At 61.6% G+C, this 461,373-nt stretch carries 407 protein-coding genes, 1 tRNA gene and 1 pseudogene (2 of these 409 only partly in view); 215 read left to right on the forward strand and 194 right to left on the reverse strand.

Annotation, left to right across the window (positions count from 1 at the left end; all coding sequences use genetic code 11):
- On the reverse strand, positions 1-780 hold the 5' portion of the coding sequence (locus M0D68_RS03625; protein ID WP_266223968.1) for a LysR family transcriptional regulator. Its footprint begins 174 nt before the window's first position; 780 of the gene's 954 nt are visible here — the first part of the coding sequence; its start codon is at positions 778-780; its stop codon lies off the left edge, out of view.
- A 90-nt stretch (positions 781-870) separates the two neighbouring features.
- On the opposite strand from M0D68_RS03625, the gene M0D68_RS03630 reads away from it, so the two are divergent.
- Together M0D68_RS03630 and M0D68_RS03635 are read left to right on the forward strand one after the other, a co-directional pair.
- Positions 871-1,566 carry a glutathione S-transferase family protein gene (locus M0D68_RS03630; protein WP_266223799.1) on the forward strand — a complete coding sequence of 232 codons (696 nt, stop codon included), beginning with the start codon at positions 871-873 and terminating at the stop codon, positions 1,564-1,566.
- A gap of 81 nt (positions 1,567-1,647) precedes the next feature.
- Complete coding sequence (locus tag M0D68_RS03635; protein ID WP_266223800.1) at positions 1,648-2,013, forward strand: nuclear transport factor 2 family protein; 366 nt, start codon at positions 1,648-1,650, stop codon at positions 2,011-2,013.
- Between the two features lie 195 nt (positions 2,014-2,208).
- Here the strand turns inward: M0D68_RS03635 and M0D68_RS03640 are convergent, their stop codons facing one another.
- Positions 2,209-2,481 carry a hypothetical protein gene (locus tag M0D68_RS03640; RefSeq protein WP_266223802.1) on the reverse strand — a complete coding sequence of 91 codons (273 nt, stop codon included), beginning with the start codon at positions 2,479-2,481 and terminating at the stop codon, positions 2,209-2,211.
- Positions 2,482-3,181: 700 nt separating this feature from the next.
- Here M0D68_RS03640 and M0D68_RS03645 point away from each other — a divergent pair.
- Entirely contained in the window at positions 3,182-4,219 is a 1,038-nt protein-coding gene (locus M0D68_RS03645) for an HAF repeat-containing protein (RefSeq protein ID WP_266223803.1), read from the forward strand.
- A 104-nt stretch (positions 4,220-4,323) separates the two neighbouring features.
- Here the strand turns inward: M0D68_RS03645 and M0D68_RS03650 are convergent, their stop codons facing one another.
- The 5 genes from M0D68_RS03650 to M0D68_RS03670 form a co-directional block, all read right to left on the reverse strand.
- Positions 4,324-4,962 (reverse strand): dihydrofolate reductase family protein, encoded by a 639-nt coding sequence (locus tag M0D68_RS03650; protein ID WP_266223804.1) that lies wholly within the window; start codon positions 4,960-4,962, stop codon positions 4,324-4,326.
- Positions 4,963-5,287: 325 nt separating this feature from the next.
- Positions 5,288-6,073, reverse strand: coding sequence for an acyl-ACP--UDP-N-acetylglucosamine O-acyltransferase (gene lpxA / locus M0D68_RS03655; RefSeq protein ID WP_266223969.1), 786 nt, complete (start codon positions 6,071-6,073; stop codon positions 5,288-5,290).
- A gap of 92 nt (positions 6,074-6,165) precedes the next feature.
- Positions 6,166-7,206 (reverse strand): porin, encoded by a 1,041-nt coding sequence (locus M0D68_RS03660; RefSeq protein WP_323137204.1) that lies wholly within the window; start codon positions 7,204-7,206, stop codon positions 6,166-6,168.
- Between the two features lie 551 nt (positions 7,207-7,757).
- Positions 7,758-8,102: a DoxX family protein gene (locus tag M0D68_RS03665; RefSeq protein ID WP_200618728.1), complete on the reverse strand. Its 345-nt coding sequence runs from the start codon at positions 8,100-8,102 to the stop codon at positions 7,758-7,760.
- A 2-nt stretch (positions 8,103-8,104) separates the two neighbouring features.
- A complete protein-coding gene (locus tag M0D68_RS03670) occupies positions 8,105-9,028 on the reverse strand; it encodes an NAD-dependent epimerase/dehydratase family protein (protein WP_266223806.1) in 924 nt (307 codons plus the stop codon).
- A gap of 127 nt (positions 9,029-9,155) precedes the next feature.
- Between M0D68_RS03670 and M0D68_RS03675 the strand changes: the two genes are divergently transcribed.
- Positions 9,156-9,761 (forward strand): TetR/AcrR family transcriptional regulator, encoded by a 606-nt coding sequence (locus M0D68_RS03675; protein ID WP_093634215.1) that lies wholly within the window; start codon positions 9,156-9,158, stop codon positions 9,759-9,761.
- 164 nt (positions 9,762-9,925) lie between these two features.
- Here the strand turns inward: M0D68_RS03675 and M0D68_RS36595 are convergent, their stop codons facing one another.
- Positions 9,926-10,339, reverse strand: a complete 414-nt coding sequence (locus tag M0D68_RS36595; protein WP_367619315.1) for a GFA family protein — start codon at positions 10,337-10,339, stop codon at positions 9,926-9,928.
- Positions 10,340-10,615: 276 nt separating this feature from the next.
- On the opposite strand from M0D68_RS36595, the gene M0D68_RS03680 reads away from it, so the two are divergent.
- Entirely contained in the window at positions 10,616-13,138 is a 2,523-nt protein-coding gene (locus M0D68_RS03680) for a bifunctional diguanylate cyclase/phosphodiesterase (protein ID WP_266223807.1), read from the forward strand.
- Positions 13,139-13,160: 22 nt separating this feature from the next.
- On the opposite strand, the gene M0D68_RS03685 is transcribed toward M0D68_RS03680, so the two are convergent.
- From M0D68_RS03685 to M0D68_RS03695, 3 genes are all read right to left on the reverse strand, one after another.
- Positions 13,161-13,925: a bifunctional 2-polyprenyl-6-hydroxyphenol methylase/3-demethylubiquinol 3-O-methyltransferase UbiG gene (locus M0D68_RS03685; RefSeq protein WP_266223808.1), complete on the reverse strand. Its 765-nt coding sequence runs from the start codon at positions 13,923-13,925 to the stop codon at positions 13,161-13,163.
- Positions 13,926-14,266: 341 nt separating this feature from the next.
- Positions 14,267-14,716: a type II 3-dehydroquinate dehydratase gene (locus tag M0D68_RS03690; protein ID WP_266223970.1), complete on the reverse strand. Its 450-nt coding sequence runs from the start codon at positions 14,714-14,716 to the stop codon at positions 14,267-14,269.
- 16 nt (positions 14,717-14,732) lie between these two features.
- A complete protein-coding gene (locus tag M0D68_RS03695; protein WP_266223809.1) occupies positions 14,733-16,100 on the reverse strand; it encodes an MFS transporter in 1,368 nt (455 codons plus the stop codon).
- A 228-nt stretch (positions 16,101-16,328) separates the two neighbouring features.
- Between M0D68_RS03695 and M0D68_RS03700 the strand changes: the two genes are divergently transcribed.
- A complete protein-coding gene (locus M0D68_RS03700) occupies positions 16,329-17,111 on the forward strand; it encodes an IclR family transcriptional regulator (RefSeq protein ID WP_266223810.1) in 783 nt (260 codons plus the stop codon).
- 192 nt (positions 17,112-17,303) lie between these two features.
- Here the strand turns inward: M0D68_RS03700 and M0D68_RS03705 are convergent, their stop codons facing one another.
- Positions 17,304-17,666 (reverse strand): hypothetical protein, encoded by a 363-nt coding sequence (locus tag M0D68_RS03705; RefSeq protein ID WP_266223811.1) that lies wholly within the window; start codon positions 17,664-17,666, stop codon positions 17,304-17,306.
- A 302-nt stretch (positions 17,667-17,968) separates the two neighbouring features.
- Here M0D68_RS03705 and M0D68_RS03710 point away from each other — a divergent pair, with 302 nt between their 5' ends.
- Positions 17,969-18,625: an Asp/Glu racemase gene (locus tag M0D68_RS03710; RefSeq protein ID WP_266223812.1), complete on the forward strand. Its 657-nt coding sequence runs from the start codon at positions 17,969-17,971 to the stop codon at positions 18,623-18,625.
- A 6-nt stretch (positions 18,626-18,631) separates the two neighbouring features.
- Positions 18,632-19,438 (forward strand): aminoglycoside phosphotransferase family protein, encoded by an 807-nt coding sequence (locus M0D68_RS03715; protein WP_266223813.1) that lies wholly within the window; start codon positions 18,632-18,634, stop codon positions 19,436-19,438.
- Positions 19,439-19,507: 69 nt separating this feature from the next.
- Here M0D68_RS03715 and M0D68_RS03720 read toward each other — a convergent pair whose 3' ends face one another.
- Together M0D68_RS03720 and M0D68_RS03725 are read right to left on the reverse strand one after the other, a co-directional pair.
- The gene (locus tag M0D68_RS03720; RefSeq protein ID WP_175049503.1) at positions 19,508-19,840 is read right to left on the reverse strand and encodes a hypothetical protein; all 333 of its coding nucleotides are present in this window, start codon (positions 19,838-19,840) and stop codon (positions 19,508-19,510) included.
- 224 nt (positions 19,841-20,064) lie between these two features.
- The gene (locus M0D68_RS03725) at positions 20,065-21,576 is read right to left on the reverse strand and encodes a PLP-dependent aminotransferase family protein (protein WP_200651533.1); all 1,512 of its coding nucleotides are present in this window, start codon (positions 21,574-21,576) and stop codon (positions 20,065-20,067) included.
- A 109-nt stretch (positions 21,577-21,685) separates the two neighbouring features.
- Here M0D68_RS03725 and M0D68_RS03730 point away from each other — a divergent pair, with 109 nt between their 5' ends.
- Positions 21,686-22,426 carry a GNAT family N-acetyltransferase gene (locus tag M0D68_RS03730; RefSeq protein ID WP_266223814.1) on the forward strand — a complete coding sequence of 247 codons (741 nt, stop codon included), beginning with the start codon at positions 21,686-21,688 and terminating at the stop codon, positions 22,424-22,426.
- 102 nt (positions 22,427-22,528) lie between these two features.
- Here M0D68_RS03730 and M0D68_RS03735 read toward each other — a convergent pair whose 3' ends face one another.
- Both M0D68_RS03735 and M0D68_RS03740 read right to left on the reverse strand, forming a co-directional pair.
- Entirely contained in the window at positions 22,529-23,065 is a 537-nt protein-coding gene (locus M0D68_RS03735) for a GNAT family N-acetyltransferase (protein WP_093634226.1), read from the reverse strand.
- A gap of 183 nt (positions 23,066-23,248) precedes the next feature.
- Complete coding sequence (locus M0D68_RS03740; protein WP_266223815.1) at positions 23,249-24,115, reverse strand: LysR family transcriptional regulator; 867 nt, start codon at positions 24,113-24,115, stop codon at positions 23,249-23,251.
- Between the two features lie 127 nt (positions 24,116-24,242).
- Between M0D68_RS03740 and M0D68_RS03745 the strand changes: the two genes are divergently transcribed.
- The 5 genes from M0D68_RS03745 (at position 24,243) to M0D68_RS03765 (ending at position 28,398) form a co-directional block, all read left to right on the forward strand.
- Positions 24,243-25,187 (forward strand): AEC family transporter, encoded by a 945-nt coding sequence (locus M0D68_RS03745; RefSeq protein ID WP_266223816.1) that lies wholly within the window; start codon positions 24,243-24,245, stop codon positions 25,185-25,187.
- A gap of 123 nt (positions 25,188-25,310) precedes the next feature.
- Positions 25,311-26,150, forward strand: coding sequence for a helix-turn-helix domain-containing protein (locus M0D68_RS03750; protein ID WP_211699935.1), 840 nt, complete (start codon positions 25,311-25,313; stop codon positions 26,148-26,150).
- Positions 26,151-26,423: 273 nt separating this feature from the next.
- On the forward strand, positions 26,424-27,389 hold the full coding sequence (locus M0D68_RS03755; RefSeq protein ID WP_200651528.1) for a zinc-binding alcohol dehydrogenase family protein: 966 nt from the start codon (positions 26,424-26,426) through the stop codon (positions 27,387-27,389).
- A gap of 55 nt (positions 27,390-27,444) precedes the next feature.
- Positions 27,445-27,621 carry a DUF1427 family protein gene (locus M0D68_RS03760; protein WP_093634439.1) on the forward strand — a complete coding sequence of 59 codons (177 nt, stop codon included), beginning with the start codon at positions 27,445-27,447 and terminating at the stop codon, positions 27,619-27,621.
- Positions 27,622-27,819: 198 nt separating this feature from the next.
- Positions 27,820-28,398, forward strand: coding sequence for a DUF4337 domain-containing protein (locus tag M0D68_RS03765; protein ID WP_200618679.1), 579 nt, complete (start codon positions 27,820-27,822; stop codon positions 28,396-28,398).
- 75 nt (positions 28,399-28,473) lie between these two features.
- On the opposite strand, the gene M0D68_RS03770 is transcribed toward M0D68_RS03765, so the two are convergent.
- The 5 genes from M0D68_RS03770 to M0D68_RS03790 form a co-directional block, all read right to left on the reverse strand.
- Positions 28,474-29,751: an RNA polymerase sigma factor gene (locus M0D68_RS03770; protein WP_266223817.1), complete on the reverse strand. Its 1,278-nt coding sequence runs from the start codon at positions 29,749-29,751 to the stop codon at positions 28,474-28,476.
- A 4-nt stretch (positions 29,752-29,755) separates the two neighbouring features.
- Positions 29,756-30,163, reverse strand: a complete 408-nt coding sequence (locus M0D68_RS03775) for a VOC family protein (RefSeq protein ID WP_256457195.1) — start codon at positions 30,161-30,163, stop codon at positions 29,756-29,758.
- An 84-nt stretch (positions 30,164-30,247) separates the two neighbouring features.
- Positions 30,248-30,775 (reverse strand): SRPBCC family protein, encoded by a 528-nt coding sequence (locus M0D68_RS03780; RefSeq protein ID WP_266223818.1) that lies wholly within the window; start codon positions 30,773-30,775, stop codon positions 30,248-30,250.
- A 61-nt stretch (positions 30,776-30,836) separates the two neighbouring features.
- Positions 30,837-31,250 (reverse strand): YciI family protein, encoded by a 414-nt coding sequence (locus tag M0D68_RS03785; RefSeq protein WP_093634238.1) that lies wholly within the window; start codon positions 31,248-31,250, stop codon positions 30,837-30,839.
- 155 nt (positions 31,251-31,405) lie between these two features.
- Positions 31,406-31,759, reverse strand: coding sequence for a YciI family protein (locus M0D68_RS03790; RefSeq protein WP_093634239.1), 354 nt, complete (start codon positions 31,757-31,759; stop codon positions 31,406-31,408).
- 262 nt (positions 31,760-32,021) lie between these two features.
- On the opposite strand from M0D68_RS03790, the gene M0D68_RS03795 reads away from it, so the two are divergent.
- Positions 32,022-32,177, forward strand: a complete 156-nt coding sequence (locus tag M0D68_RS03795; protein ID WP_266223971.1) for a glycine zipper 2TM domain-containing protein — start codon at positions 32,022-32,024, stop codon at positions 32,175-32,177.
- 291 nt (positions 32,178-32,468) lie between these two features.
- Positions 32,469-34,427, forward strand: coding sequence for a hypothetical protein (locus M0D68_RS03800; protein WP_266223819.1), 1,959 nt, complete (start codon positions 32,469-32,471; stop codon positions 34,425-34,427).
- Positions 34,428-34,467: 40 nt separating this feature from the next.
- Here M0D68_RS03800 and M0D68_RS03805 read toward each other — a convergent pair whose 3' ends face one another.
- From M0D68_RS03805 to M0D68_RS03840, 8 genes are all read right to left on the reverse strand, one after another.
- On the reverse strand, positions 34,468-34,749 hold the full coding sequence (locus M0D68_RS03805; RefSeq protein WP_266223820.1) for a hypothetical protein: 282 nt from the start codon (positions 34,747-34,749) through the stop codon (positions 34,468-34,470).
- A 140-nt stretch (positions 34,750-34,889) separates the two neighbouring features.
- Positions 34,890-35,240 (reverse strand): copper-binding protein, encoded by a 351-nt coding sequence (locus tag M0D68_RS03810; protein WP_200618685.1) that lies wholly within the window; start codon positions 35,238-35,240, stop codon positions 34,890-34,892.
- Positions 35,237-38,443: an efflux RND transporter permease subunit gene (locus M0D68_RS03815; protein ID WP_266223821.1), complete on the reverse strand. Its 3,207-nt coding sequence runs from the start codon at positions 38,441-38,443 to the stop codon at positions 35,237-35,239. Before M0D68_RS03815 ends, M0D68_RS03810 begins: the two co-directional genes overlap by 4 nt.
- Entirely contained in the window at positions 38,440-39,990 is a 1,551-nt protein-coding gene (locus M0D68_RS03820) for an efflux RND transporter periplasmic adaptor subunit (protein ID WP_266223822.1), read from the reverse strand. Before M0D68_RS03820 ends, M0D68_RS03815 begins: the two co-directional genes overlap by 4 nt.
- 11 nt (positions 39,991-40,001) lie before the next feature.
- Positions 40,002-41,297, reverse strand: coding sequence for a TolC family protein (locus M0D68_RS03825; protein ID WP_211699924.1), 1,296 nt, complete (start codon positions 41,295-41,297; stop codon positions 40,002-40,004).
- A gap of 92 nt (positions 41,298-41,389) precedes the next feature.
- Positions 41,390-41,755: a hypothetical protein gene (locus tag M0D68_RS03830; RefSeq protein ID WP_266223823.1), complete on the reverse strand. Its 366-nt coding sequence runs from the start codon at positions 41,753-41,755 to the stop codon at positions 41,390-41,392.
- A 143-nt stretch (positions 41,756-41,898) separates the two neighbouring features.
- Entirely contained in the window at positions 41,899-42,372 is a 474-nt protein-coding gene (locus M0D68_RS03835; protein ID WP_266223824.1) for a hypothetical protein, read from the reverse strand.
- A 135-nt stretch (positions 42,373-42,507) separates the two neighbouring features.
- Positions 42,508-42,942: a hypothetical protein gene (locus tag M0D68_RS03840; protein ID WP_200618689.1), complete on the reverse strand. Its 435-nt coding sequence runs from the start codon at positions 42,940-42,942 to the stop codon at positions 42,508-42,510.
- A 343-nt stretch (positions 42,943-43,285) separates the two neighbouring features.
- On the opposite strand from M0D68_RS03840, the gene M0D68_RS03845 reads away from it, so the two are divergent.
- Positions 43,286-43,759, forward strand: a complete 474-nt coding sequence (locus M0D68_RS03845; RefSeq protein ID WP_266223825.1) for a GNAT family N-acetyltransferase — start codon at positions 43,286-43,288, stop codon at positions 43,757-43,759.
- Positions 43,760-43,789: 30 nt separating this feature from the next.
- Positions 43,790-44,140: a DOPA 4,5-dioxygenase family protein gene (locus M0D68_RS03850; RefSeq protein WP_093634249.1), complete on the forward strand. Its 351-nt coding sequence runs from the start codon at positions 43,790-43,792 to the stop codon at positions 44,138-44,140.
- Positions 44,141-44,180: 40 nt separating this feature from the next.
- Here the strand turns inward: M0D68_RS03850 and M0D68_RS03855 are convergent, their stop codons facing one another.
- The 5 genes from M0D68_RS03855 to M0D68_RS03875 all read right to left on the reverse strand — a co-directional run bounded on the left by M0D68_RS03855 (position 44,181) and on the right by M0D68_RS03875 (position 49,038).
- The gene (locus M0D68_RS03855) at positions 44,181-44,492 is read right to left on the reverse strand and encodes a high-potential iron-sulfur protein (RefSeq protein WP_054034272.1); all 312 of its coding nucleotides are present in this window, start codon (positions 44,490-44,492) and stop codon (positions 44,181-44,183) included.
- Positions 44,493-44,540: 48 nt separating this feature from the next.
- The gene (locus M0D68_RS03860) at positions 44,541-45,230 is read right to left on the reverse strand and encodes a nitroreductase (protein ID WP_093634251.1); all 690 of its coding nucleotides are present in this window, start codon (positions 45,228-45,230) and stop codon (positions 44,541-44,543) included.
- Positions 45,231-45,365: 135 nt separating this feature from the next.
- Positions 45,366-46,088, reverse strand: a complete 723-nt coding sequence (locus tag M0D68_RS03865; RefSeq protein WP_266223826.1) for a PepSY-associated TM helix domain-containing protein — start codon at positions 46,086-46,088, stop codon at positions 45,366-45,368.
- Positions 46,085-46,768: a Fe2+-dependent dioxygenase gene (locus M0D68_RS03870; RefSeq protein WP_093634253.1), complete on the reverse strand. Its 684-nt coding sequence runs from the start codon at positions 46,766-46,768 to the stop codon at positions 46,085-46,087. The genes M0D68_RS03865 and M0D68_RS03870 overlap by 4 nt, the downstream gene beginning before the upstream one ends.
- Before the next feature lie 77 nt (positions 46,769-46,845).
- Complete coding sequence (locus M0D68_RS03875) at positions 46,846-49,038, reverse strand: TonB-dependent siderophore receptor (RefSeq protein WP_266223827.1); 2,193 nt, start codon at positions 49,036-49,038, stop codon at positions 46,846-46,848.
- Positions 49,039-49,629: 591 nt separating this feature from the next.
- On the opposite strand from M0D68_RS03875, the gene M0D68_RS03880 reads away from it, so the two are divergent.
- Positions 49,630-50,625: an aldo/keto reductase gene (locus M0D68_RS03880; protein ID WP_256457205.1), complete on the forward strand. Its 996-nt coding sequence runs from the start codon at positions 49,630-49,632 to the stop codon at positions 50,623-50,625.
- A 58-nt stretch (positions 50,626-50,683) separates the two neighbouring features.
- Here M0D68_RS03880 and M0D68_RS03885 read toward each other — a convergent pair whose 3' ends face one another.
- From M0D68_RS03885 to M0D68_RS03905, 5 genes are all read right to left on the reverse strand, one after another.
- Positions 50,684-51,250: a YbhB/YbcL family Raf kinase inhibitor-like protein gene (locus tag M0D68_RS03885; protein ID WP_266223828.1), complete on the reverse strand. Its 567-nt coding sequence runs from the start codon at positions 51,248-51,250 to the stop codon at positions 50,684-50,686.
- A gap of 141 nt (positions 51,251-51,391) precedes the next feature.
- Entirely contained in the window at positions 51,392-52,192 is an 801-nt protein-coding gene (locus M0D68_RS03890; RefSeq protein ID WP_093634257.1) for an ROK family protein, read from the reverse strand.
- Between the two features lie 35 nt (positions 52,193-52,227).
- Positions 52,228-53,829, reverse strand: a complete 1,602-nt coding sequence (gene zwf, locus M0D68_RS03895) for a glucose-6-phosphate dehydrogenase (RefSeq protein ID WP_266223829.1) — start codon at positions 53,827-53,829, stop codon at positions 52,228-52,230.
- An 18-nt stretch (positions 53,830-53,847) separates the two neighbouring features.
- A complete protein-coding gene (locus M0D68_RS03900) occupies positions 53,848-56,655 on the reverse strand; it encodes a glucosidase (RefSeq protein WP_211706735.1) in 2,808 nt (935 codons plus the stop codon).
- 51 nt (positions 56,656-56,706) lie between these two features.
- Entirely contained in the window at positions 56,707-58,689 is a 1,983-nt protein-coding gene (locus M0D68_RS03905; RefSeq protein ID WP_266223830.1) for an amylo-alpha-1,6-glucosidase, read from the reverse strand.
- A gap of 374 nt (positions 58,690-59,063) precedes the next feature.
- Between M0D68_RS03905 and M0D68_RS03910 the strand changes: the two genes are divergently transcribed.
- From M0D68_RS03910 to M0D68_RS03925, 4 genes are all read left to right on the forward strand, one after another.
- Complete coding sequence (locus M0D68_RS03910; protein ID WP_234486587.1) at positions 59,064-59,213, forward strand: hypothetical protein; 150 nt, start codon at positions 59,064-59,066, stop codon at positions 59,211-59,213.
- A 63-nt stretch (positions 59,214-59,276) separates the two neighbouring features.
- Positions 59,277-61,433, forward strand: coding sequence for a phosphocholine-specific phospholipase C (locus M0D68_RS03915; protein ID WP_266223831.1), 2,157 nt, complete (start codon positions 59,277-59,279; stop codon positions 61,431-61,433).
- Positions 61,434-61,847: 414 nt separating this feature from the next.
- On the forward strand, positions 61,848-62,243 hold the full coding sequence (locus M0D68_RS03920; protein ID WP_266223832.1) for a hypothetical protein: 396 nt from the start codon (positions 61,848-61,850) through the stop codon (positions 62,241-62,243).
- Positions 62,244-62,319: 76 nt separating this feature from the next.
- Positions 62,320-62,586 carry a cupin domain-containing protein gene (locus M0D68_RS03925; RefSeq protein WP_266223833.1) on the forward strand — a complete coding sequence of 89 codons (267 nt, stop codon included), beginning with the start codon at positions 62,320-62,322 and terminating at the stop codon, positions 62,584-62,586.
- Positions 62,587-62,717: 131 nt separating this feature from the next.
- Here M0D68_RS03925 and M0D68_RS03930 read toward each other — a convergent pair whose 3' ends face one another.
- The 8 genes from M0D68_RS03930 to M0D68_RS03965 all read right to left on the reverse strand — a co-directional run bounded on the left by M0D68_RS03930 (position 62,718) and on the right by M0D68_RS03965 (position 76,030).
- Positions 62,718-64,211 (reverse strand): TolC family protein, encoded by a 1,494-nt coding sequence (locus M0D68_RS03930; RefSeq protein ID WP_266223834.1) that lies wholly within the window; start codon positions 64,209-64,211, stop codon positions 62,718-62,720.
- Positions 64,201-65,628 carry an HlyD family type I secretion periplasmic adaptor subunit gene (locus tag M0D68_RS03935; RefSeq protein ID WP_266223835.1) on the reverse strand — a complete coding sequence of 476 codons (1,428 nt, stop codon included), beginning with the start codon at positions 65,626-65,628 and terminating at the stop codon, positions 64,201-64,203. The genes M0D68_RS03930 and M0D68_RS03935 overlap by 11 nt, the downstream gene beginning before the upstream one ends.
- Positions 65,628-67,778, reverse strand: a complete 2,151-nt coding sequence (locus M0D68_RS03940) for a type I secretion system permease/ATPase (protein WP_266223972.1) — start codon at positions 67,776-67,778, stop codon at positions 65,628-65,630. The genes M0D68_RS03935 and M0D68_RS03940 overlap by 1 nt, the downstream gene beginning before the upstream one ends.
- Before the next feature lie 155 nt (positions 67,779-67,933).
- Complete coding sequence (locus M0D68_RS03945) at positions 67,934-71,488, reverse strand: calcium-binding protein (protein ID WP_266223836.1); 3,555 nt, start codon at positions 71,486-71,488, stop codon at positions 67,934-67,936.
- Positions 71,489-71,572: 84 nt separating this feature from the next.
- Positions 71,573-72,352 (reverse strand): hypothetical protein, encoded by a 780-nt coding sequence (locus tag M0D68_RS03950; protein WP_266223837.1) that lies wholly within the window; start codon positions 72,350-72,352, stop codon positions 71,573-71,575.
- A gap of 227 nt (positions 72,353-72,579) precedes the next feature.
- The gene (locus M0D68_RS03955) at positions 72,580-73,380 is read right to left on the reverse strand and encodes a hypothetical protein (RefSeq protein WP_266223838.1); all 801 of its coding nucleotides are present in this window, start codon (positions 73,378-73,380) and stop codon (positions 72,580-72,582) included.
- Between the two features lie 727 nt (positions 73,381-74,107).
- Complete coding sequence (locus M0D68_RS03960) at positions 74,108-75,223, reverse strand: succinylglutamate desuccinylase/aspartoacylase family protein (RefSeq protein ID WP_266223839.1); 1,116 nt, start codon at positions 75,221-75,223, stop codon at positions 74,108-74,110.
- 39 nt (positions 75,224-75,262) lie between these two features.
- Positions 75,263-76,030: a transporter substrate-binding domain-containing protein gene (locus M0D68_RS03965; protein WP_054034078.1), complete on the reverse strand. Its 768-nt coding sequence runs from the start codon at positions 76,028-76,030 to the stop codon at positions 75,263-75,265.
- 116 nt (positions 76,031-76,146) lie between these two features.
- Here M0D68_RS03965 and M0D68_RS03970 point away from each other — a divergent pair, with 116 nt between their 5' ends.
- Positions 76,147-77,067, forward strand: coding sequence for a LysR substrate-binding domain-containing protein (locus M0D68_RS03970; RefSeq protein ID WP_093634267.1), 921 nt, complete (start codon positions 76,147-76,149; stop codon positions 77,065-77,067).
- A 54-nt stretch (positions 77,068-77,121) separates the two neighbouring features.
- On the opposite strand, the gene lysA is transcribed toward M0D68_RS03970, so the two are convergent.
- Entirely contained in the window at positions 77,122-78,363 is a 1,242-nt protein-coding gene (gene lysA, locus M0D68_RS03975; protein WP_266223840.1) for a diaminopimelate decarboxylase, read from the reverse strand.
- A gap of 110 nt (positions 78,364-78,473) precedes the next feature.
- Here lysA and M0D68_RS03980 point away from each other — a divergent pair, with 110 nt between their 5' ends.
- Together M0D68_RS03980 and M0D68_RS03985 are read left to right on the forward strand one after the other, a co-directional pair.
- Positions 78,474-79,397 (forward strand): LysR family transcriptional regulator, encoded by a 924-nt coding sequence (locus M0D68_RS03980; RefSeq protein ID WP_266223841.1) that lies wholly within the window; start codon positions 78,474-78,476, stop codon positions 79,395-79,397.
- Between the two features lie 63 nt (positions 79,398-79,460).
- Positions 79,461-80,306: an oxidoreductase gene (locus M0D68_RS03985; protein WP_266223842.1), complete on the forward strand. Its 846-nt coding sequence runs from the start codon at positions 79,461-79,463 to the stop codon at positions 80,304-80,306.
- Here M0D68_RS03985 and M0D68_RS03990 read toward each other — a convergent pair.
- The 7 genes from M0D68_RS03990 to M0D68_RS04020 all read right to left on the reverse strand — a co-directional run bounded on the left by M0D68_RS03990 (position 80,303) and on the right by M0D68_RS04020 (position 87,442).
- Positions 80,303-80,722, reverse strand: coding sequence for a rubredoxin (locus M0D68_RS03990; RefSeq protein ID WP_093634270.1), 420 nt, complete (start codon positions 80,720-80,722; stop codon positions 80,303-80,305). The genes M0D68_RS03985 and M0D68_RS03990 overlap by 4 nt on opposite strands.
- Before the next feature lie 446 nt (positions 80,723-81,168).
- On the reverse strand, positions 81,169-82,407 hold the full coding sequence (locus M0D68_RS03995) for an aromatic ring-hydroxylating dioxygenase subunit alpha (protein WP_093634271.1): 1,239 nt from the start codon (positions 82,405-82,407) through the stop codon (positions 81,169-81,171).
- Positions 82,408-82,596: 189 nt separating this feature from the next.
- The gene (locus M0D68_RS04000) at positions 82,597-84,048 is read right to left on the reverse strand and encodes a glycosyltransferase family 2 protein (protein WP_093634272.1); all 1,452 of its coding nucleotides are present in this window, start codon (positions 84,046-84,048) and stop codon (positions 82,597-82,599) included.
- Positions 84,049-84,104: 56 nt separating this feature from the next.
- Positions 84,105-84,704 (reverse strand): cytochrome b, encoded by a 600-nt coding sequence (locus M0D68_RS04005; protein WP_093634273.1) that lies wholly within the window; start codon positions 84,702-84,704, stop codon positions 84,105-84,107.
- Between the two features lie 179 nt (positions 84,705-84,883).
- Positions 84,884-85,483 carry a uracil-DNA glycosylase family protein gene (locus tag M0D68_RS04010; protein ID WP_093634274.1) on the reverse strand — a complete coding sequence of 200 codons (600 nt, stop codon included), beginning with the start codon at positions 85,481-85,483 and terminating at the stop codon, positions 84,884-84,886.
- Between the two features lie 25 nt (positions 85,484-85,508).
- Entirely contained in the window at positions 85,509-86,612 is a 1,104-nt protein-coding gene (locus M0D68_RS04015; protein ID WP_266223843.1) for a cyclopropane-fatty-acyl-phospholipid synthase family protein, read from the reverse strand.
- Positions 86,613-86,665: 53 nt separating this feature from the next.
- Positions 86,666-87,442, reverse strand: coding sequence for a DUF1295 domain-containing protein (locus tag M0D68_RS04020; RefSeq protein ID WP_266209085.1), 777 nt, complete (start codon positions 87,440-87,442; stop codon positions 86,666-86,668).
- 163 nt (positions 87,443-87,605) lie between these two features.
- Between M0D68_RS04020 and M0D68_RS04025 the strand changes: the two genes are divergently transcribed.
- From M0D68_RS04025 to M0D68_RS04035, 3 genes are all read left to right on the forward strand, one after another.
- A complete protein-coding gene (locus M0D68_RS04025) occupies positions 87,606-88,670 on the forward strand; it encodes a DMT family transporter (protein WP_266223844.1) in 1,065 nt (354 codons plus the stop codon).
- A gap of 182 nt (positions 88,671-88,852) precedes the next feature.
- On the forward strand, positions 88,853-89,056 hold the full coding sequence (locus M0D68_RS04030) for a DUF3562 domain-containing protein (RefSeq protein ID WP_093634278.1): 204 nt from the start codon (positions 88,853-88,855) through the stop codon (positions 89,054-89,056).
- 179 nt (positions 89,057-89,235) lie between these two features.
- Complete coding sequence (locus M0D68_RS04035; RefSeq protein ID WP_266223845.1) at positions 89,236-90,339, forward strand: FAD-binding oxidoreductase; 1,104 nt, start codon at positions 89,236-89,238, stop codon at positions 90,337-90,339.
- A 38-nt stretch (positions 90,340-90,377) separates the two neighbouring features.
- On the opposite strand, the gene M0D68_RS04040 is transcribed toward M0D68_RS04035, so the two are convergent.
- Entirely contained in the window at positions 90,378-91,850 is a 1,473-nt protein-coding gene (locus M0D68_RS04040; RefSeq protein ID WP_211699887.1) for a PLP-dependent aminotransferase family protein, read from the reverse strand.
- A gap of 108 nt (positions 91,851-91,958) precedes the next feature.
- Between M0D68_RS04040 and M0D68_RS04045 the strand changes: the two genes are divergently transcribed.
- The 4 genes from M0D68_RS04045 (at position 91,959) to M0D68_RS04060 (ending at position 96,413) form a co-directional block, all read left to right on the forward strand.
- Positions 91,959-92,225 (forward strand): hypothetical protein, encoded by a 267-nt coding sequence (locus M0D68_RS04045; RefSeq protein WP_200651490.1) that lies wholly within the window; start codon positions 91,959-91,961, stop codon positions 92,223-92,225.
- Between the two features lie 50 nt (positions 92,226-92,275).
- Complete coding sequence (locus tag M0D68_RS04050) at positions 92,276-92,737, forward strand: GNAT family N-acetyltransferase (protein ID WP_054034106.1); 462 nt, start codon at positions 92,276-92,278, stop codon at positions 92,735-92,737.
- A gap of 292 nt (positions 92,738-93,029) precedes the next feature.
- Positions 93,030-94,739, forward strand: a complete 1,710-nt coding sequence (locus M0D68_RS04055; RefSeq protein WP_266223846.1) for a molecular chaperone HscC — start codon at positions 93,030-93,032, stop codon at positions 94,737-94,739.
- A 6-nt stretch (positions 94,740-94,745) separates the two neighbouring features.
- On the forward strand, positions 94,746-96,413 hold the full coding sequence (locus tag M0D68_RS04060) for a J domain-containing protein (protein WP_266223847.1): 1,668 nt from the start codon (positions 94,746-94,748) through the stop codon (positions 96,411-96,413).
- Positions 96,414-96,531: 118 nt separating this feature from the next.
- Here M0D68_RS04060 and M0D68_RS04065 read toward each other — a convergent pair whose 3' ends face one another.
- From M0D68_RS04065 to M0D68_RS04130, 14 genes are read right to left on the reverse strand one after another with little or no spacing between them, the layout of a single operon-like run.
- The gene (locus M0D68_RS04065) at positions 96,532-97,935 is read right to left on the reverse strand and encodes an MFS transporter (RefSeq protein WP_093634284.1); all 1,404 of its coding nucleotides are present in this window, start codon (positions 97,933-97,935) and stop codon (positions 96,532-96,534) included.
- 25 nt (positions 97,936-97,960) lie between these two features.
- A complete protein-coding gene (locus tag M0D68_RS04070; protein WP_266223848.1) occupies positions 97,961-99,226 on the reverse strand; it encodes an NAD(P)/FAD-dependent oxidoreductase in 1,266 nt (421 codons plus the stop codon).
- Positions 99,219-100,184 (reverse strand): VOC family protein, encoded by a 966-nt coding sequence (locus tag M0D68_RS04075; RefSeq protein ID WP_266223849.1) that lies wholly within the window; start codon positions 100,182-100,184, stop codon positions 99,219-99,221. The genes M0D68_RS04070 and M0D68_RS04075 overlap by 8 nt, the downstream gene beginning before the upstream one ends.
- 26 nt (positions 100,185-100,210) lie before the next feature.
- The gene (locus tag M0D68_RS04080) at positions 100,211-101,701 is read right to left on the reverse strand and encodes an aldehyde dehydrogenase (protein ID WP_266223850.1); all 1,491 of its coding nucleotides are present in this window, start codon (positions 101,699-101,701) and stop codon (positions 100,211-100,213) included.
- 40 nt (positions 101,702-101,741) lie between these two features.
- Complete coding sequence (locus M0D68_RS04085) at positions 101,742-102,572, reverse strand: aspartate dehydrogenase (RefSeq protein ID WP_093634288.1); 831 nt, start codon at positions 102,570-102,572, stop codon at positions 101,742-101,744.
- Positions 102,565-104,223 (reverse strand): thiamine pyrophosphate-binding protein, encoded by a 1,659-nt coding sequence (locus tag M0D68_RS04090; RefSeq protein WP_266223851.1) that lies wholly within the window; start codon positions 104,221-104,223, stop codon positions 102,565-102,567. The genes M0D68_RS04085 and M0D68_RS04090 overlap by 8 nt, the downstream gene beginning before the upstream one ends.
- Entirely contained in the window at positions 104,216-105,013 is a 798-nt protein-coding gene (locus M0D68_RS04095; RefSeq protein ID WP_200651485.1) for an SDR family oxidoreductase, read from the reverse strand. Before M0D68_RS04095 ends, M0D68_RS04090 begins: the two co-directional genes overlap by 8 nt.
- Positions 105,010-105,912 carry an IclR family transcriptional regulator gene (locus M0D68_RS04100; protein ID WP_266223852.1) on the reverse strand — a complete coding sequence of 301 codons (903 nt, stop codon included), beginning with the start codon at positions 105,910-105,912 and terminating at the stop codon, positions 105,010-105,012. Before M0D68_RS04100 ends, M0D68_RS04095 begins: the two co-directional genes overlap by 4 nt.
- Positions 105,913-106,803 (reverse strand): alpha/beta fold hydrolase, encoded by an 891-nt coding sequence (locus M0D68_RS04105; protein WP_200651483.1) that lies wholly within the window; start codon positions 106,801-106,803, stop codon positions 105,913-105,915.
- Positions 106,804-106,842: 39 nt separating this feature from the next.
- Positions 106,843-107,370 carry a cupin domain-containing protein gene (locus M0D68_RS04110; RefSeq protein WP_074289220.1) on the reverse strand — a complete coding sequence of 176 codons (528 nt, stop codon included), beginning with the start codon at positions 107,368-107,370 and terminating at the stop codon, positions 106,843-106,845.
- A gap of 26 nt (positions 107,371-107,396) precedes the next feature.
- Positions 107,397-108,173, reverse strand: coding sequence for an SDR family oxidoreductase (locus M0D68_RS04115; RefSeq protein ID WP_266223853.1), 777 nt, complete (start codon positions 108,171-108,173; stop codon positions 107,397-107,399).
- Entirely contained in the window at positions 108,166-109,263 is a 1,098-nt protein-coding gene (locus tag M0D68_RS04120; protein ID WP_211699878.1) for an aromatic ring-hydroxylating dioxygenase subunit alpha, read from the reverse strand. The genes M0D68_RS04115 and M0D68_RS04120 overlap by 8 nt, the downstream gene beginning before the upstream one ends.
- Before the next feature lie 49 nt (positions 109,264-109,312).
- Positions 109,313-109,624, reverse strand: a complete 312-nt coding sequence (locus M0D68_RS04125) for a recombinase-like helix-turn-helix domain-containing protein (protein WP_171927726.1) — start codon at positions 109,622-109,624, stop codon at positions 109,313-109,315.
- Position 109,625: 1 nt separating this feature from the next.
- On the reverse strand, positions 109,626-109,940 hold the full coding sequence (locus M0D68_RS04130) for a non-heme iron oxygenase ferredoxin subunit (protein ID WP_020068683.1): 315 nt from the start codon (positions 109,938-109,940) through the stop codon (positions 109,626-109,628).
- Positions 109,941-110,380: 440 nt separating this feature from the next.
- Here M0D68_RS04130 and M0D68_RS04135 point away from each other — a divergent pair, with 440 nt between their 5' ends.
- Positions 110,381-111,457, forward strand: coding sequence for a porin (locus M0D68_RS04135; protein ID WP_200620632.1), 1,077 nt, complete (start codon positions 110,381-110,383; stop codon positions 111,455-111,457).
- Positions 111,458-111,459: 2 nt separating this feature from the next.
- Here M0D68_RS04135 and M0D68_RS04140 read toward each other — a convergent pair whose 3' ends face one another.
- Entirely contained in the window at positions 111,460-112,431 is a 972-nt protein-coding gene (locus tag M0D68_RS04140; RefSeq protein WP_266223854.1) for an IclR family transcriptional regulator, read from the reverse strand.
- Between the two features lie 175 nt (positions 112,432-112,606).
- On the opposite strand from M0D68_RS04140, the gene M0D68_RS04145 reads away from it, so the two are divergent.
- A complete protein-coding gene (locus M0D68_RS04145) occupies positions 112,607-112,894 on the forward strand; it encodes a hypothetical protein (protein ID WP_093634298.1) in 288 nt (95 codons plus the stop codon).
- A gap of 115 nt (positions 112,895-113,009) precedes the next feature.
- Positions 113,010-114,695 (forward strand): acid phosphatase, encoded by a 1,686-nt coding sequence (locus M0D68_RS04150; RefSeq protein WP_266223855.1) that lies wholly within the window; start codon positions 113,010-113,012, stop codon positions 114,693-114,695.
- Positions 114,696-114,757: 62 nt separating this feature from the next.
- Here the strand turns inward: M0D68_RS04150 and M0D68_RS04155 are convergent, their stop codons facing one another.
- The gene (locus M0D68_RS04155) at positions 114,758-115,432 is read right to left on the reverse strand and encodes a DUF4410 domain-containing protein (RefSeq protein WP_266223856.1); all 675 of its coding nucleotides are present in this window, start codon (positions 115,430-115,432) and stop codon (positions 114,758-114,760) included.
- 161 nt (positions 115,433-115,593) lie between these two features.
- Between M0D68_RS04155 and M0D68_RS04160 the strand changes: the two genes are divergently transcribed.
- The 6 genes from M0D68_RS04160 (at position 115,594) to M0D68_RS04185 (ending at position 119,463) form a co-directional block, all read left to right on the forward strand.
- Complete coding sequence (locus M0D68_RS04160; RefSeq protein ID WP_054034144.1) at positions 115,594-115,953, forward strand: DUF3564 domain-containing protein; 360 nt, start codon at positions 115,594-115,596, stop codon at positions 115,951-115,953.
- A 379-nt stretch (positions 115,954-116,332) separates the two neighbouring features.
- Positions 116,333-117,082 (forward strand): DNA/RNA non-specific endonuclease, encoded by a 750-nt coding sequence (locus M0D68_RS04165; RefSeq protein WP_211706767.1) that lies wholly within the window; start codon positions 116,333-116,335, stop codon positions 117,080-117,082.
- The gene (locus M0D68_RS04170; RefSeq protein ID WP_093634302.1) at positions 117,075-117,335 is read left to right on the forward strand and encodes a hypothetical protein; all 261 of its coding nucleotides are present in this window, start codon (positions 117,075-117,077) and stop codon (positions 117,333-117,335) included. Before M0D68_RS04165 ends, M0D68_RS04170 begins: the two co-directional genes overlap by 8 nt.
- Positions 117,336-117,561: 226 nt before the next feature.
- Positions 117,562-117,933, forward strand: coding sequence for a hypothetical protein (locus M0D68_RS04175; RefSeq protein WP_093634303.1), 372 nt, complete (start codon positions 117,562-117,564; stop codon positions 117,931-117,933).
- A gap of 301 nt (positions 117,934-118,234) precedes the next feature.
- Positions 118,235-118,576, forward strand: a complete 342-nt coding sequence (locus tag M0D68_RS04180) for a hypothetical protein (RefSeq protein WP_093634304.1) — start codon at positions 118,235-118,237, stop codon at positions 118,574-118,576.
- A gap of 2 nt (positions 118,577-118,578) precedes the next feature.
- Complete coding sequence (locus M0D68_RS04185; RefSeq protein ID WP_266223857.1) at positions 118,579-119,463, forward strand: 4-hydroxy-tetrahydrodipicolinate synthase; 885 nt, start codon at positions 118,579-118,581, stop codon at positions 119,461-119,463.
- Between the two features lie 63 nt (positions 119,464-119,526).
- Here M0D68_RS04185 and M0D68_RS04190 read toward each other — a convergent pair whose 3' ends face one another.
- Together M0D68_RS04190 and M0D68_RS04195 are read right to left on the reverse strand one after the other, a co-directional pair.
- Positions 119,527-120,144 carry a lytic transglycosylase domain-containing protein gene (locus M0D68_RS04190; RefSeq protein ID WP_266223858.1) on the reverse strand — a complete coding sequence of 206 codons (618 nt, stop codon included), beginning with the start codon at positions 120,142-120,144 and terminating at the stop codon, positions 119,527-119,529.
- Positions 120,145-120,304: 160 nt separating this feature from the next.
- Positions 120,305-121,015: a Crp/Fnr family transcriptional regulator gene (locus M0D68_RS04195; RefSeq protein ID WP_266223859.1), complete on the reverse strand. Its 711-nt coding sequence runs from the start codon at positions 121,013-121,015 to the stop codon at positions 120,305-120,307.
- 91 nt (positions 121,016-121,106) lie between these two features.
- Here M0D68_RS04195 and M0D68_RS04200 point away from each other — a divergent pair, with 91 nt between their 5' ends.
- Positions 121,107-121,646, forward strand: a complete 540-nt coding sequence (locus tag M0D68_RS04200; RefSeq protein ID WP_266223860.1) for a DUF962 domain-containing protein — start codon at positions 121,107-121,109, stop codon at positions 121,644-121,646.
- Between the two features lie 29 nt (positions 121,647-121,675).
- Here M0D68_RS04200 and rarD read toward each other — a convergent pair whose 3' ends face one another.
- Positions 121,676-122,572: an EamA family transporter RarD gene (rarD, locus tag M0D68_RS04205; protein ID WP_266223861.1), complete on the reverse strand. Its 897-nt coding sequence runs from the start codon at positions 122,570-122,572 to the stop codon at positions 121,676-121,678.
- 592 nt (positions 122,573-123,164) lie between these two features.
- Between rarD and egtD the strand changes: the two genes are divergently transcribed.
- The gene (gene egtD, locus M0D68_RS04210) at positions 123,165-124,148 is read left to right on the forward strand and encodes an L-histidine N(alpha)-methyltransferase (RefSeq protein WP_266223862.1); all 984 of its coding nucleotides are present in this window, start codon (positions 123,165-123,167) and stop codon (positions 124,146-124,148) included.
- Between the two features lie 109 nt (positions 124,149-124,257).
- On the opposite strand, the gene M0D68_RS04215 is transcribed toward egtD, so the two are convergent.
- Positions 124,258-124,551, reverse strand: coding sequence for an acylphosphatase (locus M0D68_RS04215; protein ID WP_120293712.1), 294 nt, complete (start codon positions 124,549-124,551; stop codon positions 124,258-124,260).
- Positions 124,552-124,715: 164 nt separating this feature from the next.
- Between M0D68_RS04215 and hpnA the strand changes: the two genes are divergently transcribed.
- Positions 124,716-125,726: a hopanoid-associated sugar epimerase gene (gene hpnA, locus M0D68_RS04220; RefSeq protein ID WP_266223863.1), complete on the forward strand. Its 1,011-nt coding sequence runs from the start codon at positions 124,716-124,718 to the stop codon at positions 125,724-125,726.
- A 132-nt stretch (positions 125,727-125,858) separates the two neighbouring features.
- Positions 125,859-126,440 carry a hypothetical protein gene (locus M0D68_RS04225; RefSeq protein WP_266223864.1) on the forward strand — a complete coding sequence of 194 codons (582 nt, stop codon included), beginning with the start codon at positions 125,859-125,861 and terminating at the stop codon, positions 126,438-126,440.
- Between the two features lie 75 nt (positions 126,441-126,515).
- Here M0D68_RS04225 and M0D68_RS04230 read toward each other — a convergent pair whose 3' ends face one another.
- Positions 126,516-127,688 (reverse strand): glycosyltransferase, encoded by a 1,173-nt coding sequence (locus M0D68_RS04230; RefSeq protein WP_054034172.1) that lies wholly within the window; start codon positions 127,686-127,688, stop codon positions 126,516-126,518.
- The gene (gene hpnC, locus M0D68_RS04235) at positions 127,688-128,554 is read right to left on the reverse strand and encodes a squalene synthase HpnC (RefSeq protein ID WP_266223865.1); all 867 of its coding nucleotides are present in this window, start codon (positions 128,552-128,554) and stop codon (positions 127,688-127,690) included. The genes M0D68_RS04230 and hpnC overlap by 1 nt, the downstream gene beginning before the upstream one ends.
- Positions 128,555-128,862: 308 nt before the next feature.
- Here hpnC and ispH point away from each other — a divergent pair, with 308 nt between their 5' ends.
- Positions 128,863-129,807, forward strand: coding sequence for a 4-hydroxy-3-methylbut-2-enyl diphosphate reductase (ispH, locus tag M0D68_RS04240; protein ID WP_093634316.1), 945 nt, complete (start codon positions 128,863-128,865; stop codon positions 129,805-129,807).
- 10 nt (positions 129,808-129,817) lie between these two features.
- Positions 129,818-130,978, forward strand: coding sequence for an adenosyl-hopene transferase HpnH (hpnH, locus tag M0D68_RS04245; RefSeq protein ID WP_093634317.1), 1,161 nt, complete (start codon positions 129,818-129,820; stop codon positions 130,976-130,978).
- 130 nt (positions 130,979-131,108) lie between these two features.
- Here the strand turns inward: hpnH and M0D68_RS04250 are convergent, their stop codons facing one another.
- The gene (locus tag M0D68_RS04250) at positions 131,109-131,714 is read right to left on the reverse strand and encodes a phospholipid-binding protein MlaC (protein WP_200620619.1); all 606 of its coding nucleotides are present in this window, start codon (positions 131,712-131,714) and stop codon (positions 131,109-131,111) included.
- A 213-nt stretch (positions 131,715-131,927) separates the two neighbouring features.
- Here M0D68_RS04250 and M0D68_RS04255 point away from each other — a divergent pair, with 213 nt between their 5' ends.
- Both M0D68_RS04255 and M0D68_RS04260 read left to right on the forward strand, forming a co-directional pair.
- Positions 131,928-134,543 (forward strand): MMPL family transporter, encoded by a 2,616-nt coding sequence (locus M0D68_RS04255; RefSeq protein ID WP_200651467.1) that lies wholly within the window; start codon positions 131,928-131,930, stop codon positions 134,541-134,543.
- A gap of 2 nt (positions 134,544-134,545) precedes the next feature.
- The gene (locus tag M0D68_RS04260) at positions 134,546-135,544 is read left to right on the forward strand and encodes a VacJ family lipoprotein (RefSeq protein WP_266223866.1); all 999 of its coding nucleotides are present in this window, start codon (positions 134,546-134,548) and stop codon (positions 135,542-135,544) included.
- A gap of 338 nt (positions 135,545-135,882) precedes the next feature.
- Here M0D68_RS04260 and M0D68_RS04265 read toward each other — a convergent pair whose 3' ends face one another.
- The 7 genes from M0D68_RS04265 to M0D68_RS04295 all read right to left on the reverse strand — a co-directional run bounded on the left by M0D68_RS04265 (position 135,883) and on the right by M0D68_RS04295 (position 142,913).
- Positions 135,883-136,608, reverse strand: a complete 726-nt coding sequence (locus tag M0D68_RS04265) for a phosphorylase (protein WP_266223867.1) — start codon at positions 136,606-136,608, stop codon at positions 135,883-135,885.
- A 3-nt stretch (positions 136,609-136,611) separates the two neighbouring features.
- Positions 136,612-138,660: a squalene--hopene cyclase gene (shc, locus tag M0D68_RS04270; protein WP_256457247.1), complete on the reverse strand. Its 2,049-nt coding sequence runs from the start codon at positions 138,658-138,660 to the stop codon at positions 136,612-136,614.
- Positions 138,657-139,934, reverse strand: a complete 1,278-nt coding sequence (gene hpnE / locus M0D68_RS04275) for a hydroxysqualene dehydroxylase HpnE (protein WP_266223868.1) — start codon at positions 139,932-139,934, stop codon at positions 138,657-138,659. The genes shc and hpnE overlap by 4 nt, the downstream gene beginning before the upstream one ends.
- A gap of 4 nt (positions 139,935-139,938) precedes the next feature.
- Entirely contained in the window at positions 139,939-140,787 is an 849-nt protein-coding gene (gene hpnD, locus M0D68_RS04280) for a presqualene diphosphate synthase HpnD (protein WP_266223869.1), read from the reverse strand.
- Between the two features lie 206 nt (positions 140,788-140,993).
- Positions 140,994-141,932 (reverse strand): diguanylate cyclase, encoded by a 939-nt coding sequence (locus tag M0D68_RS04285; RefSeq protein ID WP_054034186.1) that lies wholly within the window; start codon positions 141,930-141,932, stop codon positions 140,994-140,996.
- Entirely contained in the window at positions 141,929-142,552 is a 624-nt protein-coding gene (locus M0D68_RS04290) for a chemotaxis protein CheC (protein ID WP_211706779.1), read from the reverse strand. Before M0D68_RS04290 ends, M0D68_RS04285 begins: the two co-directional genes overlap by 4 nt.
- Positions 142,545-142,913, reverse strand: coding sequence for a response regulator (locus M0D68_RS04295; protein ID WP_093634326.1), 369 nt, complete (start codon positions 142,911-142,913; stop codon positions 142,545-142,547). Before M0D68_RS04295 ends, M0D68_RS04290 begins: the two co-directional genes overlap by 8 nt.
- Positions 142,914-143,092: 179 nt before the next feature.
- Here M0D68_RS04295 and M0D68_RS04300 point away from each other — a divergent pair, with 179 nt between their 5' ends.
- From M0D68_RS04300 to M0D68_RS04310, 3 genes are all read left to right on the forward strand, one after another.
- Positions 143,093-143,461 carry a hypothetical protein gene (locus M0D68_RS04300; RefSeq protein ID WP_143131693.1) on the forward strand — a complete coding sequence of 123 codons (369 nt, stop codon included), beginning with the start codon at positions 143,093-143,095 and terminating at the stop codon, positions 143,459-143,461.
- A 129-nt stretch (positions 143,462-143,590) separates the two neighbouring features.
- On the forward strand, positions 143,591-145,879 hold the full coding sequence (locus M0D68_RS04305) for a hybrid sensor histidine kinase/response regulator (protein WP_266223870.1): 2,289 nt from the start codon (positions 143,591-143,593) through the stop codon (positions 145,877-145,879).
- 214 nt (positions 145,880-146,093) lie between these two features.
- Positions 146,094-147,113, forward strand: a complete 1,020-nt coding sequence (locus M0D68_RS04310; protein WP_266223871.1) for a hypothetical protein — start codon at positions 146,094-146,096, stop codon at positions 147,111-147,113.
- 104 nt (positions 147,114-147,217) lie between these two features.
- On the opposite strand, the gene M0D68_RS04315 is transcribed toward M0D68_RS04310, so the two are convergent.
- The 4 genes from M0D68_RS04315 to M0D68_RS04330 all read right to left on the reverse strand — a co-directional run bounded on the left by M0D68_RS04315 (position 147,218) and on the right by M0D68_RS04330 (position 149,289).
- Entirely contained in the window at positions 147,218-147,772 is a 555-nt protein-coding gene (locus M0D68_RS04315; protein WP_256457251.1) for an NADPH-dependent FMN reductase, read from the reverse strand.
- 279 nt (positions 147,773-148,051) lie between these two features.
- On the reverse strand, positions 148,052-148,321 hold the full coding sequence (locus M0D68_RS04320; RefSeq protein ID WP_234475619.1) for a DUF6723 family protein: 270 nt from the start codon (positions 148,319-148,321) through the stop codon (positions 148,052-148,054).
- An 11-nt stretch (positions 148,322-148,332) separates the two neighbouring features.
- Positions 148,333-148,617: a hypothetical protein gene (locus M0D68_RS04325; RefSeq protein WP_093634332.1), complete on the reverse strand. Its 285-nt coding sequence runs from the start codon at positions 148,615-148,617 to the stop codon at positions 148,333-148,335.
- 540 nt (positions 148,618-149,157) lie between these two features.
- The gene (locus tag M0D68_RS04330) at positions 149,158-149,289 is read right to left on the reverse strand and encodes a hypothetical protein (protein WP_257021004.1); all 132 of its coding nucleotides are present in this window, start codon (positions 149,287-149,289) and stop codon (positions 149,158-149,160) included.
- A gap of 448 nt (positions 149,290-149,737) precedes the next feature.
- Here M0D68_RS04330 and M0D68_RS04335 point away from each other — a divergent pair, with 448 nt between their 5' ends.
- Both M0D68_RS04335 and M0D68_RS04340 read left to right on the forward strand, forming a co-directional pair.
- A complete protein-coding gene (locus M0D68_RS04335; protein ID WP_054034290.1) occupies positions 149,738-150,346 on the forward strand; it encodes an RNA polymerase factor sigma-70 in 609 nt (202 codons plus the stop codon).
- A complete protein-coding gene (locus M0D68_RS04340; RefSeq protein WP_093634333.1) occupies positions 150,333-150,536 on the forward strand; it encodes a zf-HC2 domain-containing protein in 204 nt (67 codons plus the stop codon). Before M0D68_RS04335 ends, M0D68_RS04340 begins: the two co-directional genes overlap by 14 nt.
- Before the next feature lie 21 nt (positions 150,537-150,557).
- On the opposite strand, the gene M0D68_RS04345 is transcribed toward M0D68_RS04340, so the two are convergent.
- Positions 150,558-150,848, reverse strand: a complete 291-nt coding sequence (locus M0D68_RS04345; RefSeq protein WP_154566444.1) for a DUF1272 domain-containing protein — start codon at positions 150,846-150,848, stop codon at positions 150,558-150,560.
- A gap of 137 nt (positions 150,849-150,985) precedes the next feature.
- Complete coding sequence (locus M0D68_RS04350) at positions 150,986-152,362, reverse strand: gluconate:H+ symporter (protein ID WP_093634335.1); 1,377 nt, start codon at positions 152,360-152,362, stop codon at positions 150,986-150,988.
- A gap of 227 nt (positions 152,363-152,589) precedes the next feature.
- Here M0D68_RS04350 and M0D68_RS04355 point away from each other — a divergent pair, with 227 nt between their 5' ends.
- Positions 152,590-153,573: a sulfonate ABC transporter substrate-binding protein gene (locus M0D68_RS04355; RefSeq protein ID WP_266223872.1), complete on the forward strand. Its 984-nt coding sequence runs from the start codon at positions 152,590-152,592 to the stop codon at positions 153,571-153,573.
- Positions 153,574-153,615: 42 nt separating this feature from the next.
- Here the strand turns inward: M0D68_RS04355 and arsC are convergent, their stop codons facing one another.
- Positions 153,616-153,975 carry an arsenate reductase (glutaredoxin) gene (gene arsC, locus M0D68_RS04360; RefSeq protein ID WP_200620608.1) on the reverse strand — a complete coding sequence of 120 codons (360 nt, stop codon included), beginning with the start codon at positions 153,973-153,975 and terminating at the stop codon, positions 153,616-153,618.
- 802 nt (positions 153,976-154,777) lie between these two features.
- Here arsC and parA point away from each other — a divergent pair.
- Positions 154,778-155,440, forward strand: coding sequence for a ParA family partition ATPase (parA, locus tag M0D68_RS04365; protein ID WP_054034704.1), 663 nt, complete (start codon positions 154,778-154,780; stop codon positions 155,438-155,440).
- 24 nt (positions 155,441-155,464) lie between these two features.
- On the forward strand, positions 155,465-156,520 hold the full coding sequence (locus tag M0D68_RS04370; RefSeq protein WP_054034705.1) for a ParB/RepB/Spo0J family partition protein: 1,056 nt from the start codon (positions 155,465-155,467) through the stop codon (positions 156,518-156,520).
- Positions 156,521-156,598: 78 nt separating this feature from the next.
- Here the strand turns inward: M0D68_RS04370 and M0D68_RS04375 are convergent, their stop codons facing one another.
- The gene (locus M0D68_RS04375) at positions 156,599-157,948 is read right to left on the reverse strand and encodes a replication initiation protein (RefSeq protein WP_054034706.1); all 1,350 of its coding nucleotides are present in this window, start codon (positions 157,946-157,948) and stop codon (positions 156,599-156,601) included.
- A 1,949-nt stretch (positions 157,949-159,897) separates the two neighbouring features.
- Here M0D68_RS04375 and M0D68_RS04380 point away from each other — a divergent pair.
- A complete protein-coding gene (locus tag M0D68_RS04380) occupies positions 159,898-161,103 on the forward strand; it encodes a DNA-binding protein (protein ID WP_093634338.1) in 1,206 nt (401 codons plus the stop codon).
- A gap of 87 nt (positions 161,104-161,190) precedes the next feature.
- Here M0D68_RS04380 and M0D68_RS04385 read toward each other — a convergent pair whose 3' ends face one another.
- The 3 genes from M0D68_RS04385 to M0D68_RS04395 form a co-directional block, all read right to left on the reverse strand.
- A complete protein-coding gene (locus M0D68_RS04385) occupies positions 161,191-162,258 on the reverse strand; it encodes a tyrosine-type recombinase/integrase (RefSeq protein ID WP_266223873.1) in 1,068 nt (355 codons plus the stop codon).
- 62 nt (positions 162,259-162,320) lie between these two features.
- Positions 162,321-162,719: a DUF2471 family protein gene (locus M0D68_RS04390; protein WP_054034709.1), complete on the reverse strand. Its 399-nt coding sequence runs from the start codon at positions 162,717-162,719 to the stop codon at positions 162,321-162,323.
- Between the two features lie 115 nt (positions 162,720-162,834).
- Entirely contained in the window at positions 162,835-163,461 is a 627-nt protein-coding gene (locus M0D68_RS04395) for a helix-turn-helix domain-containing protein (RefSeq protein ID WP_200653256.1), read from the reverse strand.
- Between the two features lie 169 nt (positions 163,462-163,630).
- On the opposite strand from M0D68_RS04395, the gene M0D68_RS04400 reads away from it, so the two are divergent.
- On the forward strand, positions 163,631-164,830 hold the full coding sequence (locus M0D68_RS04400; protein ID WP_211699857.1) for a glycine C-acetyltransferase: 1,200 nt from the start codon (positions 163,631-163,633) through the stop codon (positions 164,828-164,830).
- Positions 164,831-164,843: 13 nt separating this feature from the next.
- Positions 164,844-165,875 (forward strand): L-threonine 3-dehydrogenase, encoded by a 1,032-nt coding sequence (tdh, locus tag M0D68_RS04405; RefSeq protein WP_028195988.1) that lies wholly within the window; start codon positions 164,844-164,846, stop codon positions 165,873-165,875.
- Positions 165,876-165,931: 56 nt separating this feature from the next.
- Here the strand turns inward: tdh and M0D68_RS04410 are convergent, their stop codons facing one another.
- Positions 165,932-166,582, reverse strand: a complete 651-nt coding sequence (locus M0D68_RS04410; protein WP_266223874.1) for a YceI family protein — start codon at positions 166,580-166,582, stop codon at positions 165,932-165,934.
- Between the two features lie 107 nt (positions 166,583-166,689).
- On the opposite strand from M0D68_RS04410, the gene M0D68_RS04415 reads away from it, so the two are divergent.
- From M0D68_RS04415 to M0D68_RS04425, 3 genes are all read left to right on the forward strand, one after another.
- Entirely contained in the window at positions 166,690-167,391 is a 702-nt protein-coding gene (locus M0D68_RS04415; RefSeq protein WP_266223875.1) for a TetR/AcrR family transcriptional regulator, read from the forward strand.
- 17 nt (positions 167,392-167,408) lie between these two features.
- Complete coding sequence (locus tag M0D68_RS04420; protein WP_093634345.1) at positions 167,409-167,888, forward strand: nuclear transport factor 2 family protein; 480 nt, start codon at positions 167,409-167,411, stop codon at positions 167,886-167,888.
- A gap of 223 nt (positions 167,889-168,111) precedes the next feature.
- Positions 168,112-168,630, forward strand: coding sequence for a hypothetical protein (locus M0D68_RS04425; protein ID WP_093634346.1), 519 nt, complete (start codon positions 168,112-168,114; stop codon positions 168,628-168,630).
- Between the two features lie 412 nt (positions 168,631-169,042).
- Here the strand turns inward: M0D68_RS04425 and M0D68_RS04430 are convergent, their stop codons facing one another.
- The gene (locus M0D68_RS04430) at positions 169,043-170,020 is read right to left on the reverse strand and encodes a LacI family DNA-binding transcriptional regulator (protein ID WP_266223973.1); all 978 of its coding nucleotides are present in this window, start codon (positions 170,018-170,020) and stop codon (positions 169,043-169,045) included.
- 250 nt (positions 170,021-170,270) lie between these two features.
- Here M0D68_RS04430 and M0D68_RS04435 point away from each other — a divergent pair, with 250 nt between their 5' ends.
- The 4 genes from M0D68_RS04435 to M0D68_RS04450 all read left to right on the forward strand — a co-directional run bounded on the left by M0D68_RS04435 (position 170,271) and on the right by M0D68_RS04450 (position 174,677).
- Positions 170,271-171,818: a UxaA family hydrolase gene (locus M0D68_RS04435; RefSeq protein WP_266223876.1), complete on the forward strand. Its 1,548-nt coding sequence runs from the start codon at positions 170,271-170,273 to the stop codon at positions 171,816-171,818.
- 99 nt (positions 171,819-171,917) lie between these two features.
- On the forward strand, positions 171,918-173,207 hold the full coding sequence (locus tag M0D68_RS04440) for an MFS transporter (protein WP_200653258.1): 1,290 nt from the start codon (positions 171,918-171,920) through the stop codon (positions 173,205-173,207).
- Positions 173,194-173,961, forward strand: coding sequence for a 4-hydroxy-2-oxoheptanedioate aldolase (gene hpaI, locus M0D68_RS04445; protein WP_093634348.1), 768 nt, complete (start codon positions 173,194-173,196; stop codon positions 173,959-173,961). Before M0D68_RS04440 ends, hpaI begins: the two co-directional genes overlap by 14 nt.
- 545 nt (positions 173,962-174,506) lie before the next feature.
- Positions 174,507-174,677: a hypothetical protein gene (locus M0D68_RS04450; protein ID WP_167378368.1), complete on the forward strand. Its 171-nt coding sequence runs from the start codon at positions 174,507-174,509 to the stop codon at positions 174,675-174,677.
- Between the two features lie 20 nt (positions 174,678-174,697).
- On the opposite strand, the gene M0D68_RS04455 is transcribed toward M0D68_RS04450, so the two are convergent.
- Both M0D68_RS04455 and M0D68_RS04460 read right to left on the reverse strand, forming a co-directional pair.
- On the reverse strand, positions 174,698-175,945 hold the full coding sequence (locus M0D68_RS04455; protein ID WP_093634349.1) for an ATP-binding protein: 1,248 nt from the start codon (positions 175,943-175,945) through the stop codon (positions 174,698-174,700).
- Positions 175,929-176,672 carry a response regulator gene (locus M0D68_RS04460; protein ID WP_093634350.1) on the reverse strand — a complete coding sequence of 248 codons (744 nt, stop codon included), beginning with the start codon at positions 176,670-176,672 and terminating at the stop codon, positions 175,929-175,931. Before M0D68_RS04460 ends, M0D68_RS04455 begins: the two co-directional genes overlap by 17 nt.
- A 317-nt stretch (positions 176,673-176,989) precedes the next feature.
- Here M0D68_RS04460 and M0D68_RS04465 point away from each other — a divergent pair, with 317 nt between their 5' ends.
- The 12 genes from M0D68_RS04465 to M0D68_RS04520 all read left to right on the forward strand — a co-directional run bounded on the left by M0D68_RS04465 (position 176,990) and on the right by M0D68_RS04520 (position 192,874).
- Entirely contained in the window at positions 176,990-178,333 is a 1,344-nt protein-coding gene (locus tag M0D68_RS04465) for an efflux RND transporter periplasmic adaptor subunit (protein WP_323137206.1), read from the forward strand.
- A gap of 12 nt (positions 178,334-178,345) precedes the next feature.
- Positions 178,346-181,555, forward strand: a complete 3,210-nt coding sequence (locus tag M0D68_RS04470) for an efflux RND transporter permease subunit (protein WP_200617633.1) — start codon at positions 178,346-178,348, stop codon at positions 181,553-181,555.
- Positions 181,555-183,000 (forward strand): efflux transporter outer membrane subunit, encoded by a 1,446-nt coding sequence (locus M0D68_RS04475; RefSeq protein ID WP_266223974.1) that lies wholly within the window; start codon positions 181,555-181,557, stop codon positions 182,998-183,000. Before M0D68_RS04470 ends, M0D68_RS04475 begins: the two co-directional genes overlap by 1 nt.
- Before the next feature lie 158 nt (positions 183,001-183,158).
- On the forward strand, positions 183,159-183,854 hold the full coding sequence (locus M0D68_RS04480; RefSeq protein ID WP_266223878.1) for a DNA alkylation repair protein: 696 nt from the start codon (positions 183,159-183,161) through the stop codon (positions 183,852-183,854).
- 215 nt (positions 183,855-184,069) lie between these two features.
- Entirely contained in the window at positions 184,070-186,460 is a 2,391-nt protein-coding gene (locus M0D68_RS04485; RefSeq protein WP_266223879.1) for a HAMP domain-containing protein, read from the forward strand.
- Positions 186,461-186,516: 56 nt separating this feature from the next.
- Positions 186,517-187,251 (forward strand): methyl-accepting chemotaxis protein, encoded by a 735-nt coding sequence (locus M0D68_RS04490; RefSeq protein ID WP_093634356.1) that lies wholly within the window; start codon positions 186,517-186,519, stop codon positions 187,249-187,251.
- Positions 187,248-187,787, forward strand: coding sequence for a hypothetical protein (locus tag M0D68_RS04495; protein WP_093634357.1), 540 nt, complete (start codon positions 187,248-187,250; stop codon positions 187,785-187,787). Before M0D68_RS04490 ends, M0D68_RS04495 begins: the two co-directional genes overlap by 4 nt.
- 51 nt (positions 187,788-187,838) lie before the next feature.
- Positions 187,839-188,810, forward strand: coding sequence for a chemotaxis protein CheX (locus M0D68_RS04500; protein WP_093634445.1), 972 nt, complete (start codon positions 187,839-187,841; stop codon positions 188,808-188,810).
- Positions 188,811-188,831: 21 nt separating this feature from the next.
- On the forward strand, positions 188,832-189,197 hold the full coding sequence (locus M0D68_RS04505; protein ID WP_028196001.1) for a response regulator: 366 nt from the start codon (positions 188,832-188,834) through the stop codon (positions 189,195-189,197).
- A 116-nt stretch (positions 189,198-189,313) separates the two neighbouring features.
- On the forward strand, positions 189,314-190,162 hold the full coding sequence (locus M0D68_RS04510; RefSeq protein WP_266223880.1) for a class II glutamine amidotransferase: 849 nt from the start codon (positions 189,314-189,316) through the stop codon (positions 190,160-190,162).
- A 147-nt stretch (positions 190,163-190,309) separates the two neighbouring features.
- Positions 190,310-191,479 (forward strand): porin, encoded by a 1,170-nt coding sequence (locus M0D68_RS04515; RefSeq protein WP_266223881.1) that lies wholly within the window; start codon positions 190,310-190,312, stop codon positions 191,477-191,479.
- 648 nt (positions 191,480-192,127) lie between these two features.
- Complete coding sequence (locus M0D68_RS04520; protein WP_200561205.1) at positions 192,128-192,874, forward strand: winged helix-turn-helix domain-containing protein; 747 nt, start codon at positions 192,128-192,130, stop codon at positions 192,872-192,874.
- A gap of 69 nt (positions 192,875-192,943) precedes the next feature.
- On the opposite strand, the gene M0D68_RS04525 is transcribed toward M0D68_RS04520, so the two are convergent.
- From M0D68_RS04525 to M0D68_RS04540, 4 genes are all read right to left on the reverse strand, one after another.
- Positions 192,944-193,867 (reverse strand): dihydrodipicolinate synthase family protein, encoded by a 924-nt coding sequence (locus M0D68_RS04525; RefSeq protein WP_266223882.1) that lies wholly within the window; start codon positions 193,865-193,867, stop codon positions 192,944-192,946.
- 9 nt (positions 193,868-193,876) lie between these two features.
- A complete protein-coding gene (locus M0D68_RS04530) occupies positions 193,877-195,604 on the reverse strand; it encodes an IlvD/Edd family dehydratase (protein WP_093634361.1) in 1,728 nt (575 codons plus the stop codon).
- A gap of 347 nt (positions 195,605-195,951) precedes the next feature.
- Positions 195,952-196,710: an SDR family oxidoreductase gene (locus M0D68_RS04535; RefSeq protein WP_266223883.1), complete on the reverse strand. Its 759-nt coding sequence runs from the start codon at positions 196,708-196,710 to the stop codon at positions 195,952-195,954.
- Between the two features lie 149 nt (positions 196,711-196,859).
- A complete protein-coding gene (locus tag M0D68_RS04540; RefSeq protein ID WP_266223975.1) occupies positions 196,860-197,822 on the reverse strand; it encodes a GlxA family transcriptional regulator in 963 nt (320 codons plus the stop codon).
- 253 nt (positions 197,823-198,075) lie between these two features.
- Between M0D68_RS04540 and M0D68_RS04545 the strand changes: the two genes are divergently transcribed.
- The gene (locus M0D68_RS04545; protein ID WP_200617603.1) at positions 198,076-198,714 is read left to right on the forward strand and encodes an HD domain-containing protein; all 639 of its coding nucleotides are present in this window, start codon (positions 198,076-198,078) and stop codon (positions 198,712-198,714) included.
- A gap of 265 nt (positions 198,715-198,979) precedes the next feature.
- Positions 198,980-199,273, forward strand: a complete 294-nt coding sequence (locus M0D68_RS04550) for a hypothetical protein (protein ID WP_200652326.1) — start codon at positions 198,980-198,982, stop codon at positions 199,271-199,273.
- A 54-nt stretch (positions 199,274-199,327) separates the two neighbouring features.
- Here M0D68_RS04550 and M0D68_RS04555 read toward each other — a convergent pair whose 3' ends face one another.
- Both M0D68_RS04555 and M0D68_RS04560 read right to left on the reverse strand, forming a co-directional pair.
- Complete coding sequence (locus M0D68_RS04555; RefSeq protein WP_200617600.1) at positions 199,328-200,914, reverse strand: Na+/H+ antiporter; 1,587 nt, start codon at positions 200,912-200,914, stop codon at positions 199,328-199,330.
- Between the two features lie 970 nt (positions 200,915-201,884).
- Positions 201,885-202,610: a GntR family transcriptional regulator gene (locus M0D68_RS04560; protein WP_054034730.1), complete on the reverse strand. Its 726-nt coding sequence runs from the start codon at positions 202,608-202,610 to the stop codon at positions 201,885-201,887.
- 162 nt (positions 202,611-202,772) lie between these two features.
- Between M0D68_RS04560 and M0D68_RS04565 the strand changes: the two genes are divergently transcribed.
- From M0D68_RS04565 to M0D68_RS04580, 4 genes are all read left to right on the forward strand, one after another.
- Positions 202,773-203,993, forward strand: a complete 1,221-nt coding sequence (locus M0D68_RS04565; protein WP_154565045.1) for an alanine--glyoxylate aminotransferase family protein — start codon at positions 202,773-202,775, stop codon at positions 203,991-203,993.
- A 255-nt stretch (positions 203,994-204,248) separates the two neighbouring features.
- Positions 204,249-205,535, forward strand: coding sequence for an MFS transporter (locus M0D68_RS04570; RefSeq protein WP_200617597.1), 1,287 nt, complete (start codon positions 204,249-204,251; stop codon positions 205,533-205,535).
- A 39-nt stretch (positions 205,536-205,574) separates the two neighbouring features.
- Entirely contained in the window at positions 205,575-206,324 is a 750-nt protein-coding gene (locus tag M0D68_RS04575; protein WP_266223884.1) for a 2-keto-4-pentenoate hydratase, read from the forward strand.
- A gap of 24 nt (positions 206,325-206,348) precedes the next feature.
- Complete coding sequence (locus M0D68_RS04580; RefSeq protein WP_266223885.1) at positions 206,349-209,369, forward strand: FAD-binding and (Fe-S)-binding domain-containing protein; 3,021 nt, start codon at positions 206,349-206,351, stop codon at positions 209,367-209,369.
- A 27-nt stretch (positions 209,370-209,396) separates the two neighbouring features.
- On the opposite strand, the gene M0D68_RS04585 is transcribed toward M0D68_RS04580, so the two are convergent.
- Positions 209,397-210,317, reverse strand: coding sequence for an AraC family transcriptional regulator (locus M0D68_RS04585; protein WP_280519181.1), 921 nt, complete (start codon positions 210,315-210,317; stop codon positions 209,397-209,399).
- A gap of 160 nt (positions 210,318-210,477) precedes the next feature.
- Here M0D68_RS04585 and M0D68_RS04590 point away from each other — a divergent pair, with 160 nt between their 5' ends.
- Complete coding sequence (locus tag M0D68_RS04590; protein WP_211705708.1) at positions 210,478-211,377, forward strand: DMT family transporter; 900 nt, start codon at positions 210,478-210,480, stop codon at positions 211,375-211,377.
- Here the strand turns inward: M0D68_RS04590 and M0D68_RS04595 are convergent.
- Complete coding sequence (locus M0D68_RS04595; RefSeq protein WP_256457267.1) at positions 211,374-212,291, reverse strand: LysR substrate-binding domain-containing protein; 918 nt, start codon at positions 212,289-212,291, stop codon at positions 211,374-211,376. The two genes, M0D68_RS04590 and M0D68_RS04595, sit on opposite strands and share 4 nt — an antisense overlap.
- Positions 212,292-212,465: 174 nt before the next feature.
- Here M0D68_RS04595 and M0D68_RS04600 point away from each other — a divergent pair, with 174 nt between their 5' ends.
- The 3 genes from M0D68_RS04600 (at position 212,466) to scpB (ending at position 216,188) form a co-directional block, all read left to right on the forward strand.
- A complete protein-coding gene (locus M0D68_RS04600) occupies positions 212,466-213,794 on the forward strand; it encodes an MFS transporter (RefSeq protein ID WP_211705707.1) in 1,329 nt (442 codons plus the stop codon).
- Between the two features lie 115 nt (positions 213,795-213,909).
- The gene (locus M0D68_RS04605) at positions 213,910-215,169 is read left to right on the forward strand and encodes a CaiB/BaiF CoA-transferase family protein (protein WP_266223886.1); all 1,260 of its coding nucleotides are present in this window, start codon (positions 213,910-213,912) and stop codon (positions 215,167-215,169) included.
- A 218-nt stretch (positions 215,170-215,387) separates the two neighbouring features.
- Positions 215,388-216,188 (forward strand): methylmalonyl-CoA decarboxylase, encoded by an 801-nt coding sequence (scpB, locus tag M0D68_RS04610; protein ID WP_266223887.1) that lies wholly within the window; start codon positions 215,388-215,390, stop codon positions 216,186-216,188.
- Between the two features lie 496 nt (positions 216,189-216,684).
- Here the strand turns inward: scpB and M0D68_RS04615 are convergent, their stop codons facing one another.
- Positions 216,685-218,100, reverse strand: a complete 1,416-nt coding sequence (locus M0D68_RS04615; RefSeq protein WP_266223888.1) for an MFS transporter — start codon at positions 218,098-218,100, stop codon at positions 216,685-216,687.
- A 127-nt stretch (positions 218,101-218,227) separates the two neighbouring features.
- On the opposite strand from M0D68_RS04615, the gene M0D68_RS04620 reads away from it, so the two are divergent.
- From M0D68_RS04620 to M0D68_RS04640, 4 genes are all read left to right on the forward strand, one after another.
- Positions 218,228-219,097 carry a LysR family transcriptional regulator gene (locus M0D68_RS04620; RefSeq protein WP_266223976.1) on the forward strand — a complete coding sequence of 290 codons (870 nt, stop codon included), beginning with the start codon at positions 218,228-218,230 and terminating at the stop codon, positions 219,095-219,097.
- 479 nt (positions 219,098-219,576) lie between these two features.
- Positions 219,577-221,760 carry a hypothetical protein gene (locus M0D68_RS04630; RefSeq protein WP_266223889.1) on the forward strand — a complete coding sequence of 728 codons (2,184 nt, stop codon included), beginning with the start codon at positions 219,577-219,579 and terminating at the stop codon, positions 221,758-221,760.
- A 120-nt stretch (positions 221,761-221,880) separates the two neighbouring features.
- Positions 221,881-222,138, forward strand: coding sequence for a hypothetical protein (locus tag M0D68_RS04635; protein ID WP_093634450.1), 258 nt, complete (start codon positions 221,881-221,883; stop codon positions 222,136-222,138).
- Positions 222,139-222,257: 119 nt separating this feature from the next.
- Positions 222,258-222,857 (forward strand): LysE family translocator, encoded by a 600-nt coding sequence (locus M0D68_RS04640; RefSeq protein ID WP_200652318.1) that lies wholly within the window; start codon positions 222,258-222,260, stop codon positions 222,855-222,857.
- Positions 222,858-222,879: 22 nt separating this feature from the next.
- Here M0D68_RS04640 and M0D68_RS04645 read toward each other — a convergent pair whose 3' ends face one another.
- The 5 genes from M0D68_RS04645 to M0D68_RS04665 all read right to left on the reverse strand — a co-directional run bounded on the left by M0D68_RS04645 (position 222,880) and on the right by M0D68_RS04665 (position 228,136).
- On the reverse strand, positions 222,880-224,103 hold the full coding sequence (locus M0D68_RS04645) for a winged helix-turn-helix domain-containing protein (RefSeq protein ID WP_200652317.1): 1,224 nt from the start codon (positions 224,101-224,103) through the stop codon (positions 222,880-222,882).
- A 179-nt stretch (positions 224,104-224,282) separates the two neighbouring features.
- The gene (locus M0D68_RS04650) at positions 224,283-224,561 is read right to left on the reverse strand and encodes a hypothetical protein (protein ID WP_093634381.1); all 279 of its coding nucleotides are present in this window, start codon (positions 224,559-224,561) and stop codon (positions 224,283-224,285) included.
- Between the two features lie 184 nt (positions 224,562-224,745).
- Positions 224,746-226,458: an FAD-dependent oxidoreductase gene (locus tag M0D68_RS04655; RefSeq protein WP_093634382.1), complete on the reverse strand. Its 1,713-nt coding sequence runs from the start codon at positions 226,456-226,458 to the stop codon at positions 224,746-224,748.
- 93 nt (positions 226,459-226,551) lie between these two features.
- Positions 226,552-227,547 (reverse strand): DedA family protein/thiosulfate sulfurtransferase GlpE, encoded by a 996-nt coding sequence (locus tag M0D68_RS04660; RefSeq protein WP_093634383.1) that lies wholly within the window; start codon positions 227,545-227,547, stop codon positions 226,552-226,554.
- Between the two features lie 337 nt (positions 227,548-227,884).
- The gene (locus M0D68_RS04665) at positions 227,885-228,136 is read right to left on the reverse strand and encodes a hypothetical protein (protein WP_035560791.1); all 252 of its coding nucleotides are present in this window, start codon (positions 228,134-228,136) and stop codon (positions 227,885-227,887) included.
- Positions 228,137-228,847: 711 nt separating this feature from the next.
- Between M0D68_RS04665 and M0D68_RS04670 the strand changes: the two genes are divergently transcribed.
- On the forward strand, positions 228,848-232,408 hold the full coding sequence (locus M0D68_RS04670; RefSeq protein ID WP_266223890.1) for an ATP-binding protein: 3,561 nt from the start codon (positions 228,848-228,850) through the stop codon (positions 232,406-232,408).
- A 55-nt stretch (positions 232,409-232,463) separates the two neighbouring features.
- On the opposite strand, the gene M0D68_RS04675 is transcribed toward M0D68_RS04670, so the two are convergent.
- Both M0D68_RS04675 and M0D68_RS04680 read right to left on the reverse strand, forming a co-directional pair.
- The gene (locus M0D68_RS04675; RefSeq protein ID WP_093634385.1) at positions 232,464-232,865 is read right to left on the reverse strand and encodes a RidA family protein; all 402 of its coding nucleotides are present in this window, start codon (positions 232,863-232,865) and stop codon (positions 232,464-232,466) included.
- Positions 232,866-233,047: 182 nt separating this feature from the next.
- The gene (locus tag M0D68_RS04680; RefSeq protein WP_201126580.1) at positions 233,048-234,448 is read right to left on the reverse strand and encodes a GntP family permease; all 1,401 of its coding nucleotides are present in this window, start codon (positions 234,446-234,448) and stop codon (positions 233,048-233,050) included.
- A gap of 313 nt (positions 234,449-234,761) precedes the next feature.
- Here M0D68_RS04680 and M0D68_RS04685 point away from each other — a divergent pair, with 313 nt between their 5' ends.
- From M0D68_RS04685 to M0D68_RS04730, 10 genes are all read left to right on the forward strand, one after another.
- Positions 234,762-236,231 (forward strand): sigma-54-dependent Fis family transcriptional regulator, encoded by a 1,470-nt coding sequence (locus M0D68_RS04685; RefSeq protein WP_093634386.1) that lies wholly within the window; start codon positions 234,762-234,764, stop codon positions 236,229-236,231.
- A gap of 87 nt (positions 236,232-236,318) precedes the next feature.
- Positions 236,319-236,579 carry a hypothetical protein gene (locus M0D68_RS04690; protein ID WP_211699834.1) on the forward strand — a complete coding sequence of 87 codons (261 nt, stop codon included), beginning with the start codon at positions 236,319-236,321 and terminating at the stop codon, positions 236,577-236,579.
- A gap of 512 nt (positions 236,580-237,091) precedes the next feature.
- Positions 237,092-237,295 carry a hypothetical protein gene (locus M0D68_RS04695; protein WP_093634388.1) on the forward strand — a complete coding sequence of 68 codons (204 nt, stop codon included), beginning with the start codon at positions 237,092-237,094 and terminating at the stop codon, positions 237,293-237,295.
- Positions 237,296-237,388: 93 nt separating this feature from the next.
- Positions 237,389-238,588, forward strand: a complete 1,200-nt coding sequence (locus M0D68_RS04700; protein WP_266223891.1) for a serine hydrolase — start codon at positions 237,389-237,391, stop codon at positions 238,586-238,588.
- Between the two features lie 167 nt (positions 238,589-238,755).
- On the forward strand, positions 238,756-239,046 hold the full coding sequence (locus M0D68_RS04705) for an H-NS family nucleoid-associated regulatory protein (RefSeq protein WP_054034751.1): 291 nt from the start codon (positions 238,756-238,758) through the stop codon (positions 239,044-239,046).
- Between the two features lie 630 nt (positions 239,047-239,676).
- The gene (gene fae, locus M0D68_RS04710; RefSeq protein WP_093634452.1) at positions 239,677-240,201 is read left to right on the forward strand and encodes a formaldehyde-activating enzyme; all 525 of its coding nucleotides are present in this window, start codon (positions 239,677-239,679) and stop codon (positions 240,199-240,201) included.
- A gap of 82 nt (positions 240,202-240,283) precedes the next feature.
- Positions 240,284-241,321: an aldo/keto reductase gene (locus M0D68_RS04715; RefSeq protein WP_266223892.1), complete on the forward strand. Its 1,038-nt coding sequence runs from the start codon at positions 240,284-240,286 to the stop codon at positions 241,319-241,321.
- Positions 241,318-242,757 (forward strand): NAD-dependent succinate-semialdehyde dehydrogenase, encoded by a 1,440-nt coding sequence (locus M0D68_RS04720; protein ID WP_266223893.1) that lies wholly within the window; start codon positions 241,318-241,320, stop codon positions 242,755-242,757. Before M0D68_RS04715 ends, M0D68_RS04720 begins: the two co-directional genes overlap by 4 nt.
- A 173-nt stretch (positions 242,758-242,930) precedes the next feature.
- Positions 242,931-244,316, forward strand: a complete 1,386-nt coding sequence (locus tag M0D68_RS04725; protein ID WP_266223977.1) for an MFS transporter — start codon at positions 242,931-242,933, stop codon at positions 244,314-244,316.
- Positions 244,317-244,709: 393 nt separating this feature from the next.
- Positions 244,710-246,311 carry a peptide chain release factor 3 gene (locus M0D68_RS04730; RefSeq protein WP_200617543.1) on the forward strand — a complete coding sequence of 534 codons (1,602 nt, stop codon included), beginning with the start codon at positions 244,710-244,712 and terminating at the stop codon, positions 246,309-246,311.
- A 121-nt stretch (positions 246,312-246,432) separates the two neighbouring features.
- On the opposite strand, the gene M0D68_RS04735 is transcribed toward M0D68_RS04730, so the two are convergent.
- Positions 246,433-247,302 (reverse strand): LysR substrate-binding domain-containing protein, encoded by an 870-nt coding sequence (locus M0D68_RS04735; RefSeq protein ID WP_200652311.1) that lies wholly within the window; start codon positions 247,300-247,302, stop codon positions 246,433-246,435.
- Positions 247,303-247,665: 363 nt separating this feature from the next.
- Here M0D68_RS04735 and M0D68_RS04740 point away from each other — a divergent pair, with 363 nt between their 5' ends.
- Positions 247,666-250,161: a GNAT family N-acetyltransferase gene (locus M0D68_RS04740; protein WP_266223894.1), complete on the forward strand. Its 2,496-nt coding sequence runs from the start codon at positions 247,666-247,668 to the stop codon at positions 250,159-250,161.
- Positions 250,162-250,267: 106 nt separating this feature from the next.
- Here M0D68_RS04740 and M0D68_RS04745 read toward each other — a convergent pair whose 3' ends face one another.
- Positions 250,268-250,813 carry a hypothetical protein gene (locus tag M0D68_RS04745; RefSeq protein ID WP_054034758.1) on the reverse strand — a complete coding sequence of 182 codons (546 nt, stop codon included), beginning with the start codon at positions 250,811-250,813 and terminating at the stop codon, positions 250,268-250,270.
- Between the two features lie 77 nt (positions 250,814-250,890).
- Entirely contained in the window at positions 250,891-251,679 is a 789-nt protein-coding gene (locus M0D68_RS04750; protein WP_093634394.1) for an IclR family transcriptional regulator, read from the reverse strand.
- Between the two features lie 267 nt (positions 251,680-251,946).
- Between M0D68_RS04750 and M0D68_RS04755 the strand changes: the two genes are divergently transcribed.
- The 9 genes from M0D68_RS04755 (at position 251,947) to M0D68_RS04795 (ending at position 261,051) form a co-directional block, all read left to right on the forward strand.
- The gene (locus M0D68_RS04755) at positions 251,947-252,996 is read left to right on the forward strand and encodes a sugar ABC transporter substrate-binding protein (protein ID WP_200617530.1); all 1,050 of its coding nucleotides are present in this window, start codon (positions 251,947-251,949) and stop codon (positions 252,994-252,996) included.
- On the forward strand, positions 252,993-254,513 hold the full coding sequence (locus M0D68_RS04760; RefSeq protein WP_154557992.1) for a sugar ABC transporter ATP-binding protein: 1,521 nt from the start codon (positions 252,993-252,995) through the stop codon (positions 254,511-254,513). Before M0D68_RS04755 ends, M0D68_RS04760 begins: the two co-directional genes overlap by 4 nt.
- The gene (locus M0D68_RS04765) at positions 254,503-255,558 is read left to right on the forward strand and encodes an ABC transporter permease (RefSeq protein ID WP_154557991.1); all 1,056 of its coding nucleotides are present in this window, start codon (positions 254,503-254,505) and stop codon (positions 255,556-255,558) included. The genes M0D68_RS04760 and M0D68_RS04765 overlap by 11 nt, the downstream gene beginning before the upstream one ends.
- A gap of 25 nt (positions 255,559-255,583) precedes the next feature.
- A complete protein-coding gene (locus tag M0D68_RS04770; protein ID WP_234487781.1) occupies positions 255,584-255,937 on the forward strand; it encodes a UxaA family hydrolase in 354 nt (117 codons plus the stop codon).
- Positions 255,938-255,979: 42 nt separating this feature from the next.
- Positions 255,980-257,296 carry a UxaA family hydrolase gene (locus tag M0D68_RS04775; protein ID WP_200617525.1) on the forward strand — a complete coding sequence of 439 codons (1,317 nt, stop codon included), beginning with the start codon at positions 255,980-255,982 and terminating at the stop codon, positions 257,294-257,296.
- Between the two features lie 166 nt (positions 257,297-257,462).
- Positions 257,463-258,503 (forward strand): aldo/keto reductase, encoded by a 1,041-nt coding sequence (locus tag M0D68_RS04780; RefSeq protein WP_266223895.1) that lies wholly within the window; start codon positions 257,463-257,465, stop codon positions 258,501-258,503.
- 7 nt (positions 258,504-258,510) lie between these two features.
- Positions 258,511-259,341, forward strand: a complete 831-nt coding sequence (locus tag M0D68_RS04785; RefSeq protein ID WP_266223978.1) for an amidohydrolase — start codon at positions 258,511-258,513, stop codon at positions 259,339-259,341.
- A 55-nt stretch (positions 259,342-259,396) separates the two neighbouring features.
- Positions 259,397-260,140 carry an SDR family oxidoreductase gene (locus M0D68_RS04790; protein WP_093634399.1) on the forward strand — a complete coding sequence of 248 codons (744 nt, stop codon included), beginning with the start codon at positions 259,397-259,399 and terminating at the stop codon, positions 260,138-260,140.
- Positions 260,141-260,202: 62 nt separating this feature from the next.
- Positions 260,203-261,051, forward strand: coding sequence for an ureidoglycolate lyase (locus M0D68_RS04795; protein WP_054034763.1), 849 nt, complete (start codon positions 260,203-260,205; stop codon positions 261,049-261,051).
- A 134-nt stretch (positions 261,052-261,185) separates the two neighbouring features.
- Here M0D68_RS04795 and M0D68_RS04800 read toward each other — a convergent pair whose 3' ends face one another.
- Entirely contained in the window at positions 261,186-261,620 is a 435-nt protein-coding gene (locus M0D68_RS04800; RefSeq protein WP_054034920.1) for a PaaI family thioesterase, read from the reverse strand.
- A 267-nt stretch (positions 261,621-261,887) separates the two neighbouring features.
- Between M0D68_RS04800 and M0D68_RS04805 the strand changes: the two genes are divergently transcribed.
- Positions 261,888-263,510, forward strand: a complete 1,623-nt coding sequence (locus M0D68_RS04805; protein WP_093634456.1) for a methyl-accepting chemotaxis protein — start codon at positions 261,888-261,890, stop codon at positions 263,508-263,510.
- Positions 263,511-263,622: 112 nt separating this feature from the next.
- On the opposite strand, the gene M0D68_RS04810 is transcribed toward M0D68_RS04805, so the two are convergent.
- Positions 263,623-263,826, reverse strand: coding sequence for a cold-shock protein (locus M0D68_RS04810; RefSeq protein WP_007178724.1), 204 nt, complete (start codon positions 263,824-263,826; stop codon positions 263,623-263,625).
- A 263-nt stretch (positions 263,827-264,089) separates the two neighbouring features.
- Between M0D68_RS04810 and M0D68_RS04815 the strand changes: the two genes are divergently transcribed.
- Complete coding sequence (locus M0D68_RS04815; RefSeq protein ID WP_233464700.1) at positions 264,090-264,320, forward strand: hypothetical protein; 231 nt, start codon at positions 264,090-264,092, stop codon at positions 264,318-264,320.
- A 54-nt stretch (positions 264,321-264,374) separates the two neighbouring features.
- Here the strand turns inward: M0D68_RS04815 and M0D68_RS04820 are convergent, their stop codons facing one another.
- A complete protein-coding gene (locus M0D68_RS04820) occupies positions 264,375-265,484 on the reverse strand; it encodes an AGE family epimerase/isomerase (protein ID WP_266223979.1) in 1,110 nt (369 codons plus the stop codon).
- Between the two features lie 167 nt (positions 265,485-265,651).
- Between M0D68_RS04820 and M0D68_RS04825 the strand changes: the two genes are divergently transcribed.
- From M0D68_RS04825 to M0D68_RS04850, 6 genes are all read left to right on the forward strand, one after another.
- Positions 265,652-266,338: an MgtC/SapB family protein gene (locus M0D68_RS04825; protein ID WP_093634402.1), complete on the forward strand. Its 687-nt coding sequence runs from the start codon at positions 265,652-265,654 to the stop codon at positions 266,336-266,338.
- A 132-nt stretch (positions 266,339-266,470) separates the two neighbouring features.
- Positions 266,471-267,874 carry a hypothetical protein gene (locus M0D68_RS04830; RefSeq protein ID WP_266223896.1) on the forward strand — a complete coding sequence of 468 codons (1,404 nt, stop codon included), beginning with the start codon at positions 266,471-266,473 and terminating at the stop codon, positions 267,872-267,874.
- 255 nt (positions 267,875-268,129) lie between these two features.
- Entirely contained in the window at positions 268,130-268,438 is a 309-nt protein-coding gene (locus M0D68_RS04835; protein WP_093634403.1) for a hypothetical protein, read from the forward strand.
- Between the two features lie 192 nt (positions 268,439-268,630).
- Entirely contained in the window at positions 268,631-268,789 is a 159-nt protein-coding gene (locus M0D68_RS04840; RefSeq protein WP_166618131.1) for a hypothetical protein, read from the forward strand.
- 435 nt (positions 268,790-269,224) lie between these two features.
- The gene (locus tag M0D68_RS04845; RefSeq protein WP_266223897.1) at positions 269,225-269,527 is read left to right on the forward strand and encodes a hypothetical protein; all 303 of its coding nucleotides are present in this window, start codon (positions 269,225-269,227) and stop codon (positions 269,525-269,527) included.
- A 109-nt stretch (positions 269,528-269,636) separates the two neighbouring features.
- The gene (locus tag M0D68_RS04850) at positions 269,637-270,590 is read left to right on the forward strand and encodes a 3-hydroxyacyl-CoA dehydrogenase family protein (protein ID WP_266223898.1); all 954 of its coding nucleotides are present in this window, start codon (positions 269,637-269,639) and stop codon (positions 270,588-270,590) included.
- A 14-nt stretch (positions 270,591-270,604) separates the two neighbouring features.
- On the opposite strand, the gene M0D68_RS04855 is transcribed toward M0D68_RS04850, so the two are convergent.
- Complete coding sequence (locus M0D68_RS04855) at positions 270,605-271,981, reverse strand: type II toxin-antitoxin system HipA family toxin (RefSeq protein WP_200617502.1); 1,377 nt, start codon at positions 271,979-271,981, stop codon at positions 270,605-270,607.
- 2 nt (positions 271,982-271,983) lie between these two features.
- Complete coding sequence (locus M0D68_RS04860) at positions 271,984-272,379, reverse strand: helix-turn-helix transcriptional regulator (RefSeq protein ID WP_200617501.1); 396 nt, start codon at positions 272,377-272,379, stop codon at positions 271,984-271,986.
- A gap of 261 nt (positions 272,380-272,640) precedes the next feature.
- On the opposite strand from M0D68_RS04860, the gene M0D68_RS04865 reads away from it, so the two are divergent.
- Together M0D68_RS04865 and M0D68_RS04870 are read left to right on the forward strand one after the other, a co-directional pair.
- The gene (locus M0D68_RS04865; RefSeq protein WP_093634407.1) at positions 272,641-273,252 is read left to right on the forward strand and encodes a flavin reductase family protein; all 612 of its coding nucleotides are present in this window, start codon (positions 272,641-272,643) and stop codon (positions 273,250-273,252) included.
- A gap of 182 nt (positions 273,253-273,434) precedes the next feature.
- Positions 273,435-273,869: a cupin domain-containing protein gene (locus M0D68_RS04870; RefSeq protein WP_093634459.1), complete on the forward strand. Its 435-nt coding sequence runs from the start codon at positions 273,435-273,437 to the stop codon at positions 273,867-273,869.
- Position 273,870: 1 nt separating this feature from the next.
- Here M0D68_RS04870 and M0D68_RS04875 read toward each other — a convergent pair whose 3' ends face one another.
- Positions 273,871-275,328 (reverse strand): polyhydroxyalkanoate depolymerase, encoded by a 1,458-nt coding sequence (locus M0D68_RS04875; RefSeq protein WP_200617499.1) that lies wholly within the window; start codon positions 275,326-275,328, stop codon positions 273,871-273,873.
- A 219-nt stretch (positions 275,329-275,547) separates the two neighbouring features.
- On the opposite strand from M0D68_RS04875, the gene M0D68_RS04880 reads away from it, so the two are divergent.
- Positions 275,548-276,201, forward strand: a complete 654-nt coding sequence (locus tag M0D68_RS04880) for a glutathione S-transferase family protein (RefSeq protein WP_054034774.1) — start codon at positions 275,548-275,550, stop codon at positions 276,199-276,201.
- Between the two features lie 65 nt (positions 276,202-276,266).
- On the opposite strand, the gene M0D68_RS04885 is transcribed toward M0D68_RS04880, so the two are convergent.
- Together M0D68_RS04885 and M0D68_RS04890 are read right to left on the reverse strand one after the other, a co-directional pair.
- Positions 276,267-278,240 carry a methyl-accepting chemotaxis protein gene (locus tag M0D68_RS04885; RefSeq protein ID WP_266223899.1) on the reverse strand — a complete coding sequence of 658 codons (1,974 nt, stop codon included), beginning with the start codon at positions 278,238-278,240 and terminating at the stop codon, positions 276,267-276,269.
- Positions 278,241-278,381: 141 nt separating this feature from the next.
- Positions 278,382-280,916 (reverse strand): heavy metal translocating P-type ATPase, encoded by a 2,535-nt coding sequence (locus M0D68_RS04890; protein ID WP_266223900.1) that lies wholly within the window; start codon positions 280,914-280,916, stop codon positions 278,382-278,384.
- 367 nt (positions 280,917-281,283) lie between these two features.
- Between M0D68_RS04890 and M0D68_RS04895 the strand changes: the two genes are divergently transcribed.
- The gene (locus M0D68_RS04895; protein ID WP_266223901.1) at positions 281,284-282,705 is read left to right on the forward strand and encodes a DUF1254 domain-containing protein; all 1,422 of its coding nucleotides are present in this window, start codon (positions 281,284-281,286) and stop codon (positions 282,703-282,705) included.
- 297 nt (positions 282,706-283,002) lie between these two features.
- The gene (locus M0D68_RS04900; RefSeq protein ID WP_266223902.1) at positions 283,003-286,755 is read left to right on the forward strand and encodes a DUF748 domain-containing protein; all 3,753 of its coding nucleotides are present in this window, start codon (positions 283,003-283,005) and stop codon (positions 286,753-286,755) included.
- Between the two features lie 25 nt (positions 286,756-286,780).
- Here the strand turns inward: M0D68_RS04900 and M0D68_RS04905 are convergent, their stop codons facing one another.
- Positions 286,781-288,334, reverse strand: a complete 1,554-nt coding sequence (locus tag M0D68_RS04905; protein WP_266223903.1) for a PLP-dependent aminotransferase family protein — start codon at positions 288,332-288,334, stop codon at positions 286,781-286,783.
- 130 nt (positions 288,335-288,464) lie between these two features.
- Here M0D68_RS04905 and M0D68_RS04910 point away from each other — a divergent pair, with 130 nt between their 5' ends.
- From M0D68_RS04910 to M0D68_RS04945, 8 genes and pseudogenes are all read left to right on the forward strand, one after another.
- Entirely contained in the window at positions 288,465-289,562 is a 1,098-nt protein-coding gene (locus M0D68_RS04910; RefSeq protein WP_175049712.1) for an ABC transporter ATP-binding protein, read from the forward strand.
- Between the two features lie 123 nt (positions 289,563-289,685).
- A complete protein-coding gene (locus tag M0D68_RS04915) occupies positions 289,686-290,735 on the forward strand; it encodes an ABC transporter substrate-binding protein (RefSeq protein ID WP_054034777.1) in 1,050 nt (349 codons plus the stop codon).
- A 169-nt stretch (positions 290,736-290,904) separates the two neighbouring features.
- Positions 290,905-292,173 (forward strand): ABC transporter permease, encoded by a 1,269-nt coding sequence (locus M0D68_RS04920; protein WP_266223980.1) that lies wholly within the window; start codon positions 290,905-290,907, stop codon positions 292,171-292,173.
- 24 nt (positions 292,174-292,197) lie between these two features.
- The gene (locus tag M0D68_RS04925; RefSeq protein WP_093634416.1) at positions 292,198-293,037 is read left to right on the forward strand and encodes an ABC transporter permease; all 840 of its coding nucleotides are present in this window, start codon (positions 292,198-292,200) and stop codon (positions 293,035-293,037) included.
- A gap of 150 nt (positions 293,038-293,187) precedes the next feature.
- The gene (locus M0D68_RS04930; protein WP_266223904.1) at positions 293,188-294,249 is read left to right on the forward strand and encodes an OmpA family protein; all 1,062 of its coding nucleotides are present in this window, start codon (positions 293,188-293,190) and stop codon (positions 294,247-294,249) included.
- Positions 294,250-294,542: 293 nt separating this feature from the next.
- Positions 294,543-294,653, forward strand: a pseudogene (locus tag M0D68_RS04935) (LuxR C-terminal-related transcriptional regulator); the annotation flags it as partial.
- 453 nt (positions 294,654-295,106) lie between these two features.
- Positions 295,107-296,369 carry a HAMP domain-containing sensor histidine kinase gene (locus M0D68_RS04940; RefSeq protein WP_266223905.1) on the forward strand — a complete coding sequence of 421 codons (1,263 nt, stop codon included), beginning with the start codon at positions 295,107-295,109 and terminating at the stop codon, positions 296,367-296,369.
- Positions 296,366-297,373 (forward strand): hypothetical protein, encoded by a 1,008-nt coding sequence (locus tag M0D68_RS04945; RefSeq protein WP_266223906.1) that lies wholly within the window; start codon positions 296,366-296,368, stop codon positions 297,371-297,373. The genes M0D68_RS04940 and M0D68_RS04945 overlap by 4 nt, the downstream gene beginning before the upstream one ends.
- Positions 297,374-297,476: 103 nt before the next feature.
- Here M0D68_RS04945 and acnA read toward each other — a convergent pair whose 3' ends face one another.
- The 6 genes from acnA to M0D68_RS04975 all read right to left on the reverse strand — a co-directional run bounded on the left by acnA (position 297,477) and on the right by M0D68_RS04975 (position 305,893).
- The gene (gene acnA / locus M0D68_RS04950; protein ID WP_266223907.1) at positions 297,477-300,194 is read right to left on the reverse strand and encodes an aconitate hydratase AcnA; all 2,718 of its coding nucleotides are present in this window, start codon (positions 300,192-300,194) and stop codon (positions 297,477-297,479) included.
- Positions 300,195-300,234: 40 nt separating this feature from the next.
- Entirely contained in the window at positions 300,235-301,686 is a 1,452-nt protein-coding gene (locus M0D68_RS04955) for a bifunctional 2-methylcitrate dehydratase/aconitate hydratase (protein WP_093634419.1), read from the reverse strand.
- Between the two features lie 25 nt (positions 301,687-301,711).
- Positions 301,712-302,212 carry a hypothetical protein gene (locus M0D68_RS04960; RefSeq protein ID WP_200617449.1) on the reverse strand — a complete coding sequence of 167 codons (501 nt, stop codon included), beginning with the start codon at positions 302,210-302,212 and terminating at the stop codon, positions 301,712-301,714.
- A gap of 105 nt (positions 302,213-302,317) precedes the next feature.
- Positions 302,318-303,505 (reverse strand): 2-methylcitrate synthase, encoded by a 1,188-nt coding sequence (gene prpC / locus M0D68_RS04965; RefSeq protein WP_054034786.1) that lies wholly within the window; start codon positions 303,503-303,505, stop codon positions 302,318-302,320.
- Positions 303,506-303,668: 163 nt separating this feature from the next.
- On the reverse strand, positions 303,669-304,682 hold the full coding sequence (locus M0D68_RS04970; protein ID WP_256457304.1) for a CoA ester lyase: 1,014 nt from the start codon (positions 304,680-304,682) through the stop codon (positions 303,669-303,671).
- Positions 304,683-304,909: 227 nt separating this feature from the next.
- On the reverse strand, positions 304,910-305,893 hold the full coding sequence (locus tag M0D68_RS04975) for a malate dehydrogenase (protein ID WP_074289036.1): 984 nt from the start codon (positions 305,891-305,893) through the stop codon (positions 304,910-304,912).
- Between the two features lie 505 nt (positions 305,894-306,398).
- Here M0D68_RS04975 and M0D68_RS04980 point away from each other — a divergent pair.
- From M0D68_RS04980 to M0D68_RS05095, 24 genes are all read left to right on the forward strand, one after another.
- The gene (locus tag M0D68_RS04980) at positions 306,399-307,199 is read left to right on the forward strand and encodes a GntR family transcriptional regulator (RefSeq protein WP_054034789.1); all 801 of its coding nucleotides are present in this window, start codon (positions 306,399-306,401) and stop codon (positions 307,197-307,199) included.
- 157 nt (positions 307,200-307,356) lie between these two features.
- Positions 307,357-307,773: a succinate dehydrogenase, cytochrome b556 subunit gene (gene sdhC, locus M0D68_RS04985; RefSeq protein ID WP_054034790.1), complete on the forward strand. Its 417-nt coding sequence runs from the start codon at positions 307,357-307,359 to the stop codon at positions 307,771-307,773.
- A gap of 4 nt (positions 307,774-307,777) precedes the next feature.
- Complete coding sequence (gene sdhD, locus M0D68_RS04990; RefSeq protein WP_054034791.1) at positions 307,778-308,146, forward strand: succinate dehydrogenase, hydrophobic membrane anchor protein; 369 nt, start codon at positions 307,778-307,780, stop codon at positions 308,144-308,146.
- Between the two features lie 4 nt (positions 308,147-308,150).
- Positions 308,151-309,926 (forward strand): succinate dehydrogenase flavoprotein subunit, encoded by a 1,776-nt coding sequence (sdhA, locus tag M0D68_RS04995; RefSeq protein ID WP_093634934.1) that lies wholly within the window; start codon positions 308,151-308,153, stop codon positions 309,924-309,926.
- Positions 309,927-309,950: 24 nt separating this feature from the next.
- Positions 309,951-310,655 (forward strand): succinate dehydrogenase iron-sulfur subunit, encoded by a 705-nt coding sequence (locus M0D68_RS05000; protein ID WP_054034792.1) that lies wholly within the window; start codon positions 309,951-309,953, stop codon positions 310,653-310,655.
- Position 310,656: 1 nt separating this feature from the next.
- Positions 310,657-310,932: a succinate dehydrogenase assembly factor 2 gene (locus M0D68_RS05005; RefSeq protein WP_074289032.1), complete on the forward strand. Its 276-nt coding sequence runs from the start codon at positions 310,657-310,659 to the stop codon at positions 310,930-310,932.
- Between the two features lie 92 nt (positions 310,933-311,024).
- Positions 311,025-312,326 carry a citrate synthase gene (gene gltA / locus M0D68_RS05010; protein WP_028196113.1) on the forward strand — a complete coding sequence of 434 codons (1,302 nt, stop codon included), beginning with the start codon at positions 311,025-311,027 and terminating at the stop codon, positions 312,324-312,326.
- A gap of 286 nt (positions 312,327-312,612) precedes the next feature.
- On the forward strand, positions 312,613-314,022 hold the full coding sequence (gene leuC / locus M0D68_RS05015) for a 3-isopropylmalate dehydratase large subunit (RefSeq protein WP_154557951.1): 1,410 nt from the start codon (positions 312,613-312,615) through the stop codon (positions 314,020-314,022).
- A gap of 6 nt (positions 314,023-314,028) precedes the next feature.
- Positions 314,029-314,187: an entericidin A/B family lipoprotein gene (locus M0D68_RS05020; protein ID WP_028196115.1), complete on the forward strand. Its 159-nt coding sequence runs from the start codon at positions 314,029-314,031 to the stop codon at positions 314,185-314,187.
- Between the two features lie 86 nt (positions 314,188-314,273).
- Positions 314,274-314,927, forward strand: coding sequence for a 3-isopropylmalate dehydratase small subunit (gene leuD / locus M0D68_RS05025; RefSeq protein ID WP_154557949.1), 654 nt, complete (start codon positions 314,274-314,276; stop codon positions 314,925-314,927).
- A gap of 80 nt (positions 314,928-315,007) precedes the next feature.
- Complete coding sequence (leuB, locus tag M0D68_RS05030; protein WP_211699796.1) at positions 315,008-316,075, forward strand: 3-isopropylmalate dehydrogenase; 1,068 nt, start codon at positions 315,008-315,010, stop codon at positions 316,073-316,075.
- A 370-nt stretch (positions 316,076-316,445) separates the two neighbouring features.
- The gene (gene asd, locus M0D68_RS05035) at positions 316,446-317,567 is read left to right on the forward strand and encodes an aspartate-semialdehyde dehydrogenase (RefSeq protein ID WP_027805102.1); all 1,122 of its coding nucleotides are present in this window, start codon (positions 316,446-316,448) and stop codon (positions 317,565-317,567) included.
- Between the two features lie 139 nt (positions 317,568-317,706).
- The gene (locus M0D68_RS05040; RefSeq protein WP_266223908.1) at positions 317,707-320,400 is read left to right on the forward strand and encodes a FimV/HubP family polar landmark protein; all 2,694 of its coding nucleotides are present in this window, start codon (positions 317,707-317,709) and stop codon (positions 320,398-320,400) included.
- Complete coding sequence (gene truA, locus M0D68_RS05045; RefSeq protein ID WP_266223909.1) at positions 320,397-321,209, forward strand: tRNA pseudouridine(38-40) synthase TruA; 813 nt, start codon at positions 320,397-320,399, stop codon at positions 321,207-321,209. Before M0D68_RS05040 ends, truA begins: the two co-directional genes overlap by 4 nt.
- Positions 321,206-321,919: a phosphoribosylanthranilate isomerase gene (locus tag M0D68_RS05050; RefSeq protein WP_054034795.1), complete on the forward strand. Its 714-nt coding sequence runs from the start codon at positions 321,206-321,208 to the stop codon at positions 321,917-321,919. Before truA ends, M0D68_RS05050 begins: the two co-directional genes overlap by 4 nt.
- 60 nt (positions 321,920-321,979) lie before the next feature.
- The gene (trpB, locus tag M0D68_RS05055; RefSeq protein WP_054034924.1) at positions 321,980-323,173 is read left to right on the forward strand and encodes a tryptophan synthase subunit beta; all 1,194 of its coding nucleotides are present in this window, start codon (positions 321,980-321,982) and stop codon (positions 323,171-323,173) included.
- Between the two features lie 11 nt (positions 323,174-323,184).
- Entirely contained in the window at positions 323,185-324,102 is a 918-nt protein-coding gene (locus tag M0D68_RS05060) for a site-specific DNA-methyltransferase (protein ID WP_200617432.1), read from the forward strand.
- 33 nt (positions 324,103-324,135) lie between these two features.
- Positions 324,136-324,948, forward strand: a complete 813-nt coding sequence (trpA, locus tag M0D68_RS05065) for a tryptophan synthase subunit alpha (RefSeq protein ID WP_093634943.1) — start codon at positions 324,136-324,138, stop codon at positions 324,946-324,948.
- 81 nt (positions 324,949-325,029) lie between these two features.
- On the forward strand, positions 325,030-325,902 hold the full coding sequence (gene accD / locus M0D68_RS05070; protein WP_266223910.1) for an acetyl-CoA carboxylase, carboxyltransferase subunit beta: 873 nt from the start codon (positions 325,030-325,032) through the stop codon (positions 325,900-325,902).
- Between the two features lie 148 nt (positions 325,903-326,050).
- The gene (folC, locus tag M0D68_RS05075; protein ID WP_093634945.1) at positions 326,051-327,361 is read left to right on the forward strand and encodes a bifunctional tetrahydrofolate synthase/dihydrofolate synthase; all 1,311 of its coding nucleotides are present in this window, start codon (positions 326,051-326,053) and stop codon (positions 327,359-327,361) included.
- Between the two features lie 29 nt (positions 327,362-327,390).
- A complete protein-coding gene (locus M0D68_RS05080) occupies positions 327,391-328,314 on the forward strand; it encodes an SPOR domain-containing protein (protein ID WP_200650921.1) in 924 nt (307 codons plus the stop codon).
- Positions 328,315-328,321: 7 nt separating this feature from the next.
- Positions 328,322-328,816, forward strand: a complete 495-nt coding sequence (locus tag M0D68_RS05085) for a CvpA family protein (protein ID WP_093634947.1) — start codon at positions 328,322-328,324, stop codon at positions 328,814-328,816.
- 134 nt (positions 328,817-328,950) lie between these two features.
- Positions 328,951-330,498, forward strand: a complete 1,548-nt coding sequence (purF, locus tag M0D68_RS05090; RefSeq protein ID WP_093634948.1) for an amidophosphoribosyltransferase — start codon at positions 328,951-328,953, stop codon at positions 330,496-330,498.
- A 307-nt stretch (positions 330,499-330,805) separates the two neighbouring features.
- Entirely contained in the window at positions 330,806-331,996 is a 1,191-nt protein-coding gene (locus M0D68_RS05095; RefSeq protein ID WP_097394830.1) for an O-succinylhomoserine sulfhydrylase, read from the forward strand.
- 66 nt (positions 331,997-332,062) lie between these two features.
- Here M0D68_RS05095 and M0D68_RS05100 read toward each other — a convergent pair whose 3' ends face one another.
- Positions 332,063-332,842: an AraC family transcriptional regulator gene (locus tag M0D68_RS05100; protein WP_266223911.1), complete on the reverse strand. Its 780-nt coding sequence runs from the start codon at positions 332,840-332,842 to the stop codon at positions 332,063-332,065.
- 44 nt (positions 332,843-332,886) lie between these two features.
- Positions 332,887-333,228, reverse strand: a complete 342-nt coding sequence (locus tag M0D68_RS05105) for an FKBP-type peptidyl-prolyl cis-trans isomerase (protein WP_027803023.1) — start codon at positions 333,226-333,228, stop codon at positions 332,887-332,889.
- Positions 333,229-333,417: 189 nt separating this feature from the next.
- Here M0D68_RS05105 and M0D68_RS05110 point away from each other — a divergent pair, with 189 nt between their 5' ends.
- On the forward strand, positions 333,418-334,224 hold the full coding sequence (locus M0D68_RS05110; RefSeq protein WP_256457314.1) for a sensor histidine kinase KdpD: 807 nt from the start codon (positions 333,418-333,420) through the stop codon (positions 334,222-334,224).
- 94 nt (positions 334,225-334,318) lie between these two features.
- Entirely contained in the window at positions 334,319-335,662 is a 1,344-nt protein-coding gene (locus M0D68_RS05115) for a hemolysin family protein (protein WP_054034925.1), read from the forward strand.
- Positions 335,663-335,694: 32 nt separating this feature from the next.
- Here the strand turns inward: M0D68_RS05115 and M0D68_RS05120 are convergent, their stop codons facing one another.
- Positions 335,695-335,895 (reverse strand): hypothetical protein, encoded by a 201-nt coding sequence (locus M0D68_RS05120; protein WP_234486488.1) that lies wholly within the window; start codon positions 335,893-335,895, stop codon positions 335,695-335,697.
- On the opposite strand from M0D68_RS05120, the gene M0D68_RS05125 reads away from it, so the two are divergent.
- Complete coding sequence (locus tag M0D68_RS05125; RefSeq protein WP_266223981.1) at positions 335,819-336,466, forward strand: sulfite exporter TauE/SafE family protein; 648 nt, start codon at positions 335,819-335,821, stop codon at positions 336,464-336,466. The two genes, M0D68_RS05120 and M0D68_RS05125, sit on opposite strands and share 77 nt — an antisense overlap.
- 27 nt (positions 336,467-336,493) lie before the next feature.
- Here M0D68_RS05125 and M0D68_RS05130 read toward each other — a convergent pair whose 3' ends face one another.
- Entirely contained in the window at positions 336,494-337,972 is a 1,479-nt protein-coding gene (locus tag M0D68_RS05130; protein WP_266223912.1) for a dipeptidase, read from the reverse strand.
- Positions 337,973-337,993: 21 nt separating this feature from the next.
- Entirely contained in the window at positions 337,994-338,767 is a 774-nt protein-coding gene (locus M0D68_RS05135) for a TetR/AcrR family transcriptional regulator (RefSeq protein ID WP_093634954.1), read from the reverse strand.
- Between the two features lie 16 nt (positions 338,768-338,783).
- Between M0D68_RS05135 and M0D68_RS05140 the strand changes: the two genes are divergently transcribed.
- Positions 338,784-339,233, forward strand: coding sequence for a nuclear transport factor 2 family protein (locus tag M0D68_RS05140; RefSeq protein WP_093634955.1), 450 nt, complete (start codon positions 338,784-338,786; stop codon positions 339,231-339,233).
- A gap of 82 nt (positions 339,234-339,315) precedes the next feature.
- On the opposite strand, the gene treY is transcribed toward M0D68_RS05140, so the two are convergent.
- The 8 genes from treY to M0D68_RS05180 form a co-directional block, all read right to left on the reverse strand.
- On the reverse strand, positions 339,316-342,180 hold the full coding sequence (gene treY / locus M0D68_RS05145) for a malto-oligosyltrehalose synthase (RefSeq protein ID WP_266223913.1): 2,865 nt from the start codon (positions 342,178-342,180) through the stop codon (positions 339,316-339,318).
- Positions 342,177-344,378 (reverse strand): 4-alpha-glucanotransferase, encoded by a 2,202-nt coding sequence (gene malQ, locus M0D68_RS05150; RefSeq protein ID WP_266223914.1) that lies wholly within the window; start codon positions 344,376-344,378, stop codon positions 342,177-342,179. Before malQ ends, treY begins: the two co-directional genes overlap by 4 nt.
- On the reverse strand, positions 344,375-346,294 hold the full coding sequence (gene treZ, locus M0D68_RS05155) for a malto-oligosyltrehalose trehalohydrolase (RefSeq protein ID WP_266223915.1): 1,920 nt from the start codon (positions 346,292-346,294) through the stop codon (positions 344,375-344,377). The genes malQ and treZ overlap by 4 nt, the downstream gene beginning before the upstream one ends.
- A 29-nt stretch (positions 346,295-346,323) precedes the next feature.
- Entirely contained in the window at positions 346,324-348,543 is a 2,220-nt protein-coding gene (gene glgX / locus M0D68_RS05160; RefSeq protein ID WP_093634959.1) for a glycogen debranching protein GlgX, read from the reverse strand.
- Positions 348,544-348,645: 102 nt separating this feature from the next.
- Positions 348,646-350,856, reverse strand: a complete 2,211-nt coding sequence (gene glgB / locus M0D68_RS05165) for a 1,4-alpha-glucan branching protein GlgB (protein WP_266223916.1) — start codon at positions 350,854-350,856, stop codon at positions 348,646-348,648.
- Positions 350,849-354,307 carry a maltose alpha-D-glucosyltransferase gene (gene treS / locus M0D68_RS05170; RefSeq protein WP_093634961.1) on the reverse strand — a complete coding sequence of 1,153 codons (3,459 nt, stop codon included), beginning with the start codon at positions 354,305-354,307 and terminating at the stop codon, positions 350,849-350,851. Before treS ends, glgB begins: the two co-directional genes overlap by 8 nt.
- Entirely contained in the window at positions 354,304-357,747 is a 3,444-nt protein-coding gene (locus M0D68_RS05175; RefSeq protein WP_266223917.1) for a maltotransferase domain-containing protein, read from the reverse strand. Before M0D68_RS05175 ends, treS begins: the two co-directional genes overlap by 4 nt.
- Before the next feature lie 483 nt (positions 357,748-358,230).
- The gene (locus M0D68_RS05180) at positions 358,231-358,893 is read right to left on the reverse strand and encodes a DUF1345 domain-containing protein (protein ID WP_200650909.1); all 663 of its coding nucleotides are present in this window, start codon (positions 358,891-358,893) and stop codon (positions 358,231-358,233) included.
- A 367-nt stretch (positions 358,894-359,260) separates the two neighbouring features.
- Between M0D68_RS05180 and M0D68_RS05185 the strand changes: the two genes are divergently transcribed.
- The 4 genes from M0D68_RS05185 (at position 359,261) to M0D68_RS05200 (ending at position 363,923) form a co-directional block, all read left to right on the forward strand.
- Positions 359,261-359,875, forward strand: coding sequence for a sugar dehydrogenase complex small subunit (locus tag M0D68_RS05185; protein ID WP_266223918.1), 615 nt, complete (start codon positions 359,261-359,263; stop codon positions 359,873-359,875).
- Between the two features lie 112 nt (positions 359,876-359,987).
- Positions 359,988-361,589, forward strand: a complete 1,602-nt coding sequence (locus M0D68_RS05190) for a GMC family oxidoreductase (protein ID WP_211705660.1) — start codon at positions 359,988-359,990, stop codon at positions 361,587-361,589.
- Positions 361,590-361,609: 20 nt separating this feature from the next.
- On the forward strand, positions 361,610-363,037 hold the full coding sequence (locus tag M0D68_RS05195; RefSeq protein ID WP_266223919.1) for a cytochrome c: 1,428 nt from the start codon (positions 361,610-361,612) through the stop codon (positions 363,035-363,037).
- A gap of 148 nt (positions 363,038-363,185) precedes the next feature.
- Complete coding sequence (locus M0D68_RS05200) at positions 363,186-363,923, forward strand: metallophosphoesterase (protein WP_167378394.1); 738 nt, start codon at positions 363,186-363,188, stop codon at positions 363,921-363,923.
- A 21-nt stretch (positions 363,924-363,944) separates the two neighbouring features.
- On the opposite strand, the gene M0D68_RS05205 is transcribed toward M0D68_RS05200, so the two are convergent.
- Entirely contained in the window at positions 363,945-364,646 is a 702-nt protein-coding gene (locus M0D68_RS05205; protein ID WP_093634968.1) for an RES family NAD+ phosphorylase, read from the reverse strand.
- Entirely contained in the window at positions 364,643-365,080 is a 438-nt protein-coding gene (locus M0D68_RS05210; RefSeq protein WP_054034811.1) for an MbcA/ParS/Xre antitoxin family protein, read from the reverse strand. The genes M0D68_RS05205 and M0D68_RS05210 overlap by 4 nt, the downstream gene beginning before the upstream one ends.
- A 112-nt stretch (positions 365,081-365,192) precedes the next feature.
- Here M0D68_RS05210 and M0D68_RS05215 point away from each other — a divergent pair, with 112 nt between their 5' ends.
- Complete coding sequence (locus M0D68_RS05215) at positions 365,193-365,801, forward strand: hypothetical protein (protein ID WP_200617397.1); 609 nt, start codon at positions 365,193-365,195, stop codon at positions 365,799-365,801.
- Between the two features lie 28 nt (positions 365,802-365,829).
- On the opposite strand, the gene M0D68_RS05220 is transcribed toward M0D68_RS05215, so the two are convergent.
- Positions 365,830-366,753, reverse strand: coding sequence for an HTH-type transcriptional regulator ArgP (locus M0D68_RS05220; RefSeq protein ID WP_093634970.1), 924 nt, complete (start codon positions 366,751-366,753; stop codon positions 365,830-365,832).
- 89 nt (positions 366,754-366,842) lie between these two features.
- Positions 366,843-367,694 (reverse strand): LysR substrate-binding domain-containing protein, encoded by an 852-nt coding sequence (locus M0D68_RS05225; RefSeq protein ID WP_266223920.1) that lies wholly within the window; start codon positions 367,692-367,694, stop codon positions 366,843-366,845.
- A gap of 100 nt (positions 367,695-367,794) precedes the next feature.
- Between M0D68_RS05225 and M0D68_RS05230 the strand changes: the two genes are divergently transcribed.
- Positions 367,795-368,178, forward strand: a complete 384-nt coding sequence (locus tag M0D68_RS05230) for a tautomerase family protein (RefSeq protein ID WP_200617393.1) — start codon at positions 367,795-367,797, stop codon at positions 368,176-368,178.
- A 176-nt stretch (positions 368,179-368,354) separates the two neighbouring features.
- Here M0D68_RS05230 and M0D68_RS05235 read toward each other — a convergent pair whose 3' ends face one another.
- A complete protein-coding gene (locus M0D68_RS05235) occupies positions 368,355-369,149 on the reverse strand; it encodes an SDR family NAD(P)-dependent oxidoreductase (protein WP_266223921.1) in 795 nt (264 codons plus the stop codon).
- 206 nt (positions 369,150-369,355) lie between these two features.
- Here M0D68_RS05235 and M0D68_RS05240 point away from each other — a divergent pair, with 206 nt between their 5' ends.
- A complete protein-coding gene (locus tag M0D68_RS05240) occupies positions 369,356-370,192 on the forward strand; it encodes a TOBE domain-containing protein (RefSeq protein ID WP_211705656.1) in 837 nt (278 codons plus the stop codon).
- Between the two features lie 19 nt (positions 370,193-370,211).
- On the opposite strand, the gene M0D68_RS05245 is transcribed toward M0D68_RS05240, so the two are convergent.
- The 4 genes from M0D68_RS05245 to M0D68_RS05260 all read right to left on the reverse strand — a co-directional run bounded on the left by M0D68_RS05245 (position 370,212) and on the right by M0D68_RS05260 (position 373,244).
- Entirely contained in the window at positions 370,212-370,913 is a 702-nt protein-coding gene (locus M0D68_RS05245; RefSeq protein ID WP_211699769.1) for a sulfate/molybdate ABC transporter ATP-binding protein, read from the reverse strand.
- Between the two features lies 1 nt (position 370,914).
- A complete protein-coding gene (gene modB / locus M0D68_RS05250) occupies positions 370,915-371,589 on the reverse strand; it encodes a molybdate ABC transporter permease subunit (protein ID WP_211705655.1) in 675 nt (224 codons plus the stop codon).
- 18 nt (positions 371,590-371,607) lie between these two features.
- A complete protein-coding gene (gene modA, locus M0D68_RS05255; protein ID WP_154557921.1) occupies positions 371,608-372,381 on the reverse strand; it encodes a molybdate ABC transporter substrate-binding protein in 774 nt (257 codons plus the stop codon).
- A 161-nt stretch (positions 372,382-372,542) separates the two neighbouring features.
- Entirely contained in the window at positions 372,543-373,244 is a 702-nt protein-coding gene (locus M0D68_RS05260) for a phosphatase PAP2 family protein (protein ID WP_093634978.1), read from the reverse strand.
- A gap of 356 nt (positions 373,245-373,600) precedes the next feature.
- Between M0D68_RS05260 and M0D68_RS05265 the strand changes: the two genes are divergently transcribed.
- Both M0D68_RS05265 and M0D68_RS05270 read left to right on the forward strand, forming a co-directional pair.
- On the forward strand, positions 373,601-374,797 hold the full coding sequence (locus M0D68_RS05265; RefSeq protein ID WP_266223922.1) for a PHB depolymerase family esterase: 1,197 nt from the start codon (positions 373,601-373,603) through the stop codon (positions 374,795-374,797).
- Between the two features lie 107 nt (positions 374,798-374,904).
- Entirely contained in the window at positions 374,905-375,081 is a 177-nt protein-coding gene (locus tag M0D68_RS05270; protein WP_093634980.1) for a DUF3563 family protein, read from the forward strand.
- A gap of 319 nt (positions 375,082-375,400) precedes the next feature.
- Here M0D68_RS05270 and M0D68_RS05275 read toward each other — a convergent pair whose 3' ends face one another.
- The 6 genes from M0D68_RS05275 to M0D68_RS05300 all read right to left on the reverse strand — a co-directional run bounded on the left by M0D68_RS05275 (position 375,401) and on the right by M0D68_RS05300 (position 380,942).
- Positions 375,401-376,900, reverse strand: a complete 1,500-nt coding sequence (locus M0D68_RS05275; protein WP_200617381.1) for a deoxyribodipyrimidine photo-lyase — start codon at positions 376,898-376,900, stop codon at positions 375,401-375,403.
- A 307-nt stretch (positions 376,901-377,207) separates the two neighbouring features.
- Complete coding sequence (locus M0D68_RS05280; RefSeq protein ID WP_093634982.1) at positions 377,208-377,627, reverse strand: organic hydroperoxide resistance protein; 420 nt, start codon at positions 377,625-377,627, stop codon at positions 377,208-377,210.
- Between the two features lie 172 nt (positions 377,628-377,799).
- Positions 377,800-378,252, reverse strand: a complete 453-nt coding sequence (locus M0D68_RS05285) for a MarR family winged helix-turn-helix transcriptional regulator (RefSeq protein WP_093634983.1) — start codon at positions 378,250-378,252, stop codon at positions 377,800-377,802.
- A 205-nt stretch (positions 378,253-378,457) separates the two neighbouring features.
- Complete coding sequence (locus M0D68_RS05290; protein ID WP_093634984.1) at positions 378,458-379,264, reverse strand: BPSS1780 family membrane protein; 807 nt, start codon at positions 379,262-379,264, stop codon at positions 378,458-378,460.
- The gene (locus tag M0D68_RS05295; RefSeq protein WP_200650898.1) at positions 379,255-380,250 is read right to left on the reverse strand and encodes a homoserine kinase; all 996 of its coding nucleotides are present in this window, start codon (positions 380,248-380,250) and stop codon (positions 379,255-379,257) included. The genes M0D68_RS05290 and M0D68_RS05295 overlap by 10 nt, the downstream gene beginning before the upstream one ends.
- Before the next feature lie 296 nt (positions 380,251-380,546).
- Positions 380,547-380,942, reverse strand: coding sequence for a hypothetical protein (locus M0D68_RS05300; protein WP_200570572.1), 396 nt, complete (start codon positions 380,940-380,942; stop codon positions 380,547-380,549).
- Between the two features lie 200 nt (positions 380,943-381,142).
- Here M0D68_RS05300 and M0D68_RS05305 point away from each other — a divergent pair, with 200 nt between their 5' ends.
- The 3 genes from M0D68_RS05305 (at position 381,143) to M0D68_RS05315 (ending at position 384,661) form a co-directional block, all read left to right on the forward strand.
- Entirely contained in the window at positions 381,143-382,669 is a 1,527-nt protein-coding gene (locus M0D68_RS05305) for an AMP nucleosidase (RefSeq protein ID WP_054034928.1), read from the forward strand.
- A 752-nt stretch (positions 382,670-383,421) separates the two neighbouring features.
- On the forward strand, positions 383,422-383,904 hold the full coding sequence (locus M0D68_RS05310; protein ID WP_200650897.1) for a hypothetical protein: 483 nt from the start codon (positions 383,422-383,424) through the stop codon (positions 383,902-383,904).
- A 1-nt stretch (position 383,905) separates the two neighbouring features.
- Complete coding sequence (locus tag M0D68_RS05315) at positions 383,906-384,661, forward strand: hypothetical protein (protein WP_200650896.1); 756 nt, start codon at positions 383,906-383,908, stop codon at positions 384,659-384,661.
- 511 nt (positions 384,662-385,172) lie between these two features.
- Here M0D68_RS05315 and M0D68_RS05320 read toward each other — a convergent pair.
- The 3 genes from M0D68_RS05320 to M0D68_RS05330 form a co-directional block, all read right to left on the reverse strand.
- A complete protein-coding gene (locus M0D68_RS05320) occupies positions 385,173-385,631 on the reverse strand; it encodes a hypothetical protein (protein WP_093634989.1) in 459 nt (152 codons plus the stop codon).
- A 181-nt stretch (positions 385,632-385,812) separates the two neighbouring features.
- Positions 385,813-386,343, reverse strand: coding sequence for a chromate transporter (locus tag M0D68_RS05325; RefSeq protein ID WP_093634990.1), 531 nt, complete (start codon positions 386,341-386,343; stop codon positions 385,813-385,815).
- Positions 386,340-386,909, reverse strand: a complete 570-nt coding sequence (locus tag M0D68_RS05330; RefSeq protein WP_200650895.1) for a chromate transporter — start codon at positions 386,907-386,909, stop codon at positions 386,340-386,342. Before M0D68_RS05330 ends, M0D68_RS05325 begins: the two co-directional genes overlap by 4 nt.
- A 97-nt stretch (positions 386,910-387,006) precedes the next feature.
- Between M0D68_RS05330 and M0D68_RS05335 the strand changes: the two genes are divergently transcribed.
- On the forward strand, positions 387,007-387,924 hold the full coding sequence (locus tag M0D68_RS05335) for a transcriptional regulator GcvA (protein ID WP_200650894.1): 918 nt from the start codon (positions 387,007-387,009) through the stop codon (positions 387,922-387,924).
- Positions 387,925-388,004: 80 nt separating this feature from the next.
- Here M0D68_RS05335 and M0D68_RS05340 read toward each other — a convergent pair whose 3' ends face one another.
- Complete coding sequence (locus tag M0D68_RS05340; protein WP_054034825.1) at positions 388,005-388,748, reverse strand: TIGR00730 family Rossman fold protein; 744 nt, start codon at positions 388,746-388,748, stop codon at positions 388,005-388,007.
- Between the two features lies 1 nt (position 388,749).
- Here M0D68_RS05340 and polA point away from each other — a divergent pair, with 1 nt between their 5' ends.
- The 3 genes from polA to M0D68_RS05355 all read left to right on the forward strand — a co-directional run bounded on the left by polA (position 388,750) and on the right by M0D68_RS05355 (position 393,984).
- Positions 388,750-391,491, forward strand: coding sequence for a DNA polymerase I (gene polA / locus M0D68_RS05345; protein WP_266223923.1), 2,742 nt, complete (start codon positions 388,750-388,752; stop codon positions 391,489-391,491).
- 177 nt (positions 391,492-391,668) lie between these two features.
- Positions 391,669-393,021: an NAD(P)/FAD-dependent oxidoreductase gene (locus M0D68_RS05350; protein ID WP_211699763.1), complete on the forward strand. Its 1,353-nt coding sequence runs from the start codon at positions 391,669-391,671 to the stop codon at positions 393,019-393,021.
- A 90-nt stretch (positions 393,022-393,111) separates the two neighbouring features.
- Positions 393,112-393,984, forward strand: a complete 873-nt coding sequence (locus M0D68_RS05355; RefSeq protein WP_200650892.1) for a dienelactone hydrolase family protein — start codon at positions 393,112-393,114, stop codon at positions 393,982-393,984.
- A gap of 134 nt (positions 393,985-394,118) precedes the next feature.
- Here the strand turns inward: M0D68_RS05355 and M0D68_RS05360 are convergent, their stop codons facing one another.
- Together M0D68_RS05360 and M0D68_RS05365 are read right to left on the reverse strand one after the other, a co-directional pair.
- Positions 394,119-394,988 (reverse strand): sulfurtransferase, encoded by an 870-nt coding sequence (locus M0D68_RS05360; RefSeq protein WP_093634996.1) that lies wholly within the window; start codon positions 394,986-394,988, stop codon positions 394,119-394,121.
- Positions 394,989-395,133: 145 nt separating this feature from the next.
- Positions 395,134-396,240 (reverse strand): aromatic ring-hydroxylating dioxygenase subunit alpha, encoded by a 1,107-nt coding sequence (locus M0D68_RS05365; protein ID WP_200650891.1) that lies wholly within the window; start codon positions 396,238-396,240, stop codon positions 395,134-395,136.
- A 287-nt stretch (positions 396,241-396,527) separates the two neighbouring features.
- On the opposite strand from M0D68_RS05365, the gene M0D68_RS05370 reads away from it, so the two are divergent.
- From M0D68_RS05370 to folE2, 4 genes are all read left to right on the forward strand, one after another.
- The gene (locus M0D68_RS05370; RefSeq protein WP_054034828.1) at positions 396,528-396,836 is read left to right on the forward strand and encodes an exodeoxyribonuclease VII small subunit; all 309 of its coding nucleotides are present in this window, start codon (positions 396,528-396,530) and stop codon (positions 396,834-396,836) included.
- On the forward strand, positions 396,833-397,714 hold the full coding sequence (locus M0D68_RS05375) for a polyprenyl synthetase family protein (RefSeq protein ID WP_093634998.1): 882 nt from the start codon (positions 396,833-396,835) through the stop codon (positions 397,712-397,714). The genes M0D68_RS05370 and M0D68_RS05375 overlap by 4 nt, the downstream gene beginning before the upstream one ends.
- Before the next feature lie 85 nt (positions 397,715-397,799).
- Positions 397,800-399,707 carry a 1-deoxy-D-xylulose-5-phosphate synthase gene (gene dxs / locus M0D68_RS05380; protein ID WP_097394779.1) on the forward strand — a complete coding sequence of 636 codons (1,908 nt, stop codon included), beginning with the start codon at positions 397,800-397,802 and terminating at the stop codon, positions 399,705-399,707.
- A gap of 317 nt (positions 399,708-400,024) precedes the next feature.
- Positions 400,025-400,831, forward strand: coding sequence for a GTP cyclohydrolase FolE2 (gene folE2, locus M0D68_RS05385; RefSeq protein WP_266223924.1), 807 nt, complete (start codon positions 400,025-400,027; stop codon positions 400,829-400,831).
- Positions 400,832-400,955: 124 nt separating this feature from the next.
- On the opposite strand, the gene tsaD is transcribed toward folE2, so the two are convergent.
- Positions 400,956-401,984 (reverse strand): tRNA (adenosine(37)-N6)-threonylcarbamoyltransferase complex transferase subunit TsaD, encoded by a 1,029-nt coding sequence (tsaD, locus tag M0D68_RS05390; RefSeq protein WP_200650890.1) that lies wholly within the window; start codon positions 401,982-401,984, stop codon positions 400,956-400,958.
- 121 nt (positions 401,985-402,105) lie between these two features.
- On the opposite strand from tsaD, the gene M0D68_RS05395 reads away from it, so the two are divergent.
- From M0D68_RS05395 to M0D68_RS05425, 7 genes are all read left to right on the forward strand, one after another.
- Complete coding sequence (locus M0D68_RS05395) at positions 402,106-403,323, forward strand: NAD(P)/FAD-dependent oxidoreductase (protein ID WP_266223925.1); 1,218 nt, start codon at positions 402,106-402,108, stop codon at positions 403,321-403,323.
- 68 nt (positions 403,324-403,391) lie between these two features.
- Positions 403,392-403,604 carry a 30S ribosomal protein S21 gene (gene rpsU / locus M0D68_RS05400; protein WP_054034832.1) on the forward strand — a complete coding sequence of 71 codons (213 nt, stop codon included), beginning with the start codon at positions 403,392-403,394 and terminating at the stop codon, positions 403,602-403,604.
- Between the two features lie 248 nt (positions 403,605-403,852).
- Positions 403,853-404,299, forward strand: coding sequence for a GatB/YqeY domain-containing protein (locus tag M0D68_RS05405; protein ID WP_054034833.1), 447 nt, complete (start codon positions 403,853-403,855; stop codon positions 404,297-404,299).
- Positions 404,300-404,377: 78 nt separating this feature from the next.
- The gene (dnaG, locus tag M0D68_RS05410; RefSeq protein ID WP_093635003.1) at positions 404,378-406,249 is read left to right on the forward strand and encodes a DNA primase; all 1,872 of its coding nucleotides are present in this window, start codon (positions 404,378-404,380) and stop codon (positions 406,247-406,249) included.
- A gap of 93 nt (positions 406,250-406,342) precedes the next feature.
- Positions 406,343-408,733: an RNA polymerase sigma factor RpoD gene (gene rpoD / locus M0D68_RS05415; RefSeq protein ID WP_093635004.1), complete on the forward strand. Its 2,391-nt coding sequence runs from the start codon at positions 406,343-406,345 to the stop codon at positions 408,731-408,733.
- 152 nt (positions 408,734-408,885) lie between these two features.
- A tRNA-Ile gene (locus tag M0D68_RS05420) sits at positions 408,886-408,973 on the forward strand.
- 975 nt (positions 408,974-409,948) lie between these two features.
- Positions 409,949-411,091, forward strand: a complete 1,143-nt coding sequence (locus tag M0D68_RS05425) for a porin (protein WP_093635005.1) — start codon at positions 409,949-409,951, stop codon at positions 411,089-411,091.
- Between the two features lie 146 nt (positions 411,092-411,237).
- Here the strand turns inward: M0D68_RS05425 and M0D68_RS05430 are convergent, their stop codons facing one another.
- Positions 411,238-412,320 carry a porin gene (locus M0D68_RS05430; protein WP_200650931.1) on the reverse strand — a complete coding sequence of 361 codons (1,083 nt, stop codon included), beginning with the start codon at positions 412,318-412,320 and terminating at the stop codon, positions 411,238-411,240.
- A gap of 329 nt (positions 412,321-412,649) precedes the next feature.
- Between M0D68_RS05430 and M0D68_RS05435 the strand changes: the two genes are divergently transcribed.
- Positions 412,650-413,003, forward strand: a complete 354-nt coding sequence (locus M0D68_RS05435; RefSeq protein ID WP_093635006.1) for a transposase — start codon at positions 412,650-412,652, stop codon at positions 413,001-413,003.
- A gap of 122 nt (positions 413,004-413,125) precedes the next feature.
- On the opposite strand, the gene M0D68_RS05440 is transcribed toward M0D68_RS05435, so the two are convergent.
- Together M0D68_RS05440 and M0D68_RS05445 are read right to left on the reverse strand one after the other, a co-directional pair.
- Positions 413,126-414,685 carry a methyl-accepting chemotaxis protein gene (locus M0D68_RS05440; protein WP_093635007.1) on the reverse strand — a complete coding sequence of 520 codons (1,560 nt, stop codon included), beginning with the start codon at positions 414,683-414,685 and terminating at the stop codon, positions 413,126-413,128.
- 247 nt (positions 414,686-414,932) lie between these two features.
- Positions 414,933-415,679: a Crp/Fnr family transcriptional regulator gene (locus M0D68_RS05445; protein ID WP_093635008.1), complete on the reverse strand. Its 747-nt coding sequence runs from the start codon at positions 415,677-415,679 to the stop codon at positions 414,933-414,935.
- 158 nt (positions 415,680-415,837) lie between these two features.
- Between M0D68_RS05445 and M0D68_RS05450 the strand changes: the two genes are divergently transcribed.
- Positions 415,838-417,469: an acyl-CoA synthetase gene (locus M0D68_RS05450; protein WP_093635009.1), complete on the forward strand. Its 1,632-nt coding sequence runs from the start codon at positions 415,838-415,840 to the stop codon at positions 417,467-417,469.
- Between the two features lie 93 nt (positions 417,470-417,562).
- Here the strand turns inward: M0D68_RS05450 and M0D68_RS05455 are convergent, their stop codons facing one another.
- The 3 genes from M0D68_RS05455 to M0D68_RS05465 all read right to left on the reverse strand — a co-directional run bounded on the left by M0D68_RS05455 (position 417,563) and on the right by M0D68_RS05465 (position 419,205).
- Positions 417,563-417,787, reverse strand: coding sequence for a hypothetical protein (locus tag M0D68_RS05455; protein ID WP_093635010.1), 225 nt, complete (start codon positions 417,785-417,787; stop codon positions 417,563-417,565).
- A gap of 285 nt (positions 417,788-418,072) precedes the next feature.
- A complete protein-coding gene (locus M0D68_RS05460; RefSeq protein WP_007178877.1) occupies positions 418,073-418,276 on the reverse strand; it encodes a cold-shock protein in 204 nt (67 codons plus the stop codon).
- Between the two features lie 293 nt (positions 418,277-418,569).
- A complete protein-coding gene (locus tag M0D68_RS05465) occupies positions 418,570-419,205 on the reverse strand; it encodes a LysE family translocator (RefSeq protein WP_093635011.1) in 636 nt (211 codons plus the stop codon).
- A gap of 460 nt (positions 419,206-419,665) precedes the next feature.
- Between M0D68_RS05465 and M0D68_RS05470 the strand changes: the two genes are divergently transcribed.
- Positions 419,666-419,929, forward strand: a complete 264-nt coding sequence (locus M0D68_RS05470; protein WP_093635012.1) for an H-NS family nucleoid-associated regulatory protein — start codon at positions 419,666-419,668, stop codon at positions 419,927-419,929.
- A 192-nt stretch (positions 419,930-420,121) separates the two neighbouring features.
- On the opposite strand, the gene pcaG is transcribed toward M0D68_RS05470, so the two are convergent.
- Positions 420,122-420,709: a protocatechuate 3,4-dioxygenase subunit alpha gene (pcaG, locus tag M0D68_RS05475; protein ID WP_200650888.1), complete on the reverse strand. Its 588-nt coding sequence runs from the start codon at positions 420,707-420,709 to the stop codon at positions 420,122-420,124.
- Positions 420,710-420,712: 3 nt separating this feature from the next.
- The gene (gene pcaH, locus M0D68_RS05480) at positions 420,713-421,417 is read right to left on the reverse strand and encodes a protocatechuate 3,4-dioxygenase subunit beta (protein ID WP_200650887.1); all 705 of its coding nucleotides are present in this window, start codon (positions 421,415-421,417) and stop codon (positions 420,713-420,715) included.
- A 107-nt stretch (positions 421,418-421,524) separates the two neighbouring features.
- Between pcaH and pcaQ the strand changes: the two genes are divergently transcribed.
- Positions 421,525-422,523, forward strand: coding sequence for a pca operon transcription factor PcaQ (gene pcaQ / locus M0D68_RS05485; RefSeq protein WP_093635015.1), 999 nt, complete (start codon positions 421,525-421,527; stop codon positions 422,521-422,523).
- 274 nt (positions 422,524-422,797) lie between these two features.
- Positions 422,798-423,931 (forward strand): 4-hydroxyphenylpyruvate dioxygenase family protein, encoded by a 1,134-nt coding sequence (locus M0D68_RS05490; RefSeq protein WP_211699753.1) that lies wholly within the window; start codon positions 422,798-422,800, stop codon positions 423,929-423,931.
- Positions 423,932-423,973: 42 nt separating this feature from the next.
- On the opposite strand, the gene M0D68_RS05495 is transcribed toward M0D68_RS05490, so the two are convergent.
- A complete protein-coding gene (locus M0D68_RS05495; protein ID WP_200617352.1) occupies positions 423,974-424,906 on the reverse strand; it encodes a LysR substrate-binding domain-containing protein in 933 nt (310 codons plus the stop codon).
- Positions 424,907-425,083: 177 nt separating this feature from the next.
- Here M0D68_RS05495 and M0D68_RS05500 point away from each other — a divergent pair, with 177 nt between their 5' ends.
- Positions 425,084-426,112, forward strand: coding sequence for a DUF1338 domain-containing protein (locus M0D68_RS05500; protein WP_256458284.1), 1,029 nt, complete (start codon positions 425,084-425,086; stop codon positions 426,110-426,112).
- Positions 426,113-426,166: 54 nt separating this feature from the next.
- On the forward strand, positions 426,167-429,184 hold the full coding sequence (locus tag M0D68_RS05505) for an FAD-binding and (Fe-S)-binding domain-containing protein (RefSeq protein ID WP_266223926.1): 3,018 nt from the start codon (positions 426,167-426,169) through the stop codon (positions 429,182-429,184).
- 18 nt (positions 429,185-429,202) lie between these two features.
- Here M0D68_RS05505 and M0D68_RS05510 read toward each other — a convergent pair whose 3' ends face one another.
- On the reverse strand, positions 429,203-429,835 hold the full coding sequence (locus tag M0D68_RS05510; RefSeq protein ID WP_093635019.1) for a helix-turn-helix domain-containing protein: 633 nt from the start codon (positions 429,833-429,835) through the stop codon (positions 429,203-429,205).
- A gap of 316 nt (positions 429,836-430,151) precedes the next feature.
- Here M0D68_RS05510 and M0D68_RS05515 point away from each other — a divergent pair, with 316 nt between their 5' ends.
- The gene (locus tag M0D68_RS05515; protein WP_054034849.1) at positions 430,152-430,445 is read left to right on the forward strand and encodes a GYD domain-containing protein; all 294 of its coding nucleotides are present in this window, start codon (positions 430,152-430,154) and stop codon (positions 430,443-430,445) included.
- 107 nt (positions 430,446-430,552) lie between these two features.
- Here the strand turns inward: M0D68_RS05515 and M0D68_RS05520 are convergent, their stop codons facing one another.
- Complete coding sequence (locus M0D68_RS05520; RefSeq protein ID WP_200650882.1) at positions 430,553-431,863, reverse strand: MFS transporter; 1,311 nt, start codon at positions 431,861-431,863, stop codon at positions 430,553-430,555.
- Between the two features lie 381 nt (positions 431,864-432,244).
- On the opposite strand from M0D68_RS05520, the gene M0D68_RS05525 reads away from it, so the two are divergent.
- Positions 432,245-432,694, forward strand: coding sequence for a MarR family winged helix-turn-helix transcriptional regulator (locus M0D68_RS05525; RefSeq protein WP_054034851.1), 450 nt, complete (start codon positions 432,245-432,247; stop codon positions 432,692-432,694).
- Positions 432,695-432,726: 32 nt separating this feature from the next.
- On the opposite strand, the gene M0D68_RS05530 is transcribed toward M0D68_RS05525, so the two are convergent.
- The 5 genes from M0D68_RS05530 to M0D68_RS05550 are packed head-to-tail and all read right to left on the reverse strand — an operon-like array spanning position 432,727 to position 438,361.
- Positions 432,727-435,006, reverse strand: coding sequence for a molybdopterin cofactor-binding domain-containing protein (locus tag M0D68_RS05530; RefSeq protein ID WP_266223927.1), 2,280 nt, complete (start codon positions 435,004-435,006; stop codon positions 432,727-432,729).
- 35 nt (positions 435,007-435,041) lie between these two features.
- Positions 435,042-435,686, reverse strand: a complete 645-nt coding sequence (locus M0D68_RS05535; RefSeq protein WP_200617342.1) for an isochorismatase family protein — start codon at positions 435,684-435,686, stop codon at positions 435,042-435,044.
- Positions 435,687-435,697: 11 nt separating this feature from the next.
- Positions 435,698-436,738 (reverse strand): 2,5-dihydroxypyridine 5,6-dioxygenase, encoded by a 1,041-nt coding sequence (locus tag M0D68_RS05540; protein ID WP_200617341.1) that lies wholly within the window; start codon positions 436,736-436,738, stop codon positions 435,698-435,700.
- Positions 436,739-436,757: 19 nt separating this feature from the next.
- Entirely contained in the window at positions 436,758-437,585 is an 828-nt protein-coding gene (locus tag M0D68_RS05545) for an alpha/beta fold hydrolase (RefSeq protein ID WP_266223928.1), read from the reverse strand.
- 23 nt (positions 437,586-437,608) lie between these two features.
- Positions 437,609-438,361 (reverse strand): Asp/Glu racemase, encoded by a 753-nt coding sequence (locus tag M0D68_RS05550; RefSeq protein WP_028194760.1) that lies wholly within the window; start codon positions 438,359-438,361, stop codon positions 437,609-437,611.
- 298 nt (positions 438,362-438,659) lie between these two features.
- Here M0D68_RS05550 and M0D68_RS05555 point away from each other — a divergent pair, with 298 nt between their 5' ends.
- The 3 genes from M0D68_RS05555 to M0D68_RS05565 all read left to right on the forward strand — a co-directional run bounded on the left by M0D68_RS05555 (position 438,660) and on the right by M0D68_RS05565 (position 442,889).
- Complete coding sequence (locus M0D68_RS05555) at positions 438,660-439,811, forward strand: FAD-dependent monooxygenase (protein WP_093635026.1); 1,152 nt, start codon at positions 438,660-438,662, stop codon at positions 439,809-439,811.
- A 107-nt stretch (positions 439,812-439,918) separates the two neighbouring features.
- A complete protein-coding gene (locus M0D68_RS05560) occupies positions 439,919-440,434 on the forward strand; it encodes a (2Fe-2S)-binding protein (RefSeq protein WP_093635027.1) in 516 nt (171 codons plus the stop codon).
- Positions 440,418-442,889 (forward strand): c-type cytochrome, encoded by a 2,472-nt coding sequence (locus tag M0D68_RS05565; RefSeq protein WP_200650878.1) that lies wholly within the window; start codon positions 440,418-440,420, stop codon positions 442,887-442,889. Before M0D68_RS05560 ends, M0D68_RS05565 begins: the two co-directional genes overlap by 17 nt.
- A 20-nt stretch (positions 442,890-442,909) precedes the next feature.
- Here the strand turns inward: M0D68_RS05565 and M0D68_RS05570 are convergent, their stop codons facing one another.
- The 5 genes from M0D68_RS05570 to M0D68_RS05590 form a co-directional block, all read right to left on the reverse strand.
- On the reverse strand, positions 442,910-443,827 hold the full coding sequence (locus M0D68_RS05570; protein WP_200650877.1) for a LysR family transcriptional regulator: 918 nt from the start codon (positions 443,825-443,827) through the stop codon (positions 442,910-442,912).
- Positions 443,828-443,980: 153 nt separating this feature from the next.
- Entirely contained in the window at positions 443,981-444,703 is a 723-nt protein-coding gene (locus M0D68_RS05575; protein WP_307852660.1) for an ethyl tert-butyl ether degradation protein EthD, read from the reverse strand.
- Positions 444,700-445,236 carry a 4-hydroxyphenylacetate 3-monooxygenase, reductase component gene (gene hpaC / locus M0D68_RS05580; RefSeq protein WP_200650876.1) on the reverse strand — a complete coding sequence of 179 codons (537 nt, stop codon included), beginning with the start codon at positions 445,234-445,236 and terminating at the stop codon, positions 444,700-444,702. The genes M0D68_RS05575 and hpaC overlap by 4 nt, the downstream gene beginning before the upstream one ends.
- 13 nt (positions 445,237-445,249) lie before the next feature.
- Entirely contained in the window at positions 445,250-446,467 is a 1,218-nt protein-coding gene (locus tag M0D68_RS05585) for an acyl-CoA dehydrogenase family protein (RefSeq protein WP_200650875.1), read from the reverse strand.
- A gap of 73 nt (positions 446,468-446,540) precedes the next feature.
- A complete protein-coding gene (locus M0D68_RS05590) occupies positions 446,541-447,878 on the reverse strand; it encodes an MFS transporter (RefSeq protein ID WP_200650874.1) in 1,338 nt (445 codons plus the stop codon).
- A gap of 395 nt (positions 447,879-448,273) precedes the next feature.
- Here M0D68_RS05590 and M0D68_RS05595 point away from each other — a divergent pair, with 395 nt between their 5' ends.
- Both M0D68_RS05595 and M0D68_RS05600 read left to right on the forward strand, forming a co-directional pair.
- Positions 448,274-448,921, forward strand: a complete 648-nt coding sequence (locus M0D68_RS05595) for a TetR/AcrR family transcriptional regulator (protein ID WP_234487563.1) — start codon at positions 448,274-448,276, stop codon at positions 448,919-448,921.
- A gap of 117 nt (positions 448,922-449,038) precedes the next feature.
- Positions 449,039-449,443 carry a VOC family protein gene (locus M0D68_RS05600; RefSeq protein ID WP_093635138.1) on the forward strand — a complete coding sequence of 135 codons (405 nt, stop codon included), beginning with the start codon at positions 449,039-449,041 and terminating at the stop codon, positions 449,441-449,443.
- A gap of 53 nt (positions 449,444-449,496) precedes the next feature.
- On the opposite strand, the gene M0D68_RS05605 is transcribed toward M0D68_RS05600, so the two are convergent.
- Positions 449,497-449,655: a hypothetical protein gene (locus M0D68_RS05605; protein ID WP_167378395.1), complete on the reverse strand. Its 159-nt coding sequence runs from the start codon at positions 449,653-449,655 to the stop codon at positions 449,497-449,499.
- 40 nt (positions 449,656-449,695) lie between these two features.
- Positions 449,696-449,902 (reverse strand): hypothetical protein, encoded by a 207-nt coding sequence (locus M0D68_RS05610; protein WP_054034863.1) that lies wholly within the window; start codon positions 449,900-449,902, stop codon positions 449,696-449,698.
- Between the two features lie 416 nt (positions 449,903-450,318).
- Between M0D68_RS05610 and M0D68_RS05615 the strand changes: the two genes are divergently transcribed.
- From M0D68_RS05615 to M0D68_RS05650, 8 genes are all read left to right on the forward strand, one after another.
- Positions 450,319-451,569, forward strand: coding sequence for an amidohydrolase family protein (locus tag M0D68_RS05615; protein ID WP_200650873.1), 1,251 nt, complete (start codon positions 450,319-450,321; stop codon positions 451,567-451,569).
- A gap of 50 nt (positions 451,570-451,619) precedes the next feature.
- The gene (locus M0D68_RS05620) at positions 451,620-452,990 is read left to right on the forward strand and encodes an MFS transporter (protein WP_200650872.1); all 1,371 of its coding nucleotides are present in this window, start codon (positions 451,620-451,622) and stop codon (positions 452,988-452,990) included.
- A gap of 270 nt (positions 452,991-453,260) precedes the next feature.
- A complete protein-coding gene (locus M0D68_RS05625; RefSeq protein WP_093635035.1) occupies positions 453,261-453,659 on the forward strand; it encodes an RcnB family protein in 399 nt (132 codons plus the stop codon).
- 168 nt (positions 453,660-453,827) lie between these two features.
- Positions 453,828-454,562, forward strand: coding sequence for a FadR/GntR family transcriptional regulator (locus M0D68_RS05630; protein WP_093635036.1), 735 nt, complete (start codon positions 453,828-453,830; stop codon positions 454,560-454,562).
- A 434-nt stretch (positions 454,563-454,996) separates the two neighbouring features.
- A complete protein-coding gene (locus M0D68_RS05635; RefSeq protein WP_200650871.1) occupies positions 454,997-456,094 on the forward strand; it encodes a sugar ABC transporter substrate-binding protein in 1,098 nt (365 codons plus the stop codon).
- Positions 456,095-456,102: 8 nt separating this feature from the next.
- On the forward strand, positions 456,103-457,089 hold the full coding sequence (locus tag M0D68_RS05640; protein ID WP_244179372.1) for an ABC transporter permease: 987 nt from the start codon (positions 456,103-456,105) through the stop codon (positions 457,087-457,089).
- Positions 457,089-457,859 (forward strand): ATP-binding cassette domain-containing protein, encoded by a 771-nt coding sequence (locus M0D68_RS05645; RefSeq protein ID WP_200617313.1) that lies wholly within the window; start codon positions 457,089-457,091, stop codon positions 457,857-457,859. The genes M0D68_RS05640 and M0D68_RS05645 overlap by 1 nt, the downstream gene beginning before the upstream one ends.
- Positions 457,860-458,023: 164 nt before the next feature.
- Positions 458,024-458,968, forward strand: coding sequence for a cupin domain-containing protein (locus M0D68_RS05650; protein WP_256457351.1), 945 nt, complete (start codon positions 458,024-458,026; stop codon positions 458,966-458,968).
- On the opposite strand, the gene M0D68_RS05655 is transcribed toward M0D68_RS05650, so the two are convergent.
- Positions 458,965-459,918, reverse strand: a complete 954-nt coding sequence (locus M0D68_RS05655) for a LysR family transcriptional regulator (protein WP_266223929.1) — start codon at positions 459,916-459,918, stop codon at positions 458,965-458,967. The genes M0D68_RS05650 and M0D68_RS05655 overlap by 4 nt on opposite strands.
- Before the next feature lie 328 nt (positions 459,919-460,246).
- On the opposite strand from M0D68_RS05655, the gene M0D68_RS05660 reads away from it, so the two are divergent.
- Together M0D68_RS05660 and M0D68_RS05665 are read left to right on the forward strand one after the other, a co-directional pair.
- Positions 460,247-460,564: a DUF4148 domain-containing protein gene (locus M0D68_RS05660; RefSeq protein ID WP_266223930.1), complete on the forward strand. Its 318-nt coding sequence runs from the start codon at positions 460,247-460,249 to the stop codon at positions 460,562-460,564.
- A 359-nt stretch (positions 460,565-460,923) separates the two neighbouring features.
- Positions 460,924-461,373, forward strand: partial view of a hypothetical protein gene (locus tag M0D68_RS05665; protein WP_266223931.1) — the 5' end (the start) only. The gene runs 672 nt beyond the window's last position; the window shows 450 of its 1,122 coding nt (coding positions 1-450); its start codon is at positions 460,924-460,926; its stop codon lies beyond the right edge, outside the window.

Genomic DNA, 461,373 nt, shown 5'->3' on the forward strand with positions numbered 1-461,373 from the left:
AATCGGTTCAAGCTGTTTGTCCGCGAAATACTGTGTCGCGACAAACTCGGGAAGCTCCGCAATGGCAAGTCCCGCGATGAGCATGGGCAGTAACGCTTCTACGCTTGTTACTCGCAATGCCCCAGTTGGTGTGATCGTGCATTCCTCGCCACTTTGGTGGGTAAAGCGCCAAACGTCGCGCTTGCTCCTGTTGGCGTAGGTCAGGCACTGGTGGGCGCCAAGATCGTGTGGGTGCTGCGGTCGACCACAGCGCAACAGATAGGCTGGAGATGCCACGACAAACCGACGCACGGGTGCAATGAGACGTGCAGCGAGTGACGAGTCTTCCATGATCGCGATACGAAGCGCGGCGTCGAAGCCGTCTCCGATCAGATCGGCATGGACATCCGTGAGATGAAGATCCACGGCAATATCCGGATAGGTCCGGAAGAACTCAGGCAGCAGCGGGGCAACCCAGCGAGCACCGAAGGACAGTGGTGCGGCGAGCTTTACCAGACCACGCGGCCGGCTCGAGGTCTCACGCGCGAAATCCTCGGCCTCCTCGGCGTCAGCGTAGATTTTCGCCGCTCGCTCGGCAAGCGTATGGCCGTAGTCCGTGAGTGCAAGTCGTCGGGAGGTACGGTTAAAAAGCCTCCCCCCGAGTCGCTCTTCCAGGCGGGTGACCGCCCGGGAAACCGTGGCGACAGAGACGCCCATTGCCGCCGCCGCGGCTGCAAACGAACCTTCTTCAGCGACCTTCGCGAACATCGCGAATCCTTCAAAGTCCGGTAGTTTTGACATCGGCAATTCTGCAACGATGGTTTTCAATCATTTCTATTTCGAAAAGTAGCACGCTGCCATAGATTTGTCTCGTCGCACAGGAGATAAATCATGGAACGAAAGAGGACACCAGGGCTTGTCGATCTCGCCAGCCCCGATGCCACGCAACAACAGAGCATGCTCGAAGTTCATGCTTTCGCCACGCCCAACAGCATCAAAGTTCCCATCGCACTGGAAGAGATGGGGCTCGACTATCGGCTGGTTCCCGTCAATCTGCGCCAGGGCGAGCAGAAGACCGACGCCTTCAAGGCAATGAATCCCAACGCGAAAGTCCCGGTTCTCATCGACCGATCGGTTCCTGGGGATGGCGATGTGATACTCAGCGAGTCTGCCGCGATCCTCGTGTACCTCGCAGAGAAGACCGGGCAGCTTCTTCCGAAAGACGGCCCCCCACGCGGCAAGGTCTTCGAGCAACTTTTCTTCCACGCATCCGGCCTCAGCCCGGCGTTCCTGCAGTCATTCCAGGTCGCGATCCAGGCGTCGCCGCAACCCGAGGCAAAAGCGCGGGCGCTGGCGGAGGTCGATCGGACGCTGGGCGTGCTCAACCAGATTCTCGAGCGTCATCCATACGCTGCTGGCGTCGAGTACAGCATCGCAGACATTGCCCATTTCGGGTGGGTGTGGCGTCATCAGGCGATCGGAGCGGCCCTCGACAAATTTCCGTTCGTCGCTCGCTGGTACGAAGAGATCTCGACGCGACCGGCTGTCGTCGCGGCCATCGCAAAGACCGTGGCGCTCGCTCAGTAATGCGATGCAACCTCCAATTCCCCGGACTTCTACACATCGTGACATGGCTCTGTTCACAGTCAATCACCAAGGAGAATCGCAATGAACGACCGTATCCATGAACTGCTTTATCGTAACCTTCAGGAGGTCTTTGGCGAAGGTGACGCAGCGCGTCGTCGCGCTGCCATCGAGGAGCTTTATACCGAAGATTGTGTGCTCTACGTGCCTCCGGGTACGTTCGTCGGGCACGACGCGCTCGACAAATTCGCGGGAGATCTTCGGGCGACACACCCGCATTTTGTTTATGCGCCGCACGGTGAAGCGCAGGCCCTCCACAATGCTGGTCGCCTCGCATGGGGTTCCGGTCCGCGTGATGAAGTACCCGACTATACGGGCGTGGATGTCATCATCGTTCGCGACGGGAGGATCGAAGCACTCTACGTCTTTCTGGATTCTGTGCCGTCGTAGCCACGCCATGATCCACTTGGCTTCACATTATTTCGTAACGAAATCACCGCGCAAAGCGAACAAACCCAGCGGCAGATTCCTGAAAGCGAAAACGCGCAGATTTATCTGCGCGTCTCTACGTCATTCCATCAACAGACCAAGGACGTCCAGGCAGCACTCAGTCAACGACACAAGGCCGCAATAAATCCCGTCAATTTATGCGCCGCCGAAAAACACAGGCTTCATTCCATCATTCGGGTCCGGGCGAACAGAGCCTTGAATTTTATGTCCCAGGTGGGAGACAGCGGTGCCGAACGAACGCAGCTCATGATGGCTGCCCGACGCTGAAGTGCCGTCAGCAACACCGCCAAAACCGGTCGCAGCGCTAGTTTGTGCGGCCGGAGCGACCGCTTCGTTGGATTGAGCAAAAGATGAGACAGCCGGAATTGCAAGAGCAGCTGCGACGATGAGCGATTGAACGAGTTTCATGATACTTACCTCCAGACTTCGTTTGTTCCGCAAACGCCCGTTTGCGTTTCAGTGCTTGCAGTCTAGGCTTGGGCCTGCTCGCAATTAAGTGCCTGCGGAACAAAACAATGTTGAAAAAATAAGTACAAACCCTTAGAGCCAAGCGTCACGCATGCAGCATGCTTGCGTTTGCCTTGCCATCTACACCACCATGACCTCAGTTCGCGCCCCAATCAAACAGCAGAAATCCTGCGAGTCGAGCGCTCAAACGCGAGCGAGCGTTTGAGCCGCTATCAAGCAAAGGCAAGTCATCGCAATTTTGCATTGTCATTAATTTGCCTCGCTATTTAATAAGTTGAAACAAGGCATTCCATAGACTAGAGTGGTCGGTAACTTCTATCTGCCTACATATTCGAATCTCCGACACGGAAAGCGGATAACAGGCTATCTCGTCATTGATCACGGTGACCCATGGTGGATCAGCGGTAGCGTCTTGGTTGCACCAGCCAGCAATCCTAACTAACCGCGCCCGCTTTTCCGATGAAAGCCAGCGCAATTTATCCCGCTATAGACGCGCGAACGGCATATATAGCAAATTTTTATTTTGCAAAAGACTCGACTTTCTTTCGATCTGCTCCTATATCGAAACGCAAGGTGTGCCCCGCTGTGCCGCATTTGAATTTATCGCGATCCGGGTTTTATTCCAGGAAAGGGGATCACTATGCAATCCGCATGCAACATGATTGGCAATGTGCGCTATGTTCGTCGCGCCCTGATTGTTTTCACTCTGATCGCGGTCGCTGCATTCCAGCCTGCCGCAGGCCAAAGTCTCACCATCAAAGATCTCGGCGCGCTCCCCGGTGAATTTAACTACAGCAACGCGCTCGGGATCAACGAGCGCGACCAGGTGATCGGCTACTCGATCACGGCGGGCGGGAACACGCACGCTTGTCTGTTTGAAAACGGCGTGGTGACCGACTTGGGCACTCTCCCCGGTGGCAGCTACAGCTCAGCTAGCGCGATCAACAATCGCGGCCAGGTGGTCGGTTCCTCGAGCACCGCGCGTGGGAATTCGCACGCCTTTCTGTTCGAACACGGGGCGATGACCGACCTGGGTACGCTCCCCGGCGGCGACTTCAGCGGAGCTAGCGGGATCAACGAGCGCGGCCAGGCGGTTGGTTTAGCGTCCAACCTACGCGGGTACGTTCACGCTGCTCTGTTTGAAAACGGCGTGGTGACCGATTTGGGCACGCTCCCCGGCGGCAGCGATAGCGGAGCTTTGGGAATCAACAATCGCGGCCAGGTGGTCGGCTATTCGTCCATCGCAGGTGGGTACGCGCACGCCTTTCTGTATGAACACGGGGTGATGACTGACCTGGGCACGCTCCAGGGTACTAACGGCAGCAGCCATGCTCAGGCGATCAACAATCGCGGCCAGGTGATCGGCATATCGTCTACCGCAAGCGGGGACGTGCACGGCTTTCTGTTTGAAAACGGAGTCATGACTGACTTGGGCACGCTCCCCGGTCGCAACGACAGCAACGCTTTTGGGATCAACAATCGTGGCCAGGTGGTCGGCGAGTCGGACGCCGGAACCAACCCGTACTTGCCGCACGCGTTTCTGTTTGAACACGGGGCGATGACCGACCTGGGCACGCTCCCCGGGGACAACTTCAGCGAAGGTGTCGGGATCAACGAGCACGGCGATATCGCGGGTAACTCCACGTTGCACGCTATCCTTTGGACACGAAAAAAATGATTGGCAGTCTCTAGTGGCTCACAAGTCATGTTGAAATTATGGGACCAGCATAGCCAACGGTACGGTTCAGCGAACCGTCCGCTGCAACCGATTGTTAGGCACCCTCACTGACGCACATAGCGCAAGTGTGTGGCAGCCGGACCATCGAGAACCCTATCAATGCGAAACTGCGGCCCGGGGTCGCGCAGATTCTCGAAGAGACGCCGCCCACTGCCGAACAACACGGGTGACAAAGCAATTTCCAGTTCGTCAACGACACCCATGGTCAGGTACTGCTGGATCACATCGGCTCCACCCGCGATACGAACATCGCGACTGCCTGCGGATTCCCGAGCCAGCTCAAGGGCACGCTCCGGCCCGTCATTGATGAAGTGGAAGGTCGTGCCACCCGGGCGCACCCAAGGTTCGCGTTTCTCATGGGTAAGAACGTATACCGGTGTGTGAAACGGAGCCTCCTCTGGCCAGGCGCGCTCGCCTTGCTCGAACATTCGCTTGCCCATAATGTTGGCACCGATGCGCTCCGTGGTGCTGCGAAGCAGGTCATTGACCGGGCCGGTCTCTCCCCCTGGTCCGAGCTTGAGGTTCTCGCGGAAGTACTGTTGATTGAAGATCCAGGCCATCAACGCCCCCCACTTGGCGCCCCAGTTCTTGTACTCAGGCGTGTCCCAATTCTCCATGGTCATTCCTTCCGGTGCCATGTAGCCATCGAGGCTAAGTCCAATGTTGACGAATACTTTGCTCATGATTGTCCTCTCGCATGTTCGGATGTCGCCTAACTTTGATATGAGGCGACAGTTTTGCGCCCCAATTTCGAAGACTGCCGGTTCAGGAAGTACAGCTTTGTACTTGCTCGAACGCGGCTTTGAGAAATGCCGCGACGTCCGCGGGAGATTGCTCCTGTGCTTGCAGAACACCCCCTAATGTGATGCCCCTGGTCAGGCAACGCTTCGACTCAGCCACGGCGGCGGGGCCAGAGAGCGTCGGCCACCTCGGACCATTGTGAACCTCCTGCTGTCAAGATCATAGGAGCCCACCGCAGGCATTAGCAGCTAATCTTCTCCACCGTCCTCACCGAATCAAACCGCGGGTCGAGCGATCAAGAAAATCGTAAAAGGGCTTAATCTCGGCATGGGTTGTTGCAATCTCAGCAATCTCCGGCTTCGCTTCGTCAAGCGTCTTCCCGCTACGGTAAAGCAGCTTGTAGGCGTTCCGGATAGCTTGTATCGCCTCCTTGCTGAAACCTCGGCGTTGTAGCCCCGTGGTATTCACTCCGACAGGTGAAGCATGATTGCCTTGAGCAATAACAAACGGCGGCACATCTTGCGCGACACCAGAACACCCCCCCACCATAACGTGCGCTCCGATGACGCAGAATTGATGGACTGCGCACATACCGCCGATGATCACGTGATCATCCACGATAACGTGACCGCCTAGCGTTGCATTGTTTGCCAGAATGCAATGGTCACCAACAATGCAATCGTGGGCAACGTGAGCATTGACCATCAGAAGGTTGTCGTTTCCAACCTTGGTGATACCGCCTCCTTGGACCGTGCCGCGATGGATCGTGACACTCTCGCGGATTCTGTTGCGATCACCCACTTCCACGACGGTTGGCTCCCCAGCGTACTTCAAGTCCTGGTTGTCTTCTCCAATCGTGGCGAAAGGATAGATTGTGTTGTCTCGGCCAATGCAAGTGTGCCCGCTTACGACAACGTGCGACTTAAGGACGGTGCCTTCGCCAATCTCGACGTCACCACCTATACAGCAGTAGGGACCAATGCGAACGCGAGCCCCAATGACGGCACCTTCTTCAATAACTGCGGTGGGGTGGATGACAGCCGTTTCGTCGATCACAAATGCAGCCTCTCGGGAATGTCAGCATTAGACTTTAGCTCAAATTAAATGCTTGAGCAGCAAGCTGCGATTCGCTTTCCGCCGTACCCTCAGAATTTGTGTACGATCCCAACCCCGATGCCGCGCGTGTCAGTGCCGGGCGTGATCGTCAAGCCCGAATATGCCGTGCCGGCCAGCGTATAGGCCGCCTGATTCCTGTTCTGGATAAAGCCGGCGGCGGTGTAGAGCTCGGTCGCCTTGGACAGGGCGTACTCGAAAAGCAGGCCCAGTTCCTGCGCATTGTTGCCCCCTCCCGTGCGGTCGTGCACGTAACCGTACATCAGCGAACATAAAGCATAAGGCGAGACCTGATACGAGTCCGATATCTGGTAGACGTCGTGCTGCATGTATTTTGGCGTGTTGGTCAGGTTCTCCGTGTGATAGGCCAGCCAGATGCGATTGGCCCCGATCGCATACGAAGCACCGGCGTTGAACACGCTAAACACCGCGCCAGGACCCGCGGCAGCACCGCCCGCCAACGTATAGCTACCACCCGCTCCGACGGCGGGCTCATCTCCTCGTTCGTAACCAGCCGCTATATTCAACGGCCCGTTGATGTACTGGACGACAACGTTGTAGAACCCTACGCCGCTGCCCGCCCCGGTACTCGGATCACGCAACGCCACCATAAATTTGGCATTCAGCCCGCCAAACGTGGGCGTGTAATAGGAGATGCCATTGTTCGCGCGGATGATCAGGCCGTTAAAATTATTCATTGGCGACGCGATGCTTTTAACCCAGGAAGGGTCCATCGCTGCCTGAAGAACGTCGTATTGCGGCGAGTTTTGCAAACCAAAACGGACTTCTCCGAATCCGCCGGACAGGCCGACGAACGCGAGACGATTAAAGGCTTCGGCCGCATTTGTCGCAGCACCTGTCTGACCGGAGAAGGCTTGCTCCAACTGGAAATTGACGTGTAGGCCGCCGCCAATATCCTCGCTGCCCTTAAAGCCGAAACGTGTCGCGAACAGCCCGCCAGGCACCGCGCGAATCGCCGAATTGTCGCCGCCCGAACTTTGATAGACGAAGCCATTGTCGAGCACGCCGTAGAGCGTGACCGACGACTGAGCGAACGCGGAGGAGGCGGACACGCACGACAAGACTGCGCCGGACGCGAGAGTGATAAACCTTTTCATGCGGTGTCTCCATTTTTATCCGCATCGGCACGCCGATGCTTTTATAAATATCTATTTTGTTTGTACAGCTAATATAAAAGTCATGCGATTAGCACTCGAACGTCCCAGATACGCCCGGGTATGTCGGGGTTATGGAGGGGTCGTCGATTCCGGTGAACAGCGCACTGAAATTCATCTGGCAAGGTTAGTCGCTCGAACGGCGATGGGTCCATGGATAAAACTTAGATTGGTTGGCATTTTTCTTATATGAACCGGACGGGGTAAACGAGTATCGATGCCGTGGGTCGCGCGCACTTGCGGAGTTCGTCGAATGGTCAATGCGTGGAAAAAAACGAGCCCTCGAAGGATGGCCGCCTTGAGGACAAAAAGTAAGCACATGCCGCACGCGATCAAATTGGAGTTGCTCCAATGCCGCTATCCATGTGCGTATTTCAAGCACATGCAGCGCGGATTGCCCGCGCGGGCTGTTGGCGTCTAAGGCTCACTCGCCTGGTGGCGAGCAAGCCTCAACCGCGGAGCGCCACTGTAGCCACCACGAGAGCGGAGAAGACCAGCGCCGGGGCGAGATGCCCGAACGGCTCCCGGTTTCGTAGCAACGTGATGAGCGCGGCGACCATGATCGCACCGGCCAGCGTTAGGCCCAAAACTCTGGTTTGTTGTCCAAAAAGAAGTGCCGCAGACAACAGCTCAAGCGCGCCACAGAGAAAACGAAACCACGCCGGGTAACCCCAGCGTGCGAAGTCGCGCTTCACCGCGCCGAGTCCTATGAGATTGACCACCCCAGCAACCGCGAACAGGACCGCTACGATCATCGCGAGAATCGATTCGAAAGATGCACTACTCCACGCCATCGTCATGCTCCGTTGAGTTGCTGAAAGTGCGTTTGTACAGAGAGGTCCGCAATCAGGCCGGGGCCTTGGGGCTTCCACGCAAGAACTTGCCGGGCGTGCTGGCCGCTTACTACCTGGTCGAGCGCCAGTGCGTCAGCGAACGGTCCAAGCGAATTGCGAGCATCGTCGAGCGGCCAGAGTTCGACGCGATCGGCGCCGACCGAGGCCCGAATCGCTTCACCCATTTCGGCAACGGCAACGGCATCTTCCGCGACCACGTTGAAGATCTGTCCCGCGACTCGACCGTCCTCACTTGCCGCCCGCTCCACCGCACTCAGGTAGGCCGTGGCGAGATCATCGACGTGAACGGCAGGCCAGTGGTTGCGACCGTCACCGACGATCCTCACACCGCCGGTCTGACGGACCGTGCCGGCAAGCATGCCGAAGACGCCGCCGCCGTAGCCGTGCACCATCGCCGGCCTGAGGACCACTGCAGCAATCGAGCGGCGTGCTGCTAGCGCCAGCACCTGTTGCTCCACTGCGGGCCGCCAGGCGATGAGTGGCGTCGGGTTAAGCGCCGATGCTTCAGTCGCGGGCTCCCCCTCCGTATTGCCGTAGACCCAGGTGCCCGACGTGTAGACAAACGCCGCGCCCGGACGCAAATGCGAAAGCATTGCTATAGCCGCGGCCTCATCAGCGGCACCAGCAGAAGCATCGTTGGTCGACGCGGCGTGCACCACGCCGTCAGCGGCGCCGGCAGTCGCAGCGAAAGATTGTGGCTCGCGCAGGTCGCCGGAATGCAGTGTCACACCGAGACGTGCCAGCGCACTGGCGGCCGCCGAGCTGTCCTGGCGCACGAGCGCCGTTACCTGATGACCGAGGCTGATCGCCTTGCGTGCGACCGCTTGCCCGATGAAGCCAGTACCACCTGTCATGAACAGTTTCAAAGCGTTCTCCAATGATTGGCTGCGAAGTTGAAAAGTCATACAACGAGACTCGCCGGTCTCGTTTTGCCAAATCTAAACGAGACTGGCCAGTCTTGTCAACTACTCAACGATCTGTTATTTATCTGGGATGGACACTTCTTCTCTCCCCGGCCTGAGCCCGCTGCAATGCCGCAAGCGGTCTGCAATCCTCGACGGCGCAAGAACCGTTTTCTTACGCGAAGGTTTCGGTTTGGCAACGATGGACGACGTCGCCTCGGCCGCCGGCGTCGGCAAACAGACGGTCTACCGCCACTTCAAATCGAAGGAGGCGCTCTTTGTTGGTCTGGTGAGCGCGATGTGCGCTCAGGTGGGAGCGGTGCTTGCGAGCGCTCAGGGCGAACAATCCGATGGCGCACCCGAAGTCGAGTTGCGCGAGTTGGGATGGGTGCTGGCACGAAGCCTTATTACGCCGGATAGTCTGGGGCTTTACCGGGCCATCGTTGCCGAGGCCGCGCGTTTTCCGGAACTCGGCCAGGTGTTTTACGAGAATGGTGCAAAGGTCGTGCGCGCCTTCGCCGCAAAAATTCTGCGAAAGCGATTTGACGAATCGACCGCTGCATTGCGGGCAGCGACATTCGTTCAGTTGGTGTTAGGCGACGCGCATCTGGAACTGACACTTGGCTACACGGTGCCCGATGTTGATGCGCGCTTTGCGCTGCAGATTGATGAGGCGGTAGCGGCTGCACTTCGCTAAGGAGCGGCGCATAGCATGCGGAATGCAACAACGTGTGGCGCGAGAAACATTTCCATCCCGCCAGCGGTCATGCGATGCAGGTAGCTTTAGTCAGCAATTCGCCGAGGCGTATTGAAACCGGGTCTTCGGATGAACGCCGCGCTAGAAATCGGATCAGGTCCTTTTCACTGCTGGGGCGACTGAGGAAAGTGAGGAATTGCTTGATCAAGGCAAACCCACCGCTGAGCACTAGCCGTATATATGTCTAGCATCGGCTTAAAGTCAGAAGTGTCATCTAGCGAGGGAAATCGGATAGAAGTGACTTGTGGATAAACTGAGCTTTGCGTGAACAAGGGGGTTCCGCAGTCAGGGCAAAAACTACGGGTTGTGAGGCCACCGCTGCTTGCAGGAACTGCATATGTTTTCGGCTTACCACTGATCTCAAGGTCGGCAGTCTTGACGACGACGCCTGACGCGAAAGGAGCGCCACTTGAGATCTGACAGTCTCTGCAATGGCAGTTGACCATGGCTAAGGGCTCCTGCACACATGCATAGCGAACCGATCCGCATGCGCACCCGCCTGAAAATGGAATAGTCATATTGCGCTCGTCAATCGATAGCTAGATTGACCGCGAGTCTACAACTTTTTGTAATAGCCGCTTCTGGCCGAATTCAGCCTGATGCGGTCGGCTCAGTTCGACCCGCAAGCAATGGAGAGCGAACGAATAGCGAGCATCGCACGACATACCGACCCAACACGCCACCTGCGCATCCACTCACGACAAAATCAGGATATCCCTACAAGCCTTCCCCTGTGCCAACTCTAAGCGGGCGCCGTTTACCTGTCGAGAACGTGAAAAAGTACAGGACCCGCCATGCGTAGCACCACACGAACATTCCTCCTGTGGCTAAAAATCCGCCGCTATCGCCAAGCCTCCGAGCTGGGTTTCTCCCACCTTGCCGAGAACGCTTCGCTGTACATCTGCCGCTACGATCGCCACGGCCGCTTTCTCTACGTAAGCCCGAACATGGCGAAGGCTTTGAACGTCGGCCCGCACGACCTGATTGGAAAAATCTCGACCGCCACGCGCTATCCTGACGGCCGCTTCGACACTTACCATGACGCGCTCCACCAGGTTCTCGCGACCGGCGAACCGATGGAGTTAGAGCTTACCGTCCCCTTGCCCGACGGAAACACGGCGATTCATCACGTGCGGCTGGTGGCGGAGCACGATTGGCTGGGACGGTTGGTAGGCGCGCTCTGCGTCGGCCGCGACATCACTGAGACGAGGCTGGTCGAAAGGTCGCTTCGTGAGCAGGAGGCGGAGCTTCGCTCGTTGACAGAAGGCTGCCCCGACAACGTCGTCCGCTACGACCGCGAATGCCGCATCACCTTCGCGAACCGCAACCTGATGCAGCGCGTGAACGTGCCCGTGGCGCCGGTCGTCGGACAGCGGTCACAGGACATCAGCTGGGGTGAGACGCTCGCGGCAGAAAAACGCCGCTACCGCGAAACGCTCGAGCGCGTGATTCGAACCGGCGACGCGGAGACCGTCGAAGTCCTGATCGGGGCGCCCGACTCGACCGAGCTGCGCCTGCACCACATCAAGATGGTGGCCGAGCGCGATCAGGACCAGCAGATCAAGGGCGCCCTCGTGTTCGGCCGGGACATTACCGAACGCAAGCGCATGGAGGAGCTGCTGGCCGCCCACGAGCGCGAGTTTCGCTCCCTCGCCGAAAACCTGCCAGACATCATCGTCCGCTTCGATTGCGAAGGCCGCCGCACGTACGTCAACGGTGCTCACGGGCGCTTCACCGGCAGGCCGCCGGAGACGTTTCTCGGCAAGACGGTGCTGGAGATTTCCGCATTTTCAGTGGAGCAGCACACGTACCACGAGCAAATCCGCCAGGCCATCGAAACGGGCAGGGACTCCGACGTCGAATGGAAAGCCCGCGGCTCGGACGGCATCGAGCAGACTTTTCACACGCGGCTGCGCCTCGAGCGCGACGCCAACGGCAAAGTGCTTGGCCTGCTCGCCGTCGCACGCGACATGACCGAAGTCTACGAGTACCGGAGCAAGATCCATCAGCTCGCGTATTTCGACACGCTGACCGGGCTTGCCAATCGCGCCCAGTTCAACGAGCGCATTTTGCAGGAGTTGCAGCAGGCCGCCCAGGAAGGCAGCAAGGTCGGCGTCCTGATGATGGACCTCGACCGCTTCAAGACCATCAACGACACGCTCGGCCACGTCGCCGGCGATCAATTGCTGTGCGAGGTCGCGCGGCGGCTCGAAGCGAGCGTGCGCTCCACGGACACCGTGGCTCGTCTCGGCGGCGACGAATTCATCATCGTCGCGCCGCACGTTCGCGACGCCGTGGAACTGCGCGGCCTCGCCGACCGCATACTGCCGACCGTGGCCGCTCCGATGCAGCTCGAGGGCCGGGCGCTCGTGGTCCAGGCGAGCATCGGTATTGCCGTCTATCCTGATCATGGCGACGCCACGGAACAACTCGTCCGCTATGCCGACGGCGCCCTCTATCACGCCAAGGAGACCGGGCGCAACAACGTGCAGTTCTATACGCGCGACATCACGGACAACGCCACCGAACGCTTGCGTCTCGAAGCGGACTTGCGCCGTGGCATCGCCCGCGGTGAACTCGATGTCCACTACCAGCCACAGATCGACCTCGCGACCGGCTGCATTGTCGGCGCGGAGGCGCTGTTGCGCTGGCTGCATCCCGAACTCGGTTGGATACCACCGTCCGACTTCATCGGCATCGCCGAGGAGACGGGTTTGATCGTGCCGATCGCCGAGCAGGTCATGCGCAAGGCATGCAGCGTCGTTTGCCGATGGAACTCGTGGCAGGAGGACGAGCGACACATCGCCGTCAACCTGTCGCCGAGCCAGTTTCACCTGAGCCACCTGCCGACCGTCGTGCAGCGGGTCTTGCACGACACCGGCTGCCGGCCGGAATGGCTTGAACTGGAGATCACCGAGGGGCTGCTGCTCGTCAACCATGCGACCACGCTCGACACGCTAAACGCCTTGAACCAGATGGGCGTACGCATCGCCATCGACGATTTCGGCACCGGCTACTCGGCGCTCAGCTACCTCACGCGCTTTCCCTTTGCTACGTTGAAGATCGACCGCTCATTCACGCAGTCGGCCATTGGTTGCCCAAAAAACCGCGTGCTCGTGGAAGCCATCGTCGCGATGGCTCACGGCGTGGGGCTCACGGTGGTGGCCGAAGGCGTCGAGACGCGCGAGCTGGCCGACTGGCTTGCCGGCATCGGCTGCGACATGGGGCAGGGCTATCTGTGGTCCAGCGCGGTTCCGGCGGACATGCTTCTCGAGATGGAAACGCACGCGGGCGGCGCTCTCAAGCTGTCCGGCTGATTAATGTGCTCAGCAACGGCGATTAGGCCGTTGAGCCTGTAACGATTGGTTGGTAGTAACCGGTGGCAACCGGCGAGAGTATGTGAACATTATCGAATCCGGCTCTCGAGGCGTGAGACGCTATCTCGTGAGGCGTGATAGCCCGATAACGCCCCACAAAATGCTTTGACTGCCAGTTGAGATCGCTTATTTGGCGAGTGATGTGGAGGTGAACGGAATAACGACGGTCATCGTGCCAATCCCAGATCTGATGGACAATACGGCGAAGACCGTCGTCCATGAACATCGCCGGAGGCATCACGCTAGGCCGTTGTACCATCAGCGCGCCATAGTCGCGCAAACTGATAAATATCTGGCCGCCGGGTCGTAGGCTCCTTCGCATTGCCGCAAACGCTTGAGCCACGTCCTCGTCACTATCAAGATGCGGAATGGCGTTGTCGAATGCGACTATCGCCCCGTACCGGTGCGCTTGGCACGTTGCAAGCAGTCGCATATCGTCAACACGAAATTGAATATTGAGCTTCCGTTTCACTGCCTCTCGCGATGCCCGCTCGATTTCCAATTTCGACAAGTCTGTCCCTTCGACATCATAGCCAGCGCGGGCAAGACCCAAGGCTTGAGTCCCAATTCCGCACGCACAGTCGAGAACCACACCGATCTCATCAGGCGATGGTAGGAGTCGCGTCAAAATCGCCCGTTGACGTTCTATTGCCTGTTCCCAATCATCAAAAATCAAATGATAAGAAGAAGCCATATCGTCGTAGAAGCTATCTGCACTTAGGCTCATACGAAATCCTTGTAAACGAAACCGAACTCTTGCAGGAAAATGCGGTGTCAGCGCAGCCGCTGAACTGGCTGGGCGACACCTCTTGCGATTGGCGTACCTGCTTCGGTCTTGCACGGCTGCGATCGGCAGCACGCGACCGCACTGTGACGGATGATGATCGGCTCAGGCCGACCCAACTCGGCCACACGCCGATAGAGGACAAACGTCTGGCACGGTACCAGCAGCGGACGCTGGCCCGCAACCCGCAAAATCGGTCGCGACTATCCTAGATACGGCTACCTGAGAGTTCACCATTATTCTCCCGGCTTATTGCCGGTTGAGGCAACGTTTGCGAACCCTCTTCACACTTGCACGCGCTGGATGGCTCCTGCGACCGCTCGCACGGCGAGCAGGTATCCATCAACACCAAGGCCGCATATCACGCCGCGTGCCGCCAGCGAGATCAGCGAATGTCGATACTGTTCCCCCCGCTGATGGATGTTGGTGATGTGCACCTCGATCACCGGTTGGCGAATAAGCTTGACTGCATCCAGCACGGGTATCGACGCAAACGAAAATCCCGCTGGGTTGATGACGACGGCCGCATCCTTCTCGAAGGCTTCCTGCAGCCAGTCGACCATCACGCCTTCGTGGTTCGTCTGGCGGAAATCGCACTCGAGGTCGAGCTCGGCCGCAAGCGCTTCAGTACGCTCTTTCACTTGAGCCAGGGTCGTCGTACCGTACAGCTGCGGTTCACGCTTGCCAAGCATGTTCAGGTTCGAACCGTTCAGGACATAAACAAGTGGTTTCATCTGCATCGCCTGCATTTCAGTGAGAATGGGATTGAGTCGGCACGTGCCCTGACGAGCCAACAACTTCTTCGGCAGAGTCGACCCGGTTCATGTCGATACCCAGCGTTTCGGGAGCGGTGAGTATCGCGATGAGCGAAATGACGTTGAACACGACGCACACTGCGATGACGCCCCACGGCGAGCCATTGCAAAGGGCAAAGAGCCAGACGGCAAGAACAGGCATTGGCCCGCCGGCGACCAGATTCGCGCCGGTATAGGCAAGCGCCGAGCCCGAGTAGCGCACGTTAGTTGGAAATGCTTCAGCGAATGCAACCGGTTGGATGCCGCTCTGGAATTGAGTGAAGCCGAGAAAGAAGCCCATTGCCGCCAGCATCGGCACAAAACTCTTTGTATCGAGAATCTGAAAGTACACAAACAGCATGAGCAAGGTCGCGATCGAGCCAATCGCGAGCGCTTTCTTGCGTCCGATACGGTCACTCAGCATGCCGCCAGCCAGGGCGCCGACGATGGCGCACACGTTCGCGCCCATCAACAGCAGGAAGCCCGTCTGTTTCGGCACGCCCAGCGTTTTCGTGACATAACTCAACGAGAACACAACGATCAGATAAAAGATCGCTGCCGGGCCGCAGAAGAACAGCATCCATCGGAGCACCACCCGCCAGTGAAGGCGCAGTGCATCGCGAAGTGGACTGCCCACATGGGCGACTTCCGTTTGACGGAGCGCGACGAACGCGGGTGTCTCACTGACTCGCAGCCGGATGTAGATACCGACGATCACGAGAATGAAGCTCAGGATGAACGGAATGCGCCAGCCATACGCGTCGAATGCCTGCGCCGACATTGCCGATGACAGTGCCAGCAATACGCCGTTGGCCATGATCTGGCTGAGCGGCGAGCACAATCCGAGAAGACCGGAGTATTTGCCGCGACGATCGGGACTTGCGTGCTCGATCGCCATCAACTGCGCCCCTGTCGATTCACCACCCAGCGCGAAACCCTGCAGGATGCGGAGCACCACCAGCAATAGCGGCGCCCATACTCCGATGCTCGCATAGGTTGGCAGGAAGCCCATCAACATCGAGCAGAGTCCCATCACGGTGACTGTGCCGAGCATCAGATTGCGCCGTCCCAGCTTGTCGCCAAGGTAACCGCAAATGATGGCGCCAAGCGGTCGCGCCGCGAGGCCGACACCAAATGTGGCAAGCGATGCCAGCAACGCGGAGGTCGAATCCATTGACGGGAAAAACAGCTTGGGCAGCACAGTGGCGGCCAGTGCGCCGTATAACGTGAAGTCAAACCATTCGAGTGCGGTCCCGACGGCCGCCGCGGTCACGGCGCGCGTGCGCATTGCCTGCTGGGCGGGTAGGTGCGATTGCTTGTCCATGTTGTCTCCTGTTCCAAACCTGTGTCGGCGTCACGTCCCGGCGACCCTTGTCAGGTCGACCGCAAGTGGCCCGTCTTTTGTTATGCGTCTCATGCGGTGCACGCGCTGAAGCATTCGACGAGACGGCATGTTGCACAGATTAACAGCGCAGGTGGGACACCATTCCAAGCTGGAATCTCATCCCGCATTATGCAATCATGCGTGTTCTACTGAGCTGACGGGGGGGCCATGCCGGGAGTGACCGAAAGGACGCTGGCGGTACTCGAATTTCTGGCGACACAGATGGAAGGAACGCCACTCGCGTTAATCTCGGATCAACTTGAGATCCCGCGTAGCGCCTGCCATCGCCTGCTCGCCGACCTCAAGCAGTGCGGCTATGTGCGTCAGTTACGCGAGCAGGGCGACTATGTGTTGACCACGAAGTTGGTCGGGCTAGGCCTCAGTTATCTCGCGACGTCCGGCATCATCGACATTGCGCAAACCATGCTCGATCGTCTGGCGGAAACATCCGGAGAACTTGTGCGGCTCGCAATCGTCGACGGAGACAGGCTGACGTGGGTGGCCAAGTCGCAGGGCGCGCTGAAGGGCCTGCGGTACGACCCGGACATGGGTATGGATACCATTCTGTCGTGCAGTGCGACCGGCCACGCATGGATGATGACCATGACCGATGAGCGGGCGCTCGAACTGGTGACACGCCAGGGGTTCGGGCAGCCGAAGCAGTACGGCCCCAACGCACCGACCACCTTGAAGGCGCTGCTGGGGTTCGTGGATGCCGCTCGTGCCCGCGGCTACGCAACAATTTATGAGGTGTTCGCGCCGGGGATGACGGCGATGGCCGCTCCGGTCCAACGACGGGGTTACCCGGCTATAGGGGTCATCAGCATCGCAGGGCCAGCCGTTAGATTAACGGAGAAGCGCATGACGACACTCGGGCCTGCGCTTATGGCGGCTGCAAACGAACTCGCTGCCGCCAGCCTGGCATCTCCGCTTTTGGGTCGAGTCCGTTAGTGTCCGGCGCGCGGTCTAAGCGTATACGTTCGAATATGAAGTCTGCTTATGGATCATCAACGGACGTCCACAAATGCTCGTCCTTGGCCGCAGTTGGCCGAACTGAGTCTGACGCGGTCGGTTCAGTTCGACCCACAAGGAACGATGAATCTACCCGGAAGCGGACATTCGCTCGCTAGCCATCACCGCAACCTACGTGAGTGCGGACTTCTTCAGCACCTTCACAAATTCGTGGACGATCCCGGCGCACATCCCATGTTCAAGGATGGCATCGAGCATTGACAGCAGATCGTGAAGTTCGTCTTTGGTGAGAAGGCCATCTTCCCCGCTGATTTCCTCATAGCGAGAGGTGCCGCGCGAGGCGATCGAGCGGTGGAGTCCGTACCCCTTCGCCTGGCCATCCACTGAGAGTTGAAGCCACAGTGAGCCCCCGTCAGAAGCGACAGCACAGTTGATAACGACTGCGGGAGGTGATGTGGAGTCTGTCATATCGAAGTTGCAGTAAAGGGCATTCAACGAGCAAGAGGGAGGGTGCTTCTTGAGCTTCTTCTGCATTCGTTATCTGAGCCAATGACCCACAGGAATCGCGACGCTTATCCGATTCCGCGTTCACAAGCCCGTCCAATTTCCTTTGGACAATCTCAATGGCTCGAGACTTTGCACTGTTAGCGTCGTGAGCGTTCACGAAGCCACTTAGTTCAAATCCCGTGACGATGCCTCTTTTGCGGAAACTCTCGCCACGAAGGGTAACTTGCCATGTTTTCAATAGATACCTCTGTCCCATGCGCGTCATCCGGCACGACGCGTAGCCATTTCCAGGCGAAAATACAAAACCACCACACCCCGTTGGAGACACCGTGCGCATCATCTGCTTGCACACTGCTGAAAGCAACATCGCCCTGTTCGATGCGGCCGCCCGCGCCGCCGGATTCGAAGCACTCGAGTTGACGCATGTGGTCCGCGCCGACTTGGTCGCGGCCGCCGAGCAGGCCGGCGGATTGACCGAGGCGATCGCATCGCAAACCCGCGAGGTGCTCCTCACGCTAACGGACAACGCGCACGCCGTGTTGCTCAACTGCTCGACGCTCAGCCCATCAGTGAACGACGCTCTCGCCGCGCAAGCTGCGCCGGTACCCATTTTACGGGCCGATGCCGCGTTGGCTCAGCGCGCGGTGGAGAAAGGCGGCAAGGTTGTCGTGCTATGCACCGTATCCACTACACTCGAGCCGACCACCCGCGTGTTCGCTCAAGCCGCCACGCACACCGCCGCGGAAGTCGAGGTTAAGTTAGTAAGCGGCGCATGGGACCGTTTCAGAGCAGACGACACGGCAGGCTATCTATCCATGATTGCCATCGCTGCGGACGCGGCCTACGAAAACGGCGCGAACGTCCTAGCGTTCGCACAAACATCAATGGCCGGCGCGGCTTACCTGGTCAAGAGCGGAGCGAAACCTCTCACCACACCGGCCATCGCCCTCGCCGCCGCAGTCCAAGCAGCCACCCTCGCAGCCTGAAGCGCGATGTTCGCCGAGTACCTCGTCAAATGGGACCTGCTTTCGGACGGCGAGCCGATTCGCACGCATAGCAGCCGGCTGCTGCCGGTGCGCCAGCATGGCGTCGCCGCGATGCTGAAAGTTGCGCAGGAACCCGAAGAGAAATTCGGCGCGCAACTGATGGTGTGGTGGGACGGCGACGGCGCAGCCCGCGTGCTCGTCCATGATGCCGACGCCCTGCTATTGGAGCGTGCTCAAAGCAATCACGCGTTAGCGGACCAGGCCCGCACAGGCGACGATGAAGCAGACGACCACGCCATCGACATCCTCTGCGCCGCCGCGGCACGACTCCACGCACCACGTCACAAACCGCTGCCCGAACTGATCGGCTTGCCGCGCTGGTTCCAGAGTCTCTGGCCCGCAGCGCAGCAGTACGGCGGCTGGCTCTCCGACAGTGCCGCGACAGCACAAGCCCTACTCGCCGCGCCGCAAGACCCGGTTGCGTTGCACGGCGATATTCATCACGGCAACATCCTCGATTTCGGCGCGCGTGGTTGGCTGGCGATCGACCCGAAAGGTCTCTACGGCGAACGCGGCTTCGACTACGCGAACATCTTCTGCAATCCAGACGAGGCGTCCGCGCTAGCACCTGGACGGTTCGAGCGTCGCGTCGAACGCGTGGCGCACATCGCCGGGCTCGACAGACACCGTCTGTTGCAATGGATTCTCGCCTGGTCGGGATTGTCAGCGGCGTGGATTCTCGAAACGGGCGAGACACCGGACATCGATATAGACATCGGCGGAATGGCGGCCGAAGCGTTGAAGCGGAAGTGAGAGCTGAGAGCTGAAGAGAAAACTGCCTTGGGCAGCAGCCCGCAAGCCGCCGCCCAAGCCCTACGTCAGTTAATGCGGAGCTTTACCGTTGGGCAGGGCGTCCAGTGGTTTGTGCTGTTCTTCGCCGAGCCCTGGGAAGAACGCGTTCCATGCGGCGCGCACGCCCTGAGCCGCGGTGGCCTCCGCGCCAATCGATTCTGCCTCGCCGTCCGCAGCTTTCGAAGGGTCAGAGGAAAGGCCGCGCCAGTGCGTGAACACCAGCAGCGGTTTCTCGGTCCATACGCCGTCGCCATATTTCGCAAATGCCGTGTCGCCGCTCGTCAACTGCACCTCGTACCAGCCCTCATGGACAGGCGTATGGGCAGCAAGCTCAAACCAGGCGGTCGGTTCGATTTCCTTCATGTCGTCTCCGGTCGGATAAATCGTCAAAGATAACCACAAGCAAGGCATTCTTCATGCCCGAACCCGCTGGCGGCCCGGCAGGCGCGCGCCGCATGTCACGCGGTGCTGCAGGGCGGTGCGCTGGGCATGACCTGCGGGCGATTCGTCGACGTCGCGCACTTCGAATTCGCCGCGCATAGACGACACGATAGCGCGACATGGGCCGCGCGGACAGACGTAAAAAGTTACACAGCGCGTCGGGTTGTCGACCGGCTACCCGACTCAACCGCCATCTCCCGCACCAGCGTGGCCAATACGCGGACAGCGAGCGCCAATTGTTCGGCTGACGTGCTGCCGTAGCCGATCACCAGCCCGTTGGTTTCCTCGCGCTGCTGCAATGCAAAACCCGACAACGGACGCGGATTGAGCCGCCTGGCGTGCGCGCGTTCGGCGAGGGTCCGATCGGAAATATGCGGCGGTAAGCGCAGCGTCAGATGCATGCCGCAATTGCCGCCCAGAATCTGCGACGGCGCGAAATGCATAGTGAGCGCATCGCGCAGCGCCTGCTGGCGCTCCCGATACAAACGCCGCATGCGGCCCAGATGCCGCCCGAATTCGCCGCTATCGATGAAATGCGCGAGCGCCAGCTGCTCCAGACGATGCCCGCCGCGCAGCATCTCCTGCAACGCGACGGCCGTGTGCGCGGCGATCACGCGCGGCAACACCACGAAGCCGATGCGCAGCGCCGGAAACATCGTTTTGCTGAATGAGCCGACGTACAGAACCGGCGCTTCCTCGACCAGCCCTTGCATGCTGGCGATCGGCTCGCCGGTATGGCGGAATTCGCCGTCGTAGTCGTCCTCGATCAGCCACGCGCCGCAGCGGCGCGCCTGCGCGATCAGTTCCAGCCGGCGCGCCACCGACAACACCGCACCGGTCGGATACTGATGCGCGGGCGACGTGTAGATCAGCTTGGGAGGATGCGCGCGCCACGCATCGGACGGCACCGCGATGCCTTCGGGATCGACCGGCATCGGCAGCATGCTCAGATCGCCGAGGTTGAAAGCGGCCTTCGCGCCGCGATAGCCCGGATCTTCAACCCATGCGATGTCGCCCGGATTGGTGAACAGCCGCACGCACAGGTTCAGCGCTTCCTGCGCGCCCTCGGTGATGACCACCTGCGAACCCTCGCAGCGCACGCCGCGCGCCATCCGCAAATGCGCGGCGATCGCGTCGCGCAGGGCCGGTTCGCCCGCCGGGTCGCCGTAGCCGAGCGCAAACGGCAACGCGCGCTCCATCGAACGTTCGAGCGCGCGCCGCCAGGCGGCCAGGGGAAAGCGGTCCAGCGCAGGCGTGCCCGGTGTCAGCGGCAAGGTGTTGTCGGCATGGGTGCGCGTCGCCGCGAATTGCTCGACGCGCGCCGCGTAGGCGACCTCCGGCGCGGCCGACGATGTCCGCGTTTCACCGCGTGCCGAAGGGCTGGAGAGCGGACTGACGCGCGTGCCCTTTTTGTCGGCCACCACATAGCCCACCGCGGCCAGATGCTCGTACGCGATCACCACCGTGTTGCGCGATACGCCCATCTCCGCCGCCAGCAAGCGCGACGACGGCAGTAGCGACCCCGCCGGCAAGCGCCCCGTAAGGATCGCCTGTTGCAAGCGTTCGATCAGTTGCTTTTGCAGCGGCACGGATTTTTCACCGTTGCCGCTGGTGGTCGTGACGGCCGGGTTGGTGAGCGGACCAATGATTTCGATCATCCTGGCTGGACCTATCAAATGCTGTTCTGCTGGATCTTTTTAACATACCACGTTTGCCGTATCGTTCTCCATAAGCATCGACCATCCAACTATCGACAGGAGAGCAGACATGGAACCCAGACGTAACGCGTTCGATCAGCCGATTGGCGTCCCCGTGCCAGATTGGAAAGGCGCCCAGGCGCCTGGCCGCGAGCCGCTGGTGGGCAGCTATTGCCGGATCGAGCCGGTGGACGTCGAACGCCATGCGGCGGACCTGTACGAGGCCTACAGCTCGGCGCCCGATGGCCGCGACTGGACCTATCTTTCGGTCGGTCCGTTCGAGAGCCTTGCGGCGTATCGCGAGCACCTGACGCGCATGGCGGCATCGCCCGATCCGCTGCACTACGCGGTGATCGATCTGACTACCGGCAAGGCGGTCGGCACGCTCGCGCTGATGCGCATCGACCGCGCGAACGGCGTGATCGAAGTCGGGCACGTCACCTATTCGCAGCGCCTGAAACGCACGCGCATCGCCACCGAAGCGATGTTCCTGCTCATGAACCATGTGTTCGACGACCTCGGGTATCGCCGCTTCGAATGGAAGTGCGATTCGCTTAACGGACCATCGCGCACGGCGGCGTTGCGCTATGGCTTTACGTTCGAAGGAATCTTCCGGCAGGCGATCGTGTATCGCGAACGCAATCGCGATACCGCGTGGTTTTCGATCATCGATACCGAATGGCCTGCGCTGCGTCCGAGCTATGCACGCTGGCTCGATGCCGGCAATTTCGATGCGCAGGGTAAGCAGGTTGAACGGCTGGTGGACTTGATCGCGCGGCAGCGGGCAGCAGCGAGCGAAAGCGGTCAGTGAGGCGGCCCGTTGCGGGCTGCTTGCGAGCCGGCCAGAAGGCCGGCTCGTCGATCCCGAGACTTCAGAGACTAAATAGACTTCCGGCGAGTGCCGCGCGACGGCTCAGGCAACGCCCGCCGTTCGCCGCAGCAGGATGGTGGGGTTGCCTTTGTACGTCGTGCGGAGTTGCTCACGGTAACCGCACTTGCGCGCGACGTTCAGCGAAGGCTGGTTTTCCGGGGCGATGATGCAGGCCGTCTCGCCGTCAGGCCAATTCGCGTCGGCCCAATCGAGCGCAGCGCGCACGGCCTCGGTCGCATAGCCGCGGTTGTGGACGGCAGGATCCAGCGCCCAACCTATTTCCGGTGTGTCCAGCAAGGAAGGTTCGATCTCGCGGTGGTAGTCGGCAAAGCCGACTTCGCCCAGGAACCGGCCGCTGTCCTTTTCCCGCACCACCCAATAGCCGTATCCCAGCATCGCCCAATGCCCGGCGTAGCGCAGCAGGCGCGCCCAGACTTCTTCGCGCGTAAACGGCTTGCCGCCGATGTAGCGGATCACTTCGGGATCGGACCACATAGCATAGCTCTCGAGGAAATCGTCGCGTGCGTGCGGACGCATGATCAGGCGGTCGGTGGTGAGAAGCGTGGGGCGGTTGGACATAGGCGGGCAGGTGGTTGGCGTGGAGGCTATGAGGTTGAGAAGCGTTGAAGAGTGCCTGGGATGATCGCAGATTTTTTGCGCACCAGGTTCGCGGCCAAAAAGCAGGACGCCATGCGCTATCCAACCGATCCGGCCGACCCTGCGAACGCCACCGACCGTTTGGCGAATTCATGAAGCCGCCCCTCACGCCATCTCGAGAAACCGCACCAGACACGGATTGCGATTAGCCGGCGACCACGCCAGCACCTGCTCGATCAGCGGCGCATCGACTAACGGCCGGAACACCACGCCCGCGAGTTGCGCTTTACGCATCGAGGCGGGCACCAGCGCCACCCCTACCCCTTCATCGACGAGACTGAGCACGGTCTGCTGCAACTGCACTTCGAAGCGGATATCCGGTTCGAAGCCGCCCGAACGGCAATGCTCGAGAATGGCCGTGCGCAAGCTCGGCGCGACTTCCTCGGACGCCAGCACGAATGGCTCGCCTGCCAGTTGGGCAATCTTCAGACGCCGGGCGCGTGCGCGCGGATGACTGCGTGACAAGGCCACGCACAAAGGCTCGCGAAGAATCGTCCGGATCGCGATGCCCTTGTCGGGCACGCCTGGAAACATGATCGCGGCGTCAATCTGGCCGGCCAGCACTTGCTCAGCAAGATCGTTCGACACGACCTCGCGCAGGTTCAATGCGACCTCGGGAAACGCGGCGCCGAACGTGCGCGCATAGCCGGGCACGACGCTGTACGCGGCGCACATCGTGAAGCCGATGGCGAGCTTGCCGGCGTCGCCATGCGCCGCCGCCTGGGCATTGCTGACGGCTTGCTCCACCGCCGCAAGGATCGCCTTCGCATCGGCGTAAAAGCGCTCGCCCGCCGCGGTCAGCGTGACACTGCGCGGACTGCGTTCGAGCAGCGTCACGCCCAGATTCGCCTCCAGCGCCGCCAGTTGCCGGCTCAACGGCGGCTGCGATAGATTCAGGCGCGCCGCTGCGCGGCCGAAATGCCGCGTCTCGGCGAGTGTCACGAAGTAGCGTAACGGCTTGATATCGATCACGACGCCCTCGCGCTGAATGACGATGCAGAAAAGGTATTGTTGACGGCAGAAAACAGTATTGGATTGTATCAACGCAAGCCACTACGCTGGCGCATCGCTCCCTGCGCCCACGCTTTCTATTTAATCGATGTTAGCTACTCTCGAGATTCTGCTTCCCGTGTTCGGCCTGATTTTCGCGGGCTTTGCATGCCGCCGGCGCGGCGTGCTCGGACCGAACTCCGCGTCCGAACTGAACCGCTTCGTCGTCTGGCTGGCACTGCCGGCGCTGCTGTTCGACACGATGGCGCATGCCACGTGGCAACAGCTTTATCAGCCGGCCTTCGTCGCGGCGTTTTCGATCGGGTGTCTCGGCGCGTTTCTGCCGATTCTCGCCATGCGTATGATCGGCGGCCGGCATCTGGCCGACGCGAGCGTCGATGCGATTGCGGCGTCGTATCCGAACACCGGCTACATCGGCTTTCCGCTTGGCATGATCGCGTTCGGCTCAGCCAGCCTGACGCCGACCACGATCGCCACGATCCTCGTCGCGTGCGTGCTCTTTGCGCTTGCCATCGTGCTGATCGAAGTCGGCCTGCAGACCGAACGCACGCCGCACAAGCTAGGGTTGAAAGTGTTGGGATCGCTGGCGCGCAATCCGTTGATCGTGTCACCGATCCTGGGCGTGCTGCTTGCGAGCACTCGTGTCGCGTTGCCGCAAAGCGCGGAGACGTTTCTGAAGCTGCTGAGCGGTGCCGCCAGTCCGTGCGCGTTGGTCAGCCTTGGCCTGTTCCTCGCGGAAAAGCGTCCGTCCGAGGCGGGCGCGGGCGGCATCTCGCTGCTGCTGACCGGCGTCAAGCTGGTGGGGCAGCCGGCGCTGACCTGGTGGCTCGCGGCGCGCGTGTTCGGGCTCTCATCCACACTGGTCGAGATGGCTGTTGTGCTGGCCGCGCTGCCCACCGGCACCGGTCCATTCATGCTGGCCGAGTTCTACCGACGCGAGGCGCACATCACATCGCGCACGATTTTGCTGTCGACGGTGGGGTCGATCGTGACCCTTTCGCTGTTGCTGCTAGTGATGGGGCATCATACGTAAGCAAAGCCAGAGAATATCCGGCCCGCCGCGCCTCGCGCTATGCTTCGCACACGGACCCCCAAGGTCCACACTCTCCTTCCGCAAAGAGCAAAGAGCGAACAGCAAACAGCGAACCGAACTGCCGTGCCCAAAGCCCGCCCACCCGAACTTCACGACGACGCCGACGCCCGCTCCCTCGCGCGGCGCTATCCGCGTGGGCTGCGCATCGACCCGCATTCGCACACGTGGGCGCAGGTGCTGTATGCGGTATCGGGCGTGATGTGGGTGGAAGTCGGCCGCGAGGCGCTGGTGGTGCCGCCGCAGCGCGCGGTCTGGTTGCCGGCCGGCACGGTCCACTCCATCCACATGATGAGCGAGGTGGAGATGCGCAATATCTATCTCCACGAACGCAACGTCGGCCATCTGAGCCGGCGCAGCGACGTGTTCGAGATCAACGGCCTGCTGCGCGAACTCATCACGTCGATTGCGGAACACGAGCGTACCCATGCTCGCGACGAAACCTATCTGGAAGCCGCCTATCGTCTCGCGATGCTGGAGCTGGGGCACGCGCCGCGCTCGTCATTGCGCATCGCGCTGCCCGATGCGTCGGACCGGCGGCTCGATGCGTTGTGCCGCGCGGTGATCGACAACCCTTCGATCGCGATCAGCTTCGAACAGCACGCGGCCTCCGTCGGCGCGAGCGTGCGGACCTTGGCTCGCCTCTTCACGCGTGAGTTGGGCGTGGGCTTTGCCGAATGGCGGCGTCAGGTGCAACTTGCGGTGGCCGTGTCAGGTCTCGCCGAAGGGCGCTCGGTCAGCAGCATTGCGCGCTCGCTGGGCTTCCAGCCGAGCAGCTTCAGCGACATGTTCCGGCGCGAGTTAGGCGCGCCGCCGACCGGCTTCGATCCGAGCGGCACACTCAGCGAGGCGGCTTCTGAAGCTTCGCCGGAGCTGGCCCAAGACAAGCTGTCCACTGACGGGTAAGTTATACGCACTGACGGCAGCGAGATTCGCCCTTGCAGCTAAGCCAGCGCTCGCCGGCGACCTAACGAACCCGCGCTGACATCCACGCCCTCCACCGTCAGCCAAGCCGTTTGCGCTGCCGGCCCAACGACGCCCAGCCTGCCCTGTAGGCCGCCATACAGCACGCCTTGTCCGAAATTCGAAAGTCTTTGTCTCAACGCCTTTGTACCGGTCATCTAGACTACGCTCATCGACTGCACGACGCAGCGCACGACCTGACAGGAGTGACACGCAATGAAAGCGATTCAGTTCAAGACTTTTGGCAACCCCGAAGTGCTCGAATACGTCGATCTGCCAACGCCCCAAGCCGACGCGGACAGCGCCGTCGTGCAGGTCAAGGCGGCCTCGGTAAATCCGAGCGACGTCAAGAACGTGTCCGGCCATTTCGAACACACCGTTCTGCCGCGCACGCCCGGCCGCGACTTCAGCGGCGTCGTGACAGCCGGTCCCGCCGAATGGCTCGGCGCCGAAGTCTGGGGCACGGGCGGCGATATCGGCTTCACACGCGACGGCACCCACGCCGAGTTCATCAAGATTCCGCTCGCCGCGTTGTCGCGCAAACCCACCACGCTCAGCCACACGGAGGCCGCCGCGATCGGCGTGAACTTCGTGGTCGCGTGGCTCGGCACGGTCGAGTACGCACACCTGCAAGCCGGCGAGACGATCGCCGTGATCGGCGCGGGCGGCGGCGTCGGCGGCGCGGTGGTGCAGATCGCGAAAGCGCGGGGCGCTCGCGTGATCGGAGTCGATCGTCATCCACTTTCCGCCGACACGCCCGCAGGCCGATTGATCGACGACTACGTTCCGTTCGACGAAAACGCAACCGCGGCTATCAAAGCGCTGACCGGCGGCGCCGGCGCGGACGTGGTGTACGACACGGTCGGCGGCGTCGCCTTCGAGACCGCACTGAGTCTCGTCAAGCGCCGCGGCCGGGTGCTGGAAATCAGCGCCACGGGCAAACGCCGCGTGGAATTCGACCTGATCGATTTCTATCACAACGAGACGCAACTGCTCGGCGTGGACAGCGCCAAGCTGGGCGTCGCCGAATCGGCGCCGTTGATGACGGCGCTGGTAGAAGGCTTCGAGAGCGGCAAGCTGCAAGGGCCGGCCATCGCGCAGGAATTTCCGCTCGAACGGTCACGCGAGGCCTACGAATCGGTGGCCGCCGGCACGCGCGGCCGGGTCGTCATCACGATGTAATTGCCGACATGACCGGCGGGCGTGGCTGCCCGCATTTCAGATGGGTATGAACAACATGAAAGCGTATTTGGTCTCGCTCGCGGCCGGCGTCGTAGTCGGTTTGATCTACAGCGTGATGCAGGTGAAGTCGCCCGCGCCGCCGACCATCGCCCTGGTCGGGTTGCTCGGCATGCTAGCCGGCGAGCACGCAATCCCGTTAGTGCGGACGTGGCTGTCCGTCGGTATTCACTGACGCCCACCCACTGACGTCCTCCCACTAACGTCAGTCATCGACCTCTCTTCGCGCCGATAGCTTTTCCGCCACCGGCCGCAGCACGCTAAGATGGAGCCCGCCGGGTCGGCGAGCCGCGCTTGCAGCTTCGCCCGCGCATGTGCCACCGACATGCGCGCCGCCCGGAGACCACAAGAAAAGCCTGGCTCGGAGAATCAGATGTCTGAAGAATACGAAGTGCATGGTCCGCACGACCATGCGGTTGAACACGCTGGCCACCATGACTCGGACCCGTTTGCGAGCCGCATGGCCGTGATGACGGCGATCCTCGCGACGATCGGCGCACTGTGTGCCTACCAGAGCGGCAACAGCGAAAATCTGGCGCTGTACTACAAGAACGAAGCCGCCATTAAAAAGACCGAAGCGTCGAATCAATGGAACTACTACCAGGCCAAGGGCGAGAAAGAGAATCTCGCTGAACTCGGCGCGGCGCTGTCGCTCGGCAATACCGATGCGCACGCGAAGTTCGCCGCCGACGTCGACAAATACAAGCAGCAGAAAGAGCCGATCCGCGCGAAGGCTGAAGCGATCGAAAAGGAAGTCGTGGACAACGACGCCAGGAGCGAGGCGCTGCTGCACGGCCATCATCGCTGGGCGCAGGCCACGACCTTGATTCAGGTGGCCATCGCCCTCTGCGCGATCACGTTGCTGACCCGCAAGAAATGGCTACGCAATCTGTCTTTCGGGATTGCGGCTGCGGGTGTGATCACTGCCGCTGTGGCGTTCTTCTCGGCGTGATTGCGCGAACGAAGTTTCGCCGCGATGCTCGGCATGGCGTGCGTCGGTTGATCCGGTAAGTTACCTACGTACGGTTCAATGCGAGCGGCCGCGCGCGGCACGCTCGAGCAACAGTTCGCGCTCGCGAGCATTGCGCGTCATGCCGGCAGCGCGTTCGAATTCGGCGCACGCCTCTTCCACGCGGCCGAGTTTCTCCAGCAGATCGCCGCGCACGCTCGGCAACCAGTGATAGTTCGCGAGCGCCGCATCGGCGGCGAGCGCGTCGACGATTTCCAGACCCGCAGCCGGCCCGAACGCCATGCCGACTGCCACCGCCCGATTCAACTCCACCACCGGCGAAGGCGTGACCTGCGCCAGCGCGTCGTACAACGCGACGATCTGCGCCCAATCAGTCTCTTCGGCGCGGCGTGCACGCGCGTGGCACGCGGCCAGCGCCGCCTGCAAAGCATATGGCCCACTCGCGCCGCCCAACGCGTGCGCGGTGCCGAGCGCGGTCAGCCCACGGCGGATCAGCAGCGGGTCCCAGCGGCTGCGGTCCTGGTCGAGCAGCAGCACCGGCCGACCCTCGGCATCGGTGCGCGCACGCGTACGCGACGCCTGGATTTCCATCAACGCGACGAGGCCATGCACTTCGCTTTCGTCCGGCACGAGGCCGCTCAGCACCCGCCCCAACCGCAGCGCTTCCGCGCACAACGCCGGACGCATCCAGTCGTCGCCGGTTGTGGCCGAATAGCCTTCGTTGAAAATCAGATAGATCACCTGCAGCACCGACGCGAGCCGCGGCGCACGCGCATCCGCCTGCGGCACCTCGAACGGCACTTTGGCCGCAGACAACGTGCGCTTGGCTCGCACGATGCGCTGCGCGATGGTCGGCTCGGGCACGAGAAACGCGCGCGCGATTTCATCTGTGGTGAGGCCGCCGAGCAGGCGCAACGTCAGCGCGACACGAGCGTCGGTGGACAACACCGGGTGGCACGCCGTGAACACCAGGCGCAGCAGGTCGTCGCCGATATCGTCGGCGCGTGCGGCATCGAGGGTATCGACGAAATCCGGCACGAGGTGCGCCTCCATTGCGTCGAGATCGTGGCCCAACTCCTCACGCTTGCGAGCATGCAGCGCTTCCTGGCGCAAGCGGTCGAGGGCGCGGTTCTTCGCGGTCGCCATCAGCCACGCTCCCGGGTTGTCGGGCACGCCCGCGTCAGGCCAATGTTCGAGCGCCGCCACCAGCGCGTCCTGCGCCAGCTCTTCAGCGAGCCCCACGTCACGCACGATCCGCGCGACGTGGGCGATGACCTTGGCGGATTCGATCCGCCAGACTGCCTCGATGGCACGATGGGTGGCCGGTTTTGTCACGGGATCAGCCCGCTGCCTTGGCGTTCGGATCCATGTAGATCAGCTCCCAGATGTGTCCGTCGATATCTTCGAAGCCGTGCCCGTACATGAAACCGTAGTCCTGCGGCGCGCGCGGCACCGTGCCGCCGGCGGCGAGCGCCTTCGCGACCAGCGCATCCACCTCGCCCCGGCTCTCGCACGAGAGGCCCAACAACGCTTCCGTGCTTTCCTTCGGATTGCAAAGCGACTTGCGCGTGAAGGACTTGAACAGGTCCTTGACCAGCAGCATCGCGTAGAGGTTCTCGCCGAGAATCAGACACGCGGCCTGCCCGTTGGTGAATTGCGCCTCGAAGCTGAAACCGATCGTGCTGAAAAATGCCTTCGACCGTTCGAGATCGTCGACAGCGAGATTGACGTAGATCTGCTTATGCATGATGAAATCCAGTGATCGGGTTGTGGGCTCGCTGGGGCGTCGCAGTGCGTCGTAGTCCGCCACGCATGCAGCGTTCCCGCGTACTCAGCTCGCCTCGGCCAGCGTTTTCAGATTGCTCAGGCCATCTTCGAAATCCTTGCCGACCATTCGGTCCATGCTGACGAACACCTGCATCAGCTTCGACAGAAACGGCGCTGGCCCATACATCGCCCAGGTGACCTGAGTCGCGCCGGCCTCCGGCTTCAACGTGAAATCGGCCATGTTATGGGCCTCGAACGGCTTGATAAAATCGAGGTTCATCGTCACGTTCGCCGGCGCCGCCGTGTCGACGATCTCCATCTGCCCCACCCCAACCTTTTCGCCTTGCCACGCATAGCGCGCACCCTTGCCGCTCGGCGTGCCGCTGTAAGTGCCCTGCGCCGCGGGATCTTTGCGCAGGAACGGATTCCAGCGATTGAACTGATGCAGGTCGTCGATCAAGCCGTAGACCCGCTCGGGCGGCGCCTCGATGCGCACACTGCGTTCGATCCGAAAATTGTCCGGCCGCGTCGCCGCGTAGATGAGCAGCAGACCCACCGCCGCAACGACGGTGATCAGAGTAACTTTGAGCATGATGAATCCTCTCGATGTGGCCGGATCGGCGCCTCGTCTGGCGGTCGGATCGGCGTCGCGATTAATGTTTGGCCGCGTCCAGCTTGCGGAAGCGGTCCACTTCCGGGCTCGGCTCGAAGTCCTCGAGTTCATATAGCTGCCGCACTTCGATTTCGCCTTCGGCATCCTCGCCGAACGGCGCCGGGAAGCGCCGCGCCCATTCCATGGCTTCTTCGCGGGAGCGAACCTGAATCAGGGTGTAGCCGGCGATCAGTTCCTTGGTTTCCGCGAACGGACCGTCGATCACCGTGCGCTTGCCCCCGCTGTAGTGGATACGCCAGCCTTTAGAACTCGGCTTCAGACCGGTTGCGTCGAGGAGCACACCGGCCTTGGCCAGTTCTTCATGGTAGGCGCCCATCGCCGCCATCAGGGCTTCGTCCGGCTGGCCGCCGGCTTCGCTGACGGCCGTCGCCTTCACTATGATCATGAATCGCATCGCAATCGCTCCTGGGGTGGTGTGTAGTTGGTGGAGAGCTGTTATCTGTTTGCTGGCTCCTTATTCACACGACGAGCGATGCGTGGCCAGATCGACATATTTGTCGTTAGCCTGGGGAAAACCCCCAGAAAATAGTTACGAATAGGCAAACCCGCTTATAGGAAACAAGGCCCGAGCTTGCGGACTTCGACAGTGCACCACGAGGCCGCCGGGCAGGCTTGCGCGATCGCCACCGCTTCTTCACGGGTTTCAACATCGAGCAGGTAGAAGCCGCCGATCATTTCCTTGGCTTCGGCGAACGGACCATCGAGCAGTTTCGCTTGACCGTCGCGCACCTGCACGCGCACGGCGTCATTCGTGGAGGTCAGCGCTTCGGCTGCGACCAGCTTGCCGCGCTCTTTGAGTCCGGTAGCGAAACGCACCATCTGGTCATAAACCTCGCGCCCCGCCTGCTCACCGCGTTCGACGCGTTGATTCGGGGGTTCGACGATAAGCAGCATGTAAGACATGGCGTCTCCGATTGATCGCGCCGCGCAGTGAACACCAGCGAGGCGTACCACGGCAAGAGCGCGCTTACAGTTGGGTTGCGAAGGCCAGTCTAGCAAGCGCGGATGACTCCAGCAAACCCGTTTCACTGCCCGGGCACCCGCGGACCGCAAGCCCTACGGACACTCGTAATACAGTTGCGGCACGTGGATTGCTGCTTCGGTTGCATAGATACACATCCGAGGTGACATCATGCGAAATCGATCTGGTCTGGGCGTTATTGCGATGGTATTGGCGCTACTGACATTGATGGCCGGCTGTACCCTTGGCGGTGCAGCAGCAGGCGGCGTGATCGGTAACGAGGCGACCAATCACAGTACTGTCGGCACCGTCGGCGGCGCGGTAGCCGGCGGGATTATCGGCCACGAGTTGGGCAAGTAATTAGCGCCTGAACTGTCTGAAGCAATTCGATCAGAGAATATGACGGGTTCGCAAACGCGACTACCCTTCATATTCTCCTATTCAGTCGCTCTCCCACGCGACACAACAACACCACTTTGAAGTATTCTCCCAACGCTTAAGCGCGCGTCGCGAACGCATTGTGTGTGGATTAAAGGCAGCAAATAATCTGCTTTCAATTCGATAAACCGACGCGGCAAATGCAATCGAATTTATCGGCATAATCTGCCGGCATAACAAACGAATCATATAAACAGGGCATCGGGGAAATTCATGCATCGAGCGTTAGTGCGTAGCGGCGTCGCGGCCGCAGTGGCCTTTGCGTTGTTCCAACTCGGCGGTTGTGGCGGCGGCGGTTCCAGTTCAACGTCGTCGAGCACGTCGACGGTCACGGCCACCTCGGTGAACGGCACGGTCGCCACCGGCGGCGCCGTAGTGGGCGCAACCGTCACGCTGACCGATGCGACCGGCGCTCAGGCCACGGCAACCACCAACACCCAGGGCGCATACACGATCTCGGTGAAGGGCATGACCGCGCCGTTCCTCATCGTCGCCGCCGACGCCACCGGCATCTCCGCCCCGCTCGTCTCCGTGCTCGCCAAGCTGCCGAACGGCACGGCGCCGGCTGTCGCCAACGTCACCACGCTGACCACCGCGATTGCCGCCATGCTGACCGCCTCGGGCAACCCGCTCGACCTCGCGTCCACCACGGCACTGGCCAAGGTGACGCTGCCGTCCGTGCAGATCGCCACCATCACGCTCGACACGATGCTGACGAAAATCCTCACGCAGAATGGCATCCTGACGGCAGGCTTCGATCCGATCGGTACGGCCTTTACGCCGAACCACACCGGCGCCGATGCGGTGATCGATACGGTCTCGGTCGTGTCGGCGGCCAACGGCGGCCTGTTGCTGCTATCGAATGCGGCGCCGGGCACGACCATCGCGCTGAACAACCAGACTGCCCAATCGATCGCACTGGCAGCGCCGTCCGCGGCGGCCAACTATCTGGAACCGCTTGCGTCTCTGCTGACGGCCTGCGCGGCGACCGGCACGCTCAACACGTCATGCTCGCCGGCCATCGACTCCGCTTACCTCGAAAGCGGCTCGACCGATCTGGCCGTAGCCCACAGCCTGACGGAAGCGACCTTAACGGGTGCGGTGTTCGGTTCGCCGAAGACGCTCGCCTTCTTCACCCGCAATGGCAAGCAGCTCGCGCTCGTGCAGTTGCCGGTCACGCTGGCGAGCGGCACGCCAACTGCGCTCTACACTATCGCGCAACAGCTCTCCACGCCCGTCACGCTCGCCAACGGCACGCAACTCGGCTGGAATCTGATCGGCAATCAGTCGCAATTCGCTGTGGCGATCATGTCGCAAATCCAGCGTCGTACCTTCCTTGACTCGAAGCTGAGCGATGTGAACCGCTACGAGTCGGGTCTTAAGATTGCGATCCCGACTACTTCGAATCCGACGGTGTATTCGGCTTCCGTCACGGGACCTGGCCTCGCTGCACCGATTTGGCTGATGCAGCGCAATGCGCTCGGTATCAGCTCGCTGGGTCTGTCGGATCAGCCGTTGAGCGCGGCGCCCGTTTCGCCGGCGACAACCAGCAGCAATACGGAGCTGTATCGCTGGTCATGGCAATCGCTGTCGTCGACCGCGAACTTCACGCCGGCGGCTTCGAGCGGCTACTACTCGGCGCAATCGATCGACGCGAGCACCGTGCCGCTCTACTCGACCTACACCGTGACGTTCTACGACCAGAACGGCGCGCAACTCGGCCAGTCGTCGATCATCAATCCGGGCAGCCCGTTGAACGCGGCGGCGGGTAGCACCGTTGCGTGGCCGACGCTGCTGCCGGACTTCGCGACCCAGTTCCTCACGCCAGCCGGATCGCTGGCCAGCGTGCAGTACGCGATGAGCGTGACGTGGTCGAGCCTCGTGAATGGACAGAATCTCGCGTATCCGGTGACGTCCGTGCAGATTCAGGCCTCCCCTGGAACGAGCACCGGCTCGACGACTGCAATCAATGGCTTCTCGATTGGTGCGCCGAACAACACCACGGTCGGTCAGTATCAAACCACCGTCTTTGCAGGAGTCAATGCCGCGGGTGTACAGACTTGCACGAACTGCCCGTTCCCGGCGTTGACGTCCGGTGGTTTGCGGCTCGTGCAGTTGGGTGGCGGACGGAGTGGAATCACGTACTACGACATGACGCAGTACAACGATTAGAGCCGGACAAACGAGAAACGCCGGCCCATCGCAGCGGCTTTCACGTAGCCGGCAACAGCGACTGGGCCTGCTCGAGAAGTGCGCGGGACGCAGCAAATTCGTTGCGTCCCGCCATCGTCAGTGCGGCGTGGCCGGTGCTCGCGAACAGTTCGTCGTTGGACGTTACGACTGCATTCGAACCGGCACCCGGCTGGTCGTAGCGGCGAAAGAACGCGAGCATCTGGAACGCGTCGAGTCGCCAGTCCTCTGGACCGGCCTTGGCCAGAAGCTCAGCGGCGGCCGCCAGTTGCCGCGTGGCGGCGAGGAATTCAGAGCGTTCCATGACACCTGTCTCCTTGTGGGTCGCCGTCACCGGGCGTTCTGAGAGTTTAGCGCAGGACTTCAATAGGCCATCGACCCAGCCGTAGTCTTGCAAACTCGCAGGCCCAAGCAACAAGCCCGCGAGTTTGCATCAACAACGCGTCACGACGCTTTTTCCAGCTTCACGATGGTCATCGTGCCGTCGACGTCTTCAACGCGCACCTTCACCTTGTCGCCTTCGTGAATCTGCTTGATCATCGCGGCGTCCTTCGCCTTGAAGGCCATGGTCATGGCCGGCATCCCAACGTTCTGCAGCGCGCCGTGTTTCAGCGTGACCATGCCGGAGGCCGGGTCCACCTTTCTCACCACCGCGTCCGTGAGGGCCGCATTCGGCGAGTCCTTTGAAGCCGTCGGCTTCATGGACATGTTCATCCCTGCCATATCGTCGCCCGCAAACGCGGGGGCGGCGGCAATGGCGCCGAAAGCAGCAAACGCAACAATCCATTTCTTCATTGAAGTTCTCCAGTTTGAGTAGTTGGCACGGTTGTGCCGGAAGGTACTGCGTGAGAAGGCCGCGCGTCGGGCAGACGCTTCGCGCGGCGGCGTTGCAGCAGGAACCACGCTGCGGGAATAACCAACATCGAAAGGATGGGCGCCGTGATCATCCCGCCCACCATAGGCGCGGCGATGCGCTGCATGACTTCGGAGCCGGCGCCGTGCCCGACCATGATGGGTATGAGACCGGCAAGCACGACCGCGACCGTCATCGCCTTGGGACGCACACGCTGCACGGCCCCCTCTCGAATCGCATCGAGAAGCAGCGTTTCGGTCAGCGGTTCGCCTGCGTCGAGTCTGCGATTCAGCGCACCCTTCAGGTAAAGCAGCATCACGACACCGAACTCCGCGGCCACGCCAGCGAGCGCAATGAATCCCACGGCGGTCGCGACAGATACGGCATGCCCCAGCATCCAGATAAACCAGAAGCCGCCGATCAGCGCAAAGGGCACCGTCGACATCAATAGCAGCGCGTCACCCACAGAGTTAAACGTCAGAAAAAGCAGCACGAAAATGACCACCAGCGTCACGGGAATCACCGTGCGCAACTTCGCCGCTGCTCGCTCCAGATATTCGAACTGACCGGACCACGCAATCGAATAGCCCGCGGGCAGCGTTACTTTCTGTGCGACCGCGCGCTGCATGGCCTGCACGGCCGAATGCAGGTCCGTATCGCGGATATCGACGTACACGTAACCGGCGAGCCGCGCGTTCTCACTGCGAATCATCGGCGGGCCATCGGCAATCGTGATGTGCGCCACGTCAGCTAGCTGGATTTGCGCGCCACGCTCGGTCACGACTGGCAGCTCGCGCAGCTTCTCGAGCGAATCGCGGATCTCGCGTGGATAGCGGACGTTGATCGGAAAGCGCTCCCGGCCGGCAATGACCTCGCCGACGTTCTCGCCGCCGACTGCGGTAGATACGATCGACTGGATATCGGCCACCGCGAGGCCGTAACGTGCCGCTGCCAGCCGGTCGATATCGACGTCGATGTATCGGCCGCCGTTCAGGCGCTCGGCGAGTGCGGACGTCACACCGGGCACGGTCTTGACCGCTGCTTCGATCTGCGTTGCGACCTTGTCGATTTGCCCGAGGTCGGGGCCCGAAATCTTGACGCCGACCGGCGTCTTGATACCCGTCGACAGCATGTCCAAGCGATTGCGGATAGGCGGAACCCACACGTTCGAGAGCCCCGGCACTTTGACGGTGCGGTCCAGTTCGTCGACCAGCTTCTCCGGCGTCATGCCCGGCCGCCACTCGCTGCGTGGCCTGAACTGAATCGTGGTCTCGAACATTTCGAGCGGCGCGGGGTCGGTCGCCGAATCAGCACGGCCGGACTTGCCGAACACGGTCTGCACCTCCGGGACGGTCTTGATGAGCCGGTCGGTCTGCTGCAGCAGTTCACTCGCTTTCTCCGCCGAGATGCCCGGCAGTGCTGTCGGCATATACAGCAGATCGCCTTCGTCGAGCGGCGGCATGAATTCGCCGCCGAGCCGCGAAAGCGGAATCGCCGACGCTGCGAGCGCAACCACCGCCAGACCGATCGCGACCCACGGACGACGCAACGTCGCCTCCAGCACCGGGCGATAGAGCCGGATCAGCACGCGGTTGATCGGGTTCGCGTTCTCGTGCGGGATGCGGCCGCGGATCAGCAAACCCATCAACACCGGCACCAACGTCACCGACAATCCCGCCGCAGCTGCAATCGTGTAGGTCTTTGTGAACGCCAGTGGGGAAAACAGCTTGCCTTCCTGGCCTTCGAGCGAAAACACCGGGATGAACGACAACGTGATGACGAGCAACGAGAAAAACAGCGCCGGCCCGACCTCCGCGGCCGACGTCGCGATGAGTTCCCAACGTTCAGCCGAACTGATCGCCTTACCGGGATGCGCGTGCTCGTACGCTTCGAGATGTTTGTGCGCGTTCTCGATCATCACGATGGCCGCGTCGATCATCGCGCCGATGGCAATCGCAATGCCGCCCAACGACATCAGATTCGCGTTGACGCCTTGATACCGCATCACGATAAAGGCGGCCAGCACGCCCAGGGGCAAGGACAGGATCGCGACAAACGCACTACGCAGATGGAATAGAAAGACCGCGCAGACGAGACCGACGATGATGAATTCCTCGACGAGCTTGTCCTTCAGGTTATCCACGGCGCGTTCGATCAGCTGTGAGCGATCATATGTCGTCACGACTTCCACGCCCGCGGGCAGCGAACGCTTCAGCTCGCTGAGCTTTGCCTTCACGGCATCGATCGTCGTCAACGCGTTCTTGCCAGAACGCATCACGATGACACCGCCCGCCACTTCGCCCTGACCGTTCAGCTCAGCGATACCGCGCCGCATCTCGGGTCCGATCTGAATACGCGCGACATCACCCAGCAGCACGGGCGTACCGGCTTCGTTCGTACGCAGGACGACGTTGCGAAAGTCGTCGAGCGTGCGCAGGTAACCGGACGAGCGCACCATGTATTCGGACTCCGCCATCTCGACGACTGACCCGCCCGATTCCTGATTCGCCTTGCCTAACGCGTCGGCGACCATCGCCTGTGTAATGCCGTAAGCGCGCAGTTTGTCCGGGTCGAGAACGACCTGATATTGACGCACCATGCCGCCGATGCTCGCAACCTCGGACACATCCGGTACCGACTTCAGTTCGAATTTGAGGAACCAGTCGTTCAGGGCGCGAAGCTGTCCCAGATCGTGCTGTCCGCTCCGGTCGACGAGTGCATATTCGTAGACCCAGCCGACACCGGTCGCATCCGGTCCGAGCGATACCGTCGCGCCAGGAGGCAGCCTGCTTTGCACCTGATTCAGATACTCGAGTACACGGGAACGGGCCCAATACTGATCGGTTTTGTCGTCGAACAGGACGTAGACGAACGCATCGCCGAATGACGAATACGCGCGAATGGTTTTGGCGTCCGGTACGCCCAGCAGCGTCGTGGTGAGGGGATAGGTGACCTGGTCCTCGACGACCTGCGGCGCCTTGCCCGGATACGACGCCTTGATGATGACCTGCGTATCGGACAAGTCGGGCAGCGCGTCGAGCGGCGTCTGCATTACCGAGTAGACGCCCCATGCCGTGACGAGCACGGTGGCAAGCAGCACCAGAAAGCGGTTGTAAATCGACCATCTGATAAGACGCGCGATCATTTGGCGCCTCCTACCGGTTCGACTGTCGTCAACTGGTAACCGCTGTCCGTCTGCCGGAATGCGAAGTGCACTACGTCACCGGGTTTTGCGTCAGGAAAGGCCGTGGGCGATGGTTTGCCGAATGCCATTGTCATCTTGCCCCAGCCCAAAGCCGGGACCGGCTGGTGGGAGAACGTGATGTCTTCAGCAGTCACCTTTTCGACCCTGCCGGTGGTCTCGTACGTTTGGGATGCACCGGCCGCGGCGGATGCGGGTGCTGGCGCGGGTGCGCTCGGGCCTGCGTTGGCGCTCCCCGCGAGGCGAGGAAGAACTGATTTGAGGCTGGCTTCCGAATCGATCAGAAACTGGCCGGACGCCACAACCCGATCGCCATCGTTCAAACCGCTCAACACTTCGGTTTCATCGCCTGCATCTTTGCCGACGGTGACATTCACCGGCTGCAAACGGCCATCGCCGTTCCTGACGATAACCACGGTGCGCTTGCCGGTCGTGATGACCGCTTCGGACGGAACAAGCAGACGCGAGGCCGGTTTCCGCGCGCCGACCCGCACGCGCATCAACATGCCCGGCGTCAGCTTGAACGCGGCGTTGTCGATCTCGAGACGAGCCTGCAGCGTACGGCTGCCCGTGCTGATGCCCGGCAGGATTTCGCGGATCTGCCCTTTGAAGTGCTGAGTGGGATCGCCCGCGAATGCCGCGTCCACCGTCATGCCGGGCTGCACGGTCAGCGCAAGGGATTCCGGTATTTCGACGATGAGCCACAACGTCGAAAGCCCGGCGATCTTGGCGAGCGTCTGCCCGGGCGTCACCATCGCGCCATCGCGGACGTTCAGCTCGCTGACCACGCCCGTTTCCGGCGAGGTCAGCACGACATGCGTCTGCGCCTTGCCGCTCCGGTCGAGATTCGCAACGACGCCGTCAGGGATCGACATCGCCCGCATGCGCGCGCGAGCCGCGTCGAGCATGCTGCTGTCCATACCACTGCGTTTGAGCGCGAGGTATTCTTCCTGCGGCGCCAGCCAGTCCGGCACGAAGAGCGACGCGATCGGCGCGCCCTTCGCTATCCGTTGCATCGGTGCGTCCGCGTACAAGTGGTCGATGTAGCCCGTGACGCGCGACTGCACCACGTCGGCGCGCGATTCGTCGAATTGCGTGGTCCCGACGGCATCGAAGCCTTCGGTCACTGCCTGCCGTCGCGCCGTTGCGTAGCGGATGCCGAGGTTCTGCTGCAAGCCTGGATCGATTTTGACGCCACTCGTGCCCGCGTCATCGGCGAAGACGGGTTCGAGCTGCATGTCCATGAAAGGCGACTTGCCCGGTTTGTCGAAATGCTGATTCGGCACCATCGGATCGTGCCAGTACAGGACCTTGTGGCCCGTCTTCGGGTCGATCTTGTCGCCTGCCGCAGATGTCGCGGCGGGCATCGTGGCGGCAGAAGCCGAATCCGCCTGCGTGGAATGACGTGTGCCGGCCACGTAGCCTGCGCCTAACAAAGCGGCGGTGGCGAACGCAATGAGAACCGCGCGTGCCAGTCGTTTCTTTTGCATGGTGTTCTCCTTCACTGGCTGATGGACATCGACGCGGGCACGACCTGGTATTCGAGCTGGGCCCATGTCTGGGACACCTCGCGCCGAAGGTCGAGCACCTGTAGCTGGGCGTCGAGCAATGCACGTCGGGCAGCAAACGCGTCCGCAAGCGACCCGCTACCCGCCCGATAGGCCGCGGCAGCGAGCTGGACGCGCCGGTCTGCAGCGGGCAGCAGGGAGTCGGTGAGATGGACGATGCGCTCGCGGCCGCTGGCAAGCGTCGCCGACTGCGTGCGGATATCCGCTTCGACTTGCCGCTGCGCGTCTTCGTACATCAGCCGCGCCTTGGTGCCGAGTTCGGCCTTCTCGTCGGCGTCGCGGTTCTGGCGATTCTTGCGATTGATCGGCAGCGGAATGCTGACGCCGACCGAAACCATGTTCGAGTACTGCCCGCCACGCTGCTGATAAGAGACTTCCCACGTCCAGTTGGGACTGCGGTCGCTGTTGGCGACAGCCGTATCGGCATCGGCGACGGCAATGTCCCGCGAAGCGGCCACCAGCACCGGCTGAACGTCGCGAAGCTCGTCGGGCGGCAGAGACGACACATACGATTGCGGTGCGGGCGGATCACCGCTCACATCGAGAACAGGCGTAGCAGTCCAGCGGGACAGTCCGATCAGTGCGGTTTGAAACGCCTGTTGTGCCTTGAGCAGCTGATCCTGCGTCTGCGCGAGCATCGCCTGCGCTTGCACGACGTCGGCTGCGCTTGCCTTGGCTCCCCGGTAAGACGCTTTCGTCGCGTCCAGTTCGTGACCCATATGACGCACCAGCTCCTGCTGCAACGCGAGCGCCTGCTTTGCGTAGATAGCGCTCAACCACGCAGACGCGGTTTGTTGCCGTGTGTTCACGAGCTGTAGCAGATAGCCGGCTCGCTCGCGGTCCACCACATCGTTCGCCCGCGCGGAGAGCAGGCGGCGTTTGTCACCTGATACCCATTCCTGCTCGATGCCGATACGGCGCATCGTCATGAAGTCCTGACCGATGGTGAACCGTTGCGATCCGTTCACCGGCAGGTTGTCGATACCCGCTTTGAGTAGCGGGTCGGGCAACTGCCCGGCCCGAACCGCAGCATCGGAGCTGGCGCGCACGGAGGCCTGTGCGGCTCCCATGGCGGAAGAGCGGTCGGTCGCGGCCTGAAGCGCCGCATCGAGCGTGTAGCTTGCTTGCTGAGCGTGTGCCGCGCCGCTCGCGAGAATCAGCGCGGCGAAAAGCGAACGCGCGCGCAGTGGTGCACGCCGGGCTAACGGCGTGCGAAAAATGAATGGCATGTTCTAACCCCAACGGCGAACTCCCAAACGGAGTCCACGTCCTGGACGCAGGACGACCTCACCGCAAATGCGGTGAACCTGTCAGCAAGGGATTAGATGGCGCGAGGAGGTCGCCACGGTCCGGTCGGCTCACGGACCGGCAGTGATTGCGCGTAGTGGAAAACAACGGTGCTCGACAACCCGGCAGGCCGGGTTATGCCGGTCGGAGAGACCGGGTGATACAGACTGCCGATCTGGCATTGAGCCATTACCTTGCAGAAAAAGCCCTTGGCTTTTTCGGGCTGCGATGATGATTGCATGGACTCGCAGCCGGGCATGTCAGCCGACATCGCATCGCTCTCGTCGGCATTCATGCTCATCTGCATTGGACATTCTCCCGTCAAGCCGCTAGCCGCCAGCCCACTAATGGGCAGCGCAGCGCATAGCAACAAGAGGAGCAAAGTCCGCAGAAATTTCATGCCGGAGATTATAGCCGCAGTCATTTAACCGGGTGCGTCGGATTGGCTAACAACAGCAGGATCGGCGTTGATGCGAAAAAACGCCCTATGCGGGGCGTTTTTCGTTTGGGCGTCAGCTTGCTTGCGGCGGAGCGGGGGGATGCTTAAACGGTCGCTTCGACAATCGCTTGCGTATGGGCCGATCTCATCAGCCCCTCGATCATCTTCGCTTCCGCGTTCGCGATCTCGCTCAACGATGCGATCGACAGTTGCCCATCGAGAATCGCCAGCGCGGTGCAAAGACGGGCGTATTCGCTGTCTTCGAGCACCCAGGCGCCGTCTTGATGCTCACGCGCGTCGAGCTGCACCATCGCCGCATGCGCGCTTTCGATATCGGCAATGACGTCTTCACCGAGGCCAAGACGCGCCAATTCTTGCGACACCAGCAGATGCCGGCTCAAAGTCAGGTGTAAATCCCGCGTGCCCCGACCGCGCCGGAACGCATCCAGGGCGGCGTAGCACTGCAGGAGCATCGCCTCGGTGACCGGCTCGTGGGCGGTGCGGCTATAGGTCAGCGCGCGCAGCAGCGGGGACATGGCCGGCTGGGTGTGCTTGCGGACTCGCGATTTACTGGACATATCGATTCAACCTCCTTCGCTAACTCTCGGCTTTGCCACCGAATGCTGTGCCCTCCGGTGGCAAACGCCGCCGATGCGCCGGCGGCTTGACAGGCCCTTAATGTGAGTCTGTGCAGCCATCATGGCAAGCAACTATTAAGACAGACTTAAACAACTCAAAGTCTCGAATGTGCGCGGCGTCTCACCGCGCGCGAGCAGATTTTCCGCTACAGCTGGCTGCAAATGCAACCGTGCCATATAGGTTCGGATCGAATAAATACAAGTCACATCGGCCGCATCGACGAAAAAAAAGCCCTGTTCCCGCGAGGGAACAGGGCCGGACAGGATGGAAGAGTCGTACAGGCGCGTGGATGCTTGCCGACTTTTATAACCATCACAAACTACCAAAGCTGTTGCTACCAGAACTGCTACTACGTTATTGCGGTACTGCTTTACTGCGGTGTTGCCGTGTCGCTTTACTGCGGTATAGCGGTGTTGCGTTACAGCTCGGTCCCTCGCCATCAACATCGCCTCGCTGCAACCCCCTGCTGAGCCGTGCGCGTGACTGCTGCGATTGCGCACTATTTGCATTGCTTCGACTTCCTACTGCTTTACTGCCCTGCCACGTCGGTCAAACGCGGCAAACTGCCATCAACGGTACGGTTCAAAACAACGCGGGGGAAGACCGCGTCGATGGGCTCGGTGACTTGTCGCTCCATGGAAAACAGTTTATGTGAACACACGAAAATGCAATTGCGCGAAACGAGGGGAATTGGCAGGCCAGTTTGCCGAATCGCCGCGGTGTGAAGGTTTCTTCAGACTTGAGCCGTGAGCGTAAGCGCCCGAAACACAAGCGCGTGGTAAAAAAGCGCCGCTACTGCAACAATCCACGACAATTCTTTCTCACTGCCCGCGCACCGGAAACGTTACCCGCATGTCCGTTCAAGAACCTGCCCTTACGCTGCGCCCAGCGCAGGAAGCCGACGAGCGCTTTCTCTTCGAACTGCGCAAGGCCACTATGGCCGAGCATCTGGAGCGCGCCGGCGAATTCGTCGACGATACCCAGCATCTCGCGCGTCTACGCTATCGCTACGACGCGGCACAGGTGATTTGCGTCGATGGCGCACCGGCTGGTTTGCTGAAAGCGTATCGCACCGAAACCGAGTGGTTCGTCGTGCAAGTGCAGATCGCGCCCGAGCATCAAGGCCGCGGGATCGGCGAGCGCGCGCTGCAAACTGTTCTGCAGGCCGCGCAGGCCGACGCAGTGCCGGTCAGCCTCAAGGTGCTCAAAGGTAATCCCGCCAGGCGCCTGTACGAACGCCTGGGCTTCGAAATCGTCGCCGAAGAGGAAATAGAGTTTCTGATGCGGCGCGCGCCGCACGCGTCTGCGCAAATTCGAGCAGAATGACCGTCTGACAAAGACGGAACGAAACCCGCCATGACCTTTCGCGATACCTCGGCCATCGAGAGCTGGCACGCCCACGTTTACTTCGATTCAGGTAGCCGCGACGCCGCGTGGACCTTTCGCGAGCAAATCGAAGCTCATTGGAACGGCAAACTGCAAATGGGCCGCTTTCACGAACGCCCGGTCGGACCGCACCCGATGTGGTCGTATCAGCTCGCATTCGCGCAGGAGCAGTTCGCCGAGCTCGTCGGCTGGCTCACGCTGAATCACGGCGCACTCGATATCTTTCTGCACCCGAATACCGGCGACGCCTTGCGCGACCACCGCGACGCGGCGCTGTGGATCGGCCGTTCGCATGAGCTCGTACTGAGCGCTTTCAACTAGGCGCCAAGGCATCCGCGGCGGCGCACGGTCGCTAGTCCGGTCACATATTCGAGTACGAGTTGCACCAGCCGCGCGCGGCGACCTGCTTGTCGCCGAACAGCGTGCAGCCACCGTAGGCGTCGGTAGGCTTACCCTGGAATAGCGAGCAGTTGGCGCAGGTTTGTCCAGCGGCGTAGCTGGGGAACTTCGCCTTGTCGACCTTTGCCGCGTCCTCTTTATAGCCGACGGCCTGCGCCTTCGGATCGGCTTCGCTCAGTGCGTTCGCGGTGTCGGCGAACGCGACGCGGGACAGCATGAGCGATGAGCTCACGCCCACACTCAGCATCAGAAAATGGCGGCGTGAGGTTTTCATCATGGTCCGAGGGGAAGATTGGAAAGTGGGGATGCCCGTGGATCGGGTTCAATCGAGAAATCGCGTGAACCGTTCAACCGGTTCGCGATCCGTGCGTAACGTATTGACCAGCGCGTTTTCGTCGGCGAAACCGAGCGACATGCCGCATACCAGTTGCTCTTCGGCCGGCAGGCCGAGATGCTCGGCAATCAGCCGGTGAAACTGCGTAAAGGCCGCCTGCGGACAGGTATCGAGGCCGCGCCCGCGCGCCGCCGTCATGATCGCTTGCAGGAACATGCCGTAATCGAGCCAGCTGCCGAGCTCCATTACCCGCTCGATCGTGAAGAACAGGCCAACCGGCGCGCCGAAGAACCGGAAGTTCTGCGCATGCTGTTCATGCATGCGCGTCTTGTCGCCCTTCTCGATACCTAGCAAGCCGTACAGATCCCAGCCGATCTTGCGGCGGCGATCGATGTAGGGCGACACCCATTGGTGCGGATAGTAGCGATACTCTTCCTGATACAGCGCATCGCGTTGAGGGTCGTCATAGGCGGCGACCAGAGTCTCCGACAGGCGCGCGAGCGACTCGCCCGTCACCACATAGACTTTCCACGGCTGAGTATTGGTGCCCGAGGGAGCGCGGCTGGCCGCTTCGAGAATCGCCTCGATATCGGCGCGCGCAACCGGCGTGGGCAGAAAGGCGCGGATCGACCGCCGCGATATCAAGGCGGCGTCGACCTGGTTGGGGGACGTGGTCATCGGCAGAAATCCGGCAGGGCCAACGGTTTTGGCGGTCTGCGACGATTCTAGCGCGAGCGCCCACTTTTCCGCTGGCGGGCGTGCAGGGTTCCGGGCGGGCGCGTCACTGCTGCGACGCTGCGCCCTCAGAGTCGGCTAAAGAAGCCCCATACACACGGCTGCAACGATCGACCCGATCACCAACACCGCGCCGACGGTTTTGCGTTTGTTCAACTCCGTCCAAAGCAGGACGCCGGTGAGCGACAGCAAAATGATGCTGCCCGCCAGCGTATCGATCAGCAGCACCCAGCCAACGCTCAGGCCGACGCCCTTGTGCAGATTCGTGAGCGTCGCGAGAAACGAGTTTTCACTGCGTTTGACCGTCACATAGCCATTGCCGACCCAATACTCCGCGGCGGTGCTTTCGTGCGGCGACGAAAAGGTGAGCTGCCAGTGCTCGGGCTGCAGCACGCTGCGCTCGCCCCATGCGACCGGATGCGCGGGCTCTTTCTGCGCGCGTCCCGGCGTACCGGCCAGTTTCAGTTCCTGCTTGAGCCACTTGCCGAGTTCGCGCGGCGTTTCCGGCGCCGGTTGCGGCAACGGCACCTGCACGACCGACACCTGCGGCTCGCCGGTCGACACCTTGAGCGGCCCGCCACGATGATTCAACAGGAAACCGGTGGTGCCGAACAGCAAACCCAGCGCAGCGCCCCACAACCCGATCCAGCCATGCACTTTGCGCAGCCATTTAACGAAGGTGGCGCGGCGCGAACGCTGCTGCCGTGCCCTCAGTTCGTCACGGTCGAGCCGCTGCGGTTCGACCGCCTCGGCGTCGATGGCCTCAGCCGGTCGGAATTCAATAGCCTCGGGTACGCTCACGTTTCACTCCAGGTGCGCAACAGGTTGTGATAGCAACCGACGAGGCTGCGGCGCGCGGCATCGTCGGCATGCGTGGCGTTCAGACGTTGAATCGCCGTGTCCATATCGAATAGCAAAGCGCGCTGCGTGTCGCTGCGCACGAGGCTTTGCACCCAGAAGAAGCTGGCGAGGCGCGCACCGCGCGTGACCGGCGTGACCTGATGCAGACTGGTGGCGGGATAGACGATCATGTCGCCCGCTGGCAGCTTGACCTGTTGCACGCCGTAGGTATCTTCGACAACGAGCTCGCCACCGTCGTATTCGCCGGGTTCGGACAGGAACAGCGTCACCGACACATCCGTGCGCAGCTTCACGCCGTTGGGCAGCACCCGCACTGCACCGTCCACATGGCTGCCGAATTCCATACCGCCTTCGTAGCGATTGAAGAGCGGTGGGTAGACCTGATTCGGCAGCGCCGCGCTTATGAAGAGCGGGTTGCGTTCGATCGACGCGAGAATCACGTCGCCGAGTTCACGCGCGATCGGTGAATGCTCGGCGATCTGCTGGTTGCGTTTGACCGGCGCGCCCTGATAACCGGCGGTGGCGCGGCCGTCGACCCATGCGTCGCCGGCGCTATCGAGCCGCTCGCGCACAAAGCGCAACTGCTCGGCGTTCAGTACATTCGGAATGTGCAGCAGCATCTTGAGTTTCCTTGGCCTCGTTACGTCGGCCTGCCGTTTGCGAGAACGGCAAGCCTACCGTATCAATGAGGCACGCTTCAGAACCGGTAGTCGAACGTCGCCAGCAGCGTGCGTCCAATCCCCGGCACCGAACGGCCACCGTCCGACTGGATGAGCGCGTCGTAGTACATCTTGTTGGTCAGGTTCAGCAGATTCAGCCGAACGTCATATTTCTTCGCGTGATAGGCGGCAGTCGCATCCCAGCGCGTGTAGCCCGGCACCTGCACGTAGTTCGTGTTCGACGCGTAGCGCGGCGACATGTAAGTCGGGCCGCCGCCGATTTCCCAGTGCGGGGTGATCGCGTAGGTGGTCCAGAACGTCAGCGTATTGCGCGGCGTGTTGGCCGGTGTGTGCCCTTGGGTGCCGTCGAGCGCCTTCAGGACGATGGCGTCCATGTAGGTGTAGCCACCGAACACTTGCCACTTGTCGGTAATGTGGCCCGTCACGCCAGCCTGGAAACCGTCGACGCGAATGTCGCCGTCGAGTTCGTATTCGGTCGGCGAGACTTGCGTACGGGCGTTAGTCATTTCCTCGCGGAAGAACGCGGAGTTCACCGAAATATTGCCGCCCAGCAGATCCCACTTGCCGCCGATTTCATACGACCTGGTCGACTCCGGCGCAAGGTTCTGCGTCAGGTTGGTGACCGTCAACGCTTCGAGCGACGGATCGAACGACGTGCCGTACGACACGTAGTACGACTGCCAGTCGGTCGGCTGATAAATCACGCCGGCGCGAACGCTGGTGAAGAAGTTCGTTTGCGTCGCGTAGCCCGGCAGGCTGACCGTGTTGTGGATCTGCGCCTGGAAGCGATCCCAACGCAAACCGCCAATCACCTTCCAGTGCTGGCCGAGCGACACCGTGTCGTTCACGTACGCGCCAATTTCGTTCGAGCCGGAGTCGGCGCGGTTGCCGACCGTAGTGGTCACACCGGCAGGCGATGACAGATACGCCGGGTTCACCATCGAAACAACCGGCAAGTTGTTGCGCGTGTAAGCCTGATTCGAATAGCTGTCGTGACCCAGGTCGACCCCGGCAATCAACTCGTGCTTGATCGGCCCGGTGTCGAATTTGTACTGAAGCGAAGTGTCGTTGTACAGCGAGTGGTTTTCGATTACACGGTCATGGCTTTGCAACTTGATGAACAGTTGCGAAGGCGACAGCGTCGTGAAATTGCCATTGGTCAGCGCCGTACTGGTGGCGAGCGGCCCCGTCAGCACCGCTTGCGGCGCGGTTTCGCGCGCATCGGTCATCGAGTGCGAGAACTGCGTCTGGTTGGTCAGCGTAAGCTGGTCCGAGAACTTGTGTTTAATCACGGCGGTGAACGTCTGCACGTCCTGAATCGTGCGATCGGTGGTCAAGCCATAAAACGTGTTCTTCGGTACCGGCGACGGGCGGCCGTTCAACGCCTGCACGCCGTAGTCAGGCATGTCGTAGTTGTGCTGGATCAGCGCGGAGATCGTCACTTCAGTCGGCGTGCCGATGCCGAAGCGCACTTCCGGCGCAATACCGTAGTCCTTGTTCTTCATCTCGTCGCGCGTCGAACCGAGGCTTTGGCCGAATGCGTTCAGGCGAATCGCGGAGGTGTCCGTCAGCTTATGGTTCACGTCGACGGTGCTGCGATAGCGGTCGTCGGTGCCGATCATGCCCGTGACTTCCGCCGAGTCTTTCAGGTTCGCCTTCTTGCTGACCTGGTTGATCACGCCACCCGTCGAGCCACGGCCGAACAACATCGACGACGGACCGTACAGCACTTCGAGTTCTTCGAGGTCGAAAGTGTCGCGATAGTACTGGTTGCGATCGCGGAAGCCGTCCAGATAGATGTCGTTCTGCGCGGTGAAGCCGCGCAAGTTGATGTTATTGCCGATCTGGCCGCCTTCGGCCCCGCCGATCGTCACGCCCGGCGCATTGCGCAGCGCGTCCTGGAACGACGTGGCGCCCTGGGAGGCGAGCACCGCCTTGTTGATCACCGTCACCGTCTGCGGAATGTCACGCAATGCGGTGGGCGTCTTGGCGCCGACCGTCGAGCGTTCTGCCTGGAAGTCCTGTTGTTCAGCTTGCGCCGCGACGCCGATGGTCGGCAAGGTCGCGTTGTCGGCCGCTGCGGGCGACGGCGCGTTTTGCGCCGACGGCTGCGACGCAGCTTGCGGTGCGGTCTGCGCGACGACGGGCGTCGCAAATGGAACGGCAAAAGCTAGCGCTAACGCAGTCGCAAGCGGCGTGTGATTGAACATGGGAAATCCCGTCGGAAGTGCGCTTGCCCGATCCGCATGCTCGACATGGAATCAATGACAAAACCGCAATTGGCTGGCTGCCGGTCTCCTGCTTGAAGCAGGAACGACGGGATGGCTGGCTAGTTGTTAAATGAGAATCGATATCATTCCATACGCATAAAGACGCATCAATCGCGGCGAACCTTACCTGCTGTAATGGAATTGTTTCTAATTTTTACCAACGTAGGGAATACGTAATTTTCGAAGTTTCGCGGCCAGCTAAAAATTACTTCTTTGTAATGTTAAGCAGCCCGACTGATGGCAGCTCCGAATATTTGTTAGATGAATATTCGGACACGTGTATATCCTCGATAAATACATCAACTTCTCTCAACACTCATCAGACCTGATGTCAATAACCCGGGTGATATCGCTCGGCGATGAAAGCACATGTCACTTAAGCAAATCAGTCGAGCCGGCCAGAAAGCTTTCTAAAAGCTAACGCTTCGCCGCGCTTGCGTGTGCCGCCGGCCGAACGAGAAATCGCCACACCGTTTATCCTTTTTACAACACCGCATACCGCAACTGTCCCGTCCATCTTCGGAGTTGACCATGCAATACCGCAAATTCGGCCGCACCGGCCTGACCGTTTCGCGCCTGTGTCTAGGCACGATGACCTTTGGCCTGCAGACTGAAGAAGACGTTTCGCGGCGGATTCTCGACACGGCGGCGGACGCCGGCGTGAACTTCATCGATACCGCCGACGTTTATCCGCTCGGCGCCGGCGAAAGTAATGCTGGACGCACGGAGGAGATCGTCGGACGGTGGTTGAAGGGCAAACGCGACCGCTTCATTCTGGCGACGAAGGCGGTCGGCAAGATGGGACCGTCAGCGTGGGATCAAGGCGCGTCGCGCAAACATCTGCTGGATGCGATCGATGCATCGCTGCGGCGGCTCGGCACGGACTACGTAGACCTGTACCAGCTCCATTCCGACGACGCGAACACCCCGCTCGATGAGACGCTCGAAGCACTGGACGCGATCGTGCGATCCGGCAAGGCGCGGTATATCGGCGTGTCGAATTTCCTGGCGTATCGGCTGGCGCGGGCGCTGGGTCGCGCCGATGTGCTGCGCGTGGCGCGGTTTGTATCGGTGCAGCCCCGCTATAACCTGTTGTTCCGGCAGATCGAGCGAGAATTGTTGCCCTTGGCGGATGAAGAGCAACTAGCCGTGATTCCCTATAACCCGCTGGCAGGTGGTTTGCTGACTGGTAAGCATCGGGTGGATGCTGCGCCCACATCCGGGCGATTCACCGAAACCGTCGGGAAAGCGGGAGCCGTCTATCAGGAGCGGTACTGGCATCAGCGCGAGTTCGAAACGATCGAGAAACTGAAGGCGATCGCCGCGCCAACGGGCGAATCTTTGACTCGGATTTCTCTTGCGTGGGTGCTGGCGAATCCGCTCATTACGTCCGCGATTATTGGCGCCAGTAGCGCCGAGCAGTTGAGCGACACGCTATCGACTTCGGAGCTTGTGCTCGATGCACAGGTTAAGACACAGCTTGATGAGGTGAGTCACGAATATCGATGGGGTGATGCGGCTAGGTAGTGGGATGCCTTTGACGGCGGCGCCGGTTGCCGGCCCGCCGCCATCGAAGGCACAGAATTTACCGTCCGTATCGAAGCACCGTACTCGCCGCAGCGAGCACATGGTCCTTCATCGCCGCCAGCAACGCGTCGCGCGTCAATCCTGCCGGCAATGCGTCCGGCGCTAAATCAAGCGCATAAACCTGCGCAACGTAGTGATGCGGGATGTCCCCAACCGGCGGGCAGGGTCCGTAATAGCCAGGGCCCCCCGTCCGGTTCGTGCCGGCCACGCTACCGGCCGGCGTCACGCCTGCTCCAAGCCCGGTCGCCGACGGCGCAACGCCATACATCACCCAGTGGACAATGCCCAGGCCCTTCGCGCCGTCCGGATCGAAGATAGTAATGGCGTAGCTCTTCGTGCCGGCAGGCGTGTTCCGCCATTGCAAGGCCGGCGACACATTCCCGCCACCGCAATTATTCGCGCTCGCCGCATGGCTCGAATCCAGCGTGCCGCCGTCGGTCAAACCGGGCGAAGACAGAGCAAATGCATCGGCCGCGCGGGCACTCACTGCAGCAAAAGTCAGCGCGGCGCACATGCTGACAAATAACAGGCGTCGTGCAACGCCAGCGGTATGGCTTCGAATCATCGTCGGCTTCCCCGGGTATAAGTTAGCTAAGCTGAAAAAGGTCGAACCGCAACAAACGCGTGTCACGGCCACCGGTGACAAACGTATCGATCGGTCGCTTTATTCCGTCGACGCGCTACGAATTCATCCGTAAATCGCGCCTCACTTGAACCGGCCCGTCCGCTCATTCGCCTCCGGCAACTGCCGCGTCTCACGCAGTGACTTCGGATGCCACAAGCGCGCGCCGCCTTCGATCCCAGCATCGTTCGAAACGGTCGCGACGTTCGCGGGCAACTTGAACGTCAGCCGCGCCGCGTTGCCACCGCCGATCCACAGCTTGTCGTAGTTCACCAGCGAATTGAGAATGCCGATTATCTTCTCGACCCGGCGATTCCAGCGCTTGTTTCCCGCCTTCTCGCGCGCCGCGTCGCCGATGTATTCGTCGTACGCCACCCCCTTCTTGCTGACCGGATGATGCGCGAGCTCGAGGTGAGGCATCAACTCGCCGTCGCGGAACAGCGCCGTACCCGCGCCCGTGCCAAGCGTCAGTACGAGCTCGATCCCATGACCTTCGATCGCGGCAAAGCCCTGCATCTCCGCGTCGTTGATCATGCGCACCGGCAGACCGCCGAGGCGCTGCGCCAGCGAATCCGCGAGCGGAATATCATGCCAGCCTTCGACGCCGAAATGCGGTGCCGTCAGAATACGGTTGTTGCGCACCACGCCCGGAAAGCCAATCGACATCAGCGTGGGCGGCTCTTTTTCGACTAGCGGCTCGACCAGCTTCACCAGCGCATCCACCAGTTGATCCGGCGTGCACGGATGCGGCGTCGGCACACGCAGACGGTCGGTTTTCATCTTACCGTCCGCATCGATGATCGCGGCTTTCAAGCCCGTGCCACCGACATCGATCGCCAGAATCCGCTCGGTACTGCTTTTTACTTTCGTCTTACGTGTGGCCACGGTGTCCCCCGATTGTGTTGGTGCGCCTCATGGAATTACTTCTTTTCGACTGCATCCTGCTTCAAAGGCCGCCATGCGTGGCCGTCGCGTGCGAGCAGTGCGTCTGCTTCGGCAGGCCCCTCGCTGCCGGCTGCGTAACCATGCACCGGAATCGCGCCGCCGGTTTTCGGGTGCAGCACGTCGTCCACCGCGCACCAGCTCGTTTCGATGCTGTCGGCGCGCTGGAACAGCGTCTCGTCACCCAGCATGCAGTCGTACAGCAAGGTCTCGTAGCCGACGTTGGCCCGTTCGGCGAAGAAGTCCGCGTAGTCGAACGACGACTGCACCGCGCCGATCTGCATCACCGGCCCTGGCGTCTTCACATTGAAATCGAAACTCGTGCCGTGCGCGGGATCGATGCGCAAGGTCAGCACATTCGGCGTGAGCGCGTCGACCGGCGTATCGCGGAACAGACGGAACGGGACCGGCGTCAGTTGCACCGAGATCTCCGTACGGCGCGCGGCGAGCCGCTTACCGGTGCGCAGATAGAACGGCACACCCGCCCAGCGCCAGTTCTCCACATACACGCGGGCGGCGGCGTAGGTTTCGGTCGTGCTGTCCGGTGCGACGTCCGGTTCCTCGCGATAGCCGATGCCCGCCGGACCCTTTTCGTATTGGCCAAAGACGACGTCGGCGGCGGTCAGCGGCTGGATCGCGTCGGAGATTTCGGCCTTCTTGTCGCGCACGGCTTCGGCGTCGAACGAATTGGGCGGTTCCATTGCGACCATGCCGAGCAGTTGGAACAGGTGGTTCGGCAGCATGTCGCGGAACGCGCCGGTTTGCTCGTAAAACTTGCCGCGTCCCTCCACGCCGATCGTTTCGGCCGCGGTGATCTGCACGCTGTCGATATATTCGCGCCGCCAGATCGGTTCGAACAGCGCATTCGCAAAGCGCACTGCGAGAATGCTCTGCACGGTGTCCTTGCCGAGAAAGTGATCGATGCGATACACCTGCGACTCGTCCGCGTACGACAGAATGTGCGCGTTCAGATCGCGCGCCGAGGCGAGGTCGGTGCCGAATGGCTTCTCGATCACGATGCGGCGGAAGCCGCCCGCATCACCCTCACCTTCTTTCAGCAAACCCGCTTTGCCGAGATGCTCGACGATCGGCTTGAAGAAACGCGCAGTGACCGCCAGGTAGAAAATCACGTTGCCACCCGGCGATTGATCGAGCTTTTGCTTGAGCTTCGCGAACGTGTCGTCGGTTTCGAATTCACCGGCCATGTATTCGAGCCGTTGCGCGACCCAGTCCCACGCTTTGTCGTCGAGCTTCCCGGCGTGGAACGTGCTGGCTTTGTCGGCGGCGAACTGTTGCAGCGATCTATGCAAATCTTCGCGCCATACGCTCGTCTCGCGTTCGCCGTGATTCACGCCGATGATCTTCATGCCGTCATCGAGCAGGCCGTCCACTGCGAGGTTGTACAGCGCGGGCATCAGCAAGCGTTTGGTCAGGTCACCGCCCGCGCCGAAGATCACCAGCGTGCAAGGCGGCGCAGGCCGTTTGCCGGCCGGCGACGATGGCGCGTCATGCGGACCCGCGCTGACTTTGCAACTAGGTTCACGAGCGGCGGAAGTTGGGGTGTTCGGAGTAGTCGACATGGGATTCGCTTATGGAAGCTACTTGGTTACCGCCGTTACCAGCGCGGGCGCAGGTTCGGGCGCGGACTCAGTTGGGCAGGCGGGAGCCGGCGCCGAAGTCGACGTCGGTATCGGCGCGCGGTCCGGCTCGCCCGCCAGCGGCACATTACCGGATGCGCCCATCGCCCTCGGTTGCAGCAGCAGCGCCACCAGGCCGCTCCAGCCGGTTTGATGCGAAGCACCCACACCGCGTCCGTTGTCGCCGTGGAAATACTCATGGAACAGCACGAGATCGCGCGACCGCGGGTCAGCCTGCAATAGCGGATATGCACCCATCACCGGACGTTCGCCGTTCTTGTCCTTCAGGAACAGAGTGGTCGCGCGGCGCGCCAGTTCGTCGCCGATTTCGCTGAGCGAAAACTTCTGCCCTGAGCCGGTTGGATATTCGACGCGGAAGCCATCGCCGTAGTAGCGATGAAATTCGTAGAGCGATTCAATCAGCAAATAGTTCACCGGCATCCACACCGGTCCGCGCCAGTTCGAATTGCCGCCGAACACGCGGGTGTCGGATTCGGCCGGCAGATACTTGACCGTCACGCTGGTGCCGTTGTGATTGAACTCGAACGGATGGTCGCGATGGAATCGCGACAGTGCCCGCACGCCGTGATCGGAGAGGAATTCGCTTTCGTCGAGCGCCCGGCGCAGCAACGCTTTCATCCGATGCCCGCGCAGCAGCGAGAGCAGTAACGCATTGCCCTTGCCAGGCTCGTTCCAGCGCGAAACCAGCTTCGCCAGATCGGGGCGATGCTCGAGGAACCAGACGAGCCGCTCGCGCAGACCCGGCAAGTGACCATGCAAACGTTCTTCGAGCACGTGTACCGCGAAAAGCGGAATCAGGCCGACGATCGAGCGCAGGCGCATCGGAATATTGCTACCGTCGGGCAGGCGCAATTTGTCGTAGAAGAATTCGTCTTCGCTGTCCCATAGACCGGTATCGCAACCGTCGTCGCAACTCACGGCCTCGGCGATATACAGGAAGTGCTCGAAAAACTTCACGCCGATGTCGACGAACACGTGGTTCGCATACGCGAGTTCAAGCGCGATCCGCATCAGGTCGAGCGCGTATGCCGCCATCCAAGCAGTGCCGTCGGACTGATCGATGTGACCGCCCGTCGGCAGCGGCGACGAGCGGTCGAAGATACCGACGTTGTCCAACCCGAGAAAGCCGCCCTGGAAAACGTTACGGCCATCCGCGTCCTTGCGGTTCACCCACCACGTGAAGTTCAGCAAAAGCTTGTGAAACACGAGTTCCAGAAAATCCCGATCCGCCTTGCCGGTCAGCGCGCGGTCGATTTCATAGACGCGCCACGCGGCCCACGCATGCACGGGCGGATTCGCGTCGCCGAGCGCCCACTCGTAGGCCGGCAGTTGACCATTCGGATGCTGATAACGGTCTTTCACCAGCAGCAACAATTGACGCTTGGCAAACGCGGGATCGATCAGCGCGAACGCGGCCGCATGAAACGCCAGATCCCATGACGCGTACCACGGGTACTCCCACTTGTCGGGCATCGACACGATGTCCGCGTTGCACAGATGCCGCCAGTCCACGTTGCGGCCGCGTTTGCGCGACGCAGGCGGCGTGGGTTGCAGCGGATCGCCTTCGAGCCAGCGCTGCACGTCGTACTGGTAGTACTGCTTGGACCACAGCATGCCGGCGAGCGCCTGGCGCTGCACGAGGCGCGCGTCGGGATCGGTGATCTCGTGTTGCAGCGCGCCATAGAATTCATCGGCCTCGGCGATGCGGTGAGCGAACACTGCATCCGCATCGAGTTGCGCGTCGTCCGGCGCCGACTGCGGACGCCAGCGCATATACACCACGGCGCGGCCATGCGGCCCGAGTTCAATCGACGCGTGCGCGCCCGCCTTGGTGCCGGCGTCGCGGCGGACCGCCTGTTCGTCGCTGTGGACGAGGTAGTCGTTGAAGCCGTCCTTGAACGGCCCGGCGCCCTCCATGTTGAACAGACGCTTGACGTTGGTGTCGTTTTCGCAGAACAGCCACGCCATCTGCGGCGCGTCTTTCGACCACGCTGTCACGACGATCGGCTCATGGCCATGCTGCTTGCCGATCAAATGGACTTCACCGTTGTGGTCCTTGCCCGCGACCAGCGACGGCTTGTCCTTGTTCTCCTTCCACGACCACGAATTGCGCGCCCAGATCTGCGGCAGCACGTCGAGCGAAGCTGCCTCGTCCGCGCGGTTCTCGATCGTCACACGCATCAGGATGTCATCGGGCGCGTGCTTCGCGTATTCGACCTGCACGTCAAAGTAACGGCAATCGTCGAACACACCGGTGTCGAGGATTTCGTATTCCGGCATGTCGCCATCACGCCGCGCGTTTTCCTGCACGAGATCGTCGTACGGAAAGGCGGCGTGCGGGTACTTGTAGAGCATCCGCATGTACGAATGCGTCGGCGTGCCGTCGACGTAGAAGTACAGCTCCTTCACGTCCTCGCCGTGATTGCCCTGCGCGTTGGTGAGGCCAAACAGACGTTCCTTCAGGATCGGGTCTTTGCGGTTCCACAGCGCGAGCGACACGCACCAGCTGAGTTTGTCGTCGCCGAAACCGGCGATGCCGTCTTCGCCCCAACGGTAAGCGCGGCTGCGTGCGTGGTCGTGAGGGAAAGAGTCCCAGGCGGTGCCGTCCGCGCTGTAATCCTCGCGGACCGTGCCCCACTGACGCTCGCTGAGATACGGCCCCCAGCGTTGCCAATGGGCACAGTCGGCGGAGTGCAGGCGGGAACCTTCGATCGTGTCGAGCAGATTGGCAGCGCGCAGCGGTGGCATGACTACGTCCTTGCGTCGGGCCTGGCGGTGGGACTCACATCGTAGCGCGGTTTAAGGGGCGATGGACTCCAATCGGGCAAGCAGGTTTTCGAGGCGCAGCAACTCGCCGAGCGACCACGCCTGAAACGGCGTACCGGCGGGCGTGTGCGGCGCATCGCCGTCGGCGATTTCGGAGAGATGGTCGAGGCCGGCGTGATCGAGATGCGCGTACAGCGGATCGAGAAAGCGCGCTTTGGCTTGGGCACGGGCATCCGGCTCTGCGCCGTGGACCCGCAGCCACGCTTCAACGAATGGGCCTAGCAGCCATGGCCAGACCGTCCCTTGATGGTAGGCACCATCCCGCTCCAGCGGCGTGCCGCCGTAGTGCCCGCGGTAGGCAGGATCGGACGGGGCGAGCGTTCTCAGGCCAAGCGGCGTGAGCAGGTGCGCTTCGACCTGATCGACCACCGCGCGCGCCGCCGCGCCTTCCAGTAACGGAAACGGCAGGCCGCCTACGGCGAAGATCTGATTTGGGCGGATTGAGCGGTCAACGGCGCCTTTCACGAAATCCACGTCGACGTTATCGACGAGCGCTTGCGTCGACGGATCGGTAAAACGTTCATGAAACGCTTGCAGCGCTCGGTCCGCAGCTTGCTGCCATTGCCGATTCCACGTTGCTGCAATGCGCAATGCGTTGATCCAGAGCGCCTGCACTTCCACGGGTTTGCCGATGCGTGGCGTGACCACCCAGTCGCCGACCTTTGCGTCCATCCACGTGAGTTGCACGCCGGGTACGCCGGCGCTCAGCAGGCCGTCGTCGGTGGAGGCTTTGATGTTGAAGCGCGTGCCGTTCGTGTAGCCCGTGAGGATGGTCTCGACCGCCTGCTGCAACCGTGTTCGGGTGTCGGCTTTTGGGTGGTTCGTTGCCAGATAGTCGTGAACGGCGATGACGAACCATAACGATGCATCGACGGAGTTGTATTCCGGGGTGTCGCCGTAGTCGGGAAAGCGATTCGGCAGCATGCCTTCGGACAAGGTGCCCGACCATTCGAGCAGGATCGCTTCGGCTTCGTCGAGGCGCTCCGTTGCGATCAGCAAGCCGCGCATGGCGATGAACGTGTCGCGGCCCCAATCGGTGAACCAGGGAAAGCCGGCGAGGATCGTGCGGCCTTCGTTACGGGCTACGAGGTAGGCATCGGCGGAACGGTGCAGGCGTGAGCCGAGTGCGCCGCGGCGCTGCTGTTCGATGTGTGCGAGTTCCGTTGCATGGGAGGCGGCTGGTTTGGTATTTGCCGGCACCGCCGCCGAGGACGCGATCGACGCGCTGAGGATCATCACCGCTTCGCCGTCGGCGAGATTGAAGCTGAACACGCCTGGCGTGGCAAGGTCTTCGCTGAAGTCGAGGCCACGCTCGCGCTCGCGAACGTAGCAGAAGTTCCGATACCAATCAGGTGCGTGCGTGTAGACGCCATTGGTCGCCGCACTGATGACCGGCAGGTCGCCATAAGGTTGCCAATTCACGCACGCCTGATCGCTGCTCGTCTGCGCGTTGAAATTGAACGCGGCGTTTTCGTGGTGCAGTGCATGGTAATCGCGCCCGGAGAGCAAGGGCCTGACTTTCAGGTTGAACGCGCCTGCGCCAGAAGCCGCTACTGCGCCTTCCAGCCGCCAACGCAAAACCGTTTCGCGCGTCGCCTTGCTCACGAACACTTCCGCTATCAGCGTTACGTGCGGATCGAGTTGCAATCGCCATGTCGGCCACGGGTCAATGTCGAACGCGAGAAGACTCGCCGTCAGGTCGGGATAGATCACGTCCGGCATATACCGCTGCATGCTCAACGGATAACGCTGGCCGTTCGCTTCGAGCCACGCTTCCACCCCGTTCACGAGTACCACGCGCCCGCCCGGCGCGCGCGTGGCCGTGAGCAGCAAGGCCTGATAGCGGCGCGTGCGCAGCGTGCCGACGGTTCCCGAAGCGAACCCGCCGAAGCCGTCAGCCTCGAGCCATTCGTCTTCGAGACGCGTGATGTCGAAAGGTCTTTCGATGCGTGTCATGGACCTGCCAAAGTATGCGAAGCGCAAATCGTTCGGTGTGCCAGGGCTTCAGCCGTGTGGCGCTAACGTGACCATTCTCCTGCTTACTGCTTTCCAAATGCTTTCTATTAGCCGACATTGCGACGTAAGTCTATCCACTCGCAAACGTTTCACAATTATTTCTCGAAAGGAATGGAGACTGCATCCGCCGCCATAAATTGGATGCAGATATGAGAACAGACACTCGCCTCGCCAGCGCCGTTTTCGTTGCACTCGCAACTTTCGCGTTGAGCGGTTGTGGCGCCGATGACTCCGGCTCGAGTTCAACATCTTCATCGCCAACCGCCGGGAACAACGCTGTCGCGCAAAGCGCCACGACGGCCCCAGCAGCGGCAATGCTCAACGCATCAGCGCCACTCGCAGCCGACCCTGCCGCTGCATCCGATCCGATCACACAAAACATGCAGGCGAGCCTCGCTGCCGACAGCCAGCAAGTCACGCCCGTGATGCATTACGCACCGGGCGACAACGCCAACAGCAACTGATCCGACTCCACCGGCGCGCTCGAGGCGCGCTATTCTTTCCCCACCCGCAGAAGGTGATATTCGATGACATCAAATAGCCGTCGCCGTTTCCTGCAGACCGTGGCTTCATCCGCCGGCGCTGCCGCCGCGCTGACCGCGCTGCCCGAGTCCATTCGCAATGCGCTCGCCGTGCCCGCGTTTTCGCGCACCGGCACGATCCGCGATGTCGAGCACATCGTCGTGTTCATGCAGGAGAACCGTTCGTTCGACCACTACTTCGGCCATATGCGCGGCGTACGTGGTTACAACGACCGCTTCCCGATTCCGCTGCCGGGTGGCAAGCAACCCGTGTGGTACCAGCCGTCGAAGGAAAACGCCGCGCAACCGGTGCTGCCGTTCCATCTGAACACGGCGACGACCAGTGCGCAATGTATCGGCGACCTCGACCACTCGTGGTACCCGACGCACTACGCGATGAACAACGGAGCGTACAACCAGTGGCCCCAGTACAAGACGGACATGACGATGGGCTACTACCTGCGTAGCGACATCCCGTTCCACTATGCACTGGCCGATGCGTTCACCGTGTGCGATGCCTATTTCTGCTCGCTGCTGGGACCGACGCACCCGAACCGGTCGTACCTGATGACCGGCATGGTCGATCCGACCGGCACCATGGGCGGCCCGCTGCTCGACAACAACGATTTCGTCGACAACGACGGTCCGCCGGCTTATCAGCTGCTCTCGTGGACCACGTATCCGGAACGCCTGCAAGCCGCGGGGATTACGTGGCAGGTGTATCAGCAGGGTCTGACCGGCGCCGATCCGTTGAACGGCAACTACGGCACAAACGTGCTGCAGAACTTCGCGAATTTCATCAACGCGCAGCCGGGCAGCGCCTTGTACGAGCGCGCGCAGACGGTGCGCACGATTGCGGACCTGAAGAACGACGTGCTCGCGGGCAATCTGCCGCAGGTGTCGTGGTTGTGCCCGCCGGCTGCGTACTCCGAGCACCCGAGCTATACGCCCGCATACGGCGCGGAATACACGTCGCAGATTCTCGATGCGCTGACGTCGAATCCCGAAGTGTGGAGCAAGACCGTGCTGTTCATCATGTACGACGAGAACGACGGCTTCTTCGATCACCTCGTGCCGCCGCAACCGGCGACGACGCCGGCCCAGGGACAGTCGACCGTCAGCACCGACGGTGAGATTCACAACGTGGTGAATCCCGGCCGTGGCGGCAGCTACACCGCGGACGGTTTGCCGTATGGCCTCGGCCCGCGCGTACCGATGACGATCGTATCGCCGTGGAGCAAGGGCGGTTTTGTGTGCTCGCAGGTGTTCGATCACACCTCGGTGATTCGCTTCATCGAAACGCGCTTTGGCGTCTATGAGCCGAACATCACCGCATGGCGCCGTGCCGTGTGCGGCGACCTGACCACCGCGTTCGACTTCCGCACGCCGGACTCCTCCGTACCTGCGCTCCCGGACACGAGCAACTACCAGCAGATCGCCAACGAGTGCACGTCGCAGCCGAAACCCACGGTGCCCACCACGCCAGTGGCATTCGACCCGCAGGAAAGCGGCATCCGTTTCGCCCGTGCCTTGCCGTACGAGTTGCACGTGAACGGTCACGCGGACGTGAAGAAGAACACGTTTGACATCGCGTTTGCCAATAGCGGCAATCAAGGCGCGCATTTCTACGTGTACTCGACGAATCGCACGGATGGTCCGTGGCGCTACACCGTCGAAGCCGGCAAGTCGCTCAACGAGAGCTTCGATCTGACGACGACAAACGGCGTGTACGCGTTCGAAGTGTTTGGGCCGAATGGTTTCGTGCGCAAGTTTGCGGGTAATACGCAGACGGCGACGGCGCAGACTGTGCAAGCCGCCTTCGGCGGACATGGCAACAACAAACCCGCCCAGCCGGAAATCAAGGTGCAATACGACGTTGCGAACGGCAATGTGTTTATCAAGTTCAGCAACAAGGGCGGCGGTATTGCCCGCCTGACAGTGACGGACAACGCGTATGGTGCGCGCACGCGTCCGGTGCTGGTACCGGCAGGGGCGCACATCGAAGAGGCCTGGGTGCTGGCGTCGAGCCATCATTGGTACGACTTGACGGTGACGAGCAATGACGACGCCAGCTTCTCGGTTCGTCTGGCTGGGCACGTTGAGAATGGCCGGCCGAGTATTAGTGACCCGGCGGCTGTGGCGCCGGTGTTGGTGGTGAATTAAAGCAAGGCGATGATGGACGGGCTTCGGTTGGGTGGCTGCTTTGTTGGGTTGCCTGATCGAAGCTCAGTTGCTCCGGGCTATTACGGCGAAAGAAAATTAGAACGGTCTTAGGCCGATTAGCCAAAGCTAGATAGTTAGCTTAGCAAAGTGAATTTTAAGAGAAGAGCGCATTTATAATCTGGCGGTCGTCAAAACAATGATGACCGGGTGTGAGAGCCCGACTGTTCCGATCGCATAGCCTGTTGTGCAGGTCCATGCGTTTGCCTTAGCGCGTCTTCAACGGGCGGGTGATGGCGAGGGGGCCGCAAGGCTCGCCGGCTTGTCGGGACACCGGTCTCTCAACCTCGCTACGTGCCCGCCCACCCGTTTGCAGCGAGTGTCGGGCGATTTCGAGAATCAACCGGAAATCGCGCCATGAGCAAACCCGCTGAAGCTCCATTTATGAACCCTCGTCTTTCGGTGAAGCCCGCTGAATATAAGCGACTTGCCGGCGAGGTACTGGAAGCAACCCGCACGTATGTGGAACGGCTTTCATCGCTGGCTATGCTGGCGAGGACGCTGCGCAAAGGTATCGCTATGAACCATTGCGACCGTCGCGACCAGATGTTGCTTGCGGAGTTGTTGGAGCGTACGGCACAGCAGTACGAAACCGAGGCGAACATCGAGCGGGGGAAGATCTCGGTCGTGATGGCCGATGCGGAAGAAGCGGAAGCGAATGCTGCGCGCCGCAGGAAAGGGTTGGGTGAATCAGTGGCGCCGCGCACGAGAACGCGCAGGAAGGTCGGCTCAGGTGTAACGGCGCCGGCATAACACAGGGCTGCGCGCTGCACGAATTAGCGGATAGCGTTACAGTAAATCTTCGCAACTGCTAGCCGCTGAGGGCGCCATGGACCGCGAAGCATTCATTGAAAGCCTGACGAAAGAAGGATTCCCCGAGGCCGTCGTTGTGACGCGGGAGGCGAACATCACGATGGACGTACACGAGCATCCCTTCGAGGCGAAGGCGTTGATTCTGGACGGCGAGTTGCACATACGCGTGGGCGACACGGAGCAGGCATATAAAGTCGGCGACGTCTTCCACTTACCGGCGAACAAACCGCATGCAGAGCGTTACGGTCCGAATGGTGTGACGTATCTGGTGGGAAGGAAGTAGGAGGCGCGCGTGTAGGCGGAGTGCCTCGATCTGCATGCTCCTACGCAAGCAAAGGGGCCTCCGATGCGGTTACGATAGCCCCCCAGTTCAGTGCGGCTGCAAACCGCGCGCTCCCCGTGGCACGCACCTGACTATTGCTGTGGAACCTGTTCCGTACGCAGATCTCCGGCATCCAGGCGTCCCATCTTCGCGGCTAACTGAAGCCGCGCCGCGCGCCAGTCTGTTAGCGCCTGGATGCGTTGCTGCTTTGCCTCCGAAAGCGACTTCTGTGCGTTCAGCAGTTCCAGAATGTTTCCCACACCCGCCGTGTACCGATGGTTTGCGACGTCAAATGACCGCTGCGCAATCCGCTTCAACGTAGCCGTGTTCCCCACATTCTGTATGTTCGTCTGCAGTACCTGATAGCTTTTCCAGACATCGAGCCCGACCTGCTGGCGAGCTTCATCGAGCGTGTTCTCCTGGACCTCCACTTGAGCATGTGCTCCACGCACCTTGTACGTCCGGCTCAACCCTTCGAACAACGGGATCTGCACCTGTACGCCAACATACCAGTCGTGCCCTGTCGCGGCCAATTGAGGCTGGCCCAGCCCCAGATTGGCGGGCTGGTTGTTCTGGCTGTACTTCGCGATCAGACTGAAGTTGGGCAACCCTTCGGCACGTGTCTGCTGCTCGCTCGCCATTGCCGCGTCAAGCTTCGCCCTGGCGGCAGCGATAACCGGGTGGGCGCTTTGCGCTTGCTCGATCATCCCGGCGACCGACGCTGTGAAATCCTGGTCTGGCACCACGCCATCTTCAGCGTCCGGCATCTTGATTGGTTGATCCGGGCTGAGGCTCATGTCAAAGGCGAGCGTGCCGAGAGCGGCCTGCAAGTCGCCTTCGGCCTTCGCCCGGTTGAACGTCGCCTGCGCGTATGAAGTCTGAGCCTGCAACTGGTCGGAAATCGCCGCGACGCCGCGGGTCACGCGTGTCGACGCCGCGACAAAGCTGTCACGCGCGATACTTTCCGTTTCCTTCGTCAGGGCCAGCTTGCCGGTTGCCGCCTGCGCTGCGTAGTAGTCTGTTGCCACAGTGGAAAAGGCGGTCTGCAGAGCGGCATCCTGGTTGGCCCGCGCAGCCGCGAGCAAAGCCTGTGCATTGGCAAGCGCAGCCTTCCTGCCACCAAAGTCGTACAGCACCCAGTTCGCCGAGACCGAGCCGGAAAAAACCGTCGAGCGGTTCGCTGAGTTCAGGCGCGGATAACCTTTCACGTCCGTCACGGAGTCTTCGCGCACGTCCTGCAGGTTGCCCGTCAAGTTCGGCAGATAGGCTGACTTTGCCACGCCAACCGCCGCGGCCTGCACCTTTACATTCGCCCAGGCTTCCCGCGTTTTCGGGTTTCCGCACAAGGCGCGATTCACCGCCTCCGCCAGAAGAAGCGGCGCCTCCAGCGGCCCGAACTGACAGGGATGCGCGGCGTCAATATCTGAAAACGCGTTCGCAGGTGTTCGGGAGACTAAGGCGTCGGTGCCGAACACATCGACTGCTCCCGCGATACCCGGAGTGGCGCCCAATACCGATAGCCACAGCGCCGTCCTCAGCGTGCGAGCGTAACCGGGCCCCTTGCCATTGACCCGTTCAACGTTCACGCAGGCTCTCCCCGGTTGTCTGCATCAGCGGATCAAGGAAATATCCGGCAACACTGCGCCGCCCGGTCCTGATTTCCGCCGTCACCTCCATGCCCGGAGTGAGATTGATTGATTTGTTATTGATCTGCATCTGATTGGTCGGCAGCCGAATGCGCGCCGTAAACGTCAGGCCCAGCTTCCGGTTCCTGTCCTGCATTGCGTCGTTCGATACTGACGTGATCTTGCCGATCAGGTAACCGTACCGGGTATACGGGAACGCTTCGATCTTGACGATGGCGTCCTGCCCGACATTGACGAAGCCCACGTCCTTGTTCTCAATGCTTGCTTCGACTTCCACCGCGTCGTCCGGCACGATCTCCATGATCGATTGTGCCGTTGTGACAACTCCGCCGAGCGTATGTACGGCCAGTTGCTCGACCGTTCCCGAAACCGGTGCGTAAAGTGTCATCAGTTCCTGTCGCGTCACGGCCTTGGTTTCGTCAGCGCGGTTCTGTGCAAACTGCTGTTTTGCCTTCTCGAGTGCATCAAGCTGTTCCCGAGAGAATTGCGAGGTTGTCACCTGGATCGCCGCCTGCTGTTCCACCACGGAAGCGGCAAGTTCGCGAGCGTGACTCTGCTGCGCAGCGAGTTCATGCTCCTGTTCAAGCGCGGTCTGCTCCTTGCCGAGATAGTCATGCTGCGCGACGTATTGGTCGCGTGCCAACGCACGGTAATCCTCGGCTGCGCTACGCGCCAGTGGCGCAGTTGCACGCAGTTTGGCCACTTGCTGTCGGGTCGTCGAGAGTTCGGCTTCCCGCTTAAGAAGCTCGGCTTGCGACGCGGCGAGCTTGTCCGCGTATTCTCGGTAAAGCCCTTCGGTGAAATTCTGCGCCTGGACCTGTTGCTCGGACGATGCGCCATCCACGGCAACCAGTGGCGGGACGTGCCCGGTTTTGACCGCATCCAGCAGTGCGGCCGCCCTGGCGGACGCGAGTGCTGCATCGATCCGCGATGAACGGGCCTTGTCCGCGTCAGCCGCTGCCTGTGTCGCGTCCAGGACCAGCAATGCCTGTCCCGCATTGACGCGCTGACCGTCACGAACCAGAATCTGCCGCACCACGCCGGTTATCGCCGGCTGGATGATCTTGACGCGCTCGTTGGGAACAAACTTGCCCTTTGCCGTGACGACGATATCAAGCCGACCAAGGATGCCGATCAGCAGGATCAGCACTGACAGGATCACCAGAATGCGAATTGCCCATCGAGGCGCTGGATGAACAGGTGTTTCAACCAGTTCGAGCTGGGCCGGCTGGAAAGCCAGTTCGTAACTGAGCTTTTCGGGAGCATCAAGCTGGTCGCGGATCGACCACCCGGCCCGCCATATACCCGCGTACCGACCCATCAGATCAGCGAATGCCTGCAGATGGAAACGCATCATCAACTGTTCTGCAGAGAAATAAGGTGGGCGTAATAGCCGCCATGCGCGAGCAGCGCGTCGTGTGTCCCACGTTCCACAATCCGCCCCTTGTCCATCGCGATGATCTGCGTCGCATGACGCACGGCGCTCAGGCGGTGGGCGATGATGATCACGGTTCGTCCCGCGCAGATGGCTCGCATGTTGTTCTGGATAACGCGCTCGGTTTCGAAGTCGAGCGCGCTCGTCGCCTCGTCGAAGATCAGGATGCGTGGATTGGTGAGCAGCGCCCGTGCAATCGCCAGTCGCTGGCGCTGGCCGCCTGACAGATTGCCGCCGTGCTCTTCGACAGGCGTGTCGTAGGCCTGCGGCAGTTCGCAGATGAAATCATGCGCGCCGGCCAGTTTTGCGGCCCGCATCACAAGTTCAAGTGGCGCGCCTGGATCGGTTAGCGCAATGTTCTCGCGGACCGTACGGTTAAAGAGCGCGTTCTCCTGCAGTACCACGCCCACCTGTCGGCGCAACCACGCAGGATCGGCGAGAGCAAGGTCGATGCCGTCGATGCGTACAGTGCCCTGCTCAGGCAAGTAAAGTCTCTGCAGCAGCTTCGTGAGTGTGCTCTTGCCAGAGCCTGAACGGCCAACAATGCCAATCACTTCGCCCGCGCGCACGTCCAGGGATATGTCATTGAGAATCGGTGGGCCGTCCGCCCGGTACCGGAAACAGATATTCTCAAACCGGATGTCGCCATGCACCGCAGGCAGTGCCTGCCGGCTATGCGGCAATTCGTTTCGCGTGTTGAGAATGTCACCCAGTCGTCCCATTGAGATGCCAATCTGCTGGAAATCCTGCCATAGCTGGGCAAGACGCAGGATCGGCGAGGCGACGTGCTGCGACATCATGTTGAACGCAATCAGTTGCCCGACAGTCAGCCGACCGTCAATGACCAGCTTCGCGCCCAGCAGCAGCGTCGCGAGCGTGACCAGCTTGCCGACAAACTGGATAAGCTGCTGGCCCACATTTCCAAGCGTCGTCACGCGGAAGCCCGATGCGACGTAGGCCGCGAGTTGCGTTTCCCATCTTTTGATGAACTGCGGCTCGACGGCCATTGCCTTGACCGTTTCGATGCTGGAAACGGTTTCGACCAGAAACGACTGGTTGTCCGCGCCGCGTGCGAATTTCTCGTTCAGACGCCGACGCAAAGCGGGCACAAGCGTGGCTGAAATGACGGCGTAGAGCGGCAACGACGCGACGACGATGAGCGTGAGCCACACGCTGTAGAGGCACATCACTCCGATGAAAACGAACGAGAACACAAGATCGATAACGGCAGTCAGCGCCTGACCTGTCAGGAAGTTTCGGATGTTCTCCAGTTCTCGTACGCGAGCTACGGTATCGCCCACGCGCCGGGCCGCAAAATAGGGTAACGGCAGTGCCACCAGATGGCGGAACAGACGCGCGCCCAGTTCCACGTCGATCCGGTTGGTGGTGTGCGAGAAAGTGAAGTTGCGCAGACCCGTGAGAAGCACCTCGAAGGTGGAGCTGACGAAAAGCGCAATGCCAACAACGATAAGGGTGTTGTAGGCGCGGTTCACGAGCACCTTGTCCATCACTACCTGAAACATCAGTGGCGAGACGAGCCCGAAGATCTGCAGGACCAGCGACACGCCGAGTACTTCCAGCAATAGTCGCCGGTATTTGATGATCGCCGGAATGAACCACGAAAAATCGAACCGCGCGAGTTCACCGGCCAGCGAGGCTCTCGATGTGAATAGCAGCATCCGGCCAGTAGTACGGACCGCCAGCGTGTCGAGTGGCATCACAGTAGGAGCGAGAGCCTCCGCTTCAAGAACAAAGACCGTCTTGCCGTCGCAGCGCGCAATGATGAAATGCTTGCCGTCCTTGTCAAAAGCAAGTGCGGGCAAAGGCGTGCGATCAAGCCGGTCGATTCGCAGCGGCGCTGGCGACGCCTTCAAACCAATCGAGCGAGCGCCCAGAACGAGCGCGTCACTGTCGAAGCGCTCATTGCTGCGCGCCGCGGCATGACGTAACTGCGCGGCGTCTGCGGCAACGCCATGAAATCGCGCGATGACGACAAGGCATGCTAGTGCCGGATCGTGAACGGGCTTGTCGTGGGGAGCAGTATCAGAAGCTGGGTCGGACGCGGAAGGCACCGACTGGTTGAATTCAGGAGCGTTCAAGGGTTATTGACTTTTTCGGTACGGCACTTGCGAGTCAGTTACAGCATGGAGAACTATGCCGCGGATAGACACGCGGGCATCCGTGACGCAAAGCACCGCGGATGCCTGAACAGCAGATGAAGGAAGTGTTAGTACAGGTTGGCCGCGAGCATCGCTTGCGGTTGCTGCTGGATCGCAGCCAGCGTCTGCGAATTAGCAGCCGATTGCGCGCCGTAAGATGCCATGCCCGCAATCAGGTTGTTGACTTGCCGATCGGCGAGGCTCACCGTGCCAGTCGCCATTTGGAGCAGTTGCTGCCTGTTCCATGTCGTGCCATCGGCAAACTGCACCTCTTGCACCCCCCAAGCGCTGCCGTTCATAAACGAATCCAGCGTGATCTGGTCACCCGCGATGCCATCCGTCAGCACAATACCGGAATTGCTCGTGGCCTTCACCGTGACTGATGACGCGCTGATTCCCGCACCCAGTTGCAGCACGTTATGGGGCGTCTTGCTTGAGTCCAGTTCCGAAATCTCCAGTTTCCCGTAGCCCGCATTGAAGATGAACGTGTCGCCACCGCCTTGACTCTGGATATAGTCATTGCCGCCCTTGCCGTCGAATACTAGCCCGTTGGATGCTCCATAGATTTTGTCGTCGCCCGCCGTACCGGTTGCCGCCATCTGGAGCAGTTGCTGTCTGTTCCATGTCGTCCCATCGGCGAATTGCACCTCTTGCACTCCCCAGGATCTGCCGCTCATAAACGAATCCAGCGTGATCTGGTCGCCCGCGATGCCGTCCGTCAGCACAATGCCGGAATTGCTCGTGCTCCTCACCGCGACTGATGACGCACTGATTCCCGTACCCAGTTGGAGCACGTTATGCGGCGCGCTGGCGGAATCATATTCACTAATCTCAAGTTTTCCGTAGCCCGCATTAAAGATGAACGTATCGCCACCGCCGCCACCCACGACGTAATCATTGCCGCCCTTTCCGTCGAATACCTCGGCGTTGCCAGTTCCATAGAGCGTGTCATTACCCGCCGTGCCCGTAGTGGCCATCTGAATTAGCTGCTGACGCGTCCAGATTGTGTTGTCAGAGAACCGTACCGCCTGCACTCCCATTGAATCAAAGAGCATTGCCGAGTCCAGGGTGATCTGATCCCCCGCGATACCGTCCGTTAGCACCAGATTGCCACTGCTTGTCCCCCGTACCCTGACCGACGATTTGTTGATTCCAGGGCCAAGCTGAAGAACGTTGTAGGGACTGTTGCTCTTGTCCGATTCGTAAATTTCCAGTTTTCCGTACCCCGCGTTGAAGATGAACGTATCTCCACCGCCACCGCCCTGGACATAATCGTTGCCGCCTTTGCCATCGAATACTTCCGCGCTGGCAGTCCCGTAGAGCTTGTCATTACCCGATGTTCCACAGAGTGCGGCAACCTGAATCAACTGATACCTCGTCCATGTTGTGCCATCTGCAAACTGCACAAACTGGACGCCCCCGCCGCTGTCGCGTAGTTCCCCTACCAGCGTAATCTGGTCGCCTGTGACGCCGTCGGTCAGCACCATGTCGCCGTTGCTCAGGACCCTGGCTTTGATCGATGACGGGTCGATCCCCGAACCGAAGCTCAGTGTGTTGGCAGCCGCGCTGGAGTTTGGGTCACTTTCGCGAATTTCCACGACGCCATCACCGGCGGAGTAGTGGAATACATCGTGACCCGGCAACTGGTTGCTTGGGTCGTTGCCAGCGCGCTCACCGATCAGCACACTAACTCCCGGACCAGCATAGAAATCGTGATAGATCGTGCTGCCGGTTTCCTGGATGCGCCCCGATCCGTCGATGCTGATCTGGAGGCCCAAGGCAATGGCGTTCGCAATCGATGCGACGGTGTCGTTCGTCGCAGCGGCAACGTATTTCTCGAACACCGAGTTGGACATCCCCATGTCAAATCGCGCTGCGTCTGCGACGCGTAACAGCAGATCCCACGAAGCAAGATTTGCGGCGTTAATCGTGCCGAGACGCTGGAAGGCTGCGGCTAGTGCCGGTGCGAACGTAGCAGTCGCCTGGACCGTATCGGTGGCGGCGTCGTACCTGAATTCGGGCGCCATGCTCGCACCCAGAGGCGATTGCAAGACGAGGCGTGCCAACGCCGCGTCGTACAGATCATTCCAGGATTGTTGCAAGTAGGCAGCCGCCCTGATTCCCGGGTTGGCACCGTCGCCGGTTGTATTGAACGGCCGGCCCAGGTACTGTTCTACGAAGCTAAGTTGCCGTGCGTCAATCGAGCCACCACGCGACGTGGGCGCCACTTGAGTAACCCCCGCCCACTGGAAAAGAATCGCTTGCGCAGCCGATTCCAAGCTGGAGGGGCTGGTGCCAGGCGGTTGCTTCACAAAGATCTGCACGAGATTCTGCAAATCTGGATCGAGCGTCATGGCCGAGCGCAGGTCGCGCAATATCCCTGCGCCTGCCAATTGAGGGAGCGCCGCTGCAGTTGCTGTCACATCGACTGGCGTAAGCGATTTGGTGTTCATCGTGCTGTTGGCGAACCATGCATCGACAATTTCGCGAGTGGTGCCGTCTGCCAGCGTATAACTGCTAATCGAACTTATTTTATTGCCTGCGATGGTCTCAGTTACCGCAGTGGCATTCAGGTTGATAGAAACGATGCCGAGCTGACTGAGTGTGTAGAGTTCGCCTGAATCCGAAGTGCCGTTCCCGTTGGCATCGACCCACACCCGTAGGCTTGCGAATTCGGGATCGGATGCGTCGATAACATTGTCGTGATTGGCGTCGAGCTTACGCAGGATGTCAAATCCGTCAGTCGTTTCATTGCCGAATAGCTGGGTGATATTCGTGATGTTCTGGTCGTTCGGATCGAAACAAAGCAACCCCATACCGGCACCAACCCAGCCGGTTTGGCGGGCGAAACCATTGTTGGTCAAGTCGAAGTATGGAGAACTTGTGTTCAGCGGAGTCAGGTTGATTCCCGAACCAGTCAGGTCGAGGACAAGTGGGCTGATTAGAGGATACGTTTCCTGATATTTGCCCATTGCGGCGCCGCCAGCACCGGATTCTGGCCCGGTCCCACCAGCACCAAGCGCTCCCGTCTGACCGGAATCCGGCGAGCCTGTACCCAGCTGCGACTCGATGTCATTGAGCAGATTACTGATTTCGTTTGCGGCAGCTTTTACTGCGTCCGTAACTGCGTTGCTTGCGGTCATCGCCAACAATCCCGCTGCAGCCGAAATCGCCAGACCGAGACTGGCAATGGGGGCCAACGCTGCCGATCCGGCCGCACCAGCCGCCGCTAGCGCACCAGCAACACCCGCGATCAGCGACCCAATAGTGTTAACCACAGTCGATACGGAACTTGTCACTGCTAGGCCAGCAGCGCTTATTGAACCCTGATTGCCAGACGCTACTGCCTCGTTGTATGCAGTCAGCGAACCGGACATTGTGTCAATCTGATTCCCGAGTTTGTCGAACGCCGTCGCAATCCCATAACCGGTGCCGACTATTGAGCTAAGCGTCCCTAGAGTTGCACTGTCAGTTAGGGTCGCTTGAGCACTGGCAATTGCCGTACCGACGGCGACAGCCGTGCCTACTTTGTCGCCCCCGGCCGCTGTCTCCATGGCGATACCGATCGACGCGCCTGTATCGAATAATGGTTCGAGAAGATCAGAAACAGAATAGACCATCATAGTGTGGCAGTCCCATTTAAAGGTAAAAACGTAACATCAAAGCACCGTCAACCAGCTCGAGTTTTTTATTTCGAGTTGTCGTTATCAAAGTTTTTCATTTCCCTCTTTTCCTGTGAGAAGCCACCTCGCCATGTATCCGCGATAGGGCTCAGGCAGCGAATTGCCTTTGGTGTAAAGGATTCGGACCGTCGTGCACGTATCTTCATCGTTCGCTGTCTTCAGGCCAGTTAGCCCGGCAATGAAGGCTCTGGATTGCGGTCCATACATTGACTTTGCGATTTCCAGAATGCCTCGCGCCGCGTCTTCAGCAGACAGAACGATGAGCGGTGATCCATCCAGTTGTGCCTCGATGGCAGTTTTATTGACAAGGAACCACGCTTTCGCTTCCTCGTCGCTAAATGATTCCAAGACCGAAGAAGCTTGGACCATGAACTCTGTGGTGCTAAATCCGCCTTTTAGAAGCGTGCTACACAGATGGGTATCCAGCGACGGCAATATCTTGCTAACAGAGGACAAACGTTGCTCCAGCAGGTTAGTCGGTAACCTGGGCACTCCCTTTGTCTGCAGTTGGTCGGATAACCGCAACAGATGGCCGGGACTCGCTGAATCGTTGACGCCTGCCAGTTTCTTGTTATTCAGCATCCATTTTTTAAATTCATCGAACTCGCGATGTATTGGTGATGACGCCGAATACGGATTTATCCATGCATTGGGGTCATTCAAGATTAGATTGCTTATCTTGTCATCGCCGATCGTAGTCTTGCCGGCATCGTGCTTCTTCGTAAATAGGCATCCAAGGAAAAACGCCGCCAGCGAAGTGACGATTAAAGCGGAAATGGCCAAGCATCTCTTTTTGTAGCTCATTTGTGTCATTCCAGTGCGGTCCTAACCATGTATCGGAGCGGTGAGCAGGCGCTGGTGTGGCAGCCTTCTGTCGCTCGGGAACCTTTTAGCGTGGCCGCAATATTCGAAGAAACGCTGCGCGTTGCCATGCGGAAATTTCTGTATTGATGCCAGGAATGTTCAGGTGTGTCGAAAAATACGAGACGGAATAAGATAAATTCGCACTCGATATCAAATAGTGGCTGGCATCAAAATTTTTCATTTCCCTCTTTTCCTGTGAGAAGCATCCTTGCCATATATCCCCGATAAGGCTCGGGCAGAGCGTTCCCTTTGGAGTAGAGTGTTCGAACTGTCGCGCAAGCATCCTCATCGTTCGCTGTCTTCAAGCTAGTCAACCCGGAAATAAATGCCGTGGATTCCGGCTCATACATCGATCTTGCGATTTTTAGAACGCCCCGCGTTGCGTCTTCAGTTGACAGCACGATAAGCGGCGACCCATCCAGTTGTGCCTCAATGGCAGCTTTGTTAATAGCGAACCATGCTTTTGCTTCGTCGTCGCTAAACGATTCCATGACTGAAGAAGCTTGGACCGTGAACTCCATGGCGTTGAGTCCGCCTTTTAGAAACGTGCTGCACATATGGGTGTCCAGCGATGGCAATATCTTGGTGACAGCGGACAGTCGCTGCTCAAGTAGATCAGTGGATAGTCGAGGCAATCCCTTTACTGCTAGCTGGCCGGACAGCCTCAACAGATGACGGGGACCTGCCGCGTCGCTAAGAGCCGCCAGTTTCTTGTTATTCAGCACCCAATTGCGGAATTCATTGAACTCACCGTGTATCGGCGACGACGCCGGATATGGATTCATCGATACAGTAGGATCGTTGCCGTTTGAGTTGGCATTGATGATCCTTGCATCACCTCCCGCCACCGCACCGGCCGTAGTCTTTTCTGTATCTTGCTTCCTTATAAAAAAGCATCCCAGAGAAAACGCTAGTAGGGAAATGATGATCAAGGCGGCAATGCCCAGGTATTTTCTTGTGCAATTCATTTATCTTATTCCGGTGCTGTCCTGACCATGCGTCGGAGCGGTGAACAGGTGCTGGCGCAGCGGGCTTTTCTCGCTCGGGCACTTTTTAGCGTGCCTCGCAATCATCGAAGAAACGATCTGCACGCGTCTAGCAGAAATTTCTGCATTGGTGCCGGGAATGGTCAGACACATCGAAGAAAGCGGCTATCGATCGGCTATCTGTGTTGCTTGGGCAGGTAGGCGGATTGGCGCTGGCGAAGTGCGGACCGCGACACAATGCTAGTGCGTGATAATGGAATGTGACCGAATGAATTGCTGGTCTTCCAGATGGGACAGACGCTATACGCGGGGGTCGACTATGCGCACGTGTTCGGACCTAGCTCCTAGCTTGGCCGTCCTAGCGGGGATGCAACTGACGGGTGCGATATGGCATTCCGTCACGGTTCGTGGGAGTCTCGTATGAGCTGTCCGCGGGGACGCCGATATATATACCGGCTGGGTTCCAATTGTGCCGGTGGCAGATGGGGCTCCAGATGACTCCGGAGCCTCCTCGAATTGGATCGTACCAGTTAGTGTTTCAAATTCTTCAGGGTCATCGGATCCAACTGAAAAAGGCAGGCCATACCTTTGCTGTCCGGCACGGCATTTGCCTCGCCTTTTGCCGCGAGACCAGCGTTGTAAGCACACGGCAAGGAAACTCCTCTGCCCTAACAGCCTCAGACAAAATCGCTACAAAAGGCAAAGACTCTCACGCCCCCAACAAGACCCCGGTCCTGAACGCCTTCTTCCCCGTAACCCGCCCCAACGGCGCCCCGGCCGTCACAAACCGAATCGCGCGCCGCATATAAAACACACCCTCGGTATTGCTAACGAGCGTAGTCGTCTCATCCGTCAACGGATCGACGATATCGAACAAGGGCTGCCCAACACGAATCGTGTCCCCGATCTTCGCGCGATGAATCAGAATCCCGCTAACGGGCGCATAAAACTGCTCGCTGCCAGCGAGCGGCGTCGCAGGCTCAAGCAACTCGGGCAAAGGCTTCACATCAAGCTTAATAGCCTTCCGCCAGACCAGATAATCGACCAACGCGTCCGCATCCTCCTGCGCGACTTCGTAAGACACATCCCGTTGCCCACGGCATTCCACAGTGACAGCAATCGCCCCATTGGGTACCGGCTTATCAGCAGGCATAGCTTCCTGCAGTTGCCACCACAACAAGCTATGCGTCTCATCAAACGACTCCCCACCCGAGTTAGTCGCCAGCAACGAAGCCTGCGCACCAAGATACCGTGACAGAGGTTCAAACTCAGGCCACGCCGCCTCACTGGTATAGAGATGCATCGCCGCTTCCAACGAGCAATGCAAATCGATCACCACATCCGCATCGAACGAAAGCTTCAGCAAAGCCAACTGCAGCGACTCGAACTCAGTCAACGGTTTCTGCTCAGCCAGTTCAGCAGCAATCAACTCGCGAACAATCCGCCGATTCTCCGCAGCATCCGTACCCAACGCATCCTTAGCCCGCTCCACCAGTTTCGAAAACTGCATGAAGTGTCGATTGAAGTTCTTGCCGCTGCCCAGATCGAAGCGCCCAAGAAACTGCCCGAGTACGTACTGTCCAAGCCCAACCGGATTCGCGACCGGCACCAGCACGATTTCCGCGTTCAACGCACCTTGCTTCTCCAGTTCAAGCAATCGACGCTTAAGCAAAACCGTCGTCAGCATCGCCGGCGTTTCATCAGCATGCAGCGACGACTGGATATATATCTTCTGTCCGCTATCCGCAGGACCAAAATGAAACGACACCAGTTCGCGGTGCGTGCCGATGGCCGGCGACAGAAGCGGAATCGATTGCTTATTCATGAGAGCAAAAAGCCTGGAGAAAAATATGAAGTGAGAAAATCAGTTGCCGTACGGATCGAAGTCGAAGTACTTCTTCGCAATCTGCGCGTACGTACCGTCCTTGCGCATCGAAGCAATCGCCTCGTTAATGGACGCCTGCACCGCAGTCTCATCCTTGCGCAGACCGATACCTACGCCGCGATCACCCATCGAAAGCGGCTCGCCGACAAACGCAAACCCCTTCCCCGCCGGCGTGCGCAAAAAGCCGTAGTCGGCTTCAACAGATCCGAGCAGCGCGCCATCGAGGCGACCGTTCTGCAAGTCGGCGAACACCTCATCCTGACTCTTGTACGCAACCACGTGCACACCAAGCGGCGCCCAATTCTTCAGGGCGTAACCCTCGAACTGCGTCCCCGACTGCACACCGATCTGCTTGCCAGCCAACGCATTCAAACCGCCCGCGAGCGCCGAACCTTGTCGCGCGATCAGCCGCGATTTGAACTGGAACAGCTTCGACGAAAACAGAATCTGTTGCTCACGTTTCTCTGTGATCGCCATCGACGAAAGGATCGCGTCGATCTTGCGCGCCTGCAGCGCCGGAATCATCCCCGAGAATTCGAGTTCGACCCACTGGCAATGCGCATGGATGCGCCGGCAGATCTCGTTGCCGAGATCGACGTCGAAACCTTTGAAGCTGCCGTCGGGCGCCTTGGAGTCCATCGGCGGATAGGTCGGATCGATGCCGAGGCGCAGCGTGGCGGGGTCGGCGGCAAACGCAGCACTGCTGAAAGCCAGCGCGGCGCTCAGGATCATCAGCGGAATTTTCATGGGAGGCGGGTGTGGGTTGGGCGGATTACTACTGGGCCATCCTATGCCGCCGTTGCGCCTCAAAGAAGTCCCGAAAGTAATATCATGATCACTTTTACCGATCACAGAGACTTCTCATGGCGCTGACGATCTCCCAGCTACGCGCGTTCACCGCCGTTGCCGAGCACGGCAGCATTCGCGCGGCGTCGCGGGCGCTCGGCATCGCCCAGAGCGGCATCACGCAGCAGTTGCAGAACCTCGAATCGATGCTGGGCGCGACGTTATTCACCCGCACGAACCGCGGCATCGCGCTGACCGCGCTCGGCCAGCGGCTCTTGCAGCGCGCCGGCGCGATTCTCGGCGAATGCGAGCGGGCCGAGCAGGAAGTGCAGCAGTTGCGTGGCGACTACGCGGGCGAGGTCACGTTCGGCATGACCACCGAGCCGCTGATCGATGCCTTCGCGCCGGTGCTGATGGAATTCCGCGCGCGCTTCGAGCGGGTCGCGGTGCATTTGCGCACCGGCACCTCGCGGATGATGATTTCGTGGATTCGCGAAGGTAGGCTCGATTTCGCCGTCGCGCTAGTGTCGAAGCACACCGATACGGCCGATCTGTCCGTGACGCCGCTCTATCCGTCCGATCCTGTGGTGGTCTGCCGTCGCGGTCATCCGAAAGCGGGTGCCACCTCGATTGCCGATCTCGCCGATTGCACTTGGGTGGCGACGCCCTCGCCGAATCTCACTGACGATCCGCAGGTCAATCGGCTGAACCATCTGTTTGAGAGCCACAGTCTGCCGCCGCCGAAAATCATCGCGACGGTTGAAGGTCTGTATGAGACGCTGCATCTGGTTGGCGCGACGGACTGCCTGTCGCTGGAGTCGTCGATTGTCGTGAAGCGTGGGCCGTTTGCGAGCACGCTCACGTCGATCAATGTGCGCGAACGGGCGGTCGAACAGAACGTCTGCCTGTTGCAGCGCGCGGCGATTCCTGTCACGCCAGCCGCACAGGAACTCGCGACGATGATTGCGTCGTACATGCGCACTGTGCGGGCGCGATGAGCGTTGGAGCATAAAGAGCCCAACGAGCGCTCGCAGCAACCACGCTCGACAAAATCAATCTGGCGTTTCGAGCGCGATCAACTCCTCGATAGTTTGCCTGCGCCGAATCAACCGCGGCGTGCCGTTCTCCACCAACACCTCAGGCGCCAGCGGCCGGCTGTTGTAGTTCGATGACATCGCCGCGCCATATGCCCCGGTGTCATGAAACACGACGAAGTCCCCTACTTCAGGAGCCGGCATGGAGCGGCTCGTGACGACACCGCCCGCCTCCTGCGTGAACACATCGCCCGCTTCACACAACGGCCCGGCCACCGCGAAAGAGCCAGCCGGTGCTTCGCTCGGCACGCCACTACCCTTCACCACCGTCATCTCATGATGGCTGCCGTAAAACGACGGCCTCACCAGATCATTGAATCCCGCATCCACCAAGGCGAACTGCCGGTTCGGCCGCCGGTTCAGCGCGTGCACCTCGGCAACCAGCACGCCCGCTTCGGCGACCAGAAAACGCCCCGGTTCGATTTCGAGTCTCACGCGATGCCCGAGACGCGCTTCGACCTGCTTGCGTGCCGCGTCCCAAAGACGGAAATAATGTTCGACGTCGATCCGCGGTTCGCCTTCGCTATACGGCACCGACAAACCGCCACCGGCCGAAATCGCTTCGATATCGTGGCCCAAGCCTTGCACCGCTTCGACCATCGCATCGCATACCCGCGATAGATGCGTGTAGTCGACGCCGGAACCGATGTGCATGTGCAGCCCGACCAACTTCAGACCGTAACGCCGCACCATGGCAATCGCCAGCGGCACGTCGTCAAGCCAGATACCGTGCTTGCTATGCTCGCCGCCCGTATTGGTTTTGTTGCTATGCCCGTGGCCGAAACCAGGATTGATCCGCAGCCACACACGGTGCCCTTCAGGCGCCTGCCGTCCAATACGTTCAAGCATATCGAGCGACCCGGCGTTGACCGTGATGCGATGCTCGATCACTGCAGCCAGCGTTGCGTGATCGACGAGGTCAGCCGTAAAAACCACGCCCTCTGGATCGCCATCCGGCGTGAAACCCGCCGCGAGACTGCGCGAGATTTCGCCTAAAGACACCGCATCGACCATCGCCCCTTCGTCGCGCATCAGCTTCAGGATGTGTACATTCGAACACGCCTTCTGCGCATAGCGAATCACGTCGAAACTACGCAATTCGGCAATACGCTGGCGGATCACATCGGCGTCATAGACCCAAAGGGGCGTGCCGTACTGACGCGCAAGTTCGACGAGTTGTGTGGGATTGGCTGTGGTCACGGTTCGCGGCTCTCTATATCGAAGCATTAGTGAGCAACATGATGCTGAGAACCGGTCATTCAGTAAAATACCTATTCTTTGTGAATCCATTCATTCTTGATATACACATCATGGCGCTCACTCATCGACATATCGAAGTCTTCCGCGCGTTGATGACAGCAGGCAGCGTCACCAAAGCAGCCGAGATGCTCTTCACCTCGCAGCCCACGGTAAGCCGCGAGCTGGCGCGCATGGAACAGAGCATCGGTTTTGCCTTGTTCGAACGCGTGCATGGGCGGCTGCGTCCGACCATGTCCGCGTTGACGCTGTTCGATGAAATCAAGCGCACGTATATCGGGCTCGAACGGGTGGCGTCCACGGCGGCAAGTCTGCGCGAATTCCAGGGCGGCCAGCTTTCCATCATCGCGTTGCCCGCGTTTTCGCACTCGATCCTGCCAGGCGCGGCGAAGCGTTTTCACGATGTACAGCCCGGCGTCAGTCTCTCGATCGCAACACAGGAATCACCGTTTCTCGAAGAATGGCTGACCGCGCAGCGTTATGACCTCGGCTTGACCGAACACGGCGCGCCGCCTGCTGGAACACGCCTGACGCCCTTGCTCGAAGTGGACGAAGTTTGCGTGCTGCCCGATGGGCATCCATTGCTCGCCAAGCGCGTGATCGAATTGAAAGACTTCGCGAATCAGCCCTTCATCAGCCTGTCGTCGAACGATCCGTACCGGATTCAGATCGACGAAGCCTTCACGCAAGCGGGCATCGCGCGCCGCCAGATGATCGAGACGCCCACCGCCGTCTCCGTGTGCAGTTTCGTGCGGCAAGGTCTCGGCGTGGCCATCGTCAATCCGCTTACGGCGCTGGATTTCGCGGGCCGCAATTTGCATATCCGGCCGCTCGCCGTGTCGTTGCCGTTTCGGGTGAGCGTGGTTCATCCGGAGCATCGTCCGAGCCATCCGCTGGCCGGCGCATTCGTTGAAGCGCTGCAAAGCGAGGCCGCTGAGTTAAGAATACAATTAAAAACCCACTCAAAACGCAAGTAGCAATAAGGGCGCTATTCGACCAACAACCCGCGCCACGTTCGCCCATCAACAGGAGTTTCCCAAATGATGAATCGAGACAATCCCGTCTGGCTGATTACAGGCTGTTCCACCGGCTTCGGCCGCGAGTTGGCGAAGTTGGTGCTGGCGCGCGGATGGCGCGCGGTGGTCACCGCACGCGACGCGTCGAAAGTGAAAGATATCGCCGAAGCGCACGGCGACCGCGCGTTGGTTCTGCCGCTCGACGTGACGAACCGCAAGCAGATCGACGACGTGGTCACGCAGGCCAAGCAGCGTTTCGGGCGCATCGACGCGCTCGTCAATAACGCGGGTTACGGCTATCTGGCCGCGATCGAAGAAGGCGAGGACGACGAAGTCCGCGCCATGTTCGAGACCAACGTGTTCGGTCTGGTCGATATAACGAAGGCGGTGTTGCCGATCATGCGTGAGCAGCACAGTGGCTTGATTGTGAATGTGTCGTCGATTGGCGGCATCACGAGTTTCGCCGCGACCGGTTATTACCACGCCACCAAATACGCGGTGGAAGGTTTGTCCGAATCGCTCGCGACGGAAGTGAAGCCGCTCGGTATCGACGTATTGATCGTCGAACCCGGCCCGTTCCGTACGAACTGGGCGGGTCCGTCGATCAAGCAATCAGCGACGGAGATCGACGACTATGCGGCCACGGCCGGTGAGCGCCGCAAACAGACCGAGGCGCGCAGCGGCAAGCAGGCGGGTGATCCGGTGCGCGCCGCCCAGGCAATCATCGACGCCGCGCTGTCAGACAAGCCACCGCTGCGTTTGCTGCTCGGCAAGGCCGCGCTCGAACTGGCGCGCAAGAAGCTCGACTTCATGCGCGGCGACTTCGATGCGTGGGAGGCCACGACGGTCGGCGCGGATTTTCCGGCTTAAAACTCGACCAACGCAAAATCTTCCTTGCCCACGTCGCACAGTGGGCAACGCCAGTCGGCCGGGACCTCTGCCCAGCGGGTGCCCGGCGCGATACCTTCTTCCGGCAAGCCGGCGGCTTCGTCGTAGATCCAGCCGCAGATCACGCAAACCCATTGTTTGAAGTCGTCCGCAGGCGCCGCGCTTTCTTCCGCGGCATGTGGCGCATCGACCGCGCGCGACGCCGCCGTCGTCTCATCAAGGCTCACAACCAAAGGCGCGACGGTACCCGCACTACTTTCAGCCAGGCGTGCCTGCAGGGTTTCCAACAGCCGTTGCGCTTCGACCTGCGTCAAATCGATCCAGTACGGATCGCCGGCGCCGTCGTTGAGCCGTTCGGGAGAAAACTGAATTTCTACAGCGACGCCCTTCTTGTACATGGCAAATCGGAATATCGATGAAGCCGGCGACGAGCGCCGGCATAGGGTCGGATGCTTGAAGCGAGGGCTTCGTGGCGGGGTCAGGCGAACTGGTTCAGCACAATCGCTGCGATCAGGCCGGCGGCGCCGATGAGGCCCAGCAGTTGCAGCAGAGTGAGGGATTTACGGGATGCGGTGGGGATGTGTTGCGTAGTCACGAGGCGTTCTTAAAGATTGGAAAAAGCGAAATGGTACACGGGTCGGAGGCGCGCGCATCTCGATTGGCGCAAACCTCGGCGTGCCAGATGCCATTATCGCTGCTCGATCGGCCTGAATTCCCTACCGGGTGGAGATGGATTCATTCTCCACCGGGTGGAAAGCCGACTTACGAAAGCGCCACCTCGCGTGCATGCTCAGACACCGTTGCCACGATCGCGGCAACGGTCGAAGCCCAAAAAACTCGAATATCAAGTATTCGACAATGGATTGCCGTGACGCGAATCCCAGAAGCGGATCACGGCAGCGCCACCCGTGCCGGCACCCACCACCTGATCCGGCGCGCCGCTTTCGCGCAACAACGCGCGTAGTTCGTTGATGACCGGAAACACCTCGTGATTCCAGTCCGCGCCCTGCGAATCGTGCGCACGTTGTTCCGCTTCGACGATTTCGCGGTCTTCCTTGAAAATGCGTTCGGTGAACCACACGAGCAGCGGCCACGCGAGATTCAGCACGCCGGGAATGCCCGGTTTGCGAATCGATAGCAGGCCAAAGGTGCGGTTCGTACGCTGCTCACGATCGAGCGGCACGTAGACGATCCACAAATCCATCACCAGCGTCTGATCGGACGTGCGGATCTGCAGCGTCTGATACGGATACTCGGTGCGGATCGTCATCACGTCCTTGTCGTTGTCGCCACCGGTCTTGCGGCTCTGGCCGAACACGATCGCCTCGCCGATCGGCTGCTGGCCGGCCATGCGCGCAAACGTGTAATCGACTTCGACCCAGCCCTCGCCGCGCCGCCGGCCCAGCGAACGTGCGCGCATCTGACCCATCTGGCGGCGATGCAGGAACTGATGGTTCATATCCATCAGATTCTCGTGCATGAACGAATAGTGGCAATTCACCGGACGGCCGAAACGGCGCGTCTTGTACTTTTTGTCGGATACGGAGCTGAACGCGGGTAGCGGCCGTTCTTCGGCCAACTCGGCATTGCCGGGAAACACAAAAATCAGGCCTTCGACTTCGCGGCACGGATAAGAACGCACGCCATTGGGCAGCCGGTCGCGGCCCAGATACGGCACGTCGATGCAGGTGCCGGAGCAGTCGTAGGTCCAGCCGTGATAGCCGCAGCGGATCGACTCGCCGTCCACCACGCCCTGATGCAACGGTACCTGGCGATGCGCGCAGCGGTCTTCGAGCGCGAACACCTTGCCGGACTCCGTACGCGCCAGCACGATCGGCTCACCCGCGAACGTCACACCATGCGTCTTGCCCCGCTTCACCTCATGCGACCACGCGAGCGGATACCAGTAATCAGGGTGAATACCTACGCGCCGCAGATCGCGCACTGGGGCGTCGTTGGCGGCCTGATCCGGCGCGTGGGGTTTCGCGCCTGTTGAGGCGTTGGTTTGCGCGGCTGTATGAGCAGGCGACGCATCGACCGGCGCATCGACGGTGTCTTGTTCGAGCGGGGGAACAGCATGCATAGGTGGAGCCTCCGTGCACGAGCGGATAGAAGGTGGTCGCCCTGCAATTCGCGGGCCGACATCGCCGTACAGTCTACTCGAACCCGAAGCGGCATGGTTCCCCCGCCTGCGTGCCGTGTCCGGCTCGCCGCCCGTTGGGTTGGCGAGCCATTCTTCCTCTCCATATGCCTTTGGTCAGATGATCGGCGGCTAGCTTTCGTCGCGCGTCACGAGCCCGGAGCGGCGTTGCACGCCCCACGAGCGTCCGCCGCGCAGGAAATGCAGCCAGCCGAGCAGAGCGCCGACGTGTCGCACGAGCTGGAATGTGAATGGCTCGGCGATCGCCGCCAGCACCGCCATCCACAAACTGGAGCCGGTGCGATGGCCAGTCCAGCGGCGATACAGATGGATACACCAGAGATAAAACGCGAGGTCGATCGCCGTTTTAAGGCCGATCACGCTGAAAATCGACACGACGATCGCGCCATGCCCGCCGAACAGAAAGCCGAGCAGCAACGCGAAGGCGGTCAACCCGTAGATCGGCTGCATCGTATCGATGGCCTTGACCGGCAGCATCAGCATGCCCATCTTGCCGTAGCGCGGGTTGCCGGTCATGTCGCGGTTCCAGTATTGCGTTTGCAGGAAACCCGCAAACCAGCGGCGGCGCTGCCGCAGGAAACTGCCGAGGTTGTCCGGCGCGTCGGTGTGCGCATGGGCATCGCCGACCACACGCACGTCCCAGCCGAGATCATGATCGACCGAATAGCGGCGCAGCCGATGAATCAGTTCGTAGTCTTCGACCAGGCACTGCGGATCGAAACCGCCCACGTCGACCAGCGCGTCACGCCTGAACGACGCGAAGGCGCCGGAAATCAGCAGCAGACTGTCGGCGCGCATCCACGCAAAACGGGCGATGAAGTTGCGCATGTACTCGTAGGTCTGGAACCACTGGAACACGCGGCCCGACACCGATTTGCCGCACACCGGCACCAGAATGCCGGCCGCCGCGACCAGCTTCGGTTCACTCGCGAAGGCGGCGCGCATCGCGTAAGTAGCGTCGTCGTCGAGCAGCGTGTCGGCGTCGACGGTCATCACGGTCTCGGTGGTCATGACCATGATGGCGGCGTTCAGCGCTCGCGCCTTGCCGCCGTGCGGCACGCGCAGCCAGTATAGATTCGGGTACAGCGAACTCGGCGCGCTCAGCACGCCGTCAGCGGCGGCAGTGAGGCCAAAGCGTTCGGTGAGCAGCGCGTGGGTGGCATCGGTGGAACCGTCGTCGGCGATCACAATTTGCGCCGGGCCATGTGTCTGACGCAGTAGCGCGGCGAGCGTCACCGGCAGTACCGTTGCCTCGTTATGCGACGCGACAATCACACCCATGTCCGGCAAGTTGCGCGCATCGAAGTCCGGCTCGAGCGGCGGCGTGGGCCGCATCAGCGGCAGCGTTTTCCAGGTGACGAACGCAAGCAGCAAGGTGTCGTACACGACATACGCGATGCCGGTCGACCACGCCACCACACCTTGTAGAAAGAATGCGCGGGCGAACAGCAGCAACCACAGCACGACGACGCTGAAATGAATCAGCGTGCTGAGCAGCGTAGTGGGACGCGGCAGTATGCGCGGCGATGCGAGGGCGAGCGCCTGTTCCAGAGTTTTCTTCAAAATGACTGCCGAGTTCGTCGTTGGTGGTTATTAGATAGAAAGCAGCGTGGCGATGCTTACGGCACCATGCGTTTCAGAACCGACTTGCGATCAATCCATTGATGCTTCAGCGCGCCGCCGATATGCATTGCCAGCAACGCATACAGCGCGTAGCCGAGCCACGTATGCAAGGCGCCGAAGCGGTCGTGCAGTGTCTCCTTGAGCACCGGATCGAGATTCATCACATAGCCGATGCGCGGCCAGGGAAACAGGTTGAACAGATGCATGGGATGCGTGGCAGCATCTTTCCACGCGGAATCGTGCAGCCAGCCGGAAAGCGGCAGCGCGATCATCAGCAGGTACAGCAAGAAATGGGCAACGTGTGCGGCGATTTTTTCCCACGACGGAAACTCACGCGGCAACGGCGGCGGCTTGTGCGTCACGCGCCACAAGATGCGCATCAACGCGAGACCGAGCACGGTGATGCCGATCGACTTATGCGTGTCGACCACCGGACGCACCCAGTCGTCAGGCCATGATTCGGCGGTCAGGCCGAGTACCACATTGCCGATCATCAGCAGCGCAATCAGCCAGTGCAGCGTTATCGCCGTGCGGGTATAGCGCGACGCCAGCGGCGTGCCGGTTGAATCGGTCAAGGAGTCGGCGTGAGTATTCATCGGTCGTTCCGTCTGCAAATGGTTTTCTAGCGAAAGCTGTTTGAAAATTCGGCCGTGCCGCAGCAGGCCTGATCTCGCCGCCGGTATGAAGCAAACGCATCAGTTTGCCGTTTTATTCCGTCAATCGCTTAATTGTGTGTTTCCGATTGTTTCGACGTATTTCGACGGCGCGAGGCGGGTCATTCCTCGAGCGCCGCACCAACCCGCGCCCGCAAAGTCGGCAATACGTCTGCTTCGAACCAGGGATTGCGCTTGAACCACGCGATATTGCGCGGCGAGGGGTGCGGGAGCGGTATTACGTGCGGGCCGTAATCACGCCAGCGCAGCAGCGTATCGGTCAGCGTCGGCCCGAATGCGTCGCCGAGGCCAAAACGCTGCGCGTATTGGCCAATCAACACCGTGAGCCGCACCTCGCGCAACTGGGCCAGTAAGGCCTGATGCCAGAGCGCGGCGCATTCGGGCCGCGGCGGCAAATCGCCACTCGTGCCTCTGCCCGGAAAGCAGAAACCCATCGGCACGATGGCAAATTTCGAGGCGTCGTAAAAGGTCTCGTCGGAGACTTCGAGCCAGTGGCGCAAGCGTGCGCCACTGGCGTCGCTCCATGGAATGCCCGAAGCATGCACGCGCGCACCGGGCGCCTGGCCGATGATCAGAATGCGCGAATCAGCCGACGCCACGACGACCGGACGCGGCGCATGCGGCAGCACTGGCGCGCATACGGTACAGGCGCGAATGTCGTGCAACAACGTGTTCAGTGAAATGGGTTTCCTTGCGGTCATACCGAGGCGCGGATCAGGATTCGGTTTAGCGTTTTACAAACCGATAGTGTCCCACGCCCCACTCATTCCCGTTGGCGTAGCCGAACAACTCGGCCACGGCCATATAGAACATGCGCCAGCGCTGAAACCATACAGCTGCATCGCGCGCGCCATATGTATGGACCAGCATCGGAATCACGCGGTCACGCGCTGCGTCGAGCGCGGCGAGCCAGTGATTCGCCGTGCGCTCGTAGTGCGCGCCGCTCACCCACCACTGCCGCTCCATCCGCAGATCGTCCTGGAAGTTCAGCAGGAGCGCTTCGGAGGGCATCGTGCCGCCAGTGAAAAAGTACTTCGACATCCAGTCGTTGCCGTCCTGCACCTGAAAGTGATAGGCAAGCGTGCGATGCACGAAGATATGCACGAACAGCTTCGCGTCGTCGCGCATCCAGCGTGAAATCTTGGCGAGCAGCAGCCCGTAGTTCTTCATGTGCTCGAACATCTCGATCGACACCACGCGATCGAAGCCGCCGCCAAGCTGCGCTTCGTCGAATTCGAAATCGACGACATTGCCCGTGACCACCGAGAGGTTGTGCAAACCGAACTCCGCCGCGCGCGCTTCGATGAACACGCGTTGCCCATGCGAATTCGACAGCGCGACGATCTGCGCGTTTGGATAATGCGCCGCCAGCCACAACGACAACGAACCCCATCCGCAACCGAGATCGAGAATCCGCTGACCGTCGGCCAGTTCCGCGCGTTCGGCGTAGCGCTCTAGCATCGCGGCTTCGGCTTGCACGAGCGTCTCATTGCCGGTTGGGTACAGACAGCACGAATACTTGAGATGCGGTCCGAGATGCGCGTGGAAGAACGACGCCGGCACCTCGTAATGTTGCGTGTTGGCGGCCTGCGTTTCGATGGCGATCGGACTTGAACGCAAGTCGTCCAGCAGACCGTTGAGCCGTTGTGCGCGCACCTCGCCGTTGTCGATCGCTTCGTCGCGCAAACGCTGGCGCATCAGCTGACGCATGCCGAAACGGATCACGCTGTCGGGCAGCCAGCCGCGTTCGCAGCTCTGAATCAGCCAGCCGTCGCTCGGCTCGGCGGGCGACGAAGGCGGCATTGTATGGTCGGTGGTGGAAAGGCTCATGAGGCTGACTCCCTATCGTCTTGTCTGGACTTTTGTGTCGTAGCCGGCTCGTCTCAATCCCGTGGCGGCCACGGAATGAGCGCACTGGTGGTGCGCATGTAATCGGCGTAACCGGCGCGCCTTTTCGCCATGCTTTCTTCGAGCAGCGGGATGCCGGAGAGCTTGAGCAATAGAAACGCCATCAGCACCGGTGGCAACAACGTGAACCAACCCCAAGGCGTGCCGATCGACAGCGCGATGTAAGCAAGCCAATGCACGCATTCAAAGAAGTAGTTCGGATGCCGCGAATAGCGCCACAAGCCAACGCGGCACACGGTGGTGTGATTGGCCGGATCCTGCGTGAAGTGCTTGAGTTGACGGTCCGCGATGCCTTCGCCGACTACCGATGCGATCCACACCACCACCGCCAGCACGATCCACCCGATGGCCGGTGCGCTGCTCCGGTACGACGGCACCAGAAATGCGATCGACAGCAGCATCGAAATCACGACTTGCACCTGGAAAAACCAGAACATCTTGCTGGCTGCCTTGTCGCCCCATTCTTCACGGAAGCGCCGATAGCGCGCGTCTTCCGGTTTGCCGAAATTGCGTTTCCACAGATGCGTGCCGAGTCGCACGCCCCAAACCAGGCCACCCAGCGCGGTCAGTGCACGCGACACCGGATCGCCGTTGCCGAGCACGGCGTAGAGCACCGCGACCAGGCCGAGCGAATAGGCCCAAACCGGATCGACCATGCCGGCGTTCCCGATCTTCAACTGCCATGCCCACACGGCGCTGAAGATCGCGATGAGCCCAATCAGGGCGATCACGGCGGCGGCAAATGGCGGCATGGGGGCCTCTTTCGATGGCGATGCGGGTTATACGCTGTGAGGGCGCGATCGGATGCGCGCGAGCGGGATTTCCAGCCCGATCGCCTGTTCGGTGGAGTTAGGTGTCCACGGCCCGATAGCGGTATCGTGTCGGCAACGCCTGCTCCATCCGAATCTCCCGCCCATGCCGACCCGCTTCAACGCCGCTTTCACCGCTCTGCTCGCCGCCGCCTTGTTCGGCGCGACCACGCCGCTCGCCAAGGCGCTGCTCGGCTCGCTGTCGCCGTTTCTGCTGGCCGGACTGTTCTACCTCGGCAGCGGCACGGGCCTTGCCGCCGTGATTCTGGCGCGCCGCCTGAAAGGTCAAGCGGAGGGGCAGCCGGTCAGTCACCACCGCTTCCCGGTGCGCGAAGTGCCGTGGCTCGCCGGCGCAATCGTGGCAGGCGGTGTCGCGGGGCCGGCGCTGCTAATGCTGGGTCTGAAAACGACGCCAGCCGCCACCGGCTCGCTGCTATTGAATCTCGAGGGCGTACTCACCGCGCTGATCGCGTGGATCGTGTTTCGCGAGAACGTCGACATTCAGGTGTTCCTGGGCATGGCCGCGATCGTCGCGGGCGGCGTGGCATTGTCGTGGCAGCCCGGCGCGGCCGGCCTGCCGCCCGGCACCCTGCTGCTGGTCGGCGCCTGCGCGTGCTGGGCAGTCGACAACAATCTCACGCGCAAGGTGTCGACTCACGACGCCATGTTCATCGCCTGCGTAAAGGGGCTCGTGGCCGGATCAGTCAACGTCACGCTCGCGCTCACTTTTGGTGCAGCGTGGCCCAAGGCCACGACCGTCGCGCTCGCCATGCTGACGGGTTTCGCGGGCTACGGCGTGAGTCTCGTGCTGTTCGTCGTCGCGCTGCGCAATCTCGGCACCGCGCGTACCGGCGCCTATTTCTCGGTCGCACCACTATTTGGTGTGACCTTATCGTGGCTGCTGTGGCCAGAGATGCCGCCGCTCCTATTCTGGGTGGCCGCTGCCCTCATGACGCTGGGTGTCTGGCTGCACATCCGCGAACGTCACGAGCATCCGCACACGCATACCCCGCTGGATCACACGCATCGTCACCGGCACGACGCGCATCACCAGCACGAGCATGATTTCGCGTGGGACGGCCACGAGCCGCACACGCATCCGCATTCCCACGCGCCGATCACGCATGCGCACGCGCATTTCCCAGATATTCACCATCGGCATACACATTGATTTTCCGCATCCCCGCATGGCGCGGGCGCTTGCTGCAGTGCAAGACAAAAATCTCTGTGGAGCGAGTCATTCGATAGACCAATTCAATTGGCATCGTGGCCAAACGCATCCTCTAATGAACTCCTGTCGTGCGCCCGTTCCCGGCGACCCGCCGGTCCATCCCGCTTGCCCCGGAGAGTTCCATGTCCCAACCCGAGCCAAATGTCGACGAAGTGGTGAGAAGCATCGCAGAGGAAACCGATACCCCGACGGAAACGGTTTCGAAGATGTACGCAGACACCCTGGCTGACTACCGGCACGAAGCGCGTGTATTCGATTACGTACCGCTGTTCGCCGCGAAGAAAGTACGCGACAAGCTGCGCCATCCGTCGAAACAGAAACACTGACACGGCGGCGCGCGGAGACCACCCCCTGCCTGGTAGTACGCTGGATCGCCCCTGTTGGCTCGCGCGGCGATTCGCTAAAACACATACCGAATTATTTTTCGCGTTGCCAGAACGCGTACCTGTTTATTTTTCCCACTGCTAGACTCTGACCCGGATACATCGACTCGGGGGAAGATGGCATGCGGGTGACAATCGTAGGCGCGGGCATCGCCGGCTTGAGCACAGCGTGGTCGCTTGCCAAGTTGGGACACGACATCACTCTGATCGAGCAGGGCTCGATTCCGAACCCACTCGCCGCCTCGGGCGACCGGAGTCGCATGATCCGTCGAGCGTATGGCGATGCTGACGGCTACGCACGCACCATCGCCGAGGCATTCGATAGTTGGGATCTGCTGTGGAATGATCTCGGCGTATCCCACTATGCGAACTGCGGCGTGCTCGGCATTTCGCAACACGCAGGCGATGGCGCCGAGCAATTTCGCGCCGGTCTCGACCGCATGAAATTCGAGTACGAACAGCTCGACCCGCGCGAAGCGGCCGAGCGTTATCCGTTTCTCGACCCTGCCACGTTTCGCTACGCCTACCTCGATCAGGATGGCGGCGCACTATTTAGCGAACGCATCGCTCGCGACATGAAAGCGTGGCTCAAGATGCGCGGCGCCGAAATTCGCACCCATACCAAGGTACTCGCAGTCGATGCGCATGCGGCCTCCGTACGCATCGAAGACGACACGATCATCCGCGCCGACCGGCTCGTAGTCACCGCCGGCGCGTGGACGCTGCAACTGTTCCCCTCGCTCGCCGAAAACCTGATGACGTATCGCAACGTAGTCGCCTATCTCGAGCCACCCGCGGATCTGGCGGAAGCATGGTCGAATGCGCCCGCTATCGTCGATATTGGCGGCGCCAGCAGCGGTTACGTGCTGCCGCCAATCGACGATGTCGGCCTGAAGTTCGGCGCCAGTGTGCACAAATCACGCGCGCCTGATCCTGATGCCAATCGCGTCGCGGCACCCGGAGAAGGCGACAGTCTGCGGCGCTTGTTTTCACCGCCGTTCAGCCGCATCGACGAATATACGGTCACCGAAGTGAAAACCTGTGCTTACACGTTCACTTCGGATGAACGCTTTTTTTCGAAGCGCATCGGCAACACACTGGTGGTATCGGCATGCTCGGGCCACGGTTATAAGTTCGGCGCGGCAGTCGGGCGCCGGGTCGCACAGGCGCTGGATACCGATGACGACGCCGGGCTCGCGCGTTGGCTCAGGGCGGAAGCGGTCTAGTTCTCTTTCGTCACAACAATACGATGTTCGTTCGCGATCTAGCGTAGCCCACGCACCACGGCGGCGAGTTGCGCCACCAATGCGTCGGCTTCGTGCGGTTTGACACCCGCGTAGCCGAGCATGAAGCCGTTGTAGCGCGCGGCGTCTTTAGCAGGCGGCTGACAAAACGCACTGAGCGCAGCGATATGCAAACCGTGCTCGCGTGTCACTGCGCTTACGTCCTGATCGCGCAGCTGCACATCGAGTCGCATCGTCAGATGCATGCCGCCGCCGTCGGATGACACCGTCACCAGGTCGCCCATATGCCGCTCGATCGCGTTCACCAATGCGGAGCGGCGCTGCTGGTACAACCGCCGCATACGTCGCAGATGCCGCGCATATTTCCCACTATCGATGAAATCCGCCAACGCGATCTGCTCAGCCACGCGCCCTTGTCGTGCGATCTCGCTGAGCGCCTCGTCGATGTCAGCGACAAGGTGCGCCGGCACGACCATGAAGCCCATCCGCAGCGCCGGAAACATCGTCTTGCTGAAGGTGCCGAGGTAAATCACCGGCGTGTCGGCCGCGAGGCCCTGGATCGACGGCAACGGCGGACCGCTATGGCGCAGTTCGCTGTCGTAGTCGTCTTCGATGATCCAGGCGCCGCGCGCCACTGCGTTCTCGATGATCGACCAGCGCCGCTCGAGGCTCAGCACGCTGCCGAGCGGATATTGATGCGACGGCGTGATGTACATCAGGCGTGGCGGTGTCTGTTCCCAGTGATCGGGCGTCGGCGCCATGCCGGCGGCGTCGACGGGAATCGGCACCAGTTGCAAACCAGCGGCCTGGAATGCAGCCTTTGCGCCGTGATAGCCGGGATCCTCAACCCAGACACTGTCGCCGGGGTCCGCCAGCATGCAGGCGCATAGATCGAGACTCGCCTGCGTGCCCGAGGTGATAAACACCTGCTCCGCCGAACATCGCACACCACGCGACACGCGCACGTATTCCGCAATCGAGCGGCGCAATGCGGGGTGCCCAGCATTGTTGCCGTAACCGAGTTCCCGCGGTTCGACCGTGCGCCATGCGCGCTCCATCGAGGCACGCCATTGCGCAAGCGGAAATTCATCGAGTGCGGGCACGCCGGGACGAAACGGCGTGGGGTCGTCGGGATTCGTGCGCTCGCGCGGCAGATCGGCGACACGGCGTGACAGGTGGTTTTCAGGCGTCTGCACACTGCCGCTTGCTGCGGAGATCGAGGCGCCTGAACCGCTCACCATGCTGACGATGGAACCATGCCGGCTCGCCGTGATGAAGCCCTCGTCGGTGAGCCGCTCGTATGCGTAGAGGACAGAGTTGCGCGCAATGCCCAACTGTTCGGCAAGCGCTCGCGTGGCAAGAAGACGGCTGCCGTGACGGATATCGCCATCGAGAATCGCGCGACGCAGACTCTCGTAGAGCAAGTCCTGCTGCGTAAGCTTGCGCCCACCCATTGCGCGCTCGACGTTCGACATCAACAGGCCGTAGTCCAATTCCGTGGCTCCAAATTGTGGTCGCGTTGTGGAGCTAACAATGGTGCCACAAATTTCTTATGCTGACGGTTCTGGAGTCGCTGAATACTCTCGAGAGAGGCCGTTGCCATGAACACGCATGCACGTCACGCCGTCACCGCACACCTGCGCTATGGCGCCGCGGTGAAGTGGTGCGTGGCGCTGGCGTGCGCGGCTTATGCCTACGGGCTGCTCGAGCCGGCGGCAACGGCACGCGCAAGGTTGGATGCCTGCGTGAATGAAAATCTGGAGCAGCGCGGTAGCGCAGCTTCAGCGACGTCCGCAACTCCTACTGCCGAGGAAGAGCGCGAGCAGGCGTTCAGCGCAGCCGTCTATGCTTGTTCGACTCAGCCTTAGCGGCCGCGACGTACTCGCCCTCAACCATCACAACACAAGGAGCCACACCCATGTCCGACGCGATTCAAATCCGCCCCGTCACGCCCGCCGACTTCGACGCATGGCTGCCGCTGTGGGACGCCTACAACGCGTTCTACGGCCGCTCGGGTGAAACGGCATTGCCGCGCGAAATCACGCAAGTCACGTGGGGGCGTTTCTTCGACGCTTACGAGCCAATGCACGCAATGGTCGCCGAACGCAACGGCCAGTTGCTCGGCCTCGTGCACTTCCTGTACCACCGTCACACGACCATGGTTGCACCGACCTGCTATCTGCAAGATCTCTACACGCTTGAAGCGGAGCGCGGCAAAGGTGTCGGCCGTGCATTGATCGAAGCAGTGTATGCACGCGCCAAGGCCGACGGTTTGCAACGGGTCTACTGGCAAACGCATGAGACGAATCACACGGCAATGAAGCTGTACGACAAGGTCGCGGATCACTCCGGTTTCGTGGTGTACCGCAAGGCGTTGTGACGTTGTGATACAGCACAGCAGGCTCGCCTGACGGGCTTTGCGTCCCCGCTTCGCATCCCGTTCTCGCGTCGCCATTCTTGCGCGACCAGGCATCGCATTCGCATGGCCGGCGGCCCATTCAGCCGGCATGCGTAGCGCATCGCCTCATCGACACACACCGCATTCGTTCCCTTCGCCGCTCAAGTTTGCAGGCAGCCTGCCGTTATCGCCATTGGACGGAGCGCCATCTGGCTCCCACGCGACCTTGGGCGATCTCCTCACGAAGGGGCGCAAAACGAATCGGAAACTGTACATGCCTTCGATCATCGGCATCGATCTTGGAACCACGCATAGTCTTGCGGCCGTCTGGCGCAATAACAAGGCTGCCCTCATCCCGAACGCACTGGGCGACGTGCTGACGCCGTCGTGCGTCTCGATCGATGACGACGGCTCGATCCTCGTCGGCCGCCCCGCCCATGACCGCTTGCATACGCATCCCGAACGCACCGCCGCCAACTTCAAACGCTACATGGGCACGAATCGCAACGTGTCGCTTGGCGTGCAGACATTGCGTCCGGAGGAACTGTCTTCGCTGGTGCTCAAATCGCTGAAAGCCGATGCCGAAGCGTTCCTCGGCGAAACGGTAAGCGACGCCGTGATCGCCGTGCCCGCCTATTTCAGCGACGCGCAACGCAAAGCCACGCGCATCGCCGGCGAACTGGCTGGGCTCAATGTGCTGCGTCTTGTCAATGAACCGACCGCGGCCTCGCTCGCGTACGGCGTGCATCAGCGCGACAGTGAACGCAAGTTCCTGATCTTCGATCTGGGCGGCGGCACGTTCGACGTCTCCGTGCTCGACTTCTTCGAAGGCGTGATGGAAGTGCGCGCCAGCACCGGCGACAACTTTTTGGGTGGCGAAGATTTCACGGAAGCGCTCGTCGATCTGTTCTGCCAGCGCAATCGCCTTCCAGTCAATTCGCTTACGCCGATTGCTGCACAACGTCTGCATCAGCAGGCCGAACGTGCGAAGCGTCTGTTCACGCAGAGCGGTGCCGATAGCGTCACGCTCAAGCTCACGGTTGGCGATAACGAGCACAGCCTCGAACTCGATGCGGCGGCTGCGGAACGGACTTGCGAGCATCTGCTGCAACGTCTGCGCAAACCGGTCGAGCGAGCGTTGCGCGATTCGAAGATCGCTGTGGATGCGCTCGACGAAATCATCCTCGTCGGCGGCGCCTCGCGTATGCCGATGGTGCGCAAGCTGGTCTCGAAGATGTTCGGCCGTTTGCCCGCCGCGAATATGAACCCGGATGAAGTCGTCGCGCTCGGCGCTGCTGTGCAAGCGGGGCTTGTCACGCGGGACGCAGGTCTCGACGAAATGGTGCTGACTGATGTCGCGCCGTATAGCCTCGGCATCGATACTGCGATGCAGGTCAGTGCCAATCAATATGTGCCGGGACATTTTCTACCGATCATCGAGCGCAATACGATCGTGCCGGTGAGCCGCATGCAGCGCATCTTTACGGTCAGCGACCGTCAGCGCATGTTGAGCATCAAGGTGTTCCAGGGCGAAGCGCGTTTGACCGTCGACAACGTGGCGCTCGGCGAATTCACGCTTGAAGTGCCGGTCAAGCCGGCCGGCCAGGCCGGGGCGGATGTACGCTTCACCTACGACGTCAACGGCGTGCTGGAAGTGGAAGCTACTGCGTTTCCCGGCGGCGTGAAGCGCGCGATGGTGATTGAAGAGAACCCAGGCGTGCTGACGCCGGAAGAAATCGGTGAACGACTCGCGGCCCTGGCTGCGTTGAAGATTCATCCGCGCGATCAGTTGGAGAATCGCACGCTGCTCACGCGTGCGGATCGCGTCTACGAGGAAACGCTGGGGGAGCATCGGCAATATCTGGCTGCGCATATCGCGCGCTTTCAGTCGCTGCTCGAGCGGCAGAACGCCGAGGAAATCGCCCATGTGCGCAGCGAATTGAGTGCGTTGCTGGATCGCTTCGATGTGCATGTGACGTACTGACCGGCTATGGATACGACTTCTGCTCACCACTGGCCGTGGGACGTGCTCGGCGTTGCGGCGAACGCCGACGAGCGTACCGTGCGCCGCGCCTATGCGCGTCTTTTGAAACAGCAACGCCCGGATGAGGACGCTGAGGCGTTTCAGCGGCTTCGGTACGCGTATGAGTCGGCTTTGCAGATGGCGAGCGGCGGCGGCGTAGCGGCGACGATAGCCGCGGTGTCGGCTTCGGTACCGGTACCTGTGTCGGTACCCAGCCCGCCACCTGAGGCTCACCACCTTCCCGAACACGACGCCTTCGAAAGCGCTGTGCAATTGTGGCAGCACTTCGTCTCGCAACGCGACCAACTCGAGTCGCGTCGTTCGCTGCAGGATCTATTCGCAGCCGTCGTCAATATTCAGATGCGCGACGAACTCGAATGGCAGGCGCTGGTTCACTGTTTGAACGAAGATGCGCCAGCCACGCTGCGCATGAACCTGAGTGCGGTCCTGGGATGGCGGGACAACGCCGCGCATCTGCGGCGGCGCAACGCGGCCATCGCAACCCTCGCGCTAGACCGCGTATTCGCCGACGAGGACTACAACGCGCTACGTTTGCGCTTCACGAATGCAATGGCGCTGCTCGAAGGGCCTCAACCTCCGTTGGCGACCGGCGCACACGCACTGCTGCGCGCTGGCGTGCGAACCGAGATGGAGCAGTTATTGACCGCGCTCGCTCGTTATCATCCGAACGTCGTGCGCCTGCGGCTCGACAGCGAGAAGGTCGAATTCTGGACCCGCTGCCTGTCGTTTCGGATTGGCGCAGGACGCCTGTTCGGGCCGGCGCTCGCGCTGAGCGCCTGGTGCGGCTTGCTGTTCGCCAACGCGTCAATGAACCTGAATAGCAATCGGTGGCTCGATCAATGGACGCCCGTTCAGCTGGCTGTGCTTCTGGCCACGCTGATGGTGACGCTGGTCACCAGCGCCGCGACGACTGTGCTGCTGTCCGAACCGCAGCAACAGCGGCTGCGGACGCTGCGCTCGATTGGCTGGCTGCGCTACGGATGGATTCCGGTGTGGCTTGGCGCGACCGCCGCCGCGTTGTGCGACGCAGGTAGCGGGCGCTTGACGTCGATCGCAATGGACACACTTGGGATCTGCACGATGTGGGCCGCGCTGATCTATGGATGGCCGCGCATCAAACAACTCGCGGTACTCGCCGCCGTGGGCGCGATCGGATTCGGTTTCGCCGGCCATTGGCTCTCCACTGATTCTCGCGCGTGGCAGATGCCGTTCGCGCACGGCGTGCTGTTCGCTTTCTTTTTCTCTTTTGCGCAACAGGAGTTTCGCGGCTGGCTCGCAGGTCGACCGCGCGTTGCGTGGGTTGGCATGGCGATGTGGTTTGCGGGCTTCGTCACGTTGATCGTTTTGCTGTTGCAACGGGAAGAGCGTTCGACGCAATTTGCGTGGGCGCTTTTTACGGTGATGGCTGCAGCGGGTGGCGTGTTGGCGACGACGCGCTGGAGCGATTTGCGCGGGGCCGTGCCGCCCTTTTTCCGCGGCTACGTACACCTCGTCTGGTTGGCGCTTGCAATCTCCAAACCGGACATCATCGCTTGCGTGAGCGCGGGGTTGATGAGTGTCTGGATTATTGAGGAGCTGAAACAGCGGCGTTTGTCGCACCGGACGGCGCTTTAAAGTCGCTTCTATAGGACGATCCAAAAACAAAGGGCGCACCACCCAGTGCGCCCTTCGCCTTCCTGCCATTGCGGTACAACATCAACCGCCCACCAAACCCATCACACGCCAAAAGGCATCAAGCCTCGAGCTGCTCCAGCACCTTCCCCTTGGTCTCGATCCCGAGAAAGTGCACCGCGATTGCCGCAATGAACGGCACAGCCGCGAGAATATAAAACGCCACTTCCAGATTGCCGCCGATCATCGTCTTCGACACGATGGCCGGCGCGAAAATCGCTGCTACCTTCAGCCACGCGCCGCCCACACCGCAACCCATCGCACGGATACTCGTCGGATACAGCTCCGGCGTGTACACATAAGCCGTGATAAAGCCGCAAGCAAGGAACCCGAGCGAGAAGGCGCAACACGTCGCCACCACATACACCGACGAATTGTGGAACACCCCCGCCAACAGCAACGACAGCGCGCACGCCACGAACGACAGGTTGATGATCGGCTTACGCCCAACCTTATCGACCAGCAACGCACAGGTCAGCGAACCCACCACGCCCAGCACCGAAGCCGCCACCGCCAGATTCAACGCCAGTTGCAGCGGCGCGTGATAAACCGTGCGATAGATCGTCGGCAGCCAGGTCGACAGACCGTACTGAATGAAGCCGCACGTAATCCACAGCATCGCGACCGCCATCGTGCGCTTCAGATACGCCGGCCCGAACAGATCGCTCATGCGGCGCTTCGGATGGCGATTGGCCATCGCGTCAAACTCGGCCGCATTGGCAACCGGCGGAAGCGGACCTTTCACTGCGCGTTCGAAAGCATGCACCGCCGTATCGGCATCGGCCATCCGTTCGCGTTCGGCCAGCCAACGCGGCGATTCCGGCACCAGTTTCCGCAGCACGAAGAACAGAATCAACGGCATACCGCCGATGAAGTACATCGCCTGCCAACCGAAACGCGGCACGATCCACGCACCCAACGCATTGGATGCGAGCAAGCCGACCGGAAAAACGATTTCATACAAGAGCACGAAACGTCCACGGCCATGCGCGCGGCTGATCTCGTTGATATAGGTCGCGGCCACCGGCAATTCGCCACCCAGCCCGAGCCCCTGAATCACACGCAACACGACAAACGCCGCGAAGGTCGGCGCAAAGCCGCACGCAATACTCGTAATGCCGATGATCCCCGAGCTCAACGCAATCGCCTTCACACGGCCTTTGCGTTCCGCGTACCACGGGAACACGAACGCGCCGATTAGCTGGCCGACCGAGCCGGAGCCGATCAGGAAGCCAATTTCCCACGGCGTCAGATGCCACTTCGCAATCAGGATTGGCAGCGTGGCCGCAATTGCGATCACGTCGAAACCGTCGAAGAACGTCGCGAGACCGATCAGTATGCGCGCGCGCACCTGCATCGCATTCTTCGGCAAGCGCTCGAGACGCGCGATGATCGAGCCCCGGGTCACGGGGCCTGAGACACCGGCGCTGCTGCGGTCCCCCATGGTGTTGTCGATGGTTCTCATGCCGTGGTGCCGTCCGTAGGTGTGGTTAGGCAAGCGCCGTTGAGGCGTCGGTCAGGGTGGCAAGGTCAATAGTCCGGCCCTGGTTCATCCATTTGCGCGACAGTTTCAGTTCGCGCGGCGTGTTGATGGCGATGACACCGCGAATCGCGCTGTCTTCCAGATGAAAGAGCGTGGCGCGTTTGCCAGGCAAATCGCCGCGTACAGCGAGCTGCGCATCGCCCGGAATGTCGCCGAGGATTTGCAGATTGACGTCGTATTGATCGGACCAGAACCACGGAATGTCCGCGTACGGTTCAAACTTGCCGAGTAAGGCTTTTGCCGTCGAGATCGCCTGGTTTTGCGCGTTGGCCCACGATTCGAGCCGCACGCGCCGCTTCAACCAGGCACTCGGATGGTTGGCCACATCACCGCACGCAAAGATGCGCGGGTCATCGGTTGCGCCGAAATGATCGACGACAATGCCGTCTTCCACCTTGATACCGGCTGCTTCCGCCAGTGCCGTATGCGGCGTGAGGCCGATGCCGGCGACGGCGAAGTCGGCGTCCAATGTGGAACCGTTAGCGAACGTCGCACGAATACGGTTGGCGTCGTTCGGATGATCCGCAATCGACACGAGCGACGCGTTCAAACGCGCATCCACGCCGTTCGCACGATGCAGCTGCAACAGGAAATCCGACACCATCGGCGGCAGCGAGCGGGCGCACAGACGTGGCGCGCCCTCCACTACCGTCGCGTCCACACCGAGCTTGCGCGCAGTAGCTGCGACTTCGAGACCGATCCACCCGCCGCCAACCACCAGCACGCGCTTGCTTGCGCGCAGCCGTTCGCCGAGAACGACCGCTTCGTCGAGCGTACGCAAATAAGTAATGCGCGATGTCTTCACCAGCGCGTCCGGCAAACGGCGCGCCGCACCACCGGTTGCAACCACGAGCCGGTCGTATTGCACTTCACAGCTCGACTGCGTGCGCACGACGCGATCTTCACGATCGATCGACGTCGCGCAATCCGGTTGCCATGCTTCGACATTCAGCGCGTCGAAATCGTCAGGCTTCACGAGGCGCACGGTTTCGATATCGGCTTCACCGGAGAGCACGGCCTTCGACAGCGGCGGGCGCTCGTACGGCAAATGGATCTCATCGGCGATCATCACCAGGCGGCCATCGAAGCCTTCCTTGCGCAACGTCTTCACGACCCAACCCGCCGCCTGGCCACCGCCGATCACGACGATCGTGCGCGGCGCTTCGAGTCCGGCGTGTGCAGCTTGAGCCTTTTCAGCAGCAGCGTCAGTCATTTTTCCGCTCCGTCATGAACTTGCCTTCCGGCGCCTTCGCGTTTTTCTGGCGACGTGTATGGCCGTCGATGCCGCCGTCGATCGCCCATTCGGCGAACACCGTCGGACCCGGTTCGAAATCGCGCGGCTGCCATTCGGGCGTGAGCTGGTCTTCGTCGGCGTAGTACTCGATCAGACCGCCGGCCGGATTCTGGAAGTACCAGAAGTACGCCGACGACACCGGATGACGTCCCGGACCGAGTTGCGTATCCCAACCGCAGCGGCTGATATGCATGCCGCCGCCAAACACTTCGTGGATATCGCGCACGGTGAACGCGACGTGATTCAGACCGCGCTTACCACCCGGTAACGCCAGCAGGAAAATGTCGTGATGGCCACCGTGCGGTGCGCAGCGCATGAACGCGCCGCGGCCCGGATAGCGGTCCGACATTTCGAAGCCGAGCAGTTCCTGGTAAAACTTCTCCTGTGCCGCGAGTTGGTTCGTGAAGAACACTACGTGGCCGACTTCAACCGGTTCGGCGCGCTCGTAAATCGGCGACGGTTGATCGACGCGCAACGTCTGGCCCCACACGTTCGACGGCGAACCGTGAATATCGAGCGCACGCTTGCGAGTCACTTCAACGCGAATCGCCATCCCGTTCGGATCGATACAACCGATGGCGTCTTCCGTTTCGAAGTGGCCTGGCTGACCGGCAAAACGGCCGCGCAGTTCGTCGAGTTCCGCTTTCGTTGCCACGCCCCAGGTCACTTCACGCAGCGTCGGACCTTCTTCGAATGCGGGCGGCAGCGACGGGTCGGTTGCATCGACGACGAGAATCGTGCAGCCGTTCAGTGTTTCAAAACGTGCGTGCGTTTCGTCATGCGCGACTTCTTTCAAACCCCAGTCCGCGAAAAAGCGGCGACAGGTGGCGAGATCCGTCACGCCGTAAATAATCTGTTCAATGCCGAGAATCGTCATAACGTGCCTCTTGCGTATTTCGCGTATTAGTTCGCCCACGCCAGCGGCGCGTCGTTCAAGCCCCAGTAGAGGCTCTTCTGCTGCATGTATTCGCGGATGCCGAGTCGGCCCTTTTCGCGACCCATGCCGCTCTCTTTCCAGCCGCTGAACGGCGTCGATATCGAGAACAGCTTGTAGGTGTTGATCCATACGGTGCCGGTTTCGAGCGCGCGGGCAATCCGGTAGGCGCGTTTGTAATCGCGCGTCCAGATGCCGGCGGCGAGGCCGAACACACTGTGGTTGGCTTCTTTCAGCAGCTGAGCTTCGTCGTCGAACGGCATGGCGACCAGCACCGGGCCGAAGATTTCTTCCTGGCAGATGCGGGCGTCGTTCGTGAGACCTTCGAGGATCGTCGGCTGAAAATAGGTGCCTGCTTCGCGGCCATCGCCGACCGGGCGTTCGCCGCCGCACAGCAAGCGACCGCCCTCTTCCAGGCCCAATGCGACGTAACGTTCGACGGTTTCACGATGTGCTGCGGTAATCAGCGGACCCATCTGCGTTTCAGCACGCGACGGGTCGCCGACGCGCAGCTTGCGCGCGCCTTCCGCGAGACGCTTCATGAACGCGTCGTAAATCGAGCGCTGCACGAACAGGCGCGAGCCCGCGATACACGCTTCGCCCGACGAACTGAAAATGCCGTACAGCACGCCGTTCACTGCATGATCCAGGTCGGCGTCATCGAACACGATGGTCGGCGATTTGCCGCCGAGTTCAAGCGACACGGGCATCAGCTTGTCCGCAGCGATGCGCGCGATGCCGCGGCCGACTTCGGTGCCGCCCGTGAACGACACTTTCTTCACCAACGGATGACGCACCAGCACGTCGCCGATTACCGAGCCTTTACCCGGCACCACACTCAGAACACCCTTCGGCACGCCGGCTTCTTCACAGATACGAGCCAACGCCAGCGAAACCAACGGAGTGACTTCGGCCGGCTTCAGTACCACCGCGTTACCGCCTGCCAACGCCGGAGCCAGCTTCTGCGCATCCGATGCAATCGGCGAATTCCACGGCGTAATCGCCGCGATCACACCGATCGGCTCGTAAATGCTCATCGTCAGATAGTCGCCACGCGAGGGAGTCACTTCTTCATCGAGCGTTTCGAGGCAGGCCGCGAAATAGCGGAAGGTGTTCGCAGCGCTCGCCACCAGCACGCGCGTTTCGCCAATCGGCTTACCGTTGTCACGACGCTGCAGTTGCGCAAGCGCTTCGTGACGCGCCATGATCAGATCGGCGATGCGATACAGAATCAGCGCGCGTTGATGCGGCTTCAAACCCGACCAATCCGCGCGCCGCCATGCGATATCCGCGGCTTCCACGGCTTCGCGGGCGTCGTCTGCGGTGGCTGTCGAGATTTCCATGTTGACCGACTGATCCGCCGGATACAGGCTTTTGTACGGGTTGCCACGCCCTTGCCGCCATTCGCCGCCGATGAAAATATCGCCGGTGGGCACGAGGCTGGTATCGAAGTGAGTCATGTCGGTCGTTCCGGTTTGCTTCAGCTAGTCAGCGAATGTCTTAAATCACGCAGCGGGCCGCGCGATTGCGTAGCGCACGAATCGCGCTATACGCAGTCAGTGCGGACGTCTTGGGGTTGTCCGGCAGCGGCTTGCCGCACATTTCCAGCGACATCTCGCCGAACGCGCCGCGCGCCACGATGCGGTGCACATTGCGCGACACGTTCGGGTCCGCAATCAGACGGACCATGGTGTGGTCCAAACCCAGGCCAGCCAGCGCGATCGTCGCGGCAACATTGGCGTTCTTCGGATACAGGCGCGCCGCTTCGCGCGCGCTGCCTTCGAAAATCACGATCTCTTCGTTCAGCGTGTGCAGATCGCAGAGCTGTTCCGCGGGCGTGCCGAGCCAGCCCGAAGGCGGCTTGCGGCCGGTGTACAACACTTCGTCGAGGCCGCCGAGCTTGGCGGCAGACAACGCATCCACGCCGCCGATTGCGCCCGACAACAGCGTCAACGTCGCGTCGCCTTCATCGGCTGCAGCGGAAAGCGCGTCCAACAACATCATGTCGGAGAGCGCACCGATCGATGCGACCGCGCAATCCGTACCGGCTTTCAGCAAGGGCACCACGTGATCGACCAGTGCGCTGTGCCCCGCGCATTCCAGCGCGAAATGCGGTTGGCTGCTCAATGCGGACACGGAGGCCACCACATCGACCGATGCGCCCACCACTTCGCGCACCGACGCCATATGGCGCTCCGGCACGATCACGTGCGACACGCGCACCGTCGGATCCGACTCGACCGAGCGATACACCGCCTGGCCGATCGCGCCGAAGCCGATCATCGCGACGTCGACGGGTGCGTGATGCCCCGCGTAGCCGGTCTCACGCATGTTCCGGCTCCTTTTCCTTGACCGGCGGGCCCGCGAACGCCGTGGCGAACGAGCCAACCGACAGCATGTCCACTTCAACCAATACGGGGCCCGTCTTCGCCATACCTTCGCGGATGATCTCCTCGGCCTGGTCAAGCGACTTGATGCGGTAGTGCGTGAGCTTCAGGCTCTCGCAGAACTGCGCGAAATCCGGCTGGTGCAGATCGACGTAGCAGCGGCGGCCGCCGTATTGCGCGTCCTGAATGTTGCGGATCACGCCGTAGCACTGATCGTTCATCAGCACGATCATCACGTTGGCGTTTTCCTGCACGGCCGTCGCGAGTTCGCCGACGTTGACCATCAGGCCGCCGTCGCCAACCAGGCACACCGTCTTCGCGGCATTGCCCGCGAGTGCTGCGCCGATCCCCATCTGCATGCCCTGGCCGATACCGCCGCCGAGTGCATGAACGCCCGCGCGCGGCGAGAAGATCTTCAGCATGCGGTTACCCCACGTGCTGTTCGAGATCGTGACGTCGCGCACCCAGTTGTAATCGCGGCCCACGGCCTGCTGCAGGGCGTCGACAAGGCGCTTGTACGGGCCGAGGCCCTTGCCCACATCGGCGACGGCGCTTTCGCGCGCGGCAGCCAGGTCTTGCGCGAACGTCGGATCGACCTTCAGACGGCCTTCGAGCAGCGTCGCGAGCTCTTCGAGAACGGCCGAGGCATCGCCGTGAATGAACATGTCGTTGCGATAACCGCGGTTGTCGGCGAGCGCGTCGGCGTCGATGCGATACAGCGGTTGCGGCAGCGCCAGCTTGTACTTCAGCGTTTCATTGCCACGCAGACGCGAACCGACCACCACCAGCGCGTCGCACGTCTTGTAGAAGCTTTCGACAGCGACATGCACGTTGAACGCGCCGAGCGTCGCCGGATGATCTTCCGGCAGCACGCCACGGCCCTGCACGCTGGTCACCACACCGAAGCCCAAGGCCACGAGACGTTCAACCGCAGCACGTGCATGACGCGTGCCGCCGCCGAGCCACAACAGCGGACGCTTTGCATTCGCCAGTTGATCCGCGAGTTGCACGACACGCTGGCTGCAATGCGTCAACGTGGTGACATGCGGCGCGGCCAAGTCGGCAGGCCATTCGATTTCGGCCGCTTGAATGTCGATCGGAATTTCAACGCTGACCGGGCCGCTCGGCGCGGTTTGCGCGACACGCACGGCTTCGCGGATGGTCGGCAATGCGGTTTCGACCGAGCGCACGCGGAACGCGGCCTTCGAGATCGACGACAGCATCGACAATTGATCCGGCGCCTCGTGGATATAGGCGAGATCCTTGTCGAGGTATTCGGTTTCGATCTGGCCCGTCACATGCAGCAGCGCGGTGCCCGCGGTCAGCGCTTCGACCATCGCGCCAGCAGCATTACCCGCAGCAGTGCCGGTGCTGGTGAATGCCACGCCAAGGCCGCCGGAGACGCGCGCCAGGCCATCAGCCATGTTCACCGCGCCCGCTTCGCCACGTGCGCCGACGTAGCGAATCTTGCCGCGGTTGTGGATCGCGTCGAGGATCGGCATGTTGTGGATCGAGATCACGCCGAATGCGGTTTGAACGCCGCACTGCTCGAGAAAAGCGGCGATCAGTTCGCCAACGGTGGTTTTATTAGACATGTCGTGCAACGCCTCCAGAAACATCGATGTGACTGCCCGTCGTATAGGACGACAGCGTCGTAGCCAGATAAAAGAGCGCTTGAGCGGCTTCTTCGGGTTTGCCGAAGCGGCCTAGCGGAATGTTTTTCTTGCGTGCCAGTTCGGCGGTCCAGTCTTCCCAGCTCTGGCCCGGCTGCGCTTCTTTCGCGTAACGGCGGCGCCATTGACCCGATTCGACGATGCCGATCAGAATCGAATTCACGCGAATGCGTTGCGGTGCGAGTTCGACCGCAAGTGATTTGATGAGGCTCAGCACGCCGGCGCGTGCCGACGAAGTCGCCACCATGTGCGGCTCGGGTTGCAGGGCGAGCAGCGAGTTCACGCAGACCACCGCGGGGTTTGCTGCGTCGCGCAACATCGGCAAGAAGGCGCGGGTCGGGCGGATCACGCTGAAGTACTTCAGGTCGAGTTCTTCGCGCCAGGCGTCGTCGGTGGTGTTGGCGAACGTCGATACGCGACCTTGGCCCGCGTTGTTCACCAGCATGTCGGTCCTGCCGAAACGCGCTTGCACTGCTTGCGCGAATGCTGCGACCTCGTCCGCGTCCAGCACGTCGCAGGTTTGCGCCAGCAATTGCGCTTGCGGAAACTGTGCCTTCAGCGAAGCTTCCGCTTGCGCGAGACGTTCGCTGTCGCGGCCGCAGATCGCGACAGAAGCGCCTGCTCGCAGAAACAGTTCGGCAGTCGCAAGGCCGATGCCGGACGAACCGCCCGTCACCACCGCTACCTGTCCGGTCAAGTCGATTTGAATCATTTGAGCCCCAATGCCTTAAAGTATTTCGCGCCCGAGTTCGAGCTACCCGTCGGCCGATAGTTGAGCCGCTGCGAGAGTTCGTCGGCCGCGCGGCGGACCTTGTCGATCAGGCCGCTATCGAGCAGGGACGCATCGATCTCGTGGCGCGGAATCGTCGTCGTAATCACGGCGACGATGCGGCCCGTGTCGTTGCGCACCGGCGCGCTCACCACCGAAATGCCGCGTTCGAACGACGACTCGCTGATCGCGTAGCCGCGCTTGGCGTCATCGCGAATGCGTTCGTACAAGTCGTCGATGGTGGCCGGCGTTTGTTTCGTGAAGCGTTCGAGTTCCGGTTCCGGGTAGAGCTTTTTCAAGTCGTCGAGCGTCATGTCGCCCATCAGCACCTGGCCGTGCGTCGTTGCATGGGCCGGCAGGCGCGTGCCGACATTCACCTTCACCGAACTGAAAATCGGCGCATGGCTTTGCGCTTTGGCAACGAACACCACGTCACGTCCGTCGCGAATCACGATGTGGCTGGTGAGACCGGTGTCGTCACGCAGCGCTTCGATGATCGGCAAACCGAGGTCGGTCAATTCGAGCGAGCTCAGATATTCAAACCCGAGCCGCAGCACGGCAACGCCGAGGCGATAATTACGGTCTTTATCGGCGCGCTCGAGAAAGCCGAGCGATTCGAGCGTTTGCAGCAGACGGAACACCGTCGTGCGGGGAATCTTCAGGCGCTTCGATAATTCCGGTGCGCCGAGAACCGGCTCGCGTGGCGAGAACTCCGTCAGAATCTTCAGACCGCGTTCCAGACCCGGCACGCGATAGCTGATATCGCTGCTCGTGTCTGCGTCGTTGCGGTCGTCGTCCGCGTCGCGCTCGGCGCTAACCATGTCATGCGTGTCGGACGTCATTCATTGGCTCCGTTGTCCGTCGCTTGCGCGGCAGAACGTGTCGATGATCGCGGTGTACGCGGCGGGCGCTTCGATATAACCGGCGTGCCCGGCGCGCGGCACGACCTGCAATGTGGTGCCGGCGGCGAGAGCAAGTCGCTCGCAGGCTTCGGGGGGCGTAATGGTGTCTTCTGCGCCGACCGCGACGCTGATGCGGCCTTTGTAGCGTGAGAGGTCGCTGGCGAGATCGGCGTTGGCGAGCAGATGCGTCGCTTGCGCATAGCCGTGCGGGATCACACGCGACATGTTCCAGCGCACCCATGCGTGGGCTTCGCCGCTCGCGTGGATGGACAACATATTGGTGCTGCGTTTTTCGGCGAGACCTTGCGGGCCGAGTTCTTTCAGCATGGCCAGACGTTGATCGCGTTTGGTTTCGCGCACTTCCGCTGCGGAAGCGCCGTAACCGCCAGCCGGCGACAACAACAGCAAACCGGCCACTCGCTGCGGATTCGCCACGGCAAACGCACCCGCGATGATCGCGCCAAGCGAATGACCCAGCAGCACACAGCGTTCAATGCCGAGCGCGTCGAGCCATTGCTTCAATACAGTGGCGTAATCGCTTGCTGCGGGGGAATCGGCTTCTACGGGTGTCGATGCACCGTATCCCGGCGCATCCCACGCCAGCACACGGCGCGTCTCACCCAGCACTTCAAACTGCTGCACCCACGAAGCCGCACCCGAACCGATACCGTGAAGCAGCACCAAAGGCAGCGCTTCACTTTCGGCACTATCCACATCGCGATAGCTCACCGCGCGTTGCGATGCCAGCCAGATCTGCTGCGCGGGAAAGCGTGCAAGGCGCGTTTCGAGCGTAGCGTTCTGATCGGCGGTAGCGGACGGGGCTGCGGACATGATTTCCTTCGTGGGTGTTTTCAAAACGAACTTGAGGGCTTAGCGTTTGAGCTTGGCCAAAGGAGAATCCGGCGGATACGTCGGCGTAATCGGTTTGGCTGCACCGAGCATCACGCACATCAACGCATCTTCTTCACCGATATTCACTTCCGTGCGATACACGCCCGGCGGCACCGAAATCAGATCGCGTTCGCCGAGCACGGCTTCCCACGTTTCGCCATCTTTCTCGCAGATCACTTTCATCTTGCCGCGCAGCACGAAGAAAATCTCTTCGACATCCATATGGATATGGCTCGGACCGATGTTGCCGGCCGGGATCACCATCGTCGAAAACGTGAAGCCGCCTGCGGGCACCGTGTTCATGTCCTTCGCGACGCCCGTGCCGCCCGTGCCGACATAGCGCATTTGCGCGCGGCGATATTTCGGGTCGTAGTCGGCCTGGAACTTCAGCGCGTCCCAGTCGTAACGACGCGTTTCCAGGCGCGCGACGCGGCTGTCCAACCATTGTGCAAAGCTCGCGTCCGCGGGTTGTTCCCACGATTTGCGTTCGAGTTCGGCGTCCGCCATCTCTTTCTCCTTTCGATTCGACAAGATCAATTCATCACGAAGCCGCCGTTGACCGGCAGCAACTGGCCAGTCACGAAGCGCGCGGCATCGGACAACAGGAACAGCACCGGCCCGGTGACGTCGTCGGGCACTTGCGCGCGTGTGAGCGCGCGGCCTTGCAGGTAATACTGGTGACGTTCGGCAGGTACGTAGGCGGTGGCCTCGACTTCAGTGAGGCCGGGTGCGATGGCGTTGACTGTCACTTGATGTGCGCCAAATTCACGCGCCAGCGAGCGGGTCATCGAAATCACCGCGCCCTTGCTCGCGACATACGCGAGCAATTTCGGCGCGCCCCATATCGCTGTATCCGACGCGATGTTGACGATGCTGCCGCGGCCCGAATCACGCAGATATGGCAATGCGGCGGTGCTCATCAGCCACGTGCCGCGCACGTTGACGTTCATCACGGCGTCCCACGTCTCGACCGACAACTCATCGGCGAACTTGCCGCCCGAGTTGGTGATCGCCGCGTTGTTGATCAGCGCGTCGAGGCCGCCGAGTTGTGCTGCGGCCCGATCGGCAAACTGCTTGATGCTGGCGGGGTCCGCGAGATCGAGAGGCAGATAAGTCACTGCATGGCCTTGCTCGACCAGTGACGCCGCGAGCGCCCGGCCTTCGTCATGCAGCACATCGCCGAACACGACTTGCGCACCGGCTTGCGCCAGCGAGCGAACGAACGCCGCGCCAAGGCCGCGCGCGCCGCCCGTCACGAGGACGCGCCTGCCATGGAGTGCAACCAATGCCGGGGACGCTTCGTTATGCATGGCTGTGGCCTGCTGCTTCGGTTTGCCCGGTGCCGGCCTGAGCGGCTTGAGCGTGATAGGCATCCAGCTCAGCGAAATGCTGCTGCGCGCGCTGACGGAACATGCGGCGCACACGCGTCATGCCGACGTCGTGCTGATAGAGGAATTCGTGCTCGCGCGCATTCGGCGCCATGCTTTCGAGAACATAGCGGTCCTGTTCCAGCACGGCCCAGTGCAGACCTTCCAGACGGTTGCGATACATGAAGCGCCATGCGTCGCGCTGCCAGCCCGACACCTTGCGCGTGCGCCAGAAGTAAACCTGGCAGTTGTTTTCGTCGACCGGCGTAGCAAAGCCGATGATCCCGAAGTTGCCGCCGGGGCCGAACTTCTTCTTGTACGGAATCGCGAGGCGCATCCACAGCGCGCCGGTTTCGCCGAGCTCAACCCAGTCGAAATTCACGTCGCGCTGGCCGACCTTTTCAAACATCAGACCGGTTTCGGTCTTGCGCACGCGCATGTCGGCCTGCTTGTCGCCTTCGGCCATTGAATGTGACGTTGCGTGCAGATACGCGCCGTGCATCGGGTCCATCACGTTGTCGATCGCGTATTGGTAATTGCACTTCCAGTTCGACATGCACAGGAAGTTCGCGTACTCGTCACCCACCAGTTCTTCCGGCAACACGAGAGGCGTGGGTTCCTTATGGGCGTCGTCGCCGAACCACAGGAAGATCGCGCCGGCGTGCTCTTCGACCGGATACGACTTCACGCACTTCTGGCCTTCCAGCGGACAGTTCGAGACAGCCGGCACCTTCGTGACCGTGCCGCCGCCGTCGATTTCAATGCCGTGGTACCAGCACGCGACGCTGCCACCGAGGTTCCAGCCGAGCGACAGACGCGCGCCGCGGTGCGGGCAGCGATCTTCAAGCGCGCGGACTTTGCCTTCCTTGTCGCGCCACAGCACGATCTGATCGCCGAGGCGCGTGACGCCGACCGGCGCGTCGCCGACTTGCCAGCTCGGTGCAACGGGATACCAGTAATTACGCAGGCCTCGGTTCAGATAAGACTGGATCGGGTCAGCCGCGCCTTGAGTCGTTGTATTGGGGGACGTCATGAAAAGACTCCGGATGCGAAAGCGAAGAGACGTGTGCGGGAAAGCGCGCTTATTCAGCGAGCAGGCGGAATTCGGCGGCGAGGCGATCGGCGTCCCACGCGTTGCCTTCCGGCGTACGGAAGCCCACGCGGTTCAAACCGTCAACGACTTCCTGCAACTCATTCGCGCCGGCTTCGAAAACCTTTTCCAGTGCATCGCCGAAGTCGTTTTCGTACTGGGTCGGCTCAGCCTTGCGCGTTTGCCAGATGAAGTTTTCGGTCTCACCCGGCTTTTCGATCACGCCCTTGCCGGCAACGTTGTTCGGCTGCGGCGCGAGCCACGGCTTCAGGAAGGGATTGAAGTTCACGATGTGTTCTGACATGTCATTCCACCTTGATCTGGATTTCTTCGCCGGCGAGACGTACCGAGTACATCTTCAGGTCGCGGCCACCCGGCTCTTTCAGGCATTTGCCGGTCGGGATATGGAACACGGCTTCGTGCAGCGGGCATTCGACGGTGTCACCGTCGACAAAACCCTGCGTCAGCAGCGCGTATGCATGGGGGCAGACGTTTTCCAGCGCGTACAGCGCATCGCCCACCTTGTAGATGCCGATTTCCGTGCCGTCGAGTTTGAACTCGAGCGGCGCGTCTTCGGACAGGTCGCCGGCATGGCCGGCGCAGCGCCATTGTTCAGTCATTTCTCGCCTTCTCCTGAAGCCTTATGTTCCATATACGGAACATCAGTTCGTGTATGGATAATTATAGGAGTGGCTTTGGCTCGAGAAAATAAAAATCTGGGCTGGTAGGGGAAAACACCGACTGTGGCATTCGCAACACAGCTTTGCGTGAACTGACGTGAGCCGCAGTTTCCGCTTGATAGCCTTTCTGGGCGTGGGTTTGCCCATAATTTTCAGACAAATGCTGTGGCCCTCATGCGGGTTTGTACGGGGTCCGAAAATTTATTTTGACCACTTCCAGACTCACTATACTTTTCCATAGGCGATACAAACGCCCATAGGTGGAACATAAAGCGGAGCAGTTTTGGCGCATAAACCCGAAGCTGCATTCAACCCAAAGCAAGGATCAGGGACGACGAAATCGGCGCGAGCTATCCGTCGTGTGATCAGGAGAACCAACGGTGAAGCACATCATTGCGGCGGCCGGCTTGACGGCAATCTGCGCAACGACCGGCGCCTGGGCGCAAAGCAGCGTGACGCTCTACGGCAGCCTGGATGCCGGTATTGCGTACATCAGCAATGCGGGTGGCCATTCGAAGTGGATCGAGGAACAGGGCAACATGCAGCCGGACCGCTGGGGCCTGAAGGGCGTCGAGGACCTGGGCGGTGGTCTTAAGACGGTTTTCCAGTTGGAAAACGGTTTCTATACCAACACGGGAGCATTCGCCAAAGCGGGCACGCTGTTCAATCGCCAGGCTTTTGTCGGATTGAGTTCGGACCAGGTCGGCACGGTGACGCTCGGCCATCAGACACCGTTCAGCTTCGACGTGCTGGGTCCGCTGAGCACGGCTTATCTGGCCGCGAGCTGGTACGCGTTCCACCCGGGCAACATCGACGAACTCGCCGACACCGGCGTGGTGCCGTTCGACAACTCGGTGAAGTTCCGCTCGGCGAGTTTCGCCGGTTTCTCGGTCGGCGCGATGATGGGTCTCGGCAACACGACCAACTTCTCGACCGGCAAGACACTGAGCTTTGCGCTTAGCTATGCCAACGGTCCGTTCAAGGCGGGCGCGACCTATGCGAATGAGCACGACCGTACGCCGTCGATCGTGACAACGGGCATCACCAGCTTCCAGGGTGTCGCGGCGGCTAACTACACGGCGGCCAAGGTCGAGAACATGGGGGCGGGCGCGTCATACCAGTTCGGCAAGCTGCTGGTGCACGGTTTGTACACGCGTGTGAAGCTGGAATCGTCCGGCCATTCGGATACGTATCAGAGCTACGACGTGGGCGCGAATTATCAGTTCACGCCGTTCAACAGCGTCGCCGGCGGCGCCGCGACCACGACGATGGCCGGCCATCGCTGGACGCAGTTCGAGATCGGCGACATCTACGCGCTGTCAAAATCGACGCAGCTGTATGTGAATGCGCTGTATGAGCGCGCGGGCTCGAATACGGACGCCGCGTTCTTTACGGCGGGTGTGTCGAGCGGCCGGAACCAGACGATTTTCCTGACCGGTATCCACCACTCGTTCTGATATCAATTCGCCGCAACCGACCTGCGACGCGCTTGAGCCGCGGTCGGATCATCCGGCCGCGGACGATAGCTGAGCCGCTCGGACAATTCGAGCGCAGCCTGGCAAACCGCGATGATGAGCGGTTCGCGTTCTTCCGCTTCGCCGATATCGGAACGGGGAATGGTGACCGTCAACGCGGCCGCGATCTTGCCGCTTTGGTCGCGCACCGGCGCGCTCACTACTGAAATGCCACGTTCAAAAGATGCTTCGCTCAACGCGTAGCCGAGCGCCGCGCTTTCGCGCACTCTTCCGTACAGTTCTTCAACGGTCGCCGGCGTGCGTTCGGTGAAGCGTTCGAGCTGCGGCTCGGGATACAACTGACGCAATTCTTCGAAACTCAAATCGCCCATCAGCACCTGACCGTGCACCGTGGCATGCGCAGGCAAGCGCGTGCCGACATGCACCTTCACCGAACTGAACATTGGCTCATGCGTTTGCGCTTTGGCGACGAACACCACATCACGCTGGTCGCGGATCAGCAGATGCGTGCTGAGGCCGGTCGCGTCGCGCAAACGTTCGAGAATCGGCGTGCCAACGTCGGTCAGTTCGAGCGAACTTAGATATTCGAAACCGAGCCGCAGTACTGCGACGCTCAACCGGAAATAGCGATCGCCGTTCACCCGCTCGAGAAAGCCTAAAGCTTCGAGCGTTTGCAGCAGACGAAATGTGGTGGTGCGCGGAATGCCGATGCGCTTCGACAATTCGGGCGCACCCAGAATCGGCTCGCGCGCGCTGAATTCGGCGAGGATGCGCAGGCCGCGCTCCAACCCAGGCACGAGATAAGTCGATCCGCCGGTGCTCTCTTCATCGGGGGAATCGGGGGAATCGGCGCTGTCCGCCAGGGATCGCGCCGCCTCGTCTCGCGGAGTCGAAACTGTCGCGCCGCGTGGCCTCGCGTGCTTGCGTCCCGCTCCTGTCTGCTCTTCTTTTGCCATCTTGGCTGCCGTCTTTGCCGTTGTCTCTGCTGTTCATCGGATACAGATCAACATGATAGCGCGAAGCACACGGCGGTCATTTTCGTTTCGCGCGGTGCTATGCTTTGATGCGGTCCATCGCGCGAGGTCTCACTACCGCGCATTGGCTCGCGCCAGGCGTCCGGAGGCCACGCTCATGTCCGATTCCGTACAGATCCAGGTTGCCGACTCACATCTTTATCCGGGCTGCGCAGTGCAGATCGCGCACCTGCCCGAGCCGGCCCGCGCGGCGGCAGCGGTAGTCGAATTCGCGGACGGCTCCGGCGCGCATGCCACTTGCCATCGGCGGACTTTCGACGAACTCGAATTGACCGTTGACCGTTACGCTACGCAGCGGCGTCATCCCGTGGACGCCAAACATTGGCTTCTATTCGCCGTCGACTCGACGCACAACAGTTGGCGCGTGAAGCGACGATTACCCTAGCCGTGCCGGAACCTTCCGGCCACCTCGATTTTGAACCCGGTGCCGCGCGCACGCCGCCCCGAGCGCTAGCTTTCTGGCGGTGAAGCACCCGTCACGCAAACTCCGAGAGATACCGATGACAGACAACGACTCCACCCTGCCACCGAACCCCGACGACACCCCGGACGATCCTGAACGCCGCCGTGTCCTGACCGGACTCGCGGCAGTCGGTATCGGGCTGGCGCTAACCGGGTGCAAAACTGACCAAAGTACCGCGAGCGACATGACGCCGCGCAGTGCCGCCGACATGCGGCTCGACGCCGCGCTACGCGACCAGGTCAAGCAGATCGTGGTGATCTACGCCGAGAACCGCAGCTTCGCGAATCTGTACGGCAACTTTCCGGGTGTCCAGCATCCGCTCGATGCGGTGAGCGCCGAGCGTTATCTGCAACTCGACCGCGACGGCAAGACGCCGCTGCCGCGCCTGCCGGCAATCTGGGGTGGCCTCGTGCCGCAAGCGCAGGAGGTGGACGGCAAGCGCTACATGATCGGTCAGAAGGATATTGCCAACCTGCGCAACGGCCCGTTCCACATTACCGACGCGCAAGGCGCACCGTTGCCGAATGGCGTCATCACGCGCGATCTGGTGCATCGCTTCTATCAGAACCAGATGCAGATCAACGCCGGGCGCAACAACCAGTTCGCCGCATGGGGCGACTCCGGCGGCCTGGTAATGGGCCACTACCGCAATTCCGCCGACACGCTGCGTCTGTGGAACCTCGCGCAGCAATACACGCTGTGCGACAACTTCTTCATGGCGGCTTTCGGCGGATCGTGGCTGAACCACATCTTCCTGATCTCGGCGCAGGCACCGTTCTATCCCGACATCCACAACAGTCCGGCGAAGAAGATGGTTTCGGTGGTGGACGGCGACGATCCGACCGGCGTGCGGCTGAAACTGGCGCCCGATTCGCCGGCGTCCGCGCTCGACGGTCCGCCGAAGTTCGTCAACGATGGCGCGTTTACCGCCGACGGCTACGCCGTCAACACGATGGCGCCGCCCTACCAGCCGAGCAGCGTGCGTCCGGCCGAAGGCGGCAATCCCGCGCTCGCCGACCCGTCGAATCCGCGCGTGATGCCGCCGCAAAACTACGCGACGATCGGCGACCGGCTGACGGACAAGGGTGTCGACTGGGCGTGGTACAGCGGTGCGTGGCAGTACGCGTTGGAGCATCAGGACACGGGTGCCGTGCCTGATTTCCAGTACCACCACCAGCCGTTCAACTACTTCACTAATTACGCGCCGGGCACCGCCGCGCGGCGCAAGTATCTGCGCGATGCGGGCCTCGGCGACGACGCGTCTACCAATCGTCTGATTGCCGACATCGATGCAGGACGTTTGCCGGCCGTCACGTTCTACAAACCGCAGGGCGATCTGAACATGCACGCAGGGTATGCGGATGTCGCATCGGGGGATCGTCACGTCGCGAATGTGATCGAGCATATTCAGCGCGGCCCGCAATGGGCCAATACGGTCGTAGTCGTCACGGTCGATGAAAACGGCGGCTGGTGGGATCCGGTCGCGCCGCCGAAGGGCGATCGCTGGGGGCCGGGATCGCGGGTTCCAGCGTTAGTGATTTCGCCGTTGGCGAAGAAGGGCTATGTCGATCACACGGTGTACGACACCAATTCGATTCTTCGCCTGATTAGCCGGGTGCATGGGCTGGCGCCGCTCGATGGGGTTGTCGCACGCGATCGGGCTTTTGCGCAGAATGGCCTGGCGCCGCTTGGCGATTTGACCGGTACGCTGGATCTGGCCTGAGCGGCTTGACCATTGCGCTATTGTGTTTGTCTATTGCGTCGGGGTGGGCAGCAGCGCATCAATCACTGCGCCACCCCGTGCAGCTTGGCAATCACTGCATCTGAGATCTGCTGCGCTGTCTTCCCGATCGTCTTCTTCTCGTCACCACTCGCCATCACGAACTTCGCCGCGATTACGTACGGATTGAGTTTGATCGCCGCGCCTGGCTTCCCCTTGCTGTCGGCTTCTTCGACGGCCTCATAGAGCGGCGGCAAATCAGCCGTCGCGAGGCTATCGCACGACACCGCCACCTGAATATTGTTCTGACCCGCACCAAAACCGACCATTGCACGTCTTAGGCGATTGCCGTCGTCAACGCTCAGAAACACGCCACGCACTTGCCAACCCGTTGCGGGTAGTGGCTGCCCGGGCGCAATACGGCGCGCATCGACACCGCCTTTTTTCAGGTCCGCAGTCAGCGCGTCGCCCATCTCGTTCACGATGTCCTTGGCGTGGTCCTGCGGATTCTTGTCCTTGCCCATCGGTCCCGGACCGCTCGGCAACAGACCGCGCAGGCGGCGCACGCGTTGCCCCGGTCCGCTGTCAGGCGTCACGTTGGCCACGTCGAGGTCGAAGTCGGATACATAGACGATCGGCACGGGCGCGGCGAAGGGCGTGCTGTCCGCAGCTGCACTGAGCGTCGATATCGCGCCGAGGCACCCTGCCATCATCGTGAGTTGCAGCAATCGACGCAGCATGGCTCGCCTCCGCGAATGTCTTTCCGACGCGGCTATCGTACAGCCGTGCGCGCCGGGCGTAAGTTTTTTTCGTGCCCGATCGCCGTACCTTTTCGCCTTGCATAACACGCGTCGCGACATAGACTGATAAGGCATTACTTCGCAATTTGTACGGAGCTGCCATGCGCCTGACCATCCTCATCAACGGCTCCGATCCCACCGTCAGCCACGACTACGCTGTGTTATGGCTCGACACCGACGAACATCGGTGGTCGAGGGAAGCGCATCAAGGGATCGATCTGCCCCCGTGGGGCGAGTTACACGACGACAATGGCGTGACGACCCTCTGTGCACCGAGCACGGATGCGCCGCTGTGCACGTTGCGCGGATTGCATGTCGATCGCAAACAACGCGTGAGCGCGGCGCAAGGTGCCGCAGCGTGGACAGCCTTGCCGACACGCGCGCCGGCCAGCGGTTTCTGGCGCTTGCAAGCTGTCGATCGGCAGAACGTGCACGCCGAACACAGTGTTTTCGGCAATTAGGTTTCGGCGCTTTTTTTCGTCGGTCGAAATTTCCACTCATCCAAAACACGCCGCCTGCGGGCGTGGCGGGTGGGTTCGTGTGCGCGTTCGAACGTCGGTCCACGCTTTCGCACTCCGCATTCCGCGCTTAAGTCCGTCTTAAGTTTGCGTGAGTAGAGTTTGAATTCCACGCATTAGGGTCGCTGCAAAGCGGCCCGTTTTTTTTTGGTGCAGCGGTTTTTTGCCGTGCTTCTTCGGCTTCTTCCGCTCGCTGCATTTTCATCGCTGCGGGCACTGCGCCAAAGCCGCTTTCCTCCTTCATGTTCTTCTGCGTTCCACCTCGCTCGACACCGGCTCGCGACGCTATACTTGCGCCCCCGATCCCTCAACTGGCCCATCCATGAAGAAGTGGTTTGCCTGTCTGTTGTTCGCCGTTGCCGCTCACGCGAGTGCGGCGCCTTCCTGCACCCAGTTCACCCCGAATGCGCAATGGCCTGTTCTGACCAATCAGAAGATGGCGCCGAAAACGCGCATGCTTTGCTATAGCGATTTCGCGGTGCTGCATTCGGGTATCACGCATGGTCCGTTATGGTCCTCGGAGCATCTGACGCGCGACCATATCGAAGCCGCGAAAGACATGGTGCGTACCAACAAGTTCTTCGAAGACGCGCGTTTGCCCGACGGTGAAGGTGCGACGCTCGCGGACTATAAACGCAGCGGCTTCGATCGCGGTCATATGAGTCCGGCAGGCAATCGCTGGAATCAGGAAGCGATGGCACAATCGTTTTCGCTGGCCAACGTCGTGCCGCAAAATCGCGAGAACAATCAGCGCTTGTGGGCGCGTATCGAAACGTCGGTGCGTAAGATCGCGATGTCGTACAACGATACCTATGTCGTCACCGGGCCGATTTTCAGTGGCCAGCAATTGCAGACGATTGGACCAACGCGCGTCTTTGTGCCGACGCAATTGTTCAAGGTGGTCTACGTGCCGTCGCGGCAGATGGCGTTCGCGGTAGTCGTGGACAACGTCTCGACCAACCGCTACGACATCAGGACGATTCACGAACTCGAAGCAACATCGGGCATCCGTTTTCCGGGCATTCCGGAAAATCTCAAAGATCAGCGGCCGGGAGGACTAAAAGGTGTTTAAACCCTATTCGAACGATGACGACGTGCTCAACATCCAGGGCGATGCACTCACCGTCAGCAACGGCACCACGCGCGTGGTGCTGAACGGTACGCTGGAGTTGACTCAGGACCAACGCGGACTGAAGGCGGCACTCGCACTGAAGGAAGCGATCGATGCGGTAGTGGCCGCGCTGCAGGCACAGACCAATCTGCCGGCGAAAGTGAAGGACGAGCCGGATACGAAGCCGGGCGTCGTGCAGAATCCGTTTCAATAGCGCGTTCGCGCAATCGCTCGGGCGCGAAGGTACGGCTTTCCCCACTACCTTCGCGGCTGAAACGCGGAACCGCTTCGGGTTGATTCAGGACCCCGATATGTATCCGCCGTTACGTTTTGTCACCAGAGCACCGTCAACTGCTGTCTTCCCGCCAACGTTAAACCGGCAGCGCTGAAACATTTCAGCCGCGACACAAAGAACAACCGGTTTAACCAGGAGTTACATCATGAAGACGCTTTTCGCTGCTCTCGCTTCCGCTCTCGTCGTGTCGACCGCATTTGCACAAACCGCAGCACCGGCGGCCGCGCAACCTGCGCAAACGCAACCCGCCGGTCAAGCGAACCTGAAGGCGAGCACCGCCGTGCAAACGGGTGCCACGGACCAAGGCGCCGCCACGACCAAAGCGCCGACGAAGGCCGCGACGAAGGCGCATGTGAAGAAGGCTTCCGCCAGCCACACGGCAAAGCCCCATAAGGCCGCCAAGAAGACCGCAGTAGATACAAGCGCAAGCAAGACAAAGACGGAGAGCGCGAAAGAGGCCAGCAATGCCCCGGCAAAAGCCGACGGCGCAAAGACCGACACGACTAAAACGCAATAACACGTGATCGGTATTCGGCATGCACCGGCCAGGCATCTGTAGTTAATCGAAGCCGAACTCTGCCGTTCAGGGAGGGCGAGTCTCACGACTCGCCTTTTTTTATGGGCGTGTCATATGGACAGAGTTGAAGCCCACGCACAGTTAAATTACCAGCACGGCTGCTGGCTGATGCAATTCGAGCAACTCATCTAGTCCTCGTGATTTTTTCAGCGGATACCCCAATTTTTGCACTGCGTTTACCCGTAGACGTCTAATCTCGAACTGTCTTGATCAACCATGGCGTCAATGAACGCCGCATCAAATGGCACTCACGCAATCAATCGACAAATTCGAAACGCAGCCGCTTAGCGCGCCGCCGGTCCAGCGCAACAATGTCATCCCCTTCCCCGCGGCTCGCGCCCGCTTGCAGATCACCCTGCCTCATCCCCCGCACGATCTTCCCGGCACCCAGCTCCGCACACTGCTTCATTCGCCGCTCGGCGTGTATGTGGTCAGCACGGAAGCCGTGCGCGAAGAAGTGCGCGTGCAACTCGACATTGCGCTCGACGACCTCGACTTCACCTTGCATACGCTGATCTCGACACTCCCAGCAGCACTCATCGGACCATTGAAGCGCCGCCATGCCGTCGCAAAGGCGCGCTAATCATGTTCTCAGGAATCTGGCTGCCCATCGTCACCCCGTTTCGCAACGGTGAAGTCGACGTCGACGCGTTGCAGCGCCTCGCGGACTATTACCTGCGCACGGAGATCAGCGGATTTGTCGCCTTGAGCACGACGGGCGAAGCCGCTTTGTTACAGGAATCCGAACGCCTCACCGTCTTGCAGGCGCTGACCGATGTGATCGGCTCCCGTCTGCCGATGCTGATCGGCGTAGGCGGCGCCAATACGCGCGACGTCCTGCACGATATTCAGCGCTACGAGCGCTGGGATTGTGCCGGCTATCTGGTGTCTCCACCGTCGTACGTATGTCCCGATCAGGCGGGCGTGCAATGGCATTTCGAACAGGCCGCACTCGCCACCGAACGCCCTATCGTTCTGTACGACGTGCCGCATCGAACCGGTGTGACGATCGCGCCCGAAACGGTTGCGCGTTTGGTCGAATACAGCAATATCGTCGCGATCAAGGAATGCGTGAAGGACCATTTCAGCAAGCTGCGCGGCCTGCCGATCAGCGTGCTATGCGGCACCGACGAAGCATTGGACGACTGTCTGCACAGCGGCGGCACCGGTGGGATTCTGGCGAGCGCACATGTTTGCGCGGACCTGCTGGTTGCCGTACAGGAATTGATCCGCGTCGATCGCGACCTGGACGAGCGCAATCTGTTCGCCAGCTTGCTGCCCGTGTTGCGTCTGCTGTTCGCCGCACCCAATCCGTCCGCGATCAAGGCGATGCTGGCATTCGATCATTCAATGACCGACGAAACGCGTATGCCGATTACGCGCGCGTCGGCACAACTCGTCGAACGTCTCGGCACCGCGCGCGACAGGCTGCAGGATCTGCGCGCCGAGTTTGCTGGAGCGATGAGCTAAAGCGCTAAAGAGCTGGAGCAACGACTAGAGGGCCCGAGGAGGAATGCGCCGCGAATGAGTTCGTCATTCGTGGCGCAAACTTGCGTCCAGGCGCTGCATCCGCAGCACGACGCGCTGCACGTAACCACGGCCGCCGCCGCTGTAGCGAACGAGCGCGGCGTCGAGATCGCCGCCGCTTTGATCGAGGTAGCCGCGCAAAATGGTCGAGCCGATCCGCACATTGATTGCCGGATCGGATAAGTCAGTTGTGCCCGCAATCAATTGCGGATGCGCAGCGGGCAAGACCTGCATCAGCCCTCGCGCGCCCGCGATGCTGACCGCGTGGCGATCGAAACCCGACTCGACCGACATCACGGCAAGCAGCAAGACCGGCGAGATGGCTTGACGCTCGGCTTCGATCAATACCGCGCGAGCGATCTTCATGGATTCCAATGGCGCAACGCGAAACTGCGCGCGCAGCATGGCGGTGATATCGCTGAGCGCCGGCAAGCCGGCATCAGGCGCTGCGTCGCTCGCGACAATTGGAGCGGCTAACGGCAATGGCAACGCCGACTGCGCGTCGGCGGCGTGCGCTGCCGCTGCGAACGAGAAGACGATCGCCGCGAACATCACCTTCAGGCCGGCTTTGCGGCGAAGATTTCGTTGTACCTGGACACCATCCAGAGCGCTATTTCCATGCATAGGTTCGCTTCCTGACCGGGGTACATCGACCTTACCGGGCTTGGTGTAGCGAATCGCCAAAGAAATAGGGGTGCGCCGTAAAATGCTTATAAAGATGCAGCGGCGCGCAAGTGGACGTATAGGGGAGGCAAGGCCGCGCTTTGCGCGTAGATCACGGCGATCACGCGGTCGGATTCAGATCGGCCAGCGCCCTGAGCTTTTGCACGTCGGTGATTTCGATTTCCGCATAGCCCAGCTTTAACGCACCCTGCGTCTCGAACTGCTTGAGCACCTGATTGATCGTCTGCCGCGACAGAGCCAGCATCATCGCGAGGTCCTCCTGCGGTACTTTGAGTACGCGCCGCAATGCGCCGGGTTCGCCATAGCCGCCTGCCATCAACAACAGGCGCCGCGCCACGCGCGGTGCGGCGGGAAGCAAGGCGGCTTCTTCAATGGCGTCGAAAGCGAGGCGCAGCTTTTGCGTCAACAGCAAACCGAAGACATGCCAATACTCGGGCGTGCGTTCGAGCAGCGCGGCAAGCGCCGCGCGCGACACATGAAACAGTTCGGAATCGCGTTCGGCATACGCGTCGTGGGTTCGCGGGCGATTATCGAACAGCGCGATCTCGCCGAACCAGTTGACCGGCTCGATGACCGCGAGCAACGCCTCTTTGCCGGCCGAGCTGGCCGCGCCGATTCTCACGAGACCGTCGAGCACGCAGTAGAGGCCGTCGTCGGAATCGCCACGCGTGAAGAGCCGTTGACCGGCCGCGAGGCGCTCGACACGCCCCGCTTCGATCAGCTGAGCCCGCATAGCAGCGGGCGCCGAGCGAAACCACGCGCTGCGTTCAAGCAGCACGGCAAGCTCATTCGATGAAAAACTCGCAGTCATAGAACGGTATCCGTGCCCGATTGTCGGCTACCCGATGGTTTCAAATTCCGCTGCCCGCGATTATGCTGGCTTTGATTGAGGAGCGGCATCCATGAGAACGCTGACGCAACAGCTTACGCAATACGCGGCCTACCATCGAGACCGGCGCAATATCGCCACGCATTTCATCGGCATTCCGATGATCGTGCTCGCGCTGGCGGTGTTGTTGAGCCGGCCTGCTTTCAGCTTCGGCGCGCTGCCATTTGCCTTATCGCCCGCATGGGTGTTGTTCACCGCAGCGACCGTCTATTACCTCGTACTCGATGTGCCGCTCGGCGTGATGATGGCAGTCGTATCGATACTATGCGTCGCGTGCGGACAGTGGCTCGCTGCGCAAACTACCCTCACCTGGCTCGCCTCCGGCATCGGACTCTTCGTGATCGGCTGGGTGTTTCAGTTCATCGGCCACGTCGCCTACGAACATCGCAAGCCGGCATTTGTCGACGATGTGATCGGTCTGCTGATCGGGCCGCTATTCGTACTCGCTGAAGCGCTGTTCGGTTTTGGCTGGCGGCCGGCGCTGCGCGAAGCGATCGAGGAACAGGTCGGCGCAACGCGTATCAATGCGGATCGTGCGGCAGCGCATCGCTGAACCGCGGCATGTGATCCAGTGGCCGAAACTCAACGCGGCGCAAACCGAACGAGCCGCACGCTATGCAAAGCCGTCAGCGCAACCGCCATCCAGATCGGAACATACGTGGCTAACTGCGCGGCGCTGAGCGTCTCGCCAAGCAGCGTGATCGAGACGAACACCAGCAACACCGGTTCGACATAGCCAAGAATGCCGAACAAAGCGACCGGCAACAAACGGCTTGCCCTCAGATACGAAGCCAGCGCGATGGTGCTGAGCGCGCCGAGTCCCGGCAACAACAGGCACCACATGTCGATACGGCCACCGATCATCGTCAACGAACCACCGATGACGATGAACACAGCCGCCGCGGGCAACAGCAGCGCCATTTCGACCGTGAACATGGCGAGCGAATCCTGGTTGATTTTGCGGCGCAGCACGAAATACGGCGGATAGCCGAGTGCGACGAGCAACGTGGGCCACGAAAAGGCGCCCGTCATCCACAGTTCATGCACAACCCCCAACGCCGCGCAAATAACAGCGAGCCACTGCAGACCGTCGAGGCTCTCGCGATAGTAGAAGCGGCCCACCAACACCATCACCAGCGGCAGCAGAAAATAGCCGAGCGAGACTTCGAGCATGCGCCCATGCAGCGGCGCCCAAAGGAACACCCACAGTTGCGCGCCAAGCAACGCCGCGCTGACAACCATCGCCGCGCCGAGCGTCGGCTCCGTCACCATGCGGTAAAGAAGTTGCCGGAGAATCGGCAGGCGTTTGCGCAACACGATCAGCAATAGCGCCCCGGGGACCGTCCACACAATACGCCACGCGAAAATGTCGAGACCGCTCAACGGCGCAAGCAGCTTGGCGTAAGCCGACAGTAAAGCAAACATCGCCGATGCGCCGACCGACAACGCGATACCGCGCTTTGGGTCATACTGGTTCATTGCGCGGCCCGTGGTGCAATCGCTTTGAGATGCAGTGCAGGTGTGTGCGGCGCAGCATACGGCTGCGTGCCTCGAGTTGTTGTCATTGGAAATGAAGTCTCACAAGCAGGCAGTGCGGCTGGTAGTGCGTATCAGGCGCTGCGTTTTTATCTTCGATATGCGATGCAAGCCGGCATTCTAGACGGGTTCCCGAACAACGTGCCCGTTCGTTCCTTGCAGTCAATAGCAATTTTTCCCGTGCGCATCGCGCGCCGATGCACTAGAACATAACTTCACGCGCGACAGGCGAATCCGCAGTTGCAACGCCGGCAAGTTTCAGCGCAGTTGCGCAAGCGCGAATCTTGCTATGAAGTCTAGCGGCATCGTTTGCAACGTCATCTGAGACATCTTGGATATCCGTCGCAAGCGTCATTTTCAACTGTCATCACAGCATCAATGAGCCGGGCCGGCATAGGCAGTCCATACGGACCGAGCCCGCCCTTCTTCCCGCGGCATACGGCAACTGCGCGCAACTGCAAGCAACTGCGCTCCGTTGCACCTGCCGCCGCCCGGCCAGCAATCCCGCTCATCGAATGTGACTACTGGAGCCAGCATGACCCAGCCAGCCCTATCGCACGACGCATCGCCCGACCTACTCCGCGCCGCCTTCGCCGCCGAGGTACGCGCCGGACTCACGCATACGCCGCAAAAAGAGTTGCCGTCGAAGTATCTGTATGACGAAGTGGGTTCTGCGCTGTTTGAAGTGATCACCGTACTGCCCGAATACGGCGTGACACGCGCCGAGGAACGCCTGCTCGCGAAGCACGCAGCGGACATCGTCGCGCATCTGCCGCACGACGTGACCGTCGCTGAACTGGGCAGCGGCAGCGGCCGCAAAACGCGGCGCATTCTGGAAGCGCTGTGTAAAAAGCGCCCCACTTCTTACTTCCCGATTGAAATTTCGCGCAGCGCGTTGCAGTTGTGCAGGCGCGAACTTGGCGACATCGAGCGGATTTCGATCGTCGGTTACGAACGCGATTACCTCGCCGGGCTCGCCGAGGTGAGTCAGGACCGCGCGGCGGACGAGCGCCTACTCGTGCTGTTTCTCGGCAGCACGATCGGCAATTTCGGCCGGCTCGCTGCCACGCGTTTTCTGCGCGATATCCGCAACATGCTTGCGCCCGGCGACGCGTTGCTTCTCGGCACGGATCTGATCAAGCCGATACCTGTGCTGGTGGCCGCCTACGACGATTCGGTCGGCGTGACCGCGTCGTTCAATCTGAATCTGCTGGCGCGTGTCAATCGGGAGCTCGACGGCGACTTTCCGCTCGATGCGTTCGAACACGTTGCCCGCTTCAATCCGGACGCGCGCAGCATCGAGATGCATTTGCGTGCAAAGCGCGATGTCACCGCGCATGTGGGCGCCGCGCAATTGACGGTCTCGCTCAAGGCGGGCGAAACGATCTGGACCGAGAGCAGCCACAAGTACCGCGCGGACGAAGTGCCCGCGATTGCAGACGATGCGGGCTTCGTGTGCAGCCATCAATGGATCGAAGACGGATGGGGGTTCGCAGAGAGTTTGCTGGTGGCGCGCTAGGCGCAAAGCGTTATCGGCTGACTAATCGGACAAACAGGACGCACAAACGACAAAGCGGCGCGCCATCGAGGTGATGGCGCGCCGCCTTTTTTGCGTGAAGCTCAAGTGCTTAGTGCTGCTCGAACCGCTCGAAACGCTTTTCGGTCGCGCGCTCTTCGCCGGTCACTTCGGTGACGCGCGCCGCCGGCGGCCCGTGACGCAGCCACGACAGCATCCGGTCGACCTGGTTGGCCGAGCCCTGCAACATAGCTTCGACGGAACCGTCGTCGAGATTCGCCACCCATCCCTTGATACCGAGCGCGTGAGCCTGCCGCACGGTGGCGTGGCGAAAGCCCACGCCCTGCACGGTGCCGCGCACTCGCACGTAATATGTTTCGATCCGCTGGTCCAGATCCGGGGCCATGCCGTCCTCTCGTCGCAATCTTTCAAGCCGGCATTCTAGACGTCTCGCGGCAACATTGCTCGGTGGTCTCTCTGAGTTCCCCTGCACGCCTGAGCCGCACGGCGCGACACGTGGCCCGCGCGACACGTACAATCCGTCGACTGTCACGCAGGGAATCAAACAGAATGACCGAACAGAATCGCGATCTCGTGCTCGTGACCGGCGCATCCGGCTTCGTCGGCTCGTCGGTGGCGCGCATCGCGCAACAGAAGGGTTTCAAGGTGCGTGTGCTGGTACGCGCCACCAGTCCGCGCAAAAACGTCGAGGCGCTGGGTGCGGAAATCGTCGTTGGCGATATGCGCGACGAAGCGTCGATGCGCAACGCGCTGCGCGGCGTGCGCTATCTGCTGCACGTCGCCGCCGACTATCGCCTGTGGGCGCCGGACCCGAGCGAAATCGAGCGCTCGAATCTCGAAGGCACCGAGGCGACCATGCGCGCGGCGCTGAAGGAAGGCGTCGAACGCATCGTCTACACGAGCAGCGTGGCCACGCTGAAGGTCACCAGTTCCGGCCAGTCCGCTGATGAAACCTCGCCGCTCAAAGCCGACCAGGCGATCGGCGTGTACAAGCGCAGCAAGGTGTTGGCCGAACGCGCGGTGGAGCGCATGATCGCCGAAGACGGTCTGCCGGCCGTGATCGTCAATCCGTCCACGCCGATCGGTCCGCGCGACGTCAAGCCGACGCCGACCGGGCGCATCATCGTCGAAGCGGCGCTCGGCAAGATTCCCGCGTTTGTCGACACGGGGCTCAATCTCGTGCACGTGGACGACGTGGCCGCCGGCCATTTTCTCGCGCTCGAACGCGGCAAAATCGGCGAGCGCTACATTCTCGGCGGCGAAAATCTGCCGCTGCAACAGATGCTCGCGGATATCGCGGCGCTGACCGGCCGCAAGGCGCCGACGCTGAGTTTGCCGCGCTGGCCGCTTTATCCGCTCGCCGCGGGCGCAGAAGCCGTCGCCAAGATCACCAAGCGTGAACCGTTCCTCACCGTCGACGGTCTGAAAATGTCGAAGAACAAGATGTACTTCACGTCGGCGAAGGCGGAACGCGAGCTCGGCTATCGCGCCCGGCCCTATCGCGAGGGCTTGAGCGATGCGATCGAATGGTTCAGGCAAGCCGGATATTTGAAGGCTTGATAAAAGTGCTGACGCAGGTCGCGCCGATCCGGCGCGGCCTGCACGCACTTTGTTACAACGTCACTGTGTTTGCGACAGGTAAAAGCCTACGCGCAGCAGTTAAAATCGTGGGTCTTACCAGAGAAAGCTCGCATGAATCTTCACGAACAGCTCGGCGCGCTGGAAATGGGCGTCGATCAGCTCATCCAGGCTGTCGTGGCCCCGCAGGCCGAAAACATCCCCGAGACACCCGCACACACTGCAAACGGCGCAGAGGTGGCAGCGCAGGAAACGCCGGCGCCAAATCACGCCTCATCGGAATCAAAAACGCAAGCTGTTGCGTCTGAGGCAACGACGGCGGAAATCGCAGCAGATGCCGCGGAGTCCGGCAAAGAGCCGGCCGCCCAGGTGCAGCCCACGCTCGAAATCAACCGCCCCGCGCAAAACGAAATCACCATGACGATCGGCGGTCAGACGGTCGCGCTGCGTGCCGAGCAGATCGGGCAGCTGATCGAGGAGTTGTCGAACGCGCGCGCCTCGATGACGCCGGAACCGCCGCCGGGCATTCCGCCGGGCTGGCGCTTCGTCTCGACGAAGAATCCCGTCATGGCCGTGCAGAAACAGTCGAATGGCGACCGCCTGCTGGTCATGCGCCACACGGGTCACGGCTGGGTGCCGTTCACGTTCTCGCCCGACATGGTGATCCAGATGTACATGATGCTCACCAAGGGCTGAAGCAAAGGTCGATATAAAAAAACGGCGCCCGAGGGCGCCGTTTTTTGTCTGATCAATCCTTGGGGCAGCCGCGTCTCAGCGCTCCTGCACCGGCGCCTGCACCCGCGCCTTCCATTGACCGCCTTTACCGCGCCAGTAGCGCACGGCGGACGCAAACGTCGCGCCGACATAGAACAACGCCACCAGCGGCAGAAACGGGGCCCACAGCGGCGAGCGACGGTAGTAGCTAAGCATCGGCGCATACGCGCAGCACATGGCCGCCCAGGCGAGCCAGGCGGGCGAGCCCTGAGGACCGAGCACCAGCGCGGCCGCCGGCGGCACCAGGTAGATGACGGTCATGCCCAACAGCGTGCCGGCCAGCAGCAGCGGCGAGTAATGCAGTTGCGTAAAGGCCGTGCGCGCGATCATGTTCCAGATCTCACGCCAGCTATCGTAAGGACGCAACGACACGCTGCGCGCCGCCACATCGAGACGGATCGGATGACGCCCCGTGCCGCGATGCTTGATCCGCGCAGCAAGGCTGCAATCGTCGATCAGCTCGGCGCGAATCGACTCGATGCCGCCCGCCTCTTCGAGCGCGCTGCGCCGCACCAGCATGCAGCCGCCCGCTGCCGCTGCCGTGCGGTTGCGCGGGTTGTTGACCCACGAAAACGGATACAGCTTGGCGAAGAAGAACACGAAGGCCGGGATCAGCGCCTTCTCCCAGAACGAATCGCAGCGCAGACGGACCATCAGCGAGACGAGGTCGCGCTTTTCCGCATCCGCACGGGCGACGAGTTGCGCGACGGCGTCGGCGGGATGGCCGATGTCGGCATCGGTGAGCAGCAGGAAATCGGCCGGCAGGCCGAGCGTGCGCACCGCCTCGATACCTTGCGACTGCGCCCACACCTTGCCGGACCAGCCCGGCGGCAGGGGCTTCGCACTCAGCACCGTCAGACGATCGGGACATTGCAGTTGCAACGCGGCTGCGCGGGCGGCATCGGCGGTGCCATCGGTGCTGTGGTCGTCGACCACGATCACGTGAAATTCGCCCGGATAGTCCTGCTCGAGCAGCGTGGTGACCGCTTGCGCGATCACATCGACTTCATTGCGTGCCGGCACCACGGCGGCGACCGCCGGCCATGTTTCGCGCGGCTCAAGCGTGAGCGGCGCGGCGGGCCGCGCCCGCCAGAAACCGCCGCGCGCAAACAGCAACACACACCAGATCAGCAGGGAAAGACACGAAAGGAGAAACAGAACCACCGCCATTAAGCATTACCCTCGAGTGAACCGGCTTCTACGCCGACGCGCCGCGACAGGCGCATCACCACAGTGCGTACCGCGACGACGCACCAGTCAAATGTGTTGAGTACCGGCCGCTCGCGAAACACGTCGTAGCCGGCTTTTTCGATCCGTTCGAGGATCCGCAAACCGCCGTGGATGGCGCCGCACAGCTCGATTCCCAGGCGCCCTGGAATCCGCAACGCGAGCGGCGCGCCACGTACCAGCGTGGTTCGCACGAACGAAATTTCGTAGGCCATCAGCTTCGTCCAGGCATCGTCGACGACACCTCGCGCGATCTGCGCCTCGGTCACGTTGAAGCGCCGCATATCCGCGAGCGGCAGATACACGCGGTCTTTTTCCCAGTCGGCGGCGACGTCCTGCCAGAAGCTGATCAGTTGCGAAGCCGTGCAGATCGCGTCGGCGTCGGCGAGATTCTCCGGTGTGGCGGCGCCCACCAGATGCAGCATCAGATGCCCGATCGGGCTGGCCGAGTGGCGGCAATAGTCGAGCAAGGCGGAGCGGTCCGCGTAACGGCGGGTGTCGATGTCCTGACCGCAAGCGTGGAGCAGATCGTAGAACGGCGCGAGCGGCAGTTTATACTGCGCGATCACGCCGGCGAGCTTGCCGAACAGGAGCGGGTGCACGGGCGCCGCGCGCCCCTCCGCTACCGCGTCGAGGCCGGCGCGGAAGTCGGCGAGGCGGGCATGCCGCTCGGCCGGGCTCCAGTCGCCCTCATCGGCGATATCGCCGGCGGTGCGGACAACCTGATAGATAATGCCGATAGGCGCGCGCAGCGCCTTTGGCAGCAGCACGCTCGCGACCGGAAAGTTTTCGTATTGATCGACGTCCATCCAGCGAGCCTCGAAACCTTTTTGTAATGCGGCAGCCGATACGTGCCGCAGGGCCACGTAGTTTAAGGGTTCCGCCAAACCGGTGCAGAGTGTAATCATTGCCACCTGCGCCACGCGGGCGGCGCGGCCCCAACACCCTGGCGGGTACGCCAAAGCAAAGCCGGCCTGATAGCGTTAGAATGCGCGTTTGGTTTTGCTGTACCGGCTGGCAGCCGGGGCTCAAGACGTCAACTAAATAGATGATCGCGGCGATAAAGTCATAATTACCGACTTCTTCGAAACCCGCGTCAGTCGGAGTTCGCCAATTTATGCGAGTCATCCTTGCTCAGCCCCGCGGCTTTTGTGCGGGTGTTGTACGTGCAATCGAGATCGTCGATCGCGCGTTACAGCAACACGGCGCGCCCGTGTATGTTCGCCACGAGATTGTTCACAATCGCCACGTGGTGGATAACCTGCGCCAGAAAGGCGCGCGCTTTGTCGAAGAACTCGATGAGGTGCCGCACGGCGCCGTGGCGATTTTCAGCGCGCATGGTGTCGCGCAAACCGTCGAGCGCGACGCGGAGCAGCGCGGCCTCGACGTGCTCGACGCGACCTGCCCGCTCGTGACCAAGGTCCACGTGCAAGGGCGCCAATATGTGGCGGCGGGTCGTACCCTGATCCTGATCGGCCACGCGGGCCATCCGGAAGTGGAAGGCACGATCGGCCAGATTCCAGGCAAGGTGCTGCTGGTGCAAAGCGAGGCTGAAGTCGCGCTTCTGGACCTGCCGCTCGATACGCCGCTTGCGTACGTCACGCAGACCACGCTGTCGGTCGACGACACACGTGGCATTATCGATGCCCTGCTGCGCCGTTTCACCGACATCGTCGGTCCCGACACGCGCGACATCTGCTACGCCACGCAAAACCGTCAGGCGGCGGTGCGCGAACTGAGCAAAGAGGTCGAGGTGCTGCTGGTGGTAGGCGCGACCAACAGTTCGAACTCGAACCGGCTGCGTGAGATCGGCAGCGAAACCGGCGTGGCGAGTTATCTCGTCGCCGACGGTTCGGAAGTGAAGCCGGAGTGGTTTGCGAACGTGCAGACCGTCGGCATCACGGCTGGTGCTTCAGCACCGGAAGAGATGGTAATGAACGTAATCGATGCGCTGCGCGCATTGGGGCCCGTCGATGTCACGACGATGGCGGGCCGTGAAGAGAAAGTCGAATTCAAGTTGCCATCGAAACTGATGCAACCACTCGCTGCACGCGAAGTTTAAGGAGGACGTCTTGTCTATTCCGCTGCTACAGAAAGTCCGGGTTGGCGCATACATCATGCGTCAGCATCTCTCTGGCAACAAACGCTACCCGCTCGCCTTGATGCTGGAGCCGCTGTTCCGCTGCAATCTTGCCTGTAATGGCTGCGGCAAGATCGATTATCCGGATCCCATCCTGAATCAGCGTCTGTCGCTCGAAGAATGCCTTGGCGCAGTCGACGAATGCGGCGCACCGGTCGTTTCGATTGCAGGCGGCGAGCCGCTCCTGCACAAGGAAATGCCGCAGATCGTGAAGGGCATCATCGCGCGCAAGAAGTTCGTGTACCTGTGCACGAATGCGTTGCTGATGGAAAAGAAGATGGACGACTACGAGCCGAATCCGTACTTCGTCTGGTCGGTTCACCTGGACGGCGATCAGCAGGCGCACGATCACTCGGTGTCGCAGGAAGGCGTCTACGACAAGGCTGTCGCCGCCATCAAGGAAGCGAAGCGCCGCGGTTTCCGCGTGAACATCAACTGCACGTTGTTCAACGACGCTGTGCCGGAACGCGTCGCCGCGTTCTTCGACACGCTCGGCCCGATGGGTGTGGACGGCATCACCGTCTCGCCGGGTTATGCGTATGAACGCGCGCCGGATCAGCAACACTTCCTGAACCGCGACAAGACCAAGCAACTGTTCCGCGAGATTTTCAAGCGCGGCAACAACGGCAAGAACTGGTCGTTCAGCCAGTCGGGCATGTTCCTCGACTTCCTGGCCGGCAATCAGACGTACGAGTGCACGCCTTGGGGCAACCCGGCGCGTACGGTGTTCGGCTGGCAGAAGCCGTGCTACCTGGTCGGCGAAGGCTACGTGAAGACCTTCAAGGAATTGATGGAAACCACGGAGTGGGAAAAGTACGGTACGGGCAACTACGAGAAGTGCGCGGATTGCATGGTGCACTGCGGCTTTGAAGCGACTGCGGTGATGGATACGGTGGCGCACCCGTTGAAGGCGTTGAAGGTCAGCCTGCGCGGCCCGAAGACTTCGGGTGCCTTCACCAAAGATATTGCTTTGGATAAGCAGCGTCCGGCTGAGTACGTGTTCTCGCGGCACGTCGAGATCAAGCTCGAGGAAATCGGGCGCGCTGGAACGGGTAAGAAGGTGCAGACGGCGGCTTCCGCTTCCGCACACTAAGCGTAGTGCCTGGGGCGGCTTAGGGCCGTTTTATCCGCCCCATGAAGTACACCTTAGGTAGAAAAAAAGCGCGGTGGCCTGATTGCCACCGCGCTTTTTCTTTTTTGCGCTGCTATATGTCAGCCCGCAGTCAGCCCGCGCCTCGTGCGTTATGCGCGGTCAGGAATTTGATCAGCCCATCCACGCCGCCCTTGGAAATCTGATCGGCGAATTGCGTCTGATACACCTGGATCAACCAGGCGCCCATCATGTTGATGTCGTAAATCTTCCAGCCGTTAGCGCCCTTGGTCAGCCGGTAATCGATGGCATCGTCGCCGCCATTGCTGAGCACGTGCGACTGCACCACCAGGTCCTTGGAGCCGGCCGGCACATTGACCGGCAAGAACTTGAACTTCACGTCCTGATCCCGCAACTGCGACAGCGAGGCGGCGTAGGTGCGCACCAGCAGCAGCGTAAACTGGTCATAGAGCTGCTTCTGCTGCTCGGGGGTCGCCGTACTCCATGCCTTCCCTACCGCGATCCGGGTGGTTCGCTGAAAATCGGTAGCCGGTACGAAGCGCGTTTGAACCAGCTCGGTGATCTTCGCCATATCGCCACCGCGCGCCTGCGGATCGGCCTTCATCGCGGCCACCGTGCCTTCGACGGCACCCTTCACCACCGCATCAGGCGCGCTTTGCGCATAGGCCGCAGTGGACACCACGGCCGCAGCCAGAAAAGCAGACAGATAACGTTTCATACGCTCGCCAAAACCCCAGGAAGTAAGCGCCGGCAGGCTCGCAAGCCCGCAGCCAAAGCAAGATAGACCAGTATACCGATATTGCGTTCCCGCCCCCAGCCGCGCCGCCCGGGTGTCGTACTTGCTACCGAAGTGGAGCCGAGTCGCTCCGGCTCTGTATACTTGTGCACTTTCGTCAAAAACACCACTCGTGATAAGGCCACCTCCGCCTACATGCTGAAGTCATCTATCGTCCGTCTCGTCGCCTATTCGGTGCGTCATCCGTTACGGATCATCGCTCTGTCGCTCGTGCTCGCCGTTTTGAGCGGCTTCTACGTTGCCCATAATTTCAAGATCAACACCGATATCAGCAAGCTGGTCGAGACTGACAAGCAATGGTCCGCGCTCGAAAATGCGATGGACGCGGCCTTCCCGGATCGCGGCCAAACCGTGCTGGTGGTCGTCGAAGCGCGTGCCCCGGAGTTTGCCGACGCCGCCGCCAATGCCCTGACCGCCGCGCTCAAAGCCGATCCGAAGGAATTCGTCGCGGTCTCGCAGCCCGCTGGCGGGCCGTTCTTCGAACACAATGGACTGCTGTTCCCGTCGACCAATGAGGTGCTGTCCACCACCTCGCAGCTCGTTCAGTCCCGCCCGCTCGTCAATGCTCTTGCGCACGATCCGAGCCTGACCGGCCTTGCCGGCACGCTCACCACGAGCCTGCTGCTGCCGCTGCAGCTGGGTCAGGTGAAGCTGGCCGACATGAGCCATTTGCTGTCGCAAAGCGCAACCACGCTCGATCGCGTGCTGGCTGGCCAGCCGGCGGCGTTCTCATGGCGCGCGCTGGTCGACAAGAGCGCCGCCACGGAGCCGGCGCGTGCTTTCGTCACGGTGCAGCCGGTCGTGGACTACGACGCGCTGGAGCCGGGCGCCACCGCATCGAAAGCGATCCGCGCCACGGCCGCATCGCTGCACCTCGATGCGCGCTATGGCGCCACGGTCCGTCTGACAGGCGAACAGCCGCTCGCGGACGAAGAATTCGCATCGGTCAAAGACGGCGCCGTGCTCAACGGTATCGGCACCTTCATCGTCGTGCTGGTGATTCTGTGGCTGGCACTGCGTTCGGGCCGCATGATCGTCGCCGTGTTCATCACGCTGTTCGTCGGGCTCGCGATCACCGCGGCGCTCGGCCTGTTGCTGGTGGGCGCGCTCAACATGATTTCGGTCGCCTTCATGGTGCTGTTCGTCGGGCTCGGGGTCGATTTCGGCGTGCAGTTCGGCGTCAAATATCGTGAGGAGCGAACTCGCGACAACCGTCTTTCCGCCGCCCTCATGCATACCGCGCACAGCATTGGCGTGCCGCTGACGCTCGCGGCTGTGGCGGTCGCGTTGAGCTTCTTCTCGTTCCTGCCGACGGCTTACCGCGGCGTGTCGGAATTGGGCGAGATCGCTGGCGTCGGCATGTTCGTCGCGTACTTCACCAACATGACGCTGCTGCCGGCGCTGTTGAAAATCTTCAAACCGCCGGTTGAAGCCGTTTCGCCCGGCTTCAAGCAACTCGCCCCCGTCGACGATTTCCTCGATCATCACCGCAAACCGGTGCTGATCGGCACGCTCATCGTCGTGATTGGCGCGACACCTTTGCTGACGCATTTGCGCTTCGACTTCAACCCGCTGCATCTGAAAGACCCGCATACGGAGTCGATGGCCACGCTGCTGTCGTTGAAGGATTCGCCGGAAGCCGCAGTCAACAACGTCCATGTGCTCGCGCCGACGCTTGCCGACGCGGACCAGAAGGCCGCGCATCTGCGCGCGCTGCCGGAAGTGGGTCGTGTGACCACGCTGAGCACCTTCATTCCGACTGAGCAGCAGCAAAAGCTGATGCTGGTTGCAAGTGCTGCGCAGCAGCTGTTGCCCGCGCTGCAGCAGCAGCCCGCGCCTCAAGCCACAGACGTGGTACGCGTCGCCGCGTTGAAGCGCGCCTCGAACCAGCTCTCGCTCGCCGCGGACGACCACCCGGGACCGGGCGCCGCCGAAGCCCAGCACCTGTCCACGACGCTGCAAAAGCTGGCCGCCGCCGACGCCGCCACGCGCGATCGCGCCGAAACCGCAATGTCCGAGCCGCTGCGCATCGCGCTGAAGCAACTGGCGGATCTGCTGCAGCCGACCGAGATTACGCGCGACAACCTGCCCAAGGAGATTTCCACGAGTTGGGTTTCGAAAGACGGCCGCGCGCTGGTCGACATCGCGCCGAAGGTCAAACCCGGTACCGATCCAAACGACGACGCCATGCTCGCCCGCTTCGTTCACTCGGTGAAGAAAGCGGAGCCGGACGCGATCGGCGGCCCGATTTCGATCCTGAATTCCGCGGACACGATCATCAAGGCGTTCCTGCAGGCCGCGGGCTATGCGTTGCTGTCGATTGCAGTCCTGCTGTGGATTGCGCTGCGACGGGTCAGCGATATGCTGCGCACCCTGGTTCCGCTGCTGGTATCGGCGCTGGTGACATTGGAGTTGTGTGTGGTATTCGGCATGCCGCTGAACTTCGCGAATATCATTGCGCTGCCGCTGATGCTCGGCGTCGGCGTAGCATTCAAGATTTACTTTGTGATGGCGTGGCGCAACGGACAGACTGGCCTTTTGCAGTCGAGCCTCACGCATGCCGTGTTGTTCAGCGCGGCGACCACGGCGACGGCGTTCGGGAGCCTCTGGCTGTCGCATCATCCGGGGACGTCGAGTATGGGACGCTTGCTGGCACTCTCGTTGTTTTGCACCCTGATCGGCGCGGTGGTGTTCCAACCCGTACTGATGGGCAAGCCGCGTCAACGTCGCGCGAAGCGTAAAGGAATATAAGTATGAAGCTGCGAAACACCGTGCTGGCGCTGGCCGCCACCGGTCTGATCTCTGGCTGCGCGACCGGCCCCGACCGCAAGCCTGGCGATCCGTTCGAGCCGGCAAACCGCGTGATTTTCAATTTCAACGACGGTGTGGACCGCTTCATCGCCGTCCCGGTCGCCAAGGGTTACCAGAAGGTGACACCACAGCCGTTGCGTACGGCGGTGAGCAACTTCTTCTCGAATCTGGGCGACCTGACCAACGCCGCCAACAACCTGTTGCAGTTGAAGATCACCGACGCGACCGAAGACTTCGTGCGCTTCGCGTTCAACTCGACCTTCGGGCTCGGCGGCCTGCTTGACTGGGCGACGCCGGCCGGCTTGCCGAAGCACCACCAGGACTTCGGTCTGACTCTGGGCCACTGGGGCGTTCCGTCGGGCCCGTACCTTGTCTTGCCGCTATTCGGCCCGAGCACGGTGCGTGACAGCATGGGGCTCGTGGTGGACGTGAAGTTCAACCCCTTGAACTACATTGAGCCGGCGGTACGCAATCCGCTGTACGTGCTGCAGTTCGTGAGCGTGCGTTCCGATCTGCTGGGCGCATCCAGCCTGCTGCAACAGGCCGCGCTCGACAAGTATTCGTTCGTGCGCGACGCCTACACGCAGCAGCGTAAGGCACGCCTGCGCGGCACCGGCGACAACGCCGCACCGCTCCCGACCTACGACGACCAGGACGACTCCGGCGCCGCCGCCCCCGCCAAGGGCGCGTCGGGGGCAGCGGCAGGCGCCCCAGCGGGCGTCCCGAACTACACCGACCCGGGCGACGCACCAGAAGCCCCGAACGCAGCCTCAGGAAGCGCCACAGGCGCCCCGGCAGGCGTCCCGAACTACACCGACCCAGGCGACACACCGAGCGCTCCAGCGGCAGCGCCTGCTGCCGCGTCGGGCGCAACGACGCAGGCACCGCAAACGGCGCCGACGGACAAGAAACCGCCGGAAGCAACGCCAGCGGTCCAATAAGGGATGTGAGTCAGATCCCCGGCGCGCTTTGCGCGCGTCGGGCAGCGAAGAACACGCAGACAACTCGCCTGAAAAAACCAGACGGTTTTATGAATTACGCTTCGGCGCGCGGAGCGCCGCCGGAAGTATGACGCCCTTGTCACTGGCGTGTGCACGGGCACGAACACAGATTCCAGATGCACCACTACCCGTAGCAGACCACGGTGCCCACTTAGCAGGGGCTTCTAGCCGCTTTCTTTGCTTACTTTCTTTGCGGCGGCAAAGAAAGTAAGTGCCGCCCCGCACAGGGGCAACGCTAATAGACCACTAACAAAACAAGGAAAGGCACCAAACCCAGATCAGGGAAAGGCCAAAGCGCCCGCCGCCGCCATAGCATGCCGCGCCTGCACCAACGAGGTCCGCGCCGCCCGCGCATCGACGGCGACTTGAATCAGCGCCGTAAGCTGCGAAGGCTGCCGCAAAAGCTCCCGCAAAATCGGCCCCAACGCAGTAGTCCCATCATCCCGCAGGCCAGCAGTCGCAGCAGCCGGCAACGTCCGCCAGGCCGGATCAACAACCGCCCGGCAAACCGCAAACGGCACCCCATGCGCGGCAGCCGTCGCCCCAGCAATATGCGACTCCATATCAACAGCCAAGGCACCCGTCGAACGATGCAGTAACCGCTTGTCATCAGCGCTGACCAAAGGCGCGGTCACAGCCGCCATCACCCCACGCCGCAGACGCGCCGCGAGCGGCCCCGTTGCCAACGCAGCGGCAAACCTGTCAGCCCATGAGCGATCAGTTTCGAGCCGCCCGAACGGCCCCTCAACGGCCTCACCGACGATCAAAGTGCCCGGCTCCAGATCGGGCGCCAACCCACCCGCCGTACCAAAGCTAACAATCCCCGAGCACCCACGCGCAACCGCCGCACTCAACGCCCGCTCCAGCAGATCCGCGCGAGCCGCGTAGACCACCTCGACACCCTTGCCGCGCGCGATGCGCGCTTCGAACGCCATACCCGTCACCACGATCACCGGCAAGGTGTTGCGGCCGGCGTCGGCTGACAGCGTTGTTGAAAACGCCATCCGTTACATCCCGACCGCGACGCGCGTCAGCCCGTTGCGTTTCAGATGACGGAAGCGCGCCAGCGCCCACAACGGGAAGAACTTGCGATAGCCGTGGTAACGCAGATAGAACACGCGCGGGAAGCCGGTCGCCGTGAAGCGCGTTTCGTCCCACAACCCGTGCTCGCGCTGTTCGCGCTGCAGATACTCGACGCCACGCGCCACCGCCTCATGATTCACCTCGCCCGCCGCCATCAGGCCCATCAGCGCCCATGCGGTTTGCGAAGCCGTGCTCGGCGCGCGCTCGTAGCCGTGATAGTCGAGCTTGTAGCTCTCACCGCCCTCACCCCAGCCGCCGTCTTCGTTCTGGATCGACAGCAGCCACAACGCAGCGCGCTTCATGCGCGGATCGTCATGCGGCAGACCGGCGGCGTTCAGCGAACACAGCGCGGTCCAGGTGCCGTAGATATAGTTCAGGCCCCAGCGGCCGTACCAGCTGCCGTCCGATTCCTGTTCCTTCAGCATGTAGTCGAACGCGCGCTGCGCCGGTTCACTGCCCTGCGGAAATTCGCCGAGTTGCGCAAGCATCGACAGGCAGCGGCCGGACACGTCCGCAGTCGGCGGATCGAGCAAGGCGCCGTGATCGGAGAACGGAATGTTGTTCAGATAGTACTGCGTGTTTTCCGGTTCGAACGCACCCCAGCCGCCGTCGCTGCTCTGCATGCCGACCACCCATTCGCGCGCCCGCGCAATGGCTTCGCGGTCGACATCCGATTGCGTCAGCGCCGCCGAGCGTTGCATCGCCATCGCCACCACCGCCGTATCGTCGACGTCCGGATAATGCGCGTTGTTGTACTGGAACGCCCAGCCGCCAGGACGCACGTTCGGACGGCGCGAGATCCAGTCGCCGCGCACGTCGAGAATCTGCAGCGGGCGCAGCCAGGCGAGCCCGCGTTCAGCCGCCTGTTCGGCATGCGCTTCGCCGGTCTCGAGCAGCGCATGCGCCACGAGCGAGGTGTCCCACACCGGCGACAGACACGGCTGGCAATATGCTTCGTCATCCTTGATGACGAGCAGCTTTTCGATCGACTGACGGGCGATCGCGCGGTTCGGATGATCGGCCGGATAGCCGAGCACGTCGTACATCATCACCGAGTTGGCCATCGCCGGGAAAATCGCGCCGAGGCCGTCTTCGCCGTTCAGCCGTTCGTCGACGAAGCGCACCGCCTCGCGCACTGAACGCTCACGCGTCGCCTTCGGGAACAGGCCGTCGACCATGCGCAGCATCACGTCCACGCCGCGGAAAAACCGGAACCAGCCGAGATGCTGATGCGGCGCCCGATCACGCATGCCGGTATTGACCGGCGCGCCGCGGAACAGCTCGTCGATCCGCACACGGCGCGGATTGCGCGCCACGGGCCGCTTCGCGTTCAGCACCAGCAGCGGCACGATCACGGTACGCGCCCAGTACGACACCTTCGACAGATGGAACGGGAACCACTGCGGCAGCAGCATGATTTCCACGGGCATCATCGGCACGGCACGCCACGACACCACGCCGAACAGCGCAAGCAGAATCCGCGTGAACACGTTCACCGTTTCCGCGCCGCCGTTCGCCAGAATCGCTTCGCGCGCACGGACCATGTGGTCGGCGTCCGGCGAGTCGCCGATCATCTTCAGTGCGAAGTACGCCTTGACGCTCGCGCTGATGTCGAGCGCGCCGTCGGTGAAGAGCGGCCAGCCGCCGTCCGCCAATTGGATGCGGCGCAAATAGCGGCCAATCTTCTGCTCCAGTTCCACGTTCGGCGTTTCGCCGAGATAGTGAACCAGCAGCACGTATTCGGCGGGAATCGTCGCATCGGCTTCGAGTTCGTAGACCCAGTGACCGTCCGGTTTCTGCGCGCCGAGGATCGCGTCGGTGGCACGCGTGATCGCGGCGTCGAGCGAAGGCGCGTACGCTTGCGGCGAGGCATCAGGCGCAGCGCCCGACACCGCGCTTGGCACATTCAGCGCCGCATCGGCGATTTCAGGCAGGACGGCGTCCAGCGGCTGGGCTTGAGATAAGTCGTTCATCGGCGTTCCATCGGTTGATTCAGCAGCGTGTCCGCGGCCTTCTGGCCGGAGCGGATCGCCCCTTCAATCGTCGCGGGCAGGCCGGTGGCCGTCCAGTCGCCCGCGAGCATCAAATTGTTCCAGCGAGTGCGCGTGCCGGGGCGCAGCATTTCCTGATCCGGCAACGCGGCAAACGTCGCGCGTTTTTCCACCACGACCTGCCAGGCGGGCATCGGCTCGGCCGGCACGTTGGCAGCCTGAGCCACTTCGGCCCAGATGGTTTTCGCCAGCGCTTCATGCGGTGTGTCGAGCAGGCGCTCCGCGGCGTTGACCGTGGCCGACATGCGGCCCTCGAAGGCAAACAGCCAATCGGCCGTCGCATTCAGCAGCCCCGTGATCGGCGCCATGCCGAACGGCGGCTCGACCGCGAAATGCACGTTAAGGGTCTCGGTGAAGCGATTCGGCGAGCGCAAGCCGGGCACGAGCGTCTGCGCGATGTCCGGCGGCACCGCGAGCACTACGGCCTGGTTGGCTTCGATCGCGATGCTTTCGTCCGCGAAATTCAGTGCCGAGATGCGGGCGGGGCCGGCGCCGCTGTCGGCAAACACGATGTCGGTCAGACGCGACCCGAGCCGGATTGCCGCGCCGCCGTGCTGCAACAGACGCAGCGCCGGGTCGACAAACGCGCTGCCCAAACCGTTTTTCGCCACCAGAGGCCGGCACGCCAGACCACCGGCGACCAGCGTCTCCCTGACCATCGCGGCCGTGAGCTCCGCCGACGCTTCACGCGGCTCGACATTGAGCATCGCGAGAAACAGCGGCCGCAGCAGACGATCCCACAGCGGGCCATTGCAGCGCATGGTTTGCGCCACACTGCGCCCGGGTTTGGCGAACAGCAGCGGCACGAGCGCCAGATAGTCGCTCGGTCCGGTGTTCGGCACGCGCGCGTTCGGGTCGAAGATCCACCAGGGCAGGCGGCCCGGCGACATGCGCACGGTCCAGCGCGCCCGCGTCGCCAGATCCATGAACGGATATTCGGGCTGGGACGGGCCGACCAGCTCGTCGGCGGCGCCGATCGCGCGTACATAGTTGAGCGTGGCGTAATTGCCCGACAACACCATGTGATTGCCACTGTCGATGGTGGCGCCGAGCTTGGGATCGTAATACGACCGGCAACGGCCCCCTGCCTGTGGCGCAGCCTCATGAAGCACGACTTGTGCGCCGCGCCGCTGCAATTGCACCGCTGCGGCCAGGCCGGCGAGGCCGGCGCCGATCACATGGATGAGCTTCGGCATCAGCTCAGAAGAGCGCGTAACGCGCGACGATCCACAGCATGCGCAGTTTCGGCTTGCTGACCTTCGTACGCGGAATGTCGAAGCCGCGCTCGAGCGTGCGTTCGAGCAGCACGCGATAGACGCCCGACATGATGCGCGGTGCGCGCACATGGCTGCGCGGCTCGCGGTCCATGATCGCGTCGGAAGCGGCGAAATGCTCCTTGGCGCGCTCGGCGAGCGTCGCGCAGACGCGCGGCAACGACGGATCGTCGGCGATCTGGGTCGGGCTCGTCACGGCAATACCTTCGCGCGCCAGCAATTCGTGCGGGAGGTAGCAGCGGTTGATGCCGGCGTCTTCGTCGATATCGCGCAGGATGTTGGTCAGTTGCAGCGCGCGGCCCAGATGGTGCGCCAGCAAATGGCCCGGCTCCTCCTGCATCCCGAATATCCTCACCGACAGACGGCCCGCCGCGCTCGCGACGCGGTCGCAGTACAGGTCGAGCGTGGCTTCGTCGGGCGCGCAGATGTCGGCGGCGGCATCCATCGCCATGCCGTCGATCATTGCGTAAAAATCTTCGCGTTGCAGGTGAAACGTATGAATGTGCCGCGTCAGCGCGCGCAAGGAAGCGCGCGGTGAGCCGGCGTAGCACGCGTCGATGTCGGCGCGCCAGCGCTCGAGTGCGGCGGCGCGTTCGGCGCGCGGCATGTCGCTGTCGGCGATATCGTCGACAGCGCGGCAGAAAGCGTAGACCTGATACATCGCGTCGCGCTGCGCGGCCGGCAGGATGCGCATTGCGAGATAGAACGAGCTGCCGGACGTAGCGGCAGCGGCGTCGATTTCTGTATCGTCCACGACAAGATTGGAAACAGCCAAGACGATCTCCGCTGGAGGCGCCCGCTGAAAGGCGTTCAAGAAATTTTGTGGTTACTGCAAGGCATGCGCCCCGCGCGCGCGGACACGCGCGAAACACCCGGCAGGGATGCCGGAAACGGCGAAAAGTATAACAACCTTTGTGAGATGCCGCAGTTTAGGGGTGAATAAGGGGCCGGAAGACGGATGTGGCGCTTCGCGAGAAACGCTCAGGTAAACGCCACCGAGCGATTGCGCCCCTGCCGCTTGGCGCTATACAGCGCAGCGTCGGCTTCATTGATGAGCACGTCGTACGCCGGCACGCCAAGGCGCGCCGCCGCGCCACCAACGCTGGCCGTCACCGGCACGCTTGTGCCTTGCACGTCGACCGGCGTGTCGGCGATCGTGCAGCGGATTTTCTCCGCGACCCGCATGGCGTCTTCCAGCGGTGTACACGGCAACAGCAAGGCAAACTCCTCGCCACCGAAACGCCCGAAGGTATCCTGCGCCCGCACCACCTCGGCGACCCGTTGCGCCATCACGCGCAACACCGTATCGCCCACGCCGTGGCCGAACTGGTCGTTGATTTTCTTGAAGTGATCGAGATCGAACAGCAGCACGGACATCTCGCCGCCGTAGCGTTGCCAGCGCGTGAATTCGTCGCGCAGGCGCGCTTCGAAGTAACGCCGGTTGGCGATGCCCGTCAGACCGTCACGGTCCGCGTATTCCTGCAGCTTGGCGACCGCCTCTTCACGCTCGCGCTGCACGATGCTGACATGCGTGACGTCGGAGATGGTCACGCACACGGCCACCACTTCGCGATCGCGCGTGAGCGGCATGAAGGTGCAGTCCTGCTGCATGAAGTCGACGCCGCCGGTAATCGGCCGGTCGTGATCGAACTTGAAGAGATACGGGCGCTGCTCCCACGAACTGAACGCGAAACTGCCGAGCTGAAACACGCTTTCGATCTTGCGCGACAGCCACACGCGCGGCAATTCCGGAAAGTGCGTGAAGAGCGATTTGCCGACCACCTGCTCCGGCGTCAAGCCGCTGTGATCCTGCATGAAGCGATTCCACATCAGCACGGTCATATTGCGATCGAGCACGAAGATGCCGAAACCGACACGTTCGACCACCAGATCGCTCAACGACTCCGCGGACACATTCATAGGCTGGACAACAGCTCGTCGAGCGCCTCGTTCATATGGCGGATCGACTCTTCGGCCATCAGCATCACGAGGTGCGCGCGAAAACTCTGGTCCTCGAGCGCGAAATTGACTTCCACCAGCAGCGCGACTTCCCACTGCAACACGCCGGGCTGGAACACTTCGTCGAGCGTCATCGCCTCACCGAGCAGGCCTGGCGCTGAGAAGACCGGCGTGCGGCCGAGCTGGTCGAGGATGCACGAGACACACGCGCCCGTCAGCACGTTCGCGACGTCGAACACGAGTTCCTGCTGGCTCACCGCCTCATAGCTCGAGCGCGAATAGGGGTCGCTCACGAGCGAACACAACTGGTCGACGCTGTCGCTGCGGCAGATCACCAGCGCTTCGCCCTTGATATCGGAGCGAAAGCCCTGGCGCACCGCGCTCACCGTGTCCTCGATTCCGGTCATCTCGCGCAGCGCCTGTGCCGCCTCGCTCACCGCCACCACCTTCACGCGCGGCACCGATAATTCGATGAACGCATCGAGCAGGCTCGCGAGACGCGTCGCGGCCTGGCCCATCGCCAGATTGGCGACCTCTTGCAGCGCGTCGCGCTGGTCTTCGGTGAGGACTGGCTCAGACATACAACCCGTACTCCTTGAGGATGGGTAGTACCGCCTCGGGCGTCACGGGCTTGGCGATGAAAGCGACGGCGCCGAGCGCGCGCACGCGCGACTGTGCCATCGGCTGGACATCGGCGGAGACGACTATGACGAAGGTGTTCAGATCCTCATGCTGCAATGCTTCCAGCACCTGATAGCCGGTCATGTCCGGCATCGTCAGGTCGAGAAACATCACCGACGCTTTGCCTTCGCGATACAGGCCAAGCGCTTCGCGCCCGTTCGTCGCGTAGGACACGTCGACATCCCAGTCCGGCGGCAATGCCTTGGTGAGCACCTTGCGGGCAAGCAATGAATCGTCGGCGATCACAATGGGCAAAGGCATGGGCGGGTCGGTAAGCGGAATTAGCTCTTGCGCGTTAACGGCGGGTAGAGGTGATTTCTTTAACGTGCGGTCTGTCGACCGGCGCTCAAACGGGCTGAAGCTTGCGAGAATGAAGCTTGCAAACGAGCGGGGTGCGCGCACAGCGAGGCGCGTGTGACGGAAGCCGTGGGCGCGCATGGATGCGCGCGGGCACGGTGGACGACGGCTATGACCGGCATGTTCGAGCCTACCCCGTAGATGAATCCGCGCGGCTCCACGGATCGGGCTGGTCCCTTGCCGCGCGGCTGTTTCCGCGAGCGCCTTCGGTCACGCGTTGTGCGCGTTGCCTGGCGGTCCTCGTGGCAGATGCATCCGAACATGGCGGACGCATTATTTGTGATGACATCGATTTTCGAAGCAAATTGGCGGAAAGGCAACTCGCCAATTTCGCTTTGATTAAAGAAATTTTCCCATTAAATGCTATTTTTGAAAATATTTCGGTAGATTTCAGAGTCTTTCTTTTACATTTATACTTTTGTGTACGTTTGCGCTGCTCGATTTGTCACTGATTCAAACGGCCGACAAATCGGGGGCCGACCATTTGTCACAGTAACTAGTACGGCTGCTGCATGTCTATGCTTTTCGTATGACGCCGATTCCCAGCCTTTTCGTCCAGAACGACCTTAGCGTTACCGACCATGACATCAGAACGGTTCGACCCGCCTGAAGCGAGCCGCCCTCCCCCTAGCCGCCAGGACGAGGCGCGGTTTCCGGCCGTACCGGAACAGAATTTCCACGTCCGGCGCATCACGCTGATCGCGCTGCTTATCGCAGCCATCGTGCTGCCGTGCGTGTACGTCGCCGCGATGGCGTTCAGCGATCTGCGCGCGCGCATGGCCGACGCGACCGACGTGACGCTGCGCACCGTGCGTGTGGCCGAAGAACACGCGCTGAAAGTGTTCGACATGAACGAGACGCTCGACTCGCGCATTGTCGATCTGACGCAAGGTCTGGACGACAGCGGCATTCGCGCTCAGGAAGGCGAGATTCACGAGAAGCTGCGCACTATGGGCGGCGGCTATCCTCAGGTGGCGGCCGTCTCGATCTTCGGCCGTGAGGGGGATCTGCTCGCCACCAGCCGTTTCTATCCTGCGCCGGAGTTGTCCATTGCCGACCGCGACGATTTCACCGGCATTCGCGACGGCAAGGGTCTCGAGCATGTCTCGAAGGTCATGACGGGACATGTCGTGGGCGAACAGGTGTTCAACACGGGCGTGGAGCGGCAAGCAGCCGACGGCTCATTTGCCGGCGTGGTCTCAGTCGCACTGCGGCCCAGCTATTTCGACGCGTTCTACCGGGAACTGCTCGGCGGCAGCGACAGCACGCCGATGATCATGAGCCTCGTGCGCACCGACGGCGCGATCCTCGCACACTATCCGCGCCGCCCGCGCGAGCCGCAGGCTACGGCGCCGCATTCGCCACTGGCCGAAGCGCTGGCGCAAGGGCGGCGAGCCGGCGTCGTACGTATGCACTCCGACATCGACGACGACAACGTAATCCTCGCGTTCCGGCGCATCGGCGCCTATCCGGTCTACGCGTTGTGCGGCTATCGCACCTCGGCCATCTGGGCCGCGTGGTACCGGCATCTAAGCGTACTGATTCTGTCGATGTTCACGCCGTCTATCGTGCTGTGGTGCGTGATCTGGCTGTCGCTGCGGCGCCTCGGCGCCGAGGAGGAGGCATGGGAGCGCTGGCAGGCCGAAGCCTCGATGCGCCGCTCGATCGAATCCGCGTATCGCCAATCGCGCAAGATGGAGGCGCTCGGCAATCTGGTCGGCAGTGTGGCGCACGATTTCAACAATCTGCTGATGATCGTTTCTGCCAACGTGCAGATCGCCCGGCGGCGCGGCGCGCCGGGGCTCGACCGCGAATTGTCGGCGATGGAGCGGGCGCTCAAGGGTGGCCAGTCGCTCACCCGGCAATTGCTCGGCGTCGCGCGCAAGCAGCCGTTGCGCAACGAGACGCTGGCGCTCGAGCGTTGGCTGCCGGCGTGCCGCGAACTGCTGCGCGCATCGCTCGGCGCGAAGATTTCGCTGGTGATGGATATCGGCGTCGATATCTGGCCCATGCGTGTCGACGTCGCCGAGCTCGAACTGGCGCTGATCAACATCGCGGTGAACGCGCGCGACGCCATGCCCAACGGCGGCCGCTTCACGGTTCGAGCCGCCAATATCAACTTCCGCCACCAGGACGGCTTTCCGCTGACCGGCGATTTCGTGCAACTGTCGCTTGAAGATACCGGTGGCGGCATGCCGCCTGAAGTGCTCGCGCGCGCCTTCGAACCGCTTTTCACCACGAAGCCGAAAGGCATGGGCACCGGTCTCGGACTGCCGCAGGTTTTCGCCTTCTGCGAGCGCTCCGGCGGCCTTGCCGCGATCGACAGCGCAATCGGCGCAGGCACCTCGGTGCGCCTCTACCTGCCGCGCGCCACAGCCGCTCCCGAAGCCGAACTGCCGGCCGAAACGGGTGTCGAGGAAAGCGGCGCGCCGCACGGCTTGCGCATCCTGCTGGTCGAGGACAATGACGAAGTCGCCGCCGGCACCGAGGCCCTGTTGCAGATGATGGGCCACCAGGTGACGTGTGTATTCAACGCCGATACCGCGCTTTGCCTGTTCGACGACGCCCACGCGAGGCAGGCGCGCACCGGCGAGCCGCTGCCGTTCGACCTGGTGCTGTCGGACATCCACATGCCCGGCACGATGAACGGCATCGACCTGGCCGAAGCCGTACAGGCTTTCGACACCCGGCTGCCGGTCATTCTGGTCACCGGCTACGCGGAAGAACTCGACCGGGCGCGGCATGTGAACGTGCGGGTGCTGTCGAAACCCTTCGATATCGCCTTGCTGGAAGAACTCCTGCAAGCGATCCAGCGCGAACTGGCGCAAACGGGCGCCGATCCGGCTGCGGCGGCCCATCCGGCCGACTAACGCCGCTTTTTCAGCATCGCCGCCAATTACCGGCGGTTGTAAAAGCGCGGCAGCGGAATGCCGCAGTTTCTATGCGAACACATGGCGCAAGCGGCCAGCAGCGGGCGTGCGGACACGCCGTGCCGCCCCGGCATGATCGTTGCGATGTTTTTAGGGAAGGAGGCCGACGCGTTCTTGCGCCGTTCGATCCACCTAAAACCGCCGGGAGACAGCCATGCGACATACCGTGATTGGTTTATTCGACACCTATTCTCAAGCCGAGGCCGCGCGCGACACGCTTGTACAGACCGGTTTTGCACGCGAAACGATCGAGTTGCAGGCGAATCCGGAACCCTCCGTCGGCTCCGCAACCGACGAGGTCGCCGGTTCCGGTGTGCTCGCCAATATCGAGCGTTTTCTCTCGAGCCTGTTTGCGAGCGGCCCTCGCGCGCCGGACACGGCTCGCTACACGGAAGCCGTGCGCCGCGGCGCCGTGCTGGTCTGCGTGAGCGCGGCCAGCGAATCGCATGCAGAACTCGCTCGCAATACCTTGACGAGGCTGGGTGCGACCGACATCGGCGAGCGTTCGCCCGACTGGGACATGCCAGCTGAATCGAGCCGCGATCATTCGATACTCGACGAACTCGGCATTGGCGCGGTGACGCCAGGCACGCCGCATACATCGAGCACGACGACGGCCGGCGTAGCGACGCCGGCTTCAACGACACAGCCTAAGGCCTCGGCCGATCCACTCTATCCGCCGCCGCTCATGGGCACCGACGCCGAGCCGTTCGTCCCGCCGCCGCGGGCTGAGCGGCCGATGCGCGACCCCGTGAGCGAGCCGGTCATCGACCCGCTGGTGGGCGATGCGGGACGTACCGCGATTGCGGCAGGTTCGATGCCGGGTTCGGGCGCGATCCTGCAGCCGTCGGACGTCGTCTCCGAAGCCGGGCAGCCGACCGCGGGTTTAGGCAGCCAGATGCCGAACGAGTATCTGGAATACGAAGAGGATTTCCGCACGCACTACGACGAGCAATACGCGGCTGAGAACGCGCGCTATGAAGATTACGTGCCGGCCTATCGCTACGGCGCGGAGATCGGTCAGGACGCGCGTTTTCGCGACCGGGCATGGGACGACGTCGAGCCGGAAGCCCGTCGCCATTGGGAAACCACCTCGCCCGACAGCACGTGGGAGCGCTTCAAGCTGGCCGTGCGTCATGGTTGGGAACGCGTGACGGGACACCATCACGTCTAAACGGGGGAGCGGCAACGCCGGCGTGCCGTGAAGTTACGGCGACGCCGGCGTTTTCCGTCTGAGTAGATGCTGTGATTTGGCCCGAATTGGCCCCGAATTGACCGTCAGGCAGCGGTCTGACGTTTGACCCACGCGACGTAGCGGTCAACGAAGCTCTGCAAGAACTTGCGGGTGCCGTCGTTCACGATCTCGCCTTTCTCGTTGATCGCCGCCGGGTCGTGCTTGATGAACACTTCAGGCTGGCCAAGCGTGGCGACATCGAGGTACGCCAGCACATTGCGCAGATGCTGTTGCGCGAGCGCCGTGCCGGTCGCCCCGAGCGAGGTGCCGAGCACCGCGCCGGGCTTGTTGCCCCATGAATTGGTGCCCCATGGCCGCGAGCCCCAGTCGAGTGCATTCTTCAGGACGCCTGGCATGGAGCGGTTGTACTCGGGGGTGACGAACAGCAGGCCATCCGCGGCTTCAACGCGCTTCTTCAGGTGTTTGGCGACTTCGGGATAGTCGGCGTCATAGTCCTGACTATAGAGCGGCAAGGAGCCGATATCGATGAACTCGAAGGTGAAGTCCGCGGGCGCGAGAGAAATCACGGCTTGCGCCAGTTGGCGGTTGAACGACTCGCGGCGCAGGCTGCCGACGACCACTGCGATGTGATGGGCCATAGTTCGCTTCCTCGAGGTTAGGCGCTTGACGCGCTAAAGGGTACGAACTGTCCATCATAGGCAATAAGCCGGGCGGTACGGCAAGGGCGCGCACAAAAAACGCCGACTTCTGGTTACGCGGTCCAGACCTCGAAAGTTGCGACCGGTGGATAACCCGGTAGCAACAAAAGTTATCCACAGATTCACTGAATAACCTTGTGGATAACTGGTACTTTTGCCTTGTCAATCAAGCATGCTTTCGGCCTAGGACGATTTGAGGCAACTCGACGTTCTTCGCTGTCATTCCGGGACAGCGATGTCGCCATCCACAAGCTGCCAGCCGTACGTCTCGGCAAACACCTGAGCCGCATCCGCATTTTCGAAAAACGGCATGTCCGCGTGGCCCTGGAAGGGATAGATCACGCGCTCGTCGCTTAACCGGATTACTTTCAGCGTCGGCACCGTCCCGCTGGAGGTTCGACGCGACGACACGGCGACCTGATAGTTTGCGCGGCCCGTCAACGGCGTGGAATTCGCGCCCTGCGAGCGCCTGGAAATGTGGCTTGCCATCGGTGCGCGCATCAGAGTCCGGCGATCGACTCGCCGGCAACCATGCCGTCGATCACCCGCTCCGCGTAACTTGCTGATGCAATGCGTGCGTCGCCAGCCGCGCCAAACGGAGAACGGCTCGGCACGCGAAATACACGGCTGCTGGTCAAGGTGTCGTCGGTGCCGCGCCGGCAGATTCGCACCGCGGCGTCGAAGCCCGAATCGTAGTGGCGGACGCCATCGGCAGAACGCGGCTGGTGCGGATAAACCAGTGGATAAATCTCAAGGCCCCGGTAGCTTCTGATCGTATTGTTCATGGTAGTCGTCTCCGGTAAAGGATCTCGCTTGAAACGTGTGGCTGTGTGTTGGGCATGACGCCGGGCGAGTCGCGGCGTTTCAGCAAACAGGTGCCGGTCGGCGACGATGCGCGTCTGGAGCGGCGTCTGTAAGGCCACGCCGGCGACACCGTCGAACGAAGTAGAAGGAAAGGACCCCGTTCGGTTCAGGGCGCTGTGATGAGAGGCTGATGCCTGAGGGACTGCGCAGGGCGCGCAGGAGAACTGCAAGCTGTTGGCTCACTGTAACACGTTAGAAGAGTGAGCATTAGGCGCATTTGCGCGCCAGGCGCGGGTGTTGCTTCGGAGTGCCGGGTATTGCGTACCGCTTTCTGTTTCTCGACGCTTGCACACTGGAGAAAGGGAGTCGCAGCCCTGTTCTGCAGACGCTTCATACGTGCGTCAAACGTGCGGGATTAAATGCAAAAAGGGCGCCTTTATCGGCGCCCTTTCTTGATTTCGAGAACCCGTCTCGTCAGCAGACTTGTGCCGGACCGGTGTCCGGCCGCGTCCGCAAGACGATTAGTTGCCGAAGAACACGTTGCAATACGATGCCGGGCCGCTGCATTGAGCCGGTGCAGCAGCTTGAGCTGCGCCCGAAGCAGCAGCAAACAGGGCGACGGAAGCGATCAGGGCGGTAAGAATGCGTTTCATGGTGCTACTCCTCTCGGCATTTAGTTCGCGATCTGGGGCGATCGATGGAGTGGAGAATAGCGATTCAGCGTCCGCCTAAAAATACCGAAGACGAGAAGATGTTTTTTCAAATATTGAAATAATCCAGCCGCGTATTTGCGGCGAGCTTGAAACGTGTGTCACTGCACGCCTCGCCCACGCGCCTGAAGTTACGGTTGCGCCGGCGCAGCCTTGATTTCATTTTTCGCAATAATATTTTTGCTGTCATAAAGCCTGTTGCGGCACGACTAAGCTCATCGAGTCTTCGCTTGCTGGCGGGCACATGTTCAATACCAATTCGCTTGCGCAGGAACGTGCGGGAGAATGGCGCACACGTCCGGGAACTGCGCGAGGAAACCCACCCGTCTATGAACCACAACGATCCAGAAGAAAACGCGCGGCAACCGCAGGCGCGGCGATGGAGCCTGCCATGGCGCAAGTAAGTGGGCCGGCGCTCGATGATCCCGTTTATCTGACGCAATTGCGGCGCGACCTGTTGCGCTTCGCCCGTTTGCAACTGCGCGATGCCGCTGCCGCCGAAGACGCCGTCCAGGAGGCTCTGGCCGCCGCCTGGACACAAGCCGACCGGTTTGCCGCGCAATCGGAGCACAAGACGTGGGTGTTCGGCATCCTGCGGCACAAGCTCATCGACACCTTGCGCGCCCGGCAGCGCACGGTGAATCTGTCGGCGCTCGAATCCGAAATCGACGGCGAGACGCTGCTCGATCGTGAACTCTTCAAGGACAACGGCCACTGGTCACGCGAGAGCAAGCCGCAACCATGGCCGACGCCGGAAACCGCGCTGCGTCAGCAGCAATTCTGGACCTTGTTCGAGATGTGTCTGGAACACCTGCCCGAGCACATCGGGCGCGTGTTCATGATGCGCGAATTTCTCGATCTCGAAACCGAAGCGATCTGCGCCGAACTGCAGATGACCGCCAATCACTGCAGCGTGCTGATCTACCGCGCGCGGCTGCGCTTGCGCACTTGCCTGAGCGAAAAGGGCCTATCCAGAGAGGATGCGAATGGGGAAGTGTAAGCACATCACGCGGCTATTATCAGACGCGCTCGACCGCCGTTTGACGACCGGCGAATGGGTCGCGATCCGGCTGCATCTGCCGACTTGCAGCGGCTGCCGCAATTACCGCAAACAGATCCGGCTGCTCCGCGTGGCGGCGCGCACGGTGAGCGGGATTGCGACGCCGGGCGCGGGTGGTGGTGAGGATTGAAGGGGCGTTTGCCAGCACTTGTTAGCGCTCGCCGGGCGGCGTGTTCCGGTAGCGCTCGAAGAAGCTTGCGTGCGCCGCTTCGTCGATGGAAACGGGATGTGCTTCGGTACGGGCCGGATGTTTGGCCAGCTGCGCGCGCGTGCGGATCGGCCGATGCTGGAAATTTCCGCCGCAGTTCGGACACACGTTGCGCAGCGTGCTGAGCGCACACACTTCGCAGAAAGTGCATTCGTACGTGCAGATCATCGCGTCGGGCGCGTTCGGCGGCAGTGATTTGCCGCATCCTTCGCAGGACGGTCTCAGTTCAAGCATGGTGGCTCCGGGTCGGCAGGAAAGCGAAGCGCGGGACTGCGCCTCGTCTGTGTCGAAGCAGTGTAAGTGGATCGGGCCATGTGGAATTGACAGCCAGGCGTCAATTCCTGCCACCGCTTGCGATCCTTGGGCCAGGCTCAGGTCAACACGGTCCACAATGCGAACGTCAAGACGAGGCCGACGACGGATACGATCGTCTGCAGCACCGACCAGACCATCACCGTCTGCTTCAATTGCAACCCGAAGTACTCGCGCACCATCCAGAAACCGGCATCGTTCACGTGGCAGAAGAACACGGAACCTGCGCCGATCGCGAGCGCCATCAGCGAATTGTGCGTCGCGCTGAGGCCCGCGACGACCGGCGCGACGATACCGGCGGTCGTGGTGGTCGCAACCGTCGCGGAGCCGGTCGCCTGCCGCAGCGCGACAGCGATCAGCCACGCCAGCAGAATCAGCGGCATGTGCGCGCCGACCGCGATCTTGCCGATCGTCGTGCTGATGCCGGCCACCACCAGCGCCTGCTTGAGGCCACCGCCGGCACCGATGGTCAGCAGCAGCGCCGCGATCGGCGGCAAGCTCTTGCGCAGAATGCCGCCGACCCGGTCGCGTGCCATGCCGCGCGACCAGCCCAGCGCCACTACCGCGAATAGCACGGTGAGGCCGAGCGCGACCAACGGCTCACCCAGGAAATTGAGCGCGTCGAACAGGAAGGTTTCGGGTTGCAGCAGAAGTTTGGCAACCGTGCGGCCGAGCATCAACACGACCGGCAACAGGATCGTGATGAGCGAGATCGCGAAACTCGGCGGCTCGCCGGTGCTTTGTTCTGCGGTGAACAGCTTGCCCATTTCTTCCGGCTCGACCACGTGCATCCGCTTCGACAACCAGATGCCGTAGACCGGTCCCGCCAGAATGACCGCCGGAATGGCAACGATCAGGCCGAGACCGAGCGTCAGACCGAGATCGGCATGCAGTGCGCTCACGGCGATCAGTGGACCTGGGTGCGGTGGCAACAGGGCGTGCAACGTGGTCATGCCGGCGAGCGCGGGAATCGCAATCCGCAGGATCGGCTGCTGCGAACGGCGCGCCATCACGAAGATGATCGGCACCATCATCACCAGGCCGACTTCAAAGAAGAGCGGCAGGCCGACGATGATCGCCACCAGCGCCATCATCCACGGCAGCGTGCGTGGCGTGGAATGTTTGAGGATGGTTGAGACGAGCCGGTCAGCGGCGCCCGATTCGGCCATAAGCGCGCCGAGCATCGCCCCGAGCGCGATGATGATGCCGACGTCGCCGAGCAACGCACCCGCGCCTTTGCTGAATGCGCTGGCTACTGCTTCCAGCGGCAGACCAGCCGAAAAACCCGCCGCGAACGTGCCGACCAGAATCGACAGAAACGGTGCGAGCTTCAGCACGCTGATGAATACGATGATCAGTGCGAGCCCGAGCACGCACGACAAAATCAGTTGAGTGTCGTGGGATGACCACGGCGCGAGTGTTGTCGTCAGATGCACGATGTCCCTTTTCCGATTGACGCAGCCGCGACTGCGCGCGGATGACGGATTGTAGCGGGGCAAGGTGACTTGACGCAGTCAGACAGGCAGAGCGGGACCGCTGGGGTGTCCCGCCCCCTCCGGCGTGATTTGCTTATGCGAATTTATCGGTTCGTCCAGGCTTGCAGACGAATTATCGTCAACGCTAATCGGTCCGTTTCGCGTCCGTCTTTTTAACGAGCACTTTTATGTCCCGTCATCCGTTGCTCACGCGCCGCGCGTTTATCGCCGGCGTGGGCGCCTCGCTGGCCGCCGCGGCCTTACCCGTTGTCTCCACGTCAGTCTTCGCCGCGGATGCGCATGCGAAGGAATTTCGCATCGGTTATCAGAAAGCGGCCAACACGCTCGTATTGCTGAAGGCGCACGGCACGCTCGAAAAGCAGGTCGCACCGCTTGGCTTCACGGTCAAATGGACTGAGTTTCCCGCCGGCCCGCAGCTGCTCGAAGGATTGAATGTCGGCGCGATCGACTTCGGTTATGTCGGCGAGGCGCCGCCGGTGTTCGCGCAGGCAGCGGGCGCGAACTTTGTCTATACCGCGTATGAAATTCCGACGCCGCATGCCGAAGGGATCCTCGTCCATCAGGACGCGCCGATCAAAACGGTCGCCGATCTGAAGGGCAAAAAGATCGCTTTCAATAAAGGTTCGGACGTTCACTGGTTTCTGGTCGCCGCATTGCAGAAGAACGGCGTGAAGTACAGCGACATCCAGCCCGTTTTTCTGGCGCCCGCCGATGCGCGTGCGGCCTTCGAACGTGGTGCGATCGACGCATGGGCGATCTGGGACCCGTTCCTCGAGGCGGCCAAACGCCAGTCGAATGCCCGCTTGCTCGCCGACGCCGAAGGGATCGTCAGTCACCATCAGTTCTTCCTGAGCGCGCGGCCGTTTGCGGAGAAAAACGGTGACGTGCTCGCGATCGTGATGGATGCGGTGAGTAAAGAGGGCGAGTGGGTGCGCGGGCACTACAGCGAAGCCGCCGCACAGCTTGCGCCGATTCAGGGCCTCGACGCCGGCGTGATCGAAGCGGGTTTACGGCACTACGCGCACATCTACAAACCCATCGACGCGAACGTGCTTGCAGAACAGCAACGTATTGCCGATACATTCACCGAGCTGCGCATTATCCCGACAAAGATCGTGACGAAGGACGCTGCGTTGCCTGCCAAAGCTTAGGTCGCTTCGGCTCGGGTCACGTAGATCGCGATGCTTCGACGCCTAGGCGAATAGCGCTTCGACATTTTCCGGCGGCCGGCCAATCACGGCTCGCCCGTTCCGCACGACGATCGGTCGTTGCAGAAGGATCGGGTGCGTTTCCAATGCTTCGTATAACTGAGCGTCGCTCAGTGTGGTGTCGGAGAGGCCGAGTGTTTTGTATTCGGCTTCGGTGTCGCGGATCATCTCGCGGACTGTGCAGCCTAACTGCGCGTTGAGTTGCTTCAACTGCGCGGCCGTGAGTGGTTGCTTCAGGTATTCGATGATTTCCGTTGGTTCGTTGGCGCTGTTGTAGGTGGTGGCGATCAGGTCGCAGGTAGCTCGCGATTTTGAACAACGGGGGTTGTGGTAGATGGTGATCATAGTTGGGTGAATGGTGCTTGTGTTGGGTGCGGGGTGTTTTTTGGTGGGGGATTTTAGCGGGTGCGGGAGTTGGGTGGGGCGATCGGGTTTGTTGAGGCAGGAACGTGACGTTGTCTGTTGGTGATGATGTCGTTCGGTTTATGCGCATAAAGCGCCTGCCGGAAGTTGTCGAGCTATCGCCGGGTGGCTTGGGCCGCTCTACTGAAAGCGTCAACCCATGTTGGTTGAGCCTCCCCCTTTGTATGCATGGACACGAGGCTTCGTGCAGCAGCCAGTCCCACCTCCGTGCCGTGCCGCAGGATCATGCATCGATCCCTACACCCCCCAGCAACGGCGGCTCCATGCTTGAGTCACGCCCGAAAAGTTTATGCGCATAAAGGTGTCTATGCGTGACGGCTCGCGGGGCACGAGTGTGGCCCGGATATGCCTCGACGCCGCCAACAGTTGGGGCCTGTAAAAGCGATGCGACGCAGCAACGCCACCCTAGGTAAGCGGCACGGCGTCGAATCCCAGACTGCCGATGCACCACGACCCATACCCGTGGGCGCAGCTTCGCATCGCACCAGATCCAGTAGCGAACTCCCCCTTCGATACCTCACAGCGTCTGACACCTTCCCGGTGCCGCAAACCTATCGCCGTTGATCCGCTTCACACCCGCTGCGCTTTAGCTCAGCCATGCCACAACCTTTATGCGCATAAACCTATCCCGTTCGGCTAATTCTTCTCGCGTTTACACAAAAACGATTGAAATGCGAATTCATCCAGGTAAAATCCTTTTGCGTCTAAAAAGAGGAGGTGAAGATTGGCAGCAGAAATCATCGCGGTAACTCAGCAGAAGGGTGGGGTCGGGAAGAGCACAATCGCGATGCACCTCGGGGCTGCGTTCCATGAAAAAGGCAAACGCGTCCTCGTCGTAGACGCAGATGGTCAAAACACCCTGGTCCATTGGGCCAGCGCATCATCAGACGGCGAAACCGGCATTCCCTTCCCAGTCGTCAACCTCTCCGAAGCCGGCAGCCAGATCCATCGCGAGATCAAGAAGTTCGTGGCTGACTACGACATCATCGTCGTCGACTGCCCACCCTCCATCACCGAGAAAGTGTCCGGCGTCGTGTTGCTCGCGGCGAGCGTCGCGATCATGCCAACGTCGTCGTCGCCCGCCGACTATTGGTCGAGCGTCGGGCTGGTGAAACTCGTGCAGCAGGCCCAGGTCATGAACGAGGATCTGCGCGCCGTCTTTCTGCTGAATAAGACCGAAGAGAAACGGATGCTGACGCGCGAACTGAAGCGTGCGTTGGAAGAGCTCGGTTTTCCACTGCTCAAGACCCAGATCCCGACGCGGGAGGCCTACAAGCAGGCAATGGCCTTAGGGCAGACAGTGCTTCAGATGAACGATCGCGGCGCCAAGCTCGCCGCCATCGAAGTACGGGCGTGCGCCAACGAGATCGCAGCCCTGCTCCCCTGAATTTATGCGCATAAAGGACCCTGAATGAAACCCTCCCAATTCGCCAAAGGCTTTCAAGCACGTCCTGATACGACTAGCAGCGAAAAGCGAACCGCTCTCGACCGCCTGAACGCGATCGACGGTTTGGTCAAGAATGGCGCCCCAACTGGCGATGTACCGAACCGCGTCATCCAGCCTGTCCTTTCCCAGGACGTCACCGAACTCGAAGCGGCGGATATCGCCAATGAGTCGGCGGCCTACCGTGCCTGGCGGATCGAACACGCCTACCGGCCGGGCCAGGTCATCGAGCTCGCGCTCAAGACGATCAAACCGAGCCCGTTCAATCCGCGCCATTTCTATCTGAAGGCGTCGATTGCCGAGCTTGCTGTCAATCTGGCGAAGCAGGGCCAGCAGCAGGCGATTCACGTCATTCCCGATTACGACAATCCCGGCACCTACTACGTAAGCGATGGCGGCCGGCGCGTGCGGGCGCTTAAAGAAGCGAACAAGGAATCGGTGAAGGCAATCGTCATCGACCTACCGATCGGCATCCAGAGCTATAAGCTCGGCTACGACCTCAACGTCCAGCGCGATTCGCAGACCGTGTTCGACAACGCCGTCGTCTGGAAACGCTTTCTCGACGATCGGCATTTCCAGAGCCAGAAGGAGCTCGCCGAACATCTCGGACTGGACGAGTCAACCATCGCAGTCGCCCTGTCGATTGCGAAGCTACCCGAGGCGGTGATGCATGAGATGGTCGCAAGGCCTGACCGCTTTGGTTCGAACATGGCGTATCAGGTGGGCCGCTATCACACCGCCCGCGGCGCCGACGCTACGCTGCGCCTGATCAACAAAATCCTCTCGGACGACCTGAGCACGCGACAGGTTGCGGACATCGTCAAGGGCAGAGCAAGTGCGCAGGAAAGCACCAAGCCGGCGGGTCGGCAGCGCTATGCGCAGCGTCTGGAAATCAAGCTCGGCGGCGTCTCGGTCGGCGATCTGAAATCGTATGGAGACGATCGAATCGAACTGCGCCTGAAGGGCCTCACCCGTGAAAAGCGTGACGACATCCTTCGTCAGATTGAAAAGATGCTGAAGTAACGAAGGGAGAGCATCAGCAGGAAAAGAAACGGCGGCACACGAAAGTGGCCGCCGTTTTTCTTGATGCGATCTTGACGATTACGCCGCGCGCGATTGGCTCAGCGTGAAGGCGAGCAGGTCGCCATCGGTGGGTTCGCCCCAGGTTTTGCGAGCCAGCCAATCGAAGAACGCCGTTTCGACGATCTTCGAATCCAGCCCACGACGACGCCAGTCGTCCCGCATATGTGTGCCGAGATCCGGCAACACGTCGTCCTCAAACGACTTCCGTGCGATCTCCCGCTCCGACTCACCTTGCTCGTCGTAAAGCTCGCGCGCTTCCTTGCGACGAACCGCCGAGTACTCGCCGAGCAGCCGCGCTTTCAGGTCGTCCGCCGGCGCAGCCACCGCGGCTTTACCGCCGCTACCGGACGCCAGCGCCTCGACCGGCGGCGCATAACCCTTCTTCAACGCATCCTTGAACAGAGCCGGCGCGCTACGCACAGCGGGCAAGGACGTGCTGCGCATGCGTTGCTCGGTCATCTGCAGCGCCGCGCGAATCCGGTTTTCTTCGCTATCGGCGTACAGTGTTTGCGCTTCTTTCAGCGGAATGCCGATCTTCACCATCCGGTCAACCAAGGTGCTGTCGAATACATTCGGGTGTTCGTCGAGTGCAAGCATAGGCTGTTTGCGCTCGGTCACGCGGAACTGGATCTCGGCAACCCGCCGTCCTTCCCGGTGCTCGATCAACTCGACAAAGATGTTGGTGACCGCATTTACTTCGGCGATGGCCGGGCGCAGGTAATCGCGCTTGAAGTACTTGTACTCGCGCTTCGCCTCATCACCCGCTTCGGTGTCTGGCGTGCCCGAGAGAATAGGGCGCCACCATTCCCATGTTTCGCGCATCGTCAGATGGCTCGGGTTGGTCAGGTAGCGAACGCAAATCTCGTAAAGTGCGAGCCCCGCGCTACTGCGCAACTGGCTCTGGAACTGCAGACTCAACCGCGCATACTGAACAGGATCGAGCAGCTTCTTTTTGATCTTCGGCGCAAATGAGAACTCCACCCACACACGGCGAGTGGTGGGATCTTCGAGAATTTCCGCGTCGGCAATCAGCGTGGAAATACCCCATTTCCGACCCGGCTTCTGGCTGGACGTGCCGGTGCTCCATTCGACCTGCACCGACACCATGCGCCGCAGGTGCTCTTTCACGAGCGCCGTGTCGTTCGAATCGAATGCGGAATTGGCGACGATGTCGGACAGCAAGGCCCGATACGTATCGCCGGACTCATCGGCTTGCTGAGCGACGGCAAGGAGAACGTTGAACAGCTTGCGGGTGAGGAGCGTGATCTTGCCGCTCTTGGGCTGGATGGCGATCGCCTCAACGGCCTTGCGTAATTCGGCCGAGCTCGGGCTGACTACATCTGTCTTCTTCGCGCGCTTCGTGGCCATGCGTCTGGTCGAGGAGGGATTTGGCGAGAGCATACCGGCTGTGGTGATACGCGTCTATAGCACGGGTCTCACCGTTCCCGGTGAAGTGAGTTTACGAGGCACAACTCACCTCGAGCAACTCCCGAAAACCCTCACCTCACCCGTTTCGGGCCAGGTTCAGGGCATCCTTACAGGTCGCGGCCTCCAGAAAATTGACCCATTTCTGACCTGCCGCGAACCGGAGCTATTCGATCCCGAATCTTCTCACCTCAAAAAATTTTCGTGAATTTTGGCTGCACGCACGTAGCGAGCGAGGCGCACTCGTACTCGATCGGTGGCTTGGATGCACTTTTGCCGATTTCAGCGGATAGGGGAGGGGAGAAACCCGACAAGCGTGCCGTGCCTCCCTCCCTAAGCAGGGCACCACGCCGAAGCCCGCCGGCACGCATATGCGTCGATTGCGGCCATGTGGCCATCGATGCACAGATGCACACGGCAATCGCCGCATATTCGATTGAGCAAATGGCCCGCGAACCTGGCGGCAAGACATCTGATTCACGCGGCAGTGAGATCCGAGTCGCGAGAATCTCCCCCGAAAAAGCTCACCTTAACGCTAGCTGAGCGCTTGGAACGACGCGGCCTCCAGACCTGGGGCGTTGAAAAAACACCGATAAATAGTCCCGAAAAGCCTCACCTGTGAGTCCGAATCAGGCCTACGCAGCGTATGAAAAAGACCCCCCGAAAAACCTCACCTTTGCGCAGCGCACAAAAATTATCCAATGATTTCATTGACTTATCAGATCGTTATTCACCGAGCCATGGGCACGCGCTCCCGTATATCCTCACCTTTAACAGCTTTTCAGTGAAATTCGACGTTTCCGGTCGCAGCCCAAAGGGCCCCGAAAAACCTCACCTTAAGATTTTCGCAGCCACAAAATCAGAATGACTCTGACAGCGTCAGTAGGGCTTTTCCGGCCCGTTGCGGCGATTTCGGTCCTGTATTTCCTCACCTTAGCGAAGACAAACGTCCCAAAAGGCTCCCGAAAAATCTCACCTCAGGCCCAAAACAGCCTTTTTGGCGAGTCGGCCATCGCCTCGATCCAGGTCTCCCGAATTCGCTCACCTTTCCGCAAAGGGTGATCGACGACCTCATCGGCGCACCGAACCGAATTTCGACCGAAATCAGCTTCAGCTCCCGCAAACCCTCACCTTAAGCGTCCAAATGCACAAAATTGAGGCAAAAATGACCCCTCGGCCCCGGAAAGTCTCACCTTCGGTTCGCGTTTTCTCCTGTCTTGACTCACCAATGGGGTTAACGAGGCCAAAATAAGGCCGAAAATTGGCGGCCGCGGTGGTCCCGAAAGCGCTCACCTTAAGGCCCATCGAGATCCGCACCTACTTTTGAGTGCTGCCGGGCGATCCCGGTCGCTCAGGTCCCGCAAAATCTCACCTTTAGCGAAACCACACTTTTGGGGCAGCTCCTGAACCCGCTCACGTTCTGTCCCGGACCTGCTCACCGAGGCCCCCGAACCTCATCACTCAACACTCCCGCAAGACCTCACCACCTCTCCCGTAAAGCTTCACCTTGCCGGGCTGGAACGCCCACCTGGTAAGGGTTTGCCATGGCGTTAACGTTTTTAACATGGGTTCAAAGGTGTTTACTTTTATTACTCTCTAGACTTTCCCCGCGCGTCCTTCGGACAAGACTGCTTCACCCCAACCGCTCCCATGACGCCCGCGTGAAACAGTGAGCGATCAAAAAGAAACTACTGAAACTTCTTTATTTACAACAACTTATTAGCTAGTCTTCGTTTTGTTTCACGGAAAAACCAAGCTCGCTCCGATCTTGTGAGCTACCAGCAACGTCAAAACACGCCAATTGGCTAAATAACACTCGTCCCCAACAAATACGTAGCAAACAATACGTAAATTGTTATGATTCATCCAATTCGAGCGACATCGAGGTATACATGAATCTGGACCAGGAACGGCAAGCCATCCGTGACGAGCTTGAATCTTTGAGGGCTAGCGGAGCACGGCGGCAAGAACTATCGCTGCATGCTTGCAAACGACTTTTCTTCGATTTGGGCATTCGCCCGTCCATGGCGGCCGTCCGCGACCTGACACAAACAGGCAGCGCAAGTGACATCCCAAAGGACATCGACCACTTCTGGGAACGGATCCGAACGGTGTCGCGCGTCAAAGTTGGCGCCGGCGCTATCCCGAAAGCATTGGAAGATCGCGCCGGAGAATTATTAGGCGCCCTTTTCGAAGAAGCCGTCGTGCACGCCCGCTCTACCCTCGACAACGAACGCGAGGAAATTCGCGCCCAAGTCACCCTCGCCGACCAACGCGCACGGGAAGCGGAAATTCGCTGCGACGTTTCGGAAGAAGCGATCAAGCGCAGCGAACTCAGAGCTGAAGCCGCGTGGGAACGTGTTCGCGCACTCGAGACTGAGCTATCCAGCGCCACCACACATGGGACCGCTCACCAGGAAGGCTTGCAGGCCACGGTCCGTCGACTTGATGGCGAAAACGAAACGCTGCGCCAACGCCTCGATACCGAACAGGCGACGAACGCGGCGCTCCGCGACCGGATCGATGCGCTGCATGTCGAATTGCGCCAAAGCACCGAGCACTATGCGCAACAGATCAAGGACGCCGTCGCCGAAGCCGAGCGCCGTGTGAAGCCAATGCTGGTCGAACTCGATTCCTTGCGCAGCATGGCGGCCACCTACCAATCGGGGGTGCGTGACGCCAGCCGCAAGGAATTCGAGTTTATTCAGCAGCTCGCTGCAGCCAAGGCGCGCGGCGATCGGCTCGACGCGCAACTGCGCGAGCAGTCGGATGAAGTGGATGTTTTGACGAAAGAAGTCGCGGCGCTGCGCGGCCAGCAGGACATCGATCCCGCCGTCGCGAACCTGTTGTGTTCGCTAGTCGAAGCCGGCAGGCTCACGACCGACGAGCTATCAGCGATCGGTACTGCGGCGGACGGCCATGTCACGTTGCCGCTGCGTTGCCCAAAATGTGAGGAAGGTGAGCCCGAGTTGTCGCAAGTGGATCACCGCTTCGAGCTGCAGTGTCCGGAATGCGATCACTCATCAGGACCCGGCGAATCAAGGCTGGAGGCGGTTAGCCGGTTTTTGTCGAGTGGCTCGATTGCAGCGTCGGCGTGACCCTCGGCGCACGCGTCATAACGGATAAATCGCCAAAGGTGAGGAAATTCGGGACCTGATGGGTGAGTATTTTCAGGACCCGTTCACTCACCCTTTCCTCGTCAAACGCCCGTCACGCCTAGGCGCGGGCAATGGCGGAGCAGCTGGATCCGGTTTATCCACTGTTGGCGAATCCTGCTGATCCATCCACCTTTGCCATGCCCGGTACAAACGGTTGGCAGACACGGCCTGGACAAATCCCAGCCATTGCCCGACCTGTTCCGCCTCAACTCCACTCTCGAATAGATCTGCCGCGAAGGTGTTGCGCAAAGTTTGCGGACTGGCGCGTGAGGCTCGGGACGCGGCGATGCCTGCGGCGTCGATCAACGCATCGACGCCGCGCAGCATGGTCGCCTTGTGCATTGGGCGTCCTGAAGGCGAAGCGGGAAAGACCAGATTGCCGGCCAGTTCGGAAAGGCGCCGTTCCGCAAGCCAAGCGTCGAGAACGGCCGCCGCGAAGGGTGCGAGCCGGGTACGGCGCGTCAGCATCGGATTCGAGGACTCGATTGTGACCCACGGCGATCCGACGTTCACGCAACTAACCGTAAGTGCTGCCGCTTCCCCGGTCTTGATACCGCCGCCGAGAAACACAGCGATCAACGCGCGGTCACGCCGCTCTCTCCAGCGCTGCGCAATGGACAAAACCGGCAACGGCGAAAACAGATGCGCAATGAGCGCTGCGCGTTCTGCATGATTGAGAAACCCGGTCGGCTCGTTATCGCGTGCATTCCGCCATGCTGCTTCGCCATCCTGAGCAATGAAGCGTGCAGGATTGGTCGACGCGGATTCGATTTCGCGCACGTGATCCAGCACCCGTTCAATGAGCCGCAAATACCGGACACGTTGCGGTTTTCGGATCTCAAGGCCGCCCGCGAATTCGGCGATGGTTTGCGTATCGACCGTGACCAGACTCTTTTGGCGAACAGCAAGCCAGTCGAGGAAAAGCCCCCACTGTGCTTGATAGACTTCAGCAGAAGAGCGTCTGAAATGTTGCTTGGCAAGCCACGCGTCGAACGCGATTTGCGGATCGCGGCGCCAGTCTTCCCGTTCCTGATCGAAGAGATCGGTTGACGGTGCAGGGCGTGGAACCGGGTCGGACAGATTAGGAGGCGACATAGGCTATTCTTCCGTTAGTTGCGCATATTGTAGGTGGCAACCGATGAAAGTACAGCGCTTGGTCAGTCGCCCCATGCCCGTGCGTGCTTTAGCGGCGCGTCTTTAGAAGCCGGTTGTGCGGCTCGGCGTGCCGCCTCTTCATAGGCCGAGACCGCGAACGCAAACACTGCAGGCAATGCCGTGGATGTACCGAAGTCCACCGCCTCGTCCGTTTCCGGATAGGGCAACTCGGACGGCCGTTGGAACAGCCCGAGCATGATCGCGTCGTGCCGGCTGGCAAACCCGAGGTCCGCCAACGCTTCGGCTTCGATTGCATGAAGCAGGCGCCACGAGAGCGGCACCTGCTGGACGATGTAGCGCGCGGCGATGTTGCGCACGATGTGTTCAAGATCGCGCGCCGCGGTTTGATAGCGCAGCGCGGCCAGAGCATGCTCGGCTTGTTCGGTGGTCAGGTCGTTCATTATCGGCTCCAGTCGACACCCTGTACTGTACAAATATACAGTGTCTCGCGCAACCTCGGCCGAGCGGACAATTCAGTCCAATTCAGACATCAACCTGCAACGGTGCGCCTACCCCTCAGCCGTGAATCACCACTAGCAATGCTTTCGCCTCGCCCTTTCCGGCGTTGCGGATTGCGTGCGGCTCGTCGGCGACATAGCGCGCGGTGTCCGCGGCCTTGAGCCGCTTTGTTGCGCCCGCCGCCTCGATCTCTATCGATCCTTGCAGCACCGTCAAATGCTCACGCGTGCCGGGTTCGTGCGCGTTCGACACCAGCGCCCCACCCGGCTGCAACGTCAACTCGTACCACTCGAACTTGCCGGCCAATTCGATCGGACCCCAGACTCGCAACTGATACTTGGCCTCGTGCCCGCTCAAAGTCGGGATGTCGTGCGGACCGGAGACGGCAATCGCCTCCGGCGCCTTCTGCGGCGCGAACAGTGAATCGAGGCTGACGCCGAGGGCGTTCGTCAGACGCCACGCGACCGCGATCGTCGGATTGGCCTTGTCGCGTTCGATTTCCGAGAGCATCGATTTCGACACGCCCGCCGCGCGCGACAGGTCGTCGAGCGTCATGCGCCGTTCGGCGCGCAGACGCTGAATCTGCTCGCCGACGCGAGGCGGCGCAGCGATCGCCGGGACCGGACTCGCGCCTGAAATGGGTGCCGCGCTGGCTGCTGCGCGGCGGATTCCCGAACTTGCCATTTACTGACCTATCGTTTAGAGTTGTTCGACATACCGGATTTTAGTTCGGAAAAACGAAAATATCCGATAAAACTGACAGCCGACTATAACAGCCCGCCTCGACGTCGAACATGCCGCAAGTGCCGGACATGTCGCGCGTGGGCGCACCACCCTTTCAGGAGTCTGGTTCATGCGTGACCTTTACCTCGCCCATCTGCGCGGCACACTCGAGCAGATCCGCGCTGACGGTTTTTACAAGAACGAGCGCGTGATCGCCAGCCCCCAGTCGGCTGACGTGCGCCTTGCGAACGGCACGGAAGTGCTGAATTTCTGCGCGAACAACTATCTTGGTCTGGCCAACGACGAACGGCTGATCGAGGCCGCGAAGCTTGGCCTCGATAACGACGGCTTCGGCATGGCGTCGGTGCGCTTCATTTGCGGTACGCAGACCGTGCACAAAGACCTCGAAAAGGCGTTGGCCGCATTTCTGCAAACCGACGACTGTATCCTCTACTCCAGCTGTTTTGATGCGAACGGCGGTCTGTTCGAAACCCTGCTCGACGACAACGACGCCATCATCAGTGATGAACTCAACCACGCGAGCATCATCGACGGTGTGCGGCTGTCGAAGGCGAAGCGCTTTCGCTACAAGAACAATGACCTCGTGGATCTCGAAGCCAGGCTGAAAGAAGCGGATGCCGCCGGCGCACGCTTCAAGCTGATCGCTACCGACGGCGTCTTCTCGATGGACGGCATCATCGCCGACCTCGCAGGCATTTGCGATCTCGCCGACCGCTACGGCGCACTCGTGATGGTCGACGATTCGCACGCGGTTGGTTTCGTCGGCGAACATGGGCGCGGCACGCCGGAACATTGCGGTGTGCTGTCGCGCGTCGACATTATTACCGGCACACTTGGTAAGGCATTGGGCGGCGCATCGGGCGGCTACGTCGCAGCGCGCCAGGAAGTCATCGATCTGCTGCGTCAACGCTCACGTCCCTATCTGTTCTCGAACACGCTGACGCCGAGCATCGCCGCCGCCTCGCTGAAAGTACTTGAGTTGCTCGCCAGTGACGAAGGCGCACAACTGCGTGCGCGCGTCCGCGAAAACGGCGCGCATTTCCGCCGCGCGATGAGCGCGCTCGGCTTCACACTCGTACCAGGCGAACACCCGATCATTCCGGTCATGCTCGGCGACGCGCAACTTGCATCGAATATGGCGGACGCATTGTTGAAGGAAGGCGTGTACGTGATCGGCTTCTCTTTCCCGGTGGTGCCCAAAGGCCGCGCGCGAATTCGCACGCAAATGAGCGCCGCGCACACGCCGGAACAAATCGATCGAGCTGTCGACGCATTTGCGCGCGTCGGCCGTCAACTCGGTGTCATCTGAAGCGGAGGCGCACATGAAAGCATTGGCAAAACTCGAACGCGCACCGGGCCTCACGCTAACGGATGTGAAGAAACCCGAAGTCGGTCACAACGACGTGATGATCCGCATCACGCGCACCGCGATCTGCGGCACCGATATCCACATCTGGAAATGGGACGACTGGGCGCAAAAGACGATTCCCGTACCGATGCATGTCGGCCACGAATACGTCGGCGAAATCGTCGAGATGGGTCAGGAAGTGCGCGGCTTTGCGATCGGCGATCGCGTGTCGGGCGAAGGGCATATCACCTGCGGCTTCTGTCGCAACTGTCGTGCAGGACGCCGGCATCTGTGCCGCAATACGGTGGGCGTCGGCGTGAATCGTGAAGGCGCATTCGCTGAATACCTCGTGATTCCGGCCTTCAACGCGTTCAAGATTCCGCCTGAAATCTCCGACGATCTCGCCGCGATTTTCGATCCGTTCGGCAACGCTACGCATACGGCGCTGTCGTTCAACCTGGTCGGCGAAGACGTGCTGATCACCGGCGCCGGGCCGATCGGCATCATGGCAGTAGCGATTGCGAAACACGTTGGCGCACGCAATGTGGTGATCACCGACGTCAACGACTATCGCCTCGAACTCGCACGCAAGATGGGCGCAACGCGTGCCGTGAACGTCTCGCGTGAATCGTTGCGCGACGTGATGGCGGATCTGCACATGGCCGAAGGTTTCGACGTCGGGCTGGAAATGTCAGGCGTGCCGAGCGCTTTCACCAGCATGCTCGAAGCGATGAACCACGGCGGCAAGATTGCGCTGCTCGGCATTCCGCCTGCGCAGACCGCTATCGACTGGACCCAGGTGATCTTCAAAGGCCTCGAAATCAAGGGCATTTATGGCCGCGAGATGTTCGAGACCTGGTACAAGATGGTCGCGATGCTGCAGAGTGGTTTGGATCTGTCGCCGATCCTCACGCACCACTTCAAGGTCGACGATTATCAGGAGGCGTTCGCCACGATGCTCTCGGGCGAGAGCGGCAAGGTCATTCTCGACTGGACCGCTGCATGATTTGAAAAAGCGCTGCATTCAAGCGCAACTGCTGAAACAAAACGCCCGCACCGCGCTCACGCGCCTGCGGGCGTTTTTTCGAACTCAGCCTGAATACGCACATGAATATCGTCGCCGACAGCCGGATACCACGTCGACAAACCGAACTTCGAGCGGCTGAAATGCCCTTCCGCGGAAAAGCCGAGTGTGTCTTTTTTCGTGAGCGGATCGGGCGCGAATCCGTTGAAGGTCACATCGAGCGTCACAGGTTGCGTCACGCCGTGAATCGTCAGATCGCCGGACAACGTGCCGCGCGAATCGCCGGTGCGCTCAAAGTGCGTGCTGACGAAGCGCAGCTCAGGATAGCGCGCGACGTCGAGCATGCTGTCGCTTTTCACCATCTTGTCGAGTAGCGGCACATTCGTATCGATGCTCGCGGCGTCGATCGTGATCGCGACGCTACTCTTGTCCATCCCGCCTTCGTTCCAGTCGAGTTGCCCCTGCCTGCGATCGAAGCGCATCGTAAAGCGCGAGTACTTGAAGTGATCGATGTCGAAGGTGATGCTGCAATGGTCCCGATCGAGATCGTAGCGGCCAGGCGGCACGCGTGCTTCGTTCTGGCTGACCGTATGGGTAAGCACTTGCAAAGGCGTGCAGGCCATCGAAGTCAGCAGCGCTGCGCTGAGCAACGCGCGTACCAAGGTGATGCGGACAACAGGGAAGCTCATGGAATTCGTCCGGTTGGTCGACCAGCATCACGATAACAGCAAGCGCAGCAATCCGCCGAAGCGCACAAAAGCTTGACGAAGGAGAATGATCGTTCTACCCTTCGCACATGGCTACTCAAACCCCAACTGAATTGCTTGCATCCGGCAGCGCGCGTGAAAGGCTGCTCGATGCCGCGGAGGCGTTGATCTACGCCGGCGGTATCCATGCCACCGGTGTCGATGCGATCGTCAAGCAATCCGGTACTGCGCGTAAGAGCTTTTACACGCACTTCGAATCGAAAGACGCGCTTGTCGCGGCCGCGCTGGAGCGGCGCGACGAACGCTGGATGAACTGGTTTATCGCGGGCACGTTGCAGCACGGCAAGACTGCACGCGCACACCTGCTCGGCATGTTCGATGTGCTGCGCGAATGGTTTGCGTCGGAGGACTTTCACGGTTGCGCGTTTCTGAACGCGGCCGGCGAAATCGCCTCCGCGGAGGATCCGATCCGCATCGTCGCGCGTGAACACAAGGAGCGCCTGCTCGTGTTCGTGCGAACCCAGTGCGATGACTACGCGGCCGAATCGGGCATGGACGCGCGCCGCGCCGCGCGCTTGTCGCGCCAATGGCTGATCCTGCTCGACGGCGCCATTGCCGTGGCGCTGGTGAGCGGCGAGGCCGACGCCGCGCTCGACGCGCGAGCCGCCGCCGAAGCCTTGCTCAATACCGAGTCCGCAAGCGAATCGAACCCACTCGCAGGTAAGTCCGCGAGCAAGTCCCCAAGTGAAGCCCGAAGCAAACGACCGCCATCCCGGCGCACAGAAACCTGACTGAGGAAACACACACCATGGCTGACTCGATCGAAACCCGCCCGCCTCTTCCGCCCTTCACACGCGAAACCGCGATCCAGAAAGTACGCGCCGCGGAAGACGGCTGGAATACCCGCGACCCCGAACGCGTGTCGCTCGCATACACACCGGATAGCGTCTGGCGTAACCGTGCCGAGTTCACGCATGGCCGAGCGGAGATCGTCGGCCTGTTGCGCCGCAAATGGGCAAAGGAACTCGACTACCGCCTGATCAAGGAACTATGGGCATTTACGGATAACCGCATCGCTGTGCGCTTCGCTTACGAATGGCACGACGACTCCAACAACTGGTTCCGTTCTTACGGTAATGAGAATTGGGAGTTCGATGAGCACGGGCTGATGGCGCGCCGGCATGCCAGTATCAATGACCTGCCGATTCGCGAGGCCGACCGTCTTTATCATTGGCCGCTCGGCCGCCGTCCTGACGACCATCCGGGCCTGTCCGACCTCGGCCTCTAGACCTCTCCCAACGATCGAAGGTGGACACCTGCCGGGTGTTCACCGCTCTGCCATCGGTTCTCCGTTATCGTTGCGTCTGCGCCGTGGGGCACGTGCCGTGCCCGCGCGCCCGAGCGCGTCCTCCACATCGCCCGTGCGGGTTGAGGTACAGTGCGCGACGGACGACAAGCAAGAATACCTAGAACACAGATGACACCGGCGTTCGATCGGTGGCGGAGAATACATGCATTTTCGTCAGACAAAAAAGCAGATTCGACACGCGGCCGTAGCGCTCGTCGCGAGCCTCGCCGCAGCGTCCGCTGCGCATGCGGGCAACTGGTGCGAGGGCGGCATATGGGTCGACGCCATGCTTGGCTCGTATCACATCAATCCCGACCCCAATACCCATTTCGAGCAGTTCAATCCTGGCCTTGGCGTTGAATGCTGGCTCAACAATCAATGGGCGGTGACTGCCGGCGGCTTCCGCAATTCGCTGCGGCGCCCTTCTTATTATGGCGGCGGTGTCTGGGCGCCCGAGTTCGCGCACTGGGGCATTGTGCGGATCGCGGCGATCGGCGGGATTATCTCGGGCTATAACTACGGCAACTGGGGTCTCGGCCGTAACCACACGATCGGGCCGGTGGTCGCGCCGATCGTGATGGTCGACTACAAGCGCGTTGGGGCTAACTTCATTGTGATCCCGCCGATCCCCTCGGACAATCTTCCGTTCACGATCGGGTTTCAGGTGAAGGTGAAGTTCTAGTCTGCAAAGGTGAGCGATTCCAGGATGGTGAGGAATTCCAGGAGATGATGTCATCGCAATCAAAGGTGAGGATCGCCAGGAAATATCGTCAGCGCAGCCAAAGGTGAGGAATTCCAGGAGACGCAACCACCTCGACGAAAGGTGAGCTGTTCCAGGGAGCATGACATCACGTCGGCGAGAGGTGAGCGGTTCCAGGAGGTGTCGCCATATCAGCGAGAGGTGAGTCGTCTCATGAGACGAACTGCACCGTGGAAGTAAGCAAAGCCACGCCAAGGTGAGGCGTTCCAGGAGGTCGCTCGCCAAAGGTGAGCGATTCCAGGAGGTGAGCAATCGCCGCGTTGAGTACGCACCTGAAATAAGGTGAGGATTTCCAGGGAGTCGTAGTCATTGCCGCTGACAGAGCACCACGACACTAAGTGCTTTCCCGCTCGATCAGACTGAACCCCACATCGACGATTGGCTCACTGCCAGCGCGATTCTCAATCCGATCGACTAGCATGGTCGCCGCAAGCGTTCCGATTCTCGTGCCGTCGATTCTCATGGTCGACAACGGTGGCGTGGTGTCCTTCGCGAAATTCAGATCACCGTAGCCAATCACACGCAGTTTCTCTGGTACTGAGATATCCCGGTATTCAGCTTCCATCAACACGCCTAGCGCCAGAATATCCGCGCCGCAAAAAACGGCGTCGATATCGGCGTGCGTGTCGAGCAAGCCCTTCAGCGCCCGTCGCCCGTCGCCCAGATTCGCAGGTGACTCGACCGTCATGACAGGAATGGAGGAGATTGCTTTGCCATTTCCGAACGCTTTGAGGAAAGCTTTGGTGCGGGCCTGCGCGCGCCGGTCGCTGGGCGTGACGACAGCGGGCCGCCGCACGCCACGCGTCTTCAGAAAGTCCGCGGTTGCCCTCCCGACGTTCTCATGAGAGAAGCCGACCAGCATGTCGATAGGCTCGCGTGTCAGGTCCCAGGTCTCGACGACAGGAATGCCGCACGCGCGCAGCTTTTGCCTCGCACTCTGGGAATGGATGACGCCGGTCAGTACGATGCCGGCCGGTCGGCGGCCGATCACCGCATCAAGCAGGGCGTCTTCGCGCGACTCGTCGTATCCGCTTTGCCCAATCAGCAACTGGTAGCCCGCCGCGGCAAGCTCGGTCGTCAGGGCGCCGACGGTTTCCTGAAACACGCTCCCGGCCATCGCCGGAATCAACGCGACGATGAGATGGCTGCGAGTCGACGCCAGCGAACCGGCGATGAGGTCAGGCGTGTACCCGGTTTGCCGGACGGCCGCCTGGACACGCTCCAGCGTATCGACCGAAACTAGTTCAGGCGTGTTCAGTGCGCGTGAGACGGTCACTTTCGTCACGCCGACGAGCGCCGCGAGATCGCTCAGCGTTACGCGGCCGGAATTCTTGCGGGCGCGCCGGGAGGCGCTGCGTTCGACAGGGGCAAGCAGGGTAGTTGGCGGTTTGCTCACGACGTTGATCACTCAGGCCCGAAAAAAGTTGCTGGCGATTATGGCAAAACCATACTACCATGCGTCGTATGTTACCGGTTACATGAACCGGTAACATCGATTAGAAGAAAAGCGATTGGCGCGACCCGAGTGCGTGCGCCCAGAACTTGAGAGACAGGAGAGCAGCATGTCGCAGGCTGGTACGGTGTTGAGCGAGCCGCTGATCCGGCTTAACGCCGCGGACAATGTACTGATCGCGCGAGAATCGCTGTCGATCGGACAGCAACTGTGCATCGGCGAGGCGACGATCCGCATCCGCGCGCAGGTCACCGCGGGTCACAAAGTCGCCGCTTATCGTATCCCACGTGGTGCGCCGATCCGTAAATACGACACCGTCATTGGCCTCGCGGCTCGCGACATCGAGGCGGGCGATCACGTCCACACTCATAACGTCGAGCTGATCGATTTCGAGCGCGATCCGGGTTTCTGTCTCGATGTGCGTCCGGTCGAGTACGTGGCAGAAGCTGAACAGGCCACATTCAACGGCATCGTTCGGCCCGATGGGCGAGTCGCGACGCGCAACTTCATCGGGATTCTGGCATCGGTCAATTGTTCGTCGACCGTTATCAAGAATATCGCCGCCTGGTTTACGCCGGAGCGGCTTGCGCCTTATCCCAATGTCGATGGCGTGGTCGCATTCGCGCAGACAAGTGGCTGCGGGATGTCATCGCCCAGCGAGCACTTCGATGTCCTGCGCCGGACGCTCGCCGGCTATGCGCGTCATCCCAATCTTGCCGGGGTGTTGATCGTCGGGTTGGGCTGCGAACGCAATCAGGTGGGCGACCTGCTCGATTCACAAGGGCTTCATGTCGGTACGTCGGTCCACGCGTTGGTGATGCAGGACGAAGGTGGCACCCGGGCAACGATCGAAGCGGGGATCGCTGCCATACAGAAAATGCTGCCGTCAGCGAACGATATCGAGCGTCGCCCGGTGTCGGCGAGCCACATCAAAATCGGTCTGGAATGTGGCGGCTCCGATGGCTTTTCGGGCATCACGGCCAATCCGGCTCTGGGCGCGGCCATGGATATTCTGGTGCGCCATGGCGGCACGGCCATTCTTTCCGAAACCCCCGAAATTCACGGCGTCGAATACATGCTGACGCGCCGTGCGGTGACACCGGAGGTCGGCCAGAAATTGCTCGACCGGCTTGCGTGGTGGGAGCGCTACACGCGCGGCCACAACGGCCAGTTCAACGGTGTCGTCGGCCCGGGTAATCAGAAGGGTGGACTCGCTAACATCTTCGAAAAATCGCTCGGATCGGCAATGAAAGGCGGCACGACGCCGCTGCAAGCCGTCTACGAATACGCCGAGCCTATTGACCGGGCCGGCTTCGTCTTTATGGATTCGCCAGGCTACGATCCCGTTGCGGTGACCGGGCAGATTGCAAGTGGAGCAAACCTGATCTGCTTCACGACCGGCCGCGGTTCCATGTTCGGCTCGAAGCCCGCGCCCACGCTCAAGCTCGCGAGCAACACGCCGATGTTCAAGCGGCTCTCCGACGATATGGACATCAATTGCGGACTTGTCCTCGACGGTGAGCGGTCAGTCGATGAGATGGGGAAAGATATCTTCGAGCACATCCTGCGGGCCGCGTCGGGTGAGCGCACCCGTAGTGAATTGCTCGGACTGGGCGATCACGAATTTGTGCCCTGGCATATGGGCATCGTGAGCTGAAACGCCACCTCATTCCTACAAAAAAAGCGGAGACAGAGATTGAACCAAGCCTTGCAACAGGCGCCACGCAGCAAAGTGCGCTGGCTGGTGGCCGGTCTGATGTGGTCGGCCATTGCCATTAACTATATCGACCGCACGGTGCTGTCCGCCGCGGCGCCCCATCTTCAGGCGGAGTTCCATCTCAGCGCGATGGAGATGGGCATCGTGATGTCGGCTTTCTTCTGGTCATACGCGTTGCTGCAATTGCCTGCGGGCATGCTCGCCGATCGCTTCGGACAGAAGATCGTGCTGGGTGCGTCCGTGTTCTGGTGGTCGCTTGCGACGGCCGTCACCGGACTCGCCACCGGCTTCAAGTCCCTCGTGCTCCTGCGCGTCATGCTGGGCATCGGCGAAGCGGGCGCCTACCCCAGTAACGCGGGCATCGCCTCGCGATGGTTTCCGCGCAAGGAACGCGCAACGGTGGCCGGCATCTTCGATAGCGGGTCCAAGCTTGGCGGCGCGGTGGCGCTGCCGCTGATCGCCTGGCTGCTGGCGACGTTCGACTGGAAGGTCACCTTTGCGATCACCGGTGTGCTGGGTCTCATCTGGTGCGTCGTCTGGGTGTTCGTGTTCAGGGATTCGCCAGCGGATCACAAACGCGTGAATGCGGCCGAGCTTGCCCATATCCGCGATGGCGAAGCGGTGTCGCGCGGCGACAGCGTGGGCGCGGCCGCCGATGTACCCTGGCACAGGCTGTTCGCGCATCGGAACATCTGGGCCATGTGCATCGGCTTCTTCATGATCAACTACAACTCCTACTTCTTCATCACCTGGCTGCCGACCTATCTCGTCAAGGAACGCGGCATGAGCCTGATGGAGATGGGCTTCATGGCTTCGCTACCGCTCGTTCTTTCGATGATCGTCGAGGTATTCGCGGGCTGGGCCTCCGATCGTGTGTATGCGTCCGGAAAGTTGTCGCTCACCGCGACCCGAAAACTGTTTCTCGTCGTCGGCCTGGTAATGGCGTCGAGCATTGGACTCGCGGCGTTCGCCACTTCTCCGCTCGTGGCCGTCGCATTGCTCTGCGTGGCGAAGTCGGGCACGACCGTCGCCGCATCCCAGGTCTGGGCGCTACCGGGCGATGTTGCGCCTGGGAACATGGTGTCGCGGGTGGCGGGCATCCAGAACACCGTCTCCAACATGGGCGGCGTGGTCGGTCCGATCGTCACCGGCGCGATCGTCGGTGCAACCGGTTCGTTCATTCCCGCGCTGCTGTTCTCGTCGGGGCTGATCGTGATCGCGATCCTCAACTACCTGTTCCTGCTCGGAAAGGTGGAGCCCATTCAATTCAATCAAGTCCCCGTGGAGGCTAGAAATCGTGATGAACGCAACGTCGATGTCAGCGCTTAACCCATTCAAGGCGGCGCTTGCAAATGGTCAACGACAGATCGGCTTCTGGCTTTCGATGGCCGACGCCTACCTGGCCGAAGTCAGCGCGACCGCCGGCTTCGAGTGGCTGTTGATCGACGCCGAGCACGCCCCGAACGACGTGCGCAGCATTCTTGCGCAATTGCAGGCGGTCGCGCCGTATTCCGCCGAAGCCGTCGTGCGACCCGTGAACGGTGATCCGGCGCTGCTCAAGCGCCTGCTTGATATCGGCGCACGTAACCTCCTCGTTCCGATGATCGATACCGCGGATCAGGCTCGCGCGTGCGTGGCTGCCGTACGCTATCCGCCCCATGGAATTCGTGGTGTGGGCAGTGCGGTGGGACGTGCGTCGCGCTGGAGTTCGCGGACCGACTATCTGGATATCGCGGACAGTGAAATCTGCCTGCTCGTGCAGGCGGAGACGGTCACAGCGCTCGACAATCTCGAAGCCATCTGCGCGGTTGACGGCGTGGATGGCGTCTTCATCGGGCCAGCGGATCTGGCCGCGTCCATGGGCCATCGCGGCAAGCCCGGCGATCCGGAAGTGCAGAACGCGATCGAAGCCGCGATGCGCACCATCATTGCTTCCGGCAAGGCGGCCGGCACGTTGACCTCGGACCCGGTGCTCGCACGTCGCTATCTCGAGCTTGGATGCACGTTCGTCGCGACCGGTGTGGACATCCTTATGTTTGCGAACGCGGCACGCAAGCTCGCCCGGGAATTCATCGAGCAGTGAAGAATGGTGAGGAATTCCAGGAGACGACATCATCTCCTTCAGAGGTGAGTCATTCCATGAGTCGAACAGCACCTTAGGAGCAGGCAACGCCGCACTAAGGTGAGGAATTCCAGGAGATGATCTGCAAAGGTGAGCGATTCCAGGAGGTGAGCAATCGCCTCGCTGAGCGCGCACCTTAAATAAGGTGAGGATTTCCAGGGAGTCCTCGTCGTGGTCGCTTTCGGTGATGCAGCGAGCACTCCAAACCTCACCCTGACACGTGCAAGAGCAAGACCGATACCGCCAATCTCCTTACATCCTCTTCCATATACAAACAAAGGGTGAGCGCGACAGCTTGCGTCGGGTCACGTCGCAAAGGCCGTGCTACCTGCGCCGCACGGCGATACACACCGCAGCTTGTGCGCACCAGAAGCGGCCAAACTTCGCCATCTTGTAACGCTCTCGTAAAACATGATCTTTCGCTCGTTGATAAGTTGCGGATAACGCGTGTCGTCGCCACTCGAGCAACGACTTTGCGTCACCGTAGATCTATCGATGGAGAAAGCATGAAGAAGCTGTTGGCAATCGCGGCGCTGGCCGCACTGAGCGCAACCTTGAGCGGATGCTGGTGGGGGCCGCCTCCAGGTTGGGGCGGTGGAGGCGGGGGTGGGGGTGGGCCTGGTGGCGGCGGACCGCACGGTGCGATCGTCGTTCCTGGCAACGCTGCTCAGGGCTGAGCCGGAAACCAGGCCAGAAACTAGGCGGGAAACGTAAGCGTCACCACGAACCCGCCGGCGGCGGCGTTATCGGCATGAAAAACGCCGCCGTTATATCGCACGAGGCGCCGCACGATCGCAAGCCCGAGCCCGCAGTGCGCATCGCCGCTACGCGCTTCATCGAGTCGCACGAACGGTTGCAGCGCACGATCAAGTTGACCGCTCGGAATGCCGCCGCCGTGATCGCGGACCTCGAGCGTATATTGGCCGTCGCGGCGGGACGTCGAAATTTCCACCGGCGGCTCGCCGTAAGTGAGCGCGTTCTCGATCAGATTGGTCAGAATCCGGTCGAGATCGACAAGCGGCAACCCAAAACCATCGCCAGCTTGTAGATCGAGGCGCACGAGCGCATCGTCCGCGAGGCCGTCGCCGTAGTGCCGGCGACAGTGGGCATCGACGCTGGTGCTTGGCGAGGTATCCGCCGTCTCACGTGCGAAGTCGAGAAACTGCGTGACGATGCGTGACAACGACTCCGAGTCCCGCAAAAAACCACGGCGATTCGCTTCATCGGGCAGCAGATCCGCGCGCACCTGCATGCGTGTGATCGGCGCACGCAGATCGTGCGCCACGCCGGCTAGCATCACCGCGCGCTCCTGCTCGGCCTGCGCAAGTTCATGCACCATCTGATTGAAGTCGCCGATCAGTTCCTTCAACTCGCGCGGGCCGCTCGCCTCCACGACCGGCGCGCGATGGCCGACGCGGAACTCGCGCGCGGCGAGCGCCAGCCGGTGCAACGGCCGCTGCAATTGCCATGCGCCGAGCAGCGCGATGATCACCGCCAACACCAGCATCGTCGCCGATGCGCCCAGGAAGCGACGCGCCGGCAGCGTCGAGTTTTGCATTTTGAGCCAGCCTGGATTGCCCGCGTAGTGGACCCAGACCGTGCCGTTCTCGCCGTCAGATACGACCTGGCTGCCTGCTGGCAATTTCTCGCGCAAGTCGTGTTCGAACGGACCCGAGGTGTTCTCACACGGCGCAGGACAGCCATACCGAATCGCGTCTTGCGCGCTCACATAGGACACACCGAGCGTTGCCGCGACCTGGGAGGCGGCGAGCGGGCCGCCGCGTTCCGCCTCAACCGCGAGCACTAAAGCGCGTTGTGCATGACCCGCGTCGATCTGGCCGCGGTCACGGTCCACGAGAACGATTGCCGTGATGTGCACCAGCACGATCAGGCTCACCGTCATCAACGCGAGCCGACCAAACAGTGTGTTAAAGGGATTTTTCATCGTCATTGGCGTCGGGCACGAACATATAGCCGATGCCGCGTATGGTCTGGATCCGGCGCGGATTGGCCGGGTCGTCTTCAAGCAGACGACGCAGGCGCCACACCGGTACGTCGATACCGCGTTCGGTCACTTCCGAGTTCGGCCCATGCAGCAGATCGACGAGCTTCGAGCGCGACAGCGTTTCCATTGGATGCGCGGCGAGCACTTCGAGCAGCGCATATTCGCCACCGGTCAACTTGAGCGCTTCGTCATCGCGAAACAGGGTGCGCCTCGCGAAGTCGAGCCGGAAGCGGCCGAAGCGCAGTGCTTCACGTTTTTCGAGCGCCGTAGCCGTGGACCCCGACGATGGCTGCGCATGCCGGCGCAACACCGCATGAATACGCGCAAGCAGTTCCTGCGGCATGAATGGCTTGCCGAGGTAGTCGTCGGCGCCGAGTTCCAGACCGATTATGCGATCCACGCCGTCCGCGCGCGCCGTCAGCATGATCACGGGAATCGTGTCGCCATGCGCACGCAATTGTCTGAGCGCGCTGAGTCCGTCGACGCCCGGCATCATCAGATCGAGCACGATGATCGAGGGCCGTTCGCGTTCCAGCCGGCGTGCCAGATGGTTCGCGTCGTGCAACACGGACATTTCGATGCCGCGTTGTTGAAAGAAGGTTCTGAGCAGGTCACGAAGGTCGGCGTCGTCGTCGACCAGTAAAACCTGGATGGGCGTGTCTGACATGGCTGGGCCCTGATCGATGAGGACAATTGACGGACGGCGTGGCAGCGCGTCTATCGCATGTCGCAATATAGCGAATCTTGCGGTGGCAGCGGTTTCGGGTTCTTATCTGCACTTACAGTTTATTACGGCGCCTGCCTTCGGTTTTGTCCGCCTGCGTGAAGCAGCCCGTGCCGGTCAACGTCACACCGTCCGATTCATCGCAACACCACGCGCCTCGTTACAACTCGTAATCCTCGTCTAAGCCACCGTAAGACGCCACTCACTATGCTGGGCCACTTCTCGCCGCTGGTGGCGTTACGCGGTTTCCTCCGGGCTCAGTGGGTTGGTTTGCGCGCAGATTCAGGCGCGTGGTCGACCGACACGTTTTCACCCGCCCCGCTTTAGCGAACAACGCATGCCAGACGGCCCTTTGTCGAATTGAGTCGAAGGATGCCCACAGCATGCCGAATAATCCTAGCGCGTCCGGATCTTCCTCGCGTGTACCGAGATTCACCTATCTTGCCGCCACAGTCGCTGTCGCCACGTTTTGGCTGGCGGGTTGCGGCGAGCAGGCGCCGCATGGCCCGCCACAGTTGATCCCCGAAGTTGGCGTCCAAACGATCGCGCCGCACGCCGTGGTGGCGAGTACTGAATTGTCCGGGCGACTGTCGGCGATCCGCGTCGCCGAAGTCAGGCCGCAGGTCGAAGGCATCGTCCGAAAGCGCCTCTTCACGGAAGGCTCGCTGGTCGCAACCGGCGCGGTGCTGTACCAGATCGACCCGTCCAGCTACCAGGCAACTTACGACCAGGCCGTCGGCACGCTGGCCAAAGCCGAGGCGACAGCGAGCGCCGCGCAGACCAAAGCCACCCGCTACGCCGAACTGTCGAAGATCGAAGGCGTGAGCAAGCAGGACTACGACGACGCCGTCGCCTCCCTGGAGGAAGCGAAGGCCGACGTGGTCGCCGACCGTGCCGCATTGAAGACTGCCGCGATCAACCTCGGCTACACCAAAGTCGTTGCGCCCATCGCGGGACGGATCGGCAAATCGAGCGTGACTGAAGGCGCGCTCGTCACCGCGGAGCAGACCACCGCGCTCGCGACGGTCCAGGCGACGACCGAGATGTATCTCGACGTCACGCGCTCATCCGCCGACTGGTTGCGGCTGCAGAAAGAATTCGCCAGTGGCCAGTTGCAACAGGCAGGCTCGGACGGCGCAGTCGTTCATCTCGTGATGGAAGACGGCAGCACGTACACGCAGCCAGGCAAGCTGCTGTTCTCCGATATCACCGTCGACGCCACCACCGGCTCGGTCACTTTGCGTTGCGTGTTCCCGAATCCGGACGGCGTGCTGCTGCCCGGCATGTTCGTGCGCGCACGGCTTGAAGAGGGCGTGAACCAGCAGGCGATCACGGTGCCGCAACTCGCGGTTTCGCGTGCATCCGACGGCTCGGCGAGCGTGCTGACGGTCGGTGCCGACAACAAGGTCACGCAAACGCCCGTCACGGCGGACACCGCTTCAGGCGCCGACTGGCTCGTCACGCGCGGCCTCAAGGCGGGCGATCGCGTGATCGTCGCCGGATCGCAGAAAGCGCGCGCGGGCGGTGTTGTGAAGCCGGTCGAATCGCCAGCCATATCGGGTGCGCCCGCCACCGCGGACACCATGTCGGCCGCACACAGCTAAAGCGAGACACTTATGGCAGGTTTCTTTATCAACCGACCGATCCTCGCATGGGTTATCGCCATCGTCATCATGATGATCGGCGGCGCCTCCATCGGGACACTTCCGGTCGAACAGTATCCGAGCGTGGCGCCGGTCTCCGTGCAGATCACGGCGACGTATCCGGGCGCTTCGGCTGAAACCGTGGCGACAACGGTCACGCAGGTGATCGAGCAGAAACTGAGCGGCATCGATCATCTGCTCTACATGTCGTCCACCAGCAGTTCGGCCGGACAGGCCACCATCACGCTCACGTTCCAGCAGGGCACCAATGCCGACATCGCCCAGGTGCAGGTGCAGAACAAGGTCGAACAGGCCAGTTCGTCGCTGCCGCAGACGGTTCAGGACCAGGGCGTTCAGGTCGCGAAGGCAGCCAATGCGTTTCTGATGATCGTGTCGCTGTCGTCCTCTGACGGCAGCATGAATTCCATCGATCTCGGCAATATCATCGCAACGCAGATCGAAGACCCGCTCACGCAGATCGACGGCGTCGGCGACGTGACCCTGTTCGGCGCGCAGCACGCCATGCGCATCTGGCTGGATCCGGTGAAGCTGCAGGCCGTCGGTCTGACTGCCGGCGACGTCACCACCGCGATCACGAATCAGAACGTGCAACTCTCGGTCGGCCAGATCGGCGGCTCGCCGTCCACGAAGACGCAGGCGCTCAACGCGACCATTTCGGCATCGAGCCTGCTCACCACGCCCGCGCAGTTCGGCGCGATCCTGCTGCGCGTGAATAGCGATGGCTCGAAGGTCATGCTGAAAGACGTCGCGCGAGTCGAAGTCGGCGGCGACGACTACAGCACGGACTCGCGACTGAACGGCAAGCCGGCAGCCTCGCTCGCGGTCAAACTGGCGAGCGGTGCGAACGCGATGAGCGTAGCCAAAGCGGTCCGCGCGAAGCTGAACGAAATGAGCGGGCAATTGCCGCACAACGTGGTGGTCGACTATCCGTACGACACTACGCCGTTCGTGCGCATTTCGATCGAAGAAGTGGTGAAGACGCTGATCGAAGCGGTAATGCTGGTCTTCGTCGTGATGTACGTGTTCCTGCAAAACCTGCGCGCGACGTTGATTCCGACCATCGTCGTGCCCGTTGCGTTGCTCGGCACGTTTGCGGTGATGTCGGCAGTGGGCTTTTCGATCAACGTGCTGTCGATGTTCGGGCTCGTGCTTGCGATCGGGCTGCTGGTGGACGACGCGATCGTGGTCGTGGAAAACGTGGAGCGGCTGATCGCGGAAGAGGGACTATCGCCCGTCGAAGCCACGCGCAAAGCGATGAAGCAGATCACCAGCGCACTGGTCGGCATCACGACCGTGCTGATTGCCGTGTTCATTCCAATGGCGTTTTTCTCGGGGTCCACGGGCGCGATCTACCGGCAGTTCTCCATCACGATCGTCGCGGCGATGCTGCTCTCCGTGTTCCTCGCATTGACGCTGACACCGGCGCTGTGCGCGACCATGCTGCGGCGCGCGGACGTCGAGCACCACACGAAGCGCGGCGTGCTTGGCTGGTTCAACCGTGTGCTGACTCGTGGAACCGATCGTTACGACTCGGCGGTTGCGCGCGTGATTGGCAAGCCGATGCGTTATATGGTGATCTACCTGCTGATTGGGGGCGTGGTAGCGCTGCTCTTCATGAAGCTGCCGTCGTCTTATCTGCCGGACGAGGATCAGGGGATCATCATCACGTCGATTTCCGCGCCTGTCGGCACGCCCGCCGCGCAGACGCTGGAAGTCGTGAAACAAGTCGAGGCGTATTACCTCGGTCTGCCGCAGGTGGACAAGATCATCGCGCTGACCGGTTTCAGCTTCAACGGCTCGGGGCAGAACAACGGCCTTGCATTCGTCAAGCTGAAGGACTGGAGCACGCGGCGCGGCAGCGACGGTTCGGCGGCGGCGATCATCCAGCGCGCCAACATGCACTTCGCCGCCTCGCACGACGCACAGATTTTCGCGCTCAATCCGCCGGCCATTCAGGAACTCGGCACGCAGAGCGGTCTCGACTTCGAACTGGAAGATCGCGCCGGGCAGGGTCACGACAAGCTGATGGCCGCGCGCCAGCAATTGATCGCGCTTGCCGCGCAGGACAGCGCGCTAGCCGGCATGCGTCCCGGCGGCCTCGACGATACACCGCAGTTCCATGTGGATATCGATCGCGAGAAGGCGAGTGCGCTCGGACTTTCAATCGCCGACGTGAACGACACGTTGCAGACCGCGTTCGGTTCGACTTACGTGAACAACTACGTCGATACGGGACGCATCCAGAAGGTCTACGTGCAGGCCGATGCGCCTTACCGGATGATGCCATCCGATATTGGACGGTGGTATGTGAAGTCCAGCACGACGAGCAGTTCGAGCACGAGTACCAGTACGAGCACTTCAAGCAGCTCGACCACAAGCACGAGCAGTACGACCACCACAGGCTACGACGGCCAGATGGTCCCGTTCTCCGCGTTCGCTACAGGCAAATGGACGTTCGGGCCGCCGCAGATTGAACGCTTCAACCGCACGCTGGCGATGGAAATCACCGCGCAAACCGGTGCGAACACCAGCACGGGCCAGGCGATGGCCGCCGTCGACGCGCTCGTGAAGAAGCTGCCCGCCGGCTATGGCATCGACTGGACCGGGCAATCATACCAGGAGCGCCTTGCCGGATCCCAGGCGATCTACCTGTACGCGATTTCGCTGGTCGTGGTGTTTCTCTGTCTGGCCGGTCTGTACGAGAGCTGGTCCATTCCGATCGCGGTGATTCTGGTCGTGCCGCTCGGCGTGCTCGGCGCGGTACTGGGCGCGCATATTCGCGGGCTGTCCGACGACATCTACTTCAAGGTCGGCTTGCTCGCGACCATCGGGCTCTCCACCAAGAACGCGATCCTGATCGTCGAATTCGCCAAGGACCTGCAAGCGCAGGGCCGCAGCCTGATCGACGCCACGCTGGAAGCCGCGCGACTGCGTCTGCGGCCGATTCTGATGACCTCGCTCGCTTTCGTGTTCGGCGTACTGCCGCTGGTCATCAGCACAGGTGCGGGCTCGGCGAGCCGGCATGCGATCGGCACCGGCGTGATGGGCGGCATGATCGCCGCGACGCTGCTCGCCATCTTTTTCGTGCCGGTGTTCTTTGTCGTCGTGCGCCGACTGTTCGGCGAACACGGCGATGCCAAGCAACAGGAAGGTGTTGAATGATGAGACTCAAATTGAGCGCATGCATGGCGGCGTTCGCTGTTGCCATGCTGACGGGGTGCACGCTGGACCCGCACTATGAACGGCCCGCAGCACCCGTTGCGGTGGCTTATCCCAAAGGCGAGGCGTATGAGAGCACTAGCGCTGCGGCTTCGGGAACGGCTTCAGGAACCGCGACGCCGGGAACGACAACTACCGCACCGCCGCTTGCCGCCGACATGGCCTGGCGCAGCTTCTTTCGCGATGAACGTCTGCAACGGTTGATCCAGATCGCGCTCGACAACAACCGCGACCTGCGCGTCGCCGCGTTGAACGTAGCCGAGTACGAAGCGCAATACCGCATCACGCGTGCCGCGCTCGCGCCGTCGATCAGCGCGAGCGGCAGCCTGACTCGCGAGCGCACTTCAGGCGTGACGAGCAGTTCCAGCGACGTGAGCGTGGGCACCACGTCATGGGAGATCGACTTCTTTGGACGCTTGCGCAGCCTCAAGCGTCAGGCTCTGGAAAACTATCTCGCGACGGATGCCTCGCGGCAGAGTACGCAGATCAGCCTGATCGCGACGGTAGCGACCGACTACCTGACGCTCCTGTCCGACGAACGTCTCCTGCAAATCACCGAATACACGGTCAAGGCGGATCAGTCGACATACGACGTGACAAAGCGCATCCAGGAGTTGGGCAATTCGTCGATGCTCGACGTGCAGCAGGCGCAAAACTCGTTGGCGAGCGCGAAGGCGAGCCTTGCGTCCTATCGGCGCGCCGTCGCGCAGGACCGCAACAACCTGGTCGCCGTGCTCGGCGCGCCGATTCCCGACGACCTTCCACCCGCCCGCGAATTCGATGACGAGACGATGTTCGCCGACATCGGTGCGGGCGTGCCTTCGTTGCTGCTCACCCGTCGTCCCGACATCGTGCAGGCGGAACATGCGCTGAAGGCGGCGAATGCGAACATCGGCGCCGCGCGCGCGGCGTTCTTCCCGAAGATCGAGCTGACGGCTTCGGCTGGTACATCGAGTTCGACGCTTTCAAGTTTGTTCAAAGCGGGCACAGGCGCCTGGGAATTCGCGCCGACCGTGTCAGTGCCGATCTTCGATTACGGCAGCAACAAGGCATCGCTCGACGTCGCCAAGATCGAGAAACAAATCGAGGTCGCTGATTACGAGAGCGCCATTCAGACAGCGTTCAAAGAAGTCGCGAACGCGCTGACTGCGCGTGCAACGTACGTCGATCAGGTGGCGGCGGATCGTGACTACGTGACGTCGTCACAGCGGTACTACACGCTTGCTCAGGCGCGGTACAAGGCGGGCACGGACAGCTTCCTCACGTTCCTCGACGCGCAACGCACGCTCTACACCGCGCAACAGCAACTGGCGTCGGATAGTCTGTCGCGACAGGCCAATCTCGTGACTTTGTACAAGGTGTTAGGCGGCGGTTGGGAGGGGAGCTGAAAGCCGAAAGGTGAGAACATTCGGGAGCGTGTGAGGTGATAATGTTGCTACCTGTCGACGCACTTTCGATTCGAAGGTGAGAAGATTCGGGAGGCCTGCGCCAAACGCAAACGCAGTCATCTGCGAGTCACTTTCCATTCATATGGAGCACGTTCCCAATGACGCCTGACGCTTTCGGTGAAGAAATCAAGGCAGCGCTGGCTCCGCACGCGGATGCCGGGCGCGCCGTCGCGATGCGCGCCTACATGCGCGACCAGTTCGAATTCATCGGGGTGCCGACGCCGCTGCGGCGCAAAGCGATGTTGCCGGTCTTCAAGCGGCTGCCTGTTGAAAACGCGGAACACCTGCTCGCGTGTGCGCACGTCTTATGGGCGATGCCGCAGCGCGAATACCAATACGCGGCTACCGATCTGCTGGCGCGCAAGTGGAAGACGTTGGCGATCGCGGACATCGAGCATCTACTAACAATCGCTCAGCGCAGCGCGTGGTGGGATTCGATCGATCCGCTGGCGGGCGTGGTCGGTGACATTCTTAAGTCGGCGCGCGAACAGACGCCGCACGCCCAGGCATGCATGGACGCGGCGCTAGAGCACGAATCGTTGTGGGTTCGCCGTATCGCGATGATTCATCAACTCGGCTGGCGTGACGATACGGACGAGACGCGTTTGTTTGGTTATGCACGCTCGCTCGCCGCAGAGCCGGACTTCTTTATTCGCAAGGCAATCGGCTGGGCCTTGCGGGACTATGCGTGGCATGCGCCTCACGCGGTCAGCGGCTTTCTGATGACCGCGCGAGACATTCTGTCACCGCTCACGTTGCGTGAGGCGTCGAAGCATCTTCCGCCGATCCGCTGACGCGGCGAGCGCGAAACAACGGCCGTTAACGGCGTCGAAACTAAAATCTTTAGAAGAATATTTAAGCTCTCGGGCGTGGCCAACCGCTCTGTAGTCATCGCTTAGTAATATGCGCCAGCAATACTCGGCAGCGCTGCAAGCTTGACTCAAATTAGCAAATAACGCGCTGCCCCGATCGAGGGCGGACGCGAAGGCCATACCCCCGGGGGTTTCACATGACTATCCGTCATCGCATCACGCTATTGGTTGTCTTGATGTTCGTCGCCTTGTCGGCAATCGGTGGCTACGCCGTGTATCAAACGCGCGGCAGCGCAGGCGAAGTGCGCAAGGTGACCGAGGGCGTCGTCCCCAGTGCACTGGCTTCCGCCGACCTCGTTTCGCAAGTCAAGGACGTACAGCTTGCGACCATGACCTTGGTCTACGCGCCGGACGCCAACATGGTCGCCCAGGCACAAGACGAACTGAAGAAGAAAAAGGCCTCGTTGCAACAGGCTCTTGCGCTGCAAGGCAAAGATGCCGCGAGCCATGCCCAGCAAGGCCTCGTTTCCCAGGCCAACGACAGCCTCGAGAACTACTTTTCCGCAATCGCCGAGACGGCGAAGATGAAGGCCGACGGCAAGAACGAACTCGCGCAAGCGTATCTGTTCGCCAACGTCGCGCAGTATCGCGACGAACTCGAAGGCATTGTCGAAACCCTGCGTGTTGAGAAGAACCGCCAGAAAGACGATGCGATCACCGCACTGAACGCCACGCTTTCCACCACCACGACGGCCATCGCCGTCGTGACCGGTATCGCGATCATTCTGCTGACTTTCATCGGCACGCTGCTCTACCGTCAGATCACCCGTCCGCTCAGCCGCATGCAAGCGATGATGAGCGAGATCGCTTCGAGTCAGGATTTCACGCGCCGCGTGCCGGTAGGCCGGTTGGATGAGATCGGCCATTCGATCGTCGCCTTCAACGGCATGATCGAAAAGATCCAGGAAAGCTCGGCGCAACTCAAGCAGAAAACCGCCGACATCCAGGCGATGTTGCAGAACATGCAGCAAGGTATCTTGACGGTGGTCGACGGCGCCGTGATCCACTCGGAGTATTCGGCGTATCTGGAAGACATCTTCGAAACAAAGGACATCGCCGGGCGCGGTCTGATGGATCTGGTGTTCTCGGATACGGATCTCGGCTCGGACGTGCTCTCGCAAGTCGATGCGGCCGCCCATGCCTGCCTCGGCGAAGATTGCATCAACTTCGCGTTCAATCAGCATCTGCTGGTCGGTGAAATTTCGAAGCGCATGCCCGATGGCCGCGTGAAGATTCTCGACCTCAGCTGGTCGGCAATCACCGACGAAAACGACGTTATCGGGCGCTTGATGCTGTGCGTGCGCGACGTTACCGAACTGCGCAAGCTCGCTGCGGAAGCCAGCGAACAGCGCCGCCGTCTCGACATGATCGGCGAGATTCTCGCGGTGAGCGAAGAGAAGTTCCATCACTTCATTGAAAGCTCCGCAGGTTTCGTCAGCGAGAACGAGCGCATCATCCGCAAGCATTCGGAAGCGGACCATGCAGCGATCGCCGAGCTGTTCCGCAACATGCACACCATTAAGGGTAATGCACGGACTTATAACCTGGCGCATCTGACCAACGTCGTTCATGAAACCGAGCAGAGCTATCACGAACTGCGCCAACCGGACGCGGACCGCTCGTGGGATCAGGAACACCTGATGCAGGAGCTGACGCGCGTGCGTGAGGCGATCGAGAGCTACGCGAAGATCAACGAACATAGCCTCGGACGCAAGAGCAAGGCCGGAGCGAATAACGCCGGCAACGCGGGTCGCTATGTGATGGTCGAGAAAGAGCAGATTCAGCAGACCTTGAGCATGCTGGACAAGACGAACGCCGGCGAACTCCACGAATTGCAGTCAATGCGCGATGCACTGCGCCAGACCTTGCGCGCCTTGGGCAGCGAAAGCGTGCGCGATGCGCTCTCCGGCGTGCTGGACTCGCTGCCTTCGTTGGCGCAGGAACTGGGCAAGCCGGCGCCGGTCGTGCGCATCGACGACAACGGCTACCGTCTGCGCGGCCAGGCGGGTGGCACCTTGAACACCGTGTTCATGCATCTGCTGCGCAATTCGATGGACCACGGCATCGAAACCGCCGAGGCGCGTAGCGCACACGGCAAGACACCGGCCGGCACCATCGATATCGAAGTGGGCGTGGACAGCGGCGCACTGCAGATCACGCTCAGCGATGACGGTCGCGGCCTCGCACTCGAACGGATTCGCGGCATTGCCGTCGAGCGCGGCTGGATCGGCAGCGACGAACACCTGAGCGACGAAGCCATCGCCGAATTCATTTTCCGGCCGGGCTTCTCGACCGCCGCAACGGTGACGGAAGTATCGGGCCGTGGCGTCGGCATGGACGCGGTGCGCGACTTCCTCAGGCGCGAGAACGGCCGCATCGAACTGCGCTTCACCGACGATCACAAGGGCGCTTCGTTCCGTCAGTTCCAGACGATCGTCTGCCTGCCGGATAGCTTCGCCGTCGACACGCTGGGTGTGGCGGCGCGCGGCGATGCCGGCGAACTGCAACTCGACGCGATGGCGGATTGACCGTTGGTCGGAGCGCCGATTGACGCGCTTCGCGACGGACTTCGGAAGGATAGGTTGTGATTCAACAGTACGTATTGGCGGCGATGGCGGGCAGCGCGGTAACCGCGCTGCTGGCTTTTGTCGTGCACAAGTTGCAAAGCGCGAGGCTGACGGCACGGTTGCGTGACGAAGCAGATGCACGGATCAAGGCGTTATCGGCGGCACAGGCGGACCACGCCGAAGCGATCCGGGAACGCGAACAGGCCGCGCAGGAGATGGAAGCCCTGGCCGCGCAGTTGCGTGAGGAGCTGAGGCAGCAATCAGCCAGCGTCGACGAACTGCGCGTAACGTTGAAAGCAGCGACTGACGATAAAGACCAGTGGGCGCATCAGGCGCGACAGATCGCCGGCGAAGCCGCGCGTCTGAAGAGCCTCGGCGCCACGTTCGAGCGTTGGCACGAGCAGATGATCTCGCTGATGACGCAGAACCACGATATGCACGCGAAGAATCAGGAGCTCTCGTCGATCGTCCGGCATGTGGTGATCGTGTCGTTGAACGCGTCGATCGAGGCCGCGCGCGCGGGTCCGGCAGGACGTGGCTTCGCGGTGGTGGCGAGCGAGGTTCGGGCGCTCGCTGCGCGTTCTGAGGAATTGTCGAAAAGCTATCGCGACAGCCTGCACCGCAACGATCTGACCACCACGTCCACGTTCCAGGACATCCAGGCGGGTGGCAAGATGATCGCGGCGTCGCTCTCCAGCGTCGAATCGCTTGCCAATCAGTTCCACTCGAAGCTGCACCAGGTGCCGGCGTGATCACGAGCCAGGCGAAGGACAGCTTCGAACGCATTTTCCGCAAGGCGGCACAGGCGCGTTTGCCGCGGGATTCTGGCGATACGTGTGAGATCGCGCCGCTCAGCGAGGCCGGTGAGGGCGCAACGAAGGACACCCAGGTGGTCGTGCTGACCATCTCGTCGATCGTGTTCAGACTGCTGCTGATCCTGCACTTCGACGAAAACGACAGCACCCGCGGCTACTACCTGAAAGAAGGCGACGAGCGGCCGTTTCAGGAAGCGTTTCTGGAAATCTGCAATCTGTGTTGCGGCGCGATGAATCAGGAGCTGCTGCGTTATTTCCCGGACCTCGGCATGTCGACGCCTTATGTGTTGAGCGCGCGTTGTCTGGGGCATCTGCCGGCATTGAAGCCGGGTTTGCTGTCGTCGTATTCGGTCACGCTGAACAGTTCCGTGCAGCTTGCCGCGACGGTATGCGTGTGTGCCCATGCGCCGATCGACTTCGTGGCCGACACGAGCGCGATCGAAGAATCCAGCGGTGAGCTGGAGTTGTTTTGAGTGTTGGGTTTCGACCATGACGTCGATATCCGCAGCGAGCAGGAACGCGAAATGAACATGAACAAGCCGGTCAGCAAGGTGCTGGTGCTCGACGATTGCCCCGTGCACAAAGCGGCGCTGAAGCGCTTTTGTGACGAGAACAATCTGGTTGGCGTGAAAGTCGGCAAGAACCGCTTGCAGTCGGTGCTGCGCTCGAACATCGATCTGGGCGCGGTTCTGTTCGCTGAAGGCTACGGTGGCTCAGCCGAAGCGAGCGCCGAAATCGCGATCAGGATCAACGCGGTGCGCCCCGAGCTGCCGATCATCATCCGGCGGGATGACGATCCGAGCGTCGAGAGTCTGCCGGAGAGCTTGCGCCGCGTGGTCTGCGCGGCCTACGTCGCACACGATATGGCGCCGTTGCGCAAGGTGATCGACGAATACATCTTCAGCCTGGATTATCCGAACGCGCTGGTGCGCGGCATCGCCGACATGACGCAGGCGATTCTCGGCGACGTGTTCAAGGATCTGACCATCACGTGCGACACGCCTTATATCGTGCGCGACCGGATCATCTTCGGCGAAGTGTTCAGCCTGATTCCGCTGGAAAGCGCGTGGTGCCGCGGTTACATGATGATGCAAGCGGAAGAGGCGCCGATCCTCGAACTGATCGATCGTTATCGGATGAGCGAGCACGCGGAAGACGGCGAAGCAAATTTCCGCGATCTGAATGGCGTGCTCGGCGAAGTGACCAATCTGATCTGGGGTTCGTTCAAGAACCGCTATGTCGGCGATGCGGACGCCTGGCTGCGCAGCCAGGTGCAGGTGCCACTGCTGGTGAATCACAAGCACAAGTACATCTCGTTCGGCAGCGGCAATCCGCAGCTGTGTTTCATGTACTCGCTGACCGACCCGCAGACGGGCCGCTCGGTCAAGCTGCATCAACGTTTTGTGTTCAGCCTGAGCTGGTCGCCGGAGGACTTCAAGGAAGTCACGGACGACGTCGGCGCGATGGTCGAAGCGGGCGAACTGGATCTGTTCTGAATGTTGTCATAGGAAACAAACATGTCGAAAATTCTGGTGGTAGATGATTCGAGCACCGTGCGCGACGAAGTGGCCGGCTTTCTGAAGAAGAATGGCCTGGACGTCGACACGGCAGTGGACGGCAAAGACGGCCTCGCAAAACTGAAGGCCAGCCCGGGCATCAAGCTGGTGATCAGCGACGTCAACATGCCGAATATGGATGGCCTGACGATGGTCGAAAAGATTCGCGGCGAACTCGCGAACACGACCGTCAACGTCATCATGCTGACAACCGAGAGCAGCCCGGCAATGAAAGAGCGCGGCAAGGCGGCGGGCGTGAAAGGCTGGATCGTCAAGCCGTTCAAGGGCGACGCGGTGCTGGAAACGTTCCGCAAGCTGGCGAGCTAGACGCCGCATGCGCGGCGGGCCGGCCAAAGGTGAGGGTTTTCGGGAGCGCTGCGCCGGTGATTTGCAAAGCATGATTCGCTATAACGGCGGCGGTTGAAACACGCTAGTCTGCGAGCATGTGCCAACTGCTCGCCCTCAGCTGCGCCGAACCCACCGACGTCAGTTTTTCGCTGACGGGCTTTGCCGCACGCGGAGGTCTCACCGACCATCACGTGGACGGCTGGGGCGTGGCGTTCTACGAAGATCGCGCGTGCCGCGTGTTCGTGGATGAGAAGCCCGCGTATCAGTCGCCGGTCGCCGAGTTTCTGAAAAGCCATCCGATCAAGTCGCGCAACGTCGTCGCGCATATTCGCAAGGCGACTCAAGGCGGCGCGCGCGTGGAGAACTGCCACCCGTTCATGCGCGAGTTGCGCGGCCAGCAATGGGTGTTCGCGCATAACGGCGACCTGCAGCCGCTCGGTGAACCGGAGCAAGGTCCGTATGCACCAGTCGGCACGACCGACAGCGAAGCGGCGTTCTGCTTCATCATGAATCGCCTCTACGCGCATTTCGCCAATCATGCAGACACGAATGACATCGACGCGGTATTCGACGTTATCGAGCAGGCGACGCACGCACTGAACCCGTATGGCATTTTCAACTTCGTGCTTTCGAACGGCACGGCACAGTTCGCGTATTGCTCGACGCGCCTGTCGTATGTGATACGTCACTGGCCGTTTTCGAGCGCGCGTCTCGTCGACGGCGACCTCTCAGTTGATTTCGCCGAGCGCGGCACGCCGGCAGATCGCACGGCAGTGATCGCCACCACACCGCTCACCGATGAAGTCTGGACCACCTGCGAGCCGGGCGATCTGCTGATGTTCCGCAGTGGCGCGCTGTTGCGGCGCGCGCACGTACCCGTTCCTGCCGAAGTCCTTGCCACCGCGAAATACGCACCTTCCGAGCTGTCCGCCATCCCTGCGTGACATCACGCCAACGCGTGGCCTTAGAAGCGCTCACGCTACCGGCATTTTCATATTCATCGAAGAATTCGTTAGTTTGCCGACACAAATTCCTCTCGTATCGTTGCGCCAGATTTAAACAAATACAACATTGATACGGGAACTCCAAAAATGAAACGTCTTTCTCTCCTCGCATTGCCCGCAGGTCTTTTGCTTGCTGCCGGCGCTCAGGCACAGAGCAGTGTCACGCTGTACGGCATCGTCGATGCCGGTATCGCCTATGTTCACAACGCACAAAACGCGAGCGGTCAGAATCAGTCGACGCTCGTGAAGTTCAGCAGCGGCAACCTGTCTGGCAGCCGTTGGGGCCTTAAGGGCACCGAAGACCTGGGCGGCGGCCTCGCCGCCGTGTTCCAACTCGAGAATGGTTTCAACATCGGTACGGGCGCGCTTGGGCAGGGCAGCCGCGAATTCGGCCGCAAGGCAGTGGTCGGTTTGTCGAGCGGCACGTGGGGGACGGTCACCCTCGGACGCCAATACGACCCGGTGGTCGATCTGGTGCAAGGTCTCACGGAAGACAACTACTTCGGCGGCGTGTTTGCCACGCCTGGCGACCTCGACAACTACGACAACAGTCTGCGCGTAAGCAACTCGGTCAAGTACGTGAGCCCGTTGTTCGCCGGCTTCCAGGTCGAGGCGCTGTACGGCGTGGGTGGTGTTGCGGGTGCGACCGGCAGCGGCCAGACGTATAGCTTCGGCGCGGCCTATGCAAACGGCCCGTTGTCGCTCGGCGCAGCTTACTTCTACGCGAACGGCGGCAACACGACGACGACGGCGAATGTGCGTACGTGGACCAGCAGTTCCGATTCGCTGTTCAACACAGTCATCAACGCGGGCTTTGCGAGCGCCAAGTCGATTCAGATCGTGCGGGTGGGTGGACAGTATGTGATCGGCGCGGCAACGGTCGGTGCAGCTTACTCGAACACGCAGTACGCGAACGACACGTTCTCCGCTTTCAGCAGCACCGCCAAGTTCAACAACGGCTCGGTGTTCTTCAACTATCAGATCACTTCGGCCTTGCGCACGGGCGTTGGCTATAACTACACGTCGTTGACGGGTCCGAGTTCGGCACACTACAACCAGGTCAACCTCGGTGCGGACTTCGCGTTGTCGAAGCGCACCGAACTGTATGCGCTAGCGGGCTACCAGAAGGCGAGCGGCAACACGTTGAACGCGAGCGGCAAGGTGGTGAGCGCGCAAGCCTCGATCGGCAGTTACGGCGTGAATTCAGGGACCAACAGCCAGGAAGTGGCAGTGGTGGGGATTCGTCACAAGTTCTGATTGCCTGGTTGAATGAGCCGGCTGCCCTGATGGCGGCCGGCGTCTTGAATGTCTTCACAAAGCTCAAAGGTGAGAATATTCGGGAGCGTGATGCCTTAGCGCACACGTGAGTTGCATCGCATCACTCCTCTTCACCTTCCGACAATTCCGTCGGCGACTCCCGCCAGTATTTTCCGAGCAGATCCGCCATCGGCGCGGAATGTGAGCGCCTGACACACGTCGTCTCTTACCTGGGTATGCAGATTACTCGACCCCTTCCAAAGGTGAGGGTTTGCGGGAGTGGCCGGTTCTGAACCATCGGTTGCCCGCCCAGCATGCCTTTGCGGCCTGCCCCCAAGCTCGAAAGGTGAGGGTTTTCGGGAGCGCTCCGATGGGCACTTCGCGCCTGATCCCGTTCGCTTCGTACCAAAGGTGAGATTTTTCGGGAGCTGATGCGCGCATCGCAGGGTGACTTGGCGAACTTTCCCATATCACGTTCTGCGTTGAAAGAGTTGGGAAGAAATTGCCAACCTTGGGGGCTGTTCCGCGTTTTGAGAATAGCGGCATACAGGGAAGATGGCGACGCGGACGACAAGCGGTCAGCGGATTTGCTATTCCCGCAAGCCATCGCCTGTCTCTGAAAACCGATCGTCTCCTGGAATCAGTTGGATGAGTCAGCACATTCTCTTTGTTGGCGCCGATGCCGGTTTAACGGCAGTAGTGGGCGAATCTTTACGCGGGCAAGGCTGCGGCGTGTCCGCACGTCCGCATTGCGGCGGACTGAAGCACGTGGTCGAGACGGAGCGGCCGGCGTTGCTGGTGCTCGACGTCTCAGCGCCGCACGGCGACGGCCTTGCCGTACTGCGCGATTTGCGCATGAGCGGCAACGACGTGCCGGTGATTTTGCTGTCGGCGAGCAGCAAGGCGATCGATCGCGTGATCGGTCTCGAGCTCGGCGCCGACGATTTCATGAGCAAGCCCGCCGACCCTGCCGAATTGCTCGCCCGCATCCGCGTGCTGCTGCGCCGGCGTGGCGCGCTCGCGCCAGGCGCGCCGGAAACGCGGCCGCCGTACCGCTTCGGACGTTGCGAGCTGAACTTCTCCGCACGCGAATTGCGCCGTGATAACGAGCATTTCGCGCTGCGCAGCTCCGAATTCGCGTTGCTGAAAATCTTCGTCAATCACGCGATGACCGTCCTCACGCGCGTGCAACTCAACGAGAAATTGCGCGGTAATAGCGTGCTGCATCAAGGGCGAAGTCTCGATGTATCGATCTGGCGGCTACGGCGTCTGATCGAGATTGATCCTTCCGAGCCGCGCTATGTGCAGACGGTGTGGGGACGCGGCTATGTGTTCGTGCCGCACGGCGAGATTGGAGCGGCCGAGCGCGACGCGATGGTTGCGCCCGGCGTGTGAGGTGCGGCTTCTCCGCCGCAGGCGGGCATGATTGCCGCAATCGAGAAATTCAGATTGCGCACGAGTGAATTAGGGCAATGGTCCGAGCATCTCGGCGAACCGCCGCGCCGCTTCGAGACCGAAACGAGTGGGCAGCAGCTTTACATCGCGATCATGCTCGACGTCGAAACCCATCCGCCACGCAGCGATTCGTTTGCCGTAACAGATCAGCGTATCCAACGACTGCATGACGAAGACAATCGCCGGCAGCACCTGGCCGTACAGCGCTTCGGCTTGTGCAACGTCGCCACCGACGAACGCCCGGTAGATTCGCTGCTGCCAGTCGAAACAATCGGGCGCCACGATCATGCCCGCGCATCCGGCACGCAGATTGTCGAGCAACTCCATGCCGCCACGCCCGTTGAGCACGGGCATCAGATGGCCGACGCGCGCCACCGTTTCCGCCAGCACGATCGACGGACCTTCACCCTTGAGCAGGCGGAAGTTCGGGCACTGTGCGGCGAGACGTTCTAGGCTTTCGGCCGACAAGCCGATGCCGAGATATTCGGGCGCATTCTGAATGCCGACCGGCACGCCGAGTCCGTTCATCACGTCGGCGAAGAAGTTGAAATAGAACGCCTCGGGTTGCGGCGGCGCGCCGGCGGCCAGCGCAGGCGGCTGCAGGATCAGCCAACTTGCGCCTTGTGCAATCGCGTAGCCAGCCAGATCGCGCTGGGCCTCAACTGAACTGCCGCTTACCGTGACTGCGAGCGGCAGCGTGCCGCCGCTGTCTTCGATTGCCCACTGAATGATCTGTTCGCGCTCGATTCGGGAGAGCTTGTTGACTTCGGTGGCGAGTCCGAGCACGGCCACACCAGGAGCCTGGGCGCGCACGACGGCTTCCATCTGTCGGCGCATCGCGCCGCGGTCCAGATGGTTGTCTCGATCGAAGAATGCGTAAAGGATCGGATAGATTCCGGCGATGCTGCTCGAATGAACGGAAGCTTGGTTCATGACGTCCGCTCAATGCGAGTCGCGCGGCACTGCCGCACCGCTGGAACCGACGAGGAATGCCAGGTCGGCTCCCAGATTGGCCTGCTGGACCGTCTCGACATACAGCTTGTACCAGCCGCGTGCGGGCGGTTCCGGCGCCTTCCACTCCGCTCGGCGGCGCTCGAGCTCCGCATCGTCGATATCCAGATGCAGGCGTCGCCCGGCAACGTCGAGTTCGATCATGTCGCCATCGCGAACGAGCGCCAGAGTGCCACCCGCGGCCGCTTCGGGCGCTACGTGCAACACGACTGCGCCGTAGGCAGTGCCGCTCATCCGGCCGTCCGAAATGCGCACCATGTCGGTAATGCCCTGCTTCAGAACCTTGGTGGGGAGCGGCATGTTGCCTACCTCGGCGAAGCCGGGATAGCCCTTCGGGCCCGCGCCTTTGAGCACCATCACGCAGCTGGCGTCGATGTCGAGGCTCTCGTCGTTGATGCGTGCGTGCAGGTCCTCGACGTTTTCAAACACCACGGCGCGGCCGCGATGCTGCAAGAGTTCGGGCGTGGCCGCCGATGGCTTGATGACCGCGCCATCCACTGCAAGATTGCCTTTGAGCACGGCAATGCCGGCCTTCGGCTTAAACGGCTCTGCGACCGGAAAGATTACCTTGCGGTCGAAGCATTCTGCGCGACTCACGTTCTCCCAGATGCTGCGGCCGTTTACCGTCAACGCGTCGCGATGCAACAGTTGCGCCTCGCCGAGTTCGCGCAGGACGGCGGGCAAGCCGCCGGCATAATAGAAATCTTCCATCAAGAATTCGCCGGAGGGTTGCAGATTCACGAGGCACGGCACATCCGAACCGCGTTCCCAGTCTTCCAGCTTCAGGTCAACCCCGATACGTCCCGCTATCGCCAATAGATGCACCACGGCGTTGGTCGAGCCACCGATCGCCGCATTCGTGCGGATCGCGTTTTCGAACGCTTCGCGCGTGAGAATCTTGCTCATTGTGAGGTCCTCACGGACCATCTCGACGATGCGGCGTCCCGCCATATGAGCCAGTACCTGACGGCGCGCGTCGACGGCGGGAATCGCGGCGTTGTGCGGCAAACCCATTCCGAGTGCTTCGACCATCGAGGCCATGGTCGACGCCGTGCCCATGGTCATGCAGTGCCCGCGCGAGCGGTTCATACAGCTTTCCGCCTCGATGAACTCTGCCATCTCCATCTTGCCCGCTCGCACTTGCTCTGACATTTGCCAGACGCCGGTACCCGAACCGATGGTCTCGCCCCGGTAGCGGCCGTTCAGCATTGGGCCGCCCGAGACCGCCAGTGCGGGAAGGTTGCACGACGCCGCGCCCATCAGCAGCGCGGGCGTGGTTTTGTCGCAGCCGCATAGCAGGATGACACCGTCGATCGGATTGCCGCGAATCGACTCTTCGACATCCATGGACGCGAGGTTGCGAAACAGCATCGCCGTAGGCCGCAAATTCGATTCACCCAGCGACATGACCGGAAATTCGAGCGGGAAGCCGCCTGCTTCGTAGACGCCTTTCTTGACGTATTCGGCGAGTTCGCGGAAATGCGCATTGCAAGGCGTCAATTCAGACCACGTATTGCAGATGCCGATGACAGGCCGGCCATCGAACAGATGATGCGGTAGACCCTGATTCTTCATCCATGAGCGATGGATGAAGCCGTCTTTGTCGGCTTTGCCGAACCAGGCCTGGCTGCGCAATGGCTTTTTGGGTGAGGTGCTCATGGTCGTCTCCTTCACGCACTCGCGGACTCGACAGATGCTCCGCGTATTCAGGTTCTTCGAACGGCCGGATGCGGTTCGAACCGAGCGTGGTTATCGGGTAACTCTATGGGCGGTGTGACGCTTCGTCAACTTACTTTTCCGCTGTCCCACTATGCAGAAATTTACTCATCTCTAGATTAGCTTTGCTAACTAATGTAGTAATGCCATTGAATTGGGCAGCGTCGTGTACGATCAGACAGGTGGGTTGGTGGATAAGGGTTGAGCGCAGCGCGATGGTTGCGCCCGGCGTGTGAGGTTCGACGTTTCAGCCGAAAGGTGAGGTTTTACGGGAGCACGAAGCTCGCGTATCAGGCCTGCTTCGCGACCTCGCGAATGTCGGCCACAGGTGTTTGGCCGAATGCATCGCTGAAGGCGTAATCGAGCAACTGGGTGGCGCATTGTTCGGGCGTCGAAAGCTGGCCGTTGCGCTTGAGGTCTTCGAATTTTTCGCGCATCGGGAACTGTTCCTCGCCGCTGCTGCGAATCTCCGCCTGCATATTCGTATCGATCACGCCCGGCGCCAGGCTGCAGATACGCAGCGCGCGATTCGCGTCGAGTGCAACGGCGCGTGCATGATGATCGAGCGCGGCCTTGGTCGCGCAGTAGATGCTCCAGCCGGGATACGCACTGCGCGCCGCGCCGCTGGAAATATGCATGATGCGGCGGTCGGTTGCGTCGACGCTGGCTGCGGCAAGCGCGCTCGCCAGCATCAGCGGCGTGGCCACGTTCAGACTCACGGCGGTCGCGATGTCGGCGGCGTTCTGGCCTTCGATCGGACCGATCGGCTGGACCATGCCTGCGTTGTTGATCAACAGTACGGTCTGCGCGCCGCTGACGAAGCTGCGCAGTGCATCGGTTGCGACCCACTGCGCGACGCGCGTGGGATCCGCAAGCTCGAGCTCGATTTCGTCGAGCAGTGCCGGGAAACGCTCTTTGAGCGTGGCGTGACGCGAGCGGGACAGACCCAGTACCGCGACGCCGCGCGTCAGCAGTTGTTCAGTGAGAGACGCGCCGAGGCCGCGATTGTGGCCGGTAACGATCGCACGGATCGGAGAAGAGGGAGACATGTCGTTCCTTGTGATCGTTCGCTTGAGAAGACCGCTATTTTCTCACGCTATGTCTGATGCTTGCAGCGACCCGGGTCTTCAAGTCGCATTTCGGCGGCGCGCTAACGGCTCTCCTGAATGGTGCCCATGCCGCCGTCATCCTGCTTCCCTCAGGCAGAGCGAAAGCGCTCGCGATATTGCATCGGCGTGACGCCGATTCGCTTCGTGAAGACAATGCGCATCCGGTCCGCGGTGCCGAAGCCGCAGTCATACGCAATCGCCTTGAGCGCGGCATCGCTGCTTTCGAGCAACTTGCGCGCCGCATCCACGCGAGCACGCTCGACGAATTCATGCGGCGTCACCCTGGTTTCCTGCACGAACACGCGGGCGAAATTCCGCGCGCTCATTCCGGCGACGTCCGCCAGTTGTTTGACCGTAAAGCTCTCGCGAATCCGTTCCATGACGTGCGCCTGCACTTTGGCGACCGGCGAGGTGTCGTCAGCGGGTGCGGTCAGGTAAGGGCTGAACTGCGATTGACCGCCTTGCCGCTGTGCGAACACCACCAGCCGTTTGGCGACGGCGAGCGCCGTATGCGGCCCGTAATGTTCGGCGACCAACGCAAGCGATAGATCGATGCCCGCTGTTACACCCGCTGACGTGACCAGGTTGCCGTCACGCAGGTAGATCCGGTCGAAATCGACATGGGCTAGCGGAAACTGCTCGGCGAGTTGCGCCGCGTGCTGCCAGTGCGTCGTTACCTTGCGTGCGTCGAGCAGCCCCGCGTGGCCGAGCGCGAACGCGCCGGTGCAGATCGAGCCGAAACGCTCGCATTGTGTGGCGGCTCGCGACAACCAATCCAGCAAACGTGTGTCGGGCGTGGTGCCGTCGGGCAATGCAGGGCCGCCTGCAACCAGCGCAAGATCAAACGGCCGGCGTGCCTGGTCGAACGTGGCATCGGCGACGAGCGTCATGCCGTTGGACGCACGCAGTGGACCCGGCTTCGCGCTGAGCAGCGTGATCTCATAGCGATCCTGCGGCGCGATGAAGCGATTGGCTTCGGAGAACACATCGACCGGACCGGCGACGTCGAGCGCCTGCACGCCGGGAAAGATCGCGATCGCGACGGTAGGCATCGAATGATCTCCTTTGACGATGGATGAGAATCCGCGGCCTGCGGCAGTCAACGCGGTGCGTTTGGCAGTGTTCAACGGTCCGCGGCGATTGCCCGCGACGGCTTGCTGACCAATACTGAGCTTCATCGGACGCGCTGCTCGACGGGTCAAATAAGCAGCCAGAAAAAGCATCGCGGACCAGCATACCAAACGCGCTATCGAGTCACAAAGACCGCGCGTCGGGTTCACTCAAGTCTTTCATGGAGCACATCACATGACCACGATCGCAGGCATCCACATTCCCGACAGCATGATGGCGCGCGAAGCCACGCAGCTTGTGCGCGATACCGAAACCGAGTTGCTCTATCACCATTCGCGGCGCGTGTTCCTGTTCGGCTCGCTGGCCGGTGCGCGCAAGCAACTCAAGTATGACCCCGAGCTGTTGTACATCGGCGCGATGTTTCATGACATGGGGCTCGTCGCGCCGTATAGCAGCGAGCATGATCGCTTCGAGGTGGACGGCGCCAACGCAGCGCGTGATTTTCTGCAGCGCCACGGCATCGGCGAAGACGATATCGAGCAGGTGTGGAACTCGATAGCGCTGCACACTACGCCTGGGATTCCGCAATATATGAAGCCAGTGGTCGCACTGGTGACCGCAGGCGTGGAGATGGACGTGCTGGGCCTCGCCTATGACGAATTCACCGAACACCAGCGCCATGAAGTGATCCACGCCCACCCGCGCGGCGCGCATTTCAAGGAAGGCATCATCGACGCATTCGCGCACGGCACGATCCACAAGCCGGAGACGACCTTCGGCAACGTGAAGGCGGACGTGCTGGCATTGAAGGACCCTCATTACCATCGCGAGAATTTCTGCACGATGATTTTGGGGTCGTCCTGGAAGGATTAATTAGTCGGCGTGCCGCGGCGAAAATGACAGCCGCGCAGAAGAAATATTATCGGCGCAATTTTCGTCCAGCATGTCATTTCCAGTCAGCGTTCGCGACTAAGGCCATGAAACACCCGGTCGATCGTGCGCAGCGGTCAGCCCAGGGTGTTGCATCCTCAGACCCGGCAGTGCAACGGATTCATCGCGGCAAGCCAGTCTGAGCACTTGAGTGTCGCTTATGCAGCCCTCCTTGAAGCCGGGCTGCTCACGTAAGACTGGAGATGAAATGAAATCGATCCGAGCCGCACTGATGTGCGGATTGCTGCCGCTCGCGCTTGTCGCGGGTTCTGTGCAAGCACAGGGAATAGGACGTGCCGGCACCTATCTGATGCCACCCGAGTACAGCATGATGATGGACAAGCTGAGCCCTGAACAGCGCGCTCAGGCCATCGGCATCCAGCAAAAAATGATGCAGATGGATATGGAGTATCAGGACACGATGGCGCAGATGGAGATGAAGCACGCGCACGAGATGATGCAGATGCAAAATCAACTGCTGGACATTTTCAAAGGCCATTGACGCTCACCGCGGTTCGACCGGTTCGCGTGTGGACGCACGTCAGGCGCGGCCCGGTCATCCCCTGCCATGCAACGCGGCGATCTCCTGCAAATCGAGATCCCGCTCCAGTTCGGTTAGCAGTTCATCGTGAATCATCCCCGACCGATGCATCCGCAACAACTCGCTGCGACCGGCCGCGACGGCGGCGAGCACAACGTCGTAATGCGCGACGCGAACGTCGGCGGGATATTCCGTCACGTGCTGGTAGGTGTCCGTCATCTGCGCCCGATAGCTGTATTGCTCCAGTAGGCGCGGATGAATTACTTGTCCGTCGGCGTCGTGCACGAGTGGTTGGATGGCGGCGAATTGTGCCGCTTCGAGTCTCGCCCACGCCTGAGGCTCCGTCAAATGCTGTTCGTTGTGCTCCTTCACGCTATCCAGTTTGACCCAGCGAATCAGTGCACCGATCGTGGTCCCTTGTCCGAGCACGGTCACGAGAATCACCGCGAACGATGCCACCAGAATCAGATCGCGCCCCGGCATTGCCTCGGGCAACGAGAGCGCGATTGCCAGCGTCACCACGCCACGCATGCCGGCCCAACTCGTCACCGTCGACGAACGCCAGTCGAGCGCAATGTTTGCGCTCCGCGTCACCTTGCACACGAGTCCCTTCAACCATTCGACGGCAAACACCCATACGAAGCGCGACAGCACGACGGCTGCGATCACTGCGCCGACAGCGGGTGCGAACGCGGTCCACGCATCTCCGACGCCGCCCAGCCGCACGATCACGCCGCGCAGCGACAGCCCGATCAGAAGGAACACGAGCGCTTCCATCAGGAAGATCAGGACCTGCCAGAAAGCCGTGCCGCGCATGCGCACCGAGGCAGAGAAAACTTCGTGCTGGTGCCAGCCCAGCACCATCCCGCAACTGACGGTCGCGATGACGCCCGAGACGTCCAGCATGTCTCCTGCGATGTAGCTGAGCCACGGGGAGAGGGCGGATGCGGTGATGATGAGGTAGACGTCGTCGAGGTAGCGCAGCAGCCTGACGACCACGAAACCGATCGCGATGCCCACCGCCACGCCACCCAGGCCGAGCACCGCAAACCGCTCGACCGCGTGTTGAGCGTTGAACGTGCCGGTCAGCGCGGCCGCGACGGCGAAGCGGAACAGCACGATGCCGGCGGCGTCGTTGAGCAGGCTTTCGCCTTCGAGGAGCACCATCAACCGGCGCGGCAGCGCGACGCGTTCGAGTACGGCCTTTGCAGCGATGGCATCAGGCGGCGAGACGACCGCGCCCAGCGCGAAGCACGCGCTCCACGGCAAGGCCGGCACGACCCAATGCACGACCAGACCGACCGCGAGGGTCGTGAAGGCGACGGCGCCGATCGCGAGCAGCAGGATGCCGCCGAAATTGCGCTTGAATTCGTCCCATACGGAGAAGTAGGCGCCGTCCATGAGGAGCGGCGGCAGGAACACGACCAGGACCAGCTCGGGATCGAGGTTGATGCGAGGGAGTCCAGGCACGAAGGCCATCGCGGCGCCACCGACCAGAAGTGCCGCGGCCGGAGGGAGTCGTAGCCGCTTGGCGAGCAGTTGAAGACCGATCATCGCGCCGAGCGACAGCAGGACGAGTTTGAAGCCCATGACGGAGGACATGCGGGAGCCTCGGCGGGTGGCTGGGGATTACTTTTTATCACAGAGCAAGGTCGTTGCCTGCAGTCCATTGCCTGCAGTCGAGCCGACAGACGATACAGCTATTGCATCAAGCACTTGAGGTGACTGTGCGCAGCTTGTCCACAGGCTTGCCAACAATTTGTGGGGACAAGTTTTTTGGATGCTCGGCGCTTGTTTTGTCAGTGTTCTTCGCGCTTTGGCCTTTCCTTGAATTGTTAGTGGTCTATTAGTGTTGCCCCTGTGCGGGGCGGCACTTACTTTCTTTGCCGCCGCAAAGAAAGATAAGCAAAGAAAGCGGCTAGAAGCCCCTGCTAAGTGGGCACCGTGGTTTGCCTGGGGTAGTGGTGCGACTGGAATCCGTGTTCTCGCACATTCGGCGTTAGTGACAAAGGAGTCATCAGCTCCCACTCCGCACTGCGTGCGTCGCGGACGGGTCTGCAGGGGAAACCACGGGCTTCGGTTTTGGTTTGTGGGGCCGTTGGCTTTGCCTCGGCGATGCGCCTCTGCACTCACGCGGGAACCCTGCCTCAAATGATATGGCGGTGCCCCGCAATCACGGTCACGGCACGGGTGCCGTTGCCGTTCCAATCACAGTCGCGATGCCGGGGAAATGATGAGGTCACGATTTGATGACGAGACGCGAGCGCCAAAACGCAGCGATCGGTTTTATGAACGACTCTTCGGCGCGCGCAGCGCCGCCGGAAGTATGACGCCCTTGTCACAAGCTTATGCACGGGCACGAACCCAGATTCCAGATGCACCACTACCCGCAGCAGACCACGGTGCCCGCTTAGCAGGGGCTTCTAGCCGCTTTCTTTGCTTATCTTTCTTTGCGGCGGCAAAGAAAGTAAGTGCCGCCCCGCACAGGGGCAACGCTAATAGACCACTAGCAAATCAAGGAAAGGCCAAAGCGCTAAGAACACGGACAACAAGCGCCGAGCATCCAAACACCTTATGCCTTCAACACCGAAGCCGCCACGTCCTCCCGCGATTGCACCTGCAAAACTGCATCCCGCTTATCGAGCAAATGCTGACGAAGAATCGCGCTCAACTTCTTCCCATCTCTGGCCTCGAGCGCCTTCAACATCTCATCGTGATCATGAATCGCACTATCCCACTTGGGGATCTGAAAATTCGACCGGAACCGCAACGCCTGCAAACGTCGATTAACCGCGACATAAGTCTGCCGCAGTGCTGAATTCCTCGCCGCCTCATTGATCTTGTCGTGAATCGCCTGGTTGCGGCTGTAGTACCCAGCCAGATCGTTCTGCGTCCGGCAAGCCAGCATCGCGTAATGCAACGCCTTGATCTCGGCGAGCTCCGCAGCCGTCATCCGCTCCGCCGCCAGTTCGCCGGAGAAAGCCTCAAGACCGCTCATCAGTTCGAAGGTCTCGCGCAACTCCGCTTCCGACATTTTCGACACCGACGCACCGCGATTCGGCGAAATCTCGATCAGCCCTTCGGCAGCCAGAACCTTCAGCGCCTCCCGCAACGGCGTGCGCGAAATCCCAAGCGTCTCGCACAACTCGCGCTCGTTCAGTTTCTTGCCCGGCTCGAGCACCCCCTCGACGATAAAGCGGCGAATGTGCTCCACCACCGTGTCGTGCAAACGCTGACGCTCAACCTTCGGCATCAGCGGGGAAGCGGCTACACCTGCATCGAAATCCGAATTTTGCATACAAAAGCCCTCAACATCGTGTTAGACGCGATTTTATCGGAACCATGCAGATTAGTTAATAGCACGGGTAAACACCGGTATCAGCAGGCAATTTTCGCCTTGGGATCGTCACGGATCATCTGATATAGTTTTTTGCATGCAAAATTCAATCGGAGGAGCCCAATGCTCAAGCTAGACTTTCATCCCGCTGGCCGTCACTTTCTGCAGATTCCGGGTCCGAGCCCGGTGCCCGATCGCATTCTCCGTGCGATGAGCTACCCGACCATCGATCACCGCGGCCCCGAGTTCGGCGAACTCGGTCTGAAGGTGCTCGAAGGCATCAAGAAAATCTTCAAGACGCAGCAACCGGTGGTGATCTATCCGGCCTCTGGCACCGGCGCGTGGGAAGCGGCGCTATCGAACACGCTGAGCCCGGGCGACAACGTGCTGATGTTCGAAACCGGCCACTTCGCGACGCTGTGGAAAAAGATGGCGGAAAGCCTCGGGCTGAAGCCTGAGTTCCTCGGCCTGCCTGGTATTGAAGGCTGGCGGCGCGGGGTTCAGCCGGACATGATCGAAGAGCGTCTGCGCGCCGACACGCAACACGCGATCAAGGCCGTGTGTGTCGTCCATAACGAAACCTCGACGGGCGTCACCTCGGACATCGCCGCCGTGCGCCGCGCGATCGACGCAGCCGGTCACCCGGCACTGCTGCTGGTCGACACGATCTCGGGTCTCGCCTGCGCCGACTATCGCCATGACGAATGGGGCGTCGACGTCACTGTGTCAGGCTCGCAAAAGGGTTTGATGCTGCCGCCGGGTATCAGCTTCAATGCGATCTCGCCGAAGGCATTGGCCGCCAGCAAGCAGGCCAAATTGCCGCGCAGCTTCTGGGACTGGACCGACATCGTCGAGATGAACAAGACCGGTTACTGGCCGTACACGCCGAACACGAACCTGTTGTATGGGCTTCATGAGGCGCTGGAGATGATTCTCGGCGAAGGGCTCGACAACGTGTTCGCCCGTCACGAGCGTCTCGCCGAAGCCACCCGCCGCGCGGTCCGCGCGTGGGGTCTGGAGATTCAGTGCGCGGATCCCGCTGTGTATAGCCCGGTGCTGACCGGCGTGATGATGCCCGAAGGCATCGATGCCGACGCCGTGCGCAAGCTCATCTACGAACGCTTCGACATGTCGCTCGGTACGGGCCTCGGCAAGATGAAAGGCCGCATGTTCCGCATCGGCCACCTCGGCGACTGCAACGACCTGATGCTGCTGGCGACGCTGGCCGGTTGCGAAATGGGCTTGCGGCTCGCGGGTGTGCCCCTCAAGGAAAGCGGCTTGCCTGCCGCTATGGAGTGGTTGAGCCAGCCGACCAAAGCCTCGGGGCTGAAAGCCGCGGCTTAAGCGATGGCGCGCCACGCGCATCGGTGCTCACCACATCGGTGCGTCAGCGCCTCTGCCTGACAGGCAGCAAATAGCAAGCAGCAAGCAACAGGCATCTCGCAGCAAGGGAAGGCGGGGGCACTTCCCTTACGAAGCCGCACATAGAACGCGGCTCATGGACAACATGCGATGGGCCCACAGCGCATGCCGCTGGCGGGCGACGACGCAGTGCGCCATTCCAGGCGCGCCGTCGATAGACTGCAATGGAGAGAGACGATGAAGCGGTTTCGTGTGAGCAGTGCGACCAGTATCGTTCTAGTGATGCTATGCATCATGTACTTCATCACTTACCTCGACCGCGTCAACGTCAGCACCGCGGCCGCAGGATTCGGCAAGGAATTCGGCCTCTCGCATACGGAAGTGGGCCTGGTGTTTTCGGCCTTCGCTTATCCGTATCTGATTTTCCAGATCATCGGCGGCTGGGTTAGTGACCGCTTCGGTGCAAAACGCACGCTGATTTTCTGCGGCGCTATCTGGGGCGTGGCGACGTTGCTGACCGGTTTCGCCGGGGGGCTCGTCTCGTTGCTGGCCGCACGCGTGTTGCTCGGTTTCGGCGAAGGCGCCACGTTTCCTGCTGCGACGTCCGCGATGGCACGCTGGGTTGCGAAAGAAAAACGCGGCTTTGCGCAGGGCATCACCCACGCGGCATCGCGTATCGGCAATGCGGTTGCACCTGGCTTGATCGTGCTGGTGATGGCGACTTGGGGCTGGCGCGAATCGTTCTATATCTGCGGCGTGTTCAGCTTGCTGTGGGTGGCGGTGTGGGCGTTCACGTTCACCGAACATCCGAAAGACCATCCGCGTATCACGACCGAGGAACTCGAAGTCCTCCCCGCGCCGAAGCCGAAAGCGGCCCGCGTGCCGTGGGGCAAACTGTTTCGCCGCATGTGGCCGGTCACGATCGTGTACTTCTGCTACGGCTGGACCTTGTGGCTGTTTCTCAGCTGGATTCCGCAGTACTTCCTGCACAGCTATCACCTGCAACTGCAAAAGTCGGCGATCTTCGCATCGGTCGTGTTCTTTGCCGGCGTACTCGGCGACACGCTCGGCGGCATCGTGACCGACTGGATCTTCACGCGGACCCGCAGCCTGAAGCGCGCCCGGAGCTGGATGGTGTCGGTGTGCATGTTCTTTTGTCTGCTCTCGCTGATCCCGCTGATGTTCACGCACGATCTGTATCTGTCGATGGCGTGTCTCGCCTCAGGCTTCTTCTTCGCCGAAATGACGATCGGCCCGATGTGGGCGATTCCGATGGACATCGCGCCGGAATACTCGGGCACCGCGAGCGGCATGATGAACACCGGCTCGGCATTGGCCGCGATCATCTCGCCGGTGGTCGGCGGATTTCTGATCGACTACTTCGGCAGCTGGGAGTTGCCGTTCGTCGGCAGCATGCTGTTGATGGCGATCGGCGTGGTGCTCGCGTTCCGCATGCAGCCGGAAAGCAAGTTCGCGCTCAACGCTGCCGATGATGCGCACGCCACCACAGGCGTGGGTGCATAAGCAGACAGCGCACCGTTCCCTCTCTTCGCCTTTAAAGCAATGACAACATCACTGAGTCAACGTCTCGCCGACGCGCGCCGCAATCACCTGACGCTCGATGCGTTGCCGCCTGAGCAAACGCCCGCCGACAGCACCGCTGCCTACGCGATCCAGCACGAGATACTGAACGTATTGAACGCGCCGATCGGCGGCTGGAAGATCGGCGCGAAGTCCGACAGCGGCCCGATCCAGGGCGCACCGTTACCGGCGAACGATTTGCACGCCGACGGCGCACGATTACCGCGTGAAGCCTTCGCGCCACTAGGACTCGAACTGGAGATTGCATTCCGTTTCGGCCGCCGCTTCGAGCCGTCGACAACGCCCTATAGCGAAGCCGACGTGCACGCAGGTATCGGCTTGATCGGCGCGACCATCGAGATTGTGGCGAGCCGTTACGCTGACTGGCCCAAGGTCGACAAGCTCGCCCAGCTTGCGGATTTGCAGAATCACGGCGCGTTGATTGTCGGCGAATTCACGCCGTATCGCGAGGATTTTCCGTTTGGGGCGCCGTCGCTGCAGTTCAGCTTTGACGGGAGTGACGTGGTGGCGACGACACCCGCCAATCCGGCCGGTGATCCGCGACGCCTGCTGACATGGCTTGTCAATCACGCCACCTCGCGCGGTATCGCGATCACGCCGGAGATGGTCGTCACCACCGGTTCGTACACCGGCATGTTTTTTCCGCAGAGCGCGGGCACAGCGAGCGGGCGTATTGAAGGACTCGCGCCGATCAGCCTGACGCTGTACTAGCCCGCTTTCCTATAGGCCGACGATATGACGAACCCCACTTCCGCTTTACTCGTCAAGCCGATCCATCTGGTGCCGTCCGCCGCACGGCTGACGTCGCCGCTCGCGCAGCATCTGCGCAAGTCTTTACGTGGCGACGTGTTGTTCGATGCGGCGAGCCGCGGCCGTTATTCCACCGATGCGTCCATCTATCAGATTACGCCGATCGGCGTGGTGGTGCCGCGCGATCAGGACGATCTGCGCATCGCGCTGGAAATTGCACGCAGCGAGAAAGTACTGTTGCTCGCACGCGGTGCGGGCACGAGCCAATGCGGCCAAACCGTCGGCGAGGCGCTGGTGATCGACACTAGTAAGTGGCTGAACAACATCGTCGCATTCGATGCCGACGCGCGCACGGTGACCGTCGAGCCGGGCGTCGTGCTGGACCATCTGAACGCATGGTTGAAGCCGCACGGCCTGTGGTTTCCGGTCGATGTCTCGACGGCGGCGCAGTGCACGATTGGGGGAATGGCCGGCAATAACTCGTGCGGCTCGCGCTCGATCGAATACGGCAATATGGTGCATAACGTCGAAGCGATCGACGCCATTCTCGCCGACGGCAGCGAAGCGCGTTTCGCTTCATTGCGTGAGGCGCCGCAAGGCGCGCGTTTGCAGCAGATCGTCGAAGGTGTGAAGCGGATTGCTGAGCGGGAGCATGCTGAAATTGTCGAACGCGTGCCGAAAGTCTTACGTCGCGTCGCGGGCTACAACATCGACGTGTTCGATTGCCAGAACCCGCGCGCCTATACCGACGACGGCATCGCGAATCTCGCGCATCTGCTGGTCGGCTCCGAAGGCACACTCGCGTTCAGCCGGCAACTGACGCTGAAGCTCGCGCCACTGCCGACACATAAGACACTGGGCGTGGTCAACTTCCCGACCTTCTGGCAGTCGATGGATCTCACGCAGCACATCGTCAAGCTGAAGCCGGTGGCCGTGGAGCTGGTCGATCGCACGATGATCGATCTGGCGATGAGCAATCCCGCTTTCCGTCCGGTGATCGAGAAAGCGCTGGTCGGCGAGCCGCAGGCCATTCTGCTGGTGGAGTTCGCGGGCGAGGACCGCGACCAGCAACTCGCGTCGCTCAAACAACTCACCGAACTGATGGCCGACTTGGGCTTGCCCGATTCGGTCGTCGAGATGCCTGCCGCGAACGAACAGAAAGCGCTGTGGGAAGTCCGCAAAGCCGGACTGAACATCATGATGAGCATGAAGGGCGACGGCAAACCGGTCTCCTTCATTGAAGATTGCGCGGTGCCGCTCGAACACCTGGCGGAATACACAAGCCGTTTGACTGAAGTCTTTCATCGCAACGGCACCGAAGGCACCTGGTATGCACATGCGAGTGTCGGCACGCTGCACGTGCGGCCGATTCTCGACATGCGGCGCGACGGCGCGGTGAAGATGCGCGCGATCGCCGAAGAGGCGGCGGCCCTGGTGCGCGAATACAAAGGCGCATATTCCGGCGAGCACGGCGACGGTTTGTGCCGTGGCGAATGGGTAGCGTGGCAATACGGGCCGCGTCTGAATCAGGCATTCACGGAGATCAAGGCGCTGTTCGATCCGGACAACCGCTTCAATCCTGACAAGATCGTGCGTCCACCGAAGATGGACGACGCACGCAACTTCCGCTTCGCGCCAGGCTACGAAGCGCAGCGGATCGATACCGCGCTCGACTGGTCCGTATGGAACGTTGAACGCGATCCGCTGACGGGGCGGGAGACGCTGCCGGGCAGCGGCAACGATCTGTCGGGCGGTCTCGCGAAGGCCGTCGAGATGTGCAATAACAACGGCCATTGCCGCAAGTTCGATGCGGGCACCATGTGCCCGAGTTATCGCGTGACGAAGGATGAGCAGCATGTGACGCGAGGACGTGCGAATACACTGCGTCTCGCGATCTCCGGGCAACTCGGCGAAGCAGGACTCGCCAGTGACGACGTCAAGGACACGCTCGACCTATGCGTCTCGTGCAAGGGCTGCAAGCGCGATTGCCCAACGGGCGTCGACATGGCGAAGTTCAAGATCGAAGCGCGGGCGGCGCGTGTCAAACGGCATGGGCTGCGTCTGCGTGACAGGTTGGTCGCCTTCATGCCGCGCTATGCGGCAACGGCGAGTCGCTTGCCAGGATTGATGGCATTGGCCGACAACGTGCCGGTGTTGTCGGCGTGGTTCAAACGCTCGGTCGGCTTTGCGCCCGAACGTACGTTGCCGCGTTTCAAAAAATCGTTCCTGGCGAGCGCGTCGGCGGCCAAACCACCTCAAGGCGGCGCGCTGAAAGAAGTGCTGTTGTTCGTCGATACGTTCAACAACAACATGGAGCCGGAAAACGCGCGCGCCGCGCAGCAGGTGTTGGAAGCTGCGGGTTACACGGTGCACTTCAATATGCGTCAGGGCGAGCGCCCGGTGTGTTGCGGCCGCACTTTCCTCGCGGCTGGTTTGGTCGATGAAGCGAAGCAGGAAGCGCGACGTATGCTCGATCTGTTCAAGCCGTTTGTGGAACGTGGCGTGCCGATAGTCGGGTTGGAGCCGTCGTGCTTGCTGTCGTTGCGCGACGAGTTTCTGCACTACGGTTTCGGCGAAGAAGCGCGACGTCTTTCGAAACAGGCATTTCTATTCGAAGAGTTTCTGGTGCGTGAGGAAAAGGCCGGGCGCTTGCAGCTTGCGTTGAAGCGGTTGGCGAAGGAGCAGGCGCTTGTACATGGTCACTGCCATCAAAAGGCCTTCGATGCGTTCACGCCCGTGCAAACCGTGCTGAACTGGATTCCTGAGTTGAAGGTGTCGACGGTCGAGTCGTCGTGTTGTGGCATGGCGGGTAGCTTCGGCTACGAAGCCGAGCATTACGCGACATCGCAGGCAATGGCGGAATTGTCGCTGCTGCCCGCGGTGCGCAAGATCGACGGCAATACGGTGATGGTCGCGGACGGCACGAGTTGCCGGCATCAGATTCATGATGGCGCAGGTGTCGACGCAATCCATGTGGCGCGTGTATTGGCGATGGCGTTGCAGTGAGGGAGGGCGGTTGGCCGCGGTTGGCCCTTATGCCGCGCCCACCACCTGCCGATACGCCGTCGGCGCCACACCGACGCTCTCACGAAAACGATGGCTGAAATGGCTGGCGTTCGCATAGCCGCATTGTTCGGCGACCTGTGCGAGCGGCAGCCTGGTCGTGCGGAGCAGTGTGCGTGCACGTTCGAGCCGTTGCTGCGCGATCCAGGCAGCAGGCGGTAGTCCGAACGACGTGCGGAACATGCGCGCAAGATGAAACTCCGACAGCGCTGCGACACCGGCAAGCTCGCCGAGCGTGAGCGTTTGCTCGAGATGGCTCTCGATGTAGTCGCGCAAGCGCCGCCGGGTCGCAACCGACAGACCGCCCTTGAGCGACGTATCCGTGCGACGCACGCCTTGTGCGCGCAGCAGCAGACTCAACACTTCGTGCGCGGTTTCATTGGTCCGCAGGAGGCCATCAGGATCCTGCCAGTCTTCATTCGCGAGCGACTGACACAGGTGCGCGATGCGGGCGTCTTCGAAATAGGTGCGATCGGCCAGCGTCAGTTCGCGTGGCTCGCGATCGAGTTCCTGCACAGCGCGCTGCGTGAAGTGTTCGGGCAGAAAGTAAAGATGCATGAAATGCATATGGCCACGCACCCACCAGCGCGACTCATGCTCGCCGGGCAACGCACACAGCCGTGACGGCGCGCCGTAGCGTCCGGGCATTTTCTGACGCTCGGTGCGATAGCCGCCGTCCAGATAGCACGACAGCGTGTGATGGCCGGGGCGGTCATAGACGGTCTCGGCTTCCTCCGTGTCGCGGGTCCAGACGGCAATGGCGAGCCGGTCGCCGAGCCACGCGAAGCGTTCGAGATTCGCGTTGGCGCTCTGCAGCGTGTGACAAACCGACTGAAGGCCGAACGGCGTTTCGGTGGATTCGATCACAGTGGCGGGCGGTCTGACGTTCACGGAACGAGCGGGATGCATTCGATGACAGGGTAAGCGTCAGTATAGGGCGAGCGATTGCCGGCCGCTCACGCCTCCGAAAAAGTGCGCAATCCTGGACAAGTGCCGCCGCCGCCGCTGCAGCATAGTTGGGTTTCCGCTTTTTGCTGCTGCAGGCGCTGCCATGAACCTTTCGCTCTATGCCGTCACCGTGCTGATCTGGGGCACCACTTGGATCGCCATCAAATGGCAACTGGGCGCGGTGCCGCCACCAGTGTCGATTGCGTGGCGTTTCTGGATCGCGGCGCTGGTGCTGTTCGCGCTGCTGCGCATCATGCGCCGGCCCATCTGGCCGCCCCGCGCCGCTTGGCGCTTCCTCGCCGCGCAAGGCCTCGCGCTCTTCTGTCTGAACTTTCTGTGCTTCTACTATGCCGAGCAGGTGGTGCCGAGTGGCCTTGTCGCGGTGGTGTTTTCCACCGCGCCGCTGCTGAATTCGATCAACGGCCGGCTTTTCATGGGACGTCCTCTGCAACCGTCGGCGATTGCCGGGGCGGCGTTGGGGCTCGTCGGCATCGTGTGCCTGTTCGTCCAGCAGATGGCGGGACACCTGGGCGATCACACGGTATGGTTGGGACTTGCGATCGCGTTCCTTGGCACTTTGTGCTTTTCAGCGGGCAATCTGCTGTCGAGCAGGATGCAATCGATGGGTTTGCACCCGTTCGCCACCAATAGCTGGGCCATGCTGATCGGCGCCGGCGTCTTGACGGTGGGAAGCGCGCTGGCCGGCTTTTCGTTCTCTATCGAACCCGACGTGCGTTATCTCGGCGCGCTCGCTTATCTGGCGATCTTCGGCTCGGTGATCGGCTTTACCGCGTACCTGATGCTGGTCGGACGCATCGGGCCGGAGCGGGCCGCCTACTGCACCGTGCTGTTTCCGATTGTGGCGCTGGCGGCGTCGACGGTATTCGAGGGCTACCAATGGTCCGCGTTGGCGGTGCTCGGGCTCCTGCTAGTCGTTGCGGGGAATCTGGTGGCGTTCGATCTCACGCGGCGGCTCTTTGTGCGGCGGGTGAGGGCATCCTAATCCGCGGCCGTCCACTCAGGCCGCTTTCCCATGCTGTCGAACAGTTCGAGTATCGTCGCCTTGACCTTCTGCACGGCGTTGCTGAGCAAGGCCGTGTCGTGCCAGCAGAGTGACAGATCGCGCGAGAACAACCGGTGATCGACCTTGGCAAGCTTGAGCTTGTGTTCATCGAGTTCGACGTGTGCAGCCGTCCACGGCAGGATCGTCACGCCTAGTTTTGCCATCACCGCCGCGAACAACAACGCGGTGGAACTGGCCTCGAACAGAATCTCGCACGGCAGCCCGGCTTCGCGCAGCGCCCACTCGACGCGGCTGCGAATCGTATTCGGCGCGCTCGGCAGGATCAGCGGCATGCGCGCGAGTTCGGCGATCGACACCGGCTCACGCGGCATCTGAAATTCCGGCCACGCAATCAGATAGAGCGCCTCGGTGAGCAACCTCTGCGCGGCCACCCCGCGAGTTTCGACTGCATCCACCACGACGGCCAGATCCACCCTCCCGCTACCGATCAGGCTGCCGAGCTCCGCGCTCGGTGCTTCGAGCAACTCCAGCGCGATGCCGGGGTAACGGTCGCGGATTGTGCGAGCAAGCGGGATCGCCATCATCCGCGCCGTGCTCGACGGCATGGCGACCGACACTCGGCCCTGCGGCAGCTCGGCGTCCTGGCGCAGGAGTTCGCGCGTGCTGTCGGCCTGGCGCAGCAACTCGACCGCGTGTCGGTAAAGCGTTTGCCCGGCGGCGGTGGGCGCCACGCCTTGCACGCTGCGCTCGAGCAACTGCATCCCCAGATCGCGCTCCAGATTGCGCATCTGCTGGCTGATTGCGGGCTGCGCGATATGCAGCGCCTCGCTCGCGCGGGTCACGTTCCCGCACTCCACCACTTTGACGAAATACCGCAGTTGCCGCAGGTCCATGCGCGTCGCTCGCTCCTTCATCCCATAACGAAATCCGATTGAGCTAGAGAAATATCATATTTTTCGATTATCGAGCGCGTTCTTATACTCAAACCACAAAAACCGAAGCGTGCCCAGCGTGAGTTGTCTGGCGCCGCTTCAAAACGGCCGGCTGCTGCTGGTCAGGAGACGAGCATGTCGAAAGTGATCGATGCATCGACGCCCGGGCTCAAGCCCGGCCGCACGCCCCTCACCCGCGAGCAGATCGGCGGCTTCTGGGCGGTTTACTCGGGATGGGTGCTGGATGGTGTGGATTCGGTGATCTACGCCTTGGTGTTGATTCCGGCGCTCACCGAGTTGCTGCCCGTCTCGGGCATTGCCGCGACGCCCGGCAATCTCGGCATGTACGGCTCGATCCTGTTCGCGCTGTTTCTGATCGGCTGGGGGCTGTCGTTTATCTGGGGGCCGCTCGCCGACCGCTTCGGGCGGGTCAAGACGCTGGCCGCGAGCATCCTGATCTACTCGGTGTTCACCGGCGCCGCTGCGTTCGCGCACAACGTCTGGGAGCTGGCTGCGTTCCGGCTGATTGCCGGCATCGGCGTGGGCGGCGAATGGGCGCTGGCGGGTACCTATGTCGCCGAGAGCTGGCCGGAGGATCGCCGCAAGATGGGTGCGGGCTATCTGCAGACCGGCTACTACGTCGGATTCTTCCTTGCCGCTTTGCTGAACTACACGGTCGGCGCGACGTACGGCTGGCGCGCGATGTTCCTGTGCGGTCTCGCACCGGCGTTGCTGGCGATTTTCACGGTGCTCAAGGTGAAGGAGCCGGGGCAGTGGCGCAAGGCCACGCATGGCGTCGGTCAGACGAACGTCGCGGCGGTGACCAGGCGCCGTCCGCTGATGGAGATATTCGCGCCGGCTTATCGACGTCGCACGTTGACGAGTGCGAGTCTGGTGGGCGTCGCGATTATCGGCTTGTGGGCCGGGTCAGTCTACGAAGCGAGCGCGGTCGTGACACTGGCGACGCGCGCCGGCATCGACCGCGTCGGCGCTGTACGCCTTGCGTCGATCGGGGCGGCGGTGCTGTCGGTCGGGACGATTCTCGGTTGTCTCGCCGCGCCGTGGCTGGCGGAAAGGCTGGGGCGACGCACGGCGCTCGGGGTGTATTTCGCCGGCATGGCCGTGTCGATCGTGTTGGCTTTCGGCTGGGTCTTCTATTTGCCGAACGGACTCAACCTTTTCATGGTGTCGCTGCTGTTCCTCGGCTTCTTCGGCGGCAATTTCGCGATCTTCTCGCTGTGGTTGCCGGAGCAATACCCGACCCGGATACGCGCTACCGCGTTTGCCTTCAATGCGTCGGTGGGCCGCCTGCTTGGCGCCGGTGTGAACTTCCTGCTGGCTGCCGCGATTCATTGGCAAGGTTCGCTCGGCCTGCCGATTGCGTGGACCGCGGCGGCCTTTGTGATCGGCCTGCTGATCTTGCCGTTCGCTGTCGAGACCCGTCATCAGACATTGCCGGAATAGTGCTTCGTTGAACGCATCGCTCGCGTTGCTGCCGTCTTTCGTTGGACGCGGCGGGTATGGCGCAAGCGCGTCACTTGGGCTGTCCGCAACCGTCGTTAATTCGCTGGAGAAATGAATGCAAGCGTTACAAGGAATCAAGGTCGTTGAACTGAGCCGTGCGCTGTCGGGGCCGTTTTGCTCGATGGTGCTGGCCGATCTCGGCGCGGACGTCATCAAAGTCGAACCAGGCCCGGGTGGCGATATGAGCCGAACCTGGGGGCCGTTCGACCGGGGCGTGAGTACCTACTATCTCTCCTGCAACCGCAACAAGCGCGGCGTGTGCATCGACTTCCGCAATCCGGAAGGACTGGCCGCGGTTCACCGGCTGATCGACGATGCCGACGTGGTGATCGAGAACTTCAAGCCCGGCACCATCGAGAGCATGGGGCTCGGCTATGACGTGCTCAGCGCGCGCAATCCGCGGCTGGTGATGGGCAGCATCAACGCGTTTGGCGCCGATGGTCCGATGAGCGGCTGGCCCGGTTTCGACCAGATCGCGCAGGGTTATTCCGGCCTGATGAGCCTGACCGGTTTCGCCGAAGGCGACCCCACGCGCACCGGCACCGCGATCGGCGATCTGAGTTCGGGCATGTGGCTCGCGATGGCGATACTGTCCGCGTTACTGGAGCGCGAGCGAACCGGGCGCGGCCAGCATGTGAGCACATCATTGCTCGCAAGCCTGGTGGGCCTCTTGAGCGTGCATGGCCAGCGCTACCTGAGCCTTGGCGACATTCCGCGCCGTACCGGCAACGCGCATTCGGTGATCGCACCGTATGGCGTATTCGAAACCGCCGATGGTCCGCTCAACATCGCGCCGATTACGTCGGACATGTGGTTGCGCTTGTGCCAGTTGCTCGAATTGCCCGCGTTGCCGGACGATCCACGCTTCGCGACCAATGAGGCGCGTGTCGCGCATCGCGATGAGTTGAAGGCTGCATTGGAAACGCGTTTGAAGACGCGCGGCAAACGGGAGTGGACCGAGTTGTTTATCGGCGTGGGCTTGCCTGCCGGCCCGATCAATACCTTGGACGAAGTGTTCGACGACCCGCAAGTCCAGCATTGCCGGTTGGTGGAAACGGTCGAGCATCCGACGCTCGGCGCGTTGCGTCAGGTCGTGACGCCGGTGTCGAGTTCGGCAGTAAAGGGCGATTCTTCGCATCACGTCAGCCGTCATGCGCCGCCGAGCCTTGGCGAACATACTGTCGATGTATTGCGCGAGGCGGGTTTCGATGAGGGCTCGATTGAGGCGTTGATTGCTGCGAAAGCGGTGCATCAACAGGGTGGCTATGGTTCGCCGGAGAAGGTATCGGCACGTATGGCAGGGGCTACACAATGAGTTTGATGCAAAACTCAGATTATCCGGTGGAAGTCACGCAATGAACACGCCTAAAAACTTCGAACTCGCGGCGCGAGCCACGCTGTGAATCCGACGCAAAATTCGGAACAGGGCTGTTAGAGTCGCGCAATAAGCATGCCGAAAAAGCTTGAAATACGCTGCGGGAGTTACGCGATGAGCAGGCCGAAAACTTTGGAACACGCTGCAGAGGCCATACGATGAACACACCGAACACATCGCCGTTTACGGTAACGGTCGATATCGTAGATGAACGGATCGCACGCTTGACGTTCAGTCATCCTACCCGCAGGAATGCCCTCAGCGCGGAGTTGCTGCACGCGCTCGACGCACACCTTGTCGATCTCGCGACACAGCGCATACCGGTCGTGATACTTGGCAGCGGCATCGGGCAGGACGTCTGGAGCGCGGGCCACGACCTTGGAGAGTTAGCGGATGACCGCGATCCGATTGCCTACGGCAAGCCGCTGGAGCAGACGTTGCGCCGCGTGCGCGCTTACCCGGGCGTAGTAATCGCGATGGTGTCGGGCTCAGCATGGGGCGGCGCCGTCGATCTGGCGATGAGTTGCGACCTCGTTATCGCCGACGAAAGCGCGCGCTTCGCGATGACGCCGGCGAACATCGGCTTGCCCTATACGACAAGCGGCCTGCTTCGTTTCTTCAACAACTTGCCGATTCACGTATTGAAGGAAATGTTCTTCAGCGCGTTGCCACTCGATGCCGCGCGCGCCGAGCGCTTCGGCGTCATCAACCGCCTGGTCGACAGCGATCGACTGGAAGCAACGGCGCTTGAAATGGCGCGCGGAATCGCAAGCAAGGCGCCCTTGGCGATCCAGGCCGTGAAGGAACAACTGCGGATACTGGAAGACTTGCAACCGATGCCTGTGCAAGCGATGGAACAGATTGCAGAACTGCGTCGGCAAGCATGCGAAAGCGCGGATTTCAGCGAAGGGCTAGCGGCGTTTTCAGAAAGACGTCCACCGGTGTTCAAGGGCAAATGAACACGACGTTCACCTGAGCGAATGACGTTGTTCGAGGGGAGTGGTTCAAGCAACGGTGATGTCCTGAGCGATCGCGCTTGCACCGCCAGCGTTAAAGGTGAGTCTTTCCGGGAGCGAAGAAATAAACGAAAAACACCATCGGTGAGCTTTTCCGGGAGCGAGAAAAGCGCGAAGCGCGTACCCGCAAGCGCTTCGCTGGTAATCCACATGCGCCAAAATTCAGTGAGTGGTTTTATGAATGGCTCTTCGGCGCGCGCAGCGCCGCCGCAAGTATGACGCCCTTGTCGCAAGAGCATGTAGTGGCACGAACACAGATTCCAGATGCACCACTACCGGTAGCAAGCTGCGGGACCCACTTAGCAGGGGCTTCTAGCCGCTTTCTTTGCTTATCTTTCTTTGCGGCGGCAAAGAAAGTAAGTGCCGCCCCGCACAGGGGCAACGCTAATAGACCACTACCAAAACAAGGAAAGGCACCAAACCCAGATCAAGGAAAAGCTCAACGCTGCGGACGCAGAACCACAGGCGCACACGCCGCCAAAATCGCCGCCCCGGCATAAGTCACCAACCCCATCGCAGCAACCCACCACAACGCAATCGAAACATGCGGCGCCAAAATCATCGCCGCACCGGCAATGGCGACGCCAACGAGCCCTCCGGCCTGCCGCAACGCGTTCAGCAACCCAGACGCCACGCCAGCCAATTCACCAGGCACCTGTTCCAACACAGTAGAAATCATCGGCGGCACCGACAACGCAGTCCCACCCCCGAACATCACCATCGCCGCATAAGTAAAAAACCAGGGCGCCCGCCATTCCAGACTAACAGCCAGAGCCGGCACGGCAACAGCAGCCAACACGAGCCCAGTAGTCATAAACTGCGTCGCAGTAAACCGCCCATGCAACCTACCCACCACCACATTCCCGATCGACAAACTCCCCGCCAGCGGCAACAACGTAAGCCCAATCTCCCGCGCGTTAAACCCAAACTCGCCATGCAGATAAAGACTCAACTCAAACAACAACCCAAAGTAGCCGACATAAACGAGCGTCCCCATAGCATTCATCGTCACGAACATCCGATTACGGAACCACTCAACCGGCACCATCGGATGCTGCGCACGCCGCTCGACAACAACAAGCGTCAACGCAGCTAGCACGGCAAGCACCGCCGCCCCCCACACCTCTCGCGCGGCGATCCCCCGCGACGGCAACTCAATCGCCGCATAGCAGAGCGCGCCCAATGCGACGATGCTCGCCAACTGCCCACCCCAATCGAAATGACGCCCAACGCTGCGCGTCGAGTGACGCACCACGACCCAAGCTCCCGCAAAGGCAACGAGACCAGTCGGCACATTGATCAAAAACGCACTGCGCCAGCCGAACCCTTGCACAAGGAGGCCGCCCAACACCGGCCCAATCGCCGCCGCGACCGAGGCAATCCCTGCCCACGTCGCGATGGCGCGCCCGCGCTCGACGGGGTCGTCGAAGGTGCTGCGCACAATGGCGAGCGACGCCGGCAGAAATAACGCCGCACCGCTGCCCTGCACGAAACGCGCGACCACCAGCGCACCGACGTTCGGCGCCAGCCCGCAAGCCGCCGAGGCCGCGACGAACAACGCCAGGCCCCACAGATACACCGCCTTCGCGCCGAAACGGTCGGACGCGACGCCGCCCGCGAGGATCAGCGCGGCAAAGCTCAGCGTGTACGCATCGACGATCCACGCGAGACCGCCCACGGACGCGCCGAGGCTAACGTGCATAGCAGGCAGGGCGACATTGACGATGGTGGTGTCGAGCACGGCCATGAACATGCCGCTCGCCACCAGCGCGAGCGTCAGGCGCGGACGCCGGGCGGCCCGCTCCGAGTCGGCTAGCTTGGTAGGCAGCGGTTGTTCAGCGGTGCATTCGGTCATTACACATCCTCGGGCTAAAACTGCAATTGAATCGATCGACGAAGTCTAGTCACATACGCGAATGCAATAAAGCAGTGATTGCGCATGTGTATGATGCAAATATGCATGACGGACAGCGCAGCCAATGATCAACTGGGACAACGCACGATTTTTTCTCGCCGTGGCGCGCACAGGTACGCTGCGCGGCGCGGCGGCGCAACTCGATGTCGATCAGGCAACGGTCGGCCGACGGATCGCGGCGCTCGAAGAAACGCTTTCGACGACGCTGTTTCTGCGCACCCCCGCCTTGTTCGTGCTGACGCCTGCCGGCGAAGCCCTGCTCGGGGCGGCCGAGACGATGGAGCAGGCTGCCTTGTCGATCGAACGGCGAATTGCCGGACTCGACGATCAGCTGGCCGGCACGATCCGCGTCGCCACAACGGATTCGCTCGGCAAACGCTTCGTCGTGCCGGCCATCGCCAAGGTACGGCGGGCCCATCCGGGCATCGAGATCATCTGCGTGACGTCCGCGCAGATCGCCAATCTGACGCGGCGCGAAGCCGACGTGGCGATCCGCACGTTGCGGCCCGACGCACCCGACCTGATCGCGCGCAAGCTCGCGCAATTGGAGGTCGGTATTTACGCGTCGCGCGAATACGTTGCGGCACGCGGCGAGCCGCGGGAAGGCGAGGCGTTCGATGGGCACGATCTGGTGATGTATCAACAGCCGGCCTCGCCGTCGATGCGGGCGGCGTTGTGCGGTGAGCCGACTTCGCGCGGGCGTCTCGTGTTCCAGACGCAATCGACTGCGATGCTGTTCGAGGCTGTCCTTGCCGGCTTCGGTATCGCCGAGCTGGCATGTTTTCGCGCCGACTACGAACCGGAGCTGGTGCGCGTGATGCCGCATCGCGCGGAGCCCTTCGATGTCTGGGTGGTCGCGCACGCCGATCTCTACAAGAGCGCGCGGATGCAGGTGCTGATTGCGGCAGTGGCAGAAGAATTCGCGCAGGCGGGTTGAGGCGCGTTAATGCGCTTCAAGACGTATTCGCACGTCGAAGGGTTTAGTGTGACGCCGTATTGAAGTCGTTTAGACGCTGCGTATCCAGCACCGGCCACAACGGCGGATCGGCCAGCGGCGGCGCGCACCTGCCAGGGCTTTTGCCGCACAGAGTTGCAGTTGTTCGCGGAGATTGTCGGTGAGGAAGGATCGATTGAACGCGAGGAGCATGTGCTCGCCGGCGCGCGGCGCTGTACCTATCGCGTGAAGCTCAAGAGCAAATAGCGCTGCATTACAGCGCATGTTTATGCGCTTCGAATTGTTTAGGCGATTAACTGCTTACCGCGAATTTTTTGCGAATAAATTTCCGCTTTTTCCATGCGAGGATAAAACGCCAACAACGTTCATGTATGTGCGATAGCTAGTCGATCCGCATACAGGCGATAGCGCGCCGCACACGCCGGCCGTGCGCGCTTCGCATCTCGCAAGGAAAACCCGTCGTGAAATTCTCGTCTCGCCTTGGCGTGGCAGTTCTTGTCGTCCATAGTCTCCTTCCTCTCAGTGCATCCGCGCAATCGCAACTCACCTACACCACGTCGTGGATCGGCAATAGCTTTGGTTTCGGCGATGGCAAGTGGATGCAGCAGGACATTCAGGCGATCAGCGTCGGCGCCGACGGCACCGTTTATACCAACGCCCCCTGGGATGAAAGCGGTAGCGAAATCGCCGCATACCGTGCGGGCGACAAGATCGCCGTGGCCGGTTCGACGCATGGCTGGGGCGCCGCCGGCGGCGATGCGGTCGCGACGAACCATACCTACCTGTACGCGGCGATGTCGATCGGCAATGAGAGCAATGGATTGGTCGGCGCCGACTATCCACCGGCGAACCAGACATGGTTCGGTGTGACGCGCCGCACGCTTGCCAATCTGGCAGCGGGCGCGCCTTTCACGGGTGGCATCGGCAATAGCGCCAACGCGACGAAGAACAGCTTCCTGCTGCTGAACACGGTGACGACTGGTACCGATGCGGGCATTCGCGGCATGGCGGCCACCGATACCGAACTGTATGTCGCGGATACCATCAACAGCCGCATCCTTGTGTTCGACGCGGCCTCGATGCAGCGTTTGCGATCTTGGAACGTGCCTTCGCCGGGACGCATCGCAATCGACACGGATTCAACACTGTGGGTGATGAGCGGTGTTTCATCCGGAAACCTAAGCATTCTTCACTACGCCGCCAACGGCACTGCGCTCTCAGGCACCTTGACGTTGCCCGCCGGCGCAGTGCCAACCGACATTGCGATTACACCTTCCGGACAAATCCTCGTCGCCGACAACGGACCGTCGCAGCAGATTCTCGTCTACAACAAAAATGCTAGCGGTCAGCCGCAAGCGGGCGCATCGATCGGCACCCGTAACGGCATCTTCCACGCGCTCAAGGGCGTGCCAGGCAACTGGCGCTTCAACGGCATCACGGGTATCGGTCTCGATCCGGCGGGCAATCTGTATGTCGCGCAGAATGGTGAAGGGCCGCGGCCGCTCGGCTCGGCATCGGTGGGGCAAGGTGCGGTGCTTGAGAGCTATGGGTACAGCACGCATGCTCTCAACTGGCGCCTGAACGGGCTGACTTTCGTCGATAGCGCCGCGTTCGATCCGGCAACGCCGAATTCCGTCTACACGGGTTCGAAGCGTTTCACGCTCGATTACAGCCAACCGGTCGGCCACGAATGGTCGTATGCGGGCTTCACGCTCGACCGCTTCGATTATCCGGACGACCCCGCTTTTCACGAGCCGCGCGGTGTGCGCGGTGAGCCGATGGTGCGGCGAATCAACGGCCTGCCGTTTCTCTATACGCTCGATCCTGGCGCGCATTATCTGAACGTTTATCGCTTCGACGCAGCACACGCGGAAATGGCGATTCCGTCCGGCTTGCTGGCGCAAAATCCGCTGCCAGGCACGTGGCCCGAAGCGCAGCCTACCTACGGCGAATGGTTATGGCGCGACAGCAATGGCAACGGCACTGTCGACGCCAGCGAGATCAGCAGCAATCCATCGACGGGCAGCACGGTCGGCAACGGCTTCTGGTGGGTCGATACGCCCGGCAACGTGTGGCTCGCCACGCCGACGAGCGGCATCCGCGAAATGCCGCTGCAAGGTCTCGACTCGGCCGGCAATCCGATCTACACGTACGCGAGCTCGAAGATGTTCGCGATGCCGCAACCGTTCACACGGATCGCGCGGATCGTCTACATCGCCGAGACCGACACGATGTACATATCGGGCTTTACGAGTGCGATCCCGTGGGATTCGACGCACTGGAAAGAGGCCGGTCCGGTGCTCGCGCGCTATGACAACTGGAGCTCCGGAACACCGACGCAGCAATACACCGTCTCCTTGCCATGGAACACGCAAACCAGTCCGCAGACGACAACGGTCGGCGTCGCGGTGGCGGGCAATTATGTCTTTATCGCCGAGTTGTACACCGCGAAGGTGGACGTGTACGACGCGCGCACGGGCCAGGCGGTCGGTTATATGACGCCGGGCGCGAGCGTCGGCAACACCAGCGGCTGGGTGGATGTCTATCTCGGCATCAGCGCGGTGCAGCGCGCCAATGGCGAATACGTCGTCCTGCTGGAAGACGATGCGCGCGCGAAAATCCTGATGTATCGGTGGACGCCTTGACGTGAATCGTGTGAATCGCACTGAGTCCGAGCACGAATAGACGTCAGCGCACGATCGGTATATAACAACGTGAAAGGATGGCTTTGTTCACTGATGCATCAACCTGAGAGAAGTTTCATCATGACGCAAGACGTAACGCCTCAGCCGCCCACGGGCGACCGGCCCGACCTTGAACACCTCGATGCAGCGCTGAGTCACGTGGATCAGCAGGTGTCGTCCGGCAGCATTGCTTCCGGTGCCGCAAAGGGCATTCTGTATAGCCTGATCGAAACGCTCGGCGCATTCGTCGGTGATCCGGATTTGCCGGAGCACGCGCGTTCGGGTTACGAGGGGCTGCTGGAAGCCGCTCGCGAATTGCGTGCGAAACTGGACCACTGAAGGCGAAGGGCGCGCCGCCTATGGGCGGCGTGGTTCGCCCTTACGAATCGCCGTTGTAATTCGGCGGCGCGGTTCTCTGTGATAAAAAGGCGCATTGTTTCCAACATTGCGCCTTTTTTATGCTTTCCACGTCCGCTATCGCGTTGCTGGCCATCGGCATTATCGTCGTGCTGATTACGCCGGGTCCGACCAATACGCTGCTTGCGGCTGCTGGTTTGCGTCAGGGCGTGCGCCGTTCTTTGCCGCTGATCGTCGCTGAACTCGCCGGCTATCTTCTGTCGATTTCAGTGTGGGGGCATTTTCTCGCGCAAGCCGCGCACGCGCTGCCGTGGTTGCCGTCGCTGCTACGCGTGGCGGCTGGTGTGTACATCGCGTATCTCGCCGTCGATATGTGGCGCGCGGCGGTGGCTTTGCCCGATTCGACGCAGCGGGCGAGCGGCATGCGCACGCTATTCGTGGCGACGCTGCTCAATCCGAAAGGCCTGTTGTTCGCCGGTACGATCTTTCCCGCCGTCGCGTTCGCGCATCTGCCCGCGTATGGCACGGCAATGTTGATGTTCGCCTGCCTGCTGGTGCCGATCGCGCTTGCGTGGATCGCGTTTGGCGCGGCGCTCGGCAGCGGCAAACTCACCTGGCTGAATCCGGTGAAGATGCAGCGCGGTGCGTCGATCGTGCTGGGCGTGTTTTCCTTGTCGCTTGCGTGGGCGGCGCTGCATTAATTCCGCCTCTTGTGCCGCGAGCTTAAGCTTCCATCCTGCTGTCTACGCTCAAAGCCTCGAGCCATTCCGGCAGCGCGGATGCGATTTCCAATTGCGGCGTGCCATGCCAGTCCGCACAGCGTTGCAGAGCGCGGCGCAGATCGCCCGCTAGCCTCGCACTAAGCTTCACGCCGGGTTCGATGTGCAGCGATTTCAGTTCGAACACGCCGGTGGTCCGATGCGCTTTCGCATCCACGCGGCCGACTAGGCGCCCCCGGCTCAAAAGCGGCAACACAAAATAACCGTACTTGCGCTTCGCGGCCGGTGTGTAGCATTCGATCGCATAGTCGAAGTCGAATAGCGCGGCAGCGCGCTTGCGATCCCACACCACCGGATCGAACGGCGACAGCACCGTGGTGACGGTTGAAGCGAGCTTGCCGTTCGCTGCTTCGTCGATCATCGGCGCGAATTCGTGATGGACGAAGGTGTCCTGCTTCCAGCCTTCCACCTGAACCGGGATCAGCTCACCGCGATCGGCGAGCGCATGCAATTCGTCGCGATAGGGGCGGCGTGGCAGCCGATAGTAATCGGCCACCCAATCGGCGCGCACGACGCCGAGCGCGCGGCAGGTGCGGCGCAACGCTTCCTCGGTGACGGTTTCCCGCGGCGGCAGGTCGCGCGCGTCGTCCCAATCCGGCAACACGCGCTCGGTCAGATCGTAGACGCGGTGAAAATTGCGCCGCTCGGCCACCATCAATTGCCCGATCGCGAACAGCACTTCCAGATGGCGCTTCTCCGGCTTCCAGTCCCACCAACCGTTGCCCTTGCCCGCCTCGCGCGCGAAGTCTGCTGAACGCACGGGGCCTGTTGCACGGATATGCGCGAGCAGCTTCTCGATGTCTTTGCGGTATTTCTTGTGCCACTCGGCCGCGTATTTCCAGCCCATATCGCTCGGGTCGAGCATGCGATGGCGCAGCAGGCCATAGTCTTCGATCGGGACGAAACAGGCTTCGTGCGACCAGTATTCGAACAGCTTGCCTTCGGCGAGATGCTCGTCGAGCCATTGCTGCGGGTACGCGCCGAGCCGGCTGAACAGCACGAGATACGGACTGCGCGCGACGACGTGGATCGTGTCGATCTGCAATTGCGCCATGCGGCGAATCGCGTCGAGCACGTCGGTTTTGACGGCCTTACGGCGCGGCGGAGTCAACAAACCTTGCGCCGCCAGATGCAGGGTGCGCGCGGCAGATAGCGGAAGAGTCTTCACGCGGGCGTCGGTCACGGGATTAGGAGCGGACGCAAGGTCCGGCCTGGATCAGCAGCCGCTACTTTAGCGCGAATACGGCAGACGAATCGGCGTGGTGCGCAACCAGAGCATGGCGCCGTGGGAGGCACGGTAAGCCCAATGACAACGGCGCCGCAACTCCGCACCGTGGCCGACGGACATTACCAGTCGCGTCTGTGGTGCTTATCCCAGCCGCGATGGCGGCCATGGTCATGCCGCTCGCGATACCCGCGGTAGTAATCGCCGCGATACCCATAGCCATAGGCCGGCTGCACCGGCGCATAAACGACCGGAGGCGGCGCATAAACTACGGGCGGCTGGGCATAAATGGGGCCGGGGGTGTTGACGAACACGCCGACGTCTACCCGAGCCAAGGCAGAGGTCGATGCGCAGGCGGCAGCCAGGCTGATGGCGGCGAAAACGATCGCACGTTGGATCATGCTTGTCTCCTGTGTCGACCAGAGTTCGCGCGCTTGAGAGCACTTACTCCGGTCCCATGCAAGATTGCGGTCTAAAGAGTCAGCCATTCGCTGTCGAATGGCTGACAACAATCTTACGAGACAGAAAGAAAAGCAGGTGCAACCAGTTGAAGGCGTGTGTAACAGCAGATTACCCCGGGGGCGTTCAGGCCCCCAAAGCGACCGCTTCCCCCGCCGAAACGGCCAGCAGCTGGTGGATCTGCGCGACCACCGCCGCACCTTCTCCAACCGCCGCCGCGACGCGTTTTGTCGATCCGGCGCGCGCGTCGCCGATCGCATACACGCCTTCGACCGTTGTAGCGAGATCGCAGACGGAGGCGCCGTCCACGCCGGCGCCGGTCAGCACGAAGCCCTTGTCGTCCAGTTCCACGCCGCAGGTGCGCAACCAATCGGTATTCGGATCAGCGCCGGTGAACAGAAACAGATGGCGCGTATCGAGGCTTGCGGTGCCGTCCGGTAGCGGCTTCTTCAGCACGACCGATGACAACCCGATGTCGTCCGCCTCGAGCCGGCCGACCTCCGAATGCGGATGCACGAACACATTCGGCAACGAACGGATGCGGTCGATCAGATAGCGCGACATGGTGGCTTCAAAGCCGCCCCGGCGGATCAGCACATGGACCTTGGCCGCGTGGGTCGCCAGATAGACGATTGCCTGGCCCGCCGAATTGCCGCCGCCCACCAGCACGATCTCCTGGCGTTTGCACAGCTTGGCCTCGACTGGCGACGCCCAGTAATACACGCCGCGGCCATCGAAACGGTCGAGCCCTTCGAGCGCAGGGCGCCGATAGACCGCGCCGCTCGCGATCACGATGGTGCGGGCCGTGATCTTGCCGCCGCACTTGAGTTCCAGCCGGTACGGCGACTCCGCGCAATGCAGCGCCTTAACGTGGACCGGAATCGCCACGTGCGCGCCGAATTTCTGCGCCTGCACGAACGCGCGGCCCGCCAGCGCCTGGCCGGAGATACCGGTCGGAAAGCCGAGATAGTTTTCGATCCGCGAACTGGCGCCTGCCTGGCCGCCTGGCGCACGGCTGTCGAGCACGATAACCGAGAGGCCTTCGGACGCCGCGTACACGGCCGTGGCGAGGCCGGCCGGCCCGGCGCCGACGATCGCGACATCGTACACATGCGAATCATCGAGATCGGGCAGCAAGCCGAGGCAGGTGGCGAGTTCAGGCATGCTCGGATGACGCAGCACTGTGCCGTCCGGGCAGATCACCAGCGGCATGTCTTCTTTCTGCGCGGCGAATTGCTCGATCAGACGCAGCGCGTCTTCGTCGCGCTCGTCGATCACCGAGTGAGGATGGCCGTTACGCGACAGGAAACCTTGCAGCATGACGAGCCGTGCGTCGCTGCTGTTGCCGATCAGGATCGGGCCACCCGCACCCTTTTCGATCAACGACACGCGCCGCAGGATCAGCGCCCGCATGATGCGCTCGCCCAGTTCGGCCTCGGCGACGATCAACGCGCGCAGCTTGTCCGGCGGAATCAGCAAAGCGTCGACCGGGGTGACGGCCATGCCGTTCACCAGCGCGGGCCGCCCGGACAGCTGACCGACTTCCGCGAGAAAATGCTTGGCGCCATGTTCCGCAATCAAAACCTCGCGCCCAATGCCATCGCGCTGATAAACCTTCACGCGCCCTTCCAGCAGCACGAACATGCCGGGACCGGTGTAGCCGGTCTCGAACAGCAGCTCACCGGCTTCCCAGTGGCCCACTTCGCCGAACCGGCGCAGACGATCGATTTCTGCGCACGTGAGTTCGGGGAACATCTGATGCATGCGCGTCGCAAGCGACGAAAACGGCGCGTCGGCGACGACGGCCTGTTGCCCTTCAACTTCTTGAGTCGACAGCATTGAACCGCTCCTTCTGTGTTCATCCTGAATGATCGACACGGGGGGCGAAGCGGCGCGGGCGCACAAGGGCGCCGATATGAATGCGCTGCTGCGCTACACGGCCTTTGGCGCGATTTCGTCGCCGACCGCCACGTCGGGCGGCGGCATGCCGGGCAGCGCGTCCACCGCTTTGCCCGAGTCGCGCCAGGCTTCCATACCACCGCGTAACGGCAGCACGTCGGCGAAGCCGGCTTCGTTCATCTGTTTGGCCATCCATGCCGCGGATATTTCATTCGGGCACGAACAGTAAATCACCACCTTCTGATCGTGCGGGTATGTTGCGACGATCTCCTCGAGCTGCCGCTCGTCGGCGAATTGCGAACCTGGAATCACGAACGGGTCGAGCGCACGCTTTTCCTGCGAGCGAATATCGAACAGTACCGGCGTTTTGCCGGACGCGACCAGCGCCGCCAGCTCCTCGACTTCCATCCGCTGAGTTGCGAGCTTGGAAATCAGCTGACGCCGGCGAATCCAGCGATAAGCCGCATACAGCAGCAGCAACGCGACGGCCACCAGCGCGGCCGTGCGCCCCAGGCGTCCGGCCATGGCGAACAGCATATCGATCTGCCGGGCGAACAGCGCGCCGATGATCAAACCGGTACCCGACCACAAGGCGGCGCCGATGCTGTCGTAGGTGAGAAACGTGCGGTAGCGCGTGCCCATCGCGCCGGCCATTGGAATCGACACGATCGACAGGCCCGGCACGAACTTCGCCACTGCCAGCACACGCACGCCCCAGCGACCGAAAAAGCGTTCGGTCTTTTTTACACAGGTGTCGCGCGACAACGAAAGACGGCAGATCGTTTTCAGCGTATTGCCGCCATACATACGGCCGGCAAGATACCAGGCACTGTCGCCGATCAGCGTGGCGAAGATCGACAACACCAGGACCGGCATCAGTTGCGTGCCCACCGACCCGGGATGCATGGCCGCCATCGCCCCGAACAGCACGAGCGACGGCATCGCCGGCACCGGCAGCCCGAGTGAGGCGGCCAGCACGTTGACGAAGACGAGCGCCGGTCCATATTGCTCGACGAGATCATGTAGCATCGGCTTACATCCGCAGCCCTTTCGGGCACGGCGCAGGTAGGGAAAGCAACGGGGTATGTAAGGATTATGGACGCATTTTCAAGACGTGCAAATGTCCGGAAATGCGTCAGGTTATTAGCGCGTTAAATGCGCGAGTGTCGCTTGCCAGCGGGTTAAAGGCGCGGAATAGAAGCGCGAATGGAACAAAGCGAACGGATTGATGCTTTCGCGGCAAGCAAGTGACGAATAATGGCCTACGGATGCCCGTAGGCCATTATTGCTGTACGCAAACCAAAGGCGGCGGTGCAGAAACGGCGCACGGCATTCGCGCGTAAGCGCAATAGCATGCGTGACAGCTTTATTGACGATGATTGTGCTGTTCGCCCGGCAATTCCGCGCCATGCGCGCGAATGGCAGCAATCAGTTCGGCAGGCGTGATTTCGTAGCGCACTTCGCGGTGAATGCCTGGCTTGCGCTCATCGACCTCGACCAGAAGAATGCCTTTGCCGTCTTCTGTCGATTCGAGGCGCAGCGAGCGAAGTTCGCGCGCCGTTGCGTCGTCGTATTCGGTGAGCAGGGCCATTGACCCGGAGGACCCGGTAGTGCGCATCGAGGTTGTCCTTGTTCCGTTGTTGATCGAACCATTGTACGGGCAGGTTGGCGCGCCGTCTTTCGTACGGCGCTCACGTGGGGAATCCGCCCGCCACCTATCTGCTTGCCGGGACGCCGCGCTACGCCGCATTGGCCAATGGCTGGCGAGGCCCGCCGGGCAATGCGAGCGGTGACGCCCGACTGTGACAATCAGTTTAACGCGACTCTCCGCGCCGACGGCTGCATTTTTCGTGCCCCGTGACGGTGCAGCCCTTCTCTCCCCGCCTGTCACGGTGTTGACGCGCGCGTCGGTTAAGGCGGGCGCGATGAGAAAAACAGGCGGCGAAAAAAATAGCCCGTCCTTTGGGAGGACGGGCTGCTAAACGCCGTTGTTACTCGGGTCAGCCTGCCCTTGCAACTAATTGGGCGCTGACGTTTGCATCCTGATGCGTCAATTCCGGACTGTCGAGGTGGGAGTAACGCCGATCTATCAGATTAATGTCAAATCTTCCGCCGGCATTCGCCACTTCAACGACGGTTGACGACACGCGGCTCGCTGCCTGGTCGAACGCTTGCCTGCGCTCCGAGTGGCCGCGAAAATCGGTGCCGGATGCTTCGCGTGCTGTTATCAAAAGCGCTACACTGCGCCGGTAAAGGGCTGCAGACGTGTTCCGTGCTCCTCCGAGCCGCAGCGCTCTGCGTGCGCGACCTACGCTAACTTTGCCAGCTGATGCAAAAGATCCTCGACCGTACGCAGGAATCATTGGCGCACGCATTCGCGTCGCTGGCGCATAGCGCGAAGCGCCAACAACGGTTGTACCTCGCGACGATCGCTTCGCTGATGCTGATCGTGGTGATCTTTGCGCTGCTGCTGGCCGTCCTTGCCGCGGACAAGCAACTCGAATACCGGCGAACGTTCGCGTCCCAGAGCGCGGCCGACCTCTCGCGGCTCCTGCATCGGCAGGAATCGTTCATGCGGCGGGCCGAATTCACGCTCGCCTACTATCACGGCACCGACAACGTGCTGCGCGTGCCGGCAAGCGTCGAGGACGCGGTGCGCGTGAGCGGCGTCGCACGCGGTACGGTGCCAAGGGTCAACGCGCAATTCGACCTGCTGGTCGGCGACGCCGCGCGCGCGGCATGGGGGCCGCAATTCGGCGCGAACCTGTGGCGTATCTACGAAGCGGCACAGTCGACGCTAGTGACGCAGCAGGCGTTCGAGCTGCCGCAACGGGCGATCCTGCTCGGGCTGACCGAAGACTACGCCGCGATTCTGCCTTCGCTCGCTCAACCCGTTGCCAATTCGGGTGCCGATGGCGGTGTAACGGCTGCGCCGGCTTTGCAGCCGGCGATCATGAGCACGTTGCGTGAGACCCTCGAACAGGAACTGCAGGCGCAAACCGGCACGCGTATGCCCGGCAAGGGCCAGCGGATCTGGCTCGGTCCCTATCGCGATCCGCTGCAAGGCGTGCCGGTCATCTCCACGGTGAGCGCCTACTATGCCGGCGATACACCGACCACATTGATCGTAATGAGCATTCCGCTTGACGGGCTATTGGCGCACGTCGCGCGGCCCGACTACGACGGGACACAGTTGCTGATGACGGCGGATCGCCATGTGATTGTGTCGTCGCCGCCCGTCGATGCGCAGACTGCAGCCAGGCTGCAAGACGCCGTCGCGCATATGTCATTCGATGCGTATCGCTACACCCGCGATGGCGTGATTCTGAGTGAGCCGTTGATGCCCGGCTTTGGTTCGCTGGTCAGCTATCTGTCATGGCGCGAGTTGATTGCCGCGCTCGGTTGGCAACTGGCCGCGCTTGTCGGCCTCGCGCTGCTGGTGTTGGCGGGGATCGCACTGGCGGCGCGATTCTGGGGGCTGCGCCTGATGCGCAGCACCTTCGCGGAAGCGTCGCGCGCGCTGGAAAGCGAAACCATCAATCACGTTCTGGTCAGCGCGACGCCGGTTGGTTTGTGCATCGTCCGGCAGAGCGACTATTCGATCATCATCGCCAATGCATTGGCCGACGAGTTGCTGCATATCGAAGCCGGCAGTAGTCGCTTGCCGCCGCATATCGTCGATGAGATTCGTGCACTGAAGCCCGATGGTCCTTCGATCACGGCATTCGCGAGGATCGCCGCTTTTGTCGCGCCTGCGCAGCCGATGCAGCCGGAAGCGCATCCGCAGCCACAGCCGCCGTCACAACCGGCGCCCGACGAAAGCGCCTCTCCACAAGCGCAGTTTCTGCAGTTCACCTACGCGCCGGCACGTTACGCCGACGAGGACGTGCTGTTCTGCGCGATCCTCGATGTCACCGCACAACACGCGCTCGAACAGCAATTGCGGCTCGCGCAGCAGACCGCCGAGATCACGATGCGGACTCGCTCGAATTTCTTCGCGTCGATGAGCCATGAAATCCGTACGCCGCTGAACGCGCTGCTTGGCAACCTCGAATTGTTCGCCCGTACGCCTGGACTCGAAGCGCACGCGCAGCGACTCACGGCGTTGAATGTCGCGGCTGATGCGCTGCGCCGTATCGTCAATGACATCCTCGATTTTTCGAAAATCGATGCTGGCGAGATGAAGCTTGTGAGCGAATCGTTCCGCCCTTTGGACGACTTCGAGAACATCGCGCTCTCCTACGCGCCCATGACGGCGGATCGCGCGATTCGTTTTTACGCACATCTGTCGCCGACGCTCGACCAGGTGCTGCGTGGCGACCGCACGCGCATCGCGCAGATCGTCAACAACCTGTTGAGCAATGCGTTCAAATTCACCTCGTGCGGCAAGATCACGCTGAATGCCGAAGTGAAAGACGATCTGCAAGGACGTCCGATTCTGATCTGCCGGGTTTGCGATTCGGGGATCGGCATGGATCAGGCGCTGGTTGCGCGCATCTTCAGTCCGTTTGTGCAGGGCGAGGCAAGCACGTCGAGCCGCTATGGCGGCACTGGCCTCGGTTTGTCGATCTGCGCGCGGTTGTGCGAGTTGATGGGCGGCGATATTTCGGTCGAGAGCGTGCTGGGAGTCGGCAGCGCGTTCAGCGTGTCGATCCCGCTCGCTTCGTCCCCAGATGAGTTGCGCGAACCGCTTGTCGAGCCGGCTCGGCGTGGCAGTGTGCTGGTGGTGTCGCAGGAACGCGAGTCGGGGCAGATCATCGACAGCGGTTTGCATCTGGTGGGGTGGTCTGTTCATACCGTGGTATCGATGCGTAGTGCAGAAGCGTGGTTGCGCGTGAACCGGCCGGAGGCGATGGTGGTCACCGGCGAATACGATCTCGACGCGATTGCCGCGTTGCGTGCGGTGCACCCGGCCGGCGTAGTGTGGATCACGCGCACCGGACCGCATCGTCCCGCTCCGTGTGGAGACGGCGTCCTCGAAGTGACGGAGTTCAGCCGCAAGGCGATTCTGGCCGCGGTCGATCTCGCGGCCGCGGGCGTCACCGATGTCGCAGCGACGCTGCCGCCGACCTCTGCCGCATTGCCGCCCCCCGAAGCCAATCCGGCTTTGCAAGGCTTGACGGTACTGGTCGCCGAAGACAATCCGCTGATCCAAACCTTGATCGTCGAGCAACTCGACGCGCTCGGCTGCCTGCCGACGATTGCCGGCGACGGGCGGCAAGCGCTGGCGGCATTCGAACAGGGGCATTTCGAAGTGGTGCTGACCGATATCCATATGCCCGTGATGGATGGATATACGTTGCTGGCGGAACTGCGCAAAGCGCATGCGGACTTGCCCGTGCTGGCTTTTAGCGCAGTCACCGACAACCAGCAGCAGGAAGGCTGGCGCGAGCGGGGTTTTACCGGGTATGTCGGGAAGCCGGCGTCGCTGGGAGAGTTGGAGGCGGCGCTGCTTGCGGTGACTTCCGCGGAGCCGGGATCGACGACAGCAGCGACACTGGCCCCGGCTTCAACAACAGCCGCGCAAACGGCTGCAACGACTCCAGCGGCAGCCACCGCAGCCACCGCAGCCACCGACCTGGCGAACACGCTCAGCGCGGACGACAAGTCGCGTTACACGGCCATGCTCAAGGAGCATCTTCAAAACGACCTGCCGAGACTGCTGGCGATTGTCGAACAGGAAGACCGGGCAGCATTGGGCGGCTGGGCGCATAGCGCGGCCGGCGGGTTCCTGGTTGTGCAGGAGCAGCGATTCGCGCAGCAATGCCGCGAACTGCAACGGCTATGCGAGAACGGCGAACCTTGGACGACCGAGCTGGACGAACGCGCGATCTCGCTGCACGAGGCGATATGCGATCACTTCGGGCTGGATGAAGCGTCGACGCATTGATTGGCGTTTCTGCCATCGCCGATGCCATCGTCATTGGCGTTTCAGTCGTAGCCGGTCAATCCGGACGTTTCGCGATGAAGTCGATCTCGACCAGCGCGTCGCGTGCGAGCGCAGTGACGCCGATGCAGGTTCTCGCCGGCAGTTTGTCCGCGGGAAAGTAGGCACGGTAGGTCTCGTTCATCACCGCATAGTCGCGCTTGAACTCGGTCAGGAAAATGCGCACGGCGACCACGTGTTGCAGCGTCAGACCGACGCCTTGCAGCACGAGTATGAGGTTGTCCATCACCCGTTGAGTCTGCGCGACGACGCCGTCCGGAAGCGGCGCGCTGTCGTCGGTGGGCGAGGTCGGCATCTGACCTGTGAGGAACACCCAGCCGTCGGTTTCGGTGGCATGGGAGAAGGGTCCGACGGGCGTCGGGGCGGACGGGATCATCCAGAAGGCGGGGGTAGGGCTCATGAGGGCAGTCGGCGTCGAGTGTCGGCCGGCCTAAGTTACCCGAACAAAATTTTTCACGTCGGCGGTTTGTCCTTATTGCCGCCTGTGTTAACCGCTTGCCGGTACTCAAGTACTCAAATGGTCGAGCTTGCGGAGATCACGCCGCACTGTGCGGCGTGATCTCCGCGCCGTCTGCCGCGCCGTTAAACCAACCCAGTCATGTAATACACCGCGATCACAAAGAACACCGCCAGCGTCTTGATCACCGTCACCGCGAAGATATCGCGGTACGACTGACGGTGTGTCAAACCCGTCACCGCCAGCAGCGTGATCACCGCGCCGTTATGCGGCAGCGTGTCCATACCGCCGCTCGCCATCGCGACGACCCGGTGCAGCACTTCCATCGGAATATGCGCCGCTTCCGCGCCCTTGATGAACGTATCGGACATAGCCGCGAGCGCGATGCTCATACCGCCCGATGCCGAACCCGTGATACCCGCCAGCGAGCTCACTGAAACCGCGGCATTGACGAGCGGGTTCGGAATGCTTTTCAGCGCATCGCTGACCACCAGGAAGCCCGGCAAAGCCGCGATCACGCCACCGAAACCATACTCCGACGCCGTATTCAACGAAGCCAGCAGTGCGCCCGCGACCGCCGCCTTGGTGCCGACTGCGAAGCGTTCGCGCACGCGGCCGAATGCCGTCACCACGACCATCACGATACCCAGTAGCAGTGCGCCTTCCACAGCCCAGATCGCGACAACGCTCTTGATCGTCGTCGTGACCGGCGCATGGATGCCAGGCAGGATGTCCGGTGCGATGGTGTACGTCGCACCGTACCAGTTCGGAATCCAGCGGGTCAGCAGGAAGTTCGCCACGCCGACCAGCACCAGCGGTGCGACTGCCAGCAGCGGATGCGGCAGTTGCTTCGATTCGACGCGTTCCGGTTCGTTGACGAGATCCGTGCCGTAGCCTTCGCCCGTCGCCATTGCCGCGCGGCGGCGCCATTCCAGATAGGTGAGGCCAACCACGATGATGAACAGCGAGCCGATCACGCCAAGCGTGGGCGCGGCCCAGGACGTCGTCTTGAAGAAGGTGGTCGGGATGATGTTTTGGATCTGCGGCGTGCCCGGCAGCGAATCCATGGTGAACGAGAACGCGCCGAGCGCGATCGCGCCAGGCATCAGGCGTTTCGGAATATTGCTCTGGCGGTACAGCTCGGCTGCGAACGGATACACAGCGAACACCACCACGAACAGCGAGACGCCGCCGTAGGTGAGCAGCGCGCACACCGCGACGATCACCGCATTCGCACGCGAGCGCCCGATATAACGGATGGCCGCGGCCACGATCGACTCAGAAAAGCCGGACAGTTCGATGACTTTACCGAACACCGCGCCCAGCAGAAAGACGGGGAAGTAAAGCTTCACGAAGCCGACCATCTTCTCCATGAAGATGCCGGAGAAGACCGGCGCGACGGCGCCCGGATCGGTCAGCAGCACCGCGCCGAGGGCGGCGATCGGCGCGAACAGAATGACGCTGTAGCCGCGATACGCGGCAAACATCAGAAACGCCAGCGCGGCGAGGACGATAACAAAGGACATTGAGTCTCCAAAGCTTGGTTGTTCTACGTGTACGCCGTCCCGATGAGTGCGACGGCCCGGCGCCCGCAAATGCAGATTCCATGCCACGCACGCCGCAACGGCCTGTCCGTTGATTTCACAGGCCGAAGTTCGAAACGTGATGCGGCCGATTGTACCCAAACGTCTCCAAATCGGGACGCAGTTCGGCTGAACACAGGCCGAACCGAGGTTAAACCCTTATGGAGTGGGCTTGCTGGCGATCTCGCCGATGAGATAAGCTTGTCCACGAAATGAGATATGCATAAATAGAACGATAGCCGGAGACAGCGACACCATGATGAACGACTGGGCGGGCCTTCCTGCTACCTACGGCGACGTACTCCGCCGGGCGATGGACTCGCTCTTCCGCACGTTCGAAAACTTCAGCGAAGGCACCTTCATCGTCGACGCCGAGGCGCGCGTCGTCTGGATCAACAAGCGCTACGCGGCGCGCTTTGGGTTTTCGGACCCGGAGCAGGCGATTGGCCGGGATTGCGAGGAGGTGATTCCCAACAGCCTGATGCGCGAGGTTGTGAAAACCGGCAAGCCGATTCTGCTCGACATCCTCGAAACGGGCCGCGAGCCGCTTGTCGTGACGCGGCTGCCGTTGAAAGACGATGCGGGTGAAACGGTCGGCGCGGTGGGTTTCGCGTTGTTCGACGAACTGAAGGCGCTCACGCCGCTCTTTTCCCACTACTCGCGCGTGCAGGAAGAGTTGATCGCGACGCGCCAGTCGCTCGCGCAGGCAAGACGGGCGAAGTACACGTTCGGCAGTTTTGTCGGTACGAGCGCGGCCAGTCTCGAAGTGAAGCGCCAGGCGCGCCGCGCCGCGCAACTCGAGTCGCCGGTGCTGTTGCTCGGCGAAACCGGCACGGGCAAGGAACTGCTGGCGCATGCCATTCACGGCGGATCGGCACGGGCAAATTGGCCGCTCGTGACCGTCAACGTGGCGGCGATTCCGGACACCTTGCTCGAAGTCGAATTCTTCGGCGCCGCTCCCGGCGCCTATACCGGCGCCGACCGGAAAGGACGGGTCGGCAAATTCGAGCTTGCGAACGGCGGCACGCTGTTTCTCGACGAAATCGGCGACATGCCGCTGCCTTTGCAGGGCAAGCTGTTGCGCGTGCTGCAGGACAAGGAGTTCGAGCCGCTTGGCTCGAACCGGATCGTGCGCGCGGACGTGCGGATCATCGCCGCGACCTCAGCCGATTTGCCAGCGCTGGTCGCGGCCGGGCGTTTCCGCGCGGACCTGTTCTATCGGCTGAACGTATTGACGATCCAGGCGCCGGCGCTGCGCGAGCGTTCGTCCGATATCGAGGCGCTTGCCTACGCCATGCTCGAGGACCTGTCGGCGCAAGCGCCGGGCGCCAGCCACTTCGAATTGCAGGACGATGCCTTGCGGCTGCTGTGTTCGTATGGGTGGCCCGGCAATGTGCGCGAGCTCCGCAACACATTGGAGCGAGCAGTGGTGCTCTCGGACAGCGAGCGCATCGATGCGCGTGCGCTAGCGCCGTTCATCGGTCCAGCACGCAGCGGACATCGTCCGCTTGTTTCCGCGGGCTCTGAAGCGCACGCTTCAGATGCCACCTCGGAGGCGCCTGACGTGACGTCGTCATGGAGCGAAGCCATGGCCGCGTTCGAAAAGCGCTTCCTGGGCGACGCCTTGCGCGCCAACGGCGGTCGCGTGATCGAGACGGCCATGCAGATAGGCATGGGCCGCGCGACGCTCTATAAGAAGATCGCTGCATACGGCATCGAGGTGTGACGAAGTCCCGCTACATCGCGTGGCGAAGTGTAATTGCCGCGTGGCACAATCGCGTGATCGAAAAACAAGACGTGATCGGGGTTTCAAATGAAACGCAGTCTTTTCTCTTTCGCGCGCGGTGCCTGTGCTGCGCTGGCGCTTCCCGCAATCGCCATGCTGAGCAGTTGTAGCAGTAGCGCACCGCTGTTTCTGTCGGACGGCCGACCAACTACGCTGGTCCAGTGTTCGGTCGGATCCGACTCCTGCTCGCAGCAGGCAAACGCAGCGTGCGGCGGCGCCTTCGACGTCGTGCGCCAGTCCAGCGACAACGGCACCCTCAGTCTGATTTACGCCTGCCGGGCGAAATGACGCCACGCCGGCCAATGGCTGGTGTGATGCGTGTGATTGACACTTTCCTTCGTTGATCCCGCCGCTCGGCCATGACGGCGGGCTGTCTCCCTCTCTTCGCAGTTTCCGCTTAACCGGACCAAACCGGCCATATGGCGAGCAGTGTCATGCGGAAAGCATATGACCGTCATAAATATCTGGCTCTAATGTGCGTTCGCCAAAACGGTTACGATGCGCAATGAATATCGATCGAATTGCTTCGAGTTTATTACCTTAATTATTTGCTCTGACAAAAAGCGCTCGGTTTTCGCCGTCAGGCCGAGTCGGTGCGGCATCTAACGGAACGCGAAGTTTCGCCGCAGTATCCTCATCTGGCCGGCTCACAATCAAAAACAATGTGCAGGTTTTGCCGGTTTTTCGGCGGTCCGAATTATCCGCTTCAGAAAAATCTTCCGTTTTAACGGAGCTTCTGGAGTAATCAGGGCACGCTTTATGCTTTTAAACTGGCTCAATGAGTAATTCCGGGGAAAGCAATGAATCACCTCCAACTCGAAAAAGATATCCAGCACCTTGAAAATGTAATCACGCATATTTCCGCTGAAGACCGCATCCCGCTGTCGTATTGGCGCAATCGCATTAACTCGGTGTCCGGAGCGGCACTGATGCCGGCACAGGCTAATCGCGTCAAACGGCTCAATGCGGCCCTCGCTGCATTGGAGGACCGGCAGAAAGCGTAACTGTCCATGGTTGGAGGGTGACGTGTACCGTCTGATCGGGTAACGTTTCCGGCAGAAATTAGGGAACGTAACACCTAAGAATTCAGGAGGAGCATGCAACCAGCAGGATTTTCAGCCGCCCGGCTGACGGCGCTGACGAACGCCATGCAAGGCTATGTGGAACGCGGCGAAGTGACGGGGGTCGTTTCGCTGGTCTGGCGGCGCGGTGAAATCGGCTACTTCGAGCCGCTCGGCCTGCGCGACGAAGCGGCCCAATTGCCCATGGAGCGCGACACGCTGTTTCGCATCGCGTCGATGACCAAATCGGTGACGAGCGCGGCGATCCTGATGCTGATCGAGGAGGATCGGTTCGCGCTCGACACGCCAATCTCATTGTGGTTGCCGGAGCTGGCAGCGCCATCCGTGTTGCGCGACCCCACCGGCCCGCTCGACGAAACCGACCCGGTCAGAGCGCCACTTACCGTGCTCGATCTGCTCACGCACCGCGCCGGCTTTGCTTATCACTTCACCGCCACCGGACCGTTGGCCGAAGCTTACGCGGCGGCCTTCAACGGCATTGAAGCGCGCGGGGATGCCAGCGCGTGGCTGGGGCGCATAGCCAGCTTGCCGTTGATGTTTCAGCCCGGCTCGCGCTGGCATTACGGTATCGCGACCGACGTCCTCGGCGTGCTGATCGAGCGCGTGAGCGGCATGCGGCTGGGTGACTTCTTCCGGACGCGGATTTTCGAACCGCTCGGCATGCGCGATACGGCGTTCTGGGTGCCCGACGCGCAACTCACACGTTTGGCGACGGCCTATGGCGTCGAGGCGGGTACGCGGCGGCGCGTGGTCGAAGATCATTCGTCGGCGAGCCGCTGGGCGAATCCCGGCCGCTTCCAGAGCGGCGGCGGTGGCCTCGTCTCGACAGCGCAGGACTATCTGCAGTTCGCGCAACTGTTGCTCGGGCGTGGACGTGTCGGCTCGATACGTCTGCTGTCGCATCGCTCGGTCGATTTGATGCGCTCGAATTTTCTGACCCGCGACCAGCGGCGTGTGCCGGCGTTCGGTCATGTGCTGTGGGCAGGCCAGGGCTTCGGCCTCGGCTTGTCGGTGGTCGACGATCCGGCGCAGCAGTTGCCGCTTGGCTATCGCTCGGTGGGTTCGTTCGGCTGGCCGGGTGCGTATGGCACGAGCTGGTTCGCCGATCCGGTGGAGGACCTGATCGGATTGATGCTGATTCAGCGGCGTGCTGTCGAACCCTTCCCAATGTCGGTTGATTTCGAGCGCCGCGTGTACGATGCAATTGACGATTGAGTGCGTGGCCTGCAGCAGTTGAGCGGGCGGTCTTGAACGGCGGACGGTTCACGGGCGCACTCTGAGCGGACCGCCCTGCGCGGGCCGCTCTATCCGGCACTTTATTCGTCTGATAGTGTCCGCAAGTGTCCGCACCGCAGTTCGTCAAATCGATCGGAGTACCCGCCATGGCCTCATATAAACAGTTGACTGCTCAGCTCGAGAAGCTCCATAAAGAAGTCGCGGTGGCGCGCGAAAAGGAAATCGCACAGGCGATTGCCGAGATCAAGCAGAAGGTTGCCGAGTACGATCTGACCGCGGAAGAGCTGGGTTTTACGAGCAAGCGTGCCGCGGTACGCAAAGCGCCTTCGGTAGCCAAGTACCGCAACCCGAAAACCGGCGAGACGTGGAGTGGCCGTGGTCGCTCGCCTGGCTGGCTCGCCGGCAAGAATCGCGAGCGCTTTCTGATCGAAGGCTAGAGTACGGTTCGACCGTGGCGCTTGCGCTCGCAACGCGCCGAATTTTTCTGAAGTGAAGTTGCGTCGGGTTTTTCTCGCACCGCTGAGAGGGTCCCGAAAACGCTCACCTTTCGCGTGAGCTTGCAACGCGCGCCGTGGGTTTAGCGAGGCGCCTCGCGCCAGGGTTCGTTGTTTCGGTGAGCCTGGTTTTGTCGGATGACGCACCTTGCGGTGCGATCACTCCGGCTGTCTCTCGCGGTGTCGCGACCTCCCTCGAAACCCGCGCCAGCCTTTGCTGGCGGGCGTTCCCTGGCTATGCGAAGAATCGCGTAGTCCATCGTTCGATTCTCACACGGTCTTTTCCGCGTGCTTCGCCTCGCTGCTGAACCTCGCGCCGCGGGTGCGTGTGCGGTCTTCTGTGCGTTCACCTTTCGCCTAGATTCGAGGCTCGCCATCGCGAGTCCCGAAAAGTCTCACCTTTGCGCTTGAACGTGCGCGCGACTCAACGCGCACATCCAACGTGCCGACTGGTGCGCCCGGGGCAAACCCGGAGATGAGTTCGCCTCATACCCCGGATCAAAACTCATCGATACATGGTCGCGAAGACCGCGCAGCACAATCGGTCATCCACTCAACCTCGACGGAAAGACCATGAGCGTATCGACGGACAAACAACTCTTTATCGGCGAAGGATTCGAAGGTCCTGGCGTCAATCTCGCGCATATCAACGTGCTGGTCGGCCCACGCAACGGGCCTGCAGGGCAGGCTTTCGCTACGGCATTGGCGACGCCTTCAGCGGGACACGCGCCGTTCGTCGTGATCGCGCGGCCGGGTGTGCCGACCAAGCCGCTGACGCTCTATGTGAACAAGGCGCAGATCGGCAGCGACTTCCACGGCAACGCGACGTGGGGTGCTTCGCAAGCCGGCATCGCGAAAGCGGTGGCCGAATCGCTGGAGAACGGCACGTTGCCGCCCGAAGCGGAGAACGATTGGGTGGTGGTGTCGGCGAACTGGGTCAATCCGGCCACCGACGATCTCGACGCCGTCTTCGAGAACAACTACCGCGCGTGCAAGAACGCGATTCTCGCGGCGATGAAGGGCCTGCCGCATCGCGATGAAGTGTTTGCCGCCGCGCGCGACGTATCGAATCCGTTCTACACCCCCAAACAACGTTAATCACACGCAACGTGGTTCGCGCGCCGTGAGGGGCGTGCTGCTGCGTGCGCTACTGAATGTGATCAGGAAGGAGACAAGCACTATGGAATACATTCGCCTCGGCCACTCGGGCCTGAAGGTGTCGCGTTTGTGCCTCGGCACGATGAACATGGGCACGCCGCAATGGAAGCCCTGGATCTTCGACGAAGCGCAGAGCGAGCCGATCGTGCGTCACGCGCTGGAAGCCGGCGTCAATTTCATCGACCTCGCCGATTTCTATTCGACCGGTGTAGGCGAAGAAGTGGTGGGCCGCATTCTGAAGCGCATTGCACGGCGTGAAGAGATTGTCGTGACGACCAAGGTCGGCTACGACATGGGCGCGTATCAGAACGCCGGTGGCCATTCGCGCAAACACATCATGGACGGCATCGACGCGTCGCTCACGCGCCTCGGTATGGATTACGTCGATATTTACATGCTGCATTTCTTCGACGTGAACACGCCGGTTGAGGAAACGATGGGTGCGTTGAACGATATCGTGTGCGCGGGCAAGGCTCGTTATATCGGCGTATCGACGATGTACACGTGGCAGTTCGCGAAGATCATGCAAGTGTGTGAGCGCAACGGCTGGCACAAACCCATCAACATGCAACTGCAGTTGAACCTTGCGTACCGCGAGGAAGAGCGCGAAATGATTCCGTATTGCCAGGATCAGGGCGTCGGGGTGTCGGTGTTCAGTCCGCTGGCGCGTGGTCTGTTGACCTGCGATCCAAACTCGACGCGTAACCAGACCGATTTCTTCACGGCGCAGATGTACGGCGATACGGTATCTCGTGAGATTGCTGCTTCGGTGACGCGCGTGGCGGCGCGGCGTGGTGTGTCGGCCGCGCAGATCGCGCAGGCCTGGGTGCTGAATCATGGTGGTGTGGCGAGCATGCTGGTAGGGGCGGACACACCTGCGCAATTCGATAGCGCGTTGGCCGCCTTAGGCACGAAGCTCTCCGCCGACGAACTATTCGAACTCGAACGCAATTACACCCCGTGCGATCTGATCAACGACTACACCGCGGGCAAACGCATCGCTCGTGAAGCGCGGCTTGCGCAAGGCACGTTCGTCGAGAACCTGGAGAAGGCAGCATGAACGAGTTTCTCCGAACCGGACATTACATTGGCGGTGAGTGGTACGAAAGCGCAAGCACGTATCCCGTTCTGAATCCTGCGACGGGCGAGGTGATCGCTCAAGTCGCCAGGGGCGGCGCGGCGGAAACGACGCAGGCCGTTGCCGAGGCGGAACGCGCTTTTCCGGTGTGGCGTGCGTTGACCGCAAAAGAACGTGGCGCGCGTGTCAGACGCTGGGGCGAGTTGATGCTCGAGAACCGCGACGCGCTCGCTGAACTGCTGACGCGTGAGCAAGGTAAGCCACTTGCCGAAGCACGCGGCGAAGTCGGCTACGCCGCGAGCTTCTTCGAATGGTTCGCTGAGGAAGCCAAGCGCAGTTATGGCGACGTGATCCCGAGCCCGAATCCGAACGCGAAGATCATCGTGACGCGCGAACCGGTCGGCGTAGTCGCGGCCATCACGCCGTGGAATTTCCCGCTCGCGATGATTACGCGCAAGGCCGGGCCGGCGCTCGCAGCGGGCTGCACGATGGTGCTGAAGCCTTCCGAAGAAACGCCGTTGTCCGCTTTGGCTCTGGCCGTACTGGCGGAGAAGGCCGGCATTCCACCAGGCGTATTCAACATCGTCTCCGGCGACGCAGTCGCGATCGGCGGCGTGCTGACTGAATCCGAGGTGGTGCGCAAGCTGTCGTTCACCGGCTCGACGCGCGTCGGCAAACTGCTCGCGAAGCAGTCGGCGGATACGCTGAAGAAGCTGTCTTTGGAGCTTGGCGGCAACGCGCCATTCATCGTGTTCGACGATGCGGATATCGACGCGGCAGTGCAAGGCGCGATGGCTTCGAAATTCCGCAACACGGGGCAGACCTGTGTGTGCGTGAATCGCTTCTACGTTCAGGACGGCATCTACGATGCGTTCACGCAGGCGCTGACGCAAGCCGTGCGGAAGATGCGTGTCGGCAATGCGCTGCAAGGCGAGGTCGAACAAGGTCCGCTGATCAACCAGACGGCGCTGAAGAAGGTGGAGGCGCATGTTGCCGACGCGTTGCAGAAAGGTGCGAAGGTTTTGACGGGCGGCAAACCGCACGCGCTCGGCGGCACATTCTATGAGCCGACCGTGCTGATCGATGCATCGAAGTCTATGCTGGTCGCCGCGGAAGAAACCTTCGGCCCGGTGGCAGCGTGCTTTCGCTTCAAGACGGAAGACGAAGCCATCGCTGCGGCCAACGATACGCCGTTCGGTCTCTCTGCCTATTTCTATACGCGTGACCTGGCGCGTGCATGGCGCGTCGCGGAGGCGCTGGAGAGCGGCATGGTCGGCATTAACGAAGGGATTCTTTCGACTGAAGTCGCGCCATTCGGCGGCGTCAAGCAATCAGGCCTAGGCCGCGAAGGCTCGAAGTACGGGCTCGATGAATACACGGAACTGAAGTACATGATGATGGGCGGGCTCGGCCGCTGATCTGCGTCTCACACGTTCGCCTGGCGCATCGCATGTCAAAGCATGCGGCGAGTAACGAGGCGAACGACGAGATGAACAGCGAAGCGAATCACGAGCCCAACTGCGCGGCTTGGCGCGGCACCGGCATCACGCCGGCACCGCGCCATCCGCGCACGTACAAACAAGGAGACAGCGTGAGCACTCAGGATAGCCAGGCGGCCACTCTCGGCGTCGCCCCCACTTTACCGTCCGCCGCGGCGGCGGCCGTGCGCGGCCCCGTTCCTCTGGATGACGTTCCGTTGAACGCGTTCCACGTCAAGATCGCCGGGTTGACGTTCGGCGCTCACTTTACTGAAGGGTTTGCACTCGGCACGATCGGCTATGCGCTGGCGTCGCTGAATCGCCAGATGCCGCTCGACGCGTTCTGGATGGGCATGATAGGCAGTTCCGCGCTGATGGGCATCTTTGTCGGCAGCCTCGTGTTTGGCTGGCTGTCGGATCGCCTGGGAAGACAGAAGATCTTTTTGATGAGTTTTCTGATCATTACCGCAGCAGCGTTCGCGCAGTTCTACGTGAGTTCGCCGTTCGAGTTGTGTCTGCTGCGGGTGTTGATCGGTTTCGGCATGGGCGGCGATTTTGCGGTCGGGCACGCGATTCTCGCCGAGTTCTCGCCACGCAAGCATCGCGGTACCTTGCTCGGCTCGTTCAGCGTGGTGTGGACGATCGGCTATGTGGTCGCCAACGTGCTCGGCATGCAGTACGCCGACGCGTCGCCGGATGCGTGGCGCTGGCTGCTTGCGTCCGCTGGCATTCCCGCGCTGATCGTGCTGATTTTGCGTATGGGCACGCCGGAATCGCCGCGTTGGTTGCACGGCAAGGGACGTGTTGCTGAAGCCAAGGCAATCGTGCTCAAGCACTTCGGCCCTAACGTAACGCTTGACGGCGGCGACGACGAACACGCGCAAGCGCGCGGCGGCTTCATGCGCCTGTTCAAGAAGGACCTGATCCGCAGAACGATCTTCAACTGTGCGTTCTTTGTGTGCCTCGTGATTCCGTACTTCGCGATCTACACGTTTCTGCCCACCATTCTTAAAGCGATCCATTTGAACGACGGATCGGGTGCGGATTTTCTGTTGAACGGCTTCCTCGTGCTTGGTGCGCTGATTGGTATCTGGCTCACCATTAAGTTATCGCGCCGTGCGTTTCTGATCGGCTCGTTCGCGGTGACGTGCATGTCGCTGATTGCGTTGAGCTTGCTGCCGGAGTCTGCAACGCTCGCGATGATCGTCGCATTCGCGATCTTCACGCTGACGATGTCTGCGTTCTCGAACCTTGTTGGCGTGTTTCCTCCAGAGTGTTTCCCGACCGAGGTTCGCGCGTGCGGCGTCGGGTTGGCCATTGCGTGCAGCCGTCTTGGTTCGGCGGTCGGCACGTTTCTGTTGCCGCTCGGCATCCTTCACCTGGGTTTCCACGCGACGATGATGGTGCTGGCTGTTGTTCTGCTGATCGGCATGGTGGTGTCGATCGCATGGGCGCCTGAAACGAAGCATCTGACCTTGAACGAAGCCAGCGGCGCGTAGTCTGCGGTCAGTGTGTTGTTTGGAAACCCCGTCGCATCGGCAACAATGCGGCGGGGTTTCTCATTTGCTGCGCGAGAGCCGGCCGGAGACGCTCCAGGCATTTGTCGAACAGGTCCTAATCGCCGATCGCGCATCCGTCCCCAAAACCCCATTTCCATACGTCAACCCCCATGACGTGTATCATTCGTTCCCTGCGCTGTTCTGTGCCGGCAATTCCCGTATTTCCAAACGCTCGTTCGTAACCTGGTTGGTTGTGACGCGGCGGAGTTGCCATCGTGACGCGGGTCTCCGATCCAACTCCCGCAGCTCGACGCCGCCGCGCCAGACGTGGCAGACCCGAGGCCACAAGCTTCGGGACACCGCCCGAACCCCTATCCGTGACCGCCAGACCCGATGTCAGTCTCCGAACTCAAACGCCGCCGCACGTTCGCGGTTATTTCCCACCCGGACGCGGGCAAAACCACGCTCACTGAAAAGCTGCTGCTGTTCTCGGGCGCGATTCAGATCGCCGGTACCGTGAAGGGCCGCAAGAGCAATCGCTACGCGACCTCGGACTGGATGGAGATCGAAAAGCAGCGCGGCATTTCCGTCGCCAGTTCGGTCATGCAGTTCGAGTACGGTGACGCCGTCATCAATCTGCTCGACACCCCGGGCCACGAAGACTTCTCCGAAGATACCTATCGCGTGCTGACGGCGGTTGACGCTGCCGTGATGGTGATCGACGGCGCGAACGGCGTCGAAGCGCAAACGCTGAAACTGCTCGAAGTCTGCCGCAGCCGCAAGACGCCGATCGTCACCTTCATCAACAAGCTCGACCGCGAAGTGCGCGAGCCGCTCGAACTGCTCGATGAAATCGAGCAGCATCTCGGCGTCGCCGCCGTGCCGTTCACATGGCCGATCGGCATGGGCAAGGACTTCCAGGGCGTCTACGACATTCAGCATGACCAGGTGCGCCTGTTCCGCGCCGGGCAGGATAAGGCGGGCGGGGCGGTCGAAACGTTGCAAGCGCTCAGCGACGAAGAAGGCGAACGCCGCTTCGGCCATAGCTGGGTCAAGGCGAAAGAAGAGATTGATCTGATCACCGGCGCGTCGCCTGATTTCGATCGCGAGCAGTTCCTCGCAGGTCAGCAATCCCCGGTGCTGTTCGGGTCGGCGATCAATAACTTCGGCGTGAAGGAAATTCTCGATGCGCTGGTCGATCTGGCGCCGCCGCCGTCGATGCGCATGACCGTGCAGCGTCCGGTGATGCCGGACGAGCCGAAGTTCACCGGCGTCGTCTTCAAGGTGCAGGCGAACATGGACCTGGCACACCGCGACCGCGTGGCGTTCATTCGCGTGTGTTCGGGGCATTTCGAACGCGGCATGGCCGTGAAGGTGACGCGCACGAACAAGACGTTCCGCGCGAATAACGTGGTGACTTTCCTGTCGCAGCGTCGTGAGACGGTGAGCGAGGCGTATCCGGGCGACATCATCGGTATTCCGAATCACGGCACGTTGAGTCTCGGCGATACGCTGACCGAAGGTGAGCTTCTGCAGTTCGTCGGCTTGCCGTTCTTCGCGCCGGAAATTTTCCAGACGGTGGAAGTGGTCGATCCGATGCGCGCCAAGCAACTCGGCGAAGCGCTGAAGCAACTCGGCGAGGAAGGCGCGATTCAGGTGTTCCGTCCGGAAGTCGGCGGTCTGATGATTCTCGGCGCGGTCGGTCAACTGCAGTTTGAGGTGGTGTCGCACCGCTTGTCGACGGAATACAAGGTCGATGTGCGGATGGCGCCGGCGCGCTATCGCATGTCGCGTTGGGTGACGTGTGACGATGCGGCCGAATTGCGCCGTTTTACGGATTCGTACGCGGCGCGAATCGCGCTCGATGCATCGGATGCGCCGACGTATCTGGCATCGCACGTATCGGAGATCGAAGTCGCGCAGAAGGCCTGGCCGAAGATTGTCTTCAATGAGCTGCGCGAGCATTCAGGCGCGCCGTTCAAGAAGGCGATGTAACGTCGTCCGGCCGCGAGCGCTCGGTGCTTGCGTCGTTAGACGAATAAAAAGCCGCGTCGAAAAAACGCGGCTTTTTTTCGCTCCTACTTTGCCGTTCGCAATGCAGAGCAGCCGCAGCGCCTCACTCCATCTTCAAAACCTCTTCCCTCATCCAACCGGCAAACGCTTGCACATGTTCAAGCGACGCATGGTGTTGCGCCACGTCGAGCCAGTAGCCGTACGGCCCGGCTACTTCAACATCGGAAAACCGCGCGAGACTCCCGTCCGCCAGTTCCTCGACGATCATGTTCCGATCGACCACCGCCAGCCCCGCGCCTTTGCGCGCGGCGCGGATCGCCTGCTCCAGCGTAGAAAACTCGATGCCGTTTTCCGCGTAGCGTGCGGGCAGGCCCGCTTTCGCCAGCCAGTTCGGCCATAGGTCCAGGCGGGCGTCGTTATGCAGGACGTGCAGCGCGGGCAAATGTTCGAGCAGCATGTCGAGTGATTCGCTGAGCAGACCCGGTGCGCCGACCAGTACGTGGCGCTCCATCATCAGCAATTCGGAATGTGCACCTGCCAGTGCGTTTCGGCCGAAGCGGATGACGCAGTGACAGTCTTCCGTGGGCGACGTGCGAACGGACAGTTCGACATCGGGCAATTCGTCTCCCAGCGAACCGAGCCGCGGCGAGAACCATTGGGTCGCAAAGGTGGGCGGCACGGCGACGACGAGACGCCGCCGCCCTTTGGCTGCGGTGATCTGACGGAAGCCGCGTTCGATGGTGTCGAAGGCCTCGGAGAGGCAAGGCAGGAACTGCAGCCCGGCCGGCGTCAGCCGGATACCCTTGTGATCGCGCTCAAACAGCTTCGCGCCGAGCGATTCCTCGAGCAACTTGATCTGCCGGCTCACCGCGCCTTGGGTAACGCATAGCGCAGTGGCCGCGCGGTTAAAGCTCATGTGCCGGGCTGTTTCTTCAAAGAAGCGCAACGCGATCAGTGATGGCAAGCGCCGCATAAATCACCTTCTGTCTCTTTGTTCGTCCGGAGCGGGCGTGACGGTTGTCGCGTGCCTGCTCGCGTAATCCATGTTCGTGCCGCGCGTTGTCTCCGACGCGCCATGCCGCCATCAATCAGCCCGCACGTTTCAGAGGCAAACGGGCTGGTCGGGCATCCCTAGGATTGTCGCATTCAGGCTTGATATTTTGCCTGATCGCGCTAAAAAAATTCTGGCGTGCGTTGGTGCGGATCAAGCGGGATTCCGTCCCCGTCATGCCGCATTTTCAGAACCGCCGCCGCGCAAGCTCTCGACTTCGCCTATCCTGACGAAGACGCGCGCCACCTGGCCGCTGTGCCTACTTCACACTCCGCTGGAGCGCCCGTGACCGTTCGCAACCTAGACGCCCTGTTCCGCCCTAAATCCGTCGCCGTGATCGGCGCCTCCGAGCGACCGGGCAGCACCGGCGCAATGGTGTGGGCGCGTGTGCTGGAAGGCGGCTTCGAGGGCCCTGTCTGGCCGGTCAATCCGAAATACGAGACGCTCGGCGGCCGCAAGGTCATCGGCGATGTCGGCGATTTGCCGCAAGCGCCTACCGTCGCGCTGATCTGCACGCCGCCCGATACGTGGCCCGGCATCATCCACAAGCTCGGCGGGTTGGGCACGCGCGCGGCGATCATCGTCGGCGAGGTGCGGAGCGATGAGGACCGCGTGCATCTCCGGCATGCGCTCTCGGCGGCGCGGCCGCATTTGCTGCGCATCGTCGGGCCGGGCAGTCTCGGGGTGGTGTCGCCGGCGTTCCACGCGCATTTCGGTGCGCCGTCGTGCACGGTGAAGGCGGGTGGCGTGGCATGGGTGTCGCAATCGAATGCACTGACGAATGCCGTGCTCGGTTGGGCGCATGCGCGCGGCCTTGGCTTTTCGCACGCCGTGGCGCTGGGTGGCGAAGCCGACGTGGACGCCGGCGACGTGCTCGACTATCTGGCGAGCGATCCCGGCACGCGCGCGATCCTCCTGGAGTTGGATACGGTGCGCGCCGCGCGCAAGTTCATGTCGGCGGCTCGCGCGGCGGCGCGTAACAAACCGGTACTGGCGTTACGTTCGGGCCGTGCCGATCCGGCTGATGCGTTGTACACCGCTGCATTCCGTCGCGCGGGCATGGTGCGTGTCGACTCGCTCGACGATCTGCTAGATGAGATCGAAACGCTCGGCGTGGGCCGGGTGGCGGCAGGCGCGACGGCGACGCTGATCACCAGCGACAGCGGTCTCGCCACGCTCGCCTGCGACGCCTTCGCTGCCGCCGGCGACACGCTCGCGCCGTGGCCTGCCGAAGCGGATGCGGCACTAAGCGAAGCGCTGCCGCACGCGGTGGCCGGCAATCCGCTAAGACTCGGCGACGATGCGCGCCCCGAGCATTTCGGCACCGCGCTCAAACTGCTCGCCGAGCATCGCAGCACGGGCACGGCCTTCGTGGTGCACGCGTCGACGCATGGCGCGCCGGTCGGTGAGGTCGCGCAGGCATTGATCGCGAATCAGCGCTTCGCCTATCGCGGGCTGCTCGCATGCTTTTTCGGCGGCGTGGATGCGGCCACGCGCGATGCGCTGCATGCGCAAGGCATTCCGGTTCATACGACGCCGCAGCGATTGGCGCGCGCCTTTGCGCGTCTGGTCGACTACCGGATGGGCCGCGAGTTGCTGATGCAGACGCCGGAAGGTTTGCCGGCGCAGATACCCGAAGCAATCGACGCCGCTCAGGCGCAAGCCCGCGCCGCGCTTGCAGCAGGTGAGCACCAACTAACCGGGGCGGCAGCGGCACAGTTTCTTGAGCGTTTTGGGCTGAGCGTTGAAACGCAAGGGGGCAACCCGACGACGAAAGAAGCATTAGCGCAAGGCGCTACGCAAGGATCGACGCAAGTGCTATCCCAACAAGCCGCGCAGCAATCCGCCGCAGCGCCGGCACAAGCAGATTGCGAGGAACTGGTCGCCGCGCAGTCGCGCAAGCCGGTTGTCGCCCTCGCCGTCGAACTTCACGACGACGACAACTTCGGCCCCGTTTTCCGCTTCACTGCGCCGTCGACGGATGGCGTGTCCGATCCGCTGCGCGTCTACGGCTTGCCGCCACTCAATCCGATGCTCGCGCGCGACATGGTCACGCACTCGCGCTACGCGCGCCTGATCGATCCCGAGCCGGCATTAACCGCATTGACGGCGCTTTCGCAGGCGGTCTGCGACGTCAAGGAGATCGTCGGCCTCTCGCTGACGCTGCGAGTGTTCAAGGACCACGTGGTGGTAGTCGAGCCGACCCTCAGCCTGGCGGCGAAGCGCAGCCGGCTTGCGATCGTGCCCTATCCGCGCCGCTTCGAAGAGACGCTCGACTGGCAGGGCCTGCGTGTGACGATCCGGCCGATCCGTCCGGAAGACGAAGCCGCGCATCACGATTTTGTCGAAGCGATGACGCCGGAAGATTTACGGCTGCGTTTCTTCGGCGCAGTTGGCAGCTTCGATCATTCACAACTCGCGCGCATGACGCAGATCGACTACGACCGCGAAATGGCGCTGATCGCGACGGTCACCAGCGAAGACGGTTTCACGCGCACGCTCGGCGTCGTGCGCGCCGTCGCTGATCCCGACAACGAGACAGCCGAGTTCGCCGTGGCAGTGCGCTCCGACCAGAAAGGCCGGCGCCTTGGACAATTGCTGATGGATCGGATCATCAAGTACGCGCGGGCGCGCGGCATCCACTGGCTGGTAGGCGAGGCGTTGCGGGAGAACGCGCCGATGATCGCGCTAGCCAGGTCCCGCGGCTTCACCATCACGCCGACGGAAGATCCCGGCGTGGTCGGCTTCAGGATGGCGCTGGATGAACCGGCGCAAGCTTAAGTTGGCGGGGACGGCGCTTGCCGAAGCTCACAGACACAAGGCCGCCCGCTATGACTGTGACGCCAGGCCGCGGCGATTCGCGACCTAGGCGTTGTGACTTCAGCAGTTAAGCCGGCAGCTTCGCCGCGGCTTCGTCGACCTGCGTGCGGGTCACGGACAACTCTTCCAGCAGCGCTTCAGCGTACACAGCGCCGGTTTCGCGTTCCAGGCGCGCGATGGTCGCGGCGCAACGGTTCGCGTCCTTCAGCGTCGCGATGAACGACTTCACCGATTCACCCGCCTTGAAGGCGTCGAACAGCGGCACGCGGATGTCGTCCGGCAGCGGACGCGCCGTCCATTGATACGGCTTGCCGTTGAACGTGAACTGCGGCGGCAATACGCGCTCTTTCTTCGCAGCCGGAATCAGGCCGAAGGTGCGCGCGGCGTCACCGATCTGCTCAGCCGAAAACAGCTCGTCCGGGCTGATGTCGAATTGCTGAATGAAGGTCTCGATGCTGTGCATCGCTGCAGCGCGGTCGTCACGGCGCTTTTGCGCATGAGCGACGATGTCGCGCAGTTCGTCGGCTTCTTCGGGCGTGATCGTGAAGCTCGACTGCTTCTGCTGAAGTTCGGAAAAACGCTGGAATTCGGAATCGGTCAGAAGTTTCGCCATTGCTTGATCGTTGAGCGCGCATGAGGAGACCCCTGCGGCGTGATTTTTGAAAGGGTCGCCATTCTAAACCATGTGCATTAAACAGCCTCTTCCCGAAACATCGAGAGCGCCTGCACCGTCTCACGCAGCAGCGCCGTTGCCGCCTCCAGCGTCGGCGCGACGTATTCGTCGATGCGCCGCAGGTACGGACACGTGAGCACCGCGATCGCCTGACCCGACGGCCCCTGAATCGGAAACGTGACGTCCGTGACACCGAAGGTCTGCTGACTGTCCTTCTGCGAAAAACCCGCCGCGCGAATCCGCTCGCATGCCTGTTCCAGGGCTTCGCGGTCGATCGTGACTTCGCCTTTCACCTTGGTGTGTTCGGCCAGCATCTGGTCGCGTTGCTCGACGCTTTGAAACGCGAGCATCACGCGGCCCGAACCCGTATCGATCAGGCCGACCCGCGAGCCGAGCCGCACCGACATGCCCCACGTGCCCGGTCCGTCCACTTGCGCGATCACCAGCAGATTGCCGCGGTCGTACACCACGAGGTGACACGATTGCTCGGCAGCGTCGGCAAAACGCTGCATGAGCGGCAGCGCTTCGGAGATCAGGCGGTTCATCGGCGGATGACGATGCGCGAGCGCATACAGCTTCAGGCTCAGCGAATAACGGTCGCCCGCCGCCGAGCGCACTACGTACTGCCGTGCGACCAGTCGCTCCAGCATCCGGTACATCTCGCTCGCGTTGCGTCCCAGCCGCTTGGTGATTTCGGCGCGCGTCAGCCCTTCTTTCTGCTCGGCGAGCAGTTCCAGGATGTCGAGGCCCTTGTCCAACGCGGGGGCGCGGTAACGGTCGGCGTCGTCTTTGTCGTCTGCGTCCATGGTGAGCGAGGTTCCGTGTGTTGTTCTCATTATCTGGCGCGTGAGTGTAAGTGCGTGGGGAATCTCGTGCGAGGTGGCACGCGCCAGGGGAAACACCGAGGCATGATGCAGTGCACATCGCTTGACTTCGAAAAGTCCGTATATGAATAATACGTTCATTGGTGAATGAACGCACACCAATACTTCATAAGAAAGCGCAGGACCAAGTGCCCACCACTCGCATGGCGGGTTCACGCAGTTCCCACAACGAATCAGCAGGAGACAACCATGTCGTTCGCGAAAGGGCCGCACCCGGCTCGCCGTTTGTTCCAAAGTTCGTTGTTCGCCGTTGCGGCGGCAGCTTGCGTCGCCAGCCTCGCCGTCAGTGGTGCGGCACACGCCGCTGACGCCGGCAAGGTCGGCCTTGGTCTGCCGCTGCTCACGTCGCCGTTCTGGCAGTCGTACAACAACTATTTGCCCAAGTACGCGAAGGACATGGGCATCGATATCCTCGCGCCGGTCAATTCGAACGGCGATCCGGTCCAGCAGATCACCGACATGAACAACCTGCTGAACCTCGGTGCGAAAGGCATCGTGGTCGGCCCGCTGGATTCGGCGGCGATCAGTCGCGCGCTCGATGCGGCATCGGCGAAGAACGTGCCGGTGGTCGCCGTCGACGTCGCGCCGACACAAGGCAAGGTGGCGATGGTGGTGCGCGCCGACAACCACGCCTACGGCGAGAAAGCGTGCAAGTACATCGGCGAGCATGTGAAGTCGGGCAAGGTTGTGCAGATCATGGGCGACCTGGCGTCAGTGAACGGACGCGACCGCTCAGAAGCGTTCCGCTCGTGTCTGAAGGGCTTCCCGGGTTTGTCGCTGCTGGAGATTCCGGCAAGTTGGAAGGGTGACGTCGCGGCTACCGCGCTCGACAGTCTGCTCACCGCGAATCCTGACGTGAAGGCAATCTACATGCAGGCCGGCGGCGTCTATCTGTCGCCCACGCTGCAAACGCTGCGCCGCAAGCAGATGCTGTTTCCGGCCGGCGATGCGAAGCACGTCGTGATTGTCAGTAACGACGGCATTCCGCAGGAGTTCGAGGCCATCCGTCGTGGTGATATCGACGCCACCATTTCGCAGCCTGCCGATTCCTACGCGAAATACGGTCTCTTCTACATCAAGGCCGCGTTGGCCGGACAGACCTTCAAGCCGGGCCCGACGGATCACGGCAGCAACATCGTCCAGCTGGCGCCGGGCATTCTCGAAGATCAATTGCCCGCACCGCTCGTCACGAAGGCGAATGTCGACGACAAAGCCTTGTGGGGCAATACCGTTAAATGAGCGAGCCGACGCCCTCCGTGCCGGTCGTCGAAGCGTTTGAGGTCACCAAACGCTTCGGCTCCACGGCCGCGCTGAAAGACGTGAGCATCCGCGTGATGCCTGGCGAGTCGCATGCGCTCGTCGGGCGTAACGGTGCGGGCAAATCGACGCTGGTGTCGATCCTCACCGGCCTGCGCAAGCCCGATACCGGCGAGGTGCGTTTTGGCGGCACGGCCGCGCCGTCGATCGCGGACCGTGATGCGTGGCGCGAGCGTGTGGCCTGCGTTTATCAACATTCGACGATCATTCGCGATCTGAGCGTCGCGGAGAATCTGTTCATCAACCGGCAGCCGTCACGAGGGGGCGTGATCGATTGGCGCGCCATGCGCCGCGATGCACGTGAGTTGCTCGATCACTGGAAGATCGACGTACGAGAAGATGCGCGCGCCGGCGATCTGAGCGTGGAAGCACGGCAACTCGTGGAGATTGCGCGGGCGCTGTCGTACGGCGCGCGCTTCATCATTCTCGACGAACCTACCGCGCAGCTCGACGGCGACGAAATCAAGCGCCTGTTCCGCCGCATCAGCGAGTTGCAGCGCGAAGGCGTGACGTTCCTCTTTATTTCTCATCATCTGCAAGAGGTCTATGAAATCTGCCAGGCGGTGACGGTGCTGCGCGACGCGCGACATATCGTCAGCGCGCCGGTTTCCGCGTTGCCGCGCGAGCAATTGATCGAAGCGATGACCGGCGAGCGCGGCGGCCTGGCCGTCGCTGACGCGGCGGCGCGCGATGCGTTGCCGGCGGACACCGCCATTGCGCTGGAAGTCAAAGATCTGGTGGGTTCCGATTACGAAGGTGTGTCGTTCACGGTGAAGCGCGGCGAAGTGGTCGGGCTGACCGGCGCAACGAGCAGCGGCCGCACCAGCGTGGCCGAAGCGATTGCCGGTTTGCGTGCGGCCAGGCGCGGCTCGATCAGCGTGGATGGCACGACGCTGCCACCCGGTGATGTACCCGCTGCGCTGGCTCACGGCATCGGCTGCGTGCCGAAGGATCGCCATCACGAAGGCCTGGTGCTGACGCAATCGGTTGCCGAAAACGCCTCGATGACGATCGCGCGCCTGCTCGGCAAATTCGGCATTGCGCCGCCGGCGAAGAAGAACGCCTTCGGTCAGAAGATGATCGACGCGCTCGGCATCGTCGCGCAAGGCCCCGAGCATGTCGTGTCAGGGCTCTCGGGCGGCAATCAGCAGAAGGTCGTCATGGCCCGCGCACTCGCCACCGATCCGAACGTGCTTGTATTGATCGACCCTACGGCAGGCGTCGATGTGAAATCGAAAGAAGCGTTGCTGTCAGTCGTCGATCGCGTACGAGAGGAGGGCAAGGCCGTGCTGGTCGTGTCCGGCGAACTCGACGATCTGCGTACCTGTGACCGTGTGCTGGTCATGTTCCGTGGCCGTGTCGCGGCCGAATTTCCCGCGGGTTGGCAAGACCACGACCTGATCGCATCCGTTGAAGGAGTCAGTCTTCATGAAGAATAGTGTGCCCAGCCCTGCATTCGGCACCGCGCAAGCTCAAGCACAGCCGCAGCCGATCGCGGCGGCCTCAAGCGGAAAACGTGCTCGCAGCGAACTCGCCCGGCTGCGCGAGCTGGCCTTGCTGCCCGCGCTTGCGTTGCTGCTCGTGATCGGCGCGTTCGTCAGCCCGAGCTTTCTGACGAAGGCAAATCTGATCAGCGTGCTGGGGGCGTCCGCGGCATTGGCATTGGTTGTGCTCGCCGAATCGCTGATCGTGTTGACCGGCAAGTTCGATCTGTCGCTCGAATCGACGGTGGGCATTGCGCCGGCTATCGGCGCGATGCTGGTGATGCCGGCGGCGTCCGCGGGCTTCGGGTTGCAATGGCCGGCGGCGGCGGGTTTGCTGGCTATCCTCGTGGTTGGCGCGGTGATTGGCTTCGTCAACGGTTTCCTGGTGGTGCGTTTGCGATTGAACGCCTTCATCGTTACGCTGGCGATGCTGATCGTGCTGCGCGGCATGCTGGTCGGTGCGACCAAAGGCGGCACGCTGTTCGATATGCCGCCGTCGTTCTTCTCGCTCGCCACCACGATCGTGCTCGGTTTGCCGTTGTCGGTATGGCTTGCGGCGGCAGCGTTTGCCATCGCTGCGTTCGTGCTGCGCTATCACCGCCTGGGTCGCGCGTTGTACGCGATCGGCGGTAATCCGGAAGCGGCGCGCGCAGCTGGGATTCGCGTGGAGCGCATTACGTGGGGCGTATTCGTGCTCGGCAGTATGCTTGCCTCGGTGGGCGGTCTGATCGTGACTGGCTATGTTGGCGCGATCAACGCAAACCAGGGTAACGGCATGATTTTCACGGTGTTCGCGGCGGCGGTGATCGGCGGCATATCACTCGACGGCGGCAAGGGCTCGATGCTCGGTGCGCTCACCGGCGTGTTGCTGCTCGGCGTCGTGCAGAACCTGCTGACGCTGGCCCAGGTGCCGTCGTTCTGGATTCAGGCGATCTACGGCGCGATCATTTTGGGCTCGCTGATGGTGGCGCGGCTCGCCAGCGGCGAAGGCCAGAACTAATGCACACGCATCACGGAGAACGCACTTGACCAGCAGCTCAACGCAAACCGCGCAAACGCCCCAAACGTTGCAAACCGACCCACGCCTGATCCTGCTCAGCCCCGCGGACAACTGCCTGATCGCGGCGGCGCGTCTCGACGCAGGCACGCAAGTCGAGATCGAAGGTGAGCGCGTGACGCTCACCAAAACCATCGACCTCGGCCACAAGGTCGCGCGCCATGAACTCGCGAAAGACGACAAGGTGCTGCGTTACGGCGCAGTGATCGGTCACGTGACCGAGGCGGTGGCGCGCGGTGCGCATTTGCATACGCACAACCTCGAAAGCGATTACCTGCCCACGTATACGCACGACGCGGGCCACGAGTTCGTCCATCACTGAATTGAGCACATTGACGTGGCCTTGCGCCGCGCTGGAATGATCATGACTGACACTTCCGTAGCATCCGCCGCCGCGCAGCATCAGCCCTTGTTGCAGGGCTATCCGCGCAAGGATGGCCGCAAGGGCATCCGCAATGTGGTTGCGGTGGCGTATCTGGTCGAGTGCGCGCATCACGTCGCGCGCGAGATCGTCACGCAGTTCCGCGAACCGCTCGACGCGTTCGACGATCCTTCCGCCGAGCGCGAGCCGCCCGTGCATCTGATCGGCTTTCCCGGTTGCTATCCGAATGGGTACGCCGAAAAGATGCTCGAGCGCCTCACCACGCATCCCAACGTAGGCGCGGTGCTGTTCGTGTCGCTCGGGTGCGAGAGCATGAACAAGCATTACCTTGTGGACGTGGTGCGCGCGAGCGGCCGTCCCGTCGAAGTCCTGACGATCCAGGAAAAAGGCGGCACACGCAGCACGATTCAATACGGCGTCGACTGGATTCGCGACGCACGCAAGCAACTTGCCGCGCAGAAGAAAGTGCCGATGGCGCTGAGCGAACTGGTGATCGGCACGATTTGCGGCGGCTCTGACGGAACCAGCGGCATCACCGCAAACCCGGCCGTGGGCCGTGCGTTCGATCATCTGATCGATGCGGGCGCGACCTGCATCTTCGAAGAAACCGGCGAGCTGGTGGGCTGCGAGTTTCATATGAAAACGCGTGCCGCGAGACCGGAACTCGGGGATGAAATTGTCGCGTGCGTGGCGAAGGCGGCGCGGTACTACTCGATTCTTGGGCATGGCAGTTTTGCCGTCGGCAATGCGGACGGCGGCCTCACCACGCAGGAAGAGAAATCGTTGGGCGCGTATGCGAAAAGCGGCGCGTCGCCGATTGTCGGCATTATCAAACCCGGCGACGTTCCGCCGACCGGTGGCCTCTATCTTCTCGACGTCGTCCCTGACGGCGAACCGCGCTTTGGCTTTCCGAACATCAGCGACAACGCGGAAATCGGCGAGCTGATCGCATGCGGCGCGCATGTGATTCTGTTCACGACCGGACGCGGATCGGTGGTCGGCTCGGCGATTTCACCGGTCATCAAGGTGTGCGCGAATCCCGCGACCTACCGCAATCTCGCCGGCGATATGGACGTCGATGCAGGGCGCATTCTCGAAGGCCGCGGCACGCTCGACGAAGTCGGCCGCGAGGTGTTCGAGCAAACGGTGGCGGTGTCGCTCGGGGCGGCGTCGAAATCGGAAATGCTCGGTCATCAGGAATTCATCCTGACGTACAAGACTTTCGAACCGGTGGGCCCGGCTTGTTTGCCGTCGAGCGCTGCACCGCCGCATCGGGTTGTTGCGATCGAGCCGCACTGAGCGGGCTTAGCGTCCTCAGCGATCAGTACGACCGCAAGCCCGAGCCGTAATCGATTTAGCAACTTTCGGTGCAGCCATTAGCGTGCCAAGGCCGTCGCTAGTAGCGCGGCAGCGGGCAAACATCGCCGGCACGTGCTAAAACATTAACAAATGGGAGACGTGGTCCATGACGGCAAAGATCGGTTCGAAGATCGAACAGCGGCGCAACATCGGCCGTCGTGCATTGCAGGTATCCGGATTGGGGCTCGGTACGGCGCCGTTGGGTGGTCTGTACCGCGATCTGTCCGAAGAAGAAGCGCATGCGACTATCGCCGCCGCGTGGGACGTCGGCGTGCGCTTTTTCGACACCGCGCCGCACTACGGTCACACGAAAGCCGAGCACCGTCTGGGCGACGCGTTGCGCGGCTATCCGCGCAGTGAATACGTGCTGTCCACCAAAGTCGGGCGCCGCTTCGTACCGCGCACCACGCCCTACGACGGCAGCGAAGGTTGGCAGGACCCGCTGCCGTTCCAGGCGATCTTCGACTACACGCACGACGGCATTCTGCGTTCGTTCGAAGACAGCCAGCAGCGTCTCGGCATGGTCGATATCGACATTCTGCTGGTGCACGATATTGGCGTTGTCACGCATGGCGACAAGAACCCCCATTACTGGCAGCAACTCACCGAAGGCGGCGGCTTTCGTGCGCTCGATGATCTGCGCTCCTCAGGCGCGGTCAAGGCTGTCGGGCTCGGTGTCAACGAAGGCGCGGCAATACTCGACGTGATGGCCGAATTCGATATCGATTGCGCGTTGCTCGCGGGCCGTTATACGCTCCTCGAACAGACCACGCTCAACGATCTGCTCCCAGCATGTGAACAACGCGGCGTCAGCATTCTGTTAGGCGGCGCGTTCAACTCAGGCATTCTGGCGCGCGGCGTCGCGGGCGATCTGAAATTTAATTACGGCGACGCGCCGAGCGAAATCATCGAACGCGTCGCGCGGCTGGAAGCGGTGTGCCGGGTGCATGGCGTGCCGCTTGCCGCCGCAGCTTTGCAGTTTCCGTATGCGCATCCGGCGGTCGCAACCGTGTTGACCGGCGCGCGCAGTGCCAATGAATTGCGCGAGAACGCCGCGTCGTTCGAGCAGCCGATCCCGGCGGATCTGTGGTCCGCGTTGCGTGACAAGGGCTTGCTCGACAGCCGCGCGCCCGCGCCGGAGGATTGATTTGACGATACGTATCGACGCCCACCAGCACTACTGGGACCCCGCTCGTGGCGACTACGAGTGGCTCACGCCGGAACTGAAAATCCTGTACCGGCTGTTCGGTCCCGACGATCTCAAACCACTGCGAGAAGCAGCGGGCGTCGAACGGACGGTGGTGGTCCAGGCAGCGCCGACCATCGATGAAACGCGCTACTTGCTGGACATCGCGCGGCATGAGCCATCGATTGCCGGTGTGGTCGGCTGGGTGCCGTTGCTGTTACCCACGGCGCCGGCCGTGATTGGAGCGCTGGCGCATGAGCCGAAGTTCAAAGGCGTGCGGCCGATGCTGCAGGATCTGCCCGACGATACGTGGATTGCGAATCCCGATCTCGCGCCCGCAATCGAAGCGCTGATCGAGCACGACCTCGCGTTCGACGCGTTGATTTACGCGCGGCACGTCGAGCCTTTCGAAACGTTCGCGGAGCGGTTCCCTACGCTGCGCATCGTTGTCGATCACGGTGCGAAGCCGCCAATCCGTTACGGTCGCGCGGGTTGGCAATCATGGGCCGACGCAATCACGCGGCTCGCAAAGTTGCCGCAAGTGCATTGCAAGCTGTCGGGACTCGTCACAGAAGCGTCGCCTGGCTGGAGCGAAGAAACGCTTCATCCGTATGTCGAGCATCTGCTGAAGTCATTCGGCCCCTCGCGTTTGATGTGGGGCAGCGACTGGCCCGTCCTCGATCTGAACGGCGACTATCAGGTCTGGCATTCGGTGGCGAACACCTTGCTCGCGTCCTTGAGCGACGCCGAGCGAGAGGCGGTTTTCGGCGGCAACGCCGCTGCGTTTTATCGACTTTGATGTGACGAAGACGAGTTACGAAGACAAGAGAAAGCCCATTCAACTGGAGTCGTAGATGACACAAAGACTGGCCGGCAAGACGGCCCTGATCACCGCTGCAGGACAAGGTATCGGTCTCGCCACCGCGGAAATGTTCGCGCGCGAAGGCGCGCGCGTGATCGCCACCGATATCCGCATCGACGGACTCGCCGGCAAGCCGGTCGAAGCGCGCAAGCTCGACGTGCGCGACAACGCGGCGATCAAGGCGCTGGCCGCCGAGCTCGGCGCGATCGACGTGCTGTTCAACTGCGCGGGCTTCGTGCACGCCGGCTCGATTCTCGAATGCAGCGAAGAAGATTGGGACTTCGCCTTCGACCTGAACGCGAAGGCGATGTACCGCATGATCCGCGCGTTTTTGCCGGCCATGCTGGAGAAGGGCGGCGGTTCTATCATCAATATGTCGTCAGCGGCCTCTAGCGTGAAGGGCGTGCCGAACCGCTTTGCCTACAGCGCGTCGAAAGCCGCGGTGATCGGGCTGACCAAGTCCGTCGCTGCAGACTTCATCACACGTGGTGTACGCTGTAACGCGATCTGCCCGGGCACGGTGCATTCGCCGTCGCTCGAACAGCGGATCGTTGAGCAGGCCAAGGCGCAGGGCGCGACGCTCGACGTCGTGCAGGCGGCTTTTGTGGCGCGTCAGCCGATGGGCCGTATCGGCAAGCCGGAAGAGATCGCTGCATTGGCGCTGTATCTCGCGTCCGACGAGTCGTCGTTCACCACCGGCCACGCGCATGTGATCGATGGCGGCTGGTCGAACTGATGCGGTCCGGTCAACGCTGAAACACGAACCGAATACCACTGAACGGAAAGGGAAGTGCAAAGATGAAACTGCTTCGTTATGGGCCGAAAGGCCAGGAAAAGCCGGGCCTGCTCGACGCGCAAGGCAAGATTCGCGATCTGTCAAAGGTGGTTGGCGATATCGACGGCGCCGCGCTGACTGACGAAGGCCTCGCCAAGCTGCGCGCGCTCGATCCGGCTTCGCTGCCGTTGGTCGAAGGCAATCCGCGCATGGGACCGTGCGTCGGCAAGATCGGCAAGTTCATCTGCATCGGGCTGAATTATGCGGACCACGCCGCCGAATCGAATCTGCCGGTGCCGGCGGAACCGGTGATTTTCAATAAGTGGACGAGCGCCATCAGCGGCCCGAACGACGACGTCGAAATTCCGCGCGGCTCGAAGAAGACCGACTGGGAAGTCGAACTGGGCGTGGTGATCGGCAAGCCCGCGAAATATATCGACGAAGCCAATGCGCTCGATTACGTTGCCGGCTACTGCGTGATCAACGACGTGTCGGAACGCGAGTGGCAGATCGAGAAGGGCGGCACGTGGGATAAGGGCAAGGGCTTCGATACGTTCGGCCCGATCGGCCCGTGGGTCGTGACGCGCGACGAAGTCGCCGATCCGCAGAACCTGAGCCTGTGGCTCGAAGTGGATGGCCACCGTTATCAGAACGGCAGCACGAAGACGATGGTGTTCGGCGTCGCGAAGCTGGTGTCGTATGTGTCGCAGTGCATGAGCCTGCAACCGGGCGACGTGATTTCGACCGGCACGCCGCCGGGCGTCGGTATGGGCGTGAAGCCGAATCCGGTGTATCTGAAGCCGGGCCAGACGATCCGTCTCGGTATCGAAGGTCTCGGCGAACAGACGCAGAAGACTTACGCGGCGGAATAAGCGGTGCAGTAAGCCAAGCAATCAGCGCTGTTCAGAATGAAAAACCGCGCCTGCTTCCCAGCAGGCGCGGTTTTTTTATGTACCCTGGTGCGAGCCGCATGACTCGCCATCCCATCTCTAGTGCACGGTTCCGGTCAGCCCGCCGGCTCGTGCTCGCCGTTCTCGCTAATGCGATTGATCGTGCCTTGCGCAACGGCGACGAGTTTCTCGCGCTGGCCGTCCATCACATACACGTTGCACTGGCAGGTTGCCTGATGCCGCCCTGCGTAGACGACCTTCGCCCGTGCGATTAGCGTGCCGTTCATCACCGGCCGCAGATAGTTGATCTTGTACTCGCCGGTCACGACCTTCGGCCCCAGCGACAGCGCGCCGGCGAACGTCAGCGCATTGTCGGCGAGATAACTGATGACCCCGCCATGCACGAAACCATGTTGTTGCCGCAACTCGTCGCGGATCGGCAGACAGAGCGTCAGTTCGTTGGTGCCGGTGTGCATGAGTTCGGTGCCTAGCAGCATGCTGAACGGCTGGGCATGCAGTGCGCCGCGCGCCCGGTCGAGGATGTCGGTCATCGTGAGTCCTTCGGGCGTGGCCCGCAGTGGCATCTGCACCGGCGTCCATTGTGCAGTCCCTACCCACTCTAGGAAGCGCTGACGCATCGCGTCAAGGTGAATCCAAAATATCTGCGGAGCATTGTTGCGGAAAATGACGGGAATTGCGAAGTTGGCCGATGAAACGGGGACGTAAGACGATTTTTGGCGACATTGATCTCAAGCAAAGTTTGGCCTTGCCGTTAACCCGGACGTAGGTCCCGTCATTCTTTGCTTTAGGTGTTCACGATGTTCAGCAAGATCAAGGTCGCATCCGGCCTGTTGTGTGTTCTGGCCGCGTTCTGCGTTTTCCAGCTTGTCACGGTGGGTTTGGGGTTCTGGTCGCTCACACGCACGCATGACGACGTGGGCGATCTGTCGAATGTCGCCTTGAAGCAGGTGGACGCGGTCAATGAAACGACCCAGCATCTGATGGATGCGCGCATCAACCTGTCGCGCGCCAGTACGCGCATGGTGCGCGGCGGCGCCGAGCCGGCCGATATCGTGCAGCATGCCCGCGACCAGCTGACGGCAGCCGATCAGTCGTTCGGCGCGTTCATGAGCGCGCAGAAGACCAGCGACGAAAACAGCACCCGTGCCGCCGCGCTCGCCGAGCGCTACAAAAAATTCCACGACGCGCTCGCGGAGCTGGTGCAGTTTCTCGACGCGAACAATATTCAGGCTTTCCTCGACCAGCCGACCCAGGGCTTCCAGGACGCCTATCTCGCCGAGTCGCACAACTTCGTGCAATTCGGCGCTGCTGCTAGCCAGGCATCGCTTGATTCGATTGACGCACGCATGGCCACATTCCGCGCCGTCAGCGTCGCGATCCTGCTGGTGCTGGTAGCGGGCACATTCGGCGTGTACGCAGCGCTCCGCAAGGGCGTGGTGGCGCCGCTGGAAGAAGCCGGCCGTCACTTCGACCGCATCGCGCAAGGGCGTCTCGACCAGCCGATCGCTTCGCGCGGCACCAATGAGATCGGCCGCTTGTTCTCGGGCCTCGCGAAAATGCAGGCGAGCGTGGCGCGCACCGTGCAAACCGTGCGCGAGTCCGCTGACTCGATTCACCTCGGCGCGGACGAAATCGCCACCGGCAACGCCGATCTGTCGGCACGCACGGAAAACCAGGCGGCATCGCTCGAAGAAACTGCGTCGAGCATGGAGGAATTGACCGCTACGGTGCGCCAGAACGCCGATCACGCCCGTGAGGCCAATGCGCTCGCCGAAACCGCCTTGGAGGCGACCTCGCGCGGCAGCGAAGTGGTCAACGAGGTGGTCGACAAGATGCGCGGCATCGCGCAAAGCTCGGACAAGATCGCCGAGATCATTTCGGTGATCGACGGCATCGCGTTCCAGACCAATATCCTCGCGCTGAACGCGGCAGTCGAAGCGGCGCGCGCGGGCGAACAAGGCCGTGGCTTCGCCGTGGTGGCGGGCGAGGTGCGCGGGCTCGCCCAGCGCAGCGCGCAGTCGGCGAAGGAAATCAAGACGCTGATCAGCGAATCGGTCGCCGAGATTCAGGGCGGTTCGACGCTGGTCGAGCACGCCGGTGAGGCGATGCGCAACGTTTCCGCGTCGATTTCGCGCGTCACGCAGATGATGGCGGAAATCAGCGCCTCTTCGCTCGAGCAGAGCACGGGCATTGAGCAGGTCAACCAGGCGGTGGTGCAGATGGACGAGATGACGCAGCAGAACGCGGCGCTCGTCGAAGAAGCTGCCGCAGCGGCAGCCTCGCTGCATCAGCAGACGCAGCAATTGAAGGACGCTGTTTCTGTGTTCGAAATTTCTGAGACTGTGTTGCGAATGCAACAAATGGACGACCTGCACGGGCAAACGGCGGCGTTTGCGCTGTCAGGGATGCGGGCGATCTAGGCCGCGAACGTGCCCAAAAAGAGGGCATCTGCAATAGAAAATGGCCCGCCAAAGCGGGCCATTTTGCATTAGACGCAAGCGCCTAAGGGTGCCTCAACGTACCTGAAGGTACTTAGGCCGGCTGGATGTTCGCAGCTTGCTTGCCCTTCGGGCCTTGCTTGACTTCGAACGTCACTTTTTGGTTTTCCTGCAGGGACTTGAAGCCGCTGCCTTGAACTTCCGAAAAGTGTGCAAACAGGTCTTCGCCGCCGTCGTCCGGGGTGATGAAGCCAAAGCCCTTTGCATCGTTAAACCACTTCACAGTACCTGTTGCCATTTTTAATCCAGTAAATGTTGTGTGTTGCATTCGCGACCGCTATTTCTCAACACGAGATCGAGCGCGAAGTACGAGTTGTATCACGTCTTTATGATGGACGCCAATCAACAAGTATTCGGGTATTCCCCTGATTGGACCCTTTTGACGTCCGGAAACCATTTTCCAAGGGGGCCCAGCCGGTAGGGTAAACTGCTTGTATTACTCTTCCAGGAAAAACATTGACACATTATTTGCAAGATGAACTTACCTCATTCTGGAGTCGTTTGACCCCCTATCTCGCGATATTGGAGTCGAAATCACCTCAAGAAGGCGCCCCGGATCCGGTCGGCCGAATCACGGTCGATACCGAAGAGCACCAGGCTTTCGCCCTTCACACCACCGATAAAAAACCGCACGGCGATACATCGGATACCCCCACCGGACACAGCGCGACCTACACGCGATTCAAAACTGCCGACGCCGATTGGGGACCCTGGCAACGCGAAGAATACTGATTGACCGGTCAGTCGGCTTTTGACGCCGATGCACGGGGAGACGGCGGCCGGCGCTTAGCCCGGCAAGGCGTCATAAGCGGTCGCGAGGTGATAGGGAGTGGTCGACGGCATGTCGGCGCGCACCACATCACCGGCGGCCGTTTTGCATTCGAACCAGCCTTGCGGACGCAGGAAGCGTCCCCGGAAGAGCTCAATTTGCCGCGGCAGCGCGGCGTGCGCAGCCGGGTCGTCACGGCTCGCCAGTGCGCGCAGATACTCGGTTTGCGCCCAGATCCGCTGGGTGGGGTCCTTGATGCGTCCGGTTTCGTCGAGCGAGGCGTATACGCCGCCCGTTTGCGGGTCCACGCCATATTGCTGCGCGAAGCTGAACGCGCGCGTCAGCGATTCGTTGAGACCCGAAGCGTCGAACAACGCACCCGCCTGCTTGACCAGCCAGAACCATTCGAACTGATGCCCAGGTTCCAGACGGTTGTCGTCCGCGCCAATCGGCAATTCGGCGACGCAGCCGGTCGGCGCATGCACGAAGTGATGCGCGATGGCGCCGGCAAGACGGCCCAACGCGGCGTCGAAGGCGTTGTCGCGAGTGACTTCGCGGGCGGCTAGCCAGGCTTCAGTGAGATGCATCAAGGGATTCTGGATCGGCGTGCCGGTCACGCTGGCAAAGTCCGCGGTGAGCGCGGCGTTGAACAAATCACTGTCGGCCACGAAGTGCGACTGGATCAGTGCCGACGTGCGATGCACGACTTCCAACGCGTCGCGGTTGCCGGAACGGCCGGCATATTCCGCACAGGCGAACACGACGAACGCGTGCGTGTACAAGTCTTTGGTCGTATCGAGCGGCGCGCCCTGCGCATCCACGGTATAGAACCATCCGCCGTGGCGCGTGTCCTGAAAGGTGTGCATCAGCGAATCGAACAGCACCTGGGCATGCGCCGCATCGCCTGCTTGCGAGAACACGAACAATTGTCGCGCGCACGCCATTGTCCGGTAACGCTCCGCGGGCAAAGGTTCAGGACCCTCGGCGCTGACCGCTTCGTAGGGCAGCTTCAGCGCGGGGTTGAAACCGGGCCCGCGCCACAGCGGCAGCACCACGTGAGCGAAGTGGTCACGCAGTGTGTTGGCAAGCGGGATCGTGGAAGCGGTGAAAGGGGTCATGCTCTGCATAGTTCGGTTGGTCAAACGCGGTCATTCGAAGCGCCTGCGGATTTTGGCTCTCGCCGCAGCGAGGCCGCTGGCGACGTGCGGCCAAGCATAAAGCAAACGGCTGCCGCTGGCACTCCGTCACAGCTGCGAAATACGCTTCAAATAATTCCAGAAGAGGAGGAAAAACAATGTTGGGGAACCTTGAACTCATTTCCCGTCTGATGCTGGCCGCTGCGCTCGGCAGCGTTATCGGTTTCGAGCGCGAACGGCTTTCATGGGCCGCGGGCTTGCGCACGCATATGCTGGTCTGCGTCGGTTCGACGCTCATCATGATCGTGTCGGCCTATGGGTTTGCCGAAGTGCTGTCGGGCGATCACGTCGTGCTCGATCCGTCACGGATGGCCGCGCAGGTGGTCTCCGGCATCGGTTTTCTCGGCGCGGGTTCGATCCTGCTGCGCGGCGAAATCGTGCGCGGGTTGACGACGGCGGCCAGCCTCTGGTCGGTCGCGGCGATCGGGCTGGCGGTCGGTGGCGGGCTGTACACGGCATCGATCGCCGCGACCATCATTATTCTGATCATCCTCGCCGGGATCAAGCCGCTCGAGCGCCGCTTCATCACGGTGAAGCAACGACGCCAGCTGACGATGATCGTCGAGCGCGGCGCCATGACATTCCATTCGCTGCACGACGAACTCGGCGCCGCGAGCCCGCGCGTCAAACAATTCGTGATGCAGCAAAGCGATGACGCGCCGGAGTGCGATGAAGTGATAATCACGTTGCACCGCGTGTCGAATACCGAATATGAAGCGATCTGCTCGCGCTTGCGTCAGTTGCACGGCGTCAAGCAGTTCCGGCAGGACGAGGCGTCGTCTTAAAAACGGAAAAACCTCCGCGAATGGCTTCGGCAGGGGCGGGCGGCCATGCGACAATGCGGTCTCGAAAAATTCCAATGGCATTGACGAGCGGTGCTCGGCGCCCGCTTTCCGGCGACGACCGCTTTTTTCTCTATGGCAGATTCCGCAGCATCCACGCAGTCCCGGCCTCAGCGCGCCGCTTCGAAGAAGCGGCGGCAGGCCACCGTCTCGACCGAAACTGAAAACAAGCTGGCGCGCGCCGCGCGCTCGGCACAACGTCTCGCGCAACTGAGCGATGCCTCACGCGACGACAGCACCCTCGACCTGTTCCCCGACGATCCCACCCGCGCCACGCTGGAGGCGATGAATATCGACGTCCGGCAAGGTACGCTGCATGGCTTTGAATTACCCGATGTCGTGCTGGCCGCGGTTGGCGTGATCGATGCCGACGGCATGTCGCCCGAGGCAAGGGCGGCGCGCCGCGCGCCTCGCGCTGCGAAATCCGATGAACCGGTGCCGGTGAATGCGCAATTGAGCGGGCTGGAGACGGAGGCCGTGGAGGCAGCGGCATCGCCTGTCGGCGAGCTGGCTTTCGGGGATGTGAAGGCGGCGCCAGAAGCGTCGGACGAAGAGAAGCCGGCGGCGTCGGCACGTGATGCGGTTGCGCCGCTTACGTCTGCGATGGCCGCCGCGACAGTGGCGCGTAGTGTGACCGCGCTGCGCCAGGCTGCTGAGCCGGGTGCAGTGACTACAGATGCAGCGGTTGCATCGACCTCAGGTGGTGCCAAACCGGCTGCGCCGCCGCAGCGTTTCGCGGCGACTTTTGCCAAAGCGGCGACGGCTTCGAGAGAAGAGGTTGGGGTGGAAGGCGCGAATGCGAGAGCGGAGCGTGCTTCGTCTTCGTCTTCGTCCGAGTCTGGGGCTATGGCGGATGCCGGCGCGGTGATTGCCGAGCCGAAGCCGGCTGCGAAGCTATCGGGCAATGTGTCTGCATCCGCGTGGTCAGCATCGGCATCAACGCCTGCATCAGCGTCGGCATCCTCCGCGCACGCGAATGCGTCTTTCTCGGCGCCTTCTTTCCGTGAAGCCCAGCGTGCCGAAGCAGCCGCGGCAGCACTGCGCGCCGCGCCTGAGCTCGACCGCGCCCGCGCGACAGCCTTCGCCGATACCGTCGATGCGCTGTACGGCGTGATCGCCGATCAACGCCTCGCCGCGACCGATCATTCACGTCGCATGAAATGGATGTTGTCGATCGTGGTGGGCGCGTTGCTGATGACGGTCGCGATCGGCATCACGCAGACGGTGCTCCTGATGCGCCTGACGCGTGAAACCACCGCCCAGCAACACCGCATCGAACAGATGATGCAGAACCAGCAGGCCGCCATGGCCAGCTTGCTCGACACGCACATCGCGATGGCCAACGCGGCGGCGGCCAATGCGGCTTCTGACGCAGCCGCAACTGCAGCGCCTCAGGCAGCCGCGGCCACGCCCGCGCATGGCAAACGCGGCACGCGTGCACAGCACGCGCACAGGCCGAAAGCTGCCAATTCGCACTGATTCTCAGTGACTGCCGCGCCGGCGTTCGCTGGCCGCGGCAGCTCGTTTTGCCCGCGCAAACAAACAGCCGGGCGCCTACTTCCGCCCCCAGCTTCCCGGCTTCCAGTCTCACCCTCGCTCCCTGCCTCCCAGGATAGGCGCCGTAAGGAACCACCCGCCGCCAACGCCTCGCAAGCCAAACTTCACGTTTTAAACTCTCGTTGCTGTTGCGAAGCCGGAACGGATACGCCAGCGCATCTTCTGACGGGAGCCATCATGCCGACCAGCACGCACAAATATTCGATCGAGGACCTGCTAGCCGCGCTTCTGCGCGATCAGGGCATCCACGAAGGGCACTGGGCGTTGAACGTCGAGTTTTCGGCGACGGGCGCGTCCGTCAAGCCGCAAGAGAACCCCGCGCGGACCTTGCCGGGGCTGATCGTCTCCGTCAACAGCGCGACGCTGATGCGTGCGGACAGCACAGCAGAGGGCGCCGTCGATGCCGCCGTAGTGAACCCTCGCAAAACCACGACGAGCGCGAAACCCACGCGCAGCAGGAAGCCACAGTCGACCACGCTTCAGTAGACGGAAGCTTTTGACCCTGAAATATAAAAAACGGGGACGTTGTCATGGTGCGACGCACCATGGATAAAAACCCTGTGACAACACACCACACCCGAGAAATTGCTGCATTGCACTAGCTTTTGCCTAGGGAAAACCCTATAATTCTTCTTAAGGGAAAACCCTAGCTAATGCAGTAACCAACCGGGAGTCGCCATGAGCTTCATTTTTGCATTGTTCCAAAAGGTCAGCGACCTCTTTGCGTCGCCCCATTTGCCGCTGGATTCGGACTACTCGTACGCAGCACGTAGCCGCGAAGCAGAACGCATGCGCAAAGCGCAATCCACGTTGTTCGGCATCAAGCTGAGCGACTAATAAAGCAAAGCTGTACGGCCTGAGCGCGGACCATCGCGCATGGGCGCGCACGTCGAGTGCGTCCGCATCATTGAAGCCACTGCCCGCGAAACGCGTGCCGTGGCTTTTGTTTTTTGTGCGGTTACCGCCCAATTCCCCGTTTTTCCGAATATTTCCTGGCCGAAATGAATGTAACGGCAGCTCACACGGCGCCGTAGTGTCGTTCAGTTGATTCACCGCGCATGCGCAGTAGACGGGCGGCGAAGGTCCAAAACACGGCCATTCATCAGTCCCTTTCATTGAAATGTGCGCTTACAAGTGCTCACGTCTTCATGCGGTTTGCGCCGCTAAAGTTGGTCTCAAGCGTACGGCGTCTGGTCCGAACCCAAAATCGCGGTTCGATGTTGGCCGAACACGGGCGCTGGCTTGATACAAAACTTTGCATGGGAGGTCACTATGAAAACCTTTAACAAGATGTCGCGTTCGATCGTTGCAACCTTGCTGGCGGGCGGCGCGCTGCTCGCAGCCGGCAGTGCTTTCGCCCAGGAACGGGTGGTTATCGAGAATGGTCCGGGACCGGTGGTTTACGGTCAGCCGCACATGACGCCGGTGGGCGTGTCGATCAATATCGGCTGGCACGGCGATCGTTACTACGACGGCCACCGCTACTGGGCTCATGACGATTGGATGCGCCATCATCCGCACGACTACGATCCGCATCACCACGACGACCGTCGGCCGCCGCCCCCGCGCTACTAATGCGCGCATGACGGCGCCGCGTGACGCGGCGTGAGGTCCGCAAAGCCGGTCCCTCCTCACGGAAGACCGGCTTTGTTGCATTCGGTCTTCGAAAACGGCGCGCTGCGCTATGCTTGAACGCTTTCATCGACGGCAGCAGGAGAGCGGCGTGGACAAGGCGGTCATAGGCGTAGTGGGCACGGGATTGATGGGCGTCGGTATTGCGACGCAAAGCGCGTTGCATGGACATCGGACGATCGTTCACGACGTCGACCCGGCGCGCCTCGCAAGCGTTGCGCCCAAGGCGGAAGCGGTGCTCGACGAACTGATCGACGCCGGACGCATCGACCACGCTGCCAAGCGGGCGGCGCTCGGGCGCATCGAGACACATGGGCAACTTGACGTCATGGCGTCGGCGCAATTCGTGATCGAGGCGATTCCCGAGGTGCTTGAACTGAAGCATCGCCTGTATGCGGCGCTGGCAGAGTTGATGGCAGACGATGCGATTCTCGCGAGCAACACCAGCGGTTTTCCGCCCGATCAACTGGTTGCTCCGCTGCGCGCGAAGGAGCGTTTTCTGATCGCGCATTTCTGGAATCCGCCGCACATGATCCCGCTCGTCGAAGTTGTGCCGGGTACCGCGACCGCGCCGGAAGTCACCGAACATACCGCTGCGTTGATGAGCGCGATCGGTATGGAGCCGGTGGTGCTGGCGAAGGCGATTCCGGGTTTTGTCGGCAACCGGTTGCAGTTCGCGGTGCTCCGCGAGGCGTTGAACATCGTGCGTTCGGGAGCGGCGACGCCTGATGTGGTCGATCGGGTCATGAAGGCATCGCTCGGGCGCCGCTGGGGGATCGTCGGGCCGTTCGAGGGCGCGGACATGGGCGGCCTCGATACCTTCCTCGACATCTCCACGCATTTGATGCCGGAACTCGCCAAGGACGAAGACGTGCTCGATCTGCTGCGGGCGCAGGTGAACGCGGGGCGTGTTGGCGTGCGCAGCGGTGCTGGTTTCTATGAGTGGGACGAGGCTCATTTGGCGCGCGTCAAAGCTGGCCGCAAGCAGGTGATTAGTCGCGGTTAACTATGGCGCGGCAATCAACGATCAGACATAGAGGATTGCGGTGAGCATTGGCGGTGACCGACCGTCATCGCCAACTTATCCCTCTGCTTCGCAAGCCCACCCAGAATCGATTCCGCCAATCCGTCCGGAAATCCCGAAGGAACCTGAGTGCCCACCGCACTGATCACATGATCAGTCGCGTCGACCACTTCAGCAATGATGTCTTGCGCCGTATCGCTTCCCAACCCAACCTGTCGAGCCTGTTCGATCCAGTGCCGTCGCTGAATCTTTTCGATCAGATAGTGATTGGTACTACCGCGAACAGCCATCGCCATCTTTACCTTCTGACGCGCAATTTGATTTCGCCCGGGGCCAATGATTGGATGCGCGGAGAGCACGTCATAAAGTGGCGTCGAGCGGTACAACCCGCCTGGCAGATGAAAAATACTGAAGTTCTTCGCATGCCCATCCGTTGCTGCCAATAGCCAGAACACAAGTTGAGTCTTGAAGAACTGCCGCCGATCCTGGTCCGCGTTTTCCGAGCCGAGCAACACGTCCATGATCTCTGCGATGCCCGGCCCGCCGTCGGCCTGGTACTTCAGATGTGAGGGCCTTCCGGTGGCCTGACACATGTCTTCCTGCGGAAGGCGCACGATCCAGCTCGCGTCGCTCGACAATCTACGGTCGAAACGCTCGACCACGAGCGCTTTTTGATTTTCGAACGCTGCAATCTCGCAGTTCGCCGCGGGAAGTCCATACGCCGATACGATTTTCGAGCACAGCCATTCGTTCTCGATTGAGGTCCGCATGTCCGCCTGCATGTTTCCAACCAGCCCGAGCGGAAGCTTGAAGATATGCGTGGTCGGCGTGCTGCCAGTCGGGTAGATCCACTGTTCGTCGTGGCGCAGCAGCGCCGTTTTCTCCTGGGCCCCGGCAATCGATAACCTTAAATCCACCCCGTTATCGTATTGGCCGAGCGGCGCCGCTGAGGTGGCATTGCGCAGTAGCAGCGCGATCTGCGGCTCGGATAACGGCGTTCCGGAGATATCGTAGAGGTCGGTGGGTTGCTCGTCAGTCGGCAGCAGTTGGATCGCACCGACGCAGTCACGGCCAAGCGCTACCAGCAGGTCGAATGCGTTCGTGCTGCCCGTGCGATGCCGTTGAGCCAATCGCCGGCGGATCGCATCGCTATCGGGAAGCAAATTGTCGAAGAATGCGTTGACCACGTCGCCACGGTACGGTTGATTCCCGGGCGTGAACGGCATCGATAGGGAAAGGGGGCGCCCCTGTTCGTCTTTGATCCACTCGTCGAGATAACTCAGGCGGTCCCCTTCCCGTGCTTTTTCCCAGTAGCCTACGGGCAGCCCGTTCATCCAGATGTTGAGTCGTTGTGTCTGAGAGCGGCGCGCCATGATTACCAGTTTTCCCGTTTCTTTTTGGTCGTGGTTGTCCCAAGGGATTGCTTCGAACTCGACGCCTTCTGGGTCTGGCCTGAGCGGTTGGCGACCGACGGAGATTTCGCTTTCTTGGCGGCGGGGACGTGTCGTTGAAGCTTCGGCGTCTCGGCCTGCGCTGGTTTACTGTCAGGCGCGGACGACGTCTGACTCATGCGCAACTCGACGTTGAGCAAACGCATGACCTTAAAAAGCCGCTCGACGCTTGCCGATGCCGGATTGGCTTCCAGCTGCGCGTAGCTTTGCTGCGTGATGCCTAGCAGTTCGGCCACCGCAGCTTGTGTGAGCCCTGCGGACTTGCGGAAACCCAGCAGAATGGGGCGGAGCTGACTTAGCGTCTTGATAGCGTAATCCATTGGATTTTCTTCAGGCTCGTACAGTCTCTGGACTGTATCACGAAAATACAGTTAATAAGCTGTAAATAAAATATACAGTCTATGGACTGTATTTGTAATTCACAATTTAAGGCCTGTTAAGACGCAGCGCGAAGCCAACCGATGTACAGGAACTCACGGAAGCGCGAACAGCCGTAGTCCGCTTCACTGCTGCCTTCAGCAGCCCCAGCAAGTCTGCGGTATAAATACCTCCCGCCTCACCCGCAAACCCCAACACAAACCATGCCCCACTACTTCTACAACCCCGCCACCGGCCACGGCCTCCCGCACGACCCATTCAAGGCAATCGTCGCTCCGCGCCTGATCGGCTGGATTTCCTCACGCGCTACCGATGGCACTCTCAACCTCGCGCCCTACAGTTTCTTCGGCGCGTTCGCGAGCTTCCCGCCGATCATCGGCTTCTGCAGCGAAGGCCGTAAAGACAGCATCGCCAACATCGAGGCCACCGGCGAATTCGTCTGGAATCTGTCCAGCAAGCCACTCGCCGAGCAGATGAACCGCTCCTCCGCGCCAGTCCCGCCCCACGTCGACGAATTCGAACTCGCGGGCCTGACACCCGCGCCTGGTCGCAACGTCGCCGTACCGCACGTCGCCGAATCGCCGGCCGCGCTCGAATGCAAGTTGCTGCAAGTGGTCCGTCTGCACACCCTCGACGGCAAGCCCATGGACAACTACCTGTCGCTAGGCCAAGTAGTCGGCGTCCACATTAACGAGGCCTATCTGAAAGACGGTCTGTTCGACACGCACGCTGCGCAGCCGATCATGCGTGCGGGCTATCGCGCCGACTACGCGGAAATCGGCGAGATGTTCCAGATGTTCCGCCCAACCGCATAAGTACCCAAAGCAGCACCCAAAGCGTTTGAATCACCTCGCGCCGCGCAATGCGGCGCGGCACTCACCCGATCGTCTCCGCAAAACGCAAAGCCAGCGCTCCGCAATCTGGCCCGCTTGATGCTTGCAACCGACGCTCCAACGCGTCGTTTTCAACCGCCGGCTCACTCAAGAGGAGCGCGATCATGTCCACCGAATTCGCTACGCAGTTCAGCCATGTCCGTCCGCAAGACACGTCCTACGTGGATCAGGGCCTACGCGACTTTTTTCTTTACCGAGATTTAGGCATCGCGCAGGCAACCGGAGGTAAGGTGCTCGCGCAACTCGTCAAGGCGAATCACGCACCAGAGCAAGGCACCGGTTGGCACCGTCATGAGGCCGATTTCCATATTGTGATCATGTTGAAGGGCTGGGCGCGCTTCATGTACGGCGACAAGGAGACGCTCGTCGCCGCCGGCGATTGTGTGCATCAGGCGCCGGGCATCGTCCACTATCTGTTCGATTACTCCGAAGATATGGAGTACATCGAGATCGTGTCGCCGGCCGATTTCAAATCGATTGAAGTCGAAGGTCCGTGCGAAGTCCCGGCGGTGCAGCCGTGGAAGAGCGCGGTGGCCTGACTCACGATTGCGTCGCGGGTGGCCGCCGGCGCGGTGCCCGTGACGCCTGCTGAGTCTTGGCGGCGGAGCCGGAGCCAACGCCGTTCGGCGAGGCAGTTACCGCCGCTGCCGAATCCACCTCGACATCGACCACTGCAGCAGCAGCCGGGGCTGACGCGATCGCTTCCGAAGCCGCAGCCACCGACACCGGCTGAATCGTCCGCGCCCGCGAACTCACCACTACCGCACGCGGTTCGTTGTCGTAAATCACGGCCCGCACACGCGGATAAATCTGCCGCTCCCACCGGTGTCCATTGAACACGCCATAGTGCCCCACACCGGTCTGCACATGATGCGTCTTCAAATAAGGCCTCAACTTGTCGCACATATCCTGCGCAGCGAGCGTCTGACCAACCGCGCAGATATCGTCTTTTTCACCCTCTACGGTCAGCAGCGCAGTACGTCGAATTTTCGAAGGCTCCACAAGCCGTCCTTCCACCTCGAGTTCATGCAACGGCAGCGCGTGCCGCTGAAAAACCGTATCGACGGTCTCCAGATAAAAATCGGCCGTCAGGTCCATGGTCGCGAAGTATTCTTCGTAGAAAGTGCGGATCGTATCGGCCTTCGCCGGATCGCCTTTGGCGCGCTCGTAATGCATGGTCTCGAACGAGTCGAGATGGCGGTTGAGGTTCATCGCCATGAACGCGGTCAGTTGCACGAAGCCGGGATACACGCGACGGTGCGCACCCGCAAAACCGAACGGCACGGCGCTGATCAGGTTCTGCTCGAACCACTCGATCGGCTTGCTTTTGGCCAGTTCGTTGACACGCGTCGGGTTGATGCGGGTGTCGAGCGGGCCGGCCATCAGCGTCATGCTGGCGGGCTGCGCGGGGTTGTCGTCGGCGGCCATTAGCGCGACCGCGGCCAAAGCGGCGACTGTCGGCTGACACACCGCCAGCAGATGCGCGCCCGGCCCGATCGTTTCGATGAAATCGATCACGTGCCGTACATATTCGTTGAAGCCGAAACGGCCCTGGCTCAGCGGCACGTCACGCGGGTTGTGCCAATCGGTGATGTAGACATCGTGCTCGGCCAGCATCGTACGCACGGTGCCGCGCAGCAGCGTCGCGAAGTGGCCGGACATGGGCGCGATCACCAGCACGCGCGGTTGCGGATGAGAAGGCGCGGTGTCTTTACGGAAATGCAACAGCGAACAGAACGGCGTGTGCGCCGCGACTTCCTCGACGATCTGTACGGGTTTGCCTTCCGTCACCACGCTATCGATGCCGAACGGCGGCCTGACAGGCGTGAGTCCGGCAAGCGTCAGCAATTCGCAAGCCGCGCGTATCGAGCGTCCATGCGACGTATCGCCAAACGCGGGCCACGCGTCGAGCGAATGATTCACCAGCGCTGCGCCGTGCCGCATCGGCAGCATCATGTCGGCGAAAGCCTGGTATGTGGGATATGCGAACAGGTTCATAACCTTCGCACGAGTGCAGGAAAGGAAGGAACCCGAATAGAGGCAAGTCATGTGCCAATCGTGCAGTCGCACTGACGCCGCCGTCGCTGCACGTTGGCATAGCATTTGCGCCGGTCATGGGAGCGGGCCGAATTTGCCGCGCTTTGGTGCGTCCGCGCACGGCAACGTGCATGCGCATCGTCAGGCGTCGGACGAACGCCTCATCTGGAGGAGAATCGTATGGCGAATACCACGCTCACCATCAGCAGCAAGAACTATTCGTCGTGGTCGCTGCGCGGTTGGCTGCTGACCAAATTTAGCGGCCTGCCGTTCGAAGAGATCGTGATGCCGATCGACGATCCCGCCGCGCGCGCCGAATTGTTGCTGCTGTCGCCGTCGATTCTGGTGCCATGTCTCTTTCACGACGGCATCAAGGTCTGGGACACCCTCGCGATTGCCGAATATCTGAACGAACTGAAGCCGGAAGCGGCGCTATTGCCCAAAGACATCCGCGCGCGAGCGCATTGCCGCTCGATCTGCGGCGAGATGCATTCGGGTTTTGGTTCGCTGCGCTCGGCGTTGCCGATGAATCTGAAAGCGCATTTCCCGGGCTTCAAGGTGTGGGCGCGAGCGCAGTCGGATATCGACCGCATCGTGACGATCTGGAGCGAGTGCCTGAAGCAGTATGGCGGACCGTTTCTGTTCGGCGAGCGCAGTGCGGCGGATGCGATGTACGCACCCGTGGTGACGCGTTTCGTGACCTACGACGTCAAGCTGGATCCGGAGATCGTCGACTATGGGCAGCGCATCATGGCGCTGCCAGAGATGCAGCAATGGATCGCGGACGCGCAGCAGGAAGTGGAGGAGATCGACGAACTGGATGTGGAGTTTTGATCACGGCGCGTGGCGCACGGCGGCGCGGCAGGGCGCCGCGCCGTTACATCGACCTAGCCAACGCGTTAATCCCGCCCAGCCCCCAGCTTGAACACGCTCACTACCTGCGCCAGCCGCGCAGCCTGATCGCGCAGCTCAGCCGCCGCGTGTTCGGCCTCGCCGACGATCGTCGCATTCTGTTGAGTCGCTTCGCCAATCTGCGTGACAGCGAGATTGACCTGCTCGATGCCGCCCGATTGCTCGCGTGACGCAACGCTGATTTCCGCCATGATCGCGCGCACCTGGCCGACCTGTTGAACGATGCCCTGCATCGTCGAGCTCGCTTCCTCCGCGATCCGGAAACCGCTTTGCACGGTCGCTGTGGAGGCGGCGATCAGCCCGTCGATCTCTTTCACCGAAGCCGCGCTGCGCTGCGCCAGCGCGCGCACTTCCGATGCCACCACCGCAAAACCCCGACCGTGTTCGCCGGCGCGCGCCGCTTCCACGGCGGCGTTCAACGCGAGGATATTGGTCTGGAACGCGATGCCTTCGATTACGCTGGTGATCTCGGCAATCTTCTGCGACGAGCGGCTGATCTCGCCCATTGTCGAGACCACGCGTTCGACGGCACGGCCGCCTTCGACCGCGGCGTCCGCGGCATTCGTGACGAGTGTGTTGGCCTGCGCGGCATGGTCGGCGTTCTGCTGCACGGTCGACGTGATCTGTTCCATGCTGGCCGCCGTTTCTTCAAGGCTGCTCGCCTGCGTGGCAATACGCGCGGCAATGTTGCCGCTGCCGGTAGCGATCTTTTCAGTCCCTCCCGATATATCCGTCGACGCATTGCGCACTTGCGAAACGATGCGCGCGAGGCCTTGGCCGATGCCATCGATCGATTGCATCAGGCGGCCGATTTCGTCGGCACGCGCATTCGCACCCTTGCCCACGCGCACGCTCAGATCGCCCGACGCGAAGCGCTCGGACGCCTTCGCGGCTTCATCGAGCGGACGGCTCACGAGGCGGCGCACAGCGATCAGGAACGCGATCGCGAACACGCCGACCAGCACGAAACCGATCACCAGGAATTGATCGCGCGTCGCGACGACGTCCGCCATCACTTCGTCGCGCGGTGCGACGCCGCCCACCAGCCATTGCCATTCCGGCACGGTGACGAACGACACGAATTTGTCGCGCGCGTTGCGCTCGCCCAGCGTCGCGTCGGCGGAACTGAATTCGAGTTGGCCTTCTTTCATGTCGAGCATCTGCTGATACGGCGCGTTCGCGTTGTCCGCGTTCTGGCCGGCGGCGGCCGGATGCACGATCAGCTTGCCGCGATCCGCGCCCTTTGAGGCATTGACCACGAAGTAGTAGCCGCTGTCGCCGATTTTCAGTTTGCTGATGCCGTCCTGGACCGACTGGATTTCCTTGTCCACGTTCACGCCGACAAACAGCGCGCCGATCACGCGGCCGCTCGCGTCCGTGATCGGCCGATATTGCGTGATTAAACGTTTGCCAAACAGCGCGGCAAGTCCCGTATAGGACTTGTTCGCCATGATCAGCCCGTAGGCCGGCGCTTTGCGGTCGAGCAACGTGCCGATCGCGCGCGAGCCGTCCTGTTTCTTCAGCGAAGTCGTCACGCGGACGAAATCGTCGCCGCTGCGTGCGAACACGGTAGCCACCGCGCCGCTGCGTTCGAGAAACTGGTCGGGAATCGAGAAGTCCATGTTCAGGACTTTGTCGCCGGCCTTGATGGTCGGGGTGGCGACGCCGTTGATGTCGACTTTCTGGGCGTCGTCGAGCGTGTAGCCGGTGGGAAGGAAGCTTGCGAACAGCGACATCGAGCGATCGACTTCGGCCGACAGTGCCTTGTCGAACAGCGTGATCATTGCGGCGATCGAGCGGTCCTTATCGGCGATGCGTTCGAGCACCTGATCGCTGACCTGCTTGCCGGCGCTGCGCGTGAGCGCCCATGTAAAGGCGGCAAAAATCAATGCCACCAGCGCGCACGACAGTACGGCAAGCCGGGCGCCAACACTGGCGCGGCGCAAAGAGAGAAATTCCATGGGCGTTCGGAGTAAGGAGTGACATGAGGTGCGCAAACCGTGCGAATGCGTGGTTTACACCTATGTCAGGATTACGGCCGATTTGCCCATATCTTTAGTATTTTCGAAAGCCTTACGTAATACTGCCCCTTGCCCTGCCTTTCAGCGCGCCGACGCGCCGCGCCAGGTGCGCAGTAGTAGTGCATTGGTCACGACGCTCACACTCGAAAACGCCATCGCCGCGCCGGCCAGCATCGGATTCAACAAACCGAAGGCGGCAAGCGGAATGCCGATCAGGTTGTAGACGAACGCCCAGAAGAGGTTCTGCTGGATCTTGCGCCACGTCCGGCGCGAAATATCGAAGGCGTCGGCCACCAGCGCCGGATCGCCGCGCATCAGCGTGATGCCGGCCGCCTGCATCGCGACATCGGTGCCGGTCGCCATCGCGATGCCGATGTCGGCGGCAGCGAGCGCGGGAGCGTCGTTGATGCCGTCGCCCACCATTGCGACGATGCCGGCACTGCGGATCTTCAGATCGCGGATCACCCGGGCTTTGTCGTCAGGCAGAACTTCCGCGTGGAATTCGTCGATGCCAAGCGCCTGGGCGACGCTCGCCGCGCTGCCGTGGTTGTCGCCGGTAACGAGCACGCTTTTGATGCCCATCTGGGCAAGCCGTTCGACGGCCGCGCGGGCGGTCGGCTTGACGGTGTCGCCGAAAGCGATTAAAGCGAGCGCGGCGGGCGCAAGCGGTGCGCGCTCCATCAGCCAGGAGACCGTGTTGCCGGCGGCTTCGAGCTGTTTTGCGCGCTCGGTGAGTTGCGGCGGCAACTGGATGCCGAGTTCGTTGAGCCAGCGCGTGCTGCCAAGCGCGAGGGTGCGGCCTTCGACGTCGGCTTCCACGCCGCGCCCGGGCACCGCACGAGCGGCGCTGGCCGTGAGCGTCGGAACTCGCGACTCCGTCGCGACCGGTGACGCCACTTCATACGCCTTCACCACTGCCCGCGCCAACGGATGATCGCTATGCCGCTGCACAGCTGCGGCGAGCGCCAGCGCCTCGTCGTGCCCAATGCCGCCGATCGCCTCGAATGCCGTCACCGACGGTTGCCCGAGCGTCAGCGTGCCGGTTTTATCGAACGCGACGATATTCACCCGATGCGCGGTTTCCAGCGCCTCGGCGTCCTTGATCAGCACGCCGCGCCGCGCCGCGCCGCCGGTGCCGGCCATGATGGCCGCGGGCGTCGCCAGTCCGAGCGCGCACGGGCAGGCGATCACCAGCACGGCGACCGCATTCAGAATCGCGGTTTCGCCGCCTGCGCCGGCGATCAGCCAACCCACCAGCGTGAGCGCCGCAATTGCCAGGATCGCCGGCACGAAGATCTCACTGACGCGGTCGACCAGACGTTGAATCGGCGCCTTCTCAGCCTGCGCGCTTTCCACGAGGCGAATGATTCGCGCGAGGGTCGTTTCCGCGCCGATCGCGGTCGTCGTCACCGCAATCGCGCCTTCGCCGTTGATCGAGCCGGCGGTGACCGGATCGGCTGCCTGCTTCGGCACCGGCAGGCTTTCGCCGGTAATCAGCGATTCGTCGATGTGAGTGCGGCCTTCGAGCATCGCGCCGTCCACCGGCACGCGCTCGCCCGGACGCACGATCACCACCGTGCCGACCCGCACTTGCGCGAGCGGTACTTCGCGTTCGTCCGTGCCGACGCGGATACGCGCGCGGTCGGGGCGCAGTGCGTTGAGCGCACGGATCGCATCCGTGGTCTGGCGCTTGGCGCGCGCTTCGAGCCATTTACCGAAACGCACCAGCGTAATCACGACCGCCGACGCTTCGAAATACAGATGCGTCATGTCGCCCGGATGGGTCGCCAGTTCGTAGACGCTGATTCCATAGGCTGCCGACGTGCCGAGCGCGACCAGCAAGTCCATGTTTCCGGCGCCGGCCCGCACCGCACGGAAGGCCGCGCGATAGAAACGCGCGCCGAATACGAACTGCACGATCGAGGCGAGGGCGAACTGCAGCCACGGGGAGAGCATCGCGTGCAAACCGAACCATTCGCCGACCATCGGCAGGACGAGCGGCAGCGTCAGCACGGCGGAGGCGAGCACGGCCGCCAGTTCGCGGCGCGTCTGGCTGCGTTTGCTGTCGGCAGAGGAGGCAAGGGCGGAATTTCCGGCCGCCGACGCCGGCGCGATCAGCGTTGCCTCGTAGCCGGCTTTCTTGACGGCTGCGATCAATGCGTCGGAGGCGACATCGTCATCCGAAGCCACGTCGCTGAGATTGACGGTCGCCGTTTCGGTCGCCAGATTCACCGACACGCCCGCGACGCCCGGCACCTTGGCGAGCGCCTTTTCCACGCGCATCGCGCATGAGGCGCAGGTCATCCCGCCGATCGCCAGTTCCGTCGCGTGCGAAGTTTGCGCCGGCGCAACGTCGGGCAGCGCCGACGGCGTCGCTTCGTAGCCCGCTTTACGCACGGCGCCAGCGAGCGTTTCGGGGTCGACGGCAGCGTCGCTGTCGATGCTGGCTTTTTCTGTGGCGAGATTCACCGACGCGCGCGTGACCCCCGGCACTTTGGCCAGCGCCTTTTCGACACGCATCGCGCATGAGGCGCAGGTCATCCCGCCGATGTCGAGTTCGGTGGTTCTGGAGGGTGTGGCGTCCGCGGGACGCAGCGGCGTGGCAAGTTCGGTCATGGCAGGCAAGGCTCGTCGCGGCATTGGGCCGCATCATGAACCCAGTATTGACCTTCCCATGATGGGAAGGTCAAGGATGTTTTTGCGGTGCGCCTTGCCGACCTGTCGCGTGACCTGGCCAACAGGGCAAGAATCAGTGGGGGAGTGACAAAAATCGTCAACCGTACGCTAAATGATGGCCGCGCGCGCATTGCCAGGCGCTATTCCTGCCTTTGCGCTTGCCTGGTGAGCAAGGATACGATACAACCCGATGTTGTCGGAATCGCGAGCCACCGCCTGGCTGCGCTGGGCTTTGGGAGGCCACGCAAACCGGTTTCGCTGCGCACCGACGTCTCCCTTAGGACCGCACGTTCTGCCACCTGAACGAATGATAAAAAATCGCCGAGAACTGTTTTCGCTTCACTGGACCTGCGCATCGCTCGTAGGCCTCGCATTTCTGGCTGGTTGTGCGTCGACTCCGTCCACGACGCAAAAAGCCAACAGCTGGGTCAAGGACGAAGTCGCCGATTCGTATGTATTCGGCTATCCGCTGGTGCTGATGGGCGTCGCGCGCGACGCGGCGGTCGGCACCGATCCAGGCCAGGCGCCGATCAACACGCTGCGTCACGCGCAGGCTTTGCCGCCGATCGGCGCGTCCAATCCGCTGCAGCCGAGTCTCGACACGCTCGACTCGACCGGCTGGCTGGACGTCGGCACTGAGCCGGTGATCGTGTCGCTGCCCGATTCGCGCGGCCGCTACGTGGACGCCCGCGTGCTCGACATGTGGACCAACGTGGTGTGGTCGACCAGCTCACAGTTCGCTACCCGCGCCGCGGGCATCAAGGCGCAAACGATTGCCTTCGTCGGCCCGGGCTGGCAGGGCGATCTGCCCAAGGGCGTGACGCGTGTCGACGTTCCGACCCGCAACGCCTGGGTGAGCGTACGCATCCAGTCGAACGGCACCCGCGACCTGACGGCGGTGCGCAAGCTGCAGCGCGCCATCCGTATCGCACCGTTGAGCGTCTACGCGGGCGACACGCGCTCTGCATCGATTACGCCGCCTAGCAGCAATGCCGCCGATGCTGCCGCCGCGGCCGCTTCCGGCACGCCGGCCGCGCAAGTCGCCGCGCTCGACGCGAACGGCTTCTTCAGCCGGCTCGCGCAGGCGTTGCCGGACAACCCGCCGGCGCCGGCTGATCCGCATGCGCTGAAGATCCTTTCGGACCTCGGTGTGACGCCTGGCGATCCGGTGAAGCTGCCGAGTCCGCCCGAGGCGATCGCCGCGGGCCTGGCCGACGGTCACCTGCGTGTCGTCACGCCACCTTCCAATCTGCTGACCGGCAACGGCTGGAACTGGTTCGGCGACGGCGTGGGCAACTACGGCCCCGACTATGCAATGCGCGCTTACGCCGCGGCGACCCAACCTGGCATCGGCACGAAGGATGATGAAGTGCGCGCGGTCGTCACTCAGGACAGCGACGGTCATGCGCTCAACGGCGCAAATCGCTACGTGATCCACTTCGCGCCGAACCAGTTGCCGCCGGTGCGCGGCTTCTGGTCGATCACCGCCTACACGAAGGACGGCGCGTTAGGGGAAAGCGCGCCGGCGCGTCTCGCAGTCGGCGATCGCAACGGTGCGCGCCGTAATCGCGACGGCTCGCTCGACGTGACGGTGTCGTCCACGCGCGGCAAGAGTGGCAACTGGCTGCCGGCGCCGCGCGCCGATTTGCAATTGATGCTGCGTTTGTACGCACCGAAGCCGCAAGCGACCGATGGCAGCTGGCAACCGCCGGCCGTCGTGCGTCAGTGAATTGCCGCCGACGTCGATGAAGTTCGCCAGTGCAATGCCTCGGTGAAGCGGGGCAGCGAAGTGCTGGTGTGAAGTCCATGAATGTTATGCGTCACTGCTGTGACAGTGAGGTATGAGTGACGCATAGACCAACGCGTGTCCGCCGCTTCGTGCCGGCGGACATGCGCTGCAGTAGCGTGCAACAATGTGTAAGCCACGGCTTACATTTCTAGGCCGCGTAAGATTCACCACTTATACTGCCGCTTGCGGGATTTTCGTTTCGCGGCGGGCTTGCCGCCGCATTACCCAAGACCGAGCATGGCAAGCCTCAATAAAGCATCAATCGCCTCTTCCATGCAGACCGTGCGCGATGTCGCGCAGTCACGCCGCACCCGGCGTGTCATCACGGGTCTGCTGATCTTCCTCGTATTGTTCGGTCTGCTGGGCTTTTTCGCGGCGCCGCCGTTGATTCGCCACATTGCCGAGCAGCAACTCAGCAAGCAACTCGACCGGCCGGCTACGATCAGCCGCATCGCACTCAATCCGTACACGCTCAAGCTCGAAGCCGATAGCGTGCATATCGGCGAGCGCGGCGGCGCGGGCGACTTTGTCGATATTGCGCGGCTCATCGTGAAGCCGTCATGGAGCTCGCTGTTTCGTGGCGCGCCGATCGTCGATGAAGTGCAACTCGATTCACCACGCTTTCATATCGTTCGCTACGACGCGCAGCGCTTCAATTTCACCGACCTGATCGAGAAATTCTCGAAGCAGCCGGCCAAGCCCGATAGCAAGCCGACCTTGTTTTCGGTGTCGAACATTCGCCTCGAAAACGGCCAGATTACGTTCGACGACAAATTGCTCGGCGCAACGCACGTGATCGATCAATGGAAGCTTGGCATTCCTTTCATCGCTACGCTGCCTTCGAAAACCGACATCTTCGTCGAGCCGTTGCTGCGTGCGCGTATCGACGGCAGTCCGCTCGCGATCGACGGCAAGACCAAGCCGTTTGCAGCGTCGCGCGAATCGGAGGTGTCGCTGCGCTTCGACGGGCTCGACGTGCCGCAGCTCATCTCCTACGCGCCGACCAAGCTGCCTGTGGTTGTGCAGAGCGGCAAGCTATCCACCGATCTCAAGCTCAACTTCGTGGTCTCTAACGACGCTCCCTCGTTACGCGTGGCAGGCACCGTCGACTTGAACGATGTGGACGTGCGCGATCAGAGCAAGGCGCCGTTCTTCGCGGCGCGCGCGTTGCATGTGGCTGCCGGGACGCTGGAGCCGTTGAAGAACCTGTATCACATCGACGAGATCCGCATCGACGCGCCAAGCGCCAATCTTGCGCGTGATAAAGACGGCGTGTTGAGTGTCGAGCGGATGTTCGCGCCTGCGCCTACGGCGGGGGCTTCGGCATCGGCGCCAGCGTCTGCGTCCGTTGCGGCGTCGGGTAGCGGCGCCACGGAAAAGGCCGCACAGCCTCTGGACCTGTCGATCAAGCGTTTCGTGCTCAACGACGGCACCGTGAACGTTCACGATGAAGCTGCCTCGCGTCCGGTTGACGCCGGCCTGCAGAAACTGGCCGTCACGCTGACCGATTTCTCGACGCTCGCTACCGCCCCCGCGCATTACACGCTCAATACCGATTTCAAGGACGGCGGCGGCTCGCTCGGCGTGGCCGGCGCGTTCGGCCTTGTTGCGAAGACCGCCAGCGCAAAGGTCGATTTGAAGTCACTGAAGTTGCCCTTGCTGCAACCGTACCTCGACACCGCGACCGCCGCGCAAGTGGTGGACGGCGCACTGTCCGCCAACGCGAATGTCGGCGCGAACTGGTCGAAGTCGCCGGTCGCAGTCATGGTCACCGATACACAACTCAATCTGCAGTCGCTCAAACTCGCAGCACGCGGCAGCAAGGAACCGGTCGTCTCGCTCGCGCAAGGCCAGGTGACGGTCAAACAGGTGGACGTGGCGGGGCGTACTGCCGATATCACCGGCGTCGATACGACCGGCCTGGTGGTCAATGCGCAACGTCTGAAGGACGGCAGCATCGACCTCGCCGCGCTCGCGGGTCCGCATCAGGCCGAGCAACAGCGCACGGCGATCCATGCGGTGAAGAAGGCGGAGGCAGCGGGGCCCGCGTGGCACTACAAGATCGGCGAACTTAACCTGAAAGACGCGACCGCGAATTTCACTGACAACACGACGCCGAATCCAGTGAAGCTGAGCGTGACGCCGTTGCAATTGAAGGTGCAGCAGATCAGCGACGATCTGAGTAAGCCGTTGCCGGTCGATCTGCAAGCCACGCTCAACAAGAAAGGCACGCTTGGCGTAAAGGGCAATGTCACGGCGACGCCGCTCAAGGTGGCCGTCAAGGTGAACGCGAACCGCCTGGATGCGGCGGCCTTCGAACCGTACTTCGGCAGCAAGCTGAATGCGCTGATCGCGAGCGCGTTGCTCAATGCGAATGGCGATCTCGCGCTGAGTCAGGCGAAAGCGCTTAAGGCGACATACCGCGGCGATGTCGCGCTCGTCGACGTGCGGATGATCGACAAGGCGACTTCGGACCCGTTCGCAGGATGGAGTTCGCTCGCGCTGACCAATCTGAAGGCCGACTACGACGAACACGGCACTGTGGTCGACGCGGGCCGCGTTACGTTCACGAAGTTCTATGGGCGTGTGCTGCTCGACGCGCAAGGCAAGCTCAATCTCAAGGATGTGGTCGCGCATGAAAGCGGCGCCGCGCAATCGCTGACACGCGACAAGAGCGGCGGCCATGAGCCGGTGCCGTTGACGCCGCAGGCTGCGTCGGCGCCAGAGCTGGCTTCCGCGCCGGTACCGGCGTCGTCGGCAACGCCGGCCACAGTGACGGCCGCCACGCCGCCGCAACGCCCCGTCAAACTGCACTTCGGCCAACTGGTGCTGCAACAGGGCCGCGTGACGTACACCGACAACTTCATCAAGCCGAACTTCACCGCGAACCTGGTTGGCATTCAAGGCACGGTCGGCGCGTTCGGCACGCAGTCGACTACGCCTGCGCCCGTGGACATCGCCGCGAAGCTGGCGGCGAATGGTCCGCTATCGATTCGCGGCACCGTCAATCCGCTGATCGCGAAGCCGGCGCTCGACCTGACTGCGAGCGCGCACGATATCGAGCTCACCAATCTCACGCCGTATTCGGCGAAATACGCCGGCTATCCGATCACCAAGGGCAAGCTGAACGTCGATCTGCACTACAAGCTCGATAACGATCAGTTGAATGCCAACAATCATATTTTCATCGATCAGCTTACGTTCGGTGACCACGTCGAGAATGATACGGCGACCAAGCTGCCAGTGCGTCTCGCGATTTCGCTGCTGAAAAACTCACGCGGTGAAATCGATGTGAATCTGCCGGTGTCGGGTTCGTTGTCGAATCCGGAGTTCAGCATCGGCGGCCTCATCTGGCATGCGGTGCTCAATCTGCTGCAGAAGGCGGTAACGGCGCCGTTCTCGCTGATCGCCAACGCCTTCGGTGGCGGTGGCGAGGAGTTGGGCTATGTCGAGTTCGAGCCCGGGTCGGCGCAACTGTCCGACGCTGCGGACAAGAAGCTCGACACTATCGTGAAGGCGCTGGCAGACAAGAGCTCGATTCGTATCGATCTGATTGGCCGCGTCGATCCGGCGATCGACGGACCGGGCCTGCGGGCGCAGTACGTCGACCGCCAGGTCAAGCAACAGAAGATCAAGGACGTGGTGGGCAATGGCGAAAGCGTGGATCTGTCGACCGTTACCGTGGATCCGAAGGAATACGACAAGTACTTGACCAAGGCCTACAAGGCGGCCGACTTCAAGAAGCCGCGCAATTTTGTCGGTTTGACCAAGAGCCTGCCGGACGACGACATGAAGGCGGCAATGGCTGCCAATGCTCCGATCGACGACGCCAGCTTGCGTCAGCTCGCCCAGCAACGGGCGCAAGCCGTGCAGCAGTATTTCGAGGGCAAGATCGACAGCAGCCGCGTGTTTATCGTCGCGCCGAAGCTGGACGCTGATGGCATCAAGGACAAGGGTGCCACGACGCGGGTGGACTTTGGATTGAAGTGATGCGTTGTGTGGCGATGCGAGCCGGTTAAGCGGCTCGCGTCGGCACCTTCTTCAACGCCGTCTGCTCGATCACGCGCGCGAGCGTGTCGAATGCTGGACCGATCTTCTCGTTCGGCACGCAGGCGTAGCCCAGCAACAGTCCGCGTCGCGCGGGCGTCTCGCTGCTGTAGTAAGCGGCGAGCGGTCGCACGATCACGCCGGCATCGTAAGCGGCTGCCGTGACGGCGCGATCGTTCGCATGATCGGGCAGCCCAAGCACCAGGTGCAGCCCGGCCTCGTCGCCCATCACCGGCAGTTCGTTGCCGAAACGCGCGGTGATCGCGTCGATCAGAATCTGCCGGCGCTCACCATAGAGCGCGCGCATACGGCGTACGTGCGATGTGAGATGGCCGTCCATGATGAAGTCAGTCATCACCGCCTGCTGCATCAGTTGCCCCTCGCGATACAGCTCGGCCACGCCCGTGCGGAACGTATCCACCAGATGTTCCGGCGCGATCATGTAGCCGATCCGCAAACCCGGAAACAGCATCTTCCCCAAACTTCCCACGTAGATCACCTGGCCGGCGTCGTCGAGTCCTTGCAACGACGCGAGCGGACGGCTGCCGTAGCGGAATTCGCTGTCGTAGTCGTCCTCGATGATCCAGACGTTGTGTTGGCGTGCGTATTCGAGCAGCGTGCGGCGCCGCGCGAGACTCATCACCATGCCGAGCGGATATTGATGCGACGGCGTGACGAGCGCCAACCGCGGCGGCTGTTGCAGATCCTGCTCGCGCGGATTGAGGCCCTCGTCATCCACCGGCACCGGCACTAGCGTAATCCCCGACGATTGCAGCACGCTGCGCGCGCCCCAATAGCACGGCTCTTCTACCCACGCGCGATCGCCGACGTCGGTCAATAAACGCACGGCCAGATCGATCGACTGATGAATACCCGTCGTGATGATGATCTGATCGGGCGTGCAATTCACCGAGCGCGCGACGCGCAGGTAATCGGACAGCGCCCGCCTTAACGGCCGATAGCCGCCGCCCGGCGCATAGGTCAGCAGATCGGGATTGGCTTCCTTCCACAACCTTGCTTGTAAGCGGCTCCATGTGCGCGCCGGAAACTCAGCGACGTCGGGCACGCCCGGCATGAACGCGCCCCATTGCTTAGCGGACACGCCTGCCTGATCGATGAGCCTGCGTCCGCGCATGGAGAGGTCGCCTAGATCGCGTTTGGGCGGCTTCAAGGCCTCGGCGGCTTGATCGGCGCTGTCAACATTGACACTCGCCACTGTCGGCTTCTTGCGTGCATTCACTGCTGCCGCGTCCGGCCGCGTGTCGGCGACATAGGTGCCGCTGCCGGTGGTCGAGATCACATAGCCTTCGGCGGTAAGCTGGTCGTAGACGTGCAGCACGGTGTTGCGCGCGATGCCGAGGTCCTCGGCGAGCGTGCGCGAACTGGGCAGCTTGGTGCCAGGCGGTAGCTGACCGGTCAGGATGGCCTGCTGCATCAGCCGCAACGTCTGTCTGTAGACCGGTTCGGCGGCGGCGCGGTCGAGTCGCGCGGCAAGCCAATCCGACAAGATCACGGTGTCCAAGTGGTTCTATCCGGAATAATGAAATGGTTCCATATTGTAGAACCGTAAGGGACTATAGTGAGCCACGCAATTAATGCAATCCCGCTGCTTTGCAGGGGGAGCCAGCCGGACCGCAGAGGAGACTAGTGCGATGAAAACCGATGACGTGATCGTCAGCTTTCGGGGTGTGCGCAAGACGTACGACGGCGAAACGCTGGTCGTCAAACAACTCGATCTGGATATCTATCAGGGCGAATTCCTGACGCTGCTCGGGCCGTCCGGATCAGGGAAAACCACATGTCTGATGATGCTGGCGGGCTTCGAATTTCCCACCGGCGGTGAGATTTGGCTCGACGGCACGCTGCTCAATACCGTGCCGCCGCACAAGCGCAACATCGGCATGGTGTTTCAGAACTACGCGCTGTTTCCGCATCTGACGGTCGAGCAGAACGTCGCGTATCCGCTCACGGTGCGCAAACTGTCGGCGGAAGAGCGTGCGCATCGCACGAATAACGCGCTGAAGATGGTGCGCATGGAAAGCTTCGCAAAGCGCTACCCGGCGCAGCTTTCCGGCGGCCAGCAGCAACGTATTGCGTTGGCGCGGGCGCTCGTGTTCGAGCCGAAGCTCGTGCTGATGGACGAGCCGCTCGGCGCACTCGACAAGCAGTTGCGCGAACACATGCAGTACGAACTTAAATCATTGCACGAGAAGCTCGGCGTCACGTTCGTGTATGTCACGCACGATCAGGGCGAAGCGCTGACCATGTCCGACCGCGTTGCCGTGTTCGATAAGGGCATCGTGCAGCAACTCGATACCGTGGATCGTCTCTATGAATCGCCGTGCAACGAGTTCGTTGCGAACTTCATCGGTGACAGCAACAAGCTGCGCGGCACGATTGCGAACGTCGACGGCGAGTACTGCGAGTTTCATCTGATTGACGGCACGCGCCTCACGGGACGCAATATTGGCGGTGCGCGGGCGGGCACGCCGGCGGTCGCTTGCATCCGTCCTGAGCGCATGAAACTCGCCAATGGCGTGTCACGGCCTGGCGCCAATGCACTAAGCGGCGAAGCGCGCGGGCTGATTTATTTCGGCGATCACGTGCGGATGCGCTGTGGTTTGCCGGAGCAGGACGAGTGCTTCGTGAAGGTGCCGCTCGGCACCGATGCACTCGAAACCTTCGCACCTGGCGCGCCCGTCGCGCTCGAGTTTGCGCCTGAGCATCTGCGAGTGTTTGCAGGCGCGTGAGCGCGTGCAATGCACGGGTTGCAGGTCGTCGACGCAGGCAAAAGAAGCAGTTCACCTAAGCAGCACATAACAAGTCGCACTGTACGTAGCTTGAAGCACACCACCAAAGGAGAGCAACACACCATGAGCAAGATCGGGAAATCGCGCTGCGCCATCGCTGTCGGTGCTGTGGCGCTCGCGCTGGGCGCCGCGCAAGTCAATGCAGCTGAACTGACGGTCGTCAATTTCGGCGGCGCGAATGGCGACGCGCAAAAGGTCGCATTCAACCAGCCGTTCGAAACGCAAACCAGCAATAAAGTGACCGCCGTTGAATACAACGGTGAGCAGGCCAAAGTGAAGGCGATGGTCGAAGCCAAACACGTGAATTGGGACGTGGTGGAAGTTGAATCGGGCGACATCGGCCGTGGTTGCGACGAAGGCCTGTACGAGAAGCTCGACTGGTCGAAGATCGGCAAGAAGTCGGACCTGATTCCGGAAGCACCACAAACCTGCGGCGTGGGCTTCTTCGTGTGGTCGACGGCACTCGCGTACAACGCCGACAAGCTGAAAACCGCGCCGGCTGGCTGGGCCGACTTCTGGGACGTGAAGAAATTCCCGGGCAAGCGCGCGATGCGCAAGGGCGCGCGTTACAACCTCGAATTCGCGCTGATGGCCGACGGCGTGCCGCCGAAGGACGTCTACAAGGTGCTTGCCACCAAGGAAGGCCAGGACCGCGCGTTCAAGAAGCTCGACGAACTGAAGCCGAACATCCAGTGGTGGGAAGCGGGCGCACAGCCGCCGCAATTCCTGGTCGCGGGTGATGTGGTGATGTCGACCGCGTACAACGGCCGTATCGATGCCGCGCAGAAGGAAGGCAAGAACCTCAAGGTGGTGTGGAACGGCAGCATTTACGACCTCGACTACTGGGCGATTCCGAAGGGCACGCCGAACAAGGCGCTGGCTGAGAAGTACATCGCGTATTCGATCTCGTCGAAGCCGCAGCAGGACTACGCGCACAACATTGCGTATGGTCCGGTGAACGTGGCGGCCATCAAGGCGCTCGATCCGAAGACGCTGTCCAATCTGCCGAACTCGCCGGCTAACGGCAAGAACGCCGTGCTGCAGAACCTCTCGTTCTGGACCGACCATGGCGATGAGCTGGAGCAACGTTTTTCGTCTTGGGCTTCGAAGTAATTAGCCAGGTGTGAGAAGGCGCGGCTTTTATGGTGAAGCCGCGCCGCGTCAATGCAATGAAACAAACGCAAACGCATGTCTTCGCGATGTGCGCGAGCGGCCGGATGCATGGGATCGGAGTAAGGGCTAGCGCGCTAACTCCGGATCGAGGAGACGAGGTGTGACTACGATGACGATCGCCGCCGATTCGACGCCTGAGTCGAATGTTCGACTTAAGCGAGAACTGAAGGCCGCAGAAGCAAAGAAGCGCGCAATGGCGCTGTTGCTGATTGCACCGCTCGCCATTTTTCTGCTGCTGATTTTTGTCGTGCCGATCGGTGCGCTATTGACGCGGGCCGCGCAGAATCCGGAAGTGATGAACGCCCTGCCGCATACGCTGAATGCGTTGAGCGGTTGGGATCGCAAGGCGCTGCCGCCTGACGCCGCATACTCCGCGCTAGCTGTGGACCTGACTGCGATTGCCGATAGCGATGGCATGGGCGCGCTGGCGCGGCGGCTGAACGTGGAAATTCCAGGCTATCGCTCGCTGGTCGCAAAATCGGCTCACGCCATGCCGTTCGTCGACGACAACAACAAGCCGTTGACGCTCGCGCCGGCCCAGATGCACGCGAAGTTCGCCGAACTCGACGAACGCTGGAACAACGTCGCGTACTGGCAGGCGATCGCGAAGAATTCCGGTGCCTACTCGCCGTTTTATCTGCTGGCCTCTTTGGACCACAAGCAGGACGGATTCGGTCACATCATCGAGACGGATCCGGAGCAACAGATTTATCTCCACGTATTCAGCCGTACCTTCGTGATCGGCGCAGTCGTGACATTCTTTGCGCTGCTACTCGGCTATCCGCTTGCTTACTGGATTTCGACGCTCTCCGATCGCCGCGCGAATCTGGTGATGATTCTCGTGCTGATTCCGTTCTGGACATCGATCCTCGTACGCGTTGCTGCATGGATCGTGATTCTGCAAAGCGAAGGGCTGGTGAACAAGGCGCTGATTGCGAGTGGCATTTTGCACGATCCGTTGTCGTTGCTGTTCAACCGCACCGGCGTGTACATCTCGATGACGCACATTCTGCTGCCGTTCATGATCCTGCCGCTGTATAGCGTGATGAAGTCGATCCCGCCGACCTATCAGCGCGCCGCGATCTCGCTCGGCAGTCATCCATTCGCCGCGTTCTGGCGCGTGTATGTGCCGCAAACTTATCCGGGTATCGGGGCGGGCGCACTGCTTGTGTTCATTCTTGCGATCGGCTACTACATCACGCCGGCATTGCTCGGCGGACCGAATGATCAGATGGTCAGCTACTACGTCGCGTACTTCACCAACGTGACGATCAACTGGGGCATGGCGTGTGCGCTCGGCGGTTTTCTGCTTGCCGCGACGCTCGTGCTGTATGTCATCTATGGGCGCTTCACGCGTTCGTCCCTGAGCCTCGGCTGATCGCCTGAACGGAGCTTACTCGCGATGAAACTTGCCAAGCCCTTGTTTGCGCCGCATACGTCCTTGATCGAGCGCGTGTGGTATTTCGCGTTGCGCGCGCTTGCCGTGCTGACGCTGCTGTATTTGATCCTTCCGGTGCTGGCGATTGTGCCGTTGTCGTTTTCGTCCAGCACGTTCCTGGTGTATCCGATTCCGGGTTGGTCGATGCGCTGGTATGCGAACCTGATCGGGTCCGATGAATGGCGCATGGCGGCGAAGAATAGCTTTATCGTGGCGCCGTCGGCGACTGTCGTGGCGACGGTGCTCGGCACGTTGGCTGCGATCGGCCTGACCAAGGCGAATTTCCGCGGCAAGGCATTGCTGATGGCGGTTCTGATTTCGCCGATGATCGTGCCGGTGGTGGTGGTCGGCGTCGGCATGTATCTGTTTTTTGCGCCGCTTGGTTTGGCGAATACGTATATCGGGCTGATTCTCGCGCACGCGTCGCTCGGTGTGCCGTTTGTGGTGACGACGGTCGCGGCGACATTGCAAGGCTTCAACTACAACCTGGTGCGCGCGAGTTTGTCGCTGGGGGCGAATCCGGTGAAGACGTTCTTCCGTATCACGCTGCCGGTGATTGCGCCGGGGGTGATTTCGGGTGCGCTGTTTGCGTTTGCTACGTCGTTCGATGAAGTGGTCGTGACGCTGTTCCTGGCTGGGGCGGATCAGACTACCTTGCCGCGTCAGATGTTCACTGGTATTCGCGAGAACATCAGCCCGACCATCGCGGCGTTGGCGACGATTTTGATTGTGTTCTCGACTTGTCTGTTGCTTGCGTTGGAATGGCTGCGGGGGAGGAATGCGGCGCGGGCGGTGGCGGCGTAAGCGTCGCGCCCGATGACAGCTGTTATGCCACACGAATGCAAAAGCGTGGATTTTCCGACATGATTCTAAGAATGTTCCCATTCCGTCTCGTGCTGCGTCTCTTCATACTCGGAGCCTTCTTAAAGAAGATGCGCTCGACGCAGAAGAGCAATGAAATTTCAGCTAACGCTGCTAGCTTTTGCACTGGCCTTGTCAGGCTGCGCGGATCACGCCGCGCGTGAACGTCTCGGGATTGAAGATGCCACGGTGCTGAAAGCGGGAATCGGCACATCGCAGGACGAGGCAGCAGGCGCGGCAAACGCGCAATGGGTTGGCGCCTATGCGTCAATCGTCAGCAGTCGCACCGCGCTGGCATCGTTGCAACAGCGGATCGATCAATTGCCCGGCGGCAAGAGCGGCTACTTCCACGCGAAGGCACAGTGCTGGATCGATGCCGGTCAGCAGACGCAGCAGGCTAACGATCACTGGGGCTTCGTTGAGGAAGCGATCGGCCAGGCCGCGGTGATCACAATGAGCCTTGAAAACGGCACGCCGTTGTCCGCCGCTAACCCGGTCTTACGCACGGTGTCCACCGTGCGTCCTGATCTGTGGAAAATCGTCAATACCATCAAAGGCGATCCTGCCTTCGCCCAGTGTCCCCAGGCACAACAACCTCTTGCATGTGCTGAAGTCGAACTGCTGCAAGCAGGCCATGACGCTTGGGCGCGTAGGTTCTCCGCTGCTGAACAGCGCTTACCCGAGGTTCAGGATAATTTGCGGAAGTCGGCGGAAACGGCGTTGCAATGCTCGCAGGCGAAAGCGACGCCTGCATCGGCACCCGCAGTACAGGAGCCTCAAAAGATTACGCTGCGGGCCGACTCCCTGTTCCGTTTCGACGGCAGCAGCGAGGCTGCGATCCTGCCGGCTGGCAAGCGACAACTCGACGGGGTGGTCACGGGCTTGAAGCGGGCCCCAACGGTACGCGAGCTAAAGATCACCGGGTTTGCCGACCGACTCGGAAGCGATACCCACAACCAGAGTCTATCGTTGCAGCGTGCGCAGACAGTCAGGCAGTATCTGCGCAACCACGGCGTGACGTTGCCTATGACCGCGCAAGGCCAAGGCAGTGCGAATCAGTTAGTCACCTGCCAGCAAACAAAGCGCGATGAACTGGTGCGGTGTCTTGAGCCAAACCGGCGCGTCGAAATCGAATTTGTGCTGGCCGAGTCGTAGCGTGCACATGCATCAAGAATCACCGTCGGTATCTATGGACGCCAACGTCGCGCAGCAGCTGGTCGATATTTCGACTCGCACATGTTGTGTCCCGGCTCCGTTGTGAGCCTCCTGTAATCTCAATTCTCCATAGTCTCTCACCGCAAAGCAGAAGTGCATTTGTGTGCACATCTGGCAAGAATACTTACCGGCGGCCTGCCTTCTCATTTTTAGGGCGCATGGGGTTTCTTCTCGATCGATTCAGATTTTGGGGCTCGCGCATGGTGACAATTGACGTGATAAGGGGATTTTTAATGAGCGACAAGACCGTGAGCACGTACAAGAGCCGCATTCAGGAAAAGCTTGGGCTGTCGTCGTTGGCCGCGCTAATCGAGTTTGCGACATTGCACAGACTGATCGACTGAGTTTTTCGGGTTATGAAAAAAATGAGTCGGCTTGGTTCTCCAGCGGACACGCGTAGTCGTGCATCACGCTTCTCGCAGAATGCGGGACTTACGTCAATCCGCTTTGCGGCGGTTTTGGGCGGCCTTTGTGCGTTTGCGCTGCTGTGTATGTTCTCGCTACGGGCCAATGCGGCACTGCTAGCCGACGGTGCGCCACGCATGCTGTACCACAACAATTCGCGTCCGGCTGTTGTGCTGGCCGCGCGAGATGCGGTGGCCCAACTCGGGCAACCGGCTCACGGCACTCATTCGCGCAACGAGACTGTCGCCAGCGCGCCCTTCGTGCTTGCATCGCGTGATAGTCGCTATGTCACGGGCCAACCGGCAACTGGCGCACGTGACACCGAGATCGATCGGCAAACGTGGGTATTGGAGCTCGCTGCCCCCGCGGTTGTAGCGCTTGCCGGTGCGTGCTTGTCTCGCGCCGCGCTGAGGCGCGCTGCGGAGAAATGGCGTCGCGCTGAAGATGAATGGGCACGCCGGTGCGATGCAGCCGAAGCACGGGAGCAGGCTGCGCGTGTCAAGGCATCCATCCAGGCACATGCCGCCGCAAAGCAGGAGCAGCTCTGGCTGCTCGGCGCGATGCGTCTCTATACGGAAGCTCCGTTGACCGCCGTAACGGGTCTGTTTGAATCGCTCGAAACCGCAGCGATGCCGTCTGCTCAACGCACGCAGATGTTGATGATCCAGTCCGCGATGCGTACGTGGGCCCAAACGCTTCACGATCTGATGGATATTTCGCCGTTGGAGTCACGAACCATCGTTCTAGACGAAAGTGTGACGAATCCGCGGGAGGTCATCGATGGTGTCATCGCGCTGTTGGCTCCTGCTGCCGCGCAGCGAGGCTTGCGTCCGAGTGTGAGCTTTGACCAAGCGGTGGCGACGCTGATACTCGCCGATAGTGCGCGGCTTGGTCAGATTTTCTTCCACCTGCTAAACCACGTGATTCAACTCGGCACACAGGGCGAGATTGCCGTCGTTGTGCAGGCGGAACTACTGAATGCTGGTTCGCAGCGTATTTCTATCAAATTGATGGATACCGGACGTGATGCAGTTCACGTTGCCCAATTGCCACTGTTCGAGCCGATCGTTGATCTAGCGTTCGCCGGAGAATGGCCCGCCAACTTGGACGCTTGCTTGTCGCTTTGCCAGATACTGGCGCAGCGTATGCAAGGCGAACTTTTAGTCACGAGCGATTCAAAATCCGCCACTCGTGTGAGCTTCAGTGCGCCGTTCAGCGTCGAGCAATGGGGGCCATCCGCGGAATTGACGAGCAACGCACGGGCGCCCCTGTTCACCATCGCCGCGCAGTCGCGGGACGTTGCCACGAGCTCCTCATTTGAACCCTTCGAACGTCGCTATCTCGACGCGCTGTCGGAAGAGGGTATCAATCTCTACACATTTCTAAGTGCCTGGCGTCGTTCGATGACGGACGATCTGGAGCGCCTAGGCGGCTTGCATCACCAGCATGACATCGATGGGTTACGCACCTTGCTGCACAGATTGAGTGGGGCCGTGGGCCTCGTCGGTGCAGGCAGTCTGATGGAAGCGCTACGGAGCGCTAGTACGGCACCGGAGCACGAGACCAGTGCAATCGACTCGCTCATCGAGCGCAGCAGGACTTTGGTCACGCAACTCGACACCGCGATCGACCCACACCGGAGCATCATGCAATGAACCGACCTCTGGCCTTGATTGAAGGTGCTCTGGCGATTCCGAAACCGCGCCCATTCGACGGCTTGCCGCCTCCTTTCGGCTCGCGACGACGTACCGCGCGAGCCGCGACACAAGACGCCACGCAACCTATCGCTCAAACCGAAGCACAGCGGGCGCTGCAGGACGCAGTGCAACGCCGGCCGCAGCAGGCACGACCGGGTCCGTTTCCTCCGGGCGCGAAGCTTTTCTTCTATAAAGTGCCGCCGCGACGCGTGGCTTCCCACGGCTTTGACGCGGCGCTGGCTGAAGCAAAGCGCTACCTTGAGGCAGGCAGGGTACGTCCGCGCTCGTCGCGGTCGGACCACATCCTCGGTGGGGCAATCTTCGTGGGTTGCAGTATCGCGCTGGCCTGGTTGCTGGCGACATGCGCGATGCGAGACGCCAATAAGGCGAGCGAACTGGCTCTGAGACCAGCGGTTCCGCCGGCCGTCAGCAGTCCACACGTTGTCGATCCACAAGAACCGATTGAGCTGGCTCAGTTGGCAGTTGAAGAGATGCAGACGATTTCGGGGAGTGTGCCTTCAGCAGCTAGCGCGGTGCCAAAGACAAGCACCGTTGCAGCGCCACCGTCCGCAAGCTTTGCAAAGCGCTATGCGGCGGCAGATGTCGTGCCAGCACCTTCCCGCGAGACCACGACAACCCGCCTCGCAAAGACGGAACGCAAAGTCGCGGTCGCACGTATGACCGAAGGGCATGTCAGCGAGCGGCTCGCGCTGAGCCGTGCCGTTCGCCCGGCCGCGGGACCTGCTGTGTCGAAGCAGCCAGAATGGGCCACGCGTCCGTCAGCCGAAAACGACACAGTCGACCAGGCAGCGTTGCTCAACTGGGCCAAGCAGTCACGCTCACATGTCACCACGCGCGCCACCGTACCGGCCCAAGGAGACGTCGACTGGACCACCCACATAACCCAACGCCGCATCACCGACGATCCCGCCGCCTTCCACACCGACCGCGGCGGCAAATAAAAAAAGCCCGGCCAAAGCCGGGCTCTCAAATCGGCTGCGTCCTTCCACAAGGACGCAGCACCTGCAAAACAGCTTGCAGCTACTGCATACGTTACCTAATACCTTAAGCAGCCAGCAGCGAACGCAACACGAACGGCAGAATCCCGCCGTGCTTGTAGTAGTCCACTTCGATCGGCGTATCGATACGCAGCAGAACCTGCACGCGCTTTTCCTTGCCGTCCTTGCCGTGAATCACCAGCGTCACTTCCTGCTGCGGCTTGAAGTCTGAACCCAGGCCTTCCACGTCAAACGTCTCTTCGCCGGTAATACCGAGCGATTGCACGCTATCCGAACCCTTGAACTGCAGCGGCAGAACGCCCATGCCGACCAGGTTCGAACGGTGAATCCGCTCAAAGCTGCGAGCAACCACAGCCTTCACGCCCAGCAGTTGCGTACCCTTCGCAGCCCAGTCACGCGAAGAACCCGTACCGTACTCTTCACCCGCAAACACAACCGTCGGCGTGCCCGCGTCGATGTACTTCATCGCTGCGTCGTAGATCGACTCTTGTTCGCCGCTCGGCTGGTGAATCGTCAGGCCGCCTTCCACGCGCGTGCCGTCTGCCTTCGCCGGGATCATCAGGTTCTTGATCCGGACGTTCGCGAACGTGCCGCGCATCATCACGTCATGGTTGCCGCGGCGCGAGCCGTAGCTGTTGAAGTCGGCCTTCTGCACGCCGTTTGCCTTCAGCCACTTGCCTGCCGGCGAGTCTTCCTTGATCGAGCCTGCCGGGCTGATGTGGTCGGTCGTGACCGAGTCACCGAAGATGCCCAGTGCGCGTGCGCCCTTGACCGGAGCGATGCTGTCGGCCGGCGTCATCGAGAAGTCCTTGCCGAAGAACGGCGGCTCAGCGATGTAGGTCGACTTCGGCCAGTCGTAGACTTGACCTTCTTCGCCTTCGATTTTGCTCCACAGGTCGCCCTTCTTGGTCAGCGACGCGTAGTTCTTGCGGAACGCATCTGCGTCCAGCGCGAACTTGAGCAGTTCATTGACTTCTTCGCTGGTCGGCCAAATGTCGCCCAGGTAGATGTCCTTGCCGCCCTTGCCCTTGCCGACCGGTTCGGTCATCAGGTCGCGCGTGATGTTGCCGGCAATCGCGTAAGCGACGACCAGCGGCGGCGAGGCCAGGAAGTTCGCGCGAATGTTCGGGTGAATACGCGCTTCGAAGTTACGGTTGCCCGACAGAACCGCTGCCGCGACGATGTCGTTCTTCGTGATCGCTTCGTTCAGTTCCGGCGTCAGGTCGCCTGCGTTACCGATACAGGTCGTGCAACCGTAAGCGGCCAGCGTGAAGCCGAGCTTGTCGAGGTACTTCATCAAGTCGGTCTTCGTCAGGTATTCCGTGACGATGCGCGATCCCGGCGCCAGCGACGTCTTGATGTGCGGCGCGACCGTCAGGCCGGCTTCCACAGCCTTCTTGGCCAGCAAACCAGCGGCCAGCAGCACGCTCGGGTTCGACGTGTTCGTGCACGACGTGATCGCGGCGATCAGGATGTCGCCGTTCTTCACGTCGACGCCGTTGCTCGTCGTGTATTGCGCGTCCAGATCGGCTTCCTTCTTCGCGAAGCCGTTTTCTGCGACCGGCTTCGAGAACAGGTCGCTGAAGGTCGACTTCACGTGACCGATTTCGATACGGTCTTGCGGGCGCTTCGGACCTGCCAGCGACGGCGTCACCGTGCCGAGATCCAGCGTGACGACCTTGGTGTAGTCGATCTGGCCAGCCTTCGGAATACCGAACAGACCCTGCGCCTTGAAGTAGTTTTCGAAGGCGGAGATTTCTGCGTCGGTGCGGCCCGTGCCCTTGAAGTAGTCGATGGTTTTTTCGTCGACCGGGAAGAAGCCCATGGTTGCGCCGTATTCCGGCGCCATGTTGCCGATCGTCGCACGGTCCGGCAGCGACAGCGACTTCGTGCCTTCGCCGAAGAACTCGACGAACTTGCCGACAACCTTTTCCTTACGCAGCAGTTCCGTCACGGTCAGGACCAGATCGGTCGCCGTCAGGCCTTCGCGTAACTTGCCCTTCAGTTCGACGCCCACCACGTCCGGCGTCAGGAAGTACACGGGCTGGCCGAGCATGCCGGCTTCAGCTTCGATACCGCCCACGCCCCAGCCCACCACACCGATACCGTTGATCATGGTGGTGTGGCTGTCGGTGCCGACCAGCGAATCCGGGTAGTACACGGTGTCCGCGCCTTCGGCCTTCTTGTGCACGCCGCGTGCGAGGTATTCCAGGTTCACCTGGTGAACGATACCGACGCCCGGCGGCACGACCTTGAACGTGTCGAATGCCTGCATGCCCCACTTCATGAACTGGTAGCGCTCGTTGTTGCGCTGGAATTCCAGTTTCATGTTCAGGTCGAGCGCGTTCTTTTCGCGGAAGTGATCGATCTGCACCGAGTGGTCGACCACCAGATCAACCGGGACCAGCGGTTCGATCGACTTCGGATCCTTGCCCATGTGTTTCGCGACACCGCGCATTGCAGCGATGTCAGCGAGCAGCGGAACGCCGGTAAAGTCCTGCAGCACGACGCGCGACACCACGAACGGGATTTCGTCGACGCGCGCTGCGGTCGGCTTCCAGTTCGCGAGTTGCTCGATGTGTTCTTCGGCGATCTTCTTGCCGTCGTAGTTACGCAGCACCGATTCCAGCACGATACGGATCGAAACCGGCAGGCGGTCGATCTTGATGTTCAGTGCCTTGCCGAGTTGCGGCAGGGAGTAGAACTTGCCTTTGCCGGAACCGCTGTCGAATTCCTTGAGCGTTTTGTGGAGGTTGTGGGCCATGGTGTTTTCCTTGGTTTGATCGCGGAACTACTGTACTTAACTAGATGACGTACAAATCGACGTATTCATTGACCGGCATGGCTTCGAGCCTTGCCTGATCGAGCGACACGTCGAGAATCGCCAGTTGTTGCTTGACCGGAAAGCGGCGCGCGAGATTGGTCTTGAACTTCTCGACCAGCAACGGTATCCCGTCTTCGCGACGACGCTTATGACCGATCGGGTATTCGACTACAACTTCGTCGAACGTCGACCCATCGTTGAATTCGACCGTCAGTGCATTGGCGATCGAACGCTTCTCCGGATCGTGGTAATCCTTCGTGAACTGCGCGTCTTCGACGCATTCCATCCTGGCGCGCAGCACATCGATACGCGCGTCCTGCGCGATCGAATCTTCATAATCCGCGGCCGTCAGGCGGCCATGGATCAACGGCACGGCGATCATGTATTGAATGCAATGATCGCGGTCGGCCGGATTGTTCAGGGGGCCCTTCTTGTCGATGATACGGATCGCGGCTTCGTGTGTGCGGATCGTGATCTTCTTGATGTCTTCCACTCGCTTGCCTGCTGCATTGAGTTGCGCATGCAGCGTCATTGCCGCTTCCACCGCCGTCTGCGCGTGGAATTCAGCCGGGAACGAGATCTTGAACAACACGTTTTCCATCACGTACGAGCCATACGGACGCTGGAACTTGAACGCATTGCCTTTGAACAGGACATCGTAAAAGCCCCACGTCTTCGCGGTCAGCACCGACGGATAGCCCATCTCGCCAGTCTTCGCGATCAGCGCAAGACGTACGGCGCGCGAAGTCGCATCGCCTGCCGCCCACGACTTGCGCGAACCCGTGTTCGGCGCGTGACGGTAGGTGCGCAGCGCATGTCCATCGACAAACGCCTGCGATACCGCGTTGATTAACTCTTCGCGCGTCAAACCGATCAGTTGGCCGACCACGGCGGTGGAAGCCAGCTTCACCAGCAATACGTGATCGAGCCCGACCTTGTTGAACGAGTTTTCGAGCGCGATACAGCCTTGAATTTCGTGCGCCTTGATCATGCCGATCAACACGTCTTTCATCGTCAGTGGCTTTTTGCCCGCTGCAATGGCACTGCGCGAGAGCCAGTCGGCCGTTGCCAGAATCCCGCCGAGGTTATCCGACGGATGGCCCCATTCGGCAGCCAGCCATGTGTCGTTGAAGTCCAGCCAGCGGATCATTGCGCCGATATTGAAGGCGGCTTGAACCGGGTCCAGCTGGAACGACGTGCCCGGCACCTTCGCGCCGTTGGGGACGATCGTGCCCGGCACAATCGGTCCCATCAGCTTGGTGCAGGCAGGATAGGTGAGCGCCTCGAGTCCGCAGCCGAGCGTATCGATCAGGCAGTTACGCGCGGTGTCAAGCGCGAGCGTGCTGTCGATCGGAAATTCCAGTACGTAATCGACGATATCGACCAGGACTGAGTCCGGGTCGGGTCGCACGTTGGAAATCGGAGCGGACATCGGGGAGCTTTCCTGATGTAACTGATTAGTTGCTGGTCTTATCGATCGCGTTCGATTGCGTCGGAGCCGGTGCGCCTTGTTGCATGGCTACCGTCTTGCACTCGTCGGCCAGACGCGAGCTGTCCTTATCCGAGAACAGCATTGCCTTCGTCGGGATCACGACCAGGTCCATACCCGATGCTGCGTCGTGGAAGCGGTCTGCGCCCGTGGTGGTCGATTCGCGCGGCAGATTGTAGTTTTTGTTCGCCCAGTGAACCGTGACGATCTGGTCACGCTTCATGTCGCCCTTCAGGTCGAATGCCAGACCTTCGTTGCACGACCACTTTTCCGAACCTTCCGGCACCGGATCAACCTTCGCTTCCTTGGCAGGATTGGCCTTGCGCTTGATCAGGCGCTTCGGTTGCGGCTTCTTCGGCACAGCCTTGGCAGCCGGCGTGGTGGTGGTTTGTGCAGCGGCATCCGTCGCAACGGTCAGCATCGTCGTGGACAAAGCGCCGATTACGGCGGCGATCAACAGCTTATTCATGGAGGAGAACCTTTCTATCTAGTTTCAGTTGAACAGTACGCGGGCTACCGGTCCTGGCAACCGCGAGGGTTGAACTGCACGCGCTTCGAAAGCGCACAGCGACCGCTATTTTCTCCTATTTAGCGCCACGAACTTCAAATTCTCTGGACCGGTGTAATTCGCACTCGGACGGATGATCTTGTTGTCGATCCGTTGCTCGATAATGTGCGCACTCCAGCCTGCCGTACGGGCGATCACGAACAGCGGCGTGAACATCGCCGTCGGCACGCCCATCATGTGATACGAAACCGCGCTGAACCAGTCGAGATTTGGAAACATCTTTTTCACATCTGCCATCACTGTTTCAAGTCGCTCGGCGATATTGAACAGCTTCAGGTTGCCCGCTTCCTTCGACAGCTTCTTCGCGACTTCCTTGATGACCTTGTTGCGCGGGTCGGAAATCGTGTACACCGGGTGACCGAAACCGATCACCACTTCCTTGTTTTCGACGCGCTTGCGGATGTCGGCTTCAGCCTCATCCGGCGTCTGATAGCGCGACTGGATCTCGAACGCGACTTCGTTGGCGCCGCCATGCTTCGGGCCACGCAGTGCACCGATTGCACCGGTAATCGCCGAGTAGATGTCCGATCCCGTACCGGCGATCACACGGCCGGTGAACGTCGACGCGTTGAATTCATGCTCGGCGTACAGGTTCAGCGACACATGCATCGCGTCGACCCACGCCTTCGACGGCTCTACGCCGTGCAGCAGGTGCAGGAAGTGGCCGCCAATCGAATCATCATCGGTTTCAACTTCGATGCGCTTGCCGTTGTGCGAGTAGTGGTACCAGTACAGCAGCATCGAACCGAGCGAGGCCATCAGCTTGTCGGCGATGTCGCGTGCGCCCGGCAGGTTGTGGTCGTCTTTCTCCGGCAACACGGTGCCGAGCACCGACACGCCGGTGCGCATCACATCCATCGGGTGCGCGGCGGCCGGAATCCACTCCAGCGCGGCTTTCACGTTCGCGGGCAAACCGCGCAACGCCTTGAGCTTGGTCTTGTAGGCGGTCAGTTCGGCTTGCGTCGGCAGCTTTTCGTGGACCAGCAGATAAGCGATCTCTTCGAATTCGCATGCGCCGGCGATGTCGAGAATGTCGTAGCCGCGGTAATGCAGGTCGTTGCCGGTCTTGCCGACCGTGCACAGCGCGGTGTTGCCAGCCGTCACACCGGACAGCGCGACGGATTTCTTCGGTTTGAAGGCGCTTTTAGATTCGTTCTCGCCTTGTGCACCGGCGGTTTGCGTCGTCTCGCTCATCTCCCGCAATCTCCTTTGTGCCTGCTCATTGTTTCCGGTTGAACCACGGATTCGACGTCTGTTTCCTGCTGCGCGAGACGCTGCTTCGATTCGCTTGTACGGCGCCACACGAGGGCGCTTTCCAGCGCTGCCACGCCGACTGCTGCATTGGCCATCGTGCTCATCATGCGGCTTGCCCGTTAGCGCCCACTTTCGTGAAGAGCGGCGCAGCGTCTTGCGGGACGGCGCGACCCGTGGATTGCGCGCGACGCAGCACCGACCAGTAGTAGCGATAGCTCGCCCGGTCATGCAGCGTGTCGTGATAGCGCGTCGGCCCCCATTGCGCCGACTGCGCAGCCAGCAGAATTTCGGTAGCAGTGACGATTTCTTCGTCGCGCGGAGCAAACGCAGCGACGATCGCTTCGATCTGCGCCGGATGGATGCTCCACATGCGCGTGTAGCCGAACTCGTTGCGGGCACGTGCGGCGTCGTTTGCGACGACGCTCATGTCGCGCACTTCGGTGCTGACGTTATGCGACGGCACCTTGCCGTACGCATGACAGGCCGCCGAAATCTCGAGCTTGGCGCGCCGCACCAGCGGATGATCGAACTGACCGGGCGAGCGCATGGCGGTGTCGGGAATCGCGCCATCGTGCGCGGAAACAAAGTCCATCAGGCCGAAGCTCAGCGCCTCGACGCCGGGCAGCGCGGCCAGATCGAACACGCGCGTCAATGCGCCATGCGTCTCGACCAGCAGTTGCACCGGTACCGGCTGCGCGATGCCGAGTTCACGCCGCATCGCCTCGATGAACGCGACCATTTCGGCGGCATCGGGCACGTTGCGGATTTTCGGCAGGGTGATGTAAGCAGGCGCTCGCTTTGCGGCCCGCAGAATGAGACGGACGTCATCACGCCAGTGCGCGTGATCGAAGTCGTGAATCCGCACGCCGACGCGGCCGAAGCGGTCATGCTCGCTGCCCAGCAGCGATGCGACCAGCTCCGCGTGTTCCGCTTCGCGGCCGACCTGTGCACCGTCTTCGCAATCGAGCGTGATGTCGAACACCGGGCCGAGTTGCTGCTGCAATGCCAGTGATTTCAGCATCAGCTTCTCGCTGCCGGCGTAGTGATCGCAGGCAGGCAGCACAGCGGGCGGCACTTCGCCGTCAAACAGCACTTCGGCGGGTGTGAGGGCGCGCATCTTCGGCGTCAGGATTCTGGGTGGTCGGGTGGGTAAATCGGATTCGGACGCGTTCTGCTCGGCGATCAACCAGCCATGACGCAAAGCGCGTTCGAATCAGAGGCGAATACTGGCACGACAAATTGCGAAGTGAACCGCAATTTCGTGGGACGTACCTGCATTCGCACGTAAAAAACCGGAACCCGCCGCGATAAAGCTACGGAGTTCCGGTTCGTCTGCATCAGGGCTTAGCCGAGCAGATGTTGAACGCCTTCGCGCTCTTCGAGCAGCTCGTTCAGCGTGCCGTCCATCTTTTCGCGCGAGAACGCGTCGATTGCCAGACCTTCAACGCGCTTGTACTCGCCGTTTTCGCACGTAACCGGCACACCGTAGATGATGTCTTCCGGAATGCCATACGAACCGTCCGACGGGATACCCATCGTGACCCACTTGCCGTTCGTGCCGAGCACCCAGTCACGCACGTGGTCGATTGCAGCGTTAGCTGCCGACGCTGCCGACGACAGGCCGCGCGCTTCGATGATCGCCGCGCCGCGCTTGCCGACGGTCGGGATGAACGTGTTGCGGTTCCATTCTTCGTCGTTGATCAGCTTGGTCAGGTCTTGACCTTCTGCCGTTGCAACGCGGAAGTCCGGGTACATGGTCGGCGAGTGGTTGCCCCACACAGCCAGCTTTTCGATCGAAGCGACCGGCTTGCCCGACTTGGCGGCCAATTGCGACAGCGCGCGGTTGTGGTCGAGGCGCAGCATGGCGGTGAAGTTCTTCTTCGGCAGATCCGGCGCCGACTTCATTGCGATGTAAGCGTTGGTGTTGGCCGGGTTGCCGACCACCAGCACCTTCACGTCGCGGCTCGCGACTTCGTTCAGCGCCTTGCCCTGAACCGTGAAGATTTCGGCGTTTGCCGACAGCAGGTCTTTACGCTCCATGCCTTTCGAACGCGGACGTGCGCCGACCAGCAAGGCAACGTCTGCATCCTTGAATGCAACCTTCGGGTCGTCAGTGATCACGACACCCGACAGCAGCGGGAATGCGCAATCATCCAGTTCCATCACGACGCCTTTGACGGCGCCTTGCGCTTGCGGCAGGTCGAGCAGTTGCAGGATAACCGGCTGGTCCTTACCGAGCAGGTCGCCATTGGCGATGCGGAACAGTAGGGAGTAAGCGATTTGACCTGCGGCGCCGGTGACGGCAACGCGCTTTGCGGGCTTAGCCATTGAGAAATCTCCAGGACGATGCGTTAGACGCTAGGGAAAACGCCATTCTATATGTGCGTTCAGCGAAGCGTTGTGAAACACGGCGGAATTCACTGTTTGCGTACGGCCTCGGAATGTGCCGAGGCTGTGCGGCGCGCTGCGGCAAGACCGCCATGCCGGAAACCTGTGCTGCTGGGCGGGGAGCGGGGCATCCTGGCGCCGGGTAGCCGCTGCACGATGCGGGCTCCTGCAAACAGCGCGTTTCGGCAAGCGTCTGACCAACGAATGGCGGCGAATCGAAACCTGGACTGCGTGGGAACAGCATGGCGCAGAGTGGCTGCCGGTGCGCTGCGGCGCTGTATTGCACAGTGCAAAACAGCCGCCGAAAAACCCGCAAACCCTTGCTCGACAAGGAGTGTAGGAGCCGTCAGACACAAAGTCAACATTATCTTATGTCTTATATAAGACATATCTGTTGCGGGGAAAACCCTAGACGCGGCCCGGCCCTTTATGATGAAATGCGCGGATGACTTCGAACCAGGCGAACACCGCGAATCCGAACGGCCATGGGGCCACGGGCGAGGGTGTATCCGCTGCCACGCCCGCCACGTCGCCCACTTTCAGCCCCTTGTATCAGCAGATCAAGGGCTTGATTACGCAGAGCCTCGAAACCGGCGAATGGAAACCTGGCGAGATCATTCCTAGTGAAGTCGAATTGGCGGCCAGATTCAAGGTCAGTCAGGGAACTGTGCGCAAAGCGATCGACGAGCTTGCTGCCGACAACCTGCTGGTGCGCCGCCAGGGCAAGGGTACTTTTGTTGCAACGCACAATGAAGACCGCGCCCAGTTTCGCTTCCTCAGATTACTGGCCGATGACGGCGCGGAACATCCGCACGTCAGCCGCCTGCTTGAGTGTCGGCGTTTGCGTGCTTCGGCGGACATCGCCCGGCAACTCGATCTGAAACCCGCCGATCCGGTGGTGTTGATCAAGCGCTTGCTGCAGTTCGACGGTGAAGTCACCGTACTGGACGAAATCTGGTTACCCGGCGCGGTGTTTCGCGGGCTCACGCTCGAGCGGCTGTCGGAGTATAAAGGTCCCCTCTACGCCATGTTCGAGACGGAATTCGGCACACGCATGATCCGCGCAACGGAGAAGATCCGCGCGGTCGCAGCTGATCCGGCGGTCGCCGATCTGCTGCATGTGCCGGCGGGTTTCCCGCTGCTTTCGGTCGAACGCGTCTCCTATACATATGGAGACCGGCCGGTTGAGGTGCGCCGTGGTTGGTATGTCACAACCGGGTATTACTATCAGAACGATCTGAGCTGAATCGGGACGAAAAAAGGCGTCGCGTCCCACACGCGCGCCTGTTTGAAGGCGCCTTTATCGCGCGCGCTGTAACGGACCTGTAGTGGTTTTCGCTGCAGCGCGATATAAAAAGGCGCTAAAATTGCGGATTAGTGTGACTACATAGTAGGGGTCTAGCATGGCTGAAGCCGTAAAAAAACCGAGGCCGGAATTCCGGAACATCGGTATCGGGCAGATTTTGACGGCATACCGTCTCCCGCTAGCGGGGCGCGTGTCGATCTTGCACCGCCTAAGCGGTGGGCTGCTTTTTGTTTTTCTTCCGTTCCTGCTGTACCTCTTCGATCAGAGCCTGACTTCCGAACTCAGTTTCGAAGTCTTCAAGGGCTTCCTCTCCAACATCATTGTCAAGCTCATCACGCTCGTTCTCGCGTGGGCCTTCCTGTTCCACTTCTGCGCGGGTGTCCGTCACCTGTTCATGGACACGAGCCACGGCCTCACGACTAAAGAGAAGGGCAAGCAAACCTCCATCGTGGTGCTGGTCGTTTCGTCGCTTCTGACGATTGCTTTCGCGCTCAAACTCTTCGGAGCATTCTAAAAAAATGGCAGCTAATAACCGAATCGGTCCGAAGCGTCTCGTCGTCGGCGCACATTACGGCCTGCGCGACTGGCTCGCCCAGCGCATTACCGCCTGCATCATGGCCGTCTACACGGTGATCCTGCTCGCGTGGTTCTTCGGCGCGCGCGACTTCTCGTATGACGGCTGGGCCTCGATCTTTGCAACGCAATGGATGAAGCTCGCCACGTTCGTCACGCTGCTGTCGCTGTTCTATCACGCGTGGGTTGGTATCCGCGACATCTGGATGGACTATGTGAAGCCCGTTGGCACGCGCCTGTTTCTTCAAGCGCTGACGATCGTCTGGCTGCTCGCATGTGCGGGCTACGCTGCGCAGATTCTCTGGAGAGTGTAAAAGAATGGCTGCAATCAAGAATTCTCTGCCGCGTCGCAAGTTTGACGTGGTTATCGTCGGCGCAGGCGGCTCGGGGATGCGCGCTTCGCTGCAACTCGCGCGCGCCGGTCTGTCGGTTTGCGTGCTGTCCAAGGTGTTCCCGACGCGGTCGCACACGGTCGCTGCCCAAGGCGGCATCGGCGCCTCGCTCGGCAACATGAGCGAAGACAATTGGCACTACCACTTCTACGACACGATCAAGGGTTCCGACTGGCTCGGCGACCAGGACGCGATCGAGTTCATGTGCCGTGAAGCACCGAACGCCGTGTACGAGCTCGAACACTTCGGCATGCCGTTCGACCGTAACGCTGACGGCACGATTTACCAACGCCCGTTCGGCGGCCACACCGCCAACTACGGCGAAAAACCGGTGCAACGCGCTTGCGCGGCCGCTGACCGTACGGGTCACGCGCTGCTGCACACGCTGTACCAGCAAAACGTGGCAGCCAAGACGCAGTTCTTCGTCGAATGGATGGCGCTGGATCTGATCCGCGACGCCGACGGCGACGTGCTTGGTGTCACCGCGCTGGAAATGGAAACCGGCGACGTTTACATCCTCGAAGGCAAGACCACGCTGTTCGCTACGGGCGGCGCGGGCCGGATCTTCGCAGCATCCACGAATGCGTTCATCAACACCGGTGACGGCCTGGGCATGGCCGCGCGTTCGGGTATCGCACTGCAAGACATGGAATTCTGGCAATTCCACCCCACCGGCGTGGCCGGCGCGGGCGTGCTGATTACCGAAGGCGTGCGTGGAGAAGGCGGCATTCTGCGCAACTCGAACGGCGAGCGTTTCATGGAACGCTACGCGCCGACGCTGAAGGATCTGGCGCCGCGCGACTTCGTTTCGCGTTCGATGGACCAGGAAATCAAGGAAGGCCGTGGCGTGGGTCCGAACAAGGACCACGTGCTGCTCGACCTGTCGCACATCGGCGCTGAGACGATCATGAAGCGTCTGCCGTCGATCCGCGAAATCGCCATGAAGTTCGCGAACGTCGACTGTATTAAAGAGCCGATTCCGGTTGTGCCGACCATCCACTATCAGATGGGTGGTATCCCGACGAACATCAACGGCCAGGTCGTTGGCACGTCGCGGGATCACAAGGAGGTCGTCAACGGTTTCTACGCAGTGGGCGAATGCTCGTGCGTGTCGGTGCACGGCGCAAACCGTCTCGGCACGAACTCGCTGCTCGACCTGGTGGTGTTCGGCCGCGCGGCCGGCAACCACATCGTCAAGCACGTGAAGGACATCAAGGAACACAAGCCGCTGCCGGCCGACGCAGGCGATTTCTCGCTGGCGCGTCTGAACAAGCTGGACAAGTCCACGTCGGGCGAATACTCGCAGACCGTTGCGGCCGACATCCGCTCTACCATGCAGGCGCACGCAGGCGTGTTCCGCACGTCGAAGCTGCTGGCCGAAGGTGTCGAGCGGATTCGCGAAGTGGCTGACCGTGTCGACAACATCTACCTGAAAGACAAGTCGAAGGTGTTCAACACGGCGCGTATCGAAGCACTGGAAGTGGAGAACCTGATCGAAGTGGCCCGCGCCACGATGGTTTCCGCCGAAGCCCGCAAGGAAAGCCGCGGCGCGCACGCGCAAGACGACTTCGAACATCGCGACGACGAAAACTGGCTGCGCCATACGCTGTGGTTCAGCGAAGGCGATCGCCTCGACTACAAGCCGGTTCAGATGCAACCGCTGACCGTCGAATCGGTGCCGCCGAAAGCGCGTACCTTCTAAGGCACAAGTCAAAGGAATTCAGAAATGGCCAAGCGTACATTTGAAATTTACCGCTACGATCCGGACAAGGACGCAGCGCCGCGCATGCAAACGTACGAGATCGAAATCGACTCGCACGAACGCATGCTGCTCGACGCGCTGCTCAAGCTGAAAGCGATGGACGAAACCTTGTCGTTCCGCCGTTCGTGCCGTGAAGGCGTGTGCGGTTCGGACGCGATGAACATCAACGGCAAGAATGGTCTGGCCTGCTTGCAGAACATGAACGACCTGCCGCAGAAGATCGTGCTGCGTCCGCTGCCGGGCCTGCCCGTCGTGCGCGACCTGATTTGCGACTTCACGCAGTTCTTCAACCAGTATCACTCGATCAAGCCGTACCTGATCAACGATACGCCGCCGCCGGAAAAGGAACGTCTGCAGTCGCCGGAAGAACGCGACGAGCTCGACGGCCTGTACGAATGTATTCTGTGCGCTAGCTGCTCTACGTCGTGCCCGAGCTTCTGGTGGAATCCGGACAAGTTCGTCGGCCCGGCTGGTCTGTTGCAGGCCTATCGTTTCATCGCGGATAGCCGCGACGAAGCGACGGGTGAACGCCTCGACAATCTGGAAGATCCGTACCGTCTGTTCCGTTGCCATACGATCATGAATTGCGTCGACGTCTGCCCGAAGGGCCTGAACCCGACCAAGGCGATTGGCAAGATCAAGGAATTGATGGTTCGCCGCGCAGTCTAGGATGAACACAGAAACATCGCATCAGTCCGACCCTCTCCGCCGCGCGCGCCTTCGCTGGCGCGCGCGGCGGGGCCTGCTGGAAAACGATCTGATCTTTGAACGTTTTTTCAGCCGATATGAGCATGACCTCAGCGATGCCGATGTTGGCGCTCTCACGCGCCTGCTCGAGCTGAGCGATAACGACCTGATGGACTTGCTGCTCGTTCGCAAGGAACCGGAAGGCGAACTTGCCGACCCGGATGTGATCCGGGTGCTGGAGCTGTTGCGGAATGCTTGAGCACCGCTAACGTCTTGAGCGCCGCTTGTCCGTTGTTCCCAGGCGTGCAAATTATCGAAACCCTGTTTCCATACTTCGATTGAGGATGTGCTATGACCCCGTCAGATGTTAAAGCCACGCTATCGTTCAGCGACAATTCGCCGAGCGTTGAAATGCCGATTTACAAGGGCACTCTCGGCCCGGACGTGATCGACATCCGCAAACTGTACGGCCAGACCGGCAAGTTCACGTACGACCCGGGCTTTATGTCGACGGCGGCGTGCAATTCGGCGATCACGTACATCGACGGTGACAAGGGCGAGCTGCTGTATCGCGGCTACCCGATCGACAACCTCGCGCAAAACGCCGACTTCCTCGAAACCTGCTATCTGCTGCTGAAGGGCGAACTGCCGAACGCGCAGCAGAAAGACGAGTTCGTGAACACCGTCACGAAGCACACGATGGTGCATGAGCAAATGCACTTCTTCTTCCGTGGCTTCCGTCGCGACGCACACCCGATGGCGATTCTGGTCGCTGCAGTCGGCGCGCTGTCGGCGTTCTATCACGACTCGCTCGACATCAACAATCCGCGTCACCGTGAAGTGTCGGCCATTCGCATGATCGCGAAGCTGCCTACGCTCGTCGCGATGGCGTACAAGTACAGCATCGGTCAGCCGTTTGCGTACCCGAAGAACGACCTGTCGTACAGCGCGAACTTCATGCACATGATGTTCTCGAACCCGTGCGAAGAGTACAAGGTCAACGACGTGCTGGTGCGTGCGCTGGACCGTATCCTGATCCTGCACGCTGACCACGAACAGAATGCGTCGACCTCGACGGTTCGTCTGGCGGGTTCGTCGGGCGCTAACCCGTTCGCGTGTATCGCGGCCGGTATCGCTTGCCTGTGGGGCCCGGCGCACGGTGGTGCGAACGAAGCCGCGCTGAACATGCTGGAAGAGATTGGTTCGGTCGACAATATTCCTGAGTTCATCAAGCAGGTGAAGGACAAGAACTCGGGCGTGAAGCTGATGGGCTTCGGTCACCGCGTCTACAAGAACTACGATCCGCGTGCGAAGCTGATGCGCGAAACCTGCCACGAAGTGCTGGAAGAGCTGGGCCTGCACGACGACCCGCTGTTCAAGCTGGCCATGGCGCTGGAAAAGATCGCTCTGGAAGACGAATACTTCGTGTCGCGCAAGCTGTACCCGAACGTCGACTTCTACTCGGGCATCGTGCAGCGCGCGCTGGGCATCCCGACGTCGATGTTCACGTGTATCTTCGCGATGGCACGTACGGTCGGCTGGATTGCACAGTGGAACGAAATGATCGCTGATCCGGAACAGAAGATTGGCCGTCCGCGTCAACTGTTCATCGGCGACACGCAACGCGAAGCGAAGCCGATAGCGCAACGCTAAGCGGTAGTCTTTGCGGCGCGTTTTATCGCCCGTAGGGCTGTGAAATGCGTGAGACTGGATGAATGAAAAACGCCCCAACGGGTCGACCGTTGGGGCGTTTTGTTTTGGATAGGTGCAACTGCCGGTGGCAATAGGGGTCCGGGTAACATCCATACAGGTATCGTCACTACCACCCAACTCCCTGTTTTTTATCGGTTTTTTGCATGATTCATGGGCCCTAAGCGGGGTTCTGCGTGGCATAATCGACCGACACAGTCAGCCCGCAGTCATTACTACCCCGCATACCATGGCACAGACTCTCTACGACAAATTGTGGAACACACACGTGGTCCACACGGAAGAAGACGGTACGACGATTCTCTATATCGACCGTCACCTGCTGCACGAAGTCACCAGCCCTCAGGCGTTTGAAGGCCTGAAGCTGGCTGAACGTCCGGTGTGGCGTATCAGCGCGAATCTGGCGGTGTCGGACCACAACGTCCCCACAACGGATCGCAGCCACGGCATTGCCGATCCGGTCTCCAAGCTGCAAGTCGATACGCTCGACACGAACTGCGACGCCTATGGCATCACGCAGTTCAAGATGAACGACCTGCGTCAGGGCATCGTGCACATCATCGGGCCGGAGCAGGGCGCTACGCTGCCGGGCATGACCATTGTCTGCGGCGACTCGCACACGTCCACGCACGGCGCGTTCGGCGCGCTGGCGCACGGCATCGGCACCTCGGAGGTCGAGCACGTGCTGGCCACGCAAACGCTCTTGCAGAAGAAGAGCAAGAACATGCTGGTGAAGGTCGAAGGCCCGTTGCCGCGCGGCTGTACGGCGAAAGACATCGTGCTCGCGATCATCGGCAAGATCGGCACGGCAGGCGGCACGGGCTATGCGATCGAATTCGGCGGTTCGACGATTCGCGCGCTGTCCATGGAAGGCCGCATGACGGTCTGCAACATGGCGATTGAAGCGGGCGCGCGCGCCGGCATGGTCGCTGTAGACGACACCACGATCGAATACCTGAAGGGCCGTCCCTTTTCGCCGGCAGGCGTCGAGTGGGATCACGCGGTCGAGTACTGGAAGCAGTTCAAGTCAGACGAAGGCGCGCAATTCGACCGCGTGGTCGAGCTGAACGCTGCGGAAATCGTGCCGCAAGTCACGTGGGGCACGTCGCCGGAAATGGTCACGGCCGTGGACGGCCGCGTGCCGGATCCGGAGCGCGAAAAAGACCCGGTCAAGCGCGATGCAATGGAGCGCGCGCTGAAGTACATGGCGCTCGAACCGAATGCGCCGATCGAATCCATCAAGCCGGATAAAATCTTCATTGGGTCGTGCACCAACGCGCGCATTGAAGACATTCGCGCTGCGGCATACGTCGTGAAGAAGCTCGGCCGCCGCGTTGCACCGAACATCCGTCTGGCCATGGTCGTGCCGGGTTCGGGTCTGGTGAAGGCGCAAGCGGAACGTGAAGGCCTCGACAAGGTCTTTACGGATGCCGGTTTCGAATGGCGTGAGCCCGGTTGCTCGATGTGTCTCGCAATGAACGCCGACCGGTTGGATCCGGGCGAGCGTTGCGCATCCACGTCGAATCGTAATTTCGAAGGTCGTCAGGGCGCCGGTGGCCGTACCCACCTCGTGAGCCCCGCGATGGCTGCTGCAGCGGCTATCGAAGGGCATTTCGTCGATATTCGCAAGCTTGGATAAACACGCATGATGAAGAACATGAATCGCACCACTCTTTTGCGGCGTTTCGCACTCGGTACCCTGGCCGGGCTATTGCTCGGTCTGGCCGGCTGCAACACGGTGCACGGATTTGGCGAGGACATGTCGCACCTCGGCAATTCGATCAGCAATCACGCTGACAAATAAGCGGTTTTTGATTTTTGCCGGCGATGCGCCGGGCGGTTTTCCGGCCGTCACGCGCATCGCCCGGTCTCGAAACAGGCGCAAGCGTCATGGATAAATTCATCGTACACACCGGCGTCGTGGCGCCGCTCGATCGTGAGAACGTCGACACGGACGCGATCATTCCGAAGCAATTCCTGAAGTCGATCAAGCGCACGGGTTTCGGTCCGAACGCGTTCGACGAATGGCGCTACCTCGACCACGGCGAGCCGGGTCAAGACAACTCGAAGCGTCCGCTGAACCCGGATTTCGTGCTGAATCAGCCGCGCTATCAGGGCGCTTCAGTGCTGTTGGCGCGCAAGAACTTCGGTTGCGGCAGCTCGCGTGAGCACGCACCGTGGGCGTTGGAGCAGTATGGTTTCCGCGCAATCATTGCGCCGAGCTTCGCCGATATTTTCTACAACAACTGCTTCAAGAACGGCGTGCTGCCGATCGTGCTGACCGAACAGCAAGTCGATCACCTGTTCAACGAAACGTACGCGTTCAACGGCTTCAAGCTGACCGTCGACCTGGAAGCGCAAGTCGTGCGCACGTCGGACGGTAGCGCCGAATATCCGTTCGAAGTGGCAGCGTTCCGCAAGTACTGCCTGCTGAATGGCTTCGACGATATCGGCCTCACGCTGCGTCATGCTGACAAGATTCGCCAGTTCGAAGCCGAGCGGATCGCGAAGCAGCCGTGGCTGAATCACCGCATCGTCGGGTAAGGCCTTATAGGCCCGAGAGCCCACCGGCTCGCTGATTCACGCTTAGAAAAGTCTCGAAGAAAATCATCAAGGAAACTCGCATGAAGATCGCAGTCTTGCCGGGCGACGGCATCGGTCCCGAAATCGTCAAGGAAGCCGTCAAGGTCCTGAACGTGCTGGGCGAAAAGTTCGAACTCGAAGAAGCGCCGGTTGGCGGCGCGGGTTACGAAGCGAAGGGCCATCCGCTGCCCGATTCGACGCTGGCGCTGGCGAAAGAAGCCGATGCGATCCTGTTCGGCGCCGTTGGCGACTGGAAGTACGACTCGCTCGAACGTGCGCTGCGTCCGGAGCAGGCGATTCTCGGTCTGCGCAAGCACCTGCAATTGTTCGCGAACTTCCGTCCGGCAATCTGCTATCCGCAACTCACGGGCGCTTCCTCGTTGAAGGAAGAGATCGTTTCGGGTCTCGACATCCTGATCGTGCGCGAACTGAACGGCGACATCTACTTCGGCGCGCCGCGCGGCGTGCGTTCGTCGCCGGATGGGCTGTTTGAAGGCGCGAAGGAAGGTTTCGACACGATGCGTTATTCGGAACCCGAAGTGCGCCGCATTGCGCACGTCGCGTTTCAGGCCGCACAAAAGCGCCAGAAGAGGCTGACGAGCGTGGATAAGGCCAACGTGCTTGAAACGTCGCAGTTCTGGCGCGACGTGATGATCGACGTGTCGAAGGAATACGCTGACGTCGAGTTGTCGCACATGTACGTGGACAACGCGGCGATGCAACTGGTCAAGGCGCCGAAGGCGTTCGACGTGGTTGTGACCGGCAACATGTTCGGCGACATTCTGTCGGATGAAGCCGCGATGCTGACGGGCTCGATCGGCATGCTGCCGTCGGCATCGCTCGACAAGAACAACAAGGGCTTGTACGAGCCGTCGCACGGTTCCGCGCCGGATATCGCCGGCAAGGGCGTGGCGAATCCGTTGGCAACGATTCTGTCGGCCGCGATGATGCTGCGCTATTCGCTGAACAAGGCGGAACAGGCGGATCGCATCGAAAACGCGGTGAAGAGGGTGCTGGAGCAAGGCCTCCGCACGGGCGATATCCTGACGCCGGGTTGCAAGCAGGTCGGCACCGTGGCGATGGGCGATGCAGTGGTCGCCGCGCTGTAAGGCGCTTTGAAGCACTTGGTAGTTAGGCCGCTAAACAGTCTTCAAAGCGACCTTTAAAACGCGAATTGGCCTCGAAACAGGCCGATTCGCGCGCAATACGGACGATAGCGGCAGACGATCACGTCGCCAGATTCCGGTTTTCGTGTATATTGTAGCGATGGCGCACATGGCTCAAATCTCCTCGATTTCGAAACTGCACGGCAAAACGGCCCGTGTGGTTGAGCTCGCCATTACCATCAAAGCGCTCATTAAAACGATTACCCCGAAAACGATCACGAAACGCTGATCGTCCGTCGTGCCCGCTCATCTTCCCCGCGCGGTCACTGCGGGCAAAGATGCGGGGAAGTTTCCATTCGAAGGGTATGAAGTCATGAACGTAGGTCTCGTAGGTTGGCGCGGTATGGTCGGCAGCGTCCTGATGCAACGTATGCAACAGGAAGGCGATTTCGACTTGATCGAACCGGTGTTTTTCAGCACCAGCAACGCGGGCGGCAACGCGCCGTCGTTCGCCAAAAACGAGACCAAGCTCAAAGATGCGACAAGCATCGAAGACCTGAAGAAGTGCGAAGCGATCATCTCCTGCCAGGGCGGCGATTACACGAATGAAGTGTTCCCGAAGCTGCGCGCAGCGGGCTGGAACGGCTATTGGATCGACGCGGCCTCGTCGCTGCGCATGAAAGATGACGCGGTCATCATTCTCGATCCGGTCAACCTCGACGTGATCAAGAACGCGCTGGTCAAGGGCCAGAAGAATTTCATCGGCGGCAACTGTACGGTCAGCCTGATGCTGATGGCGCTGGGCGGCCTATTCCGCGAAAACCTCGTCGACTGGATGACGGCCATGACGTATCAGGCCGCTTCGGGCGCGGGCGCGCAAAACATGCGCGAACTGCTGCAGCAAATGGGCACGCTGTACGGCGCGGCCAAGGAAGACCTGGCGGATCCGTCGTCGGCGATTCTCGACATCGACCGTCGCGTGCTGAGCGCCATGAACAGCGACCGTATGCCGACCGACAACTTTGGCGTGCCGCTCGCCGGCTCGCTGATTCCGTGGATCGACAAGGATCTCGGTAACGGCATGTCGAAGGAAGAATGGAAGGGCGGCGCGGAAACCAACAAGATTCTGGGCAAGCCGGCTATGGGCACGCCGGGTTCGATCCCTGTAGATGGCCTCTGCGTGCGGATCGGCGCAATGCGCTGCCACTCGCAGGCATTGACCATCAAGCTGAACAAGGATGTGCCGCTGGACGAAGTGAACAGCATCCTTGCGTCGGGCAACGACTGGGTCAAGGTTGTGCCGAACGAACGCGAAGCCTCCATGCGCGATCTGTCCCCGGCCGTGGTCACGGGCACGCTGACTGTGCCGGTTGGCCGTGTGCGCAAACTGGCGATGGGCGGCGAATATCTGTCGGCCTTCACGGTCGGCGATCAGCTGCTGTGGGGCGCGGCAGAACCGCTGCGTCGCATGCTTCGCATTGTGCTCGACAAGTAAAGTAAACTACGCGCTCACGACGTGTAGAAAACTCAAAAAGCGTCGCGCTTGCGCGGCGCTTTTTTCATTGTGTGCTCCGATTATCTTGTCTCTTTTCAACCGCAAAAAAGGGCTGCGCGCTGACGCGCCTGGAGTCCCGATGAACCTTCGACTCTCTTCCCTTCGGGCTATGTCTATGCATCAAGGTATAGGCCGGCTGACGGCCATGACCGCTTTTGCGTTCGCGCTGGCGGGCGCCGGTGTGGGTAGCGCAGTGGCAGCGCCGGGCGACGCCGCGAGCGCGCCCGAGGGCGCTTCCGTTTCTTACGCCGCCGGGAGCCAATATACGGTGCGGCCCGGGCAGTCGTTGAATGACGTGGCGATTGCCGTCACGCAATCGCACGACAAGGGGACGCTCGCACGCGCTTCGCGCGCGCTGTTCGAGGCGAATCCGAACGCCTTCATGAGTCATGATCCGAGCCGGATGCGTGTCGGCGCGCTATTGACGATCCCGGCACTGGATGCGACCGGCGCTCCGGCGGCTTCTGCGCCGGTTGCGGGGTCTGCGTCTGCGGCGTCATCGGCCGCTACGGCTGCGGCGGCTTCCGCGCCGAACGCGGCGACGGTTGGTGCTGCTGTCGGCGCCGCGAGCGGCGTGGCGCAGGTCAACGCCGCGGCGGCGAGCGCGGCAAGCGCTGCGGCTCAGGCTGCCACGCCTGCGGTTTCAGGGACGGCCAGCTCGACGGCTGAAGCCAGCTCGGCGACGCCGGGTAGCTCGGCAGCGGCCGGCGTGGCCGCCGTAGCAGGGTCGCAGGCCGTGCCGGCCAGCGGCGCACACGTCTGGTCGGGCGCGATCCAGCCTTCGGCCAGTGAGGCTGCCGAAGGCGCGTCGGCGGCTGCCGCAGCGGCGGCCGGCGCACAACCGGCATCGCAACCGCGCGCGCAGGTTTCGAGCTTGCAGCAATTGCTTGCGCTGAAAAACCGCGTGCTGATGGAACTGCAGAAACATGGCATCGGCGGTACGCCGGCCGCGACGGTCCCGCCTGCTACAAACGGTGCGCAACCGGCCGCCGGCGCTTCGTCTGCGGCAGCCGTTTCCGGTCATGGCAGCGCGCCGGTTTCCACGTCGACCGACGCCGGCATCTCGCAGACGAATTTGAGCATCGCGGCGGCGATCGGCGCGGCGTTGGTCGCGCTGCTGGCCGCTTTGCGTCTGGGTCGACGTAAGCGCGTTGCTGCTGCCGCGACAGGCGGCTCCTCGCTGGCGGAGGACGCAGCGGCGGCTTCCGCGCGAGCGGCTGCGTCGCAGGATGTCGATTCGACGCACGAAGCGTCAGACGTAAGCGGCGAAGCGGCAGCAGGGCATGCAGCGGCGTCGGCGCCGACTGACCACGAGAGCGCTGGGGATGACGCGGCAGCGCGAGAAGTGGCGGAACGCGTGGCAGCGGAGCGTGAAGCGGAAATTCGCGCGGCGGCGGCGCGTGAAGCCGCGGTACGCGAGGCAGCAGAGCGAGAAAATGCAGAGCGCGCGGCGACCGAACGCCAGGCGGCGGAACGTGCAGAAGCGGAACGCGCTGCGGTGGAGAAGGCAGAAGCCGAACACGCAGCTGCGTCACAGGCTGCGGCGGAGCGCGCCGAAGCTGAACGCGCGGAGGCAGACAAAGCCGCGGCTGCGCGTGCGGCAGAAGATCATGACGCGGCGCAACGCGCCGCAGCAGAACACGAAGCCGGTGCTCACCAACCGCTCACAGGCTTGCCCGCACAAGACCACGACGCGTTCCAACACGCATTGCAGGAAATCCACCCGACACCCGCGCCGTTCGAAGCTACGCAACCGAGCCCGGACACCGAACCTCTTCCCTCGGCCTATCACGAAAACCTCGACGGGGCGACCACGGCTGCAAGCCTCGCAGCCGCCGCGGAACTCGGTGCTGAAGCATTGCCGCTGACACCGCTTGAGCCGGTCGACGAGAGCTTCCAGCAAGAGGCGCCTCCGCACCCTCTGCAATGGGACGACGAGCCGGCAAGCACGCAGGCCACGCCGTTGGCAGAGCCGACGAATGAGCCGCTTGCAGAGTCGTGGAGCCATCAGGACACCCCACCCCCGGTTATCGACTTCACGCGGCAGCAGGCCGAACCGCACACGACTTCGCCGTTCGGTCAGCCGCACGGCGAGACGTCGGCGTTCGATACGCCGGTGCCAGCGGTGTCGGCAGTACCCCCGGCCCAACAGGACGCAGTCCACGTCGAACCACAACCGCAGTCACATCAGCACGCCGAACCCGCGACGCCCGACGGCGCACCAAATTTCGAACTGGCACCCATCACGCCAGTTCAGCCCGCGCTGTCCGTGCCGACCGAGTTCCCGCGCGACGCCCTCGACGCATTCAGCAGTCTCAACATGCCATTGCCGCCGCGCGTCGAATCGACCGACGACGAAGCGGTGAGCGTACCCGGATCGCTTGCGACACCACCGGTTGCCTCCCCGGAAATCACTGCGCAGCAAGCTGTGGCGCCGCACGATCCGGACGACTTCCCGCATGTCGCTGACGAAATCACCGCCGGCACCGCAGGCCACGCAGCCGTCGCGGGCCTGGGCGCAGCCGGCTTTGGCGCGCTGAAGCTCGATTTCGACCTGGAGTTGCCGCCGAGCCCAGCTCAACCGTTGCCGGTTTTCACGCGAGCGGATCTAAGCCGCATCGCCCGCAACAAGCTCGATCTGGCCGCCGAATATATCGACCTCGGTGATCTGTCCGGCGCGCGCACGCTCATCAACGAAGTGATCGAAGCGAACGATCCGGCCACGCGCACCGAGGCTCGCGCGCTGCTCTCGACGCTCGCGCCTTTGTCGTGAAGCGTATTGCGTTAGGCGTCCAGTACGACGGCTCGGCATTCTGCGGCTGGCAGTCGCAGCCGCACGGCAAGACTGTGCAGGACGAGCTCGAACGGGCGTTGCGCGAGTTCGCGCAAACGCCTGTGCAAACCGTTGTGGCTGGGCGCACGGATACTGGCGTGCACGGCCTCGGTCAGGTCGTGCATTTCGATACCGAACTCGATCGCACTGACTTTTCGTGGATTCGCGGCACCAACGCCTTCCTGCCGAAGACGATTGCCGTGCAATGGGCCAAGCCGATGCCCGACGAATTCCACGCGCGTTTTTCGGCGTTCGAACGGACCTATTACTACGTCCTGTACGTCCATCCGTTCCGCTCGCCAATGCAGGATACGCGAGCCGGCTGGGTACACACGCCGCTCGACGTCGAGGCCGTGCGGGCCGCCGCGGCCCATCTGATCGGCGAACACGATTTTTCGGCATTCCGTTCGTCGCAATGCCAGGCGAAAACGCCGGTCAAACATCTGTACCAGATCGACGTGCGGCAACAGGGCGACTTCGTTCATTTCCGTTTTCGGGCGAACGCGTTCCTGCACCACATGGTGCGCAACCTGATGGGCTGTCTCGTCGATATTGGCCGTGGACGCCATCCGGCCGAATGGATGGTCGAGGTTCTCGCCAGCCGCGATCGCGACTGTGCCGCGCCGACCTTCATGCCTGACGGCCTGTACCTGGCGCAGGTGGGCTATCCTGAGCATTTCGCCGTGCCCGCGCCGCAGACCGGCAGCGTGCCGTGGAGTACCGTATGGACCGAGCAAGCGCAAACATGAAATCAACTGAAAATCTGGCAGCCGAAGCAAACGCCGGCGCGCAGCAGCATGCCGCGCCGCATCGCACGCGCATCAAGCTGTGCGGCCTGTCGAAGCCGGAAGACGTGTCGCTGGCGATCGACCTCGGTGCCGACGCGATCGGCCTCGTGTTCTATCCGCCGAGCCCGCGTTCGGTGAGCGTCGCGCAAGCCGTCGAGCTGGTGCATGACGTGCCGCCGTTCATATCGGTAGTCGGCTTGTTCGTGAACGCAACGCCGGACTGGATCCGCGAAGTTGCCAGCAATGTCGGGCTGACGCTGCTGCAGTTCCACGGCGACGAAACCGCGGAGCAGTGCGAATCCCTCGCCAGCGTTGCGGGTTTGCCTTGGTTGCGCGCTTTGCGAGTCGCGGCGGATACTCAACCGGCAGATTTGGTAAAATCAGCGCTTAACTATTCAGCAGCCAGCGGCCTTCTGTTCGACACCCATGTCGAAGGCTATGGCGGCGGCGGGAAGGTTTTCGATTGGTCACTTATTCCAGCAGAGCTCGCGCGTCGGGCCGTTTTGAGTGGTGGGTTGAACGCGCAAAACGTCAGTGATGCGATCCATCGCGTGCGCCCGTACGCGGTCGATGTCTCGAGCGGCATCGAAGTGCCGGGCGCCAAGGGCGTGAAAGATCACGCCCGGATGGCGGCGTTCGTACGCGCAGTGCGCGCAGCGGACGCTGAATGATTCAGGCGGCGCGGTTTTCTCATATGAAAGCCGTGCGCCACACTGAGAAGAGTGATCACCATGTATAACTTGCCTGACGAAAGAGGCCATTTCGGCCAGTATGGCGGCGTGTTCGTCGCTGAAACGCTGGTTCACGCACTCGACGAACTGCGTGCCGCGTATGAGAAATTTCAAAAAGACCCGGAATTCGTCGCCGAATACGAGCGCGAACTGAAGCATTTCGTGGGTCGTCCGTCCCCCATTTATCACGCACAACGCTGGAGCGAAATGCTCGGCGGCGCCCAGGTTTTCCTCAAACGTGAAGACCTGAATCACACCGGTGCTCACAAGATCAATAACGTGATTGGCCAGGCGCTGCTCGCAAAGCGCATGGGCAAGCCGCGCGTGATCGCGGAAACCGGCGCGGGTCAGCACGGCGTGGCGGCCGCGACCATCGCGGCGCGCTTCGGCATGGAATGCGTGGTCTACATGGGCGAAGAAGACGTGCGCCGCCAGGCGGCCAACGTCTACCGGATGAAGCTGCTCGGCGCGACCGTCGTGCCCGTGACGTCCGGCTCGCGCACGTTGAAAGACGCGCTCAACGAAGCGATGCGCGACTGGGTGACTAACGTCGAAAACACGTTCTACATTATCGGCACGGTGGCGGGACCGCATCCGTATCCGATGATGGTGCGCGACTTCCAGCGCGTGATCGGCGACGAGTGCAAGGTGCAGATGCCCGAACTGGTCGGCCGCCAGCCGGACGCCGTGATTGCGTGCGTTGGCGGCGGTTCGAATGCAATGGGTATCTTTTACCCATACATTGAAGACACTTCGGTGCAACTGATCGGCGTCGAGCCGGCGGGTGACGGGATCGAAACCGGCCGGCACGCAGCCTCGCTGATCGCCGGCACGCCGGGCGTGCTGCACGGCAACCGCACGTATCTCCTGCAAGACGAGAACGGTCAGATCATCGAGACCCATTCGATCTCGGCCGGTCTGGACTATCCGGGTGTCGGCCCCGAGCATGCATGGCTAAAAGACAGCAATCGCGCGCAATATGTCAGCATCACCGACGAAGAAGCGCTCAAGGCGTTCCACGATTGCTGTCGCATCGAAGGCATTATTCCGGCACTCGAGTCCAGCCATGCGCTGGCCTACGCCGCGAAGCTCGCGCCGACGCTGCCGAAGGACAAGGTCCTTCTGGTCAATCTGTCGGGCCGCGGCGACAAGGACATGCATACGGTCGCTGAGCGATCGGGCATTCAGTTCTGAGCGCCGCGACGATGCGCGACGAGTTCGACGAGCCGCAACCGGCGCTTGAAACCAGCCCGGCCGCCGAGGTAGTGGCGGCCGAGGCGCCTGCACCCTTGTTAGCGCAGGTGCCTGCCGGCATCCGGCTGTTGAACCGCGATTTTCTGACCGATGTAGCGAACATCCCCGACGGATCGATCGACCTGATCCTGTGCGATCCGCCTTATGGGCTCGGCAAGGATTATGGCAACGACTCCGACATGCGCTCAGGCGAGGATTTCCTCGCCTGGACGCGTGGCTGGCTCGAACTGGCTATTCCGAAGCTCAAGCCGTCGGGTTCGCTGTATATCTTCTGCACCTGGCAGTACGCGCCGGAAATCTTCAGCTTCCTGAAGACAAAACTCACGATGATCAACGAAATCATCTGGGACCGGCGTGTACCGAGCATGGGTGGAACGGTTCGCCGGTTCACCTCGGTGCACGACAACATCGGCTTTTTCGCGGTGTCGAAAGATTATTTTTTCGATCTCGATCCCGTCCGCATCCCGTACGATGCCGTCACGAAGAAGGCGCGTTCGCGTAAATTGTTCGAAGGCAGTAAGTGGCTGGAGCTTGGCTATAATCCGAAGGATGTCTGGTCGGTATCGCGGCTGCATCGGCAACACGCCGAGCGCGTCGATCACCCGACCCAGAAGCCTCTGGAAATTGTCGAGCGGATGGTGCTGGCAAGTTGTCCGAAGGGCGGGCGCGTGCTCGACCCGTTCATGGGCAGCGGCACCACCGCAGTCGCTTGCGCTCGGCAGCAGCGCGAATTCGTCGGCTATGAGATCAATGAAAGTTACTGCGCGATAGCGCGCGAACGCGTTAGCGCGGCCGCGTCGGCGCCCACTGCCGCTCGCAAAACCCGCAAGAATGCGGCCAAAGTCGAGCAGCAAACCGAGACGCAATGAGCGCGCAGTAGCTTAAAAATTCGAGAATATTCCATGTCCCGTATCAAGAACACGTTTGCCGCGTTGTCCGCCCAGGGTAAGAAAGGCCTGATTCCGTTCATGACGGCCGGTGACCCGGATCCGGCGCGCACGGTCGAATTCATGCACGCGCTCGCCGCCGGCGGCGCCGATGTGATCGAACTCGGCGTACCGTTTTCCGACCCGATGGCCGACGGCCCGGTGATCCAGCAATCGTCCGAACGCGCGCTGGCGCATGGCGTGTCGCTGCGCCACGTGCTGGCCGACGTGAAGCGCTTCCGCGAAACCGACGACAAGACGCCGGTGGTGCTGATGGGCTACGCCAATCCGATCGAACGCATGGGCACCGAAGCGTTCGCCAAAGCGGCGAAAGAAGCCGGTGTGGACGGCGTGCTGGTTGTCGACTACCCGCCGGAAGAGTGCGTTAATTTCGCCGAACAGATGCGATCTGCCGGCATCGATCCGATCTTTTTGCTTGCGCCCACCTCCACGGATGAGCGCATCGCGGAAGTCGGCAAAATCGCCAGTGGTTACGTTTATTATGTGTCGCTGAAAGGTGTGACCGGCGCGGCAAATCTGGACGTTTCCAGCATCGCGAGTAAAATCCCGGCCATCAAGTCGCGCGTACCCCTGCCGGTGGGCGTCGGTTTTGGCATCCGTGACGCGCAAACGGCGCGTTCGGTGGCCGAAGTGTCCGATGCCGTCGTGATCGGCAGCCGTATCGTGCAATTGCTCGAACAAGCGGCGCCCGAAGCCGCCGCCGAGACGCTTACGCGCTTCATTGCCGAAGTGCGCGAGGCGCTCGATAGCGTCGCGACTGCCCGATAACAGTTATTTTTTGTCTCCTGTAGTGTGAGCGGCGGGTTCGTCCCGCCGTTTGCGCAACCGGTTGACCCAGAGGGATTCAATATGAGCTGGCTCGATAAACTGCTGCCGCCGAAAATCAAACAAACCGACCCGAAGAACCGCAAGGGGATTCCGGAAGGCCTGTGGATCAAGTGCCCGTCGTGCGAAGCCGTGCTGTACCGCAATGACGTCGAGGCCAATCTGCACGTTTGCCCGAAGTGCGACCATCACATGCGCATCGGCGCGCGTGAGCGGCTCGACGGCCTGCTCGATCCGGAAGGTCGCTACGAAATCGGCCAGGAAATCGTCCCGGTCGACGCGCTCAAGTTCAAAGACAGCCGCAAGTACCCGGATCGCCTGAAAGAGGCGATGGACGACACCGACGAAACCGACGCGATGGTCGTGATGGGTGGCGCCATCCACACGCTGCCGGTGGTGGTCGCGTGCTTCGAGTTCTCGTTCATGGGCGGCTCGATGGGTTCGGTGGTCGGTGAGCGTTTTGTGCGCGGTGCGCAGAACGCGCTCGAACAGAAGGTGCCGTTTATCTGCTTCACCGCCTCGGGCGGCGCGCGGATGCAGGAAAGCCTGCTTTCGCTGATGCAAATGGCGAAAACCACGGCCATGCTGACCAAGCTCGCCGAAGCCAAGCTGCCGTTCATTTCCGTGCTGACCGATCCGACCATGGGCGGCGTGTCGGCAAGTTTCGCGTTCCTGGGCGATGTGGTGATCGCCGAGCCGAAGGCGCTGATCGGCTTTGCCGGCCCGCGCGTGATCGAACAAACCGTGCGCGAAAAGCTACCGGAAGGCTTCCAACGCGCCGAGTTCCTGCTGACGAAAGGCGCGGTCGACATGATCGTCGACCGTCGCAAGCTGCGTGAAGAAATCGCGCAATTGATGGCGCTCTTGACCCATCAGCCAGCTGACGCAGTCGCGTAAGCCTACGCATCAATACGGGGCCGTGCCTGAAAGGGCGCCGCGCCCACAAGAAAAGCAGTAAAAAAATAGCGCGCCGCGAGAGTCATCAAGCGGCGCGCTGTCATTTCCGGGATAATCACGATCTCGCAACGCAGCAAAGATTCGCTCGATGACCACATTCCCCACCCTCGACGCGTGGCTCACGCACCTTGAATCCGCGCATCCTGTCGGCATCGACATGGGATTGGGACGCATCTCGCAGGTACGTGACGCGATGCAGTTGTCGTTTGAGTGCCCGATCATCACGGTCGGGGGCACGAACGGCAAGGGTTCGACCTGCGCGATCCTCGAATCGATTTTGCTGCGCGCGGGCTTCACGGTTGGCTGCCACACGTCGCCGCATCTGCTGACCTTCAACGAGCGGGCGCGCGTGAACGGCGAAGTGGCGAGCGACGCAGACCTGCTGCCGCATTTCGAAGCCGTCGAAGCCGCGCGCCTGAGCCTTGTCGAACCGATCACACTGACCTACTTCGAATTCACGACGCTCGCGATCATGAGCCTGTTCGCCTCGCGCGGATTGGACGCGGTGATCTTCGAAGTCGGCCTGGGCGGCCGCCTCGACGCGGTCAACATCCTCGACGCGGACTGCGCGATCATCACCAGCATCGATATCGATCACACCGAGTATCTCGGCGACACGCGCGAGAAAATCGCCTTCGAAAAAGCCGGCATTTTCCGCCCTGGTAAGCCGGCGATCTGCGCCGATCCGGTGCCGCCGCAATCCCTGATCGATCACGCCGAAAAGATCGGCGCCGAACTGTGGCTATTCGGCCGCGATTTCCGCTACGAAGGGCAGGCCGGTAGCGAGCGCCAGCAATGGAGCTACGTGGGCCCGACCATGCGCCGTTCCGCGCTCGCCTATCCGGCATTGCGCGGCGCGAATCAGCTGATCAACACGTCGGCGGCGCTGGCCGGTCTTGAAGCGCTGCGCGACCGGTTGCCGGTCTCGGCGCAGGACATTAGGCTCGGCCTCGCTAACGTCGAATTGCCGGGGCGCTTCCAGGTGCTGCCCGGCAAGCCCGCCATCGTGCTCGACGTCGGCCATAACCCGCACGCCGCCGCAGTGCTGTCGCAAAACCTCGGCAATATGGGCTTTTTCCCGTACACGTATGCGGTATTCGGCGCGATGCGCGACAAGGATATTGCTGGTGTACTGACGCACCTGAAGGGCGAAATCGACCACTGGTGCGTGACCGATCTGCCGACCCCGCGTGCGGCTTCGGCGGAAGAACTCGAAGCGGCTTTGCGCGAGCAGGGCGTGAGCGACGGCAATGACAGCAGCGTGACGCGCTACGCAACACCAGCAGAGGCTTTCCAAGACGCGCTAAAACGAGCGTCAGAGAATGATAGAATCGTGGTTTTCGGCAGTTTCTATACGGTAGCAGGCGTAATGGCCTACCGTAAATCGCAGCAACACTGAACGGGCGCCAGGCTCGAACCAAGCGATTCATGGGAATTTTCTCGTTCGGCAAGAAAGACGACGCGCCCAGCCGGCGCGGCGCAAACACCAGTTCCACCCGGGCCGCCCGTGGCGAGCGCGTGGAGCGGCGAACCCGCCGCACGGAGCGCACCGTGGATGCCGATGCGATGCTGCTCGACCCTACGTTGCCTGAAAAGCAGCGTGCGCGGCGCAGACTCGTCGGCGCGGTCGCGTTGGTCGTCGCAGCGGTGGTGATCCTGCCCATGGTGTTGGATTCGCATCCAAAGCCTGTCACGGACGATATCTCAATCGACATTCCAAGCCGCCCTGCGCCGAAGGTTGCTACCAAGACCGACGAAGACACGCAGGCTGGCGTAGCACCGGATAACCCAGCGCCTGACGCGGCACTCGCCGCTTCCGGCCTTGCGCCGACAACGGCAGCCACGCAAGGCCAGTCCGGCGCCGCGAAACAGCAAAGCGCTGCAACGAGCGCAGCGCCCGCCGCCGCCAAACCGGCTGCGAAGCCGCAAGCGCCCGCCGCCGTTGCCGCCAATACGGCACCTGCAGCGCCTGTCGCGCAAACGCCTGCCAAACCGGCCAAAGCACCCGCCACGCAAAGCGCGGCGAAAACGCCGGCCCCGAGCGAAGACAGCGCGAACACGGCCGCCGCCAGCGCGGACGCCAATTCCGGTACGCCGGCATCGCCGCCTGGCAGCCGTTTCGCCGTCCAGCTGGGTGCATTTGCGAACGACGCCAATGCCCGTACCTGGGCCACCAAGTTGAAAGCGGCCGGTGTGCCCGCATATACCGAACATCGGAAGCAGGCCGACGGCTCCACGCTCACGCTATTGCGCGCTGGTCCGTTTGCCGACCGTGCAGCGGCGAGCGCCGCGATTGCGAAGGTTCGTGAGGCCGGCTTGACGTCGGGCGCGAACAGCGGCGCTGCACAGTAAGCGAGCGATGTTCACTGCCTTCGACTACGCTGTAATGGCGGTGATCGGTTTGTCGGCCTTGCGCGGCACATGGCGCGGCTTTTTGTCCGAGATATTCGGGCTGATCGGCTGGATCGCGGCGTTTTTCATTGCTTGCCGTTTTGTCGGTTATGTCGTGCCGTTTATCCCTGCCACGTGGCCGGGCGGCGCGCTGACCCAGTGGCTTCTGGCGTTCGCGCTGGTGGCGATCGGCGTGGTGCTGGTCGCAAGCGTGCTGAACGCGCTGCTGAGCCGCATCGTGCAGGCAAGCGGTTTGAGCGGCGTGGATCGCTCGCTCGGTTTGATGTTCGGCCTCGTGCGCGGGGTCGTTCTGGTGCTGATTCTGGTCGCCCTTGCAGGCTTGACCGAACTGCCCCAACAGGAATTCTGGCGCAACGCCTTGCTTCGGCCCTATGCGGTCGAGGGCGTGCACGTAATGAAACCGCTGCTTCCCGAGACGCTCGCTGCCTACGTCCGCGTGTGACGATCAGGTGAACGGTTAGAGGAACGCAGCAGGACTCCGGCGCAATCCGGTTGCCTCTACGTAGTCGCGTACCCTCGCGCAGCATCGCAGGCACCGGCCGCCGTTACGAATTTCGTACCTTTGAAGGACATGCCATGTGCGGCATCGTAGGCGTAGTTTCCCATTCTCCGGTCAATCAGCTGATCTATGACAGCCTGCTGCTTCTGCAGCACCGCGGTCAGGACGCCGCCGGCATCGCGACAGCGAACGGCAGCAATTTCCACATGCACAAGGCTAACGGCATGGTGCGCGACGTGTTCCGCACGCGCAACATGCGCAGCCTGCCCGGCACCACCGGTATCGGCCAGGTCCGTTACCCGACCGCCGGTTCTGCATCGAGCGAAGAAGAAGCCCAGCCGTTCTACGTGAACGCGCCGTTCGGCATTATCCTCGCGCACAACGGCAATCTGACGAATTGGCAGCAACTGAAAGATGAGATGTTCCGCATCGATCGCCGCCATATCAATACCAACTCCGACACTGAAGTGATGCTCAACGTGCTCGCGCACGAATTGCAGCTCTCCAGTTCGAGCCTGCAACTCGATCCGGCGGCGCTGTTCAAGGCGGTGTCGGGCGTGCATCGCCGGGTGCGGGGTTCGTACGCGATCGTGTCGCTGATTGCCGGCTACGGCTTGCTCGGCTTCCGCGACCCGTTCGGCATTCGCCCGCTGTGTCTCGGCAAGCAGGAAACGCCGGAAGGCGTCGAGTGGATCCTGGCGTCGGAGTCGGTCGCGATCGAAGGTATCGGTTTCGAATTTGTGCGCGATATCGCACCGGGTGAGGCAATTTTCATCGACCTCGAAGGCAATTTGCACTCGCAGCAATGCGCAACGAATCCGAGCCTGAACCCGTGTATTTTCGAACTCGTGTACCTCGCGCGTCCGGACTCGGTGCTCGACGGCGTGCCGGTCTACAACGTGCGTCTGCGCATGGGCGATTACCTCGCCGAGAAGATCAAGCGTGAATTGCCCGACGTCGAGATCGACGTCGTGATGCCGATTCCCGATTCGTCCCGTCCGGCCGCGATGCAGGTCGCGAAGAAGCTGGGTGTGGAGTATCGCGAAGGCTTCTTCAAGAACCGTTATGTGGGCCGCACCTTTATCATGCCGGGCCAGGCGATGCGCAAGAAGTCGGTGCGTCAGAAGCTGAACGCCATGGGCATCGAGTTCAAGGGCAAGAACGTGCTGATCGTCGACGACTCGATCGTGCGCGGCACGACCTCGCACGAAATCGTGCAGATGGCGCGCGACGCCGGCGCGAACAAGGTGATCTTCGCTTCGGCGGCGCCGCCGGTGAAGTACCCGAACGTCTACGGTATCGACATGCCTACGCGCGGCGAACTCGTCGCGCATGGCCGCACGGACGATGAAGTCGCCCGCATGATCGGCGCGGACTATCTCGTTTATCAGGACGTCGACGCCCTGAAGCAGGCAGTGCGCGATATCAACCCGGCGCTGAAGGAATTCGAAGCCTCGTGCTTCGACGGCAACTACGTCACGGGCGATGTGACCACCGAGTACCTCGACCGCATCGAAACCGCACGCCTCGCACCGTCCTCGCAATCGGATCGCGACGCCGCGAGCGAAGCGGCCGAGGGCGGCCCGTCGCGTTCGCAACTGCATCTGCAGTTGTCGGTTGGTTGAGTGCGGTTGAGTGATGGCGCTCGCGTCGTGGCCCGCTGCACGCCACGCCGCGAGCGTGTTAGCATGACGGCTTGCGTCGATTTGATCTCAGCTTGCGGACGCGGGGCAACCCAAAACAGCTAAAGCGAATGGTGGAAAAGCCGCAGTCATCCGCCTCCGCTCCAGCTTTCCCCCGCACATGAAGCCCGCTTATGCCGACGCAAAAGCGGGCTTTTTTGTTGCTGCCGTTTGGCGTTGTTGGGCTCGTCGTTTAACGTGAGCCGTAGACGCCGAACCCAGCCATGGAACATTGGAAACCAGAACCAACATGGACGACTCCCTGAACTTCGACACGCTGGCAGTCCGCTCGGGCACAGTGCGCAGCGACTTCAACGAACATTCGGAAGCGATTTTCCTGACCTCGAGCTTCGTCTTCGCGAGTGCCGCGGACGCCGCCGAAAAATTCAAGAATTCCGAAGACAACTACACCTACTCGCGCTTCACGAATCCGACCGTCTCGATGTTCCAGGACCGTCTGGCCGCGCTTGAAGGCGGCGAAGCGTGCATGGCCACGGCTTCGGGGATGGCCGCGATCATGTCGGTGGTGATGTCGACCTTGCAGGCCGGCGACCATCTGGTGAGCTCGCAAGCGCTGTTCGGTTCGACGCTCGGCATGTTCTCGCAGATCTTCAGCAAGTTCGGCATCACGACGACGTTCGTTGATCCGACCGATCTGGACGCATGGAAAAACGCCGTGCGCCCGGAAACGAAGATGTTCTTCCTCGAAACGCCGTCGAACCCGCTGACCGAAGTCGCCGATATCGAAGCGATCAGCAAGATTGCGAAGGCGGCCAATGCGATCTTCGTGGTCGACAACTGCTTCTGTAGCCCGGCTTTGCAACAGCCGTTGAAGCTCGGCGCTGATGTCGTGATGCATTCGGCCACCAAGTTCCTCGACGGCCAAGGGCGTGTGCTCGGCGGCGCACTGGTCGGCTCGAAGCAGTTCATCATGGAAAAGGTGTTCCCGTTCGTGCGCAGTGCCGGGCCGACCTTGTCCGCGTTCAATGCATGGGTGCTGCTCAAGGGCATGGAAACGCTGTCGCTGCGCGTCGAAAAGCAGTCGGCGAACGCCCTCGAAATCGCGCGCTGGCTGGAAACGCATCCGGCCGTGAACCGCGTGTTTTACCCGGGGCTCGAATCGCATCCGCAGCACGCGCTGGCCATGCGTCAGCAGAAGGCGGGCGGTGCGATCCTGTCGTTCGAACTGAAGGGCGATACGCCTGAGCAGATGCGCGCGAATGCCTGGCGCGTGATCGACAGCACGAAGATCTGTTCGATCACCGGCAATCTCGGCGATACGCGCACCACCATCACGCATCCGGCTACGACCACGCACGGTCGCGTGACGCCGGAGGCGCGCGCGGCGGCGGGGATCAGCGAAGGCTTGATCCGTCTCGCAGTGGGTCTGGAAAACGCCGGCGATATTCGCGGCGATCTGGAGCGTGGTCTGGCGGGCTGATAACGTTAAGCGAGCTCAGCAGGGAACGCGGGCCGCCTTTTCAGGCGGCTCGCGCATTGCACAAACTCAATGGCGCAGCGCGCGCCATTGACCGGGCGCCAGCCCGAAACGCCGCGTGAATGCGTGCGTGTAAGCGCTCTGATCGCCGAAGCCGATTTCCAGCGCGATATCGCTGAGTGACAGGCGTGGGTCGGACAGCAAGCCAAGAGAGGTATCGAGCCGCAGGCGCTGCAAATAGCGATGCGGCGTTTCGCCGAAGGCGTCGATAAAAAGCTGATGAAAGCGCCGCATGCCGAAGCCGCAGTGGGAGGCCAGGTCGGCGATACGCAGCGGTTCCGACAGATGAGCGCGCAGCCAGCGGTCGATGCGAGCGAAGTCGAGGCCGGCGCCAGGTGCCTGCGCCCCGGCCGCCGTGCCGGTATCGGCCACCAACGCAGCGCCCAGTCGCGCGGCTGCGTCCCAATGGAAACGCCGGGTATCCAGATCGTCGCCTTGCGCACCGCCTGTGGCGTGCGCGGCAATCCGATGCACGAGCTGCGTGAGCGAGGCATCCACCGTCACGGCCCGCGCGCGGTCGAACAGACGCTCTGGCACAGCCAGCGACGTGGCCGGCAGATCCAGCACCAACTGCCGGTTCTCGCCGACGCCCGCATAGTCGTGCCGTGCACCCGCCGGGATGAGCCAGGCGGAGCCGGCGTCGATCTGATGCGCGACGCCGTCTACCGCCATCACCATCGCGCCGTCGAGCCCGAGCACGACCTGATGAAAGTCGTGCACGTCCGACGCTTCGATCGCGCCGTACCGGCGCAACGAAACGCTTGGAGCGGTGACGGCGGCGTGACTCATTGGTGAAGCCCAATTACAAAATACAAAACAGCGCAGCGAAAAACTTAGACGCCGAGCAGTTCGACTTCGAACACGAGCGTTGCATTCGGCGGAATCACGCCGCCTGCGCCACGCACGCCATAGCCGAGTTGCGGCGGAATCGTCAGCTTGCGCGTCCCGCCGACCTTCATGCCTTGCACGCCTTCGTCCCAGCCCTTGATGACCATGCCGCCGCCCAGCACGAACGCGAACGGGTCGTTGCGGTCCTTGCTCGAGTCGAACTTCTGGCCGTCGGTCAGCCAGCCCGTGTAGTGCACGCTGACGGTCTTGCCGGCCACCGCTTCGGCGCCAGTGCCTTCAACGATGTCTTCGTATTTCAGGCCGGATTCGGTAGTCACAGTCGACATGTGTCGCTCCTTAGATCAAAAACGTAAAAACCGACATTGTAGGCGTGTTGGGCTCGCATCGCCGAGGATTGCCGTGTGGCATGTGGTTTGCGTTCAGGTTAGCCATCCGGCCAGGCTGGTTACGCTGGACGGCATGCCTATAATGGGGTTTCTTTTGAAATTTGATGCACCGCCTGAGAGGGTTCGATCGTGACAACGCCTTCCACCGGGACCGCCGGCGCAACGCCGGTTCCTTCCGGCTTCGCCGTATCCGAACGCACCGCACGCCTGCGCGCGGAGACCGCGCTGTTTATGCGCGATCACGTGCTGTCGCTGGTGTCGCATGACCTCCGTGGTCCGCTGAACGCCATCCATAGCTGGGCGTACGTGCTCGAACGCAAGCTCGATGCCAACGACCCCAATTCGCAACGCGCCGTCACCGGCATCCGTAACGGCGTAGAACAGCAGGTGAAGCTGCTGGAGACGATTGTCGACGCCACGCGCGCGGAGACCAAATCGCTGGAACTGGCATTTGCGCCGTTTTCGCTGCATCCGTTACTCGATGAAACCGTTGACGAAGTCCGTTCCGGGCTGGCGCGCGCACGCGGTGTCGAGGTTACGGTCGAATCGCACCTCGCTACCGAGCAGCTCAACGGCGATCGTGAGCGCCTGGCCGCCACGTTGTGGCTGATGCTCACATTCGCCGTCGAGGCGAGCACGAAGGGCGCGGCGGTCACGCTTGCCGCACGCGCGGACGCCAGCAGGTGGTACGCCACGGTCACCTTCAATCAAAGCGCCGCTGCATTGAACGATCCGGCGGCGCCGCATTTGCTGGAAGCCTTTGCCCGCAAACAGGCGTGCGAACCGCGCGAAGCCAAAAGGATCGCGTGGGTGTTCGCGTTGTGCAAGCGCGTTGCGGAAGCGCACGGCGGCAGTTTCGAGCAAAGCGATGCATCCGAGAGCGAAGCGGTGACGCTCGCGCTGCACGTGCCGCTGAGTGCAACGACAGCAACGTGAACGGCGGCTGCCGGCGCGCATTCCTGCACGCGATTAACTTTCAGTTTGCTTGCGCCATCTATACTGACAACTTTTGTTGCCGGAGCCCTTCGCTTTGATCCAGGTTGTCGCCCTTATCGGTGCATTGTTTCTCGTTGCCCTCAACGGTTTTTTCGTCGCCGCCGAATTCGGTCTGGTGAAGCTGCGGCAAACGCGTGTGCAAAGCCTCGCGGCCAAACATGGCATGCGTGGGCGTTTGCTGGCGAAGGTGCACGGGCGGCTCGACGCGTATCTGTCCGCCTGTCAGCTGGGCATTACGCTGGCGTCGCTTGGGCTCGGTTGGATCGGTGAGCCGGCGTTCGCCGAACTGCTCACGCCGGTCTTCAGTCTGCTCGGCGTCGAGTCGGAGAAGCTGATTCACGGCATCTCGCTGTTCTTCGCGTTCTCGTGTATTTCGTTCCTGCACATCGTAGTGGGCGAACTGGCGCCGAAGTCGCTGGCGATTCGCGAGGCGGAAAAGGTTTCGCTGTGGGCCGCTACGCCGCTGTACGGTTTCTACTGGGCGATGTATCCGGCAATCTGGGTGCTCAATACGAGCGCAAACGCGGTGTTGAAACTCGCGGGCCTCGACGCGGACCATGGCCACGATTCGCATTACTCGACTGACGAACTCAAGCTGATCTTGCGTGGCCGCCGCGCCAACGTTGCGACTGAACTCGGTGCGCCGGATGGCGCATACAGCCAGGACGAATGGAACACGATTGCGCATTCGCTGGATTTTTCGCGCATGACCGTCTCGGATCTGATGCGCCCATCGTATGAAATGGTCGGCCTGCGGCGCGATCTGCCGTTGCGCGAAAACATGCAGGTCGTGGCGCGGCACCGCTTTAGCCGCTATCCGTTGTTCGAAGACGCGTCCGGCGAGCGCGTGGCCGGCATGATCCATTTGAAGGATTTGCTACTGGCGCGGCACGCGGGCAGCACACTCGACGACCTCTCCAAATATGCGCGACCCGTGCAGTACGTGAAGCCGGACATGCCGGCGCTCGAACTATTTCGCCGCTTCCGCAAGGGCGCGCCGCACTTCGCACTGGTTGGTCACAAGAACTCGAAGCCGATCGGCTTTCTGACGCTGGACAATCTGCTCGGCGCGCTGGTTGGGCAGATCCACGACGAATTCCGCCAGGGCGACGCCGACTGGACGCGCATGGACGACGGCACGCTGATGGGCAAAGGTAGCTTGCCGGTGGTGTCGTTGGAACGCGCGCTCGGGATCGACATCGACGAAGGCAAGGCCGAATCGGTCGGCGGCCTCGTGATTCAGGCGCTCAACGATCTGCCTACCGAAGGGCAGCGCGTCGAGTTCGATCGCTTCGATGTGGTGGTCAAGAAGATGAAGGGGCCGCGCATCGTGCTCGTGCGCGTTTATCCGAAGACCTACGACGACGAAGGCGGTTGAGCGGCGTCTGCGCTGAATCCGCTCCAGGTCCGTTAAAGCATCGTTCGAGTAAAATCGTCGCCCATACCACCCGGGGGCGACATGGGATATTTGCTGGTGCTGTGCGTCGGTTTGCTTGCGGGCACGTTGAGCGGCGTGATCGGCACGGGCTCGTCGATGATGCTGATGCCCGTTCTCGTGATGCTGTTCGGTCCGCAGCAGGCGGTGCCGATCATGGCGATCGCCGCGATCATGGGCAACTTCGGCAAGATCCTGGCGTGGTGGCGCGAGATCGACTGGCGGGCTTGCGGCGCTTATTGCGCGACTGCGGTTCCTGGAGCGGCGCTGGGTGTGCGGACACTTCTTGCGTTGCCGCCACATGCGGTCGAACTTGCGCTGGGCTTGTTCTTTATCGCGATGGTGCCGACGCGGCGCTGGCTTGCGCGACGCGCTATCAAATTCAATCTGTGGCAGCTTTCGCTGATCGGCGGCGTGGTGGGTTTTCTCACCGGCATCGTCGTTTCCACCGGGCCGATTACGGTGCCCGTGTTTATGTCGTATGGCCTGGTTAAAGGCGCCTTTCTCGCAACCGAAGCCGCTGGATCACTGGCTGTCTACGGCACCAAAGTCGCGGTGTTCAATCATTTCGGCGCATTGCCATTGCATGTGGTGATCGACGGCTTGATTACCGGCTCGGCACTTATGATCGGGTCCTTTTCCGCGCGGCTGATCGTGGTTCGGATGAGCCCTGCGGTTTTCAAACTTGTCGTTGACGGATTGATGTTGTCTTCAGGGGTTTCGTTGCTGTGGGCGGCAGGGCGATAGGGCCTTTCTGCGAAAACGTACGGGACATCATCCCACCGACGCCTGAAACACCCTCAGGTAATTCCCCCCAAGAACTGCCCCGACTTCCTGTTGTGAGAATCCGGCCTGCAACAGCGCACTGGCCAGATCGGGCAACTGCTCGTAGCTCCTGAATACCGGGGGCGAAATGAACCCGAGCATATCCGTCCCCAAGCCTACATGTTCCACTCCCACGACATCCGCCATGCGTTTGACGCCGTTAGCCATCGCGTGCAAATCGTGAAACGTTCCTGAGCTCGGCCACACGCCAATCACGCCACCCGTGCCGGCGATCACCCGCGCATGGTCCGGCGTGATGAGCCGGCTTCGCGCGCTCGGATGGGTGGCCAATGCCGAATGCGAGAGCACCAGCGGTTTAGTCGACGTATCTGCCGCGCGCTTCACAAGATCGTAGGTGCCGTGCGCCACATCCACGACGATTCCCAACGCGTTACAGCGCTGTATTACCTGCGCGCCGATGTCCGTGAGGCCGCCATGCACCGGCGGTTCGGTCTGGATATCGCCGAGCTCATTCACGCGATAGTGCGTCAGTTGCAGATGTCGCAATTGATGCTTCGTGTACGCCTCATCGACACGATCTACCTGGCCTTCGAGAAAATCCGCGCCTTCGGCGGAGATGATCGCGCACGGACCCTGCGGACCCAATGCCGTCAGCGAAACAGTGTTCGTCACCACCCGAATCTGCTCGCGTTCGATCAACTGATGGGCGCGCAGGAATTCGGTCTGGCCGAGCGCATACAGTTCGCCTGGCTGTGGCTCGCGCCATGCCTCGAAACGCTTGCGGTTGTCCGCCACGCGCGTGACCGTCGTGTCCGTGACGATCGCAAGGCAGATGACGTTCATGCCGCCAGCGCGCATTGGCGCGGCCAGTGGGATAAACGGACGATGCGCACCGATCGCCGGATCGCGCGACACGATCACGCGGCCGCCGTGACTGTGCATGTCGACGGTGAACGTGCCGGCGGGCGCTTGCCATCTCGGCGCGGTTTCGGATTGCGTGGATGACACGGATGGCGCAGATGCCGTTGTTTGCGCCGTTTCGTCATGCGCCTCGGTATAGCCGGCAAAGTGCCCGGGCGCACAAGCCGTCAAGCCCAGCGCCGCGCCTGAGGCGAGAAACGCACGCCGGCTAAATCGCCGCTGTGAAGCCCGTGGACGCCCCAGCGGCACTGCATCGATTAACCGATACCGCCAGCCCGCGGGATCGTCGAGAAGACAAACCAGCCGGCCGCGCAAAGCCAGTGCCTCCACCTGTGGCGCGAGCGGCGCGGCCATTTGCACCTCGATCGACGTCAACGGATTGCGCGGCACGCAGCCCCCACAACACGGCTCGTCGGCGCTCAGCAGGAAGTAGTCGACCGTGTCGGCTTGCGGGTCCAGCGGAATCATCCAGCCCGATATGTCGATGGTCGCGCCGTGCAGCCTGTCGGCATCCCCGGTTCTGATAATCGACCAGTCGATCTGCATCGGTGCTCCTCCCGGGTGCGTTTATTTGCGCGTAGATGTTACCCGGCTTTTATCTGGCGTTAGCGTTCCGGCCATGCTTTCAACGAGCTTCAACGCCTCCGCTTTCAGGGCGACGGGATCGTCTGCGCCATCGAGCAATTGTGCCGCTTCGCACACCATGCTGCCGATCATGCGCGCGGCGAGGTAGGCCTTGGTTTTTTCCTTGCCGGTGGTCTGGTTCGTCAGCGCATCAATGAGCAGACCGTAGACGTGCACTTCTTCGATCTCGCGGCAGCGTGCCTGACCGAGCACGGCCGGCGCAGTTTCAATGACGAGTTGCCGGTAGGCAGGTTCGGTGCAGACCTCCAGAAATTCGCGAATGCCCGCGCTCATCCGTTTGGCTGGCGGCGCGGATGCGGCAGCGGATCTGACTTTGGAGGCAGCGTCCGCCTGGAGAGACTCGACCAGAGCGTCGAACAGTTCGGCCTTGTCAGCAAAGTGATGATAGAAAGCGCCGCGGGTCACGCGCGCACTGCGTGAGATGGCCTCTATCCCGACTTGCTGGTAGCCCTCCGAGGTGAACAACTCGCCGGCAGCAGCGATGAGCGCCTGACGGGTCGCGTCCGCATATTCCTCGCGACGGGATTTGGGGGTTGGACCTGCGGTCGGCATAGGCAGCGTTTTTATCCCTTGATTTTTCACATTCGAATTGTAGTATACATACACGGTGTATGTGAAAATCTCGTTGTATGTTAAATCGGACTTCGGCTGCGGCCTGAATACACGGGCAAACAACACCGTCGGTAAGCAACCCATTCAGGAGCAAACCCACATGACGTCAGCAGAAAAATACCTTCCCCCGACTGCGGAGCAGTTAGCCAATGCCCGGATAGCAGTGCAACGCTTCGCCTCGGAGTGGCAACACCCCGTCGCCGATAACCTGGAAGCGCTCATGCACGAGGACACACGAAACCTGATCCCACCCATGACCGAACCGGCCGACAGGAAAGGCGTCATCGAACATTTCCGGCAGGTCCTTACCCAACTGCCGGATCTGAAAGTCGACGTCCTTCAATGGGCACCTACGGGCGACGCCGTCATGATCGAATGGCAAGCATCGGCCACCGTAGCAGGGCAGCCGTTGAAGTGGTTGGGTGTCGACCGCTTCAACCTGCGCGGTGACCGGATGTACAAAGGGCAGGTGTATTGGGACACGCGGCGAGTGGCGGAACAGGTGGCCGAGGCGGTCAAACGCGCGCAGCAAGGCGGCTCAGCGGGATGATGGACCACCTTGAATGAGTCGATAAAAAAGGCGGCTAAAGCATGTGCGCTCTAGCCGCCTTCAACCTTCGACAAAGCGCCGATCAACTGCGTGGCACGCCGTCCTCCGCCAACACCGCAATCGGCATCGCGCTCAACGCATCGCGCAGATAAAGCAAACCGTTTTCGTCGACCTTGGGCGCCGCCGGACTCAGCCAGTCGAACAACGCCCGCGCGGCCAGATCCGCAGGCATTTCGATCGCCGTATCGCCCCACTTGGCCGGATCGACCATCGGCAAATCGCCGCCATCGCCCTCTGCGCCGAGCAACCCGGCAGCAAGCCGGCTTGCCACCACCACAGCCCACGCATTCCCATGCCGCCGTGCAAACGCGATCACATTCGACGCATGCGCACCGCGCACTGCAAGCGGCAGATATGTACCTTGACTTAGCAACTCCGGCAAATGTGCGCGCAACGCCAGCACGCGCTGCACTACCGCGAGCTTTACCCGGCCATCGTGCCAGCTCGCCAGAAATTCCGAAGGCGGTGTTTGCGCGAGCCATGCCTCGCGCCTGGCAAAATCGACGGGCCGGCGGTTGTCGGGGTCGACCAGACTGAAGTCCCACAACTCAGTACCCTGATAAAGATCGGGAATCCCAGGCGACGTGAGCCGCAACACGGTCTGCTGCAAACTATTGAGCGCACCGGCGCGTCCAATCCGCGCCACAAACGCGGACAACTCGTGCAGGAAACCATTGCGCCGCTGCGGCGCCAGGATATCGAACAGGAAATCGCGGCAGCCGGCTTCATAGGCTTCGTCGGGTGCGAGCCAGTTGGTCTGCAGCTTCGCTTCCCGTAGCGCCTTCAATTGCCATTGCGCGACGCGCTCAGCCAGGTCCTTGACGCCAGCGTCATCGTCCGGCTTTAAGTCCGGTGGCCAACTGCCTACCAAGGTCTGGTACAGCATCGCCTCGGCGGCGGGGCCTGGCGCCCAATCGTAGCTTGTATCGTGGCTCACGCTGCTGATCGGCTTACCGTCGAGCGCACGCCGATGCGGCGCGTTCAAGGTCGACCACGCACGCAACGTCGCGCTCCAGTCGTGAGAAATCTCGCTCAACACCGCAAGACGCGCACGCATGTCTTCGCCACGCTTATGGTCGTGCGTGGCTGTGGCGAGCATCGCGTGAGGAAAGCGCTGCGAACGTTCGAGATTCGCCGCATGAAATTGTGCGACCGACAAAGCAAACTCGCCGGGGTCCGAGCCGACTTCGTTGCGCGATAGCAAACGTCCGTAGCGATAGCACGCTGTATCTTCAATCGCCTTTGCGGCGACCGGTGCGGTCAATTGCGAAAACAGCGTCTGGGCGGTGCGCCGCGCGGAACCTGCATGACTTGGCGGGGCACCATTCTGACCTTGCTGTTGCGATGAGACGCGTGCATTCGGCACTTCCTCGGCGCTGCCACCGAGCCACGCGTTCACGCGGTCGAGCACCACGTAGTCCGCGCGCGACAGCGTCTCTCTCGCGCCTGCCAGTGCCTGCTCGAAATACACGTTATCCGCAGCGCTGCGCAGCCCGTTCTGTGGATAGACCCGATACACCGGAAAATGCACGACCAGTTCGGCCAGCACGCGCCGCAGCGCGGTGAAGGTGAAATCGCGCGTGGTCAGCGAATCTCGGGCAATGCGGTGCAGCGCGCGCGCCGCGCGATCCAGTTCCGCTGAGAGGTTCTCCGCGAGAATCTTGCGTCGCGCGGCCAGGGCTTCGTCGGCGAATCGCGGGCTGCGGCCGGTGAGTTCGGCCCACGTCTGCGCGAGCGGTTCGGCGCCGGCCGGATCGTGCAGCAGCGCGCCCACGTCGTTCATGAAATCGTAGCCGGTTGTGCCGTCCACGGGCCAGTCGTCGCGCAGCGGCTCGCCACGGCCGAGAATTTTTTCGACGACCACATACGGCGCAGTGTCGCGCAATTCGGTGAGGCGCTGCCGCAGACGCTGACAGTACTCGCGCGGTTCGGCGAGACCATCCACATGATCGATCCGCAAACCATCCACCACGCCTTCCTGATACAAACGGAAAATCAGCGCGTGCACGGCCTCGAACACTTCGGGCCGCTCCACGCGTACGCCGGCCAGCGTCGAAATGTCGAAGAAACGCCGCCAGTTCACTTCATCCGAAGCAGTACGCCACCACGCAAGGCGGAAGTGCTGCCGTTCGATCAACCGATGCAAACGGTCACGCGTCACCGGGTCCGCGGGCGAATACGATTCCAGCACCAATTCGATCGCCGACCCGCCGTTTTGCGCGACGAACTCGCACAGCATGTCGCGTCCTTCGGCGGCGCGCGGCTGATCGGTGGGCTGCGTCGTCAGGCCATGGAAACGTTCGGCCAGTGCGTTGAGATCGGCACGGTCGGCGCTTTGCAGAATCGCGGCGTAGTCAATTGGGCACACCGGAAACACATGTGGCCCGTAGCCGATATAAAAGCGCCCACTGTCGGCCGCAAAATGCAACGCAATCCGGCCGGCCGCGAGTTCCTCGCCGTACGGCGCACCGAGTGTCGGCGCCAGCACCTTGCCGCGCAAGGCCGGATCGGGCGAATGCCAGTCGACGTCGAAATGACGTGCGTACGCGCTGTGCCGGCCCCATTCGAGGATGTCGAGCCACCACGCGTTGCTCGAGCCGCCGACGCCCATATGGTTCGGCACCACGTCGACGATCAACCCCATGTTGTGCGCGCGCAGTTTATCGGCAAGGCGCTTCAAGCCTGCTTCGCCCCCGCATTCAGCGTTGACCTGGGTGTAGTCGACGGTATCGTAGCCGTGCATCGAACCCGGCTCCGCGGTGGTGACGGGCGACGCGTACACGTGGCTGATGCCGAGCGCGGCGAAGTAGTCGACGTGCTTGGCGGCATCGTCGAAGGTGAAGCCTCGATGGAACTGGAGGCGAAGCGTGGAGCGCGGGACGGTCATGGCGTATCAGGCTCCGAAGAAACGTTGGAAGCAGCAGGAACGGTGGCGCCGCGGCGCGCGCGGTCGACCGCCAGCAGGCGATCGCTGAAGGTGCCGTCCTCGAACAATGCGTCGATGGGCAAGATCACGCGGCGGCGCCAGTTCGGATGCTCGTCGATCGAGCCGGGCAGATTCGGCTGCTCGACCAGTGCGAGCAAATCTTCGAGCGGGAAAGTGACGAGCGGCCCAGGCGTGGCGGCCACGAAGGCGAGCGCTTCATCCACGGGCGCCTTGTTGGGCGGTGGGGCATCCACGTGCGGCGCGGCGACGCCGGCTTGCTGAAACGCGCGCCATAACAGCGCGCGATCGGCGGCGCGTTCTTCCTGTGCCACTTCCTCCGCGTCGCGGCCATCGGCGCGCGCCATCGTCTGACCGATCCGGTTGCGCCACGTGATGTCGCTGCCGCGCCACCAGCCCGCCACGGTCGGCAGATCATGGGTCGTAGTGGTGCCGACAGCGTTGCGGTCCCATGCCTGCGGTGGCTTGAAACCCTTGCCGCCTTCCGCGCCTTCGAACCACAGCACGCGAATGCCGGAGAGACCGTGCTCGTCGAGCCGCTCGCGAAAACCGGGCGGCACGGTGCCGAGATCTTCGCCGATCACGATCGCGCGATGCCGCCACGATTCGAGCGCGATCAGCCGCAGCAGGTCTTCGAGCGGATAGCGCAGATAGGCGCCGTTACGCGCGCTCTCGCCTTCGGGCACGAGCCACAGGCGCCGCAAACCGAGAATGTGGTCGATGCGGATACCGCCCGCATGCGCGAACGCCGCACGCAGCATGTCGATGAATGCGGAGAAGCCCTGCGTGCGCATCGCGCGTGGCGAGAAGGTGGTGAGCCCCCACGCCTGGCCGGCCTGGTTGAACAGATCGGGCGGCGCGCCCACGGAAATGCCTTGCAGCATGTCGTCACGGTACGACCATGCATGGCTGCCGGCACTATCGCAGCCGACTGCGAGGTCGGCGATCAGGCCGACGGCCATCCCGGCGTCGCTCGCTGCATGCTGCGCGTGCGACAAGCCCTTGGCGGCGAGCCATTGCAGAAACAGATGAAAGTCGACTTCATGCCGATGCGTTTCGGCAAAGGCTTCAACTTCCGGACTGCGTGGATCGCGCAACGCCTCGGGCCAGTTGCGCCAGTGGCCATTGCCACCTTCCTGAGCCAACTGCACCGCCTGCAATGCTTCGAAACGCGCGTGGTCTTCGAGCGCACGGCCGGCACGTTCGCAGAAGCCATGAAATTCGAGCGCACGCGGCGTGTCGTGCGCGCGTTCCTGGATGCAGAAGTTCTCGTACAGCGCGCGCAAAACCTTCAGCTTTAACACGACCGCGTTCGGCCAATCGATCAGAGGCAAATCTTCGAGTGCCGGCCATGCTTTGGTGGCCTGCGCGGCCTCGAGCGCGGCGCGCGCGGCGTCGGCGCCGAACACCGCGGCGGGGTCGATATGCGTGACGTTCAGCCACAAACGCGACGACGGCGAATACGGACTGAAGCGATTCGGCTCGGCGCTGAACATCGCGTGAGTCGGACTGACGGCGAGCGCATGCGCGCCACGCTTGGCGCTTGCAATCGCCATTTGCGCGAGGGCCGTATAGTCGCCGATGCCGCCATCGCCCGTGCGGCGCAAGCCGTATAACTGCGCGGCGATACCCCACAACGGCGGCGCTTGCGTCGAGGCGCCGTCGTGCAGCGTGTGCCAGGCATCGGCGACGGTATAGCAGCGTGACGGCGCCACGGCCAACGTCACGCGTTGTTCGTTGATGACCAGCGTGTGATAGCCGGGCTCGTCGATCGGCGCGAGCAACGCTTCTTCGCCTTTGGGCGCCGTGAAGCGGCCGTCGATGATCGAGCCGCTTTCCAGTTCGATCCGGTAGTGACTGCCGGATTTGATCGCCGCGATCGGCAGTGCAATGCCGCGTTCAACCTCCGCGGTCATCAGCGGCGGCAGCTTGCGGCCGGATAGTTCGGCTTCGAGCGCGGCCGCGCTGTGCCGGATCTGCGTGGCGTTGCCGCACGGCAAGCCCATCCGGTCGAGCAGCACGGCGAGCGTGCTCTCGGGTACGTGTTGCGTCGTGTGGTGCGCGTCGCGCCACTCGACTTCAAAGCCGGCGCGCGTGGCAAGGGTCACGATCGTATCGTTTGGACGGCGGGTTGCACTCACGCGTGGCGCTCCTGTTGGCCTGCGATGCGGGCATCGTGGCCGATGGCATAGTCGCTGACGTCGCCGGTCACCCACGCGACGAACGCGAATGACGGCAACACCTTGGCGTCGATCTGCTCGCGCACGCGCGGCGGCGTTTCGAAAATCACTTTGCCGTTAGGCAGATCGGGGAACGCCACGTTTTCCTTCGAGAGATTCAACGCGATCGACAAGGTTTCGCCGTCGGCGAGTTTCCAGCGGGCGATCAGCGCATTGGCGTCGCCACCGTTTGCAGCGGTCAACACAGTCGAGCCGCACGCTTTGGCGTGTTTCAGGCGCGGCGTGATCAGCTTCGCCCGCACGGCGAGCGCGGATTTGTAGAAGTGCATCCACTCGAGACGGTCTTTTGTGTTGTCGTCCGCGGCCGGGCTTTGAACCGGCTCCGGCGGTGACGAGGCCGCAAAGGTCCGCACGTCGTTCGGATCGGGAATCTGCGCGCGACGCTTTTCATCGCTGAACGCCGAAAAGCGTGCGAATTCACGACGCCGCCCTTCGCGCACGGCGTCGGCGAGCTCGCCGGTGTAGTCGGTAAAAAACAGGAACGGCTGGGTCGAGCCGTGTTCCTCATCCATGAACAGCATGGGGATATGCGGCGACAGAAGCAGCAAACCGGTGGCGGCGCGCAAGGCATCGTCCGACGTCAGCTTGCGCAGGCGCTCGCCGAATGCGCGATTGCCGATCTGATCGTGATTCTGCAAGAACATGACGAACGAGGTGGGCGACAGATGCCGGCTCGCTTCACCACGCGGCGCGCCGTCGTGAATCGGAGACGGGTCGCCTTGATATGCGAAACCTTCCGACAACACGCGCGCAAGGCGACGGATCGGCTGATCCTCGTAGGCGTGGTAATAGCCCTCCGTTTCGCCCGTCAGCAGAACGTGCAGCGTGTTGTGCGCGTCGTCGTTCCACTGCGCGTCGAAATGCGTGTCCAGCAGGCTCGCGCTGTTGTGCTCGTTTTCCAGCACCAGATGCACATGCCGGCCGTGCTGCACTTTCGCGCGGATATGGTCGGACAATTCGCGCAGCCACGTGTGATTGTCGATCGCATGCACCGCGTCGAAACGCAGGCCGTCGAGACGATATTCGTTGATCCAGTAGACAGCGTTGTCGATGAAGAAGTCGCTCACTTCACTGCGTTCGAAATCGATCGCGGGACCCCACGGCGTGTGCGTGCCTTCGCGGAAAAACGAGCGGGCGTATTGGTGCAGATAATTGCCGTCCGGTCCGAAGTGGTTATAGACCACGTCGAGAAACACCATCAGGCCGAGGCCGTGCGCGGCGTCGATCAGCGCTTTCAGTTCTTCGGGGCGGCCGTACGCGGAATCGGGCGCATACGGCAGCACGCCGTCGTAGCCCCAATTGTGCTTGCCGGGAAAGTCGTTCAACGGCATCAGTTCGATGGCCGTCACGCCAAGCGCCACAAGCGCGGGTAGGCGTTTCTGTACACCCGCATAGCCGCCCATCGCGCCGACGTGCAACTCGTACAAAACAGTTTCTTCCCACGGACGACCGTGCCAGTTCGTATGTTCCCAGTGGTACGCGCGTGGGTCGATCACTTCGCTTGGGCCGTGCACGTCTTGCGGCTGGAAGCGTGACGCAGGATCAGGCACCGCGTGCTCGCCATCGAGCCGGAAGCGATATAGCGTGCCCGCGCCGCTCTCGACCGTCGTTTCGAACCAGCCGTTGCCGGCAGGCGTCATGTCGTGCGCGCCCTGGGCCGGTCCGTTTTCGATCTCCACCTGGACCGTCTTGCACGAAGGCGCCCAGAAACGGAATCGCGTGCGCGGCTTCGCGCCCGTTGCGCCCAGCAACTGCGCGCTGAACGGCAGGCAATGCGCGTGATGATGCGCGTGAGGATCAATCGGACTTTCGGACATGATTCATCACCATTCGATATTGCTTTCGCCTACGTGGTCGGCGACGTATCGCCGCTCGGCGGATGCGCACCCGGATCAGGCGGCAGCGCGGTCAACAGCCGCGGCCCATGCTGCGCGCCGGCCTTCCAGCCCGCCTGCCAATCCGCTTCGCCGATAGGCTGCGCTGCCAGCATCACGAGGCTATGCGCGGCCACTTCCACCTCCGGCACCGCCAACCGATGCGGCGTGCTTTCCGGCTCAGCTGTATCTAGCAGCACGTGCCATTCCAGGTGTGGCGCGGGCGGTGTGAAACGCCGTGTTTCGTCCGCAGCATTGAGCATCATCAACAATACTTCCGTTTCGTCATTCAAGCCTGGACCCGCGCGCCGCAGTGTGAACGTGCGGCCTTCGGGGTCCTGCCAGGCTTCGATCGTGAGCGGATCGCCGTGTTCATCGAACCAGCCGACATCGAATAGGCCCGGCAACACTTCGCGATCGCCGAACAGAAAGCGCGTTTCGCGCAGCAGGGGGTGCTGTTTGCGCAGCGCAATCACGCGCGCGACGAACGCGGTCATCTGACGGCCGTCGGGCGACTCCGCACGCTCCCAGTCAAGCCATGATAGTTCGTTATCCTGGCAGTACGCATTGTTGTTGCCGTTCTGCGTACGCAGCGACTCGTCGCCTGCCAGCACCATGGGTGTGCCGAGCGCCATCAGCAGCGTGGCGATCAGCGAGCGGGCCACGCGTTTGCGGGTTTCGAGGAGGACGGGATCGTCGGTCGGGCCCTCTACGCCCCAATTGCGACTGCAGTTTTCGTTGTGGCCGTCGTTGTTGTCTTCGCGATTGGCCTCGTTGTGCTTGTGCTCATACGCGGTGGTATCGGCTAGCGTAAAACCGTCATGCGACGTGACAAAGTTGACCGATGCCCACGGTTTCCTGAAGCGCCGGTTGAACAGATCGGCGGAACCAGTGAGACGCGCGGCAAGATCGGGGCGCAAGCCCGCGTCACCGCGCCAGAAGCGGCGCACCGTGTCGCGGAAACGATCGTTCCATTCAGCGAAACCCGGCGGATGGTTGCCGAGTTGATAACCGCCCGGGCCGATGTCCCATGGCTCGGAAATCAGCTTGCGTTGCGACAGGATCGGGTCCTGGCGTAATGCGTCGAAGAAGCCGGAGCCGGGATCAAAACCATGCTGCTCACGGCCAAGCGTCACGCCGAGATCGAAACGGAAGCCGTCGATATTGAACTTCGTCGACCAGTAGCGCAGCGAATCCATCACCATCTGCAGCACGCGCGGATGCGGCAGGTTCAGGGTATTGCCGCAGCCGGTGTCGTTGATATGGTGGCGTTCGTCGCCTGGAATCAGGCGGTAGTAGCTCGCGTTGTCGAGGCCGCGCCATGAGACGGTCGGCCCCATCTCGTTGCCTTCGCAGGTGTGGTTGTAGACCACGTCGAGAATCACTTCAATGCCGGCCGCGTGCAACTGACGCACGGCGATACGCATTTCATCGAGCCGGTGCGAACTCAGATACGACGGCTCCGGTGCAAAAAATGCCGCGGTGTTGTAACCCCAGTAGTTGCGCAGGCCGCGCTCCACCAGAAAGCGATCGTTCAGAAACGCATGCACGGGCAGCAATTCGACGGCGGTCACGCCGAGCTTCAGCAAATGCTCGATGAATTCCGGCGACGCCAGCGCGGCAAACGTGCCACGCTCGTGCTGACGCAAATCGGGGCGCAGCATCGACACGCCGCGCACATGCGCTTCGTAGACGACGGTTTCGCCCCACGGCACATTCGGGCGCTTGTCGTGCGACCAGTCGAAGGCTTCGTCGATCACGACGCACTTCGGCATGGCCGGCGCCGAATCGCGCCGGTCGATGGACAGGTCGGCGCGATTCGAATGCACGCGGTAACCGAACAGCGCGTCGGACCAGCGAAACTGCCCGACCAGTTTGCGCGCATACGGATCGAGCAACAGTTTGTGCGGATTGAAGCGATGTCCGTGCTGCGGCTGATAGGGCCCGTGTGCGCGAAAACCGTACGCGGTGCCGGGGTGCGCATTGGGCAAATAGCCGTGCCAGATTTCGTCGGTGCATTCGGGCAGCGTGAAGCGCCTGATTTCCTTGCGACCGGTGGGATCGAACAGGCAAAGCTCAATTTTCTGCGCATTTGCCGAGAACACTGCAAAGTTGACGCCGAGGCCATCCCAGCTGGCGCCGAGCGGATAGGGCGAGCCGGGCAGAAGCCGGTCGGGCATTGCATGCGACATGATTCCCCTTCCTTGTTCTGTTTTATGAACGCTATCGTGGGACTTCATGCAACGGGCGCGCGGCCTGGCCGCCGCGCGCCCGTCTTACAACTTTTCCATCAATCAATCTGCGCGCAGAACGATCGTCGCCAAAGGTGGCAGCGTCAGCGCAGCGGAATGCGGCCAGCCGTGACTCGAGACGTTGTCGGCGTGGATCAGCCCGCCATTGCCCATGTTCGAGCCGCCATACACGCCGGCATCCGTATTCAGCACTTCCGTCCAGCGGCCGCCGCGCGGCATCCCCATCCGGTATCCGACTCGCGGCACCGGCGTCATGTTGCAGACCACCACCAGTTCGCGGCCTTCACCATCGGTGCGGCGGTAGGCATACACGCTGTTGCCGTTGTCGTCGCCGATTAGCCACTGGAAACCGCCTGGCTCGCTGTCGAGCCGATGCAGCGCCGGCTCCTCGCTGTACAGATGGTTCAGGTCGCGCACGAGCTTCTGCACGCCGTGATGGTTCGAATCGTCGAGCAGATGCCAGTGTGGCGACGTGTCGTGGTTGAATTCGGCCAACTGGCCGAATTCGCCGCCCATGAACAGCAGCTTCTTGCCCGGATGCGTCCACATGAAGCCGAAGTAGGCGCGCAGGTTGGCGAACTTCTGCCATCTGTCGCCGGGCATCTTGCCGAGCAGCGAGCCTTTGCCGTGCACCACCTCGTCGTGCGAAAGCGGCAGCACGAAGCGCTCGGAATACGCGTACACCATCCCGAAGGTCATCATGTGGTGATGGTATTGGCGGTAGACCGGGTCCTCTTCCATGTAGTGCAGCGTGTCGTGCATCCAGCCCATGTTCCACTTGAACTGGAAGCCGAGGCCGCCATCTTCGAGGCGTGCGGTCACGCCCGGCCACGCGGTCGATTCCTCGGCGATCGTGATCGCACCCGGCACGCCCGGCACATAGCCGACTTCATGATTCAGCCGCTTCAGAAACGCGATCGATTCGAGATTTTCGCGCCCGCCGTAGATGTTCGGCACCCACTCGTCGGCGGCGCGCGAATAGTCGCGGTACAGCATCGAGGCGACCGCATCCACGCGCAGGCCGTCCACGTGATAGCGCTTCAGCCATGCGAGGCCCGATGCCACCAGGAACGCGCTCACCTCGTTGCGGCCGAGGTTGTAGATCATCGTGTTCCAGTCCTGGTGATAGCCTTCGCGCGGATCGGCGTGCTCGTAGAGCGGCGTGCCGTCGAAATCGATCAGGCCATGCGCGTCGTTCGGAAAGTGCGCCGGTACCCAGTCGAGAAGCACGCCGAGGCCGGCCGCGTGCGCCTTGTCGACGAACAGGGCGAACTGCTCGGGCTTGCCGAAGCGTGCCGACGGCGCAAACTGTCCGAGCGGCTGATAGCCCCACGAACCGCCGAACGGATGCTCGGCAATCGGCATGAATTCCACGTGCGTGAAGCCCATGCTTTTCACGTACGGAATCAGCCGCTCAGCGAGTTCTTCCCACGTGAGGCCGCGCTGGCCCTCTTCGGCGACGCGCAGCCACGATTCGGCATGCACTTCGTAGATCGAGATCGGTGCGCGTGGGGTTTGTTTGGCGGCGCGCGACTGAATCCAGTCGTGGTCGGTCCATTCAAACTGTTCGATCTCGTCGACATGCGCGACCACCGATGCGGTGCCTGGCGGCAATTCCGTCTGCATCGCGCATGGGTCGGCCTTGAGCGGCAACGGATGGCCGTCGCGGGCGAGCAATTCGTACTTGTAGCGCGTGCCCGGGCCGACGCGCGGCACAAACAATTCCCACACGCCTGCCTGATGACGCAGCCGCATCGGATGACGGCGACCGTCCCATGAGTTGAAGTCGCCGACCACCGAGACGCGCCGCGCATTCGGCGCCCAGACGGCGAAGCGCACGCCCGGCACGCCGTCCACTTCCATCGGGCGTGAGCCGAGGCATTCGAGCACGGCGTACGGATCGCCGCCGGCGAGACGGCCCAACGGCTCGTCGCCGAGAACGGGGCCGAACGAATACGTGTCCTCGATTTCCTGGACGGTGCCATGCCAGTCGATGCGCAGGCGATAGGGCGCGGCAGACGTGATGCGGCCGGCAAACAGCCCCGGCCTGAGTTGCTCGAGTTCGCCGAGCGTTGCGCCGTTGGCGCGTGAAATCACGGTGACGTGCCTCGCGTTCGGCAACAGCGCGCGCACCACCGGACCCGCGTCTGTTTGATGCATGCCGAGCTGCGAGAAAGGATCGGGGTGACGCGCTTCAACGAGCGCGTCGATATCGAGTGGTTGGAGGCCTGCGGCCGGATCATGCTCACTCATAGTCGCCCTCGGCCGGATTAGGCGATGCGGCGGCGTCTGGCGCCTGGGTTGATGGATCGTGCGGATTGCCGGTGTCACCGAGCAGGCGGCTGGTGAGCGAGGCGAGGCCGCGTACCGGCAAACTGAGCCACGTTGGACGGTTAGCCGCTTCGTAACGGATTTCGTAAGCGGCTTTCTCAATCAGGAACAGATCGAGCAACGCCTGTTCGGCTTCGGGCGCCACCAGCGGCGTCGGCGAATCCGCGATGGCGGCGCGGTATTCCTTCAGGAACGTCTCCGTAGCATGCGCGCGGAAACGGTCGAAGAGCGCGCGCTTGCGATCGGCGGTTTGCTGTGGCGCGCTTTCCATCGTGGACTGCGCCGCGGCACTTGCATACGACAGCGAGCGCAACAAGCCGGCCACGTCGCGTAACGGACTCGACTTCTGACGTCGTTCCTCGAGCGTACGCGCAGGTTCGCCTTCGAAGTCGATCAGATACGCGTCGCCCTGCGCGACCAGCACCTGACCCAGATGGAAGTCACCGTGAATGCGGGTACGCAGCGCGCCCGCATCGCCTGACACCAGCTTGCTGACCGCGGCGACCAACGCGGCGCGGCGATCGATCAGGCTTTGCGCCAATGCCTGGGTGTCCGGATCGCTCATCTGCTCGATGCGCGGTGCGAGCAGATCGAGCGCGCTGGCGAGCATGGCTTGCGTGCCGGCGACCCACGCCTTCACCTGTTCTGCGCTGGCGAGTTCCGGTGCGAATGCCGGGTCGTCGGACGGTGACGCAAGCGCCATGTGCAGTTCACCGAGCCGCTTGCCGATGGTGCCGGCCAACGCGCTATAGCCTTCCATGAGGATTGTTTCGTTGTCGCGGTCCGGCGATTGCCCGTCCGTATCGACGGCGATCGCGAGTTCGTCCACCGAGCGGCGCAGGTAGTCCAGCGACCAGTTCCAGGCGTCGCCCTGATTGTCGATATAGCCTTGCAAGATAGCCAGTGTATGCGGCACGCCTTCGGGATCGACGCGCACCACTTCACCATACAGCGGCGCGGTGTTCGCGTAGCCGAGCTGGGTCAAATAGCGGCTGATTTCCGCTTCCGGATGAACGCCGCTCACCAGACGCCGCACCAATTTCAACACCGCGGCATCGGCGATGATCAGCGAGCTGTTGCTTTGCTCGGCCGCCAGCCAGCGGATCTCGGGCCGTTCGCCGAGATCGTCGAGTTCGGAGAAACGCTCGGTTGGAAGGAACTTGATCTCGCTCTTCTGTACGGTTGGCACGACCGCGCGTTCGCGCAGCTTACGCATCACGCCATGAGCGAAGATGGGCAGCGCGAACGCGTCCGTCAGGTGACCGACGTTGCGGCCGCGGCGTACGCGCGCGAGTGCCAGTTGCATGAACAGCGGCGTGGTGGTTTCGCCGCCCCACGTGATTGCGATCGGCACGACGTAGCGTTCGGTATGGTCGCCCACGTCCGCTTCGATTTCGGTGAAGGCGAAGCCGCCGTTCGGGATTGTGGTCAGCGCAGCGAGGCGCACCGCGTGCATCTTCTGATCCTTCGAGGCAAACCAGCGGCGCCGGCTCAGCCAGGACGGCAGCACTTCGGATTCGAGCAGCCGGACGTTTTCCGGCGTCGGTCCGACCTGACCCTCGCGGATCACGATCGTGACGAATTCGGGCAGCGGTTCGGAATGCGCTTGCGCCCATGTCGGACGTTGGCCACCGGAGCAAAGCATGAACCACAGGAAACCGTACGGCGGGAAGGTCAGCAGATAAGTAAGCTGACCGATTGCCGGGAACACGGAATCGGCAGTCATTTCGATCGGCACCGAGCCGTTGAATTCGGACAGATCGAGTTCGACCGCCTGCGGTGCGCGCGACAGGTTGGCCACGCACAATATTGGCGGCTCGCCTGGCAATTCGCGCAGATACGCAAGGATCTTGCGGTTTTCCGGCTTCAGGAAACGGATCGTGCCGCGTCCGAAGGTTTGTTTCGCACGGCGCGTGGCGAGCATCCGCCGGGTCCAGTTCAACAGCGAATGCGGATCGCGGCTTTGTGCTTCGACGTTGACGGCGTCGAAGCCGTACAACGAACCCATCACCGGCGGCAGCACCAGTTGTTCGGGATCGGCGCGCGAGAACCCGCCGTTGCGATCCGACGACCATTGCATCGGCGTGCGCACGCCGTCACGGTCGCCGAGGTGGATGTTGTCGCCCATGCCGAGCTCGTCGCCGTAATAGATCACGGGCGTGCCGGGCATCGACAGCAGCAGCGAATTGATCAGCTCAATGCGGCGGCGGTCGCGCTCCATCAGCGGTGCGAGTCGGCGGCGAATGCCGAGGTTCAGGCGCGCGCGGCGATCGCTCGCGTAGGTGTTCCACAGGTAATCGCGCTCTGAATCCGTGACCATTTCGAGCGTCAGTTCATCGTGATTACGCAGGAAAATCGCCCACTGGTTCGTTTCCGCGAGGTCCGGCGTTTGCCGCATGATGTCGGTGATCGGAAAGCGGTCTTCGCTCGCGATCGACATATAGATGCGCGGCATCAGCGGGAAGTGGAACGCCATGTGGCATTCGTCTTCGTCGCCGAAATATTCCTTCACGTCTTCCGGCCACTGGTTCGCTTCGGCGAGCAGCATCCGGTTTGGATACTCGGCGTCGATCGTCGCGCGGATCTTCTTCAGCACCGCGTGCGTTTCCGGCAGGTTCTCGTTGTTGGTGCCTTCGCGTTCGACCAGGTACGGCACTGCGTCGAGCCGCAGCCCGTCGATGCCCATATCGAGCCAGAAGCGCATCACCTGCAGCACTTCTTTCAGCACGGCCGGATTGTCGAAGTTCAGATCGGGCTGGTGCGAGTAGAAACGGTGCCAATAGTAAGCGCCCGCGACCGGATCATGCGTCCAGTTCGACGGTTCAGAATCGATGAAGATGATCCGCGTTTCCGTGTACTTCTGATCGGTCTCGGACCACACGTAGTAGTTGCGATGATTCGACCCCGGCTTCGCGCGACGGGCGCGCTGAAACCACGGGTGTTGATCAGACGTATGGTTGATCACCAGTTCCGTAATCACGCGGATGCCGCGCGCGTGCGCTTCCTGAATGAAGCGTTTCACGTCCGATAGTTGGCCGTAGTCCGGATGCACATTGCGGTAATCGGCGATGTCGTAGCCGTCGTCGCGCCGCGGCGACGGATAGAACGGCAGCAGCCAGATCGCATTCACGCCGAGTTCGGCGATGTAGTCGAGCTTCGCGATCAGGCCCGGAAAGTCGCCGACGCCATCGTTGTTCGCGTCGAAGAACGACTTGATGTGCACCTGATAAATGATCGCGTCCTTGTACCAGAGCGGATCGTCGCTCAAGGCCGCGGGCTTGCCGCGTCGATGCGAGCGCGCTTTGGCGGCGCTGCCGGTGGCAGCGCTCGTATGGGTCTGCGACGTGCTTTGGGCTGGATCTTCACGCTTCATGTCGCACCTTCCGTAGGGGTTGGGTTGCCAGCGTCGTCTGCGTGATAGTCGCTGTCGGCATCATCGGGGCGTTCAGCGGGCAGGCCGCCGAGCGGCGCGATGCGCCAGATCGAAAACGGTTGGCCTGAACCGAGGCGGACGTGCTGCCAGCGGCCGTGCCATTCGAACCGCGCACCGGTCATTTGATCGGTTACTTCCAATGCGCCATGGTCGTGCAGATTCCAGTGGTTGAAAGTGTCCCACGACAATTCGATATCCGCGCCCTGTTCGTTGAACGGATCGAGATTGATCGCGACCAGGATCACGTTGTCGCGTGCTTCGGTCGCTTTTTCAAAGAACAGGATGTTGTCGTTGTGCGCGGTGAGGAACGTAAAGCCGAGATGCGTTTGCAGCGCCGGGTTCGCGCGGCGAATCCGGTTCAACGCAGTGATCTCGCCGACGATGTTGCCGGGCCGGTTCCAGTCCCACGCGCGCAGTTGATACTTCTCGGAGTCGAGATATTCCTCGCTGTTCGGCAGCGCGGCGGCCTCGCACAATTCGAAACCGCTATACACGCCCCACAAACCGGCGAGCGTGGAGGCCAAAGCCGCCCGAATCAGAAAGCCCGAACGCCCCGACGATTGCAAATGCCGCGGGTTGATGTCCGGCGTATTGACGAAGAAATTCGGCCGGTAGAAATCACGCGCGCCGGTTTGCGTGAGTTCGGTCATGTACTCGATAAAGTCGCGCTTCGACTCGCGCCACGTGAAATACGTGTACGACTGCGAGAAGCCGATCTTGCCGAGGCGGTTCATCATGCGTGGCCGCGTGAAGGCTTCGGCGAGGAAGATCGTGTCGGGATAGCGCGAGCGCACGTCGTCGATCACCCATTCCCAGAACGGCAGCGGCTTGGTATGCGGATTGTCCACACGGAAAATGTGCACACCCGCCTGGATCCAGAACAGGAAGACGTCGCGAAGCGCGAGCCACAAATCGGGCTTGGCGTCGTGCGCATAGAAGTCGGGATTGACGATGTCCTGGTACTTCTTCGGCGGATTTTCGGCGTAACGAAGCGTGCCGTCGGGGCGCCAGGCGAACCACGTTGGATGCTCCTTCAACCATGGGTGATCCGGCGAGCACTGGATCGCAAAGTCGAGCGCGATTTCGAGGCCGTGCGCGTGCGCGGCGGCCAGCATCTTCTTGAAGTCGTCGAGCGTGCCGAGTTCGGGATGCACGGCAGTGTGGCCGCCTTCGGCTCCGCCGATTGCATATGGGCTGCCGACATCGCCTGGCAGTGCGGTCAGCGTATTGTTGCGGCCCTTGCGATTGGCGACGCCGATCGGATGGATCGGCGGGAAGTACAGCACGTCGAAACCCATGTCGCGGATGCGCGGCAGTTTCGTGACGACGTCAGCGAAGGTGCCGTGACGCGATTCGTCGTCGCTCATCGAACGCGGGAAGATTTCGTACCAGCTTGCGAAGCCTGCCGCAGTGCGTTCGGCATCGATCTTGTAGACGATCGGATCGCGGCTCAGGAACGGGCGGTGGCGCGCGGCGGTCATCGCCTTCGCGGTGGTCGGTGCGAGCAGCAGCGCGAGCTTCGTTTCGGCGTCCCCCTTCGTGAAGAGCTTGACGATATGTTCGAGCGGCTCGGTCACCGCGCCTTCCACGGTTTCCACTTCGGCGAGCACGAGGGCGAACAGATGCGTGGCTTCGTCGAGTTCGAGCTCGACGGTTTGGCCCGCCTTCAGCTTCTTCTGAATATGCTCGACCAGCGAGGCAAAGTCATCGCGCCATGCGACCACGGTGAACTCGTGACGACCCATGCGCTCCAGCGGAATGCGCGCTTTCCAGATATCGAGTCCGGCAGGCTGTGCAGGGCTCATCGGTACTTCGTGCCAGGCGGTTTCGTCGGCGGCGCGCCACACGACGGCGGCAGCGATCTTGTCGTGCCCTTCCGCGAAGATCGCGGCGGTGATTTCCGCGCGCTCGCCCACCGTGCGCTTGGCGGGGAAGCGTCCGTTATCGACCGAGGGTGTCACGCTCTCGATCGCCACGCGCGGCGCGCTGATCGCTTCGAGCACGGTCTTGCGGCCGCTGCGCTTGCTGTTCGCCTTGTCGATCGGCGGCGCGAGACGGATCGGTTGATCGGCGGCCGCGCGGAACAGGCGCACTGCGCCGGGTGCGAGCGTGAACGGCGTCAATGCGGAGGACGCGGCATTTCCGGGCGCGTCAAGCGGGACGAAGCGCGTGAAGTTGCCCGGTACACCCGTGAGGAAGCGGGCTGGATCGACTCGCACCGGTGCACCGAGTTCGGGATTGATGGCGATCAGGATCGCTTCGCCGGCGTCGCGCAGATCGGGCGCGTCGGCGCGCAGCAAGACGGCCGCGGGTGCGCCGGGCCCGCTTAGCGGACGCAATTCGCCGTTGGCGTGCAGCGTTTTCGTATTGCGTACCACGTCGTTCACATGGCTGATCTGTTCCGAGAGATCGAATCGCTTCGACCGACAGGCCAGCGCAAACTGCGCGGCGTCGCCGCGTGTCTGCGACATGGGCTCGGTGATGCCGTACTCGAAGCCCATCGGCATCATCCAGCCGGTGCCGGTCGAGGCCGACGCGAACAGCGCGCGCCGGTAGGCCCGCTCGACGATGGCGGAGTCGTGCGCATCGTTGAGATCGGCGGCGAGGCGGGTGCCGTAAGGCGCTTCGGGAAACGCGATGGGGGCGGCGATGCGGGCGAGCGCGGCATGCTCTTCCACCATCCAGCTGGCGCGGAAGTCCCACCAGCGCACCGACGAGAACACGCTGTCGAAGCCCGCGCCTGCGAGGCCGAGCAGATCGCCACGCGCGAGACCCGGTGTCGCGGCGAGGAAGCGCACCTCAGGATGCTTCGCGCGAACCGCGTCGCCGAGCTGCCGCCAAACCGCAGCCGGCACGCGATGCGGCGAATCGAACCGGAAGCCGCTGACACCGGCGTCGGCCAGCGCCAGCAGTTTCTGCGTCCACCAGTCGACTAGCGCAGCGCTGCTGGCGGCGTCGTTGAAGTTGGCATACGCGACATTGTCCTCGTGATGCACATGGCGCGGATCGAGCCGCGCCTCTTCAGACTCGAATGGGTAGAACCAGCCGGCATGTTCGGCGTACAGCGCGCCATCGGCGGCCATCCGGTCGATCACCAGATCGACCAACAAGGCCAGACCGTTCTGACGGGCGGCTTGCGCGAGCGTACGGATCGCCTCTGCGGCGGGCTGCTGAGTCTCAAACACTGGATGCAGTCGGCCGTGGTTGCCGACCACCTGTGCGTGACCCGCGCGGCCCGGTTCGAAAAGGCCGCCGATCAGCGCGTGATCGAAGCCCAGTCCGGCTGCGTGAGCGAACTGCGTGGGCCATGCATCGAGCGGCCCAACGAGAAGTGAATGGAAAAAGTAAATCCGCGGCGCGTACCCGTTTGGGGATTCCATCGGTCGTTTCCAGATTCGTCCTGCTGCGGTGTGGATGCAATTGACATGCGATCACAGCGCTCATTGGGCTTCCAGAGCCGGATACCGCGCGATGCGTGAAGCGAGGGCGCGTACTGGTCAATGTAGTGCAAAGATCGTCACGCCGCTGGCCAGTAGCGGGTGCTTTGACGCCAGACGTCGATAGCACGAGGCTGGCCAGAACTATTCGCAAGACGCAGCAAACGTTGTGCCAGTGCGTTCTGGATTGAAGCGGAAGGGCGGGGAAGCGCGCGCCCTAGGGGACGCGCGACGGTCGGCCAGACGCGGTGGGAGAGCGGCGGCGGGTGGCTCGTGTGTAAAACGGACGGGCGTCGCCCGGGTTTTACACGGGGTGGCACGAGGCGGGCGCTGGGGCTGCCGGTGCCGCCGGGGCCGCAAAAGGCGAAGTGGCAGCCGGCGGGGTAAGCGTCCTGAGGGATAGGACTTTTAAGGAGGCAAGGCCGGTCAGGAGCCGAGTAAGCCCGCTGCGATGTTCACGCACAAGCCGAGCACGGCGACGTTGAAGTAGAACGCCAGGATCGACTGCGCGAGCGCGGCGCGGCGAATCGACCGCGAGCGCAGCACCACGTCCGAGGTTTGCGAGGCCACCGCGATGGTGAACGAGAAGTACAGGAAATCCCAGTAGTTCGGCTGGAGCTTGCGGTCGGGAAACAGCAAGGGGGTCTCCGGTGCATCCGGGTCGTAGTACAGCCGCGCATAGTGCGACGTGAAAATGGTCGGGATCATGAACCAGGCGCCGAACATCGTGAGGCCGGTCAGCAGGTAGTGCCATGCAGTCGAACTGCCGGCCGTGCCCTTCGCCGAGGCCAGTTCGAGCACGATCGCGGCAATGCTGGCGACCGTCGCGACGCAGATCACGACCAGCACTACGCCCGCGTTTTCATCGTCGCGCTGCGCGTATTCGCGGACACGGCCTTCGTCGGCGGCGGCCATGTGTACCCACATGAGCAGGAGGTAGATCCACACCGCGGCATCCCAGCCGGCCAGAACACGCACCATGGGGCGTGTGTGTTCCGGAATCACCAGCGCGGCCACGAGGCCGACGGCGAGGCCGATCAGCATGCGGGGTCGATTGCGAAGCACCTGCGGATAATATTTAAGGAGCATGAGATCAAGGGTGAAGGGCCGTCTGTGCCGCGGATTCTACTCGCGCTTCGGGCACCATTTGTCGAATGAGGGAATCACAGGCTATAGTCTTTCGCAACAGCCTTGCGCGCCGCTTTCAGTTGAAAGGCGATTGGCAGGCGGCGGGTTTTTCGCCGTGCGTGCCGCGCAGTCAGGCTGTTTTCACAAGGCTGTCATTGGTACAACGTAATGCGGCTCGCATCGTCATCATGCAGCCACACAAGACCGCTTAAGCGGCGCCAGACCAGGTTTGGGGTAGAGAAATCGACACAGCGCGCCAACGGCATCACGCCACGGTGGCGTTGTCTGTTGAGAACAACTCACGATCAACTCACCATCTGGAGCCCCCATGACAGATGTTCCTGAGAATAAAGATGCGCGCCATGGCGTGACGCATCTGGCCAGGTTTCCGTCGTCAACATCATCTTCACTGCATGCATCGTTTTCGGCCTCGCGCAGAGCCTGGGTGCTAGGCGCATGCGCGACGGCCGCGGCGCTCGCGTTTGCCGGGGCAGGCTGCTCGCTCTCATGGATCGCGCCGGCGTTCGCTGACACTGCACCCGCCGGCGGCGGACTCGATGCCTTCCTTGCGCTCTCGCAGCGTCTCACCGGTCACACGGGCTTCGACGCCGTGCTCGGCAAACGCGTCTACGACGCTCTCGTTAAATCAGACGGCCAGTTCTACCAGAACGTCGCCGCGCTCAACACGTGGCTGCAAGGCCATGGCGGCGTGCCGTCCGATACCGTCACGCAGGCCTTGCAGGTCGACCAGCCGGCGCTCGCGAAATCCGTGAGCGCGATCATGCGCGCGTGGTATCTCGGTCTCGTGGGCGACATGCCGCATGTGGACGTGGTCGCTTATGAAAAAGCGCTGATGTTCGAGCCAGTCAAGGACGTGCTGACGATCCCATCCTATTGCCGCGACGTGCCGTTCTACTGGACGCAGAAGCCGGTGAGCGCCTGAACGATGTTCCTCTCACGCGTGCTGTGTCGTCACATGGCCTGATTGAGCCGTTCGACGAAATGCCGCACGCGAGGTCAGCAAGCAAAGATAAGCCAGAAGGGAAAGGGCAACAATGGCAAACTCAAATTCCGCCGACATCGTCGTAGTCGGTTCGGGCGTGGCAGGTGGGCTGGTCGCGCATCAAATGGCGCTGGCCGGCGCGTCGGTGATTCTGCTCGAAGCCGGGCCGCGTATTCCGCGCTGGCAGATCGTCGAAAACTTCCGCAATTCGCCGGCCAAGTCCGACTTCGCGACGCCCTATCCCTCCACGCCTTACGCGCCGCATCCCGAGTACGCGCCCGCCAACAATTATCTGATCCAGAAAGGCGACTATCCGTATAACTCGCAGTATGTGCGGCTGGTCGGCGGCACGACGTGGCACTGGGCGGCCGCTGCGTGGCGGCTGTTGCCGTCGGACTTCCAGTTGCACAAGCTGTATGGCGTGGGACGTGATTGGCCTTATCCGTATGAAACGCTGGAGCCGTGGTATGGCGCGGCTGAAGTGCAATTGGGCGTTTCCGGACCGGACAGCACGATCGATCTCGGTTCCCCGCGCTCCAGGCCCTACCCGATGAGCGCGTTGCCGCTCTCGTACATGGATCAGCGCTTTAGCGACGTTCTCAATGGACAGGGCTTCAAGGTGGTGCCCGAACCGGTCGCGCGTAACAGCCGTCCATACGATGCGCGGCCGACCTGCTGCGGCAACAACAACTGCATGCCGATCTGCCCGATCGCCGCGATGTACAACGGTGTGGTACACGCGGAGAAGGCCGAACAGGCCGGCGCGAAGCTGATTGCCGAGGCGGTTGTGTACCGCGTCGAAGCAGACAACAAAGGGCTCATCACGGCCGTCCACTACAAGGACGCGAACGGCAACAGCACACGCGTGACCGGCAAGCTGTTCGTGCTCGCCGCCAATGGCATCGAAACACCCAAGCTGATGCTGATGTCGACCTCCGACAAATTCCCGCACGGCGTTGGCAATAGCTCCGACCAGGTGGGCCGCAACCTGATGGATCATCCGGGTACGGGCGTCACCTTCCTTGCCAACGAACCCCTATGGCCCGGACGCGGGCCGATGGAGATGACCTCGATCGTCAATTTCCGCGACGGCGCGTTCCGCTCCGATTACGCGGCGAAAAAACTGCATCTGTCGAATGGCGTGCCGACCATGAGCGTGACCGCCGATCTGCTGAAGAAAGGCCTCACCGGCGCCGAGCTCGACCGCCAGATTCGCGACCGCGCCGCGCGCACGCTGAACATCAACAGTTTTCACGAGCATCTGGCGGAGCCCCAGAACCGCGTGGTGCCCTCGGCGGATCATAAGGATGCGCTCGGCATTCCGCAGCCCGAGATCTACTACTCGATCAACGATTACGTGAAGAAGAGCGCGGCGAACACGCATGAACTGTATGCACAGATCGCCACCCTGTTCGGCGGCGCCGAGGTCTCGTTCGACGATACGTTCGCGCCGAACAATCACATCATGGGTACCACCATCATGGGCAGCGATCCGGGCGATTCGGTTGTCGACGCGGACTGCCGCACACACGATCACTCGAATCTGTTCATCGCCAGCAGCGGCGTGATGCCGACTGCCGCCTCCGTGAATTGCACGCTGACGATCGCCGCCTTGTCGCTGAAACTGGCAGACAAGCTCAAGCGTGAAATCTGAGCCCTGAACGGAGAGCCACAATGACGAAGAACACCTCTCGCGTGCAGCCGGCCGATGCGCTAGTTCAGCGTGCGCGTCGTCGGCACTTCCGGGTGGCGACGCTGGCGGCCGTCTTTTCGCTGTTTGCGCTGTATGTCGCCTGGCACGAAGCGCATGGGCCGATCGCACGACATAACGACGAGCTGCCGATCACGCAGGCCCACGCGGACGACGCCGCGCAACCGGACAATGCGGCGGCCACACCGACGGCGGCGACCAGCAGCGATCTCGTGAAACGCGGTGAATACCTTGCGCGCGCCGGCGATTGCGTTGCCTGCCACACGGCTGACAAAGCACGCCCATTCGCGGGCGGCCTGCCGATCAACACACCGTTCGGCACGATCGTGACGCCGAACATCACGCCCGACCCGGATACCGGCATCGGCCAATGGAGCGACGCCGATTTTCTGCGCGCGATGCATGAAGGCGTCGGCAAGGGCGGCGAACGGCTCTATCCGGCCTTCCCGTACGCGGAGTACACCAAGGTCACCGATCAGGATGCGTTGGCGATTCGCGCGTATCTGAACACGCTCACGCCGATCCACTACGCGCCGCCGAGCAACAGCCTGAAATTCCCGTTCAACCAGCGCTGGCTGATGGTGTTCTGGAATCTGTTCAATTTCGACGAAGGCCGCTTCGTGCCCGATCCTAAGCAAAGCGCCGAATGGAATCGTGGTGCGTATCTGGTACAGGGTCTTGCGCATTGCGAGGAATGCCACACGCCACGCAATTTCACGCAGGGTTTGAAGACGAGTTCGCGCCTCTCCGGCGCGGTGCAGGCCGGCTGGCATGCGTACAACATCACGTCGGACAAGACCAGCGGCGTGGGCAACTGGAGCGATGACGAACTGGCGGCGTATCTGTCGACCGGCGCAGCGCCGGGTCGCGCCAATGCCGCGGGCCCCATGGCCGAGGTGGTGACCGACAGTACGCAGTATCTGACACACGAGGACATCCGCTCGATCGTCACCTATCTGCGCTCGGTGCCGCCAATCAACGGCGGCGAATCGCGTCCGCGCGACCAGTGGGGCAATCCCGCCGTCGACGACGTTACCGCGTTGCGCGGCGCCAAGATCAATGCTGTAAATGGCGCGCAACTGTTCATCGCCAATTGCGCGACGTGCCATAACTGGACCGGTCAGGGTGTCGGCGCCAGCGCGCCGGGCGCGTATCCGTCGCTGATTCACAACTCGGCAGTCGGCGCGAGCGATGCCAATAATCTGGCTATGGTGATTCTGCACGGCGTCAGTCGTACGACGAAACAGGCTGACGTATTGATGCCCGCGTTCGGCACCGAGCTTACCGACGACCAGGTGGCGGCTATCACCAATTACGTGACCAAACAGTTCGGCAATCCGCAGTCCACGGTGACGGTGGATCAGGTCGCCAAACTGCGCACCCAGCAATAATGAGTGCGCGAACGGCGCGTTTCCCGGTAAGTCCTGCCGGAGACGCACCGTTCTTGCGTTGTTTCTACGTCATTCGAGCGATGCGGGACGTCAGGATAAGATAGGGAACGCGCATACGCACTTGCGGATGCCGCACTATCATGAGCGAATGGATTCCGTACTCGTCAACACCGTTCAGCATCATCCGGCCAATCGGAGCGGCCGCGACTTTGTCGTGGGCGATTTGCATGGCTGTGTCGATGCGCTGCGCTATCTGCTGCGCGACATCGCGTTCGATCCGGCGCGTGACCGGCTATTTTCGGTCGGCGATCTGGTAGACCGCGGTCAACATTCCGAGGAGGCTTTGGCCCTGCTCGACAAGCCGTGGTTTCACGCGGTGCTCGGCAATCATGAAGACACCTTGTGCGGCGTCGCCGATGGGCGCTTGCGGCGCCAGTGGTGGTACGGAATCGGCGGGATATGGGCGGCAAGTTTGTCCGACGAACGTTTGCAGCACTACGCCGAACGTCTGCGGACGCTGCCGCTCGTACGCGTGGTCGGCAGCGGTAAGGAGCGCTTCAATATTTTGCATGCCGAATTCTTCGGCACGGACGCCGAACTCGACGCCGGGAATTTTTCCGCCGAAACGCGCCAGCAATTGCTGTGGGGGCGGGATCTGGCCTTGGGCAATGGCGATCCGCTGCGCCAGCATGGGCTTTCGCTGACCTATTGCGGTCATACGCCGATGCGCGACATCCAGCAGATCGGCTCGCAGATTTTCATCGACACCGGCGCATTTGGGCCCGGCGGCAAGCTGACCATCGTGGAGCCGCAGGCGTTGCGGCGCTGGTCGATCTCGGTGGAGGCGGCGCGGGAGAGCGGGGCGGCGGCGCTGGCCTTGCCCTGATTGTTTCGAGTCTCCTGGCTCCTAGCCTACTTGGTTGAGCTCGAACACCATATCGATGCTCGTGCCATTCCAGTTGTATTCCAGATACGCCGCATGATGGCAGTCGCGTAGCAGCGTGGTTCTGAACGCGGCGAGGCACTCGCCCTCGTCATCCCGCACCGATGGATACACGATGCCCGGCGCACCACCCTCGCGCACGGCACGGCCTAGCGATTGCCCGGCGACATAGTCGTCGGGCGACAGCACCGCGAGATCGAGCGATGCATCTCCGCGGATGTCGACCACGTTGCCTTGCGCCACGACGGTGTAGAGCCGCATCTGCTGCCGCATGGGGGGCTCGGCGGTCGCCTCCAGAAATTTCCCCGTGTGGTAGCGCGTCTCCGCGATCGCAGTGGCACGCGAACGGGCGCAATAGAACACGCCGTACGTGCCGTCCGAGAAGCGGCTGCCGAGCGGATTCAGGTGTGTCAGTGCGGCCATGATCGGCCCGTAGCCCGGACCGAAACGGCGCTCCTCGCGTGGCACGAGATCGAGTTCGCCGACTTCGGTGCGCAGGCGGTCGTTGGTCATCGCTTCGAGCGCGTAGAGGGCGTCGAAATCTTCGGGCGATGCGACCCGGTCGAACAGATTGACGGCCGGAAAGCGCGTTGGAATCACGCGATACGCGGGCGACCAGTCGAGCGGCGCGCTGCGCCAGCGGTGCTGCCAATGCGGTTCTGTCACGCCCAGCCGCCTCGCATCGCGTCGAGATACTGGCGCACGGCCACGAGATCGCTGATGTTACCGGCTAGCATGCGGTCCAGCGCGCGGCGGCCGCCGAACGGCGGCGCGCTGTTGGGGCGCTTGATCCAGGTGTCGGCGGCGCTGGGTTGCGGCAGCAGGATTTGCAGCGCCTTATAGATGCCGAGCAGCAGCGACAGGCGTTCCAGCGTGTCGCGCCCCAGACGCGCTGTGCCCGGCGCGGATTTCCATTTGAAGTAGGTGGAACGGCCTGGCGAGCCGAGCAACACGATCTGCTCCTCGGCGCTCAAATCCCAGTCTCGTGCGATGTTGAAGAACGCGCGCAGGCCTGCCGCCGACATTTCCGTGAGCGTGGGTTCCGAAACCGGCCGGCGGATGGGCGGTTCGGGCTGGGTGACGCGGGCGGCGTGAGCCATGATGGGGTGAGTCCTTATCTGTACTTGTTGTTGATATTAGTCTAAAAATGGATTTTTGCAAGAGAATATAATCCCGGCTCGTTATGAAGTCGAAGATCAGGAGAAGCAGGAGATGTGGGTTCGAGCAGTAGCAACGGCAGTTGCAGTGTGGTGTGTGTCGGGTGCGGCAATGGCCGCGGGTTATGCGGAAGTGTGGAATCCGCCCGAATCGGCCGGGCATACGGCGAAGCATGCAAAGAAAACGGCGGGTACGGCCAAGGTCAAGTCTACCGCCGGCGCGAAGGCGGGTTCGAAGCACGCGGCGAGCGGTCAACATGGGGAGCAACGGGTCGCGTCGGCGTCGAAGAGTGGTGCCAAGCCGGCAGCGCATGGCAGTGTGAAGAAGGTCGTCGCCAGGAATGCTGGCCACAGTGGCGCGGTGAAGGGCGCGGGCAAACCTAAGTCGAAGGCAGCGGTAGTGGCGCAGGGTAAGAAGCCGCACGCAAAACTCGCTCAAGCGAAGCCGGCTCAAGGCCGGATCATGCACGCCGACCTGGTTCAAGGCCATGCAGCGCATGCCAAAGTGGTCAATGTGGCGGCGAAAACCAGCGCAGCCAAACCGGCCGTGGTCCATACGAACGCGCCTGCCAAGGCCGCAAACGTAGCGGCGAGTCCCGCGGCCGCCGCGCCTGCTAATCCGGCGACCGCCAGCAGCGGTTCGTTGCCGCCGATCCTCCACTGACCTTCTGTTCTGTTCTGTTCAGTTCCGTTCAGGCGGCGCGTTTGCGTTTGGCCTTGGCGCCCGGCGGACCCAGCGCCGTGCGGCCGAGTTCGACGATGCGCGCCGAGAGCTTTTCGAGGCGTGGCGACTGGACCTTCCAGGCGTGCCAGTACAGCTCGACGTCGGTGGGCTGCTTCGGCGCAAGATCGACCAGTTCGCCGCGCTCGACGGCATCGCCGAATTCCAGTTCGGGCACCATCCCATAAGCGAGCCCACGCTGGATTGCCATGTAGCGCGGCACCGGCGCAGGCACGTAGTGGCATGGATAAGCTTCCGGCGGCAGGCCGAAGCGTGTCTCGAGAAAGCGCGCCTGCAACGCGTCTTTGCGTGAGGACAGGATGACCGGCGCGCGCCGCGCGCTTTCACGCGTCAAGCCATTTGGAAACCATCGTTCGACGAACGCCGCCGACGCCACCAGCCGGTAGCGCATCGCGCCGAGCCGTTCCGCGAAGCAGCCGCGCATTGGCGCCGGTTCGGTGGTGATGCAGCCGATTGCGAGGCCTGAGGCGAGTAGCGCGTGAGTGTGATCCTGGTCGTCGACGGTCAGATCGAGCAGCACGTTTTCCTGCAGCAGGATCTCGGAGAGCGCGGGGAAAAACCACGTGGACAGCGTATCGGCGTTGACGGCGGCTGCGACGTTCAGCAGCGCTTCGTTGGCGCCCGCGAGATCGCTGGCGAAGTCGTCTTCGAGCAGGGCGGCACGCCGTAGGTATTGCAACAGACGCTGGCCCATCTGCGTCGCGCGACAGGGCCGCGTGCGCACGATCAGCGGATTACCCAGGCGCGTTTCGAGCGCCCGCACACGCTGTGATACTGCGGACGATGTGACGTTCAGGCGCACGGCGGCCTGCTCGAAGCTGCCGGTTTCGATGACCGCGCGGACGGCGGCGGTTTGTCGGGGGTCGAGGTCCACTGATCTACTTTTAAATGAAATGGTTAGTTTTCCAGCTTAAGCGAAAGCCGGCGAACTTTATTCATGGTTCAGGGCGAGAAGTCTTTTTGTCATTGTGTTGCCAACCCATTCGTCACCAACCGCAACGTCTCCATCGACCGCGCATCCCTCACGCGCGAATGCAGCGTCACGCGTGATTCCGGCAGCGGTGGCAAGCCCAGCCGTGCGCCGACATCGACCAATCCACGCGGCGCCACTCTGCGCGCCAGCGGCGATACCGCCAGACCAGCCGCGACCGCGGCGCCGACGGCAGCCACTCCGCCACCGACGAACACTTCCTGCCACGCAAGCCCCGCCTCATTCAGCGTGTGCAGCGCGACGTCGCGCACATTGCACGGCGGACTCAACAGCGCCAGCCCCAACGGCTCGCCGACGCGCGGCAGCCATTCCGGCGTAGCGAGCCAGCCAAGCGGCTCGCTGAACAGCACCTGTGCGTCCTCACGCGGCGGCTCATCGGCACCGTAGCGAATGATCACTGCGTCGAGGCGCCGTTCATCGAATTGCGCGAGCAGCGCCGCGGACATGCCCAGATGCAATTCGACCACCAGACCCGGATCGTGCGCGTTGAGCCGCGCGAGCAAGTGCGGCAAGTTCGTTCCCGCGACGTGCTCGCTCAGCCCCAGCGTGAGCCGCCGGCGCTCCACGGACAACGAACCCAGCGCCCGCTCATGCGCGTTCAGCAGATCGCGGGCCGCGCCAAGGAAGGCGTTGCCGTCCGCGGAGAGGCGCACGACACGCGGCGTACGTTCCAATAACTGCTTGCCGAGATGCGCCTCCAGCCGTTTCAGCTTCAGGCTGACGGCCGATTGCGTGGTATTGAGCGCGTCCGCCGCCCGCGTGAAGCTGTGCAGATCGGCGACCAGCACGAAGGCGCGCACCGCATCGAGATCGAGGACTTTCATTTCAGTTGAATATGGATGAAATAGCCAAAGATGGCTGTTCATTATGACTGAGCGCGCCTAAGCTGTGTTTACCCAATCACTGCAACCAAGGAGTTTCATCATGCCGCTCACACGAATCGCATTGCGCGCTGGCAAGCCGGTGGAGTATCGGAAGGCGCTGACGGAAAGCATCCAGCGTTCGCTGGTGGAGACGTGCAATGTGCCCAAAGACGACATCTTCATGCTGATCACCGAGCATGAAGCCGGCAACTTCGTGTACGACAAGCAGTATCTGAACATCGAACGCAGCGACGATCTCGTGGTGATTCAGATCACGTTTAACAATACCCGCACGCTCGAACAAAAGAAGGCGCTGTACAAACGCATGGCGGATGAACTGGCGGAGTCGCCTGGACTGCGACGAGAGGATGTGTTCATCAATCTCGTCGAGGTGCTGAAGGAGAACTGGTCGTTCGGTAATGGGATCGCGCAGTACGCGCTTTGAATGCCCGCTGGGCAAGCGCTCAATGCGAGACGTGGGGGGGGGGGGGGGGGGGGGGGGGGGGCGGGGCGGCGGGGGGGGGGGGGGGGGCCCCCCCCCCCCGGCGGGAGCCCACCCCAACCCACCCCCCCCCCCCCCCCCGCCCGCGCCCCCCACGTCGCCAGAAAGCGCGGTGCCTGTCACGCAATCGTATCGATTACCCCGCCATCCACGCGCAGCGCCGCGCCGGTGGTCGCCGAAGCCTGCGGCGAGCAGACGTAGACGACCATGTTCGCGATTTCTTCAGTGGAGGCCGCGCGCCGGATGATCGAACTGCTGCGATGCTCGCGTACGAACTCGGTGGCAACCTGCTCGACGGTTTTGCCTTGCTGCCTGGCGGTGTCTTCCACCATCGCGCGGAAGCCGTCCGACAAGGTCGGTCCAGGCAGCACGGAATTCACTGTTACGCCGCTGCCCGCCACCTGCTTGGCAATCCCGCGCGCGATGCTCAACTGCGCGGTCTTCGAGAAGCCGTAGGCGAGCATGTCCGGCGGAATGTTCAACCCCGATTCCGATGAAATGAACACCACGCGGCCCCATTTGCGCTCGATCATCCCTTTCAGATAATGGCGCGTAAGCCGCACGCCTGACATCACGTTGACCTGGAAGTAGCGCTCCCAGTCGTCGTCTGTGGTGGTGAAGAGATCGCCGGGGCCGAACACGCCGAGGTTGTTCACCAGAATGTCTGCGTGCGGCACGGCTTTCGAGAGCGCCGCGCAACCTTCGGGCGTGCCGAGGTCGCCGGCGAAGCCGCGCAGCTTTGCTTTCGGCGCAGTCTTGAGAATCGTTTCGATGGCGCGGTCTACCGCTTCCTGTTTGCGGCCGTTGACGATGGTTTCCGCACCCGCTGCGGCGATGCCGGTCGCGATGGCGAGGCCGATGCCCGCCGTGGACGCGCTGACGATGGCGGTCTTGCCGGATAGATCGATGTTCACTGGCTTGCTCCTTGTTGACGTTGCGGCGGACTGCCCAGGCGTGCGGCTGGCCCTGCCGAAAAATGTAAGCGACGGAGTGCTCAAACCTTCAAGGTGAGTATCCCACCTATCCGCTTTCGGGGTCGAAAGCGTGCCCATCCGCCGACGGACACCTGCGTCGCTATAATGATTCGCTGTCCTTTTCTAGCCCACCTCCCCCTGCCGCCATGACATCCGACCGCATCGATCCGTCCCACGAAGCCCTCGAACTTGGCGGCTCAGTCTGGTTTAAGGCAGGCGCGCAAACGCTCGGCGGCGCGTCACGGATCGCGCTGCTCGCGGCGATCGGCGAAACCGGTTCGATCACGAGCGCGGCGAAAGCCATCGGCATGAGCTACAAAGGCGCGTGGGACGCTGTCGACACGATGAACAATCTTGCTGGCGAGCCGCTCGTCGTGCGCTCGACCGGTGGCAAAGGCGGTGGCGGCACGATACTCACGCCGCGCGCCGTGAAGCTGATCGATACGTTTCGGGCGGTCGAACGCGAGCATCGGCGTTTTCTCGAACGCGCTGGCGCGGCTATCGAAGGCTTTGCCACGGATTGGGATCTGATCGGCCGCATCGGCGTGAAAACGAGCGCGCGCAATCAGCTATATGGCACGGTGTCGGCGATCATCCGCGGGACGGTCAACGATGAGGTGTCGCTGGCGCTGCCAGGTGGCCATACGATCGTCGCCGTAGTCACGCATGAAAGTACCGAGACGCTGGGCCTCGCGGTGGGGGCGGCGGCGTTTGCGCTGATCAAGGCATCTTGGGTGGTGCTGCTCGTGGAGGATGAAAGTGGCGCGCCGCTGAAGTTGTCCGCGCGTAATCAGTTGCGCGGCACGGTGCAGAGTGTGAAGCGCGGGGCGGTCAATGCGGAGGTGTCGCTGCTATTGGACGGCGGCGCGGTGATTACCGCGGTCGTCACGAATCAAAGCGTCGATACGCTTGGGCTTGTGGAAGGCGGGACCGCGGTTGCTGTATTCAAGGCATCGAGCGTGATTCTTGGTGTGAAGGATTGAGTGAGCAGGCGCGCTGCGGTTACGGCACGCTGCGCTCGTACCCAGCAAACGGATGGTTCTCACGTACGCAACCATCGCTGACCTGCACGACCTGATCGCCGAACGCGGCGACATCGTCCGGATCGTGCGTGATCAACACCATCGGAATATCGAGCCGCGTTTGCAGGTCCGACAGTTCGCTGCGCATACGCTGACGCAGCGCGCTATCTAGCGCGGAAAACGGCTCGTCCAGCAGCAACAAGCGAGGTTCGGCGACAAGCGCCCGCGCCAGTGCCACGCGCTGCTTCTGTCCACCCGAAAGCTGCGCCGGATGATTACCGGCCACGCTCTTCAACTCGAGCGCGTCGAGCCAGTAATCGACTTGCGGGTGCGAGATTCGCGCGCGCGGATTGAGCCAACCCTGCTGCAATCCGAAGCCGATGTTCTGCCGCACGTTCAGATGTGGAAACAGCGCGTAGTCCTGAAACAGATACGCAATCTTGCGTGCCTGCGGTTTCTGATCGATGCCGCGCGCGCTGTCGAACAACGCGTTGCCGTGCAGCGTGATTGTCCCTTCGTCAGGGCGCAGCAAGCCGGCGATCGCCTGCAGCGTCAAACTCTTCCCCGCGCCGGACGGCCCGAACAGGACGACGCGCTGCGTGGTCGCCTTGAACGAGACGTCGAGCGTGAAATGGCGCTCGGCGCTCTGGAAGGTCTTGCGGATGTCGACGGCGAGCAACATATCAGCGGGACGACAGAAGCGTGTGCTGCGGCACCAGACGGCCCGCGAGCAACAGGATCACAACGCACGTCACGGAAGTCACGAGCACGAGAAAATTGGCGGTGCTGTCGTCGCCGGCCTGCACAGCTGAATAGACCGCAACCGAAAGCGTCTGCGTGCGTCCCGGCAAGTTGCCCGCGATCATCAGCGTCGCGCCGAATTCGCCGAGCGCCCGCGCAAACGCCAGCAGACCGCCTGCGAGAATGCCGCGGGCGGCGAGCGGCAGTGTCACGCGAAAGAAGACCGCCGTTTCGCTCACGCCGAGCGTGCGCGCGGCCCGCTCGAGTTGCGGATCGACGGATTCGAAGGCGGCGCGCGCGGACTTCAGCACGAGCGGAAACGCCACCACCGTCGACGCGATCACCGCGCCCTGCCAGGTGAACACCAACTGGATATCGAGCTTGTCGAGCCATCCGCCGATTACGCCGCGCCGTCCGAGCACGACCAGCAAGTAGTAGCCGAGCACGGTGGGCGGCAAAACGAGCGGCAGCATGAGCAGCGAATCGATTACGTCGCGCGCGCCCGAGCGCCAGCGCGACAAACCGAAACCGGCCGCGACACCGAACACCAGATTGAGCACGGTGGCCCAGCCCGCCACTTTCAGTGACAGCAGGAGCGGAATCCAGGCCTGTTGCATGTGCGTCCGGTACCCAGGTTAATGCGCGGGCTTGAAGCCGTACTTCGCGAGCACGGCCTGGCCGGCCGGTGAGAGCACAAAGTTCATGAAGGCTTGCGCGTCCGCCGCGTGACGGCTGCCTTCGACTTGCGCGATCGGATAGGTGATCGGCGTTTGCGTCGGCACGTTCATCGCGACCTTGACCTTATCCGGCATGACTGCGGCATCGGTGCTGAACACGAAGCCGGCGTCGACTTCACCGCGCGACACGTAGTCCAGGCTCTGACGTACGTTCGATGCCAGCACAGCCTTTGCGCTGACCGCGTCCCACACGCCGGCGGCTTGCAGCGCGCCTTGCGTATAGCGGCCAACCGGCACCGAAGCCGGATCGCCATAGGCCACACGCTTCACATTCGCCGACGTCAGATCGTTCAGCGAGGCCGGCGCGAAATGGCTGTCGGTCGGCACGATCAGCACCAGCGAATTGGCGGCAAAGTCCTTGCGCGTAGCCGGAACGATCACTTTTTCCGCCGCGGCCTTGTCCATCGCTTTCTGGTCCGCCGAGGCGAACACGTCGGCGGGCGCACCCTTGACGATCTGCTGCATCAGCACGTCGGACGCGCCGAAGTTCAACAGCACCTTGGTGCCCGGATGTTGCTGTTCGAAGACCTCGCTCACTGCTTTGAACGCGTTGGTCAGGCTGGCGGCGGCCGAAACCACCAGTTCGTCGGCACGTGCGTTGGCGCTGACGGCAACGGAGATGGCGCTGGCGATGAACAGCGCGTGTTTCACAAGGCGGCGGGACAGTGTCATGAAGGCTGGATGTCCGGCGTGGGCCGGAGCGGCGGGTTAAAACGCTATCGTAATATATGAAAGGTTATAGCGGTACCCATGACGATTATTCAGTCGCGCGCATAACGCGGCCCGGCAGGCGTTGGCTTCAGTTGCTGAACAGGAAATCGATTGAACGTGCTTCAGACGTCTGGCGAGTCCGGCGGCGTCAGCGTGTTGAGCGTCTGCGACAGCGGCGCTGTGGCGGGACGCACGTCGCGCACGGCCCTCCACTTGGCGCGGATGAACGGCCGGTCGTGGCCGGACACCTTCAGCGCGATATGCGTGACCCAGCGTTGTGTCGGCACGTGCACACCGTGCATCAGCAGCGCGAGGATCATGAGACTCGCGGCGACGGGCGCCGCCGACAGCCGGCCCGGCTCGGCATGCCACGCCATGCGCACAAAGAACAGCGCCGCCAGCGCACCGACCAGGCAGCCGGTCACGGCTTCAGATGGTGAGTGAGCGCTCAGCACGACGCGCGACAAGCCGACCGCCATGCCCGCGGCTAAGCCCAATAAGACGCCAAGCAGGCGAATCGCCGGACGCGCCGGCAGCAACATCAGGAACAATGCGACCGGATAGACGGCGGTAGAGAGCATGGCGTGACCGCTGACGCCAGTGAAATCCAGTTCGCGCACGCCGACGCCCCAACCGAGGAAGGCCAGCTTAGTCAAGGTCACAACGCCGATGGCCGCGCCAAGCAGCAGCAACCAGCCAGCCGCCATGCGCCACGTGTAGCCGACCGCCAGCCACAGCGCGATGGCGAACGCGAGCGGCAGCGTCATGCCGGCGCCGCCGAGGCTGGTGATCGAATACCACAGATGGGCTGGTAAATCGGGCATGGCAAAAGCGCGACCAAGGCCGCGTAGAATCGGGTTGGTAATGGTTTAACGCGCGAACGGCGCGAATCGCCGACGCGGTAAAGGCGTCGGCAGACATTATTTACCCGCCAGTATAGACGGGTGCTGCGGGCGGGATTCGCCACGCATCAGGCTTTTTGTGGCGGGTGTTGGCTAGCGAACAAGCTTTGCCACGGTTTGACGTTGGTGCTGCTGCAAGGTTCGCCGGGCGGAAAATTCGGTATCCGGCAGAGGCCAAGGCCGTCAGCATCGCATGAGGATTGGTGTTATTGTGCGTTGCACAACAAAGCGTCGTTCGATCGAACGGCACCTGTCCCTTTTTGCGAGGTTACCCGCCGATGGCAAAAAGTCTGTCGAAAATCTGGCTGCGCGGTCTTAAGCGGCTGCTCGCGATTCAAACCGAGCACACTCACGCAACGACCAAGCGCGCCCCCACACGGCCGGCACGCGCCGCCACTCCCAAACCTTCGGCTAAGGCCCGTCCGGTCAAGCCAGCGGCCGCGTTGCGCGCATCCGCGAAACGCGAGGCGCCGCGCGCCGCTCCGCGTGAATCACGGGTTCGTCCGCGCGCCTCGGCATGGGCGAGCGGTTCATGGACGCGCTCGTTCCATTCGGCGCCTACCGCGCCTGGGCGGCTCGTCAACCACCTTCAGTACGGGCTGTACATCCCGACCGGCCATGCGCACGAGGCGATGCCGCTGGTCGTGATGTTGCACGGCTGCACCCAGTCGATTGACGAATTCGCCGAAGGCACGCGGATGAACGTGCTCGCCGACCGGTTCGGCTTTGCCGTGGTTTATCCGGAACAGTCGAAGCATGTGCATTCGCATCGCTGCTGGCATTGGTACGACGCCAGCGACAGCGCCGGCGGTGCCGAGGCGCGTGCGGTCGTCTCGCTGGTGGATTCACTGGTTGCCCAGCACGGCTTCGACAGCGAGCGCGTCTATGTCGCCGGAATCTCTGCCGGGGCCGGCCTGACGGCGCTTCTGGCCGCTAACTACCCGGAGCATTTTGCGGCTGTCGCGCTGCATTCGGGCCCTGCTTTCGGCGAGGCCCGCTCCGGCATTACGGCGATGGACGTGATGCGGCGCGGCGCGCGGCGCGAGCCTGCCGAGCTGGTCGACGAACTCGTTAACGTGGCTGAATACCCGGGGATGCCGGCCATCATCCTCCACGGCGACACCGACCATGTGGTCGCGCCGGTCAATGCGGACCAGTTGGCGGTGCAGTTTCTCCGTCTGAACCGGATCGTCGACGAGAAAGGCGCGCGCAAATCCGGCGAAGTGAAGGAAGAGCGTAAAGGGGGCGTCGTGATGCGCGACTATCTGCGCGGCGGCCGGCGCGTGGTGCGGTTGTGCCGCGTCCAGGGGCTCGCGCACGCCTGGAGTGGTGGCGATGACGCCGTACCTTTCCATTCCGCCAAAGGTCCGGACGCAAGCGCCATGGTGTGGGATTTTTTCAGGCACCAACGTCGCACGGGCACTGGCCGCATCGCTGAAAGCACCGCCACAGAAGCTTCGGCGGGCGCGCGGTGACATTGGAGCAACACTTCGAAATGAGTATTGGCGTGTTCCTAGGGTTTTCCCTATAATACGGGTTATCCCTTAGGCGTTAACGCCTAAACTCATTGTCGAGGTTGACCATGTACTTGCTTAGCCGCCTGTTTCTGTTCCTGACCAAATCGCCCGATCAACTCGCGAAAGAACGCGCTGACGCCTTCCTCGCAGAGGCAACCGATCTTTACGATCTGGAATTCCGTATGCGCAAGCTGGACCGTGAGGCGGCTACCCGTCATCCGGCGTGGATGGCCCAGCACTAAGCTGCGCGAGTTTGAAGCATCGGCGCGTATTGAAGAACGCCGATGTTTGGGGTGAGGCGCCCAAGCTGTTATGAGCTATTGGAAGGGCTCAGCACGCTTAAACAGCCGGATTCAATTGCCACAGCGCGTTTGATTCAACACCGCGGTAAATGCCACGTAGGCTACCTGGGGCTCGAGCAGTTCGGCCAGCCCAGCGGTCCCGTTGCCTGTATGCAAGCGTCAGTGCGACGAGCGACACCAGAACACCAGCAGCGACCGCAAACGGCGCGTCTCTAAGTCTTCGCCGGACGTTCCTGATCAAATCAATGTGAGCGGGCGCTTACTTGCCGAAACGGGCAAGCGTACGCTGACGCGCGTCGGCATGGTCGACGATCGGGGCGGGATAATCCTTGCCCAACACCACACCAAATTCCGAGAGCCGATCCGCGCCTGCCAACCATGGCGCGTGAATCCATTTGGCCGGCAGTTTCGCGAGCTGGGGCAGGTAGCGTTTGATAAAGCGCCCTTCGGCGTCGAACTTTTCGGATTGCGTGATCGGATTGAAAATCCGGAAATACGGCTGCGCGTCGCATCCCGTCGATGCCGCCCATTGCCAGCCGCCGTTATTCGCCGAGAAATCGAAGTCGTTCAATTGTTCGGCGAAGTAACGCTCGCCGCGTCGCCAGTCGACGCCCAGATCCTTCACCAGAAAACTCGCTGTCACCATCCGCAGGCGGTTGTGCATGTAGCCGGTGCGGTTCAACTGCAGCATCGCGGCGTCCACCAACGGATAGCCTGTGCGGCCGTCGCACCATGCGGCGAACGCCTCGTCCGCTTCCGGGCCTTGCTCCCAGCGCAGTTGGTCACACTCTTCCTTGAACGACGCACCGTCCGCCAGCTTTGGATGATGCGAGAGGATCATGAAGTAAAAATCCCGCCAGATCAGCTCAGACAACCACGTGGCCGAGCCTTGCCCGTCCGGTTGCAGTGACATCTCGTGCGCGAGTCGCGCGAGCGTGCGGATCGAGACAGTGCCGAAGCGCAGATGCATCGACAGGTAGCTGGGGCCTTTGACGGCGGGAAAGTCGCGCCGGTCCTGATAGCTGTCGATGCGGGTCATGAAGTCGTCGAGCAGGCGTTGCGCGCCGCTCATGCCGGTGGGCAAGTTGAGCTCCGCAAGATTGCTCGGTGCGAAGCCGAGTTGATCGAGCGTCGGCAGTTGGCGGTCCAGCCTCGGCGGCAGTGCTGCCAGATGCTTCGCGTAGGCCTCGACCGGATACGGTTTCAGATCGAAGGCCGTCAACTGCTTGAGCCAAGCGTTCTTATATGGCGTGAACACCGTGAACGGCTTGTTCTGGCCTGTCAGCACCTCGTCGCGCTCGAAAATCACCTGGTCTTTAAACATCAGCCATTGGCGTCCGGCTTCGGCAAGCCGCTCGTGCACCGTCTCGTCACGCCCGATCGCGACCGGCTCGTAATCGTGATTGGTGAATACCGCATCCACGCTGAGTTCGTCGGCGAGCCTGGGCACGAGATCGACCGGATCACCGTACAGCACGATGAGCCCGCCACCTTTGGCACGCAATGCCTCGTCCAATTCGCCCAACGCAGCAAGAATGAACTCGACGCGGCGGTCCTGTGGCTGCGTATCGGGATGGCGAGTTTGCCAGGCGTCGCTCAGCGGTTGCAGGATCGTCGTGTCGAATACGAACGCGCACCAGACGCGCACGCAATGCTTGAGCGCGTAGTAGAGCGCGGCGTTGTCCGTGCTGCGCAGGTCGCGGCGAAACCAGACCAGACCGGTATCGAAGGTGTCGTTCAGGCGCCGCAGGCGTGTCATTGGCAACGTGGGTCGGGTAAGGGGCTGCGCAGTCTGGCATCGACCGGCGCAATGATCGACTGCCAGGCGACGATATTACTGAACTGCGCGTTGACTAACAGAGCTATCGGCGAAATCGCGCGATGGCAGATGATCGGTCGGATCGATGCACGCACATTGCGTGCCGCGTCCGCGAATGCCTATTGCACCGCCAAACGGCACAACGCCCGTACCTGATTTGCAGGGTACGAGCGTTGTTCATGACGGCCCGGTTGTGCCGCGCGCGTCAAGATTCGATTCATTGGCAATTCGTTCAAGCCGCCGGAGCTTACGCGACTTGCAGGCGCACCGCGACGTTGTTGCGCGTGGCGTTCGAGTACGGGCAGACCTGATGCGCTGCGTCGACCAGTTCCTTGGCTGCATCTGCAGGGAGACCCGGCAGCGAGACGCGCAGATCGATGTCGAGCGCGAAGCCGCCATTGTCGTTCGGGCCGATCCCCACTTCTGCCGTGACTTGCGTGTCAGCCGGCAAAGCCTGCTTGCGCTGGCCGGCGATGAACTTCATCGCGCTCAGGAAACACGCCGAGTAGCCCGCTGCAAAGAGTTGTTCAGGGTTGGTGCCCGCTGCGCCCGTGCCGCCCAGTTCGCGCGGTGCTGCCAGCTTCACGTCCAATGCATTGTCCGACGATACTGCACGGCCGTCACGGCCACCGGTGCTGGTTGCGCTTGCTTTGTAGAGGATGTTCATTGTGCTGCTCCTAAATCCGGGTTGTCAGGGTGGTTTGCATGCTTGCCGCTGTCTGGCCGCCTTTCTGGCGGAGTGCTATCGAAGCGGCATGTGATAAAGATAGTACACAAATCATTTGTGTGCAAACTAATTTTTGTATCGCTCCGATAGCGTGCCTTTTGAAACAGGCCGACTAGTGGTCCATGTAATCGTTGAGCGTGGAGCGCAGGCGCGTCAGATCGTCACGCAGACGGAGCAGGAATTCCGGCGTCTGCTGGGTCGCGCAGAAGATTTCCGCCGGCACTTCGCGTGCCTGGCGCTTCAGCGCGGTGCCCGCTTTGGTGAGCCGGATATAGACGAGCCGCTCATCTTCGACGCCGCGTACCCGTTCCAGGTAGCCCTGCGCCTCGAGGCGCTTGAGCAGGGGCGTGACCGTCGCCGAGTCGAGATTCAGGCGCGCGGCCATGTCTTTCACCGTGACGTCGTCGGCTTCCCATAGCACCAGCATCGTCAGGTATTGCGGGTACGTCAGACCGAGCTTGTCGAGCAGCGGTTTGTACGCCTTCGTCATCGCAAGCGAGGTCGAATAGAGGGCGAAGCAGAGTTGCTCGTCGAGCGTGAAGGGCAAAGCGGGGCGCTGGGTCATGTTGCATCTCGCGTAAAAAAGAGCGTGCAAATCGATTGCGCGCAAACCATTGTGCCGCAAGTCGAGGCGAGATGCCGACCGCGGATGGTAATTTGGCGAGGCGATGGGGGCGGACGGCGCCAGCGCGAAAGCGCGCAGTGCGCCGGATTGAAACCCCACGGGCGCCGAAAAAGCGCCCGCGCGTGAGCAACGGTCTAGCCGGCGCTCAAGCCGCCGGCGTGGTCGGCAGGTCCGGTGCTTCCGGCGTTTGCACGCCGAAGCAGCCGCGATAGGTCGCGTAGAACGAGCAATACAGCATGGTCGTGACGATCATCGTGGCGGGCATCAGGATCGCGAATGCGAAGTCACCCGCGCCCAGCGCCTGCATCAGCGCGGACAAGCCGAACGAGACCGTGGTCGCCACCGCGAACCACAGTGCGCCGAACACGATGAACGCGCCGCGATTGCGCCAGCAACTCACGATACTGAAGAACATCGCCTTGACGGGCGGCACGTCGTGCCACGCGATAAGAACCGGCGAGAACCAGAAAATCATCGCGACGGGAATGTAGAACGCAAACGCGGCGATCACCGCCAGCGGGATATTGCTGTTGGCGATCGCGTCCTGATCCATCGTAGCCATGCCGAGCATGACCTTGAGCAGCATGCCGCCGTCGGCGAGTGCCGAGCCGGCCAGCACCAGCGCCATCGCGACGACGTACAGAACGCCCAGCGCCAGCAGACGTTTGGCGACCGCGGGGCCGTAGGAGTGAAAGCCGTCCACCAGAATGGTCGGGAACACCGGCTTGCCCGCGATGGTGTTGCGGCACGCCGCCATGAAGCCGACGGCGACACCCGGAATGAACACCAGCGGCAGCACGCCGCCGACGACCGGAATCTGCGCCGCCAGCGTCATGACCAGCAGATAGGTGAAGAACAGCGTCAGAAACGCGAGCGGGTTCTTGCGGAACAGCCAGATACCCTGCCGGAACCAGACATAGCCGGTTTTCGCGGGGACTTCGATCAGTTGCATGAGGTATGAATGCCTGGAAGAGCAACGCCGGACAGGCGTTCGCGCAGAATGCGCTCGAAATGACCGGGGTCGTGCGGTTTGAGTAGCTCGGCCGCGCGCGGCAAATGAAAATCATACAGGCGCGAGACCCAGAAGCGGTAAGCGCCGGCACGCAGCATATCGCCCCAATGGCGGTTTTCTTCGACAGTGAACGGACGCACGGTCTGGTAGGCGCGCAGCATGGCTTCGGTGCGTGCCTCGTCGAGCTTGCCGGTGGCGAGGTCGACGCACCAGTCGTTGACCGTTACCGCGACGTCGAACAGCCACTTGTCGCAGCCGGCGAAATAGAAATCGAAGAAGCCGCCCAGGCGCACCTCGTGGCCGGATTCCGGCGCTGCATGCGCGAACAGCGCGTTATCGCGGAACAGGTCGGCGTGGCACGGACCTTCGGGCAGCCTGGCGTAATCCGCCGACGCGAAGAACGCCTCTTGATGCGCCAATTCAGACGACAGCAGGTCGCGTTGCGCCCCCTCGAGAAACGGCAGGATGGTCGGTACGGTTTCCTGCCACCACGGCAGACTGCGCAGATTCGGCTGATAGCGCGCGTAATCGCGCCCCGCCAGATGCATGCGCGCGAGCATGTGCCCGACCTCGACGCAGTGCTCGATCTGCGGCGCCAACTCCGGCGCGCCTTCGAGCTTGGTCACAATGGCGGCGGGCTTGCCGTGCAGCGTGCCGAACAGCGCACTGTCTTCGCGCGGCATGGGATCCGGCACCGGCACGCGGTGCGCGGCCAGGTGCTGCATCAGATCGAGATAGAACGGCAGTTGCTCGGCCGTCAGCTTTTCGAAAATCGTGAGGACGTATTCACCGCGCGTCGTCGTCAGAAAGAAGTTGCTGTTCTCAATACCGGACGGAATGCCGCGAAACTCGACGACTTCGCCGAGATCGTAGTGACGCATCCATTCTGCTAGTTGGGGTTCGGTGACAGCGGTGAAGACAGCCATGCGGGAAACGTCGGATCAGGTTAGTCGGGCTGGCGCGAGGCGACCAGTGCGAGATGTGGCAAATGCGTTGCAGAAAGCGCGGTCAGGGTCACGCGGTCAAGTTCAATCAGGCAGCGAACCTTGCCTGCCAATCCTGGCCACCCGTCAGGGTCGCCAAGCGCTGTGACAATTCAACGCGGTATCGCCATGCTGCAGGCGGTGCTGAAAATCGGCAAGCAGGCTAAAAGCCCGGGGCGACGCCCGCGGGCCGCGCAGATCCGGGCGCGGCTTACATCACGCCGCCGCCCCGGCATGCATCAATAAGTCAGATTCACCGAGGGCAAACGCGCGTTCGGGCGGCCGTTGTCCCGCACGGTGGGCGACGTGTCGAGCGGCGCGCTCATCTGATAGCGTGTGCCGAGATTCGAATGCACGTTGATTTCAACGGGCTTGCCTTTGTCGCGGTATTCGGTGATTTCGGTGCCGTTAGCGCTGCGTTCGTAGAAGCTCGGCGTGCGCGGGACGTTGATTTCGACCTTCGAGCTGACCTCGGCGGCCGGACGATTGATCTTCTCCAGATCAGGCAGACCGGCCCGTTCATTGGCGGACTGGGGCGCGCCGGGGGCCGGAGTGTCATCGACAGGCTGGGCAGCCATCGCCGCGTTGCCAAAGGCGAGGGCCAGTGCAACGGCGACGGGAAGGAACGGCTTCATGGTGATTCTCCAATATGGTGCCCCGATTCTAGCAAATCCAGCCTTGCCTACGGGCGCGATCGCCTTATTTTGCGCCGCTTTCGCGCGACGTGCGCGCAATCTTGCGGCCGCTGTTGCGGCAGTTGTGGTAGGCGTGGCGAGGTCATTTGGCGATCGCGGGTTCCGTGGTAATGTCATCGCATCAATAGGGGCGAATGAAGATGAACAACGATACCAATCAACGCGCGGTGCAGACTCCCGCCAACAGCTTCCCAACCGAATCCTTTGACGACGCGGCCGAGGCCGTCACGCGTCTGTCGGCGATCTATGAAGCGAACACCTCGTTCCTGCGCGACGCCTTCGCGCGCTATCGCCGCAACGAACTGTTCGAGCGCCGGGTGCGCGCCTGCTACCCGTTCGTCCGAGTGCGCACCGAAGTCAACACGCATATCGACTCGCGCCGCTCGTACGGTTTCGTCGCGGGCCCCGGTGTGTTCGAGACCACGGTTACGCGGCCGGATCTGTTCGGCAACTACTATCGCGAGCAATTGCGCCTGCTGGCGAAGAACCATCACGTGAAGATCGAAGTCGGCGTGTCCGACCAGCCGATTCCGATTCACTTTGCTTTCGCCGAAGGCATCCATCTCGAGGGCGATCTGGATCGCGAGCGCCTGTTCCTGATGCGCGACGTGTTCGATACACCTGACCTCGCGCTGCTCGACGACCGGATCGTCAACGGCACGTATGAGCCGCTGCCGGGCGAGCCGCATCCGCTCGCGCTGTTCACGGCGGCGCGGGTGGATTTCTCGCTGCATCGGCTGAAGCATTACACGGCCACCTCACCCACGCATTGCCAGAACTACGTGCTGTACACGAACTACCAGTTCTATATCGACGAGTTCGTCAAACTCGGCCGCACGATGATGGCCCATACCGACGACGAAGAACTGCGCGCTTATCGCAGTGAATACACGTCGTTCGTCGAACCGGGCGACGTGATCACTTACAACGAAAATCTCGGCGAGCAGGCGCAGGAAGGCACGGCGCCGCCGCGTCTGCCGCAGATGCCCGCGTATCACCTGAAGCGTGCCGATGGCAGCGGCATCACGATGGTCAACATCGGTGTCGGGCCGTCGAACGCGAAGACGATCACGGATCATATCGCCGTGCTGCGTCCGCATGCGTGGATCATGCTCGGCCACTGCGCGGGTCTGCGCAATACGCAGCGTTTGGGCGACTACGTGCTGGCGCACGGCTATGTGCGCGAAGATCACGTGCTCGACGACGATTTGCCGCTGTGGGTGCCGATTCCAGCGCTCGCCGAAGTGCAGGTGGCGTTGGAACGCGCGGTCGCGCAGGTTACGCAACTGGACGGCGTCGAGTTAAAGCGCGTGATGCGCACGGGCACCGTGGCGAGTGTGGATAACCGCAACTGGGAGTTGCGCGATCACCGTGAGCCGGTGCAGCGGCTGTCGCAAAGCCGCGCGGTCGCGCTCGATATGGAGAGCGCGACGATCGCCGCCAACGGGTTCCGTTTCCGCGTGCCTTACGGCACCTTGCTATGCGTGTCGGACAAGCCTTTGCATGGCGAATTGAAGCTGCCCGGCATGGCGGATCAGTTCTATCGCGCGCAGGTCGATCAGCATCTGCAGATCGGCGTGAAGGCGATGGAGTTATTGCGGATGAATGGCCTGCATCGTTTGCATAGCCGTAAGTTGCGCAGCTTCGCGGAAGTGGCGTTTCAGTAAGGGGTATGCGTCGGCTTCGCGGAATACGACCGCGAACAGATCGGCCGTATGGAGGAGTGCGTCTGGGCAATTCCATGAACTTCACAAGCCGATCAGGCTGTGGCGCGCACTGATCCGTTGGCACGGACCTTGGGCGGCGTAGTTTCAGTTCTGCGCTCGTGTTTGTATCGCGCTTAAGCAGCTTCAATGAGGTTACGGCACAACATTGTGAAGTTCTGCGCTGTAGACGCGGCTCTCACATGGCAGTGGTTTTCGCCAAAGATCATGTTGAGTACCCAGTCCATGCTGCTTTCGGCGCCCAGAAGGAAATCCCGTTGGAGGTTCGAGCAACTCCGGAATCGTTGTGGTCCTGTTGCTTTTGTTTGCCATGCACACCTGTCCCAGTACCGCGTTCACGTCATTGCCGTAGGCCGGCATCACGGAGCGCACGCTAATCACTGCGATGGGCGTCGCGCGCCGTCTTGCCATCGAGGGTTACCACCTGACGCCGGCGCGCGGCTACGTGGATCACGCAAATCGCCAAACGCGTCTTCGATATTGAACACACCTTCTTGCATCGCTTTTTCTCGGCCATACAAGCCACGGTACACGCACCTTCAACAAAGCTTACCAGGTGCTCTTCACCATCTGTAGCACTTCACGCAATCTGCCTGGCTTCTCCCTCCGAAGTAACCGTTTTTTCGGAATTGTCTGATGTCAATCGCATCGTCGATGACGATACATTTTCAATGTAGTGAAAGCTACATTCATAAATGGTGGTATCCACCAAACTAAATAAAAACACGATGACTACCAGACGATTATTTTTGCGAACAAGTGCATTGTCTCTTGTCGGCATCACGTCTCAAATTGCAAAGGCGACTCCCACATCTCCCCAAACTACAGCCACTCCGCTCCGCGGATATGCTTTAACAAACGGCGCGACTGCATTGAGGCGCGACGACGGGACATGGATATTTTGGGTGCGTATCATAAATTTTCAGGACCCAAATAGTGATATTGCGGCAAATCTTCAGGTGGCGACGGATAAGGGGTTCTCGCAAATTATTGATGTCCTGCCTGTCACGCTCACAAAAACAAAATCATTTATTGCTCAGACGGTGTACAGGCCAAAAACAGGCAATACGCAGCTCTATTATCGCTATGTTGTCGGGTCGAGCCCTTCTATCGCACCGTCCGTCAGTTCCTCAGTGAATTCAATTGCCCCGTGGAATACAGAGTCAAAGGCTGAATAAAATGGCAAAAGTGGAAATGGTGTTGAAATTCATCGAAAACGGTTCGAATTCGATGACTACTTATCAGGCGCTTATGGCCGCAGCAAATAGCCAAAATGACTCGCTGTCAGTTATTCAAAATGGCACAAACCTCGTGGCAACAATATCAAATGTGGCACCGATGATGCAGCCAGTACGTATCATGACAAACGGATTGGCCGCGACGTCTGCATTAATACGAATTGCGACAGATTGGAAAGACCCGAACAAAAAAGTCCAGGCGGGAGACGTGCTGACCGTCATAAGTGCGGTTGGAACGATCGCTGTTACGCTGCTTGTTTGGGCAGAAATTGGCCCGGGTGCCGCTGCAGTAGTTGGTGGACTCATCTTGGCTGCCGACCTGCAATCTTCCTTTCAGCCATATATAAACTCTACAAAAATATGGTTGGGTAATTATATGACAACTCTGCTGCAAGTCTCGAATCCTCCGTCGGTTGCTAGTGCATCGCTTTATTGGTCAAGTCTCGGAACTGGAAGTGGGTACGTGCTTTCCTCCTACAACGAAATATTGACGCAAAAGGGGATGTTCGTCTGTTTGAGCGACAAGGGTGTTTCAGGTAGCGGTTTGATACCTATGGGGACCCCCGTTCCAGGTAGCTTCACGCCAGTCAACGAAGATCAATACAAGGAAAACTATTGCCGATATCTGAGTGTTGAACAGGGTTGGAGCGATATCGTTAGTGGAATGGATTATTGCAAGAACGTAAAATTCAGATAGCTATGACAGCAATGCCGCGTTGCATTCGGGTTTCACTTATCGGATTCTTTCTCGCCTTCCTGTGCGAGGCTTGGGTAGAAATCGCCTTACTTCAATCCGGCTCTCTGCCGTGGGAAGGCTGTCTGGCCGTGTTCGTAAGTCTTGTGGCGAATCTGCTGGCGCTTGTGTATGGGATAAAGAGAAAGAGATGGGCTTACGACCTGCTTAAGTGGATCGCGGCCTTTCTTCTTCTATGGACTATATTCGGGCACCCATATTTGCAAGAATTGGGATTGTGGGCTATCGCACTAATTACCCTTTGTGTGTGGCTCCGACTCGGCGCGCTTCTCATATTGCGGCGCAAGGCGGTGAAAGATTGGATCGAAGCGACTACTACCGGCGACGGTCTGCAGTGGCGTAGATGAATGACGAATAAGCGGCCTCTCTCTCCTGCCATCGACTACCGCATTGCGCGGTAGTCGATGGCAGCGATTCTTCCTTCAAGATTTCGTGACTTTGTAAGTACCGAGGCTTAGGGTTTCAGCAACCTGTAGACCTTCGCCGACCTCCGCCAGGAGAATAGTGTCCAAGCGTTCATTGCTGCGACCGCGACAATCCATACTACGACGCGCGCACTGGCGTTGCCGCTGTGAGCCTCGTGTATCCATTTAAGGCAAAGCAGGGCTGACACTAGGATGCCAGCCACAAACCACCAGAAGGAAATCTCGGGCGAATTGATGCCGCAAATCTCACCGGTGGAGTGGTTTAGCCATCCAACGAGCGTTTGCCAGTTATCTGTATCGCGCAGCACCGCCGTCACGACCATGCCGCTTTCAAGTCGAGGCGCGCCGCGCATTTGTACAGCGTACTGGCGTTTGCCTGCAACCGTTACGTTAAAGGCTGTGCTGATTGTTCTACTACCATATTTGTCTTTCTCGGCGACTATCCCATCGATGTTTTCAAGCGTGACGGTGATGGCATGGTAGGTCATAAGCGGATGGCACAGGAGCTGAGTCTATAAGCTGCAAGCATAGCTGTGCTCCGTAATCCCGAGACACTGACCGTACGGGTTTTTGACGCCGCATTGCGCTTAGTCAATGCGTTTCTCGGGCCGCCATGTTTGCGGCAGTTCTGTGCTCGATGCATTGCATTACTCAGGTCCCCCGCGCGTTTCAAAACTGCCCAAACCCCGTCAGCCCAATCAAACTCCCCGCTGCTAGCAACCACAGCGGATGAATCCGCGTTTTCAACGCCAGCACAGCGGTAAATGCGCAGATTGCCCATGCGATCGCCGTTGGGTTCGACGCTTCGGCGATCAGGGACGCACTCGCCGCGACGATGCCGGCCGTCACCGGCACCAGTCCCATTTGCGCGTAACGCCGCCACGGACGGTCCTTGAACCGGTCCCACGCATGCAGCGCAAGAATTGTCACGAGCGACGAAGGTCCGAACTTCGCCACTGAAGTCACGAGCATCCCCGCCCAACCCGCCACGTGCCAACCGACCAACGTCACGATCATCAGATTGGGCCCCGGCGCCGCTTGCGCAAGCGCGAACAGCGCGCTGAATTCGCTGGCCGGCATCCAGTGATGCACATCCACCACCTGTCGCTGCATCTCCGGAAGGATCGTGTTGCCGCCACCAAACGCGAGCAACGAAAGCTGACTGAAAATGATGGCCAGAGAAATGAGCGTGTCGGTCATCGTGCGGCCCTCGACGCGATGTAGATGCTGAGCGGCGTGAGCACCAGCATCGTGGGCAGAAGCGGCAGCCGCATGATGGCGATCGCGATGAAGCCGAGCGCCGCGATAAGCGCGGCCATCGGTTTATCGCGCAATGGCAGAAGGATTTTCACGGCCATCGAGATCAGCAGGCCGGACGCCGCCGCGGCGAGGCCGGCAAACAGATGGCGAACGTGCGGGTCGTTTTGCGTGTGTTCGTACAGCACGCCAAGGCCGATCACCACCAGCGAAGGCCCCGCGATCAAGCCGAGCAAACCTGCCAGCGCGCCCGGCACGCCGCGAAAGCGCATCCCGATCGCCACCGAAAGATTGATCACATTGCCGCCCGGCAGGAATTGGCACAGGCCCAGCAAGTCGGTGAATTCCGCGCCGGTCAGCCAGCGCCGTTGCTCGACCACGGCGCGCCGCGCCAGCGGCAATGCGCCGCCGAATGAGATCAGCCCGAGGCCGAGAAAGCCGCTAAAAATTTCCCGCAATGTGGGCGTGGGCGGCCGGTCGGCCGTGGTTGAGGTGAGATCGTGATCCATATGGCTAGGCTTCCAGTTCAAGCTCTGGAGGTTAGCGCCGAACCGGCGCTGGGCAAAACGATTTTTGAGCGCACCCTTGTGATCTAGAATCACAAGCATGGCTCGTAATCTTCCCCCCTTTCCGGCGCTGCGCGCCTTCGAAGCGGCCGCACGGCATGAAAGTTTCACCGCCGCTGCGAACGAATTGCATGTGACGCACGGTGCAATTAGCCGGCAAGTCGCGGCTTTCGAAACATGGCTCGGTGTGCAGGTGTTTCATCGCCGCGGCAAGCGCGTGCGTCTGACCGACGACGGCCGCCGCTATCTGGGCACCGTCCAGGCCGCGTTCGACAGCATCGCGCTGGCTACGGATCAACTGCGCGATACGGGCGTCGTTCACGTTTTAAGGGTGAATGCGCTGCCGACCTTCGCAATGAAGTGGCTGTTGCCGCGGCTTCATCAATTCCAGCGCAAGGTGCCGAATGTGGAATTGCGCCTATCGACTTCAAACGCACCGGTCGAAACGCTGGACGGCTTCGACGTCGCCGTGCGGCGCGGGCCGGCGCATTGGCCGAACTGTGTGAGCGGCCATTTTCTTGGCGAGAGCGAGCTCCCGGTGTGCAGTCCCGCGCTCCTGCAACGCTCGCCGATCAAGGTGGCTGACGATCTCGCGAAGCACGTGCTGTTGCATTCAGACACGCGGCCCGATGCGTGGAGCAACTGGTTATCGGCGGCAGGGGCCACGGCGACATGCCGGAAGAAGCAGTCGTTCGATCACTTCTATCTGGCCTTGCAGGCCGCGGTGGATGGACTCGGCGTGGCGCTCGGCCCGTTGCCTTTGCTGGCGGATGAGCTGGCATCGGGACGGCTCGTCGTGCCGTTGGCCGGTCCGCGTCTCGATGCGCGCGGCTATTGGTGGGTGGCGAGGCGGGAGGTCGCGCAGGCGCCGCTAGTGGCGCAGTTCTGCGAATGGCTGCAAGCGCAGGGCGATCAGACCGATGTAGTGGAAGCGAGCGACCTGGAGGCCGCTCGCTAGAACCCGCGTGCGTTGCTCTGTTCAATGACGCATTGAACATCAGCAAGCCGACTTCGCGCACGAGGCGCGAAGCTCCAGCATCACAGATAGAACATCCGGTCTTCATCCGACTTGGCCGGATGCGGTTCGGCTTCTTCGCGGTCTTCATAGAACTTCAACACGGCTTCGAGCACCTGGTCCGGATCGTCGATCACCTGCATCAAGTCCATATCCGTCGGATTGATCAGGCCCATCGGCGTGAGCGAGTTCTTGAACCACGCAAGCAGGCCTTCCCAGAACTCGCCGCCCACCAGAATGATCGGCACGTGGCGCGACTTCTTGGTTTGAATCAGCGTGAGGACTTCGGCGAGCTCATCCAGCGTGCCGAAACCGCCCGGCATGACGATCACCGCATCCGAGTTCTTCACGAACGTGACCTTGCGCGTGAAGAAATGGCGGAAGCGCAGCGAGATGTCCTGCCATTGATTGCCCGATTGCTCGTGCGGCAGTTCGATGTTCAGGCCGACCGAAGGGGCTTTGCCTGCATGGGCGCCCTTGTTGGCCGCCTCCATGATGCCGGGGCCGCCGCCCGAGATGACCGCGAAGCCGGCGTCCGACAGCTTGCGCGCGATTTGCGTGGCGAGTTTGTAATACGGCGAGTTCGGTTTCAGGCGCGCTGAACCATAGATGCTGACAGCCGGACGAATCTCCGAGAGGTACTCGGTCGCCTCGATAAACTCTGCCATAATCGTGAACATCTGCCACGATGCGCGGGCCTTCTTAGCCGTAGCGCGCTCTTGATCTGCGAGTGATCGCAGACTCGGAATCACTTTTCTCTTAGTCATAATGCCTGAAGAACGAAGCCTTGAAGGTAAGACCCTGCTATTGGTCGACGGTTCGAGTTATCTGTACCGGGCCTACCATGCGATGCCTGATCTGCGCGGACCCGAGGGTGGCCCGACGGGTGCGCTCTATGGGATGATCAACATGCTGCGGCGCATGCGCAAGGAAGTTACTGCAGAGTATAGCGCGTGCGTGTTCGACGCCAAGGGCAAAACGTTTCGCGACGACTGGTATGCCGACTATAAGGCGAACCGTCCGTCGATGCCCGAGGATCTCGCGCGGCAGATCGAGCCGATTCACGTCGCCGTGCGCGCGCTCGGCTGGCCGCTTCTGATGATTGAAGGCGTCGAAGCTGACGACGTGATCGGCACGCTCAGCACCGAGGCGGAAAAGCGCGGCATGAATGTGATCGTGTCGACTGGGGACAAGGATCTGGCGCAGCTCGTGTCGGATCATGTCACCCTCATCAATACGATGACTAATGAGAAGCTCGACCGCGAAGGCGTGATCGCCAAATTCGGCGTGCCGCCGGAACGCATCATCGACTACCTGTCGTTGATCGGCGATACCGTCGACAACGTGCCCGGCGTCGAAAAATGCGGGCCGAAAACGGCGATCAAATGGCTGACGCAGTACGAAACCCTCGACGGCATCGTCGCACATGCGGACGAGATCAAAGGTGCGGTAGGAGACAATCTGCGGCGTGCGCTCGATTTTCTGCCGATGGCGAAGAAACTCGTCACCGTTGAGCGCCAATGCGATCTGACCGGCCATATCGTGTCGATCGAAGAAAGCCTGGAAAGCCGGCCGGAATCGCGCGAAGAACTGCGCGACGTGTTCACGCGCAACGGCTTCAAGACCTGGCTGCGTGAGGTGGAAGTCGCCGAAGTCGTGGAAGGTCCCGAGACCGATGTGCCGCCGGCGCTCACCGTGGATCACGAACGTCACTACGACACCGTGCAGACCTGGGAGCAGCTCGACGCGTGGCTTGAGAAGATCAACGCCGCTGAGTTGACCGCATTCGATACCGAAACCACCTCGCTCGACCCGATGACCGCGCAAATCGTGGGCTTGTCGTTTTCGGTCGAGCCTGGTTATGCCGCTTATGTGCCGGTCGCGCATCGCGGTCCGGACGCACCCGTGCAACTGCCGCGCGACGAAGTTCTCGCGAAGCTCAAGCCGTGGCTGGAAAGCGCCGACCACAAGAAGGTCGGCCAGCACATGAAGTACGACGAACAGGTGCTGGCGAACTACGGCATCGAAATGCGCGGCGTCGAACACGACACGCTGCTGGAATCGTACGTGCTCGAATCGCACCGTACGCATGACATGGACAGCCTCGCGCTGCGCCATCTCGGCATCAAGACGATCAAGTATGAAGAGGTGGCGGGCAAGGGCGCGTCGCAGATCGGCTTCGACGAAGTCGCGCTGGAAACGGCCGCCGAATACGCGGCGGAAGACGCCGACATCACCTTGCGTCTGCATCAGGCCTTGTATCCGCAAGTGGCCGCGGAGAAGACCCTCGACTACGTGTATCGCGACATCGAAGTGCCGACCTCGCGCGTTTTGCGCAAGATGGAGCGCACCGGCGTGCTGATCGACGCCGAAAAGCTGCGCGCGCAAAGCAGTGAAATCGCCACGCGTCTGATTCAGCTGGAAAGCGAAGCGTACGTGCTGGCCGGTGGCGAATTCAATCTTGGCTCACCGAAGCAGATCGGCCAGATCTTCTTCGAGAAGCTCGAATTGCCGGTGGTCAAGAAGACCCCGAGCGGCGCGCCGTCCACCGACGAAGAAGTGCTGCAAAAGCTCGCTGAAGACTATCCGCTGCCGAAGATCCTGCTTGAACACCGCGGTTTGTCGAAGCTGAAATCGACCTACACGGACAAGCTGCCGCGCATGGTCAACGCCGAGACCGATCGTGTGCATACGAACTATGCGCAGGCGGTGGCGGTCACGGGCCGGCTGGCGTCGAACGATCCGAACCTGCAGAACATCCCCGTGCGCACCGGCGAAGGGCGTCGTATCCGCGAGGCGTTTATCGCGCCGCCGGGCCACAAACTCGTCTCCGCCGACTACTCGCAGATCGAATTGCGCATCATGGCGCACATTTCCGGCGACGAATCCCTGCTGCGTGCGTTCTCGCAGGGCGAAGACATTCACCGCGCCACTGCCGCGGAGATTTTCAGCGTGACGCCGCTCGAAGTGTCGAACGATCAACGGCGCGTAGCGAAGGTCATCAACTTCGGACTGATCTACGGCATGAGCGCGTTCGGTCTCGCCGCGAACCTCGGCATTACGCGTGACGCGGCCAAGCTGTATATCGACCGTTACTTCGCGCGTTATCCGGGCGTCGCGCGTTACATGGACGAAACACGTCTGAGCGCGAAGTCCAAGGGCTATGTGGAGACGGCGTTCGGCCGCCGCCTGTGGCTGCCGGAGATCAACGGCGGCAACGGCCCACGCCGTCAGGCCGCAGAGCGCGCGGCCATTAACGCACCGATGCAAGGCACGGCCGCCGACCTGATCAAACTGTCGATGATCGCGGTGCAGAAGTGGATCGAAGAATCGAAGGTCGGAACGCGCATGATCATGCAGGTGCACGACGAACTGATCCTCGAAGTGCCGGACGCGGAATTGTCCGATGTACGTAAGCGCTTGCCGGAACTGATGTGCGGTGTCGCCGCGCTGAAAGTGCCGCTGGTCGCCGAAGTGGGCGCCGGCCTGAACTGGGAAGAAGCGCATTGACGTGCATGTGACGGCGCGCGCGATAGGCGATATCGTCGCGCGCATGTCACATATGCGTATTGATGGCTTGTGACAACCCGTGCCGCTCGCGGACAATCGCCAAGATAGACTGCGCGCGTTTCATGCTGCAAGCGCGCCGTCGCGACGCATAACCCATCGGCAAATACGGAGAGTTCAATGCATCGTTTTATCGTCGTTGGCGGGGGTGCGGGGGGACTGGAACTGGCGACGCGCCTGGGCGACCGCTATGCACCCCACAAGAACAAGGGCGGCGTGCACGCGCAAGTGACGCTCGTCGACCGTAATCCAACCCATATCTGGAAGCCGCTGCTGCATGAAGTGGCAGCCGGCAGCATGGACCCGTTCACCCAGGAACTCGAATATGCGGCGCAGGCGCGCTGGCACGGCTTTGAGTTCCAGCAGGGCGATCTGACCGGTCTGGACCGCGCGAACAAGCGCCTCACGCTCGGTACCGTGCTCGACGACGACGGCGCCGAATTGCTGCCCGCGCGCGAACTCGAATACGACACGCTGATCATCGCGATTGGCAGCACCACGGCGTTCTTCGGCGTGAAAGGCGCGTCGGAGTTCTCTCTCGCGCTCGACACAGTCAGCCAGGCGGAGCGCTTCCGCAAACGCCTTATCGCGGCCTGTATGCGCGCGGAACACCAGGTGCATGAACCGGTCGAATCGGGCCCGGGCACGTCGTCGACCTCTACTGAGCCGCGCATCCAGGTGGCGATCGTCGGCGGCGGTGCGACGGGCGTCGAACTCTCGGCTGAGTTGCGCAATACGGCCCAGGTATTGTCTGCGTACGGTTTGCATAAGCTCGATCCGCGGCACGACGTCGGCATCGTGCTGATCGAGGCGGGACCGCGCATTTTGCCGGCCTTGCAGGAGCGTGTATCGACGGCCACCGCCGAATTGCTCACCAAGCTCGGCGTAAAACTGATGATCGGCGAGACCGTGGCCGAGGTCGCTCCGGGCATGATCCGCACGGCCAGCGGCAAAACTGTGCGCGCCGATCTGACGGTATGGGCGGCAGGCATCAAGGCGCCCGCCATCCTGAGCGAACTCGACGGCCTGCCGGTCAATCGTCTGGGGCAACTCATCGTGCGCCGCACGCTGCAAACCGAAGTCGACGACAACATCTTCGCGCTCGGCGATTGTGCGGCTTGCCCATGGCCGGGCAACGAACGCAACGTGCCGCCGCGTGCGCAAGCGGCTCACCAGCAGGCGAGCTTCCTGTTGAAGGCGCTTGCGGCACGGCTCGAGAATAAGCCGCTGCCTGAGTTTACCTATCGCGACTTCGGCTCGCTGGTGTCGCTCGGGCACTTCAGTGCGGTCGGCAATCTGATGGGCGGCGTGATCGGCGGCAATATGCTGATTGAAGGGCTGTTCGCGCGCTTCATGTACATGTCACTGTACCGGCTGCATATCGCGGCGCTGCACGGCTACGCGCGGATGGTGCTCGACACCTTCGCGCACTGGTTGCGGCGTACCACGCTGCCGCGGGTCAAGCTGCACTGAAAGCTGACTGCGCTCGAGAAGGTTGCATCTGCAACAGGATGCGGGTGAAGCGTATCCTGTTGCCTCCAACCTTCACACGAGGAGCGCCGCATGCTGAAACCCGATATCGACAGCCTGGTCCCGCACGTTCCCTTCAATCGACGCACCTTCATTAAAGCCGCGCTCGGCACCGGTTTCGCCGCGGCCGTGATGCCAGTGTCGGCGCAAACCATCCGTACCGATAGCGACGGTCTTGAAGCCGGCGAGATCGCGGTGCGTTCCGGCGACACGCTGGTGCCGGCGTATCGCGCGCAGCCCAAGGGCAAGACGCACTTGCCGGTGATTATCGTCGTGCATGAGATTTTCGGCGTGCACGAGCATATCGCCGACGTGTGCCGGCGTTTCGCCAAACAGGGTTATCTGGCGATCGCGCCGAACCTGTACGAGCGGCAGGGCGATCCGACTGTTTACACGAGCATGCAGCAACTCAACGAGCAACTGGTCAGCAAGGTGCCGGACGACCAGGTCCTGGGCGATCTCGACGCAACTGTCGCCTGGGCGGGCGAACACGGCGGCGATCTGAACCGGCTGGGTGTGAACGGCTTCTGCTGGGGCGGGCGGATTGCGTGGCTATATGCCGAACACAATCCGCGGCTGAAGGCGGGCGTGGCTTGGTACGGCCGCGTAACAGGCCAGAAAACCGCGATGACCCCGTCCAATCCGCTCGATGAAGTGGCGCAGTTGCACGCGCCGGTTCTGGGTCTGTACGGCTTGCAAGATCAAAGCATTCCGCAAGACACGCTCGAACAGATGAAACAGGCCATCGCGCAGGGCCCTCAGGCGGGGCGCGGCTCGCAATTCGTCGTGTACGACGACGCGGGCCACGCGTTCTTCGCGGATTACCGGCCGAGTTACAAGAAAGCCGATGCCGAGGATGGCTGGCGCCGGGCGCTGGTGTGGTTCAAGCAGCACGGAGTCGCCTGAGGGCGCCAGTTCGATACCGTCAGTTGACGCGCCATAACGGCGTGCCGATGCGCTCGGCTAGAAGGATGCAAAAAGGCCGTGGCCGCTTTCCAGCGGCCACGGCCTAATACTAATCGTCCTGCTTGACGGGCTGCTTAAGGATTCGGGCCCGTTGCAACCGGCCGCTTCGGATCAGAACTCCATTCGCTCCACGATCCCGCGTACAGCGCCGCGCCATGCATGCCGGCAATCTCCATCGCGAGCGCGTTCACGCACGCCGTTACGCCCGAGCCGCATTGCAGCACGACGTGTTCCGGCGACGTGTCGCCCAGCAACGCATGGAATTCCTCACGCAGCGTGTGCGCCGGCTTGTAGCGGCCGTCGGCGGTGAGGTTGTCCTTGAAGAACCGGTTGAGTGCGCCAGGAATATGGCCGCCGACGCGATCCAGCGTTTCGTTTTCACCGCGATAGCGATCGTTCGCACGCGCATCGACCACGACGCGTTCTTTCGTACCGAGGTTGCGCTCGACGGTCTGCGCGTCGACAGTTACCGAAAGTGGCGCACCCGCTTTGAAGTCGCCGGTGTTTTGTGCCGGAGCGTCCTGCGTCAGCGGCTTACCGGCCGCTTCCCAGGCTTGCAGTCCGCCGTCGAGCAGCGCCACCGCATCGTGACCGAGCCAGCGCAGCAGCCACCATGCGCGCGCGGCGTACATGCCACCTTGCGCGTCATACGCGACCACTTGCTGACCCTGCTTGAGCCCGCGCGACTCCAGCGTCTCCACCAGCCGTGCACGATCCGGCAACGGATGGCGACCATTGTGGCCGTTCTTCGGCCCCGACAGATCGCGATCGAGGTTCAGATAATGCGCGCCCGGCAAATGCCCGGCCAGATAGGCTTTTTCGCCTGCCTCGGTGTCCGCCAGATCGAAACGGCAATCGATGACGAACACGCTGCCCGGCGCGGCGGCCAGCCGTTCCGCGAGGTTTGTCGCGGAAATGAGTGTGGTGTAGTGAGTGTGGGGCATGACGTCTCCAGTCCCATGCAAGATGGTTGCGGCGCTCACGCGGGCGGCTTGAGGCCGTTAGCGAATGGCCGAACGATACTGATAGTCTAAACAAAAAAAGACGGGCCGAAGCCCGTCTTCCATGTTTTGATGCGGACCGCGCGAATCAGATCGCGCCGAGTTCACGCCGCAGGAACTCGTGGAAGTGCTGCATGCCATCTTCCATCGGGCTCTGATACGGGCCGACCTGCGATTCGCCGCGTTCCATCAGCGCGCGGCGGCCGGCGTCCATGCGTTCGGCGATCTCGTCGTCTTCGCGGGCCGTTTCCATATAGGCGGCGCGCTCGGCTTCAACGAACTCGCGTTCGAACAGCGCGATTTCCTCAGGATAATAGAACTCCACCACATTGGTGGTTTTCTGCGGACCACGCGGAATCAGCCACGACACGACCAGCACGTGCGGATACCACTCGATCATGATGCCGGGGTAGTACACCATCCAGATCGCGCCGAAATCGGGCGGATTGCCGCCGCGGAAGCGCAGCACCTCGTCGTGCCATTTGCGGTACGTCGGGCTGCCCGGCTGCTCCAGATCCTTGTGGACGCCGACCGTCTGCACGCTGTACCACTCGCCGAATTCCCACGTCAGATCGTCGCAATTGACGAAGCTGCCGAGGCCCGGATGGAACGGCGCGACGTGGTAGTCCTCCAGATAGACCTCGATGAAGGTCTTCCAGTTGTAATTGCACTCGTGCACTTCGACGTGATCGAACATGAAGCCCGAAAAATCGAAGTGTTGTTTGGTGCCGAGGCGCGCCAGATCCCGCGCGACGTCGCGCCCCTGTGCTTCGAACAGCAGGCCTTGCCAGTTCTGCAGCGGCGTGGCGCCGAGATTCAGGCAGGGGTTATCCGCAAAATGAGGTGCACCGAGGAGCTGGCCATTCAGGTCGTACGTCCAACGATGCAGGGGGCAGACGATGTTCTCCGCCTGGCCGCGGCCGTTGAGCATGATGGCTTGCCGGTGGCGGCACACGTTCGACAGCAGTTCGACTTGCGACTGCTGGTTACGGACGAGCACACGCCCTTCGCTCTCGCTGGGCAGAGCAAAATAATTTCCCGCTTCGGGCACCATGAGATCGTGGCCGATGTAGCGAGGACCTTTCTTGAAAAGGGTGTCGATTTCGCGCGTTAGAAGCGCTTCGTCAAAGTAAGCCGTGACTGGCAGCTGGCTGTGGACAGACCGCAACTGCAATGCATTGCTCAGATTGGACATTCCCACTCCCGTGAAGACGTGAAAGCAGTGAACAACCCAACCATCGATAGATTCGATTTAGGGAGCCCGCGATTATACCCGATTCCCCCTCCTCGGGGCGCTTAAGTGCCTGATTTGGGTCAAAAATGTCAAGGAAGTTCAAGGTTTTCGCCGCAGACCAATCGTTTTTTTTCTGCGAGACTGAGAGGCGGGCGCGAAGGGCAAAGGCGGGGCGCGGGCTGGCGATGGGATCGGAAATGTCGCTTTTGCCGTAGAATGTCCGACTTGTTTTAATTTTGCGACTATTCATGGCGAAGACCGCGTCGAAAGATACTGCTGCCGCGCCTGCTGAAGGCGTCGATACCACGCCGTTGCCCGAGAACTACGAGGCCGCCCAGGCTGAGCTGGAAGGGTTGGTGGCGCGCATGGAAGGCGGCAATCTCAGCCTCGAGGAATCGCTCACCGCCTACCGGCGCGGTGCGGCGCTCGTCGCGTTTTGCCAGCAGCAGCTCGAGAAGGTCGAGCAACAGGTGCGCGTGCTCGATGGCGAGACGCTGAAGCCGCTGCCTATGAATAGCGCAGGCACAGCCGCTACTGAAAGCGGGGACGACCTATGACATTCGAACAATGGACACGCTCGGTACTCGAACGTGTCGAATCGGCACTAGAACACTACCTGCCCACGGAAGCGACTGAGCCGGCCAAACTGCATGAAGCCATGCGCTACGCCGTGCTGGGCGGTGGCAAGCGGGTGCGCCCGCTGCTGTGCCACGCGGCCGGCGAACTGACCGGCGCGCGCGCCGAGTGCCTGGACGCGGCCGCGGCGGCGCTGGAAATGATCCACGTGTACTCGCTCGTGCACGACGACATGCCCTGCATGGACGACGACGCACTGCGTCGCGGCAAGCCCACGGTACACGTCAAGTATGACGAAGCCACGGCACTGCTGGTCGGCGACGCGCTGCAAGCGCAGGCGTTCGTTGCGCTGACGTCGGACGTGCTGGCGCCGGCGCAGCAGGCCGCGCTGGTGCGTGAACTGGCCCTGGCGAGCGGCTCGGTCGGCATGTGCGGCGGCCAGGCTATCGATCTCGCGAGCGTCGGCCATACGCTGACGCGCCCGCAACTCGAAACCATGCACCGGATGAAAACCGGCGCCTTGTTGCGTGCCGCGGTGCGCATGGGCGCGCTGGCGGGCGAAACGCCGAATGCGGACGCCATGCGTTCGCTTGACGCATATGCGGCCGCCGTAGGCCTCGCGTTTCAGGTCGTCGACGATATTCTCGACGTCACGACCGATTCCGCAACGCTTGGTAAGACAGCAGGTAAAGACGCGAAGGACGGCAAGCCGACCTACGTGTCGATTATTGGGCTAGATGCGTCGCGTGCGCTCGCAGCGCAACTGCGCAGCGACGCCCACGCTGCGATTGCGCCGTTTGGTGCGCGCGCGCAGCGTCTTGCCGAATTGGCCGACCTGGTGGTGAACCGGGTCAGCTGAACGCGAAAGCCCGCCGCCGCGCACCTTTGCTACGGGGTGCATGTATGAAGTGCGGGCGCGTAAGTTTTCCTACAATGGAACGACGATGTACGACTTGCTGAAAACTATCGACGACCCGGCAGCCTTGCGCCGCCTCGATCGCCGCCAATTGCAACCGCTTGCCGACGAGTTGCGTGCCTTCGTGCTCGACAGCGTATCGCAGACGGGCGGCCATCTTTCGTCCAACCTCGGCACGGTCGAGTTGACCATTGCTCTGCACTATGTGTTCGACACGCCGCGCGACCGGATCGTGTGGGATGTCGGCCATCAAACCTACCCGCACAAGATCCTCACGGGCCGCCGCGACAAGATGCACACGCTGCGTCAGCTCGGCGGCATCTCGGGCTTCCCGAAGCGCGACGAGTCGGAATACGACACCTTCGGCACCGCACACTCCAGCACGTCGATCTCGGCCGCGCTCGGCATGGCCGTTGCCAGCAAGCTGCAGGGCGATAATCGCATGGGCATCGCCGTGATCGGCGACGGCGCGATGACGGCCGGCATGGCCTTCGAGGCGATGAACAACGCCGGCGTCGAAGACGACGTGCCGCTGCTGGTCATCCTGAACGATAACGATATGTCGATTTCGCCGCCGGTCGGCGCGCTGAATCGCCATCTGGCGCGCCTGATGTCGGGCCGCTTCTACGCCGCCGCGCGTGCGGGCGTCGAACGTGTGCTGCGTGTCGCGCCGCCTATGCTCGACCTGGCCCGCAAGCTCGAAGAGCACGCGAAGGGCATGATCGTGCCGGCCACGCTGTTCGAAGAGTTCGGTTTCAACTACATCGGCCCGATCGACGGTCACGACCTCGATTCGCTGATCCCGACGCTGCAGAACATCAAGGAACTGCGCGGTCCGCAATTCCTGCACGTGGTCACGAAGAAGGGCCAGGGCTACAAGCTGGCTGAGGCCGATCCGGTGCTGTATCACGGCCCGGGCAAGTTCAATCCGGCTGAGGGCATCAAGCCCGCCACCACGCCGTCGAAAAAGACGTACACGCAGGTGTTTGGCGAATGGCTGTGCGACGCGGCCGAGCTGGACGCGCGCGTGGTCGGCATTACGCCGGCAATGCGTGAAGGCTCGGGCATGGTCGAGTTCGAGAAGCGCTTCCCGGATCGTTACTTCGACGTCGGCATCGCCGAGCAGCACGCAGTGACGTTCGCCGGCGGCCTGGCTGCCGACGGCATGAAGCCAGTGGTCGCGATTTACTCGACCTTCCTGCAACGTGCTTATGACCAGCTGATCCACGACGTCGCGCTGCAGAACCTGCCGGTGGTGTTCGCTATCGACCGTGCGGGTCTGGTCGGCGCGGACGGCGCCACGCACGCGGGCGCCTACGATCTGGCGTTCATGCGCTGCATCCCGAACATGACGGTGATGGCTGCGTCGGACGAAAACGAATGCCGTCAGATGCTCTACACGGCATTGCAGCAGCCGAACCCGACGGCAGTGCGCTATCCGCGCGGCGCCGGCACGGGCGTGGCAACGGTCAAGCAAATGACGGCGCTGCCGCTCGGCAAGGGCGAGATCCGTCGCGAAACGTCGCAACCGGCCGGCAAGCGGATTGCGATTCTGGCATTCGGCACGATGGTTGCGCCTTCGCTGGCGGCCGCTGAGCAACTGGACGCCACGGTGGCGAACATGCGCTTCGTGAAGCCGCTGGACGCCGAACTGGTCCGTCAGCTGGCCGAAACGCACGATGCGATCGTTACGGTCGAAGAAGGCTGCGTGATGGGCGGCGCGGGATCGGCGTGTGTCGAAGCCCTGCTTGAGAGTGGGGTTATCCGGCCCGTACTACAATTGGGCCTTCCGGATCGCTTCATCGATCATGGGGATCCGGCCAAGTTGCTCGCGGCCTGCGGTCTGGACGCAGCGGGCATCGCCAAGTCGATTCGCGAACGCTTTCTTTCCAGCGGCGCGGTCGCTGGCCAATCCTCGGTGAAGCGCGTCGCTTGATTGCGGCACTTAGCGGCGTGGAATGGCTGAGTCGTTCAGCTGCACTGCCGTGCGCTACGCCGCGGCTATAGCGGCCATAGCAATCTCCAACTTGAGTCGATGGACCTTCGGGTCCATCATCCAACGCCGGCAGGGGCCGGCGTTTGCCATTGCGCGACTTGATGCGCACGGCCGCTGAGTGCCCTCAAACGTGTCGCTTTGCGACACCCGCCAATGGGGAGATCCTCCAATCCTTGAAGGGGCTTCCTTTGGTGTGGGGGACTTCCCGCGGAGCGGAAAACATGGGACGGCCCAGCGTTTCCTGAAAGGACAAGAATATGAACCAGATGAATCCCGCCTTTGTGATGCCCGACGTGCAGAGCACGCCCGATACGCGTCAGATTCCGATTCAACGAGTCGGCGTCAAGGCAGTGCGCCATCCGTTGACAGTGCGCACGCAAAGCGGCGAAGCGCAGCCTTCTGTGGGCACGTGGAATCTCGACGTGCATCTGCCCGCCGATCAGAAGGGCACGCACATGTCGCGCTTCGTTGCGCTGCTCGAAGAGAACAAGGCGCCGCTCGAGGCGGCCACGTTCCGCACCATGCTCGCCGCGATGCTGGAAAAGCTCGAGGCCGAGGCGGGCCGCATCGAAGTGTCGTTCCCGTACTTCGTGAATAAGACCGCGCCGGTGTCGGGCGTGCAAAGTCTGCTCGACTACGAAGTGACGTTGACGGGCGAGACCCGCAACGGCGCGACGCGTCTGTTCCTGAAGGTGCTGGTGCCGGTCACGAGCCTGTGCCCATGCTCGAAGAAGATTTCGCAGTACGGCGCGCACAACCAGCGCTCGCATGTCACGATCAACGCGGAGCTGGCGGGCGACGTGGCGGTGGAAGAGCTGGTTCGTATCGCCGAAGAAGAGGCCTCGTGCGAACTGTGGGGCTTGCTCAAGCGTCCGGACGAGAAATTCGTCACCGAACGTGCCTATGAAAATCCGAAATTCGTCGAAGACCTGGTGCGCGATGTCGCGCAACGTCTGAATGCGGACGAGCGCATCGTTGCTTATGTGCTCGAAGCTGAGAACTTCGAATCGATTCACAATCACAGCGCGTATGCCGTGATCGAGCGGGATAAGCGGGTGGCGTGATCACGCTCTGCCTCCTTGCTTGCCGCAAATAGAAAAAGCCGCTTTCGAAGCGGCTTTTTCTATGGGGTTGCCATTGTCAGCGTGTGGCCCGGTATGCGAAGGGCGTCGCGGCCTCGTTGCGGGTTCAGCGTGCGAGGGAAGTCAAATCCCAGCGCGGCTTCACGGTGAATGCGTAGTCTTTGCCCGATTGATCGGGCCAGCGTTGCAATCGCAATGCGCCGGCCAACGCGATCATCGCGCCGTTGTCCGTACACAGCGATAAGTCCGGGTAGTGCACAAAGAAATTGCGCTTCTTCGCCGCGGCGGAAAGCGCTTCGCGCAGTTGCCGGTTCGCGCCGACACCGCCTGCCACCACCAGCCGATTAAGCTTGGTCCGTTTGAGCGCGGCCAGCGATTTCGCCGCCAGCACTTCCACGGCTGCGTCGACGAAACCGCGCGCCAGATCCGCTTTTGCCTGCTCGCAGATATTCGCGCCGCCGAGCTTCTTCGCGTGCGTGAGGACAGCGGTCTTCAGGCCGCTGAAGCTGAAATCGAGGTCGCCGGAATGCAGCATGGGACGCGGCAGGACCACTGCGCCGGGCGTACCGAATTCCGCCATCCGCGACACTTCCGGGCCGCCCGGATAACCGAGGCCCAGCAGCTTGGCGGTTTTGTCGAAAGCTTCCCCGGCGGCGTCGTCCAGCGTTTCGCCGAGCGTCTCGTAGACACCCACATCCGTGACGCGCATCAGCTGCGTATGGCCACCCGACACCAGCAGCGCGACGAACGGAAACGGCGGCGGCTCGTCCACCAGCAACGGCGACAGCAAATGCCCTTCGAGGTGATGAATGCCGATGGTCGGCTTGTCCCACGCCATGGCCAGCGAATTCGCCACGCTCGCGCCGACCAGCAGCGCGCCCGCGAGGCCGGGGCCTTGCGTATAGGCGATCGCGTCGATGTCGCCGCGCATCGTGCCGGCGCGTTCCATCACCTCTTCGAGCAGCGGCAGCGCGCGCCGGATATGGTCGCGCGACGCCAATTCCGGCACCACGCCACCGTATTCCCGGTGCATCGCAATTTGCGAATGCAGCGCGTGCGCGAGCAGGCCGCGCTCTGTGTCGTAGAGCGCGAGACCGGTTTCGTCGCAGGAGCTTTCGATGCCGAGAACGAGCATGATGGGTGGTTTGAGCGGGCACGGGAGCGAAGCCGCTCCGGCGTCCAAAAGTGAAAAGGCAAGCCTGAAAGTATAGCAGCGCGGGCAGGCGGCCGCAGACGCGCAGGTACAATGCGGCCCCATGGAATCCTTCGATATCGCAGTGATCGGCGCGGGCGCGGCCGGCATGATGTGCGCGGCCGTGGCCGGGCAACTCGGCCGTCGCGTGGTGCTGATCGACCACTCGCAGCGACTCGCGGAGAAAATCCGCATTTCCGGCGGCGGCCGGTGCAACTTCACGAATCTGTATGCCGGGCCGGCCAATTATTTGTCGGCCAATCCTCATTTTTGCCGCTCGGCGCTGGCGCGCTACACGCCGCGTGACTTCATGGCGCTGCTTAAGCGCCATCACGTGACGTGGCACGAGAAGCACAAGGGGCAGCTGTTCTGCGACCAGTCGAGCGACGCGGTCATCAATGTGCTGAAGAACGAGTGCGACGCGGGCCGCGTCGCGTGGCGCACGCCGCTCACGGTCGAACAGGTGCGGCATGACGCCGAAGGACGGTTCACGCTGGACACCCACTCGGGTCCGATCACGGCCCGCGCGCTCGTAGTGGCGACCGGCGGCCTGTCGATCCCCAAGATCGGCGCGACTGATTTCGCCTACCGTCTCGCCAAGCAATTCGGCCACAAGCTGATCGACACGCGCCCTGCGCTGGTTCCGCTGACCTTTGCTCCGGCCGACTGGGAGCCGTTCTCGGCGCTCTCCGGCGTGTCGCTCGAGGTCCAACTGGCGACCGGCAACAAGAAGACCGGTGCCGAATTCAACGAGGATCTGCTGCTCACGCACCGCGGCCTGTCGGGCCCGGGGGTTCTGCAGATTTCGAGCTACTGGCAGCCCGGCGAGCCGATTCACATCAATTTGCTGCCCGAGCAGGACGCCACCACCGCATTGCTGGAAGCCAAAACCGGCACGAAGCGCCAGATCGCCAATCTGCTCTCGGAATGGGTGCCACAACGGCTCGCCCACGTCTGGCTGGAAACCCACCAGATTCCTGCCGAAGCGCGCGTGGCCGATCTGCCGGACAAGACGCTGCGCCGCATCGGTGAGGCCTTGTCGCGCTGGACGCTCACCCCGAACGGCACCGAAGGCTACCGCAAGGCTGAAGTCACGCGCGGTGGCATCGATACGCGTGACCTGTCGTCGGCGACGATGATGAGCGCCCGCACGCCGGGTTTGTACTTCATCGGCGAGGCGGTCGACGTGACTGGCTGGCTCGGCGGCTACAATTTCCAGTGGGCGTGGGCCTCCGGCGTGGCGGCCGGCCAGGCGTCGGCTGAGTACGTTTTAGGGGCTTGACGGCGCAATGGCTTTGTGAGAAAGCTCTGCTATACTCCTGAACCTTTACAAAGTTCCGTTATTGAAAAATGACGACCATCCACGTAAAAGACAACGAGCCGTTTGAAGTTGCCATGCGCCGCTTCAAGCGCACGATGGAGAAAAACGGGCTGCTAACGGAACTTCGCGCCCGGGAGTTTTACGAAAAGCCTACGGCTGAGCGCAAGCGCAAGAAGGCGGCTGCGGTTAAGCGTCATTTCAAGCGTCTGCGTGGCCAGATGCTGCCAAAGAAGTTCTACTGATTCTGGCGTTGCCGCGGTTCCCGTTGAACGGAGCGGCGACATCCAACGGTGACGGCACAGCAGGTGCCATCGCGGAAAACACGGCCCTTCGGGCCAGCCGGCAGGGTCGCATCCACTACGCAAAATTGCGCCAACCCGCTTGAGGAAGCAGTCCCAAGCGGGCGTTTGTGTTGGATGCAGCGTACTGGTACGGCGCATGGGTGCCGTAAGCGGCCGGTTTTTAAATTTTCAACGCATTCAGGTGAGTGATGAGCCTCAAGGACCAGATCAACGACGACATGAAAGCGGCCATGCGGGCGCGTGAGACCGAGCGTCTCGGCACGATCCGCCTGCTGCTTGCCGCGGTCAAGCAACGCGAAGTCGACGAACGCGTCGTCCTTGACGACGCGGCGATCACCGCCGTCATCGACAAGATGATCAAGCAGCGCAAAGACTCGATCAGCCAGTTCGAAGCCGCTGGCCGCACGGATCTGGCCGACAAGGAAAAGGCCGAACTGGCCATCCTGTCCGCCTATATGCCGGCGCAGATGTCCGAAGCGGAGATCGTTGCAGAAGTTCAGGCCGCGGTTGCGCAAACCGGCGCTGCCGGCCCGCAGGACATGGGCAAGGTGATGGGCGTGCTCAAGCCGAAGTTGGCCGGCCGCGCCGACATGACCGCTGTCTCGGCGCAAGTCAAAGCCGCGCTCGCGAAGTAATCCCTGTATTTCCGGTCTGGGCGCGCCGTTGTTCGACGGCGTGCGCAGCCTTGAGCTTTTTAGGTAGCGTCATTCACTGTGATTCCACCGTCATTCCTGCAGGACCTGCTCAACCGCGTCGATATCGTCGACGTGGTCGGCCGGTATGTGCAGTTGAAAAAGGGCGGCGCGAACTTCATGGGGCTGTGCCCGTTTCACAACGAGAAGAGCCCTTCGTTTACGGTTAGTCCGACTAAGCAGTTCTATCACTGCTTCGGTTGCGGCGCGCACGGTACGGCCATCGGCTTCCTGATGGAGCATGTCGGCTCCACGTTTCCAGAGGCGGTCAACGAGCTCGCGCAATCGGTCGGGTTGACCGTGCCGAACGAACCTTCGCCGGGATATGGCGGCGGTGGAGGCTCCGGCGGGTATTCGCCGGGTGCGTCCAAGGCGGTGACCACGGCGCTGTCCGATGTCATGCAGACTGCCTGCGATTTCTACCGCAAGCAGCTGCGCGGCGCGCCGGTCGCGATCCAGTACCTGAAGAAACGCGGCCTGACCGGCGAGATCGCCGCCCGTTTCGGCCTCGGCTATGCACCGGACGGCTGGCAGAACCTCGAACCCGCATTCCCCAATTATCGGGACGATTCGCTGGTCGAATCGGGTCTTGTGATCGTCAGCGAAAAGTCGGACGCGCAAGGCCAGAACCGCCGCTACGACCGCTTTCGCGAGCGGATCATGTTCCCGATACGCAATGTGAAAGGGCAGGTGATCGGCTTCGGTGGACGCGTGCTGGACGGCGGCGAACCCAAGTATTTGAATTCGCCGGAAACGCCTCTATTTAACAAAGGCAGCGAGCTGTACGGGCTGTTTGAGGCCCGTTTGGCGATTCGCGAACAGCATTACGTGCTGGTGGTCGAAGGCTATATGGACGTGGTCGCGCTGGCCCAATTGGGGTTCCAGAACGCGGTCGCCACGCTTGGCACGGCCTGCACGCCGATTCATGTGCAGAAACTGATGCGCCAGACCGATACGGTCATCTTCAGCTTCGACGGCGATTCGGCGGGGCGCCGCGCCGCGCGCCGGGCGCTGGACGCCTGCCTGCCGCACGCGGCGGACAACCGGACCATCCGGTTCCTGTTTTTGCCGTCCGAGCACGATCCGGACAGCTACGTGCGTGAATTCGGCACGGAAGCGTTCGCTGAGCAGGTCGAGCGCGCCATGCCGCTGTCGCAGTTCATGCTAAATGAGGTGCTGACCGGCAAGGAGCTGGACCAGCCGGAAGGCCGCGCCCGCGCGCTGTTCGACGCGAAGCCGCTGCTGCAGCAGCTGCCGGCCAATGCGTTGCGCGCGCAGATCATGCATATGTTTGCCGACCGGCTCGACGTGCCGTTCGAGGAAGTCGCCGCTTTATGCGAAGTCGACGCCCGGATCGCGGCGGCCGCCCGATCGGCGCCAGCCCGCAAGGATCGGCGCAGTGTGACCGGGATCGAAGAAAAAACGCTGCGCAATCTGGTGATGTATCCGCGGACGGTGGCGGTGCTCGACGAGGAAGCCGAACAGGCGCTTCTGAGCGTCACGCGGCACGGCGAACTGTTCGAAGAAGTGACGACGCATGCGCGTGCGCTGGGCGATTCGGCGGAGTTTCAGTTGCTGTCCGACCTATTGCGAAACGGCGCAAATGCCCCAACTTTCGAGGAAATCTTTCGCAAAATTCTAGACTATGATGAAAACGTCCGGGATTTGCTGCTGAAGGACCCGGAGGATGCGACCGTCATCGAGGAACGGCGCGAGCAGGAACGGATCGTCGGAGAGGAACTGAAAGCGGCGATTCTGAAGATGCGATACGACGCTTACTGCGATCGCCTCGAGCAGCTTTCGCGGCAATCCCGGCACACGCCGGAGGAGTTTGCGGAGCTGACGGGCCTGAATCAGAAGCGGGCTGAGATGAAGCGGCAGCTCGGGCTGTAAGCGGGATGGCAGAAAGCTGAGTGCTATAATAAAAGGTTTCTAGCGGTTTGTTTTTTCAATGGTTTTCCTAGCAAAGGCGAAAAGGCGATTGCGATGGCAAAGACACCAGGCGGAAAAAAAGCAACGGGCACAGGTTCGAATGAGCCGACCAGAAAGGTCACCGAGGCCAAGTTAGCTTCTTCCCCCAGAAAAACGTCTGCCGCAAGCGTCACACCTGCTGCCGGGAAGAAACCCTCGACCACTTCCGCTGCGCGAGCGGAGCCGGTCAGGGCGGCGAAAGCTGTACCACCACCGGCCGCAAAACGGCCGGGTGTCAGAAGCGCAAGGGAAGCGCCTGCCGCGCAGGACGATGCGGTAGAGCGTGAGACTCCAGTATCCACGGTTCAACCGGCTGTTGTCCAACAGCCGCGAGTCGAGACTACAGCCGGTACGACGAACTCCATGACGAAAAAGCTTAACGAAACACCCGTCGACGACGACGCAACCCAAAGCGAAGAAACCCCTGCGGCCGTTCCCGGCAAGGTGGAAAAGGTCAAGGCTCGCGATCGTCGTGCAAAGGAAAAAGCGCTGCTGAAGGACGCGTTCGCGTCGTCGCAGCCTGGCACCGTCGAGGAACTCGAAGAGCGCCGCGCCAAACTGCGCGCGTTGATCAAGCTCGGCAAGGAGCGCGGCTTCCTCACGTACGCGGAAATCAACGACCACCTCCCGGACAACTTCACCGAGACCGAGGCGATCGAAGGCATCATCAGCACGTTCAACGACATGGGCGTGGCTGTGTACGAGCAGGCGCCGGATGCTGAAACGCTGCTGTTGAACGACAACGCACCCGCTGCTTCGTCAGACGACGAAGTGGAAGAGGAAGCGGAAGTCGCGCTCTCCACCGTCGACTCCGAATTCGGCCGCACCACCGACCCGGTCCGCATGTACATGCGTGAAATGGGTACGGTCGAACTGCTGACGCGCGAAGGCGAAATCGAAATCGCGAAGCGGATCGAAGACGGCCTCAAGCACATGGTGATGGCGATCTCCGCGTGCCCGACCACGATCGCCGACATTCTGGCAATGGCCGAGCGCGTCGCGAACGAGGAAATCCGTATCGACGAACTGGTCGACGGCCTGATCGACGCCAACGCGGAAGATGCAGACGGCTTCTCGGCGCAGGAAGCAGAAGCGATCGAAAGCGAAGACGAGGAAGTCGAGGAAGAGGAATCGGACGACGAGGAAGAAGACGACGGCGCGGCGCAAGCCACGGCCAACGCTGCGCAGATGGAAGCGCTCAAGCGTGCGTCCCTCGAGAAGTTCGCCATGATCAGCGAATGGTTCGACAAGATGCGTCGTGCGTTCGAGAAGGAAGGCTACAAGTCCAAGTCGTATCTGAAGGCGCAGGAAACGATCCAGAACGAGCTGATGACGATCCGCTTTACCGCGCGTACCGTCGAGCGTCTGTGCGACACGTTGCGTGCGCAAGTGGACGAAGTGCGTCAGGTCGAGCGTCAGATTCTGCATACGGTGGTCGACAAGTGCGGCATGCCGCGTGCGGAATTCATCGCGCGTTTCCCGGGCAGCGAAACGGATCTGGAATGGGCCGACAAGATCGTCGGTGAAGGTCACGCGTATAGCGCGATCCTCACGCGTAACATTCCGGCCATTCGCGAACAGCAGCAGCGTTTGCTGGACTTGCAGGCGCGCGTTGTGCTGCCGCTGAAGGACCTGAAGGAAACCAACCGCCAGATGGCGGCCGGCGAACTGAAAGCGCGTCAGGCAAAGCGTGAAATGACCGAGGCGAACTTGCGTCTCGTGATCTCGATCGCGAAGAAGTACACGAACCGTGGCCTGCAGTTCCTGGACTTGATCCAGGAAGGCAACATCGGCTTGATGAAGGCGGTGGACAAGTTCGAATATCGTCGCGGCTACAAGTTCTCCACGTATGCAACGTGGTGGATCCGTCAGGCCATTACGCGTTCGATCGCTGACCAGGCGCGTACGATCCGGATTCCGGTTCACATGATCGAAACGATCAACAAGATGAACCGCATCTCGCGTCAGATCTTGCAGGAAACCGGTCTCGAGCCGGATCCGGCAACGCTGGCCGAGAAGATGGAAATGCCGGAAGACAAAATCCGCAAGATCATGAAGATCGCGAAGGAGCCGATCTCGATGGAAACGCCGATCGGTGACGACGACGATTCGCATCTGGGCGACTTTATCGAAGATACGAACACGGTCGCGCCGGCCGACGCTGCACTGCATGCCAGCATGCGCGATGTCGTGAAGGACGTGCTCGACTCGCTGACGCCGCGCGAAGCGAAGGTGCTGCGCATGCGTTTCGGTATCGAGATGAGCACCGATCACACGCTCGAAGAAGTCGGCAAGCAGTTCGACGTGACGCGTGAACGGATCCGTCAGATCGAGGCAAAGGCGCTGCGCAAACTGCGTCACCCGAGCCGTTCGGACAAGCTGAAGTCGTTCCTCGAAGGGAATTGATCGAAGCAGACGTTCGTTGGAAATGATGTAGCTGTTTGAAGGGGTCTTCGGGCTGTTTCGCTTAGGCGAAGCGGTTGCGAAGGCCCCTTTTTCGTGTAGTATGTCGGCCAATCAACGAATTGGCCCGGCCTTCATGACCGGGTCTTTTTCTTGGGCCGGACGCCGTGCTGGTTGCAGGCAGCGGACTCATAATCCGCCTCCGAAAGGACACCGTCGGTTCGACTCCGACCCGGCCCACCATAGATGTAAAGAAGGGTTCCGAGTTTTCGGAACCCTTTTTGTTTTGTGGTGAGAATCCAATATCAGATGCGGCAATATGCCGCTTATTAATCTCCGCATGTTCCCGCGCAATATCACGCTTCTCTTCGTCGAGATGAGATCGGCGAACCTGGCGCAAGCGTGCTCCGACTCTTAACGCCTAATGATCCACGGCAGACCATATGGAGGACCGGCAACCGGCGCCAAGGAAGTAAGGGAAACTCCGTGTAAAAAAAGTGCACGGCTGTGCCGTTAAGTGAATACGGAAGGCTGTTCGATGTATGCCGTCCGCTTTCAGCACGGGTTCTTGTCACGCGGCGGCCGGCGCCGCAGTTCACCTCCGGGCAACGCCCGTGCTGAAGGCTTCCACCTCGTCTGACTCCGCCTGACTTCACTTCACCAAGCCGTTCGGCAATTCACGGTCCGCGTTAATCACAGCTAATGCAGATATCCGTTTCTCGGAATATTCGACGCTTAAATCGACGACTGCATTAATTAAATTAAGTTCCCGCTTTTCCGAAATAAATTTACTTCGTGTCGAATTAGGCCTATCGCAATTGCCTGATTGTCGAGCAATCAGATGTCTCTCACTTTTCAAACGTTCCGACCCGATTACGTCACGCATATTAAATGCTGTTGCATTCACACAACTTTAATATTGAGATGTTGCGGATAACTTTTGTCCAGAGCAGGCGTACATTCATCCACATTTTGCGATAAGCGTATGAAAGATAAAGACTTAATGCCTATCTTGATTTGATTGTTGCGGATTCTGAAAAATCCTGTTGCGTAAATTGCGGGCGTTGCTACTAGGGTCTCCACCTACACTCACGCTTCGTTTCAAGGGTGCCCAGCTGATCCGAAACGGTTCGGCGAACAGGGCGGCAGCGAATGATGCATGCGCTGCTGAGGCAGGTCCCGCTCCCCGCGTAAATTTATCGAACTGGAGTCCCACGCATGAAAAAGAGTCTCATCGTTGTTGCGGTTGCCGCATCGTTCGCATCCGTCGCTCACGCACAAAGCAGCGTGACCCTGTATGGTCTGCTGGACGCAGGCTTGACGTACACCAGCAACGTCAACCACAACGCAAAGTGGGCAGCAGGTAGCGGCGGCATCAACCAAAGCATGTTCGGTCTGCGCGGTTCGGAAGACCTGGGCGGCGGTCTGAAGGCAATCTTCACGTTGGAAAGCGGCTTCAACATCAACAACGGCAAGTTCGCTAACAACAACGGCATGTTCAACCGTCAAGCGTTTGTCGGTCTGTCGAGCGCGCAATTCGGTACGGTCACGCTGGGTCGTCAATACGACGCAGCACAAGACTACCTGGCACCGCTGACCGCAACGGGCAGCTGGGGCGGTACGTACTTCGCTCACCCGTTCAACAACGACAACCTGAGCACGAACGGCGGCTACGCAGTCAACAACTCGATCAAGTACTCGAGCGCTAACTACGCAGGCTTCACGTTCGGCGGCACGTACGGCTTCTCGAACCAGGCTGGCGCATTCGCAAACAACCGCGAATACAGCGTTGGTGCTGCATACCAGTGGCAAGGCCTGCACCTGGGCGCTGCTTACGCACAACAGAACAACCCGGCTGCAAACGCAACCGGCGCTTCGGACGGCGTGCTGGCTAACACCGCAGGCACCATCACGGGCAACTTCCGCCAACGTGAGTTCGGCGCAGCTGCTTCGTACTCGTTCGGCCCGGCTACCGTCGGTGCTGCATTCACGCAGTCGCGTATCGACAACCTGGTTGGCGCAGCAGTTGGCCAACGTCAAGGTCGTTCGAACAACTACGAAGTCAACGGCAAGTACAACCTGACGCCGGCAATGGCTCTGGGTGTTGCTTACACGTTCACCGACGCACGTGGCTACGGCGCCAATGCTGACGGCAACGACATGAAGACCCGTTACCACCAGATCGGCCTGCAAGCTGACTACTCGCTGTCGCGTCGTACGGACGTCTACGCTCAAGCCGTGTACCAGCACGCAATGGGTGACGGCGGTGTAGCTTCGATCTACAGCGGCGACAACACGCAACTGCCGTCGTCGTCGAAGAACCAGACGGCTGCTACGGTCGGTCTGCGTCACCGCTTCTAAGCTTCAGCAGAAGAAGCTTGTTGTTGCAGAAAAGGTGCCGTTCGCGGCACCTTTTTTTATGGGCGCGCCAGTTTGTTGGTTGGCACCCGGCGTGAATGCCGGATGCCGTGGTGCGCCTGGCTGAATCTTGCCGTACCGTGCGGTACTTAGAAAATCGTACGCAGACCCAGTGCAACGCCGGTCTGATTGTTCTTGCCCGGCAACTCGACCGAGGCTGCCCCCGACACCTTGTCGAAATCGACCGTACCGTACACCTCGGTGCGCTTCGACAACGCGTACTCGGCGAGCGCCACGAACGTATAGCGATTGCCGCTGCCCAGTTGGCCGTTGCCGATTGCCGCATTGGACATGTGGTCGTAATACGCAGCGCCAGTCAGCATGAGAGTGCGTGTGGCCTGCCACGTCACGCCGGCAAACGGGCCGTTGTCGACGCGCCCCGAACCCTTCAGGATATCGACGCCCGGCACGAGCGTTTGCTGCGCCAGAGCGCTATCCACGAAGCCTGTGTCGTCCTTCGAATGCAGATAGCCGACGTACACCTTCGCTGAGTTGAACGCATAGACCGCGTTTGCGTTGAAGATGGTCTGCTTGTGATTGCTGTTGTCGCTGTTCTGTTGCACGCCGGCCGCGACGCTGAGCGGCCCAGCCACGTACGACAGCGTGAAACCGTACATATTGCCCGCGCCGAGATGACCCGGCACTTGTCCCGAGAACCCGCCGACGCCCGTCGATTCCGAGTTGGTGCCGAACGAGTACATCGCAGCCACGGTCAGGCCTTTGTACGTGCCGGTGTATTTAACGGCGTTGTCCGCGTAAAGTCCGGCGCCGAGCGCGCCCGGCAGCCATGAATTCTCCGCGTAGTTGCCGACCGTGAGCGGATCGTAGGTGTCGCCCAGCAGATCGAACAACGGCGTCTTCTGACGGCCGAACGTTACCGTGCCGTACTGGCTGCTCAGGCCGACATAGGCGTTGCGATTGAAGAGCCGCTGGCTGTCCGAGGCCGAGCCGTCCTGCAGGTTGATACCGCTTTCCAGATCGAAGATCGCCTTCAGACCGCCGCCCAGATCCTCCGAGCCACGCAGGCCCCAGCGGCTGTTGGTGATCGCGCCGTTGGTCATGTAGAGGCGCCCGTCGTTCTTCGCATTGGAGTTCGTCAGATAGCGCACGCTTACGTCGGCGACGCCATACAGCGTGATCGAACTCTGCGCAGAGGCCTGCTCGGACGTCATGACGAGGGCTGCACCGCTCACGAGTGCGGCGGTCTTGAGGAGTCTTACTTGTCTCACTGGAATTCCTGTGTCTGGTTATGGATTTTTCATTCACGGCCGCGACGCGCAGGCTCGCTACGCGCCGGGCGCGCCGATGATAGACCACCACCTCCACCGCGCCATTAATCCATTGGCGCAATAACGTATTGCGATTTCTAACAATTATGCACACGACTCTGACAATAGTTGACTTTCGCGGCAGCGCGCTTGCGGTAGTCTGAAACGATTGAGTTATAGACATTTTTCGCGGCGACGCTAGCACGTGTGCTGCAGGTGCGCGTTCTTACTGCATGGATACTCCCGCTTCAAACCCTCTGGCTCGTTCGCCGGCCATTCAGGATCTCACCGACGAGCAATGGCATCTCATCGTGCCGCTCCTGCCTGAAATGAAGGACCACGGACCTCGGCGTGGCCGTCCCAGCATCGACATCCGTTGCGTGGTGAACAGTGTGCTGTGGGTGCTGCACACTGGCAAGCCGTGGCACGCCATGCCCGACCGCTATGCGCCTTATCAGACCGCGCATCGCTACTATTTGCGCTGGAAGAATTCAGGGGTGCTGGCCAATATCGCCTTTGCGTTGTTCGATACCGATGCCATGCTGACACGGCCTGTCACTCGCAAGGGCTACCCGCGCACTGCGTAGCAGGATCAGGACCGTTTCGGTATAACAAGCAGAAAGGCCGTCATCCGGTTACCGGATGACGGCCTTTTCAATCGCATGCTTTAGTCTGCTGCATAAAGGTGCTGCATCAAGGCACCGCTCAATCACGCATGCTCTTCGACCTTGAACACCGCAACCGCATTTCGCAGACGTTCGGTCTGCTCATCGAGTGAACCGGCTGCGGCTGCTGCCTGTTCGACCAGCGCGGCATTGCGTTGCGTCACATCGTCCATCTGACGGATCGCGAGATTGACTTCGCCGATGCCTGAACTCTGTTCTTTCGAGGCTGCCGAGATCTCGTTCATGATCGCCGTCACGCGACGCACGGCGTCGACCACCTCGCTGATCGTGCTGCCGGCTTTGCCTGCCAGCGTCGAGCCTTCGCCGACCTGCGCGACGGACTGATGGATCAGCACCTTGATCTCTTTGGCCGCCGTCGCACTGCGCTGCGCGAGATTGCGCACTTCGCCCGCGACGACCGCGAAGCCGCGGCCTTCCTCGCCGGCGCGCGCCGCTTCTACTGCGGCGTTCAGCGCGAGGATATTGGTCTGGAAGGCGATGCCTTCGATCACGCTGATGATCTCGCCGATCTTGCGCGAGCTATCGGTGATGCCGGCCATTTTTTCGACCACGTCGTTGACGACATCGCCGCCACGCGCGGCAATGTTCGACGCATCCGCTGCGAGTTCTGACGCGGTCGCGGCATTGTCGGCGTTCTGGGTGACGGTCTTGGTGAGCTCGTCCATGCTGGCGGCGGTCTGCTGCAACGATGCGGCTTGTTCTTCGGTACGGCTCGACAGATCCAGGTTGCCCGCGGCAATCTCTTTCGAGGCGATCGTGATCGTTTCGGCGGACGTCTTGATCCGCGCGACGGTCGCAGCCAGTTGATTGCGCATCTCGCGCAGGGAGAACAACAGGCTCGACGTGTCGTCGCGACGCAGGTCGATGTGAGTGGCGAGATCGCCGCGCGCGATCTGCATGGCAATCGCCGCTGCCGCGGAAGGCTCTCCGCCGATCGACCGCGATACGTTGCGCACGACCCGCGAAGCCACGAACGACACCACCACACCCAGCAGCACCAGCATGCCGGCCGAGCGCGCGAGGGTCGCGTAGAGCTGCGCCTGGATGTCATCCATATAGGCGCCGGCGATAAAGTCCCAGTTCCATGGGCCGAAGCGCTTCACATAGCCGATCTTTTCGCTCGGTACCGTCTCGCCGGGTTTCGGCCACCAGTAGCGCAGATAGCCTGCGCCGCTCGCCGAGCCGCCTGCCTGCGCGATGTCGTGATACAGCGCATTGCCTTTGGCGTCGCGGAAGCTGCTCATGTCCTTGCCGTTCAGCTTCGGACTCATCGGATGAGCGACCATCACCGAATCGCTGCGCACGATCGTCACGTAGCCCGATGCGCCGTAACGCTGCGCAGTGATGCGGGCGATGGCCTGCTGTTTGGCCTCATCGACCGGGAGCTTGCCCGCGTCGGCCTGCTTCGCGTAGTCCGCGACGATCGACACCGCCATGTCGGTGACGTCGGCCAGGTCCGCGCGCCGTGCGTCCATTTGAGCGTTTCGTGCATCGAACGCATTCACAACGGTCACGATCAGGAGGGCTGCCCAGCACAGCAGTATCGGCACCCACAATTTCTGTTTTAGTGTCAGACGGTTCATTATCGGTTTCGACAATACGTTGAACTCGGAATAGGGACGGGCTGCAATCTGCGTTGCATAGCCGGCATAACGGCTGTTGCTGTGGATTCTTTATTCCGGCGTCCGAAATTGCTGGCTGAAACGTGTGCGTCCGGCCTGATGCGGCCGATGAAATACAGGGAACGTTGAGGAAAATCGGGGAAAGTGGCGTCAAGCCCGTAGAAAACCGCGGGAAACTGCAGCGGGTAACTGGGCGCCCGTACTAACCCTAGATCTGCTCCTGACCAAACGCCGACAGGCGTTCGAGGTCTAGCACGTCGATCTGGTTGTAGGAGAGGCGCAAAATCTGCAGCCTTTCGAGATTTTGCAGTGCCTGGTTGATCCGTTGCCGCGACACGCCTGCCAGCAGGCCGACTTCTTCCTGCGAAATGGCCAGCGTGCGCCCGGTGTCGGGGTATAGGTCGGGATTGAACAGTTGCGCGAGCGACTGGGCGACGCGCGCGTCGACATCCAGCAGACGGCTGTTCTGGATCGACGCAATGAATTCGCCCATGCGGTTGTTCAACTGCCGGATCACGAAGCCGGTGAACGGCAAGCTCGATTCGAGCAGCGCATGGAACGTCTCTGATGGCACGAACATTACGAGCGAAGGCTGAATGGCGGCCACGTCGTATTTGCGCAATTCGCGCTTGATCACGCTGCCTTCGCCGAACCAGCCGCCGGGCGGCACGCCGGAGAGCGTGCAACTGCGTCCCGAGGCGTTGTAGATGGCGAGTTTGATGAGGCCGGAATGGACGCCGATCCAGTAGTCCGACGGTTCCTGGCGGCGCGCGATCCATGCGCCCCCTTCCAGCCGCTCCGCGTGCGCGCTGGCAAGGACCATGGCCTGGTGCTCGGCGGCGAGCGCCCTGAACCACGCGCAGGTGCCGAATAGCCGCGGCAGATCGGCGCGCGGGACCCGTTCAGGCCGGTGCGGGCGGGAGTCTGCGACGGCGGTAAACGGTGCGTCATCCATAAGCAGCAAGCGGTGCGTAGGCGGGTGAAGTTGGTTGAATGGAGCCAGGGCGCGCCACTCTGTCATTTGAATGACAGACAGTTCACCATGACAATTGCTAGGCTAGCTCACCAATCAGAAAAATCGACGGCGCGGCCAGCGCCTCAGGAGACAAAGCGATGATGCACATGTTCGAAGAAGGCCTCCAGCGGCGCGAGGCCAATTATGTCCCACTAACGCCCATCGATTTCATCGTACGCGCAGCGGAAGTCTACGGTGAGCGGCTGGCGGTCGTTCATGGGGAGATTCGCCGCAACTGGCGCGAAACCTACGAGCGCGCGCGGCGTCTGGCCAGCGCGTTGCGGCAGGCCGGCATCGAGCGCGGCGACACGGTTGCCGCTTTGCTGCCGAATATTCCTCCGATGATAGAAGCGCATTTCGGCGTGCCGATGGCCGGCGCCGTGCTCAATACATTGAACACGCGGCTCGACGTGTCGTCGCTGCTGTTCATGTTGCGCCATGGCGAGGCGAAGGCCTTGATCGTCGATACGGAGTACAGCGAATTGGCGCACCGCGCCGCGCTGGAATTCCCCGAGTTGCGCGTGATCAGCGTGGCCGACGCGATGCCCGCCGACGCCAGCAAGTTCATCCGCGCAACCGACTACGAAGCATTCCTGCAAACCGGCGACCCCGAGTTCGCCTGGACCCTGCCCGCCGACGAGTGGGACGCCATCGCGTTGAACTACACCTCGGGCACGACCGGTGATCCTAAAGGCGTGGTCTACCACCATCGCGGCGCGTATCTGAATGCGCTTAGCAATATCCTCGAATGGGATATGCCCAAGCATGCGGTTTACCTGTGGACCTTGCCGCTCTTTCACTGCAACGGCTGGTGTTTCCCATGGACCGTTGCCGCGCGTGCCGGCGTCAACGTCTGTCTACGCAAATTCGACGCGAAGACGGTATTCGAACTGATTCGCCGTGAAGGCATCACGCACTATTGCGGCGCGCCGATCGTGCAAAGCGCGCTTGCGAATGCGCCCGTCGAATGGCGTGAGGGCATCACGCATCGCGTGTCGACGATGGTGGCGGGCGCGGCGCCCGCGCCGGCGGTGATCGCGAAGATGAAGGAGATCGGCTTCGATCTGACGCACGTGTACGGACTCACTGAGACCTACGGTCCGGCGGCGGTCTGCGCAAAACAGGAAGAATGGGACTCGCTCGACGACAACGCGCGCGCCGAAATGAACGCGCGGCAAGGCGTGCGTTATCACTTGCAGGCAGCCGTAACGGTAGTCGATCCGGACACGCTCGAGCCCGTGCCTGACGACGGCGAAACGCTCGGCGAGATCATGTTCCGCGGCAATATCTGCATGAAGGGGTATCTGAAGAACGAGCGCGCCACGGAAGCGACCTTCCGCGGCGGCTGGTTCCATACCGGGGACCTCGGCGTGCGGATGCCTGACGGCTACATCCGTATCCGCGATCGCAGCAAGGACATCATCATTTCGGGCGGCGAGAACATCTCGAGCATCGAGGTCGAAGACACGCTGTACCGTCACCCTGCGGTGTCGGTTGCCGCCGTGGTGGCGATGGCCGATCCGAAGTGGGGCGAGGTACCCTGCGCCTTCGTCGAGCTCAAGGAGGGCGCTCAGGTGAGCGCAGAAGAGATCATCGCGCACTGCCGGCTGTTTCTTGCGGGATACAAGTTGCCAAAAGCGGTGCGCTTCGGCGAATTGCCGAAGACGTCGACGGGAAAAATTCAGAAGTTCGAACTGCGCGCGCGGATCAAGGCGGAGCAAACCGAATAGACCGCGCGCGATGGTCTGGCGCACCTAATGGCGCGCTATGGGCGCTGAGCGATGCAAGCGCGGGGTTCCGCGCGCATCAGTTTCGACAAGCGCTTAGCCGCGCGTGTCGACCCAACGTCGTGCCCAGCGTGCCGAGTGCTGCAGTGCCTGTTCTTCGTTCGGGAAGTAATCGAGCGAATAGAACTGGTAGCGCCCTTCGGTACGCGCGCTGTTAGCGCGTTCGAGCAACAGGTTGGATGAGAAACTACCGTCGGGCAAACGATGTGCCGAGGGTTTGACGGCATAGCCGTTGTAATGATGAATATGTTTGTTTTGCATTTTATATTTTAATAATGTTCGAGTGCGCGCCTGCCGTGCGAGCCGTTATACGGGTCACGCGGACGAGCCGATTCAAGCCATTGCGAGCCGAATCCAAACGCAGTCGGAAAGCTAAAAAGGGCGTTAAAGCCAGAGGGGAGAATGAGGTGCAACGAGGCGTTTGGCGCTTAGGCTAGCTGAACAATATATGCAGCTAAAAGCGATCGCGCCAACTGTGGGAGACAAAGCTCCGCGAGGATGTCGCTGCAGCCCGATGTCCGTTGCCGGACACCGAGCCCTTCAAACTTACATCGGCTTGATGTTAGCCGCTTGCAGACCCTTCGGGCCTTGCTTCGTTTCGAAGCTCACCTTCTGATTTTCAGCCAGCGTCTTGAAGCCGTCGCCGCTGATTTCGGAGAAGTGCGCGAACAGGTCGTCGCCGCCCTTGTCCGGGGTGATGAAGCCAAAGCCTTTGCTGTCGTTGAACCACTTAACGGTACCGGTATCCATGAAGAATCCTTGAGTAAAAAATAGAAAAATTTGCTCGGTTGAGGAGCGCTTGAAGGGTCAAGGAGGGAGAGGACAACGAATACCGCTGAGGAGCGAGACATTGATGAACAGCAATCGAACTTCTTGAACTTCGGGTGCCACAGTAACCGCCGGGCATGCCAGCGTCAACACTTATCTTGTAACTGTTTTGTTATGGGCCGTGCTCGCATACGCTCGACAGGCGCCGATGCGGCCCTCGTTACGGGCCTGCCGCGTTGCGCGACACGACAAGCCACTCGAGCGGAATTTCTGCTTCAGATGCCCACTTTATGCGCGGTCAGGATCAGGCGTAATCCAAGCGCGGCAACTGCGCTTGCGGCAACGCGATCGATCCAGGCCTTCCACTGCAGATAGATTTCACGCGGACGTTTGCTCGAAAAGCACAACGCGACCACGGTGTACCAGCCGGCTTCAATGGCGAAGATCGCTGGGGGCAATGCAAAGTAGCACCACAGCGGCGGATGTTGCGGAAGCAGGGCCGCGAAGATACTGCCGTAGTAGACCGCTGTTTTCGGATTGCTGAGTTGTGTGCTCAAACCGATCCAGAAGGATTTGCGCACGTTGGTAGCGGCGGCTTGCGCAGCATCGAACGCGAGCGGTTTGGCCGCACCGCGCCAGATCTTCGACGCGAGGTAGATCAGATAAAGACCGCCGGCCACTTTCAAGCCGACGTACAGCCATTCCACTGTCGCCAGCAAGGTGTACAGGCCGAGCAAGGCGATACCGCTAAAGAACACGCCGCCGATGCCCATGCCGGCCGCTGTCGCGAGGCCGTCGCCGCGCGAGAGTCCGATTGCATTGCGTGCAACGATAACGAAGCTCGGTCCTGGACTCATGGCGCCGAGCAGCAGTGCGGCCAGGATCGTGACGATGGCGGTCGAAGCGGGCATTTTTGCGTGTCTCCTACAGGCGGTGATGCGGTCAGTGAAACATAGCATGGGAAGGCGCGGTTTTGTTTTTGGCCAGAGCCAACAGACCCATTAAAGCACCAATAAGAATCGAAAAAGCCGCTAAAGAATGCCAACCGAATGACCACGTAAGCTCGCCATCGAATGCCGGCAATCAGTTGCTGCAAGCAGCGGAAATTGGATGCTAGAATGCCCTCCCATACGCTAAAGCAGCCTTGGAACACCAAGGCCGATCGGGCGCGATTCGAGCCGTTTGCCGACGAATTCCCCTAAATCCAGGATTTATTGGGCATGACCCTGATGCGAGTTCCCACGCATCGGGAGAGGCATCGCAAGTTCGATTTGCACTCAACCCATCTGATTTACGCATAGGCTTCGCGTTTTTTTGCGAAGCTTTTTGTTTTTCAAACGCGCGCACTATCAGCCGCGAAACCGGTACGTTATGAAAGAGCGAGAAGAACAACGGCTGTTCGACCTCGACGGGAATGCGCGTGAGCGCCTGATCGTGTGGATCCGCCGACGTATGGACGAATACGGCATTACGATTGAAGCGCTTGCTGAAGCAATCGAAGCCGACAAAGCCGCAGTCCGCGCCGTGATGTATCGCGATGCCTACGGAAATACGTGGGACGGTCATGGCGAAAAGCCGGATTGGCTGGCGCGCGCAATCTACGCTGGGCAGAACATCGACCATTTCCGCTGTTGAGCGGAGCCGCGGTTTTTTCTGCCAGTCGTTTTCCTGCGTGGCTGCGCGATATCGCGTTCGGCCAATTGATTCGGCATCCAAAAAAAAGCCCGCGCGGGGCGGGCCTAACCTACTCGGAGTTTCGCGATCCAGTCGCTAGACGGATCATCTCCAGTGTATGTGAAAGCTTTATGAAAGTATAGAAAATCCGCGTCACAGGTCGAAAAACACGGTTTCCTTGTCGCCCTGCATATAGATGTCGAACCGGTACACATTGGCCGTGTTCGGCTCGCGGCGCGCGATCAGCGTGTCACGCCGGTCCGCTGGAACCGCTGCCAGCACGGCATCCCGTTCGTTAGCCTCGGCTTCGTCCTCGAAATAGATGCGCGTGAAGGTGTGCAGCAGCATGCCGCGCATCGTCACAATCACATTCAGATGCGGCGCTTCGTCCGGGTTTGCGCGGCCGGGTTTGACCGTTTCAACGACAAAGCGTTGGAGCGGATCGGTGCCCGTACCGACGCGGGCGAAGCCGCGAAAACCGGTCTTCAGGATTTCCTCGCGTGATTCCGGGTAGTGGCCGTGCGCGTCTACCTGCGACACTTCCAGCATCGCATCGCCGATCACCTTGCCGTCGCCGTCGAACACCTGCCCGACGATCGTGATGTGCTCGCCGGCCGCTTCGCGGTCGGCCAGAACTGGCGTAAACAGGCTCTTGAAGGCGAAGTCGTATTGCTGCGGGCACAGACCGTAGGCGAAGTACGGTCCAACCGTTTGCGAAGGCGTTTGCTTGAGGGTCGTCATGGCTTAGCGCTCCATCGGGGTTTCGTTGCGGCCGCGCAGCACGATGTCGAAGTCGTAGCCGAGCGCATAGGCCTCCTGCGTCGTATCGAGCGAGAAGCCTGCAATCATGCGGTCGCGTGCGTGCTCGGGCGTGCCCTGGAAAATCGGGTCGAAGGCCAGCAGCGGGTCGCCCGGGAAATACATCTGCGTGACGAGGCGCGAGCCGAAATGGTCGCCGAACAGCGAGAAGTGAATATGATTCGGACGCCACGCGTTCGGATGATTGCCCCAAGGGTAAGCGCCCGGTTTGATCGTCAGAAAGCGATAGCGGCCTTCGTTGTCGGTGATACAGCGGCCTGCGCCGAGGAAGTTCGGGTCGAGCGGCGCGTCGTGCTGATCGTTCTTGTGCACATAGCGGCCGGCAGCATTGGCTTGCCAGATTTCAACCAGCGTATTGCGCACCGGGCGGCCGCCCTCGTCGAGCACACGGCCGGTCACGATGATCCGCTCGCCGAGCGGCTCGCCGTTGCGCACCGCATTGCGCGTCAGATCGTGATCGAGCGCGCCGAGGTCTTCGGTGCCGTAAACCGGTACACGTTGGTCGCGCAGTTTTTCCTTCAGAGGAATCAGCGGACGCGTCGGGCCGCGTTTGACCGAAGAACCGTAGCCGGGATAGACGTAGGCGGGGTGGGACGCGAAGTCGCGCGCGGTGAGAAAGGAATCGTCCATCAGTGTCTCCTTCGAGAATTGTGGGATACGGCTTTATGGAGCGACTTTATCTAACCTGAGAGGTTATGCAAAATGACGTTTTCGCCCATTTCGTATAACCTGCCGTTATGCAACGCAGCCTCGCGGACAGCCGCGTCAAATTCCGTCATCTCCAGTGCTTTCTGGCCGTCGCCCAGTTCGGCGGCGTGCAGCGGGCCGCCGAAAGCTTGTCCATTACTCAGCCCGCAGTCTCCAAGACGGTTGCCGAACTGGAGGCGATTCTCGGCGTGAAGCTCTTCGAGCGCGGCCGCCACGGCGCCGTGCCGACCCGCGAGGGGCAGCTCTTCATGCCGCATGCGAGCGCCTGCGTCAGTGCGTTGCGACAGGGTGTGGACCTGCTGGCGCGCGCGGAAGGCGCGGCGGCCGCCACGCTCGAAATCGGCATTCTGCCGACCGTCGCGGCTGCGCTGGTGCCGCCGGTGCTGAAGCGCTTCGCCGCGCTTTGGCCGCGCGTGATCGTGCGCCTTGCCACAGGCGCCAACCCCGAATTGCTCGAGCGTTTGAAGGCCGGCGCGATCGAATTCGCGATCGGGCGTCTGGCGGACCCGGAACGGATGGTCGGGCTCAGTTTCGAACAGCTTTTCAGCGAACCGTTGATTGCCGTAGTCCGCGCCGGGCATCCGTTGGCGCTGGGGGCCGGCTTGCCGGCCACGTCGCTGGAGGAATTTCCGGTGGTGCTGCCGCCGTTCGGCACGCTGATCCGGCAATCGGCTGAGAGCCTGTTGAGCGCGTGGGGCGTGCCGCCGTTGTCGGGGTTTGTCGAAGTGCTGTCGGTATCGACGGGGCGTGCGTTGACGCTGGAGAATGACGCGGTGTGGTTCGTGCCGCTGAGCGCCGTCGAATATGAACTGGGGCACGGCATGTTGGTGCGTTTGCCCTTGCAGTTCGCGGGCACCGGCGAACCTGTGGGGCTGATCCGGCGTTCGGACACGCAGCCGTCACCGGTGGGACGGGCGTTTATCGATGCCGTGCGCGAGGTTGCCCAGCTGCGCATGACGGCCGCCGCCGGCAAGCCTGCGGTCAAACGTGCGTCCAGGCGCAGCCGCGGCGGCATGTCCAGGACCTAAGGCACGCCGCCAGGCGGCACGGGAGATGCGGGAGACGCAATAGACGCCCGCCGCGGCCCGATTCTCCCCGCGTGAACCATCCAGTACAAAATAAAGTTTGCGAACGCCCCGTCACCCGGTGTACAAACACGATGCAAAAGCCGTCTCGGGCCGCATTGCCGCGGCACACCACGCATGCGGTGTCACACTGCAGGTGAAAGACGGCGCGCACCGAACAGCAGAAACATCACGAACACGCGCAACAGCGTAAGAAAGCCTGCACAAGGAGATTGCCATGCCCAGCGACTTGCCCACTCCAGACGCCGCGCTGCGCGCCGTGTCGGCGCCTGAGCACAATCCGCTCGGCACCGCCGGCCTCGAATTCGTGGAGTTCGCCTCGCGCGAGCCGAAGGCGCTCGGCGAGACTTTCACGAAACTCGGCTTCAAGGCAATTGCGCGCCATATCAGCAAGGACGTCACGCTGTATCGCCAGGGCGAGATGCATTTCCTGATCAACGCCGAGCCGGATTCGTTTGCCGAGCGCTACGCCGAGGAATACGGCGCCGGCATCTGCGCGATCGGCATTCGCGTGGCCAACGCGCAGCGCGCCTTCGACCGCGCGATCGAACTCGGTGCATGGGCGTTCGAAGGCGAACGCCTCGGTGCGGGCGAGTTGCTGATTCCGGCGATCCAGGGCATTGGCGATTCGCACATCTATTTCGTCGACCGGTGGCGCGGCCGTGGCGGCCAGCGCGGCGGCCTCGGCGACATCTCGATCTTTGACATCGACTTCCGTCCGATCGAGATCGATACCGCGCACGCCGATCTGAGTCACGCGGGCACCGGTCTCGTCGCGGTCGATCATCTGACGCAAACAGTCGGTGAGGGCCGGATGCAGGAGTGGCTCGACTTCTATCGCGACCTGCTCAACTTCCGCGAGATTCACGAGCTGCACGCGAACTGGCATGTGTCGGCGGAGTCGCGCGTGATGGTGTCGCCATGCGGCGCGATCCGCGTGCCTTTGTATGAAGAAGGCACGCGCCGCACGAATCTGATGCACGACTATCTGCCGGATCATCCGGGCGAAGGCGTGCAGCACATCGCGCTTGCCACCGACGACATCTTCGCGTGCGTCGAGCAACTCCTCGCGAACGGCGTCGAATTCGTCGAGCCCCCGCCGCGCTATTACGAGCAACTCGATGTCCGTTTGCCGGGTCATGGGCTCGATGTCGAGCGGCTCAAGCGCACGCACGTTCTGGTGGACGGCGAGATTGGGGCCGACGGCGTGCCGCTGCTGTTCTTTCAGACCTTTGTGCGGCGCGGTGCCGGCGAGATCTTCTTTGAGATCGTGCAACGGCAGGGTCACCACGGCTTCGGCGAAGGCAATCTGAGCGCGTTGGCGCAGGCACGCGAGCAAGCCGGCGCTTAACGCTTTACGTTTGCCGCCTGCCACTCGGCGCTAACAGCTGAATCAAACAGTCTCGGGATTGCCCGCCAGCCCAGGATTCACCGCGCTGTACGCCGCCGCTTCCCGCAACAGCCACTCGCGAAAGCTCGTGAGCGGCTTGCCGTGACTCAACTCCGTCGGATAGACGAGGTAATACGCCGAGTCCGCGACGGCGGGTGCGTCAAGCGGAATCACAAGTCCGAGTTGTTCGAGCTGAGCGTCGACGAAAAAGCGCGGCACCAGCGCGATGCCGAGACCGGCCGCTGCAGCGCTGATCAGCATCGTGTGGAGTTCGTAGCGGACCCCTTGCATTGTCCGGTTATCGTCGACACCGAGGTTGGCGAACCACGACGCCCAGCCGTCAGGCCGGGTGGTGGAATGCAGTAGCGGGTAGTCCAGCAGATCCGCCGCAGTTTCCACGGGCCGGGCCAGCAGACTTGCCGCACACACCGGCACGACTTCCTCGCTAAACAGAAAATCGGCCGATGTGCCCGGCCATGTCGGCTTGCCGTAGTGAATCGCGGCTTCGAAATGCGTCTCGGCGAACGGGAATGTGCCGGTGCGCACACCCATATTGACCCGCACGTCCGGATACTGCGCATTGAATGCCGCCAGCCGCGGAATCAGCCATTGCGATGCGAAAGTCGGCAGCACCGCCAGTTCCAGATACCCACCGCCGCTGCCATGCGCAATGATCGACAGCGTGTCGCGGTCCAGTTGTTCGAGCGAGCGTCGCACCTGCGCGCTATAGACCTTGCCCGCCTTGGTCAGCACCACCCGCTGTTTGACGCGCACGAACAGCCGCACGCCGAGATTGCTCTCCAGCGTATTGATCTGCCGGGACACCGCGCTTTCGGTGAGGAACAGCTCGCGCGCCGCATGCGTGAAGCTCTCGTGCCGCGCGGCGGCTTCGAAAGCGAGCAGCGCGCCCATGTTGGGGATCTTGAACTTTCGCACGTTGATTCCAAAAACGCATCAAGTGGCGATTTTATCTCGCTTTACGGCGCCGCTGCGAATTTGAATAATCTCGCATCCAACGATGCCGTGCTTGCGCCTTGAAGCCATGCCGGCAAGCCATCTTCATACACACGAACGCGTGCTCACCGCACTCCGCCCGGAACCGATATGCGAAACATCAAGAATGCGAATGTCGAACAACTGCTGCTGAAATTGCTCGGCGCAGAGAAAACCGCGAGGCTGTTCGCCACTCTGAACCATCCGCAGATCCTCAATGAATGGGAGGACGGCACCGTCACCCGCGCCGAACTGGCGCAGGCGATGAACATGGCGCTGTTCGAAGACCTGCTGGCGCGCTCGGCGAATGGCCGTCAGTACACCGAGGAGGCGATCGCCGCTGGTGGCAGCGTCTACTTCGATCATGGTGCATTGCGCACGGTGCGCTGGGCGGAGAGCGGCGCGTTGCCGCCGGGTGAGGCTGCCTTCGCGCGCATCTTGCGGCCGCTCGGCTTCAGCATCAACGGCCGTTATCCGCTTGACCGCCTGGGCATGACCGGTCGCGCTTGGGCACATGACGACGCCCCCGACGAGATCGCGCAGTTCTTCGTCAGCGAATTGCATCCCGAGCGTTTCTCGGCGGAGTTTCAGCAGGCGGTGACGAAAGTGATCGGCGCCTCTCGCGATCCGTTGACGCCGCAAGCCGCCGGCCAGTTGTGGGAGCTCGAACGCGAAGGCGTGTTGTCGCTCGAGGCGGCTCACGCATTGCTGCCGGTGATCGTCGGCGCCTTCGCGCGTCAGCATGAGACGCCACGCGAAGCCGATTACGAAGTATTGTTGAAGGAGTCGGCCGAAATGGCGTGGATCGCGACCGAAGGCAACGCCTTCAATCACGCTACCGATCGCGTCGCGGACGTGTTCAAGCTCTCCGACGACGAAAAGGCAAAGGGTCGTCCGATGAAGCCGGAAGTGGAGCGTTCGCGTTCGGGCCGCGTGTTTCAGACCGCGTACCGTGCGGACATCGTGCGGCGCGAATTTCGCGCGGCCGATGGCAGCATCGTCACGCGCGACGTGCCGGGCTCGTTCTACGAGTTCATCACGCGCAAGCGGACCTTCGATCAGGACGCGCGCCGCTGGGAAACGGACCTGCGTTTCGACGCCGGCAACGCACAGGGCATCTTCAAGATGACCGCGAGCCAGGCGGCTTAATTCGTAAGTGCAGGGTAATAGCGTGGGCGTTGAACACGAGACATGAGGGGCAAGGTGGGAACGTCATTGGATGAAGAGCAGGGCGCAGGCGTGAAGGCTTCGTTGAGCGACGCGGCTCATGGCTCGTTGAAAGCGCCGCGCGTTGCCAAGCCCTTTCAAGGGACTGCTGCTGTGATGCAGGCGCTCGAAGCTGACCTGCGTCGCAACGTACGCGGCGAAGTACGCTTCGATCAGGGCTCGAAAGCGCTGTATGCGGCGGATGCGTCGAACTATCGGCAAGTCCCTCTCGCCGTGGTGGTGCCGTCGGACGTCGACGATCTGCTCGAAACGCTCGCCGCTTGCCGCCGCAACGACGTGCCCTTTCTCCCGCGCGGCGGTGGCACCTCGCAGAACGGTCAATGCGTGAATGTCGCGGTGGTGGCCGACGCGAGCAAGTATGTGAACCGCGTCGTGTCGGTCGATCCTGTCGCGGGCGTAGCGATCGTCGAACCAGGCGTAATCTGCGACACCTTGCGCGACGCTGCCGAAGCGCACGGCCTCACATTCGCACCCGATCCCGCGACGCACAGTCGCTGCACGCTCGGCGGCATGATCGCCAACAACTCGTGCGGCGCGCATTCGGTAATGGCCGGCAAAACGGTGGAGAACGTCGAGGCGCTGGAAATCGCGACCTTCGACGGCGCGCGTTTCTGGGTCGGGCCTACTTCGGACGACGAACTCGAACGCATCATCGCAGCAGGCGGCCGCCAGGGTGAAATCTACGCCGCGCTCAAGCAACTGCGCGACACCTACGCCGGTCAGATTCGCGCGAAATTCCCGCAGATCAAGCGGCGCGTGTCGGGCTTCAATCTCGATCAACTGCTGCCGGAAAACGGCTTCAACGTCGCGCGGGCGTTGGTCGGCACCGGGGGCACCTGTGCGGTGACCTTGCAGGCGAAAGTGCGGCTCGTAAAGAGTCCGGCGAAACGCGTGATCGTCGTGGTCGGCTTTACCGATATCTACACCGCCGCGGACGCCGTGCCGCATTTCATGCGCTGCGGGCCGATCGCGATCGAAGGACTCGACCGTGCGATCATCCGCGGCTTGCAGGCGCGCGGGTTGAAGAAGGACGAGATCGCGCTCTTGCCGGAAGGCGATGCCTGGGTCGTGCTCGAATTCGGCGCGGACACACAAGACGACGCCGTGCATCAAGCGCAAACCGCGGCGGCGTATTTCTCGTCGGGCACGGCTGGACCGAATGTGTCGGCGATGCTCGTCGAAGATCGTGCACTGCAGGCGAAGGTGTGGTCGATCCGCGAGACGGGCGCGTCGGCGGTGGCCTTGTCGGTGGATGCCGGCACGCCCGATCCAGTGGTCGGTTGGGAAGATGCGGCAGTCGATCCCATGCGTCTCGGCGATTATCTGCGTGCGTTTCAGGCGCTGGTGGATCGATATGGCTACGAGACGAGCCTATACGGCCATTTCGGCGACGGTTGCGTCCACGCGCGCATTACCTTCGATCTACGCAGCGTGGAAGGTGTCGCGACGTGGCGTAAGTTTCTACGCGAAGCGGCGGAACTGGTGGTCGAATTCGGCGGCTCGCTCTCGGGCGAACACGGCGACGGTCAGGCCAAGGCCGAGTTCCTGCCGATCATGTACGGCCCCGATCTGATGCAGGCGATGGAGCAGTTCAAGGCGATCTGGGACCCGGCCAATCGATTGAATCCCGGCAAGGTCGTGCATGCGTATCGCGCCGACGAAAACCTGCGTATGGGGCCGGCCTACAAGCCCGTGACACTGCAAACGAAGCTCACCTTCGCGAGTCAGGAAGGTGAGGGTTTTCAGCGTGAGATCGAACGATGCATCGGCATGGGCAAATGCCGCTCGCTCGAAGGCGGCACGATGTGCCCGAGCTTTCGCGCAACACGTGAAGAGAAATACTCGACACGTGGCCGCGCGCATCTGTTCTGGGAAATGCTGCAAGGCGACGTGATCGCCGATGGCTGGCAAAGCCGCGAAGTGAAAGAGGCACTCGATACGTGCCTCGCGTGCAAGGGCTGCAAATCCGATTGCCCGACGCATACGGATATGGCGTCGTACAAAGCGGAGTTTCTTTCGCATTACTACGAGACGAATCGCAGGCCGCGCCAGGCATTGTTTATGGGGCGGATTGGCGAATGGGCGCCGTGGGCGGCGCGCTTTCCGCGTTTCACGAATTTTATGACGTCGACATCGGGGTTGGCTGCAGTTGGGAAATGGGTCGCCGGTGTCGCGCAAGCACGTGAGTTGCCGAAGTTTGCTACGCAGACGTACCGGCAGATTGCTCGGCGTTCGCCTCAGACGGAGCTCGATGCTCGCTCTTCTGGCGACGTGAAGAAAGTCATCCTGTGGGTCGATACGTTCAATGATCACTTCACGCCCGAGATCGCGCAGGCCGCGGCCGATGTGCTGACGCAAATGGGGTGGCACGTCGTGCTGCCGAAGAACCGTTTGTGCTGCGGGCGTCCGCTGTATGACTTCGGTTTGCTCGACCGTGCGCGCGAGTTGCTGACCACCATTCTCGATGACCTCGGAGAGGACATCGCCGCCGGCGTGCCGTTGGTCGGTCTTGAACCCGGCTGCTTATCGGTGTTCAAGGACGAACTGCTGAAGCAATTCCCCGATCACGCTTTAGCGACGCAACTGTCGGCGCAGACGTTTCTATTTTCCGATTTCGTCGCGCGTCAGCCGTTCGATTGGCCGACGCTTCCCGCGGACGTAATCGTGCACGGGCATTGTCATCAGAAGGCGCTGTTCGGTATGCAAGGTGATACCGCGCTGCTGAACAAGCTTGGCGTGAAGTGGAAATTGCTCGATACGGGATGCTGCGGCATGGCGGGATCGTTCGGCTTTAACGACGAGCATCACGCGCTGTCGGAGAAGATCGGCGAAGACACGCTGTTTCCAGCGGTGCGTGCTGCGGCGGCGGCAAACGCGGAAACGATCGTACTGACCAACGGCTTCAGTTGCCGGGAGCAGATCGAACAGGGGACCGGGCAACACGCGATGCATATCGCGCAACTAGCGCAGCGGGCGTTGGCGGCGCGCCGTTAAGGGGCCGTAGCGCCGTCGCTATTTTTTCGCCGGCTCTGAGGTAGCCGACGTCTGCGGAATGTCGGCGCTGGTTGCCATCCACAACACCTCGGCGTCTTCGTCGCTGGTGGACACTGCTGCGTGGCCGGTGCGGCTGTCGAAGTAAAGGCTGTCACCTGCGTTGAGATGCGTCGGCGCGTACAACTCGGAATAGAGGCACACGCTGCCGCTGATCACGTACAGGAATTCTTCGCCCTCGTGACGACCCCAGTCATCGAAGGCATCCAGCGTGTGCGCCGAAATGCGGATGCGAAACGGCAACATCGCTTTGTGCGCCAGATCCGTGGCGAGCAACTCCATCTGATAGCCGCGGTAGGCGTGACGCTGGCCTTCGTTTTTGCGGGTCAATGCGCGGCGGCCGCTCGCGCTGACTTTGGGCGTTGAGCCGAACAGCTCACCGATTTCAATCTTCAGACCGAGCACGATTTTCTGGAGGACGTCGAACGTGGGGGACATCAGACCGTTTTCGACTTTGGAGAGGGTCGAGCGGGAGACGCCACAGAGGCGGCTCGCGGTTTCGAGCGTCAAGTCCTGCGCCTGGCGGGCCGCACGGACGCGGCGGCCGAGGTCGGTTGTCGATGGATCGGCGGGTTTGGTGAGGTGGGTGTCCATGGGGCTGGCTTAAATACTCGCCTTGCGCGGCGTTCGATGTTTCCGATAATAACATTTGGGAAAGGCGGGGCTCGGTAGCGTCCGGCTCATGCGACCACCTAGCAACTTTTCCCATCGGAAACGCTGCGACGTCGGAATTCACTAGACCCTCACGCCTCCTTACCTGCCCAGACCGCCAAACAGCCGGCGACGGCGATTCCATTGCCTACAATCAGGTTACGTGCAGGACGCTCTCGAGTAACTCGATTGCAGTAGCGTTCGCAGTCGAGCCTGCGCGCCCGAATCCCGACTTGTAGTAATCGTAAGGGGAATCGTCATGGCAACTTATGTGGTTCTTGCGCAATTTACTGATCAAGGTATCCGCAACGTCAAAAACAGCGCACAACGGGCTGGTCAAGCGGCAGAGATGGCCAGGAGTTTTGGCTGTGAAATGAAAGAGATCTACTGGACGATGGGCCAATACGACATTGTCACGATCGTGGAAGCGCCGGATGAACAAAGCTTCATGTCGTTCGGCCTGGCGCTCGGCTCCGCAGGCAATGTCCGCACGCAAACGCTCCGTGCATTGAAGAAAGACGAATTCAGCGCTCTTCTCGGCAAACTCCCATAAAACAGCCCGACACCAGGCTCTCCAACCGCCTCTCTCCGCGATTCTTCTTCTACGCCGGCAAGCGTCACGATGCGCCGCGGCGAGGCGCGCGCATCGCAACGAATCGATCAGCGGTTCACGAGCTTGGCGGAATACGTCAACGCAAGCGCGCAGCCGACGATCATGCACGCGGCGAAGCCGAACAGACCTGCGCTTTGCGAATGGAACGTATCGCGCAACCAACCGATGAAATACGTGCTGCCGAAACCGCCGAGGTTCGCGATCGAACATGCGAAGGCGATACCCGCCGCCGCGGCGGGCCCCTTCAGGAAGGTCGAAGGCAGCGACCACACGACAGGCATTGCAGCGGCCGCGCCCGCGTTGATCAGCGAGAACAGAATGACCGTTGCAACCGTGCCGTGGTTGCCCGCACCGGCGATAACTAGCGCAACCGCCGCGACGAGGAACGGGACCACGATATGCCAGCGACGTTCGCGCATCCTGTCGGAACTGGCGCCGCAGTAAAGCGTGCTCAGCACGGCTAACGCGTTCGGAATCGCCATCAGCCACCCGATGTGATACGGATCGGCTACACCGGTATCGCGCAAGATCGACGGCAGCCAGAAGCTCGTTGCGTACAGCCCGAGCAGCACGCACAGATCGATGAGGCCGAGTGCCCACACCTTGAAATCGACGAAGGCGCCGCTCAGCGAATGACTCTTGTTGCCGGACGGCTCCGCGTCGAGATTCGCGCGCAGCGTTTTCTTCTCCGCGGCGCTGAGCCAGCGGGCGGATTCGATGTTATTCGGCAGCCACGCGAGGATCGCAATGCCGAGCGCGATCGACGGCAGCGCTTCGAGCAGGAACAGCCATTGCCAGCCGCCCAGGCCGTGCGCCCCATTGAAGAACGCCATGATCCAGCCGGAAATCGGGCTGCCGATCATGCTCGAAAGCGGCAAGCCGACCATGAACAACGCCACGATGCGAGCACGGCGCGCATCGGGATACCACTGCGTCAGATAGAGCAGCACGCCCGGCAGAAATCCGGCTTCGGCGACGCCGAGCAGGAAGCGCACGATATAGAACTGCATCGGCGTGGTGACGAACAGCGTCGCGCCCGACAGCAGACCCCAGGTAATCATGATGCGCGCGATCCACAAGCGCGCACCGACCCGCTGCAGAATCAGATTGCTCGGTACTTCGAAGAGGATATACCCGGCGAAGAACAGACCCGCGCCGAGGCCATAGACGGTATCACTGAACTTGAGCGCGTCGAGCATCTGCAGCTTCGCGAGACCGATGTTGATCCGGTCGAGATACGCCGCGAAATAACACAGGCAGAAGAACGTGATGAGACGGATCGTAACCTTGCGATAGAGATCGCTGTTGTCGGTGCTGCTCGTGTCGAGCACGGCACTGCCCTGATAAACATTCGCCATGACTGCCACTCCCGGAAGGTGGTGCGAAAAAAGGTGGATGTCGTGCGACAGAGATCACTCGCACTTCGCTTGCAGATGTCTGTGTATCACGCTAAAAACGTAGCGTATACGCTTCAAAATACGGTTCGGGAAAATACCGGTACCAGCCCATAAAATTTCCTCGTCGATTCGCCCAATCTCTCGTATAAATGCCTGTAATTCGTGCTTTTCTGCGAGCATGCATGTGCCTGTTTCACAACGGAAGTGCATGAAAAATGTAAAGCGTGTTAGCTACAAATAAGCTGCACGACGCGACAGCTTGATCAAGGTCGTATTGAGGGCCTGGTTAGAGGGTGTACACTCTTTCTCTTTCGTCTTCAGGCCGCCCGGCCTTGTACCCCTATGGCGCCGCGCAAGGATTCCTACGACTTTCACGATCAGATCGGCCACTTGTTGCGTCGTGCGTATCAACGGCATGTCGCGATTTTTCAGGAAGCGATTCCTGATTCCGATCTGACCGCTGCACAGTTCGTCGCACTGTGTGCGGTCAAAGAGCAGCAACCGTGCTCACTGAACGACATCGTCAAAGCAACCGCAATCGATCAGGCGACGATCCGCGGCGTCGTCGAGCGCCTGAAGGCGCGCGCGCTGATCGAGGTGGGCGCCGACCCAAACGACGGGCGCAAGCTCGTCGTGCGTCCCACCGCGGCGGGCCTCGCATTGATCGAGCGCACCGTGCCGTTCGCCCAGGAGGTCACGGAGCGCACCTACGGCGCGCTGAATGCGGGCGAACGCGTCGCCATGCTGTTTCTGCTGCGCAAAATGATGGAGTCGGATGCAGACGGCGAGTAGGTGAGTCACACCGCAATCGTCTTGCCTGGCTCCTAAATATTCGTCGCCTGCGCCGGTTCAGCCACCAGCAGCTTGCCGGCGGCGCGCAAACCTTCGCGCACTGTCTCTTGCGTGAACGGCGGCGCGAGCAGGCGCACGCCAGTCGCGTCGTAGATCGCATTCGCGAGCGCGGCGGGTCCAGGCACGGAGGCCGATTCGCCGGCGCCCAGCGGCGGTTCGCCTTGACGCGGCATCAGCACGATGTCGACGGTCGGCAATTCCGGAAAAGTCAGGATCGGGTAACTGCCCCATTCGCGGCTCGCCACCTTGCCATCGACGAATCGCACGCGCTCCTTGAGCGAGCGGCTCAACACCTGGATCACGTTGCCGTGAATCTGATGACGTACGCCGTCGGGGTTGATCATCGTGCCGGTGTCCTGGCCGACCGTGATGCGCTCGACTCGCACCTGCCCGGTCACACGATCCACCACGAGTTCCACTGCCCACGCCGACCATGCAGCGCCAAAACCCGGAAAGCGGCTGTGCACATAGCGTGCATAAGCGATGCCATGTCCGCGCGCATAGCGCTCATCAGCCGCTTCACTGCCGCGCTTGCGATGCTTCCATCCGGCGCGCACGGCAACCGCTTCAAGCAGTTCGGCCGCGCGCGTGTCGTTCAGATGGCGTAACCGAAATTCCAGCGGGTCGCAGCCGGTTAGCGCGGCCATTTCATCGGCGAACGAATCGTGCGCGAACGAGTTGGGCAGAGCCGACACACCGCGAAACCATGATGAACGCACGAGCGGGGCGAGATCGTCGCATGCGAAACGGCGGTGCGGGCTTTCGTACGGCGAGACAGCGGTGCGGTCGCCCATTTCAAAGACGCGCGCTTGTGGAGCGACGGCGCCGGTCAGCACTGAGGCGAGCAGCGGTGCATCGTTCGACGGATAGCGCGTCACGAAGTCGTAGCCGAGCAGACGGCCGCCGTCGCTCACCGTGCCGGTGACGTCCACCACCTGGCCACAGCCTTTCGGCTCCCACGTGTGTTCGTCGGCACGCGAGAGCTGCACGCGCACCGGCGCACCGACCGCGCGCGAAAGCAGCAGCGCGTCGCCGCAGACGTCGTCCGCACAATTGCGTCCGTAGCAGCCCGCCGCTTCCATGCGGACGACGTCGATGTCGGCTTCGTCGCGTTGCAGGAGGGTCGCGAGATCACAGCGTAGCGAGACCGGATTCTGCGTGCCCGACCAGACGGTGATGCGTCCCTTGCCGGGCTCCCGGTAGTCGGCCACCGAACACGATGGACCGATCGAGCCATGCATCTGATAAGGCCACACGTAGGTGCGTGACACCGTGATCGTGCCAGGCAGGCCGCGCACGGATTCTACGTCGCCTTCTTCCAGCAGAGGCCGTCGTTTTGCCGGCGCAGCGGAGATCGCAGCGCCTGGATCATCCAAAGATTCGAGCGGCGGCAGCGGCTTCCATTTGACGCGCAACTCGCGTGCGGCACGAATCGCCTGTTCTTCGCGCTCGGCCACGACGCCGATGAAATCGCCGATCACCACTACGTCTCGTACACCGGCAATATGGGCGACGGATTCGCGTTCAACCCGCTCGAAAGATGTGCCGACGAAAGCGCCGCTATCGATGCCGCTATAAGGCGGACGCACCACCCGACCATGCAGCATGCCGGGCACGCGCATGTCATGCACAAAGGTCAGCGCGCCGGTCGCCTTCGCCGGCAGATCGACACGCGGCGATGAACGCCCGACGAGCCGGTACGTCGATGGATCCTTGACGGGCGTGCCGGTATCGAGTTCAAGCGTCATGCTGCGGCCAGCGAGCAGTTCGGCAAATGTCACGCGTGCGCCATGCGGGTTGGCCGCGCAGAAAATCTGGGCGTCGTCGGTGGCAAGCTGTTCTATAGCGACACCGAGGCGCTGCGCAGCGAGTTCGAAGAGCGCGCCGCGCGCCTGCGCCGCTGCACAACGCAGCGGCACCGCCGAAATCTGGATCGTCGCACTGGCGATCGTGGGACCCTGATTCGGCGTGGCGGCGGTGTCGCCGAGCAGCACCGTGACGCGCTTCGCCGGCACGTCGAGTTCTTCCGCAACGATCTGGCCGAGCGATGTGCGTATGCCCGTGCCGAGATCGACGTGACCGTTGAACGCGAGGATCCGCCCGTCATCGAGTATCGCGACGAAGACTTCGGGTACGTCCGGCACGTAGGTCGAGAGGCTGCCTGGCTGTCCGGCGGCGGGCGTGACGGGCGCAGCCGGCCGCCGGATTACGGCAAGACGGCCGATGCGTGCCAGAAGTTCGGAGCGATTCACGGGCGGAGTCCCTGGATGTGCACCACGCTCATGCGTCAACGCACGCGCTGCTCGATCGCGACCAGCGCGTCCGCGAGCGGCATCACCGCCGCGTACTTCTGCTGCATGTCAAACAGGTTCGCGTCGTGCGGGCCGATTGCCCGATCGCCGACGCAGTCGGACAACACCAGCGGTCGAAACCCATACGACATTGCATCGACAACACTGGCGCGCACACAACCACTCGTCACCGCCCCGGCCACGAGCAGCGTTTGCACGGCGCGCTGCGTAAGCCACGGCGCGAGTTGCGTGCCGAAGAACGCGGACGGCACGGTCTTGCGCACCACCAGTTCGCCTTTCGCGGGTGTCAGTTCCGGCACGATCGCGCTATTGGGATGGTCTTCGGTGAGCGTCGCCATGCCCGGCACTTTGAGTGAGAACACGTTGTCGTCGCTGCCGTCCTCCGCGTAGACGATGCGGCTGTGCGCGACCGGCCAACCCGCGGCGCGGGCGTGGGCAAGCGCCGTCACGGTACGTGCAATCGCCGGCGCGATATTGCCGCCGCCGAATGTAGACGGATCAGCAAAGCCGACCACGAAGTCGACGATCAAGAGGCCAATATTGCCTTGAACGGGCAGTGGTGTGCCGAACCCTTGCTGCTGATACACATGGGCTTCGGCGTGCGTTTGGGGAGCATTCATCGCATCAGGTCTCAGCGTGTCGATTCGATTACGCGGCCGTCGCGCACGACGACATCATCGTCGAGCAGCACGGTGCAGTGGCGCAGCGGAATATCGATGTGGCAGGTCGTGGTGCGGCTGCCGCCGCCTTCGTTGTTCGGGCCGAGCGAGAAGAGGAAATTACCCTCGAACGCGCGCGCATCCATGCCGATGGTCGCTTCACGATCGTAGAGCCCAAGCGTCGACCAGCGCGCACGCGGCTGCAGCCCCCAGCCGATATGCGAGATCGCATAGCCTTCTGGGTCATTGAAGGTTTCCATGTAGTCGCGCAGTAACGCGGCATCAACACCGCCTTCGATCTTTGTCGCGTAGCCGCCTTCCACGGTCAGTACGATCGGCTCGCTCACATAGCGTTTCTGCGGCAGCAGGATATCGCCGCGATCGATCACGATCGTGCCGTGCGCGGTGCGATCGTTCGGATAGGTCAGAGCGAAGCCACTCGGCCAGTGATCCCAGCGGCCCGGTTCGTCGACGAAACCGTATTCGGCGGTGGGGCCGAACTCGCCGAGCGGACACACGAGCGACGTGCCTGCCGGGGACGTCACGCGCATTTCCCGCGCGGCGGAGATACGCTTCGCGGCGCCCAGCACCCGCGTGCGGTCTGCCTGGGTCGGCACCATGCGCGCGAGCACCTCGGGAGGTTCGACGGCCAGCAGGATTTTCGTGCCGGACTTCAGGATGTCGTGCTGCTCGGGGGAGAACAGCAGAGTCATCAGGTCGAGCACGAGATCGCTCGCTTTCAGCGCGGCAATCGCGGGGCCGTTGCCGGTGAGCGGCGTGGTGCCCAGATAGGCGAGCGAATCGCGGCTGAAGGCCTTCTCGCCGTTCACCGGCGGCAGATCGAGCCGATTGACGATCGCGCCCATCGATTGCGTCGCGATGAGTGCGCAAGACAAGGTCTGCGGATGCGTGGCCGGGCTCGTCAGGATCGTGACGCTCTGGCCGGGTTCGAGGCGGGACAGCGTGAGCACTTCCTTCCACGCTTCGATCAATTGGTAGTCGCTGACTGGCATCGACGGTTCCTTTTTACGGTCAGTAGGCGAGCGGCGCGCCGAGGAAGTCGCTGAAGGCGGCGTAGAAGCCGGCAGCGGTGTCCCACGGAATCATGTGGCCGGCGTTGGGTACGCGTACATGCAGCATCGCCGGCGTGGCGCGCTGCAATTCGGCGACGTCCTCGTCGCGCACCACATCGCCGTTCTGCGCGGTCATCAGCAGTGAGGGCACCGTAAGACGGGCGGCGTCGGCGTGGAAATCGTCGGTGTGGAAGCCTTCATAGGAGGCGAGTACCGCGCGCTCGTCGCAGGTATGCAGCCATTCGGCGCGCAACTGGCGTTCGGCTTCCGTCCAGGTTGGGCAGAACGCGCGCATGCCTTCGGCGTCGGTGCCGCTTCGCGCGAGCGCCATCGAATCGACGTACCAGGGCAGCTTGCCCGGATAGTCACGGCGGCCGGGCCCGGAAACCGGGGGATCGATCAGCGCCACTGAGGCGAGTCCGCGCGGCGCATGCAGCGCCGCACGCGCCGCAATGCGCGCGCCCATCGAATGGCCGACCAGGCTGAATTCACGCAGACCGAGCGCCGCGACGAACGCGGCCACGTCGGCGGCTTGTGCGTCGAGGCTGTAGTCGAGGGTCGGCGATGCCGACGACAGGCCACGGCCGCGCACGTCGAGTACATAGGTGTCGTGCGTGCGGCCCAGCACTTCGCCGACGAAGCCCCACGTGATCGCCGGGCTGGTAATGCCCGGAATCAGCACGATAGCGGGGCGATTCGCGCGTGAACCGTCGGCGCCGCCGTAGCGCAGATAGTGCTGGCGGATGCCGTTGGCCGCGACGTTCGCGCCGTACAGGAAGGTAGTCATGGTGCGTCCTCGTGCGGCGGCGGTCAGTAAGCGCCCGACAGCAGGGCGCCTGCGCCCGGCACGATCGGTTCGAGATCGAGTTCGCGCAGCATCGCGTAGGTGGTGGCGATCGCGGCCGTAATCACCGGCTTGCCCGTCATGGCCTCGACCTTGGCGACCGCCGGCAGCGACGGCATCTGTACGCAGGCGGACAGCACAATTGCGTCGGCCTGTTCGAAAGGCATGCTTTTGACGATGTCGGGCAAGCGCGCGGGATCGTGGCGGCCCACGTCCAGGTTGTCGGGGATTTCGAGCGCGCGATAGTCGATGACTTCATACCCTTCGTGGCGGATGTAGTCGACCACGAGCTCGGTCAATGGCTTCATATACGGCGCCACGACGATGACGCGTTTGGCGCCGATCACACGCAGTGCATCGACGAGCGCACCGGCGCTCGTCAGGACAGGCGCCTGCCCGCCGTTTTCCGCCGTGCGCTGCGTCAGGCGCGCCTGCGACACGCGGTGATAACCGTGACCCATGGCCATGATCGCGACGAGGCAGGCATAACCGAGCACGTCGACGCGCGCGTCGGACAACTCGAGTGCGCAGCGGTCCGACTCGGCGTCCATTGCCGCCAGTTCTTCCTTGACGACCTTCTTCATGCGCATCCGGCTCGAATGAAAGGTGAAACGCTGCGGACGGATCGTCTCGCGCAGTCGCAGCATGGCCGGGATCTCCGTTTCCATCGTGGTGTTCGAGCTCGGCACGATCTGGCCGATCCGGTATGTCCTGGTCATTGTGATGCTCTCCGGTCAATGTGAGTGATGCCCGGCGCCTTGCGACGGCGAGGGGCGTCGTACGTTGAAGCAAAGTCTAGTGTGTACGTTATAAAAATTCAACAGAATAAAAATGCTCCAGACGAGCGACAGGAGGAGTGAAAGCGAGATTTCACGTATATAGGCGACAAATTCGGTGTTCGAGTGCACGTAAAATTTTTGTTGTCGAAAGAATTTCAAATGTGTACGCTACATTTAATCGAACTCAACCGGACCGTCGAAGCATGTCGCTGGGCGGGCGCACGAACAGGAGAACATCATGAGAAAAACCCGTATCGCCGTTATCGGCGCAGGCCTCGGCGGCACGGCGGCTGCCGCGTTGTTGCAACGCAGCGGTTATGACGTCAGGCTCTACGAGCAGGCTCAGGCGTTTTCACGCCTGGGTGCGGGTATTCACCTGGGGCCGAATGTGATGAAGATCATGCGTCGCATCGGCTGCGAAGACGCTCTGAACCTGATGGGCTCGCATCCCGACTTCTGGTACAGCCGTGACTGGAAAACGGCCGAAGCGATCTCGCAGATTCCGCTCGGCGATCACGCGCTCAAGGCCTATGGCGCGAGCTATCTGACGGTCCATCGTGGCGACTTTCATGCGCTGATGACCGAGGCGGTTGCGCCCGGCACGATCGTCTTCGGCAAATGCCTGAAGTCTGTCGAAGATACCGGCAGCGACGTGCGCATGACTTTCGCGGACGGTTCGGTCGAGACGGCCGACATCGTGATTGGCGCGGACGGCGTCAACTCGAAGATCCGCGATCACCTGCTGGGCTCGGAGCCGCCGCGCTATACGGGCTATGTCGCGCATCGCGCGGTCTTCCCCGCGTCGTTGCTCGGCCACAAACCGTATGACATGTGCGTGAAGTGGTGGTCGGAAGACCGTCACATGATGGTCTACTACGTGACCGAGGCGCGTGACGAGTACTACTACGTCACGGGCGTGCCGCAGGCCGAGTGGCCCACGGGGGTGTCGATGATGGAAAGCAGCCGCGAAGAAATGCGCGAGGCGTTCGCGGGTTTTCATCCGGACGTGCAGAATCTGATCGACGTATCGCCGTCCATTACGAAATGGCCTTTGCTCGAACGCGATCCGCTGCCGTTGTGGAGCCGCGGCCGCCTTGTGCTGCTCGGCGACGCATGTCATCCGATGAAGCCGCACATGGCGCAGGGCGCGGCAATGGCGATCGAAGACGCCGCCATGTTGACGCGCTGCCTCGACGAAGTGGGTGCAACCGACTACGCGGGTGCCTTCGCGCTGTACGAAGCGAACCGCGCGACGCGCGCCTCCAAGGTGCAACTGGTCTCGCACAACAACACCTGGCTGCGCACGAATGAAGACCCGTCTTGGGTTTTTGGCTACGACGTGTTCAACGTGCCGCTCGTGTCGCCGGCCGCCGAGGTCGCTTCGGCCTGAGTGTGAGTGGTAAGCACGCGATACGGAAGCGCGTGGCGCCGGCGCCATAGCACGCCGCGTGCTTCCGCTGTAAGGTCGTCCCTTTTCATTTGTGAACAGGCTCAGATATGGCGCATTCGAGTCCGCCCGCCGGTCCGCTGACGCTCACCGTCAACGGCGTTCGCCGTACCGTTCAGGGCGCCACGCCGGATACGCCACTGCTGTATATCCTGCGCAACGACTTCGAACTGAATGGGCCGAAGTACGGATGCGGCCTCGGGCAGTGTGGCGCGTGCACGGTGATCGTCGACGACCAGCCGACGCGTTCGTGTGTCGTGCCCGCGAGCATTGCGATCGGGCGCGAAGTCACGACGCTTGAAGGACTTGGGACGGTCGATGCGCTTCACCCGGTGCAGCGCGCCTTCATCGACGAACAGGCGGCGCAGTGTGGTTACTGCCTGAACGGCATGATCATGAGCGCGAAGGCGCTGCTCGAGCGCAACCCGGAGCCTGACGACGACGCGATCCGCGACGCGCTGCGCTTCAATCTGTGCCGATGCGGTACGCACTTCGAGATCGTCAACGCGGTGCGTCGCGCTGCGCAATATCTGCGGCATGAAGGTGCGCATGAATCAGAACGGTGACGACCTCGTAGCGGTGCGTGATGATGAACGTGCGCTTGAGTGTGTGCGTGCGCAGTCTGTCGGGAACGAAAAGTCCGGCGTGGCGCTGTATCGGTCGGAACGGTATCAATGGCCCGTACGAACGCAAACGGGCGACGCAGCCGCTATGGTTTATGCGGACCTGATGGTCGAGACCGGCCACGAGCGCAACGGCACGATGACAACGTGGCAATACCGTGCGCGTCTGGAGCACGAAGAGGTTTCCACGTGCGATGACGATGTCGAGCCTACTGCGCCTTTGCTGGTATACCGGCACGCTCAGACGTCCGTGGCGGTCGAAGCTTCTGCGGCCAGGACAATTCCTGTTCAGGCGCATGCATTTGCCCGCGAATCGTTCATCGACGAACTCGCTCATGCGCTGCAACGCGACCCTGTCGCGTTGCGCCTGCAGCACCTCGACGCGCAACGTGACGGCGGCGCGCGCGAAACGATCCGCATGGTGACCGAGCGTGCCGCGTGGGGCGGGGCGCTTGCGGCTCAGGCTGAGCCGGCGTCGCCCTGGGTGCGCGGGCGCGGCTTCGCGTTTGACGGCGAAGCGCTTGAGCACAGCGTGCCGCTATCGTCGGATGAGAAAGGCCGTTTGCCTGTGCGTGTCACAACGGGAGCGCCGAATCCGGGTGCCGACAGCTGGACGGCGTGGGTCGTGGACGTCGACGTGAATCGTGAAACTGGCGATGTCGCGATCAGACGCGTGGTCGCGGGTCGTGGTTCGGGCGAACCGGGTGCGGCGCGCGTCTTGGGCTTGCCGTCGTGGCAGGTGGCCGATGCGATCGAGCGCTCCACCGGCGTGCGCTTTCTTGCCCGGTCAGCCCACGATGAAACCGGCGTTGCGTACGGCGATGCTGCGGTGTCGCATGAACTGAGCGTGGCGGGGAGAGCGCTGAACGAGTCGACAGCCGGGACGGCGCGTACCTTGACAAGCGCGGAGGCCGACACGATAGAGCGTGCCGCGGCGCCAGCAGCGGCCGCGATTGCGAACGCCTTGTTCGACGCAACCGGCGTGCGTTTCCGAGCGCCCCCGTTCGACGCGGAGCGCATCCGCCGCGCGTTGGCTGATGTGCCTTCCGCTACGTTGGCTGAGGCGCCTGCGCAGATGCGTCGTCCGTCGCGTTGGCGGCGGTGGTTGGCCGGGGGCGGTATCGGTGGCGTGATGGGCGGTTTGATCGGCCTCGCCTGCTCGGTCCTGCCGGGGCCGGCGCCGATCGCACCGATTGCCTCCGTCGATACTTCGCTGTGGTCGCCGGCCACGCTCGAACGCGGTCGTCAGATCGCCGCCGCGGGTGATTGCGCGGTCTGCCACACCGCGCCGGGCGGCAAGACCAATGCCGGCGGCTTCGCGCTCGACACGCCGTTCGGCACTGTCTATTCGACCAACCTCACGCCCGATGCGCAGACCGGCATCGGTACCTGGTCATACGAGGCGTTCGCGCGGGCAATGCGCGAAGGTATTGCGCGCGACGGCTCGCATCTTTACCCCGCGTTTCCGTACACCGCGTTCGCCAGGATGAGCGAGTCCGACATGATGGCGCTCTACGCATATCTGATGTCGCAAGCGCCGGTCAAAAACGCCTCACCGAAAACGAACCTGCCGTTCCCGCTCAATCAAAGACGGCTGGTGGCCGGATGGAACTGGCTGTTTCATGACACACGTCCGTTCGTCCCCGACGAGACGCGCTCGGCGCAGTGGAATCGCGGCAAGTATCTGGTCGACGGCGCGGGGCATTGCGGCGCGTGTCATACACCGCGCAATGCGATCGGCGCGGAGAAGGGCGGCTTTGCGTATCTGTCGGGCGGGAGCGCGGAAGGCTGGGACGCGCCGTCGCTGGTGGCTTCGCGTGCGTCGCCGGTGCCGTGGTCCGAGGCTGCGCTGTTCGACTATTTGCGCACGGGCTTTTCTGCAGAACACGGTGTGGCGGCGGGGCCGATGGCGCCGGTCGTCGCCGGACTCGCTACGCTGCCGGAATCGGACGTACGTGCGATGGCTCACTACGTCGCGTCGTTGTCGGCACCCGTTGACGCGGAGGTGTCCGCCCGTGCTGCGGCCACGCGGGCGATTGCTACAGACGCGAATTCGACGACGACACTTGGCTTCGAAAACGGCCGCCGCATTTTCGAAGCATCGTGCGCGGTGTGTCATGCGGAATCGGGCGGCGTCGGCCATTTCGGCGTGCGCCCGTTGATGGGATTGAACACGAGCGTTGCCCAGGCCTCACCGGACAATCTTCTGCATGTGTTGCAACATGGAATCGATCAGCCCGCAACGGAATCGCTCGGTTACATGCCCGGCTTCGGTGATGTATTCGACGACAAGCAGATGGCCGAACTCGCGTCGTATATCCGCGCGCGCTACGCGCCGGGGCAGCCGGCCTGGCGTGATCTCGAGTCAGCGTCGGCAAGATTGCGCGCGGGGCACTAGCGCCGTCCGAGCAATTCCGGTCAGTCGGCCTGATGAAACATATCGTAGATGGCGTCGACCAGCCAGGCGATTCCCGGGTCCGCCGAAAACTGCGCGTGGCAATGGACCTGAATTTCAATGGGTGGCAACGAGAAGGGCAGCGGGAGGATGCGGAAGGACTTGTTGCGGTTAAAGCGTTGCGCGATGCTTCTGGGGAAAATGACGGCGAGATCGGTGTTCTGAACGATCTCCGGCGCAACGACAAAATGAGGCAGGCGCAGCACGATATCCCGACGCAGATTCAGTTCCTCCAGCCATTGCTCGACCATCCGGTGTCCGGTTGCGTTTGTACTCGCATAGACGTAGCGCAAGCTCGCGAGGTCTTCCTTGGTCGGTTTCAGTTTGCGCAAAGGGTGACCCGCCCGCACAACGCAAACATGCTCGTCGAAGAATAGCGTCCTGCTCACGCAACCTGAATCCAGACCCGGAACGTAACCGAGCGCGAGATCGATTTCGCCGCTGCGCATCGCGGCACTCACTGAGTCGACGGAGACATTCGCGATCTCGATCCGGATACCGCGCGCAGTACGGTCGAGCATCGAGAGCAGCGGCGGCAGGAAAAAGTACTCCGACATATCCGACATCGACACGCGGAACACGCGCGTCGTCGTAGCGGGGTCGAATTTCGCGAGCTGCTGCACGGCGCCGTTGATGATCTCGAACGCCTGCGTGAGCGGTGCGTGCAAACGCAGTGCCGCATCTGTGGGCACCATGCCGCTGGGCGTGCGCACAAAGAGCGGGTCGTCGAATAAGCCACGCAGCCGGCGGAGCGCGTGGCTGACCGCAGGTTGCGTGAGCCCGAGCCGTTCTCCCGCGGCGGTCAGGCTGCGTAGATCCGAAATGGCCAGAAACACGCGCAGCAGATTCAAATCCGTAATGCCAGAGTGCGACTTTGTCATGACGTTCGGATCGCGGCAGTGAAGGAGTCTGACGATCGCGTTGCGTCAGGCTCTGGCTGTTAAAACGGACGCGCAACTTTCGGTGCGACAGTATCCGGTCCGCAGAGCGGGACCTGACAGCCGCCTGCTGCTTAGGGCTATCCGCGTCCGGCTTTACGTCCGCTGCAGGTTACCGTAAATGCTGTGCATAGGGAAATGCGAGGCCGGTCCACTGTATGGCGGGAATGCGTCGAAATCCTGCTTCATCTGCGCACGTACCGGCGAGGCCAACGCTGCGGACAGCGCCGCGGGATCGTCGAAGACCACTTTGTTCCGCTGCATGGCGGTTGCTTGCGGAATATCTAAACCGGTCCGATAGTCGACCCGCGTATAGATTTCCAGCTCACGAATGTGGGGCAGCTGTGCCATGAGCGGGGGATGATGCTTCAAATAGTGCGTCAACCAGGCATTGAAATTCTGGGCTTCTCCTTCATAGCCGACGAGATACGTGCATTTCTCAGACGGACCTCCAATGCCGGGGGCATTCGGCGTAGCAAACTTTCTCACCGCCATGAGTTGCTGCGCGACTGCAAGGCGGTCTTGGGCGGCGTCTATCGCTTGCTCCACGATCGTGTGTGCCGCACCGCCGCGTTGAAGAGCCGCTTCGGCAGGATCGAGATCGTCGAAATACCACTGCAGCACCCAGCGTGGCTTCAATGCATGTTCGTTTGAATGAGGATCGCCATTCGCCGACTCCTCAGAGCGATGGATCACGAAGCGCCGCAGTCCTTCAACGTTCTGGGACGCCGCCTGAATCAGCGATATATCGACGTCGCGCGACTCCGGATGTATGCCATGGCGGTAGCCGATAAGAAACAGACAAACTTCCACATTCACCTCGCAGCGCTTGCTACAACGGACTGCACCGTTGCTTCCGGCCGCACAAGGCGGTGGAACTGCCGGCCAAAGTAGATCAGTCCGTCGCCTTCCGCTCTAGTCGAGATATGCCCGATTTCTACAAACATGACCGAATGCGAGCCGACACTCTTGAGGTCGACAATCTCGCCTTCGAGACTTGCAATCGCATGCGAGAGGACCGGGGCCGACCGATGTCCGATCGTCCATGCGTGACGTGCGAATCGCTCGTCCATCGAACAGGCTGTCATGCCCGCGAAATCACGCGCGACGTCCTGGCATTCCGCCGCCAGCACATTGATGCACACATTCCGGTTGTGATGCAGAACATCGTGTACGTAACTGGCCTGATTGATACAAACGAGCATCGTTGGCGGCGCATCTGTCACGGAACAGACTGCGCTTGCGGTAATCCCGCACCGTCCGCTCGGGCCATCTGTGGTGATGATGTTGACGGCCGCGGGCAGGCACGCCATCGCATCGCGGAAACGCCGTTTGGTGTCGTCGATCGTCATGATTGTCCTCGTATCAGGGATACGGCGTTACCGGCGCGATCCCGGCAAACAGCGCGCCCGATGCGTCGTAGGTGCCTTCTCCAAGGAACGCATGCTGTGTCACGACAATTGAGTCGCGCACCAATCGCTGCAGCCGATTCTCGCGGTAGATCGCCGCGATGCCCGCCAACTGATACGCCTGCATCACGACCTCGGCGCACACTTGTGCGGCGTGAGTCGCGCTGAGGCGCATCAGATTGGCCTGATGCTGTGTCACAGGATCGCCGGCGATGATGGTCTGCCACGCCGACTCGGCGGACTCGTAGAAGAACGCGCGAGCACTGCGCCAGTTGGCCTCCGCTTTCGCAAGACCGGAGCGGTAGTAACCGCGGTCTGCAAGACGCGGGGCGCCGGTGGTGGTTTTAGTCGATCCGGACATGTCGGTCAGCAGATCGAGCGCTGCACGCGCGAGGCCGACGTTGACGGCGGCGTGCACTTGCGCCTGATACGCAACGGCGGGATAGCGGTAGAGCGGTTCGTCGATCAGCGCCTGGCCGCCGCGAACGAATGTCCATTGCTCGTCGACGAATTTGTCGCGAAGTCGCAGATCGTGGCTGCCGGTGCCCTGCATACCGACCACGTTCCAGTTCTCAACGATCTCGACCTCGTGCGCGGGGAAGACAGCGGTGAACGGTTTCCCTGCACCAGTGTCACCCGAATTGGCGGGCGTGCCGCCGATCCCTACTCCGATCCAGTCCGCGCCCTTGCAGCCGCTTGCAAATCGCCATTGGCCGCTGACCATGAAACCACCCGGCACTTTTGCGGCCGGTTGCAACGGGTAGAGTCCGCCGGCAAAAACCTGGTCCGGTCCTTTCGCATAGATGTGCTGCTGCGTTTCGATTGGGAGCGACGCGAGATAGGTATTCGCCGAGCCGAACGCGGCGACCCACGCGGTCGATCCGTCGGCGATCGCGATGCGCTCGAGCATGCGCAGAAATTGCGGCGGCGGCAGCGCGTCTCCACCGAAGCGGCGCGGCGTACTTGCGCGAAAAATGCCCGCGCGTTTCATCTTCGCGATCATGTCGCGCGGAACATGTGACAACTGATCGAACTCGTCTCTTCGACGCTCTATTTCCTCGATCAGAACATCGAGGGAAAGGGGACCCGCGTACTCCGGATACGGATCGGCTTGATCGACGACGCGAGGTTCATAGGCGTGCGTCGGAAGGCTGGCACTTTGAAGGCTTTGCATGATGGCAGGGTGTCGGAATTGAATAATCGATCCGTCTGGTGCGGCGGCGCCACAGCGCTGCCGCTTAACGGTGTTAAGCGCTTTCTTTCGCCTGAAGTCTCAGAGCCTTCGGGAAAGTCTCAGGCGCAAGACAGGTCGCGAGCACAGTGATCAGTCCGAGAACAACGAGGTAAATGACGACTGGCGTGGCGCTACGGTAGTGAGCGAGCAGTGCGGTCGCGATCATCGGCGACAGGCCGCCGCCGAGTACGGACGACATCTCGCGGCCAATGCCAAGGCCCGAGAAACGCAGATGGACGGGCAACAATTCGCTGATGAAAGCTGGCTGAGCGCCTTCGAGGATGCCCAGTGTGATGCTGTTGGCGAGGACGAGCGCCAGGATGACTTTCCACAGCACGCCCGAGCCGAGCAGCACGAAGTAAGGGTAGGCAACCAGCACCATGGCAATCGCGCCGGCGAGATAAACCGGCTTGCGGCCGATTTTGTCCGTCACGTGGCCCATCAAGAGCGAAACGGGGATCATCAACAGCATCGACACCGTCAATCCACCCAGAATCCAGCTCGATGGCAGGCCGACAAACCGGCCGTAGGCAATCGAAAAAGCAAAGAAGATGTACGACGCAGCGCCTTCGCCAAAGCGCAGGCCGAAAACAGTCAGCACCTGACGCGGACATTGGCGAAGCACTTCGATAATCGGCATGCGGCTGTCGCGGCGCGCGGCTTTGACCTCGGCGAACTCGGCGCTTTCGTCGACGGAGCGGCGCATCCACAGCCCGAGCGCGACTAACACGGCGCTGCAGAGGAACGGCACGCGCCAGCCCCAACTCAGAAAGTCGGAAGACGACAGCGTCTGGACGAGCAGAAACGCAGCAGTGGAAAGAACGAAGCCGAATGCGGCGCCGCAGGGACTCCATGCAGACAGCGCACCGCGTTTCGATGCGGGCGCGTTTTCATGGATCAGCAAAATACTGCCGCTCCATTCCCCACCTGCCGCAAGACCCTGCAAGATGCGCAGCAGGACCAGCAAGACGGGGGCCGCGATGCCGATTTGCTGATAGGTCGGCAGGAGACCCATGCAGACGGTCGCGCTGCCCATCATCAGCAGCGTGAGCATCATGACCGTCTTGCGGCCGTACCGGTCGCCGATGTGGCCGCAGAGCACGCCGCCAATCGGACGGGCAATGAAGCCGACCGTAAAGCCGCCGAACGCCGCAATCGTCCCAGTCAGCGGATCGGTGCCGATGGGGAAGAACAGGTGGCCGAACACCAGCGCGGCGGCGGTTCCATAGAGAAAAAAGTCGTACCACTCGAGAATCTGGCCGAGCACTGCAGTCGTCACCGCGCGGCGAACCTTGCTGGTTGGACGCAGATTGGATAGGGGAGCAAGCGTAGCTGTTGCGTCAGGATTCATGGCATTTCGCAGATCACAGTGTTGGAGATCCCGCCTCTCGACAACACAGATCGGCAGGTACGACGATGCGAACGGGGCAGGCATGTCCGCACAATATGGCCGAGGCAGAAGCCGGTCAAATTCAGGACAAAAATGAACGACATGAATGGCGTGCATGACGACTCATGCAGATGCATGAAGTCAGCCGGGGCGCGGCACGCCACTTCTTGCCGCTGGCGTCGACTTCGACCGACGTGATGACTTTGTGGCAAGCTTGCTCCCACATCGAGCCGGACGACCGTCTCCCGATCGAAACATTCGTTGCCACCCAACCACCTGATTGCCGTATGCCTCGACAGCCGACTCCATCGCCACTCAAACCGCGCAGGGCGCCCAGCCAGCCCCGCTCAGAACGCATGGTCGCCACCTTGCTCGAGGCGGCTGCACAGGTGCTTGAAACGAAGGGACTCGAAGGGTTCAATACGAACGCGGTCGCGGAACGCGCTGGCGTCAGCATTGGTTCGCTGTATCAATACTTCCCAAGTAAGGATGCGTTGACGATCGCGCTGATGCAGCGTGAAAGCGAACGCTTCTATCGCGATGCGCTGGTTGCTCTCGATCACCCGAGCGGACCGGTCGCGCTCACGCATCTGATCGGCGTCTCGGTTCGGCAGCAGTTCGCGAGGCCTACGCTTGCACGGCTACTCGACGTCGAGGAGAGCAGGCCGCAACTGCGCATGGCGCTGGCCAGCACCGGATCGGTGCGCAGCGTGCTATTGGAGATCCTTACGCGTGACGGTTTGCCGCCGCAAGACGACGTGGCTGTCGCCGCGAGCGATCTGATGGCGATCGTCCGTGGGCTCGTCGACGCCGCCGGCGAGCGTGAGGAGACGGACACGACTGGACTCACTCGCCGCGTGACGGCCGCCGTGTTGGGCTATCTGACGATGATGTCGGGTGCGGAACGCAATGGCGATTCGCCTGCCGAAGACACACCGCAATCCGCGAGCAAACGCGAGCAGGCTGTACGCAAGTCGGCGGCGCGAGGGCTGAAACGCCCGTAGGACAGGGCTGAGCGGCTGTCGATGTGAAGGCGGCGACGCGAGTATTGAACGCGAGCTTTTACTCGTAACATTCTCCGTATGGAACGCAACGAGCGATCCAATTCAACGGAGATCGACATGACTCATATCACCACCACCATGAAGCTCAACCACGTGAGCTTCCCCTCGTCCGATGTGAGCGCCACCGCTACATTCTTCGAGGCCCATCTAGGCTGTACCGTCGCCGGGCGCGGCGCGAGCTGGCTTCTGAAACGTCCTGGATTCGATATCGTGATCGATGACGCCGCTGATCATCCGGTCGCGTGGCCGCATAACTTTCACATCGGCTTTGAACTGGCGACCCTCGACGATGTTCGCACGCTCTATGACGAGATGCTTGCAGCAGACGTCGTGATGAAAACCGGCGTGTTCAAGCATGAACGCGGCTCGCGATTTTTCTGTGAAGTACCGGGCGGTGTTCTCGTCGAAATCAATACCCGTTCAGATGCCGACGAGAAGTATCGAGGCACTTTCGACCTCTAACATTCTGCGCAACGGGACTGCAGACATTTTTTGTTAGAGACTTGCGCTTGCCATCAGCGCCTGTCGCGCATCACTTCCCAGCAATCGCGATGGTCCATCCGGCTAAGTTTGCGCCGTCGCGTCATTTCGCGCCAATAGTGAACGGCGACCAGCAGCACGGCGGCGCTCAACCCACACAGCCCCACAACGATTCCTGTCCACGATTCGGCCACGGAATACTCCTTGACTGTGAAACAGATCAAGCGATACGTGTCATTCGTCGTTCAGGATGCGAGCGGCAGCCTTCAGAAACATCTGTCCGTCGTGAGTAATGAGAGGGCGCTGTTGCCCGGAAGGGAGGTTCTCCAGCGTGACGAGCTGACGGTCCAGAAGCGCTTCCAGATCGGCACCGTCCAGACTCAGCCAATCCGGTGCATCTTTGAGCAGCATGAGGGTCGCGAATTCATGCGGACTGAGCATCTCCGTCTCCTGGCCAATCCTGCTTTGCTGGGAACCTGATCCGTTGGCCTCGCTACGCGAGCAGGATCGATTCGGGGATGGCTACTGCAGGCTGTCACCTTGCGTTCGGGTGACATGTCGCGCGCCATGGCACTCATCTTAATGCTGAGTTGTCCAATAGATCAATATTTGGGAAAAAATTTTTCGGAATTTTTACGCTACCTTCGTGAAGCCGTCGCGGCGCAGCATGACCCGTCGAGCGGCAATTGCGTGCCGCTTCGCACAACGTGTTCGTTAGCGCGCAGACGTGATGCGTGTCACACTGATTCCGGTGAATATTCTGGCAGCGCTTCCATATGCTTCCATACGCCCGCCTGCATACCCGAGGTGAGTTCCGGACGCCGGGCGCTGCGATCGAAACCTGAAGGAGACAACCGTTGACCACCTTCCTCCTACGTAACGGCGCACTGCTCGACCCTACCCATCCTGATCTTTTAGAAGGCTTCGAAGTCCTCATCGAGGACGGTTTCGTCCGCGAGGTTTCCGACAAGCCGATAAAAAGCGGCAGCGCGAGCGTGATTGACGTCAAAGGCAAAACGATCATGCCTGGGCTGATCGATCTGCATGTGCACGTCGTCGCGATCGAGTTCAACCTGCCGCGCGTGGCGACGCTACCTAACGTGCTGGTGACGCTGCGCGCCGTGCCGCTCATGCGTGCGATGCTGCGCCGCGGCTTCACCACCGTGCGTGACGCAGGGGGTGCCGGGTATCCATTCAAGCAGGCGGTCGAGTCAGGACTGATCGAAGGCCCGCGCCTCTTCGTGTCCGGCCGCGCGTTAAGCCAGACCGGCGGCCACGCCGATCCGCGCGCCCGCTCCGACTACATGCCACCCGATTCACCCTGCGGATGCTGCGTGCGTGTGGGTGCGCTGGGCCGCGTGGCGGACGGCGTCGATGAAGTGCGCCGGGCCGTGCGCGAGGAACTGCAGATGGGCGCCGACCAGATCAAGATCATGGCGTCGGGCGGCGTTGCTTCACCGACCGATCCTGTCGGCGCATTCGGTTACTCCGAAGACGAGATCCGCGCGATCGTAGCGGAAGCTCAGGGGCGCGGCACCTATGTGCTCGCTCACGCCTATACGGCTGCGGCGATCGCGCGCGCAGTGCGCTGTGGCGTGCGCACGATCGAGCACGGCAATCTGATTGACGATGAGACGGCCCGCCTCGTTGCGGAGCATGGCGCGTATGTTGTGCCAACCCTTGTTACTTACGACGCCCTTGCAAGCGAAGGCGAGAAGTATGGCTTGCCGCCGGAAAGTATCGCCAAGGTCGCGGACGTACACGGCGCCGGCATGCACTCGATTGAAATCATGAAGCGCGCCGGGGTCAAGATGGGCTTCGGTACGGATTTGCTCGGTGAGGCACAGCGTCTGCAAAGCGATGAATTCCGGATCCTGGCCGAGGTTCTCTCGCCAGCCGAGGTGATCGCAAGCGCGACCCTCGTTGGCGCGGAAGTGCTGGGCATGCAGGACAAGCTCGGCAGAATCATGCCGGGTGCCCATGCCGATGTGCTGGTGGTCGACGGCAATCCTCTGAAGTCCGTCGATTGCCTGTTGGGCCAGGGTGAGCATATTCCGCTCGTGATGAAGGATGGCCGGCTCTTCGTCAACGAACTCGAAAGATATTGACCGTAGTACGCTCGTCCGCGGTGCCCCACAGTCCCTATCGGAGCCTGTTCATGACGATGATTTCCGCCCGCATCGAGCGCCTGCCGTTTTCAGCTTTTCACCGCCGTCTGCTATTGATGGGCGGCCTCGGCTACACCTTCGATGCGATGGACGCCGCCGTGCTCGCTTTCCTGCTGCCCGTGTTGCGCACGCAATGGGGGCTGACGAGCGTACAGACGGGCGTACTGGGAAGCGGCACGTTCATGGGCTATTTCGTCGGCGCGATGCTGGCGGGCATGCTCGGCGATGTCATCGGCCGGCGCAAGGTCATGATGTATGCGCTCGTGATTTACTGTGTCGCGTCGCTTGCCAGTGCACTGGCGAACGACTGGGGATTTTTTCTCGCGACGCGGATTGTCGCCGGGTTAGGAACGGGAGCGGAGAGCGCCATCGTCGCGCCGTTTCTCTCCGAGTTCGTGGCGCGGCGGTATCGCGGGAGTTTCACGGGCAGCCTCGCAGGGTTTTTCTCCTTCGGCTTCGTAGCGGCTGCATTGCTCGGCTATCTGGTGATCCCGCTCGCGCCCAATGCATGGCGCGCCGTGATGGTCATCACCGCGCTGCCCATTCTGATGCTGCTGTGGTGGCGCCGTGCGTTGCCCGAGTCGCCACGCTGGCTCGAGGCGCGTGACCGGCATGCGGAGGCTGATGCGATCGTGTCGAGGATGGAGGTGGAGGTCACTCAAGCGGGCATCCAGTTGGAGCCGCTGTCTCCGGTGCGCGACGGAACCGTTCCGCTCGCAGCCGGACGAGCCTCGATCGTCGCGAACGTCAAGGCGTTGTGGGCGACGAAGCTCGCGCGCATCACAGCCATGACTTGGCTGATGTGGCTATCCATCACGTTTAGCTACTACGCTTTTTTCACGTGGATTCCCGGCTTGCTGGTTCAAAACGGGATGACGATCACGCGGAGCTTTTCGTATTCGCTCGTGATTTACCTTGCCCAGATCCCGGGATACTTTTCAGGCGCGTGGCTCAACGAGAAGATCGGCCGGCAGGCGACGATCGCGTCATACATGATCCTGGGCGGCGTATCGGCGCTTGGGCTTGCGTTGACGGGTACGGATGCCGGCATCATGGTGTCAGGAATCCTGTTGTCGTTCTTCATGAACGGCACCTATGCGGGCGTTTACGCCTATACGCCCGAGGTGTTTCCCACCGACGTGCGCGCAACGGGCACCGGGCTCGCTTCGTCAGTGGGCCGGCTGGGCGCGATTGCTGCGCCTATCCTCGTTGGGTACGTCTATCCGAAACTGGGCTTTGGCGGAGTGTTCGGCGCGACAACGCTGGTGCTGCTGACGGGTGCGATGGCCGTGCTACTCATGGGAGTGCCGACACGCGGAAGATCGCTCGAGGACATTGCAGCGGGGCAAATCGAACAGTAAGGAAAGTAAACTTCAGAGCCAACTCGGCTAGCGCCGTCAGCACACGTTCCGATGACGCCACTGTGTCACGCAACGCGAATCCGTGAAGCCACCAGGCGCGGTTTTGGCGATCAGGCATTCTTATGACATTATCTGCCAGCGCGGACGTGGTGAGCATTGATGAGCGAACTACGTCGCGTAGCCATGTAATCGACACGCAGCAGGCGTTTCACGGCAGACAGAGCTTCGAGCGCCACGCTGTTATCGCGTCATTCTCTCAAAGGCAAAGCCATGAAGTTGACAATCGCCGCACCACTTTTGATCATTTCGTTACTCGGCACGTCCACTGCCGTCTTTGCGCAGCAGCATGACGACAATCACGGCCACGGCCAGCCTTCACACGACCGACCGAATCCGGGTCACGGGGACCAGCATGGACATGGCCGCGGCCCTGCGCCGCACGATGCGTCTTTAGGAGGGCCGGGCGGTCCCGTTCCTCACAACGACTGGCACAAGGGTGAGCGGCTTCCGACGGAGTATCGCGACCGCAATTACGTTGTCGACAACTGGCATGAGCACGGCCTGCAAGCGCCGCCGCGCGGGTATCAATGGGTCGGCGTGAACGGGGACTATGTACTCGCCGCCATCGCGACGGGTGTCATTGCCAATGTCCTGCTAGCCGGGCACTAGCCAATCGAGCTGGACTCGATTAGCGCCAAATGTCGCGTGCTATGCTTGGACCGGCAAGTATCTCCACGCTACCCAGCTCTATCCGTGTCGACGACGAGGTAAGTGCCATTCAGAACGCCGCACCGGTCGGCGCAAAAACTGAGCCGGACACGACCGCGATCGTTGACCATGGACTATCGTCATCTGCAGCAGCGCAAGAGCCTGCATGGCCGCATCGTGCAGGAGCTCGGCATGGATATCGTCGGCGGCAAGCTACAGCCGGGCCAGCGCTTGCCTGCTGAGGCCGACCTGTGTGAGCGGTACGGCGTTAGCCGCCCCGTGCTGCGCGAGGCCACCCGTGTGCTCGTGGCGAAAGGGCTGGTCGTGTCGAAAACGCGTGTAGGCAGTGTTGTGAAGCCTCGAGCGGAATGGCACATGCTTGACCCCGATGTCCTGTTCTGGACGATCAACAGTGTTCCGGAAGGCGAATTCTTCAGCTCACTCCTGACCGTGCGCCGTGTGATCGAACCCGCGGCAGCGGCGCTCGCCGCCACGGCCGCAACTAGCGACGATCTTGCGCGTATTGCATCGGCTTACGATCAGATGGAGCGCGCCGAAACCGCAAGCGCGCTACTGGATCCCGACCTCGAGTTTCACCGCGCCATCATGGCGGCTACTCACAACGACCTGTTGGCCTACATCGGCAACATGCTCTCGCTTGCCCTGACGGAATCGATCAAGCTGACGAGTCGTCATCCCGACACACACGCGCTTTCGTTGCCGCGGCACAAGGCGATTCTTACTGCAATCCAGAGTCGTGACCCGTTGGGCGCGCGGCATGCAAGTCTGGTCCAACTCGACAATGCGCGCGTAGACGCCGAGCGCGTTCTGGAAACCGGCAGCCAGTTTCAAACAGAACCCTGATACGAACGGGTCGGTTGAGCCCAACCATTGAGCGAAGCGCTTCGTTCTTCCTGTCTCTTTCCTTCCAGACGCTAACTGGATAGTAATACTATTAAAGTGGCCTATCGTTCAGATCATTTCGACAACGCATGACCGGTGGCTGGCGAGCGAGGCCCATCCTGTCATTGTGTTGCGCAGCATGGCGGGACGCGAATACAGAGCACTGCGCTGCACCGCAAAAATTTAATTAGTCCGACTAGTTAAGGGTATACATCGATTAGTAGGCAATAGGGCGTGATATAGCATTTTCTGGAGGGTAGTCATGCGTACGCGCGTGCACGTGGGTTTCATGAAAGGAATGATTCCCGGCTCCGGTGCTGTTCTTGCCGGGGCTTTTCCTGCTTGCGCCGTCATGGACATTGAAGTGTTCAACAACTGAGAGACGGGAGACTGAGATGGCGCAAGCGAAGGAAGACAAAGACCAAAGGGACCAAAAGGACGAAGTGCAAGGCATGCGTCGCGGCTTGCTGCAGGGCGCGGGCCTATCCGCAGCACTGGCGCTAATGGGTGGAATGATCACGCCGGCGCAGGCGGCCGAAGCCGGATCGTTCCCGGCGCACAAGCGGTGGAAGATCGTATTCGTCAACCACGTCACAACGAATCCGTTCTTCGTTCCCACGCAATACGGCATTCAGGATGCGACCGCGTTGCTGGGCATGGACTATCAATGGACCGGCTCAGCCAATGCAGACATTGGCGAAATGGTGAACGCGGTCAACGCGGCGATTGCCGGCAAAGCTGACGCGATCGCCGTACCGATCGTCGATCCCAAGGCGTTCGACAAACCCATCCAGGCCGCGCTCGACGCCGGCATTCCCGTGTTCGCCTACAACGCCGACGCGCCCTCGGGTTCGACGAATCCGCGCCTTGCCTATATCGGTCAGGATCTTTATCTGTCCGGCTACCAGATGGGCGAGCGAATCGTCAGCCTCATCGACAGCGGCCTTGTCGCGCTCTTTATCGCCACGCCTGGCCAGCTCAACATTCAGCCCCGGCTTGACGGCGCAGCGGCTGCCATCAAGAAATCGGGCAAGAAGATCGACGTGCAGACCATCGCAACCGGTGCGACCGTCAACGAGGAACTATCGAAGATCAAGTCCTTCTTTCTCGGCCACCAGGATCTCAAAGGCATGTTTGCCGTGGATGCAGGCAGCACCCAAGGCGTTGCCGAGGTGATGAAAGAATCCAACTTGCCCGCCAAAGGTGTGCACGGCGGGGGCTTTGATCTGTTGCCGCGCACGGTCGATCTGATCCACGAAGGATTCCTGGACTTCACGATCGACCAGCAACCTTATGTACAGGGTTTTTATACGGTGCTGGAGGCCTTCATCTTTCTTTCATCCGGCGGGCTCGTTGGGCCGGCCAATATCAACACCGGTCTGAAATTCGTCACCAAGGGCACTGTCGATCCTTACCTGACTACTTCGACGCGCTATGAAGGCAAAAGCACGAAAGCCCAGATCGTGCCACGTACAGGCGCGATCAAAGGGTGAGCTCTGCCGTGCCGAATCAACCACCCGCTAAACGCCCGAGGCGCTGGTCAAGCGCGCTCGGACGTTCCAGCGAGATTCGCATTCTTGCCGTTGCACTCATCCTTTGCATCTACTTCGAGACAGTCAATCATGACTTCCTGCTGACCGGCGCGAGTCTGCAGAATCTCTCGCAGTTCATCGCCCCGGTGGCGATCATTGCCTTTGGCGAAATCATGCTGATGATCGGGGGAGAGATCGATCTTTCCGCCGGGATGGTTTTTGCGTTTGCGCCTTTCATCATGCATTTTTCTCTCGAGGCAGGTTTGCCGGCATGGCTTGCGATGTTCACCGGCGTTATTGCGGCGGGCCTCGTCGGGCTCATTAACGGCGCGGTGACGGTCTATCTGCGCATCCCATCTTTTGTGACGACGCTCGGTACGTTGTTCTTCGTGAACGGCCTCACGCTGACGATCTCGCGAGGTACACCGGTTTCACCACCGGAGGATTCAGTATTTGCGGCGGTCATGGGGGGATGGGGATACAGCGAGATCATCTGGACGCTGGCCATTGCCGCGGTCATGCACGTGCTGCTTCGTCATACACGCTGGGGTTTGCATACGATCGCGTCGGGCGCGAATCCGCTGGGCGCGAGCGAGGCAGGGATACAGGTCCGGCGGCTGAAGCTCGGCAACTTTATTCTTGCCGCGTTACTGGCCGGTTTGACCGGGATTCTGGAGGGTTTTCGCATCACGTCGATCGATCCGCAAGCGGGCGGTAATCAGATCATGTTTCTTGCCGTTGCCGCAGCCGTGATTGGCGGCACGCCGCTCGCCGGTGGATCGGGCACGATCATCGGTGGGCTGATCGGTGCGGCGGTGCTTGGCATTCTCAACGACGGCTTCACGCTGATCGGCATCAACGCCTTCACCTTCAACATGATTCTCGGCGCGGCGATCCTCGGGGCCATGATCTTCAACATCCACGTGGTTCGTCTCGCGCGCAAAGGGGAGTTGTGATGGCCGAGGTGCTGGAGGCGCTGCGCGGTGAGGATATTGTCAAACGTTTCGGCGCGGTCACCGCGCTCGACGGCGTGTCGCTGACGCTAAGACAAGGAGAGATCCTTGGCGTGCTGGGTGACAACGGGGCGGGCAAATCGACCTTGATCAAGATTCTGACCGGGTTTCATCAGCAGACCAGCGGCAAGCTTTTTGTAGGCGGCGAGGAAACCATGCTTCGCTCGGTCGATCACGCCCGTTCACTCGGCATTGAATGCGTCTATCAGGATCTGGCGCTCGCCAATTCGCTGAGCATTTATCACAACATGTTTTTGAATCGGGAGATCATACGTCGGGGCCCGTTTCGCTTGCTGAACAATCGCGCCATGCGTGAGCGCGCCGCGGAGTGTCTTGAAGAAATCGGCGTGCATGTGCCTTCGGTCGATTTGCCGGTCGAGCAGCTTTCCGGCGGACAGCGACAGGCTATCGCAGTCGCGCGCGCGGTCAATTCGAATGCCAGGATATTGCTCCTTGACGAGCCGCTCGCTGCGATGGGCGCCCGCGAGGCCGGACTGATCATCGACCTGATCCTTCGACTCAAGAATAAAGGTGGCCTGTCCATCATCATGATCATGCACAACTACGCGCAGACGCTCGACATCGCGGACCGCGTGATGCTGATGCAACGCGGGCGTGTCACTTACCAACGGGAAGCAGCCAGCACGTCCGTCGAGGAACTGATGGATATCGTGCGACGCGAATATCGGGCAATGCGGGCAGCGACAAACTGACACCGGACTGTACGCACGGTATGCCCCTTTGCGCAAAAGTGATTTCGATTTCCGGCACTTCTGAGGCCAGCGGCCCGCACCTATAGTCAGGTCAGCTTTCGGACGCTAACCCCAACTTCATGAGGGGACCCGGACGAAATCCGCCTAACCCAAAGGAGCAGACCATGTTGACCAGGACGTCCCCGGCGCTTCTCGCCGAACCCGCTACTGCAACCTTGGACGCGCAATACTTCGAGTACACGTCGTCCGCCAATCCGATCGGCGCGAAGCTCATCTCGCGCGTGCCTTTCCGCAATTTCCCGCCTTCGCTGTACGCGGATGGCGCAACCCGAGTTGTGCCGCTCGACCTCTCCGCGGAGTTGGGTTGCCCCGGCCCCGCGACCGGCCCTGGTTTGAGCGCCAATTTTCTGCGCATCAACGCAGGTGACGCATTGACGCTTGCCCCGAACGCGACCTCGCAGGTCTGCTACGTCATTAGCGGGACCGGCAGCGTGACGCAGGCCGAAACAAGCTTCCCATTCGCGCAGGGCGATTTCTTCACGCTGCCAGGCGGCGATGCTGCCGTGCTTTCCGCCGCAGCGACGGCCACGCTCTATTACGTCAACGACGCGCCGTTGCTCACCTATCTCGGCACGACCGGCGTCCGCGCGCGCTTTGCGCCGACGCTCTATCCGGCCGCTCAGGCGCAGGCGGAATTGCGCAAGGTCTCGGAAGAAGCCAATGCGGGCCGCCGCAACCGCATCAGCGTGCTGATGGGCAACGCCAATTTCCCGCAGACGCGAACGGTCACGCATGTGTTGTGGGCCATGTTCGGCATCGTGCCGCCCAACTCGATCCAGAAGCCGCACCGTCACCAGTCGATTGCACTCGACTTCATCGCCGGGGGCAAGCCAGGTGTCTATACGCTGGTGGGTACCGAACTGGACGAGAACGGCAATATCGTGAATCCGACACGCGTCGATTGGGAGGCCGGGATGGCTTTCGTTACGCCGCCGGGGTACTGGCATGCGCATTTCAATGAAACGAACGAAAACGCTTATGTGATTCCGATCCAGGATGCCGGCTTGCAGACCTGGCTGCGCACGCTCGATATCCGCTTCGCCCTTTAAGCCTTAAGCGTCAACGCGAGTCCGTCGTCCCAGTACGGCGGCTCGCCAAACATCTCGGCGTAGAAATCCACGAACGCGCGCACTTTCGACGAGACGATTTTCTTCGGCGGGTAGACCGCCCAGACCGCGGGTTCGGCTCGTCCCGTGCGTGCTTCCCATTCAGGCAGCACGTGCAGCAGGTGCCCTTCGCGCAGGGCTGTAGACGCGAGCCAAGTCGGCAGAAGAGCCAGGCCGCAGCCGGCCACAGCGAGTTCCAGTACGGCTTCGGAGTCGTCTGCGCGCAAGCGCCCTTGCAATTCCACCAGCACCTGTTCCGGCGACGCCTGTGCATCCGCGACGCGGGTGAAAGACCATTTGTCGTCGGGCAGCAGGGGTAAGCGAAGCGTATCGTGCGCGGCCAGATCTTCAGGGACAAGAGGCATCCCGCTGCGTTCGAAATATGCCGGGCTGCCACAGACGATACGACGATGCGGCGCAATGCGTTTAGCCATCAACGAAGAGTCGGGCAGCACGCCGATACGGATTGCCACATCAATGCCGGCTTCGATCATGTTGAGCGTTTCGTCGGTCGACACAATATCGAGGCCGATGTCGGGGTAGCGCGTCATGAACGCCGGCAGATGCGGCACGATATGCCGGCGCCCGAATGCCGAGGGCATCGTGACGCGCAGCACGCCTTGCGGTGTGAGATTCAACGATGACGTAACCTGACGTGCGTCGTCGAGCGCCTGCAGGGCAATCATGGCGTGTTCGCGAAACAGTCTGCCGCCTTCGGTCAGAACGAGCCCTCGCGTCGACCGGTTGAAGAGGGCAATGCCCAGATCCTTTTCGAGCTCGCTGACGTAGCGCGAGACGGTCGAGGTCTTGACTGCCATTTCATGGGCCGTCTTGCTGAAGCTCTGCAGTTCGGCTGCGTTAATGAAGGCCCGTACCGCGGCAAAATAATCCATGGCTATATTTCCCGCATGAAACAACGGACGAGTTGTGGCAAGTAAAAAATTCACCCTCGAAAAATGCCAGGCGACTGACTGTCAACGATCGACGTGCATGTGTCGCTGTGAGTGTCGAAGGATAACCCCTTAGTCATCACCTTTGCAGCGAGAAAGGGGGGCTGCTGAAGCGAACATGACACCAATGTAATGTGAGCGTCAGCGTGCATCCATCTTCACCGTACAGAATAAGGAGCACTCACTCACGTCTCTACGAGGTGGTGAGATCGGAGGCTTCAGTCACAGTGGCGTGAAGCTGACCAAACTCAAGTTCGGGAGATATTTCATCATGAAGACCCTTATCTATGCAGCGTTGATTGCCGGCATATTCGCCGCTCCAGTTGCCTCTTTCGCGCAGGACGCTGCGGCTCCGTTGACGCGGGCCGAAGTACGCGCGGATCTGATTCGCGTAGAACAGGCCGGGTACCGGCCGGCCGCCAAAGATGTGCACTACCCAGACGATATTCAGGCAGCAGAGGCGCGTGTTCAAACGCAGAATGTCGCGGCGCGGGGGAGCACGGATGTAGGCGGAACGTCGGATGGCTCATCGCAGGCGGGTGCGCCGACGGCAACCGTAAATACTCATTCGATCTATTTCGGTCACTGAAGCTCGCGGACCTCACAAGCCATCGTTGATTACTTCTTTCGGCGTATTGAGTGAATCGCCGTCTGAAAATACCAACATCGGCGAGATGAGCAAGCGCCATGGAATGTTTCAGATCCATTACAGGTATGGCATTCACTGAATGCAGACCATAAATAAGTTTTACTTTCCGATTTTCCACTGCGCCGCCATTGTGTGAGCCATACAGCCGCATCGATGGGGAATGTTGTTATCTGTTCAGATGGACTTTTCTTAAGATTCCTTAAGAAATGGTTCATCGATCGAAAGCGGTGGGAAAGTCAAATACTCAGGCCAATCCGTGGACCAGCGGTCAAGCCAATAAACGGAAAGGAGACGAATCGATGGAAAAGCGCCTGATGGCCTTGATATTGCTCGCTGCAGCCACATTGGCCGGGTGTGGAGGTGGAGATAACGTCAGCGGACCGACATCGCCAAAGCTACTGACGAATATCGCCGTGCCCAATGCTTCGAGCCCGCCATTCAGTTTCGACATCGGCTACGTCGAGGCCGGCAAGTACTTTCTGACCGACCGCAACAACAAAGCAGTCGATGTCGTAGACACCAAATCGAACACGTTGATCGCCCAGATCCCGGGTCCATTCATCGGTGCCGGCGCCACGACAAACGAGTCCGGTCCGGACGGAATTGTAGGTATCACCGGCACGAACACGATCTATGCCGGCGACGTCGATTCAGTCAAGGTGATCGATACGGCTGCGCAAAAGACGGTCAACACCATCACCATCAGTAATTCCGGACAGCGCGTCGACGAGGGTTGCTACGATCCTGAC

Source organism: Paraburkholderia sp. SEWSISQ10-3 4, from assembly GCF_030464785.1.
GTDB lineage: Bacteria > Pseudomonadota > Gammaproteobacteria > Burkholderiales > Burkholderiaceae > Paraburkholderia > Paraburkholderia aspalathi.

Bases quoted from the DNA above. Each gene is read 5' to 3' on its own strand.
- M0D68_RS03630 (WP_266223799.1), top strand. From the start codon at position 871: ATGGAACGAAAGAGGACACCAGGGCTTGTCGATCTCGCCAGCCCCGAT.
- M0D68_RS03635 (WP_266223800.1), top strand. From the start codon at position 1,648: ATGAACGACCGTATCCATGAACTGCTTTATCGTAACCTTCAGGAGGTC.
- M0D68_RS03640 (WP_266223802.1), bottom strand. From the start codon at position 2,481: ATGAAACTCGTTCAATCGCTCATCGTCGCAGCTGCTCTTGCAATTCCG.
- M0D68_RS03645 (WP_266223803.1), top strand. From the start codon at position 3,182: ATGCAATCCGCATGCAACATGATTGGCAATGTGCGCTATGTTCGTCGC.
- M0D68_RS03650 (WP_266223804.1), bottom strand. From the start codon at position 4,962: ATGAGCAAAGTATTCGTCAACATTGGACTTAGCCTCGATGGCTACATG.
- M0D68_RS03665 (WP_200618728.1), bottom strand. From the start codon at position 8,102: ATGGCGTGGAGTAGTGCATCTTTCGAATCGATTCTCGCGATGATCGTA.
- M0D68_RS03675 (WP_093634215.1), top strand. From the start codon at position 9,156: ATGGACACTTCTTCTCTCCCCGGCCTGAGCCCGCTGCAATGCCGCAAG.
- M0D68_RS36595 (WP_367619315.1), bottom strand. From the start codon at position 10,339: ATGACTATTCCATTTTCAGGCGGGTGCGCATGCGGATCGGTTCGCTAT.
- M0D68_RS03680 (WP_266223807.1), top strand. From the start codon at position 10,616: ATGCGTAGCACCACACGAACATTCCTCCTGTGGCTAAAAATCCGCCGC.
- M0D68_RS03685 (WP_266223808.1), bottom strand. From the start codon at position 13,925: ATGAGCCTAAGTGCAGATAGCTTCTACGACGATATGGCTTCTTCTTAT.
- M0D68_RS03690 (WP_266223970.1), bottom strand. From the start codon at position 14,716: ATGAAACCACTTGTTTATGTCCTGAACGGTTCGAACCTGAACATGCTT.
- M0D68_RS03695 (WP_266223809.1), bottom strand. From the start codon at position 16,100: ATGGACAAGCAATCGCACCTACCCGCCCAGCAGGCAATGCGCACGCGC.
- M0D68_RS03700 (WP_266223810.1), top strand. From the start codon at position 16,329: ATGCCGGGAGTGACCGAAAGGACGCTGGCGGTACTCGAATTTCTGGCG.
- M0D68_RS03705 (WP_266223811.1), bottom strand. From the start codon at position 17,666: ATGCAGAAGAAGCTCAAGAAGCACCCTCCCTCTTGCTCGTTGAATGCC.
- M0D68_RS03715 (WP_266223813.1), top strand. From the start codon at position 18,632: ATGTTCGCCGAGTACCTCGTCAAATGGGACCTGCTTTCGGACGGCGAG.
- M0D68_RS03720 (WP_175049503.1), bottom strand. From the start codon at position 19,840: ATGAAGGAAATCGAACCGACCGCCTGGTTTGAGCTTGCTGCCCATACG.
- M0D68_RS03725 (WP_200651533.1), bottom strand. From the start codon at position 21,576: ATGATCGAAATCATTGGTCCGCTCACCAACCCGGCCGTCACGACCACC.
- M0D68_RS03730 (WP_266223814.1), top strand. From the start codon at position 21,686: ATGGAACCCAGACGTAACGCGTTCGATCAGCCGATTGGCGTCCCCGTG.
- M0D68_RS03735 (WP_093634226.1), bottom strand. From the start codon at position 23,065: ATGTCCAACCGCCCCACGCTTCTCACCACCGACCGCCTGATCATGCGT.
- M0D68_RS03745 (WP_266223816.1), top strand. From the start codon at position 24,243: ATGTTAGCTACTCTCGAGATTCTGCTTCCCGTGTTCGGCCTGATTTTC.
- M0D68_RS03755 (WP_200651528.1), top strand. From the start codon at position 26,424: ATGAAAGCGATTCAGTTCAAGACTTTTGGCAACCCCGAAGTGCTCGAA.
- M0D68_RS03760 (WP_093634439.1), top strand. From the start codon at position 27,445: ATGAAAGCGTATTTGGTCTCGCTCGCGGCCGGCGTCGTAGTCGGTTTG.
- M0D68_RS03765 (WP_200618679.1), top strand. From the start codon at position 27,820: ATGTCTGAAGAATACGAAGTGCATGGTCCGCACGACCATGCGGTTGAA.
- M0D68_RS03775 (WP_256457195.1), bottom strand. From the start codon at position 30,163: ATGCATAAGCAGATCTACGTCAATCTCGCTGTCGACGATCTCGAACGG.
- M0D68_RS03780 (WP_266223818.1), bottom strand. From the start codon at position 30,775: ATGCTCAAAGTTACTCTGATCACCGTCGTTGCGGCGGTGGGTCTGCTG.
- M0D68_RS03785 (WP_093634238.1), bottom strand. From the start codon at position 31,250: ATGCGATTCATGATCATAGTGAAGGCGACGGCCGTCAGCGAAGCCGGC.
- M0D68_RS03790 (WP_093634239.1), bottom strand. From the start codon at position 31,759: ATGTCTTACATGCTGCTTATCGTCGAACCCCCGAATCAACGCGTCGAA.
- M0D68_RS03795 (WP_266223971.1), top strand. From the start codon at position 32,022: ATGGTATTGGCGCTACTGACATTGATGGCCGGCTGTACCCTTGGCGGT.
- M0D68_RS03800 (WP_266223819.1), top strand. From the start codon at position 32,469: ATGCATCGAGCGTTAGTGCGTAGCGGCGTCGCGGCCGCAGTGGCCTTT.
- M0D68_RS03805 (WP_266223820.1), bottom strand. From the start codon at position 34,749: ATGGAACGCTCTGAATTCCTCGCCGCCACGCGGCAACTGGCGGCCGCC.
- M0D68_RS03810 (WP_200618685.1), bottom strand. From the start codon at position 35,240: ATGAAGAAATGGATTGTTGCGTTTGCTGCTTTCGGCGCCATTGCCGCC.
- M0D68_RS03815 (WP_266223821.1), bottom strand. From the start codon at position 38,443: ATGATCGCGCGTCTTATCAGATGGTCGATTTACAACCGCTTTCTGGTG.
- M0D68_RS03820 (WP_266223822.1), bottom strand. From the start codon at position 39,990: ATGCAAAAGAAACGACTGGCACGCGCGGTTCTCATTGCGTTCGCCACC.
- M0D68_RS03825 (WP_211699924.1), bottom strand. From the start codon at position 41,297: ATGCCATTCATTTTTCGCACGCCGTTAGCCCGGCGTGCACCACTGCGC.
- M0D68_RS03830 (WP_266223823.1), bottom strand. From the start codon at position 41,755: ATGAAATTTCTGCGGACTTTGCTCCTCTTGTTGCTATGCGCTGCGCTG.
- M0D68_RS03835 (WP_266223824.1), bottom strand. From the start codon at position 42,372: ATGTCCAGTAAATCGCGAGTCCGCAAGCACACCCAGCCGGCCATGTCC.
- M0D68_RS03840 (WP_200618689.1), bottom strand. From the start codon at position 42,942: ATGCAAATAGTGCGCAATCGCAGCAGTCACGCGCACGGCTCAGCAGGG.
- M0D68_RS03845 (WP_266223825.1), top strand. From the start codon at position 43,286: ATGTCCGTTCAAGAACCTGCCCTTACGCTGCGCCCAGCGCAGGAAGCC.
- M0D68_RS03850 (WP_093634249.1), top strand. From the start codon at position 43,790: ATGACCTTTCGCGATACCTCGGCCATCGAGAGCTGGCACGCCCACGTT.
- M0D68_RS03855 (WP_054034272.1), bottom strand. From the start codon at position 44,492: ATGAAAACCTCACGCCGCCATTTTCTGATGCTGAGTGTGGGCGTGAGC.
- M0D68_RS03860 (WP_093634251.1), bottom strand. From the start codon at position 45,230: ATGACCACGTCCCCCAACCAGGTCGACGCCGCCTTGATATCGCGGCGG.
- M0D68_RS03870 (WP_093634253.1), bottom strand. From the start codon at position 46,768: ATGCTGCTGCACATTCCGAATGTACTGAACGCCGAGCAGTTGCGCTTT.
- M0D68_RS03875 (WP_266223827.1), bottom strand. From the start codon at position 49,038: ATGTTCAATCACACGCCGCTTGCGACTGCGTTAGCGCTAGCTTTTGCC.
- M0D68_RS03880 (WP_256457205.1), top strand. From the start codon at position 49,630: ATGCAATACCGCAAATTCGGCCGCACCGGCCTGACCGTTTCGCGCCTG.
- M0D68_RS03885 (WP_266223828.1), bottom strand. From the start codon at position 51,250: ATGATTCGAAGCCATACCGCTGGCGTTGCACGACGCCTGTTATTTGTC.
- zwf (WP_266223829.1), bottom strand. From the start codon at position 53,829: ATGTCGACTACTCCGAACACCCCAACTTCCGCCGCTCGTGAACCTAGT.
- M0D68_RS03900 (WP_211706735.1), bottom strand. From the start codon at position 56,655: ATGCCACCGCTGCGCGCTGCCAATCTGCTCGACACGATCGAAGGTTCC.
- M0D68_RS03905 (WP_266223830.1), bottom strand. From the start codon at position 58,689: ATGACACGCATCGAAAGACCTTTCGACATCACGCGTCTCGAAGACGAA.
- M0D68_RS03910 (WP_234486587.1), top strand. From the start codon at position 59,064: ATGCTCAACGCATCAGCGCCACTCGCAGCCGACCCTGCCGCTGCATCC.
- M0D68_RS03915 (WP_266223831.1), top strand. From the start codon at position 59,277: ATGACATCAAATAGCCGTCGCCGTTTCCTGCAGACCGTGGCTTCATCC.
- M0D68_RS03920 (WP_266223832.1), top strand. From the start codon at position 61,848: ATGAGCAAACCCGCTGAAGCTCCATTTATGAACCCTCGTCTTTCGGTG.
- M0D68_RS03925 (WP_266223833.1), top strand. From the start codon at position 62,320: ATGGACCGCGAAGCATTCATTGAAAGCCTGACGAAAGAAGGATTCCCC.
- M0D68_RS03935 (WP_266223835.1), bottom strand. From the start codon at position 65,628: ATGATGCGTTTCCATCTGCAGGCATTCGCTGATCTGATGGGTCGGTAC.
- M0D68_RS03945 (WP_266223836.1), bottom strand. From the start codon at position 71,488: ATGATGGTCTATTCTGTTTCTGATCTTCTCGAACCATTATTCGATACA.
- M0D68_RS03950 (WP_266223837.1), bottom strand. From the start codon at position 72,352: ATGAGCTACAAAAAGAGATGCTTGGCCATTTCCGCTTTAATCGTCACT.
- M0D68_RS03955 (WP_266223838.1), bottom strand. From the start codon at position 73,380: ATGAATTGCACAAGAAAATACCTGGGCATTGCCGCCTTGATCATCATT.
- M0D68_RS03960 (WP_266223839.1), bottom strand. From the start codon at position 75,223: ATGAATAAGCAATCGATTCCGCTTCTGTCGCCGGCCATCGGCACGCAC.
- M0D68_RS03965 (WP_054034078.1), bottom strand. From the start codon at position 76,030: ATGAAAATTCCGCTGATGATCCTGAGCGCCGCGCTGGCTTTCAGCAGT.
- M0D68_RS03970 (WP_093634267.1), top strand. From the start codon at position 76,147: ATGGCGCTGACGATCTCCCAGCTACGCGCGTTCACCGCCGTTGCCGAG.
- M0D68_RS03980 (WP_266223841.1), top strand. From the start codon at position 78,474: ATGGCGCTCACTCATCGACATATCGAAGTCTTCCGCGCGTTGATGACA.
- M0D68_RS03985 (WP_266223842.1), top strand. From the start codon at position 79,461: ATGATGAATCGAGACAATCCCGTCTGGCTGATTACAGGCTGTTCCACC.
- M0D68_RS03990 (WP_093634270.1), bottom strand. From the start codon at position 80,722: ATGTACAAGAAGGGCGTCGCTGTAGAAATTCAGTTTTCTCCCGAACGG.
- M0D68_RS03995 (WP_093634271.1), bottom strand. From the start codon at position 82,407: ATGCATGCTGTTCCCCCGCTCGAACAAGACACCGTCGATGCGCCGGTC.
- M0D68_RS04005 (WP_093634273.1), bottom strand. From the start codon at position 84,704: ATGAATACTCACGCCGACTCCTTGACCGATTCAACCGGCACGCCGCTG.
- M0D68_RS04010 (WP_093634274.1), bottom strand. From the start codon at position 85,483: ATGACCGCAAGGAAACCCATTTCACTGAACACGTTGTTGCACGACATT.
- M0D68_RS04015 (WP_266223843.1), bottom strand. From the start codon at position 86,612: ATGAGCCTTTCCACCACCGACCATACAATGCCGCCTTCGTCGCCCGCC.
- M0D68_RS04020 (WP_266209085.1), bottom strand. From the start codon at position 87,442: ATGCCGCCATTTGCCGCCGCCGTGATCGCCCTGATTGGGCTCATCGCG.
- M0D68_RS04025 (WP_266223844.1), top strand. From the start codon at position 87,606: ATGCCGACCCGCTTCAACGCCGCTTTCACCGCTCTGCTCGCCGCCGCC.
- M0D68_RS04030 (WP_093634278.1), top strand. From the start codon at position 88,853: ATGTCCCAACCCGAGCCAAATGTCGACGAAGTGGTGAGAAGCATCGCA.
- M0D68_RS04035 (WP_266223845.1), top strand. From the start codon at position 89,236: ATGCGGGTGACAATCGTAGGCGCGGGCATCGCCGGCTTGAGCACAGCG.
- M0D68_RS04045 (WP_200651490.1), top strand. From the start codon at position 91,959: ATGAACACGCATGCACGTCACGCCGTCACCGCACACCTGCGCTATGGC.
- M0D68_RS04050 (WP_054034106.1), top strand. From the start codon at position 92,276: ATGTCCGACGCGATTCAAATCCGCCCCGTCACGCCCGCCGACTTCGAC.
- M0D68_RS04055 (WP_266223846.1), top strand. From the start codon at position 93,030: ATGCCTTCGATCATCGGCATCGATCTTGGAACCACGCATAGTCTTGCG.
- M0D68_RS04060 (WP_266223847.1), top strand. From the start codon at position 94,746: ATGGATACGACTTCTGCTCACCACTGGCCGTGGGACGTGCTCGGCGTT.
- M0D68_RS04065 (WP_093634284.1), bottom strand. From the start codon at position 97,935: ATGAGAACCATCGACAACACCATGGGGGACCGCAGCAGCGCCGGTGTC.
- M0D68_RS04070 (WP_266223848.1), bottom strand. From the start codon at position 99,226: ATGACTGACGCTGCTGCTGAAAAGGCTCAAGCTGCACACGCCGGACTC.
- M0D68_RS04075 (WP_266223849.1), bottom strand. From the start codon at position 100,184: ATGACGATTCTCGGCATTGAACAGATTATTTACGGCGTGACGGATCTC.
- M0D68_RS04080 (WP_266223850.1), bottom strand. From the start codon at position 101,701: ATGACTCACTTCGATACCAGCCTCGTGCCCACCGGCGATATTTTCATC.
- M0D68_RS04085 (WP_093634288.1), bottom strand. From the start codon at position 102,572: ATGCGTGAGACCGGCTACGCGGGGCATCACGCACCCGTCGACGTCGCG.
- M0D68_RS04090 (WP_266223851.1), bottom strand. From the start codon at position 104,223: ATGTCTAATAAAACCACCGTTGGCGAACTGATCGCCGCTTTTCTCGAG.
- M0D68_RS04095 (WP_200651485.1), bottom strand. From the start codon at position 105,013: ATGATTCAAATCGACTTGACCGGACAGGTAGCGGTGGTGACGGGCGGT.
- M0D68_RS04100 (WP_266223852.1), bottom strand. From the start codon at position 105,912: ATGACGTCCGACACGCATGACATGGTTAGCGCCGAGCGCGACGCGGAC.
- M0D68_RS04105 (WP_200651483.1), bottom strand. From the start codon at position 106,803: ATGTCCGCAGCCCCGTCCGCTACCGCCGATCAGAACGCTACGCTCGAA.
- M0D68_RS04110 (WP_074289220.1), bottom strand. From the start codon at position 107,370: ATGGCGGACGCCGAACTCGAACGCAAATCGTGGGAACAACCCGCGGAC.
- M0D68_RS04115 (WP_266223853.1), bottom strand. From the start codon at position 108,173: ATGCATAACGAAGCGTCCCCGGCATTGGTTGCACTCCATGGCAGGCGC.
- M0D68_RS04120 (WP_211699878.1), bottom strand. From the start codon at position 109,263: ATGACGTCCCCCAATACAACGACTCAAGGCGCGGCTGACCCGATCCAG.
- M0D68_RS04125 (WP_171927726.1), bottom strand. From the start codon at position 109,624: ATGTCAGAACACATCGTGAACTTCAATCCCTTCCTGAAGCCGTGGCTC.
- M0D68_RS04130 (WP_020068683.1), bottom strand. From the start codon at position 109,940: ATGACTGAACAATGGCGCTGCGCCGGCCATGCCGGCGACCTGTCCGAA.
- M0D68_RS04140 (WP_266223854.1), bottom strand. From the start codon at position 112,431: ATGGCAAAAGAAGAGCAGACAGGAGCGGGACGCAAGCACGCGAGGCCA.
- M0D68_RS04145 (WP_093634298.1), top strand. From the start codon at position 112,607: ATGTCCGATTCCGTACAGATCCAGGTTGCCGACTCACATCTTTATCCG.
- M0D68_RS04150 (WP_266223855.1), top strand. From the start codon at position 113,010: ATGACAGACAACGACTCCACCCTGCCACCGAACCCCGACGACACCCCG.
- M0D68_RS04155 (WP_266223856.1), bottom strand. From the start codon at position 115,432: ATGCTGCGTCGATTGCTGCAACTCACGATGATGGCAGGGTGCCTCGGC.
- M0D68_RS04160 (WP_054034144.1), top strand. From the start codon at position 115,594: ATGCGCCTGACCATCCTCATCAACGGCTCCGATCCCACCGTCAGCCAC.
- M0D68_RS04165 (WP_211706767.1), top strand. From the start codon at position 116,333: ATGAAGAAGTGGTTTGCCTGTCTGTTGTTCGCCGTTGCCGCTCACGCG.
- M0D68_RS04175 (WP_093634303.1), top strand. From the start codon at position 117,562: ATGAAGACGCTTTTCGCTGCTCTCGCTTCCGCTCTCGTCGTGTCGACC.
- M0D68_RS04180 (WP_093634304.1), top strand. From the start codon at position 118,235: ATGGCACTCACGCAATCAATCGACAAATTCGAAACGCAGCCGCTTAGC.
- M0D68_RS04185 (WP_266223857.1), top strand. From the start codon at position 118,579: ATGTTCTCAGGAATCTGGCTGCCCATCGTCACCCCGTTTCGCAACGGT.
- M0D68_RS04190 (WP_266223858.1), bottom strand. From the start codon at position 120,144: ATGCATGGAAATAGCGCTCTGGATGGTGTCCAGGTACAACGAAATCTT.
- M0D68_RS04195 (WP_266223859.1), bottom strand. From the start codon at position 121,015: ATGACTGCGAGTTTTTCATCGAATGAGCTTGCCGTGCTGCTTGAACGC.
- M0D68_RS04200 (WP_266223860.1), top strand. From the start codon at position 121,107: ATGAGAACGCTGACGCAACAGCTTACGCAATACGCGGCCTACCATCGA.
- rarD (WP_266223861.1), bottom strand. From the start codon at position 122,572: ATGAACCAGTATGACCCAAAGCGCGGTATCGCGTTGTCGGTCGGCGCA.
- egtD (WP_266223862.1), top strand. From the start codon at position 123,165: ATGACCCAGCCAGCCCTATCGCACGACGCATCGCCCGACCTACTCCGC.
- M0D68_RS04215 (WP_120293712.1), bottom strand. From the start codon at position 124,551: ATGGCCCCGGATCTGGACCAGCGGATCGAAACATATTACGTGCGAGTG.
- hpnA (WP_266223863.1), top strand. From the start codon at position 124,716: ATGACCGAACAGAATCGCGATCTCGTGCTCGTGACCGGCGCATCCGGC.
- M0D68_RS04225 (WP_266223864.1), top strand. From the start codon at position 125,859: ATGAATCTTCACGAACAGCTCGGCGCGCTGGAAATGGGCGTCGATCAG.
- M0D68_RS04230 (WP_054034172.1), bottom strand. From the start codon at position 127,688: ATGGCGGTGGTTCTGTTTCTCCTTTCGTGTCTTTCCCTGCTGATCTGG.
- hpnC (WP_266223865.1), bottom strand. From the start codon at position 128,554: ATGGACGTCGATCAATACGAAAACTTTCCGGTCGCGAGCGTGCTGCTG.
- ispH (WP_093634316.1), top strand. From the start codon at position 128,863: ATGCGAGTCATCCTTGCTCAGCCCCGCGGCTTTTGTGCGGGTGTTGTA.
- M0D68_RS04250 (WP_200620619.1), bottom strand. From the start codon at position 131,714: ATGAAACGTTATCTGTCTGCTTTTCTGGCTGCGGCCGTGGTGTCCACT.
- M0D68_RS04255 (WP_200651467.1), top strand. From the start codon at position 131,928: ATGCTGAAGTCATCTATCGTCCGTCTCGTCGCCTATTCGGTGCGTCAT.
- M0D68_RS04260 (WP_266223866.1), top strand. From the start codon at position 134,546: ATGAAGCTGCGAAACACCGTGCTGGCGCTGGCCGCCACCGGTCTGATC.
- M0D68_RS04265 (WP_266223867.1), bottom strand. From the start codon at position 136,608: ATGGCGTTTTCAACAACGCTGTCAGCCGACGCCGGCCGCAACACCTTG.
- shc (WP_256457247.1), bottom strand. From the start codon at position 138,660: ATGAACGACTTATCTCAAGCCCAGCCGCTGGACGCCGTCCTGCCTGAA.
- hpnE (WP_266223868.1), bottom strand. From the start codon at position 139,934: ATGCCGAAGCTCATCCATGTGATCGGCGCCGGCCTCGCCGGCCTGGCC.
- M0D68_RS04285 (WP_054034186.1), bottom strand. From the start codon at position 141,932: ATGAATGTGTCCGCGGAGTCGTTGAGCGATCTGGTGGTCGAACGTGTC.
- M0D68_RS04290 (WP_211706779.1), bottom strand. From the start codon at position 142,552: ATGTCTGAGCCAGTCCTCACCGAAGACCAGCGCGACGCGCTGCAAGAG.
- M0D68_RS04295 (WP_093634326.1), bottom strand. From the start codon at position 142,913: ATGCCTTTGCCCATTGTGATCGCCGACGATTCATTGCTTGCCCGCAAG.
- M0D68_RS04300 (WP_143131693.1), top strand. From the start codon at position 143,093: ATGCGCGCGGGCACGGTGGACGACGGCTATGACCGGCATGTTCGAGCC.
- M0D68_RS04305 (WP_266223870.1), top strand. From the start codon at position 143,591: ATGACATCAGAACGGTTCGACCCGCCTGAAGCGAGCCGCCCTCCCCCT.
- M0D68_RS04310 (WP_266223871.1), top strand. From the start codon at position 146,094: ATGCGACATACCGTGATTGGTTTATTCGACACCTATTCTCAAGCCGAG.
- M0D68_RS04315 (WP_256457251.1), bottom strand. From the start codon at position 147,772: ATGGCCCATCACATCGCAGTGGTCGTCGGCAGCCTGCGCCGCGAGTCG.
- M0D68_RS04320 (WP_234475619.1), bottom strand. From the start codon at position 148,321: ATGGCAAGCCACATTTCCAGGCGCTCGCAGGGCGCGAATTCCACGCCG.
- M0D68_RS04325 (WP_093634332.1), bottom strand. From the start codon at position 148,617: ATGAACAATACGATCAGAAGCTACCGGGGCCTTGAGATTTATCCACTG.
- M0D68_RS04330 (WP_257021004.1), bottom strand. From the start codon at position 149,289: ATGAAACGCATTCTTACCGCCCTGATCGCTTCCGTCGCCCTGTTTGCT.
- M0D68_RS04335 (WP_054034290.1), top strand. From the start codon at position 149,738: ATGGCGCAAGTAAGTGGGCCGGCGCTCGATGATCCCGTTTATCTGACG.
- M0D68_RS04340 (WP_093634333.1), top strand. From the start codon at position 150,333: ATGGGGAAGTGTAAGCACATCACGCGGCTATTATCAGACGCGCTCGAC.
- M0D68_RS04345 (WP_154566444.1), bottom strand. From the start codon at position 150,848: ATGCTTGAACTGAGACCGTCCTGCGAAGGATGCGGCAAATCACTGCCG.
- M0D68_RS04355 (WP_266223872.1), top strand. From the start codon at position 152,590: ATGTCCCGTCATCCGTTGCTCACGCGCCGCGCGTTTATCGCCGGCGTG.
- arsC (WP_200620608.1), bottom strand. From the start codon at position 153,975: ATGATCACCATCTACCACAACCCCCGTTGTTCAAAATCGCGAGCTACC.
- M0D68_RS04370 (WP_054034705.1), top strand. From the start codon at position 155,465: ATGAAACCCTCCCAATTCGCCAAAGGCTTTCAAGCACGTCCTGATACG.
- M0D68_RS04375 (WP_054034706.1), bottom strand. From the start codon at position 157,948: ATGGCCACGAAGCGCGCGAAGAAGACAGATGTAGTCAGCCCGAGCTCG.
- M0D68_RS04380 (WP_093634338.1), top strand. From the start codon at position 159,898: ATGAATCTGGACCAGGAACGGCAAGCCATCCGTGACGAGCTTGAATCT.
- M0D68_RS04385 (WP_266223873.1), bottom strand. From the start codon at position 162,258: ATGTCGCCTCCTAATCTGTCCGACCCGGTTCCACGCCCTGCACCGTCA.
- M0D68_RS04390 (WP_054034709.1), bottom strand. From the start codon at position 162,719: ATGAACGACCTGACCACCGAACAAGCCGAGCATGCTCTGGCCGCGCTG.
- M0D68_RS04395 (WP_200653256.1), bottom strand. From the start codon at position 163,461: ATGGCAAGTTCGGGAATCCGCCGCGCAGCAGCCAGCGCGGCACCCATT.
- M0D68_RS04400 (WP_211699857.1), top strand. From the start codon at position 163,631: ATGCGTGACCTTTACCTCGCCCATCTGCGCGGCACACTCGAGCAGATC.
- tdh (WP_028195988.1), top strand. From the start codon at position 164,844: ATGAAAGCATTGGCAAAACTCGAACGCGCACCGGGCCTCACGCTAACG.
- M0D68_RS04410 (WP_266223874.1), bottom strand. From the start codon at position 166,582: ATGAGCTTCCCTGTTGTCCGCATCACCTTGGTACGCGCGTTGCTCAGC.
- M0D68_RS04415 (WP_266223875.1), top strand. From the start codon at position 166,690: ATGGCTACTCAAACCCCAACTGAATTGCTTGCATCCGGCAGCGCGCGT.
- M0D68_RS04420 (WP_093634345.1), top strand. From the start codon at position 167,409: ATGGCTGACTCGATCGAAACCCGCCCGCCTCTTCCGCCCTTCACACGC.
- M0D68_RS04425 (WP_093634346.1), top strand. From the start codon at position 168,112: ATGCATTTTCGTCAGACAAAAAAGCAGATTCGACACGCGGCCGTAGCG.
- M0D68_RS04435 (WP_266223876.1), top strand. From the start codon at position 170,271: ATGTCGCAGGCTGGTACGGTGTTGAGCGAGCCGCTGATCCGGCTTAAC.
- M0D68_RS04440 (WP_200653258.1), top strand. From the start codon at position 171,918: ATGTGGTCGGCCATTGCCATTAACTATATCGACCGCACGGTGCTGTCC.
- hpaI (WP_093634348.1), top strand. From the start codon at position 173,194: ATGTCAGCGCTTAACCCATTCAAGGCGGCGCTTGCAAATGGTCAACGA.
- M0D68_RS04450 (WP_167378368.1), top strand. From the start codon at position 174,507: ATGAAGAAGCTGTTGGCAATCGCGGCGCTGGCCGCACTGAGCGCAACC.
- M0D68_RS04455 (WP_093634349.1), bottom strand. From the start codon at position 175,945: ATGAAAAATCCCTTTAACACACTGTTTGGTCGGCTCGCGTTGATGACG.
- M0D68_RS04460 (WP_093634350.1), bottom strand. From the start codon at position 176,672: ATGTCAGACACGCCCATCCAGGTTTTACTGGTCGACGACGACGCCGAC.
- M0D68_RS04470 (WP_200617633.1), top strand. From the start codon at position 178,346: ATGGCAGGTTTCTTTATCAACCGACCGATCCTCGCATGGGTTATCGCC.
- M0D68_RS04475 (WP_266223974.1), top strand. From the start codon at position 181,555: ATGAGACTCAAATTGAGCGCATGCATGGCGGCGTTCGCTGTTGCCATG.
- M0D68_RS04480 (WP_266223878.1), top strand. From the start codon at position 183,159: ATGACGCCTGACGCTTTCGGTGAAGAAATCAAGGCAGCGCTGGCTCCG.
- M0D68_RS04485 (WP_266223879.1), top strand. From the start codon at position 184,070: ATGACTATCCGTCATCGCATCACGCTATTGGTTGTCTTGATGTTCGTC.
- M0D68_RS04500 (WP_093634445.1), top strand. From the start codon at position 187,839: ATGAACATGAACAAGCCGGTCAGCAAGGTGCTGGTGCTCGACGATTGC.
- M0D68_RS04505 (WP_028196001.1), top strand. From the start codon at position 188,832: ATGTCGAAAATTCTGGTGGTAGATGATTCGAGCACCGTGCGCGACGAA.
- M0D68_RS04510 (WP_266223880.1), top strand. From the start codon at position 189,314: ATGTGCCAACTGCTCGCCCTCAGCTGCGCCGAACCCACCGACGTCAGT.
- M0D68_RS04515 (WP_266223881.1), top strand. From the start codon at position 190,310: ATGAAACGTCTTTCTCTCCTCGCATTGCCCGCAGGTCTTTTGCTTGCT.
- M0D68_RS04520 (WP_200561205.1), top strand. From the start codon at position 192,128: ATGAGTCAGCACATTCTCTTTGTTGGCGCCGATGCCGGTTTAACGGCA.
- M0D68_RS04525 (WP_266223882.1), bottom strand. From the start codon at position 193,867: ATGAACCAAGCTTCCGTTCATTCGAGCAGCATCGCCGGAATCTATCCG.
- M0D68_RS04530 (WP_093634361.1), bottom strand. From the start codon at position 195,604: ATGAGCACCTCACCCAAAAAGCCATTGCGCAGCCAGGCCTGGTTCGGC.
- M0D68_RS04535 (WP_266223883.1), bottom strand. From the start codon at position 196,710: ATGTCTCCCTCTTCTCCGATCCGTGCGATCGTTACCGGCCACAATCGC.
- M0D68_RS04540 (WP_266223975.1), bottom strand. From the start codon at position 197,822: ATGCCTACCGTCGCGATCGCGATCTTTCCCGGCGTGCAGGCGCTCGAC.
- M0D68_RS04545 (WP_200617603.1), top strand. From the start codon at position 198,076: ATGACCACGATCGCAGGCATCCACATTCCCGACAGCATGATGGCGCGC.
- M0D68_RS04550 (WP_200652326.1), top strand. From the start codon at position 198,980: ATGAAATCGATCCGAGCCGCACTGATGTGCGGATTGCTGCCGCTCGCG.
- M0D68_RS04555 (WP_200617600.1), bottom strand. From the start codon at position 200,914: ATGTCCTCCGTCATGGGCTTCAAACTCGTCCTGCTGTCGCTCGGCGCG.
- M0D68_RS04560 (WP_054034730.1), bottom strand. From the start codon at position 202,610: ATGCAAAATTCGGATTTCGATGCAGGTGTAGCCGCTTCCCCGCTGATG.
- M0D68_RS04565 (WP_154565045.1), top strand. From the start codon at position 202,773: ATGCTCAAGCTAGACTTTCATCCCGCTGGCCGTCACTTTCTGCAGATT.
- M0D68_RS04570 (WP_200617597.1), top strand. From the start codon at position 204,249: ATGAAGCGGTTTCGTGTGAGCAGTGCGACCAGTATCGTTCTAGTGATG.
- M0D68_RS04575 (WP_266223884.1), top strand. From the start codon at position 205,575: ATGACAACATCACTGAGTCAACGTCTCGCCGACGCGCGCCGCAATCAC.
- M0D68_RS04580 (WP_266223885.1), top strand. From the start codon at position 206,349: ATGACGAACCCCACTTCCGCTTTACTCGTCAAGCCGATCCATCTGGTG.
- M0D68_RS04590 (WP_211705708.1), top strand. From the start codon at position 210,478: ATGAACCTTTCGCTCTATGCCGTCACCGTGCTGATCTGGGGCACCACT.
- M0D68_RS04595 (WP_256457267.1), bottom strand. From the start codon at position 212,291: ATGGACCTGCGGCAACTGCGGTATTTCGTCAAAGTGGTGGAGTGCGGG.
- M0D68_RS04600 (WP_211705707.1), top strand. From the start codon at position 212,466: ATGTCGAAAGTGATCGATGCATCGACGCCCGGGCTCAAGCCCGGCCGC.
- M0D68_RS04605 (WP_266223886.1), top strand. From the start codon at position 213,910: ATGCAAGCGTTACAAGGAATCAAGGTCGTTGAACTGAGCCGTGCGCTG.
- scpB (WP_266223887.1), top strand. From the start codon at position 215,388: ATGAACACACCGAACACATCGCCGTTTACGGTAACGGTCGATATCGTA.
- M0D68_RS04615 (WP_266223888.1), bottom strand. From the start codon at position 218,100: ATGACCGAATGCACCGCTGAACAACCGCTGCCTACCAAGCTAGCCGAC.
- M0D68_RS04635 (WP_093634450.1), top strand. From the start codon at position 221,881: ATGACGCAAGACGTAACGCCTCAGCCGCCCACGGGCGACCGGCCCGAC.
- M0D68_RS04640 (WP_200652318.1), top strand. From the start codon at position 222,258: ATGCTTTCCACGTCCGCTATCGCGTTGCTGGCCATCGGCATTATCGTC.
- M0D68_RS04650 (WP_093634381.1), bottom strand. From the start codon at position 224,561: ATGATCCAACGTGCGATCGTTTTCGCCGCCATCAGCCTGGCTGCCGCC.
- M0D68_RS04655 (WP_093634382.1), bottom strand. From the start codon at position 226,458: ATGCTGTCGACTCAAGAAGTTGAAGGGCAACAGGCCGTCGTCGCCGAC.
- M0D68_RS04660 (WP_093634383.1), bottom strand. From the start codon at position 227,547: ATGCTACATGATCTCGTCGAGCAATATGGACCGGCGCTCGTCTTCGTC.
- M0D68_RS04665 (WP_035560791.1), bottom strand. From the start codon at position 228,136: ATGCGCACTACCGGGTCCTCCGGGTCAATGGCCCTGCTCACCGAATAC.
- M0D68_RS04670 (WP_266223890.1), top strand. From the start codon at position 228,848: ATGCAAAAGATCCTCGACCGTACGCAGGAATCATTGGCGCACGCATTC.
- M0D68_RS04675 (WP_093634385.1), bottom strand. From the start codon at position 232,865: ATGAGCCCTACCCCCGCCTTCTGGATGATCCCGTCCGCCCCGACGCCC.
- M0D68_RS04680 (WP_201126580.1), bottom strand. From the start codon at position 234,448: ATGTCCTTTGTTATCGTCCTCGCCGCGCTGGCGTTTCTGATGTTTGCC.
- M0D68_RS04685 (WP_093634386.1), top strand. From the start codon at position 234,762: ATGATGAACGACTGGGCGGGCCTTCCTGCTACCTACGGCGACGTACTC.
- M0D68_RS04690 (WP_211699834.1), top strand. From the start codon at position 236,319: ATGAAACGCAGTCTTTTCTCTTTCGCGCGCGGTGCCTGTGCTGCGCTG.
- M0D68_RS04695 (WP_093634388.1), top strand. From the start codon at position 237,092: ATGAATCACCTCCAACTCGAAAAAGATATCCAGCACCTTGAAAATGTA.
- M0D68_RS04700 (WP_266223891.1), top strand. From the start codon at position 237,389: ATGCAACCAGCAGGATTTTCAGCCGCCCGGCTGACGGCGCTGACGAAC.
- M0D68_RS04705 (WP_054034751.1), top strand. From the start codon at position 238,756: ATGGCCTCATATAAACAGTTGACTGCTCAGCTCGAGAAGCTCCATAAA.
- fae (WP_093634452.1), top strand. From the start codon at position 239,677: ATGAGCGTATCGACGGACAAACAACTCTTTATCGGCGAAGGATTCGAA.
- M0D68_RS04715 (WP_266223892.1), top strand. From the start codon at position 240,284: ATGGAATACATTCGCCTCGGCCACTCGGGCCTGAAGGTGTCGCGTTTG.
- M0D68_RS04720 (WP_266223893.1), top strand. From the start codon at position 241,318: ATGAACGAGTTTCTCCGAACCGGACATTACATTGGCGGTGAGTGGTAC.
- M0D68_RS04730 (WP_200617543.1), top strand. From the start codon at position 244,710: ATGTCAGTCTCCGAACTCAAACGCCGCCGCACGTTCGCGGTTATTTCC.
- M0D68_RS04735 (WP_200652311.1), bottom strand. From the start codon at position 247,302: ATGCGGCGCTTGCCATCACTGATCGCGTTGCGCTTCTTTGAAGAAACA.
- M0D68_RS04745 (WP_054034758.1), bottom strand. From the start codon at position 250,813: ATGGCGAAACTTCTGACCGATTCCGAATTCCAGCGTTTTTCCGAACTT.
- M0D68_RS04750 (WP_093634394.1), bottom strand. From the start codon at position 251,679: ATGGACGCAGACGACAAAGACGACGCCGACCGTTACCGCGCCCCCGCG.
- M0D68_RS04755 (WP_200617530.1), top strand. From the start codon at position 251,947: ATGTCGTTCGCGAAAGGGCCGCACCCGGCTCGCCGTTTGTTCCAAAGT.
- M0D68_RS04760 (WP_154557992.1), top strand. From the start codon at position 252,993: ATGAGCGAGCCGACGCCCTCCGTGCCGGTCGTCGAAGCGTTTGAGGTC.
- M0D68_RS04765 (WP_154557991.1), top strand. From the start codon at position 254,503: ATGAAGAATAGTGTGCCCAGCCCTGCATTCGGCACCGCGCAAGCTCAA.
- M0D68_RS04775 (WP_200617525.1), top strand. From the start codon at position 255,980: ATGACTGACACTTCCGTAGCATCCGCCGCCGCGCAGCATCAGCCCTTG.
- M0D68_RS04780 (WP_266223895.1), top strand. From the start codon at position 257,463: ATGACGGCAAAGATCGGTTCGAAGATCGAACAGCGGCGCAACATCGGC.
- M0D68_RS04790 (WP_093634399.1), top strand. From the start codon at position 259,397: ATGACACAAAGACTGGCCGGCAAGACGGCCCTGATCACCGCTGCAGGA.
- M0D68_RS04795 (WP_054034763.1), top strand. From the start codon at position 260,203: ATGAAACTGCTTCGTTATGGGCCGAAAGGCCAGGAAAAGCCGGGCCTG.
- M0D68_RS04800 (WP_054034920.1), bottom strand. From the start codon at position 261,620: ATGACCGACATCCTCGACCGGGCGCGCGGCGCACTGCATGCCCAGCCG.
- M0D68_RS04805 (WP_093634456.1), top strand. From the start codon at position 261,888: ATGTTCAGCAAGATCAAGGTCGCATCCGGCCTGTTGTGTGTTCTGGCC.
- M0D68_RS04810 (WP_007178724.1), bottom strand. From the start codon at position 263,826: ATGGCAACAGGTACTGTGAAGTGGTTTAACGATGCAAAGGGCTTTGGC.
- M0D68_RS04820 (WP_266223979.1), bottom strand. From the start codon at position 265,484: ATGCAGAGCATGACCCCTTTCACCGCTTCCACGATCCCGCTTGCCAAC.
- M0D68_RS04825 (WP_093634402.1), top strand. From the start codon at position 265,652: ATGTTGGGGAACCTTGAACTCATTTCCCGTCTGATGCTGGCCGCTGCG.
- M0D68_RS04830 (WP_266223896.1), top strand. From the start codon at position 266,471: ATGGCAGATTCCGCAGCATCCACGCAGTCCCGGCCTCAGCGCGCCGCT.
- M0D68_RS04835 (WP_093634403.1), top strand. From the start codon at position 268,130: ATGCCGACCAGCACGCACAAATATTCGATCGAGGACCTGCTAGCCGCG.
- M0D68_RS04840 (WP_166618131.1), top strand. From the start codon at position 268,631: ATGAGCTTCATTTTTGCATTGTTCCAAAAGGTCAGCGACCTCTTTGCG.
- M0D68_RS04845 (WP_266223897.1), top strand. From the start codon at position 269,225: ATGAAAACCTTTAACAAGATGTCGCGTTCGATCGTTGCAACCTTGCTG.
- M0D68_RS04850 (WP_266223898.1), top strand. From the start codon at position 269,637: ATGCTTGAACGCTTTCATCGACGGCAGCAGGAGAGCGGCGTGGACAAG.
- M0D68_RS04855 (WP_200617502.1), bottom strand. From the start codon at position 271,981: ATGGCGCGCCGCTCTCAGACACAACGACTCAACATCTGGATGAACGGG.
- M0D68_RS04860 (WP_200617501.1), bottom strand. From the start codon at position 272,379: ATGGATTACGCTATCAAGACGCTAAGTCAGCTCCGCCCCATTCTGCTG.
- M0D68_RS04865 (WP_093634407.1), top strand. From the start codon at position 272,641: ATGCCCCACTACTTCTACAACCCCGCCACCGGCCACGGCCTCCCGCAC.
- M0D68_RS04870 (WP_093634459.1), top strand. From the start codon at position 273,435: ATGTCCACCGAATTCGCTACGCAGTTCAGCCATGTCCGTCCGCAAGAC.
- M0D68_RS04875 (WP_200617499.1), bottom strand. From the start codon at position 275,328: ATGAACCTGTTCGCATATCCCACATACCAGGCTTTCGCCGACATGATG.
- M0D68_RS04880 (WP_054034774.1), top strand. From the start codon at position 275,548: ATGGCGAATACCACGCTCACCATCAGCAGCAAGAACTATTCGTCGTGG.
- M0D68_RS04885 (WP_266223899.1), bottom strand. From the start codon at position 278,240: ATGGAATTTCTCTCTTTGCGCCGCGCCAGTGTTGGCGCCCGGCTTGCC.
- M0D68_RS04890 (WP_266223900.1), bottom strand. From the start codon at position 280,916: ATGACCGAACTTGCCACGCCGCTGCGTCCCGCGGACGCCACACCCTCC.
- M0D68_RS04895 (WP_266223901.1), top strand. From the start codon at position 281,284: ATGATAAAAAATCGCCGAGAACTGTTTTCGCTTCACTGGACCTGCGCA.
- M0D68_RS04900 (WP_266223902.1), top strand. From the start codon at position 283,003: ATGGCAAGCCTCAATAAAGCATCAATCGCCTCTTCCATGCAGACCGTG.
- M0D68_RS04910 (WP_175049712.1), top strand. From the start codon at position 288,465: ATGAAAACCGATGACGTGATCGTCAGCTTTCGGGGTGTGCGCAAGACG.
- M0D68_RS04915 (WP_054034777.1), top strand. From the start codon at position 289,686: ATGAGCAAGATCGGGAAATCGCGCTGCGCCATCGCTGTCGGTGCTGTG.
- M0D68_RS04920 (WP_266223980.1), top strand. From the start codon at position 290,905: ATGACGATCGCCGCCGATTCGACGCCTGAGTCGAATGTTCGACTTAAG.
- M0D68_RS04925 (WP_093634416.1), top strand. From the start codon at position 292,198: ATGAAACTTGCCAAGCCCTTGTTTGCGCCGCATACGTCCTTGATCGAG.
- M0D68_RS04930 (WP_266223904.1), top strand. From the start codon at position 293,188: ATGAAATTTCAGCTAACGCTGCTAGCTTTTGCACTGGCCTTGTCAGGC.
- M0D68_RS04945 (WP_266223906.1), top strand. From the start codon at position 296,366: ATGAACCGACCTCTGGCCTTGATTGAAGGTGCTCTGGCGATTCCGAAA.
- acnA (WP_266223907.1), bottom strand. From the start codon at position 300,194: ATGGCCCACAACCTCCACAAAACGCTCAAGGAATTCGACAGCGGTTCC.
- M0D68_RS04955 (WP_093634419.1), bottom strand. From the start codon at position 301,686: ATGTCCGCTCCGATTTCCAACGTGCGACCCGACCCGGACTCAGTCCTG.
- M0D68_RS04960 (WP_200617449.1), bottom strand. From the start codon at position 302,212: ATGAATAAGCTGTTGATCGCCGCCGTAATCGGCGCTTTGTCCACGACG.
- prpC (WP_054034786.1), bottom strand. From the start codon at position 303,505: ATGAGCGAGACGACGCAAACCGCCGGTGCACAAGGCGAGAACGAATCT.
- M0D68_RS04970 (WP_256457304.1), bottom strand. From the start codon at position 304,682: ATGCGCGCCCTCACACCCGCCGAAGTGCTGTTTGACGGCGAAGTGCCG.
- M0D68_RS04975 (WP_074289036.1), bottom strand. From the start codon at position 305,893: ATGGCTAAGCCCGCAAAGCGCGTTGCCGTCACCGGCGCCGCAGGTCAA.
- M0D68_RS04980 (WP_054034789.1), top strand. From the start codon at position 306,399: ATGACTTCGAACCAGGCGAACACCGCGAATCCGAACGGCCATGGGGCC.
- sdhC (WP_054034790.1), top strand. From the start codon at position 307,357: ATGGCTGAAGCCGTAAAAAAACCGAGGCCGGAATTCCGGAACATCGGT.
- sdhD (WP_054034791.1), top strand. From the start codon at position 307,778: ATGGCAGCTAATAACCGAATCGGTCCGAAGCGTCTCGTCGTCGGCGCA.
- sdhA (WP_093634934.1), top strand. From the start codon at position 308,151: ATGGCTGCAATCAAGAATTCTCTGCCGCGTCGCAAGTTTGACGTGGTT.
- M0D68_RS05000 (WP_054034792.1), top strand. From the start codon at position 309,951: ATGGCCAAGCGTACATTTGAAATTTACCGCTACGATCCGGACAAGGAC.
- M0D68_RS05005 (WP_074289032.1), top strand. From the start codon at position 310,657: ATGAACACAGAAACATCGCATCAGTCCGACCCTCTCCGCCGCGCGCGC.
- gltA (WP_028196113.1), top strand. From the start codon at position 311,025: ATGACCCCGTCAGATGTTAAAGCCACGCTATCGTTCAGCGACAATTCG.
- leuC (WP_154557951.1), top strand. From the start codon at position 312,613: ATGGCACAGACTCTCTACGACAAATTGTGGAACACACACGTGGTCCAC.
- M0D68_RS05020 (WP_028196115.1), top strand. From the start codon at position 314,029: ATGATGAAGAACATGAATCGCACCACTCTTTTGCGGCGTTTCGCACTC.
- leuD (WP_154557949.1), top strand. From the start codon at position 314,274: ATGGATAAATTCATCGTACACACCGGCGTCGTGGCGCCGCTCGATCGT.
- leuB (WP_211699796.1), top strand. From the start codon at position 315,008: ATGAAGATCGCAGTCTTGCCGGGCGACGGCATCGGTCCCGAAATCGTC.
- asd (WP_027805102.1), top strand. From the start codon at position 316,446: ATGAACGTAGGTCTCGTAGGTTGGCGCGGTATGGTCGGCAGCGTCCTG.
- M0D68_RS05040 (WP_266223908.1), top strand. From the start codon at position 317,707: ATGAACCTTCGACTCTCTTCCCTTCGGGCTATGTCTATGCATCAAGGT.
- M0D68_RS05050 (WP_054034795.1), top strand. From the start codon at position 321,206: ATGAAATCAACTGAAAATCTGGCAGCCGAAGCAAACGCCGGCGCGCAG.
- trpB (WP_054034924.1), top strand. From the start codon at position 321,980: ATGTATAACTTGCCTGACGAAAGAGGCCATTTCGGCCAGTATGGCGGC.
- M0D68_RS05060 (WP_200617432.1), top strand. From the start codon at position 323,185: ATGCGCGACGAGTTCGACGAGCCGCAACCGGCGCTTGAAACCAGCCCG.
- trpA (WP_093634943.1), top strand. From the start codon at position 324,136: ATGTCCCGTATCAAGAACACGTTTGCCGCGTTGTCCGCCCAGGGTAAG.
- accD (WP_266223910.1), top strand. From the start codon at position 325,030: ATGAGCTGGCTCGATAAACTGCTGCCGCCGAAAATCAAACAAACCGAC.
- folC (WP_093634945.1), top strand. From the start codon at position 326,051: ATGACCACATTCCCCACCCTCGACGCGTGGCTCACGCACCTTGAATCC.
- M0D68_RS05080 (WP_200650921.1), top strand. From the start codon at position 327,391: ATGGGAATTTTCTCGTTCGGCAAGAAAGACGACGCGCCCAGCCGGCGC.
- M0D68_RS05085 (WP_093634947.1), top strand. From the start codon at position 328,322: ATGTTCACTGCCTTCGACTACGCTGTAATGGCGGTGATCGGTTTGTCG.
- purF (WP_093634948.1), top strand. From the start codon at position 328,951: ATGTGCGGCATCGTAGGCGTAGTTTCCCATTCTCCGGTCAATCAGCTG.
- M0D68_RS05095 (WP_097394830.1), top strand. From the start codon at position 330,806: ATGGACGACTCCCTGAACTTCGACACGCTGGCAGTCCGCTCGGGCACA.
- M0D68_RS05100 (WP_266223911.1), bottom strand. From the start codon at position 332,842: ATGAGTCACGCCGCCGTCACCGCTCCAAGCGTTTCGTTGCGCCGGTAC.
- M0D68_RS05105 (WP_027803023.1), bottom strand. From the start codon at position 333,228: ATGTCGACTGTGACTACCGAATCCGGCCTGAAATACGAAGACATCGTT.
- M0D68_RS05125 (WP_266223981.1), top strand. From the start codon at position 335,819: ATGATGCTGATGCCCGTTCTCGTGATGCTGTTCGGTCCGCAGCAGGCG.
- M0D68_RS05120 (WP_234486488.1), bottom strand. From the start codon at position 335,895: ATGATCGCGGCGATCGCCATGATCGGCACCGCCTGCTGCGGACCGAAC.
- M0D68_RS05130 (WP_266223912.1), bottom strand. From the start codon at position 337,972: ATGCAGATCGACTGGTCGATTATCAGAACCGGGGATGCCGACAGGCTG.
- M0D68_RS05135 (WP_093634954.1), bottom strand. From the start codon at position 338,767: ATGGGTTGCTTACCGACGGTGTTGTTTGCCCGTGTATTCAGGCCGCAG.
- M0D68_RS05140 (WP_093634955.1), top strand. From the start codon at position 338,784: ATGACGTCAGCAGAAAAATACCTTCCCCCGACTGCGGAGCAGTTAGCC.
- treY (WP_266223913.1), bottom strand. From the start codon at position 342,180: ATGACCGTCCCGCGCTCCACGCTTCGCCTCCAGTTCCATCGAGGCTTC.
- treZ (WP_266223915.1), bottom strand. From the start codon at position 346,294: ATGTCCGAAAGTCCGATTGATCCTCACGCGCATCATCACGCGCATTGC.
- glgX (WP_093634959.1), bottom strand. From the start codon at position 348,543: ATGTCGCATGCAATGCCCGACCGGCTTCTGCCCGGCTCGCCCTATCCG.
- glgB (WP_266223916.1), bottom strand. From the start codon at position 350,856: ATGAGTGAGCATGATCCGGCCGCAGGCCTCCAACCACTCGATATCGAC.
- treS (WP_093634961.1), bottom strand. From the start codon at position 354,307: ATGAAGCGTGAAGATCCAGCCCAAAGCACGTCGCAGACCCATACGAGC.
- M0D68_RS05175 (WP_266223917.1), bottom strand. From the start codon at position 357,747: ATGGAATCCCCAAACGGGTACGCGCCGCGGATTTACTTTTTCCATTCA.
- M0D68_RS05180 (WP_200650909.1), bottom strand. From the start codon at position 358,893: ATGCTCCTTAAATATTATCCGCAGGTGCTTCGCAATCGACCCCGCATG.
- M0D68_RS05185 (WP_266223918.1), top strand. From the start codon at position 359,261: ATGACAGATGTTCCTGAGAATAAAGATGCGCGCCATGGCGTGACGCAT.
- M0D68_RS05190 (WP_211705660.1), top strand. From the start codon at position 359,988: ATGGCAAACTCAAATTCCGCCGACATCGTCGTAGTCGGTTCGGGCGTG.
- M0D68_RS05195 (WP_266223919.1), top strand. From the start codon at position 361,610: ATGACGAAGAACACCTCTCGCGTGCAGCCGGCCGATGCGCTAGTTCAG.
- M0D68_RS05200 (WP_167378394.1), top strand. From the start codon at position 363,186: ATGGATTCCGTACTCGTCAACACCGTTCAGCATCATCCGGCCAATCGG.
- M0D68_RS05210 (WP_054034811.1), bottom strand. From the start codon at position 365,080: ATGGCTCACGCCGCCCGCGTCACCCAGCCCGAACCGCCCATCCGCCGG.
- M0D68_RS05215 (WP_200617397.1), top strand. From the start codon at position 365,193: ATGTGGGTTCGAGCAGTAGCAACGGCAGTTGCAGTGTGGTGTGTGTCG.
- M0D68_RS05225 (WP_266223920.1), bottom strand. From the start codon at position 367,694: ATGAAAGTCCTCGATCTCGATGCGGTGCGCGCCTTCGTGCTGGTCGCC.
- M0D68_RS05230 (WP_200617393.1), top strand. From the start codon at position 367,795: ATGCCGCTCACACGAATCGCATTGCGCGCTGGCAAGCCGGTGGAGTAT.
- M0D68_RS05240 (WP_211705656.1), top strand. From the start codon at position 369,356: ATGACATCCGACCGCATCGATCCGTCCCACGAAGCCCTCGAACTTGGC.
- M0D68_RS05245 (WP_211699769.1), bottom strand. From the start codon at position 370,913: ATGTTGCTCGCCGTCGACATCCGCAAGACCTTCCAGAGCGCCGAGCGC.
- modB (WP_211705655.1), bottom strand. From the start codon at position 371,589: ATGCAACAGGCCTGGATTCCGCTCCTGCTGTCACTGAAAGTGGCGGGC.
- modA (WP_154557921.1), bottom strand. From the start codon at position 372,381: ATGACACTGTCCCGCCGCCTTGTGAAACACGCGCTGTTCATCGCCAGC.
- M0D68_RS05260 (WP_093634978.1), bottom strand. From the start codon at position 373,244: ATGCCCGATTTACCAGCCCATCTGTGGTATTCGATCACCAGCCTCGGC.
- M0D68_RS05265 (WP_266223922.1), top strand. From the start codon at position 373,601: ATGGCAAAAAGTCTGTCGAAAATCTGGCTGCGCGGTCTTAAGCGGCTG.
- M0D68_RS05270 (WP_093634980.1), top strand. From the start codon at position 374,905: ATGTACTTGCTTAGCCGCCTGTTTCTGTTCCTGACCAAATCGCCCGAT.
- M0D68_RS05275 (WP_200617381.1), bottom strand. From the start codon at position 376,900: ATGACACGCCTGCGGCGCCTGAACGACACCTTCGATACCGGTCTGGTC.
- M0D68_RS05280 (WP_093634982.1), bottom strand. From the start codon at position 377,627: ATGAACATCCTCTACAAAGCAAGCGCAACCAGCACCGGTGGCCGTGAC.
- M0D68_RS05285 (WP_093634983.1), bottom strand. From the start codon at position 378,252: ATGACCCAGCGCCCCGCTTTGCCCTTCACGCTCGACGAGCAACTCTGC.
- M0D68_RS05290 (WP_093634984.1), bottom strand. From the start codon at position 379,264: ATGCAACTGATCGAAGTCCCCGCGAAAACCGGCTATGTCTGGTTCCGG.
- M0D68_RS05295 (WP_200650898.1), bottom strand. From the start codon at position 380,250: ATGGCTGTCTTCACCGCTGTCACCGAACCCCAACTAGCAGAATGGATG.
- M0D68_RS05300 (WP_200570572.1), bottom strand. From the start codon at position 380,942: ATGAAGCCGTTCCTTCCCGTCGCCGTTGCACTGGCCCTCGCCTTTGGC.
- M0D68_RS05305 (WP_054034928.1), top strand. From the start codon at position 381,143: ATGAACAACGATACCAATCAACGCGCGGTGCAGACTCCCGCCAACAGC.
- M0D68_RS05310 (WP_200650897.1), top strand. From the start codon at position 383,422: ATGGTGGTATCCACCAAACTAAATAAAAACACGATGACTACCAGACGA.
- M0D68_RS05315 (WP_200650896.1), top strand. From the start codon at position 383,906: ATGGCAAAAGTGGAAATGGTGTTGAAATTCATCGAAAACGGTTCGAAT.
- M0D68_RS05320 (WP_093634989.1), bottom strand. From the start codon at position 385,631: ATGACCTACCATGCCATCACCGTCACGCTTGAAAACATCGATGGGATA.
- M0D68_RS05325 (WP_093634990.1), bottom strand. From the start codon at position 386,343: ATGACCGACACGCTCATTTCTCTGGCCATCATTTTCAGTCAGCTTTCG.
- M0D68_RS05330 (WP_200650895.1), bottom strand. From the start codon at position 386,909: ATGGATCACGATCTCACCTCAACCACGGCCGACCGGCCGCCCACGCCC.
- M0D68_RS05335 (WP_200650894.1), top strand. From the start codon at position 387,007: ATGGCTCGTAATCTTCCCCCCTTTCCGGCGCTGCGCGCCTTCGAAGCG.
- M0D68_RS05340 (WP_054034825.1), bottom strand. From the start codon at position 388,748: ATGACTAAGAGAAAAGTGATTCCGAGTCTGCGATCACTCGCAGATCAA.
- polA (WP_266223923.1), top strand. From the start codon at position 388,750: ATGCCTGAAGAACGAAGCCTTGAAGGTAAGACCCTGCTATTGGTCGAC.
- M0D68_RS05350 (WP_211699763.1), top strand. From the start codon at position 391,669: ATGCATCGTTTTATCGTCGTTGGCGGGGGTGCGGGGGGACTGGAACTG.
- M0D68_RS05355 (WP_200650892.1), top strand. From the start codon at position 393,112: ATGCTGAAACCCGATATCGACAGCCTGGTCCCGCACGTTCCCTTCAAT.
- M0D68_RS05360 (WP_093634996.1), bottom strand. From the start codon at position 394,988: ATGCCCCACACTCACTACACCACACTCATTTCCGCGACAAACCTCGCG.
- M0D68_RS05365 (WP_200650891.1), bottom strand. From the start codon at position 396,240: ATGTCCAATCTGAGCAATGCATTGCAGTTGCGGTCTGTCCACAGCCAG.
- M0D68_RS05370 (WP_054034828.1), top strand. From the start codon at position 396,528: ATGGCGAAGACCGCGTCGAAAGATACTGCTGCCGCGCCTGCTGAAGGC.
- M0D68_RS05375 (WP_093634998.1), top strand. From the start codon at position 396,833: ATGACATTCGAACAATGGACACGCTCGGTACTCGAACGTGTCGAATCG.
- dxs (WP_097394779.1), top strand. From the start codon at position 397,800: ATGTACGACTTGCTGAAAACTATCGACGACCCGGCAGCCTTGCGCCGC.
- folE2 (WP_266223924.1), top strand. From the start codon at position 400,025: ATGAACCAGATGAATCCCGCCTTTGTGATGCCCGACGTGCAGAGCACG.
- tsaD (WP_200650890.1), bottom strand. From the start codon at position 401,984: ATGCTCGTTCTCGGCATCGAAAGCTCCTGCGACGAAACCGGTCTCGCG.
- M0D68_RS05395 (WP_266223925.1), top strand. From the start codon at position 402,106: ATGGAATCCTTCGATATCGCAGTGATCGGCGCGGGCGCGGCCGGCATG.
- rpsU (WP_054034832.1), top strand. From the start codon at position 403,392: ATGACGACCATCCACGTAAAAGACAACGAGCCGTTTGAAGTTGCCATG.
- M0D68_RS05405 (WP_054034833.1), top strand. From the start codon at position 403,853: ATGAGCCTCAAGGACCAGATCAACGACGACATGAAAGCGGCCATGCGG.
- rpoD (WP_093635004.1), top strand. From the start codon at position 406,343: ATGGCAAAGACACCAGGCGGAAAAAAAGCAACGGGCACAGGTTCGAAT.
- M0D68_RS05425 (WP_093635005.1), top strand. From the start codon at position 409,949: ATGAAAAAGAGTCTCATCGTTGTTGCGGTTGCCGCATCGTTCGCATCC.
- M0D68_RS05430 (WP_200650931.1), bottom strand. From the start codon at position 412,320: ATGACGTCCGAGCAGGCCTCTGCGCAGAGTTCGATCACGCTGTATGGC.
- M0D68_RS05435 (WP_093635006.1), top strand. From the start codon at position 412,650: ATGGATACTCCCGCTTCAAACCCTCTGGCTCGTTCGCCGGCCATTCAG.
- M0D68_RS05440 (WP_093635007.1), bottom strand. From the start codon at position 414,685: ATGAACCGTCTGACACTAAAACAGAAATTGTGGGTGCCGATACTGCTG.
- M0D68_RS05445 (WP_093635008.1), bottom strand. From the start codon at position 415,679: ATGGATGACGCACCGTTTACCGCCGTCGCAGACTCCCGCCCGCACCGG.
- M0D68_RS05450 (WP_093635009.1), top strand. From the start codon at position 415,838: ATGATGCACATGTTCGAAGAAGGCCTCCAGCGGCGCGAGGCCAATTAT.
- M0D68_RS05455 (WP_093635010.1), bottom strand. From the start codon at position 417,787: ATGCAAAACAAACATATTCATCATTACAACGGCTATGCCGTCAAACCC.
- M0D68_RS05460 (WP_007178877.1), bottom strand. From the start codon at position 418,276: ATGGATACCGGTACCGTTAAGTGGTTCAACGACAGCAAAGGCTTTGGC.
- M0D68_RS05465 (WP_093635011.1), bottom strand. From the start codon at position 419,205: ATGCCCGCTTCGACCGCCATCGTCACGATCCTGGCCGCACTGCTGCTC.
- M0D68_RS05470 (WP_093635012.1), top strand. From the start codon at position 419,666: ATGAAAGAGCGAGAAGAACAACGGCTGTTCGACCTCGACGGGAATGCG.
- pcaG (WP_200650888.1), bottom strand. From the start codon at position 420,709: ATGACGACCCTCAAGCAAACGCCTTCGCAAACGGTTGGACCGTACTTC.
- pcaH (WP_200650887.1), bottom strand. From the start codon at position 421,417: ATGGACGATTCCTTTCTCACCGCGCGCGACTTCGCGTCCCACCCCGCC.
- pcaQ (WP_093635015.1), top strand. From the start codon at position 421,525: ATGCAACGCAGCCTCGCGGACAGCCGCGTCAAATTCCGTCATCTCCAG.
- M0D68_RS05490 (WP_211699753.1), top strand. From the start codon at position 422,798: ATGCCCAGCGACTTGCCCACTCCAGACGCCGCGCTGCGCGCCGTGTCG.
- M0D68_RS05510 (WP_093635019.1), bottom strand. From the start codon at position 429,835: ATGGACACCCACCTCACCAAACCCGCCGATCCATCGACAACCGACCTC.
- M0D68_RS05515 (WP_054034849.1), top strand. From the start codon at position 430,152: ATGGCAACTTATGTGGTTCTTGCGCAATTTACTGATCAAGGTATCCGC.
- M0D68_RS05520 (WP_200650882.1), bottom strand. From the start codon at position 431,863: ATGGCGAATGTTTATCAGGGCAGTGCCGTGCTCGACACGAGCAGCACC.
- M0D68_RS05525 (WP_054034851.1), top strand. From the start codon at position 432,245: ATGGCGCCGCGCAAGGATTCCTACGACTTTCACGATCAGATCGGCCAC.
- M0D68_RS05535 (WP_200617342.1), bottom strand. From the start codon at position 435,686: ATGAATGCTCCCCAAACGCACGCCGAAGCCCATGTGTATCAGCAGCAA.
- M0D68_RS05540 (WP_200617341.1), bottom strand. From the start codon at position 436,738: ATGCCAGTCAGCGACTACCAATTGATCGAAGCGTGGAAGGAAGTGCTC.
- M0D68_RS05545 (WP_266223928.1), bottom strand. From the start codon at position 437,585: ATGACTACCTTCCTGTACGGCGCGAACGTCGCGGCCAACGGCATCCGC.
- M0D68_RS05550 (WP_028194760.1), bottom strand. From the start codon at position 438,361: ATGACCAGGACATACCGGATCGGCCAGATCGTGCCGAGCTCGAACACC.
- M0D68_RS05555 (WP_093635026.1), top strand. From the start codon at position 438,660: ATGAGAAAAACCCGTATCGCCGTTATCGGCGCAGGCCTCGGCGGCACG.
- M0D68_RS05560 (WP_093635027.1), top strand. From the start codon at position 439,919: ATGGCGCATTCGAGTCCGCCCGCCGGTCCGCTGACGCTCACCGTCAAC.
- M0D68_RS05565 (WP_200650878.1), top strand. From the start codon at position 440,418: ATGAATCAGAACGGTGACGACCTCGTAGCGGTGCGTGATGATGAACGT.
- M0D68_RS05570 (WP_200650877.1), bottom strand. From the start codon at position 443,827: ATGACAAAGTCGCACTCTGGCATTACGGATTTGAATCTGCTGCGCGTG.
- hpaC (WP_200650876.1), bottom strand. From the start codon at position 445,236: ATGACGATCGACGACACCAAACGGCGTTTCCGCGATGCGATGGCGTGC.
- M0D68_RS05585 (WP_200650875.1), bottom strand. From the start codon at position 446,467: ATGCAAAGCCTTCAAAGTGCCAGCCTTCCGACGCACGCCTATGAACCT.
- M0D68_RS05590 (WP_200650874.1), bottom strand. From the start codon at position 447,878: ATGAATCCTGACGCAACAGCTACGCTTGCTCCCCTATCCAATCTGCGT.
- M0D68_RS05595 (WP_234487563.1), top strand. From the start codon at position 448,274: ATGGTCGCCACCTTGCTCGAGGCGGCTGCACAGGTGCTTGAAACGAAG.
- M0D68_RS05600 (WP_093635138.1), top strand. From the start codon at position 449,039: ATGACTCATATCACCACCACCATGAAGCTCAACCACGTGAGCTTCCCC.
- M0D68_RS05610 (WP_054034863.1), bottom strand. From the start codon at position 449,902: ATGCTCAGTCCGCATGAATTCGCGACCCTCATGCTGCTCAAAGATGCA.
- M0D68_RS05620 (WP_200650872.1), top strand. From the start codon at position 451,620: ATGACGATGATTTCCGCCCGCATCGAGCGCCTGCCGTTTTCAGCTTTT.
- M0D68_RS05625 (WP_093635035.1), top strand. From the start codon at position 453,261: ATGAAGTTGACAATCGCCGCACCACTTTTGATCATTTCGTTACTCGGC.
- M0D68_RS05630 (WP_093635036.1), top strand. From the start codon at position 453,828: ATGGACTATCGTCATCTGCAGCAGCGCAAGAGCCTGCATGGCCGCATC.
- M0D68_RS05635 (WP_200650871.1), top strand. From the start codon at position 454,997: ATGGCGCAAGCGAAGGAAGACAAAGACCAAAGGGACCAAAAGGACGAA.
- M0D68_RS05645 (WP_200617313.1), top strand. From the start codon at position 457,089: ATGGCCGAGGTGCTGGAGGCGCTGCGCGGTGAGGATATTGTCAAACGT.
- M0D68_RS05650 (WP_256457351.1), top strand. From the start codon at position 458,024: ATGTTGACCAGGACGTCCCCGGCGCTTCTCGCCGAACCCGCTACTGCA.
- M0D68_RS05655 (WP_266223929.1), bottom strand. From the start codon at position 459,918: ATGGATTATTTTGCCGCGGTACGGGCCTTCATTAACGCAGCCGAACTG.
- M0D68_RS05660 (WP_266223930.1), top strand. From the start codon at position 460,247: ATGAAGACCCTTATCTATGCAGCGTTGATTGCCGGCATATTCGCCGCT.